Genomic DNA, 397,329 nt, shown 5'->3' with positions numbered 1-397,329 from the left:
CATTTGGATTGTTTTATAGTGTGTTTGTGAGTGTGATTTTTATTAAACTGTTCTTTATTTTAGGGATACGATAAAAATTCATATTTAATAATACGCTAGACATATTAATAATGCCTTTTATTCATCTCTTTTTTCAATTCTAACCTTTTACCTTAATTATAATATTGTTAGTACTCCTTATATAGATATTAAATTTCTTTCTATAATTAACCAGTTAGCCTACCTCCTAACCTTATTTATATATCTAATTATTTTACTATCCATATATATGTATATCTTTCTATTTGTAGAATACCTTTAACTCAATAATTAAAGACAAATTTCACGGGTTACCTCTCGCGTTAGGGATTGAACGGCTTGTTTGAGCTCTTTTTGTGTTGTTGCACCTATGCAACACAAAAAAGCGAGTAGTGAAAGCCCGACTCTGGCTGCAACACTAAAAGTGCAGCTAGAGTAACGCTCAAATTATTCTATTTAAATTATTACATACATATATATTGTGTGGGTTTGTTTATACTATTATCTTTGCAAGAGATTTAAATTATTTTATGATACATATTACATTACCTGACGGCAGCGTGAAAACGTTTGATGAGAACGTGACACCTATGGATGTTGCGAAAAGTATTAGCGAAGGGTTTGCTAGAAACGTGATTTCGGCAAATTTTAATGGTACAACTATTGAAACTGTTACGCCTTTGACGACGGATGGTTCGCTGGTTTTATATACTTGGAAGGACGATGCAGGGAAAACTGCATTTTGGCATAGTTCGGCTCACGTTTTAGCTCAAGCTATTGAAGAGTTATATACTGATGCAAAGTTAACGATTGGACCTGCTATTGATAATGGGTTTTATTATGATGTAGATTTTGGCGAGCATACAGTTTCGGAAAAGGACTTTAAGGCTATTGAAACCAAGATGTTGGAGATTGCTCGTGGAAAACATGAATTTAAAATGCGTTCGGCTAGCAAAGCGGAGGCTTTAGAGTTATATAAAGGAAACGAATTTAAAACGGAACTTATTGAAAACTTAGAGGATGGCACCATTACATTTTGCGATCACTCAACGTTTACAGATCTATGCCGTGGCGGACATATACCAAATACCGGGATTATAAAAGCTGTTAAAATTTTAAGTGTTGCTGGTGCTTATTGGAGAGGTGATGAAAATAAACCACAATTAACTCGTGTTTACGCAACATCGTTCCCGAAACAAAAGGACCTTACTGAATATTTAGCTTTACTTGAAGAGGCTAAAAAACGCGATCATAGAAAACTTGGTAAAGAATTAGAGTTGTTTACGTTTTCGCAAAAAGTTGGCCAAGGTTTACCGCTTTGGTTACCAAAAGGTGCTGCTTTACGTGAACGCTTAGAAAACTTTTTGAAAGCTGCACAAAAGAAAGCGGGTTACGAAATGGTAATTACACCACATATTGGACAAAAGGAACTTTATGTTACTTCTGGGCATTATGAAAAATATGGAGCTGATAGTTTCCAACCGATAACTACCCCTAAAGAAGGTGAAGAGTTTTTACTTAAACCCATGAACTGCCCACACCACTGTGAGATTTACAACAGCTTTCAATGGAGTTATAAAGATTTACCAAAGCGTTATGCTGAATTTGGTACCGTTTATAGATATGAACAAAGTGGTGAACTGCATGGTTTAACCCGTGTTAGAGGTTTTACTCAAGATGATGCACACATATTTTGTATGCCAGAACAATTGGATAAAGAATTTAAAGATGTTATTGATTTAGTTCTTTATGTTTTTGGTTCTTTAGGTTTTGAAAATTTTACGGCTCAAGTTTCTGTAAGAGATCCTGAAAATCCCGACAAATATATTGGTGATGTTGCCAATTGGGAAAAAGCAGAGCAAGCAATTATTAATGCAGCTACTGATAAAGGATTAGATTTTGTTATTGAAACTGGTGAGGCTGCTTTTTACGGCCCAAAGCTAGATTTTATGGTTAAAGATGCCTTAGGAAGAAAGTGGCAATTAGGTACTATTCAGGTAGATTACAACCTTCCCGAACGGTTTGATTTATCGTATAAAGGCAGTGATAACGAGCTTCACCGCCCTGTTATGATACACCGAGCTCCCTTTGGTAGTTTAGAGCGTTTTGTGGCATTATTATTGGAACATACAGGAGGAAACTTCCCGCTTTGGCTTATGCCTGTGCAGGTAATTATTTTGTCTATTAGTGAGAAATATGAAAAATACTCCGAAAAAGTTTTAAATCTCCTAGAAAATGACGAAATTCGCGCCCTTGTAGACCATAGAAATGAAACTATTGGGAAGAAGATTAGAGAATCTGAAATGCAAAAACACCCGTATATGATTATTATAGGGGAACAAGAAGAGCAAGAAGGCAAAATATCTGTACGCCAACACGGCGGAGCAGATTTAGGAATGATTTCCGTTGAAGACTTCTCTCAGATAATAAAAGAAGATATTAAAAAGACGTTAAAAACGTTTTAAGAATAACATACAATTAAGTTTAATTTAAAATTTTAAGGCCATAGCAATTAGAAGAAGACATCAACCGAGAAGGGTTTCACAAGAGGATAAACACAAGATAAACTCTAAAATTACAGCACAAAAACTGCGTCTTGTAGGAGACAACGTGGAAATTGGTATTTATACCAAAGGTGACGCTATGCGAATAGCTGACACACAAGGACTAGATCTTGTAGAAATATCACCAAATGCTGAGCCCCCTGTTTGTAAGGTTATGGACTATAAAAAGTTTCTTTACGAACAAAAGAAGCGTGATAAAGCTTTAAAATCTAAAGCTACAAAAGTGACTATCAAAGAGATTCGTTTTGGACCTCAAACTGATGATCATGATTACGCATTTAAAAGGAAGCATGCCGAAAAATTCCTTAAAGAAGGCGCAAAACTAAAAGCTTTTGTGTTTTTTAAAGGACGTTCTATTATATTTAAAGAACAAGGCCAAATCCTGTTACTACGTTTAGCTCAAGATCTTGAAGAACTTGGAAAAGTAGAACAAATGCCAAGATTGGAAGGTAAACGTATGACAATGTTTATTGCACCCAAAAAGTAAATTACCCTAATTTATTAGGATAAAGATAAGATGCCGAATCAAATTCGGCAGTACAATAATTAAGCGAAATAATTAAAATCTAGGAGAAAAAAATGCCTAAAATGAAAACAAAATCTAGTGCTAAAAAGCGTTTCAAGCTTACAGGTACTGGTAAATTAAAAAGAAAGCACGCTTTTAAGAGTCACATCTTAACAAAGAAATCTAAAAAGCGTAAGCTAGCTCTGCGACATGATACATTAGTACATAAAGCAGACGAAAGTAACATTAAAACCATGTTGCGTTTAAAATAAGCACAACAAGTTTTAACGTTGGTTAAATAAATTATAAACCCTGGAGTTAGGCTCAAATTTAAGAAGTGTCAATTTATTGGCCGCCTACTACAAAAAAACAATTAAAATTATGCCAAGATCAGTAAATTCTGTAGCAAAAAGAGCCCGTAGAAAAAAGGTTCTAAAACAAGCAAAAGGTTACTTTGGACGTCGTAAAAACGTTTGGACAGTAGCAAAAAATGCGGTTGACAAAGCGATGCAATATTCGTACAGAGACCGTAGAGTAAAAAAGAGAACATTCCGTGCATTATGGATCACGCGTATTAACGCAGGAGCCCGTTTACATGGTTTATCTTATTCTCAATTTATGGGAAAAGTAAAAGCTAACAACATCGAATTAAACCGTAAGGTTTTAGCCGATTTAGCAATGAACAACCCTGAAGCTTTTAAAGCTGTTATCGAGAAAGTAAAATAAGGCGTTTCGCCTATTGTAAAACATATTATTCGCTTAATAAAAAAAAATCCGATTCTTAATTGAATCGGATTTTTTTATACCTGTAATTTAATATCGTTTAAGGTTTCTAAATACCGTTTCTTTATAATATTATAGATAAATTAATTTAGTTATTTGAAAAATAGAAATACAAAGTAATAAGACTCCTATAACTCTATTTATACGTGTTGTTAAATTCTTCACTCTCACCTTTAGTACATCACTAAATTTACCATAACCATATAATACAATAAGTTTACCGAAGTACGCCCCTATTAAAAACAATAGCACCAGTTGATACTCTACTGCAATATTTAAATCGATTATATTTTTATTTAAATACGACATTATGAATATCCAGTAAAATAGAACTGTTGGATTAACTAAACCTAAAAAGAAACCAAGCATTTCTTTTGATATCGGCGTTCTTCTTTTTTTAATAATTATACACTCGTCATTTTCATCTTTAACGCATTCTGTTCTACCTGATAAAAGAACAATACCTACAACTAACAAAATGACCACAATTGTATATTGTAACCAAATATTCATTTTAATAAATACTTCTATTTGGCTATTAAATATAATAGCAAAAACAATTAAAATTAGTTCTGCTAATGCCGCTGTATATATAATTTTTAGTGCATTCTGTACGTTTTCTTTAATAGTTGTATTTATTACCGCAACATTTGTTGTGCCCAAAGGTAACGCTCCAATTACGGCAGCTGTAAAACCAATAAGAAAATAAATTAGTAAATTCATCTATTTAATTTTAATCGAGATGTTTCCAATTATTATCGGCTTTTATTTTTAAACTATTTGGAGACTCATCTAACCAAGAATTAAGTGTATTAATACCCCAAGAATTATAAAAAAGATATAATTTGCCATCCCTTATTTCAAAAGTTTCTGGGTCTATTGAAACCTTTTCTCCTTTTACAGCAACTGCATAAGCGCAGTATCCACCATATTGTGGTATATACATTTCTGGATTATTATTAAAAGTGTTTAAATTCTTCTGTGAATAAAACTTAAACTTTGCTCCTTTATAAGAACTCACATATTTATCACTTCCCTTTTGGGGTGTGCTCTCAAAATATGAAACAACATCAAATCCTTCAATTACGAAACCTTTTTTAGTATTGAAATGAGTTTGTTGGGCATAAATTGAATATCCAAAAACTACGAATAATAAGATAAATATATTTTTCATTTATAAAATGTATTTAATGAAATTTGAAACTTTACGATGGATGTAACCTTGTTTTAATAGTTCTATCCTTTTTTTAATACTTTTAAATAAGTCGATACTAATAGAATTACCTTTCAAGAAATTGAAATAACAAGCATTATTGTTAAGTTTAAACAAGTACAATAATCAATATTTAAAGCTAGTAACAAAAAAACAGCCTATCTAAATTAGATAAGCTGTTTTTTTGTACTTATAATAATGGCTTGTTTGTTAAGATTTATTTAAGCGTTCTATAATAGCGCAACGTAACTAATCTCATAAATTAAATGTAATAATCTACAAACCGAAAGCACTTATAACTATTTCTCTAGAGCCACCATAATCTCGGTGTTCGCATAAATAAATACCTTGCCAAATACCTAAATTCAATTTTCCATTAGTGATGGGTATTTGTACTGAAGCTCCTAATAAAGATGCCTTAATGTGAGCAGGCATATCATCACTTCCCTCATAAGTATGTTTATAATACGGTGCGTTTTCAGGAACCATTTTATTAAAATGACTTTCAAAGTCTGTTCTTACCGTGCTATCTGCATTTTCGTTAATAGACAAACTCGCAGATGTATGCTTTATGAAAACTTGTAGCTGTCCAAAATTAATTTGACTAATTTCTGGAATCGTTCCTAAAATGGTATCCGTTATTAAATGAAAACCTCGTGGATATGGTTTTAATTTAATCTCTTTTTGAAAAATTTTCATTTAAAAGAAAATATATTGAGATTACTTAACATCTTTCGCAATTTCAGCTATAGCCTTTTTAAACTCTTTCCAATCTATTTTTCCGTCGCCATCCTTATCATAACCGTCTATAAGTTTAGATGATACTAATCCGCGGATAAATCCATTAATTTCGGCTTCTTTTAATAATACTACAATTTCACTTTTCGATAATTTACCATCCCCACTTTTATCAAAAAAATTGAAAGCGTCTTCGGGAGTTTTAAAATGATTGGTAAGTACTATTTGTATTTTATTAAGTATTGCTTTTTTTGATGCCATGATTTTAGTTTTTTGAAGTTTATTTATTTGAAATATAATATATTCAGCTATCATCAGGTTTTCTGCTTCTTCTTTCTAGCCGCAGGAAATAAGACATTATTCAAAATTAACCTATAACCAGGAGATGTTGGGTGTAAATCAAGTTCGGTTTTTGGATCGCCAACTCGATGCTGATAATCTTCAGGGTCATGACCACCATAAAAGGTAAAAAATCCTTTTCCTTTAATGCCATGAATGTATTTTGCTTCACCATTGGTTTTGTTTTCACCCAAGACCAAAACATTAGATTTTATTTCATCTCTAGTGAACGATGTAGTTTGCCCCATAAAACCTTTAACTAAAGCTGTATGGTTTTGGCACAACATGGTTGGAATTGGATCCCATTTTGCCGAAAACTCCATGAGTGAAAAATAATCTGTAGTTTTTGTAATCCTCCGTTTTGGAGTCATATCAATAGAAGAAAACTCGTAGGTTGTTGGACTTCTTTCCAATTGATAATTAGTAAATGCAAACGTTTTATTGAAGTCTATTTTGTTTTGATAGCCTGCTTCGCTCCCATCACCATCAAACATTGGCTCACAGATATCTATTCCTTCAGCCGATAAGGCAATATCAAAACTATCCGTAGCACTACACATGGCAAACATAAAACCACCACCAACAACATAATCTCTAATTTTTAATGCCACAGCTAATTTCTCTTCGGAAACTTTATTGTAACCTAATTTTGAAGCTCGACCCTCAGTTAGCTTCTTTTCTTCTATATACCAAGGTGCGGCACGATAAGCTCCGTAAAACTTACCATATTGTCCCGTGAAATCTTCATGATGTAAGTGCAACCAATCGAATAATAAAAGCCCATCATTTAAAACCTCTTCATCGTAAACGGTTTCATATGGAATTTCAGCATAGTTTAAAACCATAGTTACAGCATCATCCCATGGTAATTTTCCTTCTGGCGTGTATACAGCAATCTTAGGTGCTTTTTCTAAAACTACGGCTTCCATATTTTGGCTTGGACTACTTATATCTTCCAAAATACTTTCCGCTTTATCGTTAGAGATAACATTGAAAGAAACGCCTCGAATTTGACATTCTCTTTGAATATCTTCCGTATCTGGCAATAAAAAAGAACCTCCTTGATAATTGAGAAGCCATTTTACTTTAAGTTCTTTATTTAGAACCCAATACGTTATTCCGTAAGCTTTTAAATGATTTTTTTGATTATCGACCCCCATTGGTATAAGAATGTAGGATGCGTAAGTTTTACATGCCAAGCATATAAATAATAATGTGAGGATTATTTTTTTCAATTTGAGATTGCCTAAAAATAATTTCTCAGTTAATTTTAAGAAAAACAACTGAGAAATTTAATTATATAAGCGAAAGATACTTAATTTTTGCGGAGATAAAAAACAGTATTAACGATTCTAGATGATGAGATAATAATCTTATTCTAATAATTATCATGAACAAACTTATTCAAATTAATTGAACAAAACCTTATAGTTTAAAACGGTACATCGTTATCATCATCATTAAACGAACTTCCAAAAGCTTGATCTGGACTGGCCTTAAAATTATCGGCTTGGAAGGTATCATCGTTTGCGGCTGCATTCATTTTAGAATGAAACTCAAATGGAGAATCAAAATCATCTAAATTATCGAACTTACCTAAGTTTCCGATAAACTTTAATCTAATATTTTCTAAACCACCATTACGGTGTTTTGCTATAATGAATTCAGCTTGACCTTCAGTTGGAGAGCGTTCATCATCATCCCATTCATCAATTTTATAATATTCTGGACGGTAAATAAAACTTACAATATCGGCATCCTGCTCAATCGCACCAGATTCACGTAAATCGGATAGCAACGGACGCTTACTTCCACCACGCGTTTCCACGGCACGTGATAATTGCGAAAGCGCAATTACAGGCACCATTAATTCTTTTGCTAAAGCTTTAAGGTTTCGAGAAATCATTGAAATTTCTTGTTCACGGTTTCCACCATGGTTAGATCCACCCGTCATTAACTGTAAATAATCAATCATGATAAGCTTTATACCATGCTGCGACGATAAACGACGCGCTTTTGCACGTAAATCAAAAATGGAAAGCGACGGTGTGTCATCAATAAACAACGGTGCTTTTTCTAAACCTTTAACCTTTACATTAAGTTGTTCCCATTCGTGTTTTTCAAGTTTTCCTGTCCTTAATTTCTCTGAAGATAAGCCGGTTTCACTAGAAATTAAACGCATAATTAACTGTACAGAAGCCATCTCTAAAGAGAAAAAAGCCACCGGTACATTTTGATCTACCGCAATATTTCGTGCCATAGATAACGTCAAGGCCGTTTTTCCCATACCAGGACGTGCAGCTACGATAATTAAATCTGAAGGTTGCCATCCCGATGTTAATTTATCAAGTTTGGTAAATCCTGTTGGAATACCACTTAAACCTTCTTTATTCGAGATTTCTTCAATTTTCTTTTTCGCCTGGATTACTAAATCTTGAGCTGTTTCACTCGATTTTTTAATATTTCCTTGGGTTACTTCATATAATTTAGATTCTGCTGTATCTAATAAATCGAAAACATCTTTAGTTTCATCGTAAGCATCTTCAATAATTTCATTCGAGATTTTTATTAAACTACGCTGAATAAATTTCTGTAAAATAATACGTGCGTGAAACTCGATATGCGCCGAAGATGACACTTTTTGAGTTAACGAAATGAGGTAAAAATCACCTCCTGCTTGTTCTAACTTCGAGTTCTTCTTTAACTGCGTTGAAACGGTTAATAAATCGACCGGCTCACTGTTTTCAAACAACGTAAAAATAGCTTCAAATATATGTTGGTGGGCCTCTTTATAAAATGCATCAGGTGCTAAAATATCGATTACTTCATCAACACCTTTTTTATCAATCATCATGGCCCCTAAAACAACTTCCTCTAAATCAATAGCTTGCGGAGGTATTTTTCCTTTTTCAAGGCTAATAATGGTGCTTTTATCGACTTTATATCCCTGAACGGGGTTTGGTTGTTTCATGACTGCGAAAGTAATTAAAATTGAAGTAGGTTTAAAGATTTTGAGGTCTTCGATTGTTAACCGTTCGTTAACAATTTAACTGTTAATAACTTAAAAAAATTGTGAATAAGCATAAAAAAAATCTGAAGTAAGTAACTTCAGATTTTTTCTTAAGTATGTTTTAGGGTGTTTAGTCTTTATAAACTCCCATTTGCAAATATTTATCCATTCGTTGAGCAACTAAATCTTTCTGTGATAACTTTTTTAGCACCTCATAATGTTTTGTAATGGCATTACTAACGGATGTAAATGTTTTTGTACGATCACGATGTGCACCACCAAGAGGTTCTTTTATAATCTCGTCAACCAATTTAAGCTTTTTCATGTCGGGAGGTGTAAGTTTTAAAGCTTCTGCAGCTTGTTCCTTATATTCCCAACTACGCCATAAAATAGACGAACACGATTCTGGAGAAATCACAGAATACCAAGTGTTTTCTAACATCATAACTACATCTCCAACGCCTATGCCTAAGGCTCCTCCAGAGGCACCTTCACCAACAACTATAGTTATAATTGGCACTTTAAGGCGCGTCATCTCTAAAATATTTCTAGCGATAGCTTCACCTTGTCCACGTTCTTCAGCCTCTAAACCAGGATATGCACCAGGTGTATCTAAAAGTGTTACTACAGGAATTCCAAATTTTTCGGCAGATTTCATTAAGCGTAAAGCTTTACGATATCCTTCCGGATTTGCCATTCCAAAGTTTCTATATTGTCTCGTTTTAGTATTGTAACCTTTTTGCTGACCGATAAACATAAAACTCTGATCACCAATTTTCCCTAAGCCGCCAATCATTGCTTTATCATCTTTAAAGCTTCTATCTCCATGTAATTCTAAAAAAGAATTACCACAAATAGCTCTAATATAATCTAAAGTATATGGGCGTTCTGGGTGACGAGACATTTGTACACGTTGCCAAGCCGTTAGGTTCTTATAAATATCTTTTTGAGCTTCTTTAAGCTTTTTTTCTATCTGCGTACATGTTTCTGTTACATCTACTTCGCTTTCTTCACCAATAATTCTACATTTCTGTAATTGATCTTCAAGCTCTTTTATTGGGAGTTCAAATTCTAAATATTCCATAGGAAATTTGTTTTGACTGATTATTAGAGTTAGTCTGCAAATATAAAAACTTTAATTTTGTAAAAACATTATGAGCGAATTCTTTTTAACTTTCTGCTATTTTTAGCAACTACATTTAATATTACGACAACAATAATAACTAGAGCTCCATAATAAAATGTTGGACTCATTTTTTCTTTTTCAGGAAATAATATTAAAGCTAAAACAATACCATAAACAGGTTCTAAATTATAGGTAAGCATCACCGTATAAGGGCTTATTGTTTTCATAATGTAAATAGAAGCTATAAATGCATATGTTGTACAGACGGATGCCAATATGAAAAGATACCAAAAATCGGAAGTGCTTAAACTGAAAAACTCTTTTGAAAACCCTCCACCAAAAAAAACAATATAAATTGTGATGAATAGTACACCACTAATAAATTCGTAAAATGAAATAACAGTTGCAGAATGTTTTTTAAGAAAACTACCGTTAAGTACTGCGAACAAAGACGAAAAGAAAGCAGACAAAATCCCTAAAAGAATACCTGTAAGATACTCTATTTCACTTTGTGTAATGATACAAACTCCAACAACTACGAGCATTCCGAATAGAATTTCGTACCATAATACTTTACGTTTATAAATAATAGGCTCTATAATCGATGCAAAAAAGGTTCCTGTTGAAACCACTGCTAAAGTTGTAGACACATTTGATGCATCTATGGATGCAAAAAAAGTAATCCAATGTAATGCTATAATAACACCTGCAAATGAAAGCCTTAAAATAGATTTGGGACTAATCTTTAAATTTACTTTAGTAAACTTGACGTAAACTATCATTAAAATAAAAGCCATTAACATGCGAAACCAAACTAACGGAATTGCAGTTATAGTAATTAACTCCCCTAAAATTGCAGTAAAACCAGCAATAAAAACAAGGATATGTAGATGAAAATAATCTTTAAGATTAGCGTTTGGCATTGTACAAAAGATAAGCAGCTAAAATTCCAAAAATAATATTTGGAAACCAAACCGCAATAAGTGGATTAAAATCTGATTGCTCTGCCATAACTCCAAATATTTTGTCGAAAAACACAAATATCATTGCTATACAAATACCAACGGCTAGGTTAACGCCCATACCACCTCGTCGTTTTTTTGAAGATACCGCAACGGCTATAATTGTTAAAATGAATACTGAAACTGGCAAACTCCATTTTCTATATAAAACTAATTTAAATCGCCCAACATTTGATGAACCTCTAGCTTCCTCTTTGTCAATAAATTGTTTTAAATCGCCATACATTTTGGTTTCTGCTGCGTATATTTCTGGAATTAAATCGCCTACATCGAAAGCAAACAGGGTGTCTTTTTGCTTTAATATTCCTAATTCATCTTCGTTTTGACCAATAATGCGCTTGGTGTAGTTGGTTAATTCGTAAGTTGAAGATGAATCGTTTTCAACATATTTAATCTTATCTGCAGAAATTTTATAAACAAGCTTATTCTTTTCAAAATGTTCTAACGTAAAATTTCGACCTATACTATTTTTAACGTCAAAACTACTAACGTATATAATATCGTTATCATTAATTTGTCTAAAAACATTGGTGTTTTCAACCGCACTTCTCCCCTTTTTAAGGTATTTATAACTAAAATCGTTAAAACCTTTACTTGCATTTGGCGCTAAATATAAACCTAAAAGAATAGACAAAGCTCCAACAATTGTAGCTCCAATCATGTAAGGACGTAAAAATCTGGAAAACGAAACACCCGAACTTAAAAAAGCAATAACTTCTGTATTATTAGCCAATTTTGAAGTAAACCAAATTACAGATAAGAATAAAAATAAAGGAAAAAGTAAATGCGCAAAATAAATAGTAAAATCTAAAAGATAGATAAGTACTTCTCCAAAAGGCACTTCGTTTTCTAAAATTTTACCAATTTTTTCAGCTAAATGCACAGTTATTCCGATAGGAATAAACAGTAGCAACATCATAAGAAATGTGAACAAATAGCGCTTTAATATGTACCAATCTAATATTTTCATCCTTTTACAGCTTCAATAAATAAGCGATGTTTCAATATTTTTACCCGTTTAAAGTCGATTATCCATTTGCTTAACCATTTGGTTTTTCCAAACATTGAAATCGCCTGCTAATATATGTTTTCTAGCTTCACGAACCAACCACATATAAAAACCTAAATTATGTATGGTTGCTATTTGCTTACCCAACAACTCGTTAACAGTAAATAAATGACGTAAATAAGCTTTACTATATTCCGTATCAACAAAAGTTATTCCCATCTCATCGATTGCAGAAAAATCTTCTGCCCATTTTAAATTTTTAATATTTATAGAGCCATGTGCTGTAAACAGCATACCATTTCTTGCATTTCGAGTTGGCATAACGCAGTCAAACATATCTACACCTAACGCAATATTTTCTAAAATATTGATTGGTGTTCCAACTCCCATTAAATATCTTGGCTTTTCTTCCGGTAAAATAGAACAAACTACATCTGTCATGGCATACATTTCTTCGGCTGGTTCACCAACGGATAAACCTCCTATTGCATTTCCAACAGCTCCCGAATTAGCAATATATTCAGCCGATTGTTTTCTAAGGTCTTTATAAGTACTTCCTTGTACAATAGGGAAAAAGGCTTGATTATAATCGTATTTTAATGGTGTTTTTTCTAGGTGATTAATACAACGATCTAACCAACGATGCGTCATATGCATAGAACGTTTCGCATAATTATAATCACAAGGGTATGGTGTACATTCATCGAAAGCCATAATAATATCGGCTCCAATAGTACGTTGAATTTCCATAACACTCTCTGGCGTAAATGTGTGATAACTACCATCAATATGCGATTTAAACTTCACACCTTCTTCTTTTATCTTTCTATTTGCCGAAAGCGAATACACTTGATACCCACCAGAATCGGTTAAAATATTTCGATCCCAATTCATAAATTTATGAAGCCCACCTGCTTTCTCTAGCACATGTGTTTGTGGTCTTAAATATAAATGATAAGTATTTCCTAAAATAATATCGGGATTAATATCATTCTTTAACTCCCTTTGATGTACTCCTTTAACCGTACCAACAGTTCCCACAGGCATAAAAATTGGTGTTTCAATTACACCATGATCTGTAGTTAATTTTCCTGCTCTAGCTTTGCTTTGTGGGTCTTTTGCGTTTAATTCGAATTTCATCTATATATTTGTATCAGTTGGCAAAGATAATTAACTAAAATCCGAAAGCAATATTTAAAAAAAGGAAATAATTTAACTTTGGCAACGTTTTTGTAATAATAAACGAAATCTTAAAACGAACATTATGAAAAATTTATTTTTAATTTTAGTAGTTGCAATTGTTGTCCCATCAGCAGCTTTTGCCCAAACAGCAAGTGGTATAGGTATTAAAGGAGGTTTAAATTACAATGCCAATGGTAAGTATGTAGAATCTATAACCGAAAACTCTAAAAACCCAGATAGAAATGTTGGTTACCATATTGGTCTATTTGGGAAAATTGGTGACAAATTATATTTAAGACCAGAAATTGTTTATACCAAAACAAAAAGTGATTACGACGATGATAGTTTTGAAATGCAAAAACTTGATGCTCCAATTTTAGTTGGCTTAAAAATTTTAGGTCCTGTTAGCGTATTTGCTGGTCCATCATTTCAATATATTTTAGATACCGAATTCGAAGGTGTTACTATTGAGGATATTAAAGAGGATTTTTCAGTAGGGCTTAACTTTGGAGTTGGTCTTAACTTTAAAAAAGTTGGTATCGATTTAAGATACGAACGTGGATTTAGCAAAAATGAAGGTACATTTATTGGTAATAATGGTATAAATAGTGGTCGCTTAGATACAAGGCCAGATCAACTTATTTTAAGTTTAGCAATCATTTTATAATAGAAAACACATAAAAAAAAAGTCCTAGTAAATTAATTTACTAGGACTTTTTTTTGTGATAATTTATTTTATTTATCTCGTAGCTGTACCAGACAAACTAACCACAGGACCGGCTCCCATACTAATTACCGTGTGGTTCATAGCATCTGCAGGAACTTCATGAGCCAAAGGCTTTAATGTGAAAGGTGCAGCGCTATTATCAGGACTTGGTTCTACAGAAATTACAACTGTTTTTCCTTTTAAATCTGTTGGAAAAGTTAATCCCGAAGGTGCATTTTGAAGAAAATCTTCTCCTGGATAACCAGGACCATCACCTACATCTCCCTTAAAAACTGTAGTTGCAGCATTATCATCTGCAGCATTTGGATCTGTAAACGTACCTGTACTTACTGGAGTACCATCGAATACAACCCAACCTTCATATACCCATCCGTCAGATAATGTTGGTAAATCTAAACCTTTTATTGCAGGATCAACAGAATTATCTAAAAACCAAATTCCACTAGCTTCGTTAGTATCATCGTTATCCGTTGGTGTAGCCAAAATATACTCTCCAGTAGAAGAAGATAAATCTGCAACAATATTATTTGAATTTACACTTGCTGAGCTACCAGAAAAATCTCCTGCTAAAATTTTTGTTGCAGCTGGAGCTGGATCAGAATCTACTGCTGGTTCAATAGATAATACAAATGTTGATGCACTTGCCAATTGATCTGCATCTACAGAAAAAGATTGTGGAAAATCTACTGATGAAAATGTTCCTGTTGAAACAGGTGAGCCATCTACAATTACCCATCCTTCGTAAACAAAATCGTTACCAAGAGCCTCTAAGCCGGTAAGATCAATTGTTAAATCTGCTGTTTTTGGTGCGCTGTCATCATCGCTATCACATGAAGTTGTTAAAACTCCTATTGCTAGCATTGCTAAAATTGTGTTCTTAATCATTTTATTTTTTTTTAGTGATTGTTTTATACTTCAAAGGTATCTCACTAAAAACATATAAAATGTTAGCCAACTAACATTAGGCACTTTTTTTATAAATTCTTATTTCTTTTCGCTTAAATTCTAATATTTTTTCTTCTCTTAATTCATTCAAAAGAATATTTAAAGTTGGTCTAGACGTACCAATTAAAGATGCAATATCTTTTTGAGTATATGGATGGTTTACCACGCGATCACCAGTTTGATCACAATCGTACCCATAATCGGTGCACAATTCGTGTAAAAACTCTAGAAGCCTTGTTTTTGCATCTTTAAAAAGAAGTAACTGTAAACGACGTTCAAGTTTTTTTAATTTAAAACCTATTACTTTATAAACTTTAAAACTAAATGTTTGATTATCTCTCATTAAATCGTGCATCGTGTCTACACCAACGGGACAAATACTAGTACTGTTATCAACAGATTGCGCAAACTCCTCTCGCGTTTCATCTCCTAATATTGCTGTCTCTCCAAATAGTTCTCCTTTAGTTAAAATAGCTTTAACTACTTCTACTCCATCTTCATTATAATAACCAATCTTTACTTTTCCTTTTTCTATTAAATAGATTTTATTCGCAAAGTCTTTTTCAAAATAAATATAATCCTGTTTTTTATATGCATCAAAACTGTGATCCTTTTTGTAATTTTTAAACTTATGCGGACAAAGTACTTTAAAAAGATTTACGTCGTCGAAAAACCAAAGTGAATTCATATAATAACAAATTAATTAACTAATTAATAGACGCAAAAGCGCCATAATCCTTACAATATAATCAAAAAAAGCCTCCAAAATTGGAGGCTTTAATATCTATTTTAAATATGCGAGTATTTATTCTTCTTCATCTGCAGCTTTGCTTTCTGCAACTTCGGCTTCTAAATCATCAAGAAAATTATTTTTCACTAACAAATTATACCATTGTAATACTTTTTTTATATCGCTTGGGTATACTCGATCTTCATCATAATCTGGCAAAACATCAAAAAAGTACTCTTCTAGTTTATCTTTATCATCTTTTGGCTTAACTGAGCTTTCTTGTCCGTTTTCCTTATTTTTTATATTTAACAAAACTTGTTTCAAAGGAACTTCTTCTGTTAAGGTATAAATAGCTATTTCACTTAAAACGCTAACATTTTGACGCACATTAACAGTAATTCGCTTTTTATCGATTAACGATTCTGCAATAAAACCACCTCTGGTTTGCGTTACTAAATTGTACAAACCTGGTTTCCCTGCTATTGATAGAACTTTATCTAAACTCATAAATTATTTTTTGAAAGTGGCAAATATCAAATGTTTATTGATGTCTTGCAAATATTATCGTTTCTTTTTTTGATCTGGGAAGCTCATTCTGTAATCTACTTTTATCTTCCCTTTTGAAATGTTTGAAAGTCTTCCTTTTATTAAACGTTTTTTTAAGCTAGATAGTTTATCTGTAAATAAAACACCTTGAATATGATCGTATTCGTGTTGAATTACTCTAGCAACTAAACCATCAAACGTTTCGGTATGTGATTTAAAGTTTTCATCTAAATACTCAATAGTAATCGTTGGTTTTCTAAAAACATCTTCACGAACATCTGGAATACTCAAACAACCTTCGTTAAAAGCCCACTCTTCCCCTTCTTCATTAGTAATTTCCGCATTTATAAAAACACGTTTAAATCCATCTAAACTTTTTTGCTCCTCTTCTGTTAATTCTTCATCTTCAGAAAATGGCGTAGTATCTACTAAAAACATACGGATTGGCAAACCTATTTGCGGCGCTGCAAGACCAACTCCATAGGCATTGTACATGGTTTCGAACATATTATCTACAAGAGCATCCAGTTTTGGATAATCTTCAGTAATTTCGGTGGCTTTTCTTTTTAAAACGGGGTCGCCGTATGCTACAATAGGTAAAATCATTCTATATTCTTTGTTAATATTTGCAAAAGTACAATTCTATAAATTTATTGCGAACTTTTTGCTTAGAAATAACATTTTTTAACACTGATAAAACCTATTTAAAGGTGAATATTTAGCTTTAAATTAAACTATAATTACGCATTACTGAGAATACAGATAACTTTGTAAAATAAGAGTAGCACTAATTTCATCTACCAAAGCTTTATTTTTTCTTTGGTTCTTTTTCAATCCACTATCAATCATGGTTTGAAAAGCCATTTTAGAAGTAAAGCGCTCATCGACACGTTTTATAGGAATATTAGGAAATTGCTTTTCTAATTTTTTTAAAAACGGAAGAATAAAAGCTTCACTTTCTGAAGCCGTATTATCCATTTGCTTAGGTTCGCCCACCAAAAATAATTCAACCTTCTCTTTAGATAAATACGTTTTTAAAAAATTAAGAATATCTTTAGTATTAACGGTGGTGAGCCCAGAGGCTATTATCTGTAATTCATCGGTAATTGCAACTCCCGTGCGTTTCGTGCCATAATCTATTGCTAAAATGCGTGCCATAAATAAATTTTGTACAAAAATAACTTATTAAACTTATTGAAACTGTTTAAAAACAAAAAAGGCTATCTTTTCAGATAACCTTTTTTAATATAAAAAATTTATGTTTTGATTTAAGCTTTTACTCTTTTTTCCATAGAAGGAAACATTAAACCAATATTACTAATATTTCTTTCTCTATTTAAATAACTTCTAATATCACTAGTAGTTCTTGCCATGATAGCTTGAAACTCTTCATTATCAATTAATAAATTATCTTCTTCAACAGTCTCAACTGTATCTTGCTTAGTATTGTTTTCAACAGAACTTATTTCACTAGTTTCTATAACTAATTTCTCGTTTTTTTCGCTTTGTGCGTTTCCAAGAGAAACTGTAAGTAATAAAATTAAAAGTATTATAAAATTTGTTTTCATATCTGTTGTAATCGTTTGATGGTGCAAATATATAGTGCAACACAACATTGAAAACAATAAATTAGTTGAATCAACCTAGATCATCGATAAGCCGAAAATGTGTACATTTTCAACGACGAAACGTCTAAGTGCGAAATATTGACGATTAAAAACATTGTAACGAGTGCTTTTTCGACAATAAGTCAATTCAAAAAGATAAAATACATGATTAAACGATGAAACTGAACTAATTCTAATCGATGAATAGCATTTAAACATGAATATTATATTTTAATACTTACTCTATTTTAATCGATACCTATTATATTTGCGAAAATAAAAATACACAATGACACAATTACAAGAGATAATAGAACAAGCTTGGGAAAATAGAGACCTATTAAATGAAGAGGCAACTACAACAGCCATTAGAAAAGTTGTTGATTTATTAGATGCCGGTGAATTGCGAGTTGCAGAGCCTGTTGAAGGTGGGTGGCAAGTTAACGAATGGGTTAAAAAAGCCGTGGTTTTATATTTCCCAATTCAAAAAATGGAAACTATAGAATGTGGACCATTAGAATTTCATGATAAAATCCCTTTAAAAACAGGATATGCTGCAAAAGGCATTCGTGTAGTACCTCATGCTGTTGCTCGTCATGGTGCTTATATTTCTGCTGGAACTATATTAATGCCAAGTTACGTAAATATTGGCGCATATGTAGATGAAGGAACTATGGTAGATACTTGGGCAACTGTTGGCAGCTGTGCGCAAATTGGTAAAAATGTTCATCTTTCTGGTGGTGTTGGTATTGGTGGTGTTTTAGAGCCTTTACAAGCTGCTCCAGTAATTATTGAAGATAACGCCTTTATTGGAAGTCGTTGTATTGTGGTTGAAGGTGTTCGTGTAGAAACCGAAGCTGTTTTAGGAGCTGGAGTTATTTTAACTATGAGCACAAAAATTATTGATGTAACGGGAGATAAACCTGTTGAATATAAAGGTCGCGTTCCTGCTCGTTCGGTAGTAATACCAGGTAGTTATGCAAAAGAATTCCCTGCTGGAACTTACAATGTACCATGTGCTATTATTATTGGTAAACGTAAAGAAAGTACTAACAAGAAAACATCTCTTAACGATGCTCTACGTGAACATAGTGTGGCAGTTTAATTTTTTATATTATTCTCTAAATATCACAATATAGACTCTTATTAAATCTAAAGTCTTATTTTATGAAAGAACAAACTGAAAATATTAAACTTGATGCAATAATTCCATGGGTTAATGGCAATGATAAAAAATGGCAAAAAAAAATCAATGAGCATTTAAAAGTTAAAATAGATTTCAGTATAAAGAAAGAAAGTGCTAGATACAATTCTATTGGAGAAATAGATATTTGTATTAAGTCTATCATAAAATATGCACCTTGTTTTAAAAATATATATTTAATTACCGATGATCAAATACCCGATACTTTTGAAAATTTAAAAGCATTGGGTAAATCATCTGGTATCAATTTGGAAATAATTGATCATACAATTCTATTTCGAGGTTATGAAGAATTTTTACCTTGTTTCAATTCAACTTCAATTATTTCACTCTTACATCGAATTCCTAACCTTTCGGAGCATTACGTCCTTTTTAACGATGATTTTTTCATTATGAAAAAGGCTTCTTTACAAGATTTTTTTATTGATGGTATTCCCATTTTAAGAGGAAGGTGGGAAAAATATTATGAAAACTTAAAAATAAAAGCGTTTTATTATCGTTATCTCTGTTCGGAAAAAGACAAAAAAAGAAGAAAAAAAGGTACTTTAAGGAAATCAATGCAAATTGGTGCTAAATTAGCAAATGATAGCAAAAAAACGTTCTTAAAAAGGTATCACACTCCAGTTTCTATGAGAAAATCTACCCTCACTAATTTTTTCAAAAACAAGAACGAGCTACTTAAAAACAACATTGCCTATAAATTTAGGGACAACAATAACCAATTTATTACCGAAACCCTTGCAAATCATTTAGAGATAAAAAACAACACTTATCACTATGACAAAAAAACTAAATTAACTTATTTTAGATCTTATAAAAACTACTGGGTAGTTAAGTTTAAACTATATGTGTATGATATTAGCAATAATAAATTATTTCTAACATTTCAAAGCTTAGAAATGGCAAATACGAAAACGCAAACATATATTTTAAATTGGTTAAATAAGAAGATAGAATAAGCAAAACCTCAAAAGCAATTACCCTAAAAAAAAGATAAACAACACTTTAAAGCAGAAAACTTAAGCTTTACAAATCTTTTAAAAAATATAACGACGTGGATGTTAGGTAAAACATCTCTTAACAAGAGAAAACTATTTCGCCCTATATTTACCAAAACTATTTCATAAATGATAAAAAAAATACGCAAATTCTATTTAAGAACACTACGAAAGATGCGCTTTTTACCACCAAAATTATACGCGAAATCTCATTATGAATATTTTACTGGTAAAAAATTAAATTTAGAAAATCCAATAGAATTTAATGAAAAAATAGCATGGTATAAAGTATTTTATCGGCCAACTATTTTAACCCAACTAGTAGATAAATATGCTGTAAGAGATTATGTTGAAGAAAAAATAGGAAAGCAATATCTAAACGAACTTTACGCTGTTTACGATAGCCCCGAAGAAATTAAATATAATGAATTGCCTCAACAATTTGTTTTAAAAGCTACACATGCTAGTGGATATAATTTGATTGTCAAAAATAAAAACAAACTTGATAAAGCACTTTCAAATAAATTACTAAAAAAATGGCTTAATATAAACCAGTATTATCGTACTGGGCAAGAATGGGCATATAAAGACGTAAAACCAAGGATAATAGCTGAGAAATTTATCAAAGATGAAAAAAGGGAATCACTAACGGATTATAAATTCTATTGTTTCGATGGTATTGTAAAATTTATGGAAGTACATATTGACAGAGAAGAAAACCTAAAATTAGCTTCATATGACTTAGAATTCAATAAACTTCCATTTAATAAAATGCCTCTTAAAAATAGAATCGAAGGGCCTATTGAAAAACCCGCGACTTTAAATAAAATGATTGAGTTATCTGAAAAATTAGCAAAAAATATTCCTTTTGTGCGTGTAGATTTTTACTCGATACATGACAAGATAATTTTTGGTGAATTGACATTTTATCCATCAGATGCAAGAAGAGACTACGATCCAGAAGAATACAACAAAATTATAGGCGATTACTTTAAATTACCACAACTTAAAAACGGACAAAAGGTTATCACTGAATTTAACTAGCAAATGAAACTTAATATCTCCGCTTTACAAACAAAATATGACAGAAAACAGTTTTAATGATGCCCCTATAGATGCTGTAATTCTTTGGGTTGATGGTAATGATGAAAATCATAAAGAAAAAATTCTCCCATATCTAGAGGATACAAAAAAAGTTAAATCCAAAAAATTTAGAACAAGATTCGATCAAGTTAATGAAATTCAATATACAATTGATTCTATTTTAAAGTACGCTACATATATTAGAAACATACATATAATAACAGATAACCAAACTCCTTATTTTTTAAAAAATAAAGATAGCAATAGTAAATACAACAAAGTTAATATCGTTGACCACAGCATTATATTTAAAGACTTTGAAGAGTATTTACCTGTTTTTAATTGCCGACCTATTGAAACCTGCATGTATAGGATACCTAACTTGGCCGAACATTTTATATATTTGAATGATGATTTCTTTTTAATTAATGAAACAAAACCGAGTGATTTTTTTATAAACGGCAACCCCGTTTTAAGAGGAAAGTGGCTTAAATTTGACAAAGATATTATTTATAAAAAATTTAAAAAACCAAGAACTGGACATAAAAGCATTCAACAAAATGCAGCAAAACTTATAGGTTTTAATAAATATTATAACTTTAAGCATACCCCACATCCGCTTAAAAAATCAACTTTTGAAAATTATTTTAAAGCAAACGAATCTATATTTATAAATAACATAAAGTATAAATTTAGAGATACAAGCCAATTTACTCCTCAAGGATTAGGAAACCACCTAGAGATAAAAAACAATACTTGTATTTTAAAAAACGATCTACAATTAATGTATTTTAGATCGTACAAAAAACATCTAAGGTGGTATAAATTCAAATTAAATAAAAAAAGAAATAATATTTTATTTCTAGGATTACAAAGCCTAGATCTTTGTCCTCCAAAAAAATTAGAATATATCTTGCAATGGTTAGAAAACCGAATGAGATAAAAACAATCTTCCAAAAGCGAAATAAAACCGTTATTTTGGCATAATATATAAAGCAAATAATTAATGCAGTACAAGTTTTTAATATACATATCCTATAGCTACGCTATACCTATAGGTAATCCTTTAGAAGAAGAAATTATTAAAAAAGGCTATACTGTAAAATGGTTTAGCGATTTGGAAGATGGAAAAGTAGCACTACAAAAAAAGCAAAATGTAATTGATACTATTAAAGATGTTGTAAGCTATGAACCTCATATTGTTTTAGCCGCGACTAATGATATTCCTGATTTTATTTCGGGGATTAAAGTTCAGATTTTTCATGGTTTTAATGCACAAAAAAGACCTGAAGCAAAAAACAGTTTTTCTCATTTTAGAATTCGTGGTTTCTTTGATTTATACTGTACACAAGGTCCAACTACAACTATTGGCTTTAAAAAACAGCAAGAACTTTACCCCCATTTTGAAGTTATTGAAACAGGCTGGAGTAAAGTAGACCCATTATTTCCTATTGAAGACAAGAAAAAAGAAAGTATTCCAACTATTATGATTGCTTCTACTTTTACAGAACGTTTAAGTTTAGCACACAATGATTCTGTTTTTAATAAAATAAAATCACTTTCAACTTCTGGGAAATATAATTTTAAGTTGGTTTTACATCCTAAAATGACAAAAGAAATTGTTACGAAATGGAAAACACTAACAGGACCACATTTTACGTTTTACGACACTACAGATTTGGTCCCTTTATTTAAACAAGCCGATATTTTATTTGCAGATACTACATCGGCAATACAAGAATTTTTACTTCAAAAAAAAACTGTGGTGACTTTTAATCACACCTTTAAACACAATTATTTAATTGATATAAACGATGCTAATCTTATTGAAGCGTCTTTCAAAAGAGCTTTAACTTATCCTGCTGATTTAATAAAAAACATTGATACATTTATTAAAGACCTACATCCCTATTTTGATGGAAAATCATCACAACGTGTAATTTCTGCAACAATAGACTTTTTACATAAAGACAAAAAACATCTTAAAAGAAAACCTTTAAATCTTATAAGAAAATATAAAATTAGAAAACGACTAAACTTTTTTACTCTAAAAAGTTATAACAAACCTTTTACTAAATAATTTTAGTAACATTTATTTTGAAAAATCAACAAAAAATATCGGCTCTTATTATCACTTTCAATGAAATAAAACATATTGAAAATGTGATTAAAAACATCGATTTTGTAGATGAAATTATTGTCGTAGATTCTTTTAGTAATGATGGTACTTTTGAAAAACTTAAACAGTTAAACCATGTAAAAACAATTCAACGAGAATTTAAAAATTTTGCAGATCAGCGTAATTTTGCGTTACAACAAGCTTCCAGTAATTGGATTCTATTTATTGATGCAGATGAGCGCATTCCTAAGAAATTAAAAAAGGAAATTCTTAAAGAAATAAAAAATCCAGACGAAACTGTAGGTTTCATGATGAAGCGCCTCTACTTTTTCAAACAAAAAAGAATTCGTTTTAGTGGTTTTCAAACTGATACTACCTATAGGTTGTTTAAAAACGGAAAAGTAAAATATCTTGAAGATAAAATTGTACACGAAATGCCAGAAATTAATGGCAAAAGCAAACTGCTAAAAAACAATATGCTTCATTATTGCTTTAACAGTTCTGCACATTACAAATCCAAAATGGAACGTTATGCAAAGCTGAAAGCATTGGAATGTTTTAATAAAGGAAAAAAAACAAATGCTTATCATTTATATTTAAGGCCTGCTTTTAAGTTTATAACTAATTATATTATTAGGTTAGGTATTTTAGATGGCAAAGAAGGTTTTAAAATCTGTTATTTAAGCGCGTATGGTGTAAACTACCGTTATCGCGAACTTAAAAAACTTTGGAAAAACTCAAAACTTTAACTTCTTTTTCAACTCTTTTTTTCGTTCTAATTTTGCACGAAAATTTTGAACTTCTATCCACATAGCAGTAAAAACCTTATCATAATCTTCATTACTACATTTAGCATATTCATCACTCATTACTTCAACCATTTCTTTGTATTTAGAAAGTCTTGCAAAGTTTTGCATACGTGTATCAAAATCTAAAGTCCCAAAATTCATTCGATTTAAATCTACCAAATAAAAGTCATAATTATCACCATTTTTCTTAATTAAAGTATTTCCTGGAGAATGATCTAAAAACTGAATACCTTTTTCATGTAAACTATATGTAAACCTCGTAAATGCTCTAAGAATGTTATCGTAATCGGGGTAGTTAAAATCATGGAGAAGCTCTCGATAAGTTAAATCACAATCCAATTGCTCACTGATATAAAAACTTTTATTAAATAATAAAGATTTTTTAAATTCGAAGTAAGCTAACGGTTTTGGCGTACCAACATTCATTTCTGTTAACTTCTTAGCATATTCGAATGAGCGTTGCGCCTTACTTTTTCTAAAAAAATTATAAACTATTTGATTTATTACATTAGGAATTTTAAAAGCTTTAATATTCAAATTAACCCCATCAACTTCAACAATTTTAATTATGTTTCTTTTGCCTACGCCGTCTTTTAAATTATCAAAATCATGAACGAGTTTAGTGAGCTTTGTATTGAACTCACTTTCTGAACTTTTAGTAAATACTTTTATTTCCTTCATTTTATAAAATAAACCAACTTGATATCAATTTGAATTTCTGTTGTAAATTTGCACGACTGCAAATATAAGGTTCAAAATATGAATGAAGAAATAAATAAGGCGATACAAGTATTAAAACAAGGTGGCCTTATACTCTACCCTACCGATACCGTTTGGGGAATTGGCTGCGATGCCACAAACCCAGAAGCGGTAAAAAAAATATATAAATTAAAGCAACGCGAAGATAGTAAAGCTCTAATTTGCTTGGTTACCGATGATAGAATGCTAAAAAAATACGTTAAAAATATTCCAGAAGCAGCTTTAAGCATAATGGATGTTACAGATAAACCAACCACTATTATTTACGACGACGCACAAAATTTAGCTCCTAATTTAATTGCCGAAGATGGCTCGATTGCTATTAGAATTCCTGACGATGAATTCTGTTATCAACTAAGCCGAAGGTTAAATGGCGCATTAGTTTCTACTTCTGCAAACATTACCGGCTTTCCGACGCCCAAATCCTTTAAAGAAATAGCTCCTGAGGTTTTAAAAGGTGTGGACTATGTTGTAAATTTGCAACGCGAAAAAATATGCGCAAACCCATCGTCTATTATAAAACTGAGTAACAGTGGTGTGGTGAAAATTATACGGAAATAAATTTCAATCACAAGCTCATTAATTATTTAAACAAATTGATTGTTTACAATACAAAACTATTGGTTTTCGGAAAATTAGAATAAAAGCCATTCGCAAATTAGTGGTCACAATATAGTATGAATTATAAAGAAGCATTAACAAACCCAATTTTCAAAATCATCTCACAATCTGCCAAAGAATTAAATTTGGATAGTTACGTGATTGGTGGCTTTGTACGCGATTTTATTTTAAAACGTGGCTCCGCCAAAGATATCGATGTGGTTGCCATTGGAGATGGTATAAAACTAGCTAAACAGGTTGCTAAAAACTTACCAAACAAACCTAAAGTACAGGTGTTTAAAACATACGGAACAGCCATGCTTCGTTATGAAGATATTGAGATTGAATTTGTTGGAGCTCGTAAGGAATCATACACTGAAGACAGCAGAAATCCATCGGTTGAAAATGGTACTTTACAAGACGATCAAAATCGTCGTGATTTCACCATTAACGCCCTTGCTTTAAATTTAAACGACACCAGTTTTGGAGATTTATTAGATCCGTTTGGAGGTGTTGATGATTTGAAAAAACAAATAATCCGTACGCCTTTAAATCCAGACATTACTTACAGTGACGATCCTCTAAGGATGATGCGTGCTATTAGGTTTGCAACACAATTAAATTTTACTATTGAAGAAGAATCTCTTCAATCTATAACTAAAAACAGTGATAGAATAAAAATAATTACCAAAGAACGCATTGTTACCGAATTGAATAAAATTTTAGAAAGCAAAACACCATCTATTGGTTTTTTATTACTCGAAAAAACAAAATTATTACAATATATATTACCAGAAATAACTGCTCTAAAAGGGATTGATGAAGTTGAAGGACAACGCCATAAAGACAACTTTTATCATACTTTAGAAGTTGTAGATAATATAGCGAAACATACCAATAATGTTTGGTTACGTTGGGCTGCCCTTTTACACGATATAGGTAAAGCGCCAACCAAACGCTTTAGTAAAAAAGTGGGGTGGACTTTTCATGCCCATGAATTTGAGGGATCAAAAATGGTTTACCATTTATTTAAAAGGTTAAAAATGCCATTGAATGATAAAATGAAGTTTGTCCAGAAAATGGTGTTTATGAGCTCTCGCCCAATTGTGTTAGCACAAGAAGTTACAGATTCTGCTGTGCGCCGTTTGGTTTTTGATGCCGGAGATTATGTAGAAGATTTAATGACCCTTTGCGAAGCCGACATTACTACAAAAAACCCTAAAAAATTCAATAAATATCATAACAACTTTAAAATTGTTAGAGATAAAATTGTTGAAGTTGAAGAACGAGATCAAGTACGTAATTTTCAACCACCAGTTTCTGGTGAAGAAATTATGAAAGCTTTCAACATGAAACCATCCCGCGAAATTGGAGTTATAAAAGATTTTATAAAAGAAGCTATTCTTGAAGGTGAAATTCCTAATGAATACGATGCTGCTTATCAACTCATGCTAAAAAAAGGTAAAGATTTAGGTTTGAAAAACTAATATTCTCTCCTTTCATAAAAAAATAATAGATATTCAATAAAATAGGACGCGTAATTTTAGGAGTATAAAAATGAAAAAAGACAACAAAGCAGTAATTTATTGGTTATTAACAGGAGGCTTCCTTATTTTTATAATGGTTGTTATTGGCGGCATTACTAGGCTAACCGATTCTGGTTTATCAATTTCTAACTACCGATTAATCACTGGAACCATTCCGCCAATTGGAGATCTAGAATGGCAAGAAGCTTTCGATTTATACAAAAAACACCCCGAATTTAACGCGTATAACAATCATTTCAACATTGAAGATTTTAAAAGCATTTACTTTTGGGAATGGTTGCATCGCGTTATTGGTCGCTCGATTGGAATGGTTTTTATAATTCCGTTTTTCTATTTTTTAATACGCAAACAACTCACAAAAAGTACTATAAAAAAATGCTTAGTTTTATTAAGTCTTGGCGCTTTTCAAGGTTTTTTAGGTTGGTACATGGTTAAAAGTGGTTTAATAGATATGCCAGACGTTAGTCATTACAGACTTGCAGCCCATTTAGTTACCGCATTTATAACCTTTGCAGCAACGCTCTGGGTGGCTTTAGATCTCATTTACCCAAATAGAAAACCTGCTAATAAACCCATGCGAAATCTAATTTTTGGAAGCTATGTGGTTATTATTATTCAAATTATATATGGCGCGTTTATCGCAGGTTTAAAAGCAGGTTTACTACACAACCATTGGCCTTTAATGAATGAAGGAGCCTTTATGCATCATACTGTTTATGTTTTAGACCCCTTTTATAAAAACCTTATTGAAAACCCAAGCGGTATTCAATTTGTACATCGCATTTTAGCTTATATTGTCGTGTTTCTAATATTTATCATATGGAAAAAATCTAAAAAAAGCACTTTAACAATACTTCAAAAACAAGGTATTAATTCATTACTAATTTTAGTATTATTACAATTTTTATTGGGTGTCTTAACGTTAATTTATCAAGTTCCGTTATGGTTAGGTGTTGCACATCAAGTGGGTGCATTTTTCTTGCTAACAAGCATAACTTTTACATTACATCGTTTTACCAAATAGTTTAAATAGTATACCTTTACGCATTAAATTTTTCATTGATGATTTACAGATTTAGAGTAATTTTAGATAACGATAAAAAAGACGAAGATGTTTTTCGCGATTTAGAAATTCAAGAGGATGACACCCTAGAGGATTTACATAACATTATTACGCAATCTTTTGGTTTTGATGGTAGTGAAATGGCATCTTTTTACAGAAGCGATGACCAATGGAATCAAGGTGAAGAAATATCTCTTTTCGATTTAAGCGACGATGAATCTGCCCGTTTAATGAACGAAACAGCTATTAACGACGTTGCTTTCGAAATGCAAACGAAGCTTATTTATGTTTATGATTTTTTAAGCATGTGGACTTTTTATGTTGAATTAGCTGAAATTGTAGAAGAGACCGAAGGTTTCGATTACCCAAACTTAATGTTTGTGCAAGGGCAAGTTCCTGATACCGCTCCAGATAAAGTTTTTGAAGCTGATAAAGAAGACGGTTTTGGTGAATTTGATGATGAGTTAGATATTGATGATTATGAAGATCTAGACTTTGATGAACATTGGAATTAATTCAGTAATCAAAAATAAAAATAGAGTTATTGCAAGAAAACCACACTTACGCAAGTTCTATAATTAAATCAATGAATACGCTTCTTAAAGGAGAGGTTAAGTTTGTTGAACAGAATAATTTTTGGACTATTAAAGTTGAAGCTCAATGGGGGCGAAAATGGTTATTAACTACCATTAAATCACAGAAATCGGATTTAAAACCCAATTTCAATTCTTGCTCATTAACTCAAGCTTCTTTTTTAAGTTTCCTTACTAGGAGTGATTCTTTTAATTTTTATGGAGAAAAAAGTAAATACTCCAAATTACTTTTAGAAAGTCCCGAAACAGGGAAATTAATGGCAAGTAAAAACAGTTCTATTGCACTTAATGGAAGCACTTTAATTTTCACTGGGTCTGTCCGTAAAAAAGATGCGACCAGCTTATCTAATATCTTCATATTAATTCAACGTTTACAAGCCAAGATTGATCAATTAAATTTCTAAAATTATAATTCTATAAATAAATTAACAGTACTTGCCCCCCTATTTCTTTTTTTAATCTTTAATTTAGAGTTCTTCAAAATACATCGACTAATAAGTCTCACCTATTAACTGTACGAATTCAATTTATTTACTAATAAATACTCCATTTTAAACTCCATTATAAACAACTAATAAACAACAGTAATAGCTATAATATTTTTTGTTAAAACAAATAAAATATTTCGTTGTTTTTATTAATAAAAAACTAATTTTGTCAGGTCTTATTAAGACATAAAAATAATGAATCTAACCATTGAAAACATACTATTAGTTGGCTCTCTATTACTTTTTATAAGTATTATTGTGGGTAAAACCTCTTATAAATTTGGAGTTCCAACTTTAATCCTTTTTTTAACTATCGGAATGCTTGCGGGTTCTGATGGTATTGGAGGTATACGTTTTGACGATTCTAAAATGGCTCAGTTCGTCGGTATCGTTTCACTTAACTTTATTTTGTTTTCTGGTGGTCTCGATACTAACTGGAAAGCCGTAAAACCCATTCTAAAAGAAGGTCTCGTTTTATCTACCCTTGGTGTTTTACTTACAGCAGTTTCTTTAGGTACATTTGTTTGGTTTGTTACAGACTTTACCATCTTTGAAAGTATGCTTTTAGGTTCCATTGTTTCGTCTACAGATGCAGCTGCTGTGTTTTCTATTTTACGCTCAAAAAACCTAGCCTTAAAAACCAATCTAAGACCTACTTTGGAGTTAGAAAGCGGAAGTAACGACCCTATGGCTTATGTGCTAACACTTACTTTTTTAACATTAGTTATTAATCAAGACCAAAGTATTACGAAAATTATTTTAATGTTTTTGCAACAAATGATTTTAGGAGCCGTAGCTGGTTTCGTTTTTGGAAAGTTGAGCAAAGTAATTATTAATAAAATTAAACTTGGGTTCGAAGGCCTTTACCCCGTTCTAGTTATAGCTTTAATGTTTATAACTTTTTCGGCAACAGATCTTTTTGGAGGAAATGGATTCCTTGCCATTTACATTTGCTCCGTTTATTTAGGCAATCAAGATTTAATACATAAATCTACCATTTTAAAAATGTTCGATGGTATTGCATGGCTCATGCAAATTGTACTATTCCTAACTTTAGGTTTACTTGTTTTTCCTTCGCAAATTATCCCTTATATGGGTATTGGTCTACTTATTTCTGTATTCCTAATTCTCGTGGCGCGACCAATAGGTGTATTTATAAGTTTAATATTTTTTAAAATGAAACTTAGAAGACGCTTTTATATTTCATGGGTTGGCTTGCGTGGTGCAGCTCCTATTGTATTTGCAACCTATCCGCTTTTAGCAGGTATTGACAAAGCAAATATGATTTTTAATATTGTATTCTTTATTTCGGTAACATCCATTTTAATCCAAGGTACAACCTTATCTATTATTGCTAAATGGCTAAATGTTGCATTACCAGAAGAGGTTAAACCTATTGCTGAAAATGATAGGTATATTCTGAATTTACCAAAATCGGAAATGGAAGAAATAACAATAGCACCAGGAAGTTATGCTGTTAAAAAACGAATTATAGACTTACATTTTCCACGTTCGGCTTTTATCGTAATGATTAAGCGAAATAAAAAATTTGTACGCCCAGGAGGTGCTACAATAATTGAGGCCAACGATACATTGGTTCTTTTGTTAGACAATGAAGATAGTTTAAAAGAAGTTAATGAAATACTTTCTAAAACGTCAATAGCTTAGAATGAAAAATTGGAATAACATATTAAAAGTTCTTCTCCTCGTTGCCGTTTATTGTTTTGGCATTTATGTTCCGACAAACACATTACCGAGTTCTAACACACAGACAATTGAACAAAGTAATAATAAAAAAGAACGTTTAACAACTAGCACGAAGGTTCTCTATGCCCATACGCAACAATTTGAAAATTTATTTTCTGATTTAGCTAACTATTCTTTTCCTAATTTTAAACTACCTTATTTCAGTTTTTGGGCGCTTATTTGCTCTAACGATTTACTATTTAATGCCAAGTTTAAACAATATAAAGATCTCTTAAAAACCATACTGATTAGGCACAGAAAGTCTGATCTAATCTTTCCTTTCCATAATTTTTGGTAATCCTTTTTAATTAGAAACTACGCCATGCGTAGTTAAAATTAAGTTATTGATATGTTGCGGGTTACCGTTTCATACAGAAATTAGTATATCAAATTTTTAAAATTTATAAAATGGAATTAGGAACAACCCTTATAGGAATTATATGCGTTGCAATATGTGCAATGCCATTTGTATTAACAAACAGAAGTAGAAAAAAAATAGTAAAACACCAATTAATTGCGCTTAAAGATTTAGCTAAACAGCATAACTGCGAAATAACCCAACATGATATTTACAGCTATTATGCCATTGGCATAGATGAATTTAATAACTCCATATCCTTTATATCTAAAGATGAAGAGGCGGTTAAGGAGCAATTTATTAACCTCTCTACTATTAGTCGTTGTAAAATAGTTAACATTAGTAAATCAAGAGGTAAAAGTGGAAAACAAATTGATGAACTCTACTTAAAACTTAGCTTTATTGATAAAACCAAACCAGATATTATGCTAGAGTTTTATAATACTGAAGTAAGTTATCAACTTGGCGAAGAATTACAATCGATAGACAAATGGAATAAAATAATTAATAATTTGTTGAAGGTTAAAGAATAAAAGTATTAACCAAAAATATGTGTAAGCAATAGCGGATGAATTAATGATAAAAATTAATTTCTAAAATCCGCTAATGCTCATGCATAAACTTATGTAGTATAACAAAACAAGAAGAACATACAGATTAATTTCTTACAAAAACAGATTAAAGCACTTCTAAAAAACAGGTAAACGGTAAATAATACCGTTAAAAAAACTTATTTTTATAAAACCAAAGGTCTATTTCGCAAAAATTCAATAAATTTGCTTAAATTATACTACACAAATTTTATTTTATGAGGCAAATTTACATTTTAACGATTATTATATTCTTTAATTTCCTCAATCTAGACGCACAAACATCCAACGTTGTAACTGGACAGGAAAGTTCATCTAGCGTTTTGCTTAAAAAGAAAGACGGAACTACTGAAGGCCATAAAGCCGATAATATTTCAGAATCTAACTCTTCTGCTCTTTCTCTTCAAAATAATTTAACTGCTAAAAAAGGTATAAATATATCTCCAAACCCTTCAACTCACTTTATTCAAATCTCAGGATTAAATAAAATTGAACAATATCGCATTTATAATATTTTAGGAAAGCAAGTAGCAAAAGGTCTCATTGCAGAAAATGAAACCATTAATATTCAAAACCTAAAAAATGGCTTGTACTTATTGAAAATTAATAACGTTTCTTCTAAAAAGTTTTTAAAAGAGTAAGTAATAATATATCCGATTTTAAAATAGGCTAATAATTTGTTATAGCCTAATGTGAAAACGTATTCTACTAAATATAAAGCCAATATAAGCTACAGAAAAAAAGTGTTTTTTTTCATCTAAAATAATCACATTTAAAATACACGAGTATCTTCAATTGCTGGCATAATACTAATTATTATTCTAATGACTATAGATTGCACTATATTTTACTCTAAGTTATAAAAACGAGTAAACATTCTGTATTATAATACAAATTGTTATAGCCAAAATATTTAATTACGGTTAGTATTCGTCCTCAAACTTTAGATCTTAAAAATAACTATTATGGTTTTTCATAATATGAAATTAATGATAGTTAAAAGATATAAATTTTTAATTTAGCAATAAATTTATTTTCCTATGGATTATTTTGTAATTGTTTCTGTACTAGTACTTATATCTGCCATTTTTGGTTATATAAACGTGCGTTTTTTAAAAATGCCTAACACTATTGGCTTAATGTTAATAACCATTGTATTTACACTTGCTGTGTTTGCACTAAGCTATTTTGACGATACCCTGTTAAATGCAGAACTCTTTATAATTACACAAATCGATTTTAAGTCCGTGCTATTAGATGTAATGTTGAGCTTTTTACTTTTTGCTGGAGCCTTGCACACTAATTTTGAACAGCTTAAAATACAACGTTGGCCAGTTTTAGCATTTGCGACATTTGGTGTTTTAATCTCAACATTTTTGGTTGGTTTAATGATGTTTTATGCATTGCCAATTGTTGGATTACATGTAGATTTTGTGTACTGCTTATTATTTGGAGCCTTAATATCACCTACAGATCCTATTGCTGTTCTTGGAATATTAAAAAAAGCTGGAGCACCAAAAATGCTAGAAACCAAGATAGTAGGAGAATCTTTATTTAACGATGGTGTTGGTGTTGTAATATTTTTAACCATTTATAAAATAGCGAACTTAGGAATTGAAAATGTTACTACTTTAGAGGTTATAGAATTATTTGGATTAGAAGTTATTGGCGGCATCGCTTTAGGTTTAATTTTAGGATGGATTACTTATAGATTAATGAAATCTATAGACGATTATGATATTGAAGTTATTATCACATTAGCAGCAGTAATGGCAGGAACAGTTTTAGCACAAAAACTACATATTTCGGCACCTTTAGCAATGGTTACAGCAGGGTTAGTGGTAGGTAATGATACTGTAAGAGATAATGCTATGTCTGAAACCACCGAAATCTATGTGGATAAGTTTTGGGAGCTAATCGATATTCTTTTAAATACCATCCTATTCGTTTTGATAGGAATGGAAATGCTTGTGTTAACTTTTAAAATGGAATATTTAATTGCTGGCTTAATAGCAATACCTTTAATCTTATTGTGCAGATATATTTCATTATTAATACCTATAAAATTCTTTGAGAGGAAATTAGACTTTGTACCAAAAACTAATTTAATTATGACTTGGGGAGGGTTGCGTGGCGGAATTTCTATTGCACTAGCTTTAGGTCTTACTCAAGTTATGGAACGTGATTTGTTTTTAGTAATTACCTATGTAGTCGTTGTCTTTTCAATATTATTCCAAGGAATGACGGTTGGTAAGCTGATTAAAAAATTGGCTGTCAAATAACTTTTATCCAAAACTATATAATTCTTTTAACTTAAATAATTTCATTTAAACTAGACTTAAGCACCTCTTTTTACTTATAGTTTTTAAGATGAATAAATAAATTTTAGAATAGGAAAAGGCTATTAAGAAATAGCCGATATATAATAATTACTACATAAAATTCATTAATTTTATACACCTGAAAATTGCGGTTTTAAAACTCACAATTTTTTGCGTTATACTCCATTAAAAACCATTAAACATAAAAGATTTAAACAATATGAAAATCAATAATATTTTAGAAAGTATTGGTAACACTCCAGTAGTTAAATTGAGTAAATTATTTCCAAATGCAAATGTTTGGATGAAACTCGAAAAATCTAATCCAGGAGGAAGTATAAAAGACAGAATTGCATTATCGATGATTGAGGATGCGGAAAAAAGAAATATTTTAACTAAAGATACCGAAATTATTGAGCCTACATCTGGAAACACAGGTATTGGCTTAGCCATGGTGGCAGCAGTTAAAAATTATAAACTCACGCTAGTTATGCCAGAATCTATGTCTGTAGAACGCAGAGCTCTAATGGCAGCTTACGGAGCTAATCTTGTACTAACTCCTAAAGAATTAGGATTAAAAGGTACTATTGCAAAAGCTACAGAATTAGTTGAAAACAATAAAAATGCGTGGATGCCGTCGCAATTTACAAACCAAGCCAACCCAGAGATACATAGAAAAACAACTGCATTAGAAATCGCAGCCGATTTTCCTGAAGGCATAGATTATTTAATTACAGGAGTTGGTACAGGTGGTCATATCACCGGTATGTCTGAAGTTTTAAAGGAAAAATTCTCGAATTTAAAAGTGTTTGCTGTAGAACCAAATGATTCTCCAATAATTTCCGGAGGAGAACCAGGGCCACACGCTTTACAAGGTATCGGACCAGGTTTTTTCCCCGAAGTATTCAACACCGACTCAATTGATGGAGCCATTAAAGTTACAAAAGAAGAAGCATTTACCGAAGTTCAAAATATCGCAAAAACCGAAGGGATTTTAGTTGGTATTTCTACAGGAGCATCTTTGGCCGCTGTTAGAAAACAGTTAGAAACTATAGATGGTGAAAAAACGATATTAACTATGAATTATGATACCGGAGAACGCTACCTTTCTATTGATGGCCTTTTTAAAGAGTAATTTTAGTTTAATACTAGATTTTGAGTTATAAGACTTAACTTATAATCATAAAAAAAGAAAGCTTTATGAAACATGTTTCATAAAGCTTTCTTTTTTTAATAAACCAATTATTATGGTGCAGCTGTTCAATAACTTCACTAAAAGTAACAAATAATTTAAAAAGTCCTTTTTTCAATTCATAATTATATCAATCTTCAAGAAGATAACGACTAATTCAATCAAAGCTATCATTAAGCTCATTATTTTATCAAGAACACATTTGGTCTTGATTTTTTTTGATAATTTCGTTTAATTCCAAAAATAAATGATAACCGATTGGTTTATAAATAAATTATCTTTCAAAAGTTAAAGATTAAATAATTTTATGCAAAATTGGATTAACCTTTTAGCTAAGTTTAAACAAAAGCAAACACCAGTTGCTTTAATAACTGTTACCAAATGTTTAGGCTCTACTCCGTGTACAATTGGCTCTCGAATGCTAGTCACTAAAAATAAAGAAATTCACGGAACCATAGGAGGCGGAAAACTAGAATTTAACATAATAGATGAAGCTATTATTGCTTTAAAGGAAAACAGAATTATCGAATCCTTTTATACTTTAGGTCCAGAATTTGAACAATGCTGTGGAGGAAAAGTAGAACTTATTATTGAACCCATGAATCTATCACCAGAATTATTTTTATTCGGAGCAGGGCATATTGGTATAGAAATATCCAAGTTGTTAGTCGATACACCTTTTAAGGTGAATCTTTTAGATTCTCGCGATAATTGGTTTTCTAACATAGAATTAGATGAAAGCACTACCATACATCAAACCAATGAAACTAATTTTAAAACCTTTAAAGATGCCGTTAAATGGGGGGATAATTGTTATGTTTTGGTGCTAACTCATAATCATAATATCGATTTTGATATTATAACAATGGCTTTACAGAACGAAACCAAATTTCTAGGATTAATAGGTAGCAAAACCAAGAAAGTTCGTTTTAATAATATGCTCATTAATGAAATGAATATTGAAGCAGGCATGAGCAATGTAGTTTGCCCTATAGGTTTAGAAATAGGAGGAAATACGCCTAAAGAAATAGCTATTAGTGTTGTTGCACAGTTACTACAAGTACATTATAAAATGTAAAAAGATCGTGCTATCTATTAATATTAACTAAACAAAGTCTCACTTAAAGCATAATAAATCGCCATAATAGCTGAGAAAATAGCAGATCCCATAAAACGCCATTTCAGTTTAAATCTATTTTGAATAATATAATTTGCTGTAAAAGATATAGGAATATTAACCAAAAATGACCAAAAGGCAATCTCTAAAAGATTAAAACCAATCGTTTCAAACTGGCCAGAAAACAACTTAATAAATAATAAGTGTCTAGCAATCCATAACGGGTTAAAATATGCGATAGCCAAAACAGTTTTGGTTACTGTTGCTTTAATACCTTTTAAAAACTGCGTCTTTTTTACAATCCAATCAAAATAGTTTGGAATTTCAAAAGCATAAAATGTTGCGCCAATCATCATCATTCCTAATATACGATACCAAGAAAATTCATCTAACAATAACGCTGCAATAGAATCTCCGGCGCTATAAATAAGTGCTCCTTTAAGGATATTCTGCTTTTTATAATGTAGTGCGATAAGGCGTTTAGTTTAAATCTGATTGTATTAAGCAATAAATTTCGCTATCCAAAAATTGACCATCATAATAGAAGTTTTCTCTAAAAACAGCTTCTAATCTAAATCCAAATTTAAGTAAAAGCGCTTTAGAGTTTTCATTTTCAAGATTAACGTTTGCTGAAAAACTATGAAGGTTTAAATTTTTAAACCCAAAACCTATTAATATATTTAAAGTTTCAGTCATATAGCCTTCCCCCCAAGAATCTGGATGTAAAATATAACCAATTTCACCTCTTGAATTTTGTTTATCAATATGCGAAATTCCGAAATCACCAATAAGTGTGTTGCTACTTTTTTCTATAATAGCCCAAGTAATTCCTTTGGTATTCTTGAATGCTTTATGATACCCTTCAATTCTCTTTTCTGTATCATCAGTATGCTTTGGGATTTTGGTATCCATATACTTGGAAACCGCTTCATGGCTTCGAATATTTAAAAGAGTTTCTGCATCACTTTTTTTATAGGCTCTAAAACATAGTCTTTCGCTTACTAATTTAGGAAATGTTTCAAAAATACGTGTATTGATTTTTGTTTCTATACTCATCTAAACGTTTTAATTTTTATATAAACTCATTAACACTTTCTCTGGTGTCATTGGTGCGTGAAATTGTAAATCGTAATTTGGATTAAAAGCTTTTATAGCATTTTGAAGTGCAAAATAAGCGCCAATTCCATACATTAAAGGTGGCTCTCCAACTGCTTTAGATTTTAAAATGGCCATGTCATTTCCTTCAGTTTCAACAGGAATAACTTCTACTGTTTTTGGTACAGAAAAGATATCCGGAATTTTATAAGTCGATAACGCATTAGACAATAGTTTACCATCTTCATTGTATGCGATTTCTTCCATAGTCATCCAGCCAATACCTTGTATTAATGCACCTTCTACCTGGCCTAAATCAATACCTTCACTCATGCTTTTTCCGTAATCGTGAACAATTTTAACCGAATCAAATTCGTAAGTGCCACGAGTACAATCTATAGTTACCGTAGTAATAGCTGTTCCATAAACATGATAGGCAAAAGGATGTCCTTTTTCTTTTGTTTTATCAAAGTGAATTTCTGGTGTTGCATAATGTGCATTTTCCGTTAAGGCCACACGTTTTATCATGGCACTACTGATGAGCTCAGTCCATGATAATTCAGATTTCTGTCCATTAACAAAAACAACTTCCTCTTTTAAAGTAATATTATCTTCTTCGGAAACATCTAAATCTTCGGAAACTACTATTTTCAATCGTTCTAAAAGTGAATTACAAGCCATTAAAGTTGCTTTTCCGTTTAAATCTGCAGTAGAACTCGCGGCAGAAGGTGAGGTATTTGCAACTCTAGTTGTATTAGTGGTTTCAATCTTTATTTTTTCAATAGAAACGGAAAATACATCCGCAGCAATTTGCATCATTTTGGTGTTGACACCTTGACCCATTTCTACAGCAGCAGTACTAATACCTATGCTTCCATCTAAATAAATATGAACCAAAGCACGAGCGTGATTCATTGGTGTATTGGTAAAAGAAATACCAAAAGTAATTGGCATAAACGATAAGCCTTTTTTGAATGACCTATTGTTTCTGTTGAATTCTGCAACCTCTTGTTCTAAAGCATCACTACTAAATATATTTTTAGCAGAATTCCATGTGTTTTTTGCTTCTACTTTTTCAGCAATTTGTCCATAAGAAAAGGTATCATCTTCATCTAATAAATTAATTTCTTGAATTTGTTTTGCGCTCACACCAATTTCATGTGCTGCTTTTGCAATAGCAGACTCAATAACAAACATACCTTGTGGTCCACCAAAACCACGAAACGCTGTGTTTGGAGGTAAATTAGTTTTACAACTCAATACTTTTGTGGTCACATTTGGCACATAATAACTATTGGTAGCATGAAATAATGTGCGTTCTGCAATTGCAGGAGATAAATCTGCTGCTGCTCCAGAATTTTGTAAAAATTCCGTTTGGTAGGCTAGAATTTTTAAGCCTTTTGAAAGTCCGATTTTATACGTGCTTTCATAAGGATGACGTTTTCCTGTCATGCGTAAATCGTCATGACGATTCAATATCAATTTTACAGATTGACTTAAATGATACGTTGCCAAAGCAGCCATTACAGCCCATGGTGTTGCTTGGTCTTCTTTACCTCCAAAACCACCACCAAGACGCGTTACGTCTACTTCAATTTTATGCATCGCAACTCCCAAAACTTGCGCAATTGTTTTCTGTACAGAAGTTGGTCCTTGCGTAGACGAAGTTACTTTTATATTACCATTTTCTAAAGGCTCCGCGTAAGCGCCCTGTGCCTCGATATATAAATGTTCCTGACCGTTTGAAAACGTTTCGCCTTCAAAAACATATTCGCATTCCTGAAATGCTTTCTCAGTATCTCCTAAACTAAAAAATCTTGGAGCATTAATAAAACTACCTTTTGCCTTTGCTTCTTTTGCTGTGGTAATTACTGGTAAATCTTCAATGTTAATTTCGATTAAACCTCTTGCTTTTCTTGCAATAAACTCTGATTCTGCAACAATTAATGCGATTGGCATTCCCCAGAAATGGACTTCATCTTCAGCGAATAACGGTTCATCAGCGATTATACCTCCAATTTCATTTTTTCCAGGAATATCTTTATATGTAAAAATTCGTTCTACACCTTCCAAAGCTTCCGCTTTAGAATAATCAATACTTTTTATTTTTCCGTGAGCTTTTGGTGAGTCAAAAACAACGCCATGAAAGGTACCTTGCCTTATATTTATATCATCTACATATAGCGATTCACCACGGACATGTGTATAAGAATCTAAGTTTTTAATGCTCTGTTTTAAAGCGATTGAAACTTTATTTAATTTAGACTCTAAGATTTTATTTTCTTTATTTTTATGCATGCTGAACAAAATCGTTTAAAGTGAAATTACTTGGAAATAACTCTGTGAAATGCGCAAAAAATAATTGTCTAGCTAGTAAACGTTTGTAGTCTGTTATGCCACGAACATCACTAATAGGAGCGATCTCTTTTTGAAGTATGTCATTGGCTTCTAATATCGTTTCTGAAGTCAATGATTTTCCTATTAAGAATGCAGAAGTCTCGTGTACATACTTCGGAATAGCAGCAACACCTCCTATAGAAATGTGCGCTTCGGTAATTTTTTTGTTTTCTACAGAAATATGTATTGCAGAATTAACACTCGCAATATCTAAATGCGTTCGTTTGCAGACTTTTTCAAAATTAAAAAAAGAATGTTTTGCTGGTAACTTAAAGCTAATAGTTTTAAGAAGTTCGTTATCTTTTAAATCGTATGTTTTATAACCTTGATAGAAGTTTTTAAGTCGGATTGTACGTTCTTTTTCTTCAGAATCTAGAATAGTAATATTACTATTAAGAGCCAAAAAGAAAATGGTCATGTCACCAATTGGAGATGCATTAACTAAATTCCCACCTAAGGAAGCCATATTTCTAATTTGTTCTGAAGACACCAATTTCAAATGCTTTTTTAAGTTTGGCAAACTGGTGTTTAATGCTTTATGATTCCATAAATCGGAAACGGTAGTATTTACACCAATTGTGCAAATACCATTATCAATAATAACACCTTTTAAATAGTCTTTTTCGGCAATAAGGTGAATAGCATTATCTGCTAAATGATCCGCTTGTTGCACATATAAATCCGTTCCCCCAGAAACATATTTTCCTTTTCGTTGATTTAAATCTTTAGCCTCGATATCTTTTAAACGCTGTGGAATACTTTCAAAATACTCAGGAATAAATTCATTTTCAATAAGCCATTTAAAAGATTTTTTTTCTTTACCCTCTAGTTTTTTAACTACTTGATGTGCGGCTTTTTCAATTGATTTATAGCCTGTACATCTACAAATATTTCCGCTAATGGCATCTATTGCATTACTGCAATTGTTTTCAGAATTTGACAAAGCAAAACCAGTTAAAGAAACCACAAAACCAGGTGTACAAAATCCGCATTGTGTGGCGTAATTTGCTTTCATGGCTTCTTGAGCTGTGGTTAATTTATTTTTAAGATTAGTACCTTCAACTGTTACAATATGTTTGCCGTGAGCATTTCCTAATGGAGAAATACATGACGTGATACTTTGGTATGTTATTGTATTGTTTGTTAACGTTCCAACTAAAAGAGTGCAAGCACCACAATCACCTTCACGACAACCAATTTTGGTTCCTGTGAGACGCTGTTGATAACGCACAAAATCCAATAAGGTCATTCCGGAATGTTCCGATGTTTTAATGGTTTTGTTATTTAGTATGAAGGTTATCATATTATATTTTTATACTGATTATCAATACCTACCAAAGAAAATCTAGGACACTCCACTTAATCTAAGTTTACTGTCTGCTAAATTGCTCATTATTATTTTTAGTAGTCATTGATTAATTCTTTTTATTTCATCTATAAAGCTAAGATACTATTTTTTAAAGTGAAAGATATCAAAGTCGAAATTCGGTATTATACCTTGGGAAAGCAAGAAAAACTGAGAGTTAATATTTTTTTAGGAATAACAAATTTTATCAAAAAAGATTAGAAATTGAATACATTAAGCAATAACTTATTTTAGTCCTTTTGTGCTATTTATTAATCTAAATATATTGTTTCAAAATAACATAACAAATTCATATAAACATGAAACCTTGAAAGATTAAGCTTCATAAACAAAAAATCAATAGAAGAACAAGTTTTATTAAGAAACACTTATTAATCTATCACACTTAGAAAACACAATATTATCTCTATAATTATTAAACTTATCAATATTATTACCACCTTTAATCCATTCCACATATATTGCTGCAGTATTTATACCTGCCTCATGAGAGAACGGATAACCACCGCCAAACCTAGGATTAAACTCTAAAACATAAATTTTATTACCGTCAACAAAAACATCACAATCCAAGGTGCCAATATGTCGTAAATTTTCTGAAACAACTTCACCAATTTTACTAATTTCAGTGCTTATTATAGATTTGGCTTTATCGGTTTCTCCACATCTCATTGAAAGCTTTTCTCTTATAAAAGAACCATAATAATTTCCATCAAAATCATTCAAAATATCCATTCCAAACTCCTTTCCTCCTACTTTTTCTTGAATTAAAATAGCGCTATTAATATCTACAAAACTTGCGCTATTTAATATCGATCGAGAAAGTTTAATTTCTAGTAATTTATAAGAAAGCATAAGTTCTTCCTTATTTTCGACAACGTCAACACCTATAGATGCGCTTCCCCATCTTGGCTTTAAAACTAAAGGGAAATTTATTTTATTCGCTTCTAAGTCTTTAAGAGTTTCGCTTAGGTCAATATATGTCTTAGGTGATAATAACTTATTTGAAGTTAAAAATTGATACGTTTTCCATTTATCAAAAGCAATATCGATAACTAATTCATCAGATATTATAATTTTAGTTCCTATCTTTTTAAACTCATTCTTATGTTTAGATAAAATAGGCAACTCTAAATCGTTTAAGGATATAATGGCATCTACTTTGTGGGCAATACATATATTTTTTAATTTGGAGATGTAGTTATCTGAAAATATACTAGGAACAGTTACAGATATATCCGCATCCACTAAAGCAGGTGCATTTGCTTGCATATCTGCAGCAATAACAATTCCGTTTCCTTGTAAGGCTTCCTTAAAATAATTAATAAGGTAATTTCTTCTCCCTGCACATGTAAATAATATATTTATTCGCTCCATTTATTATTTTTTACACAGATTGATTGATATTTTTCTTTTTCCAGATTTAAGGCTAGGAATTTCATTTACATAACTTATTTCAATAAGTGCATCTTTTCCTATATCGTTCCTAAACTTATCTGTTAATGCCGCTTCGTTTACAAACTTTACATCGGTATTAACTTTTATTTCATATTTTTTCTCCTCGTGCTGTATAAATTGTAATTGTTTTATTTCAGGAAAATCGTAAACATAGGCGTGCATGGTAAAAGGATTTAGCATATCTCCATTTGTTTTGTATAAAGCGTCCATTTTTCTACCTTGAATACTCTTTAGTTTCGGAATGCTATTTGGAGTATTTGTATTATTCTCAAAGGCACCAATATCACCAGTATCATAACGAATCATTGGTGTTGCTAAATTATAGAGATCTGTAACTATAATACGGCCAATTTCTCCATCTTTAACGGGAATATCTTTTTCTAAATCTAAAATTTCGACAATATAACTTCCCCAATTTATTCTAAAACAATCATCATCTGGCATTTGCTGTGCTATAATTCCATTTTCAACGTTAGAATATCTAGATACGGTTGGTGCCTTAAAATAATATTCCATTTTAGATTTTATTTCAGGACTAAGCCCTTCCGCAATAGCAATAATAGATTTAATATTACATTCTAACGGTTTGGCATTAACTCTATCAAGATAATTACAAATAACATCAAAACCAGACGGATACCCAATCCACCCTTTAACAGATTTATCCTTTTGTAACCTATCAAGTAAGGTTTTTGTATAGATATCATTTAAGTCACTAACATCTAATTGCTCTGTGTTTTGAAACCATGATATAATTTTTGATTTTTTATAATATGCTGCCCATAGCCTTAAGTATAATAGTTTTTCACCAAGCGTAAAACCTGCTAGTTTTGCAAAATATAGGGTATCTGCAGTATTTCTTATTTTTTTTCTTTTAGTTTGATAAATTTTAAATGGAGCTCCAGTAGACCCACTAGTTTTAACAGGTATAAACGCTTTATCTTCATCATAAAAGGTCATTTTATTAAAATTATCTTTTATAATTAATTTATTAACCACAGGAAAATCTTTTAGACTTTTAAAGTTTTTATAACTCGAGTAATAATCAGAGTTATATACGGCCATTTGCAACAATTTATCTAAGATAGGTTCTTGATGTTTTTGTAATGATGAAAAAGAGGAATTACTAAATATTTGCTCAAGGTCTTTAAAATCTTTTTTTACACTACCACCTTTCATTGAATCTATTGTCCAAAAAGCAACATTTCTAAGCTTATTTAGTATGTTCATAAATTTTATGGTTAATTAGATTAACTCTCTTAATATAACTACCTGTTAACTAAACATTATATCGAATAAAAAACTAAAATATAATATTCCTAATTACACCTCTATCTCAAGCTTTTATTATAATAAAAAGCATGTTTGTCACTCTTAAAATATTAAATAAGTTTATTTAACCTACGATACAAAAAATTGAAACAATGTTACTTTAGTCTCCAAAACCAATAATTAATTACACCTATGAAAATAAAAAAACATTTAATCCACGATATAAAATATTAAAGCAATTTTATACCCCAAAATTAGTGGGAATTTAAAAAGACGTATTCTAACTTTAACATTATTAGATAAAGCATTTTCACTGATATTGACTCAATAAAGAAAACAGTAGATTTCTCTATACAAAACTCTTATTTCAAGTTTATTACAAATTATGGCTATAGAATATTTTAATATAAAAACTCTTGATAAAAGATAAAAAAAATTTATTGATAATATTAATTTATGGGATTGCAAAATAGGTACTTCAATTCCCTCCTTTTTTTTTAAAGAAAACCAATATATATTTTATCTCTGAATACGTATCAAGTAAATGAAATAAAAGTACTTCTTGTCTATATTATATAAAATTGATAACTTGGCCCATTACATATTTAAATAACTATAAATCAATTTAATATTACAAAAAAAATGAAACTAAAAAAATTAATTTATTTAACAATGCTATTGAGTTTCTCACTAGTAACCTCTTGTGACTCGGATGATGATAATGGAGATAATAGTGACTTAATTAGTGAAATATCAGGAACTTGGACATCTAATTATGACGAAGTTTATATCTTTACTAATGAAACTATAGAATCGCCTTATAGTACTTATACTATCGTGGCTGTAGGTGATAATTATGTGATTTGTCAAAACGATGCCGATGATGCTTATAACCCAAATTTATATAGCAAATTTGTATTCACAAATATAACAGCAGATACTTTTAATTATTGTCAATCATTTTATGATGCTGAATCTCAATTGGAAATTGAAAGCACGGAAGAACCTTCAGATTCAAGTGATTTAGAGAATGGCTGCGGAGGATTTTCTTGGTCGAACATGACAAGAAACTAAAACCTTCACCAACAATTCTTAAAACATTTACTGTTTTGTTTTGTGATAGGTAGAAGTCGATAAAAATAATGACTTCTACCTATCGCTAAAACTTAGCGCGCACCAGCAATAGTAATAGAACAGTATGTTTGACTTCTTTAATATAAGATTGCAACTTACGAGAATTAAAACTTTTTTTTTGGTTAAAATTAATTTATGGTGCTTTAATTTATTCTTTTGTTGTGGTGATCACTTTTTTATTCCATAATATATACTCTTCGGAATATTTACAACTCTTATTTTACATCTTGCCTTTGCGATTACTATCGATAATTTTTGGTAAAATATACTAAAACATATTTTACCCAATAAAACCAGTCGAGCTCTAAAGTATTTTAAAAATTTGTTAAAAAATAATTCCTGAAATCTACGCTAACTCTATTATGGAATATCTTGATTTAAATTGAAATAATCTGAAATAGTAGAAACGAAATACGAACAACTTATAAGAATAATAGCTGACGTTTCGAATGATTCCTCCTAAAAAAATCACCTCACAAACCTGCCCGCGTTAGGGATTGATGCGACATCCTTTTTTATTTCTGGCCAAAAAATTATAAAGAAAACAAGCCTTAATTTTTTGAGTATAAATTGTTTAAACAAGCCCACCAAAAAAAGATATAGCGGAAAGCCCGACCCTTTTCGGGTAACGCCCAAAATAAATGACACAAAAAAAGTCCAACCTTTCAGTTGAACTTTCATATTATATGAGTTACAAACTAACTACCTTGAATAGTTTGGAGATTCTTTGGTAATGGTTACATCATGCGGATGACTTTCGTTAATTCCACTTGCAGTGATTTTTACGAACTGTCCAGTTTCTTTTAATGTTTCTACATCTTTGGCTCCACAGTATCCCATTCCGGCACGTAAACCACCGATAAATTGGTGAATGCTTTCGAATAAATCGCCTTTGTATGGTACACGCCCAACAATACCTTCTGGTACAAGCTTTTTAATATCATCTTCCACATCTTGAAAGTAGCGATCTTTACTACCTTCTTTCATAGCCTCTACAGATCCCATACCACGGTAAGACTTAAACTTACGTCCTTCGTATATAATGGTTTCTCCAGGAGATTCTTTGGTTCCTGCTAAAAGCGAACCTAACATTACGGTATCGGCTCCTGCTGCAATGGCTTTTGGTATATCGCCTGTGTAGCGAATTCCACCATCAGCAATTACTGGAACACCACTACCTTTAATAGCTGCTGCAACTTCTAATACTGCAGAGAATTGTGGAAACCCAACACCTGCAACTACGCGTGTAGTACAAATGGATCCCGGACCAATACCAACTTTTACGGCATCGGCTCCTGCTTCTACTAAATATTTAGCGGCTGCGCCAGTGGCAATATTACCTACAATAACATCTAGTGCTGGAAATTTTGCTTTAATTTCTTTTAATACCAAAACGACACCTTTTGTATGCCCGTGTGCCGTATCAATAACTACAGCATCAACACCTGCATTAACAAGTGCTTCGGCTCTTTGAACGGCATCGGCAGTAACACCAATTGCCGCAGCAACACGTAAACGACCGTATTGATCTTTATTTGCATTTGGTTTTTGGCTCAGTTTTGTTATATCTCTAAAAGTGATTAATCCCGATAATTTAAAGTTATCGTCAACAATTAGAAGTTTTTCAATTTTATGTTCTTGTAGAATAGCTTCGGCATCTTGTAAAGAAGTTCCAACAGCAGCAGTTACTAAGTTTTCCTTAGTCATTACCTCGGTTATAGCTCTTTTATTTTCGTGCTCAAAACGTAAATCACGATTAGTTACAATACCTTTTAAGGTACCATCTTCTGCAACAATTGGAATACCACCAATACCATATTCTGACATGTATTGTTTGGCATCGCTAACTTTTGCTGTTAAGGGTAAAGTTACTGGATCGATAATCATTCCACTTTCTGCACGTTTTACACGACGTACTTTTAAGGCTTGTGCCTCTATAGTCATGTTTTTGTGCAACACACCAATACCTCCTTCTTGAGCCATAGCAATTGCCATTTTACTTTCGGTAACGGTATCCATTGCTGCCGAAATTATTGGCACGTTAATGGTTATGTTTCGAGTGAATTTTGTTTGAATATTTACCTCTCTTGGAAGTACTTCAGAGAAAGCCGGAACTAAAAGGACGTCGTCGTAAGTAAGCCCTTCTCCTACTATTTTATTTTCGTGTGCAGTCATGTCGCAATTACTGTTATAATTGCGTGCAAATCTAAGCATTTTATTCGGTTTAAATTAGATTTATTAAAATGAAATCCTTAATAAATCTAATTATTAACATTTAGCACGTATTGTAAAACAAAAACTAAAAACTGGCTGTTTTATCGACCTCGTCCGCCGCCTCCGGTACGTCCACCACCACCGCTACGACTAGGTCTAACATTCATGTTTTGTCCCGCAATTCTACCAAACTTATACGAAAAGGTTACCATAAAATATTGTTCTAAAATTTTATTTTCTATATCTTGAATGTAGGTTTCTGTAACCGAACGACGATAGCCATTATTTTTCCCCAAAATATCATACCCTACCAAGGTTAATGTTCCCTTATTATCCCAAAGTTGCACACCCAATCCTGCATTCCAAAATACAGCATCACCATCAAATTCGTCTCCTACTCTACTATTATAAGTATAGGCAACTTTATTAGAGAAGAATACATTCTTTAAAAAGAAAATAGAGCTGTCGAATTTTAAATTTTGAACAAAATATTCGTTATCGTTAAAAGCGTCCGTATCATATAAAGTTTCATTTACAGAGTAGCTGTAATTAATTCCGAAATCGAATTTATTATTGTAAGAATATTTAAAACCTACAGAAGGCTTATAAACTGTATTTTTACCTGAAAATTTAACCCCATTTTGAATAGAAATATTGTTATCGTATGATGCCGCAAACTTAGCACTCATATTAATATTTGTGTTTTGACTGAAATACGATTTAGAAATAGAGGCATTACCACTAAGTGAATAATCGCCATTTATGTTATCATAAGTGGTGTACTTAATTAAATCGGCATCTGTAATGGTCGAGTTAATAATTTTATCTTCCACAAACACTGCTTTCGTTTCAGCATTAATAGTAATGTTATTAAAAGCAATATTGTTTTGATAACGGAATCTTAAATTATGACTTAAACCTGGTTCTAAATCTGGATTACCAGTATAAATATGCGTTTGGTTACTCACATCGGCAACAGGTTGTAATTGTGTTGATGAAGGCAAATCTACATTTTGATTATAATTTAAAGATATATTTTTATAGCCTTTTTCATCTCGATAACGAACTCTACTAGAATAGGTTATGTAATCGAATTCTGCATTAAAATTTCTTTCAGCAATTAGCTCATCAGTATATTTTCTAAAGGTATTGGTATACGCTCCTTCTACTTCAAATCTAAAATCTTTATACTCATATCTAAATCTTAATGCAGGCTTTAGCGTTGTAGTTACGTATTTACTATCAAAACTTTGTTGCGCATTAAAATCTGTATAATCGTTATCGGTTTCATTAAAATCAAAAACGTTTTTCTCATTTTTATTATGGTAAATAGTAGCACTATACTTTGGTATAATTCTGAAATTAGTAAACAATTCTTTAAACCAATATCCATTAAAATTAATATTTGAAGTTGTATTTTCAGTACTTCGAATCTGATCTTGAATTTGCGTAGTCCCCTTTTGAAACAATATATTCTCAGAATAATTTTTAGAATCCGTATCCGAATTATCAAAATCTGTACTTAATTTAAAATTGAAAAAATCGCGCCCTTTTCCCGTTCTTACAATAGCACTTATTTCATTATCAATGCTGTTCCCTACTGAAGGAAGAAGATTCACTATTAGCATTATAATCACTTATAGCACTTCCATCTTTAGAATTTGACTCTGTTGTAGATTGTGAAAAAGAATCGCTGGTATCACGATTAAATTTAAGATCGTTAGAGAGTTGTATTTTATTAGACGATTTGTTGTTTTTTGAAGGAATTATAAATTTTAAGTCCAAATCGCCACTATGGTTGTCACTATCTGTAGTGCTGTTACTTACCGTTTCTGTCGTGTAATTTAAGTTTGGTAAAAAGTAATCTCGAAAACGGAAACTGCTATTATCTACATTACTTGCGCTGTATTTATAATTTGCATTAACGCGTGTTTCGTCCCATTTTCCTTTTGAATAATTAGCGCCTATAAAATCGGATTCGACATAACCGGTACTCGATTTGGCATCGGGTAAGGCGGTAAAACCACGACGCATATTTATATTATTGGTTCCGGAGATAAACCCAATTTGTTTACCATCTATCATTTGAAACAAATTAGCATTAGCTTGATACTTATCATCGGTCCCTACTCCTCCATTTAAATCGCCAAAAAAGGCTGTATTCTTACCTTTTTTAATTTTAATGTTGATCTCTTTTGTTCCCGAGTCGGACTCTTCACCTGTAAACTTTTGTAAATTGGTTTTATAATCGGTAACCTGAACTTTACTAATTACGTTACTTGGTAAATTTTTAAGAGCAATATCGCCCATTTTTTCACCAAAAAACTCCATACCATCTACGTTAATAGCTTCTACAGCCACACCGTTTACAGTAATATTTCCGTCTATATCAAACTCTACGCCTGGCAGTTTTTTTAGTAAATCTTCAGCACGATCATTAGCCAATGTTTTAAAACTATCGGCATTATATTCAATAGTATCTTTTTTAATAACAATTGGTGGTGCTTTACCTATAATAGAAATAACATTTAATTGTTCTATTTGATCGGATAAGGTAACGGTGCCCATATCAAATTTATTTTCCGTAGGCACATCAATATCTTTAGAATACGGTTGGTAACCCAAATAAGCAACATTAAATAAAAGTTTTGTTTCTTCTTCCGCATTAATATTTATTGAGAATTGCCCTGTTTTATTAGTAATACCATAAGCCATGGTAATACTGTCTTTAAGGCTTTGTACATAAACTGTGGCGCCCTCTAAAGTTATGGCGTCTGGATCTTTTACTTGGCCTTCTAAAGTAAAACGTTGAGCAAATAGCGAGGTACTACAAGCTAAAAAAAGTAATAGAAATGAATGTTTCAAACTGATTGGTTTATTAGTGTGAAACTTAGACTTACTCAATATTCGAAGGTTTAGTCCTCAAATTATAAAAAAATGTTAAAATTTAATCTGTAATGTGGTATACCAATTTCTTGGTGATGAAGGAATAATTCCAGGTCCTGGATAACCAGTAGCTCTGCGCGTAAAATATGCGTTATCTAAAACATTATTAATGCCTGTTTCTAGTTTGAAATTTTTATAGCTGTAAGAAAGCGATACATCTAAAATATCGTACTCAGGAATTTCACCTACAACACCGCTTTCACTAGCTGTTACAGAGTTTGTAGCATCGGTAAACTGGCTTCCTAAATAACTATATTGAATATTAGCCAATAGGTTTTTATAACCACCGTTAAGTCCCATTTTTAAGTTTAAATCGGGAACAAACTCTACTTTATTTCCTTTAACACCTGCTTTTTCAGAATTGGTATATTCAGAATTAATAACCGATGTATTTATAAAATAATTAAGCTTAACATTATTATTTAAGTTGAAAATTTTCTTCAAATTAAAATCGAATAAAGATTCTACTCCATACATTACAGCATCTCCAATATTTCCACGTTCGTTTTTAATACTTCCATCGGTATCGACTATTGTAACAAAACCTATTCGTTTTTTATAGAACAGTCCAAAAACACCCAAATCGTAAGACACTATATTATTGAAATTTCCACGAATACCTAAATCGGTTGTAAACCCTTCTTCGTCGGTAATATCTGGACTAATTAAAAACGCAGGATTATCAATATTTATATCAGAAAATGTCACCGAACGATAATTTTGGGATACATTTCCATAAGCTTCAAAGTTTGTATTAGGCTTATAACTTAGCCCTAAACCTAATAAAATAAACGAACGCTCAAAGTTTTGGTTATCTTCAACCGTTTCTTCAAAAATAACATTCCCAGCAGCATCGGTATTTATGTTTTTATAAAATCCTTCACTTTGGGTTTTTATATATTCAAACCTAAAACCTGGTGTTACCGAAAACTTATCTGTTAGATAAAAAATATTTTCACCAAAAACAGAAACATTTAAGTTAGGTAAATCGAATTGAGATTGGTTTGGATAATTAGGATAATCGTCGTTGGCAAAATCAAAATCTGGACCAATACCATCACTAGCCGGACCTTGTTCTTGATAGTTATCGGCTTTGTAAAATTTAGAACCAATTAAAAATGTAGCATCTTTATTAAACGCTTTGTATTTGGTAAGCAAACGCGACTCGAAACCAAAGTTTTTAAAATCACCTTTAATTAAATCGCGTTCTTGGTTAGAATCTACTTGACTCACTCGGTTGGTTCTAAAACCTAAAGCATCACGAGAAGCATTCAATCCAAAAAAGTTAAATGTAAAATTTGTTTTATCAGAAAATTTATGGTCTAATTTTAAATTATAAAGTAACCAATCTACCTGAAACCAGTTTCGAGCGCGGTTACTTTGGTACGGATCTTCATTAAACATAGCATCCGTTAATCCGCCAGCTTGTTGGGCTAAATAGCGCATGTAGGTTATCTCGCCTGTTAACTTGGTTTTTTCGTTAAATTGATACCCTAAATGTGCGAATACATTTTTAGATTCAAACTCAGAATTTGGACGAAAACCATCTCCTTTTTTATAGTTGAAATAACTGTAATAACTCCATTTGTTTTTGGTACCGCTAACACTTGTAAAATTGGTGTACAACCCATAACTCCCCAAAGTATTTCTAGTAATCACTTCTAGTGGTTTATTGGGGTTTGGTTCTTTCATTTTAAAATTAATTAAGCCTCCAAACTGCGTTCCATATTGTAATGAAGCTGCACCGCGAATCACCTGAATTTCTGATAAACCCTCCGAAGCTGGTGTGTAATAACTTTCTGGATATCCTAAAACATCAGCACTGATATCGTAACCATTTTGTCTAGTATTAAAGTTAGCTGTACGATTTGGGTCTAAACCACGACCACCAATATTTAACTGCAATCCAGCATCGTCATTCTGGTAAATATTTAAACCTGCTACTTGACTATAAATTTGTCTAGCATTATTAGATGCTAAATTCGCCATAGACTGCTCTACCAATACCACTTCCGTTTTTTTACCGGCATAGATAGCAGTACCCTCAACATCATTTAAACGTTTTAATTCGAAAATGCGTTGCTTACGTGCTGTAATTTCAACTTCAGATAAATTCTGAGTTAAATCTTTTAAAGTAATATTTAAGATTGAAGCGTTTTCGGTTTGAATGGTAACTTCTTCCACTGCATATTCAAAAGAGAAAAACACCAAGGTTAATTCTTTTTTAGCAGTTTCAAACTTGAAAAACCCAGAATTATCAGTAGTTGCAAGAACTCCCGATGTTTTATCGTAAACTTTTACATCGGCCACTGGTGTATTTGTTTTTGAAAAAGTAACCATTCCTGAAACGTTGTGCTGTGCAAAACCTAACGCACTAATTAAAAGTGCTAGTATAATTTTAAAGTCCTTTAATGTCATCCTTAAATGGTAAAATCCAATGTTTTGGTTTAAATGATTCTTTTTCCGCGTACAAATCTACGGTTTTATTGATATATGGAGCACTTAATCTGCCGTTTAATGCGACGTAGCTTTCAACAAAAACCTGAACATTTTTGTGTCCTTGCTCTGTAAAGTGATCGCCTAAATAATGTGCGTATTCCAGAATAAAATCCGGTTGAAAACTCATTTGTTTTTCCTGAAAAGGGGTTAAAAAATCTTTATTGTTTACGTAAAAAAAGCGTCCTGTATCGGCATCTACAATCTTAAACGTTGCAATACCCATTTTTTCCATAAGCATAACGCGCCATGAAAAACGATACCCTTCTTCGGTCCAAAACAACTCGTTTGGGTATACTAAATAACGAAAAGGAAACACCAATTGAATACTGAAAAACAGCACAAATAATAGAATAATGAGTGATTTACTTTTAAGTTGAAACTGGGAATAAACATTTAATTTGCTTGCTTGCAATGACGGCTTCCACAGAGATAACACATTTAATAGGCGTTTTAAAAGCCTTATAATATTCTGATGAAAACTAGCATCGAAAAATATTAAAGTTGAAACAATCATAATAAATGGAAACATACCAATAGGAAATAAAACCCGAGTAAACACATGAAAAACAACCACTAAAATAAAGGCAAACCAGCGTGTTTTTTTGTACAATAATAAAAACGGAATACATAAATCGTAAAGCATACCACTCCAGCTCATCGCGAAATGAAACCAATTTTGCTGCATGAGGTTTTCGCCAATAAGCGGTAAATCGTGTTTTGAAGGCAACCAAATTTTTAAAGGCATGGCTTTAAATAACCAATCGCTATTAAGCTTTGCCAAACCTGCATAAAAATAAACAATACCTAATAGAAGTTTTATGCTATCAATAGTCCAATTTGGTATGCTTTGATATGTTTTTCTTCGGAATATATTATCTACAGAAAAATGCGCATTAGCAGGAAGAAAAATCATTATAAAACTCAATAAAGTAATAAAATAGTAATGATTTAAATACGTGGTTTTATCCATTAATTCAATGTAAGTAAAGCTTAAAAAGAATGTAATAATGGCTATCCTATATTTAAAACCCAAAGCCACAAAAATGGCTGCGATACCGCAAATTGCAAACAATACATAGGTATAAACGCCTAGTGGTTTTATAAATTCAAATCCGAAATACGTAAAGTGAAACTTGGGTTGTATATACAGTAAATCGATCCAATCGTTATACCAAAACCGCACAATACTTAAGCACATCATGATACCAAAGAAAACACGAAACACAGCCAATGGGGCTGCGCTTGTAGTTTTATTTAGATATGTGCTTATGTTCAATTTCATTAAAAAGTATGCCTTTTGAATTTAGTGATACGCAAAAAAGGTTGTCTTTTTTAATAGACAACCTTTTTAGTAATGTTTATATGTTTTTAATCGCCGTCGTTATCTATATAACCAGCATCGAGACCTATTTGTAAAGCTCCCATCATATCAACTTTAAATAGAACAACCGCTCTTTGTAAATCATCGTAAGCTAAAGTCATTTTTGTATTATCAGTTTCAATTTGATCAGAAAAACTATCGTCTAAAACTTTAATTTTACTACGAGATAAATCTAATTGACTATTTATTAAAGAACCCAGATCATCTCCATCCTCATCTACATTTAGATAATCTAAATAAGATTTTAAACTATTATCGGAAGTTGAGTTATTATAACCTGTTCCGTTGAAAGTATCTTGAACTGCTTTAAGAGCTTCTAAAGCCAAAACCATAGAAAATTCTTGACTGTAATATCCTTCTACTTTATCTGGGAACAAATTACCTCCTGAAAATATTCCGGCAGGAATACCAATTTTTCTTGAGCGTAAACCACTTTCATAATAATTTACATAATCATTTACAAACTTATTTAAAGAACTCGTTACTGTATTGGAAGTCGAGCTAACAAAAGTTGCACGGTAGCTAGAAGTCCAATCTGTTAAAACTGTTTCGGTTAAGCTTTCCATTTGGTTTACTAAATCTGATAAATAAGCTTTATACTTATCATCTTCATATTTAGTTAAAATAGCAGCATCACTATCTGCAACACCGTAAAGCATATAATCTACAGCAGGGAAACCAACGGCATCGTTATTATTAACGTGCGTTAAATCGGCATTTCCAGCAGAAATATTAGCTTCAACATCTGTTGTAGAAACCGGATAGATGTTCATTTGAAAACTATAGGTTAACTCTTCAGCTTTACCAATATTGAACATTTCAACATGTTGCCAAACTTTATAAGCTTCTAACCAAGATGCTCTTAAGTTATCTAAATTAGTTTGATTTGCATCAGCTACGAAAGCATCTTTATCTGCCGTTAAAGTTTCTAATTTAGTAGATAAATCTTGATACGCAGGAATAATAATATTATCTGCCAAATTGGTCAATAAGGCGCCTCTATCAAAATTATCGGGACTTACCGATGGACTATCATCTGATGATGATGAACTACATGCCACGATAAATATTAAGGCTATTACTGCTAAAAAAATCTTTTTAATCATACTACATATTGTTTTAATTCTAAAAGGGCTTCTAAAAACTAAAGTTTCTAGTTAGAGGCTTCTTCTGTTGTAAAGCCAAATTTAGCAGAAATCTCATCTAAAATTTCATCTAAAGTATTAGTCGTAACATCCCAGAAACCATTACCTTCCATAAGTTCTGCTAAATACCCATCTACTTCTGTTTTTGTTAAATAAGGTAAACTTGAATTTGGTTGTCTTGTAAATTGAAGACTGTAAATAAATCCGTAAGCCTCAGATAAACCATGAAATGCAGATGCATTATCTACACCTAAATTATTTTTTCCTGATTGTAAATAGTATACCGCTCTAACTGCTGGTATTACTGAAATATTTTCTTTAATAATCTCTGCTTGAGCATCACGAACTGTATAGTTGTTAGCTACAATTGCAGCACGACCTAATATAAAAGCATTGTATATTTTAGAAGCTATACCTGTAAAATCTTCATCTGCTTCAACGCGATCTAAATATTCACTTAAAAACTGATCTACATCTAAAACAGGATTAGCAGCATCTGCTTCGCTACCGTATAAATATCCAAAAGCTTCATCCCATTTATGTTCCATAGAAGTGTATGTTTTACCTTCTTCTAAAACCTCACTATCATTATCTGCAATATTTGTACCTGCATCTAAAACTGCAGGGCTTAAATAGTTGTTAAGGATTTGATCGATCATTAATCCACCAATTAAACCTTTAGCAAAAGCTTGATTATATTCTAATCCGTTTTCGTTTAAGTAACGTGTTGTACCACCACCAGCTTGTTGTAAAGCCCCAGCTACTCCTGCAGATGCCGTAAAACTCCAGTTAGGAAAAACATCATCAACTTGAGAAGCAATCCATCCGTCAAAATCAGCTTTAATTTCGTTAGCTTCTGTAGTGTTTGCTGAGAAAAAATCTGTTGAAGCAGCTACTTTACTACGTACACTTTTATCCGATGCATTTAAATCTGCATCACTAAAATCACTTGCTCCTTCTATATGAGCAAACATAGCATCTAAAACTTCTACTGTATTTGTTTCAACTTTTAATCCAGAAATTAATTCTTCTGCCATTAAAATTCTTGTGGTTTGTCCGCTATAACTTACCGACGAATTCCCATCTCTTAAAAAGGTATATGTTGTTGGTGCTTCTACTTGAGAGCTTCCACCTCCATCATCATCACTTGAACAAGATTGAAATAATGCCGATGCTACAAAAAGACTGAATATTATTTTTTTCATTATAAGTTATTGTTTTATTTAGACTTATTACAAATAATTTTTAATTTGAAGTTGCAAATATAAAACACATAATAACTTTAGCAAAGTTTATTTAGAACAAATTAAAATAAAGGAGGAAATGATTTTGGAAAAACACCTATTAACCTATGTATAACGGAACTTGACAAAGATTAAACTAATTTTAAAAAATGCTCTAATTTCTATGAAATCAGCAATAATTCGCATAATACATAGCCCATTTTAAAAGGTAACTCTTAAAATTACTTGCACTATTTGAAATATGAAAAACAGAATTAATGATAAATTTTAAAGATTTTTGAAGCTTCATTGTAAGCACTCTCAAAACTAATCGCATTTAAAGGATTGTTTTTTTCTGAAGTAAAATAGGAAAGTAATTTCTCAGTTGGCATATTTCCTGTCAGCTCGTCTTTTGCCATCGGGCAACCACCAAAACCTTGTATAGCACCATCGAAACGAAAACATCCCGCTTTATAAGCGGCATCTACCTTTTCAAACCAACTGGTTGGCGTGGTATGTAAATGTGCTCCAAACTCAATTTCTGGATATTTAGGAATTAAATGTGAAAACAAGTAGTTGATACTTTCCGGATTTGATGTACCAACGGTATCGCTCAATGACAATATTTTAACACCCATATTGGCCAATTTTTCCGTCCACTCACCTACTATATCCACATTCCAAGGATCTCCATAAGGATTCCCAAAACCCATAGAAATATAAACAACAACCTCTTTACCTGCTTTATCTGCATGTTCTAAAATTTCAGAAAGTGTAACCACAGATTCCGCAATAGTCTTATGCGTATTTCGCATTTGAAAATTCTCAGAAATAGAAAATGGGTAACCCAAATAATCGATAACTTCATGTTTGCAAGCATCTTCAGCGCCTCTTGTATTGGCAATAATAGCAAGTAATTTACTTGTTGTTTTACTTAAATCTAATTGTGATAACACCTCTGAAGTATCTACCATTTGTGGAATGGCTTTGGGCGACACAAAACTCCCCACATCAATAGTATCAAAAACCTACACGTAATAAAGACTGAATGTATTGGACCTTTTTTTCCGTGAATAAAAGCTCTTATACCTTGCATAGCATCACGAGGGCACTCAATAATTTTTACGGGTTTTTGCATAAACAATTAAAAATATAGTTGTTAAAAATACTATTATTTTTCTAAAAGAAAATAGATATAAACTGATGTTTTTAGTTACGCTAGAGTTTATATCAAGAATTTTAAGTTTTAAACCGAATAAACGGACTTATTTGCATTAATTATTTGAAAAAAACAGCCGTTGAATCCCAACAAACAAAGGATAACTAATAAAAAATAGTGCTTTTAATCCTGAAAAAAGAGCACTTTATACTATTACCGAGTATATCTTTCTCTACAACGTTTTTATTCTTAATCCTTTAAAAGAAAATATACATTTGATAAAATATTTGCCCCAAAATGAATGTTTTCTCAAAAAATACTAATCTTTTTATTACTTCGCTAGCTCTTTTGTTAATTAGCTGCATTAGCTATGGCCAAAATGAATTAGCACAAGTATGTCAAACAACTAGCTCTGAGGTTTCTTTGAACTATTTTAAAAAACATGCTGAAGAATTAGAAATAGCTAAAAAAGCTTTTACTCAGAACCGATCTACAAATTCTAAAGGAGATGTTCAATCAATACAAGATATTCCAATAAAAATTCATGTTTTAAGATATTCTAATGGTACTGGTGGTCTTAACACCGCTGAGTTAGAAAACACATTTGAAAACTTAAATAATATTTTTAAAGCTATTAATATAAACTTCTCAATATATGAAGATATCGATTTTATTGACGATAACGATTTAATGAACTTTTCAAAAGGAGATGAAAAAACACTAGAAATCGACCATTATACTTCTGGTATTTTAAATATCTATTTTGCTCAATATTTAACAAACGCATCTAAATCTTCAATTTGTGGTTATAGTGAAAACGGCGACAATAAAGATATTGTTGTTGTAAAAAATAACTGTTCTATAAACGATTCTACTTTAATACACGAAATTGGGCATATCTTTTCTCTTGTGCACACGCATGGTATTGATAACTCGCAACTAACAACAGAATTAGTAGACGGCAGTAACTGCGATACTGATGGTGATGGTATTTGCGATACACCTGCAGATCCAGGATTATCTTATCAAAACGTTGATTCCTTTTGTAATTATACAGGAAATGCTACCGATGCAAATGGAGATCAATTCACTCCAGATACAGGTAACATTATGTCTTACTCTTTGAAAGCATGTAGAACTCATTTTTCTGCAGAACAAATTATTCGTATGTATACTTATTTTACATTAGAGATAAACAGATTTACCCAACCCGGAGTTATTCCTGAAATTGTTATAGAAGAAGAGGAATTTGATAAAGAAAGTTTAACGGCAGTAAAGCTTTTCCCTAATCCGGTGCAGAATGGTAATATTTATCTATCGTCTAATGATATAGATACATCAATAAGTTTTAGAATTATTAACCTTCAAGGCCAAGCCTTAGCAAATGGTTATGTTCAAAACAATGAAATTAATGTGAACAACTTACCGGCTGGAAGTTATATTTTACAACTCCAAAATGGAAGTTCTAACGTTACAAGAAGATTTATAAAATAGCTACTTTCTATTATTAAGAATTGCCTTATTGATTTGTTTCACCAAACTAGGACCTTCATAAATAAAGCCTGTATAAATTTGAACCAAATCTGCTCCTGCATCGATTTTTTCTAATGCATCTTTAGCTGAATGCACACCTCCAACACCAATAATAGGAAAGGCTTTATTACTCTTTTCAGATAAATATTTAATAACCGCTGTACTTTTTTCCTTTACCGGCCGACCGCTTAAACCTCCATTACCAATACTTTCTAAACGTTGCTTAGAAGCCTTTAAACCACTTCTATCCATTGAAGTATTACTTGCAATTACACCGTCTAGCTTTGTGTCTCTAACTAATTCTATAATTTCGTCTAGTTGTGCATGATTTAAATCTGGAGCAATTTTTAAAAGGATAGGTTTTTGAGTTTCAAAAGTTGCATTTGCATTTTGTACTGCCCCAATCAATTCTTCTAAATAATCTTTATCGTTTAATTTAGCGTGCGATCCTACATTCGGGCAACTCACATTCAACACAAAATAATCCACATAAGGATGCAATGCGTTAAAACATTCCAAGTAATCTTTAGTATAATCTTCTGGTTTTGTCTGGGTATTTTTCCCAATATTACCACCAATAATTAATTTACCTTTATTCTTTTTAAGTTGTTCAATAGCCGCCTGTAAACCTTTATTATTAAAACCCATACGGTTAATAATTCCTTGATCATCCTTTAAACGGAATAAACGCTTTTTAGGGTTTCCCTCTTGCTCTTTTGGAGTTACTGTACCTATTTCTATAAAACCGAATCCAAAATTTGCTAATTCATTATACAGAACAGCATTTTTATCAAAACCTGCCGCTAATCCTACTGGGTTTTTAAAAGTTAATCCGAATAATTTTCGTTCCAATTTAACATCTTCTAAAACATAAAAACTTCTATATATAGATTTAAAACCAGGGATTTTAGAAGTGAATTTTACTAATGAAAAGGTGAAATGGTGAATTTTTTCAGGATCGAAAGAAAAAAATATCGGGCGTAGTAATTGTTTGTACATCAGGATTATTTGTGCAAAAATAGGTCTAATTAAAAAATTGAACAATTCTAAAGACTGAAAAATTTAAATATGTTCATCACGCCTAAACCAATTCCAACTTCATAAACTAGTAAAAATAGTAACACTAACAAGGTTTTGAATAGAAATTAGAATAATTCATACAATTTATATCGCATCATTTTTGCTCAAAACTTTCGTGCATTGATTACTAAAATTCGTACTTTTGAAGTATTAAAATAAGAGCATTTTTTTCTTCAAATACAATAAAAATTTTCTAAAATGATTTCAAAAGAACACATCATAAAACGCTTTGTAGGTTACGTAACTGTTGATACAGAATCTGATCCAGCATCGGAAACTACGCCAAGCACAGAAAAGCAATGGGATTTAGCTAACAAACTTGCCGAAGAACTTAAGCAAATTGGTTTACAAGATGTTACTATTGACGAGAACGCATATATCATGGCAACCTTGCCAAGTAATGTTGATCACGACGTGCCAACTATTGGGTTTATTTCTCATTTTGATACATCGCCAGATTTTACAGGAAAGGATGTAAAACCTCAAATTATTGAAAATTACGATGGAAAAGATATTGTTTTAAATGAAGAACAAAACATTATTCTTTCTCCCGATTATTTTGAAGATTTACTACAATACAAAGGGCAAACATTAATTGCTACAGACGGAACCACGCTTTTAGGCGCTGATGATAAAGCTGGAATTTGCGAAATTGTTTCGGCTATGGAATATTTAGTGAATCATCCAGAAATTAAACACGGAAAAATTCGCGTTGGTTTCACTCCAGATGAAGAAATAGGAAGAGGTGCTCATAAATTTGATGTTGAAAAATTTGGAGCCGAATGGGCATATACCATGGATGGTAGCCAGATTGGGGAATTAGAATATGAAAACTTTAATGCTGCTGGTGCCGTTGTAAAAATTAAGGGTAAAATTGTGCATCCAGGTTATGCTAAAGGCAAAATGATAAACTCTATGTACATTGCTACTGAATTCATCAATTCTTTGCCACGCATGGAAACTCCAGAACACACAACAGGTTACCAAGGTTTTTTCCATTTACATAATATGGAAGGTGATGTTGAAGAAACCACTTTAAAATATATAATTCGAGACCACAACAGCAATCATTTTGAAGCTAGAAAGGAAGTGATGCAAAAGTTAACCGCTGAATTAAATTCACAATACGGAAACGAAGTGATTACTACCGAAATTAAAGATCAGTATTTTAATATGCGTGAAAAAATTGAACCTGTAATGCATATTGTTGATATTGCCGAAAAAGCGATGAAAGCTTTAGATATAGAACCTCTAATTAAAGCTATTCGTGGAGGAACAGATGGCTCACAATTGAGCTATATGGGCTTACCTTGTCCGAATATTTTTGCTGGCGGACATAACTTTCACGGACGCTACGAGTATGTACCTGTTGAAAGTATTATTAAAGCGACTGAAGTAATTTGTAAAATTGCAGAGATTACAGCTGAGAAAAAATAAATGAGTCTCATTAATATTTGAGAGCAATAAAAAATAAGGTTCGTAATTCTTCTAAATGAAATATTTCTCTTTAGATAAATTACGAACTTTTCTATTTAAGAACCTTAAACTATCACGATGCTTTGGTATTTCTAAAACACACAAAACTAAAGCAAACCTCTTGCTTTTATTTCGAGATACTTATTTATGGTATCAATTGTTAAGTTTTCGGGAGTTGTTAGAATAGAATAAATACCATACTTCTTCAATTCATTAACAATTAGTCGTTTTTCAAAAGCAAATTTTTCAGCAATCACTTTATCATAAGCTTGCTGAACAGTTTCAGCCTTATCCGAAATTAAACCATCCAATTCTGTATTCTTAAAAAAAATAACCACCAATAAATGGCTTTTAGCAATCCCTTTTAAATAAGGCAACTGGCGATGTAAACCATCTAAGGTTTCAAAATTGGTGTATAATAAAACAAGACTTCGTTGTGTTATATTTCTTTTTACATCGGCATATAATCGGCCAAAATCACTTTCATAAAAATCTGTATTAACATTATAAAGCGCTTCTAAAATCAAATTCATTTGCGACGTTCTGCGCTCTGCTACTACTCTATTTTCAACTTTCTTAGAAAACGCAAAAATCCCTGCTTTATCTTGTTTTTTTAAAGCAACATTCGATATTACTAACGAAGCATTTATGGCATAATCAAGTAATGTTAATCCATCGAATGGCATTTTCATAACGCGCCCTTTATCTATTACAGAATATACGGGTTGAGATTTTTCGTCTTGAAATTGATTTACCATTAATTGGTTTTTCTTAGCTGTCGCTTTCCAATTTATAGTCCGTAAATCATCTCCTAAAACATAATCTTTAATTTGTTCGAATTCCATGGTATGTCCAAGTTTTCTAACTTTTTTAATACCATATTGTAATAAATTATTACTTATAGCAAGCAGGTTATATTTTCTTAATTGAATAAAACTAGGATACGTTGGTATCATCACATCATCATCAAACCAAAAACGTCTAGAAATTAATCCAAAAACAGAAGATACATAAATATTAAGTTTCCCGAATTGATATTCGCCACGCTCTGTTGGGCGCAGTTCATACTCCAATTCCGTTAAGCTGGAAGCATCTAATTTTCTATCAATTTTAAAATCACGAACTTGAAACTGTATGGGGATTTCATCAATAATTTGAATATAAACAGGAAATGTATAGAAATTTTCAACTGAAATACCAATTGGATTTTGATCACCATTCGAGAATTTCTCAGGCAACTTCCTTGTTCCTTTTATTCCCTTTTTAGCTACAAAAAGTAATATAGTATCCAAAATAGTTAGCGCAAAAAGCCCTAGCAATAACAGCTTTACCAAATTAAACAATCTTGGCTCTAAAAAGCTTAAAACAAACAAAACCATAATAGCTAAGCATGCGTAGAAAAATCTATTTTGTATGTAAAAAGGTTTAATACGTTTCAATGTTTTTGTTATTGATTTATAGATATTCGTTGTTAGTTACTGGATATTGCTTACTTTTTTTTACTGAATACTGAGTACCACATACTTATTCACTGCAAATTAAATACTTAAAAACCTCTACCTAGGAATCTCTACAGCTTCTATAATTTGTTTAATAATCTGTTTCGATGTTACACCTTCCATTTCGCGTTCTGGAGTTACAATAACACGGTGTTGCAACACAGGAATAGCTGCTTGCTTAATATCTTCTGGTGTTACAAAATCACGTCCGTTCATGGCTGCAAAGGCTTTACTGGCTTTTAAAATTGCAATTGATGCACGTGGTGAAGCTCCTAAATATAAAAACGGATTGCTTCGTGTATTCACAATAATATCGGCTATGTATTTTACCAAATGTGATTCGATTATAATTTGACTAACCAAAACTTGAAATTTAGAAATATCAGCTTTACTTAAATGGGCTGTAATTTTATCGGTCTTCGATCCACCTTGTAAGGCTTGCTCTCTGTTTATAATTTCTATTTCTTCTTCTAAATTTGGATAATCGATATCGATTTTAAAAAGAAAGCGGTCTAACTGTGCTTCGGGTAAACGGTAAGTCCCTTCCTGCTCTATAGGGTTTTGTGTCGCTAAAACAATGAATGGTAAATCCATTATGAATTTATTTCCATCGATAGTAATTTGACGTTCTTCCATCACCTCGAACAAAGCGGCTTGCGTTTTTGCTGGTGCACGATTTATTTCATCTATTAAAATCATATTAGAGAAAATAGGTCCTTTTTTAAATTGAAATTCCGAAGATTTCATATCGAAAATCGATGTCCCTAAAATATCACTTGGCATTAAATCTGGTGTAAATTGAATACGACTAAAGCCAACATCTAAAGATTTAGCTAACAACTTAGCCGAAATAGTTTTTGCAACACCAGGTACACCTTCTATTAAAGAATGTCCGTTTGCAAGAATGGATGCAATAAGCATATCTATCATTCCTTTTTGCCCTACAATAACCTTACCTATTTCGTCCTTGATAAGTGCAATACCTCGTTGCAATTCGCTTAAATCGATACGGTTTTTAAAATCCAAATTAGATTCGGGTACAGCATCATTCCCCGAAAGGGTATTTTCAAAATCTTGCTGTTGGTTTCCTAAATCTAAATTATCATTGTTTGGCGTGATGTTTTCGTCCATAATTATTTATTATAAAAAGCTTCAATAGCTTTGTTTAACCTTAACAAATCGGCCTCTTCTAAATGTCGTTTGGCTTTCAATTGTAAAATTAAATTAATTAATCGTTTTATAGTGTCTTGTTTCTTATTCGATTTCAGACTTAAATTCTTAATAAATTTTTCGTCTAGAAGCTGCGTATCTAAAAAATACTCACGCCTTAAATATTCTAAAAAGTATGTGATTTTTTTATCAATAATAGTGTCGTGTTCCTTAGTTTCATAATACAAATTACCAATCGTTTTTGTAAAAGCAACTGTTGTATTTTCGTTCGGTTTTATAGTCTTTACAATACGCTGACGACGCTTAGCATTAAAAATCATAAAGCAAATTAATGTGAATATCGCCAAAAACCACGCCCAACGCAACGCAGGAGTTTTTAGAATAAAACGTAATGGGGAGCTCCCTAAATCTTTACCAATTTTGTTTACAGAATCGAAATGAATAGTATCGTTAGAAACATAAGAAAGTGCAGCTTCGGCATATTTTTTATTATCCTTTTTTAACAAATGATAATTGGTAAACACGATTGGCTGAAGATGCAAATAGAAATTACCCGCACCGTATTCAACCTTTACATAATTTATATGCTGAATAGAATCGAATTTTTGATAGCCTAAAACCGTAGTTGAAACAGAATCTAACTCCTTAAAGTAATAATTCCCTAAACCCTTTTCGATGTTAATAGAATCGTTTTTAAACTCGCTATTTTCAAAACTTAAATTAGCTTTTCCTTTAAAATTATAATCACTTTCTACATCGACGCCTAATGAGTCTTGAATATTTTGAGATGGAAAATGCGAGGACATAAACACATCATTTCCGTGTGCTGCAAAATCTAATAATTCTTGTGCCGATACATCATCAAGGCCAGCATAATTATTAATAACCATATAAGTTCCGCTTGTTTCATATATGCTATCTTGAAAATTATAAAGCGCATCGAAATACTCGTAAGGTGTCGTTTTTATAGTTTTTACAGTACTTTCGGGAAATAAATTTTTAAGCTGATCGTAAAAAATAAATGTACCGTATGGTATTTTATGAGTTTCATTAAACGTTCGGTCCCAATTAATTGGCTTTTCCCTAGAAAACTCAATGGCTGTTGCTCCTGCAAAAAGAAGGATGAGCAAAACTATATATATTTTTACCGTTTTGTTCATGCTTTTATCGATTTTAAAAATTGAATAAAAGCATCTTTAGCTTTATTGAACTCGTTTTCATTAACGTCAAACTCGCCATACCAAATATAATTGTACAAATATGATGTATATGAAAAACCATCTTTTAAAGACTTTGTAGATATTTCATTTTGATAATCGCTGTTTGTTTTTTCAACATCGTATTCAATAATTTCAGCATTAGTTAAATCCTTTAAAAGCCACAAATAGTAATATCGAATTGCTAATCTGTAATTATGTTCTGCTTCCGCGGAAGCAATAAGGGTTTTAAAATCTGTAGCATGAATATTGGCTTCAATATCGCTAACAGGGATAATGTTTTTATCGGAACCTTTCCCGAAAACCCATTTACCTTCACTATTCATGACTGCTTTAAAAATGAAGAAAATCACTAATAGTATAACTGCAACAGCTCCTATTTTAAGAGCAATATCGGTAAATGCAGACGATTGCTTTTCACCTTTCATTTTAAAGAAATCTCTAAGAAACTCACTCAACCATTGTTTAAATCGTGTCCACCAGCCAGAACTTTCAACCGTACGATCGTAAACATAATCTTCACCTGTATAAAGAGTTTTTAAATTTTCGAAATGTCGTTTTTCAACAGATGCTGTATCAATTTGCAAACTATCCTGTTCTACTAAAACCGTCTCAAAAGTTGTGAAGCTCTTGGCCGAAATAGTTTCAGAATAAAAAAACAGTCCGAATACTAACAAAACGATATGTAAATATTGCTTTCTACTCACCCGAACCAATTTGATCTATAACACTTTTGGTGTTTATATTCTCTTTTTCTTCTTTCAAACTATAAAAAACAACACCTTGATTAAGTTGCACAACATTTCCTAAAATAGCACTCACAAAAAAGGTTAAAAAGAAGACGATAAGCATAACAACCGTCATGGTTGCTCCAACATCTTGCGCATTAGCACTTCCGTCTTGAACGGTAGTAAACATACTTGCCATTCCAAAAAAATAAGGAATAATGGAGATTATATTTTGGATTATGTAAATTATTAAATAAAACAAACCAACGCTACCAACGGCCGCCCAAAACTTAGATTTTAATAAATCCCATGAATAAGCAAAACAATCCCAAATACCTTTATCACCTTCTAAATACTCCATTAAAGCCATGCCATAAAATAGCATGAAAGCACCAACTAAAAGAGGAATTGCCATAATACCTATAATGGTAATTGTTAAAACGAAGGCTCCAATTACAAATAAGATTAACATGGGGATTGAAATGGCTATACAGCAAAGAATAAAAATAAATAATTTACTAATATTGCTTTTATAACTACGTAAAATATCTCGTGTTTCAAAATTTGTTCCTCCCTTGTGGTTATATAATTTCAAATAAATAAACGGAAAAGCGTAAGAAACAATACCTGCAACCATAGCAACTATTAAGAATATCGCTAAAATGGCTAAAAACAAAACGAAATTATCGTTCATATAATCATCTAAAGCCGTGGTGCTTTTGTTGTTTAAAATATTTCCAAAAATAAAATCGGTATAAAATTTTGTGAAGAAATAGCCTAAAACTGCCAAAACCAACAAAAAGATACCGTTTACAATAAAATATTCTCTAAAAAAGTGTTTCCCGTTTTGTTTAATAAACGAAAAAGTATCTTGAAAAAACTCGCTAAAACCTCGTGATCTATATAATTCCATGTGCTTTTCTAAATTTTTTATTCAAAATAAATGGGTAAATTAAATAGTAAAAAGAAATAATACTTAGTGTAATTAAAATAATACCAACCGATAACCAATTGGGCATTATATTAGAATATCGTGTTACAAAACCTTCTAGAAATCCTGCTGCAATAGTAAACGGAAAGGTGCTAATTAAAATTTTAACCCCATCCTTCATACCCATTTTAAAGCTTGTAACTCTAGAATATGTTTTTGGAAATAAGATACTTGCTCCTAAAATTAAACCAGCTGCACCTTCTATAACAATGGCAAAAATTTCCATAGCGCCATGAATCCAAATACCACGAACACTTTCCCATAATACGCCATGCTTTTGAAACATAAACTGAAAAGCCCCCAACATAATACCGTTGCTTAGCAATATATATCCCGTGCCAATACCGCCAAAAACACCAAATATAAAAGACTTAATACCTACATATAAATTATTGAGCGTAATGCCAATAAAACTTCCCCAGTTACTACCGCTTTTATAAACAGCCACAGGATCGCCTTTTTCAATATTTTCGAGAGTCATATTTACATAATGATCGCCTAAAATAAGGCGCACAAAAGAATCATCAAAAGCAGCAGATAAAGCTCCAATACCCACAAAAGTTAAAAAAATTGCGAAGGCATAAAGCACATATCGCCTATTTTCGTAAACAATTAAAGGCACTTCAACCTTCCAAAACTGTACGAATCTATTGGTGTCTTCGCGTTTTGTTTTATAAATTTTCTGAAAAGCTTTGGCTGCTAAGTTGTTTAAATAAAGAATTGTTTTACTTTTGGGATAATAGGTTTGAGCGTAAGATAGATCGTTTACCAAATGAATATAAAGAGATGCTAATTCATCTGGGTTCTTTAAAGTTTTTCCAAAAATAGCTTTTTCAAAATCCAGCCACTTTTCTTTGTTTTGTTTGATAAATGCAACTTCTCTCATTGTTAACCAAATTAAAACAATTCATGGTAGAGTTACAAATAAATACCACACAAAATGTTAATATAAATTTTACAGCTGCCAGCGTTGGAGAGCGCATCTTGGCATATGGTATCGATTGGATTATAAAAATAGCCTACATTATTGTAGTTTATCAACTCCTTTTTAATCTATTTAATGTCCCCGATTTAATTCAAGACATGGATAATTGGTCTAAAGGCGCCATTTACGTAACATGCTATTTACCAGTAATTTTGTACACTTTAGTTTTTGAAACTCTTCTCGACGGACAAACACTTGGCAAACGTATTTTAAAAATAAAAGTAGTAAAAATTGATGGTTACCAAGCAACACTGGCCGATTTTTTAATTCGTTGGTTTTTTCGCATTATCGATTTAAATATGCTCAGCGGTGTTGTAGCATTAATATCCATAATCTCGAGTAACAAAAACCAAAGATTGGGCGATATTACAGCAGGAACATCCGTTATCACACTTAGTAATAAGGTAAATATTAGCCATACCATACTCGAAAACTTATCCGACGATTATAAACCCACCTACCCGAACGTGATAAAATTATCGGATAATGATGCACGAATTATAAAAGAAACATTCACCACCGCAAAAGCATCTCATGATTATCCAACTTTAATAAAACTGCGTAAAAAACTTATTGAAGTAGTCGATATAAAAGAAGTGAAACAAAAAACCGACATGGAGTTTATAGATGTTATCATGAAAGATTATAATTATTATACTCAAAACATGTAGATTGATAATTTATTATAGGAGACTAGCAGTAAAAATCATTTATTTAAAGTCGAAAAATATCAAAATCAAACACCATTAAAGTTCTAAAATAGACTAATTTTGCAAACCTTTTTTGGCGTTACCACAAGGGTCGGGCTTTCGGCAGTCGCTTTTTTATGTTGCATAGGTGCAACAACACAAAAAGAGCTTCAACAATGCCTTAATCCCTAACGCGAAATTAGGCTTAACTTATAATTAGTAATTATGATATACATCATCGATATCTTAGGAGTTATTGCCTTTTCCATTTCTGGAGTATTAATTGCCATTAATAAAAAAATGGACTTATTTGGCATTTTAATTATTGCTTTCGTAACCGCTGTAGGTGGAGGTACACTTCGCGATTTACTTATTGGAAACACTCCTGTAACCTGGATGCAAAACATTACATATACCTATATTATTTTAGCGTCTTCAGTAGTGGCTATTATTCTTAGAACTAAAATTAATTATCTGCGTACATCTTTATTTTTATTCGATACTATTGGCATAAGTATTTACACTCTTGTTGGTATACAAAAAGGAATGGAAGCCGGACTTCACCCTTTTATTTGTATTTCATTAGGTACCATGACAGCTAGTTTTGGTGGAGTAATGCGTGATATTTTATGCAACGAAATTCCAGTGATTTTTAGAGAAGAAATTTATGCTACAGCCTGTATTTTAGGAGGCATTACTTATTTCGTTCTAAGTGAATTCCCTATTCAGGATAATTGGGTATTTGTTATTTCTGGTGTTGTGGTCGCAATAACAAGATTATTAGCTGTGAAATTCAAAATTTCATTGCCAAAAATTTATGCAAAAGGATAATTATTCTGATTTTTTTTTATTTGAAAACTAACTTTTATTAATGACCTAATACATTAAAAAAAAACTATTTTAATATAAATTCAATTCCTCTAAATATTCTATAAGAATAATGCTCAAAAATATGGTATTTGCATTTTTGAGCATTATTTGCTGGAGATATTTCTTGGTTTTTATTTGTAAAATGTACTATCACTAAAATTAGTTATCGACATCTTTATTTAATAAAAATTAAGAATACCAATCGATTAGTTTAGTTTTTCACAATTCTTTTTATCATCTGTTTACTTTCTGTATTAATTTTTAATAAATAAACACCATTAGGTAAATCCTTCATATCAAACTCAACAACTTTTTTATTATCTATAGAACTATTATAAAGTGTAGCGCCTAATAAATTAAGAATAGATAAACTAGTGATATTACTACTTCCGATAGTACTTAATTCTACTGTAACTATAGACGTTGTTGGATTAGGATACATTTTAAAATTCGAATCATCATATTCTAATTCTATACCTAAAGAACTTCCGTTATCATATTCAAATGCACCAACATCAGGAGCAGTTCCGCTATACGATCTACTTAATTTCTGACCAGAACTCCAAGTTAACGCAACATCTAACGTTAGCGTGTTAGTTCCATAATTTATGCTCGTTATAACAGCCCTTTCATTTTGACCTTCTAATTGTATTGTATCTCCAGTAAAATCGGCAATACCAAAATCATCAACAAAATAAGAAGCATCTGCAACTACCATTGTTTTGCCACTTCCTGATGAAGAAGTTACAGTAAGAAAACCACCAGCATCAATCATTGGGCTACCTTCTGATAAATTAAAATTATAAACCGATGCATCTACAAAGTTTGGATTAACTTGAAGACTATTTAAAAATAACTGTGGATAATTGGTTTCCCACCAAGTTAAAGATTTAGAATCTGGGTTAGACGAAGAATTACGACTACCATACGCTATGGTATATAATTCATCTATTTCCGAATTAAAGATATTATTATTATCTAATATTACATCTGTAGTTCTACCAGTAAAAACCTGAACAGGCTTATTATTAAGTTCTGTATACCATGACCAACGTGTATCTCTCTGAATAAACTTGTTCTTAAAAAGAATGTTGTTTTTAATTTCCTGATCACTGAATGTATGAGATGTCGATCCAGATATGTCTATTGCACCAAATTCATTGTTATAAAAATCATTATTATAGATTCTATTTCCATAATTAAAAGTAGCTTCATCAGAATATAAGGTTAAAGATATTGGAGGGCCTTGACAATCGTAAAATACATTATTTCTAATAATACCGTTTTGACCAGCATATTGAATGCCTGAATAAGGTGATGCATTAACAGGCGAAGTGGTAAAAGCAAATATATTATGCTCTATTACGTTATGCTTTGTATCGTTAAGCGAAGTAATTTTATTGTATGGAGAATCTCCATGCCCAACATTATCGCAATCGTAAACTTCTCCTATTTTCTGTAGTTCATTATGAAAATAATTTTCTCTAATTACATTATAATTACTACACTTAATAGTCCATAAAACGTGTTCAGCTCGAGTTATTGTATTATTATCAATTAAATTATAATTAGATTGAACTAACCCTATATTATCCTGAGTTGAATTATCTATTACATTATTTGTAATTCTATTGTAATCTGAGTTTTGAAAAAATAATCCTGTTTTAGAACTACCACCAGAATCTAAAGCATCTTTAAATGTATTATTTTTTAATATAATATTGTTGGCTCCTAAGACATTTAACCATCTTCTCACATTCTCAATATTTAAGCCTTCTATTGTAATATAATCGACTTCATAAATAAAAACTGCAGGTGAAAGCGATACTCCTGTAATCAAAACTTCTTCGTTTTCATAGTTTTTATAAATTATTCTATCTATAGCTGTACCAGAATTTATAGGCTTTAACTGAGAGGTAAAAACACCTTCACGAATAAAAACAGTATCGCCGGCAGAAGCAACTGCTGCGGCACCTGCTAATGTATTATAAGCATTACCGTCGCTACCCGTACAATCGCGATTACTAATTGAATATGTTCCTAAACAAGGGGAGCTTAATTGATTGTCTACATAAATTTCTTCTTGAGAAAATGTATTGATACTTGTAAATAAGAAGATAAAAGACATTGATACTATAATCTTCTTATTCAAAATTGTAATTCTGTTTTTCATTTGGTTAAAGTAATTTGGGGATTAAACTTTATTGATAAATAGGTGATATTTTAACGAAAATAGGATTTAAATACGATTAAAATATCTTTCCTATTTAAAATCTTGATAATATTTATTCCGTTTAAGGAAACAGCTCTATAAATAATTTAAATCAACAAACCTCCAACAATGTAAAATCAATTTTAAAATGATTACTACAGAGAAAGATACTAATAAGCTAAACCAAAATTTGTTCTTATTGTTTTTGTATTTTACTTCTATATAATAAATCTGTAATGGTATAAATAGCATAAATGATACTATAGTTAAACCTACAGCTGCATATACAAAACCAACTATTGCAAATCCTTCAAGAATATTAAAGAATTGATCTAATAAGCTAAACCCACTATTACTGCTATAATTTGTATCATTCTTTTTAAATAACACATGTATTTCGATAAAAAATATAACTGCATTGAACAGTAAATAAATAATTAACCAGCTAAGTTTTTTTAATATTTTTATCATGCTTTTGACTATAGCCTTTACAAGGTAAAACACACTTACTTTTGCATTTAATGGAATCACTTTGTAAACACATACCGAATTTAGATTTAATACTTTTTGTATAACATTATTTCTGCACAATGTTTGCGGTTTCTTTAGCTATTCCAATTGTTGCTATAGAACCACTATTAAAATTCAAAAAATCTTTTTCAACACCGTCACTAAATATTATTCCATTATTTGGCATAAAAGATTCTATTTTTAAAGTATTGTTACGTATTACTCCTGCGGATATTTCCGTTTGAGTTCGAATACTTTTAAAAGGTTCTCTTACAGCAAAAAGTAAATCTTTATCTTTTAGTTTAGGGTGTTTTATGGTTAAGTTTTTCTCAAACAAATTTGCAACACCATAAGCCATATTAAAAATTGAACTCAACCACCCTGTTGCTCCTGCTGGAGTAGATACTATAATTCCACTTGAAGAATGTTGCTCGGTCTTGTTATTAAAAGTTAATTTATATCGTGCTGAAACGTGAGAAGAAGCTCCTATAAATAAATCATTAAAAGCTAATAATCTTTGCCCATCATTTAATTTTGCTTCTGCAAAATTCATAATTTTAGAGTTGTATTTATTTGTTAATACATTTTCTACACCTTGAATAAAGTTTGAAATATTAAATGGCAACAATATTCCATCATACCTATCTGTATCTGGATTTACAGCTATAATGGGTAAGTTAACAGAATACTTAGCAGTATTAGCTACAAGTCCATCTTGCCCTATTACAATAATTATGTTCTTAGCTGAGAAAATATAGGAAGAAACAAATTGTCTATCAATCGTTTTATTTTTTATAACTTTTGACAATTGAGTTTGCAGAGAATTTAATGAATGTCTAAATATTTCATCTTCGATTTCATATTCTTCAAAGTTTCCTCCAAGTCTTTCAATGTAAAACTTTGCCTGAGCCTTAGTGTTAAATCTTTCAATAAGCGATTCAAGTCGAGTTTTATTTTTTACAATTATAGCATACTCGAAACTCATTATCTAGTTTTTCCTTTTTCGTTTAATATTGAATCTAATAAATCAGGACTAATATTTAAGTTCCCTATTTTATCAGCATTATCAGCTAATTCTCTAAAGGCAAGAGAGATATTGAATCTTGGATCTGAATTATTATTTAAAGCCGTTAAGGTTTTCCAATCCATATCACGATACGGTTTTAATGTGGTTTCTAAAACATAACCTTTTGTTTCAGCTTCTTTTTTGTCGTTCTCAGTTTTTTGTTCAATTAGAGATTTACGTTGATTTTCAACCGAAATATCTGCTTCTAACTTCATTTCTCTCAATTTTCTTTGGTTATCAGCCTTTTGAACATCGGATTCCATTTTCTTTTCAGCAATTTGCTTTTGTTTTTCTTCAACAGCAATCTCAGTGTTAAGTTCAGATTCTTTAATTATTCGTTCCTGTTCTACTGCAAAATTTCTTCTTTCATAAACTGCTAGATCTGCTTCTTGCTGCAGTTTTTCACGAGTTTCTGTTTCTAATGCTCTTGCCATTTCAGGAGTTGCTTGAATTGCAAGAATATTTGCTCCAAGAATTTCAATACCTAACATTCTAATTGCCGAAGAAGATTTTAGCCCTTCCGTAATATTTTGCTCTATTGCTTTGGCAGAACGAATAGCTTCTTTCAATTTTATTCCATGAATATATGCAGAAGTTGCTGTTTGAGCTTCGTTAATTATTCTTTGGTTTAATTTTTCAATATCATTTCTTTTATATTGTCCGTTATCTTGAACTGTGAAGTCTAAAACATCGGCTAAAATTTTTGGGTCATTTATTTTATAACTAATTTGTCCTTGAATAGTTACCGTTTGATAATCGTTAGTAGATTCATTAAATACAAAAGGTAAATCATTACTTCCCATTGGAATGGCTGCAATAGAACTATTTGGTGCAAAATAGAAAAAAGAAAGACCTCTTCCTTCACGTTTTATGTTTCCATTTTTAAAATGAAATACATAAGTCATTGAGTCAAATTTTATGTGTTTAATTCCGAACATATTTTTTCTATATTTTATTTTTTAGACAAGTTTTTTTTGTAATGCGATAAACCGTTTAGCATAATAAATACAGAACAGATAATAGGCACTAAATTCCAGTTTAAAACTTAGCTAAATATAAATATTTTGAGTTTGTTTATCTCTTAAATCCCGTATTTTATATTTAGCTGATTTTATAAAAAATAGAACCTTGGATTGAGTACACAAGCCTATATTTTTTTTATAAATTATGAGTAACTACCTTAATTAAATTTTGTTACATCATTTATCTCTCATAAAATCTCTTTGAGCTTCTTCTAAATATTCAAGGTTTAATATTTCATTTAGACCTTTATCTTAAAAAACACATTTTAAATTAAGGTTACTTGGGTATTAAATTCGAGAATAAGCTATTTATTTCTTTTAAAAAAAATAAATAAAAAGGGAAAGAATTCACTTTTCACTCTATAAATGTAAGTACTAAGTTAAAACGTTCTACGCTTCTACCAAACTCCCCCACTCTGTCCAAGAACCATCATAAACTGATAGGTTTTTATATCCAGAAATTTCGGCTCCTAAAGCTAAGACACACGCTGTTAAACCAGATCCGCAAGAAAATATAATAGCATCGTCTTTTTCTGCTAGCATATAAAAAGCTTTTTCTAGCTCTACTCTAGGTTTTAAAACGCCATCGATTAATAAATCTGTAAAAGGTAAATTAACAGAATTAGGAATAGTCCCCATACGCAAACCTTCGCGAGGTTCTAGAACTTCGCAATTATAACGCCCTGCCGAACGTGCATCAATAATAGTATGTGTTTTGTTTTTCGAAGCTGCTTTTACATCATTAAAAAATTGCATAAAATCAGGTTGAAGCTTAGCTGTGAAATCACCTTTTTCACCTGTATAATTCGTCATAGTCTCGGTTGGTAATTCTGCCTTTAACCAAGCAGGAAACCCGCCATTTAAAACAGCCACATTGGTATAACCAAATGCTTTAAATAACCACCAAACACGTGCGCTAGAATAAATGCCTTTATCGTCGTAAACCACAATAGCACTATTATTATTTATTCCTAAATTTTGAGCTTCTTTTTGAAATTGCTCTTCAGAAGGAAAAGCACTCGGAAATTCGTTAGACAGATCACTAAACTTCTTTTTTATATCAAAAAGTCTTGTGTTTGGAATTTGCTTTAAAGCAGCATCAAATACTTTATTTATTGAACCATCTAAAATAATGAGATTTTCAGAATTCCGATGAGACTCCAGCCACTCTACTGAAACTATTGGATCTGTTATAGATATGTTAGCTTTCATATAAAAAACTTTTATTTTACTTCCTCATAATTATCGTCCCATTCTTTAGGTTTAGGATCATGTAGCTTACCTAAAGATTTTGCAACAATCATTGCAACCGTAGCATCTCCTGTTACGTTTACAACAGTTCTACACATATCTAAAGGTCTATCTACTGCAAAAATTAATGCTAGCCCAATAGGTAATAATTCGGCTGGGAAACCGATGGATTCTAAAACAATAACCAGCATCACCATACCTGCACTTGGCACGGCAGCACTACCAATTGATGCCAATAAAGCGGTTGCCACAATAACCAATTGGTTTGTAAACGTTAAGCCTTCGGGCCAAATAACCTGCATTATAAAAACCGCAGCAATACCTTGGTAAAGACTTGTACCATCCATATTTACTGTAGCTCCAACTGGCAAAACAAAACCTGCAACTTCTCCATCTACACCTAAGTGTTCTTCTACACGCTCCATAGTTACTGGCAAGGTTGCTGCACTACTACTTGTAGAAAAGGCTAATAATTGCGCCGGACTTATTTGCTTTAAAAACCATAATGGTGATTTTTTGGTATAAACGCTTACTAAAATCATGTAGAAGCCAATCATTAAAATTAAGCCTCCAACTACACAAAACGCATAGTATAATAATTTTATTAAAATTTCGGTATCATCGAAAGCGATAATAACATTAGCTAATAATGCAAACACGGCATATGGTGCAAAAAGCATTATTAAATCTACCATTTTCATAACAACCTCGTTTAAAGAATCGAAGAAATCTATTAATGGTTTTGCTTTTTTCTCGCCAATTAAAAGTAAACAGATACCAACAAAAAGCGCAAAAAAGATAACTTGTAACATCGATGCTTCTACAAAGGATTGAAATATATTACTTGGAAAAATATCGACTAAGGATTGCAGTGGCCCGGCATCTTTTTGAGCAGATGCTTTCATTAATTTATCGGCAACACCTGCATCGTTAGCGTATCTTAATTTAATTTTTTCAATGGTTTCCTCGGGCATTCCAACCCCAGGCTTTACAATATTTACAATGCTTAAACCAATAATAATAGCAACAACGGTAGTTGCTACATAAATACCAATGGTACGCAAACCCATATTTTTTATTTTCGAAATATCTTTTAAATCGGTGACTCCTTTTATTAAAGACGCCAATATTAAAGGAACTGCAATAAGTTTTAGAAGATTGATGAATATTTTCCCGAAAGGTGCAATCCAGTCGCCAACAAAACCACGACCACCAGTTACGTTATTCATAATAAAACCAAAAATGATTCCGAGAACCATTCCTATTATAATCTTCCAGTGCATTGCAAGTTTCTTCATATAAGCTAGGGATACTTTTTAAGTGTTTAAAATTTTGACACAATATAAGTATTTTTAGTATGAAAAAAAGCAGATTTGCTATGAGTTTACTGTAAAAAAATGAAGTTTTATTGAGTTTTTAATTACGAATTCGAACATTTCTACAGAATAAACGAACGAAAAGTGAATTAAATGTGTTTTTTAATAATAAAAGCATCCGCAGAAATAAGTAAAATGGCACACTTATAAAAGTACAGAAGTTGGCAAATAGGTTAGCCCTGATTGAAGCGGCATCCTTTTTATGTATTTAGCCTATAAGTTATTAAACTAGTAAAAATGGTTGATTAAGCCATATCCTTATTAAATAGAGAAACAAGTTCGGCACATAAAAAAATATAGCTGAAAGCGGGAAATAGCTTCTAATAATAAATTTAATTATAAAGCTTATTTATTAATTTAAAATCTGCTAAAACAAGTGCTGCCATAGCCTCTACAATTGGTACGGCGCGTGGTACAACACATGGATCGTGACGGCCCTTACCTTGCATTTCTACATAATTACCATCTTTATCGATGGTTTCGTATTTTTGAATTAGTGTGGCTACAGGTTTGAAAGCGACGTTGAAATAGATATCCATACCGTTGCTTATACCGCCTTGAATTCCACCAGAATAGTTTGTTTTAGTAGTTCCATCACTATTAAAAGCATCGTTATGATCGCTTCCATACATGGTACTACCATGGAATCCGCTACCATATTCAAAACCTTTTACAGCGTTAATGGATAGCATGGCTTTACCAAGTTCGGCATGTAACTTATCGAAAACCGGCTCACCCAAACCAACAGGTACATTTTTAATAACACAGCTTACAATTCCACCAACGGTATCCCCTTTTCCACGTACTTCCTTAATATAAGTTTCCATGTTTGCTGCCATCTCTTTGTCTGGACAACGTACAATATTAGATTCTACTAGCGTAAGATCTAACTCGTTATATGGTTTATCTAATTTCATGGTACCAACGCCAGAAACGTAGGCTGTAATTTCGATTCCTTTTAGCATTTGTTTAGCTATGGCACCAGCAACTACGCGACATGCAGTTTCACGTGCCGAACTACGACCACCACCACGATAATCGCGAACTCCGTATTTTTTATCGTAAGTATAATCGGCATGACTGGGACGGTAACTGTCTTTTATATGACTATAATCGTGAGATTTTTGGTTGGTGTTTTCGATAACAAAACCAATAGATGTCCCTGTAGTTACGCCCTCGAAAATACCTGAATGAAATTTTACGGTATCCGGTTCTTTACGTTGTGTAACGATAGCAGATTGGCCTGGCTTTCTTCGGTTTAATTCGTTTTGAATTTCATCTAAATCTAACTCAATCCCTGATGGACAGCCATCTATAACACCTCCTAATGCTGGACCGTGCGATTCGCCATAAGTTGCTAAAGTAAATAGTTTTCCGAAGGTGTTACCTGCCATGATTTCAATTTTTTGCTAAATTAAACTATAGCCATGAATTTGACGAATTTAGTTGAATAAAATCTTTACTGAAAACATAGATTATCATGAATTTCACAAATTATATTGAATTTGTTAAACAAAAGTTTATAGAAAGTTTAGTCCTGAAATTAAAAATATATTAATGTTTATTTTCAGTAAAAAATCTATTTCTATTAATAAATCGTATTTAACGGAATCTGTTATTTTGATTACCTTGAATTGCTTTACTAGCCAATAAAAGCTCTAACAACAGCGTAACATTGACTTAACAATTACCTCATAATTAGTTAATTATATGGTAAACTTTAAGTAATATAAATCTGACTTAATTAATAGAGATTTACACAAAACAACACTGCTCCTTTTGAAAATAAAACGTAAAATAGAAATTGCTGTCATTTCCGATGTGCATTTGGGTACTTACGGATGCCATGCAAAACATTTACTTACCTATTTAAATAGTATTGACCCTAAAAAATTAATTTTAAATGGCGATATTATTGATATTTGGCAATTTAGTAAACGTTATTTCCCAAAATCGCATTTAAAGGTTATAAAAAAAATAATGACAATGGCATCGAATGGTGTCGAAGTTATTTACATTACTGGAAACCATGATGAAATGCTTAGAAAATTTAGCGATACAACCATCGGTAATATTTCTATTGTAGATAAAGCTGTTTTGGATTTAGACGGACAAAAAGCATGGTTTTTTCATGGTGATGTTTTTGATGTTTCTATACAAAATGCTAAATGGCTGGCTAAATTGGGCGGTTATGGTTATGATGTATTAACGCTAATTAATCGTGGTGTAAATTGGTATTTAGATAAACGTGGAAAAGAACGCTATTCACTTTCTAAAAAAGTAAAAAATGGCGTTAAGGGTGCTGTAAAATATATTAATGATTTCGAAAAAGTAATTGCGGAACTTGCGATAGAAAAAGGTTACGACTATGTAATTTGTGGGCATATACACCAACCTAAAATGGAGTATATTGAAAACAAACACGGGAGAACCATGTATTTAAACTCTGGTGATTGGGTAGAAAACTTTACCGCTTTGGAATACCAGTTTAAACGTTGGAAGATTTATAACTTTAATACAGATAAACTAGCTCCTTTTATTGTTGATGAGGATTTTGAAGAAATGAAAATCAATGATTTAATTGCCGCAATTACTATTGTAGAACGTGCCGAAAAGAAGTCTATAAAGTAATATTTTAAAGTGTTATTACAGTTCATCATTATAATTCTACATTTCGGTAAACTGTATTATTAAATTCTGTGTTTGTTTTAGATATTTGAAGTATTAATCAAATAAACATATACTACTATGAAGACTTTTTTATTTATTTTCGTTCTATTATTTTCTATAACTTTCACCAATGCTCAAAACACTGAAAGCGCTAAAAAAACCCAACTTATTAATGTAAAGATAGACAAATTACCATCTCATGATGGCCATGTTATTTTAACACTACACAATGAACAAACCTTTATGAAGGGTGCTGGTTTAAAAAATATTAAAGCTGAAATTATTGATGGTAAAGTTGATGTGCAATTTGAAGGTGTAACTCCTGGAACATACGCCATTATAGTACTTCATGATACTAACGACAATAATAAAATGGATTTTGGAGAAACAGGCAGACCAAAAGAAGCCTTTGGAACATCTAACAACTCAATGAGTTTTGGCCCTCCTCAATTTGCTAACGCAAAATTTGAGGTTACAAATACCGATTTAGAAATGAACATTATACTTTAAAATAGTCGTGTAAAACAAAGAAGACGATCTTTTCAGACCGTCTTCTTTTTACTAATAAATGTTTTAATTTAAACCGTTTCATTCAACCAAGCTTTCATCATCCAAACTGTTTTTTCTTGTTCGGTAATAAAATCGCTCATCATAGAACCTGTACCTTCATCACTAGCATCACCAGCTTTTTCAAGTATTTCTCTCTCAATTTTCAATAATTGAGCTAAAGAATCCACTATCAATCTTACAGCTAAATCATCTTGCGAAATATTTTTACCTACTGGCACCTGTGCTTTTGCTGCATAATCTTCAAAAGTATGTAAAGGTGTAGCTCCTAAAGTTAAAATACGTTCTGCAATTTCGTCCACTTTTGTATTAGCATCGGTGTATAATTCTTCAAATTTAACGTGTAAATCGAAAAAACGTTTTCCTTTAATATTCCAGTGAATACCTCTTAAGTTTTGATAATATATTTGAAAATTAGCTAAAAGATGGTTTAAATCATTTGCTATCTCATGTGTTTTTACTGTGTCTAATCCTATTGTATTTAAAGTCATTTTGATGTGTTTTTTTGTTCACACAAATTTAATCTATAAAAAAGCTTTTTTATCATAAGTTTTATTGATAGATGTTATATTTTTATAGTCAAAATTGATATCTATGACGATTACCCAATTATCCTATGTTTTAGCTGTTGCTGAAAACCAAAATTTCACAAAAGCGGCCGAAAAATGTTTTGTTACGCAACCTACTTTAAGCATGCAAATTCAGAAATTAGAAGATCAACTCGATATTCTAATTTTTGATAGAAGTAAAAAACCTATTGAACTTACCGATATTGGGCGAAAAATTGTAGAACAAGCTAGAAACATTGTAAACGAATCTAATAGAATTCAAGATATTGTAGATCAACAAAAAGGCTTTATTGGTGGTGAATTTAAATTAGGGATTATCCCAACCGTAATGCCTACTCTACTGCCTATGTTTTTGAAAAACTTTATAAAAAAACATCCAAAAGTAAAACTTAAAATTGAGGAGCTAACCACCGAAGAAATTATGTTACGCATAAAAGATGGCCATTTAGATGCTGCCATTGCTGCAACACCTTTGGAAGATGAAAATATAAAGGAACGTGTACTTTATTTCGAGCCGTTTGTATCTTACATTCCTAAAGGCCATAGATTACATAGTAACAAAAAGATTGATGTATCAGATTTAGAAGTTGATGATATGTTGCTATTAGAAGATGGCCACTGCTTTCGTGATGGCGTAATTAACTTGTGTAAAACTTTTAAAAACCAAACGGAAGAAAAATTTCAATTAGAAAGCGGTAGTATTGAAACCTTAATTAGGTTATCGAATGAAGGTTTAGGCATGACACTACTGCCCTATTTACATACCTTAGAAATTAACGATAAAGAAAAGGAGAATTTACACTATTTTAATGATCCAACACCTGCACGAGAGGTGAGCTTAATTTACCATAAAAGTGAATTAAAAATGCAGATTATTGAAGCTTTGCAAGATGTTATCTCTGGAGTTGTTCGTGGCGCTATTGCTTTTCAGAATGTAAAAATAATTAGCCCATTGCCGAAGTAAAACCTATACCTTTGAAGTATAAATAAAACAAAAAAGATTCACAGAGATTTTAAGTTTTCTGTGAATCTTTTTGTTTTGAATGCAATGCATATAGAATAACTTTACTATAAAGCAAAATTAACATAAAGTGAGAAACGATTTTTAGATTTCACATTGCCTCCAAATAAATCCTGACTTAGCGGCGTAGTGTAATTTGCTCCAAAAATAAACTTTTCAATAGCAAATTCTGAGCCTATAGTTCCGTTTAGAATCTTTCCATCAGTATCTACTAAAGTTTCTCCGTATTGAGAAATATTATCGTAAACATCTCCAGACACACCAACAAATGGCATAATATTATATTTTTCCTTCGGAAATGTCGTGAATAAATTAGCCGAATAACTAAATTGGTTTCCAAATTGATAATCGTTTTTGTTTTCACCTTTCACGTAATACGTCATAAGTGTATTAACCCCAAATTTATTAGCGCCATAATTATAACCCACCGCAAAAACACCATCAACACTACCAGTTCCTACTTGAAATCCTGGATTTACGTTATCGGCTAGGGCTTCTTCAAACTTACCAGTTGGTAATTTTGCTCCAATACCGAATTGCAATGAATGTCCCGATGCTTCACGCTCTGTATTAAAAGTTAAAGAATCGCTTTCCTTTTTATAAAACTGCAATTTGTACCAGCCCATAACACTACTATCACCTAAACCATTAAGGTTTTCTGTATTTCCTTCAGAATATTCTCTATTTAAATCTTGGTAAGGCACATTTACACTTATATAAAAAGCATCATTAATTGGCAATTGCGCCCATAATTGATACGTATTGAAGGTTTCTTTAGTTGTTGGCGAATTAGAAAAAATGCCATCTCTAGATTCAAAGTTTTGATAGATATAGCGTATGCCAACAAAATTAGCATTGCTTAATGTACCAAAACCAAAACTCCCTGAACTTGTAGAACAACCACATAAATCACACATTACGCTCATGGGCTCATAAACATGCTCATGTACGCCAAAAGGAGGATCTATTTCATGGGCTTGTAATACAAATATGCTAAGCATAAAAGCAACTGACAAAACAATTAATTTTTTAATATTCTGAAAATCTATCATCGGTTAAAAACTCGTTATCTGTTAATGTATTAAGAAATGCAATAATGCTTTCTTTTTCGTAATCTGAAAGGCTTATGCCCAAACTACCATCTGCTCTAGTAAATATTTCATCTACATTACCATTATCGGTCATTCCAGAATCATAAAAATCTAAAACAGCTTCTAAAGTAGAAAAACGTCCATCGTGCATATATGGTAATGATAACTCTATGTTACGCAAACTAGGCACTTTAAATGTATATAAATCGGTTGGGTCTTCAAAAATATCGTAACGCCCTTTATCATCAAGCTTCGGGTTTATTGACAAGCCATTGTTTCTATAACTTTGGTCTGTGAATAAATCGGTAGCATGGCACGTTGCACATTTATTTTGAAAACTGTTTAAACCATCCAACTCAATTTCGGATAAGGTTACACCGTCTTCATTTCTTATATATTTATCGTAATCTGAATTTGAAGATACCATCATGAGCATAAATTGAGATAATGCTTTTAGCATGTTTTCGCTGTTTATTTCTCCATCTTCAAAAGCTTTTGGAAATTGTTTTTGATAATACGCATCTGCGCTTAATTTACTTAGCACATTGCTCAAGGTTTCTCCCATTTCTACTTCTGAAGTTAATGGAATAATAGGTTGAAAATCGAGATGTGTTGCTGCGCCATCCCACATAAACTCCGATTGATACGCTAAATTTTGAATAGGTTGAGCATTACGCGTTCCAATACCTCCATTTACACCATGGCTAACTGTATGTTCATGATGTGTAAAAGCAAAAGCTTGTTCGTGGCAAAACGCACAAGGAATAGCATCGTTTGATGAGAGTTTACCATCGTAAAACAAGCTTTTTCCTAATTCGAAACCTGCTTCGGTTACCGGATTATTATCTAGATTATAAACCATTTCTGGGAAATTAGCCGGTTGCTCTACATTTAAGTAAACCGGAACGTAAACTTCTGTATCGGATGATTTAGAACAAGCCAGCACACTGATTATTGCCCATGCAATAAGAACTATTTTTTTCATTTGATTAAGAGTTAAACCAACGAAGCAAATGCTACTTCTTTGATATTAATAATGACACTCCTTTGTTCGTTAAAACAAATAAGTTTCCTCGGTAGGTTATTGTACCGAGGAAATTATTATCTAAAAAAATTAGTCGTTATGTACGTGGTGTACAGAAAACGCTCCGTTTAAATTAGTCGCTATTACTCCTGTGGCAATAGGATCGGTATGCACTTGTGCATAACCATCATCAAAACTTACAGTAGTTACACCATCAAAAACTTGAGAAATATCTGCTTTAATATGTATTTCTGGTGTTTTATCTTCTCTTACTAAAACTTCGTTTGGTAAAGTTATGGTAGTTTCTTTATAGTTATCTACAGCAGTACCAACACTCCCCATGTGGATGTTTAAAGCGGCATCAGTTTCTGTTGCAGATGTAAACGTCCCGTCTAATCTAGTAAACCTGTAACCTGTTGCCCAAGACCACATCATACCTTCATCTTGTGCTGTAGTAAGAAAATCTCCTTGACCATCTGCTCCAGAAGCATAACGATCTTGATCGATACCAACTCCAAAAGTAACTTCGGTATAGTTTGCTGCATCTACATCTTCTAAAGTGATATAGATTTCGCCTGCGGTGTTTCCGTTTGCTTCACTAACGATAAAAATGTTGTTTTCTGCTGGGTATGTATATACGTTACCCATATCGTCTTTTAAACTAACGTTACTTATTAAGTATTTTAAAGTTGTTAATTGGTAAGATTCTCCGTTTGTTCTAGTATAAGTTGTACCAAAAATAAAATCTTGGTCTCCAACACCGTTATCGAATTTAAGTATTAAATCTCCTGTTTGTCCAGAAAGGTCTTCTGTATTATTATCATCGTCTGAGGAACATGAAGAAATTGTTGCGCATAATAAAAGCGCAAATGCAAATTTTAAAATTTTCATTTGTAATGGTATATGATTATAACAGCCTTTCTGTCGTTATTTTTTGACGGCTACTATAGTATTGTTAAATTGATTTTAAAGGTAATTATTAGGCAGAGTTTGCCTATTTAAGAAATCAACTATACCATTGGTGGGCGGAAATGGTTATACTCAAAATTGTAAGCATAACTTTTATTACAAATAATATTTACCTTTTTATTTAGAAGTATTTGAGTGTCTTGAAAATTGAATTTTTCACTTTTTTGAAGATAGAGCGCAAATAGAAACTCTGATAATAATTTTACTGTTTTACTATCGTCTTGAGAATTTGTATCGTTTTGTAATTGTTTTGCTAAATGGCATTTACCATTACAGGCTAGCTCTACTTTTTCTTTATTAACACAAAAAACTTCGGTAATATAATCTACGTTTATTTCGTAATAAGCCAAATAACATATGTTATACAGAGGCTTTATTACAAACGTAATAAGTAGAATAAATACAAAAATATTTTTCAATGGTAAAGTTATAGTTGCGCAAATGTAAAAAAGTTTAGATTGATTTTATATGAAAAACTTGCGGAATTTTTATTTTTAACACTATACTGCTTTGAAAGAAAGAACCTTTTGATTTAGCCCTGCGTTAGGGATTGCAGTGAAAAGCCCACAGGTCTACCGTTTGTAATCGGTAGGTCGAGGACTTGTAACGTAAAGCCCGACCCGATAGGGTAACGCCCAAATTATTAATTTATATTTTAATCAAAAAAAAAGCGACCGTTTGGCCGCTTATAATTTTAATGGTCTAGATATACCAAGCATTGATTTAATTCTGGGTTTTGATGAACGATTGATTGTATGAATATTTTAAGTTCTTCAATCTCGTAAGGTAATAATCGGCTTAACGCCTTTTTTACTTCTTTACAAAACAACGATGTATCGAAACTAACTTTATTAAGCACCGTTTTAGTATACTCAAGCATTGCTCTTGCCATAATGTTATTTAGGTTTTAGGTTTGTAATAAATAGTAAATTTATACTATAGGCTCGAGGGATTTTATTTTATAAATTTAATAAAATATCTAACTATATAATCGTTTTAAAGGAACTTTAACATTTAATTTATCTTGTTTTGTCGATAAAATATCACTTTTCATCCCGTTTCATTGGTCTCACAGATATAATTTATAGGAATTAACAATTACTTCTTTAACGTATAGAGGTAATTATTTTTAAAACCTATTATCACCATCTAGCAAATTGCCTAAACCACCTAACACACTACCTTCTCCTTTAGAATTACCACCAGAACGTGGTGCAGATGCCAAAACACGACCAGCTAAACGACTAAATGGTAAAGATTGTATAAATACAGTTCCAGGGCCTTCTAATTTTGCAAAAAACAAACCTTCGCCTCCAAAAACAGTGTTTTTTATTCCTCCAATAAATTCGATATCGTAATTTACAGTTTGATCGAAACCTACAATACAACCGGTATCTACACGTAATATTTCTCCAGATTTTAATTCTTTTTTAGCCATAGTTCCGCCAGCATGAACAAACGCCATACCGTCGCCTTCAAGCTTTTGCATAATAAAACCTTCACCTCCAAAAAGCCCGCGACCTAATTTTTTAGAAAACTCGATACCAACGCTCACTCCTTTTGCTGCACATAGAAAAGCATCTTTTTGACAGATAAATTTTCCGCCAAATTCTGTTAAATCTATTGGGATTATTTTTCCTGGATATGGAGATGCGAATGATACGTTACGCTTACCTGTTAGGTTGTTGTAAAAAGCCGTCATAAACATACTTTCTCCTGTTAAAATCCGTTTTCCAGCTCCTAATATTTTACCTAAAAATCCTGAATCTTGCTGAGAACCATCTCCAAAAATAGTTTCCATTTGTATACCACTATCCATCATCATGAAGCTTCCTGCTTCTGCTATTACTCCTTCTTCCGGATCGAGTTCTATTTCTACGTATTGCATTTCTTCTCCGTAGATTCTATAATCAATTTCGTGTGCTGTCATTTTAAAAAAAGTTTAAAAGATTAATTGTTTATATGTTGAAGTATTTATGATATTGTTACAAAATTTTATTTAAAATTTAAATTTCAGCATGTAAAAAGCTTAGACTGCTACTTTAGGCTGCTTCACCTTAATACTCCATTCAAATTTAAAGGTAGAAACTTCTACACCATCTTCATTCTTCCCAACAGATTCCATCCATAAGGTTTGCCCCTCACCAGTTTCAATAGCTGTTTTTAAGGCTTCATCTATTAAAAGACCATCATTACAAGTAAATATAATGCGTCCGGTAGCTTTTTTTGTAAATGTTGCAGTTTGCGATGTTACTAACATAGATACACGTTTGCCAGAATCTTGAATTTTGCCAATCATTAAAGCACCCGTAGCAAACTCGGCCGCCATACCTTGCACTGCCCAAAACATAGACTTAAACGGGTTTTGATTTACCCACTTATGTTTAACAGTTACTAAACATTTATTGTTATCTATATGTTTAGTTCTTACGCCACATATATAAGCAGCGGGCAACTTAAACATGGTGTAAGCATTTAGTTTTCTTGGTGTTAATGTCATTTTAAAATATTTAATTTTTCACGAAGTTATGAAAAATATCTTCAGTCTTAAATGTTAAAATAATGTTAATTTTTAGTACTATGCGTTACAAAGTACCTTCTTTTAGACATATATTTGCATAAGAAACTATTATATGTTTTAATATTATGCTAGACAATCATCAAAAAAACATCGCAACTTTTATCCATTTATCAACCTTTAGTAGGTTCTTTATTCCTTTCGGAAATTTTATTGGACCTATTATTTTATGGGCAGCAAATAAAGATAAATCAGACTTTATAGATCGCCATGGGAAACAGGCTATTAATTTTCAAATTAGCATTTTGCTTTATGCTATAATCTTGGGTACGTTATCTGTTCCGTTCTTTATTTTCAAAATTTTTAATGGTTTCGATTTTATAGATTTTAACGGTTTCCAGAATTTCCATATCAACATTGGTAAGCCATCAGCTTTACTTTACATAGGTGGCCTACTGGGTGCTTTTGCAATTATTGGTTTCATTATAGAACTAATTTTGATTGTAATTGCAAGCTTAAAAGCTAGAGATGGCGAGATTTACAATTATCCGTTAACCATTCAGTTTTTAAAATAAATAGACTTTCAATTTTCATTGGAAGCATCAAAATAATTTCATCAATAATCAATCATCAATCAAAAAATGAACAGTTTAACTTTAAATAGCTTTAGAAACATGAATTAATTCACTTAAATTTTTCAGAAAAATCAATTAAAGTTTAATGCGAATTACATTCAACTTCTAAAACACCAAAACATCAAATGAAAATAGAAAACACAAAAGCACAAATGCGTAAAGGCGTATTAGAATTTTGCATTCTTTCTGTGTTGAAGGACGAAGACGCTTATGTTGCCGAAATTCTAAGCACGCTAAAAGATGCCAAATTGCTGGTTGTGGAAGGTACTATTTACCCTTTGCTTACCAGACTAAAAAACGCAGGTCTTTTAAATTACAGATGGGAAGAATCGACCTCCGGACCACCACGAAAATATTATGGCTTAACCGAAACCGGGAAGCTTTTTTTAAAAGAATTAAATACCACATGGAGTGAACTACACCATGCAGTAACCCTAGTAACTAGCCAAAAACCACCAAAAAAATGAATAAAACAGTCAATATAAATTTAGCAGGTATATTTTTTCATATAGATGAAGATGCTTATATAAAACTGCAACGTTATTTGGAGGCTATAAAACGTTCGTTTACAGACTCTCAAGGTCGATCTGAAATTATAGCCGATATTGAAGCTAGAATTGCCGAACTTTTTAACGAACGTGTTCTACTTGAGCGCCAAGTAATTCGTGTAAAAGAAGTTGATGAAGTTATTTCTATCATGGGCCAACCAGAAGATTATTTGGTGGATGATGAGATTTTTGAAGATGAACCTCAGCAAACTTATACCAGAAAAAAAGCGACTTCTAGAAAACTATTTCGTGATACCGACAACTCGTATATTGGTGGTGTATCTTCTGGGTTAGCTCATTATGTAGGTATAGATGCTATCTGGATTCGTTTGGTTTGGGTTTTATTGTTTTTCGGATTTGGTACAGGGCTTCTACTTTATATTTTACTTTGGGTATTAGTTCCAGAAGCTAAAACAACAGCCGAAAAAATAATGATGACTGGCGAACCTGTTAACATTAGCAACATTGAAAAAAAAATTAAAGACGGCTTTGAGAATGTATCCGAAACCGTAACCGACGTCGCTAAAAACGTAACCGATTCTGTTTCTGGAGCAGCAAAAAATGTTTCAGATACTGTTTCTAACGCTACAAAAAACATAGATTTTGAAAAACAAGGCAGTAAAATAAAATCGTCTTCTAGAAGTTTTTTCGAGACTATTGGCGATATTATTATGTTCTTTTTTAAAGTGATTGCTAAATTTATAGGAATCTTATTAATTTTTATTGGTGCCGCTGCTTTAATTGCTTTAATCATTGGTTTGTTTTCGGTAGGTGTTGCCAACTTTGTACACATACCTGGTTTAGATTTGGTAGATATTGTTAATGCCGGCGAAACTCCTATTTGGTTTGTTTCTCTACTTACGCTGTTTGCTGTTGGTATTCCTTTCTTTTTTCTATTCTATCTTGGATTAAAAATTTTAGTAAACAATTTAAAATCTATTGGTAATGTTGCTAAATTCACCTTACTAGGCTTATGGTTTATTTCTGTAATTGGATTAATTGTTATTGGTATCCGCCAAGCTAGTGAACACGCCTTTGATGAAACTTACATTGAAAAAACCGAATTGCCAATTACAAATATTGATACACTAAGTATTAAAATGATTGGTAACGATAATTTTAGTTCAAGCGTATATCGTAATCACAGTGATTTTAAATTAGCACATGACGATGACGGGAATAAAATAATCTATTCTTCGGATATTGATATTAGAGTGAAGTCGACTACGGATTCAGTCATCACCGTGGCTTTAGAAAAAAGTGCCGATGGTCGTGATTATCAAAAAGCAAGAGCTCGTGCAAAAAATATTGATTACAATTTTGAACTTAAAAATAATGTTTTGCTTTTAGATTCTTATTTTACAACAGACCCTAAAAATAAATTTAGTGATCAAGAAGTTGATGTAGTTTTATATATTCCAGAAAATATGATTGTTAATTTCAAGAAAAACACAGAGTCATACATCTATTACCGAAACTACGATGGTAATATTATTAGAAGAGAACATGTGAATTATGATCTTAAAATTCTTGATAATGAAGTTGAATGTTTAGACTGCCCTATAGAAGAAAATGAAGATTTAGAAATTGAAATTAATACACCAAACGTTAAAATAAATGAGGAAGGTATTGAAGTTAACTCTGATGAGAACCGTTTGAAAATAGATGAAAACGGTATAAATGCAGAATCGGAAGAGGTTAAACTCAAAATTGACAAAAACGGCATTCACATTAACACGGAAGATTAACAATTGAAGCTTTAATTCCACTAAAAAAATGAAATTAGTTTTCAATTCATCAATAAAAAACAACAGTTCAGATATTTAAGTTATTAATTAAACCTAATTTAAAAGATATTTGGACTAATAATCATAAATAAAACTTTCATCAATCAAAACACGAACAATCATGACAACACTAACAAAAATTATTGTAACAACACTTTTAAGTTTATGCTTATTCTCCTGCAATTTCGATATCAACATTAACTCCGGAGTTAAAGGAAATGGCAATTTACAAACAGAAACACGTACAGTTACCAAACCATTTTCGACTATTAAAGCTACCGAAGGTTTGGATGTTTATTTAACACAAAGCGACAACGAAAGTATTATTGTTGAAACAGACGAGAACCTGCAAGAACTAATTCTAACAGAAGTTGAAGATGGCGTTTTAAAAATTCATACTAAAGAAAATATAGGTAGATGTATTTCAAAAAAAGTGACTGTAAGTTTTAAAGATATTTCAAGTATTATTGCAACTAGCGGAAGCGATGTTACATCAACAAACACTTTAACAGTTGAAGAATTAGATTTGAAAACAACAAGCGGAAGCGATATGACATTAAATGTAAACTCAAAAATTTTAAGCTGTAAAGCCACTAGCGGAAGTGATTTAAATATATCCGGTAAAACCGAAAAATTTAATGCCGAAGCCACTAGCGGAAGCGATATTGAAGCCAAAGAATTAATAACACAATACAGCAATGTTAAAGCAACAAGCGGTGCTGATATTAGTGTAAACACAGAAAAAATATTAGTAGCGAAGGCCACTAGTGGTGGTGACGTAAAATATTATGGAAATCCAGAAAAGGTTGACAAATCTAATAATTCATCTGGAAATATAAGTAAGAGATAATTTTCTTCCTTTATAGGCCCTAATTAAAGCCATTCCAAACTAAAATATAAGTTTGGGATGGTTTTTGTTTTATATTTGTTCTAATAATTAATTCATATATAAAATGAAACATAAATTCCCTACGCTACTAATAGCAGTAAGTTTTTGCTTTTTTGGCCATACCCAAAGTGTAGAAAAAGTAAAAGGTAATAGAAATGTAACCATACAACAAACACCTGTAAATTCTTTTAAGACAATAATAATTGATGAAGGATTTGAAATCGATTTAGTTTACGCTAAAGAGCCATCGATTGAAATAGAAGCTGATGAAAATCTTCATGAGTTTTTTGTTCTCGATGTTCGTGATAGCATCCTTAATTTAGATTTAACAAAGCGGATTACATCAAAAAAACGACTTAAAATTAAAGTTGCTTACGATAATTTTTTAACGACTATTGAAACTCGGGATGATGCAGAAGTGCATAGCCTTTCAACAATAAACGCTGATAATGTTACATTGATTGTGTCGGGTAATTCTGAAGTAGGACTAACAATAAAAACGGACAATTTCAATTTTGAAGGATTAGATAAATCTAAAACTAAATTGAATTTAACCGCCAAAACATCTAAAGTTATTCTAAATGGAAATAGTAGATTGGAAGCTTTAATTAATTCTCCAATTTTAAAAGCCGATTTATACCAAAGAGCAAATGCAGAAATTGAAGGTGGTTGTGATGATTTAACACTTAGAGCGGATAACAACTCGGAGTTTAATGGTAAAAACTTCACTATAAAAAACTGTTATTTAACTTCGGAAATAGCAAGTGAAACTATCTTAGAAGTTACAGATACTATTACATTGGAAGCTTCTGGATCAAGTTCTGTTTACCTATATAACAACCCCAAAATAATAGTGAATAAACTAGCGAACACTTCTAAAATTCAGAAAAAAGAAAAATAAATCAATTAACATAATAAGTATTAAAAGGTAGCATTATAAAATGTTACCTTTTTTTTGTTTTTATCTAAAAAGAAACCACTAATCAATTAAGACGTAACATCAATAAAAACTAAGTATTATAACAAATTTATAAGCCGTTTAAAAGTAAAATTGTTCTGAAACTATTATTCTTTCCTAAATTTCTCTTAAAATGGAATAAACCAAACAATACTTTTTCAGTCTAATTATATTTAAGGTTATATTTAACCTTTCCAAACTCTCAAAATAAAGATTAACATTAACTTCCGTAACTGTAGATGAATAAATTGACATTTTTAAAAAAAATATCTTTCTTAGTTATATTTCTTTTCTGTCTAGCAAGTTTTGCCCAACTAAGTAAAACGCATTTTATACCACCTTTAACCTACGCCGATTCTGATAATGCTTTACCTCAAGATCAGTATATATATTTATCTACACCTTCTGTAACCGATGTCGCTTACACTATTATTCCAGTTGGACAACCCACATCAACGTATATATCTGGGGTAGTTTCAAATTCATCTCCTGTAGTTATTTTTATAGGCAATGGTGATAGTCAGTTATTCATGCCACCTGCACAAACAAGCACCGTTACCAATAATAGAGGCTATATTATAGAGGCCCAAAATAGTATTTATGCCTCGGTTAGAATGAATGCTGCAACCACTGGAGCACAAGCTGGAGCACTAGTTAGTAAAGGTTTAGCCGCCCGTGGAGAAACTTTTAGAATTGGAACTTACACCAACGAAAACCCCCAAGACAATTATCTCAATTTTGCTTCTGTAATGGCTACCGAAAATAATACAGAAGTTGTATTTAGTGATTTACCAGCGGGTTTAATTATAGAAAATTATTCAGGAACAACCCCAATAACGGTTAATCTAAACAAAGGAGAAAGCTATACTATTGCAACTAACAGCAATGAAAGCACTATAAACACTGATGGATTAATTGGGACTTTAGTTAACTCCGATAAACCCATTGTTGTAAACTGCGGATCTGCAAATGGTAGTTTTCATAACGGTAATGGTAGAGATTATGGTATCGATCAAATTGTGGGCCTAGATAAGGTAGGCACAGAATATATTTTTGTGAAAGGTGATGGTTATGATGGTTGGGAAAACATTCTTATTGTAGCACATTACGATAATACTTCAGTTAGTATAAACGGAAATGCTGCAATTGCCACTATAAATGCCGGCGAGTATTATTTAATTGAAGGCGATCAATATATTAACGGCAATATGTACGTAGAAACATCTCAATCCGTTTTTGCTTATCAAGGTATTGGAGCAACACCAAGCGAAGCTAACCAAGGTATGTATTTTGTACCACCATTAAGCTGTGAAACACGCGGGAATTTAAATAATATCGCGAATATTGAATCTATAGGAAGTACAGATTTTGAAGGAGGTATTTCTATTGTTACTAAGGCCGGAGCAACGGTTACGGTAAATAACACAGCTTTAAGTAATTTTTTCACAACAGGACCAATTGCAGTTACAGGAAAACCAGATTACGTCACTTATAAAGTAGTAGGACTAACTGGAAACATTTCTGTACAAAGTACAGACGAATTATACTGTGCTTATTTCAATTTTAACGGAGCGGCAACCTCTGGTAGTTTTTATTCAGGTTTTCCAACACCTCCAGAAATTAATTTCAATGCTGTTTTTGAAAGCCTAGGAAATTGTATTCCAAATGTAACTTTAGAAGTTGCTAACATGGACAACTTTGATAGTGTCGAATGGTTTTTTGACGATGGCTCGGGTAGTGGCTTTGTTACAACAGGAATTACAACATTTCAAATTATACCAACCGTTTCTGGAACCTACAAACTTGTTGGAGAATTACTTTGTTCGGGTTTAAAACTCGAATCTCTCGATGTACCTGTAAGTATTTGTCCTGATGATGGAGATACCGACGGTATACCAGACAATATAGATATTGACAACGATAACGATGGTATTTTAAACTGTACGGAATCTTATGGTAATCAAATTATTAATTTATCAAATATAAATAGTGGTAGCATTCCTATAGGCGCATATACTTTCTCTGGAAATACAACTGTTACCAATAATACAGCTACGACACCAATTTCAGGAAATAGTGATGGCGTATTTACCAGTGAGGTATCTATTAAAACCGGTGACCCAGAAAGTAACACAACCTACCAATTAAGCTTTAACAAACCACTTAATTTATTGGTAAACTATCCTGACAACACTTTTACTGGTAGTGGTACACTCAATACTAATCAGGAATTTGTTATTCGAGTGCCCAGCACAAGAACTATTACCCTTCTAGATCCTGATGATCAACTTCTAATTGATAGCGATTTTGACGGTATTTACGAAACGGGAATAACCCAAATTTCGGCTTTCGAAATTAGATTTAAATCAAAAACATCATTAGCTTTTGGAGCTGCAACTTTCACTTTTTCGGCTCATAGCGTAAACCAAATAACTTATATTCATAAAAATATTTCAGACACAAATAGCAATCAAGCTACGTTTCAAATTGCTGCAACTTGTGTTGGAAAAGATAATGACCTAGATGGTATTGACGATAGTTTAGATTTAGACAGCGATAATGACGGTATTCCTGATTTTATAGAAAATCAAGGCAAATTTGTTACGCTATCAAATATAGATGCAGATTCTAACGGATTAGATGATATTTATGATATTACGGCAACACTAATAGACACTGACAACGATGGCGTACTTGATGTTTATGATTTAGATAGTGATAATGATGGTATTTATGATTTAATTGAAACAGGTGTATTAGGTACTAATGTTATCGATAACGATTTGGATGGGATTGATGATGGACCTAGCTTTGGTACAAACGGATGGATAGATCGTGCAGAAACCTCAGCAGACAGTAACCAAATAGGATATACTCTAAGTGATTTTGACAACGACACTGTATTTAGCTATATTGATTTAGATTCCGACGGAGATACATGTTTCGATGTTATTGAAGCCGGCTTTTCAGATGCAAATATGGATAACTACCTTGGAGACACTGCAACTATTACTGTAGACACAAACGGATTAGTTAATAACACTTCAGACGGTTACACAATTCCCGATTTCAGTTATTTAACCAATGCTCCAATATCCATAACAACACAACCTGCAGATGTAGCTATTTGCGAATCTTACGATGCTTCCATTACGATAATTTCAGATGAAGCAGAAACATTTCAATGGGAAGTAAGTACAGATGGCTCCACTTGGAACACCATTATTGATGATACTAACTACAGCAACTCACAAACGGCAACTCTAAGTATTTCAGATACACCATTAACCTTTAACAGCAATCAATACCGTGTAAAATTAGATAGAAGCGGAAATAGCTGTGGCTTATATTCAGAAAGTATGACGCTTACTGTGAATGCGCTTTCAAATGTTAATTCGCCTGTTATTTTAATTCAATGTGATGATGCTGATCCAACAACACTTGGTTATAGTTATTTCAATTTAACCGAAGCTAATAATGAAATTTCATCAAATGCTGTAAACGAAACATTCAGCTACTATTTAACCCAAGCAGCTGCTAAATTAGGGGATGAAACGAGTCTTGATTTTATTACAGACCCTACCACTTTTCTAAATAGAACAATTAGTAACGATATAGTTTGGGCGCGGGTAGATAATCCACTTAACTGCGGAAATATTGCAGAAATCCAACTTAATGTTTCAACAACAGTAATACCTTCTAGCTTATTAATAACTTTTAATCAATGTGATGATTTTCTTGATATTGACGGAAATGATACAGCCAACAATAACCAAAGAGACGGTATTGCAACATTCGATTTTAGTAGTGTAAATACAACTTTATTAAGTTTAATCCCTTCCGGTCAAAACCCATTACCTCCGCGATACTATAGAAATGAAGCTGATGCTTTAGCTGAAATAAATGAAATTACAGATATTTCTAATTACAGAAATATTGGATATCCAAATTCGCAAACTATTTACGTACGTGTAGATAGCAATATATCTAACGATTGCTTAGGTTTAGGTGGCCATATTTTATTAACCGTAGAACCTTTACCAATTGCAAACCCTGTTACAATAAACCGAGCTTGCGATGATGATACTGATGGCGCTTACCCTTTTGATACTTCAAACTTAGAAAATGATGTTTTAGGAACACAAAATCCTGCGGATGTTGATATTTCATATTTTGATACCGCTGGAGATCCTTTATTATATTCTAATGGCACGCCTGTTATTAGTCCTATTTCATCTACATTTTTAACCAGTAATCAAACCATAACAGTTCGAGTTACAAATGCGACTTCTTCGGCTCCCGATGGCCCTTGTTTCGATGAAACTGCAGTAGAATTCATAGTTGACGAAAGTCCTATTGCTAACCCTATAAACCCAATTATCGTGTGTGATGGCCAATCTGGAGACATTGATGATGATGGTATGTATCCTTTCGATACCTCTACCTTTTCTAATACTATTTTAGGATCGCAAACTGGTATGAATATCAATTATACATATCTAGACGAGTCTGGAGTTTCAGTAATAAACTCATCTTTACCAAATCCTTTAATCACAGAATCTCAAAATATTTTAGTTGAAGTTACTAATCCAGCTAATACAATCTGTATGGCAACAACTACAATAGAATTAGTTGTAAATCCGCTTCCAAATTTCACCGTAGACTCGCCTTTAATTGTTTGTACTTCAGATCCAACTTTCAGTGTAAACATAGATCCTATTGAAGCTAGCGTAATAGATAATTTTACTTACGAGTGGTATTTTGAGGATGGTACATTTTTATCCAACCAGTCCACTTTAGATAATGTAACCGTTGCCGGAACATACTCGGTAACACTTACCAAAACAGATGGAACAGGATGCTCACGCACCCGAGATATTATAGTTACAGCCTCGGAGCTTGCAAATATTACTCAAGATGATGTTACCATTATAGATATCTCTAATAACAACTCCGTAATCATAGACCCTATAAATTTAGGTTCTGGAGATTATGAGTATGCCTTAAGAGAAGACGGATCAAACTTTATTACTTACCAATCGGAACCTGTATTTACAAATGTACGTCCAGGCTTTTACACCATTTATGTAAAAGATGATATTTGCGGAACTGCAGAATTAGATATTTCGATAATTGGTTATGCCAAATTCTTTACACCTAATGGAGACAACTATAATGACTATTGGCAAGTAAAAGGCCTAAACTCTCAAGTACAGCCAAACTCGTTAATATTTGTTTACGATCGTTACGGAAAACTACTTAAACAATTCTTAGCAGGTTCAATAGGTTGGGATGGTACATTTAATGGAAATGCTTTACCTTCTGATGATTATTGGTTTAATGTTCAACTTGAAGATGGACGACATTTTAGCGGACATTTCACTTTAAAACGATAACACATTTATTTTGCTTAATTTTGTAAAATGAAGTTTAAGATTGAATCAAAATTTAAGCCAACTGGCGATCAACCAAACGCAATTAAACAACTAACGGCAGGTTTAAATGCAGATGAAAAATATCAAACTTTATTAGGTGTTACAGGGTCAGGAAAAACTTTTACTGTTGCTAACGTTATTGAAGAAGTACAACGCCCAACGCTAATTTTAGCACATAACAAAACCTTAGCTGCTCAGTTATACTCAGAGTTTAAGCAATTTTTCCCGAATAATGCGGTAGAGTATTTTGTATCATATTATGATTATTATCAACCCGAAGCCTATATTCCTGTTTCTGGGGTATATATTGAAAAAGATTTATCTATAAATGAAGAAATAGAGAAAATGCGTTTAAGCGCCACTTCTGCTCTACTTTCTGGTCGTCGTGATGTAATTGTTATAGCATCTGTATCTTGTATTTATGGTATTGGAAATCCTGTAGAGTTTCAGAAAAACGTTATTTCATTAAAACAAGATCAAGAAATTTCGCGCACAAAACTACTCCATACTTTAGTGCAAAGTTTATATTCTAGAACAGAAGCAGATTTTAAACATGGTAATTTCAGAATAAAAGGTGATACGGTAGATATTTTTCCTAGTTATGCTGATGATGCTTTTAGAATTCACTTTTTTGGAGACGAAATTGAAGAAATTGAATCTTTTAATATACAAACTAATGAAATTGTTGAAAAATACGAGCAAATCACAATTTATCCAGCAAATATGTTTGTAACATCTCAAGATGTTTTACAGAGTGCTATTACAGATATTCAGGACGATTTAGTAAAACAATACGATTATTTTAAAGAAATAGGTAAACATTTAGAAGCCAAACGCCTTAAAGAACGTACTGAATTCGATTTAGAAATGATTCGAGAATTAGGCTATTGCTCAGGTATTGAGAACTATTCACGGTATTTAGACCGTAGACTTCCAGGAACTAGACCTTTCTGTTTGCTAGATTATTTTCCGGACGATTATTTAATGGTTGTAGATGAAAGTCACGTAACCATTTCTCAAGTACATGCCATGTACGGAGGCGATAGAAGTCGAAAAGAAAATTTAGTAGAATACGGTTTTAGGTTACCTGCTGCAATGGATAACAGACCTTTAAAATTTGAAGAGTTTGAAGCCATTCAAAACCAAGTAATTTATGTAAGTGCCACACCAGCCGATTACGAATTACAAAAAACCGATGGTGTTTATGTGGAGCAAGTTATTCGTCCAACAGGATTATTAGACCCAATTATTGAAATTAGACCAAGTTTAAATCAAATTGATGATTTAATTGAAGAAATACAAATACGTGTAGAGAAAGACGAGCGTACTCTAGTAACCACGCTTACCAAACGTATGGCAGAAGAGTTAACCAAGTATTTAGACCGCATTCAAATTCGTTGTCGTTATATACATAGTGATGTAGACACTTTGGAACGTGTGGAAATTATGCAGGATTTACGTAAAGGTTTATTTGATGTTTTAGTTGGTGTAAATTTACTTCGTGAAGGTTTAGATTTACCTGAAGTATCGCTTGTAGCTATTTTAGACGCCGATAAAGAAGGTTTTCTACGCTCTGCTAGATCATTAACCCAAACTGTTGGTAGAGCAGCGAGAAACCTTAACGGAAAAGCTATAATGTATGCCGATAAAATTACTAAAAGCATGCAAAAAACGATGGATGAAACCGATTACCGTCGTGAAAAACAAATAGCTTACAATACCAAGCACAACATAACGCCAACGGCACTCAATAAGAGTTTGGATAATATGTTAACTAAAAACTCTGTAAGCACATACAGTTATGAGTTAGAAGCCGCAAGAGCAGCTGAGCCAGAAAGCGAATATTTAACCAAAGGTGAATTAGAAAAGAAAATAAGAGAGAAACGGAAACTTATGGAAGAAGCCGCAAAAGCCTTAGATTTTTTAGTTGCGGCTAAATTACGTGATGAAATTAAAGCTTCGCAAGACAAACTAGAAAAGCTAAAGGGTTAAATCTTTAGCTTTTCCTTAATCCCATACTTTTTCAACTAAAATTAACACTTAATAGCTTTTCCTTAGTTGGAAATCTTAAATAATAGGATTATAATTATGACTAATTGTATTGTGTTTTAAATACATCGATTAACACATCTGGTGGTACTATTTTATTAGGAAAGCTTTCCATTAAATAAAGTACCTTAGTGATAGCTTCATGACTTAAACCCATTCGTAATCCAAAATTATATAATTTGATTACGCTTGCTGAATTATTACCATCACAATGCACTTGCTCTATATTCATTAATAATACGAGTCTATGAAATTGTACGATACGCTCGCTATGAGATTTTAAATGTGTGTAATCAATAGGGTTTTCTACTAAATATTCAAAATCTTCGCGTGCTATTTCTAATTGTTTGGCAACACCTAGCAAAAAATTATATTCAATTCTTTTTATATCTTTATCATACTTTGCAAAAGCAATCATTTCGGAGAGGAGATGCAATTTCTGGGCTCGATTAATCATTTTAAACTGTTATTGAGGGTTATACCCTAAATTTACACAGAATGATTAAAAACTAATCGGGGATATAATGTAACTTATCGAAAAGACATAGGTATTTAATCGTGATTTTTATTTATTTCATCAATATTTTAAAAAATTTCATCTAATAAAATCGCATTTTATCTTTTAAAGCCTTTTTAGCAAAAATTTCAAGAAGCTTTCGAAACACCTTATAGAATAAGTGTTAACCGCTATACATATAACGCCAACTATCAATATTTCAAATTATTATAAAAATTATTTATTAATAAATTAAAAAACATCAGGTTACATTATTTATAAAATCAGAATCGATGAAATGCACCCTTTTGGTTGAATTCCTCTTTAAAACAGCCTTTTTTGTAAATTAAGTAAGAAACACTAACAAAAATTCTATTTAAAATATTAAGTTAACTTAAGTTTTAATATCTTAATTTTACGATTATCGACAAAAGGACGATTTAAAGCCTATTTCAATTTATAAAAACAGCAATTGCTATTGAAAATATGACAAATAATGATATTTTAAAAAAGTTACGCGTGGCTCTAAAGCTTCGTGATGATGAAATTGTAAAAATTTTGGAACTTGTAGATTTCAGAATTTCTAAAAGTGAACTAGGAGCCTTTTTTAGACGTGATGATCATCCAAAATACATGGAATGTGGCGATCAAGTTTTACGTAATTTCCTTAACGGATTAGTAATTCATTTACGCGGCCCAATGCCTAAAAAAGGAGAAAAGAAACCACAAAAAAAGGAGTAGCGATTAGCTACTCCTTTTTTTTATGAATTAAAAATCTAATTAATCTTGATTAGATTCTGTTTCTGTAATATCTAGATATTTTGCAATGCCATTAGCACCAATATCATTTCCTGGGTTACCATCTTCATCTATATCTTCATATATAGAGAAAACACCATCATTATCATCATCTGTATCTGCATAATCAGGTGTTCCATCACCATCAGTATCATCGTCTGTAGTATCTTCTAAATCATCATAATTAACTATAAATTCACCATCATCATTTAAATCTTCAAGATAAGATGGTACACCATCAAAATCATGATCGTTTACAGTAGTCTGCAATAAATCGAATTTAAAAATTAAAGGTGAGTAAGCTGAAATATCTGTTAAACTAGAAGAAAAATAACCAAGTCCTGAAGGAAGAAACATAACGCCCGCTCCATGGTTAGAGTAAGCTACAGTGCCATCTGCTGCATCTGCAATAGTTTCAGCTGAATTAAAGTCGGTTAAAACTTTTCTCCAAGCCGGAATTAAATCTATTAAATCTAAATTCACAGGGTTAACAGCGCTATCGAAAACAGTACCATCAAGTCCAGATCCTTCATATCTCACTCTCACATCATCACAAAAGTTAGGAGATTCATCGCCACCACCATCATTTAAATGTAAAATATATACAATATAATCAGTTTCTGCATAAACCACTTCTTTCGCATCTAGTACAAAATCTGCATCGGCATTATTCAATAAAGAACTTAACAAAATGCTACCTTCTGGTAAAGTCTCACCATCTAATAATTCTGTTAATTCTAAATCACCAATATTTGGGTTTACATCTTCTCCTTGAAAATCACTTGCATTAAAGTAATGGCTTTCTAAATACGTAAGTAAAGCTTCATTATCTTCAACTTGCTGTTCTGTTCTATCATTTTCTTCAACAACAACCACGTCATCAGCATCATCATCCTTCTTACAGGCCGAAAAAACTAAAACTAAACTTAATATTAAAAAACTTATTTTTCTTAAACTCATTATTGCGTATTTTTGACGCGCAAGATACACTTTATTCAAGAATATATAATCTTGCATAACAACATTAACGAAGTTTTTACAATAATTATATGCGGATTGATAAATATTTGTGGTGTATTAGATATTATAAAACAAGAACCCTAGCTACAACAGCATGTAAAAAGGGGCAAGTTAAAATTAATAAAGCCTCAGTGAAGCCTAGTAGAGAAGTATATCCACAGGATATTGTTGAACTGCGGAAAAACCAAATAAATTACCAATTAAAGGTTAACGATATTCCTCCAAGCCGTGTTGGAGCCAAACTTGTAGATTTATATAGAACGGATACAACGCCTAAGGAACAGTTTGAAGCGCAGGAGCTTTTAAAATACTCAAAAGATTATTATCGTAAAAAAGGTGTTGGTCGTCCTACTAAAAAAGACCGCCGTGATATTGATGGTTATAATGAAGATACTGCTTTTGATGAAGAGGAATAACGTCTTTTCTATTTTAAAGTTTAGAATAATCTATTCTAGAACCAACTTTAATAACCAATAACAGCTCCAAAACAAATAAAAAACTTAATTTTATACTTTAAAAAGTTAGCCGAATATGACTGCCTCAAGTAACATTATTTTAAACCATACAGAAATTAACCATAAAATACGTCGTATCGCTTTTCAAATATATGAAAGCAATATGGACGAAACCGAGGTTATTTTAGCTGGCATAGACAGTAATGGCTATATTTTAGCAAAGAAATTAAAATTAGTCCTTCAAAAAATTTCTGATATTAATATTTCGCTTTGTAAGGTAATTATTGATAAGAAAAACCCCTGGCAAGAAATAAAAACATCTATGGATTCCGAAGATTATAAAAACAAATCTATTGTTTTGGTAGATGATGTTTTAAACTCCGGAACCACCTTAATTTATGGTGTTAAACACTTTTTAAACGTACCCTTAAAGCAATTTAAAACAGCCGTTTTAGTAAATAGAAACCATAAAAAATATCCTGTAAAGGCCGATTATAAAGGGATTTCACTTTCGACCTCATTACACGAACACGTAAATGTGGTTTTAGAAGGTAAAAACTTTGAAGCTGTTTTAGAATAAGGTATCGAAAACTTCTTCTGTAACCTCTTTTTTAGATTTATTATCAATAGCCACTTTAATATTGGCTTGATTATAATAATAAGCACGCTCAAATAAATGTTTACCGATAAATTCAGCCATATCCTCCTCTGTTTCGATATGTGCAATTAACGGACGTGTTGCCTTTTTATTCATTAATTTTTCAATTAACGTAGGGATTGAGGCCTTTAAATAAACACTTTTTGCGTTAACCTCATTTAAAATTGCATCCATATTATTACTGTAGCAAGGTGTACCTCCACCAACAGATAAAATAATATTTTCTTTAGTTTGAAGTTGCTCACGTAAATAAAGCGCCTCTTGTTTTCTGAAATAGATTTCGCCTTTAGATTTAAATACCTCTGAAACTGATGCGTTTTCTTTAGATTCAATTAAATCATCTAAATCAATAAATTCATAATTTAGTTTTTTTGCTAATCTCTTTCCTATTGTTGACTTTCCGGAAGCCATATACCCCATTAAAATTATTATCATTTTTTTGTTAAGAATTGATTTTTAAAAACATACGATTTACAGATGCAAAAAAACGAAATTTATTTAAAAAAAGTGTTGTTTTATTAAAGAAAGGTTTTATATTTGCACCCGCTAACAGCAATGTTAACAACTTTGAAATAATGACCTGGTAGCTCAGTTGGTAGAGCATCTCCCTTTTAAGGAGAGGGTCCTGGGTTCGAGCCCCAGCCCGGTCACAAAAACCTATAAATTGAAAGATTTGTAGGTTTTTTTATTAGACTTTATTAATAAAAACTTAAGTTTAATTCTAAATTTAATTGTTTTTTTAATTAAAGATGTTATATTTGCACCCGCTAACAATTACTGTTAGCATTTATTTTGAAATAATGACCTGGTAGCTCAGTTGGTAGAGCATCTCCCTTTTAAGGAGAGGGTCCTGGGTTCGAGCCCCAGCCCGGTCACAAAAAAACCTTTAAATCAATTGATTTAAAGGTTTTTTGCTTTTTATAGATTTCAAGAATTTCTATTACACATACAGATTAAGGGGATCAAGTCAAAAAAACGTCCATTAAAAATGAACGCCTTTATACTAGAATATTTTTTCTACGAGAAATACACGTAAATACCAATCACTATAATACAGATAACAATACCTACAGATTTTAAATGTTTCCAAGGTGTAATATCGACTTGCTTAGTAAACTTCAAAACAAAAGGTTCTTTTCGTGGGCTTAGCTTACCTATCACTAACATAATAATAACGTTTAGCACAAACAAAATAGCCATGACGTGCAAAAAGTGGGGATAATTATCGACACCTACAACAAACGGTTTTATCACAAATTGACTTAAACTATATAACACAACACCAGATATTATTGCCACTTTTGCGGCTATTGCTGGTACATATTTAGTTAAATAGCCAACAACAATTATCGTTAAAATAGGAATACTGTAACAGCCATTTACTTCTTGTAAATAACCAAATAACCCGTCGGGAGCATTAGCTATTAATGGCGCAATACACATAGATAAAATAGCAAGTACTATTCCAAACGATTTTCCTGCAAATACAGTTTGCTTTTCGGTAGCTTCCTTATTAAGGTGAGATTTATAAATATCGATCCCGAATAAAGTTACCGAACTATTTAATGCCGAATTAAAAGAACTTAAAATAGCACCAAATAAAACAGCAGCAAAGAAGCCAACTAATCCTGCAGGTAATACTTCTGTTACTAGTCTTGGATAAGCTTCATCTGGATTCTCTAAGTTACCGCCAAACATATGAAAAGCAATAATACCTGGTAACACAACAATTAAAGGCCTTAGTATTTTAATTCCTGAAGCTAATAATAGTCCTTTTGACCTTCTTTTAAATTTTTGGCACCTAAAGCTCGTTGAATAATAGCTTGGTTTGTTCCCCAATAAAACAATTGCACCAACATCATTCCTGTAAAAATGGTACCGAATGGTATAGCCGATTCTGGACCTCCTAAAGATTTGAATTTCTCAGGATGTGTTTCCATTAATGTAGAAATCCCATCACCTACAATACCTTCTCCAATAGCTAATAATCCAAAAAACGGAATTAACAGTCCTCCTATTAATAAACCCACAGCATTTATAGTATCAGAAACAGCAACTGCTTTTAACCCGCCAAATATGGCATAAATAGAACCAATAATACCAATGCCCCAAACGGTTATCCAAAGTGCTGTTGTTTTAGAAACACCCAACATATCTGGTACATTAAACATAGAATTAATTGCTAAGGCTCCAGAATAAAGCACAATTGGCAATAATACCACAACATAACCGCTTAAAAATAAACCTGATGTTATGGTCTTTGTTATTTTATCATAACGCTTTTCTAAAAACTGTGGTACTGTTGTTATTCCTCCTTTTAAATATCTTGGCAATAAAAATACTGCCGTTATCACCATTGCAATGGCGGCTAAGGTTTCCCAGGCCATAACTAAAATACCTTCCTTATATGCCGATCCATTTAAACCAACTATTTGCTCTGTAGAAAGATTAGTTAGTAATAAAGACCCAGCAATAACAACACCGGTTAAACTTCTTCCTCCTAGAAAATATCCCTCGGAAGAATCTTCGTTTGTTTTTCGTGTTGCTAAATAGGATATAATAGCAACCAAGACCGTAAAGCCTAAAAATGATAGAATTTGCATCATACTTTTATTTGGTTTAGTTTGTTTTAAAATCCAAATATATTTAAAATAAATACAGAAACTATTATTATTTGTAAAAAATACATTTATTTAAACAAAAACCCTTGTGTTTAAAGGTCTAATTCGTATATTTGTAAAACAATTTTATAAAAAACTAAACATTTTGTACACAATAAACCACACCAAAACCACTATTGAAATACTGAATTCTGAAAAAACAGTTTTTGCTGAAATCCGTATAAATGATGGCGCTAGTCTACAAAAATTAATCCTTTCTGGGAACACTTTAATAAAAGACCTAAGCCCTTTAGAATATAAAAACACCTATGCCTCTTCCGTTCTTTTTCCTTTTGCGAACAGAATAAAAGATGGTGCTTATTCTTATGAAGATAAAAATTATAAGTTTCCAATTAATGAAGTTCCAAATAATAACGCATTACACGGTTTAGTTTTCAATAAAACCTTTAAAGTCATAGATGAAGTTTCAACTAAAGATAGCGCATCTGTAAAACTATTATATAAGGAAGATAAAAAATCCGATGGCTTTCCATTCACCTATTCAATTCAATTAGAATACATATTGACAGAAACCTCATTAGATTTAAATGTTACCGTTATCAATACCGATGCTAAGGCGTTTCCTTTTACGCTAGGTTGGCATCCTTATTTTTTAAGCAACAATTTGCATGAAAGCTCACTAGCTTTTGAAAGTTCTAAAAAAATGGCTTTTAGCGAACGTATGATAACTACCGGAACGATAAGCAACCCTGATAATTCTGAAATTAAAATAAAAGATAAACAACTTGATGATTGCTGGCAATTAGATAAAACTAAAGTTGTTTTCACAACGCCTAAGTACAACTTAGTTATTAATTCAACTGAAAAAGATAGCTTTCTGCAAGCCTACACACCTCCTCTAGCCAATGTAATCGCCATAGAACCAACAACAGGCGTATCAGATAGTTTTAATAATAAAATAGGATTAAAAACTTTAAACCCAAAAGAAACATATCAGTTAAACTGGAACCTTAAACTAAACTAACATAATACCACTAAATTATGAACACCACTTTAGTAAATAACATTAAACAAGATTTTCTTGATAAATTTAATCAAGAACCTCTAATGATTTTTTCACCTGGTAGAATAAATATTATTGGCGAACATACCGATTATAACGACGGCTTTGTGTTTCCTGCTGCCGTAAACAAAGGTATTATTGCTGCTATAGGTAAAAACTTAGGCAATACATCAACAGTTTGTGCTTCAGATTTTAATGATACTATTGAGTTTTCAATCGACTCAATTGCTCCTATGGATAAAGAAAGTTGGGGAAATTATGTATTAGGTGTTATTGCTGAAATTCAAAAATCGGGGAAAACTATAGAAAATTTTAATATGGTTTTTGGTGGTGATATCCCTTCAGGTTCAGGTATGTCATCTTCTGCTGCTTTAGAAAATAGCGTAGTTTTTGGTTTAAATGAACTTTTTAATTTGGGATTAACCAAAACTGAAATGATTTTTATTTCGCAAAAAGCAGAACATAATTATGTGGGCGTTAATTGCGGTATTATGGATCAATACGCGAGTATGTTCGGTATTAAAAACCATGCCTTACTTTTAGATTGCCGTTCGATAGAAGCTAAACCTTTTGAAATTAATTTTAAAAATCATGAACTGATGCTAATTAACACAAACGTGAAGCATAGCTTGTCTGATAGTGCTTATAATGATAGACGATCGGTATGTGAAAGTATTTCTAAAATGTTAAACATAAAAGCTTTAAGAGATGCCACTGAAATCGATTTACAAAAAGTAAAAGATAAAGTAACACCAGTAAACTATCAAAAAGCATTGTTTGTAATTCAAGAAAATAAACGTGCCGAAAATGCTTCTGTAGCAATGCAAAATGGCGATTTAGAAACATTAGGAAAGTTAATTTATGGCTCACACGATGGTTTACAACACCAATATAAAGTAAGTTGTGTTGAATTAGATTTTCTAGTTGAAAGAGCCAAAGAAAATAAAGATATTTTAGGTGCACGTATGATGGGTGGTGGCTTTGGTGGCTGCACTATTAATTTAATAGCAAAAGATGCCGTTGAAGGTTTTAAAACTTCGGTAGCAAAAGCCTATAAAAATGAGTTCGATAAAGACTGTTCTATCTATACTGTAGAACTTTCAGATGGCACACATCTTATAAAATAATTTGAAATTTAACAGACATTAAAATGACCAATGATTTACAAGATTTTTCGCATAAACGTTATAATATTTTAACAGGAGAATGGGTTTTAGTTTCTCCTCATCGTGCTAAACGCCCTTGGCAAGGGCAAAACGAAACCGTAAATAACGAAGTGCGTCCATCATACGATGAAAACTGTTATTTGTGTGCAGGAAATAAAAGAATAAATGGTGAAATAAATCCGAAATACGATGATGTTTTTGTCTTTACAAACGATTTTGCCGCGTTGCAAACCGACTCTAAAGCTTTTAAAGTGGAAGATGGTTTGTTAAAAGCACAAAGCGAGCAAGGTATATGTAAAGTTATGTGCTTTAGCCCAGATCACTCAAAGAGTTTAGCAGATATGACGCCTAGTGAAATTGAGAAAGTGGTTTTAGCTTGGCAACGCGAATACAATGAGCTCGCTGCAATTGATTTAATAAATTACGTTCAAATTTTTGAAAATAAAGGCGCTGTAATGGGCTGCAGTAACCCACATCCACATGGTCAAATTTGGAGTCAAACTACGCTGCCAAACGAAGTTGATAAGAAAAACACACAGCAACTAAATCACTTTAACAAGAACAAAACCAGTCTTTTAGGCGATTATTTAACACAAGAATTAGAAAAGCAAGAACGTATTATTTTTGAAAACGATGGGTTTGTTGTATTGATTCCGTTTTGGGCTGTATGGCCTTTCGAAGCTATGATTGTTCCTAAAAAACATCAAAGAAATATTTCAGAATTATCAGGAGACGAAACTTTGCTTTATGCTGAAGCTATTTCTGTAATAACCAAAGCTTACGATAAGTTGTTTAATACCTCATTCCCATATTCTAGTGGTATTCATCAATCTCCTACAGATGGAGAAGCAAATGATCACTGGCATTGGAATATGAGCTTCTATCCGCCATTATTACGCAGTGCAACCGTTAAAAAATTCATGGTGGGTTACGAGATGTTTGGCTCACCGCAACGTGATATTACAGCAGAAAGCGCCGTAAAAATGCTTCGTGATTTACTATAAATAAATTTAAAATCTTCCAAATAGAGCCTTTACAATACAAAATTGTAAAGGCTTTTTTTATAACATAAAGTGGTTTTAAACTCACCACTATCTTTCCCTTACATAAATTATTAACAACTCCTTTTTTCAAGCTTTACTCCTCCAAAATATTGTAATTATTTGTGTAGTCAAAAACACATATTTTTTCAACACAAAAAACACTTTAACGACAAAAAGAGTATTTCAACGGTTATATTTTTTTAAATGAAATGTATTTCATCGATTATTTCTACATTTAAACGTCGTAAATAGAATATTAACTATGTTTGAAGTAAGAAAAATGCAACACATAGTAAAAAACATATATAATATGGCTCAAAAATTTAAAACATAAGAACTAATAAAAAAAACTAACGTTTTATTAAACTTAGTTATCGCTTTTATAAAGCGTATATAATTCCAAAATATTGACCCCAAACCCTGATAAAAAGCTAAACCGAGTTACCTTAATTAACTCCAAAATAATCTCCCTAAGGATTTAATAGCGATAAAAATGCTCTACTTATGAAAACGACATTCAAATCAAGCTGGTTAAAAAAATACACTATTATTCTAATAGCAATATATGCAGTCGCGTTACCAGAAAACTTAAATGCATTTTGTTTAACAAACAGCATTGCTAAAAATATTTCGAATACTGCTTCCGAAAATAATTTAACAACTGTAAATCCATCCATTAACCTAAATGGAAAATTTGAACTCTATTTTGATGGCCTAGATGATTATGCCTCAGAACCTGCCGTAATAAACTCATGGGAAGAAGTATCTTTAATGACTTGGGTTAAAATTGACAATGCATCAACAGGTATTCAAATCATTGCTGGTCAAAGAATATTTTATCTTCAACTTAATGCCAATAAAAGCGTTTCTGCTTTCGCTAATTCAAAAACCCTAACAAGTAAAACACTTTTAAATCCTAATCAATGGTATCATATTACTATCACACACAAGCCAAATTCCTTTAATTTATATATTAACGGACAAGTGGAAGCATCGAGATTAACGGCTTCTACTAGTATAAAACGTGATACTTCAAGTTTTACTATCGGTAAATATCCTGATAATAGCAGTAATTATTTTCATGGTGCTCTAGATGAATTTCGTTTATTTAATAAAGCGCTTTCCTCTGATGAACTTCAGAAAATGATTTACCAAGAAATAGAAGACAATAACGGTATTGTGAAAGGTAGTGCCTTACCAAAAAACATTACAGATTTTGATGCTGTAACAAACACATCAACTCCTTTGCAATGGGAAAGCTTGAAAAGATATTACCGTATGGATATTATTGAAGACAATATGCTTTTCGATTCTGCTAAAACCATAAACGATAATACTGCACACGCAAAAATTCATAATATTGAAATAATTAACGAACAATCGGCGCCATTACCATTTATAACAACTCAATCTGGCTCTTTAGAAACGGCTATAAGCAACCTTAACAAAGGTATTTCTGGAGTAGATGCTTTAACTTTCGATTGGTCTATTGTAAACATTAAACACAACGATGTGTTTTACGCTAATTCTCAAAAGCATTTGGGCTTAATTATCGATAATAAAGATGCTAACTTAAACCCTATTACTTATACTGTTAGAAATAACTCTGAATTAAATATTAGTTGGTATTTAAATTTAAACGGCATAATAGACCTACAAGGAAAATCTCAATTAGTACAAGGTTTACAAAGTACCTTAGCCCCATCTAGCCAAGGTAAAATATTACTAAACAAACAACTTGAAGATGATATTTACACCTACAATTACTGGTCGTCTCCTGTTGGGCAAACTAATAACTTAACAAACAACAATAATTATAAATTAACAGATATTATTAAAAACGTAAGTTTTTTAAGATCAGGATATAACGGAACAGAAACATCTATTGCTGATTACTGGATTTGGAAATATTGCAACTTAATAAACTACGATACTCCAATTTGGCAACATGTAAGATGCACAGGAACTCTAAAAGCAGGCGAAGGCTTTACCATGAAAGGGACAGGAACTGGAACCGAAAAAACATTACAAGATTATAAAATTGAAGGCAAACCAAATAATGGTGATATAAATATTCCTGTTTATGCCGGAAACGAATATTTAGTTGGTAACCCATATCCTTCTCCTATTGATGCACAACAATTTATATTGGATAATAGTGAATCTAATTCTGGAGTTACAACAGGTATTATTTACTTTAAAGAACATTACAGTGGAGGCACACATAGTTCTGGCGAATTCCAAGGTGGCTACGCAACATATTCTCTTGCTGGTGGTATTCCAGCAGTATGGGTAGGTGATAACAATCCTGAAACAACAGAAGACGTTTTAAGTTTAAAAACGCCTAAACAATATATTCCAGTTGGTCAAGCTTTCTTTATGATGGCGGAAACTACGGGCGAGATAAATTTTAATAATGGACAACGTGCATTTCATATAGAAAACAATTCAGACAATACATCTGCTAAATCATCACATACTAAAATAGCTGCAGAAGATGATACAAGACCAAAACTTAGAATTGGTTTTAACTCTGTAAACCAAATTCACAGACAACTTTTAGTAACGGCAGATGAGCATGCTACTTCAGGTTACGATTCGGGATTTGATGCCCAAGATATCGATCAACTATCAGATGATATGTATTGGTTAATTGGTGATGACAAATTTGGTATTCAAGCTATTGATATGATAGATGAAGCTACCAAAATTCCGTTAGGCATTCATACAAAAACTGCTGGAGTAAATACAATTAGCATAGATAAATTAGAAAACTTCCCTGAAGGCCTAAACATCTATCTTTACGATAAAGAATTAAATATTAGTCATAATTTAAAAGAAGGCGATTACAATATTTCCCTAGCTGCAGGCGAATATTTAAACCGATTTGAAATCACCTTCTCGGAACAAGTTACGTTAGCTACAAATAATTTTAACAACGACAACGTTGCAATATCATACACTAATACAGAAAACAAAATTATTGTTGAAAACCCAAAATCACAACATATTGAAACTGTAGAATTATACAATGTATTAGGTCAAAATATTGTTGAAATTAAAACAGAAACTAGTAATAACCATTTAGAATATAAAACCCAACAATTAAAATCTGGAATATATATTCTTAGCGTGAATACCGAATTTGGAAAAATCTCTAAAAAAATAATGGTGCAATAAGATACCTTATTAACACCATTGTTCTTTCAATATTGTTTTATAATAATTAAACCAGAGTGGCTTTGGAAACTATTTAATTTTAGAAATTAAAGTTTCCAAAGTCACTTTGTCTTGTTCGCCAGAAACCATGTTCTTTAACGTATATGTATTAGATTCCATTTCCTCATCGCCTACTAAAACAACAAATGGAATAGCTCGTTTATTAGCGTGATTCATTTGTTTTTTCATTTTAGCTGCATCAGGGTAAAGCTCGGCATTAACACCCTCTGCTCTTAAGGTTTTAATAGCTTTTAAACTAAACAGCGCCTCTTTATCTCCAAAATTGATAAATAAAACCTCTATATTTTTTGATACCGTTTCTGGGAAAAGACCTAACTCTTCAAGTACTAAATAAATGCGATCTAATCCAAAACTAATACCCACGCCACTAACATCTTTCATCCCAAAAATACCGGTTAAATCGTCGTAACGGCCACCACCACCAATAGAGCCCATGCTCACGGTTTTTGGCGCAGCCACTTCAAAAATAGCACCTGTATAATAATTTAAACCTCTTGCTAAAGTAACATCAAGTTGTAAAGTTGCTGTTTTTAAACCTAATTCTGAAATAGCTTCATTAATAAAAGCCAATTCTTCAATACCTTTTTTTCCTTCTTCGGAAGTGTTTAAGATTGATTTTAAACTTTCAATTTGAGATTCAAAATCACCTGAAAGGGTGAATAACGGTTGAAGTTTTGTAATACCTTCTTCTGAAATTCCTTTAGAACGCATTTCTTCTTTTACCTTCTCCTCGCCTATTTTATCAAGCTTATCTAAAGCTACTGTAAAATCGATTAATTTATCGCTAGCTCCAATAACTTCTGCAATACCTGAAAGTATTTTTCGGTTATTAATTTTAATAGTAACGCCTTCTAGTTTTAATGCTGAAAAAACGGTGTCGTAAAGTTGAATAAACTCCACTTCTTGCCAAAGTGATTTAGAACCAACAACATCGGCATCGCACTGAAAAAACTCTCTAAAACGACCTTTCTGAGGTCTATCTGCACGCCAAACAGGCTGTATTTGATAACGCTTAAAAGGGAATTCAATCTCGTTTTGATGTTGTACCACATATCTAGCAAAAGGCACGGTTAAATCGTAGCGTAATGCTTTTTCTGAAATGCTAGAGGTTAATTTAGTTGAATCTTTTTCAGCGTAAGCTTGCCCGTTAGCCTTGTTTAAATAATCACCTGAATTCAAAATCTTAAAAATCAAACGATCACCTTCTTCTCCATACTTCCCCATTAAGGTATCGGAGTTTTCAAAACTTGGCGTTTCTATAGGTTGAAATCCGAAGGTTTCAAAAGCACCACGAATACTATTAAAAATATAGTTTCGTTTTGCTACTTGTTCTGGATTAAAATCTCTTGTTCCTTTTGGTATGCTTGGTTTTTGAGCCATATTTAATTTACCTATAACAGGATTGTTTTTTATTATTTATTTCTTCAACTAAAATAAAATTTAATTGAAAATATTAATTAATCAACTTATAAAAATACTGATACAATTCACCTTTAGTAATAGAAGCACCTTGCTCAATCATTTTAAACTTATCTAAATTTTTATCATCGGAGTATGCTTTATCTGCTTGTAAAAACTCGACATTTTCGTCCATTAAATTTTCACGAAGCCAATCATAACCTTCTTGTGTAGTTATATCAACATCATTTTTCACGTTAACTACAATAGCATGCATTTCTTTTTCTTTTAAATAAAATAAATACATGTGTTGCGGTGCAAAATGCTCAAGATATTCCGCTTTGTTTAATGCGCCTTCCCAGATTAAATCGCTAAACACATCGAGTTCAATTTCTGCTAAATCGGGTTTATTTTCTTTTAGGTTGGTCCACTCATCGGCAGTAACCGATTGCGTTGCCAAAAAGTTTATAAACTCTTGGTGTAATTCTTCAAACTGTTCTTTTGTTAATCTTGAATATTTCATGAAAATCTTTTTATTCCCGAATCAAGGAGAATTATATGTTTTATTTTGTAATATTTAAACTTGCTGCGGCCGCAAATGGTCTGTCTGTTGCAATAACATCAACACCCATATCTACCCATTTTTGATAAAGATGGTCACCTTTGGCTTGCGCTTGCTTATCTAAGTTTCCTAAAGTTCCTAGCATGCAGGTTATTCCTAAATCGTGTAATTTTTTATAAAATGCTTCCGATGACAATCGTGTACCTGTAAAAGCAATCATGTTTTCCGTTGGAATTTCGGAATGTAACAACCAATCTAGTTCCTCTTCATTTCTAGCCGAAACTGATAACAACAAATCTGTCGACGCTTTATATGCCGCACTAGCTTGTTTCATATCATAAGTAATAATAACCGAAATATCTTCTGCTCCAGTTTCTTCAACTAAGGCTACAACTTGTGTTACAGAAACACTCTTTTTTATATCAATAGTTAATATCACATTATTTGATTTCGCCCAAAGGAGCACATCTTTAAACAACGGAATTTTAAAAGTAGTTTCGTTACCAAAATCATCTTCCAAATTATACTGTAATAATTCTTGATAGGTATAATTTGTAATATCACCTTCGCCTGTAGATGTTCTACCTAAGCTATTATCGTGCATTAAAACTAGTACATTGTCTTTAGTTTTAGCGATATCAATTTCATAAACAGCAGGAATACTATCGTTTATGTATTTTAAGGTTTCTAAACAGTTTTCGGGATAGTTCTCTATAGACTTTCCACCTCTGTGCACACTTATAATTGGTGCTTTATTAGATTGATAAGCAAACCGACTTACTAATACCGACTTGTTATTGGTTTCTGTTTGTTTTTCAGTCTTTTCTTTACACGAGAAACTCGCTAAAAAAAGACAAAGTATTACTATATATTTCATTTTATACATAAAAAAAAGCGCCCCTTAGTTAAGGAGCGCAAATTTAAGAATATATATGTTATTATCTTAGAAAATATAACGTAAACCTACTTGGGCTTGCCATCTAGAAGCTAAACTAGAATCGTAACCAAAAGTTTTTGTTTGATTGCTATTAAAAGAATAAACAGGATCTCCCGTAGTTTCATCAAAAGTTACACCTATTGGCTGTACATTATTAGGTTGTTGTATAATTCCCCAATCTGAATTTAATAAATTACCAAAGTTCAAAATATCGATACTAAATTGAATCGTGTTTGTCTTATCCTCAGATACTTTAATTCTGTAATCTTGCATAAACTTAACATCCCATTTACCTCTCCAAGGCGCTAATGCACCGTAACGCTCTGCATATTGACCTCTATTATCACTTAAATAATCGTCTTGACGAATATAAGATTCTAAGGCTGCAGCATCTCCTGTTCCAGCAAATTGCATTAATGCTATGTCTCCAGTAGTAGGAATATAAATTAAATCGTTAATTGACGAACCATCTCCGTTTATATCTCCACCATAAACATAGTTAAAACGTGCTCCTTGAGCATATTCGAAAAATGTTGATAAAGTGGTAGACCATTTATCGTTTCCGTAATCCCATTTTTTACTAGCCACACCAATAAAACGATGTTTATCACCATATTTAGAATGTGATAATACATCATTATTTACATTACCTAATGCAGGATTACCCTTAAAGGCATCTCCTGTAATTTCTGCTTCAATAGAATTTACATCTCTAGCATCTAGATAGCTATATGCAAGCATAGAATATATACCGTTATCAAACGTTTTTTGAGCTTTTAATGATGCGTTCCAAATACGCCCTTTGTTAGAGTTTGTCATTACGTAAGCGTTACCATTAGTAACTTCACCCCAAGGTAATGTTGCTTTTGCATGATCGCTATCCACATAAACGGCTCTGTTATCTACACCTTGTAATTGACCTGTTGGTTTGTTTAATCCCCAATTTTGAACATGGACACCATTAACGTCTTTTGTGTAAGATAGGTCGGCAGTTAAAACAACACCACTTTCAAGTTTTTTATCCAATCCTAAATTTGTTCTCCATACTTGAGGAAATTTAAAATCTGGATCTACAGCTTGATAGAAAAAAGTATCTACACCACTAATTTGATTTCCTACCCAAACAAAAGGAAGACGCCCTGTAAACAAACCTGTACCACCTCTTAATTGAAAAGAACTATCACCATTAGTATCATAATTAAATCCAACTCTTGGAGATATTAACCAATCTGTACTAGGCATTTTGGTAGAATCTATTAATAAAGGCTCTCCAGTGTTAGGATCAAAATACTCTGTGTCTGGCAAATAAATTTCACCATTATCTGTATCAATAAATTTTTGAGCGTTTTCCGCAGTATCAAAATATAGAGGTTTATCAAAACGTACCCCATAAGTTAATTTGAATTTATCGGAAACATTCCATTCATCTTGTGCATAAAAAGCTATTTGACCTACGTTTGTTTCAGATAACAACCAGCCACCATCTTCACCATCTGCAATGGCATTTCTAGAATTAAAGGTAGCTTGTGCTGCAGCAAAATCATAACTAGAAGCATCAAAATCTGCGATATCTACATTCCCAAATACATCAAAACCATAACCTTTTAAATTGAATGAATTATCAAATTCAAACTTCTCGAAAGATATACCAACTGTAAAAGTATGATCACCTTGAAAGAAATTTAGATTATCTGTAAATTGAAATACTTTTTGATCTAACTTATTATTAATTGAAAACGGCTCGTGACCAGCAATAATATATGGCGAACCATCTTTATATATATTAATAACTGGAGCAGGTGTAGAAAACGGTGTTCTAAAATCATCAAAATGGGTATAACCAATTTGTAATTTATTAGTTGATGATTCTGATAGCGTTGAATTTAACTCAACCTGTATAGATTTTAAATTATTATTTATCTCGTAACCTGAGTTTTGAAATTGTAAAGTAGTTGCATTTGGTCCACGTGGATTAACGGCAGATGGATGCGCTGGCTTCTCTTGAGATGCATTTAAAAAATTGTAGATAACAGCTAAACGATTATTATCATTAATATTCCAATCTATTTTAAAAATACCTTTTGTAGATTCTGAAGCATGAGTAAACCCTTGATAATCACCTGGATCATATCCTTGAGCTCTTAAAGCCGTTTGAACAGCAATTAAATCACTTTCTAAAACTCTAGATTCTGTAATTCCACCAGATCCCGTATTTGGTGTCCATCCATTAGTTCCTAAATCATCACGTTCATCTTTTTCAAAATTTGCGAAAAAGAATAATTTATCTTTTATAATCGGGCCTCCAATACTAACACCATATTGTGTTTGGTTTAAATCTGGTCTAGCCACATCTTCACCTCTAATTTTCTTACCTGTCATAGTTTCATCTCTGTAAAACCCATAAACTGTACCGTGAAATTCGTTTGTTCCGCTTTTGGTAACTGCATTTACCGATGCTCCGGTAAAACCAGATTGTGTAACATCATAAGGAGCTGTAGATACTTGAATTTGCTCAATAGCATCTAATGAAACTGGCTGAGAACCTGTTTGCCCACCTGGTGTTGCCGCATCTAATCCGAATGGATTATTAAAAATAGCACCATCTAATGAGAAATTGTTAAACTGATCGTTTCTACCACCAAAAGAACCACCACTAGCAGTTGGCTCTAATCTTGTAAAATCCGATTGTGATCGAGAAATAGTTGGTAAACGTGTTAGTTCTCGACGACCAACACTAGTTTCCGCACCAGTTCTATCACTTCCAAAAGTTCCAGTTCCACCTGTTCCTTGAATAACAACAGCATCTAATTGCTCGTTATCTTCAGATAAAGTAACATCTACATTTTGGGTTTTCCCTAATGTTAAATATACATTTTTAAACGTTTGCTCTTTGTAACCAACATAACTAATAGTAATAGTGTAAGGACCTCCAACTCTTAAATTCAATAAATTGTATCGACCATCGAAGTTACTGGCAGCACCATACTTTGTGCCTGTTGGTGTGTGAATAGCAAGAACATTTGCACCTGGCAACGGTACCGAGCCCTGATCTAAAACGAGTCCTTTAATATTTGAAGTCGTGACTTGTGCAAAAGCCATAGCGCCAATAAATAAAAAGAAAATTAATAGTTTTGTTTTTTTCATTGTGTGAAGATTGAGTTAAAGTTTTTTAGTTTTTCATTATGCGAGCATAATGCAAGTAAAAATAGAGCAAAAAAAAACCACTCCAAAGGAGTGGTTAATTTTATTGTAAACTTTTATTAACTATATGTTAACAAATTAGTTTGCTTGGGCAATAACTTCAAATTCTAAATCTACATTTACATCTCTGTGTAAACGAACTGCGGCAGTATACTTACCTAAACGTTTAACAGTAGTAACTGTAATAAATTTTTTGTCAATTGATTGACCTTCTTTTTCAATAGCAGCAGCTAAATCAATGTTATTTACAGATCCAAATAATTTATCACCTGTACCAACTTTTGCTTGAATTTTAACTTCTAAAGCTTTTAATGCTTCTGCAATTACGTTAGCATCATCAACTATTCTCTTTTCTTTAAAGGCACGTTGCTTTAAATTTTCTGCTAATACTTTTTTAGCTGAAATAGTAGCTAAAACTGCTTGTTTTTGAGGAATTAAAAAATTTCTACCATAACCGTTCTTAACTGTTACAACATCGTCTTTAAATCCTAAATTTTCAACGTCTTGTTTTAATATAAGTTCCATTGTTATCGGTATTTTATTTTAATAAATCAGCTACATAAGGCATTAAAGCTAAGTGACGTGCTCTTTTTACAGCTACAGACACTTTTCTTTGATACTTTAATGATGTTCCTGTTAAACGACGAGGTAAAATTTTACCTTGCTCATTTACAAATCTTAATAACCAGTCTGCATCTTTATAATCTACATACTTGATACCTGATTTCTTGAAACGACAATATTTCTTTTGCTTATTAGTTTCAATATTTAGAGGCGTTAAATATCTAATTTCGCCGTCTTTTTTTCCTTTGGATTGTTGTTCTATTGATGACATAATTAAGCTTTTTGTTTAAGTTTAACTCTTCTTCTTTCTGCCCAAGAAATAGCATGTTTATCTAACGCTACTGTTAAATAACGCATAAAACGCTCATCACGTCTAAACTCTACTTCTAATGGATTGATAACCTCTCCGGCTACTTGATACTCAAATAAGTGGTAAAACCCACTTTTTTTGTTTTGAATTGGGTAAGCTAACTTCTTTAGCCCCCAGTTTTCTTTTGATACCATCTTAGCGCCGTTCGAAACAAGAAAATCTTCGTATTTCTGCACTGTCTCCTTTATCTGATCTTCAGATAAAACGGGATTTAAGATGAAAACAGTTTCATAATGATTCATAAAAATCTATTTTTATTGTTAAAAATTGGCTGCAAAAGTAATTAATTTTTATATATTACACAACTTAATGGTGTTTATTTTTAATACATACACGAATATTTACCATGTTAAAAAAATGTTAAAATAAACAGTTTGCCGATGTTTTTTGGTTTTTAGCCGAATTTTTCGTACTATTGTCGATATCTTAACCGAAATAAATTAAAATGTTATGACATTAAACTGTGTAGTAGTAGATGATTCAGCCATACAACGTCTTTCTATTGTTAAATTAGTAGAGAACCACCCCTCATTAAACTTAATAGCAGAATACAGTAGTGCATTAGAAACTAAAAATGGTTTAAACTCTCATCAAGTAGACTTAATCTTTTTAGATATTGAAATGCCAGTACTAAACGGATTTGAACTTTTAGATGTACTAAACAACAAACCACAAATTATATTTGTAACCGGTAAAACAGAATATGCGTTTAAAGCATTTAATTATGATGCTACCGATTATTTACATAAACCAATTACTAGAGAACGCTTTAACACCTCTGTAGATAAAGCTTTAGAGCAACATAGATTGACTTTAGACTTTAATGAAGAAGATGGTGAACACATTTTTGTAAAAAGTAATCTTAAAAAACGTAAAGTTTATATTAAAGATATTAAATGGATTGAAGCCCTTGGTGATTACGTAAAATTGGTAACTGAAGAAAACAGCTTAGTGGTTTTATCGACCATGAAATCTTTTGAAGCTGAATTACCAGAAGGCAAATTTTTAAGAATCCATAAATCATATATTGTTAATCTTGATAAAATTGACAGATTTAACAGCAAAAACGTTGAAGTTGGAGCTTACGAGATTCCTTTAAGTAGAAATAAGAAAACACAACTTGTAGATGCGTTAAACAATATTTAATTTAGATAAAGTCTCGATTATTATCGAGAAATCTAATTAAAAGAGCCCCAACTTTTATAATTGGATTAATAATTATCAACATTAAGTATTACACGCACCGAGCGAAAATCTTTTACATTCAAGAAGCTATTATTAATTTTAATGATAGCTTCTTTTGTTTTTCCTAAAGATTGTTGCTTAGGAATTTTTACCAAAATATTTTTGTGATACTGATTTCTAATTCTTGACACCGGCGGAAACTCTGGACCTAAAACATTGTCTTTAAAAACTTGTCTTAACGATGTTGCATACCAATCTGCAGCAATTTCTACCCGATTATAATCTTTATGTTTTAACGTGATTTTTATTTGCTTGTAAATAGGTGGATACTTAAAATTATACCGCTCGTTCATTTGTTCCTTGAACATATCGATATAATTATTTGTAGAAACCTGCTGTAAAATATTATGATGCGGATTGTAAGTCTGTATTAAAACCTTACCACGTTCCTCTGTTCGCCCTGCCCTACCCGACACTTGTAACATGAGTTGAAAACTACGTTCGTGAGCTCTAAAATCTGGAAAGTTTAACATACTATCGGCATTCATGATTCCAACCAATTTTACATTTCTAAAATCCAATCCTTTGGTAAGCATTTGCGTTCCAACCAAAATATCGATTTCTTGCTGTTCTAAGGCGGTTATAATCTTCTCGTAGCCATATTTACCTCGTGTGGTATCCAAATCCATACGCGCAACATTATGCTCAGGAAACAACACCTTTACCTCTTGCTCAATTTGCTCGGTTCCAAATCCTTTGTTATCTAATTCTGGACTACCGCAAGCCTTACATTTTCTAAGCATAGGAATTACATAGCCACAATAATGACAACGCAATTGATCTCGATATTGATGATATGTTAAACTCACATCGCAATTTGGACATTGGGGAGACTCTCCGCAAGTACTACATTCAACAATAGGTGAAAATCCACGACGATTTTGAAATAAAATAATTTGATGACCTTCCGTTAAAGTTTCTGTCATTTCCGCAATAAGTCTATCGCTAAAATGCCCTTTCATGCGTTTCTTCTTCTGCTTTTCCTTAATATCAACCAATTCAACTTCAGGCATCAATACATCATTAAATCGATGCGTAAGTTCCACAAAACCATATTTATTTTGCTGTGCATTAAAATAACTCTCTAAACTTGGCGTAGCAGATCCTAACAACACTTTAGCTTTATGTATATGTGCCAAAACTACAGCCGTGTCTCTCGCGTGATAACGTGGTGCAGGATCAAATTGTTTAAACGACTGCTCATGCTCTTCATCTACAATTATTAACCCTAAATTATCGAAAGGTAAAAATATTGAAGAACGCGCTCCTAGTACTATTTTCGCTTTCGCGGAAAGTTCTAAAACTTGATTCCAGACCTCAACACGCTCATGAGATGAATATTTAGAATGAAACACCGCTACTTGATCTCCAAAATAATTCTGAAGTCGAGTAACCAACTGAGTTGTTAAAGCAATTTCAGGCAACAAATACAAAACCTGTTTACCAGAACTTAATACATCTTCAATTAGCTTTACATAAACTTCGGTTTTACCAGAAGATGTTACGCCGTGCAATAACGTAACTTGATGCTTTTCGAATGTTTCTTTTATTTCAGCTAAAGCTGTTTCTTGATAACTATTTAATTTTTTAGAATCTTCATTTTCTTCACCCGAATATTGGACTCTATCTGTTTGTATAAAATATTCTTCAAGAATTTCTTTATCGATTAACGATTTTATAATAGAAGACGACGCTCCGCTTTCAGTAGATAAATCAGATACTTTTACCGGTTTTCTTGTTTTAGCCGAAATAGAAAATAAAGTCATTACCACCTCGCGTTGTTTAGGCGCTCGACTTAAATCATCTAATAATTGATGCAGCTCTTTCTCTGTAGAATAAAAGGTATGCAGTTTAACATAGCGTACTAATTTTGGTTTGTACTTTTCGTAAACTTCTTCTTCAACAGAAATGGCTTCTTTTTCAATTAACCTTTTAATAACTGATAGCACACTCTTTTTACCTAGAATATTAGAAATATCCTGAATTTTTAAAGAGGATTGATGGTTGAGCGCATCATAAACCAAAAACTCATCATCCTTTAAAATAGATTCATCTATCGTTGATTTATTATTCTTAGAAATTACAGTTTCACTTTCTAAAATATAAGCATTTGGTAACGAAGCTCTCATTACTTCGCCTAGCGTACACATGTAATAGCTAGAAATCCAGTCCCATAATTTTAATTGCTTTTCATTTACAACCGGCGATTCATCTAATATCTGTTGAATTTCCTTAGCCTCATAAGCTATTGGTGCATCATTATGAACTCGATAAACAATACCCGTATAAATTTTAGATTTCCCAAAAGGTACAGAAACACGCATACCTGCTTTTAAAAAATCGAACTCCGAAGCTGTAATGCTATAGGTGAATAATTGCTGAAGCGGAATGGGAATTATAACGTCTATGTAATGCAAAGTATTAATGCTTTAATTGAACAATTAATTATATCTAATCCAGTGCTGTGTAAGATATAAAAATGCAATATAACCACGAACTTGAAGTTTATCTGTCTCTTTATCTAGCATTATTCTGCATTTATATTCTTTTCCATTTTCAGCATCAAAAACAGTCCCGTTTTTATAATGATCTCCATGTTTTTCAAGATCTTGAATAATTTCAAAACCTAAAATTGGTTTGTCTTCATAATCGCCTTCGCAGTTTTGACACAACATATTTTTATCAAAAGGCTCTAGTATTTCTATAACTCTACCAAATACCTTTCCTTTTTTCTCATAAATTTCAACTATAGATTTATGTGCACCTGTTTCATCATCTACCGTTTTCCATTTCCCAAAAATGTCTTGAGCTTGCGTTGATAATGATAACATGCAAATTGTAATTAACCAAATATATTTCTTCATAACTAACAGCTTTTTCTAAGTTTATTTAAGGAGGCATTCAACTCGTAACCCAATAACAAAATGTTAGAATTGAGCCATAAGTAAAACATTAATATTAATAACGCGCCAATAGACCCGTATAGTTTATTGTACTGTCCAAAATTTTCAATATAAATTCCAAACAAATAAGATGTCAATATAATAAGTAAGGTTGTAAAAAGAGCGCCTATTGAGAAAAAATTAGAATATTTCCCTTCTTTTGTTCCAAAATAATACAACGTAGCTGTTGCCAGATACACCATAAGGACAAAAAATAAATACTTTACAACATCTGCCCAAAACAAGCCTTGATTAGTAACTTCGTAACCGCGATGCTCCAAAGCTTCAAACAAGCCTTGCACTACATAAATCTGAAAATACCCTAAAACTACAATGGTAATTATTAATAAAAATGCCAATATTAACGCAATACCCAAGGCATACAAATATTGTTTAAACACATTACGTGTAAGTTGCTCATGATAAGAATTCTCGAAGCCCGAAAATACGGCGTTTACACCATTTGCCATTAAACCAATGGATAGAACAAACACAGAGGATAATAAGCCACCACGTTGCGATTGGTCGATATTTTCAAAAATATTTTCGAAGAAAAAATCGGAAGTATTTGGCGGTAAAAACGATTCTAGAAATACTAAAAATTCTATTTTAAAATCATCGATTGGTACATAAGGAATTATGATTAATACAAATAGTAAAAACGGAAAAATAGCCATAAAGAAACTAAAAGCAATTGCACTAGCTCTTGTGGTTAATGCGCCTTTAACTACCCCGATAACGTAAAGTTCTACTAAATCGTAAAACGAAAGCCCCTCTAGTCCTGGTAATTTTAATCTTTTTAAAAACCTCACCAAGATATTAATTATAGGAATTTTATCCAGCTTGTCTTCAATGGGTTTTGTCATTAATAAAAAATTAAATAGAATACAAAGTTAATAAAGTATTTACTGAAAGCAAGGTATAAAAAAAGAGCGTCTATACAGACACCCTTTTATATATTTTAAAAAATTAAAAACTATTTCATAGCTTTTAAACTTAAATCCATATTATGTACAGAATGCGTTAATGCACCGCAAGAAATATAATTAACTCCACATTCGGCATAATGACGAATTGTAGCCTCATTAATATTCCCCGAAGATTCTGTTAAACATTTATTTCCTATCAATTTCACAGCTTTTCTAGTATCTTCATAATCGAAGTTATCTATTAAAATTCTGTAAACACCATCGGATTGTAAAATTTCTTCAACTTCACTTAAATCTCTTGCTTCCACCATAATTTCTAAATCTCTGCCAGTTTCGTGCAAATATTCTTTAGCCATGGTAATCGCTTTTGTTATACCGCCTGCAAAATCAATATGGTTATCTTTTAACATAATCATATCGTAAAGTGCAAATCTATGATTTTCTCCACCACCAATTTTTACAGCCCATTTTTCTAAAACACGAATTCCTGGTGTGGTTTTTCTAGTATCTAAAATTTTAGTTTTAGTTCCTTCTACCAAATCAACAAACATTCTTGTTTTAGTTGCAATAGCACTCATACGTTGCATGGCATTTAAAACCGTACGCTCTGCTTTTAAAATAGATTGAGAAGATCCTTCAACATACATTACAATATCTCCGTAGGTTACTTCTGTTCCATCTTCAATACGAACATCTAGCTTTAAATTCTTATCTACATAAGCAAAAACTTTTTTCGCAAAAATTAACACCACCAATAATACCCTTATCTTTAACTAGCAGTTTTGCTTTACCTCTTGCATTTTCAGGGATACAAGCAAGAGAACTATGATCTCCATCGCCAACGTCTTCACGAATAGCATTAGAAATTATCATTTTCACTTCTGTATCAAATTGCTCCTGTGTAATCATATTTGTTTTGGTTTGCCACAAAAGTAAGAAATTGATTTACTAAAAATAAATTTTACTTTTACGAAATTTAAGATTTTTTTTTAATTAAATACATTATTCATAAATACTAAACAGTAATTTTGCTTATATGACTATCAAACTTATTGCCATAGGAAAAACAGACAACAAACAACTTTTGAGCTTAATAGCTGATTATCAGAAACGTTTGGGGTTTTACATTAAATTTTCTTTAGAGATTATACCAGATATAAAAAATTCTAAAAATTTAAGTGAAGACTTACAAAAGCAGAAAGAAGGCGAACTTATTTTAAAGAAATTAAGTAACACTGATGTGCTAATTCTACTAGATGAAAACGGAAAACAGTTCGATTCTGTAGGTTTTTCTGACTATTTACAAAAACATATGAACTCTGGAATCAAACAATTGGTTTTTATAATTGGCGGACCTTACGGATTTTCTGATGAGATTTATAAAAAAGCAAATGGGAAAATATCATTATCTAAAATGACATTTTCCCATCAAATGATTCGTTTATTTTTTATTGAACAATTATACCGAGGTTTTACTATTTTAAGAAATGAACCATATCATCATAAATAGAATAAACCTCATATTAACACCTTTTAATACAATGTACTAAAACGGTTAAACAATCAACTTTTTAATATGTTTTATAAACTTCTTTGCGCTTTTTAAGTTGGCGTTCTAAATCGCTAACGGTTTCACGAACCGATACTTCAAAATTACGCTCGTTCGATGTTGCAAAAATTCGTGGTCCTGGTAAGCTTAATTCTATATTACAAATTTTACCAGTATCATGAGCATTATCATCTTGCTTAAAATGAACGGTTGCACTTATTAAAAACTCATATCTACTAAAAAGTTTTTCTAATTTTTCTTCAGTGAAAGCCGATAATGTTTCACTCGCATCTACACCTACGTATTCAAAATTTACTGTCATAGTTTATGTTTTAGATTATCAAATATAGCATCGCTTGAAATTATTTTAAATGATTTTGGTCATGAATCACAACGTTTAAAAATAATTTATACCAAGTTGCTGATACTCAATAAAAGGGTTATTTATTTTCTACAATTAATTTTTCCATAATGCTTTTAAGTTTACCTGGCTCTATGGGTTTTATGATATAGTCTGATATATCACTAATCCTTTTAGCTTTCTCTATATCCACAGGATCTACTGAGGAAGACACCATATAAATCACTGTTTTTTTACCTAACTTAGATTTAATTTTAACGTACTCTTCCATAAATTGATACCCATCCATAATTGGCATATTAATATCTAGAAAAATAACATCTGGAAGTTCATTGTCTTTATTTAGATTTTCTACCAAGAATTCTAAAGCTTCTTCGCCATCAGCAAAAACCTTTATATTTTTTTCAAACTCGAGGAGTTCTAGTGTTTTAACGACCGTAAACTTATAAATATCATCGTCATCAATTATGCAAATATTAATAGGGGCATTCATCATAATTCAATTAATTAAAATTAATAGTAAAAGTGGTACCTTTATTTACTTCGCTTGTTGCATATATAGTACCATTCAATGCTTCAACTTGTGTTTTAACCATAAATAAGCCTACGCCTTTGGCTTCTGGGTGTCTGTGAAACACTTTGTTTAAACCAAATAATTTATGCCCATGCTTCTCTAAATCTATTCCCAAGCCATTATCTTTAAATATTAATCTAACTTTTCCTTTTATTACTTCAGATTTAATAAATATTTCTGGTATTCTTTCATTCGATCTATACTTTAGAGAATTCCCTACTAAGTTAAGAAAAATACTTTCTAAATATATGGTATCGTATTTTATTTTAGCCATTTTAGAAAAATCACTTGTAATTACAGCCTCATTTTTCATGATCTGTCCGGTAAGAATATCTTTTGTTTTATTCAAAACATCATTAAACTTAACAGATTCAAATTCTTTAGATGTGTTATTTGTAATTTTTACAGCATTAACTAAAGTATTTAACGTTTGTGTAAGATGATCAATAACTTTTTCAAACTTCTCGAACAAAAACGCTTTATCATCTTCACTTGTTGCTGTATTGTACAACCCTAAAAGCGAGTTAAGATTACTTACAGGCGCTCGTAGATTATGCGATGTAATATGTGCAAAATCGGCTAATTGATCGTTGTTTTTAATTAACTTTTGCGCTAAAATTTCCAAATCGTTTTTAGCTTTAATTATTTTATTTCGAGCAGATTTTTGTTCTGTAATATCGCGTATGGCGGCCGAAATTAAAATACCATCTTCTGTTTGTAATGGACTTAAATTTATTTGAACAGGGAATTCCTCCCCATTTTTATTCATAGCAGTTAAATCTTCCTCCCCAGATGATTCAGTTCCTTCTAGACCGCTTAAAACTGTATCTACTTTAGATTCGCACCCTGTTAAAAAACGTTGTGGTAAAAGTAAATCAACAGACTTATTAAATAGCTCTTCAATTTTATAACCAAACATTTTTTCTGCTTGCTTATTAATCATTTGGATTTTTGAGTCTTCATTAGTGATTACCATAGCATCTGGAGCCGATTCTAATAAGCCTCTAAACTTATTTTCTTCCATTTTTTGCTCGGTAATATCTTGGGTAGTTCCAATCATTTCAAGAATATCTCCTTGATCATCAAGAATTACTTCTCCTAAAGAATGTATTGTTTTCACTTCCCCGTCGCTAGTGATAATACGATGTATAAAATTATTTGGAAACTTTTTTTCTGTATAGGCAATCTCTACGTATTTGGCAACTACAGCTTGGTCTTCTGGGTGAACAAAATTGAAAAACGACTCGTAATTTAAATCTGTTTCACTTTCATCACTCCCATAAATCCCATGCATATTAAAAGACCATTTTAAAGTATCGGTAACCACATTCCATTGCCAATTTCCCATCTTGGCTATTCTTTCTGCAAAACTTAAAAAGTGATTTTTACGCAATAGTTCGGTTTCTGCCATTTTCTGCACAGTAACATCTTGACATGTACCAACTATTTCTGTAACATTTCCCAAATTATCTGTAAAAACATGAGCTAAAAGTTGCACAATTTTTATGGTACCATCGGTTAATTGAATTCGGTGCACTAAATCGGTGAATGTTTTTTCTTCAACGGTATCACGCATATGGTCGGCAACCCTGTCCTTATCTTCCGGGTGTGTAAAACTAAGGTAGGTATCAAGGGTTGTTTCTGTATTTTTTTCAAGTCCAAAAATATTATAGAGATTAGCAGACCATTTTACATTATTAGTAACGATATCCGCTTGCCAATTCCCCATTAGGGTAATGTTTTCGGCAAAATTCAATATATGGTTTTGTCTCAACAGTTCGTTTTTTGCTGCTCTTCTTTTTGTGATATCAAAGGATACGGCTAAAAACCCCGTTTTTTCACCTAAATCATTTTTAATACCTGTTAATGTTAACTCTACCGGAAAAGTAGAACCATCCTTTCTACGATAAGTCCACTCTCTTGTATCGGATACATTATGTTTAGCTAATTCTAAATAAGGGCTAAAATCAGAAAGATCTTTATTATATCTTTTTGCTATATCTTCCTTAAAACTTAGCATCTCTTCTTCTAAATGATAAATTTCTGGTTGTTTTAATCCAACCATTTCAGAAGCTGAATAGCCTAACAAAAGCTCTGCACCATGATTAAAGTGATTAATTATTCCATCATTATCAATCGATACAATTGCGAGTGGTCCAGAATTTAATATCGCTTTTAACTGCATGTTTGCATCATACAATTCTCTTTCGGCAGCCTTAGAAGCTGTAATATCTTGGCAAGTACCAATCATTTCAATAATATTACCCAAAACATCGGTAACAACTTCACCTAAAAGCTTAATAATTTTTAATTTACCATCACCTGCTATAATACGATGGGTAAAACTTTTAAGGCTTTTCTCTTCTCTTGTTTTATCAAAATAATGGGTTACAATTTCTCTATCTTCAGGATGAACAAAGCTAAAATAGACATCAAAATTTAAACTATCTATTTCTTTATCTAGTTCAAAAATATTATACATATTACTGGACCACACTACCTTATCTGTAACAGTGTCCCATTCCCAATTCCCCATTAAGGTAATCTCTTCCGCAAAATTAAGCAGTTGGTTTTTACGCAACAACTCACTCTTTGCTAATTTTTGTACTGTAATATCACGTATGGCTGCCGATAATAACAAACCCTGTTCTGTTTCTAAAGGACTTAAACTTATTTGTATTGGTATTTCTTTGCCTTCTTTATTTAAACCATACAATTCTTTCTCTTCTCCTAATGATCTCGCATCGGGGTTTTCAAAAAAGCTCATACGATGTTCGGAATATAAACCTGTTAATCTTTTAGGTATAAGTATTTCTACAGGTTTATTTAATAACTCGTCAATATGGTATCCAAATAATTTTTCTGCCTGCTTGTTTATTAGTTGTATTTCTCCTTGTTCATTGGTTATCACCATAGCATCTGGAGCAGATTCTAGCAAACCTCTAAACTTATTCTCTGCCATTTTTTGCTCGGTAATATCCTGAATACTACCAACAATTTCTATAACTTCGCCTTGAGCATTAGTGATAACCTGCCCTAACTGCCTAATAATTTTCACTTTACCATTCGTGCATATACGGTGTGTAAAATTATCAAATACATCACCAGCCATAGTTTTATTATGGTGAGCAGCCACAAGCTCCCTATCATCTGGATGAACATAATCTAAATAAGTATTAAAACACAATTCTACTGTATCTTTATCTAACTCGAATATGTTATATAGACTATCAGACCATACAAGCTTATCTATAGCTTTACTCCATTGAAAATGCCCCATTAAAGTAATCTCCTCTGCAAAATTGAGTAGTTGATTTTTTCTCAATAATTCATTCTGAGCAATTATTTTTTCAGAAATATCTGTTGAAACACCAAAATAACCAATAAGTTTATCCTGTTCATCTTTAATTGATGTTAATGTTAATTGAACCGATATTGTCGATCCATCTTTTCTTAGATAAGTCCATTCTCGGGTATCATATGCATTATGTTTAGATAATTCTAATTGCGCACTAAACCCTATAGGATTTTTACCATATAACTTTGCAATATCAATCCTAAATGCATCTAACTCTTCTTGCAGATGATAAAATGTTGGTCTTTGCAATCCAATTATTTCAGATGCTGAATATCCGGTTAAAATTTCTGCTCCACGATTAAAATGAGTAATAATGCCATCTGCATCTGTAGATACCATGGCTATTACTTCAGAATTAAACACAGATTGCAACTCTGCATTGGTTTTTTTTAAATCTATTTCTGTGTTTTTCTCATTATTTATATCCTGAAATATTCCAAAAACCCGTATACATTTACCATCCACAATTTGCGCTTGCCCAATAGCACGTGTCCAAATAATATTATTAGTTGCTGTTACTAATTCTAGTTCTACATCAAAAGAGGTTCCATATTCTGAAACTTCAGTAATTGCATTTTCAATCTTAGTTCTACTTTCCCCTTCCTTAAAAAAATTAATACCCGTTTCTACATCCACTTCGAAGTTTTCGGGCACTTCATGTATTTCATAAACTACTTTACTCCAAAAAAGGGTGTTTTTTATTAAGTCTATTTCCCATGTTCCAATGCGCGCAACTTCATTCGTTTTATCTAATATTGTCTCGATACGGAGGCGTTCTTCCTCATTTTCTTTAAGATGCGTAATATCACCCGTATGCATAATTAATCCACCAATATTTCCTTCGGAAATATACCATGGACGTACATCCCAATAAATCCATTGTACCGATCCATCTAAACGTACAAAAGGAGCTTCATCACACCTGTCTATTACACCTTCTTTAAGACCTTTTTGATGATTTGCTTTCCAATCGTCACCAATTTCGGGAAAAATATCATAGTGAGAACGACCTACTATTTGTTGTCCTTCTAAATTATAATCTTCTATATAACGTTGGGAAACCGCTAGGTAACACATATTATTATCGAGCATAGCAATAGCTGTCGGCGCCTGTTCTATAAAAATTCTATTATATGTATCTTTAACTTCCAAAGCAATTTTGAGCTTTGTTAGCTCTATTTCCGAATTTTTCTCACTATTAATATCCTGAAACACCCCAAAAAGGCGGATACATGTACCATCTACAATTTCTGCTTGTCCAGTAGATCGCACCCAAACAGTATTCCCTTTTAATGTTATAAGCTCTAACTCTACATCAAAAGAGCGACCTTGCTCCTTGGCTTCTTTAATTACTTTTTTTAATGTGTTTCTGCTCTCTCCTTCCTTATAGAAATCCACACCTGTTTCTAAACTTGGCACAAAATCATCGGGCGCTTCATGTATTTCAAAAACTACTTTACTCCAAAAAACAGTGTTTTTTATCAAGTCTATATCCCATGTTCCAATGCGGGCAACCTCGTTAGTTTTATCTAATATTTTCTCTATACGAATCCGTTCTTCCTCATTTTCTTTTATGTGAGTTATATCGCCTGTATGCATAATTAATCCGCCAATATTTCCTTCAGAAATATACCAGGGTTGCACATCCCAATAAATCCATTGTACAGATCCATCTAAACGCACAAAAGGAGCTTCATCGCACTTATCAATAAATCCACCTTTAAGACTCTTTTGATGATCCTCTTTCCAATCATCACCAATTTCCGGAAAAACATCATAATGAGAACGCCCCACAATCTGTTGTCCTTCTAACTTATAATCTGTTATATACCTTTGAGAAACCGCTAAATAACACATGTTATTATCAAACATAGCAATAGCAGTTGGAGCCTGCTCTATAAAAATTCTATTATATTCTCCCTGAGTTTCTAATTCTGTTTTAAGTTTTTTAAGCTCCAACATATTAGATTTTATTTTATCTTCCGATAAAACCAACTCTTCATTAGATTTTATAAGCTCTTTATGTTTCTTAATGAATGTAAAAAACGCAGGACGAACAACGCTTAAAAAACCGGTTAGCAAAAATAAAAGCATAATTAATGCAAGAAGATAGATAACATTCTTAAATTTTTTGAAATGTTTTTCTTCGGCTTTTTGGTATTGTACAACTAAGGCATCTACATTTTTTAAGTAACGATGTTCTAATTCGTAAATATTGTTTACTCCTTGATTTAAGGACTTTAAATCGGAATTTTCTATAGAAGATAATATCGGGTTAAAAGAAGTTTTATTAATTTTTAGAAGAGAATCTAATTTGCTATTATCTGCATTTTTATTATTTACAGATTGCAAATAATTATGTAGGCTATCCCATTCTTTTTTAAGCCCTTTTAATGTATTAATTGAGTTTTTATTTGCGTTTAAGTCTTGGCTATAATTAGCATTAAATACCTGTTTAATTATGCGTTGGCTCAACGCACGTTGTTTTACAGCAACATTTATTAAATAAGAATCTGATATTTGCGAGTTAATGCTCTTTTGAACAATAAACACAATAACAATTATTAATAATATAAGTGAAGATATAAATAGTAAATACCTTTTTTTTATAGAATTTTTTAGTTTCTTCATTAAGAATTATTACAAATCAATCTAAACTGATTTAACTTAAACAAAATTATTTTTTTATTTTAATACTAATTTAAAATAGATTGTTATTATTGCAGTGAAGCCACATATTTATTAAAATATTCAAAAACTCTTTATAGAGGAAGTGTATATATTATTATTTGGGGCAACAAACACTAATAAACATCGGCAAAATATGAAATTTCACAGACATATTAACCTTTTTTCTCATTAAGTTAAACTAAATAGCACCTATCGTATAATAAAAAACTTACATTTTAAATGAAAATCGTTTTCGCAACAAATAATTTAAACAAACTGAAAGAAGTTCAAGCTTTAATTCCAGATTATATTAAACTACTTAGTTTACAAGATATTGGATGTTTTGAGGAGGTTCCCGAAACCCAAAATACAATAGAAGGCAATGCTATACAAAAAGCAGAATACATAAAAACAAATTACAATCACGACTGCTTTGCCGATGATACCGGTTTAGAAGTTAACACCTTAAATGGAGAGCCAGGTGTTTATTCTGCGCGCTACGCTGGAGAACAACGTAACGCTTACGATAACACCAATAAACTTTTAACCGAATTGAACAATAAACCAGATAGATCGGCACAATTTAAAACCGTAATTGCATTACATATAAATGGAGAGCTAAAAACGTTTACAGGAATTTGCAAAGGTGAAATTACTACCGAAAAACATGGCGAAAAAGGTTTTGGTTACGATCCCGTTTTTAAACCCAACAACCACAGTAATACATTTGCCCAAATGGATTTAAGCATAAAAAATAGTATTGGCCATCGCGGCAAAGCAGTTAAACAATTAGTAACTTTTTTAAGTGAAATAAAATAAAAAATAGATTAAAAAAAGTGTTTTTTAGGGTTGGCTATTAAAATTGTTTTATTACTTTTAGTTTATGACAGAGGAATATATAGAAAAAGAGAATGCGGCCATTACTAAAGCGTACAAAGAGCTTTTAAAAGTGAGCTATACTACACTTTCCGATGATGATAAAAAACTTATTCGTCGCGCATTTGAAGTTGCCGTAGATGGACATAAAGACCAACGTCGTAAATCTGGAGAAGCCTATATTTTCCACCCTATCGCTGTTGCTAAAATTGTGGCTCAAGAAATTGGTTTAGATGGCACTTCTATAGCTGCCGCACTACTCCATGATGTTGTTGAAGATAGCCCAGATTATGACATTGAAGATATTGAAAAGGAATTTGGTGAAACTATTGCAACCATAGTTGCCGGCCTTACAAAAATATCATCACTAAGTAAAGATCAGGACATGGATGTTTCGCTTCAAGCGGAAAACTTCCGAAAAATGCTACTTACACTAAATGATGATGTACGCGTTATTATAATAAAAATAGCCGATAGACTACACAATATGCAAACTATGGACTCTATGCGTCCAGATAAGCAAATTAAAATAGCCTCGGAAACCTTATATATTTACGCACCTTTAGCACACAGAATTGGACTTTATAATATAAAAACCGAATTGGAAGATTTGGGTTTAAAATATCTAGAACCAGCAGACTATAACGATATTTTAAACAAAACTAAAGAAAGTAAAAAAGATCAAGATTTATATATTGAACAGTTTAGTGATGTTATTAAAAATTCTTTAGATAAAGAAAAGCTCCACTACACCATTAAAGGGCGTCCAAAATCTATTTTTTCTATTCGGAAGAAAATGATGGCTCAAGGTGTCTCTTTCGATGAAGTTTACGATAAGTTTGCCATCCGGATTATATATAAATGTGATGCCAATCCTCAGAATGAAAAATTTCTAGCATGGAAAATATATTCTATCGTTACCGATCATTTTAGACCAAACCCTATTCGCCTTCGCGATTGGATTTCATCACCAAAAAGTACTGGTTACGAGGCGCTTCACATTACAGTAATGGGACCTAAAGGACGTTGGGTAGAAGTACAAATACGCAGTGAACGCATGAATGAAATAGCCGAAAAAGGTTATGCTGCTCACTATAAATATAAACAAAACGGAGAAAAAGAAGACAACCTAGAAAGTTGGATAAACAGATTACAAGAAGCTTTAGAAAACCCGCATACTAATGCGGTAGATTTTGTTGAGCAATTCAAACTTAATTTATATTCAAAAGAAATATTTGTATTTACTCCAAAAGGCGATTTAAAATCTTTGCCAAAAGGAGCTACCACACTAGATTTTGCTTTTAATATACATACCGAAGTTGGTATGAAAACACGTGGAGCAAAGGTTAACGGAAAATTGGTACCACTTAGTTATGAACTAAAAAGTGGAGATCAAGTCGATATTTTAACTTCAGAAAACGCAAAACCCAATCCAAACTGGCTAGATTATTCGACTACAGCACGTGCTCGAAGTAAAATTAAATCTGCATTAAAAGAAGATAAAAAACGTGTAGGAGAAGATGGTAAAGAAATTTTAAGACGAAAACTAAAACAGCTTAAAGTTAATTTAAACGAAGATTCTATTAACGAAATGGTTAACTATTTCAAGTTAAAAACGAGTCTGGATTTATTTTACAGAATGGGCCTCGGCACCATAGATAATACCATGCTAAAAGCTTATGCTTCTTCTAGAAGTAATGCTTTAATGAGTTTTCTTAAAAGTAAAATTACACGTAAAGCAAGTATTAATACAGACGAATTAGAAAAAGATGAAATTACATCTAAATATGATGCCGTTGTTTTTAACAAAGAAGAAGAAAAATTAGATTACAAATTAGCAACCTGTTGCCACCCCATACCTGGCGATGATGTTTTTGGATTTTTAACTGTTTCCGATGGTATAAAAGTTCATAAAATGAATTGTCCAAACGCATTGAGTTTACAAGCTAATTACTCCTACAGAATAATGCCCGCGAAGTGGATAGATTCTTCACAGCAAGAGTTTTCGGCACATATTACACTTACCGGAATTGACCATATTGGCTTGGTGAACGATATTACCACCATAATTTCTGAAAATATGAGCGTTAATATGAAAAGCATTAGTTTTGAAAGTAAAGACGGGCTTTTTTCTGGAAAAATTGACGTTGTAGTTAAGAATAAAACCCTTTTGAAAAAACTTTTAGACCGTCTTAAAAAAATTAATGGCATTGATAAGGTTACTAGAGTGTAAAAAATGTGTAAATTTGCGATGAAATTATGGATACAAAAGTAGATACTAAAAATCAAGACATAGTTAAAAGCGTTTTTACAAGCTTTTTAGAAAAAAAGGGACACCGCAAAACTCCCGAACGCTATGCTATACTCCAAGAAATTTATAATAACAACGACCATTTCGATATAGAATCCCTATATCTTAATATGAAAAATAAAAAGTATCGTGTTTCGAGAGCTACACTTTACAACACCATAGAATTACTTCTAGAATGTCGTTTGGTTAGAAAGCACCAATTCGGGCAAAACCAAGCACATTACGAAAAATCATATTTCGACAGGCAGCATGACCATGTGATTTTAACAGATACTGGTGAAGTTATCGAGTTTTGCGACCCTCGAATTCAATCTATTAAAAAAACTATCGAAGAAGTCTTCGATATTGAGATAAATAATCATTCACTCTATTTCTACGGGACAAAGAAAACTCCCGATAGCAAAAAAGACAACTAACTAATTTTACAATGGCAGTAGATTTACTACTTGGATTACAATGGGGAGACGAAGGCAAAGGAAAAATTGTTGACGTACTAACCTCTAACTACAACATTATTGCACGTTTTCAAGGTGGACCAAATGCAGGACACACTTTGGTTTTTAACGGAAGAAAACATGTTCTACACACTATTCCATCAGGAATTTTCCATGATGATGCTACTAATTTAGTAGGTAACGGTGTGGTTATAGACCCAGTAATTTTTAAAGGTGAACTTGACAAACTTGAAGAACAAAACGTAGATTACAGAAAATCGCTAGTTATTTCGAGAAAAGCACACATTATTTTACCAACACATAGATTACTTGATGCGGCAAGCGAAACCTCTAAAGGAAAAGCCAAAATTGGCTCAACTTTAAAAGGTATTGGCCCAACTTACATGGATAAAACCGGAAGAAACGGTTTACGTGTTGGTGATTTAGAATTAAGCAATTGGAAAGAAAAATATAGAGATTTGGCTAATAAACACCAATCTATGATTTCTTTTTTCAACGTTGAAATCGAATATGATTTAGCCGAACTTGAAAAAGAATTCTTTGAAGCTGTTAAAGTTTTAAAATCTCTTAAGTTTATAGATTCTGAAGAATATGTTTACCAAGCACAAAAAGCAGGTAAAACTATTTTAGCCGAAGGCGCACAAGGATCTCTTTTAGATATTGACTTTGGAACATATCCATTTGTAACATCTAGTAATACAACCGCCGCTGGTGCTTGTACTGGTTTAGGTGTTGCTCCAGGTCAAATTGGTGAGGTATTCGGGATTTTCAAAGCTTACACAACACGTGTTGGTTCTGGCCCATTCCCTACCGAATTATTTGATGAAGATGGTGCAAACATGGCTAAAATTGGTAACGAATTTGGAGCAACCACTGGTCGCCCGCGTCGTTGTGGTTGGTTAGATTTAATTGCACTTAAATATGCTTGCCAGGTAAATGGTGTAACGCAATTAATGATGATGAAAGGCGATGTGCTTTCTGGTTTTAGAACCTTAAAAGTATGTACCGCTTACAAATATAAAGGAGAAGTTATCGAGCATTTCCCTTACAACATCGAACCTGAAAACGTAGAACCTATTTACACAGACTTTAGTGGATGGAACGAAGACTTAACAGGAATGTCTGAGGCTTCTCAACTCCCACAAGCTCTAAACGAATATATAGAATTTTTAGAAAAAGAACTAGAAATCCCAATCACTATTGTTTCTGTTGGACCAGATAGAAAACAAACTATATTTAGAAGTAAATAAAAAAAGTTTAAAATAATTTTTAAGACCTGACTCGTTTCTCGAAACTGTCAGGTCTTTTTTATTAAAAAAAACATAACGCATAATTAAACATCATTATTATCGTTATTTTTGCTATAAACATTTTCATTTTGATAAGAATAAAACATATATACATTTTCATATTTTTCCTTTTTGGACTTTCGGTACTACTAAACGCTCAAGATAAAAAGAAAATAAAAATTGAATATGCCGGGCGATTAAATGTAGATGAAGAAAATTATCCTGGAGCAAAAGTACTAACGCGTAACAGCATGCAACAAGTACATATTGTTCATGCAGGTAGTAATATGTGGTGCGATAAAGCAATTTACTACAGTGGTGAAAATTTTGTTGAAGCTTACGGAAATGTTATTGTAAAACAGGGTGACACCATCACCATGACTTCTAAATATGTAGAATACAGTGGCACCTCTCAATTAGCTTTTGCGAGTGGTGAAGTTATTTTAAAAAGCCCTAATTCAACCATTTCTTCAGATACTTTATATTTCGATCGTATTAAACAGCAATCATTTTATAAAAGTGGCGGTAATGTAGTCAAAGATTCTTCAGGTACTATTACCAGTAAAATTGGTCGTTATTATATGAAAGACAAAAAATTTCAATTTGTTGATGACGTTGTTTTAACAGGTGATGGAACTGTAGTAAACTCAAATTATTTCGATTTTTATGAAGATACTGGACTTGCATATTTATTTGGTCCATCAACAATAATAACAGAAGACAGTAAAACCTATTGCGAAAAAGGCTTCTATGATACAAAAAATAAAACCGGCTATGCTCTAAAAGATTCTAAGATATATTATGATGATCGTATTATCGAAGGTGATAGTCTATATTTTGACAACACAAAAAGTTTTGCCTCTGCAACAAACAATATTAAAATTACTGACACTATTAATAACAGTATTGTAACAGGCCATTACGCCGAAGTTTTTAGAGCTAAAGATTCACTTTTTATAACTAAACGTGCTTTAGTCACCACAGTTCAAGAAAAAGATTCTGTATACCTTCATGCTGATAAAATAATGGTTACCGGTAAACCGGAAAATAGGATTACTCGAGCTTATTACAACGCTAAATTGTTTAAAACAGACATTAGCGCCAAAGCCGATTCTATTCATGCTGATCAAAAAACTGGAATTACCGAATTAATAAATCTAGATCGTTTTGCTTCTACAGATGCTTTTTCAACAAAGCGACGACCTATTCTTTGGAATAACGCAAACCAAATGACAGGTGATACCATTCATTTAATTTCAAACTCAAAAACAGAAAAACTAGATTCACTTCGTGTTTTCAATAACGCATTTATCATTAGTAAAGACACTATAAGTGAAAATGGGTACAATCAGATTTTTGGTATAACTCTAGTTGGTTTATTTAACGATGCTAATGAATTAAGAGAAGTAAATATTAATAAAAATGCTGAATCTATATTCTATACACGTGATGAAAAACAAGAATTAATAGGTATCGACAAAGCTAAATCTGGTAGTATAAAGATGTTATTTGCAAATAGTGACATTGAAGAATACACTAGATTAAACACAGTTGATGGCACACTATTCCCTGAAAAAGATTATCAAGAAAAAGATAAATTTCTAAAAGGTTTCGACTGGAGAGAAGATGAGCGCCCTCTAAGTGTTGATGATTTATTTAAAGAAGATGAACCTTTTGAATTAACTGTTATTAAAGGCTTGGAAGATTATGTGCCGCAGGAGAACTTTTTTGATGAGGAGTTGTTGGAGCGGATGAAATATTCCAGAAAAAAATACAAACCTACTTTAGAAGACCATAATCAAGAAAACTTAATCAAATATGATTCGGAATTTAATAAATGGCCCAATAAATTAAGAATAAAAATTACATCTAAAACAGAAAAATCTCCAAACAAAACTCAATCTACTCCAAACATAATTGGTATAACAAACGATAGTGGGCATATAATTTATAATACAAATAAAACCATAGGTACCTTTAAATTCAAAATTTGGTTAAAAGGAAGCGGTAACATCTGTATTTTTTTACAAGAAAATGGAAACAATCATACTATTTACGAAATACTAGACATTGAATTAACTAACGAATGGAAACAGTACGAAATAAAAAGCACAAAAGAAAACGACGGGTCAAGTCTTAGATGTGGTGTTGGGCAGATCCGAACTGGAGACGATTTTTATTTATGGAATGCCCAATTATATGAAATATCTAATTAAAAATCAACTATGAAACCAGATTTCCTAAACCACCAAGCCCAAACCTCTCCTCACCCATTAGCCATGGAAATTTCCCATGCCAACGGTTCATATATCTATGATGCCAACAACAAAGCCTATCTAGATTTTGTTGCAGGAGTTTCAGCTTGTCCATTAGGACACCAACATCCAAAGGTTATAGGAGCAATAAAAAATCAATTGGACAAATACTCACACGTTATGGTTTATGGCGAATACATACAAAAACCAGCCGTAGAGCTTACCAAACTTTTAGCGAAACATTTACCACAATCTTTACAATCTACTTATTTAACTAATTCAGGGACCGAAGCCATAGAAGGCGCTCTAAAACTAGCGAGGAGAGCGACTGGCAGAAGCGAAATTATAGCAGCAAACAAAGCATACCATGGCAACACCATGGGAGCGTTGAGCATTATGGGTTTTGAAGAACGCAAACAAGCTTTCAGACCGCTGCTCCCCGATGTTAAATTTATAGATTTCAATAATGAAGATCATATAAACGAAATAACAACAAAGACAGCTTGTGTTATTTTAGAAACCATCCAAGGTGGCGCAGGATTTATTCAACCAAAAAACGGTTATTTAGAAAAAATCAGAAAACAATGTGATGCTGTTGGAGCTCTTTTAATTTTAGATGAAATTCAGCCAGGTTTTGGTAGAACAGGAAAACTTTTTGGCTTCGAACATTACAACTGCATTCCTGATATTTTAGTTACCGGCAAAGGCCTTGGAGGCGGTATGCCTATTGGTGCATTTACAGCGTCTTTAGGATTAATGAATTTACTTCAAGACAATCCAAAACTAGGCCATATTACAACGTTTGGAGGTCATCCAGTAATTGCTGCATCGGCATTAGCAACTCTAACCGAAATTACAGAGAGTAATTTAATGCAAGAAGCTCTCAAAAAAGAACAACTTTTTAGAAAACTACTAGTTCACCCTCTAATAAAAGAGATTAGAGGTATCGGACTTATGTTAGCTATAATCACACCTTCAGATGACATTACAAATACACTTATTTTAAAATGTCAAGATGACGGTTTAATATTATTTTGGCTACTTTTCGAGTCTAAAGCAGTTAGAATAACACCTCCTTTAACCATTTCTAACGAAGAAATCATTGAAGGTTGCACTAAAATAACAAATATTTTGGACGAAATAAAAAACACTTAAACACCTAATATACAGTGTAATATATTTTATTTTTTACAAAAAAATAAAAAATGTTCATTACTTTGTTAAAAACATTTAGTGCTGTTTTAGTGTAAACCACGAATAGAATGCTAACTTTAATAAAGTAGAAACCTCACAAAAGTGCTTATGGAGTTTGGTCACGACCACAATAATAGCTTACCATTAACGAAATTTGAATCGATGCTTAAAACAAATCATGTTTTATTTTTCGATTCAGAAGAGTTTGAGAATATCATTCATCATTATCTAAACCTAGGAAAAATTGCTTTGGCTAAAAAAGCAATTAAATTAGGCTTGGACCAGCACCCTACATCCATTAATTTAAAATTATTTCGGGTAGAAGTTTTTGTGTTTGAAGATAAACTTAAAGAAGCCGAATTATTGCTTGACGAACTTTATAGCATTGATCCGCTAAATGAAGAAATCTACATTCAAAAAGCTAATATTTTTTCTAAAAAAGATAATCATGAAAAAGCCATTGAAGTTCTAAAACAGGCACTACAACTAACAGATGATGTGGTAGATTTATATTCATTAATAGGTATGGAATATCTATTTTTAGATAAATTTGAAGAAGCCAAAATCAACTTCATGAAATGTCTTGAAAGTGATATCGAAGATTATTCGGCACTCTACAACATTATTTATTGCTTCGAGTATTTAAATGAAAATGAAGAAGCTATAAAGTATTTAAACACATTCTTAGATAAAAACCCTTATTGCGAAGTAGCTTGGCACCAATTAGGTATTCAATATTTCGCTCTAAAGAAACTAAAAAAAGCATTGGCAGCTTTTGATTTTGCTATCATTTCAGATGATACTTTTATTGGAGCATATATAGAACGCGGTAAAGTATTAGAGAAATTAGGCCGTTATCAAGACGCTATTGAAAATTACTCAATTACTTTAAAATTAGACGATCCAACTTCTTTTGCTCTATTGCATATTGGAAATTGCTATGAAAAATTAAAAAAAGACGATTTAGCATTACAATATTATGATAGAACTGTTCATGAAGACCCTTTATTAGATAAAGGTTGGATAGCTATTACTAAATTTTATAACCGAAGAAAAAATTACCAACGTGCTCTCTATTTTATAAATAAAGCAATTAATATAGACTCCGAAAATGTTGTGTATTGGAAACTTTATGCTCAAATAAATCAACGTTTAAATTTTTATGAAGAAGCAGAACGCGGATACAAAAAAACACTAGAACTCGGCAATTACGAACTAAACACTTGGTTAACACGAGGTGATTTATTAATTAAATTAGGCGAACCAGAAGCGGCAATTGATAATTTTGAACAAGCTGTAGAGTTCTATTCAGATAGCGCAGAATTAGAATATCGTCTTGCGGGATTATATTTAGCACTTCATGAAACCGATAAAGGTACGTTTCACCTAAAAAATGCTATAAAATTAAATGAAGAATATAGCTTTATTATTGAGGAACTTTTTCCTGAGATATACACAAAAATCTCTGTACAAGGCTTGCTAAAACAAAATTCCAAGTAAGTTTTATATTCTATATAAACATTTTCATTAAAATACATACCTTTGGTTTTTTACGTAAAAAATCAAAACATGCAAAGACGCTTAAAAGACTATTTAATTATTTCGCTTAAAGGCCTTGCTATGGGAGCAGCCGATGCTGTTCCAGGCGTTTCGGGAGGTACAATTGCTTTTATTTCTGGTATTTACGAGGAATTAATCAATACCATAAGCAATATAAATGCTTCTTTAATTAAATCCCTTTTTACTAAAGGTATAAAACCATTTTGGCAACAACTTAACGGCAACTTTCTACTTGCATTAATGACAGGTATTATGGTCAGTTTTGTATCGGTAATGCGATTAGCCAAATACTTATTAGAAAATCATCCTGTACTTATCTGGTCTTTCTTTTTTGGTCTTATTGTAGCCAGTATTTTTTTCGTTGGAAAACAGATTAGAAAATGGAATTTAGCTGTCATTATTAGTTTAATAATTGGCGCCTTTATTGCCTATTACATTACAACACTTCCAGCTTCATCAAATAACGAGAACCCGTGGTTTTTATTTATTGCGGGTGCTATTGCTATTTGTGCCATGATTTTACCAGGGATTTCTGGAGCGTTCATTTTAATAATTCTAGGCGCATACAAAGCACTTAGTGATGCTTTTCATGATTTTGACATCAAAAAAATATTAATTTTTGCTAGTGGAGCTCTTGTTGGGTTATTGAGTTTTAGTCATTTATTAAAATGGTTATTCAAAAATTACCATAACGTCACTTTAGCGATACTTACAGGATTCATTTTTGGTTCACTAAACAAAGTTTGGCCATGGAAAAAAACCTTAACCTGGCATACTAATTCCGAAGGAATCAAATCGGCCGTTTTACAAGAAAGCGTATCACCTTTTTCTTTCGATGGAAATAATCAATTACTTTTTTCTTTAATCTTAATGATTATAGGGTTTTTAACCATTTTTATTCTTGAAAAAGTAGGGAACAAAAAATAATTATGGAAAGCACCAGAACACTTACCGATAAAATTTTTCTAATCTTAAAAGGATTAGGTATGGGAGCTGCCAATAAAGTTCCAGGAATTTCTGGTGGTGTTGTGGCTTTTGTTGCTGGTTTTTACGAAGAGTTTATTTACTCATTAAAAAAAGTAAATGGTAAAGCTTTTAAATTATTGATTAACGGCAGGTTTAATAGTTTTTACAATTATATCAATGGTCGTTTTTTAAGTCTGCTTTTCTTCGGAATGATTGTTAGTTATTTTAGTGTTTCTAAAATTCTAGATTACCTTATTAAACATTATGAACTTTATGTATGGAGTGTCTTCTTCGGAATGATAATCGGCTCCATTTATTACGTTAATAAAGATTTTAAAGATCGGAATTACAAAACTTATTTATCTTTAGCTATTGGTATTTTACTTGGTGTAGGTATTAGTTTTTTAAGTCCAGCTAAGGAAAATGACAACCTCTGGTTTGTGTTTTTCTGCGGAATTATTAGCGTATCGGGAATGACCCTTCCTGGGTTTTCAGGCTCATTCATTCTTATTCTACTCGGTAATTATGTACTACTTTTAGTCGATTCTGTCAATGCGCTTTACGATACATTTTCTGAAATGTTTAATGGTAATTTTAGCTTTACGGCAAATCCTGACCGCATTAGAATGCTAAAAGTTTTAGCCGCTTTCACTTTAGGTTCTGTTACTGGTTTAATTACGTTTTCTCACCTATTAAGCTATATATTAAAACATTATAAGAGTATTACAACCTCTGCAATATTAGGGTTTATCATTGGCTCTTTAGGTGTTGTTTGGCCATGGAAAAAAACCATTTACAAGCTAGATAGTAATGGTAGTTTTCTTTTCGATTCAACAGGATCCAAAGTCGTTCAAAATTATCAACGTTTTTTTCCAGAATTAAACACAGATACTTATTTAGCAATTGGCTTTATTATAGTTGGTATAGCCCTCGTTTTAGCCCTAGAATGGTACGGACAAAAAACAAGACATTTAAAAGATTAACATTAAAAAATTATCAAGTGAAAAAACTAGGACTTTTAGGCAAGGATATATCATATTCATTTTCAAGAAATTATTTCAAAGAAAAATTTGAAAATGAAAATATAACAGACACTACTTACGAAAATTTCGACTTAGAAAATATTGATCTATTTCCTTCAATCATAAAAAACACAAAAAATATTAAAGGCCTTAATGTTACTATTCCTTACAAGGAAGCCGTGATGCCTTTTCTTGATAAAATAAACAAAAAGGCTAAAGCTATTGGCGCTGTAAACACTATAAAAGTTACAAAAAAAGGTAAACTTGTGGGTTACAACACCGATTGCTATGGTTTTAAAAATACATTAAAACCGTTTATCAAATCGTATCATAAAAAAGCACTAATTCTAGGAACTGGCGGAGCAAGTAAAGCTGTGGCTTTCAGTTTAAAAGAACTAGGAATCGATTATAAATATGTATCTAGAAAACAATCGAAAGGAGTTACTTTCACTTATGATGATTTAACAGAAAACATTATAACCGATCATCAAATTATTGTGAATTGTACGCCTTTAGGTACTTTTCCGGATATCGATGTTTGTGCAAATATTCCGTACAACGGCATAACGGATAAACATATTTTATTCGATTTAATTTACAATCCAGATCAAACTAAATTCTTAAAACAAGGTAAAGATAACGGTGCTGTTACCGTAAACGGCTTAAACATGTTAAAACTCCAAGCCGAGAAATCGTGGTCTATTTGGGATTTATAAAAAATATCCACACCTAAGCCTTTGTTAATAATAGACTTGTTAGTATCTTTAAACTCTAGAGTAAAAACATCGAACCTAAACATTTTAAAATGTCTGACTTAAATAATCCTAATGTGGAAAACGCTGATAACGTTAATCCTATAAAAAGTGAATCTACAACTCCTGAAACAACACCTATTGAAGCTGTAATACCAGAAGATTCACAAATTTCTGAAACACCTAAAGTTGAAGAAAACACGGAAGAAACTATAGCAGTTGAAACTGAACCTTTGAAAGCAGAAAGTGAGCATGATGAAGTGCTTAATGAAATTGAAGAATCTAATGCGGAAGACGCGGAAGATGAAGGAAACAAAGACAGGCATAGCATTGAGGTAAAAGAGTATGATAGCATGTCGTTAGAAGCTTTAGCCATTGAGTTAGAAAAACTTGTTTCTACTCAAAAAGTTCAAGCCATAAAATCGCATGTAGACGGTATTAATGCTGAGTTTAAAACAAAACATCAAGCTTTAGTTGAAGAGAAAAAAGAAGATTTTTTGCATGAAGGCGGAAATGAAATAGATTTCTACTACTCGTCTCCTGTTGAAAAACGCTATAAAGCAGCCTATAAAGAATATCGAAATAAACTTAACAATCACTATAAAAGTTTAGAGAAAAACCTAAAACAAAATTTAACCGACAAACTTGAAATAATTGAAGAGCTAAAAGGGTTAATAAATGTTGAAGAAAACATAAACACAACCTACAAGCACTTTAAAGAATTACAAGAACGTTGGAGAACTACAGGCCCAATCCCTCGTGATAAATATAATAATGCTTGGAATAGTTACCATCACCATGTAGAATTGTTTTACGACTTTTTACACCTTAATAGAGACTTAAGAGATTTAGATTTTAAGCATAATTTAGAAAAGAAAATATTAATTATTGAGCGTGCCGAAGAATTAGCGCAGGATGATAACGTAATGAGATCTTTTAGAGAACTTCAAGAATTACACAAAATGTGGAAAGAAGAACTCGGACCTGTTGGCAAAGAACACCGTGAAGAAATCTGGGATCGTTTTAAAGCCGCTACAAAAATTATAAACGATAAACGCCAAGTTTATTACAAAGAAATTGATAAGGTTTACGACAAAAACTTAGAGAGTAAGCTTGAAATAATTGCAAATATTGAATTTGTTGCAGCACAGCCTGCAGGCTCACATAGTGAATGGCAAAAGCGTATTAAAATTATTGAAGAGCTAAGAAATCAGTTTTTTAATGCAGGGAAAGTTCCGTTGAAAGTAAACGAAGATACTTGGGCAAAGTTTAAAGATGCTGTTAGAAACTTTAACAGAAACAAAAACGCTTATTATAAAAACCTAAAAAAGGAACAATATACCAATTTACAGAAGAAATTGGAATTGATTAAAATTGCCGAAGACAATAAAGAAAGTGAAGATACTGCTGTAACAACGCCTTTGATGAAAAAAATTCAAGGTGATTGGAAAAAAATTGGTCATGTACCAAGAAAAGATAGCGACAAAATCTGGAAACAATTTAAAGCAGCCTGTAATCATTATTTTGATAAAATACACGCGAAACGTAATGCTGCAAGCCAAGAGCAGATAGATGCTTTTAATAAAAAGGCAGAATTACTAGACACGCTTAAAGCCTTAGAACCATCGGATGATAAGGACAAAGACGTTGAAGTCATTAAAGTACATATTAATACTTGGAAAGACTTGGGTCGCGTACCAAACGACAAACGTTTTATTGAAGATAAATTTCAAAAAACCATAGACGATGTATTATCCAGTTTAAAAATGGATAAAACTGAAATCGAAATGATTAAATATGAAAACAAACTAGATAGTTTGACTTCTAATGATGGTGATACCAGAAATTTAGATAACGAACGTTTATTTGTCCGTAAAAAAATAGATGAAGTAAAAGCGCAAATCAATCAATTAGAGAACAACTTACAATTTTTCACTAATGTTGATGATGATAACCCGTTAGTTAAAGATGTTCATAATAATATTAAAGGGCATAAAGATACTCTTGTTCTTTTGAAAGAAAAATTAAGAAAAATTAAAGAGCGTTATTAGTAAATAATATCAGTTTAAAAATTAAAAAAGGCAGCTTAGAAATTCTAAGCTGCCTTTTTTAATACCAAATTACGTTTTCTAAAAACTAAACGCGAACATGGCCGTCTCCAAAAACATAATATTTATTGGTAACGAGTTCTTTAAGACCTAAAGGCCCACGGTGATGCAATTTATCTGTACTAATGGCAAGTTCTGCTCCTACACCAATTTGTCCGCCATCGGTAAACCGAGTAGATGCGTTTTGATATACTACAGCACAATCTACTTGCTCCATAAAAGTTTTTGCAACATCATTATTTGTTGTCATTATAGTAGCAGAATGTCCGCCAGAATATTCGTTTATTTTTTCAATAGCTTCAAAAACAGAATCAACCGATCCAATACAGCATTTCATTTCTAAAAATTCTTGATACCAAATCGAATTATCAGTTATTAACTTTTCATTAGTTAAAATCGATTTCGTTTCGTCGTCAACTAAAACCTCTACACCACTATCTTTTAAAATTTCATTTAAATCTAAAATTCTACCAGCATAATCAGGAAGTTTTTTACTTACTAAAATTTTATCTAAAGCATTACATGCCGAAATTTTCTGAGTCTTAGCATTTAAAATTACTCCAATAGTTTTTTTCCAATCTGCAGCTTCGTCAACATATAAAAAATTATTTCCACGCCCACTAACCAAAACAGCACAGGTAGCATGTTCTTTAACAAACTTAATAAGTTGCTCGCCACCTCTTGGCACAATCAAATCTAACGGCTCGGTAGGGTTTTTCAAAAAAGCTTGAGTTTCTAATCTATTCATAGTTAACATTTGAATATAATCTGTACTTAATCCATTTTCTTCAAGTGCCTTATGCCAAAGCTTAATAATAGCCCTATTGCTATGCACAGCTTCTTTACCTCCTTTAAGCAATATTTTATTATTGGCTTTAAAAGCAAGCACAGTAGCTTCTACAGTAACATCTGGTCTAGACTCGTAAATAATCATAATGGTTCCAAATGGAGCCGTTTTATTCACTACATCTAAACCGTTTTCAAATTCTTTTCTACTGATAATTTTATTTACAGGGTCTTCCTGTTCTCGAACTACTTCTATGGCGGTAATCATGCCGTCGATCTTCTTTTTATTTAAAATTAAGCGATCATACATAGCTTGATCTTCTTGATTAAAAGAGGCTATATCTTTTTTATTCGCATTTAATAAAGCCTCTTGGTTTTCCTTTAAAAGAATCTCCATGCTTTTTAAAACACTATTTTTTATTTTTTCTGAAATTAATTTCATTGTCATTTTTTATTTTAAAGAGACACTTTTGTGCCTACTGCTTTTCCATCTATAATATCAATAATAGTATTGTCTTTTTTACCATTAGCAATATAAGTTGGAATATTATTGGCAGCCGTTTGTTGTGCATAATCTAGCTTAGACCCCATACCGCCACGGCCTTCTCCTTCGGCTTTAGTGTTTTTTTGAATATACTTATCCAGATCTTCTTCTGGATTCACATTTTTTATTAAATCACTACTGGCTGCTTCTGGATGGCCTGTATAAAGCCCGTCTATATCTGTTAAAATAATAAGCTTATCAGCGTTTATAAGCTGCGCAATTAAACTTGCTAGCTCATCATTATCTGAAAACATAGACATGGTTATCGATACCGCATCATCCTCGTTAGCAATCGGAATTACCCCTTCAGAAAGTAATCCTTCGCAACAATTAATCATATTTTGTCTATGTACGCCTGGACTAAAATCTCGTTTAGTAGGCAGTACTTGAGCACATTTTAATCCATAATCATGAAAAATATCATAATAAAGGCGCATCATTCTGGGTTGCCCGATGGATGAATATACTTGACGTCTTACTGTTTTATCTTTAATTTTAGATTTTCCAATAACTTCTTTTCCGGCAATTGCAGAACCAGAAGACACTAATATCGTCATGATACCACGCTCATAAAGTTCTGCTATTTGTTTTACTAATCGTTGTAAAACCGGTCTTACAATTCTATTATCTTTATTGGTCATTACGTTTGTACCAACCTTAATCACTATTCTTTGTTTACACATTTTTAGTGTTCTTTTCCCATTTCTACAGCACGGCTAAATGCTGCAAAAGCGGCTTCTTTTATTAATTCATTAACATTATTATCTTCCATAGAATCTAACGCTGCACGTGTAGTTCCGCCTTTTGATGCTACTTTATCCATCCAAGAATTTGGTGATAAATTAGATTGATTAAAAAGCTCAATAGCACCTGTAAATGTTTGACTTACCAAAACAGACGAGTCGTTTTTAGAAAACCCCATTTGCAGTGCCGCTTCCATCATACTTTGCATAAAATAGAATACATAGGCTGGTCCGCTACCAGAAATTCCAGTAGAAGCATCAATAAGATTTTCACTAGAAACTCGCATTGATTTCCCGGTGGTATCTAATAAACTTTCCACAGTTAACATTTCTATTCTAGAAACTTCTGGAGACGTTACATAAGATGTTAAACCCTTACCTATTTGCGCTGGCAAATTTGGCATGGCCCGCACTACTTTATCTAAACCTGTTAGTTCTTTTATAGAGGCTATAGTTACACCCGCCATAATAGAGACAATAATTTGTTGTGAGCTTACCAATTTGCTAATGGCTTTAAAAACACCTTCCGCATGGTATGGTTTTACTGCAATAAAAATAATATCTGCTTTTGGTACGCAGTCTTCCAGCTCTTTAAATGCGTCAAAATGTGATATTTGGTTAAGCTCCTCCAATTTCTCTTCAGATTTATCCAAAACCATGATATTTCTCTTTTTTAGCAGTCTAGATTTAGACATGCCTTCCGCATAAGTAAGCCCCATGTTTCCTGCTCCAATTACCAGTACTTTCATTTAATATATATTTTATTAATGATTAAAAAATTTGGTTATACAAAAAGAATACAATCTTTATCATCTTTAACTTCACCATAATATGTTTCACGATATTTATGCAACGTTTTTATAGGTAAACCAAATAAGTATTTCTTAATATGAGTAACTTTACTTGTAAGTTCTCCCATTTTAACACTATGTATTTTTTCGTAAGTTGTGTTTCTTTTTACTCGTATAATTTTCATTTGTCTGTATTTTTTAAAAATAGATTATCGTTCTAATCTCATTTCTATATTTCTTGATTTAAAACCCTGTTTTTCAAATAATTTAATAACAGGATTTTCTTTGTTTATATGTATCGCTATATCGCCTCTACAATATTTTATAGTGTGTGATATTAATTTCTGAGCAATCCCTTCACCTCTACACGACTCTTTTACAGCAATGTAAACTAGTATGTTTTCTGCCAGATATTCATTCATACCTGTTCTATTTACAACTATGGCGCCAAGTATTTCACCTTTATTTTCCATGATAAAAACGTAACCGCCAAGACCTGGAACTTCTTTTGCCGCATACATAATTGATTTTCGAATAGCACTTTTGGTGTCTTTAAATTCACCTGAGTGTTCAAATAAAAATTTCGAAATACGGGATATATCATTAATTGATAGCCTCGAAAAGGCATCAAATGTTGTAATATTCATTAAATGATATTATTTATGATTATACCTAGAATTTAGGTAAATAGAAAAAATAATTAACGCAATTAATTATTCACCTACATAGTATAAGTAAATAATAAAAGTGTAAAAAATGTAGTAAGGAGATTGGCTTGATACTAAAGTCCAGGAGGAATAAATTTATCCGACTGAGTTCTAAAAACTAGAAAGTTAAAGTTGAAGATTCTAATATTTCTCTTTTCATGTATACCTTTTACCATGGTGCAAATATAAAAAAACTAAGCCCTAACCGCAAATTAAGCATGTTAAGATAAATACAATTCCCAAAAAAGGCTTGTTTTTATGGTTTATAGTTTTTTAGCCTCTTCCCAAAAAACATCCATTTCGGCAAGCGTCATATCTGCTAAAGGTTTGTTTAATGCTTTTGCTTTGCTTTCCAGATACTGAAAACGTTTAGAAAACTTTTTATTAGTACGTTCTAGAGCATTTTCTGGATTAATATTTTTAAAACGAGCATAGTTTACCAAAGAGAACAAAACATCGCCAAATTCACTTTCCATAGCATCTTGGTCATTTGCTTCTACCTCAACTTTAAACTCGCTGAGTTCCTCCTCTACTTTTTCCCAAACCTGGCCAGGCTCTTCCCAATCGAAACCTACTCCAGCCACTTTTTCTTGAATACGACTGGCTTTTACCAATGCAGGTAAACTTTTTGGAACACCTTCTAAAACACTCGTTTTTCCTTCCTTGAGTTTTAAGTTTTCCCAGTTTCGTTTAACATCTTCCTCATTTTCAACTTTTACATCGCTATAAATATGCGGATGCCTATGTATCAATTTTTCGCAAATAGAATTACAAACATCGGCAATATCAAAATCTTTAGTTTCACTACCTATTTTGGAATAAAACACAATATGTAAAAGCACATCACCTAATTCTTTTTTTACTTCTTCTAAATCCTTATCTAAAATAGCGTCGCCAAGTTCGTAAGTTTCTTCTATGGTTAAATGACGAAGCGTTTCCATGGTTTGCTTTTTATCCCATGGACATTGCGCACGTAGCTCGTCCATTATGGTTAATAAACGATCGAAAGCTTTTAGCTGGTTTGCTCTAGAATTCATAAAAATAAGATTTGGTTCCCGATGTCTCGGAAATAACAATTGCAATAGATACTTTAAAGTGTTTCCTTAAAGGTTAATTAGACTGTAAAAATACTATTTTGAATAATTGCAACAGAGAATAAAATGTTAAGAAATTATGTATTCTATAAAATAGAGAACATAAATAATATTAAGTTTACTACTTAATTAGAAAACTAGTATTGCTTTAATAAAAAAGTAACAAAATAAAAATAGTAAAATTTTTAATAACTATTTTGTTTTCTAAAAAACAATTCTCTTAACAAAAACGAATCAATTTGAATATAAAACACAAACTTATAGCCTTACTTTTTACAAAAAAGACAAAGCTTGAATGCGATAAAGTTTTATCAGTTTACAGTCCATATTACCAAAACCTTTCTAAGGTTAATAAATATAATTTTCAAATACGCACACTTCTTTTTATCCGAACTACAACTTTTAACTCTACCCAAGGATTTGTTGTTAATAATAAGATGAAAATTATTATTTCTAGTGCCTTTGCCCAACTCACATTTGGACTAAAAACAGATACTCTTAAAGTATTCAATAATATATTTATTACGCCCCAACCCTATTCTTATAAAAACAATGCAGCACTCTTTGATGGTGATGTTAATTTACATACTAAAAAAATAAACATGTCTTGGCCAGCTATAGAAAGGGGTTTTAAAATACCCGATGATGCTTTAAACCTATGCATTCATGAATTTGGGCATTGTTTAATTTTTGAAAATACTTCACGTTCCTATCTATCAAAAATATTTAAAAAGAAGGATTTTAATAATTGGAGAAAACACGCCGAAGTTAAACTTGAAAAAGTAAAATCTAACGACAATAAAGTTTTAAGAGATTATGCTGGAACCAACTTGGTAGAATTATTCTCAGTGTCTTTAGAAACATTTTTTGAACAAGCTGAATATTTTGAAGAAAACGAGCCCTTATTATACTTTAGCACGACCAAACTATTAAAACAAGACCCTAGAAATAAAACAAATCCTATTCTATAGTTAAAAGAGATAAAAAAAAACACCTAAACTACTTATATTTAACAATTTAATCTTATAATAAATACGATTAATAGAGTGCCAGCAGAACAAATTTTAAAAGCAGTATTGCCTACTACAGTAAAGGCATCTTTCTCTAGTGGAGGACTAAAAATATTAGCCATTACTCTTGTAAATTCTAAAATAACATTTGATAGTGAAGAAGTTGATAGTATTGATGAATTTGATGTAACCTCAAAACACATTTGCGGCTAAACAAGATGGTATTTATGCAATTAATGCACAAATAAAAATTAGTTCTCCTAATATATACCAATACAAATTTTTGATTAAGTATTGAAAAAAAAACGTTTTAATTGCTGGATAACATCACCTGAGCGTGGCAGTGATAGCTATAAACGTATATTATCCTTAAAGACGTATTTCTAAAACAATAGGTTTAGCAAAAGATGATACTATACCATTTGTAGCAAGTTTAAATGTTTTAGGTGATAAAGAACATAGTTATAGCTCTATTTATCAAATAAGATAAAACCACTGTTTTATACATTATGAAAGCTTTATTTATTACTTTGATATAGAATTTTTATTTGTTCATATTACAAAAAAAATAATTCCTTCTACCCTATTTTTTTAAATGTATTTATGCTAGACAAAATAAAAATCTATTTGCGTTAATAAAATTAATATTTTAGCTGTGAACCATTATTTTTAAATAAAAATGCAAATTAAATTTCAATATCTATTTATATTCGTTTTATTCCTTATTCAAGCTAACTTCTCTTTTGGGCAAACTAATAAGCCAACAACAGGTCCTGTTTTTGATAATATAGGCCCCGTTTTCTCTGTAGAAAATCTAGACTTACTGCCGGATCCTGCGCAAGATTTAAAAGCTATTTTTGATATTGATAGTAAGCAAACCGATGCTAGTAAAATAAATTATATAATAGCTAGTTTACATCGTTATTATAACATGCATGTACGGTATGGTATTCCTAAAGAAAACATACACTTAGCACTTGTTTTGCATGGAGGATCAACAAAAGATGCTCTATCTTCTAATGTTTATAATGAAAAATTTAAAGTAGAAAACCCTAATGAACACTTAATTAAATCACTTTCTGATATTGGTGTTGATGTTTTTGTTTGTGGTCAATCTATGTCTTATAGTGGTTACAATAAAGCAGATTTATTACCTGAAGTTAAAGTTGCATTGTCGGCCATGAGTGTGCTAACCATATACCAAATGAACAATTATTCGCTAATTAAATTCTAAAATAGGGAATACAGCCTTTACATTCTGTTTTTAGCCTACTTAAATGCGTTAGGGATTGAACGGCCTGTTTGAGCTCTTTTTGTGTTGTTGCACCTATGCAACACAAAAAAGCGAGTAGTGAAAGCCCGACCCTTTTCGGGTAACGCCCAAATACATATGCTAAAACATTAAGCCTTGTTTGTGCTTCTTTAATTCTATTTTCCTTATTAGTTGCTAGCCGAATTTCATGATTTATAAACTAAAACAGCGAATACACAAAAAATATAATAAAATATCAATTAAAGAAATCGTTATAGTAACAAATATTACATACTAAGTAAAATATTTGACTGAAATTAGCATCTAAATTAGTCATATAGATGAAAAAAATTATAATTATCGGAGGTTTGTCTGCAGGTCCATCTGCAGCAGCAAAAGCAAGACGTGAAAACGAACAAGCTGAAATTCTTTTGTTTGAAAAAGGAGCCAATATTAGTTATGCAACCTGCGGGATGCCATATGCATTTTCAGGTGTTATCGAGAGTAGAGACAATTTAATGGTAGTAAAACCAGAATTACTTCAAAACCGATTTAATATTGATGTCCATTTAAACGAAGAAATTATAAAAATTGACACTCAAAACAAAACAGTTTATTCTCAGACAAAGAGTTATACTTATGATACCCTAATTTTTGCCACAGGAGCAAAATCTATTGTGCCTCCAATAGGTAATATAAAATTAGCCAATAATTGGTCTACTTGCCGCTCTATGATTGATTATGATAAAATCACGAAAGAAGGATTAGCAAGCACATCCAAACATATAACCGTTATTGGGGCAGGTTTAATAGGTGTTGAAGTTGCTGAAAACCTTAAAGAGGCTGGAAAAGAAGTTACTTTAATTGAAGGCGATTCGCATGTTTTAAATATGTGGCAACAAAAATTCGGAATCTTTGCAGGAAACGTATTAGCTTCTAAAGGTATTGAAGTTCTAACATTAAGCTTTGTTTCTAAATTCGATATTGATAAAAACGGAAAAATTAACGCAGTAGTTACTCAAGCTGGAAAAAGCATTCCAACCGATTTTGTAATCTTAAGTGTGGGTATTAAACCAAATACAGATTTATTACTTGCAGAAGGTGCTGAAGCCATTGATAATGGTGCATTGAAAGTAAATGAATTAATGGAAACATCTATAAAAGATGTATATGCTGCAGGAGACAATGTATCGATTAAAAATTTACAAACAAATGAGTATGATTACTTTCCTTTAGGAACGCATTCTAATAAAGCTGGGCGTGCAGCAGGAGCTAATGCAGTAGGTAGAACAATTGAATTTAAAGGCGCTTACAAAACAGCTATAGTAAAAGTATTTGATTATACCTTGGCAAGAACTGGAATGAATGCAAGAGCATTAACTCAAAAAGGTATTCCATTTAAAACCGTTTTAACGGTTGCAGGTTCTACACCAGGTTATTATCCAGGACAAAAGGATTTAATCACAGAGATTTATTACAGTCCTGAAACCGAACAAATATTAGGAGCAGAACTCTTTGGAGAAGTTGGCGTTGATAAACGTGTAGATGTATTGAGTACAGCCATTTATGCTAAATTAAAAATTACAGATTTAGCACAATTAGATTTAGCATATGCACCTCCATTTTCTCCAGCAAAAGACCCTGTGGTAGTTACAAGTTTTGTAGCCGAAAATATTATAAACAATAGAAGTGAGCAAATATCTGTAGAGGATTTGGAACTTTTAATGAAAGATAATAATTTAAACGAAGGCTATTTACTAGTAGATTCCAGAACGGCTGAAGAATACGGAAAAGGAACGATTCCTGGAGCCGTAAATTACCCTTTGGATGAGTTAAGACAATCTGTAGATTTTATAAAGAGTCTCGATAAAAAAGTTATTGTTTTCTGTCAAAAAGGATTAAGAGGTTATTTAGCCGAATTAATTTTAAGAAATAACGGTGTAACTCATATTGCAAATGTTGCAGGAGGTTTTAAAGTATGGCAAATGTATAGCGACCGTATTGAAATTCCGGAACCTATATTAGTTAAGAAATAAAAAGCTTTTTTAGATTTTTGGATTAAAGAGACTGCCTAAAAAGGCAGTCTTTTTTTGTTACTTTTTTTATCTTTTCTACGAAGGGAGAAATCCATTTTATAGTAATAATTATTAAAGGATAATCACTAATTTTGTTTACCAAATGAAATTCAATAACAACAATAAACGATACAACGATTACTCATCTTTTATCAAAGAGCAGTTTTCCGAACGCGTTCAAAAAATTTCATTAGATACAGGTTTTACATGTCCTAACAGAGATGGCTCTAAAGGCATAGGAGGCTGTACTTATTGCAATAACAACACCTTTAATCCAAACTATTGCAAACCAGAAAAAAGCATCACACAACAATTAGATGAAGGCATCACATTCTTCTCAAAAAAATATAAAACACAACGCTATTTAGCGTATTTTCAAGCTTACACCAATACTTATGCAGATATTAATTTAGTAAAGCAATTGTATAATGAAGCTGTAAATCATCCTAAAGTAATTGGGCTGGTTATTGGTACAAGACCAGATTGTATTAATCCAGATTTAATTGATTTTCTATCTAGTTTATCTAAAGAGTACTTCATTTCATTAGAGTTTGGAGTAGAAAGTACTTTAGACAAAACTTTAAAAGATGTAAACCGTTGCCATAGCTTTCAAGAAACTGTTGATGCATATGAACTTGCAAAAAACAAGGGTTTACATTTAGGAGCACATATGATTATTGGTTTACCAGGAGAAACCAAGAACGATATTTTAAACCATGCCACCAAGTTGTCTAAATTGCCAATAAACAGTTTAAAACTGCACCATTTACAGATTGTAAAACATACTATGATGGCGCACCAATTTAAAAAAACTCCAGAAAAATTCAGTTTATATTCTGCGGAAGAGTATATCGATTTAATAACCGATTTTGTAGCCTTGTTGCGACCAGATATTATAATAGAACGTTTTATTAGCGAATCGCCAAAGCATTTATTAATTGCACCAAACTGGAATGGCTTAAAGAATTTTGAAATTGTAGCGAAAATTGATAAACAACTAATAGAAAAGAATCTTTGGCAAGGCAAAAACAGGTAGTATTTATTTAATTAATTCACTTTTTTAGTATTATCCAGCATTTAAATTAAAACTAAACCCCAGCAAACACTTGCGTTAGGGATTGAACGGCATGTTTTGAGCTCTTTTTGTGTTGTTGCACCTATGCAACACAAAAAAGCGAGTAGTGAAAGCCCGGCCCTTGTGGTAACGCCCTAACAGATATAATATAAAAGCAAAAAATCCAGCTCGAGAGCCGGATTTTTATACTATTAAAGAACCTACAAGAATTTTATACTGAAAAGAAATTCAGCATACGTCCTTTGCAGGTCTAATTTATTAATTAAGCGTTATTCTCTTTCTTAATTAAGTTAAGAGCAGAACCTTCGTTATACCATGCAATTTGAGCATCGTTATAAGTGTGGTTTAGTTTAATAACATCTTTACTTCCATCGGCATGAACAACTTCTAATGTTAATTGTTTTCCCGGAGCAAATGCGTTTAAATCTGTGAAGTTGAAAGTATCATCTTCTAGAATTAAATCGTAATCGCTTTCGTTAGCAAAAGTTAAACCTAACATCCCTTGTTTTTTAAGGTTTGTTTCGTGGATACGAGCGAACGATTTTACAATAACTGCCGCTACTCCTAAGTGTCTTGGCTCCATGGCTGCATGTTCACGAGAAGATCCTTCGCCGTAGTTATGATCGCCAACTACAATTGTTTTTACGCCTGCTGCTTTGTATGCTCTTGCTGTATCTGGAACGCCACCAAATTCTCCTGTTAATTGATTTTTAACAAAGTTAGTTTTTTCTCCAAATGCGTTAACGGCTCCAATTAAACAGTTGTTAGAGATATTATCTAAATGCCCACGGAAACGTAACCATGGTCCTGCCATAGAAATATGATCGGTGGTACATTTGCCTAAGGCTTTTATTAATAATTTAGCGCCATTAATGGTGTTACCCAAAGGTGTGAATGGTGTAAGTAATTGTAAACGCTCCGAATCTTCGGCTACTTTTACTTCTACGTGGCTACCATCTGCTTCTGGAGCAAGGTATCCGTTATCTTTTACTTCGAACCCTTTTGGTGGTAATTCCCATCCTGTTGGCTCATCGAACATCACTTCTTCACCATTCTCGTTAATTAACTTATCGGTTAATGGATTGAAATCTAAACGACCTGCAATAGCAATAGCTGCTGTGATCTCTGGAGAGGCCACAAATGCATGTGTATTTGGGTTTCCATCGGCACGTTTAGCAAAGTTTCGGTTAAACGAGTGTACAATGCTGTTTTTTGGTGCGTTTTTAGGATCGCTATATCTTGCCCATTGTCCAATGCATGGTCCGCAGGCATTTGTAAATATTTTAGCATCTAGTTTTTCAAATATACCTATAATACCATCTCTATCGGCAGTATAACGCACTTGTTCCGATCCTGGGTTAATTCCTAACTCCGATTTCATTTTTAAACCTTTATCTAAGGCTTGCTGTGCTATGGATGATGCACGAGATAAATCTTCGTAAGATGAGTTGGTACAAGACCCTATTAATCCCCATTCTACTTTTAATGGCCACTCGTTAGCGGTTGCTTTCTTGTTCATGTCTTTACCTACTGGTGTAGATAAATCTGGTGTGAAAGGTCCGTTTAATAATGGTCCTAATTCTGATAAGTTAATTTCAATAACTTCGTCGAAATATTGCTCTGGGTTTGCATAAACTTCAGCATCACCAGTTAGATATCCTTTAACTTTATTTGCAGCATCGGCAACATCGTTTCTGTCTGTAGCACGTAAATATCGTTCCATAGACTCATCATAACCAAAAGTAGATGTTGTAGCTCCTATTTCAGCTCCCATGTTACAAATAGTTCCTTTTCCTGTACAAGACATTGAAGTTGCTCCAGGACCAAAATATTCTACAATAGCCCCAGTTCCTCCTTTTGCAGTAAGAATTCCGGCCACTTTTAAAATAACATCTTTTGGTGCTGTCCATCCTGATAATTTACCAGTTAACTTCACACCTATTAATTTAGGGAATTTAAGTTCCCAAGCCATTCCTGCCATAACATCTACAGCATCGGCTCCACCAACTCCAATGGCTACCATTCCTAAACCTCCAGCGTTAACTGTGTGAGAATCGGTACCAATCATCATACCTCCTGGAAAAGCATAATTTTCTAAAACTACTTGGTGAATAATTCCTGCTCCTGGTTTCCAGAAACCTATTCCGTATTTATTAGATACAGATTCTAAAAAATTAAAAACTTCGCTACTTACACTGTTCGCATGTTTTAAATCTGTTGCTGCTCCGTCTTTTGCCTGAATTAAGTGATCGCAATGTACCGTTGTTGGCACAGCTACTGAAGATTTTCCGGCTTGCATAAATTGCAAAAGTGCCATTTGCGCTGTTGCATCTTGGCAAGCAATTCTATCTGGCGCAAAATCTACATAATCCTTACCTCTCGAGAAAGCCTTGGTAGGGTTTCCTTCCCAAAGGTGAGAATATAAAATCTTTTCAGAAAGTGTTAATGGTTTGCCTACAATGCCTCGTGCTTTGTCTACACGCTCTGCCATTTTGGTATAAACCTCCTTAATCATGTCGATGTCAAATGCCATAAAATATTTGTTTTTTTGTTATTTGAATTTTAATTACTACAATGTACAAAATATAGAATTATTATAATCATATTTTCACATTTTGATAACGTTAAATAATTCTAAAATAATATTCACTGTTCTAAATATTTAACTCCAAAAATTAATAAAATTAAAGACATAAAGATGTCTTCACTCTAACTTCAAATTTAAAATATTACAATTGTTTTTATTGACTTGAAAAAAAGTATAATTGACTCTATAAAACAAAAAAAGCCTGAATCTAAGATTCAGGCTTTTAATTATAAAAAATTTATATTTTGATTATCTAACTAATTGTTTTGTTGAAGGCTTAAACTTCGTTAAAACAATACCGTCTACAGCGGCTTCATATTCTGCCATAGTAGGAGTTCTACCTAAAATTGTAGATAATACTACAACTGGAGTAGATGATAATAAAGATTCGCCTTTTTTCTCACCAGTATCTTTTACAACTCTACCTTGGAATAAACGTGTAGATGTCGCCATAACCGTATCTCCTGGTTCTGCTTTTTCTTGGTTACCCATACAAAGGTTACAACCTGGACGTTCTAAATACAACATGTTTTCATACTTAGTACGTGCTAAACCTTTTGGTGCGCTATCATCAAATTCGAAACCTGAATATTTTACTAAAACATCCCAATCGCCTTCTGCTTTTAACTCATCAACAATATTATATGTTGGTGGAGCAACAACTAAAGGAGCTTTAAATTCAACTTTACCATATTGAGCCTCAACATTCTTTAACATTTGAGCTAATATTTTCATATCACCTTTGTGAACCATACAAGATCCTACAAAACCTAAATCTACTTTTTTAGTTCCTCCGTAATAAGATAATGGTCTAATATTATCATGTGTATAACGTTTAGAAACATCGTCGTTATTTACATCTGGATCTGCAATCATTGGTTCTGCGATTTCATCTAAATCGATAACAACTTCTGCATGATATTTAGCATTTGCATCTGGTCTTAAAGATGGTTTGATACCCGTTTTAAGCTCAGTAATTCTAGTATTTGCTTTATCAACAAGACCTTTAAGAACTTGTTTTGCATTATCCATACCTTTATCAATCATGATTTGGATACGACCTTTTGCTATTTCTAAAGATTCAATTAAAGTATCATCTTCAGAAATACAGATAGATGCTTTTGCTTTCATCTCTGCAGTCCAATCTGTAAATGTAAAGGCTTCATCTGAAGTAAGTGTACCAATATGAACCTCAATGATTCTTCCTTGGAATACGTTTTCTCCTCCAAATTGCTTTAACATTTGAGATTGTGTAGCGTGTACTACATCACGGAAATCCATGTAAGATTTCATTTGCCCCTTAAAAGTAACTTTTACAGATTGCGGAATTGGCATAGAAGCCTCACCTGTAGCTAATGCTAAGGCAACCGTTCCTGAATCTGCTCCAAAAGCAACACCTTTAGACATACGTGTGTGAGAATCTCCACCAATAATAATATCCCAATCTCCTACTGTAAGATCGTTTAATACTTTATGAATAACATCTGTCATTGGGAAATACTTCCCTTTAGGATCACGACCGGTAATTAAACCAAAATCGTTCATAAAGCTCATTAATCTAGGAATGTTTGCTTTAGACTTATCATCCCAAACAGAAGCTGTATGACAACCAGATTGGTAAGCACCATCAACAATTGGAGAGATAACTGTAGCAGCCATCATTTCTAATTCTTGAGACGTCATTAAACCTGTAGTATCTTGAGAACCTACAATGTTTACTTCTACACGAACGTCTGAACCTGCATGTAAAACTTTACCTGGAGTTGTTCCTACAGCATTTTTATTGAATATTTTTTCAACAGCTGTAAGACCTTGCCCTTCAATAGAAATTTCTTTTGATGGTGCATATACAGGTACTACATCTACACCTAAAACTTTAGAAGCAAATGTTTGTAATTTTTTACCGAAAACAACAGCGTAAGAACCACCCGCTTTCATAAACTCCATTTTTTGTGGTGTAAATGCCGCAGAAATATCTTTTAACTCTTTATCTCCGTTATATAATTTTTTCTCTTTTGTATTAATAGTAAGTACAGTTCCTGTTTCTACAGAATACTCTTCTTTTAAAACTGGTTCCCCATCTTCATCACGAATAGTATTTCCTTCTGCATCTTTTTGTTGTACCCAGTTTTTAAGGTCTAAACCAATACCACCAGTTACACCAACTGTAGTTAAGAAAATTGGAGAAATTCCGTTTGTTCCAGCAATTACCGGAGCAATATTTATAAATGGTACATATGGGCTAGCTTTTACACCTGTCCATAATGCTACGTTGTTTACACCAGACATTCTTGATGAACCAACGCCCATTGTTCCTTTTTCAGCAATTAACATCACTCTTTTATCAGGATGTTGCGCTTGTACTGCTTTTAATTCGTTTTGTTGCTCTATGTTGTGCTCAAATAAACACTGACCGTGTAATTCTCTATCTGAACGTGAGTGCGCATCTCCTCCTGGAGATAATAAATCTGTAGAAATATCGCCAACTCCAGCAATAAATGTTACAACATCAATTTTTTCGTCAATTTCTGGAAGCTTTGTAAAAAACTCTGCTTTAGCATAACTTTCTAAAAGTTCCGTAGCAATAGCACTACCATTTTGGTAAGCTTTTTCTAAACGCTCCATATCTGCCTCGTAAAGGAAAACTTGCGTTTTTAATACTTTTGCAGCCTCTTGAGCTTTAGCAGCATCTGTACCTAAAGCTAAATCTAACAATACTTCAACTGAAGGTCCACCCTTCATGTGTGATAATTGTTCTAAAGCAAAAGCAGGTGTTATTTCTTTAACAACCGATTCACCTAAAATAATTTCCTTTAAAAACTTAGCTTTTACACCAGCAGCGCTTGTGGTTCCAGGTAAAACATTATAGATAAAAAAGTTAAGAGAATCTTCTCTATACTCATTATCCAAATCTTTTATTTGCCCTATTATTTCGCTTAGTAACTCAGCCCCATCAATAGGCTGTGGGTGAAGTCCTAGATCTTTTCTTTCTTCGATCTGCTTGATGTAATCCTTATAAGTGGTCATAAATAATATTTTTCTATTTAGTTTAAATACAGCTTTATAAAATAATAATTTTCTCTTCTTCTGCTTACATAAATGGCTATAAGAGTCATTTATTAGATTGTATCCTTACAAACAATACAAATGGATAACGAAAACGATATAGTTCTTTCCTCGTACAAATCTCTATTATCGTTTCTTTTACCAATGATAGTTTTACGTTTTTATCAGAAAGTATTATGGTATTTCCAACAACTTCCCGTGTTGTATTAACACGTTTTGCCGTTATGGATTACATACCTCTAATTCACAAGATATCTAAAACCGTGTAACTTATTTATAAGTTCTGCAAACATAAAAAATTTATAGCAAAGTTTTAAAAAGAATTCACGTAATGCAATCAGCTATGATAATAAATTATTATAGTGACATCAGATTTTAATATGATTATGATTATCCTAATGTTTTATAATTATACTTGATGATTCTTTAAATTAATTTAAAAATAATTGATTATAAACTGATAATTTCTGAATTAAGCTAATGGTTTTTCAAATAATTAATACAGTCGGAAGAAAAAAAGAGCAAAATAATCCAAAAACGAGTAGTAAAATCAATCTTAATAAAAAATAAACTATCTCAAACTATTAATATCGTAATACATCTTTACTGTAGCGTCCTAAAATCGTTATGTTTTTGTGTTTATCAAAAAATATTGTATCATTACCTACCCAAAACTATAAAAACTTACACTTAATTATGTCTACACTAGTAAAGAAAAAAAGATACGAAATAGTATCTTATGAAGATGCTGCCCCAAGAGTTAAAGCAGTTTATGACGACACAAAAAAAACATTTCAACTTCCTTTTGTATTAAATTGGTTTAAATGCCAAGGAAATAACGCTACTTTATTAGAAGGTAATTGGGCCAAATTAAAGTCCACTTTAATGCAAGGAGATGTCCCTAATGTGCTTAAACAACTTATTATATACAATGCTTCTAAAGAAAGAGGATGTGATTATTGCTCGCACACACATGGTATTTTTGCCGATAGTATGAGCCAAATGATTTCTTCTAATGAAGGTTTTAGGGTTACAGAAAATCTTGATTCGCCAATTATTCCAGAAAGTTACAGAACAGCTATAAAGATTGTTACAAAAGCAGCTTTAAATCATTCACAAATCACAGATGCTGATTTTCAGGCTTTAGAGGACGCTGGTTTTGATGATGCTGAAATACAAGAGTTAATGGCTCAAGCAGATTTAGTTAATATGCTGAATACCATAGCAGACATTTCGGGAATTAAAATTGATAATGAGTTGATGGAAGTAAGTGCTTGATAAAAAAAACAAATTAAACCTTGGACATCTTATCAACTAAATATAGAATTACTTACGAGGCTTTTTCAAAATTATCGGGACGCATAAGTAAAGCTCGTAATATTGAAGAACTTGTTTTAGTTACAAGTAAAAACTTAAAATATCTAATGGATTTTCAAGTTTTCCGAATCTCTATTTTAATGGATCACAATACGTGTTCTTTTACTTTTTTCGCAAACAATGGGTCTAAGATAGAAGGCAACAAACTTTGTGATTTTGAAAGAGACCTTTTAAAAAATAAAATACCACTAAACAGTTCGGATATTCCAAATAAATTTAATGAATTCACAGATATTACTAAGCTAACCAATCCTCTTTTCTGGGGCTGGTTTATGGGACGTAATACCCTTGATATTAGCACAACCATATTATCTGATGACACCAAAGTATTTACAAAAACCGATATTGATATTATGCATTTACTAGTAGATGGTTTTACCTCTAAATACCAACAATTATATTTAGGAGAACAGCTAATACTTAAAAACAAGAGCCTTGAAGATGCCGTAAAGCTAGTTGCCGATAAAAATAAAGAAATTGAAAAAATATTAGGGCACCAACAAAATGTTATAATTGATAAAACAAAAGAAGTTAAACTGAAAAACACCGAGTTATTAGAAATCTCCAACATTAGCGCTCATAATTTAAGAGAACCTTTAAGCAGGATTCTAGGGCTTATTGAAATTTCAGAATATTATAATCCAGAGCAATTAAAAGAGGACATTATAAAACATATAAAAACCTCTGCTAAAGAACTTGATGAAGTTCTTAAAAATGTTGTTGAAAAGAGCGAAAATAGCATTAAGAATTCTGATAATAAAAAAGATTATGAATTTAAAGGTAACTAATTTCAAAATTTTTTTAGTGGATGACCAATCCATTACAAACATAATCTCAAAAAAACTTATTGAGGTTTCTGGTCTATGCAAAAATGTATATGATTTCACAAATCCCAAAGAAGCTCTTGATTCTATTTATGAACATCAACCAGACCTTATTCTATTAGATTTGAACATGCCAAATATAGACGGTTGGCAATTTTTAGAACGTCTTAATTCTACCCAACACAAATCGAAAATTATTATTTTAACGTCAAGTACAAGTGTTTTTGATAAAGAAAAAGCTAAAAACTACTGTAACGTTATTGATTTTTATAGCAAACCTCTAAACCTGGAGAATACAATAAGTATATTAAACCGTTTTAATTCAATTAAAACTTAAAATAAACTTTTAATAATATCTATTTCTGAAACACCTTCAGCCTCAGCTTTATAGTTTTTAATAATTCTGTGCCTTAAAATCCCTTCAGCCACAACTTGTACATTTTCAATATCTGGAGAGAACTTACCATTTACTGCTGCATGTGTTTTTGCTGCTAAAATCAAGTTTTGAGAAGCTCTTGGGCCTGCACCCCAATCTAAATAATTTTTAACAATTTCTGGAGCTGTATCACTATTTGGTCGCGTTTTCCCTACCATAGAAACTGCATATTCTATAACATTATCTGCTACAGGAATACGACGAATTAAATGCTGAAAATCGACAATTTCTTTTGAAGAGAATAAGGCGTTAACCGTTACTTCTTCATCATTAGTGGTTGCTTTTACAACTTGAACTTCTTCCTCAAAAGTGGGATAATCTAAATTAATAGCAAACATAAAACGGTCTAATTGTGCTTCTGGTAAAGGATATGTTCCTTCCTGCTCAATTGGGTTTTGTGTTGCCAAAACAAAATAAGGCAAATCTAATTTATAATGATGTCCCGCAACTGTAACAGCACGTTCTTGCATAGCCTCTAAAAGTGCTGCTTGTGTTTTTGGTGGTGTTCTATTAATTTCATCTGCTAAAATGATGTTAGCAAAAATAGGCCCTTTTATAAATTTAAAATGACGGTCTTCATCCAAAATTTCACTACCTAAAATATCACTAGGCATTAAATCTGGTGTAAACTGAATACGTTTAAAATCTAATCCTAAAGCTTGCGCTATTGTATTTACCATTAAGGTTTTTGCTAAACCAGGTACACCAATAAGTAACGCGTGACCTCCTGAGAAAACAGAAATTAAAATTTGATTTACAACAGCATCTTGACCAATAATTACCTTAGCAACTTCGGTTTTTAATGCCTTAAATTTATTTACAAATTGTTCAATGGCAGCAACATCGCTCATAGAATTAGTTTTTTAACCAGTTACTAGAAAACTCGCAATCTCTGTATTTAGATCCAATTTTAATATAAGTATCTGCTATTTTTTCTTTTTGCCAATCTTCGATGGCCTTAATTTTCTTTTCGTCTAAAGCAAGTTCTCTAATTTTTAAGTAATCTCTAGCATAATTAGCTTCATGCTCATCTATTCTATCGGTTACTCTTAATATTTTATACTTAATATTCCCTGTTCTATCTTGCTCTGTTAAAACTAAACTAACTTCGCCTTCTTTTAAATCTTGAATCTGAGAATATAACTCAGGATCCATTTTAGTTAATTCGAAATTATAATCCTGTGTTGCAGGGTTTATTAATTGTCCGCCATCATTACGTGTCTCTTTTTCGTCACTTGCTTCGCGAGCCGCATCTGCAAAAGTAATATCACCTTTTTCAATACGATCTCTAACTTTTTCAAGACGTTCTTTAGCTTCCGCTATAGCTTCATCTGAAACCTTAGGCGTTAATAAAATATGACTTACATCGTATTCTTGACCTCTAATTTTATCTACCGTTATAATATGGTAACCAAAATCAGATTTAAATGGCTCAGAAATTTCACCTTCTTGAAGTGCAAATGCCACTTGTCTAAATTCCTTAACCATTCTAGGTTTTTTCTTATTCAAGGTATATTTACCACCACGACTAGCAGAACCAGGATCTTCAGAATACAATACCGCTTTAGAACGGAAACTTGCACCTTTTTCAACAATATCGGCCTTAAACTGTTTTAATCTGTCTATTACACGTTGCTCTTCATCTTCTGATACTTTAGGTTCCGAAACAATTTGAGCTACTTTAAGTTCTGTTCCAAACGTTGGACGATCTTCTTTAGATATTTTTGAGAAAAATAAACGAACTTCTTCTGGAGTCACCTCAATTTCCGAAACAATTTTAGCTTGCATTTCCTTAGCTAACTTATTCTTCTTATTGATTTCGAACATTTCTTCTCGAACCGCTTTCTCGCTATCTTTTTCATAAAGCGCTAACAAACGTGTCATATCACCATTTAATTCAGCTAAAAACTGCTCCATTTGGTAATCCACCATACTGCGTATTTCCGCATCAGAAACTATAATACTATCTTGTATAGCATGGTGCGCATACAATTTATCTTCTAATAGTTTTCCAAATAACTGGCACGGCTCAATGTCTTTTACACTAACACCTTGTGCTTCTAATTGCAAATACGTTTTATCAACATCAGATTCTAAAACAATAAAATCTCCAACAACCGCAGCAACCGCATCTACTTTTTGCTTTTTGTAATCACTTTGCACCTCGCTTTTCACGTTTTGAGCTAAACTCGTAGAGTCCACTTTTACGTCAACTTCTTCTTCAATAATTTCTTGTGCAAATGCTGCATTTCCTATACATAGTAAAGCAACAGTAATAAATTTCAAGTTATTTATAAATTTCAAATTCTTTATTTTTAATAGCATCCTTAGTAATGTCTTTTTCTAATTTTTTAATCAGTTCTAATTTACGCTTATTTTTAACAATTTGGTTAATTGTTGGCGTTACAAATTCCAGCGGCGCCGTATCATTTCTTCCTAAAACATCATTAATTTGCATCAAATATACTCCTAATGAATCTTTGAGCTGTACAAAATTAGATTTTTTTAACAGTTGATTTTTATTTTCGGGTGTAATAGCAGGAATTTTACTAACAACCTGACTTACTTTTATCCAAATAGAATCGTTTAACGAATAGGATTTAAATTGAATAGACATAGAATCTAACTCCTTTTTATCGGTTTCAGTGAAACGCTTAAATCTTTTTACAATACCACTGTAATCAATAATATTTTCATCTACATGAATGTATCTAAATTTAATTAATTCTTCATTCAACTTAAAAACATCTTTATTTAGGTCATAATAAGCTTCTGCCTTATTTCGATCAACTACAGTATCAATACTTCTATTAACTAAAGCCTCAATATATGCCTTAGTGTATAAATCTGTTTTATATTGTTTCACCAATTTATCAAATCTTGCTTGTTTCTCCTCACTTAAATTAAGCAAAGCGCCATCTAAAAGCAGTTGCTTTGTAGCCCAATTTTTAATATAGTTATCAACTAAAACTGCACTATCTTCTTTTGTAGTGGCTTCGGAAACTAATTGTGAGACATCCTCTTCGTATAGATACGAATTATTAACTCTGGCAATTGGTGTGCGATTATCTTCCTCGTTTCTAAAAAAATCGCAGGATACCATTAATGACGCTAAAATTATAAAAATGATTATTCTTTGCATCTATTGTTTTTCTATTTGAGATTTCACCTTTTTCAATACGTCCTTATTTATAACCACTTTATACTTATCGGCTAAAGTTTTTACCCATTTTTCTTCTTTATCGTTTTGATAATCTGAAATAACAGAGCCTTTTGCCTCTTCTAGAGTTTTTTGAGCTTTTGGTAAAATTTCTTTAACCTGAATAACTTCGAAAGCATCGTTATGCTTGAAAATTTTAGAAACACCTTTTTTAAACTTAAACCCTTTTGGTATTGTTTGATGCTCTGCATCCATAATTCCTGAAGTAAAAATAACTTCAACGGCATCGTTACTATTCACTAAGTTTTTAATACGCTCTAAACTCATATCTTCAGAAAGTAATTTCGAAACTTTTTTCAATGTTTTTTGTTTCGATGAAGAAGCGACTACGGCATCTATTCGTTTTGGTGAAATATAATTACTTCTATTTAAATCGTAGAATTCTTGAATCGCAACAGAATCTGTTTTTGCAGCATTCCAAATGGTGTTTTCCATTAAGTCGAAAAGCAATAAACCATCACGATACTCCATAATAATATTTGCAAATTCTGGATTTACATTCTCCAAATTTTCTTCGTGATAATCCACTAAACTCATGTTAAAAAATTCTATATACTTTTCTTCTACAATAGCCTTAAAAGGTGTGTTATTACGTAGATTACGTTGGGTTTTTACTAAAAAATCACCAAAATCTTTATATTTAAATTCCTTCTCGCCTATTGTAAACAAGGTTTTTGTTGCTTCAAAACTCGATGGTAATTTCCATTTGCGTTTATAATAATCTTCATTTAAAACCGATACAAAATAATCAAGATTTGGTTGCTCACCACTTACTTTATACGTTTCTTTTAGTTTACTGTACAACGCATTATCAATACGCTTAGAACGCTCGTCACGTTTTACTTTCTGAACCAATTCTGTTTTTAATTCCTTAAAATCTGCAATTGGCTTTTTATTGTATAATTTAACAATATGCCAACCGTATTGGGTTTTAAAAGGTTTGGATACTTCGCCTATTTCCTTTAATCCAAAAGCAACATCTTCAAATTCTGTAGCACTTAATTGTCCGCCAGAAAACGCAGGCATTAATCCGCCTTTTGAAGCCGAACTTTTATCATCAGAAAATTGCTTAGCCAAAGCCTCAAAATCTTCACCTTGATTTATTTTTTTATAAATATCTTGAATTCTAGTTTCAGGATCTTCTGCTCCTACATCGCCTTCCTTTTTTACGATCATAATATGCGCTACGGTAAGCTCGCCTCGTGATTTACGTTTATCTTGCACATTAACAATATGGTATCCAAAACGCGTTCTAAATGGCTGAGACGTTTCTCCAACTGCAGTATTAAACGCTGCATTTTCAAAAGCATAAACCATTTTAAAACCGTTAAACCAGCCCAATTGTTCGGCAATTATTGTTTTCCCATCGGCTTTTTGCTTCATTGTATTTGCAAAACCTTCAGCTAAAGTTGCTTCACGTAATTTGTTTATTTTATTATAAGCAGCCAAAGTATCTGTAGGATTAGCGTCTTCGGCTAATAACACTAAAATATGTTGTGCCTTAACCTCGTTAGAAATACGATTGTAAGCCTCTTCTACTAAAGCTTCGGTAACCGTATTATCCGTCATAAAATTTTTAGCCAACTGCTTTCTATAACTTAGCAACTCACGTTTGTAAGTTCGTTTTTCGTCTAACCCAAGAGTTTTAGCTTCCTTTAATTTAAGCTTATAATTTGTGAAAAGTTTGAGATACTCATCTACATTTTTCTGTGATTCATCTTGTACTAAATCCAAGTTTTTATTATAAACATTCATAAACTCAGATACATAAACCGGATCGCCACCAACCTCAAGTAAAACCTCTTCACCCGTTGTTTGTGCATTTGATAAAAAACATAAAAAGAACGAAACTAGAATAAAAAAATATTTAAACTTCATCTGAAAATATAAATTTTTAATAAAAACAAAAATAGTAATATATAGCTATAAAGCAAGTTGCTTTAACAAACGTTTAAAAAAGAAATATATTACACTTTTTAAAGTATATTTGAAACTAATTTAGCACACTAATAAGCATGCGTAAACTTAAACTTATCTGGGATTTTAGAGGGCCGAATGGTCAAAAAATAGCAGAACACCACGTAATCCATTTAAAAGAATATATCAAACTCGAAAAACTCGACATAACCATTACGGGTATTGAGGTTTTAAGTGAAATGCATTGCATTGCTTTTTTAGTAGTTGATGAGGCGGATATGAAACCGATTCGTGATGCTTTAAAACCGCATCGCGGACAAGTTTACACGACCTAGCTGCAACTTAGTTATAAAAACCTTTTATGTTTACATTCTCGTAATTATGGGTTAAAAACCTTAAAGTATGCCTTAAAATATCTCCCATATTTTTACAATTTCTAAATTCGATATCCTGGGTATAATCGAAAATTTTAGTTTTTAATAAAGTGATATTCTCCTCGTTAGAAATGGTATCTTCATCCATACAAGTCAATAATGCCTCTATTCTATCACGAAAACTTTTGAACCTTTTTACTAATATGGAACGCTCTTCTATTTTATATTGATCGATAGAGAGTTTTTGTACCCTCTCGGTAACCAACTCTACCATTTTTAAATTTTCTTTAAAAAATTGTGGTCTGTAAATATTAAGTTTTCCTTCATAGCATTGCTGATCGAAATCTATTGCGCGAATATTATAAACTACATGATCAAAATCGTGTGTAGGCACAATTACGTAATTATAAGATCTCATATCGCCTAAAAGCCTTATCATACAACGTTCGTTAAACTTCACAAATTCTTTAGCTATCTGCGTTTTCTCCGATTTACTGCATTTTGGTAAAAAGTTTTTTATAAACTCATCGCCTGGAATTCCAACAATATGCTCTTCAATTAACGTGTTTTCGTAAATTAGAAAATTCAAATTATAAGGCGAAAGCATGTGCTCTAATTCTAGCCCGTAAATTCTTGATGCATCTGCTATTTTTATATAAAAATAAGTGTAATTATCGTTTAAAATATTACGAACTTTTATACGGAAAGGCTTAGAGTTTCCGAAGGTGCAAAAATCTATAGCATCCACACTTAAAAACTGAAAAATATTTTCGTTTCCATCAGAATGTAAAATGGTATATACTTTTTTTAGAGAATGCTCAATTTCTTCACGCTCAAACTCATTGTAATACACCCGAATCCAGAGCGTATCATTATCATCCTTATCATAAACCACTATCGAGCCTTGAAAACGCAATAAATCGTCGTAAAAAATAGGGATTTTTGTATTCCTATTATATTCCGAGAGGTAATCATGCAATTTTGGCGTTATCGGATATGATGGTTTCCTTTTCGATATTTTTAAATCTTCCATAGAATGTAAATATATCTAAAAATAAAATATTTTTCTATTAATTAAAGTGATCTAATCTGATTATTATTTTTTAATTAAAAATTGAAATCATTAATTTATGATGCGATTCAATATATTTTAAAGCTTTTATTCCTTTTCTTGTAACAAATTAGAAAACGGGTCGTCGTACTAAAAAACTAACACATGCCAACGTTTAAAAACTCAGGCTTTAAAAACTACATAGTTTGGAATCTATATTAACCATCAAGAATCTCACCAAAAAATTCGGTTATTTAACAGCCGTTAAAGATTTATCTTTCACCATTAACAAAGGCAATGTCTACGGCATTCTGGGCCCAAATGGTAGCGGAAAATCGACCACTTTAGGCATTGTTTTAAATGTAGTAAACAAAACAGAAGGTAGTTTTCACTGGTTCGATGGCAACACCTCAACACACGATGCTTTAAAAAAGGTAGGAGCCATTATTGAGCGCCCTAATTTTTACCCATACATGACGGCTGCACAAAACCTGAAATTGGTTTGTAAAATAAAAGGTGTTGGTTTAAATAAAATTGAAGAAAAACTTGAAGTTGTTGGCCTTTTAGATAGAAAAGATCATAAATTCAGTACGTTTTCTTTAGGAATGAAACAACGCTTAGCTATTGCTTCTGCCCTATTAAACGATCCTGAAATTTTAATTTTAGATGAACCTACAAACGGATTGGACCCGCAGGGTATTCATCAAATTAGAGAAATCATTAAAGAAATAGCATCTAAAGGCACCACCATTTTATTGGCTTCACATCTATTAGATGAAGTTGAAAAAGTATGCTCGCATGTAGTTGTTTTACGTAAAGGTGTAAAACTATATTCTGGCCGTGTAGATGAAATGATTTCTAGTCATGGTTTTTTTGAATTGAAATGTAATAAACCAAATGAATTATTAGCCTTTATTGAAAACCATCCATCATTTACGCATACAAAAACTGAAGATGGTTTGATTACTGCTTTTCTAAAAGAACCTTTAAGTTCTGAAGATTTCAATAAACAACTTTTTGAAAACGGTATTATCCTCACACATTTAGTGCAGCGTAAAGAAAGTTTAGAAGAACAATTTTTACAATTAACCGACAACAACTAATACATCCAAAAGCAAAGCACATGTTACGACTTTTAAACCTAGAATTACAAAAGCTTTTATTAAATAGAACTAGCAAAATTTTAATTTTTGTTTCGTTTATTTTACCTTTTTTCGTAATTCTTTTATCATCTATAAAAATAAATGTTTTTGGTTTCTTCACCTTAGAACTGGGAGAACTAGGTGTTTTTAACTTTCCAATAATTTGGCATTTAACCACCTTTTTTGCTTCGCAGTTTAAGTTCTTTTTCGCTATTGTAGTGGTAAGCATGATTGGTAACGAATACAGTAACAAAACCATAAAACAAAACTTAATTGACGGCTTAAGCAAAAAGGAATTTATTTTATCTAAATTCTATGCTATTGCTTTTTTCTCCTTAATTTCTACAGTGTTAATTGGGCTTATATCACTTTGTATTGGCTTGTATTATTCTAGCTATACCGAATTCGGAATTATTATTAGAGAAACCAATTTTCTATTGGCTTATTTCGTAAAATTATTAGGTTTTTTCAGCTTGTGTTTATTTTTAGGAATGCTCGTAAAACGTTCTGCTTTTGCATTAGCATTCTTATTTATTTTGTTTATTTCTGAATGGATTATTTTCGGATTAATTACATGGCAATTCGATCATCATGTGGCTACTAAAATCCAAAACTTCTTCCCTTTACAATCTATGTATAATTTAATAGAACAACCTTTTCAACGCGTGGCAATGTCCAAATTCCCTGAAAAGGCAGAACTAGCTTACGATTATTTAGTGCATTGGTATGAAATCGCTATTGTTCTTGGCTGGACCGCACTATTTGTATTTTTATCGTTTAAATTATTAAAAAAGCGCGATTTGTAATATATTTGATAGCTATTGCTATTATCTAGATGAAAAAAAACATACTACTCGCATTATTCTTTTTAGTTGGATTTAACATCTACGCTCAAAGTGAAGCATCTACCTGGTATTTTGGTTACAACAGCGGCATTAAATTTGATTTAGCCTCTAATAGTATTTCAACTTTATCCGATGGAAAATTAAACACATATGAAGGTTGTGCAACTATTTCTGATGAATTTGGAGATTTACTTTTCTATACAGATGGAACAACTGTTTGGAATAGAAACCACGATATCATGAACAATGGTAGTGGTTTATTTGGAGATCCTTCGAGTACGCAATCGGCTATTATTGTTCCCAAACCAGACGATGAAAATATTTACTACATTTTTACAGTAGACGACCACAATAATAACGAAACCCATTTTGGATTAAATTATTCTGAAGTTGATATCACTCTAGATGGTGGCTTAGGTGAAGTTACTACTAAAAACGTTAATTTATTAAACGATTGTTCTGAGAAAATAACCGCCGTTTTAAAAGATTGTATCACCAATTCTATTTGGGTTATTGCTTTTGCATCGGTCGATGGAAACGAGGGAGATTTAGACACTTTTTATGCTTACGAAGTTGACAACACTGGCGTACAAAATGCTCCTATTAAATCGACATTTAAATTACCGTCTTCCATTTTTATAGATTATAGAGGCTATTTAAAACTATCTCCAGATGGCACTAAGATGGCATGCAGTAACGTACAAAACGGTATGTATTTATACGATTTTGATGTAGCGACAGGAATTGTTAGCAACCAGCTACTTATACCTATATCAGGTTCTGCAAATAAAGCCTATGGTCTAGAATTTTCTCCTAATAGTGAATTACTTTATGCTAGCACATATAACGATTTCTCGGATAACAGTAATCCCCAAAACAATGAAAACCCTGCCAACCATGAATCGAAGCTTATTCAATATAATTTACTCGCACCAGATATTATAAATTCTGCTGTAGTTCTGGATGATAGACAACTTTTTCGAGGTGGTTTACAACTTGCTCCAAACGGAAAAATCTATAGGGCACTAAGTTCCACTTACAGACAAGGTTTACCATATCTAGCGGTAATAAACAATCCAAACGAATTAGGAGTAGCAAGTAATTATGAGCATAATGCCGTAAACTTATCGCCTAACTTATCCTCGCAAGGTTTACCTCCTTTTATTCAGTCTTTTTTCAATACAAAAATTGATATTATTCAAAATAAAAAAAGCACTGTTAATTTAGATTTGTGCGAAAACGATACTTATACCCTAGCAGCCGATGATATTACTGGCGCCACGTATACTTGGTCTGTAGATGGTTTACCGCTTGCTGAATCTAGTGCTAACCTATTTATAGATACCAGCGGACATTACGAAGTTTATATCGACCCGAATAACGGCGACTGTGCTTTAGAAGGAGAAGCTTATGTGAATTTTAACGAAAATCCCGTAGCCTTCAATTACACTTTATTACAATGTGATGAAGATGGATTAAAAGACGACAGAACTACCTTTGTTTTAAACGAAGCCAACGAAGCTGTAACAGGAAATGTGGCAGACTTAGAAACTCGTTTTTATTCAGATAGCGCCAGAACTATAGAAATAGATGGTACGAGCTATAATAACACATCTAACCCACAAATTATTTATGTTGAAGTTTATAATCCAGCAACCACTTGTTTTGATTATTCTGAATTAACCATTGCGGTGAGCTCCACCGATTCTAAAGATGCCGAATTAATTTTATGCGATGATGATGGAACTGAAGATGGTTTTCAAACCTTCGATTTAAATGATGCCGATATACAACTTACAGATGGATTACCTGCTGGTTTAACTATTTTGTATTTTGAAAATTATACGGATGCCTTATTAGAAGAAAACAACCTAAACAACATTTACACCAATATAACAGCTTACTCACAAACCCTTTATGCACGTATAGAAAATGCTAATAACTGTTATGGTATAAGCGAAATCGAACTCACAGTTAACGAATTACCACAAATAGAAACTGAAGCTTTTTTCTTCTATTGTATTAATAAATTCCCAGAAACCATTGCTATTAATGCAGATTTAATAAACGATACTCCAAACAATTACACATACAATTGGTCGACATCTGAGAATACATATACCATAAATATCAATGAAACAGGCACGTATAATGTTACCGTTACAAATGCTGCTGGATGTTCTAAAAGTAGAATAATTACTATTGAAGGAGCCAATATTGCAACCATAGATAATATTGAAATTAAAGATGTATCTAAAAATAATAGCATTACTGTTATAGCTTCGGGTGAAGGTGATTATGAGTATAGACTATTAGATAGTAATAATGTGGTAATTGCTCCATACCAAAGTGAACCCGTTTTTGAAAATGTTTTTCCTGGTGTTTATACCATTTCGGTAAAGGATACAAAAAACGATTGTGGTGCTGTTAATCAAAAAGCCCATGTTATAGGATTCCCAAAGTTTTTCACACCTAATAATGATGGTTTTCATGATACATGGAAAATCTACGGTATATCAAGTGATAATCAACCCAACTCGGAAATTTTAATTTATAACCGCTACGGAAAATTATTAAAAACATTAAGCCCCGAAGACACCGGATGGAACGGTCGTTTTAATGGCGCATTATTACCTGCCGATGATTATTGGTTTGCAATTCAATTGGAAGATGGCCGTATATACAAAGACCATTTCACTTTAAAATATTAACTTTTGAAAATAAATAAATTCTCCCTTTTTATACTGATAAGCTTTGCTTTTCAAATAAAAATTTCTGCTCAAAACCCTACAGATTGTAGCGATGCTGTTATAGTATGTGGTAATTCTAACATTAACTTAAATGTAAACGGAATTGGTACTCAAGAACTCGGTTTTGGACAAAACTGTAGCAGTCAAGAAAACAATAGTGTTTGGCTAAAAGTTACCCCAATAACCGATGGTACACTTGGCTTTACACTAAAACCCTCTAGCAGTTCTATAAACGAAGATTACGATTTTTTTGTATTTGGTCCAAATGCCGACTGTAATAATTTAGGATTAGCAATTAGATGCTCTACCACCAACCCATCTTCTTCTGGAGCAACCAATAATTACACAGGTATGGATGGCACCGCTAGTGATACTTCTGAAGGACCAGGCGCTAACGGTAACAGTTTTGTAAGTTGGCTTAATGTAACAGCTGGAGACACCTATTTTATAGTTATAGATAGACCTATTGGTAATAGTGCCTTTAATTTAGAATGGACAGGAACTGCCGAGTTTTCAGACCCACCGACAGATGCTTCAACAACAAGTTCTATCTCAAAAAATATCGAAAATTGCGATGTTACCTTACCTTATAATGACGGTTTTACAGCCTTCAACTTAGAAGAAAACACACCTTTAATTACAGGAACTCAGACGGATGCTATCATTACATATCATGATTCTGAAAGCGATGCTATAATAGGCGTTAATCCACTGAGCTCGCCTTATACAAATACTTCCAATCCGCAAACCGTATACGCTAGAATTACAAACAATTCTACGGGCTGTTTCGAAATATCAGAATTTGACCTAATTGTAAACACAGGACCACGTTTTGTAGAACCATCAGATTATGTTCTTTGTGATAATCTAGACGATGGAAATGATAAAAACGGACGCATAACTTTCACCTTATCTTCAAAAAACGGTGAAATTTTAGATGGACAAGACCCTAATAATTTCAATCTTACTTATTATGAATCTTCAGCTGATGCTGAATCAAAAACAGATCCGCATCCTGATTCATATTACAATACAACGGCTTTTAACGAAGTTATATTTGTTCGTATTGAAGATAAAATAAATCCGTTATGTAGAAGTATAACCTCTTTCAATTTAATTGCAAATCCTAATCCGGAAGCATATAACGATACTTTACTTCAATGTGATGAAGATGGCACGGCTGATGGTTTTACAAATTTCAATTTAACTGAGGCTGAAGCAAATTTAACAGGTAACACACCGGATAGATCTGTACGTTTTTTTACAGATAATGCTAAAGCGTTAGAAATAAATGGTGATGCTTTTTTAAACAGCCAAAATCCACAAATTATTTATGTTGAAGTCACTAATACACTAACTGGATGTTTTAGTTTTTCTGAATTAACATTGGCAGTAAGCACAACAAATTCAAACAATGCGGCGCTTGCTTTATGCGATAATGATGGTGTAGAAGATGGCTTGGAAACTTTCAACTTAAACGATGCCGATAACCAGGTTATTAATGGACTTCCAGCTGGTTTAAATATATTTTATTATAAAACCTATGACGATGCTCTACTAGAAACAAATGAATTAAATTCAAACTACACCAATACAGTAGCCTACAACCAAACTATTTTTGCTAGAGTAGAAAATGCCAATAATTGCTATGGTATTAGTGAGGTTGAACTTACAGTGGCTAAATTACCAGAAATTGACTCAGATGCTCTTTTATATTATTGCTTAAACACATACCCTGAGTACATAGAACTTAATGCCGGTATAGTAAACGATTCGCCTAATAATTATAGCTACAATTGGTCTACAGGAGAAACCACTTATGCAATAAACGTTAATGAAGTTGGTGTTTATAATGTTACTGTAACAAACTCCACGGGTTGCTCAAAAACGAAAACAATAACCGTTGAAGCTTCTGGCATTGCGGAAATTAACGATATAAAAGTAGAAGATGTTTCTAACAACAACACCATTACCGTATCAACTTCTGGTGAAGGCATTTATGAGTATCGATTAATTGACAGTAATAATGTGGTGGTGGTTCCATACCAAAGTGAATTTGTGTTTGAAAACGTCCGTCCAGGTGTTTATAACGTATCTGTTAAAGACGCAAAAAACGATTGTGGTGTTATAAATGAAAAGGTATTTGTTATAGGATTTCCTAAATTTTTCACACCAAACAATGATGGCTTTAATGATACTTGGCAAGTTTACGGTATTTCGAGCCAAAACCAACCCAACTCCGAGATTACAATTTATAACAGGTTTGGTAAATTAATTAAGACATTAAGCCCTTTGGAAAATGGTTGGAACGGATTATTTAATGGTCACAAATTACCAAGTGATGATTATTGGTTTTCAATTAAACTTGAAGATGGTAGAATATTTAAAGATCATTTTACGTTAAAGTATTAACCTAGCAGCCCTAAAACCTTATTAAATTGCAGTTTACCTTAATTTTTAAAATTTCAATTGAAAAACGAATACTTTTGATACATTAATAGCAACTATTCAAATCCTGATAACAGCTTTCTAAACATGAGGTTTTTCTATTCTTTCTTAATTTCAATCTTATGTTTTAGTCAATTTTCTAATGCACAAAAAATATCTGTAGATAGTAGTGTAGGATTACAATCTCTAGTTGAAGATAATTTAGTAGATGGCTGTGTTGATATTTCAAATATTCAATCTGTTATAAACGGGTCTTCGTATGGTTTTGAAAGTTATGGTTATTTTGAGCGTGCAGGCTCTAACTTCCCTTTTGAACGTGGCATTATGCTATCTACTGGAGCTGCAAATTCTGGTGGAAACGAACTTATTACACCTCCATTAAGTGAAGGCTCTTCCGTTTGGGGAACAGATCCCGATCTAGAAACTGCCTTAGGAACATCAAACACGCAAAATGCAACATCAATTGAGTTTGATATTGTTTCAATTTCTGGACAATTTCAATTTAACTATCTATTTGCTTCCGAAGATTATGATGGTATAAATCCATGTCAAGTTTCCGATGGTTTTGCTTTTCTAATAAAAGAAACAGGAAGTGCTGCTCCTTATGAAAACATAGCCATTATTCCTGGTACAACAACACCTGTAAACACAAGCACCGTTCACCCTAATTTATTACCCGCATGTGCTGCCGAAAATGAGGAATATTTTGCAGGTTATAATAATGGAGATACAAATTATATAGGTAGAACAACCGTTTTAACTGCATCTACAACAATTACACCTTATGTATCTTACCATGTAAAACTGGTTATTGCAGATCAAACAGATGGTACTTTTGATTCTGCTGTATTTATTGAAGGAGACAGTTTTAAAATACTTGATTTAGGAGATGATATTACTAGCTGTGAAAGCTCGGCGCTTTTGGATGGTGATATTAATAATTCTTTTGCTTCTTATAAATGGTTTAAGGATAATATTGAAATCACTGGAGCCTTAATGCCAACCTACACTGCTATTGAAAGTGGGACATATAGAGTTGAAGTAACTGTCACTTTAAATGGAAGTAACTGTATTGAAGAAGATGAAATAGTTGTAGTTTTAAATACTGAAGAAGCAATTACACCAATTACAGATTACGAATTATGCGATGACAGCAGTGGTGATGAAATTGAAATTTTCGATCTATCAACAAAATCAGCTGAATTAATTGCTAATATTCCGTTTACAAACTATACCTTCTCGTATCACTATTCTGAAACGGAAGCACGAACTAACACCAACAGAATATTAACACCAATACCAAATTCCTTATCAAACCCACAAAATATTTTTGTTCGTATTGAAGATACAAGCTCTGGTTGCTTTGCTTATACTAACTTCGATCTTATTGTTAATCCATTACCAATAATAACTGAACCTACAGATTTAGAAGTTTGTGATACAGATAATTTATCTGATGGTTATGCCATAATTGATTTAACTCAAAAAGACACCGAAATAACCCAAGGAAACAGCGCTTTATTGGTAACCTATCATTACAGTCAACCAGATGCGGATACTGGTGCAAACCCAATACCAACGCCTTATCAAAACATAAATACTCCAAACGAACGCGTTTATGCTAGAATACTTAACCCCGAAACAGGCTGTTTAAACTACACAGAGCTTAATATTAATATCACCATAAGCCCTGTTGTAAATAGAGATACACAATTTTTAAATGCTTGTGATAGTGATCTAGATGGTTCTGCCAGTTTCGATTTAACACAATCTATAGCAGATATTCTAGGAGGTCTAACAGGTGTTACAGTTACATTCCACGAAAGTCTTAATAATGCACAAACTGGAAGTAATCCTATAGCAGACGAAACGAACTATCAATACACAAATGCAGTAGCCGAACCTGGATATAGAATTCTATATGTTCGTATTGTTGACGATTCAACCGGTTGTCCAACAATTGTTCCGCTAGAAGTGCATACAAATTTACTTTTAACTGGAACGGACACCGGGTTCTTCGCAATTTGTGATACAAATGAAGACCCAGACGACATAATACAATTCAATCTAAACTCTGTAGAAACTTATATTGCAAACGAATTACCTAACCCCATTGTTGTTAGCTTTTTTGAAGAAGAAACCGATAGGGATGCCAATATAAATGCGCTTGACAAAACAGCTTTATTTACTGCTGAAAGTCCTACCACACTTTTTATTACTATAGAAGATACCGACAGTGGTTGTTCTGAAGTTTCGGATATTACATTAGTTATTAATCCCGTTTTATTATTTGAACCATCCGTACCTTTACCATATTGTGATTCCGACGATGATGGTTTTGTTAGTATTGATCTACATTCATTAGACAACATTGTATTAAATGATAACCCTAATTTTGAAGCAACTTATTTTGGCGAACTTTCGCATGCTGAAAACAACACAAACCAACTACCACCTTTCTACACGAATACAAATAGTTTAGAAACCATATATGCTCGTATAGAACATGTAGCAACAGGATGCGCAACAATTAATCCTTTCCAAATTGAAATACTACTAGCTCCAGCCGCTACAACCCCTTCCGACTTTGTAATTTGCGACGACGATGACGATGCTTTTTCTATTATTAATCTAGAAGATAAAAATGGCGAAATAGTTGCAGATCCTTCGATACTCAACTTCAGCTATTATACCAACTTAGAAGATGCAAATAATTTAACAAATCCAATAGAAACGCCAACATCATATAATGCTGAATCGCAAACCGTATACGTTAGAGTAGAAAGTAGCACTAGTAGCTCTGGTTGTTATAATATTGTTGAACAACAAATTATTGTTAATACATTACCCAACCCTCCAGAAATTACAAACTATGAAATATGCGAAGTAGACGGAGATAGAACGGCGGACTTTTTATTAGTTGAAAAGGACACCGAAATTTTAAATGGGCAACTCGGAAAAGAAGTCTATTATTTTGAAGATATTGCACTTACAATGCCTATTGATAAAAACAGTATTTACAACAACATAACACCATCGCAAACCATTTATGTTAGCGTTCAGAATATAACAGATGCCAATTGCTTTAAAACAACATCGTTTACTATTCAAGTAGCCCCTGAACCAGTTTACAATGCACCAGTTCAATATTTAATATGTGATGATATTAGCAACGACGAAATTGCAGTATTCGACCTTGATACAAAAACAGAAGAAATAACAAAAGATATACCAGATGCATTAAACATTTCCTATCACTTAACTGAGTTAGAAGCTGAAAACAATACGAATGCCTTAACGGACTCGAATTACACCAACGCAGTAAACCCACAAACTATATATGTACGAATTGAAAGTGATGATTCCTTATGTTTTGTAGTAGAAACACTTAGTTTAAATATTATTTCTGCACCAGATATATCTGAAGTTACAGGACCATTAATTAGTTGTGATGAGGATTATGATGGCATTACATCTTTTAATTTAGAAGATGCCGAGTTTGAAATTTACGATAGAATTCAATCAAACCTTGTAATTAATTATTATGAAAATCTTAATGATATAAATGATAATGGTTTTGATAACACAAATGAAATTTTAGATCCAACAGCATTTGATTCCAATACACAAACAGTATACATAAAAGTAACGAATACATTAACAGGCTGTTTTAGTGTTATTCCACAGGATTTGAATGTAAATCCTCCGCCAGAAATATTAAACATAGGTACAATCTCGATTTGCGATAATACAACTGATACTTACGATTTATCACAAGTAGATTTGCACCTAGTAGATGATACGAGCACCGTTACTATTTCATACCATGAAACCGAAGAAGCAGCGGAAAGAAATGAATTACCTCTGGAAAGCATGTATAAATACACTAATTTAAATCAAACACTTTTTGCAAGAGTGACTGATATTGCTAACAGCTGCCACATTGTTACGTCCTTTAACTTAAGAGTCTATGTTAATCCACGGGCCTCAAGTACACCTGCAGATTTAATAGAGTGTGATGATGATTTCGATGGTCTTTTTGAATTCGATTTAACGAATGCTAATTCAATTATTCTTGGCAGTCAAGACCCAAGTACGCACGTAATTACCTATTACAATAATGTTACCGATGCCGACGAAAAGATAAATACTATAAGTAGTTTATATACCGCAGAAAATGGAGAAACAATTTATGCTAGATTAGAGTCTAGTGTTACTAAATGTTATGACATTACTCAATTTAACACATATGTTAATCCTTTACCTCTTATTGATATAGATAAAATTATTCCTATCTGTAACGATTCCCCTATTACGGTTAGTGCAAATACAGGACAATCTAGCGATACTTATTTATGGTCTACAGGAGAAACAACATCAGAAATTATTATTCAACCAAATGCTCCTGGAAATTACAGTGTAACCGTAACAAGATCTTATCCTATAGGTAATTCTTGTTCTAACAGCGCTGATTTTATAGTTGCAGAATCAGATTCTGCTATTATTGATATTGCACCACCAACAACAAATTTTACAGACCCTAATAGCATAACAGTAAATATTCGTTCTGGAGGAATTGGCGATTATGTTTATATTCTAGACGATGGTGAATCACAAACCTCTAACGTTTTTACAGATGTGCCTTATGGTGAGCACCTTGTAACCGTCCGAGATTTAAATGGTTGCATGGACGAAACTAGAAGTGTATTTATTTTTGATATACCTAAATTCTTTACACCAAACAACGATTTATTTAATGATACTTGGCACGTAGTTGGAGCAAATCAATTACCAGGAACCGTTGTATATATTTATAATCGTTATGGCAAACTATTAAAAACACTCACCCATTCATCCGATGGTTGGGATGGGACTTTTAATGGCTATAATATGCCATCGGATGATTACTGGTATTTGGCTCAAATAATTCAGAATGGAAATGCTTTTGATTTGCGAGGTCATTTTGCTTTGAAACGCTAATTATAAAAAGCTCCCACTATTTAAAAATTATAATTTAATCTATCACACCTAAGTTTTTACCAACTTTTATAAAAGCATTTACAGCTTTATCCATATGGGCTTTAGTATGTGCTGCAGATAAGTGTACTCTTATTCGAGCCTTATCTTTTGGTACTACAGGATAAAAGAACCCTATAACATAAATACCCTCTTCTAAAAGCATGTTAGCCATATCTTGAGAATACTAAGCACCATATAACAAATCCCGAATTCTTTCGAATAAAAACTTCATTCTAAAACTCTCAAGGAATAAAAAAACCGAAGCTAATAGCTTCGGTTTTAAAAAAATTATTTTGAAAGACTCTTAGTTATAGTTTGAAGTGCTTACTTCAAAAGTAGAATCTTTAGCCGCTAAATAACGTTCTGCATCTAAAGCAGCCATACATCCCGTACCTGCAGCTGTAACAGCTTGGCGGTATACGTGATCTGCAGCATCTCCACAAACAAAGACTCCTTCAACATTTGTTAAAGCACGACCTGGTACATTTTTAATGTATCCTGTTTCGTCCATATCAATAAAGTCTTTAAAGATATCTGTATTAGGTTTATGCCCAATAGCTACGAAAAATCCTGTTGCAGGAATATCTTGAGTTTCTTTCGTTTTATTATTTGAAACTCTTACTCCAGTAACTACTTGTCCGTCACCTAAAACTTCTTCTGTTTCCGTATTGAATAAAATTTCAATATTTTCTGTGTTTTTAACACGAGCAGCCATAATTTTAGACGCTCTAAATTCGTCTCTACGCACTAACATTGTAACTTTTTTACAAAGTTTAGATAAATAGTGAGCTTCTTCACAAGCAGAATCTCCTGCTCCTACAATAACAACCTCATGGTTTCTATAGAAAAACCCATCGCAAACAGCACAAGCAGAAACACCTCCACCTAGCTTTAAATATTTTTGTTCAGATTCTATACCTAAATATTTAGCCGAAGCTCCTGTTGAAATAATTACAGTATCGCAGTGTATTTCTTTAGTATCATTTACCCAAACTTTATGTACATCACCAGAGAAATCAACTTTAGTAACCCAACCATCACGCACATCTGTTTCAAAACGTTCTGCTTGTTTTTGTAATTCCATCATCATTTGAGGTCCTGTAACTCCTTCTGGATAACCTGGGAAATTTTCAACTTCGTTTGTTGTTGTTAATTGACCTCCTGGTTGTATTCCTTGATATAACACAGGACTCATATTAGCTCTAGCGGCATAAATTGCTGCTGTATATCCCGCAGGTCCCGATCCTATAATTAAGCACTTTACTTTTTCTATTGTATCAGACATAATTACTATTAAATTTTGATTAAGACCAATTTAACTATGAAATTGGTACAACAAAAGTAGAATTTTTGATTGAATCCTTACATAGAAGTTATCAACAGTTTTTATAATACAATAGCTAGTCGTTATAAAACGGCTTTTGGCGTTATCTCTAAAAAACCTTGGTAAAAGCATTGTATTTTTAATTATTATCAACAATTAGGATATTTAACAACACTCTAAACAAACTGTAGTTTCTCCTTCAAAATCATAATCAACAAAACAATAGCAATATTATTTTTGCCTTATTAATCCTTTTTTGTTATTTTGGGTTTATTAAATACTAACCATACCAGTTTAAAAATGAAACTTCATCTTTTAGATCGTAGTAACCTAACCAATAGTTCGTTTACCACAAAAATTAACGAATATCCTTATTTTTTAAAAATATGGCATTACCATCCCGAGCTAGAACTTGTTGTGGTTTTAAAAAGTGAAGGTACTTGCTTTATTGGCGATAGTGTTGAAAAGTTTGGTATTGGAGACGTGGTGCTTATTGGAGAAAATTTACCACACATGTGGCTTAATGACGATGGTTACTTTGAACATACCTCGGAACAAGCAGCAAAAGCGATTGCTATCCATTTTAAAGAAAATTATTTAGGACCTAAATTTTTTGAAACACCCGAAATGATTCATATTCTAGAATTATTTCGACGGGCTCGCTACGGTATCAAGTTTTTAAATGTTAACAAAAAACTGATTAACGATATTAAAAACATGCTCGAATTGGAAGGTTTCGAAAAAACTATGGCTTTTTTAAATATTCTACATGCTTTGGCCAAGCACACCAACACTAAAAAACTATCAAGTCAAGGTTTTATTAATTCGTTTAAAGCGGCTAAAAGTAATACTCAAGATAATGTGCAGGCTTATATTTTTAAAAATTTCAACCAAAACATTACACTAAACAAAGCCGCTGAAATTGCGCACATGAATCCATCTGCTTTTAGTCGCTATTTTAAACGGGTGAATAAAAAAACATTTTCTCGTTATGTTACCGAAATTCGAATTGGTTATGCTTGTAAACTCCTTTTAGAAAACAGATTCAATATATCAAAAATTTGCTACGAATCGGGTTTTAATAATATTTCAAATTTCAACAGGCAGTTTAAATTAGTCATGAACTACACACCTTCAGAATATCTTGAAAAACATAAAACAAAGCACGATTAATTTGCTGTTTATATAAAGATTAATAAAAACAAAGCAAAAATAGTATCATACACGATCAAAATTTAGGAAGACTGGTATTCTTTTTCCTCCTAATTTTGTGCAACGCAATTAAATAGCTTCAATACCACATTTGAAACATTTTAAAAGCCAAAGTCATTTAAATTAAAAATTTTATGAAAGTAGGTTTATTTATTCCCTGTTATATCAATCAACTCTATCCGCAAGTTGGTCAAGCAACCCTAGAACTTCTAGAAAAGCTAAAGGTAGATGTTGTTTACCCTTCGGGACAAACCTGCTGTGGACAACCCATGGCAAATTCTGGTTTCGAGTATGAATCTGTTGGAGCTTGCAACAATTTTGTAGAAAATTTTAAAGACTTTGATTACATTGTTACACCTTCTGGAAGTTGTGCATATCATGTAAAAAAACATTACGATATTATTCCACAAACCGATGATGTTATTAATGTTCGAAATAATGTTTACGAACTATGTGATTTTATATTGAATATTTTAAAAATAAAAGATATAGGTGCTTCTTTCCCTTATAAAGTTGGAGTTCATAAAAGCTGTCATGGTTTACGAGGCTTACGTTTAGGCTCATGTTCTGAAGTGGTTGGTCCATATTTTTCATACATTGAAGAATTACTAAAAGAAGTAAAAGGGGTAGAAATTATGCCTATAAAAAGAAGTGATGAATGTTGTGGTTTTGGTGGCACATTTGCAGTGACAGAAGAAGCCATTTCTGTTAAAATGGGAAAAGATAAAATTAAAGATCATTTAGAAAGTGGTGTTGAAGTAATAACAGCTACTGATACCTCATGCTTAATGCATTTAGAAGGCTTAATAAACAGAAATAAACAGCCACTAAAAATTCTGCATATTGCCGAAATTTTAAACAGCACACTTTAATTTAAACCGCCAAAAGTTTCATAAAACAAAACATTATGAGTCATTCTAAACTAGCTAGCATTTTTAATAAAGACGAAAAAAAAGTCGATTGGCATGATAAAGCCCTTTGGTTTGTTCGCCATAAACGTGATAAATCTGTACACGAAGTAAAAGGTTGGGAAGAACTCCGTAATCTTGGTCACGGTATAAAAGCCCACATGCTTTCTAATTTAGATGTTTATTTACAAGAATTTGAAGCCAATGCCAATAAAAACGGCATTGAAGTCCATTGGGCAGCAGATGCCGAGGAACATAACCAAATTGTTCTTAAAATATTAAAAGAAAATAACGCTAAAAAAGTAGTTAAAAGTAAGTCGATGTTAACGGAAGAATGTCATCTAAACCCATATTTGGAAGCCGATGGTATTGAAGTGATTGATACAGATTTGGGTGAGCGTATTGTACAGTTAGCCAAAGAACCGCCAAGCCATATTGTACTGCCAGCCATACATAAAAACAGACACGAAGTTGATGAATTGTTTCAGGAGCATTTGGGAACAAAACCTTGTGATGGTGACCCACAATATTTAACAGGAGAAGCTAGAAAACATTTAAGACAAAAATTTATAGAAGCAGATGCAGCTCTTACAGGTGTGAATTTCGCCATTGCAGAAACAGGAGGGTTTGTTGTTTGCACTAATGAAGGTAACGCCGATATGGGGGCGCATTTAGCTCCAGTGCATATTGCTTGTATGGGTGTCGAAAAAATTATCCCAAGACAAGAACATCTAGGTGTGTTTTTAAGATTATTAGCACGTTCTGCAACTGGACAACCAATAACCACCTATTCGTCGCATTTTAAAAAACCAGCCGATGGCAAAAAAATGCACATTATAATTGTTGATAACGGACGCTCAGAACAATTGGCTAGGCCCGATTTTAGAGCCTCTCTACATTGTATTCGTTGTGGTGCTTGTATGAACACTTGCCCAATTTACAGACGCAGTGGTGGCCATAGTTACGATGCGACAATCCCTGGACCAATTGGCTCTATTCTATCTCCTGGAAAAGATTTAAAAAAATATAGCACATTACCCTTTGCCTCTACGCTTTGTGGATCTTGTTCTGATGTTTGTCCGGTGAAAATTGACATACATACGCAACTTTATAAATGGCGCCAAATTATTACAAAAGAAACGCCACAACCTTTCATCAAAAAGAAATCGATGGAAATTATGGGACAAGTTTTTGCTAAACCATCTCAATTTGAAAAGGTTGGAAAAATAGCACGTTGGTCACTTAGAACACTGCCAAAATCGTTAATAAACTCCAAACCAAATGCTTGGGGAAAAGCTAGAGATTTACCATTAGGACCAAAAGAAAGTTTTGATGATTGGTACAAAAAGAGAGAAGCTAATAAAGATAAAAAAGACTAAGGAATGAGTAGCAGAGATCAAATATTAAGCAAAATTAGCGCAAATAAACCAGAACTTTTACACCTTCCAGATATTGATATGTCTATTTTTGATGAAGGCTTAGATTTAATAAAAGAATTCACCAAAAAAATTGAAGTTGTTGGCGGAAATGTCATCAAAACAATATCTAATGATGCGGTAATTTCTCAAATGGAAACTTTATTTCCTGATGCTAAAGTTAAATATTCAACTTTAGTTAATACAGAATCCTTTAATACTCTAGATTTAACGACTATTAAAAACTCTCAGGATTTAGAAGATCTTGATATTTTAATTCTAGAAAGTGATTTGGCAGTAGCCGAAAATGGTGCCGTTTGGGTAAGTGACAAACAGCTACCAATGCGGGCGCTTCCTTTTATAACAAAGCATTTAGTTGTTATAGTTTCAAAAGAAAGCATAGTACCATACATGCACCAAGCCTATGCTAAACTAAGTGAAACATCTAACGATTTTGGAGTTTTTATTGCAGGACCTTCAAAAACAGCAGATATTGAACAGTCTCTAGTAATTGGAGCACAGGGTGCTTTAAGTTTTACTTTATTTTTGAAGTAAAAAACAGGAAGAATAAAACCTTTAAAGAAAAACAAATGCGACTTTGAATTAATATCAAAGTCGCATTTGTTTTATAATAATTTTTATTGAATATTAAAACGAAGTCTATTTCTAAAGCTGAAATATTTTCTCCATCAACATCCATTTTTCTCCTTTTTTAGCTATCGGCAACGCTTGTTGATACTTCCACATAAGCGTTTCCCATTCTTGAACTTTAGGATTATTAGCGTCCATATCGTTCTTCTTTTCAAAAGAAAAACTTTCGTTTACTTTCATTATCATAAACAAGCGATTTCCGACTTGAAAAATTTCTAAATCCTCAATACCAGAATCTTTAATACTTTTTATAATTTCCGGCCAAACAGCTCGGTGATAGGCCTTATATTCTTCAATTAAATTAGCATTATCTACTAAATCTAAAGCGAAACAATGTTTTTTCATAATAAAATTTCATTAAATTTAATCTACTTTATTTTCGTGCTTTCTAAATACATGCGCACCATACCAAGCAATATAAACAAAGCATAATAAAGGCAATACAAAAGAAAAATTAACTTCGGCAACACCCATTATGGTTGTATCAGAAACACCACTTCCTCCGGCATCAATAATCATCCCTTGTAACATAGGTAACAATGCACCACCAACAATGGCCATTACTAATCCTGCAGAACCTACTTTAGATTGTTCTTCTGTTAAATCGTTTAAAGCAATACCATAAATTGTTGGAAACATTAACGACATACTAAAAGAAATACCTACAACACAATACAAGCCGTAAATACTTTCAATAAACATAGCTCCTAAAACAAATGCGCCTGCTAATAAAGCAAAAGACATTAATAATTTACCAGGACTCATAAAGCGTAACATACCTGTACCAACAATACGACCGACTGTAAATAATACAAATGCAACAAACTGATAAGCAAAAACGTCTATTTTTTCGTAACCTACCACATCTACGTTAGCTAAATCAATTGCTTCCGCATATTGGTAAATATAAGTCCATGTCATAATTTGACCACCAACATATAATATTTGTGCAACTACTCCTAATACATATTTACTATTTGTTCCTAATTTTTTGAAAGTATCTCCCAAACTCGGCATATTTCCCTCTTCTTTAGTTTGTGGCATTTTACTAACCAAAAACAATACGAATACAGCAGAAATAACCAAACCTAAAGCAACGTATGGATCACGAATAACCGCTAAATCTGCCACTCTAATCATAGCTCTTTTAGCATCATCTAAAGCTGAGAAATCGGCAATATCATCCGATTGTAACCTATCGTAAACAAAATATTTTGCAACCAACAAGCCTGCGGTTAATCCAATAGGGTTTACAGATTGTGCTAAATTTAAACGTTGGGTCGCAGTTTCTTTAGATCCCATTGCTAAAATATATGGATTTGCAGCTGTTTCTAAAAAGGCTAAACCAAACGTTAATACATATAACCCTAAGCAGAAAAACCAAAATTGCTCGGTAATAGCTGCCGGATAAAATAGTAAGGCTCCTACGGCATATAAACCCAGACCTATTAAAACGCCTACTTTATACGAATATTTACGCATAAACATCGCTGCCGGTAAAGCCATGCAAAAATAACCACCGTAAAAAGCCATTTGGACCCAAGACGCCTGTGTATTTGATAATTCTAATACTTTTTTAAAGGCATTTACCATAGGGTCGGTTACCGCATTGGCAAATCCCCAAAGGGCGAATAATGATGTTACTAAAATAAAAGGAATAAGTACTTTCTTAGAAACTAAGGGTGTTTTGGTTGTATTGTTCATAAATTTAGTTAGTTTAAGTGTATTGGCTATAGATTTTTATAGAGAGCGATCGAGATGTGCATAACCACCATCTACATAAAGTAATTGCCCTGTAGTATGGCTTGATTTACTCGATAATAAAAAAGCGACAGTATCTCCAATTTCTTCGGCAGTTGTCATTCTATTTCCAAAAGGTATATTTTTTGTAATATCTAATAATCGTTGTTCTTTATCAGGAAAAGTGCTTATCCATTTATCATAAAGCGGTGTATAACATTCAGCAACTATTAGAGCATTAACACGAATACTATATGGTAACAACTCTACCGCCCATTCTCTAGTTAATGCATTACGCCCGCCATTTGCTGCAGCATATCCAGATGTACCGCCTTGGCCTGTATCTGCTGTTTTAGAGCCTATATTTACTATAGCTCCTTTAGTTTTTTTAAGTTCAGGAAGTACATACTGTGCCATTGAATAATAATGTCCTACGTTACGTTTTAAAGACTGAATAAAATCGTTATAATTTCCGGTTTCTAAACCAACACTATCATTAACTCCTGCATTATTGACTAAACCATCAATACGCCCATACTTCTTCACGACCTCGTTTATAGCATTTTTACATTGTTCAGGATCGGTAAGTTCTGCAAGTGCATAAAAAACTTCAATTCCCTTCTTTTTAAAATCTTCAATAGCATCAATCGCGCTAGCTTTGTTACGCGTAATAATTACAGGATTGGCTCCTTCATGTATTAAGGACTCAACAATCCCCAACCCGATACCTTTAGAACCACCGGTAACTATAATGACTTTATCTTTTAAATTTAAATCCATCTTAAATTTTAGTTTTAATTTACAAATTATACATTTTTATGGCATTTCCGCCCATAATTTGGCGTTGTTCTTCTTCCGAAAAATCAATAAAATAATTTTCAATTATTTGTAAAACACTTTTATACTCACTCGCTAATAAACATACGGGCCAATCGGAGCCAAATAACAACCTATCGGTTCCAAAAGCGGCAACCATAGTATCTAAAAACGGTGTAAAATCCTTTGGTTCAAAATTAAAATTCTCTGTTTCGGTAACCATACCAGAAATTTTACAAGCCACATTTTTAAATGTCCCTAGTTTCTTAATATCTTTTACCCAACTAGGGTCTAATCCTTTTGAAATTTGTGGTTTTGCAATATGATCTATCACAAATTGCTGGTTTGGAAATTTCTCGACCAACTTTATCACATTTGCCAAATGTTTCGGAAAAATTAAAACATCGTAAGCTAAGTTTAATTGACTTAATTTACTAATGCCATGCTGAAAATCTTCTCGTAAAACAAAGTCTTCATTTTCTACTTGTAGTAAATAACGAACCCCTTTAAAAATCTTGTTTTCAGAAAAGTGCTTTAAGCGTTCTTCTACATCATCTGAACATAAATCTACCCAACCTACAACACCTTTTATAAAAGGATTTTTATGAGCTAAATCTAATAAAAAATTGGTTTCGGCTTCCGACGGATTGGCTTCTACCACAATGCAGCCATCAATAGCATTGGCTTCTAAAATAGGTTTTAAATCCTTAGGAAGAAAATCTTTTCTTATTACTTCCATAGAAGCATCAATCCAGCTATCTCTAACTGGATTGTAACTCCAAAAATGCTGATGGGCATCTATTTTCATTATTTTTTGTATGCTTTTACCGATTGCTTAGAAACACCTAAACCTTCAATACCTAATTCCATAACATCGCCAGGTTTTAAGTATGTTGGAGGTGTTAAACCTAAACCAACACCAAATGGCGTACCCGTAGAAATAATATCTCCAGGAAGTAATGTCATGAATTGACTAATATGACTTACTACGTGTTGTACGTTAAAAATAAAATCGGATGTTGAGCTATTCTGCATCATTTCTCCGTTAATTTTCAACCAAAGGTTTAAATTATTCGGATCTTTAATTTCGTCTGTTGTAGCAATAAAAGGTCCAACTGGCGCGAATGTATCACAACCTTTACCTTTACACCATTGTCCAGATTTTTCTATTTGAAAAGCGCGCTCACTTACATCGTTATGCAAAACGTAACCTGCAATATGATCAATAGCGTCTGCCTCTTCTACATAAGATGCTTTTTTACCAATAACGATAGCTAACTCTACTTCCCAATCTGATTTTTCACTATTCTTAGGAATAATTACATCATCATTTGGACCAACTAATGCCGTTGTTGATTTAAAAAACAAAACAGGTTCTTTAGGAATATCCATACCAGCTTCTGCCGCGTGTTGTGCATAATTCAACCCAACACAAACAATTTTTGATGGTCTTGTTAAAGGCACACCTAAACGTACATCATCACCTACTAAAGGACAACTTTGTTGATTATCTTTTAACCAAGCTTTTAGTTTTCCAATACCATCGTTTCCAAAAAACTCTTCATTATAATCTGTTCCAAATGCCGATACATCGATTATTGTCCCATCTTCTAATTGAACACCTGGTTGCTCGCTTCCTACTGCTCCAAATCTTATTAATTTCATCTGTATAAGTTATTTTATGTTTGTAAATATATATTTTTAATTACCGTTTAGTGTTACAAAACCACCATCGATAGCATAATTAGATCCTGTGATAAAGCCAGCTTCATCCGAACATAAAAACAGCACTAAATCTGCCATTTCTTGAGGTTTCCCCATACGCCCAATTGGTTGAGTTGCCGATAATTTCTCGAACATCTCCTCTTCTTTACCTGGGTAGTTATTTTTAATAAACCCATCTACAAAAGGTGTATGTACACGTCCTGGTGCAATACAGTTACAACGAATACCATCTTTTATAAAATCTTTTGCAATAGAATACGTCATGGTTAATACCGCACCTTTTGTCATAGAATATGCAAAACGATCGTTAATACCAACCGTAGATGCAATAGATGCTAGGTTTAAAATAACACCGTTACCTGTTTTCTTCAAAGCAGGTAAACATGCTTTAATGCAATTGTAAACACCTTTGATATTTACGTTGTACAAACGGTCTAAATCAGCCTCTTCTACACCTTCAATATTTCCAACATGTGCAATACCCGCATTATTAATTAAAATATCAATAGCTCCGTTTTCGGTAATGGTATTTACAATAGTTTCCACATTAGTTTGGTTAGCAACATCACATTTATGTGCTGTTCCTTTTGCCCCTAATGCTTCAATTTCTTTGACAGTTTCTTGCGCAGATTCAAGGTTAAAATCTAGAATATGCACTTCTGCACCTTGCTCAGCAAAAGTTAAAGATATAGCTTTACCTATACCGCTACCGCCACCTGTTACAAGGGCTACTTTATTTTTTAAACTGAATTTTGTCATTTTTATATGCTTAATTTTTGTTGTTTATTTTTTATAAAGACATACCACGTTTCCACGGAATAAAATCGTCTTGACGTAATTGTCTTGCTTTTGTTTGTTTACCACTAGCTACTTCAATTACAAAGTCTAAAAGCTCTTCGCCAACCTCTTCAATCGTTTTTGAGCCTTCAATAATTGACCCCGTATTAAAATCAATGATATCACTCATTTTATCAAAAAGTTTGGTATTACTCGATACTTTAATAACTGGAGTAATTGGGTTTCCTGTTGGAGTACCTAAGCCTGTAGTAAATAAAATAACGTTACAACCTGAACCAGCTAAACCTGTTGTAGATTCTACATCGTTACCAGGTGTGCATAATAGGTTTAAACCTGAAGTTACAACTTGCTCCGTATAATCTAAAACATCTTGTACTGGAGATGTTCCGCCTTTTTTGGCAGCTCCTGCAGATTTTATAGCATCGGTAATTAAACCATCTTTTATATTTCCAGGTGAAGGATTCATTGAAAATGCCGCTCCTAAAGCTTCTGCTTTAGAATTATAAGTAGACATAATATGCGAAAACTTTTTGGCCTTATCGGCACTTGTACAGCGATTAATTAACTCCTGCTCTACACCATTCAATTCAGGGAATTCAGACAGTACCGTTGCTCCTCCTAAACCGACGATTAAATCGGACACATAACCTAAAGTTGGATTTGCAGAGATTCCTGAAAATCCATCCGACCCACCACATTCTAAACCTATTACAAGTTTAGATAAATTGGCTGGTTTACGCTCTGCTTTATTAGCTTCCATTAAACCAACAAAAGTTTTCTTTACAGCATCGGCAAGTAATTCTTTTTCCGATACACTTTGTTGCTGTTCTAAAACAAAAACTGGCTTAGCGTTTTCCTTTGCCATTTTAGATAAAGCATCTTGTAAAATACTAGCTTGTGCATGTTGGCAACCTAAACTTAAAACTGTTGCACCCGCCACATTTGGATTATTAATATAACCGGCTAAAAGTGTACAAAGCGCTACAGAATCTGATGTTGCACCACCACAACCACCATCATGTGTTAAAAACTTAACACCATCTACATTAGGAAATAACAAGTTTTTACTCGTATCTTCTCCTTCTTTTAATATATTTTTTTCTAGTATCGCTTCCGCGGAAACGCCAGATTTATAATCATTAATTAAAGCATCAACATCTAAACCTAAATGTTGTTTTTTACCATAACCTAGTTTTTCTACTAAGGCCTGTTTTAAAACTTCTACATTTCTATTCTGACAAAAAACTAATGGAATTATTAACCAATTATTTTCGGTTCCTACTTTACCATCGGCTCTGTGATACCCGTTAAATGTTTTATTTATAAATTTAGAAACATCGGGAGATTGCCAAACTTCTTTTTCTTTGGAATCATCTACATCGTAAGTTTCAGTATCATGAATAAGGTTTGTTGTACTAATTAAATCACCTTTTACAATAGTTTTTTTAGCTTTACCCACTAATACGCCGTACATATATACAGGATCTCCTTCCGATAAAGATTCGGTAACAAATTTATGCTTCGCAGAAATATCATTTTGAAGTTCATACACTTGATTCTCAAAGGTAATTTTATCTCCCTTTTTTAAATCTGTTAGTGCGACAATAACATTGTCCTTTTCATGTATTTTAAGTACGTTTTGTTTTGCTTCCATAAATACTGATAAAATAAAATTGTGGATTTTTATACTTGTGTATTGATATTCGGTTTACAATAGTACTACAAGAAAAGAGTGAAATCTTCCAAATATTTGACCAATACTAATACTATTTTTGCATTTCAGTTATGCATATCTTCATAAAAAGCAATTTTAAAATCTAATTGTAAGTATATACAGAGTTTATGTACCCTATAAAAACGATAATTTAATTACCAATAGCTTCAACTTTAAAACCATCTTTCAGCTTAATATCTTCCGAAGAACTTCCTATTAAAACCTCAAAATCACCAGGTTCCACCGTCCAATTCATATTTATATCCAAAATTTCTAAATCTTCTGGATGTAATGTGAATTTTATCGTTTTAGTTTCGTTTGGTTTTAGATGAATACGATCGAAACCACGCAAGATAGATTCGTAAGTAGTTACACTGCTTATCTTATCTTTAATATACATTTGCACAACCTCATCCCCTGCTCGCTTACCAGTATTTTTAACTTTGAATGTAACTTGAACATCTGCTTGAGGTTTTAAAGATTTAGGAGTAACCTCCAAATCGCTATATTCAAAAGTAGTGTAACTTAGCCCGTAACCAAAAGGATATAATGGTCCTAAAACTCGTGTATTACCATAACCATTGGGACCTGCTCCAGGTTGCCCTGCTTGTGATCCTGGTTTAAAAGGAAAGTTTAATGGAATTTGCCCAACTGTTTTCGGGAATGTCACCGATAATTTACCTCCAGGATTATAATCTCCAAACAAGGTTTCGGCAATCACTTCACCAGCTGCTGTGCTCGGAAACCAAGCTTCCAAAATAGCAGGTAGAAATTTATTTTCCCAGTTAATAGTTAATGGCTGGCCATTTATCATCACTAAAACAACAGGTTTCCCTGTAGCATAAAGCGCTTGAACGAGTTGAAATTGTCGTCCAGGAAGACCTAAACTTGTTCTTGATTTTGTTTCACCAACACGTTTTTCATCTTCACCAACTACAGCAATAATAATATCAGATTGTTTTGCTTTTTCTACCGCAGCATCAATATCCGCTTGTTCTTTTGCCGATAATGGTGTTTGTATAATTTCACTACCTGGCCAATCTGGATCTACAATATCGCAACCTTTTTCAAAACTAACATTGACTTTGTTTCCTGCATATTTTTTTATGCCTTGATACACAGAAACTGATGGATTGAACGCTGGCCCATAACGACTGTATGTAAAACTAACCTCTGCTGCCAGTGGTCCCGTAACTAAAATATTATCTATTTTATTGACATCTAAAGGCAATAAATTATTTTCATTTTTAAGAAGTACTAAAGACTCGCGATTTATTTGTTTCGAAAATGCTTCATCTTCCGGTGTATGAACTAATTTATCTGCCTCCCCAGGGTTTTCAACATAAGGAGAATCAAACAAACCTAAACGGAATTTTACACGCAACACATCGGCAACTCTAGAATCTATGGTTTTCATAGAGATTTCACCATCTTTTATTAATTCTCTCAATGGTTCAATAAAACTTTCGGGGGTTCTAAATGTGGTTCTCACATTTAAACCGGCTTCTATAACTTGACGCACGGCTTCTTTGTAATCTTTAGCAACATGATGCTTTTCAGACACATATTCTACAGCTTCACTATCTGAAACTACATAACCATTAAAACCAAATTGTTCTCGTAACAATTCGGTTAAAAAATAATGACTGGCAGTCACAGGAACGCCATCATAATCATTATAACTACTCATAACCCCCATTGGAGCCGCTTCTTTTATCACCTTTTTAAAAGGATACAAATACAATTGAAACATTTCTCTAGGTGCAACATGCGGGTCTGTTCGAGCATCCCCATCTCTTGCGCCTTTAGGCACACTGTAAACGGCAAAATGTTTTAAAGTTGATGCTACACCTTCCGATTGAATTCCTAAAACCATTTGTTTACCCATTTCGGAAATATGAAATGGCTCTTCACCATAACATTCCAAAACACGTCCCCAACGTTGATCGCTGGCTACATCCAAAATTGGTGCATACACATTGGTATAACCTAAAGCTTTTGCTTCTCGCCCAACAATGGTTCCAGCTTTATAAACCAATTCTTTATTCCAAGTACTTCCAATACCAATTGGAGCTGGTAATGGCGTTGCTTTTTCATGACATAAACCGTGTACGCCTTCGTTTGTAAAATCGACAGGAATACCTAATCGTGTTTCTTCAACAAACCATTTTTGAACTATATTTATAGTCTCCGCATGTGTGCTATATGGAAAAGCATATTTTGTATGTGTTTTTTCTTGATTCCAAATGGTATTTAAATGTTCATCAATGTTTGCTATACCATCTTTCCAAACACGGTTTTTCCAGCCTTCGGTTGGTAATTCATCTTCTAAAACTCGCGAATAACCATATAATGTGGTAAGCTGACATGTTTTTTCATTCACATTCATTAATGAAATAAGGTTTTTAACCCTTGATTCTAAAGGCGCTTTTGGATCTTCAAAAACATCTTTTATTCCGTTTTTATTAAAGTCTATCCAATCCTTATGATAGATATTTTTATCACTTGCTTTAAACCCGAAGTTTGAAACAGAAAACACACATAAAATGGATAATATTATTTTATTGGATAGCTTCATTTAATTTCTAATTTTTAATAATTATTTTTCAACTTCATAGACTCTAAAATTATCTACAGTCATGTGATTTTTAACTGTTCGAAAACCAAAATAACCTGATGTATATGGCTCTAAATCCACAAAATCTGATACTAATAAATTATCTCTAAAATACTGAACAATACCATTGTTCGAAATAATTTTTATATGATATGTTTTATTAGGCTCCAACATAAATCGAGGATCGCTTAAATTGTGTTCCGGACGTAATGGCCGTTCACCGTTCCCAACATAACGTCTAAAACGTGTTGTTTTATTGTGGTTACCACCAAGCCCCATGTAGTATAATTTAAGGTTATCATAATTAGAGAATTTACCTCCACGTTTTTCTGAATCTGCAAATAAATTAGTCGGATTTTTAGGATCATTAGCCATCCAAAAACAGTTAAGATCAGATACGCGATCGTTTGCGCCTCCATTTTGAATAACAAATACATCGTACTCTATAACAATTGGCCCATTAAACTTTTGTTTCAACCAAACCGTACAACCAGAAACATCATTAATTTCTAATTTACTGTCCTTAACTTCGACAGTACCTTCCGGCATTTGTTCTACTTGCCAATTTTCGAGTCCTTTGTCAAAATTTTCCTTAAAAATTAATTTACTATTATAAGTTTTTCCTTTAATTTCTATAGATTTATTCACATTAAAACATGAATTTAGAATTAATAAAGAAACCGTTAAAGTTAAAACGAGAATTGATGTTTTTCGATATTTCAAAATCTTCATAATACTAAAATTTTAATTAATTTGTTTGATTAACACTAAACTCCACGGTGAAATTAAACGATTTATAGTTAAATTTCCTTTTTTATCAGCTTTAGCATATTCCGTTTTCATGGTATTTGCATAAGCTTTCATCACCTTAATTTCCTCTCTCGTTGGTGGCTCAGGTTTCCCCATAGACTCCCAAAAATTATGAATATTTCCGTGATCTTTATCTAAAATTTCAATTTCAAATAATGTTTCAGATGGCAATCCAGTTAATGTGAAATTAAGTTTTTTCGAAGTACCTTCTTCTCTTTTATTAGTTCCAGACGGCACAGCATTTACATACTCTTCGGGGTAATTATAAGCTAAAGCTGAAATGTTTCCGTTACTAGCATCCTTACTTACAAATAGATAATCGTTTTTATATATTTTTTGATTTCCCAATTGATGAAGCATTCTGTATGCGTGATATGATGGTTTTACTAAGCCTTGAAAATTAATCATCCCAAAGCCTCCATGAAAAATACTTGAAGCACCTCCTTTTTCTTCAAAAATATCGGTAAACGTCCATAATGCTAATGAATTTGTTAAACCTATACAATCCAAATTAGATTTCACAATATATGCTGCTGCAGGAAGCCTATCGTGCATTTCATCTCTACTACTTGGACTTGTATGCCACTCTGTTAAGTGAATTTCAACATCTGGAAAAGCACTTTTTGCAACGGTTCCTTTTATCCATTCTAAATCTTCTTTAACAGACTGTACGTAACGGGTAAGTCCTTTTCCTTTACCTGTTTCTGGATTAAATGCATAATCTGTTGGGTAAGGATGACAACTCACAAAATCTACTGGTAACTTTTCTTTTTTACAATATTCTAAGAAATCCTCAATCCATACGCCATGCCATTCTAGAGTATTAATATCATCTGCTGCAAAAACGGCATCAGAAGCTTCATTATTCATTGTTTCTCCATCAAAACGGGTATCTGGCACAAAATTACTTGTAGATGGTCCACCGACTTTAAGCCTATTATCGACAGATCTAACAGCTGTAACAGACTGCTTATATAATTCAAAATATTGAGATTTTGTTCCATCCCAAAACAACTTATATAAGTTTGGCTCATTCCAAACTTCAAAATACCAAGTTAAAACTTCCTCAATACCGTAACGATCTACACAATGTTGCGTAAAGGCTTTTACTAAATCGTGAAATTTATCAAAAGAATCTTCTGCTGGTGTAATATTAGCTTTCCACCAAAATACGGTTTTAGAATCTTCAGCCGCCATGCTTGTTGGCAAAAAGGCCAATTCTACAAAAGGCTTTACTTTTAAATCTAACATTCTATCGAATAAATCATCAATATATTGCCAATTGTATACTGTTTTACCTTTTTCAATAACAACAGGAAACATATCATCATGAAATAAACCGTGAAAACGCACATATTCAAACCCACAATTTTCTTGTACTTGTGCTAATTGTTCTAACCAACCTGCTCTTAAACCTTCGTTTGCACGACCAGCTCCAACCATTTTACTCCAATAATGATCAAACTGTTCTCCGTTTTCTTGTGTATTAATAGTAATGGCTTTTTGAGCATTACCGAATAATGTGCTACCGAAAATTAATCCGAAAACTAAAATTTTAAATACTTTCATTTTTAATATATCTAATGTTTGTTAATCTAATATTTATACTCAGGTACTTTGTATTCCATTATTTCGGTATAACTTTTACCTTTTTTCACTCCATATTGGTTTAATTCATCTTTTGGATGGCTTATTGGTTTAATAATCACTTTATCCAAATTATGGGATGCAATCAAAATAGATTCTCCTTTTTTCAAATCAATAGTAAATTCATTTTCAGAGTTTTTAACAATATCAATTTGTTTTCCTTTACTTATCTGAATAGCATTCCTCCAATCTGTAACTTTTAAAACACATGGTTTCCCCTCTAAACTTTTAATAGAAACCCATTCCGTTTTTCCTTTTATTCTATTGGCACTAACTAAAAACCCACCTTGCGCTCTTAAATCTTGAAAAGAAGCTTCTTTCCATGAATCGGGAATTGCAGGAAAAACTCTAATTTTATCACCCCAACTTTGTAACTGTAATTCCATTATGGATGCAGCAGCACTTAAAGGGGTTTCTATTACAGGGTTTAAACCTTTTCCTTCCGTGTAAAATGTATTTGGTAATAGCAACGCGCGACCAATATTTCCGGCCAGAAAACTTTGTAATAATTTATTCGATTCGTTCCCCTTGCTTAATGCCGCATATAACGATGCTGCTCCTGTATAAGCATAACCACCAAGTTTACTTCCATCTTCAATTTCATGCCAATGTATCACCGATTTTTCAACCAAAGTCCTATCCTTTGGATCATCTGGATTTAATTGAAATAACGGATATAAACCTAAAAGATGAGAATAATGCCTATGAGACATATCTACCGGTTGATCGCTACCAATCATTAATCCGTTTTCATCTGTAGGAAAATCGATTAAATCATTTAGAGTTTCTTTCCATTTGATAATTCCTTCTGGATTAGTATTAAATTTCTCGTTAGATTCAATCAATCCATTTAGCAACCAGCGCAAAATAGCCAAGTTATAATTTGTGTTCTTAAATACCTTAAAACCTTTGTATTCTGGAGATCCCATAGCGGTTAATTCAATTTGACCTTGGTCATTTCTAACCATTTTAGTTTGGTACTTTTTTAGAATCTCTATCGCTTTTGGCACCCATTTATTCTGAATAGCCTCATCGTCTCCTTTATACTTGTAATACAACCAATAATTATGTGTTGCCCAAGCAAAATCGCCTAAACTTTTACCACTTTTATATTCCACCATATAATCGAAATGTGTATCAATTAGATGAATAAAATTTTCAGCTATATCCAAATGGTTACTGGTGTTAAATGGCCAATACGTTAATTGTACATTTAAATTCCACCACAAACTTGGCCAGCCTGTGTTTTTGTAAAAAGGCCCCATTAAATCTAAGGCGGGACCGTCTGCACGAGAACAAGTTGCCATTTTATAAATCTGAATCCAATAGAAAGATTCCATTTTAGTATCAGGCATCGAAATAAACGATTTTTGATAATAATTATGCCACCAATCTCTATGAGAACTTTCTATCGTTTCTGGTTTTAAAGCCACCGCATCTTCAACTGTTTTTAAGGCTACTTTACCTGAAACATGAGCAGCAGGAACTTCATTTGCAATAGCTACATAAAGCATAGAGCTATTTTTAGAAGATTTATTTTTCACCTCCAACCAAGCTGTTGCATAATCCCCTCCAGCCAACAAGCCTTGCTCGCAAATAGTTGCATTTCCTTCTTGCTTAAATATAGGTTTTGGATTTGGTTTATATTCTAAAGTTTTTGGATGATCTGGCTTTGCATACACTCTAGGTGTAATTGGATTCCCTGCTAACCATTCCCATTTATAAGATTCTTTTTTTGACTTTGTTTTTTCGGTAGAAATGATTTCAATAACATTCATCATTTTATCATAAGGTGTAAAGGCTCTAAAAGAAATTTCACCCAAATCGGTATAAATAACACCGCGAATTTCTGCATTCCATAAATCTTGACGAATGGATGCCGATTTTATTTTTCCGACAGGGTACAAAGCCATTCTACCAACATCTAATCTAGAATAATCATATAGACCGGTATCCTTGACACCCATAGACGTTTTTCTGTTTGGAGCACCTCTATGGTCTGTAACATCTTGTCGCCCCATATGGAAATCTACTCGATTTGCGCTCATTGTGGCATAAATCATCATTCCGACTTGCCCATTTCCAGTAAAAGCACCTTCATTCCATTGCATCGGAATTTCTTCCCAAATTAAATCGTGCTGCCCTAAAAATTTTGACCAATCTATTTCATTAACAACTTGTGCTTGCAATTGGAAAACTCCCAATAGCATAACAAATAAAAACACATTTTGTAATTTGAAATAATACTTCATAAAATTTAAACCTTACTTGTTGATAATTAATGTATTCACAGATGTTGCTTGTACTTCGACAACAAACGTTTGGTTTCCAACTTTAAACTTTATATTTTTAATAGTTTCATCAGGATTATTCACTAAAACCATAATACGACCATCTTTTAACTGAAAAGCTAAATGATTTTTTCCTTCGGAAGATTTTAAAAAGTGATCTCCGGGTTGAACGAAATGTGATAAATGTTTGAACAGATAAAACTCATCGGTATAAGTTATTTTTTTTGTTTGCTTATCGATAACCACCATTGAATTTTGTGGCCATCCCCAAGCACTTTTTCCTGTTTCATCTAAAACCATATTCCAATACATATGAGAACCTGCTCCGTTATTAAAAAAATGTACTAAGGTTTCCCAAGAGCGATCAAATGAGGTCCAATCATTCTCTCCTTCTCCACACTTGTTCTCCGTTTGCATGTATTTTAAATCCGGATATTCTTTATTTATAGCGGGAATAGCTTTAGATCCTCCCCATTGAAAACCAACACCTTTAATATATTCAGCTGCTTTTTTATTATCTAAAATAGTACGAACATAACTAGGCTTACTCCAATTAATTGTACCTAACCAAATTTCGGTATCTAAGCCATCTTCTTTTAATTTCGGACCTAAATAATCTCCAATAAATATTGAAAAATCTTCTGCTCTCCAAGTACAACTTGGCCAGTTTGGTGCATAAGCAATTTCATTTTGTGGTTGAATTGAAAACAACTCTATACCTTCTTTTTTATAAGCTTGAATAAATTTTGAAAAATATAACGCATAAGCTTTTAAGTATTGATCTTGCATTTTAAATGCTGTAGCATTACTCAGGATTTGAGCACCCGGATCCATTCTATTTCCATTTGCACGATCATTCCAATCACCTGCGCGTAAAGAATAATGTTCGTTAACCTTCATCCAGGCTGGAGGTGTCCAAGGTGATGCCCATATTTGTAAATTTGGACGTACTTTTAAAGCTTCTTTTAAATATGGGATTAGAATATATCGATCTCTATCTATATTAAAATCTCTCATTACAAAATCTCCTGGTACATCATTGTGCGAGTAATAACTTAAAGCATAATCTGAGGCTCCAATTGGAATACGACACATTGAAAAATTACAACCATCTTTTGAAAATAAAGCGTTGGCAACCTCTTGTTCTCCACTTTCATCAAGAGATTTGATAGCTTCCCAACCAAGCTCATTGAAAGCACCTCCAATACCATCCACAACTTGCAGTAAACTATCGGTATATATGATAATATCATTTACTGACGTTGCATCTGCTTTTTGTAAAAACTTTTTTGGCTTTACCCAACGTTTGGATGCTGTGGTATAAATCAATTCTACTTTTTGAGCAAAATTAACTTGGCATCCTAAAAAAAACACAACTAACAAGACGAGTTTACCAGATACATTTAAAGATTTCATAGGGTATAATTTAATTTTTATTTCTAATTTTATTCAGTTAAAAATACAGCAGCAGGAAGTCCTTCTTTGTTATACAAATTGGCTCCTTTTGGATTTGCAGACCATGCGTATCGTACTTGCTTAGGTTTTAACACAGCATTACTCCAAACTTCAATAGTATTGCTTGAAGTGATTTTTGCATCAGCAGGTTTCCAAACACCCTCTATACCTTTAATTTCAAACCATTTTAAAGGCTCCTTAACCGAAACTGCATCTTCTAGAAGTGTTTTATTGCCAACCATTAAACCCGAACCAGTTTCAGTAAATTCTATTTTAATTTTATTAGATTCCACGCTCATAGATTTGTATAAAGGACCGCTTACCACAGGAATATCTATATTGTAATCGTTTTTTAATGCCCACAAAGCCAAGCGCTTCCCTGTATCCATTTTATTATGAGGGTGAACATCTTTAGGTTCTCCAATATCATATAAAACGGCCATACCTGTGTTTGGTAATTTTAGCGTGCGACGTAACTCATCATTTACCGTTGCCCAGCCTTTATCGGCTTTATCATTACCGCGTTTGCAAGCTGCTAACTGCACCCAGTAAAACGGAAAATCGCCTTGCTCCCATTCTGCTCTCCAACTATTTATCATGGCAGTAAAATATTCTTCATATTCATCTGGCATAAATTCCGCATTACTTTCTCCTTGATACCAAATACCACCTTTTATAGCGTATGGAATTATTGCTGAAAGCATGGCATTATAATCCGATGCTGGCAATTGTCTGTCATTTCGAGGATCTACTGTTGGCTTTGGTTTTTTACCTTTTTCACCTTTAGCAGTCCATTCGGCTACTTGCGTTTCGTAAACTGTATCTACATAACCTTCGGTATCCATAATTTTAATCGTTTCCATCGATTCTTTTCGGCTAGCTTCAAAATAAGCTTTCATATTAGGATCGGCCATATAGGCTTCTTCTGAAATCCATGGTTGAATTTTTGTTCCACCCCATGAACATTCTAACAATCCGATAGGTATATTTACATGCTTGCGTAATTCTTTTGCAAAAAAGTAACCTGTTGCAGAGATTTTTCCGATTTGTTCTGGATTAGCACTTCTCCAATGGTCTTCAAAATTTAATTTCTTTTCATATAATGATGTCGCTTGAGGCACCTCAATATGGCGAATCCAATCATCATTAACAGTAGCAACTTCATTACGAATATATTCTACTAGCGGTTGGTGTTTTGGGTCTCTTGAATCACGCAAAAATTTCGACATGGAAAAATCCATATTAGACTGCCCCGTGCAAATCCAAACATCTCCAGATAACACATCATTTATAACAATTTTATTTTTTGAAAAAACAGTTATTGTGTGTGGCCCTCCAGCTTCGGGTGTTTTTATATCTGCACGCCACGTGCCTTCTAAACTAGTAATAACTTGTACCGATGCTCCCCAACTTGTTTCAACCGTAATAATTTCATTAGGATCTGCCCAACCCCAAATAGGTACTTCTGTATCCCTTTGTATTACCATGTGATCGGAAAATAAACTATTTAAGCTTACATCTGCAAATGCAGATATCGGTAAACAAATAATTAAAATTGCTAAGAGTTTCATACTTATTTTCATGGTCCTTTTTATTCAAAATAAGCGTAACACTATTATTACGCTAGATACTGCAATTTGGCAAAAAAAATAGAATTTGACTATAACTCCATACCCTTAGACTATAAACAATGATTCATATTCCGCATTTACACTTTATAAGCTAAGGTTTTCGGCATGTTTCAAGAAAGAAACGTATTCAAATTACAACATAAATATTAGCTCTATTTTCAAAATAAAAACAGATAAAAAAGTTCTTTTTAAGTTTATAAGGACACAAATACATACCGCTTATTTCACTATTTACTGATAGTATAATCACAAAAAAACAGCACTAAGAATCATCTTAATGCTGTTTTTTAATGCTATAAAAAGGGTAATATATTTTCTAAAAAAACTGACTATTGCTTTACTATTCGCTTAACAAATTCGCTGTTTTCAAGGCTGACTTTAAGTAAATAAATTCCAGAAGAAAACTCAGAAATATTAATTTCTGATGCTGTTCCACTAATATTATTTGTTAATAAAACTCTTCCGTTAAAATCGTAAATACTAACACGAACATTGTTAAGTGGTTTACTTTTTATTGATATCAATCCGTTTGTAGGATTTGGAAAAATATTGAAATCTAATTTTTGTTCTAAGCTGTTTGTGCTTAATGTTCCTGCTATAATCGTACCGAAATTCTTCCATACATCTGCAGCTTGGTAGGCTAACTTTGCAGCTTCAGTTGGCACTATTAAAGTTGCAAAAGCTAGATTTACGCCAGAAAACTCAGAAGTTGTAATAGTTGCAGGCACTGGATTTAAAACCTGTACCGTTTTTAAATTACTAAGGTTTAAAAATGCACTAGCTCCAATTGTAGTCACATTAATAGGAATAATTACAGAAGTTATCCCGCTAGCATCCCTAAAGGTTTGCGATGGTATTTCGGTTAACAACGTTGAAGCAGATAAATCTACCGTTTTTAAATTCGCCATACCTCTAAAAACACTTGTTCCCAAAGTTGACAATGTACTCGGCGTGATTAAAGATGTTACACTTGTTGTGCCATTAAACGCCCCATCCCCTAATGATTCTGCGCTACTCATAATATTGTTTAGATCAAGAAGTGTGGTACAAACAAAAAAGCCTCTACCATCAATAGTAGTAATACCATTAGTTGTGGTAAACGTTACCGTTGTTAAACTTCCGCCTCTAAACGTCTGATAACCTATTGATGTTACTGAGCTTGGTAATTCAATAGTTGTTGTACTACTACCATTAAAAGCATTATCTCCAATTCTGATAACCGCAAATGCAGTTTCAGTATCTTCGTTAGTTGCAAAACTTGGTACTACCACATTAATTAAAGAGCTTCCTGTAACTTCTGCTTGATAAGGATCAATACTAGTTACTTTATAATCTATATCTTGAAATGTAAAGGTATCTCCAACAGCATTTTTCTCTGGCACTACAACTACAATATTATCGCAATCGGTAACCGTATTAATTGTATTCCCTGAACCATTATCTGTAACCGTTCCGGTCGTATTAATAGTACTTGAACTTGTATATGAATTAATTTCAATAGGCATATCGGTACAATTATTTAGTATAATTCCCGATGTAGAAGTTGTTCCTAATGGTGAAAACGGGTTGGCTCCAGAAGGTCTAGACGTTCCCACTAAAATAGAGTGTTCTTGAGGTCTTACTTCATCATTATAATTTGTAAGTGTTACCTTATGATTATCTCCTGCAATGGTTGCAATAGCATGTAAAGTTGTTGTTGACACATTAGGTATTAACTCTAACTCTACGGTAGACGCCCCGCCATTAAGGTACAATAACGGCCCATTAACAGCATCTCCTCTACTGTTTTCAATTGTAACTTCTTCTACTTGATATCCCGCTTCGCAACCTGTAGCTTGGCAGTTTTGCATAAGCACATCGCCTCCATAACGCGTAAAAGCAAAACCAGAACGCGTATCTTTAGCTACACAGTTTATCAAAGTTATAGCTCCTGTGGTATGCCCTTCTAATCCACCTGTACCATATGAACGGTACCCTACTTCACTCAAAGATTTTGTATAACCAGGAGTAATCACTTTATCCCCACTATAATTAGCATAAACAGCCTCAAAATCACGATCGAAAGCAAGCCCAGATGTTTCCGCTAACATATCATCAGTTGTTCTAGTAACCGCTTCTGCATAACAATCTTGAAACAAAACATCTCTACCGCCTTGAATGAAAAATAAATGCCCAAATGCTTTCGAATAAATTTTACACCCTAGTATTTTATCGTTTGCTCCTTCAATTAGCATACCACTATGTTTTCTCATAGTTACTAAATTAGGACTTCCTTTCCCTAATAAATCACCATAACCATAAGGCGATGAACCACTCACATTTATAGTAACATCTTGCACAGTAACATTATCTCCCGAAATAGTAAAGGATTGCCCGCCCTTTGCTGTTGCCGATGTTCCAATATCCGTAAGTGTTAACCCTTTAATTATATTATTATCACCAGTAACATAAAGTTCAATTACTTTTGTACCATAATCATTCAATAAAGCCGTATTTACTTCAATGGTGACTCCTGTAAAATCAAAAACATTATCGCTTCCGCTGAAGGTGATCATGGCCGATCGATTTCCTGAATCTGGCTGATGATTACTTATTACAGTTGGCGTTAAGTAATCTTCCATTTGATAAATGCCAGATTTCATAACAATATTCTGATTAGAATTTGCTGCAACTGCAGCCAACTCTGCAACGCTGGTAATTTCTGTTTGTCCGCTTACTCCAAAAACAGTAAAAATGGATAATAAAAAAACGAAGCCTATTTTATTCGTTTTAAATAATGGTAATGTTGTTTTCATATGTTTAGTTTATGGTTATTTAGTTAGTAGTAATATTACTATTTAGTAAGAACAAAATCTATAAATTATCACTGCATCACTTTAAATTATTGCTTTATAGAAGTTTAAACCTCTTAAAACAGTAAAAAAATCTTACATAAAAAAAAATTCCACCAAATAAATTTGATAGAACTTCTCACTTTAAATAGTGAATAAATTGGTTAGTTAATACGAATTACAACTTCACTATTTTTTTAATAATATTTTTCGATGTATCGGAAAGAATAAACACATTGTGATACTCGATTTCAATACATACTTATAACATTATTTGTTAAAAACGCTTCTTGATTCTGAAAAATAAGTTAAAACAAAAAGCTATTTCAACTACTAAATTGAAACAGCTTTTTTATTTTAAATAATTATAAACTTATTGCTTTAAGATACGCTTTACAAACTCTCCATTTTCAGATTTTACTTTAAATAAATAGACACCAGATGCTAAATTAGTTATATTTATTTCTGACGTTGTATTTGTTACTTTCTTATTTAACAATGCTCTACCGTTTAAATCATAAACCGTAATAGCTACATTTGTATTGCTGCTATTTTTAACATTAACAACACCATTTGTTGGGTTTGGGTATAAACTTAAACCTAATTCTTGTTCTAGGTTGTTTGTGCTTAATGTTGGAGCACTGCCCTCTACAATATTTTTAAACCCTACCCAGCCTGCATCAATATAATCTTGAGTAGCACCAGATGGTACATATAAAGTTACATTCGCAATTGACATTCCACCAGCTACAAAATTTGCTGAATCGGTAATTGTTACTGGTGTTGCTGACGCAAATTCAAGTGAAACTAAAGCTCCAAGACCATAAAAAATAGGATTGTCACCTATAGTTTGCAATGAAGCGCCAAATCTAATTACTTGAAGATTATTCTGAGCACCATTAGCTTTAACAAATGCATAACGATCAAGAGTCTCTAAGGCAGGCAAGGCTAACTCTATATCCATTATATTCGCACGACCAAGACCATTATCTCCAAGAACAACGGCACTACTCAAGTCTCCCAAAGTAATTAACCCCGTAAGTCTTAAACAATTTTTATTAAATATCTGCACATTTTCTAAGTTTATTGAGGTAAGACTAGTTGCACTTATAAACGCATCTAGTTTCAGCTCTTTTACTGAAGCAGGTAGTATCACCGAAGTAATAGCCGTATTCTGTTTAAATGCTCCACTTCCAACAGCGGTTATAGTGTAAGTAACAGCATCAAATGCATCTACAGCAATGCCAGGTACATTTAATGCAGTATCTGTACTCCCTGAAACTTCTGCTTCATCATTAGCTGCACTCGTAATTGTAAATGTATAGTTTCCTACTGTAAAACTTTCACCGTCAGCTCCTGATGCTGAGCCTTGAGCATTTACCAATGTGATTGTTAAAAAAACTGTAAATAATAGTAATGTTTTTTTCATAATAAATAAAATTTTAGATTAGTTAAATTTAGTACTGCCAATATGTTAAAAAAAACATAAAAAATCTATAAACTATAACCTTAACCCTATAAAATAACGCTCCTTTATAATCAAAACAAGCGTATTTATTGTTAAAAGAAGTTCTTTTCTTACTTTTAAAACACTATTCTTTTATAACTTTTTTAGTAAAAACCATGTTATCTTTTTTTATTTTAACAATATAAAACCCACTTGTTAAAGCACTTACATCTACTACGTGTTGATTACTCTTAATGGTTTGAGACATTAATAACTTACCAAGCATGCTGTAAATTTCCATAACAGCATCTGCACTGTCAGCAATACTGAATGAATCTTTTACTGGATTTGGATATATTTTAATAGTACTTACTATATTATCTTCAACACTTAATGTGCTTGTTCCGAACACTTCAACTTCAGCAAGCTGAAGTCCATCATCAGAGGTTTTTGAAATTTTAACAAATTTCCCCACAACATTTCCTGCGTTTATAATAAGTGTTGGACTTGGAGGTGATATGAAAATTTTCGTAAATACCACAACGTTATTATCATTTATTACTTCAACAGTAAAATTATTTAGGGCGTCTCCATAAGTACCACCTGTTCTATTATATATTATAATATCCCATATTGTTTTGTTGACACCTAAATCTACCTGCCACCATTTAAGTGTGTTAGATCCATCGAGCCCATGGGCAGTATGTGATACAGATTCATCACCATAATTACCATTTATATCTCCGTCATTAGCTCTGCTTGCCACCCCATCATAAGCAGTAGTTGATTGTGTTGCGACACCTCCATTTGTAGCTAACGCTAAATTGTTTGCAGTAGAATAACTAACGTTTATATAACTGGTATCAATTAGATTTCCATCTTCTGAAATAACATTAACAAATGTAGATCCTAATTTAAGAGCTGTAACTGTTCCGTTAGCATCTATTGATGCTATAGAAGGATCGTCAATAACATAAGAGACATTCGTATTGGTTGCATTTATAGGATATACAACGGTTGTTAATTGTTGTGTTTCTTCAACATTAAGTTCTAAACTATATGGAGCAATTGACACCCAAGTTACGGACACATTAGTTGTTGTTTGGCCTGCATCACAAGTTATTGGATTAATGGTGTTATTTGTTCCCGTATCTTTTACAATCCCGCAAGATTCAATAATATTATTAGAACTTTGATTTCCGCTAATTATTGGGTTGTTTGTATTGTTATGAATTTCCACACCAGATGAAGAAAAACTTGCTTCACTGCCCGAACTAAATCTTAGTCCTCTACGAACGCCCGATAGCACAATATCCATTTGGGTATCATCAAAAGGCACAGTATTTCTAAAAGTAATATCATGATCATTACCTCCAATAAATGCTAACATATCATTGCCATAAGCACCATTATTATTAAGAACCGTAAAATTCATTGTATTATTTTGAGAATTACTATTGTCATACTCATCTACATATAAAGGACCGTATTTAGTATCACCTCTTGAATTTATTACTGTGGCATCTCTACCCATGCTGTATTGTGTTTCGCACTCAATGGTTGTACAGTTTTCCACATATTTAGTATTGTTTGCAAAACCTATTACAACACCAGATCTAAATCTTTTAACGGTACAATCAATAACACTCATATTAGAGGTATTAGTTGTTTCTCCAGTTAACCAATGGGGTCCCGTATTGTATGCTCTAATACCATCCTCTTGTTTACTAAACATCCAACCTGCTGGCACTTTATAACCAGGAATACCATTAGCACTATCGGCGTTATAAACGGTAACAAAATCCACTAAATCGGCTGGAGACCCTGTTCCTGCTTCTGCCAAAACATCATCGGTAGTTCGTAGTTCTCCTTCCAAGTAACAACCTTCAACTGTGGTATTAATACCGCCTTGCACAAAAATACCGTGACCATACGCATAATGCATAATGGTACAATCTTTAACTGTGTTATTCTCTCCACGGACTAAAATGGCAGCATGTTTATTATGTCCAATTACCGACCCAGATCCTTTTCCAAACATATCGCCATAACCGTACGGGAAAGACCCTCTTACTGTAAGATGAATACCTTCTAAGGTATTTCCAATACCGTCTACCCCTATTCCTAAAGCTGTTTTATTAGGTTTAGTCCACCCAATATCTTCCATAGTAAGATTTTTAATAAGTACATTAGATCCTCTTACCTGTATTTCATTTACGTGGTTGCTTCCAAATTTTGTAAAAACTACCGTATCAATATTTAATTTTACTCCTGTAAAATCGTATGTACTATTTGAACCTATAAAATCCAGTAATATAGTCGTATCTGCAAATAAAGGGTTTACGGTTCCGTATAAACCATTATCAATATCTTCTGCTGTAATGGAATAGGTTCCTGGTGTCATTACAACAGTAACACCATCATCATCCAGATAAGGCATTAGTTCTGCCATTGAATTTACAGTTTGTCCATACGTTGCTATATGCACACTTATAAAAGCCATGCATATAGCTACTATTTTAGTTACTTGTAGTTTTTTTTTCAATATTTAGTTTTTTAGTTGAATTTATAACTTCACTATTTTCCTTGTAATATTTTTCGATGTGTCGGAAATCATAAGCATGTAAATACCGCTATTTAATTTAGATACATCTAGTTTAATATTTTTTGAATCTACTTTGGTTTCCATAACTTTCTGACCACTTAAAGCAAAAACCTTAATACTAGTTTCATTTAAATTTAAGTTCGCTGAGCCTAATGAAAGATTAAGTGTATTTGATACAGGGTTTGGATACATCCCTATAACTATATCTTCATCATCAACACCAAGGGTAGTACTAGCATATTCAATAACCAATTCTGGCGCAACACTACCTGAGTCAAAATCTTTAGAGCGGAAATCAATACCTTTAGCACTAGCCGCAGGATCTATTGGGTCTTTAACAACTACTGTAATTAATTTATCATTATTGTATTCTTGAGCTGTATATGAAGAAATATCCCATTCATTCCAAGCTGAACTAGTTGTAATACGTGCGCGTTCATTTTCAAACGATGGCTTGTTATTCCAAGTAATTACACCTTCCTCCCAACTATCATCGGCAACATCATAAATACAGCGTAAAAACTTATGAGTTGTTCTTTGATATATTCTTAGTTTGGCAGATATTATTGTACCAGGAACCGAGCTTAAATCGAACTTTAAATAGCCATAACGCCCAGTTGCAACGGTTATTAAATTATCATCGGAACCATAATTATTATTAGCATAACCGCCATCTCTTACGTATGTATCTGCTAATACGTTTAAAGTCATAGTCCCTTCAACAGCAGCAACCACACGCACATCTTGAGATACACTAGGCGCTGCATTATTTGTAGCATCGCCTGCTTGGTTAGCGGTTATAGTTGCTGTACCAACACCAACAATATGTACTTTACCATCTACAATGGTAGCCACTGCCGTGTTTGAACTGCTATAAGTTACAGCTAAGCCTGAGCTTGCAATAGCTTCTGGATCGAAATCTGCTGCTCCTACAACTTTATCTGAAATTGTAAAAAACTGAATGTTTTGATCGCTTGGTGCAATACCCGTTTTAGCTATTGAAAAATTATCTAAATTAAAAGCATTCGAGGTTCCGTTAAATTGTATTTTAAAACTTTGAACACCTTGCTCCAAAATAATATCTTCGGCAATGGTTACCGTTTTCCAATCGGTAGCACTCGTTGAGTTTGGTGATCCAAAAGGCACAACTAAATCACCTGTTTTCTCTTCGCCTCCAAAACTAAATTTCATGGTTGCTCCGGCTTGAGAGGCTGCATAATTAACATCTATTTTATAAATAGCTTTTTCTGGAACCGAAATAGTATATGTAAGCCATTCGCCAGATTCTATTGAAGAAATATAGTATCCACCACTTGTATTCGTATCAATATCTACACCATCAAAAGTTCTATAAGCATTACCCGTATTTAATACACTTACATCATGATACACACGACCTTCTCCATTCTGTAAAGGATCATAATCAAAATGTTCAGCTTCTATGGTTGTTTCAGCAAAATTCATATCGTAAACAGGTAACCCATTTCCATCGAAACCAGAAATAGGATCGCCATAACAATACACTGGCCTGCGTGCTGTAAGTCCTCCCCAACCAATTGCATCGTTAGTCCATCCTGCCTTTTCGTAACCATTTAAATCAATAGCTTTATCGCGTGCACGCAATGTCCATTTTGCTTCTGCTTCTGTTTTAAAACCTCTACCTATATAATGTGCTACGGGCATTTCGAACACTTCTCTAACTCCTGCAAATTCACCAATACCAACTGGACTTATGGTTTTTGAATACCACCGTCCTGTTCTTTCAAATTGTTGAATAAACTCATCTGAGGCTACTGTGGGCTCCCATGGTGTTAGTTGGTCTGGATAATCTTGAATTGCAGAAACATTATATCGCATATTATATTCTAGCCCCAGGAGCAACCTATCGTTTTCATGGCTATATAAATCATCACCTTGATTCCATGCCATTTCTGCCATAGAAGTCAATAAACCTATTCCGAAAGCTGTATGTTGTTGGTCTCTTGAGCTTTCTTGACATTGTCCATTTTCCCAAATATAATTAGTCATAACCTCATTATAACCATAATTAGGAATTGTATACCCTCTACTTATGTTCCAATCCTCATAATAATCATTTGAGGTTTTTATAGATGTACTGGTGTTAGGACCTGCTGGATAGGCTATATCACTTAAATGAAGATCCAACTCTCCCGTTATATATCGATAGGCACGGTCGTACATTTTTTCATTATCTAAAAAGATACCCATAGCCATAACCGTACGCCAACCCGATAAGCCTTGATTTCCATGACGTACAGGATCACCTTGAAAAGCCATCCAATAAAAAGTAACATTTCCTGTTGGTTCTACCGTAGAAGAATACCCTGGATATACCAACATATCTTGAAAAGCTTGTAAATCGGCAGCTGCCCAACCAGGATAGGTGCTTTTAATAATTTCTGCAGCTTCAATCATTATATAACCAATACCACCACTTAAAGCATCTGTACCTCCACTAGTAACCGATGTTAAATTAGACCAAGCCTTAAATATTTCAATCGCTTTTTCGGCATGCCTAGAATCTCCAGTAATGTACCATCTAACAGCATTGTAATAAGCTGCTCTAATATCACTATTCCAAGCACCTTCATTAACACCTGAATCTCTGCCAAGTTCAGTAAAGCTTTCATCACCTTGCGCAACATAATCGTAACTAGATTTAGAATCAGCTACCATATCTTGATACGATGCATACCAAGGATCTATTTGAGCTTCAACCATATACTTCATACGGTCTAAATCAGATTTTTTGTGTGTAATTCCAGGATGTACAAATTGTGCTTGCATAGCAAATCCAAAAAAACATAGTAAAAGCGTTATTAATATTGGCTTTTTTAAAGTGTATTTTTTTTTCATTAGTTTAGTTATTTTAGTTATTTGGTTTTTTAATTAGCGATTACTTTTTCACTAATTTTAAACTTGAAGATTGACTTTCATTATTAATTTTAACGATATAAACTTGAGTAGGTAAAGAAGAAATATCTATGGTTTGTTTATCTGAAAAAACAATTTCTGAAAGCACTTTTTTTCCTATTAAATTATAAACCTCAACTTTAGCATCTAAAGCATTCGAAATTGTAAAATAGTTTGAAGTTGGGTTAGGGTAAATCTTTATTTTACTTTGCTTTTCTGAAAAACCATCTACAGATAAACTTAAGCTAGGTGTTGCTTCGATAGCCTCAGAATTATGATCTACGCCATCCTTATCTGTAACTTTAAGGTAATACAAATAGCTTACACCATTTTCTGCTGAATTATCGGTATAGGTTGAACCACTTATTCTGTTTTTTAATAAACTACGCCCACCGTCGTCCAACGTTACTTTTCTAAACACACCTTGTATACCACTATCACCTAAATCAATACCTTGCAACTCCCAGTTTAAGGTAACAAATCCATTTCCTGGTTCGGCTGTGAGAATTACGGCTGGAGCTAAAGCTTCTGGTTCTGGACTTGCTACATTTGAATTATAACTCACACTACCATCAGATACCTTTACCCAATAGTAATAGGCGGTTCCTGTAACAATAGAGCTATCAACATAGTCCGCACCGTTAACATTACCGGCTATTAATTGTCGACCACTAGGATCGGAGTCGGTATCCCTAAACACATCTTGGCGAACGGCATCAATATTATTTACACCCCAATTTAAAGCAACCGTACCATCTACTGTTATTGCAGAAAGACCAACCGTTGGAGATGTACTGTATGTGCAATTACTACTAGCGTCAGACACATTCCCAAATTGAGTTACCGAACTTGGGAAGCTATAATCTGTACCATTTCCATAAGAATTATTATCCTGAGTTACTCCCGTTACACCACTAATGGCTTTGATACCTTCTAGGGTATTTCCTGAAACACAATTTCGTCTAATATCAATATTAATCGTTGCTGTTTGACCCGACTCTGAATTGGCATAAATGCCTCGATCTCCATTATTTTTAACAATACAATCGTGCACTAAATACCCATCGGTAACAGCTGCTCGAATCCCTCTAAAATAATTACCAGACATTTCGCAATTATAGACTTTCACTCTTTCACTATACGAGATATTAATACCATTTGCAGAAATAGAATTTAAAAATTTACTATCTCTTACTTCAGCATCATAAACACGTCTTAAATATAAATTATGAGCAAACCCTTCTTTACTAACTGCTCCATTTTCATCAAACAAACAATCTTTTATTAGTAAATTTTTACAGCCTTTAATATGTACGCCCCAACCTGTTTTAGTACAATGCACATTCAAAATTTTAATATTATCGTGATCGACCCCTTGTGATGTTATTTGTATACCACCACCACTCACACTATTAATGCCTTCAATTTTAATATTTTGAATAACAAGATTAACTAACCCTTCAGCATCGGCTGTAATAACTTGTATATCGGTATTTGTTTTAATAGTCGTAGCCCAATTCCCTTCGCCCTGCAGAGTAACATTACTTTTCATTCTTATGGGGGTGGTTATAATGTGAATCCCTGTGGCTATAGTTACTATACCTCCTCCACTAGAAGCCACATTATTTATAGCTGTTTGAATGTTACCACCAAGTGGTACGGTTTCATCGGTTGCCCAAATAGCAGAAGTAAAAAGGCATAAAAACACCATTATGAATGTTTTTTTTAAAGTGTAGTTTTTTCTCATTGTTTTAGTTTCTTTAGTTATTGTAATATTACAATTTCATAAAAACTAAATCTGTAAACTATGATGATTACCCTTTAAATTATCATTCATTTTGAATAAAAATCACATTTTTTCAAAAAATTAACAATAAAACTATTAATTTTTTAAAACCTCAAAAAAAAAGCCTCGTACTCTTAATGGAGTACAAGACTTTAAAAAAAGATAATATTTTATATTAATTAATCTGTAGTTGATTCCATAAACGATACGGATCATCATTGGCGATCATTTACTCTAATTATAAAGCTTCCATCTCTGCGATTTTTGTAGCATATTTTGGATAGTTATTTATCTTTTTAAGTAAAAAAGAATTACATTCTTTGATTTAAAACACTTAAATAGTTCTTAATACATTGTAAAACATGGGGGTTTACTTCTTTTTCTTACTTATCATTTTTTTAACGACCTCTTTATCTAGATGCGACATTCTTTTTATTGCTCCAGGTTTATAATCTCCATGAGCATCAATAAAGGCATAGCTTGGAAAACCACTAAAAGAAAACAACCCCATTAAATCACTTTCAATACTAGATTCCACAAATATATGTGTGCCTCCAATTTCAAATTCAGCAATTTTAGCTTGCCATTTCTTCATACTAGAACCACTTGACGTGCATAAATAAACAAACTCAACAGAATCATCTTTAAATTCATCATGCAATTTTTTACTATATGGCATATCTGATAAGCAAGGTGCACACCAAGTTGCCCAAAAATCTAAAATAAGCGCCTTCCCTTTAAACGCCGATTTTATATTTGATAAAAGCGCTTGGCCATTACCAGAATCTACTTTATATAGTTTTGCCCCAAATGGCATTTCCGCTATAGGTTTTCCAATATTATTATCAGATTCAAAAGGTTTTTCTTCTTTTAAAATATTCTCTATCGTCTTCAACTTAGCCAAGCTTTCAACATAACCTGCCTCTAATTTTTCTCTACACCATTCAGTATTCACTGTTTTTAATGTAGTTTCAAAAATTATTCGCTGCTCATTTATATCTTTACTAGATAGTTTGAGTTTTAACAAGTCGGCTTTACTGTCGTTGAATAGGCTATCAATAAATTTTATGGTTTTTTGAGTTCTAAAAGCCACTATAGTATCATTCAATGCTGCCTCCAAACTTTTGGTAAGCTCTCGGGTTCTTGTCCGATCAAAAGGCTGAAATGCTTTTGCCTTTGCCTTTTCTTCATTTTTTAATTGATAATACTCCAACACATCCATTCTTGCCGATTCGGTAAGTTTTGAGTTATTTTTAAAATCATATAGATCAAGTCTATCATATTTTCCTGCTCGTCTTTCTATATAGTCAAAAAAGTAATTATAATAGCTTGATGCGTCATTGGATACCAAATACGGTTTATGATTTTTAATTTTATCGAACAGCTTTTCGTCCATTTTTGGTGTTGAAGAACTCCTGTGCTTAAGACATATTATTCCATAATAATCAGACATTCTTTCATTCTTGATCATCCAATCGTAAGATGATGGATTCTTCTCTATAAATTGATCGTCAATCTTGTGAAGTATAGCATAAAGACTGTCTGTTTTTGATAGATAAGTATCGTAATCAAGATTTCTATTTCTTCTAACAGTTGAAATCGCTGTCCCTATGGACAACTTTTTTTTATGTTTAAAAAGCACATGATTATTTAGTACCGTATTCACTGCTCCATCCGTTCCTGAATATGTAACACCAGGACCATTCATGTAAGCGCGCTTTGTTCTTAAACTGTCGGCATCGAGGGTTATGAGCAAATCGGAATTTGCATAAACACCTGCATAAAACAGTTTTCCAACATGCAACCAAATTTGCTGATAAGGAAACGAATTATCAATTTCTAATTCAAAGCTACCGTCAGCATTAAGAGTACCATGTTTCTTAATTTGAGATTCATTTTGAGCAAATGGAGTAACTAAGGAGTATTCTAGTTTAGTGTTTTTAATTTCTTCTTCTGTAAGATTTAAAACTTCCCCTTTTATAACAGGTTTGTTTTCTGCCTTATAATAAAAGTCATCAAATTCAGCATCTTCGACAGTAATTCTTTGCGCAAAACCACAAACTGTAATTAAAATAGTAATAAAAGATAATAAAGCAATTTTCATAGCATCTAGTTATTTATGTTACCACTAAGTGGCACGGTTTCATCGGTTGCCCAAATAGCTGAAGTAAACAAACACATAAATGCCATTATAAATGTTTTCTTTAAAGTGTGTGTTTTTCTCATTATTTAGTTTTATTAGTTTGTAGTAAAATTACACTTTCATAAAAACTAAATCTGTAAACCATGACCATTAACCTGTAAATTATCATCCGTTTTGAATAAAAATCACTTTATTTCAAAAAAATTAACAATAAAATTATTAATTTTTTAAAACCTCAAAAAAAAGCCTCATACTCTAAATGGAGTACAAGGCTTTTAAAAATGATACTATTTTATAGTATTTAATTAATCTGTGGCTGATTCCATAAACGATAAGGATCATCGTTTTCAATCATTTGTTCTAGAAGTAAAGCTTCCATTTCTGCTAATTTTTCAGCATATTTTGGGTTCTCCGCTAAATCAGTTTCCATTTCACCCGTTTTATGATGTTCTGGTAAATACTCATTAGGGTTTTCTGCTAAATTGAAAAGCTGAGTTTCTCTCACTGCGCCATCCATAACATCATACTTTATAAGTTTCCAATCTCCTTTTTTCACAGAGCGCATACCAGGTTTTGTTCCTCCTGCATAAACCCCATACATCACATCTCTAATCACCTCTTTTTCTCCTTTTAATACAGGTACAACACTTTTCCCTTCAACAGTTTCTGGCACCTCAATATCTGCTAAATCACATAATGTTGGTAACACATCTAACAGATACATATTCCCTTTAACGCGTTTCCCTGCAGGAATCCCAGGCCCTTTAACTATAAATGGTACTTTCCAAGTATGCTCGTAAAGGTTTTGTTTCCCTTGTAAACCGTGACGACCAATAGCCATCCCGTGATCGGCAGTATAAATAATATATGTATTATCAAGCTCTCCCATAGCTTCAAGCTTGCTTAATACTTTTTCTAACTGATTATCTATATTTTCAGAACACGCATATTCTCTACCTAGTTCATTACGTATTGTTTGCTCATCTCTATTTTTCCAAACACCGCTTACACGTTCTTCATCCCTAAGTCCTGGATGTCCATGAAAAAATGGATGTGCCAATAAATAATTATCTTGAAGTTCTGGTTGCTTATCATTTGCAGCCGGAAGTGAATTTGGGTCTTTATGATTTGTTGCGCCATATTTTGCTAACAATTCTGGAGTTCCATTTCTAGTATCATGAGGATGAGAAAATCCGAAATAGATAAAAAATGGATCTTCATCTTTATTAACTTCTCGGTCACCTAAATAAGTTAAAACTTGTTTTGCATGCCATGCACTACCACTTTCTTCTGTTCCGCCACGCTTAGTAGCATCGTGAACTTCTGTAAATTGTCTATTTGCACCAGGATAAGAATTTCCTTTTTTACAAGTACGCATGGTTTTATAACCTGCACGATTAAAAACAGCACCAATAGTTTGCTCATCAATAGCAACAGGATCTGTTTGTTTTTGAAACTCTGCACTTGGCGGTAAATGCCAAACGGTACGTCCAGACATAATCATGTGTCTAGATGGTGTACATACAGCACCATTCATAGATCCCATATTTCTAGCTTGGTCTACAACAACACCTTCACTTGCTAATTTACTAATGGTTGGTGTTTGTAAAATTGAATTCGGATCGTAGGTTTGTAAATCGAACGGTGATTGATCATCAACTAAAACGAACAGAAAATTTGGACGTCTTTTTTCTTTTACTTCTGCGGTGTTTTTTGCAGTTTTATCTTTACAACTTACTAATACAATAGTGGCAAGACATACTATTGAAAATAAACTTATTATTTTTTTCATAATTTAATTAAATGATTTTGAATGAGCTGTTTCTGTTTTTATTATTGAATTATCTTGATATGCTTCCATGGTTATTTTGAAACCTGATGCTTTAAAGTTCTCTATTCTGATATGCTGTTTTTTACCATCTTTCATAAAAACAGTAAGTTCTGTATCCGATTTACTTTCTATTTTTTTAATTTGATTTTCACCCTGATAAGGTACTAATACATTTAGAAACACAACTTCTTTATCATTAATTCTTAACCCATAAGTTTTACGGTTTGGATTGTTTCTAACATCACGCTGTTTCCCACCATTAGGATAGCTACTAACCAAAACCTTTCCTTTTTTAGGCCATAAGCTGTAAATATCTAACTTATTTCCGTCTTCATCAAATTTCATTTTCACACCGTTATTGGCTTTATACCACTGTGCGTCTTTAAAATATTTATAAGGTGAATCTTCATTTTGAGATAATTGCTCTAAAGCTGGCCCACTTTTTTTCACCCCTTCCAAATGTGTTAAACCAACAGGATGAATTAACCAATCGTAATTATGCTTTTTATCCGATTTCATATAATCTGCAATCACCACATAATCATTAGTTACTATGGATAATCGTCGTTGCTGAATGGGATTAAAATCCGCATCGAAATCCTTATCATTCCATGGTGGAAATTTCTCAAGATTAAACCTTGGAATTTCTCTCCAACGAGCATGAGTTTCCACGGCAGAAGCCTGCATTATTTCACCTTTAAAAAACAGAAGTTGTTTGGACGGAACGGCTTCTTGTTGCAGTTCATCTACAATAACCATATTGTGAGTTGCTGATGTTTGAACACTTTCTTTATAGCCTGCTTTCCCGTAGCCGTACCAAGCCATTTCGGTTCCAAAATACTTATGCCCGTTTCTATCCAAAGCAACCAAACTAGCTCTATCAAAATGACCATGCCAACCGCCATGAGTCCCGTATTTTAAATACGCTTGAATTTGATTTTCCGGGGATTTATTTTCCGGTTGAGAACGTAAAGCCACCAAGCCTACATTTGGCATAAAATCAGATTCCGTTCTTGGGTCTTTAACCTCTGGTAAATTAGGCAATCCATACATTAATGATACCCAAGACTCCCTTTTTGTTTTATTAATAACCCATGCTAATTCCGGTTTTTTATAAGCGCGATATGCAAATTCATAAAACTCATTCGGTTCTTTTAAATTAGAATCGTTACTAGAAACTACATAGGCGTTTTCGTCCATCATTGGGATATATGGGGTAACCATATCCTCTAAACCTCGGGTATTTTTTCCAGGAGGGCCCCAATTATCAAATTTCATTCCTGTAAAACCTGCTTTTAAATTTTCGAAATCTGCACTTTTAAACTTTACTGGAAAACGTCTGTGATATAAATCTAATCCATAATTCTCAAAAGCCTGAGCCACTAAACTGTAACGCTGGGTTACTAAATAGCAATAATTTGCAGTACCTTCAAACCACCAACCATCTGCCATAACACCTTTACCTATCTGGTCTGCCATACCACCTTCCGCATTTGTTAAATAGTCTAGTTCTGGTATATCTTGCAAAAACAACGCCACCACAATGGCTCCTGCATTAGCACTGGCTTGGTGATTCATGATACCAAGGGATTCCATGTGTGAGCTATTTTGTTTTAAATAAAAACGAAAGGTATTTTCTATATTTTCACGATCTTTAGCTGTTAGTTCGGGTTCATTAAAAACAATATCGCAAGCAGCCGCTAAGAATAAAAAGAAATTCCCTTCGTGTACTTGAACACCCGTTGTAGCGGCCCCAACAGATAAATAACCTTTTTCGTTATCGCAAACTTCCTTTATAAATTCTATTAGTTTTTGTTTATATGGTTTATCTTGAGTTAAACGCCACGCTAAACCTAATTTAAAAGCTTCTTCACCATCGGACGATCTATAAGCTAAACTCGACCATACTTTTGTTGGACGTGGTTTGGTAATTGTTTTACGAGCTGGAAACTCAAAATCATCCAGTTCCAATAGCATTTTATCTAAATTTTGTTTTGCCCAATCGTAATCTTTTATTTTTTGTTTGGCTTCATCAAAAACAGAGTTAGTGACTAATAAAAAAGGATGTGGCAGCGTGCGCACGGTAATAAATTCTTTCTTCTGAAGAATATGCCCTTCTTTATCTTTTATAACAATAAAACTAGATTCGTGACCACCTTCAGGCATTCTATTGCTAACAAGTACAGAAAGTGTCCCGTTAAATAGTTCTCCCGATTTCAACGTTATTTCAGAAGTATTCAAACTGTTTTCACAAACTAATTCTCGTGGTCTATCGACACTTAAATAAAAGGTCTCAGTATTTTTCAACGTGTTTTTAAATTGAAAATGATACTGAATGGTTTCGTTTGCTTTTGCAGCTTCTGTTTGAATGTCTTTCGTTATTTTACCTTCAGCATTATTTGAAAACCCTTTCAAATTTACCAACAATACAAAAAGTACTAAAACGAAATTTTTCATTTTAATCATATCTATTCCAAGTTTACTTTTAAAATTTGTTATCATCCTATTTACCATAAAATCCGAACATCTTTAGGCCATTGCTTCACATCTGTATAAATTTCATTGCCCTTTTTAAAGCTGCTATTTTCCATAATGACATCGCATTTCAGTAAGCCCATATCAACTTTTTTATTATCAAAAACACTATTTATAACATAGGAATCGTTCACCGCGCGCCACATAGCGCCCCAAGTATTATTTACAATTTCGCAACGATTTAGAATTACTTTTTGTGGTGCATATTTGGAGTTTTCGGTGTAATGGTATTTATCATAATAATTTTCGCAAGGAAACCATAAAGCTACTCGAGCACAATCCGAAACATGATATTTATGAAAAAATATATAGCCTGCCTCATCGTGATCGGCTTGAATACCATTGGTTTTCGTGTCTTTTATTGTGCATCTTTGAGCCAAAACATACTCGCAAGATGTATATTTATTTCCTTTACCTTTTACAGGGAAAGACATATCGCAATCCGATTGCAAAATATATTTATTATACAAAAAATAGACATTGTGATACAAACCTCCAGCAGAACCATTGAATTGAAAATTACAATTATCCATAATGATATTGTTGGTCCGTTTCATGTGTACACCCTGAGCAGACCAATGAATAACATCTATATTTTGAAGCATAACACGGTTGTGTCTACTTTCATTTCTACCCCTAATTAATATCCCGTTAATTTTTCCTTCACCCGTTCCTTTTAAGGTTAAATCTTTTATAACTAAATCGGTTACTTGTGGTTCGGCTTCAATATTAAAAGCCGCATTTACAATATTTGAACCTTGTAGAATAATCGTCTTTTTTCGTCCTGCACCAACTAAAGTTACCTTCCCTTTTAACGTTAGTGTTTCTGATAAAATATGAGTTCCTTTTTTCAAAAACACAATACCTCCTCCGGCAGCGCTTATTTTATCTATAGCAGCCTGGATAGATGCTCCAGGTTTTACTTTAACTACATTATCCAACCATTGCTTTGGATATTCTACATGTTTAAATTCATCTCCCCATTTATCTTGCATGATAGTATTCACTTCCTGCTCAATATTGACTTGGGTATATGAAAACGATTTCTTCTGTGCTGAAATGGAATATACCGAAAAACACAAGACTATTAAAAACGTTAAGCTTTTATTCATTTAAATATTATTTTTATTTAGCTGTATTTACTACAAATATTTGGCTATAATTCCTGACACTTCCGCTCCTTGTTTATCACTTCCTAATGCACTATAATGTACATTTCCTGGTTCTTTACCCCAAGTTTTTAAATTAGGTTTGGTAAATGCGTAAATATCATTAATAACAATATCTGAGTGATTCTCCAAAACGGCTATGGCTGCTTGGTTGAATTTGATACTATCGCCTACAAAACGTCCTTTTGCATTTTCTGGAACAGGTGTTGTTGTGGCAAAAATTAACTTAGCTTTTGGGAATTCCGTTTTTAAATATTTACAAATTTTATCTAAATTGGTTTTGTATTCAATAATAGAAGAAACTTGCTTTCCCTTTTTATTTAAATTCTTGCCTTTAAGATATTTTAAATCGTGTAGCCCAACATTAAAATGAATAACATCCCATTTAAAATCCCAACCATTTTCTAAATGAGGCTGAAACATTGTATCCTGCAATTTATCCATATTAGGTATAAAATCGCGACTAGATCCTCCGTTTTTAAATAACCGAATTACGGTCGCTTTACCGTCTAAAGTTTTTCTTACCATAGATGAATACCCAATGGAAATAGAATCGCCATAGATTAATACATTTGGTTTCCTTTTTGTGGGTTTCACATATTCAAAAGCATCCGTTTCATAAACACTAGCCATTTTACCGCACAATTTTTTCCAAGTGATTTCACAAATTTTATGATTCGTTCTTTTAAAAACATCAACAGCAAATGCACTAGGCACTAATCCCATTCCTAAAACACCGGCTCCTAAAAGCTTAACAAATACTTTCCTTTCCATAATTAACCCACTATTTAGACCACACTTTAATTTTATTGACACCCATTTTAAAGTTTTGAAAAGGGCCCACCATAAGCGACTCCGTATCTCTTTGGTTTCCGAAAAAATCTTCATTTAAAGTTATTGGAGAACCATCTTTATTTTCAAAGGGTGCTTCGGATTGAAATGCCATTCCCAATAATTCGGTATTGACCATTTTAGTTTTTACATTCTGAAAACTTTCATCTACGGTAATATTTAGATAGTAACCATCCGTTTCTTCCGAAAGACTAATTTCTGGATTTAAAGTTCTATTTTCAATCGCATTAGTTTCAATATTTGATGGTAACGCTTTGTTTAAATACAAATTAGCATCGATGGACATTGGAAATTTCTGACTGTTAATCTTATTCAAATTCCCCGAGTATTTTTCTTGATTCTCATGAGTTGGAAAATTAGAATAGGCATCTAAACCCGTAAACTGTCCTTTATCTAAAGTCTCTGTGTTACAAGCAAAAATGTTATTATAAAAACGATCGTCCCCAAGTATTAACGTCATCATCCCCATAACTTGTGTAGAATGTGGGAAATGATAATGCGTAAACCGGTTGCTTGCCGAACGAGTCTGTACTTTTCCAGCCATTAAATTATTTACAAATGCAGTGCCTTGAGAAGCGTTTAATAATGATAATCCTGACAACAACACATTATTATCTATAATCATTGGTCCATGATTTACTTCTACAAATAAATCTTCGCTGGCATTATTATTCCAAAAAATATTTCCTGTAACTTGAGCACCTTGCGCTTGCCAATCTAGCCAAATCCCTCTGTAATTATCATGAATAAAGTTATTCTTAATAACCACATCAATGGCAGCGTGAAGTTTAATACCTCCTATTTCCCAGCCGTCAAATTGCTTTTTTACATTAATATTATAAATTTCATTGTTGCTAATTTCGCTAAACACACAGCCCATATGGCCAATGATTCCGCCTTGTTCGCAATCCTTAATAACGTTATTTCTAATAATGTGCGAACCAATCATGTCCTTAGACCAGCCTAATTGCAAAGCTTTAAACACCACTTCGCGCTCGCGTTGTGTACCGTGCTTTCTCTTACTCGCCATCCATTGATTTTGACCAGAAGCTCTTTCTTTTCCAATTACAATACCTGCACATTTTGAATCGGAAATGATATTATCTTCTATAATCCAACCTTTACTCCAATTAGGTCCAATTAAACCACCTTGCTCTGCTGTTGGTGGTGCCCATTGTGTAGCAGCTTGGCTCATTTTAAAACCTCGAACGGTAATGTAGTTTATGCCTGTTCTCTTTGGAAAAAACACGGTTGGGCGCACATTAATTTCGGCTAATTCTTTATTCGGGTTTAACCCATTAAAGTTCGCATATATCGTTGTTCTTTCTTCATTACTTTCGCAATACCATTTGTTTTTAGAACCTTCAATATCTGCTGCACGCTCTAATGATTTGTCTTGAAATACTTTTGATAAACTATCAATTTCATAAAGTGCTTTACCGTTTATATAAACTTCACCTAAATGATGATTGCGTCCGTAGGTTTTTGTTAGCCAATCGCCTTTTAAAATTTCTTGATAGGGATTAAATTCTCCAAACATCGCATTGTTTAAAACGACTTTCCATACAGTCCCTTTATCCTTTTTCCATGTTTTTATTTCTTCGGAACCTTTAATCCAAACCTCTTCATTTTCTGCTGCTTGGTAAACAATTCGATTTATATTATTAACACCACTATTAAACGGACTTACCCGCTCTCGATAAATCCCTTCGTGTACGGTAATAACATCTCCAGGCAGTGCTATTTTGGCCGCTTTAGAAATGGTTTTAAAAGGAGCAGATTTACTTCCTACGTTAAAATCATTTCCCGTTTTTGCTACGTGATACTCTTTTGCTTGCGCTATTAAAGAACAAACAAAAATAAAAATTGTTAAAACTCTAGTTTTCATTCTCATTCTGGTTTAATAAAAAATTCTATTGTTACAAATTGACTTTCGAAAAAAACATAATTTGGCGCAAATAAAATAATAAAACCTATTGCTGTAAATTAGCAAACTGAGTGTTTCGAATTCTAAAAAGAGTACTTAGTTTAAAGTCATCCACGTTAATTGCTTCCAATTTTCTTTAACAAAAGATTGCGGTTTACCATCTGTAGATCTTCCGTTTTGAATAATATTTGTGATTTTCTCTTTTAATTTGTTTACAACCTCTGGATGTTCAAAATATAGATTAGTTGTTTCACCTGGATCCTTGTCAAGATCATAAAGTTCGTACAACGCTTCGCCTGGTTTAGGCTCTATATTAACAGGTTTTAAAGAACCACCAGAACCTCTAAGCATGTTTAATTTCCATTTCCCTTCGCGAATAGCAAAATTCCCGAAAAAAGAATGATTAATAAGATTTCGCTCAACTTGTTTAGCCTGAATATTTTTCATCTGTGGGTATAAACTATAACTATCTTCCCCTGCATTATCGGGAATTTCAGCCCCTACAATATCTGCAATAGTCGCGAAATAATCGGTTTGACCAACTGGCCCATCAACCGTACCTCCTGCTTCGATAACATTAGGCCAACGCATTAAAAAAGGTACACGGTGTCCGCCTTCATAAATATCACGTTTTCCACCTTTAAAATTCATACAGCTATAATGCTCGTAGGTATCTCTTTGATATGCGTAATTAGATTCTGCGCCATTATCTGATGAAAAAATAACCAAAGTATTTTCTTCTAATCCATTTGCTTTTAATGCATCCAATACTTGCCCAACACGATAATCTGTTTCTTGCATAAAATCGCCATAGTTCCCACAATTGCTTTTTCCTTGAAAATCGGGATGGGTAGCATGCGGTAAATGCGGACTTGTTAATGGTAAGTACAAAAAGAAAGGTTTCCCTTCTTTAGTTTCTTTTGCTGCCGTACCTATATACTCTACTGCTTTATTAGCTAAGGTTTCTAACACCAACTCATCGTTAAATGAAGGAGCTACCTCTACATAACCTCTTTCTCTTTCTTCTTGATATGGCGGCGTCATTCTATACGTACGTGGCGTAACGTCCATTTTCTTTTTTGTATAAAGCGTAGGAGCCTCTACAACGTGGTCGTTTTCTAAAAAGGTTAATATGCCATAATTCATAGATGCTGCAATCCCGAAGAAATAATCGAAACCTTTTTCTATTGGGCCATCTGTAAACGGTTTAGACCAATCCCGACCACCTTTCTTTGAATCGCCTACAAACTCCATTTGAAGATGCCACTTACCAATCATTGCCGTACTATAACCTTGCTCTCTAAGCAATGAAGCTATAGTCATTCTATCTTTCTCTATTAAACATGGTCCGTCTGCATGCACCACATTCTCTTTAAGTCTTGTTCTCCAACTATAACGCCCTGTTAACAAACTGTATCTTGAAGGTGTACAAACGGCATCACTACTGTGTCCGTCTGTAAATGTTACTCCTTCATTTACCAATCTATCCATATTTGGCGTTTCAAATTTTGCTTCTGGATTTAAAGCACTGACATCGCCATACCCCTGATCGTCGGTGTAAATAATAACAATGTTTGGTTTGTTTTTTTGCGCATAACTATAAAGGCCACAAAACATTAAAAAAACAAGACTTAATGTAACTTTTGATATATTTTTCATACTTCAATTAATACTATTAATTACTTAGATTATTTCTGTATACAAATAATAGATAAGATGCATGCAACTTAATTAACTACCTTATTATATTGTATTTTATTACTGAAAGGCTGACTTTAAAGCCAACCTTTCCTGATACTTTTTTAAAGTCAATTTATAAATGATATAATAAAACGTCTAAGGTAAAATTTATATTTTTTCTACAACAACATAATAGGATCCCAGTTCTTTTTTGTTATCTAAAGTAAACCAAGTTTGAAGTTGTGTTTCTCCTGCTTTAAGATCTACTGTGAATTCAACAAATTCCGCATTGGGGTCTACAGCAACAGACTGCTCTTCATCTTGAATTTTAATTCTAGCATTTTTAATAGTTAACGCTTTACTTTTTACACTTTCTCTAACTGTTGTGCCCTCTAAAGCTGGACGTACTGGAGCTATTCCATTTAATGCCAAACCGGTTTCTACTGGCCAGCGGCGTAATTTTAAATTATATTTACCACTCTCAGCAACCTTTACTAACCAATAACCATTATCAATATAACCTTGTCTGATATGACGTTGGTGCCACGGACTTGCCACAGCTTTAGTATGCCAATCGTGACCATGTAAAATTGTTGGATTATCCATTGGTGTACCAACAATAATATAAGGTTGATCGCTATAACTTGGCGAGATTTCTTTCCACCAAGCATCATATTCATCTTTAAAAGCGGCTACTTTTTCTGGAAATTGATCGGCAATATTAGTACGCTGCTCAGGATCTTTACTTAAATCGTAAAGTTCAGTACCATTAACAAGTCTCCAATCACCTTTCATAAAAGCTGTTCTTCTCCAAGGTTCTGGCATTTCAATACGTTGCGAATTGGTTATAACCGCACGATCTATAAACTCTTCATTATGACCATCAATTAATGGTTTTAAACTTTTTCCGTCGAATTTTAAATCTTCTTTAACTTCTAAACCACATAAGTCTACCAAAGTTGGTGCTATATCATAATGTGCTGTAAGTTCGTTAATGTCTTTTCCGGTAGTAATACCACCATCTTTCCAGTGAATAAATAAAGGAACACGGTGTCCTCCTTCATACATACTCGCTTTAATACCACGCATACCTGCGTTGTAACCTTTAGCAATAAAACCATCTAAACGATCACCTCCTTTTTCAATTTTCGCGCCTGCGGAAGTTCCATTATCAGTAGAGAAAATCAAAATGGTATTATCCATTAAATCGATAGCTTTTAAGTATTCTACTAGCTTCCCGATATTTTCATCAACGTTAGAAATCAACCCGTAAAAGGCAGCGTTTGGTATATTCTCATTATTTTCATAAGGGTCTGAATATTTATTTTCTACAAAATACGGCGTATGCGCAGCGTTGGTAGATAAATAACAGAAGAATGGTTTATTATTCTTTTGATTTTCAGACATGTATTTTTTGGCATTTTCGAACCAAATATCAGTACAAAACCCTTCAAACTTCTCTAATTTACCATTGTGCGTGTAAGTATCATTGAAATAATCGTTATCCCAATAATCCATGGTTTGCTCGATACCACCACCACCGTGAACTAGTACTTCTTCAAAACCTTTGTCTTGCGGACGAAACGGGTAATTATCTCCTAAATGCCATTTCCCGAAAATTCCAGTAGCATAGCCGTTATCTTTAAAAACCTGAGCAATAGTGGTTTCTCTATCTAAAATTAACGAACGCCCATTTACAGTATGCCAAACACCAGCTCTATTGGAGTGATGCCCCGTCATTAAAGCAGCTCTTGTTGGTGCACAAGTTGGAGACACGTGATATTGCGTAAAACGTGCACTAATATCATATAAACCATCAATATTAGGCGTTTTAATTTCTTTGTTACCTAATGCCGCGATGTCACCATAACCTTGATCGTCCACAACAAGTAAGATTACGTTTGGTTTTTCTTTTTCTTTAGGTTCTGTTTGTTTTACTTCGGACTTGCAGGATACAAATATTAGCAAGATACACATCAATAAAAAACATGATAATAAACTTTTTTTCGATACTGAATTTGTTTGATATTTTTTACTAAATGTCATTTAAGCTAATATATTTATTAATCTGAAAAAAGATAAATTCTAATTATAAACGAAAGTAAAATATTTATGAGTTCGGAAGTATAACTCATTGCTCATTCAGTATAAATTATTGGTTTTTATGAAAAACTAGCTATTCAAAATCCTACAAAACCATAGAATCAATTTTATTGATACTTAAAGTTTTTTAAATCTTAACTTGCTTTATTGCTAATCACTTTAGAACTATCACTCACTTTTAAAATACAAATTCTGCATTGAATCTTAGATAAATATAGCGTTGTACTTCTGTTATTTTTAGAACTTATTTCTAAGACTTTCTGTCCTCCAATATTATATAAACTAATATTTTGAATTACAACCTAACCTAGCATTTACTAATGGTACAATTAACCTGAGTTCGTTTAATACTAGATAATATTTAAGCAGTAAGAAAGATAGATTCCTAACAAATTAAAGTACTGAATTACAGTTTACTAATACAAAAACCTATCTGTAATGATCTATTCTAAAATTATTAAAATATTTTGTATTGTTGATGAGTTTTGTAAAGGATACATCCAATTGATTGAAAACCAAATGTTGGGCAATCTTGCAAAACGTCTTTCAGTTATGAGTCCAATTGAAGTAATTTTTAAGCAACATTGAAAAAAACAATCGGAAATATTAATGATAGAATATCAAAATATGCATATCACTCCAAAGATAATTCCGTAATTAATCAAAATTCAGAATCAAGTCTTTTTTAAAGAATTGGTTGCGAAAAAAAGAAAAATCAAATTAGAAATTCTTGACCTAGACTATATAAAAAAAAGAATGGATACTAAATTTATCTCAACGATATTCCAATATTTAGATAGTAATCAATATAGTCTTAAAAAGATATCTTCAAACAAGTATAGTTATTTCAATGATCAAATTATAGTTTATACTCACGGATTTAGTGAATATTTAAAATCAAGATATCGTAGCAAATAACTTAAACCCTATACAAACCTAAGTTAGCGTTAACATTAAACTAATGCCGTTCATAAAACAGCATTAAACCATTAACAAAAACACAAACAAAAAGGATTCAGACCCAATTGAAGCGTTTTTTAATTGCGACATACAGCAACTACCAACTTATTCCTATTCTTGTTTACTTTTTAAAAAGGTTATTCATATTAAAACAGCTGCTACTCATCTAAAAAATAATTCTACTAAACAATTTATTTTAGAAATTAGGAGTAATAATCAAATTAAAACTTTACCATAGAAATGAGAAAAGCTGTTTTATTTATTTTGTTTTTTTTGTGCTTTACTGCAAGTGAAGCTTATGCTTTTTCAACGACGCATTTTTTTGTAGCTACCAACGGAAGTGATACAAATCCTGGTACAAAAAAAATGCCATTTGCAACCATTAACAGAGCAAAAATGGCTGTTCGTGGGCTTAGTAAAAAAGATAAAGATATAGTTATTTACATACGTGGCGGACGCTATTATATGGATAAACCTATTGTTTTTGATGAATTAGATTCTGCTAAAGATGGGTTTAAAATAACATATAAAGCCTATCGTGGCGAAAAACCAGTAATTATAGGAGGTAAACCGTTAAGCAATTGGGGAAAAGTAAGCGACGGACTTTTTAAAACGACAGTTGATATTGATGATGATGCATTTTTTCATATTTATGAAAATGGAAAAAGAGCTTTTGAGGCGAGATATCCCAATAAAGGATATCTTTTAGGAACTAAGAAAGAAGTAAAAAATAATGCTCTCGATTTGTCAGTTAATCCAGAAGATATAAACCCTAATTTCACTTTTAATAACCGAAGTAGAATTTATTTATGGCCAGGTAACGATTGGTTTTCTGCATTTGTTCCAATAGCAGCAGTTGATAAAAATAAAGGTATCATTAGTGTTAGTGATACTTTACATGTTACCGATATAAACAAGAGAAGTCCGAGACGTTATTATCTTACCGGAATTAAAGAAGCTTTAGATGCGCCAGGTGAATTTTATTATGACAATGAAAAAAAGGAGTTATTTTATCGTCCCATTTCAGAAAACATTAATGATAGCGAAATTATTATTCCGCTTGTTCAATCAGTAATTAGGCTTGTAGGTAAAAATGCACCTGTTAAAAATATAGAGTTTAGCGGTATAGAATTTACCATATCACGTTTTGGTGCTTTCTTTACTGAAACAAAAAAGGGAACTCACGGAACGAATGGATGGAACGAACCCGCAAATAAAGAAGGCTTAATTTATTTTGAAAATGTGAATAACTGTAGTTTGGATAATTGTGTTGTAAGTAATGCAGGTTATAATGGTGTAAGTATGGTTTGGAATGCTCAAAACAACATCATTAAAAATTCTGAAATTAAAAATTGTGGTTTCCATGCCGTTTTATTATCTGGTTATAGAGCCGAATTTGGTTCGAAAGCCGATTTTAATAAAAAAAATATAATAACCAATAACCATTTGCACCATTGTGGTGAACTTGTAGGTCATGGTGCGGGCATATTTGTTTGGGCTAGTGGACAAAATAAAATAACCAATAATGACATACATGATATGCCACGTTATGGTATTTGTGTAAAAGGGCACCGTTGGGGAGACAAATTTGGTGATGAGTCTCCTATAAAAATTAATACAGGCGAGATTGTTACAAAAGATAATAAATGGGATTTTATTCACTCACGAGAAAATTTTATTGCATATAATGATATTTACCAAGTAAGTAAAGACTCTGAAGATAATGGCATTATTTCTTTTTGGGGCTGCGGAAAAGATAACGTTGTCTATAATAATAAGCTGCATGATATTACAAACAGAGCTGTTGAAGGCGGAACTATGGCCATTTATTTAGATGATGCTACCGATTTTGTGCGTGTTGAAAATAATATTATTTACAATATAAATTCAGGATCTTGGATTTATCCGATACTTGCCAAAGGCATTCACAATACTATAATAAACAATTATATTATTTGTGAAAAATCAAATAGAGCCGCCATAAGAAATGTGACTCAATATAACGAGGAAGTTAAATCTCATGTTTATAAAAGAAATATTATTTATATGAAAGGTGAAGCGGACATCTATAGTTTTGGAACTTGGAATAATACCAAATTAGCCGAATGTGATTATAATTTAATATTTAGTGAAATGGGGATTTATAATTATAGAAGTGAAAAATCAATATTAAGTGCTAGTGATTGGCAAAAAGAGTTTAACGGTAAGTTTGCAAAGCATAATGTGTATGCCAATCCTGAATTTTATAATGTTGAAACAAACGATTTTAGGTTAAAAAAAGAGTCTCCAGCTTTTAAAATGGGAATTGTTCCTATTGATATTGAAAAAATAGGCATTCAGAAATTCGATTAAAGCTCTTTTTAGTATTTAACACCAAATTTTATAAGCGCAAAAAAAATAGCTCCATTAATTATGCTTTTTAATGGTATAATTTGTGATTCCGAACGAAGTATAAGGAAGAATTAATCGAACTCGAGTTCTTAGTTAGGATTTGGATACACACTTATTTTATCAAGCAAAGCATTTCAACCTATTGATAACGATTCTATTGAAACCCCAAAGTAATTTAGATTAAATAAAGCCCTTACTTTTGATCCTTAAAATATAAAATAGTATTTAATTTTAAAGCATAGAAAGATCAACCTCATTTTCTATTAAAGAAAACAGGTTCTATTGTGGTTTTTAAGATTTATGGATGCTTTTGAAAAAAGAGTAGATTGCAAAATATGCGCACAACAAAAAAAATTAAGCGCTAAAATATTATACAGAAAAAGCGTTAACATTTTTCTATTTAAAATTCAAAGTAAAATATTTCTTTTGAGCTTAGCCCTAATAAAGGCCACCTCAATAAAAAAAAGAGAACAGAAATTGGCTTACCTAAAAATTACAGCTACTAAATAAAGATTTTTAAAGTTCTCGCTTATATAAACATAAACAAATCTTCGTCATCTGAAAATGATTTTGTAATAAAAGTTATAGGTTTAATGTGTTGAGCCTTTTCGTTATTTTGTAGTCGTCCAAATTTAAATTTATGTAGCCGATTTTTTAATTCTTGTAATATTTTCATAGCGCATATCCTTTTGTTTGTTATTAAATGTACGATGTAAAACCCATATTTGGATGTTACAATATTTAAAAATATATTAGAACCAAAGATCTTCATCATCAGAAAACCATTTAGAAATCAATGTTTTAGGTTTAGTGTCTTGAATATCTTGTGCCTTTTGTAGTCGATAAAATTTAAAGTTCTGTAGTCGATTTTTTAATTCTTGTAATGGTTTCATAGCGCATATCGTTTTGTTATTATTAAATATACGATGCACAATCCATGTTTGGATGTCAGAAAAATTCAAAAAAATCTTAAAACTAAAGAATTAGCAATCACTTAACAATTAGATAAAACTAAGATGTTTTTAGCTAGTTTATTTTTAGCTCTGTTACGCTTTAGCAATGTTTCGTCAGGCATCCTAGTAACAACAATTATAAATCTTTTACATTACTAAAAAATATTTGTCGCAAACATTTATTAAAAAAATTACGAATGAAACACTTGCGACAAACATTGTTAGTATAACCAACAGATTTTTGCCCCATGAAAACTTAACTAACATCCTTTTTTTACTTTATAATTATTTTAAAACAGGATTTTCCATAATCTCTTTAGCTAACTCTGGACTTGTTTTCTCTACACCAGTGATTATATACAAAACCATTCCAGCATCCGAAGCATCGAAATCACCTCTTTTAACGCAAGTTTCTAGTCTTGAATAAAGCCATTTCCATGCACCTTTTTTGTAGGCTTTATTGTTTTTTGCCTTCGAAGTTTTTATCCAATCGAATTTTTCTTTTGGAGCCTTTAAGCCATCATAATCATCTCCTCCATTTTGACCTGTTATATGAATACATTTCAAACTACCTCCTTCTTCTCCTGAAAAAGCAGCTTTTATTTCTTTAAACGTCCATCCCGAATGCTTATCCCAAAAGTTTTTATGTGGTTTATCACTATGGTTATCATTCCAGCCAGAATGTGAAATAAGAGTTACATATTGACGTTTAGAAACATCGGCACGTTTAATAGCTTCACCAACAACCTGCATGGGGCCAGCAGCAATAATAATTAAAGGATTTTCTTCTGAAGATTTATTGATCTCATCACGCATAGCTGTATAAGCAACCTCTGCATTATCGACAGCACAAATAAAGTTTGTTTTATTAAAACCAAACCATTCTCCACCTTTCAAAGCACTTTCGCGCATGTGCTGGTATGAGTTCAATCCAGACTTTGAAGTGGGATGATCTTGATTACTTCCCCAAACATGATCGCTATACGTATAAAGCACCAAGTTATCTTGAAGTCCCTTTGCTGCAAGAAAAGCCAAACTTAAGGGTGTTGCGGCCCAATCGTCATGGTCGTGTTCATTCCCGTCAGAACTTATTGCTATTCGTCCCTTACCCTGCCAAACTGGTGTTTGGGCAAAAAGATTTCCCATATTCAACATGGCAATAATTAATCCACAAGTAATAATAAACTTTGCATTTTTCATATCTATTTAATATGCTTAATGTTATTGTTAGTTCCTAAATCCGAAATTTCACCAATAGATTCACCAGTTACATGACTACTTTTAGCTGATAAAAATATAGGGTAATTAGTTAGATTCTTTATCTGAAAGCTTCCACCTTTAAAATCGTTTTGATGCGGAAAATTTCCATGTTGCAACCTTATATTATTCTTTTCGCCACCAACTTTAATACGCAATCCTTCTTTTACAACTTCATCTGTACCACGTAATGTAATATGATGTCCACTTCCGCCAATATAAGCAACCGTTCCTGACCCGTTATAATAAGGATCGATGGCCGGAATAATGGTTATCTCTGCATTGTAATTTTTATCATTTTCATAGGTTGTTGAATAAACAGGTCCATAAGCACAATCTGCTTTACAGTTTACCACGGTTCCCGATCCTAAAGAAAATCCATTTTCACAACCAATAATCACACAATTCTTTACCTTTTTATTCCCTGTAGCATGCGCTAAAGTTACTCCTGTCCTCATGTACTTAATTGTACAATTTAGTATTGTTGGGTTTGAAGTACCACGTTTATAAACTTTGCCATCAATAATAGTTTCTCCAGCATTATAAGCGCGTATACCAGCCTCACCTGTACTTAACATATATCCTGTTGGAAGTTTATAACCCCATGCTGTCATAAAACCAACATCGAAAGCAGGACCGGAAGTTTCTGCAAGCATATCATCTGTTTTTCTTACTTCTCCTTCCACTGTACAACCTTCTATTGTTGGGTTACTAGCTGCTTGCATAAATAAACAATGCCCATAACTTCTATGAATAAATGTTGAATTTTTAAGATGATTAGACTCCCCTCTAATTAAACAGGCGCTATGTTTTTGATGTTTAATAACCACTTTACCTCCTTTACCAAAAGCATCACCATATCCATAAGGAAAAGACCCTTTGGTTGTAACATGAAAACCTTCTACTCTATTCTCTTTTCCATCTATAACTATATTGGTTGCTCTTCGCGTTGGAGCATCGTACACAGATCCATCATCTACAAGCGTTAAATTTTTAAGTACATTATTATTACCAATAATTTGCAACTCATGTACTTGAACTTTACCATAAGCTTGTAATACTTTAGTCTCTACCTTGATTGTAACATCTGTAAAATCGTAGGTGCTATTATTCCCTTTAAAAAGCAATAAAACTTTTGTGATGTTTTTTATTTTAAGCTCTTGCTGATACTGTCCTTTTTTAACATCGGCTGCTGTAATAGAATAAACACCTGGTGCTAACTTAACCTCAACATTATCTTTTTCTAAATAAGGCATCAATTCATCTAATGAATTCACAACGGCCTGAGCAGAACTTATATGTAATCCTATTAAAAAAAACACAGCAAAAAATACTGTTACCGATTTTCTATATGTTTTAAAACTCATGGTATTATGCGTACTATTTAGTATTTCAACTTTCATCATTATAGATTTTCTTTATTTTAAATAGCCTTAACTTTTAAAAACTATCTTGTCTTTATTTAATCACTAATTCTTAATTTAATTCCTCGGAATGCACATAATTATAATACACAGCTCCTACCATTTCGCCAGATGCATCATAAAACCAAGTTTGAACAAACGCAGGACCTTTAGGCAGGTTCTTTAAAGTAAATTTTACACCGTCGGCATTAAGATTGGCTTTTTTGGTTTCATCTACATAAATAGTATCTCCATCCCATATTTTTATTCGTGCACTTGCTATTGCTAAAGCTTTACCCGATCCGGCCGAAGTTAATGTCGTTTCTTTTTCAATTTCTTTAGGCCAACGACGTAAATCAAAATTATAGGCCCCTGTTTTTTCAAATTCAATAGCAATAAAACCGCTTCCTTTTGCTCCCTTTTTAACTGCATCTTGTTCCCAAATTACGGTACCATGAAAATCCATAGCATGTAAATCTGTTTCAGGCTCTGCAGCATTACCAATAACAATACGGGTATATTCGCTAGAACGTTCTTCTACAAGTTGCCACCATTTCTCATATTCTTCCTTTAATTCAATAATTATACCATTATTTTCTGAATTGTTAATTAAATCAACCTCTTGTTTTTCATCAACAAGCACATCATAAAGCTCCCAATCAGACTCACTACTATTTCTAATTAAACGCCATTTATGCGTTATCATGTTGCCTTTCCAAATATCTTTTTTTACTGAAAGTTTTTTATATTTTTCTGGAAATTCCGTCCACATATCATTAATAGTAACCGCTCTATTTTTATATTCAATAGGATCATTTGATGGATCTAAATCTAAAAATGGCTTAAAGCTTTTACCACGAATTTTTAATTTTTCAGGTCTATCGGATACATCATTAAAGTCTAAAATATCCATAAAGGTTGGTAACCAATCTATATGAGCTGTAAGTGGTTGTATTTCTCGTCCTTTACCATCTCCTCCAAGACCTCCATCTGCCCACCGAACAAAGCATGGTACTTTTGTTCCACCATCATAATTAGAACCTTTTCCTCCACGAAGATATGTACCTCCACCGTTATCTGTAGTAAAGATTAGAATAGTATTATCGGCAATACCTTTATCATCAAGAAATTTTATCAACCTTCCCATATTTTTATCAATATTTTCTATGGTTGCTGTTTTAGCTCCTGCTCCGTTACGAGCGTCTGGAGGCATTACATGAGGTGCGTGTGCCGTGCCTAGTGGAATGTATGCGAAAAACGGTTTTTTCTTTTTGATATTTTCCTCCATGAATTCCATAGAACGGTTGAAAAAGAAATTGGTAGTGAATGCGCCTTTAATCCCATCATCTTCATCTGTCATTTCTACCAAGGTATCATTAACCCATATATTTGCATGGTTATTGGTGTTTCCCCAATAATCTGGTTGTTGGCCAGTACCGCCACCTTTTACCCAAGAAACATATTCGAATCCTCGATCTTTAGGACGAAATGGGTAATTATCTCCCAAATGCCATTTAAAAAATAATCCCGTTGCATATCCATTTTGTTTAAAAATATCAGCCATGGTAATTTCATCAGCTCGCATCATATTTCTACCATTAATAGTGTGCCAAACTCCCACTACATCACTTGGCCTCCCCGTTAAAAGTGCAGCCCGTGTTGGAGAACAACTAGGCGAAACATTAAAATCTGTTAATCGAACACTCTCTTTTGCAAGTTTATCGATATTGGGTGTTTGTGGCCCATTGGCTTTGTAATATGAAAATGAATTATGACTGATATCATCTGGCATTACAAAAATAACATTGGGTCTATCTTGTGAAAAAAGATATCCTGAAATTAAAACAGATAATATCCCTAGTTTTATTGCTTTCATATTATAATATTAAAGTTCTTTAATTTTTATTTTTCTATAAACTAATTCTGCATATTCTGCTTGCAAAGCAATAAAACCAGATGTATTGGTTAACCCTCCATAGGTAGCATTTGTAATTTCATTGACCAAAACACCATTTAAATAATATTGTGCAGAATTACCTCGGACTTTAAGCAACACATCATTCCAGCCTTTTTTCTCTGTATTTAACCACTTAGAAGAACTACTATAATTTCGCTTTTTAATTTTTATAATTTCTCCCTCTCTAAGCACATCGCTATGCGCCCCCAAAATATTCCATAGGTCGCCACAATCACCTTCCTGAATTTGATATTCTAAACTGGGCGGCCAAGCATAACTACCAACTGGGCAATGATATAATAAGCCTGCATCACGTATTTTATCAAGACGCGGTGCAAATCGACGTTTTCCCCATTTAAATTGAAATTTTAAATCGTACGATTTATAAATCTTTTTAGTTACAGCAATACCGTAAGGCGCTGCTGTTTTTTGCCATTTATACATGGCCTTTAATTCTTTTCCATTATACTCAAACATGGCATTTGCTTCTTCTTCCGTAGCTTCTCCATTTACAATAAAATCATAGTTTGGTCCTGTTTCTGGATTATTTTCAAAAAGGTCTACCCATGTATTTAATTTAGATACTCTTATGTGATTTAAATCTCTTACTTTAATATTTCTGAAAGCCACTGGACCATGACCTCCCTGTAAACGGAACGGGGCACTTGCTACTTCTGTTTCTGATAAAGCGCCTTTTGTTGGCCCTGATAATTCTACATTTTCATGTATTACTATACCGTTTAAAATGATTTTATCAAATTTAGCATTCTTGATTTTTTCTCCTTCTGAATTAAATTTAGCAGCTCTAAAAATCACGTCCAATTCCTGCCACTCACCCGGTGCTTTACACGCATTTAATCTCGGCGCATATCCATCAAAACCTTTTTCTCCTTCATTTTTACTGTTATCCCAGCGTTGTTGTATTCCTCCACAATCGTAAAAAGTAAGATTAATTGCTTCCCAACTATCAAAGAGTTGAATTTCATATCTATTTTGAAAATAAATACCAGAATTTGATCCTTTTGGAAGTATAAATTCAACATGTAACTCAATATCTCTATAAGCCTCTTTTGTTACTAAATATTTGGTTCTTCCTTTCGCTCCGTTTACAAAACAATCTATCCCTGGTTCATAATTAAAAAGTTTATTATTGATAGAATCAACTTTAACTTGACTTGCTTGAAGCCAATCTCCCGCAGGTTGTTCAAAATCGTTTAAAGACTTGAGTTTAATTTGTGAAAAAACAGCACCTGTATAGCATATTACAAAAACTAATAACGCCGTATTTAAGTTATACTTCATTTTAAATAATTTATTATGTGATACCTTTTTTAATTAAAAATTGAGGTTAATTCAATTAATATTAATCAGGCTTAGTGATTTTAAAAATATGATTATTAAAACCTTCATCAGTAACTATTCCAACGGATACACCTGTATTATTTTTACTATTAGCATCTAAAACTACAGGGTAATTAGTGAAGTTATGCAATACAATATTTGAAGCTGAATAGTTCTCATCTTTTTTAAGGTTACCAATAGTTTTATTATCTCCTCCAATATTAATTTTTAAATTTTGATCTGCATTTTGAACCGCATTTCTTAAAATAATTTTATGATTTTTTCCTATAATAATAGCAGCGTGCCCACTTCCGTTATAAGATTCCCCATCATAAGGTAACAAGGTGATTTCTGCTTTCATACCTTCATCATTAGGATAATCTACACCCAACGCTGGTCCGTATTGCGTATCTGCATAACAATCGACAATATCTCCTGTTCCAATACAAAATCCTCTTTGACAACCAATAGCTGTAGTACCTTCAACATATTTTTTTCCAGTCGCATGAGTTAAAGTAACTCCCGCTCTCATGTTTTTAATGGTACAGTTAATAATTGTTGGATTCGATGTTCCTCTTCTATATTGCTTACCATCAATAATGGTTTCACCTCCGTTATATGCTCTAATGCCTTCTTCTCCTAAACATAACATATATCCTTTAGGTAAATTATATCCAAAAACTGTTTTAAAATTAACTTTATCAGCATCTGAACCTGTTCCTTTTTCTGTCCACATATCATCTGTAGATCTCATGGTTCCTTCTATATAGCAACCTTCTATAATTGGCCAATCTGCAGCTTGCATAAACATAGCATGACCATATGCACGGTGAATAATAGTGCAGTTTTTTGCATGGTTTTTATAACCTCTTACTAAAAAAGACGAGTGTTTTCTATGATTGATAACACTTTTCCCTCCCTTACCAAAAGCTTCTCCATAACCATAAGGATAAGACCCTTTTGTAGTAATATGAAATCCTTCTATTCTATTATTTGTCCCATCCATGACTATATTAGTTGCACGCCGAGTTGGTGCATTATTAACAGATCCAACATCTGCTATGGTAAGATTCTTCAAGATGTTTTTATTCCCTATAATTTGCATCTCGTATAGCTCTTCATTCTTACTTGGAAAAGCACTTAATACTTCTGTGCTCACATTGATGGTTACATCGGTAAAATCGTAAACACTGTTATTTCCCGAAAATAAGAAAAGTACGTTGGCGCGATTTTTTACCACCGTTGCACTTGAAAAATCTCCATTTTGAATGTCTTTTGCCGTGATGGTATAAACACCCGACTTCAGCTTAACATTTACATGATCATCATCTAAATAAGGTAATAAAGCTTTTAGAGAATTTACCTCGGTTTGCGCTTGTGATTTTAAACTTGGAAAAATCAACAACATCAAAAAGAAGATACTTTTTTTAAACACTGTAATTTTAAAACGATTTTGATTGCTTTGCATTGTCAATTTTTAAGTTTAATTTACCTGCTCTATTAAAACCAAACTCCACGGAGAAAGCACTCTATCTAATTTTAATTCACCATTTTTATCAGCAGTAATAATTTCTGTTTTTAAATTTTCGGCATATTGCTTCATCACTTTAATTTGTTCACGTGTTGGTGGTTCTGGTTTCCCCATTTTCTCCCAATAATTGTAAATATTACCATGATCTTTATCTAAAGTTTCTATTTTAAACTGAGTTCCAGGTTTCAAATCGGTAAGCTCTAGTTTTAACTGGCGAGTAGCTCCACTTTCATATTTATCTATCTTTTTTATACTTGCAGGCACTGCACTATAATGATCTTCGGGATAATTATATGCTAAAGCCACAACTTTTCCGCTACCTGATTTTTTACTAACAAACAAATAGTCATTTTTATAAATTTCTTCATCTCCTAATTGATGCAACATACGATATGCGTGAAACGATGGTTTTACCAAACCTTGATAATTTATCAAACCAAAACCACCATGAAAGATACTTTCTGCGCCTCCTTTTTCTTCAAAAATATCCGTAAACGTCCAAAAGGCTAAAGAATTTGTTAATCCAATACAATCTAAATTCACTTTAGCAATATAAGCTGCTGGTGGTAAAAAATCGTGCATAGCATCTCTACTATTCGGACTTGTATTCCATTCTGTTAAATGAATTTCCGCATTTGGATAAGCACTTTTCTTTATCACTCTATTTAACCATTCAACATCAGTTTTGGTTGAATTTACATTTCGTGAGAAATCTTTTCCTTTACCAGTAGTTGGGTTAAAAGGATAATCTGTAGGATATGGATGTGTAGACACAAAATCTACAGGAAGATTTTCCTTTTCACAGTAAGTTAAGAAATCTTCTATCCAAGCACCTTTCCATTCTAAATCATTAATATTATCTGCAGTAAATGTAATAAGATCCCCATTTCTACTTTCCACTTCACCATCGTAACGCCCATCGGCTACAAAATTACTACTTGACGGTCCTCCTACTTTAAAACGTTTATCGACCGATCTTACAGCTGTTACGGATTGTTTATATAACTCGAAATATTGCGATTTAGTACCATCGAAAAAACCATAATGTAAGTTAGGTTCATTCCAAACTTCAAAATACCATGTAAGAATTTCGTCAATTCCATAGCGATCTACACAATGCTGAGTAAAGGCTTTAACAAGTTTATGCCATTCTCCAAATTTAGATTCATCGGGTGTAATATTAGCCTTCCACCAAAATTGCGTTTTACTATTTTCTGCCGCTAAAGCTGAAGGGAAAAATGCTAATTCTACAAAAGGTTTTACATTAAGATCTAGTATTCTATCAAATAAATCATCTATATATTGCCAGTTATATGTGATTTTTCCATCTTTTTCAAATACCGGGAACATATCATCATGAAATATACCATGAAAACGAACATATTCAAATCCACAATCTTTCTGCACCATTTCTAACTGCTCCAGCCAACCAGCACGTAAGCCTTCATTGGCACGACCAGCACCGACACTTTTACTCCAAAAATGTTCAAACTTTTCGCCATGAGTTGTTGCTTTAATATGGACTTGCTCTTGGGAAAAACCAATATGTACCATTAAGGCCAAAAAACCTGTTATTATTATATTTTTCATATCAATATTACTTTTTAATATATAATTTTTTAATTTTCGTCTTCAAAAACTTGTTCTAACTTTATATAATCGATAGCTAATTGTCCTTTTGATGGTTTCCAGTCTCTTTTAAATATTCGTACCAGATTATCTCCAGCTTTCAATTCAACAATTCCAAAATCAATTTCAGTAAACTCTTTAGATTGAGGAAAAACAAATTCACTGTATTTAAAACTGTTTATTAATATATCATGATTTGATTCTCCATCGGGTGAAGCATACCTTACTTTAAAACGATATTTTGCTGGTTTTGCTACTTGAGCTAAAATAGAAACGTGATCGTAAGGATTATCAAAATTAGTGACGTATCCTTTGCCGCTATAATCTTTTATCCAAGTATCCACAATAACATTGTATAATTCACCACCTGCAGCAAATCCATTTTCCGCTTCTAAAAGCAAAGTTGTTCTGGTACGTTTTGCATTTGCTAAACCTTCTTTTGAAGGCACAATAGGGATGATATTATCATCTTTATCATATTCAAGATAATCTGCCATTACATTACGTGTTTCACTTAAACCACCAGACAACCATGCACTATGATAGAACATGATATCTTTTCCTTTATAGGTAACAGTACCTCCGTGATTGGTTCCACTTTGCCCTTCAAAATCATCGATAAAAACACCTTTAAAATCATAAGGCCCTAAAGGTTTATCTGCAACGCCATAAAACATTTTTTCGGGCCATCTTCGTGGCGTTAAACCCGGGTAAGTCAAGTAATATTTTCCTTTGCGCTTGTGTACCCAAGGCCCTTCAAATACATATTTTAATTGCGATGTTAAATCTACATAAGTTTCCTCTTTAATAGACATTAAGTCATCATTCAATTCCGCAGCAAAACATTTGCGATCGTGTCCCCAAAACAAATATGGAGTACCATCATCATCAATAAACAAAGCAGGATCTTGTCCAAACTCCACATCTTTAACGTATCCTAAATCTGTAAATGGTCCTTCCGGCGTATCACTACGTGCAATTCCCGTTCTAAAGAGTCCAATTCCAGCTTCTTTCATACAATAAATAAGGTAATATTTACCTCTATAAAAAGCAGCATCTATAGCCCAAGCATGGCTTTCGGCCCATTTCACATTTTCTAAATGCAGAATACGACCATGATCTGTCCAATTCACCATATCTTTAGTAGAAAAAGCATGGTAGCCCGTCATTCCATAATGGTTATTAGAACCAGGCTCATCATGACTGGTGTACACCCACAAACGATCATCATTCGGCCAAACATGTGGTGATGGGTCTGCAGTAAAAACGTGAGTAAAAACAGGATTTTGAGCACTTATACTCATTGAAGCAATTACGGCTATCAAAAATAAAATTCTTCTAAATTTCATGCTTTAAATAATTATTCTCTAATTAGTTCGCTTTTCACCAAAGTCTTAATCTTTTTTACTTAAAACTATAAAGTTAATTGATACTGAAACAATTGATTATAACACATGATTCTTTTACTATAAAATACAACCATAAACGCGATAAGGCAAGGTAAAAACCCTGCCTTATCGCATTTTTTGAAATAACTAAAAATTTATTAATTAGTACTCTTTTTATTTAATTTAAAAAATCAACTTCAGTTTCAACGCCTTCAAAAACGACTTCTTCTGTATTAGAATTTCCTACTATTTGCAAAATAAAATGTTGTGGCAAATCTTCAAAATTTATATAATTATCAATACCTTTCTTTACTTTAATAGTTTTATTTTCTTCAGAGTAGGTGAAAACAATTTCCGAATAGGTTTCTTTTTCATAATTATACGATTCATTATCATCAAAATACAATACATACTCAGCATCTTTCCCTGGATATATCTTTATAACTATTGGGTCATCTGTTTTTTGTGTTGCATATTGCACTTTTGGCCCAAGCGGTATAATACTACCTCCTTTTACAAAAATTGGAGTTTTATCTAATGGTGTATTTACAGTTAATTTACCATGACCTTCTACTTTTTCATCGGTCCAAAAATCAAACCAAACACCTTCTGGCAAATAGACTTCTTTTGTACGTTGTTTATATTCGGTAACATTACAAATCATTAACGATTCACCAAAAAAGAATTGATCTTTAATACCCCAAGTATTTTTATCATTTGGATATTGATACACTAAAGGCGCCATAAGAAGTTTACTGTCCGCTGTTACTTTTCGTGCTTCCGAATAGATATAAGGCAGTAACTCGTAACGAAGTTCAATGAAATTTCTAGCCGTAGCTTCAAACTCTTTTCCATATCTCCAAATTTCTGTTTCAGATACATAACCATGAATTCTAAAAATTGGGCTAAACGTACCAAACTGAAACCAACGAGTTAGCAGCTCAATATATTCTGGATTAGTGTATTGATTATCAAACTCTGGATTTATTGATTTTGAATCTCTAAAAAAACCTCCAATATCATGAGTCCAATATGGTATTCCTGCCATTGTAAAGTTTAGACCTGCAGCAATTTGTTCTGATAATTGCTCCCATGAAGCTTCAACATCTCCCGACCAAGATGTTGCTCCATAACGTTGTTGTCCAGCATAAGCAGAACGCGTTAAATTAAACACACGTTCCATTGGAAACTCTTCTCTTCTGCCCTCATACATCGCTTTTGTTACTAAAAGTGAATATGGGTTTTGAACACTCTCGTATGGACCAACCGCTGTATTTACTTTCGTATTATTTACTCCTTCAGGCTCGGTTCCATCTAACCAAATAGATTTCACTCCTTTATGAAACATAGAATCACTTAACATGCGATAAAAACGTTCACTAACCCCTTCGTCATAAATATCTACGTAATTACTGCTTTCTATTTTTTTAAGATTATACTTTTTCTCTAAAGCTTTGTTCTTTACTTCTGGCCAAACAGATACCATTAAATTTAGGTTTAAGCTTGTTAACTCATCAACCATAGCATCTGGATCTGGATATTTAGCAGGATCCCACTCCGGTCCTTTAGTCCCTTTTGGCCAATAAAACCAATCTTGTACAATATTATCAAAAGGAATTTTTTTCTCACGCATTTCACGAGCATTCTCTAATAATTCTTCTTGATTATGATATCTTTCTCTACATTGCCAAAAACCATAAGCACTTTTAGCAAACATTGGCGCTTTTCCTGTTAAGTTTTGATATTGAGAAATAACTTCTTCTGGGTTTTCACCAGCTATTAAGTAATAATCGATGGCATTACCTTTAGTACTACTAAAAACCGTTTTGTTGTAATCTGGTTTATTGTAAAATAAATTTCCTGGTATTTTTGATCCAGTGTTTTGAAAAACCACTTTATATGTTTTTCCTGCTTCTAAGTGCTTCTTTCCGGAATAGCGCCTTGGCATCCATATAGTAGAATAATTTATAACATCATCGCCATCTATACTTACTTTAATTTCACCGCGCATACGGCCATTATGATCACTTAGTGCTAAAAAGGTATACTCACCTGTTTGGGTTGGCGTAAAAGTTGTTTCACGAATATTTTTTTTCTTAGCTTCCTGAGCTGCATAGGCTGCTACGTTTTCTTTTTCACCACCTTCTGGTATTACTTGGTCTTCTTTCTTTGTTTCAATTTCACTTGCAGATTCAAATACTATTTCATTTTGAGGTTGATTAAAATCTGTTAAACTGTAGTTATGCCAGTAAATACCATAACCTTTAGTAGACACCAAAAACGGAATAGCGATTTCTTGATTATATTGTTGTAAACGAATAGGCACATTTTTCCAATTCATAATACCACTTTGATACTGACCTAAACCATACAAACCTTCATCTCCAGCAACGAACGCTTGAGACACTTTATGGTCTCCATTTTCAGTTAAATAGGTTAACTCGTTTGTTTCGGATACTAATTTACCATCATCTTTTGTTTGATATTCTATAACCCCGTCTGCATTTACAAGTACCGTTAAAGCATTGGTACTAATGGTTAACACATCTTCTGTAGCCTTTACATCCCAAGCTACATTTTGAGGTTCTAAAACCGTTACATAATCTGGAATAGTGGTGGGTTCACTACCTACTTTTATTTTTTTTACATGAATTATAGACTCATTCACCACATCAATATTGATAATTGTGCTATCTCGATAAACTCTAATACCGTTTTGATTTTTTTCTACTTGATACTTAAATTCAGAAGTACAACTCATCAAAAAGATAAAAGCAACTCCTAAAACACATATTCCTTTTTTGATCATTTTATTAAATATTTAATATCTTTTTATTACTTCTCATTATTAGGAAAATTCTTTGGTAAAGGCGGCACGTTTAATACCTCCTTTTCATTAGGAACTCTATTGGATATAGTTTGCTTATCACCATACCAATAAACACCAACACCGTATCCCATTTCGCAATCTGTCCAACTCCAAACTTCCATATCTAATTTCAAAGAACTACTAAAAGGCATCACATCTAAAGCACGTGTTCTGGTTTCTGTGCTATATCCAGACGTATTTTTTCCTTTAATATTTTTCGGTTTTCTATTTAACTTATTATAAATGTTACTTCGTGGTTGTGCGTGAAAAGGGTGTTCATAAAAATCGGTACTCTTTCCTCCCCAAGAATAGGCATAATAATCTTCGGTTCCCGTTCCAAATATTGAAGGAAAATCTTCATTATCTACATAGATTTTTTCATCACCTTCTCCCCACCATCGTTTTACAGGATTCATAACAGTTAACGCATCTCCAACATATACACCACGGCCTTTCAGCGTGACATAATTCCAATCTGAAAACGGACGTGTAGGCACAGGATATTGCCCGTTCCAAGCCGCATTAAAACACATACTATCGGCATCCCATTTCCAAGTACCAACCGTTGCTTTTAAATCAACCTCTATCGATTTTTTCCCGAGATTAACTACAGAGATTTTGCCTGATTTTTGATACGGCATAACCCATCTAGAGGTCATAGTACCATCTTCAGCAACTGAGCTGTACCAACCTTCAACAGGATTTAAACCAATTCCTGCTCCAAAAAAGTCTCCTATCGGACACCATACAGTTTGCTCACCATCAAACTCTATTTTTAAAACAACTGTTCGCGTTACCTCTGGATTTTTATAATCGTCTAACTTTAAAGTCAATTCTTTTATAGCAGCATTACCTGCTGTTAAGGTTACCGATTTTTCTTTTTTCGAACCAATTTTACCTGATAAAGTAACCGTTTCACCAACATCTGTACTTTTAGGATTTAACAACAAATTGCCAACCTTTTTGGTTAATGGTAAAGCTTTATCAAAATCTGCTTTTGTAAAGGTTTTTATTGGAGTAAAATCATCATACGATCTATAAGTGAATTGGAAAAAGAATGGTTTTTCACTAGTTGTTATTTTACACCCTTTAGCATAAGGAATCGGGAAAAAAGACACTGAAGATCGTAATGATTGATGTGCTAAAGGATACGGAATTAATCCTGTTCCATCTAACAAACCAAGCATATTCCCTTCTAGAACCGGTTCGTCGCTCCCATCTAAATAAATCTTAATTATAATATCTGTATTTGGCTCTCCTGCACTTAAAAAAGGCATCCAAGTACGTACAATAGCGCCAGGCCCCACATGGTCCATTAACACCCATTCTTTTTTACCGTTTGTCTCCTCAGTTCTAATATAATTATGGTCTTCTTCTTTTTCTTCTTTATTAAAATCATGATTATTAAACCAACCTACAGTATCAGTAGGGGTTTTAGAAGCTCTGTTATAGCTACTTGATTGTTTTAGCTTAAAATTAGTTATTGGAAAACTTGCTACAGCTTCTCTATCTACCATTTCATTTAGAAGGGATTCTATAGACACTTTCTCTTGCTTTTGAGCCGACACTAAAAGTGTAAACACTAAAAAAGTAAAACTTAATACAATTTTTGATGATTTCATTTTTTATAATTTATTAATATTTGGTTTAACTTAATTATTTATCTAACCCAATAAATTTTATATATTTTTCATAAAAAACTTTATTAATTCGACCAATAACCAAGCTAAAGCATCAATTAACTATTCCTGATTTTGCTTATAACTCTAATTTCTAGCTTTTTGCTACTAAAACAATCTCTTCACCAGCTGTTGTTTCAATATCATATAAAAAACTTAATTTTAAAGACAATTCTTTTAGTTGTGCCGATTTAGAAACCAATGGTGTCTTAATTTCTGGCAGTTGATAAAACGAATTAACATTTTCACCAGAGGCTATATTTAATTGTTTTCCATTCTCAAGTTTCAATTCATTATATGCACGAACACGAAGAATTCCTCCAAGTTTAGATTTTAAAACCGCTTTTACAACCTGGCCATTTTCCCACTCTAACTCTTTTACTTCAAAACCACCTCTTGCTCTTAATCCTTTCACCTTTCCATCTTTCCAAACATCGGGTAAAGCAGGAATTAAATGTATAGCTTCATCATGACTTTGCACTAACATTTCTGTTAAACCAGATGTGAAACCAAAGTTTCCATCAATTTGAAATGGTGGATGGGCATCTAACATATTAGCATAAGTTCCACCGCCTTTAGGAGAATCTGGTCTACCTACTAATTTAATTTGTTCGCCCATTAATTTATAAGCGTGATTGCCATCAAGTAAACGCGCCCATAAATTGATTTTCCAGTTCATTGACCAACCTGTTGAAGGATCGCCTCTTTGGATTAATGTGTTTTTTGAAGCCTGAAATAACTCCGCATGTCGGTAAGGTGAAATTAAATTTGAAGGATACAAACCATATAAATGCGATACATGGCGGTGTTTATCTTCTGGATCATCTAAATCATCCATCCACTCTTGTAACTGGTTGTATTGCCCAATTTTCATTGGAGGTAACTTCGTTAAAGTTGTCTCCATTTTTTTAATCAATTCAGCATCTACATTCAACACTTTGGCAGCCGCAATGGTTTTAGTTAATATATCGAACACCAATTGGCTGTCCATTGCAGAACTTTCTACAATGTTTACACTTTTCGGACGACCTTTAGGCGCATGTTCTGGTGAAATTGTCGGTGAAATAACCAAATATCCGTTTGGATCTTCTGTTAAAAAACTTAAGCAAAACTCTGAAGCACCTTTCATTGCAGGATATACAGATTTTAAATACTCAATATCACCACTAAACATATATTTCTCCCAAAGGTGTTGGGCTAACCAGGTTCCTCCTGTTGTCCACATTCCCCATGTTGCGCCATCAACAGGTCCAGTTATTCTCCAAAGATCTGTATTATGGTGAGTTACCCAACCATCGGCGCCGTACATCACTCTTGCTGTTTCTTGCCCCGTAACTGAAATGTCTTTTACCAATTGAATTAGTGGATCGTGCATTTCAGATAAATTAGTCACCTCAGCTGGCCAATAATTCATTTCTGTATTAATATTAACCGTATAAGCGCTTTTCCATGGTGGTGTTAAATCTTTACACCAAATACCTTGTAAGTTTGCTGCCTGTCCTCCTGGTTGCGATGAAGAAATTAAAAGGTAACGACCAAATTGAAAATATAAAGCCGCTAAACTCGGGTCATTAACGGTGCTGAATTCTTTAATTCTAACATCGGTTGGTTTATTTTCAAACTCTGATGACCCTAAATTTAAAGAGACTCTATTAAAGTAGTTTTGATAAAATTTAGAATGATCATTCAATAGCTCGTTGTAATCTTTTTGTTCTGCTTTAGAAATATAGTCTGCTGCTCTTTTATGGGCATCTGCACTAACATCATGATAATTCACAAAATTAGTCGCTATAGAAATATATAAGGTTACCGTATCGGCATTGGTAACCACTAACTTATTATTGGTTGCTGAAACGCTACCACCTTCATTTACTATTTTAACTCGGGATTCAAACTCGACTTCTCCTTTAATGAGAGCAGCATTTTTAAGTCTTTTATTTAAGTTATCGCTTCCAAAACCAGTCATTTTTAAAACATCATTACCTTCCGTAGACACGACAACTTTAGCAGGCTCCGGACGATCCATATCCGCTGTAAAACTTAATTGCCCCTTTTTATTCGCCGTTAAGCGCATCACAATAACTTGATCCGTAAAAGATGTGAACATTTCACGTTTATACTCCACGCCATTAGAAGTATAAGTGGTTGTGTTTACCGCATTCGCGATATCTAATGCTCTATGGTAATTGACGTATTCCCCGTGGTTTAAAAAATCTAACCTTAAATTACCAACGGTTTCATAAGGCATCCCGTGAGACGTTTTTGAAATAATTTTATTATTCGCAAGATTATGAGCCTCTTTATATTTACCATCAAATAAAAGAGTTCTAATTTCTGAAAGTGCACCTTTGGCATCCGGATTATCATTTCTATGCGGTCCACCAGCCCAAAGTGTGCTTTCGTTTAATTGAATATTTTCATGCTCTGGAAGACCATAAACCATGGCTCCTAAACGACCATTCCCTAAAGGAAGCGCTTCATTCCAATCTACAGCAGGAGCATCGTACCAAAGTACTAGATCGTCTTTTTCTTCTTCTTGAGCTTTGCTATTTTCTTTGTCTTCTGTTTTACAACTTACTAATCCAAATACGACGAAAACAAATATGCTTAATACGAATTTCAACTGTTTCAGTTTTTCTAATTTAACAACCATGTATTCTCTATTTCCCTAAATTTATTATTAAAATCACTCTACCTTTTCTTTTTTCTAAAAATCATTAAAAGAAAAAAGCCAAGATTAAGTATCTATAACAAAAATAATATTTAAAGTCTTTTTGAGTATAAATTATAGTTCATTCACTATAAACCATCACTTTTGATTGTTATATAGAAAACTTTTGCCTATCCTGTTTTAGCCAAAACCAGATGTTGCACTATTATTAAACCTCAACCTCGTATTTTAGCATTTTTATTACAGCATGAATCTTATGTTTTTAATAACATACTTCTGAAATTGGTTGCTAAGCTTGGCTGAGATTAAACTATGTCTTTAGTGCCAAGTTATTTTAGCTTTACGGTTTTCAGTATCTACCCAAACACTTGCGTGCTCAAATTCACGAGTAAATTCCCATCCTTCTGGAGTCAAACGTTTATAAACTGCTTTTGGACTCCCTAACGGTTTTTGTAATGCAGGATAATCTACTAGATTACCATCTTCCAAATTCCAACCCCAATTCCATTGAAAATAAGAATAAGGTTGTGCGCCTATTAGGAAGCAAGCTTGGTAAAATTCTAATTGATCTTTTGATTTTTGTTCTATGTTTCTAGTACCAGTAGCACCAATTGTTATGTCGGTTTTCCCCTTACCTTTAGCTCCAAAACGGTAAATTGATATTTTACCAGCTTTAGCAATTCTAACCATATCATCCCATTCTTTAAGAAGATTTTCTTTATTAGTAACAGAACTATTATAATGTTCGAAAAAGAAAGCATCGCAGTGAGGAAAAACCTCTTTCGTTCTAGCTGCGTTGTTTCCTATCAATATTTTATCCGGGCCCATTTCTGCTTTTAAAGCGGCCATCATTTCGCCTTTAGCTTGTGCTATTTCAACTAACTGATCATTAGGGTAATCTGAATTTACGGCCACATTCATTCGATCAATAAAAATACCATCGGCTCCCGAAATTTTAACACCTTCAACAGCAGACTTTACCCACCATTTACGAAATTCAGGATTTAGAGCATCAAAATAGTATGAAAATGCTGGCTTGGTTTTTTTCCTTAATTCCCCAGTCTTTGGATTAATAAATAGGAATTTAGCTAATTCTGGGTTTTCAGCAATGCCCTCTGGAGTAAAATCTTGATTAAACCGAGGATAAGGCCATGCCAAATAGGAATTGTAATAGAACAAAACTTTAGACTCTGGTTTGATTTTATGAAATGCTTCCACTTCATGCCTTGTTCCTAGCACTTGGTCACCAAGCAGATTGTATGCATGTGATTTTTCAATACAAATAAAATCTGTTCTACTTGCTATAAATTCAACTTCTTCTGGTTTTAACACTCTATCAATATCACCAAAATGATAATACATAGGCGTTGCATCCCAACTAAATTTTGGAAAATAAGATTTTGAAACAAATTGACTACCATCACTTATGGCATAAGAAGTCTCCTGCTCCGTTTTTTTGGATACCTGTGCTGTTAAACTAGAAGAGACAATCAATGATAAGAAAATTAATACTTTGAAAATTGGATAATTAAATTGTTTTTTCATTTTTAAAACTTAAATTAAACTAAAGGTTAAAAGTCATTCAGATTATTAATATTAAAATATTTAAACTGGCAAATCGGAAATATAAAATCAAAAAAAGTAACTTTATTTTTTAATATCCTTAGCCTTTTCTATTTGCGTTACTTTATTATTTGTACCATGGTCTGTTACTTTACCAAAACTAATAATGGTATTCCCACTTGATGACGACTCCAAAATAAGAGGATATTCCGTTTCGTTTCTAATAATAGAATTATTATCTTTCACTACAATTGGACGAAGATCTGTATCTATTGGCCCTTCAGTACGATGAAAAATAATATTATGATTACTTCCCAGAATATCAGCAACATTATGAGGGCCTACAGCATTGGGTGATGGCAATACCGTTAATTCGATATCTTGATTTGATTTTGATAATCTAAAATCACTTAAAGGAGCGTAAGCAAAATTACCAGAAGACCTCGAAATTTTTCCGTTTTTAGGCAAATTAAAATTGGTAAACCCACAATCAATAGCCGTAGAGTTAATAACGGTAGCACTACTGGCTAAATAAACCCTTATACCTCCTCTCATTTTTTTTACAGTACAATTTTCTACTGTAACACTACCTCCATGAGTATACACTCTAATACCATCTTCAGAAAGTGGATACATAACATCTTTAGGAATGGGTTTCCCATTGGTTTTATAATTAGATCTAACAGGTAAATCTTTTGGATCAATTTCCTTATATAAATCTGCACTAGGGCGCATTCTACCTTCCACAAGTGTGTTTTTTATAACCGATTTATCAGCAGGTTCTTGCATGTAAATTCCATGACCAAAAGCCCTTTGTTGTACTTCGCAACCATCTATTGTATTACGTTTACCATTAATGAGTATACCGCAGCGTTTATTCAGCCCAAATACATTATTGCGCCCAATGCCATAGATACTTCCATAGCCATAAGGAAAAGAACCTCTTACCGTTAATTTTGTGTTTAAAACCGTGTTATCATTTCCAGTAACATCCAATACAGCCTTTCCTTTTAACCCATAAGCCAAAGTAGCACGTTCTTGATTATAAGCACTAAAATCTGTTACTTCTTCAAGTCCATTTGCATAAGTATCTTCAAAGGTACCGCCCTTAAAAACATTTAGATTACCTGAGATAGTAATATAACTTTCCCTAGTAGCTCCAACAGTAGCGTTTACAAAAACACCAGACAAATCAATACTGTTTTTAGAACCAGAACAAAGAATTCTTCTGTTTCCACTTGGTAAATCGGTAAGGTTATAGTTACCTGGTTTCATTACAATATTTTGATCACTATTTTGGACTGCTTTGCACAATTCGACCAAAGAGGATACTTCTAATGTGGTTTGAGCAGACAGCACAATAGAAGAAAACCCAATTAATATTGAAATTATCTTTATCGTACTTAAACACATTCTTGATATCAAAAAACCTTCTCGATTTTGATTAATTAACGTAATATTTTTCATTATTCTCCTTATATTTTACTAATAACGAACTTGTCTTTTCCTATTTTAAATGAGACAATATAAACTTGGTAGCATAATCATTAAGTTCCTCCATTGAGGGCGAAATATTTTCACCACTAAAACTATGCCCTGCATTTTTTATAGTCAATAACTCAACGTCTGCATTTTTCTCTTTTGCCACCTCCATCATATATATAGAGTTAATGATGGGTAACGTTGTATCTTTATCTCCGTGCAATAATAAGATTGGAGGACTGTTTTTATCTAAAAGTTCCGTTGGACTAAGCAATCTTGCTAATTCTGGTTTTTCACTTAAAGGAGCACCTAAAAGTCTAACAAAAAGTTTTCCATCACCAAAAATAGAATTGGGTCTAATATCAGGATTTACGCAAGATGTAAAAGGAAAATATGAAGCTATACATTTAAAATTTGGAGTATATTTCGATAAATTTGGATCTCCTTTAAAATCAACATCTTTACCCAAAGCCGTCACTAAACTTAAGTGTCCACCTGCTGAACCTCCCCAAATACCATATTTCTTTTTGTCTAATTTATATTGTTTTGCATGTTTTAAAAGAAACCTAGCAGCATCTTTAGCATCTACCGCAGAATCGTAAGCATTAGAATTACCTCGAGCCAATCGGTATTCTATTGTTGCACATACTACACCATTATCAAGCAAAGATCGTAAGGTGCCTAAAAACGCTTTTCTAAGTATTTTATATTCACTTCCACCAGCCCAGCCTCCACCGTGCACATGTAGCATCCATGGATTTTTTTTATTAATTTTATCAGCATCCGGAAAGAAAATTATCATTTCCAATTCTTTTCCATCTACTGTTTTATACACTACCGTCTCTTTGTTTTTAAACGTTTCAAGAATTTCTTTTTCTTCGGAAGTTTGCCCAAAAACAGTTAAATGACAGCCCAAAAACAATACCACCAAAACAGATGAAGATGCCAAACTTTTTATTAAATCAATTATTTTCATATTTATTATTTATTTACTAAATTTTTCAATGGTTGTCAACTCCGGATTCCCTCCTTTTCGGCCACAACCGGAAGCTATATATAATTGTTTTTTATTCCAGATAAGTTGAGTTCCGTGTCTGCCAGTTATTAAGGATGGTAACGTACTCCAATCGCCCGTTTTAGTATCCAAACATTCTACCTCATTGTGAGCCAAAGGTTGGGTAATACTCTCTCCTCCTGTAAACAAAATCTTATTACCAATACAAATGGAGGTACAACCAGCACGTTGCGTTGGCACAGGTTTATCCATAGTACTCCATTTACCCGTTTTAAAATCATAAACATCTACTTCTGGTATCGTCAGTTCAAATACTTTTTTAATATTCCCCGAAGAAATCCTACCACCCAAAAGATATAATTTATCATTACAAATTACAGAGGTTGCATGATCTCTAGCTCGAGGAGCATCTGGTAATTTTGCCCATTTACCTGTTTTAAAGTCGTAGACATCAAACCATTTCACATGCCCATCCCAATGACCATCAATGATTCCGCAAGCTATATAAAGTTTATCTTTATAAATATTTGCGGTAGTTGAAGCTCTCACTCGCTCTTCGGGCATCTTAAAACCTTTTGCCCAACTGTCCTTTTTAGGGTTATAGATATAGGCTTCCTTTAAAGGCGTTTCATGCGGGTATTTTCCTGTATGTGCCCCAATAGCGTATATATTTCCTTTATATGAAACTCCTTGAAAATGGTGAATTTCAATCGGTGGTTTTGCTCCACTTGTCCAAGTATTCGTTTTAGGATTAAATATGGAAACCTCTTGAATTCGCCTTCCTCCCATTAAATAGAACTTATTGTCAACTTCAATAAAAGCAGCTTCGTGACGGGCTACGGGTTTTCCATTAGTTTCAAGTGTTTCCCAACTGTAGCCTTCGAAAGATTGAGCCGTTGTAGACTGCGGAAAAGCAAAAACTACTAAAAAACATATTAAACCAAAGTATTTCATTAAATTTATATTTGTTCGTGCTATTTTCATACTATTTTAAATTTACTATTCGAGAATCACTTGCTTCAAATTTATATGCTTTCTTATTGTAAGTAATGATTACAGGCACTTCATTATGCAACATAAATTGTCCTGCTTTTTTCTCTAAAACCACATTACCTAATGCACTTGTATTGATTTTAAATTCATTCGTTTCTAAATGATTACCGTTACCCATAAACAAAACGATATCTCCATTTTTTTCATTTCCCACTAAAGCATAATCAGCATTAGTTGAGATCCCTTTGTATGTTGCCATTTTCTGGTTTTTAGATGAAAAAACAAAATCTTCTCGTCCCGACTTATTCGTAACATGTAAACCAACAAACTCTGTGCCGTCGTTTTCATCTTTAAAACCTTTTATAGATGAAATACTTTTCCCTTCAGTTGAAGTAAAAGGTTCGTAAACCGATACAAATGGATGCTCCCAGGCTTCTCCATATTGACGCGCTGCAAAAGTTAAATAAGGCTTCTTATCAACTTCATAAGGCATACCGTGGTTTCCTTTAAAAGCTTTGTTAGGTGGTGACTTTAAAGAAAATATTTTTCTGTTTTCCGATCCCATCATCCAAAGATTCATAAACACATCTTCTTCACCTTCTGGTCTATCAATTTTCCATTGTGCTTGATAATCTTTATTAGTTTTGATAGACTTCTTATCCCATTGATAATCAAAAGCGTATAAATACCCACCAGCAAAAGCCATCTCTTCGGTTGGTGCAAGGTTTAATGGTTGCCCAGAAGCATCCAATACTTCCATGGTTTGCCCTAAGTTATGATAAAAATAATCATGAAACTTATCCCCTTTTCTTTGCTTTTTCGAACGGAAAATATCAATATAATAGCCTGTAGCTTCTCCTGTTTTTACGGTACTAACAATTCTATTTTGGTCACTTCTAGTTTCAGGTTCTAAAAAATAAACATCGGAATAAGTAATATCAGAATAATAACCAGATTTTTTTTCTGATTTAGGATACTCACCCATTAAGTCAAATGCATGATTACTAAACATTTCGGTATATGATGAAACCCCATCGACCATAACCGTATTGTGTGCAGGAAACTGAGAATAAAACTCTAAATATATGGGTTGAAGATATCCTGCGCCCTTCCCTGGATCTGCACCTTGAACAAAACCTTTTCCGTACAATTCCATGTTAATTCCGTTGGCATGCATGTGGTTTCCTAAAGATGCATTTAATGATGCCATCATACCATTTTTACCAGCTCCCATACGTTGTACATGCCAGCTTACATTAGGCGCGTAAAAGGTTTGAGTGATATAATCGTTTATATCTCCTTTTTCATATTTTGGGTTAAACTCCAAAGGTTTACTAGCAAAAAAAGAAGAAATATCAGCTTTTGGTTTTCTTCTTTTGCCGTCAGAATCCTTTGTATCTTCTGTAAATAAACGATACATACCCGTAAATTCTTTTTCAAGCGCTTCATCTTTATTTTTTTGAGCAACACGTACCATGTTTGTAATAGCCTCTGTACCAATCCCCGCATAATTAGAATCTCCAAAAGCCACCGTTTGCCCATTAGGAAATAAATACTGCGGTAACATTTTCACTGCCTTTTCCATAACTGGCATATAGGGTAAAATATTATGATCGAACGTATTATCAAAATCCTTAATAAAAGCTGTTAAATCTTTAGTTACACCTTGAGAATATCCGGGACATTCTGCCCAAACTCCATTATTTTCATCGTATCCAAAGTCCATAAATTTAGTTAATGACCATTGGCGAGCAGAAGTCTCGTTTAAAATATAATCGATATAATATTCTCGTCCTTTTCCATCTTCATAATTTTTATTATTCTGCAACACCATCGCTGCTTTTAAAATTATTTTAGCCTGGTGGAGGTTCCAGTTATTTTGTGGCACGCCATTTTTTATAATTTGGTCTGTCCATCTTTTTATGGTTTTATCATACATAGCAATATCTTCTGCATGGTTTGCTTCAATATATGGATGTAAAAAATCGTAAAGCTCAGCAATATCAATAAGAACATGTTCATGTATTACTTGAAAATTCGCAAAACCAACAAGTGTTTGAATATGCCCATTCATTAAATCTATAGGTTCACTACGGTAAGACATGCCTTCCATATAAGTATGAAATATATCATAAGAAAATTTAGCAAAACGCTCATCATTTTCAAGCCAATATGTAAATGAAGCATCTCGTGCTAATTCAATTATTTTCTCATTAATATTGTAAATTACTCGCCCTGTTTTAGATGGATCTACCCATTCAAAAGGATTTCCTTCTTTACTCCTATTGGGATAATACAGACCACGAGGATCATCCATATAAGGCACAATATCCTCCAATTTGGGAGTTCCGTAAGGTGTTGTGTAATCTCGAGAACCAACAAAACGAACCGTTGGAACAGGCGCTTCACCATCTGCATGAGAATAGTTTATGCCATTAACATAAATATTAGTCGCTTTTGTTTTCCAATGCATTTGTAAACGAGACACCATCCATTCAGGATCTTCAACATGACGCACAACGTAAGTATCAATACGATTATGGATACCTTGCAAAACATCTTTTGCCCAAGATTCCTTCTTAATTGTTTTTTCTAAATCCTTTTTACCTTCTTGAGTAATATACAAACGAGGATAACCTTGCTCAAGATTTGTTGGCATAGGAATTTTATCAAGAGTTTGCGCTATTAGCATACTATTAAAAAGAGCAAACACCAGAAATATGGATAATTTATTTATCATGATAAGACAATAGTTTAGTTTTATTTTTCTAGTTTGGTATTTATTTTGAATGAATTCATACTAAAATTCAACTTTAAACTTCTTTTCTTTATAATCCCTAACAGCAATAACAGTTACTTTATTTCCTTTAAATTTTTTAAGGTAATTCTTTAAGTCGCTAATATTTTGTACTTTATTTCCATTAACTTGCTGTATTACCCAATCGCGATCTAATTTAGCTTTAGTCCACATTTGAGATTTTTCAAGATTAAGTGATTGAATATAACATCCAAAATTATAACCACCTGTTGCATCAATCAAATCAGGATCATCTGCAATATTTATCATAACCGCTCCTTTAACTTCTAAAATTAGTGCTTTTTTCAAATTTTCAACTTCACCTTCATATTTACCAGCAAGTAATGTACTTAACCAACTTGGGTAAATCACTTTTTCAACCTTAGCAAAAGTAGTTTCATTTACAAAACCAACAGCAACTCCATTAGAATCAAAAGTTTGCGCTTTTATAATTCTAGATTTTTTAAGTTGAATAGGCTTAGAATACTCTATAGAATTAATGGTCGGCTCTGTACCATCCAAAGTATAGTATATTTTAGCATTTTTTTCGACTCTATTATCAACTACCAATTGAACAATTTGTATTTCTGAAAACTCACCACCAAACGGTATTATTCGCGTCATTTGATGACCAAATTGATCCATAGGAAAGTTTTTAAACCCTAATTTTAATGCCTCCGAATTTTCTTGTACCTGATAATTTCCTTCCGAAGGATTTACAAACAATGGATTTCCTGAAACTGCATTAATATCATAACCTTTTTCTTGCCAAGATTTTAAACCCACACCGTCAATAATATCGAAATCGTTTGGATGATTAATATTCCAATACATATTATTATCGTAGTGTTCACTCCATTTTGTCTCTGTAGGCAAACCTACATCACGAATAAACTTTTTAGTTGGTTCGTTCTTTCCAGGTAAAGCTCCAGAAATCACAAAGATGTTTTTATAAATTTCATCTTCAGAATTTTTAGGCCATACATGCCAACCTAAAGGCACCGCACTTACAGTAATATTATTAAATACCTTACGCTCCATACCGTCTCGAAGTTTTATGGTTGACCCTAAATTTAGGTTGTTGTAAATTTCAAAATAACTTGAGCCATCGTCTAAATCGATAGTCCAGTTTCCGGCACTTATAGATTTACGGTAATTAGCAATTCTATTATTTCTTATAATTACATTATCAATAGCATCTAGCTTGGCCAGTTCTTTTAAAAACTGCTCGTCTGTACCTCGAGATCCTCGCCATTGACGTTCACGTCCCCACGAATTAAAAGGACCATGCTCACCTGTTTCTCTAACAGTTTCCCAAATATCATTGAATTCTATAATATGGCCACCCCAAGTACCATCGTTTATACAAATTCCTGCACGAGGACAATTGTAAATGGTATTATGCGATGCCTTTATTTTATGACTCATTGAAATATAAATACCAGCAACTTGCTTACCATAGTCTCCAAAATCATGCATAACACTATTCTCTATGGTACAATTTTTAGGGTAATTAGGCGATTTTGGTCCAGGCTCTAAATCCATATTTTTACGCATATCATCCCAATTTCCGCCATCAATTTCTCGATCGTCCCAAGTTTGATAAAAACGTACCGCATCTGGCGAACCTACAAATGCAACAGCACTCTCTCCAACATGCACAAAACGACAACTGCTTACCGTATTATTCCGGTTATAAGCACTCATAAAAACACCATTTCCACCTAAATATTCAAAGTTATTATCTGTAATAGAACAGTTTTCGGCGCCTTCCATAAAAATAGCACCTCCACGATGAATAGCCCAATCGCCACGTGCTACAGGCTCATAGGTATCCATAAAAGTTGTTTTAGATTGTGTGAAATTAAAACCAGAAATTGAAATGTGCTTTACCGGTTTATCAGCGCTGCCTTTTAGTTGAATTAAATCTTTTAAAATAGGAACTTCAAAAGTTACAGTATTAAGATCAACACCTTCTTCTGGAAAATAATACAATAAATGTTTTTCTGAATCTAAAAACCATTCGCCCGCAACATCAAGTTCTTCAAAAATATTATCGATAAAAAACCAAGAACCTTTATTCTCTTTTCCACCAATACCATACGCACGTTGCAATTGCCAACCTCCTTCTCCTAAAAACACTTTCTTCTCTGTTTTATCAATACTTTTAATGCGGTATTGCATGTTTCCCCAATTATGACTTTGGAAAGCGTGCACAATTCCTGTTGATGGATTTTCCCAATCACGAGTAGGTATATCTTTATCTTTTAAACCAAACCAAGTATCATAACGGCGATTGGTTCCATCTGAAACTTGCAAATACCCATTTCCTCCTCTTAAAGGATTTTCGTAATCATAATTGGGGTAACGGGCTCTAATTTTTCGGTTTCCGTTTACGAATAATTGATCGAAATTGAGGTGTTCTGGTATTTCAGTGACATAAACACCGCTTTTATATGTTTTCCACGGAAGTGATTTCAGTAATTTTGAACCTTTGATAAATACTTCATTTCCCGGTAAACTTGAAAATACAATTGGATTTTCAGCCGTTCCTGATAACTTAGAGTTTAGCAGAATAGTTTCGTTAAGATAATACGTTCCCTCATTAAACCAAACAGTAACAGCTTCTTTTCCTGAAAATTTTTCTAATGCTTTTACTGCACGTCCAAAAGTTGCAAATGGAGCTGATTTAATTCCTGAATTTTGATCGCTACCTTCTGTAGAAACGTAAATTTCGTGAATAGCATAACTTTTTAATGTGAAAGATATTGTTATTACAAAAATCAAGAAAATTTGAAAAAACCGCATTACCTATATTTAATTATACATGCAATTTCGTGTTTATTTATAAAAGAAGATATAAACTAGTGTTAATTGAATATAAGCTATGGTTACAATAGGTGTTTTTTAAACTAAAACATCAATAAAACAAGTAGCTAACACATTTTATAATTTAAAATAAGTTTGAATGGAAAGTAATTTCAAGGACAATAAAAAAACAATTTAACTTAAAATAATTTCCATTTCCTGTTGAAGTTCGGCTGCTTTTGTTGCTGCCGCTGCTGCGAAATCATCGTTGGAAGAAGCATAAATAATTCCTCTTGAAGAATTAATTAACAAACCAACATTATCCGTCATGCCAAATTTACAAACGTCTTGCAAATTTCCGCCTTGAGCTCCAACACCTGGAACTAATAAAAAGCTATTTGGAACAATTTTTCTAATATCGGCAAAATACTCGGCCTTTGTAGCACCAACAACGTACATTAAATTCTCTGAGTTTTTCCAAGTTTTAGAAGTCTCTAATACTTGTTTGTAAAGCTCTTGTCCATCAACTGTTTTTGTTTGAAAATCGAAAGCACCTTGATTAGATGTTAACGCCAACATAATAGTATGTTTATCTTTAAATGCTAAAAAAGGTTCTATAGAATCTTTCCCCATATATGGAGCAACGGTAACAGAATCGAATGCTAAATCTTCGAAAAAAGCTTTAGCATACATGGTACTTGTATTACCTATATCACCACGTTTAGCATCGGCAATTGTAAAAATCTCTGGGTAATTTTTATTTAAATACTTTATAGTTTTCTCTAATGATTTCCAGCCTTTAATACCATAAGCTTCATAAAAAGCTGTGTTAGGCTTGTAGGCTACACATAAATGATGAGTGGCATCGATAATAGCTTTATTGAAAACAAAGATTGGATCTTCTTCTTTTAACAGATGTTGTGGTATTTTATTTAAATCCACATCCAACCCTATACATAAAAAGGATTTTTTAATTTTTATTTGCTCAATAAGTTGCTTTGTTGTCATTCTGCCTTAATTTTTCTGTAGAAGGAAACTTTTGTGTAATTACTTCCAATTAAAAAAGAAATCACGATTTAATATTAAATAAAAAAAATCAGGATACTCTAAGAAATAAACAACTTAGAATATCCTGATTTTCATGTTAAATTATATCAGTATTAGCTTTTAACTTCTCTGTGTTTTCAGCTAACATTAATTCATCTAAAATTTTCTGAATATCACCATTTACAATGTTTGATAAATCGTAAAGTGTTAACCCTATTCTATGATCGGTTACACGGCCTTGCGAATAATTGTAAGTTCTAATTTTAGCACTTCTATCTCCCGAAGACACCATACTACCACGTTTAGCAGCATCGGCTTCGTTCTTTTTAGCCAATTCCATTTCGTATAAACGTGAACGTAATACTTTAAAGGCTTTTTCTTTATTTTTATGTTGCGATTTTTGATCTTGACATTGTGCCACTAAACCTGTAGGGATGTGAGTTAAACGCACCGCAGAATAGGTTGTGTTTACCGATTGCCCACCAGGTCCTGAAGAACAGAAAAAATCTACACGAACCTCTTTTGGGTTAATCTCTACATCAAATTCTTCAGCCTCTGGGAATACCATTACAGTTGCTGCACTAGTATGTACACGACCTTGAGTTTCTGTTTGTGGCACACGTTGTACACGATGAACTCCTGCTTCAAATTTTAAAGTTCCGTAAACATCTTCACCTGTAACTTCAAACTGGATTTCCTTAAAACCACCATTTGTACCTTCACTAAAATCTACCGTATCTACACGCCAGCCTCTACCTTCGCAGTATTTGCTGTACATTCTAAATAAATCGCCTGCAAAAATACTCGCTTCATCTCCACCAGTTCCTGCACGCAATTCTATTACTGCATTTTTAGAATCTTCAGGATCTTTCGGTATTAAAAGCACCTTTATTTCTTCTTCTAACTTCGGGATACCTTCTTTAGCTTCATCATATTGCATCTTGGCCATATCTACCATTTCTGCATCGCTACCATCTGCAATTATCTCTTCAGCTTCAGCTAAATTATTTGTAAACTCTAAATATTCCTCACGTTTATCCATAAGGATTCGCAAGTCTTTGTATTCTTTATTAAGTTCTACATAACGTTTTTGATCTGTAATAATATCCGGTTGGATAATTAAATCACTAACCTCATCAAAACGTTGTTTTACTATTTGTAACTTCTCTAACATCTGCCTTATTTAATTGGGAATCAAAAATACGATAATTTATGAATTTTCTATGATTACATTGCGCCGAACTAGCACAACTTTAGAAATAATTTACATTATTTTTCGTTATAGCTAATAATATGCAACAATTATCTGCCTTATTTATATTTTATCGACCATATATTTTATGGTCTTTTGGTATTAATTTTTTTCTAGTACTTATAGACTATAGTTTATTTCCTATTTTTTTTATAAAATTGATTATGCTGGCTTTTTTATGGTATTTAATGAATGAAACTAATGCCAAACGGAAGTTAATATTTTACAAGAATCTAGGTCTTTCTACTTTTAAACTATTTTCTTATATTTTTATTATCGATTTTATTCTAAGCCTTCCTTTTCTTTTAATTTTGAAAGAATTTATATGATTTTTGAAATTGATAATATTGAACTTTCATTTAAAGATAAACGTATTCTTAACGGTATTTATCTTAAAGCTGAAACAGGAAAAATCACTGGTATTTCAGGAAGTAATGGCTGCGGAAAGACCTGCTTATTAAAGATTTTATTTGGTAATTTAGAATCTAAATACAAATTAATTCGCGTAGATAACAAACCTATTTTGAAACCTTTATATCAAACTAGATTAGTTGGCTATTTACCGCAACACTATGTTATTCCTAAATATTTAAAAGTTAAAACAGTATTTTGGTTGTTTAAGGTTTCTTGGAAAGATTTCACTGTTCATTTTGAAACTTTTGGACATTATCGAAAAACAAAATTAGGTAAACTATCGGGTGGAGAACGCCGCTTAATTGAAACCTACATTATACTTAAAAGTAATACAAAATTGATTTTACTAGACGAACCTTTTACTCACTTGTCGCCGATTAATATAGAAGGAATAAAAAAAGTTATTTCCGAAGAAAAACAACACAAAGCTATTATAATTACAGACCATTTGTATAAACATATTCTAGAACTTGCTGATGCCATTTATTTTATTAAAAATGGTAATTCTAAACTTATTAAAGGTGTAACCGAATTAGAGGATTTGAAGTATTTAAACCCCTCTAGTTTTAATTAGTTTAAATGCGCTGTCATTTTTATTCTCTACAATAGAAAACAACACAAAAAAACTTAAACCGAACGAAAAGAAAAAATATTGAAAATAATGTAGAAACAGAAGATTAAGATTATGGGCAATTACCCTAATTATTTCGGAAAGAGTTAAAAACAAAACTCCTAGGGCAAAATATTTAGATTTCGAATCACCAATCAACCGGTATCGAATTGCAAAAGCACCTAAAAAAATGAGAGCCAGACCTAATACAAAATACAGCTCGACTAAATACTTTACGGTAATAAAAGGCTCTATTATATCTATGATAGCCCTAACAACATAGGTGTTAAGGAAAATAAGTAAACCGTAAATCAAATAATCAAAACGTTTAACACTCAATGCTTTTTGCTTAGAAAAACCACAAACACACAGCATTAAATATCCAAACAGTTTTAAAAGCGTTGGCAATAGTATATTTATATAATCTTTAGAGAAAGTAAAGAGCAGTTCCGATAGGATAAAAAACGACCAAAATAGAATAACGGACCAGTCTGTGGAAGTTTTATGTTTCAAAAAAACAATAAAAAAAGCAATCTCAGCGAGCAATATAACATTTAAGCTATAATTAGAAAATAAGACGTAACAACTCCATATAAAGAAGAAACTAGCTATTAAGTATACCTTATTTTTAATACTTAACATTCAATATACCTTTTTGCTTTGCTATAAATCAAGAGAATTCCATTTTAAAAACACCTAATTTAGATATACTATCCGAAATAAACTACTAGCTTTTAAATAATTCTCATGAGACGAGGTTATTTATAATTTCTAATTGCAAAAAAGCAGCTTACATACGTAAAACGCAGGATTAAACAGTTATTTAACGTAATATATTTCTTATAAGAGATTTTGTTTTCAATTAACTTTTACAAGCTATCATCTTTTATTTTGATCAATAAAAGCGACTAATGCAGATAAAATTAGTTTCTACATCCAAAAGAATCGTAGAATAAAGACCATTTATAAATATAAATTACAAAAAAATGAGACAGCTCAACAAATCTACCAAAGTATTTACTATTTAGAAATCTACTGCAAAGCCAACACCTAAAAATTGTTTCCATTGCACTTTGGCTCCAGCTTCTTCTGTTTCACCATCAACATCTGTTTCTATAGTTGTTTTAACATCGTCATCATACCGTAAATGCGAGCCTAAGGTTGCTCTAACAAAACTATTTACTTTAAAATCGAAATCTAATTGCCAATCTATATCTACGTTTCCGAAATTATTAATATAATCGGAATACATACTTACTTGGTTTTTAACGTTAATATTTTTAGCTAATTCCATCTCGTAACTATTAGTCATTAAGATACCAACCTCTTGTTTCAAACGCTCTCCACTTTTTAATAAACCACCATCATCATCATAAACAGCCGCTTCAACACCAAAAGAACCAGCATTAGCTAAGTCTTCATCTAAAACAAATGTTGCTTTTAAAGTTAATGGCGAAAAATAAAAAGATAACAATTTGATTTGTTTACCATATTCCATACCAGCTCCCAAAAACATATAACCTGGCGCCATAAGTTTAGATATTGGAGTATCTGTATCTGGATAACTATAACCATTAGCTATTTGTGTACTAAATGTAAGTTGCGCCGAATAAAACCAATTTGAATTTAAGTCGGGGTTAAAACCCATACTCGATTTTATTTCTATAACATCGTCTGTTTTACGAAGCTCCCTAGATTCTTGCTTATTTATACCGTAACTAAAACGTCCACTATTTTTCCAATAAAAATATTTATCACTGTAGTTAGCGCTTGTTGCTAAACCAACTAATCCAGAAATTGAATTACTACCACCCGAATTCCAATTTACAAATGTGACCTCACTTAAATCGAAAGAAAATTTGTTTGTTTGTACCCATTTCGGGCCCTCATATTTTGGAGTAGCCACTTTTAAGAATAACGAATCTGGCTGAGCACCAACAAATTGAATAAGCAAACAAGCTATAATTAAGAAAAACTTTTTCATGGTTATGTTAGGTTGTTTTTTAAAATTATTTAACATATCAATAATCGTACCATTTTAACGATATCCTAGGTGTTATATTATATGAAGCAACATTTTTCTAAAAATCATATACCATACAAATTTATTATAAGTATAGAATAACTACAATTTTATTCTGAAAAAACACAGAACTACGCTTTTAAATTATACAATTTAATTTAATAAACAAACTCTCCAAACTCACTTTTAATAGTCAGTTTTTTAGATTCTGAAGCCTCTACTCTACCTATTATTTTAGCATCAACATTAAAAGATTTTGATATTGCAATAATGTCTTCAGCAATTTCTGGCGATACATATAATTCCATTCTATGACCACAATTAAACACCTGATACATTTCTTTCCAATCCGTTTTAGATTCTTCTTGTATTAGTTTGAAAAGTGGTGGAATTGGAAATAAATTATCTTTTACAATATGAAATTGATCCACAAAATGAAGAATTTTAGTTTGTGCTCCACCAGAACAATGTACCATACCATGGATAGTATCACTTTTATATTCCGATAAGATTTTCTTGATAATTGGCGCGTAAGTTCGTGTTGGTGATAATACTAATTTACCAGCATCGATTGGAGAATCTTCAACAGCATCGGTTAATTTCACTCCACCAGAATACACCAAATCTTCAGGTACTGCCGCATCAAAACTTTCAGGATATTTCTCGGCCAAATACTTACTAAACACATCGTGTCTTGCAGAAGTTAAACCATTACTTCCCATACCGCCATTATATCCTTTCTCGTAAGTAGCTTGTCCAAAACTCTCTAAACCAACAATAACATCACCTGCTTTTATGTTGGCATTATCAATCACTTCAGAACGTTTCATACGCGCTGTTACGGTAGAATCTACAATTATAGTTCGTACTAAATCGCCAACATCGGCAGTTTCACCACCTGTAGAATGAATGGTAACTCCAAACGGTTTTAAATCTTCCAAAAGCTCTTCCGTTCCATTTATAATAGCCGAAAGTACTTCACCTGGAATTAAACTTTTATTTCTACCAATGGTAGACGATAACATAATATTATCTGTAGCTCCAATACATAATAAATCGTCAATATTCATAATTAACGCATCTTGAGCAATACCTTTCCAAACGGATACATCTCCAGTTTCTTTCCAATACATATAAGCTAAGGACGATTTTGTACCAGCCCCATCTGCATGCATTACTAAGCAATAATCATCATCATTAGTTAAATAATCAGGAACTATTTTACAGAAAGCTTTAGGAAACAAACCTTTATCTATATTTTTAATAGCATTGTGTACATCTTCTTTAGATGCTGAAACTCCTCGTTGTGCGTATCGTTTTGAAACTTCTTGACTCATAATATCTTATTATGTTGCAAATTTACTTTTTTGAATGAAAAAACCCCACTTTTTTGAAACAGGATTTTATAAGTTTTAATATTTAATAGGATAAACCCATTATTATTTTTCAATTCTCCATGTTTTTTAATAAAAACTAATAAAACAAGCGTTACAAATACTTCCTATTAATTTTTTAATATCGAAAAAACACACAAAACTTTAATTATCGTGTAAACAACAATTCTCTATATTTAGTTAATGGCCAAAGTTCATCATCAATCAACATTTCCAACTTATCACAATGGTACCTAATATCGTCAAAAAGTGGTTTCACTTTTTTAGCATACGCTAAAGCACGCTTTTCAATATCAGTCATTGCATTTGCTTTTCGGCGCTCGTCTACCATTTTAGTAACATTAGAGTTTATACCTTCTATATGATTAGAAATTTCTTGAATTAAATTAATTTGTTCTTTAGATACATCTAGATATTTTTCTCCAAAAACTTCTTTTAATCCGCGAACATTCTTTAGTAAAACATTTTGATACTTTATCGCTGTTGGCACAATATGGTTTCTAGCAATATCTCCCAAAACACGACCTTCTATTTGTATATGCTTACTGTAAGCTTCCATTTCAATCTCGTAACGCGCCTCGGTTTCTACCTTAGTCATTACATTCATTTCTTCGAATAAATCAATGGTTTGCTTCGAAATTTTAGCTTTTAAAGCTTCCGGAGTAGTTTTATTATGGCTCAACCCACGCTTTTTAGCTTCAATTTCCCATGGTTTTCCGTAACCGTTACCTTCAAATAAAATAGCCTTAGTCTCCTTAATATATTCACGCAATACATTAAAAACAGCTTCGTCCTTTTTTAAATCTTTTTTATTGATTAAAGAATCTACTTCAACTTTAAAATCTTTTAATTGCTTAGCAACAATAGTGTTTAAAACCGTCATAGGATTGCCACAATTTGCGGTAGAACCTACAGCTCTAAACTCAAATTTATTTCCTGTAAAAGCAAAAGATGATGTCCTATTTCTATCCGTATTATCTAGCAAAACATCTGGTATTTTACCAATAACATTAAGCTTAAGTTCTGTTTTTTCTTGCGGAGATAATTTCCCTTTGGTTACACCTTCCAACTCGTCTAAAACCTTAGTAAGTTGCTCGCCAATAAAAACCGACATAATAGCCGGTGGCGCCTCACTAGCTCCCAAACGGTGATCGTTACTTGCAGATGCCACAGAGGCACGCAACAATGCCTCATGCTTATAAACTGCTTTTATTGTGTTTATAAAAAAGGTAAGGAATTGTAAATTACTCATTGGTGTTTTTCCTGGACCTAGTAAATTTACTCCTGTATCGGTAGAAAGTGACCAGTTGTTGTGTTTCCCAGAACCATTCATACCTTCAAATGGCTTTTCGTGAAACAGAACTTTAAAATTATGACGAGAAGCTACACGCCCCATTAAATCCATTAAAAGCGAATTATGATCGACAGCCAAATTTGCTTCCTCGTAAATTGGGGCTAATTCAAACTGATTTGGAGCTACCTCGTTATGCCGTGTTTTTACTGGAATCCCTAGAAGCATACACTCCGTTTCCAGTTCGCGCATAAAGTTTAAAGCGCGATTTGGGATCGATCCAAAATAATGATCATCCAATTGCTGCCCTTTTGCTGCAGAATGCCCAAGCATCGTCCGTCCAGTAAGCGTAATGTCTGAACGGCTAGCGGCCAACATTTTATCAATTAAAAAATACTCTTGCTCCCAACCCAGAGAACTAGTTACTTTTTTAACATTTTTATCAAAATAGCGACATACAGCCGTAGCCGCAGTATCTACTGCATTAAGCGCACGTAATAAAGGTGTTTTAAAATCTAAAGCCTCACCGGTGTATGCTACAAAAATAGTTGGTATACATAGTGTAGTTTCATAAATAAAAGCTGGAGATGTAGGATCCCAAGCAGTATAACCACGAGCTTCAAAAGTATTTCTAATACCGCCATTCGGGAAACTCGACGCATCTGGCTCTTGTTGTACTAATTGGTCGCCACCAAATTTCTCGATAGCCATACCGCCACCAATAGTTTCAAAAAAAGCATCATGTTTTTCTGCCGTTGCACCTGTTAATGGCTGAAACCAATGCGTGTAATGTGTAACTCCTTTAGATAAGGCCCAATCCTTCATTGATGAAGATACCTGATCTGCAATATTTCTATCTATTTTTTTACCATGGTTTATTGCACTCATAACGCCATTAAAGGCATCCTTGGTTAAATATTGGCGCATGGTATTTTCATTAAATACGTTTCTACCAAATAGATCCGATCGCCTTTCCTTTTCTTCGATATGCAATGGCTTATAAGCCAATGATTCTTTTACAGCATGAAATCTTAATGTAGACATTTTCTAAAACAATTTAATATATTCTAATAATTCTTCAAAATAACTCTTAAAATCTTTAATACTAATTGGCTGTATTAAATTTTAAGGCAAAAATAGGCACCAAAATCAAGAATTCCGTAAAATCACCAATTATATTATTAACACTTTTTCAGTATTTTCAATAAATAATCAACTTTTTTTAAAATAATCCTCAAAAAAGTAGGGTATAAATAAAAATAAGTCAACCATTCGTTAAAACACCCCTAATAAATATGTAGTAAAAGTATAAAAATTTATATTTGTGATATTATTATCAATATTTCAATTATAAAATATTCATTATGGCAAAAATTAAATTAGAATACCTTTGGTTAGATGGTTACCACCCTACTCAAAACTTAAGAAGTAAAACTAAAGTTGAAGAGCATGAAGACTTCAAAGGGACATTAGAAGAAATAGGAAACTGGTCTTTTGATGGCTCATCTACTAGACAAGCAGAAGGTGGAAACTCTGACTGTTTATTAGTACCTGTTGCAATCTACCCAGATCCAGATCGTATCAACGGTTATTTAGTTATGACTGAAGTTATGAATGCCGATGGAACGCCACACGTATCTAATGGTAGAGCTACTATTGATGATGATGATAATGATTTCTGGTTTGGTTTCGAACAAGAATATTTCATTATGGATAACAAAACTCAATTACCTTTAGGATTCCCTGTAGGTGGTTATCCTGCTCCACAAGGAATGTATTACTGTTCTGTTGGTGGAAAAAACACTCACGGTAGAGATTTCGTTGAAGAGCATGCAGATTTATGTATCGATGCAGGTTTAAACTTCGAAGGAATTAACCAAGAGGTTGCTTCTGGACAATGGGAATACCAATTATTCGCAAAAGGCGCTAAATTAGCTGGTGACGAACTTTGGATTTCAAGATATTTATTAGATCGTTTAACAGAAAAATATGGTTACTACATCGAGTACCATCCAAAACCATTAGGTAAAGATATGGATTGGAATGGTTCTGGTATGCACGCAAACTTCTCTAACGAGATTCTAAGAACATGTGGAGATAAAGAAGTTTACGCTGCAATATGCGAAGCTTTCCGCCCAGTTGTAAAAGAACATATTGCTGTTTACGGTGAGTTTAACGACCAACGTTTAACAGGTTTACACGAAACTGCAGCTATTACAGATTTCTCTTGGGGAATTTCAGATAGAGGAGCATCTATACGTATTCCATTAATTGCAGTAGAAAAAGGCTGGAAAGGCTGGTTAGAAGATAGACGTCCTGCTTCAAACGCAGATCCATATAAAATTGCAGCAAGAATTGTGAAAACAGTTAAATCTGCTAAAGTTTAATACACATAGTATCACATTTTGTTCATAATAAGAGCGCTAACATGTATTTGTTAGCGCTTTTATTATGTTTAAAATCTAAATGTTTTTTAATTGAAATTATATTTTGGGCGTTACCCAAGGGTCGGGCTTTCCGCTATATCTTTATTTGTGCTCCTACTATTTATTCAGTTAATAATATTTTGGATAACAAATAAGCAATCTCTATTTCAACAATATTAAAGCTAGCACAAAAAAGGATACCGCATCAATCCCTAACGCAAATCTCCGCCAACATTTTGGATTAGAAAAATAATTAACTTATTTTTGTTTTGTTATTCTTCTTAGTAATTTATTGCACTTATTAGTTATGAAATATGTAACAAATATTATAAAGTTAATACTAATTATAAAAACCGAAATAAGATGAAAAAAATAACGAAAAAGAAAACATTAACTCTCTTATCGATTGGAATGTTTGTAATTGCGACTTCTCAAATATTTTCTCAATTTATGGAATTAACAGATTTTGTAAAAGGTTCTTTTATGGGAATAGGAATAGGGTTACTACTCACCTCCTTGATTTTTGGGAATTTTAAAACTGTACAATAAGGCCTCTGTTAAGAATCTATAACGAAATAATATCTATACGTTAAAACCATCTTTTAAAACTCATCAAGCACCTCTAAAATTGCAGAAAACCCAGGACGATATTTAACATCTGTATCTGTCCAATTTGTAATTAATTTTTGCCATTTATCGCGAAGATCATTATTCATTTCTCCCTCATTAACAAGACCTAACACATCTTCTACCAAACAAGCATAAGCACGTACTTCTACCCGCTCAATAGTATGAGCAAGACTAGAATTAACATCATAAAAAGAAGCTGCCCCAAAATCGCCTAAAAGACAGTCTGCCGTTTTATTCACCAATATATTATGCGCATACAAGTCGCCATGGTTAATACCTTTTTTATGCAACTGCTCACAAACCGAAGCTATACTTTTTGCAATCTTCAGTAACTCCTCTGCTTTAAAAACACTTGTTTCATCAAACACATCTCGTGTACAGGTTTCCATATCTGGAGGATTTCCTAAGTTCACATAAGCAGGAGAAATTAGCTTCATTATTAAACCTATTTTATCTTCTGGATGCTCTTTAATTTTTCCTAAAACCGGAATTAAATTCTCATGTGCTCCTGCAGCAATAGATATAGCCATTTCATCATCTGGTAATCCATCGCTAGTAACATCTCCTTTAAAAACTTTTATAGCAACATCCTCTTTTTCGGAATTCCAACTTGCTTTAGAAATAAATCCCGAAGCACCTTCACCTAATAATTCTTTAACAGTAAAATCATTCCAATCAAAAGCTTCAAAATCATTATTCAACGGAATTTCGTGCGCAGCGGGATTCCCACCAAATGCCACCCAAGATAATTTAGGTAACTCAAAAAACCATTCCGGAATCGACTTTAATTGGTTAGCCGAAAACCTGATGAGTTCTAAATTCACACAAGCTTTCATTTCAATAGGTAATTCTTCAATTAAATTACCAGCTAAAGCACATTTTTGAAGTAACGTACAATCACCAATACTTTTAGGTAATTTTTCAATCTTATTATCGGTTAAAATCAACCAATTTAACAATGGTGGAAATGCTTTCTCTGGCAACGTTTTAATTTGATTCGATTTAAAACCAATCATATTCAAATTAGGGCATTTAGCAAGTACTTTTGGGAACTCCGTAAAATTATTTCGTGCAAAAAATATAATTCTTAAATTTTTAAGCTGAGAGATACTTTCGGGTAGTGACGTCAATTTATTATCAGATAAATCTAAAACCTCTAAAGTTTCGGAAAGCGATATAATCTCTTCCGGAAATTCTTCTAAACCACAAGCTAGTTTTAGTGTTTTCGAACCTATTAATTGTCCCGATTTTAATGCTTCTAAAGAATGTGTCATGTATCAATTTTGAAGTTACAAATCTAACTATTATAGACGTGTAAAAGGCAGAAAACCTCAGGTTTTTCGGAATACCTTATCGCTCTAAAATTCAAAATAAAGAAGAAATTAATATGCCTTAAACATAATATGGTTGGGATTAGAGCGTGTATCTGAGAGCTTAAAATCGTAATCTCCAACAATTTTAAAACCATTTTTTGTGTAAAAATTTATGGCCTTTAAATTTTCTACCCAAACAGCCAACCAAATTCCTTTTTGATTATACTGCTTAGATGTTTCAATAATAAAATTAAAAAGGGCTACGCCTAGCTTTTTTCCGTGAAACGCTTCCAATAAATAAAACCGATCTAGTTTAGTAACATCAACTTCATCAACCCAAGGACTTAAAGCGTTAATCTCTATTTTTGAAAAGCCCGCTATTTTATCTTCAAAAGAAATAATATAATATTGAACGTTTCCATTTTTAAACTCTTCAGCTATAGCTTTTTCATGATACGTTTTATCAATAAAATTTTTAATATCGATTTCGGAAGCACTATGTCCGTGAGATTCTAAAAAGGATTTACCTCCTATTTCAGCAATTAACTCAGCATCATTAACCGTTGCTTTCTGTATCTTAATCATAATACTTAAAAGCCTATTTCTTGGTAAATACTAAAAACATAAAAATACCATAACCAACAACTAAAGCAAAACCTTTTAATCTGCTAATTTGTAAACGTTTTGGTAAAAATATTAGCGGAATTAAAATGGCCGAAAAACCAAGCATCCAAAAAATATCTGTACTTAAAATAGAAGATTCTGTTACCGGAATTGGTTTTATCATGGCTGTTAAACCTAAAACCGATGCGATATTAAAAATATTAGATCCTATTAAATTCCCTAAAGAAATAGCTTTTTCTTGTTTAGCTGCCGCAATAACCGATGCTGCTAATTCTGGGACACTAGTACCTATAGCAATAAGCGATACGCCTATTACAGCTTCTGATACTCCAACGGAAAGCGCAATAGCTTTAGAACCTTCAACCAACCATTCACTACCAAAATACAATGATAAAGCTCCAATTAGTAACCAGATTCCTATTTTAAAATTAGAGACCACAGCAAGAGAATCATCAACCTCATCAGAAGGTTCGGCATCCTTTTTGGCAGTTCGAATTAAATACACTAAAAACACGATAAGACCTAAGAATAAAATACCACCTTCTAAGGCAGATAGCATATTATCATTTTTTAGAAAATAATACAGTACCATAGAAAACACCATCATTACTGGCCAATTGAGTTTATAAAAAGATTTATCTACAGCAATGGTACTCACCATAGCAGTAATCCCTAAAACCAAACCAATGTTGGCTATATTAGAACCCACTACATTGTTTATAGCAATTGCAGGCGAACCAGATAAAGCAGCTTGTAAACTTACGAGTAACTCGGGAGCAGATGTAGCGAAAGATACCACCGTCATCCCGATAATCATTTTAGAGATATTAAACTTAAAAGATAACGCTACAGATGCACGAACCAAAAATTCGCCACCAACAACCAATAAAATAAAACCAAGGATAACCCAAAGTAAACTCATAACTATAATTTTTTGCGAAGATAATTGAAACTAAAAACTGAAAAGCGAAAAGCGAAAAGTTTTTTTGAAAACAATAAGAAGATTTGAGATCGCTTCGTTGTTAAAATCAAAGACAAAGACTTTATGAAAACTTTAAAACGGAATGTACTTCACCCCGAATAATCACCTCTTTTCAATTAGCTTATCCCATTTTAATAGAATATAAAAAACTTGAAAACTTAAAAAACAGTTAAATAACTACTATTTTAGTTTTATAACTATAAAAATAGTTATATATTTGAAAACTACTGATAACTAGAATCTTACCCTATAATGGAAAAGTTAACCAACAAAGAAGAAGAAATAATGCACATTTTATGGACCCTTGAAAAAGCTTTTGTAAAAGATGTTTTAGCAGAAATTAAAAACGATAAGCCGCATTACAATACGCTTTCTACTATAATTAGAAATTTAGAAGAAAAAGGATACGTGGCCTACAATGCATACGGTAAAACTCACCAATACTACCCCATTGTTTCTAAGGAAGATTACAGAAAAGGTTTTATGAATACCGCCATTAACAACTATTTTAATAACTCTTACAAAAACATGGTATCCTTTTTTGCTAAAGAAGAAAAGATTAGTGTAGACGAGCTTAAAGAGATTATTAAACTTATTGAAAAAGACAATTAATTATGGAATATCTATTAAAAGTATCTGCTTTATTAGCCATTTTTTATATAAGTTATAAAGTCTTTTTGCAACGCGATACCTTTTTTGAACAAAATAGATGGTTTTTAATACTCGGCATTTTCACAGCATTTGCGTTGCCTTTTTTAGTGATCCCTATCTATATTGAGTACACGCCAGTAAATATAACAAACTTCAATAATATCCCTACCGAGGTTTCGGAAAACATCGAAACACCATTTAGTATATTAGATTATTTACCCGCAATATATTTGCTAGGAGTCATCTGTTTTTCTATTCGGTTTTTAATACAACTTACCTCTTTAGGTTTAGTAATCTCTAAAAGTAACAAAGAGAAACACGGTAAATACACTTACATTAAAACACACAAAAATATATCTCCTTTTTCTTTTTTTAACTGGATTGTTTTCAACCCAAATAACTTTAACAACAACGAGTTAGAACAAATTCTAATTCATGAAAAAATTCATGCCAATCAAAAACATTCCATCGATGTTTTACTCACGCAAATTAGTTGTGTTGCGTTATGGTTTAATCCGTTTATATGGTTTTACAACAAAGCGTTAAAACAAAATTTAGAATTTATAGCCGATAATGAAACCCAACGTCAAATATATTGTAAAAAAACGTATCAAATCACCTTACTAAAAACAAGTTTGCCATCTCATCAAATGGCTTTAACCAATAATTTTCACACATCATTAATCAAAAAACGAATCGTTATGTTACACAAATCAAAATCGAAGAAAATCAGTTTATTTAAGTATGCAATAGTATTACCCCTATTAACTCTATTTTTAATGAGTTTCAATACGGAAGAGGTTATTATCAATTCTAAAACAGAAGATGTTTCTAACATTAATAATTTAACAACTTCCGAAGACAAACTAAATCTTTACATTCATAAAGAAACCACAGACAATACTATAGAAAAACTTAAAAGAGATTTAGCACAAAAAGGATACACTCTAAAATTAAGTAAACTTAAAAGAAATAAAAACAACCTTATTACCGACATTAAATTATCAGTAAATTATAAAGCATCTCACAGCACGAGCTATAGCTCTAATTCTAGCGCCCCGATAAAAACCATAAATATTGTTATCGATAAAAGCGACCACAGCATCACTATAAGAAATAGTAATGATGAAAACTTTAAAATAGGGCTTGAGATAACAAAGGCGCAACTTCAAACGGACACAGATCGTTTATACATTATCGACGGTAAAATTACAGAAGAAAAAGGTTTTACTTTACAAGAAGACAGCGTTAAATCGATCAATGTACTTAAAGGAAAATCTGCTATTGATAAATATGGAGAAAAAGCTAAAAATGGAGCTATCGAAATTACTACCAAAAGTAGCAATCAACAAAGCAACGATTCTGTACAAACAAAAAAAACACAACATAAATTAGAAATAGAGAAAAATAAACAACCTTTAGTTTATCTTGACAACGAAGAAATAAATTACGACGACTTAAAAAATCTTGATCCAGAAAACATAGAATCAATGAATGTTTTAAAAAATAAAAATGCTACAGACAAATACGGAGATAAAGGTAAAAATGGGGTTATAGAAATTATCACAAAAAAATAAACTCATAACTCATAAATTCAAAATTAAGACACTCAGCAATGAGTGTCTTTTTTTGTGTTTTAAAATTCAGAAAAGACAAAACCATCAAAAACAGCTATGTTTTACACCAAATCCCCCTTGGTTTCTCAAACACACCCTCAAAAACCCCTTGAAAAGCTTCAATTTATAACCATATTAACACATATTACATACAGTTAAAAACATATATGAAGCAAGTCACTTAAATATTAAAACTAAAACATTTTTTTTACTTACAAATTCGTATTCAATTTCACCGATTAGCAGCAAAATACTTGGAAGATAGCTTCTTAAAAATATATATTGAAAACTCAATCGAAAAACCGAGTATAATACTAACCCTTTAAAACTAACAATTATGATGACTCTTGCAAAACTAGTAATCGATTTAATAATTACAATCATTACTAGTCTTTAACCACAAAACATGTAAAACTTAGTCTAGAATAAGTTTTACTATTTTTACAAAAAAATGTGGTAACATATGCAAAAGCAAATATTCAAAATTTTAGCAAAGGTTAATAAAACACTCTTACCAAGTTTTTCTAAAAAACAACTCGATTTATCAAAAGCAAATAAATTACAGTTAGCCATTATAGGTTGGCGGGTTTATGTCACAAAAAATGCGCTAGATTAATTTAAATTTATCGCATAAAAAAAGCTCCCAATTTCTTAGAAGCTTTATCTACTCTAGTGACCTCGACTGGATTCAAACCCTGTCCGTAACTCTTTAGTACTAGTGACTTTGTAAGCTTTTAAATGTAGATACTAACCGAATTGCTACCATTTACATTAAATGTCTCTATAGTCATTTAGCTTGTCTAAGACATAACAAATTTACAAAAATCAAAGATTCAAACCTATATAAATCGTATCAAATACTATGTAGTTTTATACCCGTTAGGGTATGATACCACTATGTTTTTATTTAATTATACCTGTAAGGGTGTAATTAAATAGTCTCCAGATATTGATTTACGATTTCTTCTTTAATACCACTATATTCTGCGAATTCTTCTGCTGTGATAAATTGATATGACTTCTTACCAAAGTGGGCTTTAATGTCATTTAAAAGCTTACGTCCGTAGCGCTCACTTCTTCCGGTGATACGTTGAATGTCTTTTGGATATATGCAGGCTCTTGCTATTCTCATTTTATACTCTATCTATACTTTGTCTATACCTCATCATGGGATCGTCTATATGTATTGAAATGGCATAAAACGAATCAATCGGAATGGATGTCTGTGTTTTTTTGATTTCTTTTATAAATCTACAGTCTTTTGCTTGATAATCAAAATTTTAGAGCATTATGGCTAGACAAACAGGTATTATCAAATTAAAAGGAACTATCGGAGATATTTCTTTCTACAAAAGCGCAGACGGACACCTTGCGCGTTCAAAAGGTGGTGTCGATAAAAATCGTATTGCAAATGATCCAGCGTTCCAGAGAACTCGTGAGAATGGTTCTGAATTTGGACGTGCTGGAAAAGGTGGCAAAGTCATCAGAAATGCTATTCGCGTGCTTTTGCAGAATGCAAAAGATAAACGCGTAGTCAGTCGTTTGACAAAAAGCTTAGTTGCGGTCACTAAAACTGATGCCGTTAATGAACGTGGACTTAGAACCATCGAAGATGGTGATATGAACACTTTGCTAGGCTTTGAGTTTAACGCAAATGGAAAATTAGGTGCCACACTTTACTCGCCATATGTGACAACATATGATCGTGCAACTGGTGACGTGGATGTGGATATTGTTGCCTTTGCACCAACGGTACGTATTGCTGCACCAGGAGGAACAACACATTACAAATTAGTCATGGGTGCTGCAGAACTTGATTTTGCAAATGAAGCTTCTGTATTTGAAAGTGCAGAAACTGCTATCCTTCCATATGATGGAGCGAACACAGCAGCTATTAACCTTACCGTTGCTCTTACTGCAAACTCAGTACTTCCAGTACTGCAGGTCGTTGGTATTGAGTTTTACCAAGAGGTGAATGGACAAATGTATCCGTTGAAAAACGGTGCGTTTAACGCTCTTTCTGTAGCGAAAGTAGATACAGTCTAAATGACTATGTTATTGCATAGGACCTATTTTGAAGCGGGCACTAACAGTGCTCTCTTCTACAATGGTCAATTTTTAGGTTTTGCGATTGAATTGACTTGGTTAAATAACCAAAGACAAGTGTCCTGTATTCCTGAAGGCGAATACGAGCTAAAGGCGAGGTATTCGGTGAAATTCGGTCATCACTTACACATTGTAGGCGTGAACAACCGTAGTCTTATACTACTACATCCAGCGAATAACGCTAAGCGAGAGCTTCGTGGCTGTATTGCTCCTGTAACGCAGTTAACAGGCATTGGAAAAGGAACGAATTCAAAACCATTACTTCGAAAATTGGTATCACTATGCTACCAGGCCTTTGACAGAAACGAAAACGTATTATTAACTATTAAATCTTAAAATTATGAATATTGTAGAACGTTATAAAAAACCAACGCCAAAGTTCTTTAGAACATTACGTAATATCGGAATTGCTTTAGCTACTGCAGGAGGAGCAATCATCGCAGCACCTATCACTTTGCCAGTTGTACTGGTCACTGTTGCCACTTATATGACAGTAGCAGGAACTGTTGTTACAGCAGTCAGTCAAGCAGTCACTATAGATGACAAAACAGAGGTTCCCAAAATAGCCGGAAAAGATTCCGCATCAAGTACGGAATAGCGTGACACACCATGTGACACATATTCGCTTTTCAATTCTTGGCGGCACGGTTTCATCTGTGTGGTTTCAAATCACATCTGCAGACCTCATTAAAACTGCTGTCATGGCTGCTTTTGGAGCTATAGTCAGTTATTTAGTTTCACTAATGGTTAAACGAATACATCAATTTCTTCTGCATAGAAAGAAAAAAGAATAAAGTAAGAGCTTCAGTAGAGGCTCTTTTTTTTGTTAACGAGATTATTCAGATATAGTACAAAACCCTTTCCTATTATTTTTAACGAAAAACAAAAAAGATAACTATCCCATTGGTGGTGTGGCTATGCTGTCAAGCTTTTTGGACAAAATAATACGCCTAGTTTTAGGTTTAAAAAAATGATCCGCTTTTTTAGGCGGATTATTTTTTTCAAAACCTTTGGCTTGAGCTTTATAGCATTTTAGTGGTGGCCGATGGAAGCCAACTATATTTGTGTCCTTTTTTAGATCTTACCTGTTACATACATTGACTTCTTTAGAACTGATTTTTGAAAATATACTCTATTCCCAATTTTTGAAGCTATTAATATTCCATTATTAGTCCAATGATGTACTGTTGTTAAACTTATTTTTAAATATTCGGCTACTTCTTTTCTGGTTAAGTATACATCATCATCTCTTTCAATTTCTTTTTGATCGATATAACCTTTTAACTTAGACATTAATTTTTCAGCTACTGCATCAGCTAATTCATCAAACGTGATGTCTTGAATTTGAATTGTTTTTGTAATCATATTTTCTATTTTATTACAAAATACAAATGTTTCTTAAGCAGGTAATCCAAAAGGCGCGAGCCGCCTGCGAGATGAGCAAGGGTACTGTGAGTGATAGTGTGAGGCACGAGCACTCTCACGGTAATGTGGTACACGCTAGGTGGCGCAGTTTTTTGATATTATATTCTTTGAAATAATAATTCACCTAAGACATAGCTGTTCTAATATTTGCCAAAATTTAATATGATAGGTTTCAAAAAATGTGACACCGTTAAAGCCCGCAGCGACCCGCAGGCTCGCAAAACATTAAATAGCGGTTGCACCTTAATTTTTAGAACTTGTGCATAGCGCAAAACCATTTTGGATTTTAAGGTGCAAGAGTAGCTATGGGTGAGGAATAGAGTAATGTGTGCAATAGTGCAAATAAATAATGCTGCGAGGACGTTTTCGCCGCAGTAGTATTATTTATGGTAAGCACCAATGCGACGATAGAAGCATTTTTGATTATGTACTATGGAACTAAATGGAACGACTGACGAACACCTTATTACCTGCCTTCCTAAATTTTAATGCTTGTTCTGCGTATTAAACAAAAAGATGATATGCGCGTTGGCCAGAATACTGGTTGTGGTCATGTAGCGTCTATCCGACAGGTAGGTGCGAAATGGACATAACTAGTATTGCGCGGAACTGTAAGCTTTTGCGATTGAATGCGTGTAGCTTTTTGCGAAACGAAAGAATGAGTATGTGCTGGAAGTGTGGATTTAAGCTAGGCATTAAGACAATTAATATTCTTAACACTACCTTGTACAAATTATAATTCAATTCGATTTAATAAACTATCTAACTTTTTAGAAATAGTCTTTAATTCAAAACGTTTAGATGAAGCTCCTTCTAAATAAAACATTTCAATACCTAAATCGTGACACTTTTCAATAAGGTAGCCTTTCGGTTTATAGAATGATACAAGTATAGATTTGGAACGAATACCTCCATAAAATTTACTAACTGTTCTAATTTTATTTAGGTCAGATTGGGTTACAATACCTGATTTACATTCAATAAAAAAAATATTCTGCCCTGTATTAATAAGAATATCTATTTCGTTTTTATCCATATTCGAATTGATATTGGATTTAATTGCTAAGCTCATAAGAATCTCTTTTGCATATTTCCAATCATTCACAGCCATACCGATAATTAATTCCCACCATAATCCAGTTGTTAGAATCTTAAATGAATTTACACCTTTACCTGTAAGTTTAAACCTTGGAGCTTCAACAGAAAGGAGATTACCATGCCAATAAATTCTATATTTAGAGTTAGAGAAAGAAAAATTCTTCGATTCAGAATCTACCTTTAAAGATCTAAATAATTTAAAAAGCTCTCCTATTCCAGACTTATTTTTCCTCAACTCAAATATTGAGTTTGCCAAGTCCAATTCTTCTTTATTGAATGACTTCAAAGTAGATGAAGTAAAAGTATTATGGTCTGATAAAGAAAGAAATGTTTTCGTTGAAATTAAAGCGTTTATTTTGTGTTTAGTACCGTCTGATAAATTAATAATATTTTGTTTTTGATCAATATAAAAACTAAAACAATCTAAGGTGCTAAAAACCTGTTGACTTGCTAATGCCATTAACTTAGTACCACTAGTTAGATTCAATTCAAAAGTAGCATGCTCATTATTACATATTATGTTAGTAATGGTTTCTTGTATTGAGTCATAATCATATGGGTCGATTTGATAATCAAATACCTTAACTTCTCTAAATTGTTGAATTAATCGAGTTTTAAGCCTAACTGTTTCTTTTGTGTATAGAATATGAACAACTTGTGGCTTCCTTTCTAAAACGCCAATATAAACTGGTAATAGTTGGCCTCCTAATAATACTATTTGATGTGTCATTACTTTAAAAATAATTCAGGTTGATCTATGTCTGGATTATATACAGTATTTAATATTTCAGAACCAGGTAATGGTTTTCTGAGCTCCTTTATATACTCCTCAAAATCCACATAAGTAATTCTAAATCTATAGTCTTTACCGAAAATAGCAGCAGAAGCCACCATCGATTTTTTGCCTCCAGTAATATCAAGAGTAATGTTTGTAGTATTTACTTTATACAGTATCTCTTTTAGTGATTTGTAAATAGATTGAAAATCTGGAGAATCAATAATAACAAGTTCAAAATCGTTATCCAAATAATTGTGAATACGATCAAGAATATCTTCACGAATTTCCGTAGTCAAAATATAATGATGAGCTGGCTTAACCGCCTTAGCAGTTAATATGAGTGGTTCAGGAGAAAACCCAAGTAATGATACTAAAACTCCTTTTTCTGAAAATTCAGATTGGTGTTTTTCACAGAAAATAGAAATCACTTCGGGAAATAACTTCTCATAGTATAAGTTTTCAGCCAATTTAAAATTACCATGACTTGCCAGATCACGCCATTCTTCTAGATATTTGAGTGTATTTGCCATTTAGTCGTTTACTACGTCTATGTCTTTATACTTTAGTAAGTAAGATTGCATATTGTAGCTTTTATTTATTGATTTATTTATAACAGTAATATTACTTCCTTCCATTTTCACATCATACTCTATATCTGAAATTTTCATTTTTAAAACATTTTTATCCTCATCAGTTAACAAATATATAGGGTCTTGAAAAAACTCATCTTTGATTTCAGTATTGATATGGATTATACAGTTCGATGGAAAACTAGGATTATTAATCTTTTTAAAATCTGTATAAACATCGTACATATCATAATATGTTTGCTTATTAGGATTAATAGTAAAGTAGAAAGGCGCCGTTTCAATTTGCCATTCAACAAAACTTTTAAAGTCATTAAGTTGATTCCCTTGTATTATTGCTCCAACCTCAAAACCATTTATTAGACCATGATTACCATCAATATTTGCCGTAAATAAAATGCCTTTGTCGTTTGAATAAATACCTTTTGAGTGATTAAAATAATCTCCATAAATTTCGATTCCGATTTGCTTTAATTTTAAACAACTATCTAAATGATCCTTTCTATGATTCATTGCTCTACAAAATAGTTTTATTGCAAGACCTCTATCAATAGCATTTGTGAGTTCTTCTACCAATTCAGGGATTTTATCTAAGCTTACAACAGAATATGTCGAAATAAAAATATCAGAATTAGCCTTTTTAATCAATTCAACAATGCTTTCGTACAAGGAATTGTTTAACTTTCCCCAAGTAAACTTTATGCTTGATTCATCAACTAAGTCGAGTGTTTCTTTTGTAATATTTGTGGAACGCGATGAGATTAGTTGCTTTTTGCCAGATGTTGTAAAACCAACATACTCTGTTCCTTTTTGAAAAAGAATATCAAAAAGTTTATCTAACTCTCTATATGCTTTCTCTTTTTTTAGAATAACACCTGTTTCTGGATTAGTATTTAAAGACGGAGAAGTAATATTGGCACTCATAATTAGTGCATCCCAATTATCGCAAACAATAAACTTTGCATGTGCTGAAGTTGCTGCCCTTACGTGTGCTCCAAGACCATAAAGCTTTGTAATAATTGACATATGTTCTTTACCTTCTTCAGTAGATACTTCTTCAGGTAAAAAATCAAAATTGAACTTTTTATCATCTAATTGCGTAAGTAAAAAAACAGCTACATCTGTATTCTTGCATTTCTCTAATAACTCAAAAGCAATCTCCTCATCACTAATTATAAAAGAACAAAGTTTAATTACTTTAACCGCATTTCTTATAAGTTTAATAATATGGTTTTTAATTTGAGGATATCCATCTAATGTAAATAATAAGTTAGGGTATTCTCTTAAAACAGCTTGTGTTCTATTATCATTCAAGACAAAATAACCTCCTTCAAAAATCTCTTTATTTATCAAGCTGTTATTCATTTATTAGGTTTAACATATGATTCGATATATCTATTTCTTCCAATAACCTGTATTCTTCTAATGCCACTAAAATTTGTCTATGATTATTATAAGCCATAATTTTAACTAGTATTTTTTCTTCAGGAAAGCGTTTGCTTGTCAAATCATCAACAAGGTTTGCAAGTTCAACAGCATCTCTTATAAAATCATCTCCAGCAATGAAATCAAAGAAGATAATCCAAACGCCAGATGTTATTTTATTTTTTAAAAAATAATCTGTACCTCTCTTAATATTTTTAAGAAGTTTCTTCTTAGACTTTGTTTTTTGAAACACTTCCTTGGTAACTTTTAATCCAATAGAATTTGGCTCACGATTAACATCTGTTAGTTCTAAATCTTCAATTTGATATTGCTTACAAAGGAAACCTTTTAAATCTTCTTTAGAAAAAAGGAATAATCTATCTTCATCACTTATTAAATCTATTTCCCTCCAATTAGATTCAAAATTGTATTTAGTACTACCGTCTCTCGAATTTCGTTCATCTAATCTAAGTTCTAAATTTTTAATTCGTTTTTCTAAATTTGGCAGAAATACGTTGAGGTGATCATCTTTCCCTAAAGAATCAAAACCATTAATTAGCTTACGTTTTAAAACACCATTATTTTCAAATAAACCAATAAAAACAGGTAAGGTGCAGACGCTGTATGTAAGAGATGATAATGTTTTTAACCCCAAAGGAATATTATAGTCGCTTCGTTCATTTACCCGCACATTTAAAAGATTTTTTTCGATAATGTGCTTTTGAATAGGCTGATGCGTTAAGTCTGGAGAAAATGGTCTGTTGGAAACAGTCTCTCCATTTTTGTTTGTGAAGTGATAATAATCGCTCTCAAAAATATATTCCTCTTTATATTTAACACCATAAAGCTCTTTAGGAAGTGGTTTAAGGCTTATGCCATCAATAAGAAAATCTTGAGAGATATGATGCTCCATCTTATCTTCTTCATTACTAATATAGTTCTCGCCGACATTAGTTAACACATCGTTTTTATCTAAATATTCATTTTTATGCATATAGCTTTTTCTGCTTGCTATGACTGAAGCTGGTAAAGAAAGTAACTTGGCAATGTCATCATCATTGAAAGATCTAAAAATTTTCGAACTATTTACAACCACTTTATCTAATCCATAAAGAATATGAGGTTTAGTGTCAACTATCTCAGAATGGATATAATAAATAGGATATTGAATACTTACAACTGCTTTTAAGTTATTATTAGTTTCAGTTTCTAAATCAATAAAACGTGCTATGTCTAATCTATAGTTTGCCATCTTTATTTTTTACTTTTTAGAGATACTTGTCGCTTAGACTTATCTATACTATGGATAATCATCTCATATTCATTACCATTTGTATAACTCTTTTCTTTATTATTTGGATCATAAAGAAGCCCATCAAAACCTTTATAAATGCTAAAAAAATGGCCAAGATTTTTTGTGTAGTTTTTATAGCTACACATTACTTTATCCCCAACCTTTTTTTCAAGAAAAAACTTTAATTGAAATGCTTTTGTTCTAAGTTGAGAATCTTTCGTTTTCTTATAAGAATTATTCTGAATTTTCTTTTTAAAATTTCCTGAAATTTCTTTTAGATATACCCTTTCTAATTTTGTATCTAAATTTTTTATCAAAAGCATCGTTTCTTCACCTTTTATGAATGATTTTGTTCCTTTAGAATCATATAAGCTACCATCAATTAAATCATCTATAGTGAAGAAGTGAAGTAGACTACCTCCCTTAGATTCTATATTGTTCTTATAAGTACAAGAATGTTTTTCACCTATTTTTAAAATCTTTTGTGCCTTTTCAAATTGACTTACGCCAGAAAGATTATTAATATCAATAAAGTTCCCTTTTTCCTCATTCTTACTAAGCTTTACAAGGTTTCTATATAAATTAGTATAGTTAAATAAGACATCAAAATGACTTTTCCTCGCCATTAAGGTATTACTATTACCTACAAGAATTAATTTCTTTTTTGCTCTTGAAAGAGCTACATTCAATCTACGCGCATCATCTAAAAAACCTACTTGTTTAAACTTTTCCGATCTAGTGAAACTAAATATTATTGTGTCAAACTCCATTCCTTGAAATGAGTCTAATGTTGAGACTTCGACACCACTTATATTACATTTTTTTAATTTGCTTACTATGTTGGCAACTTGGGCTTTGTAAGGAGCTATCACAGCAAATTTGTCTTTGTCTACTCTTTCTTCAAGTAACTTTGGAATTACTATTTCTGAGATACAGAGGGCTTCGGTATCATTTTTATAAGATATCCCTTCTTTTGATTCATAAGGTGTTTTACTATTTGCTGTATCAATAAATATTACTTGCTTATCAAATGGAAAAGATAAAGGCAACGTATTATTTGAAGTTGATGCACCCATTTGGACATTACTATTATAAAATGCATTTGATACAAACTCTCCTATATCTGGGTGCATGCGATGCTGAAAATTCAATAATTCAATATTAGTTGACGGAAATAAATTAGCCTTATTCTTATTTACTAAATACTCAAATAACGAAGTTGTTAATGCATGATTTATTGCTTCTTGGTTAAATTTACTCCTATTAAATCTATGATTATTTGGAAAGCTATCTTTATCAATAGGATTAATTAAAGTACTATCTATATACGGAGGAAGCTGCATATGGTCTCCTACTAGAATAACCTTCTTTGCCATAGAAACTGCCGCGATAGATTCTGATAAATTGGCTTTACCAGCTTCATCAATTATAACCGTATCGAATTTTGTATCTCTATCAGATAACCCTTTATCTATACGAACACCTATACAAGTAGCAAAACCAACATTCATTGAATCATAAATTATTGGGCGTGCTATATCTTCTAGACTCGAGGCTATTTCATTCTGCCATGTTTTTAAAACACCAATTAAATTACTTAATTGGTCAATATCTAGACCTTTCAGTGCGAATATAAAATCCTTATTTAACCCTATAAGTCGTTTTTTTAAATTTGATGGATAATTAATCGATACATTATTTAAATGCTCTAATAAAATTATAGTTATTTCTTCGTCTGATGAATCGATGGATTCTATATTCTTTAAAACAAGTTTGATATTGTTTTCGACTACACTTCCATAATACATTGCTAAAGCATCAACTTGATTATCAATATGAAAACCTTCTAAGCCAGACATGATTCTTTTTTTATTTCCGAATCTAACTAAAGTCAAATGACTTAAACTTGATAATTTATCTAAAACATTGTCTACTGCAATATGAGTTTGACTTGTAACTAATACTTTTTCTCCTTTATTCGTTAATTGTTGAACAATCTCTGCAATTACAGTTGTCTTGCCAGTACCAGGAGGCCCTTGAATTAAAAAAATGTTTTCGTTCCCAACTGCTTTAATCACAGACTTAACCTGATTGTTTTCAGGTGTATATATTCTGGCTTTATTCAATAGTGGATTGATGAAATTGAAAGATTCCAATTTTGGAGCTTTGATTTTATCAGGTTTCAGAAACATTGTCTCTATATGTGCAATATTGATGCGTTTATCAAAAAAATCTTGAATAACCTTCCTTTGAACCTGCCATTGTTTTAGGGAAATCTTAGGCTCTACATAAAAGCCACTCTTTAAATCGGTAATACTCTTTTCCATTTCAGAAAAATGAAAACGAGCTGTATTATCTACAATTTCAAATTCCGCATCATAGAACCAAACCAATTCTTTTTCATTATTCTTTTCCTTCGTTGAGTCCTCTGAAGTCTTTATTGTTACCAAAATCCTTTCTAAGTCACTTGACTCATAAATATCTTTCAAAGATTCCGATGCTATTATTTCTATCGATGCTTCACAATCAATTGCAGGAATCTTTGAAATATACCCAGAAACCGAGATAGCCTTCTGCTTATTTTTTTCTTTTTCTCTAAAGGATTGATATTCCAAGAACTTATCAAAAATCTTTAAGGATTCCCCTTCTTCCATTAAAAGAGCACCAGTTTTTCTTTTAAGTTTTCCATAAAGCAAAAAAGCCTCAGATTTTGTCTTTAGTAATTCAAATACTTTTGCTAATGGCTTATCAAGAACTGGTATATTCGACTGAAGCTTCAAAAAGGAGATTTCAGAATCATATAAGAAACATCCATTCTGCTGAGACTTCTCTTTGTAATAGGATGAATCTTTGTTTTTTCTTCCTATCTCTAGTTTACTTACAAAAAAGAAATGTTCATCTGGCTCTTCAGTAACAAAACCAGATATATAAAGATCCTGATTAAACAATGTCCAAAAGTTTCTATTATCTCTTGATGAGTTAATGGTGATCCAATATTTTTGTTTAGATAAATAATCTATAGCTTTTTGTTCCGTATTTAACTCTGGAGAAAGGCTAGCCAAATAAGGCAGTAGTTTTGATTTGAAGTCACCTTCCCAACTTGTAGAAGTAAATTGAATGTATAGTGGTGATTTTAGCGAAACCGCTAAGTCAAATAAATTATGATTATCTGCAAATGCGTCTTGAAAAAACTTTTTTTCATTATTAGATTCACTTTCTTCACAATAATCATAATACAATGAATTAAAAAAGGATTCAGCATCTTTTAAAGATTCATCTCCGTGTTCATATGTAACTTTTGATGCAACAAGAGAATCATCATTAGATTTCTGGGTAACTTTTTTATTTATTTTTGCTGTTTCGAAAGAAACAGTAGTACTAAGTAAAAAACGATCTACAGATTTTGAAAGTACTTGTACTTCCATTTCTTCACTAATAGTTTTCGAAAATTCACTAGGTTTAATCGCCGTTCCAAATAGTTTATTTGGAAAACTAAAAACTATTTGAGTATTTAATACCTGAACAATAGTTCCTTTTAATATATCGCCAACCTTTAGATCCTGCCAATCATTTTCCTCACTAGGTCTTGGTAATAAGTGTTTTCTACTTACTAATACTGGCTTATTTGGTTCGTTCTCTAAAACAACTACTTCAGTACTATCACCAACTTTAAAAGTTTGAAATAATTTTTCTGAACTGGGAAAATTCCAAGCAACATTTTGTAATGGAAGAATAGCTTTTCTTCCTTCAAAGAATTCTAAAACTATTGTAGAAGGTTTGATTATTTCAAGAACTGTTGTTGCAATTATTGATCCTCTTTCTTCGCTAGATATTTGCGCTTCAAGATCTTTTTCAATAGAAAACTCATTAACCAATAACTTATAAACGCTCTCAGATATCTTAGTTGTAGTTCTTTTTTCTATTTCTACACCTTGGCTTAAAAGATATTCATCTGCTTGATTTAATGATATATTTAGTTCCCTTAACACCTTGTTTAGGCGTATTAAATTATTTTCTTGCTTTTCAATTAACACTAAATTAATAGCACGATTAAAAGTGTTTTCTGAACCAGTTATGCGTTTCTCAATTATATTGAAGTTTATTGTTTCTCCAAAATTGAAATCTGGATATTCACTAACCGTATAAGAAATTCTCGAATCTACGTCATACTCGATGTAACCTAGTTTATCATATTTTAAGATTATTTTGCCTTGGAAGATGTTGATTTTTGTTTGAGAACTCATATTATTTAAATTCTGTTACATAGATTAAACTGGCATTGTCATTACTCTCATTTTCTAATCTGTTATTTAGTTCATCAATAAATGAAATGTTTTTTTTCTCATTATTCATTAGGAACAATATTGTTTGACTATCAATGAGACCGTGAACTCCATCTGAACAAATTATCAATTTATCTTTTTCTTTAATAGTAATTTCTTGATAAGAAATTATGGATTTTTTAACAACACCTTGAATAGAACGAGTAACAATATGTGAATACTTGGATGATTTAAAAACTTCATTAGAAGATTCACTTTTTGAAAGTTCATTTTTTAAATTATGCGACTTACTCTCAAATGTTAGTTTGCTTTCTGAATAATGAAGAATTTTAATATCCCCCACCCAAAAACATTTGGCGATGCCTTTGGAAAATATTACCGCCCCAAGTGTAGCTCCCATTTTTGAATGATTTTGTTCTTGAAATTGTCGGATAGCGAGATTTGCTTTATTAATAGCTTTTTGAATACTTTCCTTGTTTATCTCGATAACATTTGATAAAAAAGTTAATATGCTATCAGACACTATTTGAGCAGCTATTTCCCCATTATCATATCCACCCATACCATCTGCAACCAAATAAAAATATGTATCAGGATTAATATTTTTTGTCAAAACAACATCTTGATTAGTTTTCCTTTTACCTTTATGTGTTAATGTGATTGATTTCATTAATTCCCTGTAGCTTGTATTGTTCCACCTCCGTGTTTTGTTACTCTTGGTCTTGTTGACACCTTTACTGGTTTTGCAGAGATACTTACTTTTTCATTTACTTCTGGGGAGTTGTATTTCTCTTCTAAAAATGGACCTTCTAAATCAGGAAACATTTCTTTTGCCATTTGCTGACGTACGTGGTCTAATACCATTACTAAGAAACCTCCAGACCCACAAGCAGGATCAAGCACACGATGGTGTTCTTTAGGGTCAAGCATTTCTACCATACATTTTACAATGTTACGTGGTGTAAAAAATTGACCAGCTTCTTGCTTTAAAGTATTACTTACTATGGTTTCATAAGCCAATCCTTTAACATCTACAGACGCATCTAAGAAGGAGTATTTTGCTAACTCGCCTGCTATAAAAGCCAAGCCTTTATCCGTTAAATCTATACTCTCGTTCCCCTGGAACACTTCAGAGAATAAATCGTCTTCTTTTAAATTAGTAAATAAGTCTTTAATTCTTTTCGCTACTGCTTTTCTTCCTTCTTCGGAATTTTGCTCTTTAACACCAACCCAGAATTTACGACGATAACTAACGTTATCAGGCTGTGGCATAAAGCGACGTTTTTCATCATAGAGTTTGCAAAATATTAAATTTAGCAGTTGCCAGAACGCATCTTTTTTACGTCCTTCATTACCATAAATATAATCGTGTGAGCGCTTAAAAACCTTTATTAAGGAGTCATTTGCAGGTGTACGTGTGTGCGAGCGATCTGCTCTATCTAAATCTTCTAACGTTTCTCCTTCTCCTGGAAAATCTGATAAGTCTGTAAAGTCATAATCAAAACCAATAGCGTCGTCTTCCTTTTGTAAGAAGTTGTAGCTAGAACCATTTGCCCATAGCCCAAACTCACAACTTTCAACAGCTGCCATAGCGTTTTCAAGCGTTGCTGTAAGTCCTTTCTTTTTATCGGTTACTTTAACTTTATCATCTTGTACAATAGCGATTCTAATAATAAAATCTTGCTCGTGTGGTTTTCCTTTTTCAAAGATGACCAAGTTAACTTTTTGCTTTTTAGTCTTGCCAGTTTCTGGATCTTCATACTCCACGGTATAGTCACGTTCCATATCATCTAAGTCGAAGCCATACTCTTCGTTCAACATTAAGATTACGGACTGTAGATTAGACTCTATTGCCTTTGTTTTTTTAACTTCACCAGAGAGAATACAAACGAGTTCGTTATCTTCTAATACTATTTCTTCTTTACTTTTTATATCTGTAGCCATTTTATAAAACTGTTGTTTTAATTTAGTTGGTTTATTATGTTTTGTATGCTTTCTAATACTTCTTCGTAGGATAGCATTTTATGTGTTTCTATAATTTGATTGATGAGAATACTTTCTTCCTTCTCTTCTAATGTTTCAACCAAAATATTTTTAAATATCTTTAATTCTTTTGGATATTCTTTGAGGATTCCCGTAATGTCAATTCCTAATAATGTCCCACTTCCCTTTATAACCGTAAAATCATCTTTATCGTAGATATCTTCATAATACTCAACAGCAGCACGTTCTTCATTTATCAATAGATAATTTTCAAGAATAAAACCTATATCATCTGCATCTTTATTGCTTTTATGATGACGGTCTTTCCAGGCTGTAATTTTTAGTAGAAATATTCCACTTAAAGAGGCTATTTGTATTTCTATTTCTTGATCCACCTTAACTTTTAGTGAAGCCTCTTCTGCTGCATCAAAACCCAATACCGACATAGCAAAATCTTCATCTGGAGGCCAGAATATTTTGCTGTCTTGCTTCATTATATTACCAAAAGGAACAATATCTAATTCAAATTTCTCCTGATATATAAATCGTTGTTTTTGAGCCTCATCTTTAGTGAAATTTTCAAGGCTCACTAATTCTTCTTCAACTTTCTGCCATTGTTCCCAGTCATTAACTGTTATTGCAATATCTAGATCGTGCGTTAAACGACCTGATTTCTCGTTATGCAATTCCATAACGATATCTCTTGCGGTGGCACCTATAACGAAAAATGAAATGCCTACTTTTTGAAAATAAGCAGTAAGCTCTAATAAAATAGGCTTCAATAGTGGGTGTGTGAATTTATCACTAGATATATCTAAGCTCATTCTCTAGTATTTGTTTTGCTGTTTCTATATTTCTACTAAAACCACTATTAATTAAATCGGCATATATTAATAATGCTGGTGCTGTTTTTTCATTGTGAGTGTCGTTTTTCCAGAATTTCTGTAAAATTTCTATTTCTCCATTTTCACTAGGAACCAGTTTTAACGATCTTGCTACTTCAGACAAGTCTAAATCTGTAAAAAGAGTGAATTTTTCTGGTCTTAAATTCTCTGTTAAAATGGCTCCTCCAGGTTCACCTCCCCACAAAATATAACCATCATTAATATGTGTATTTATATTTCTCCATTGTTGTTGATAATCTTTATCTAAAAAACGCATCTTTTTCCTCATTATCCGAGGTCTTAATACTTGGTTATAATCCACTATCCAACGTTCTAGTAATTCGTTTTTGTTTTTTAAAACACGCTTATCACCAGTTTTTAATAGATAATTTAGATCTTCTAACTCGGCCATCACATTACTAACAGACCCTATAGAAACATCTGCTTTTTCTGCAATTCTCCTGTATGAATACTGTAAGTTTTCTGGCTTATATAATAATTGGAACACTATTTTTAATCCAGCTTCTTGAAAAGCACGAGATTGATTTGTCTTTTCTTTTTTAGCTTTCTTTTGGCCTTCTATAAAAATAATAAGTTCATTACATTTGATAAATGCATTTCCTGCGGTGTCTAAATAATTTATACCGCGGTCTTTTAATTCTTCTGTTGCTTTTTTAGAAATATATTCTGCAATTAAAATAATAGGCCTATTACTATTATATTTCGCCTCTTCAAGTTTAGACAAGATTAAACCTTGATTTGAAGTTCGCACAGTTTTTTTTGCTTCTACAATAAATTGTTCATTCTTGATACGTAAAAGCGCATCATAGTTCGGTCTATTACTATCTATTTCAATAGGAATATTAATTAATGTCTCTAACTTAGAGACAGCTTCATATATAAAGTCATTGTTTCGATACATAAGACTATGTGTTCATTATTTTTCAATGTTCAGTGACAATGAACACTCAAATATAATGAACATTATTAATAAAACTAGTATTACCTTCAATAATTCTTTAAAAATCACAATTTAACTAAACTGTATCAATTTAAATTACGGTTTTCCGTAATTGGATAAAATTGTTTAAAATAAAAAGAATGTTAATCGTTTTATTTATATGATTTTATCGGTGTTGTGCTTTATTTTCTCTTATTTATTTTCAAAACTGTTAAAAGAAAACTTCAACTACGTTTGTCTTTACAATTTGCAGAAAAACTAATCAAGTTGAACATTTCTCGCATCCGTGACCTAATACGTTCACCGTATTTACCCTGAAGTTCTTCTGCATTTAAATTAGTTGTAATATGAGTTAAGATGTCTTTTTGTTTGAACACCTCATATCTTGATATGAGTATTTCTCCCATTACATTACAGTCTTTACCGTAATGTCTTCCTATATGTTCGACACCTAAGTCATCAAAGCAATATGCTTTGTTATCGCTATAATCTTCAATCATTTTAAAGCCAATTCCGTTAAAGCCAAAAACGATATTCCGGCACGGAATAAAGTTGTATGATTTCTTATGCGGCACTAAATAGGGCAGTAATCGCATTAAAGTTGTTTTACCACAGCCCACAGGACCAGATAATAAAACACCCTTACTCGTGTCGACATCCAGTTTCTTGCAATACTCGTGGTCTTGAATAAAATAACTTGCTAGTTTAAGTAATAACTCGTGATCCTCCTCGTAGATTTTAAAATTCTTACCAAAAAGTATTTTCCCTTTAGCATCTAAATATCTTAGTATCTTAGGAAAATCATAAGCAATGGATTTACCGTCAAAAGTGCCTAATTCGAATTGAGTAGCACCTTCAATAAGAATATGGGGTTTATTAGGGTTAAAAGCTGTTTGAGGATACTTCATAATGGTTGGTTATAATTTTTATTTCTTACTGTATGTAGGTTGTCCTGATTTTGGGACACTTCCTTTTCTGTTTTTAATTCTTCAGATTTGAGTATCCAGTTTTTAGCTGAAGCTTGCCAATTTTCAATTTTTATCTTTCCGCCAATTTTCCAGCCGATAGCGCAATAATGATTATAGAATTTTTGTGCTTCTATTTCTGGCCATTCCTCTTTTTTAAAAAAGTCTAAAACTTCATTTTCATTTTTAGGCTGAGGTAGTTTATAACTGTTTTCTATTGTTTGTATATGTTTATTAGAAGGTACCAGTGCTTGTCCTTGATTTGGGACACCTAAGTCCAGAGCTTGTCCAGAGGTTGTCTCGAATTTGAGCATCTTAATAATTGATCCTTTGAATGGGTTATGTGATGGTTCATAAATGAGATATTTATAATGATGTAACTCTTTGGTGCATCTATGGTATGTGGATTTTGAGCCAATCTTAGACAACTTCATTATGTCGTCACGGTTTACGTGAAAACTGCTTCTAAAACGATTATAGTTCCATACTTGAAAAAAGGCTAAGTAGAGACTAATATGCGTGGGATTAAGTCTACTGTCTTTTGAAAACTGACTAAACACTGCATTGAGATGTTTGATATAATTAACTTCTGCCAAAACATACCTTATGAAGCCACACGATTATCTTTGAGTACTTTTAATATTTCGTCATACTCGTAGAGTATGATGCCTCCGATTTTTGTGTAGGGTAGCGTACCATTTATTCTTAGGTTTTGTAATGTTCCTGGACTCACTTGAAGCATCTCCATTACTTCTGCAGATTTCAGGTATTTCTTTGGTACTGCTGCAGGACTTTCGGTAAGTAATTTTTTTAGTTCTCTAAATAATTGAACTTTAAATTCGTAGAGATCATCTGTAGTAATAATTTCTGTTGCCATTGTAAAATTTGTTTTAGTTAAAGCTACCACCTCAAACTTTCGTTATTAATGGCAGCTATTAATATGATTTGACTTTCGTTCTACAAAGTTGCTGTTATTTCAGTGTTTTTCTTCGGTACGGGTTCGGTAGTACCGAAGAATTTTAACATTTTTGGAGTGTTATTTTATTCTCATAAATATTGGGTTTATTTAGCGTCATCAAGGTCTATGCGTATTTCAAGGCTCCTTTTTAATTGGTTTAAAAATTTAGTGGTGTCCTTCTCTCTGTTCCTAATTTCAGCATAGGTTTTATAGAAATTATTGAGATTGATATCAAATAGTGTAGCACATACTTCTGCTATTTTACTAATTTCTGCTTGTCCGTTTCTTATAGCTCCGGAACTATGTAAAGCATAAATTAATTCTACTAAGTCCGTTTTGGACGCAGTCCATGAAAGACCGTTGAGAATAGCCGGACTTATTTCTTCGATAATGATATTCTCGTTTTGTTTCCTTAACGACTTAAGTTCTAATTGGTAATAGTTTGATAATAAATCATAGCTAATTACTTGTGCTGCTAGATTATCGTGACTTGTTGAAAATTCGGGATCGGTAAAATAATGAGATGTATCTACCGGAAAGTCTAGCTTATCATTTCCGCGAATAAAGTAAATATGATCTAAAGAGGTGTTACAATGCCTTGCGTATTGAAAGAATTCTAAATTGCGCATTTTATGTTTCTCGAGTTTGTCTATCATACCACTGGCATAATCAATTTGTTTTACGATACTAGCATTAGGCTTCTCAAAAATAAATCTTCTTACTTTTGAAAAGAATTTAATTCGACCATTGATAAAAGGTTTATCCGCCTTAAAGAAATGAATTTCCTCTTCCTGGTTGTTAAAACAGTTCGTTGTTCTGAGTTGTTTTCTCAACTGATTCAATGTGTCAATAGAAAGATTTAAGCCATCATTTAAAACCGTAAGATTTCTTAGATTAGACTGCTCAATTTGTTCTACTTCCTTTTTGTACTTTTGAATGATTTGGGTAATGTGTTGCATAGGATAGTTTTTAGGTTAATCATTAAACTAAACAACACACTTTTTATTTCAAAATGCAAAAAAGAGAAGCCCTATTATAAAACCCATAACTACTTATTTATAAACTCTTTTTCTTTTTCGATTCTCTCTTCTTGTTTCGTAAAACATCTTTTAATGCATTCATATCTGTACTTATTTTGTTTTCTAATACTCTAGCATAAATTTGAGTCGTTGAAATCTTAGTATGACCTAACAGTTTTGAGACCGTTTCTATTGGCACTCCATTTGACAAGGTTACTGTAGTTGCAAACGTATGACGCGCCATATGAAAGGTTAAGTTTTTCTGGATGCCAACGAAGTTGGCTACCTCTTTTAGGAATACATTTAGTTTTTCGTTTGTTAGCACTGGCAATAAAGAATCATTTACAACTGTACTGGGATGGTCTTTGTATTTATTAACAATATCTAAAGCTTGCGCTAATAATGGCACTTTAACTACCGTGTCCGTTTTTTGTCTCTTAGTCATTATCCAATTTCCTCCATCTATACTAATTACTAAATTATTAGGCTTAAGATTCATAATATCAACATAACTAATACCTGTATAACAACTAAAGACAAATAGGTCGCGCACGCGGTCTAGACGTTTTGAAATAAAAACCTTGTCTTCAAGATTTTTTAATTCAGCTTCGGATAGAAATTCTCTGTTTGTTTTGTCATAAGCCATTTTCCATCTTACAAATGGATCTCGGTCAATCCATTCTAAATGATAGGCCAGTGTTATTACTTTCCGTAAGCGTTGTATGTGTTTCATTCTGGTATTATTGCTTAATGCTTTGGGATGGCCTACTGGCCATATATCACAAAGAAATAATTCGAAATGACTTAGGAATTCAAAATTGAGTTGATTGAGGTAAATGTCTGTGGTGCTTTTTTTCTTCTCCAGGAACTTAAATACATAATTTTCTGTAATACCAAAGTTTCTGATGGAACCAGATGCAAGTGTATTAGCGATTTTCTGACTGTGGTAACTAAAAATGTTTTTCAAGGATTTACTTTGCTGGTCATCTCCCGTATAGAGTGATTTAATCAGTTTTGCAGTAATGAGCTCATCTTTAAATTTTAAGTCTTGATAGATTTGGAAGAGTTGAGTGTAAACCTGGTCTAAATATTGATTTGCGTTTTGTGCTTCTTTTGAGTTCCCTCTAAGTCTTTTCTTTTTAGGGTCCCATAGGCTTAGAGGTACGCGTCTTTTTAAGCTAATGTTAGATCGTTTTTGATCTACAGTAACTCGAGCATAGATTAATACATCGCCATTAATGGCGTTCTTTTGGTCTCCCCAAAAGAGAATTGAAAATGTGTGTGTTGACCGCATAGTTGTCGTCTTTAAGATTAAACAAATCGTCTTGACGAAAGTCAAATCAACTATAGCAATACATTCAGCGTTTTTTATGAAAGCGTCAGTTAAACTGACACTTTGAAAATTAACTGACGGATAACTGACATATTAAAGCAAATGGTATCATTTTAAATGTTGCTCTAAAAACCAGAAAACCACGTAATTCATAAGAATTACGTGGTTTTGATGCTGTTTGAAACAGCTTTTAGTGACCTCGACTGGATTCAAACCAGTAACCTCTTGAGCCGTAATCAATAAACACTACACACGACAACTCCCCCTTTACTACATAAACAATATGATTATCAATACTATAACTAACACAAACTAATATCTATTAATAACTGTTATTGGTTTATTATGTAAATTTTTCTGCAAACAGTCTGCAAATAACATATATTTGCAGAAACAATTATGTTATGAGTTACAACATCTCTATACGCTTAGATACTCGAAGAATAAAGGATACTGGAATGTTCCCAGTAAAACTTCGTGTTTACGGCAAAGCAAGCAAAAAAGAAAAATGGTACAGCTTAGACATTGACTTGTCAGAAAAAAATTATAAAGATATTTGGTTAAACCCAAAAAACAAAAATCTTAGAGGATCTAATAAAGACTTACGTTTAAAACTCCAAGCCATAGAGAATAGAGCTAATGATGAAGCAAAGACAATGGACGTTTTTGATTTTCAAAAATTTGAATTTAAACTGTTCAGAAAGACATCAGATAAAAACAATGTACTATATCATTTTAATCTCGCCATTGAAAAAAACATTAAAAACAATAAAATAAATACTGCTGAAAGTTTTAAATACACTCTAAACTCTTTAGGTAATTTCAGCAAAGAAATCAAAAAATGTCCTGTCGAAAAACTTAGGTTTCAAGATATTAATATAGACTGGTTAAAAGATTACGAAAAACACATGCTGGATTTAGGTAAAAGCTACACAACTGTATCTATTTACACTAGAACCTTACGAGTTATTTTTAACAATGCTATTGAGGTAAACGACCTTAATAACGAACATTACCCATTCGGCAAAAACAAATACAAAGTACCAAGGACTAAAAAAGTAAAAAAAGCATTAAACTCAAATCAACTTAAGAATCTATTTGAAGCTAAAGCTACGACTTTCAATGAAACCAAATCTAGAGATTTTTGGTTTTTTAGTTTTGCTTGTAACGGCATGAATCCAAAAGATATTGCCCTTTTAAAATATTCCGATATTAAAGATGACCAATTCACTTATTACAGAGCAAAAACTTTTGACAAAACAGCTGAAAAAACTAAAATCATAATTTACCTAACAGACTTCACAAAAGGCATTATTACCAAATATGGAAATAAAAACAAAAAAGGCTTTGTTTTTGATATTATTGACAACCTTGACGATAGTTTAGAACAGCACAAAAAGATAAAAAACTTTACACGTTATGTTAATGATCATATTAAAAGAATAGCCATTGCAAACGATTTACCAAAAGACATAAGCTTTTACTATGCCAGACACAGCTTCGCAACTAATTCATTACGTAAAGGCGCAAGTATGGAGTTTATTAGTGAAGCTTTAAATCATAGTGACCTAAGCGTAACTAAAAATTATTTTGCGGGTTTTGAAGATGAAGCTAAAAAAGAATTTGCTAACTCAATAATGGATTTTTAAACTTTAAATAATGCTAAAAAAATTAGATAATAGTTTTAGTCTTTCAATGCCTGAACTCAAGAATCAAACCGACGATATTTTAAAAAAAATTGATATAGGAAAAGAGATTGAAAAAAATATTAACTTAATTAAAAAATATTTAATTGAGGACACATTATATGATGAATGGACAAAATCTATTTACCAAAAATTTCACTCATCAATACCAAAAGAAGTAAAAGACAAGTGTAAAGTATGCAAAGGGGATAGTGAACTTACTGAAGACAAGGCATGTCAAAACTATTTTTCAGCAGTAAATGATGAGTTTTTAATACTTATCACTCTTTACGTTGGTTTTATTGAAAATAATAAGCACTTATTCAAATCAAAAGAATTAGTAAAGTCATTAACAAACAATTTTTTTGAAAATTTTGAATATAACGAAGGAAAATCAAACTTTAATACCGAAACACTTGACAACACATTGTTAACCAATGCTTTATTACTACTACGTGAGTCTTTTGTTGAAATGGAAACTCACACAGCAATAACAAAAATAAACCAGATAATTGAAGAATTAGAAACCCACATAATTATCGCAACATCAACAAACAGAATTGTATTTGATTTTGTTAAACCTCAATTAAAATTCTTAAAAAAACAATTAAAGTATTATAATAAAAAGAGAGAAATTGAACTTTTATCTCCCCCTCCTTCAAACAGTATCGATCAGGATGTTTTGTTTAAACTCAATAATAATTTAATTCCTAGATTAAGTATTGAGCAAGTTTATAATTATTTCAAAATACTTACACAGGTAATAAACTCAAAACAAAAATTTTACCTGAATGAAGAAAAATTAATCATATTTATTAAAGCAACCTTTGTGGACTGCAAACCTATTAAACAAAACTTTGACGTTGAGTTTAGTAGAGATAAAATCGACATACGAAGCGTATTTCAAAACTTCCTAACTGAATGTTCTAAATTTGAGAAAAACAACAAAAATCTAAAGGAAAAATACTTCAATATTATGAACAATAGTTTTTATGGATTTAACCTAATAGATCATGAAAAGTTCCACAAAACAAGCAACAAAATAATTACAATTAAGCTCCATAAGTCTAAATAAGGTTCTCTTAACTCTAAATTAACGACCCTTAAATCTATCTAATTCCCTAACACACAACAAACTACTATCATTGTTTAATATTAATCAAAACATATTACAATGATAGCATTTGAACAAACGCAACAAGACGTTGCAGAGGTAAAAAAAGACATCAAAGAATTAAAAGCCTTTTTCCTCCAAAAGGCAGAAATACAAAAAGAAAATGATTATCCTGTTTCTATTGATGAAATAGAAAAACTAACTGGTTACACCAAACCTACACTTTACGGGTATTGTCAAAAAAACAAAATCCCATACCATAAAAAAAATGGTCGTTTATTCTTCTTCAAGTCCGAAATAATAGGTTGGATTAAACAAGGAAAACAAAAAACTATTATTCAAGTTGGTATTGATACCGATACCTTATTGTCCAACAAGAGAAAATTTTCTAAATAATGGGCAGTAAAAACACAAGGTTTTCCAAAAATTCGATTTCAGTAATCGTTAGTCTAACGTTAAAATAACGAGCAATGGACAGATATACATACAATTGTAACTATTGTGGTGTAGAATACACCCCTAGAAGAAGGTTTAAGCAGAAGTACTGTTGCAATAGTTGCAGAGTAAATGCTTTTAATCAAAGAAAAAAAGCTAAAACTAATTTACTCAAAACAAAAAAAGAAAAAACTCCAACAACAAAAGACAAAATGAGTTGGGCAGGTGTTGGCAATGCAGCCGTAGGTACTTTTGCTACTAATTTAGTAACCCAAATACTAACAAAAGAAGAAAACATGCCTGCGACAAAAGGAGATATTAAAAACCTTTTAAATAATGGTTCACACAAAACATTTTTAGTTAAAAATATGCCTCCAGCAGAAAATGGCTCTAGACCTTACTTTGACACATACAGACAAATAATAACTTACAAATAAAAAAATGAAAAACATATTAGAAAATACCACATACGGACCAATTGGTTTAAGCGAGTTAGAAGCTCTTCGATTAGAACTATACAAAATAAACACAATAAAAAGTGATCACCCTTTTTCATTAGCGATGATAAATAATTTGATTTTAAAAATTGATTTTATAATTAAAAAACTAACGTATAATCCAAGGTTACCACTTCAACAAATAGAAAAAGACATCGTGGAAATATGCAAAACGGACGCATCCATTAATGGTGTGGTAGTAAATATTTTATTTACTAAAAAATATAAAGAAATTGACTCAAGTCGTTTAGGCTGTTTAACCGTAAATGTATAATCATGGAAAAGAAATATTTAAGAATTGGCACTACTTACTATAAAATAGTAGAAATGCCATTAAACAGCACCGACACAATAAAAATGCTTGTTCCATGGTCAAAGCAGGAAATAGGCATGGATTATGATAAAGAATATCTAAAGAATATTCCAAAGTATGATGGTTTTTGTTTGATACCGTCACATAATAACTACCAATCTGGTATAAATGGTTTTTATAATAAATATGAAAAGCTAGAGCACAATATAAGCAATGGTCTTTTTCCAAACACAGAAAAATTCTTAAAGCATATTTTTGGTGAACAATATCAAATAGGCTTGGATTACTTCAGTATTTTATGGGAAAATCCGACACAAGTATTACCAATTTTATGTCTTGTTAGTAATGAGCGTAATACAGGGAAAACCACTTTTATTAATTGGGTGAAATTAATATTCCAAAACAATATGACCATCAATAATAATGAAGACTTTCGAAGTCGATTTAATTCGGATTGGGCATCAAAACTAATTATTGCCGTCGATGAAGTATTACTAGACAGAAGAGAAGATAGCGAACGATTAAAAAACTTAGCTACTGCCAAAACTTACAAAAGTGAAGCTAAAGGCAAAGATAAAATCGAAGGTGGTTTTTTTGGAAAATTTATATTATGCTCAAATAATGAAGAAAACTTTGTTTATATCGACAATTCTGAAATAAGATATTGGGTCCGTAAAATAATTCCCTTTGATTTATCCAAAGACGATCCAAATCTTTTAGAGTCATTAAAAAAAGAATTACCTTATTTCATTAACCACATTAAAACCAGAACAATATCATGTCCTAGAAAAACAAGAATGTGGTTCACCAAAGAGCAGATCTATACAAGTGCTTTAGCGGTATTAATGAATGGCAATAAAACTTTTATCAACAAAGAATTAGAGCAAATTATATCCGATGAGTTTTTACAGTTTGATACCGAAGAATTAAAATATTCTATTGGCGATTTGGTTGAAAAACTAAGTAAAAACAACATTAGAACAAGCTCTTTCAAAGTTTCAGAACTTATAAGAAGTATATATAAATTAGAACCTAAAAACAGTACATATATAAAGCATCACATGTCTTTATCTATAGCAAACAAGCCTATTGTAGAAGAAAGCATGCATAAAGGACGTCATTATACTTTTACAAAAGAATTGTTTGAAAATCTAGGTTGATTTGTTGAGTAATTACTGTAACGCCATGCTAGCTGGCATTTACGGTAAAAACACAAAAGCAACTATCGAGCAACAATTTAAACTAAATGCATGTTGACAGTTTGTTTCTTCAATGTTTACTATTAATCCATCGAACACCTGTACTTCAGCGAATCTTTGCAACAAACAACACCTATTTGTGTGTTTTACAAATTGTAACGCAACTCAAAAAATTTATAAAAAGTAAATGAGGTAAACAGTAACACTAAACCAAAATATATTTATATTTTTAACAGTTCAATATCTCGATATAAAATTAATGACCAAAGAACAACAAATAGAAGAAGAATTAATCGAAAGATTATCAGATTTAAAATATACGTATCGTAAAGATATTAGAACAAAGAGTGCTTTAGAATTGAATTTCAGACAGAAGTTTGAAGCATTGAATAGAGTGAAATTAACTGATGCTGAATTTGATAAGTTATTAACTGAAATTATAAATCCAGATGTATTTAAATCTTCTAATCATTTAAGAAAAAGAAATACATTTATTAGAGAAGATGATACGCCATTACATTACACATTAGTTAATATAAAAGATTGGTGTAAGAATGATTTTGAGGTAATTAACCAACTTCGAATGAATACAGAAAATAGCAATCATAGATATGATGTTATTTTATTAATTAACGGAGTGCCAGTTGTACAAATAGAGCTAAAAACCTTAGAAATTAGTCCTAATCGTGCTATGCAACAAATAGTAAACTATAAAAATGATATAGGTAACGGATATACCAATTCGTTAATGTGCTTTATGCAGTTATTTATTGTTAGTAATCAATCTAGGACTTTTTACTTCTCTAATAACAATAACAAACACTTTGCTTTTAATGCTGATGAACAATTCTTACCTGTATATAAATTAGCAAGGAAAAACAATTCTAAAATAGATGGTTTAGAAGAGTTTACCGATAAATTTTTATCCAAGTGTACCTTAGGTGAAATGATTAGTCGCTATATGGTGTTAGTAGAAACTGAGCAAAAGATATTGGTAATGCGTCCATATCAAATTTATGCAGTAAAGGCTATTGTAGATTGTATAGAACAAGATAGAGGAAACGGATATATATGGCACACTACAGGAAGTGGAAAAACACTAACTTCTTTTAAGGCTTCTACACTTTTAAAAGATAATGATGATATTGAAAAATGTTTATTTGTCGTAGATAGAAAAGATTTAGATAGACAAACAAGAGAAGAATTTAATAAATTTCAAGAAGGTAGTGTAGAAGAAAATACCAATACAAAAACATTGGTAAAAAGAATGCTTTCTACAGATTATGCAGATAAGGTAATTGTAACAACTATTCAAAAATTAGGTTTAGCGTTAGATACTAAAAACGATAAAAACTATATAGAACATTTAGAGCCATTAAAAAACAAGCGAGTAGTTTTTATTTTTGATGAGTGTCACCGTTCACAGTTTGGAGAAAACCATAAAGCTATTGTAGAGTTCTTTCCTAAAGCACAACTATTCGGTTTTACAGGAACACCTATTTTTGAAGAAAATTCAAGCTATAAAACAATTGAAGGAGAAACTGCATCTTATAAAACTACAGAAGATGTTTTTCAAAAAGAATTACACGCATATACCATTACAAACGCAATAGAAGATAAAAATGTATTACGTTTTCATATTGACTATTTTAAACCAGAAGAAAAAGTAACAGTAGGTGATGATTTGCACAAGTTAGCAGTAGCAAAAGCCATAATAGATAAACACGATAAAGCAACACATTACAAACGTTTTAATGCGGTATTTGCTACAGCTTCTATAAATGATGCTATTCAATATTATGAAACCTTTAAAAAGCTACAAGCAGAGAAAGTAAAGGAGAATGAAGATTATAAACCTTTACAAATAGCGTGTGTATTTTCACCGCCTGCTGAGGGTAATAAAGACATACAACAAATACAAGAGGATTTACCACAAGAAAAAGCTGATAATACAGTAGAACCAAATAAAAAGAAAGAAGCATTAAATACTATTATTGCAGACTATAACACTCAATACAATACAAATCATAGAATAAACGATTTTGATTTATACTATCAAGATGTTCAGCAACGTATAAAAGACCAAAAATATACAAATGCAGATTATGCTCACAAAAATAAAATTGATGTGATGATAGTGGTAGATATGTTATTAACTGGTTTTGATTCTAAGTATTTAAATACATTATATGTTGATAAAAACTTGAAGTATCACGGTTTAATACAAGCCTATTCTCGTACCAATAGAGTTATAAACGATACTAAACCTTATGGTAATATTTTAGTATTTAGAGACCAGGAAGAGGAAGTAAATAAAGCAATGATTCGTTTCTCTGGTGCTAAAATAGAAAAGGCTAAAGAAATTTGGTTAGTAGATGCAGCACCTAAAGTAATTGCTAAATATAAAGATGCAGTTGTTAAATTAAACCAATTTATGCAGGCTAAAGGTTTAGACTGTTCGCCTTCAGAAGTAAGCAATTTAAAAGGAGATGAAGCACGTGCAGGTTTTATAAATGCATTTAAAGAAGTACAACGTTATAAAACACAATTAGACCAATATACTGACTTACAAGAAAAACAAACCGAAACAATTGAAGCGTTATTACCAGAGGATGATTTACGTTCCTTTAAATCGGTTTATATAGATACAGCAAAACGTTTACAAGCAGAACAAAGTAAAAAAGGTAACAAAGCATCAGAAGATGTACAGCAATTAGATTTTGAATTTGTATTATTTTCTTCTGCTGTAATAGATTATGATTATATAATTGGTTTAATAGCAAAATACACGCAAGACAAACCATCTAAGCATAAAATGACACGTGAGGAATTAATAAATTTATTAGGCTCTAGTTCCAATTTAATGGACGAGCGTGAAGGTATCATTGCTTACATAAATACTTTAGAAGTCGGTAATGCCTTAAATGAAAAAGAAATACGCTTAGGTTATCAAAAATTTAAAGATGAAATATCTGCAAAAGAAATACAAGATATTGCAGATAAACACAGCCTTACAGAAGACAGTCTAAATGCTTTTATATATGAGATTATGAACCGTATGATTTTTGATGGAGAAAAACTAACTGATTTATTAGAACCTTTAGAGTTAGGTTGGAAAGATCGTAGAGTAAAAGAATTAGCATTAATGGAAGACTTAGTACCATTATTAAATAAAATAGCTTTAGGGCGTGAAATAGTAGGATTAAACGCTTATGAATAAAGAAATACAAATAGTGTCCAAATTACGCTTTCCTGAGTTTAATGAAAAATGGGGTTTTGATGAACTTCAAAACTTATCTCATAGAGTTATGGTTGGTATTGCTAGTGCGGCTACTCACGCATATAGAGATAGTGGGGTTATTTTATTTAGAAATCAAAACATAAAAGATGAGGGTCTTGATGTATCGAATATACTTTATATTGATGAAGACTATGAAAAAGCTCACAAGAACAAAAGGTTAAAGGGAGGTGATTTACTCACAGCAAGAACAGGTTATCCAGGAACAACTTCTGTTGTTCCATCAGAGTATAAGGGAGCACAAAGTTTTACTACTTTAATCACTAGACCTAAAAACAAACTTATAAACTCTTTTTTCCTATGTTATTATATTAATTCAGAACAAGGTCAAGCGTTTTTTGAGGCAACAAAAATAGGTGGCGGTCAAAAAAATGTAAACGCTGGTTCTCTTTCTGTAATGCCAATACCATTTCCATCACTAAAAGAACAACAAAAAATAGCTAATTGCCTATCGGCATTAGATAGTCTAATAACAGCAGAAACAGAAAAACTAGTAAATTTAAAAGACCATAAAAAAGGTTTATTACAACAGTTATTTCCTGCTAAAGGAGAAACCAAACCACAATTTCGTTTCCTAGAATTTATAAATGATGGAGATTGGGAAGAAGCTACTTTAGGTGATGTATCTTATTATGAAAACGGTAAAGCTCACGAAAAAGAAATTTCTGCAACTGGAAAATATAAAGTAGTAAACTCAAAGTTTATTTCAACAGAGGGTAGAGTTGTAAAGTTTACAGATTCTGCAAACTTAAAAGCAAATGTAGGTGATATTTTAATGGTGTTAAGCGATATTCCAAACGGTAAAGCAATAGCAAAATGTTTTTATGTAGATAAAGAAGATACGTATACAGTAAATCAACGTATTTGTAAAATTACACCAACTGATATTGATAACAAATTTCTGTTCTATATTCAAAATAGAAACTCGTATTTCTTAGCTTTTGATGATGGTGTTAAACAAACTAATCTTAGAAAAGATACGGTTTTATCATTTCCATTCTTAAAACCTAAAGCCCCTAAAGAGCAACAAAAAATAGCTAGTTGCTTATCTAGTGCAGATGATTTAATAGAAGCACAAAAAATAAAAATAAAAACCTTAAAAAAGCATAAAAAAGGCTTGATGCAGAAGTTGTTTCCTAATGTAAATGAGCTAGCGGTATGAGTATGGAAATAATACAAAGAATAGAAAAAGAAGCTTATCAAAAAAAAGTATTGAATAAGCCAAATAAAAAAGAATTTGAACGTTTCTATAAAGTGATTTTTGATGATAAATATCTCTATGATAATCAAGAGCTAGTTTATAATTTAAAAGATGGTTTAAGTGAAGAAGAGATAGCTAATGTTGTTTTTATGCTTAAGTCAGTTGGTTTTTTACCTTTTGAAGCTTTAGAAGAAATAAGTAAATATATTAGAACGTTAGAAAATAAATACTTTTTACTTTTTGCTTATAATGGTACAGGGAAAACCAGATTATCAATGAGCTTTAAAGACGAGGCTAAACAAAATGGTAATGCTGACACTTTATACTTTAATGCGTTTACAGAAGATTTATTTACTTGGGATAATGACTTAGATAACGATGAACAAAGAGTTTTACTTTTAAATAAGGATTCAGAGTTTTTTGGTAGTAGAGATGTTTCAAGTTCTGACGGCAAAAGACTAATTGAAACTTTAGATATTGACAATAAGATACGTGCTTTGCTAAATCGATATGCAGACTTTAATTTTTTAACTCTATTTGATTACGAAAAAGTAGACGAAAATGATGATAATTTATATTGGGCGGTTAAATTTATACGAGAAGAGTTAGTTGATGATACAACTGAAAATATTGATTTTATTAAAGTGTCAAGAGGTGAAGAAAATATTTTTATTTGGTGCTTTTTTCTAGCTATTTGCCAATTAGCAATTGATGGAGAAGAAAATTATAATTGGGTAAAATATATTTATATCGATGATCCTATATCATCATTAGATGACAATAATACTATAGCTGTTGCAAGTCATTTAGCTCAAATGTTGAAAAAGGAAGGAAATAATGTTAAAACAATTATTTCTTCTCATCACACTTTATTTTTTAATGTGATGTGTAACGAGCTAAAAAATACCAACAAATATTTTTTGAGTAAACTAGGCGATGCCAATTATACGTTAACTAATACATCAGACACACCTTTTTTTCATCACGTTTCATTAATAAAAGACTTGCATAATGCAGTTGAAACAAATGTTTTATATACATATCATTTTAATATACTTAGAAGTGTATTAGAAAAAACGGCTTCATTTCATGGCTTTAAATTCTTTTCTGATTGTATTAAGCCATTAGAAGATGATGAAGATAAAGTTCTTTACACAAGAATGGTGAATATATTAAGTCACGGTAACTATTCGTTATATGAACCAAGAGAGATGTTACCAGAAAATAAGCAATATTTCAAACAAATATTTAATGACTTTATTACAAACTATCAGTTTAACCCTGAAATAATACCTGCCCTTACAGTAGAATCAAATTAATTATGACAGCAAAACAAAAACAAGAAGAATTAGGAAAAGCACTTTGGGATATAGCTAACGATTTAAGAGGTGCAATGAATGCAGATGATTTTCGTGATTATATGCTATCATTTCTATTTTTACGTTACTTATCAGATAATTATGAGGGTTCTGTAAAAAAAGAATTAGGTTCAGATTATCCTAAATTAGACAAAGAAGATAATCGTACACCCCTTTCAGTTTGGTATGAAGCTAATCCAAATGATATAGAACCATTTGAAAAACAAATGCGTAGAAAAGTGCATTATGTTATCGAACCAAAATATTTATGGGGCAGTATATCAGAATTGGCACGTACACAACATACAGATTTATTAAGCGACCTTCAAGATGGATTTAAACATATCGAAAATGATTCGTTTGACAGTTCTTTTAAAGGCTTATTCTCAGAAATAAATCTAGATTCAGAAAAACTAGGTAAAACCTACACCGACAGGAATAAAAAGCTATGTACCATTATTAAGAAAATATCAGATGGCATTGCAGAATTTTCAACCGATAGCGACACGCTTGGTGATGCATACGAGTATTTAATTGGTGAATTTGCAGCAGGTTCTGGTAAAAAAGCAGGAGAGTTTTATACACCACAACAACTGTCTACAATCTTATCAGAAATTGTAACCTTAGATAGTCAAAACCCTAAAGCAGGTAAAAAGAAAAAATTAAATAGAGTTTTAGATTTTGCTTGTGGTTCAGGTTCTTTGCTTTTAAATGTAAAAGATAAAATTGAAAAACAACCAGGAGGAGGAACAATAAGCAGAATTTACGGTCAAGAAAAAAACATAACAACATACAACTTAGCACGTATGAATATGTTGTTACACGGTGTAAAAGATTCAGAATTTGAAATATTTCACGGAGATACTTTAAAAAACGAATGGGATTTATTAAATGAAATGAATCCAGCTAAAAAAACAACCTTTGATGCTATTGTAGCAAATCCACCATTTAGTTTACGTTGGGATGCATCTGAAGCAATGGGTGAAAATTTCCGTTTTAAGAATTATGGTTTAGCACCTAAATCAGCAGCAGATTTTGCTTTCTTATTACACGGTTTACACTTTTTAAGTGATGAAGGTACTATGGCTATTATTTTACCACACGGTGTTTTATTTAGAGGAGGTGCAGAACAACGTATAAGAGAAAAATTGTTGAAAGATGGTAATATAGATACAGTAATTGGTTTACCTTCAAATCTATTCTTTTCAACGGGTATTCCAGTATGCATATTAATATTAAAAAAATGTAAAAAAGACGATGATGTTTTATTTATAAATGCAAGTGAGCATTATAAAAAAGAGAAACGACAAAACATTTTACGTGATGGAAAAGTAGACGGTGTTATAGATGTCAAAGAACCTAATGACATTAAGAAAATAGTTGATACCTATATGAATCGACCAGAGAAACCTGTAGAGCGTTATGCTCGTAGAGTATCAATGGCAGAAATTGAAAAAAATGATTTCAATCTAAATATATCACGTTATGTAAGTACAGCTAAAGCAGAAATTAAGATTGATTTAAAAGAAGTGAATGAAAAACTGGTTGATATAGAAAAGAAATCAGCAAAAGCATTAAAAGAACATAATGGATATTTAGAAGAATTAGGTTTGGATACTATTTAGATTCTATTATAGATCAATACCAATACTACATAAAAAGACCACATTTATAAATTCCTTATGAGTGTGGTTTTATTCCTTAAGTAATCTGCCATCAAATATGAATGGCTTAATCTTAGATTTTCTGCAAATTTTCTGCAAACAAGAAATAAAAAAAGCTCCCAATCTCTTGGAAGCTTTATTATCAGTAGTGACCTCGACTGGATTCAAACCAGTAACCTCTTGAGCCGTAATCAAGTGCGCTATTCAGTTGCGCCACGAGGCCGTTTTTACGTGGGTGCAAATATACATACTTTATTAAAACATAACCAAATTTTTTTTCAAGTTTTTTATGTTTATTTTTGAATATGGCAAAAGCACTATTACAAGAAAAATTCAGAGACATCCTAGACCAAGATATTTTAAAGGAAATCTTAAAAGTCGGTCTCTTTAAAACCTTCCAAAAAGACGACATCATAATAGACATCAATCAAACCCTCCAATACATCCCGTTACTCCTAAGTGGCAACATAAAAATACTCCGCGAAGATGCCAATGGCAACGACCTTCTCATATATTTTCTAGAAACCGGAGAAACCTGCACCATGTCGCTTACCTGCTGCATGGGCACTACAAAAAGCAAAATACGCGCTGTAGCCGAAACCGACTCTAGCCTCGTTCTCATCCCCGTAGAAAACATGCAAACCTGGTTCCATACTAACCACAGTTGGAGAAATTTCATCCTCGAAAGCTACCAATCACGCTTCAACGAAATGCTCGAAACCATAGACAACCTCGCCTTTCTAAAAATGGACCAACGCCTCCACAATTACCTCCTCAACAAAGCCAACCTCAGTGGCACCAAAACAATAATAGTAAAACACCTAGACATCGCCGAAGACCTTCACACCTCGCGTGTCGTAATTTCTCGACTCCTAAAACAGCTCGAAAATGAAAACAAAATAAAACTAAGTCGTAACAAAATAGAAGTCCTTTAAAAACTTTGGGCGCTACCCGAAAAGGGTCGGGCTATCCGCTACAAGTCCTCACACGCCCAATTACCATTGGGCCTGCTGTGGGCTTTCCACTACTATCCCTAGCGCGGGCAAAACCGCCCACAAAACACCTCAATTCAAAGAAAAGAACTACCTACATCCTTTTCATAGAAAACCCCACTTAACACCCTGCCTCAAAACCATTTAAACCATTACGCAATTCAAAGTAACATTTATTACAAAACATCCCGAACCAAGGCCATATCTTTGTTCTAAATATAAAAAATGCAAATACTATTAAATCCTTGGCCATGGTATGTATCGGGTCCTTTAATAGCCTTAGTTATGGCGCTACTACTCTATTTCGGAAAAAACTTCGGAATGTCATCAAATCTACGCACACTTTGTGCCATTGGTGGAGCAGGTAAATTTTCCGATTTTTTCAAATTTAAATGGAAAGATCAACTATGGAACCTAACCGTAGTTTTAGGCGCCATAATTGGCGGTTTCCTAGCCACCCACTATCTATCTAACGATAATCTAATGGATTTAAATCCAAAAACCGTTACCGAACTTCAAAATATGGGCTTCCAAAACGCAGGCGCATCACTTTTACCAAACGAGCTTTTTAGTATCGAAGCCTTAAAATCTCCAAAAACATTAATAATATTAATCATTGGCGGTATACTCGTAGGTTTTGGAACACGATACGCTGGCGGATGCACATCTGGCCATGCCATAACAGGACTTAGCAGCTTACAAAAACCATCATTAATTGCGGTAATAGGCTTTTTTATTGGAGGATTAATTATGACGAACCTAATTTTACCATTAATATTCTAACTATGAAATTTATAAAATTCTTATTGGTCGGTATCCTTTTTGGTATTATTTTAGTGAAATCCGAAGCCGTTTCATGGTATCGTATTTACGAAATGTTTCGTTTTCAATCCTTTCACATGTACGGCATCATAGGTACAGCTGTTGCGTGCGGTATCCTATTCTTACAAATTTCTAAAAGAGGACATATAAAAAGTTTAAAAGGTGCAGATATTTATGTCCCAAAAAAGGCAGATGGCTTTACAAATTATATTATTGGTGGAATCATTTTTGGTTTAGGTTGGGCCCTTATTGGTGCATGTCCTGGCCCAATGTATATTCTTTTAGGCACAGGCGTTTCTAGCATGCTAATAGTTATTGCTGCAGCTATAATAGGTACATTTCTTTACGGAATCTTAAAAAACAAATTACCACACTAAATGGAAACAACACAAATTATAGGCTACATAGGTGCTCTTATTGTTGGTCTAGTACTAGGCTTAATTGGAGGAGGAGGTTCTATATTAACCGTACCTTTATTAGTCTATTTATTAGCTTACAATCCTGTAGTTGCTACAGCATATTCATTATTTGTTGTAGGCACAACTTCTCTCGTTGGAACTTTACAAAAATTTCGAGAAGGCTTAGTCGATGTAAAAACCGGGCTAGCCTTTTCGTTTCCTTCGTTTATTGCCGTGTATTTATCACGTCGCTACTTAGTACCAAATATTCCCGAAACGCTTTTTAATGTTGGCAATTTCATCATAACAAAAGAAATGAGTATCATGGTCTTTTTTGCCATAATCATGCTTATCGCTTCGGTTTCTATGATAAAAAAAGGAAAACAAGAAGATACCATTAGTTCAACCAAACAACCCTACTACAAAACCTTTGTTCAAGGTCTAATCATTGGTACAATTACAGGTTTAATAGGTGCAGGTGGCGGATTCTTGTACGTACCAGCTTTAGTGCTTTGGGCAAACATCCCTATGAAAAAAGCCGTAGGAACCTCTTTAATTATTGTAACTATAAATTCGCTTATTGGTTTTACAGGCGATATGCAAACCTTAGATATAGAATGGACGTTCCTATTAACTTTTACGGCTATATCTATTCTCGGTATTCTTTTAGGTTCCTATTTATCCAAATTTATTAGCGGAAGCAAACTAAAAAAAAGTTTTGGCTTTTTTGTGCTCTTAATGGCCATCTACATTCTGTACAAAGAGCTTAAATAGCTTATGTAATATTTGTGACGTAGCAAAAAATGAAAGTTTATTAATTTTGAACAAGAATACATCTAGATTTCTTTTAATATATTGAAATCTAAAAAAATAGAAAAAAATCCTTTTATTAGGAAATAAAAATATTACAACATGAAAATAGAACAAATATATACAGGTTGCTTAGCTCAAGGTGCGTATTACATCGAGTCTAAAGGCGAAGTTGCCATTATAGACCCTTTACGCGAAACGCAGCAATACGTTGATAAAGCAAACAAAGAAAACGCAAAAATAAAATACATTTTCGAAACACATTTTCATGCAGATTTTGTTTCTGGTCATGTTGATTTAGCCAAAAAAACAGGAGCAACTATCGTGTTTGGACCAAATGCAGAAACCGACTATAAAGCTTATATCGCAAAAGATAACGAAACATTTAAAATTGGAGACCTTACAATAAAAGTATTGCATACTCCAGGACATACCTTAGAATCTTCAACTTATTTACTAATTGATGAAAACGGTAAAAATCATGCTATATTCTCAGGAGACACGCTTTTTTTAGGCGATGTTGGCCGTCCTGACCTAGCAATAAAATCCGATTTAACAAAAGAAGATTTAGCAGGTATGTTATTCGACTCACTTCGCAACAAAATTATACCTCTTGCCGATGATGTTATTGTATATCCAGCGCATGGTGCAGGCTCGGCTTGTGGAAAAAACCTAAGCAAAGAAACTGTTGGTATTTTAGGAGACCAGAAAAAAACTAATTATGCCTTACGCGCCGATATGACACGTGATGAATTTATAAAAGAAGTTCTTGATGGCATTGCTCCTCCTCCACAATATTTCGCAAAAAATGCCATGATGAATAAATCTGGCTATGATAATTTCGAAACCATTTTGAAAAAAGGAGATACCCCGCTTTCTCCCAAAGCTTTTGAAGCTATGGCAAACAATGAAGATGCTTTGGTTTTAGATGTTAGAAATGAACAAGATTTTATAAACGGGCATATACCGAACTCTATATCTATTGGTATTCAAGGTGGATTTGCGCCTTGGGTTGGTGCATTAATTACCGATTTAAAACAACCCATTCTACTTGTTGTTCCAGAAGGAAAAGCACAAGAAACAGTAACTCGATTATCTCGTGTTGGTTATGATAATACATTAGGCTATTTAGAAGGTGGTATTGAAAGCTGGAAAGCTACAGGAAAAGATATTGAAACTATAGACTCTATCTCTGTTGATGAATTTTCTAAGCGTTTTAATACTCAAAACATTCAGGTTTTAGATGTTAGAAAAGATGGCGAATACCAATCGGAACATCTAAAAGGAGATAACGTTAAACATTTTGCGTTAGACTTTATAAACGATAATATGAACATCATTGATAAAAACCAAACATACTATATTCACTGTGCTGGTGGTTACCGCTCTGTTATAGCAACATCTATTTTAAAAGCACGTGGTTTTAATAATTTAATTGATATTGCTGGTGGTTTTGGAGCTATTAAAAATTCTAATTTACCAACCACAGATTTTGTTTGCCCAACTACGCTATAATCACTTAGCTAAAATTTAAAATGAAAAAAATGAAAAAAAATATAGGAACTGCCGATAAAGGCATCAGAGTAATTATGGGAATTGCCATTGCATTACTATACTATTTTAATATTATTTCGGGAACTTTAGCTTTAATTTTAATGGCAGTTGCCCTTATATTATTAATAACCAGTTTTATAAACTTCTGCCCGCTTTATAGTATTTTCAAAATAAGCACAAACAAAAAAGTAAAATAAAGAGAATTATATTAATAGCAAATAAAAAGACCTTACATAAAGTATATGAAAGGTCTTTTTTAATATTATTTATTTTTAGCTTTATACTAATTCGGCACTTAATCCCGCTTCAAGAAGCATGGAACAGCGTGGTTTCAGCTCGTCATACAAACCTGTTTTAACTGTACATTTCCCTTTGTAATGAACTAGCATAGCACATTGTTCAGCTTGTTCTGGTGTATGCTCACAAGCATAAATTAATGTATCAATAACGTGATCGAAAGTATTTACATCATCGTTATGTAAAACAATCTCGTTTTGAGTTAAAACTTCTTCTTCTAGTAATAATTCTTCGAATGTTTTTTCTTGTGTACTCATAATTTATACTTTGTCTTTCTTATATTTTTCCTAACGAAAAATACTTAGTTAACATTTAAATATGTTACTAATTTAAAAATTTTAACGATACCCAATTGTTTCTTTCCAACTTTTCTTCAAATTTTAACAAATATTTTTCACATTCGGCTGTTATTAACGGGATATCTTCAGCATAAAATCCGCTTAAAAATAACATACCGTTTTTGTTTAAACAAGATGCATAAACAGCCATATCTTGAAGTAAAATATTTCTGTTAATGTTTGCTATAATTACATCGTAGCTTTTATCTTTTAAAACAGAGGCATCTCCTTCAATAACCGTAATATGTTTAGAATTGTTACGTTCTACATTTTCTAAACTATTTAGGTAACACCAATTATCATAATCTACAGCATCTAATGGTTTAGCTCCTTTCATTTCGGCTAGGATTGCTAAAACACCTGTACCACAACCCATATCTAAAACCGATTTATTAGTCAAATCATTTTTCAAAACATGCTGAATCATCATATGTGTCGTTTCATGATGTCCCGTTCCAAAACTCATTTTTGGTTCAATAATAATATCGTAAGTTGTATCTGGTTTTTCATGAAATGGTGCACGAACAGAACAAGCATCATCAACAATTATTGGGTTAAAATTCTTTTCCCATTCTTCATTCCAATTGGTTTGTTCTATTTCATCGAATTCAAAAGTAATCTCAAATTCATCAGAATCTAATATTTGAATATCGTTTAAAATATCTGCATTCCATTCTTCTTTTTGGATGTATGCGGTAACGCCGTCTTCGTTTTCTACAAAACTTTCGAAACCTGCGTAACCAAGCTCTGCTATTAAAATTTCAACTCCAGGTTGTAATGGGGTTACTTTAAAGTAGTAACCGATATAAATGATGTTTGACATGTAACTTATTTAGAGTGCAAAGTTACGTGTAATTTCATTAAATTAATAGTTCTCTTCTTTTTTTGCTAAATTCGTTTAAAATAGAATTTACAATATCTTATTACCTTACTCTATTTAATAATTCTTATTAATTATAAAAAATAAAATGCACATCAATCAACTAGTTAAATACTTAGAAAACTACGGTACCCTAACGAGTGAAGACAAGCAGTATTTAACAAATCTCGTTAAGATAAAAGAATATAAAACAGGCGATATGTTTTTACAATCTGGTAAAATAGCACAAGAAGTTGGCTTTATTATTGAAGGTGTATTCCGATACTTTTTTTACGACAATTTAGGAAATGAAATTACTTCGTATTTTATGTCGGAAAATCAATTTGTTACCAATGTGACTAGTTTTAACGAATATTCAATGAGTTCTGGATGTATTAAAGCAGAAACAAATTGCAATGTTTTAATTATTGATAGAAAATCGTGGGATTTATGCTGTAAAAATATTACCAATTGGAATTCTATAATTGCTACAGTTACTTCTAAAACACTATTAAAAAAAACTAATTTTCAACGCCAATTAATAAACCAAGATGCAAAATCTACCTATTTAAGTTTTCTAAAAACAAACCCATCCATTATTGCTAGAGTACCCCAAACTCATATTGCTTCTTTTTTAGGTATTACAAAATTCTCTTTAAGCAGAATTCGTAAACAAATATCGAAAGAATAACATTTGTTGTCAAATGGCAACACTTACTAATTGTATCCTATAGATATTTGCAACAGCGTATTAAATACAAAATGTTATTATGAAAAAAATATTAAAATTAATTGCTGGTATCATAGGTCTTTTAATTCTTGGAGTTGCATTAATTTATTTCTTTATTCCTAAAAAGTTAGTCGAATTTTCGAATTCTCAAAACGCCAATGCCGCTCATTTAATATCTAAAACAATACTAATAGATGGTTATAACATACATTATTACACGAACAACAATATATTGGCTAAAGATACATTAGTATTGCTTCACGGTCTTGGAGATGATAAAAACAGCTTTGTACAATCTGCTAAGTTTTTAACCGATAACTACTATTTAATACTTCCAGACCTTTTAGCTTCTGGAGAGAACAAAAAAGAAAAATCTTTAGATTTAAGTATTAAGGGACAGGTAAAATTTTTAAACACCTTTTTAAGTGATTTAGGAATACTCCGATTCAATTTAGCAGGAAACTCCATGGGAGGCCATATTGCTGCGGCTTACGCTATTGCTTACCCTACGCAGATAAAATCACTAATTCTTGTAAATGCACCAGGTGTAAAACTAGACAACCATATTGTTTATACCGGATTTGGTAAAATTTTACAGAATGAAGCAGATTTAGACAAGGTACTTTCACGTGTTTTTTATAAAACCCCTATTATACCTCGATCCGTAAAAAAACTATATATAGAGCAAATAAATGACAGTCGTGATTTTTTAAATAACACCATTATTCCACAAATAAAAAACGGTGCGTATTTTGATTTAAAAGATGAAATAAGTGAGATTAAGGCTCCTACATTAATTCTTTGGGGAAAACATGATAAGGTGGTAAAATTTAATGTAGCCGAATATTATAGAGATCATATTACAAATTCAGAATTAAAACTAATAGAAAACGCATCGCACTCTCCACAACTGGAAGTACCAGAATTGGTGGCAAAAAATATATCGATTTTTTTAAAATAAAAGTAACATGGAAGATCTTTTAAATGAATTTTTAAAAAGTGAAAAAGCATTGTTTTTATTCTCCGGAATAATTGGTGTAGTTTCCTTAATCATAGGTGTTCTATTTCTAACATTCGCCAATCATAAAAGTTTTGCTATAACCTTGATAGTACTCGGTGTATTAGAAATAGCTACTATGTTCCCTACTTACCTTAATTACCAACAAAAAATAGAAAATAAAACATCTATTTATAAAAACAACGAAACCAATTTCGTAAAAACAGAATTAGCAGAGTCTCAAAAAGCTCTAAAATCTTTTTTTAAACTGAAATTGATTTATGGAATTTTAATTGTAATCCTAATTTTCGGTATGTCGTTTTTAGGTGAAAAATCAATGTTCTTCGGAATATGCTCCGCTCTAATTTTACATTTAGCTTTTGCTATTACTATTGATAATTTTGGAGAGAAATATACAAAACATTATTTAACCGAAATATCTGCCTTTATCAAATAACGGCACAAAATATATTTAAGATTAAATTCATTTGTTGTCAAATGGCAACACCAGCCGCTTCTGCTCATTTTATCTTTATATAAAAGAAAAATAATCATGAAAAAACTCACCACAAAAAACCAACATTTAGTAAAAGCACAGTTATACAGATGGTACCAATTGTATGAACGCCCAATGAACGAAAAGCGCATTAGCAATCAACTAGAAATGCTAGACGAAAATATTATCATGATAAACCCAACAGGCAAAATTAAAGGCACTGCAGCTTATCCTGAACGACTAAAAGGTTATGATGGTTGGCAAAACGCACACCATATTAAAAACATTAATGTATCACTGCTAGGTGATAATACTTTAGGATTAGAAGTAGATTTACACTATCAAAATATTAAACCCAATGGAGAAAAGCAAAGTTATGCGTTAAAATATAAAGATGCACGTTTAGAACGAACCACAGATTCTCTTCCAAAATTCACGCGAATTGAAATTATTCCTGTTGGTGCTACAGAAGAAGATTTTGAAGATGCTTACCCAACAAATAGAACAAAATCTTTAATGTATTATTGGATTGCTTTAATGGAAAACCTAGACGGAAATGTTAATCCTTTTAAAGAATTATTGGCCGACAATTTTATCTTAAATTTTTCTACTGAAAGCAAAATAACTACAATTACTAAGCTTGAAAAATGGCTAAACGGAACTCCTAAACAATTACAAAACAGCGAACATAAACCTAAGAATTTTTCGGTAAAAGAAATTATGGAAAATGAATTTGAAATGACTGTCGAATTCGATTGGAAAGGTAAAACAAAGGAAGGTCAACATTTAGAAGGAACCACAAAGCATATTTGGTATATTTTAGATAATCCTGACGATAGATTTGCAAAAATATTAAAGGCAGATGTTATTCAGATAAATCCATTAAAAGCAGCAGAGTAAGTAATATAATTTACAGGTAATTGTGCGAATGTAATTGATACTATAAAAAAGCAACTAGTTTTAAAAATTCCATAATCATTGATTTTAATTAATAGCCAACGGCAAGCTTTCTAAAATTAAAAACAAATAGTAAAGGGTATTCTTTGAATTATAAAAAACTCAAGGAATACCCTTTTTATACTTATATAAAAATTGGTTTAAAAAACCCTTTTAATCTACTTAAAATGCATTAACAATTGCGAAAAAATCGTCAGCATTAAGTGCCGCTCCACCAATTAAACCACCATCTACGTCTGGTTTAGAGAAAATTTCTTCAGCATTTGCAGGTTTAACACTTCCTCCGTAAAGAATTGAAACCTCATCGGCCACATCATTCCCGTACTTATCGGCTAATGTTTTTCTAACAAATGCATGCATATCTTGAGCTTGCTCTGGACTTGCAGTTTCTCCTGTTCCAATAGCCCAAACAGGTTCATAAGCCAATACAATACTTTGAAAAGCAGATGCTTCTAAATGAAATAAAGCATTCTTTATTTGGTTACCAACAATTGTTTCTTCATTTCCAGATTTTCTATCTGCCAATTCTTCACCAAAACAGAATATAACACGCATACCTTTCGCTAAAGCTGTATCTGTTTTTTTAGCTAACAACTCATCGGTTTCATTAAAATACTCACGACGTTCACTATGTCCTAAAATCACGGTATTAACACCAATACTTTTTAACATATTTGCGCTAATTTCACCTGTATAAGCTCCATTTTCTGCAAAATGCATATTTTGTGCAATAACTTCGATATTAGAATCTTTTAAAGCGTCGTAAGCCTGAAATAAATTGGTAAAGGTTGGTGCTACCATTACTTCGGCATTAGAGGTTGTTGTTTGTTTTTTTAAAGCAGTTATTAACGCTTCTGTTTGCGCTAAATCGTTATTCATTTTCCAATTCCCTGCTACAATGTTTTTTCTCATGGTTGCCATTTAACCTTCCCAAAAGGAAAGGACTATTTTATTAATTAATAATTGTTGTTTTCTCCTGCTAAAATAATCAATTTTTCACAGCTTTTAGCAACTTATCGTCATCAGCTTCAATAACATTAAATACAACGATTTCGCCAGCTTTATTAATCACCAAATATCTAGGAATCCAACTTATATTTAAAAAATCTGCGAAATCGCAATCTTTTCCGTTTGCCATAAAATAATGATCACCAACAACCTGATATTTTTCAATACCACGTTTCCATGCGCCTTGTTCTCTATCTAAAGATAAAAACACATAAGCTAGATCTGGATTACTGGCTTGCAACGCTTTAACCTTAGGCATACCTTTTATACAGTCACTACACCACGATGCCCAAATATCGATAACAATGGTTTTCCCTTTGTGTTTATCGAGTATACTTTGAAATGTAGCCTCTGTACCATTTAAGGTAATAAAAGTGTCATTTAAAGCTTCCGTAGAAAATTCTTTTGGTTCGTCTTTACAGCTTAAAAAGCTAATTAATAAAATGAAAATATATTTAAATTTGTTCATAAAAAAGGGTTTATAAATGTTTCCGTTTTCACGGAATAAAATTTTATTTTAATTTGACTTTTGGATCTAACCAAACATAAATTAAGTCGACAAAAATATTAATAATTACAAATAAAACGGCTATTACTAAAACAGCTCCCATAATAACGGGTAAATCTAGTGTATTTAAGGCGTTTACTATTTCTTTTCCGAGTCCGTTCCAACCGAAAATATATTCTACAAAAACGGCACCAGCTAGCATGGAAGCGAACCAGCCAGATATTGCTGTAACGACTGGGTTTAATGCGTTTTTAACAGCATGTTTTTTTATAATTTGAAATTCACTAAGCCCTTTAGCCCGAGCTGTTCTAATATAATCTTGGTTAAAAACTTCGAGTAAAGAATTTCTCATAAGCTGAATAACTACCGCCAACGGACGGATACCTAAAACCACGGCTGGAAGTATTAAGTTTTTCCATTTTATGTGCATTGCTTCTCCAAAATCATCTAATTCATAAAGACTGCCCGTCATTTCTAAATGGGTGTATTTATGCAACACAAACCCAAAAAACCAAGCGAATAGAATGGCGCTAAAAAACGAAGGCACACTCATACCTAATGTACTAAATATCTGAATAATTTTATCTAGCCATTGGTCTTTATACAACGCAGAGACAATACCCAAAATAACCCCTAAAATTATAGCTATTATAATAGCCGAAACAGCTAAAACAAATGTATTTGGTAAAGTTTCTCCCAGTACTTGGCTTACTTTTTTACCTTGTTTTGTAAACGATTCTCGTAGATACGGAAATTTTAAAACCGTTGTAGTATTTCCAATAGTAAATAGCTTGCTAGCAGAGTATTTTCCTTGTCGCAAAAAAGTATAATCTTCTTTTTGATTTGAATGAAAAGATATAGGCAGTAAATCGTTTAAATAATATAAATACTGTGTTCCTAAAGGTTTATCGAAACCATATTTGTGCTTTACTGTGGCTAGTTGCTCGCTATCTTCATTTTGCCCTAACATCATTTGAGCTGGATCTCCAGGGAGTACATTAAATAAAAAGAAAATAACAGTTACTACTCCAAATAACGTAAGGATGGCGTATGCAATTTTATTTATTAGGTAGCTCAAATTGGTTATTGGATAAATATTGATTTAAATAAATTACTTTTTCAAAGTTACTTTTACTAAACTTGTAAAACCACTATGATTGACTTGATTTATAGAGTCTAATTCTATATTACTTTCTTTAAAGACATTCACCGCTTCTATAGTTTCGGTATCTAAAGCTTCTACTTCTGTTTTAGTAGACATATCTCCATCTATAAAATATGCGATATTTTCAACTTTTACTGGTTCGGGAGCTCTTTCTACTTTAGGCAGTTTTAAATCGTCCCAATCGTTCCAATGTAATTTTTGTTTAATGGTTCCTTTATCCAACTCAATAATTCCTGGATTAGAACGCACTACTGTTTTAAGAGCTTTTTCATCACATAAATAGAACTCGAAATCTATATTATAAGCTTCTTTTATACGTTGCTTAACATCATTACCAGAAGCTGTTAAACCTATAATTTTATAGCCATTTCTTCTTGCTTCATCTTGCAGAGCTTTTAACTTTACTGCTCCACCGCGCTCCATACTTTCTAAATTATAAGATATGACTATTAGTAAATTATCTTCATTTAGGAATTTAGTAGTTAAATCTTCATCTTCAGATTCAATCGAAAAATCATAAATTGGTGGTTCATATCCTGCGGAAATTTCTTTTGTGTCAACACTTATAAAATCACCTTCTACCGTTGGGTAAGAGCCATTAGTTGTTATTATTTTTTCTTCGCCGTTAACTTTAAATTTCCAATAATATTCTGTTACTGGTTTTGCTGCATCTTCGGGCACACTCATACCTTCTTGAATGTTTGCTCCTATTTTGTAAGCCCTAAAGTCGATTGTAGGTAAGTGCATTAACACATGGTAACCAAACCATAAACTAAGAATAAAACTTAGTAATGCTAAAACAGTTGTTCCTAAATTTCCGAAAAGCGGTTTTATATGTTTTACTCCAAAAAACAGGATAAGAACAAAGAATAGCAATACAATATCTTTTGTAAAGGTTCCCCATGGTGTTAATTTTAAAGCATCTCCAAAGCACCCACAATCTTTTACTTTATCAAAATACGCCGAATAGAAAGTTAGAAATGAGAAGAAAACAATCATTAAAAGTAAACTCCAAACTGTAAATTTTGGTTTATAACCAATGAGAAGAAACACACCTAAAACAACTTCAAACACTACAACTAAAACAGAAACCATTAAAGCATATGGTTCTAAAAACGGAAGATTTAAAACATCTGGGCTAAAATATTCTGCTAATTTATACGAAAACCCTAACGGATCATCCAGCTTTACAAATCCAGATATAATAAATAAAACGCCAACGAATATACGGCTTAGGCTTACTAAAATTTTCATGCTTACTACAATTTTAAGGTTCACATAATACACCTTGATAAAGTGATTTTATGTGTTTACTGTTTTTTATTCTAATTGAATTAAAATTATCTTCTAAGCTTTAGATTGTCTTAGCTCGAGACTTAATAATTTATTTTTCTTTTAAATTTATTCTCCTTGATTTATATGAATCATCGCAAAAATGGCGTAATTAATCATATCTTGATAATTAGCATCAATACCCTCACTAACCAAAGTCTTCCCTTTATTATCTTCAATTTGTTTTACACGAAGTAATTTCTGCAAAATTAAATCTGTTAAACTACTCACACGCATATCTCGCCAAGCTTCCCCATAATCATGGTTTTTATTTTCCATTAAAGTTTTTGTTATGGAAATATGCTTTTCGTACAATTCGGTTGCCGCCTCTGTAGATAAGTCTGGTTGCTCAACTACACCTAGTTCTAATTGAATAAGAGCCATAATCGAGTAGTTTATTATACCAATAAACTCACTAACCTCACCTTCATCCACCTTTCTAACATCATTTTGCTGCAAACTTCGAATACGTTGTGCTTTAATAAAAATCTGATCGGTTAAAGAAGGCAAACGTAATATGCGCCATGCACTACCGTAATCGCTCATTTTTTTTATAAATAAACTTTTACAAGTATTTATGACGGCATCATATTGTTTTGAAGTATCTGGCATGTATCAATTATATTTTGTGTAAATTTCGCTTAAATTGTTCAAAATTCAAAAGTTTTCAGGAGGAAGTTTGACGTTACAATTTTAAAGTTTTACGTTTGATATTTAATATCGAAAATATTGAGATTATAACAAGTTATGACCATTAATTGCAAAGGAACACTTATTGATTTATCATCGCCAAAAGTGATGGGTATTTTGAATTTAACACCCGACTCTTTTTACGATGGCGGACAGCATAAAAATGAAAAATCTATACTGAAACATGCCGAAAAAATGCTTTCTGAAGGTGCAACTTTTATCGACATTGGCGCTTACAGTTCTCGCCCAAATGCCGACCATGTTAGTGAAAAAGAAGAGTTAAAACGTATTTTACCAATTGTAGGTCTTCTTTTGAATGAATTCCCAGAAACCTTAATTTCCATTGACACCTTTAGAAGTGAAGTTGCTAAACAATCTATTGAAGCTGGTGCAGCAATAATCAACGATATTTCAGCAGGAATGCTAGATAACAATATGTTGCAAACAGTTGCTAATTTACATGTGCCATATATTATGATGCATATGCGCGGCACACCACAAACCATGCAAAAACAAACCAATTATGATAATTTGATAAAAGATATTTTATTCTATTTTTCTGAACGATTAGCGACTACAAAACAACTAGGTATTGTTGATGTTATAGTAGATCCTGGTTTTGGTTTTGCTAAAACTTTGGAACAAAATTTTGAATTATTGAATAAATTAGAATTATTCAACATGTTAGAAAAACCTTTGCTTGTTGGTGTATCTAGAAAATCTATGATTTACAAAACACTGAATAATACAGCTAAAGAAGCCTTAAATGGCACTTCTGTTTTAAATACAGTCGCTTTACAAAAAAACGCCTCTATTTTACGTGTTCATGATGTAAAGGAAGCTATGGAAACTATTAAACTTATTAAATCTTTGAATGCTTAAAATGAAACATATACTTATCCTTTTTATAACATTTTGTTTTTTTTCCTGTGGAAATGAAAAAGTACTGCAGTTACCAGAAATTAATCATTCTAAAATCACGGATATCGATGATATTTCTCCCGCCTATCTTTTTTATGATTTAGAAAAAGATAGTATTGAATTAAATAGACAAAACCTAATTAGCACAACCAATTGGCTCGTAAATGTTGATAAACGCTTAACATTGAAATTAGTTATTCCGCAGATAAAATTTCTTCAGAATAAAAAGAAACGTGCTGGTCATAAAAAAGAAGGTATAAAAAACTATTATACTTGTAATGATACAAGCCGAAAGAATTTAGGTTTCATAGAGTTTACCGAAACGGTTTATCATGAAGAAACAAGTGCCAATTATTTATCGAAGCTTTCAAATATAAATGACTCGCAGAATTCCATTACCATAAATTTTGATAAAAACAACAAAATCACAATTGTGAATGGTGTCTTAAAATCTAATATTTCAAATTCAACCAAAGAAAACTTGTTAATAAACTTAAAAAAACTCGATACCTTAAACGGAATTATCTTTTTAAATTTTGATGAAACCTTGAATTTCCAAGATTATATTTCATATAAATCATTAATTGAAAAAGCAGATTTAACAGAAACTAAAATATCGAACAACGAATTTATTTTTAATTAACTCTAATTTACTAAATTTACAAAAACACTTTTACCATTGGAAATTTTTAATGACCTCTTAAACTTTAAAATTGTTGATATTATTGATGTAATTCTGGTAGCAGTGCTACTCTACTACGTTTATAAATTAACACGAGGCACGGTTGCCATCAATATTTTTATAGGAATTATTATCATTTATTTTGTTTGGAAACTTACCGAATTCCTTCAAATGGAATTACTTAATGGTATTTTTGGCGGCTTTATGAAAGTGGGAATTATTGCTTTAATTGTCGTCTTTCAGCCAGAAATAAGGAAATTTTTATTAATGGTAGGTTCTACCAATTTTAATGGTCGACGTAAATTTTTACAACAATTTAAATTCTTAAAAACAGAAACAAATACCACTACAGATGTTGATGTTATACTGTCTGCTTGTAACAAAATGGCAATGTCTAAAACTGGCGCCTTAATTGTTTTTGAACGCAGCAATAATTTAGATTTCATTGCTGCTTCGGGAGATGAAATGAATATAAAAGTAACTCAACCTATTATAGAAAGTATCTTTTTTAAAAATAGCCCATTACACGATGGAGCCATTATTATAAATGATAATATCGTAAAAGCGACACGAGTTATTCTTCCTGTAAATAATGAGAAAAATATTCCTCAACGCTTCGGACTACGTCATAGAGCTGCTATTGGAGTTACCGAAAAAACCGATGCTTTAGCTCTTGCTGTAAGTGAAGAAACCGGACATATTTCTTATTTTAAAGATGGTGAATTTGTTGTTTATAAAGATAATAATGAACTTAGTGCTATTATTAAAAAAGATCTAGCTTAATATGGAATGTAGAAATTGTAACCATTTAATTTCTACAGAAAGTATATTCTGCAATGCTTGTGGCGAAAAAACAACTTTTAAACGACTTACTGTAAAATCGTTTATAGTAGATTTTTTTAATCAGTTTTTAAGTATTGATAATAAGCTTTTTAAAACTTTTATAGATTTATTTAGAAAGCCTGATTTGGTTATTGACAGCTATATTAACGGCTTCAGAAAAACATATGTAAATGTCATTTCTTATTTAGGGTTATCGATAACTCTTATGGGACTTCAGTTTTTTATTCTGAAGAAATTCTTCCCAGAACTATTACAATACAGCGCAGGACTTGAACAACCAGAAGGTTTCGATATTAGCAGTGTTATGGATTTCATTACAGAATATCAAAGTGTTATTACTTTGGTGTCTATTCCTGTATATTCCCTAATCTCAAGATTTGTATTTAAAAAGTCGAAAAAGTATAATATTGCAGAACATTTCGTGATTATAACCTATACTTCGGCACACTGGTTTATTATATCATTTTTCATTATTTTAATAACCTTACCTTTTGGATTAAACTTCTACAACGCATCGCAATTAATTTCTATTCCAGCCTTGTTTTATATGGCTTATGTTTACAAAAAGTTATATGAGTTTTCGTGGAAATCGACTATATTGAGAACTATTTTATACACCGTAATAAGTTTCCTTTTTCCGATGATTATAGCATTAATTTTCGGCATACTTTACGCAGCTTTTTATCTAAAAAATTAGTAAGCTAAACAATATCAACTAATAAAGATTAAGCCACATCCTGCTTTAAAAACTGAACTTCATATAGGTTCCTGTAATAACCATTTTCTTTTTTAAGAAGTTCCGCGTGCGTGCCTTGCTCAACAATTTTACCAGCGTCCATTACAATAATTTTATCAGCCTTTTTAACGGTTGCTAAGCGATGGGCAATTACAATTGAAGTTCTTCCTTTAGTGATCTTATCGGTTGCATTTTGAATAAGTTGTTCTGAATAAGAATCGACAGACGACGTTGCTTCATCTAAAACCAAAATACTTGGATTAGTGACATACGCACGTAAAAATGAAATAAGCTGACGTTGACCAGAAGAAAGCATCACACCGCGTTCTTTTACGTTATAATGATAGCCATTTGGTAAAGACATAATAAAATCATGAATACCGATATCTTTAGCCGCTTGATGGACTTGCTCTTCTGTAATTTCTAGATTATTTAAAGTGATATTATTTAAAATAGTATCGGCAAACAAAAACACATCTTGCAAAACTACAGCAATTTGAGTTCGAAGAGATTCTAAGGTTACATCCTTTATATTTATACCGTCGACAGAGATAACGCCGTCTTTAATTTCATAAAAACGATTCAGCAAGTTTATAATAGTCGATTTCCCTGCTCCTGTTGCTCCAACAATAGCGACGGTATCTCCAGATTTTACATCGAATGAAATACCTTTTAGTACGGCTTCATCTTCAACATAATTAAAAAACACGTTTTCAAACTTAATATTACCTTTAAACGCTTCGGCTATATGTGTACCATGATCATCAATTTGTGAAGTAGTATCTAATACTTTAAACACGCGGTTTGCAGCAACCATACCCATTTGTAGCGTATTAAACTTATCCGCAATTTGGCGTAATGGTCTAAACAACATTGGAATAAACATAATAAAGGCTATTAAATCACCTTGCGAAACATCACTAGCCTCTAAAACCACACGCAAGCCACCATACCATGCTACTAACCCCATTGCTATAGAACCAGATAAATCTGCCAATGGGAAAAATATAGAGTTATACCAAACGGTTTTTAACCATCCTTTTTTATGACGCTCGTTTATGGCTTTAAACTTTTTGAACTCGGTATCTTCACGCGTGAAAAGCTGAAGAATCTTCATTCCTGTTAACCGCTCTTGAACAAAGGAATTTAAGTTAGAAACTTCGGTTCGAACTTCTTCAAAAGCCTTTTTCATTACTTTTTGAAAAACACGTGTAGCATATAATAACAAAGGAAGCATGATGAAAACAATAAGGCTTAATTTCACGTTTATTGAAACCATAACACAGAAAACAACTAGCATGGTTAGCAAATCTTTTACAATCATAAACAAACCTTGCCCGAAGATATCGGCAATACGTTCCATATCGGTAACCGACCTTGTAATAAGCACCCCAACCGAAGAATTATCGTAATACTTCATTTTAAAACGCAATAAATGATTGAATAGTTTAGTTCGCACATCTTTCACTAAATTCTGACCTAACCACGCAGCGTAATAAATAAATGCAAGCTGAACAACCGTTTGAAGGATTAAAACAACCAGCATAATTATAACATAAAACATAAAATCGTCGGCTAGTTTTACCGCAATACTATTATCTATGGCATACTTAGTTAAATAAGGTGTTGCTGCACTAAGCACTGCAGATAAAACAACCATAACTAGTAAGCATACAAACACCAAATTATATGGTTTTATATAGGTAAATAACCTTTTAAAAAGGTTAACATCAAATATTTTTTCTTTGGGTTTACTCATTTATATTTTTATATCTTCTGGATATTCTACTTCAATTAAATATAGGCCGTGTGCAGGAACAGAAAAACCGGCTTTACTCCTATTTTTAGATTCTATAATACGGTGTAAATCTTCTACCGAGATTTTATCTAAACCAATATTTATAATGGTACCAACTATAGCTCGAACCATATTTCGTAAAAAACGATCGGCTTTAATGATAAAATGCAATTCGCCATCTACCAAAGTCCATTCGGCTTTCATGATGTTGCACAAATAGGTTTTTACATTCGTTTTAGTTTTAGAAAAACACTGAAAATCGTTGTAATCCAACAATATTTTAGCGGCTTCTTTCATTTTTTCAATATCTAACTTTTGCTTTACATAATAAGCATCGTTGGCGCTAAATACATCTTTTTGCAAAGCAACACGATACAAATACGTTCTGCTAACAGCATTGAAACGCGTATGTGCATCCTTTTTTACTTTAAAAACATCATGAATGGCGACATCTTGAGGTAAAAAAGAATTAAGTCTAAAAGCCAAATTAACTTCATCTAGAATACCTTCAAAATCAAAATGAGCAAACATTTGTTTAGCATGCACCCCTGTATCTGTGCGGCCTGCACCCATAATAGAAATTGGTGTATTCAATAAAAGAGATAAAGATTTTTCTAAAACTTCTTGGATAGAAATAGCATCTGGCTGAATTTGCCAACCATGATAAGCAGCACCGTTATATGAAAGTTCTATAAAATATCGCAATTTGTTTTAATACTTTTGTTGAAAGAACAAATATAGTCAGTTTTAAGGTTCTTGTGAATACTCGAATCTTAATTATATATTAAAAAAAATTAATGAAAAAGATATTACTCCTTTCGGATACCCATAGTTATATAGATGATGATGTTTTAAAATATGTAAAACAAGCCGATGAAGTTTGGCATGCCGGAGATATTGGCGATTTAAAAGTAACCGATGCTATAAAGGAATTAAAACCTTTAAGAGGTGTTTATGGCAATATTGATGATGCTAAAATACGTGGAGAGTTTCCAGAACATAATCGTTTTATGTGTGAAGAGGTTGATGTTTGGATTACGCATATTGGTGGCTACCCACCAAAATATAACTTGAGAGTTATTGAGGAAATAAGAAAAAATCCACCAAAAATATTTATTTCTGGGCATTCGCATATTTTAAAAGTAATGCCCGATAAAAAATTAAATATTTTACATATGAACCCTGGAGCGATTGGAAAACATGGCTTCCATAAAGTTAGAACTATGCTACGGTTTACTATTGATGGAAAAAAAATTGATAATTTAGAGGTTGTGGAATTTGCAAAGTAACCTATAACTTAAATAATAAAAAATCGCTTTCGCGGATGAGCGCGTTAGGGATTGTAGTGAAAAGCCCACAGCCTGACGAAGGAAGTGCGAGGACTTGTAGCGGAAAGCCCGACCCTTTTCGGGTAACGCCCAAAAACAAAAAACTCCAAAGTTTTCACTTCGGAGTTTTAACGCACTAATACTACTAAGATGTTAGGTTTATCGTAATCGATCTACAGATTTTACGAGATCTTCATCTTTCTTGATGGCCTTATTGGCTAATGCCAACAACACGATAGAAACAAGAGGGAGAAGCATCCCAATACCTTTCTCAGAAACCGCCGTCTCTCCAGATACCTTTAGTAATTGATACACAAAAAATCCTAATAAAATAAAGTTTGATATGATGTTAAGCCTCCCCAAAACAAATTGAAGTTGCCTATTTTTAAACATTAGTATAGATATTAAAGATAATACAGTTGAACCTAAGAAGAGTCCAAAATACAACATGTCGTCCTCGGCGAATACTATTTCACCAGCGTTTGTAGTCCATAAATTGAACACAAAAATTAATCCAGCAGATACTCCTGCCGACACTAATAAATAAACTGTTTGTATACGTTGTAACATATTATTTTAAATAACTAGATCACAAAAATAGCGGTTTCTTTAAAAAAATAAGCTAAAAAATTAAAATAAAGTCGTATAATTGCAGTATTAATTCTCAACAACCGCTATAACAGGTTGTTAATTCTTCAGAATAAAAATTCATTTTTTTCAAAAAAACTCAATTTTATATTCAAAATATAATATTCAAAATATATCAATGTTTGAAATTTCACAATTAAAAGAAAAAAAGCTCACTGACTTACAGGAGATTGCAAAAAAACTGAACGTTCCAAAGTATCGTTCTTTAAAAAAATTAGATTTAGTTTATCAAATATTAGATACACAAGCCGCAGATCCAAAAGCAGTAGATGCCGTTGTTGCTCCTGCTAAACCTGCAGAAAAAACTGTAGCTGACAAACCGAAACCTAGAAAACCTAGACAACGTTTACAAAAGCCAGCTCCAAAGGCTGCTAACATACCTGCAGAGGAACCACAAGAAGCAAAACAAATAGCCGAACCAAAAGCGGAAGAAGCTAAAGTTGAAAAAGATATAGCCCCGAAAACAGATAAAGTAGAGGCTAAAACAGAAAATAAGCCTAAACCAAGACCTCGTCCACAAAACGAGCGAAAAAACGATAATCAGCCAAAACCAAAGCCTAACCCAAGGCCAAAGCCGCAACCAAAACGCGATCAAAATAACAAAAATCAGAAAAACGGTAACGTACATTCTGGGAGTAACGGGAATAAGGATAGTAGAAATCGCTATCGTGACCCTGATTTTGAGTTTGATGCTATTATTGAGAGTGAAGGTGTTTTAGATATTATGCAAGATGGGTATGGCTTTTTGCGCTCATCAGATTACAACTATTTATCATCACCAGATGATATATATGTATCGCAATCGCAAATTAGATTATTTGGTTTAAAAGTTGGTGATACCGTTTTAGGACAAGTACGCCCACCAAAAGAAGGTGAAAAATATTTCCCTTTAATTAAGGTTAGCAAAATTAACGGACAAAACCCAAATGTGGTTAGAGATCGTGTTGCTTTCGAACATTTAACACCTTTATTTCCACAAGAAAAATTTAATTTAGCAGGGCGTCAAAGTACGATTTCTACTAGAATAATGGATTTATTTGCACCTATAGGTAAAGGACAACGTGGTATGATTGTATCGCAACCAAAAACGGGTAAAACCATGTTACTTAAAGATGTTGCAAATGCCATTGCAGCAAACCACCCTGAGGTTTATCAAATGATTTTATTGATTGATGAACGCCCTGAAGAGGTTACAGATATGCAACGTAATGTACGTGGAGAAGTTATTGCTTCTACCTTTGATAAGGAAGCTCACGAGCATGTAAAAATTGCAAATATTGTTCTTGAAAAAGCAAAACGATTAGTAGAATGTGGTCACGATGTCGTGATTCTTTTAGATTCTATTACACGTTTAGCACGTGCATATAACAGTGTACAACCCGCTTCTGGTAAAATATTAAGTGGAGGTGTAGATGCTAATGCTTTACACAAACCAAAACGATTCTTTGGTGCGGCTCGTAACATAGAAAATGGAGGTTCGCTTACCATTATTGCTACTGCGCTTACAGAAACAGGTTCTAAAATGGACGAGGTGATTTTCGAAGAATTTAAAGGAACTGGTAATATGGAACTACAATTGGATAGAAAAATATCTAATCGTAGAATTTTCCCTGCTATCGATCTTACATCTTCAAGTACACGTCGCGACGATATTTTACTCGATGCTAACACCATACAACGTATGTGGGTAATGCGTAAATATCTAGCAGACATGAACCCTGTAGAAGCCATGGAATTTATAAACGAACGTTTTAAACAAACTAGAAACAACGAAGAATTCCTGGTCTCAATGAACGGATAAGAATTTCAATATATATGCAAAGCCTTAATATAAAAGTTAAGGCTTTTTTTATACCCATATCTGGGCGTTACCCCAAGGGTCGCGCTTTACGTTACTAGTTTTGGCTCGATGCTCGCCTCGCCAAAAGCTAACCACTGCAATCGCTAACGCAGCTTTTGGCAAGGGTTAATATATAGTTAGCTTAAGTTAAAACATAGCGAATCATCAAATTCAAAAAAAAAAGTTAATTTCTTATAACATTCTAAATTTAACCTTATACTAAATTAATAGATAAATAGTTACTTACTATCATTTATTTAATTTCATAACACAAAGATAAACAGGCTATAAGCCCTAAAACTAATCCTCATATTTAACAAAACTTTACCATTGGAAGAATTTATTCCTTGTTTTAACGAAAATAATAGCCCCAGACGTTTTTTCACTAGAATAGTTACTATATTTAATTTGCTATTAAGGAATTAATTAATCCAAAAACTAAAACTAATGAAGGACAAAAAACAAAAATTTGTAAATATAATCAGCGCTCTTGCGATTGTATTTACTCTAACATTCTCAACTAACATGAATGCTACTACAGCTGTTAGTGTAGTAGAATCTCCAACAACTGTTGCGCTAACTTCAATACACTTTACCTCTATTGCCTTAATCGGTAACAGGCCTGATAAAAAAAAGAGACCAGTAAGATGCAAAAAATGTCACAGACCTCACAAAGGAAAGTGTAATGGTGGTGGTTCTACCCCTTCTGTGCCATTGGACGGAGGACTTGGTTTCTTAATGTTAGGAGCAGCTGCTTTTGGAGTTAAAAAATTACGTAGAAAAAAGGATGCTAAATCTTAAATCTATACTAAAAGATATTCCATTACCAATAAGGCTTTTTCTAGGAAAAGCCTTATTGCTTTTTATAATATGGAAGGTTATTTATTCTGGATTTATGTATGACTCTCAATACTTAGATCACCCCTTAACAACACACGTTGCCGAAGCCTCTGCCTCATTATTAAATAACATAGGCATGAGTGGTTTTACCAGCAAAAGAGAAAAGACTACTATTGTTTTTGAAGGAGCTGGAACAATTAGTCATCTTTCAGCAATTTATCACGACGATTACAAAACATTAAACATTGCCAATGCTTGTAATGGCTTAGAGATTTTTGTACTATACATTGGTTTTATTATTTGCATGCCTTCAACTTTTTGGAGAAAAACTAAATATATTGTTTTAGGTATTTTAATACTAGATGCCATAAATATATTAAGATGTGTTGGACTTATATATCTAATAGAATATTTTGAGGTCTATTTCGATTTTGCTCATCACTACCTTTTTAAAGCGATGGTTTATACCACTACATTAATAATTTGGGGTTACTTTGCCCGTAAAATTCATTTAAAAAATGAAACTGTACAAATCGGATAAAGCCCGCTTCATTATTGGCCTTGTATTAATAATTCTTGTTTACACTTGGTACTACATATTTTTTGCCGAAAATAAGAACACAGCACTCATTCCTTCAAAAATTAAACACATTATTACTTTTGCTACAACACTTGCTGTTTACTTTATTGGCACTTTTCATTTAGGCAAACTAAAAGATACATGGATGTCATCTCTTTGGCATTTTATCCATATCTCTGGATTATCTATTATAGGTGCAATGGGCCTTTTCGATTGGTTTATTCACGAAATATCCTTAAACGCAAGACACTTTGCTGGAGGCATTCAAGAAATGCTTATTTCACCTGTATTATATTTTGCAATGGGTTTATTGAATAGAACTTTCAATAAAGAAGAAGAACCTGTTACTTAAATTTTATTTTAACGAAATACAGAACTCAATCTACTATTAGAATAGATTAGAATAAGGGTGAGCTAAAAAAAATATTTTCCTATTATATTAACGACTCAAGTATCATCAATACAATAATTAATTCACTACATAAAAAAAGCCTCAACATTTTTAATGTCAAGGCCTATAATTCTATATTTTATAATCTATAAATAGATTTTACTACCGTATGCTTAATACTTAGCAAAAAGCTCTTTATACTCTCTTAAATCAGCTATATTACCTTTGTTATTAAGATTTTTAGTAAGTGCTATTAAATATTTCAAACTTTCTACAGGTGTGTCCAAATCATTCACTGCTTCACCTTCTGCCCCCTCTTCTTCATCTTCTATAGGTTCATCATCAAGTACAGGAATAAGAAACGTATTATTTGCTTCTATATGCTCGTAAGTCAATCTTAAAACTTTTACCACTAAAGGTATTTGCTCTTCTAAAGCATAAGTTCTTAATTCCTTAATATCGTCGATTAACGTTTCTGTATTAATACCTGATTCATCAAGATTTTCAAGAATTTTATCGACTAATTTATTTGCTTTTTGATTTTCCAACGGTGATATTATTATGTGGTTAATAAACTTATTCTATTTGCAAATTTATATTTTTAAATTACTATTAACACTATAAGAGCATTAAAAAAATTCAAAAAAAAAAAGCTTCTCATTTCTGAGAAGCTTTAAATATTATAAACTTTAAATCAATTAAAGTGATGCAACATGTTTTGCTAAACCAGATTTTAGGTTAGCTGCTTTGTTAGCATGAATAACGTTTGTTTTAGCTAATCTATCTAACATAGATACCACTGAAGGATATAAAGTTTCAGCTTCACTCTTATCAGTTAACTCACGTAATTTCTTAATAGCATTACGAGTAGTCTTATGCTTATACTTATTAACTAATCTTTTAGATTCGTTACTTCTGATTCTCTTTAATGCTGACTTGTGATTTGCCATTTTGTTTTTTTCTTAATTTTTTAAATTGTAGCCCGTAGGGGAGTCGAACCCCTCTTACCAGGATGAAAACCTGGCGTCCTAGCCGATAGACGAACGGGCCATTATTTATTTGAGTGTGCAAATATAAAACTTTATTTTAAACCTGCAAATATTTTTTTTTCAAATAACTAACAATGTTTTCCATTGCGGGTGCAAATATACAACTTAGTTTAAGTTCTGCAAGTATTATTTACTATTTTTTTACTTTTTTTTTAATTAATATGCTTTTGCAAATAACACTCTTCTAGTCGATGGTTTTCCAGAATACACACACACACCTTCTTCTTCCTTGAATTCCAAAGGAATACATCTAATTGTTGCTTTTGTGATCTCTTTTATTTTATCTTCCGTCTCAATTGAGCCATCCCAATGCGCCGAAATAAATCCTGTTTTATTTTCTAAAACTTCTTTGAATTCTTCAAAAGAATTCACTTCTGTAATGTGAGAATCTCTAAAATCTAATGCTTTTTTAAATAAAGTTTCTTGTATTTCTTTCAATAAGCCATCAATAATTTCTGTTAAATCACTTAAAGCAACCACTTCTTTTGTTAAAGTATCTCGTCTTGCAATCTCAACAGTTCCATTTGCTAGATCTCTTGCACCAATTGCAATACGTAATGGCACCCCTTGTAATTCGTGTTGTGCAAATTTAGCACCTGGTCTGTGCGTGGTTCTATTATCAAATTTAACCGTCATATGCCTATCTCGTAAATCGCTCATTATAGTATTTGCAACTTCAGTGATAGCATTTAAATCCTCTTCAGTCTTATATATAGGAACTATAACAACTTGGTTTGGTGCTAAACTTGGAGGTAAAACCAATCCAAGATCATCACTATGCGTCATAATCAACGCGCCCATTAATCGTGTTGAAACTCCCCAAGAGGTTGCCCAAACATAATCCTGCTTTCCTTCTTTATTAGCAAATTTAACATCGAATGCTTTGGCAAAATTTTGCCCTAAAAAGTGAGATGTTCCGGCTTGTAGTGCTTTTCCATCTTGCATTAACGCTTCAATACAAAAAGTTTCATCTGCTCCTGCAAAGCGTTCGCTTTCGGTTTTTAAACCTTGGATAACAGGTATTGCCATAAAGTTTTCGGCAAACGTAGCGTAAACATTATTCATTAATTTTGCTTCTGTTAGCGCTTCTGCTTTAGTTTCGTGTGCCGTGTGCCCTTCTTGCCATAAAAACTCTGCTGTACGTAAAAATAAACGCGTACGCATTTCCCAACGTACTACATTGGCCCATTGGTTTATTAATAGTGGTAAATCTCGGTACGATTGTACCCAACCACGAAAGGTATTCCAGATAATAGCTTCGGAAGTTGGCCTAACTATTAATTCCTCTTCTAACTTAGCTTCAGGATCTACACGTAATTTTCCAGGTCTGTCAGGGTCATTTTGTAATCTATAATGTGTAACAATGGCACATTCTTTTGCAAAACCTTCTGCATTTTTTTCTTCAGCTTCAAACAAACTTTTCGGAACAAAAAGCGGGAAATATGCGTTTTGATGACCTGTTTCTTTAAACATTTTATCTAATTGTGCTTGCATTTTCTCCCAAATAGCGTAGCCATAAGGCTTAATAACCATACAACCTCTAACAGCAGAATTCTCTGCTAGGTCTGCTTTTACAACGAGTTCGTTATACCACTTAGAATAATCTTCTGCTCTACTAGTAAGTTTTTTGCTCATATTGATATTTTGGCACAAAAATTGTGATTATGTTAAATAATAAAATAGTTCAGCAAAACTAACTATTTTTGTAGTGCCCAACAATAAAATTATACAGATATGCAATTAAAAAGCTACTTAAAACGAAAAATGCCAAACATAGCACTGCTTGCTTTGCTAGTTGGCGTGTCATCTTGTGGCTCATATCAATACGTAGGTGTTGACAATGATGGAATTTATGGCGAAGAAACTGTTCGAATTGTTCAAAACGAAGAAGCAGTAGTTGCTGCTCCAAGCAATAGTAATAGCGATTATTATGAAAATTATTTCAAAAATGGCGCTTTAGAAACCGAACAAATGATAGCGAATAGTGATATTTTCACTGATATTGATAGTTATGAAAGTAATAACTATTCTGAAGATGAAGCTATTGTAACAGATAATAATTATCAAGGTTATGCAGGCTGGGGACAAGACACCGATAGCGTTACTATTAATTATATTAATAACGGTTGGAACAACTATGGATGGAATTCTTGGGGTTACAACAGCTGGGAATGGAACCGATATAATAATTGGGGATGGAACAGATTCAATAACTGGGGTTATTATAACCCTTACAATTCTTACTATGGCGGCATGTATTTTGGCGGTGGTTTTTATAACAACTGGGGCTATAATGGATACTACGGAAATAGAGGTTTCTATAACAATAACAGAAATAGATATTACAACAATAATCGCGTAGCTTATAGCGCTAGTAGAAGAAATAATTATAGCACCTCAAGTCGAGGAAGCTTAAACACAAATGGAACTACTCGCCGTAGCTCAGTTTCAAGTGCTTCTGGTCGAAGTTCAAATTCAAAATACAATACATCAACTAGAAGAAGCAGCACAACACGCTCTGCAATTAATGGTAACACAGTAAGAAGAAGCACCACACCTAGCACAAGTACAACAAGAAGAACTTCTTCTGTAACTAGAACACCATCAACAAACTCAACATCTAGATCTACATCGACTACAACAAGACGTAGTTCTACATACACACCATCAACAAGTAGCAGAAGTTCTTCACCTTCAAGTACGAGATCATCATCAAGTTCAAGAAGTTCTACTTACACACCAAGCTCAAGCAGAAGCTCTTCCAGTTCTAGCGGTTCAACCACTAGATCTTCAAGTAGCAGCAGTAGTCGAAGTTCAGGTAGTACTTCAAGATCATCAAGCGGAGGAAGACGTCGTTAATTCATCTAAAAAAGAAAAATATTTATATATGAAAAAGTTAAATTTACTATTCATAGGTGTGCTTTCTATGTCTAGTGTATACGCTCAAGATATTAGTGATGCCTTACGCTATTCTCAAGATGAAGTGCAAGGAAGTGCCAGATTTAGAGCTTTAAGTGGAGCATTTGGGGCCTTAGGTGGAGACATGAGTGCGGTTAGTATAAATCCTGCTGGATCAGCTGTATTTAGCCAAAGCCACGCATCAGTATCTCTTGTAAGTGCAGACAAAAACAACACAACTAATTATTTTGGTAATACTGAAAAAGTTAACGATTCTAAATTTAGTTTAAATCAAGGTGGAGCAGCTTTTGTTTTTAAAAGTAATAGTAACTCCCCTTGGAAAAAATTCACTTTAGCTTTTGCTTACGATAAAACAAATGACCATAATAATAATTGGTATTCGGCTGGAATAAACACGAATGATTTAGTTATAGTGGACGGTGATAATAACGAATTAACTCCAGTAAATTCGATTGCTAACTATTTCTTTCAATACGCTCAAGGCCAACTTTTACAAAACATATCTCTTAACAATAGATTTATTGAAAATGCTTATCAAGAAATTGGACAATCTGATGGGTTCAATGCGCAACAAGCCTTCTTAGGTTATCAATCTTTTGTTTTAGAACCTGTATCCGAAGATAATAATAACGAGTTCTATGATGCAAATGTCGCTTCTGGTTATTTTGAACACCGCTACGCTAATGTTGAAACCGGTTATAACGGTAAAATAAGCTTTAACTTTGCAGCTCAATATGAAGACAATGTATATTTAGGGGTTAATTTAAACTCTCATTTTATAGACTACGAACGTAAAACTTCATTACAGGAAGACAATGATAATGGCGGTTTGATTTCATTCATTGATTTTGACAATACATTATCTACAACTGGTAATGGCTTTTCTTTTCAAATTGGAGGAATTTTTAAATTATCACAAGAATTTAGATTAGGTTTAACTTACGACTCCCCTACTTGGTATAATATTCAAGAAGAAATAACTCAATTTATTAACACGAATGAAGCTGAGTCAGACATTGGGTTTATCTCAGACGTAATCACTACTTACCCTGAATACAAACTCCAAACACCAGGAAAATTCACAGGAAGTTTAGCTTATATATTTGGTAAACAAGGTTTAATTAGTTTCGATTACTCGAACAAAAACTACAGCAAAACAAAATTTAAACCAGAATCTGATTATTCTGTCGAAAATTCCGATATAAGTAACGTATTAACCTCTGCATCAACTTACCGATTTGGTGGTGAATACAAAGTGAAACAAATTAGTTTTAGAGGTGGTTATCGATTTGAAGAAAGCCCATATACAGACGGTGTTACCGTTGGAGATTTAAACGGATTCTCACTTGGTTTAGGTTATAACTTTGGTAACACAAAACTGGATTTAACCTTCGACCAAGCCAAACGCTCTTACCAAACACCATTATATAATGTTGGATTAATTGATACGGTTGATATCGATAGAGTTAACTCGAATCTTACACTATCTTTAAGTTTCAATATTTAGAATTTAAAAAGAAAATATCTCGTCCTAGTTACTTGATACTGATTAATAAAAATTTAAAACTGAACAATAATTCTATTGTTCAGTTTTTTTATTTATAAAATTATCTTTTAAAAGTAAACATCTATAATCAAAACTAGATTGAGTGTTAAATCTTACTATTCGATTTTATAAGATCACTACACTATCCCTAATTTTTACAGTTCTTCAATTATAACAAGAACCAATAAGTCTCATGCACTACACCCTGCTTACGAGAACTTGATATTATAGTAATTCATTCTATTTTAATAACTCATAATTATAAAAACCAACTATATACCCCATGATTTCAGAAATCTTTAAGTTGGAGTTAATTAATCTTGTTAGTCTTCAACAAGAATAACTAGCAATAAATAAAGAGTAAGCTAGTCAAACTATAAATTAACGTAGTATATTTTAAAAAGAGTTTTACCTTTTAATAACAAAACATTTACTAAAACAAAAAAGCCCACACTCCTAAAAGTATTGGCTTTTTTGTTTTAGTAAACTAGACTTTAATTAATTATAATAACCTTCTTTTGGAATATTGATATAATACTGTTTTCTAGATCTATTGTTTAAATGTGGCTCGCGTAACCATGGGTTATGCAATTTTAATATTTTGTAGTTAATACCATAATTTTCGGCAAACTTAGTAAAATCTGTTACTGCTGTATCCACTTCTACTTTGTAAGTTGGAACGGGACTATACAAATCCTTATCTCTAAAATTGAAACCGTATTTATCTGGGTTCGATAAAATCTCTTTCAAAGCGACAATCCTAAACATATAACGCCCTGTTTCTTCACCTAAAAGCAAATCGTAGTACTCTTTTACGTTTTGTTCTTTTAAACGTCTAGAAACACCTGCATTTCCAGCATTATATGCTGCTGCCGCTAGCGTCCAAGAACCTAATTCTTCTTTCGACTTTAATAAATATTTACAAGCCACTTCTGTTGCCATTTCTAAATTATATCGTTCATCGACATTATTGTTAACTTCTAGGCCATTTTCCCTTCCCGTTGCTGGCATTATTTGCCAAAACCCCTTTGCTCCTGCTGGAGATACAGCGTTTGTTAAACCACTTTCTATTACGGCTAAATATTTAAAATCGTTTGGAACTCCGTATTTTGAAAGTATTGGCTCTATAATTGGAAAATATTTTTTAGAGCGTTTAAACATTAACAATCCATTAGATTGCCAATACGTATTTACCAACAATTCTCTATCCATACGCTCTAAAATATCTGGATTTTCAAGCGGCATGGCTTCACCTGCAAAATCCAATTTTTCTGGAACTTGCAAGGCGTAAACATTATAATCGTTAATTAATTTGGTTTCAAAATTTTCGTCGGTAGGTGCTTCTTGAAAAGCGTTAATAAATAACACACACAAACTTAATAATCCCACTAATGCTAAGGCTTTCTGTACTATCTTCATTTTTAAAAAGTTTTGTTTAAATATAAGTTTTTATTTAGTTTTCTAAAATAATTCGAGGTAAATTTTCATTGAACCATTTGTATTTGTTTATTATCGCAATATGTGTTCCGTTTTTAACAACAATACAATTTTTTATATTTTTAATTGGAAAAACACCATCATCATCGCCATGGATATGAATAATTCCCTCTGGTGGTTCCTCTTGGTTCCAACAAACCATTTGTTCTATGGCCCAAGTTAAATAACGACTATCATTAACCGAAAGGTATTTTTGATAAAGTTCAATACGTTTTTTCACCACCTTACCCACAGCATATTTTTCGAATACATCAATATTTGAAGCCAATTGAGTAGGCACCAGTTTATAAGCTTTTGTTGCTTTTGCCAAAAGCATACGTTTAGGTAATTCGTGCATCGATTTTACACTCGATGTAATAATGAGTTTCCTCGGCTTTATGTATTTAGCCATTTCTTGAACAAGAACACCACCAAAGGAGACGCCTAACAACACAATGTTTTCATGTTTTATATGCTTCGTCATCCGTAAAGCATAATCGCTAAGCAATTCATTTTCAACAGGAATCATCCATTCTAATAAATGAATTTGAAATATATCTTCAGGTAATTTAATGTTTTCAAAAATTAGAGGACTAGCGGCCATTCCTGGCATTAAATAAATGTGTATTAGCTCTTGATGCATAAGGGATTAACTTCTATTTATCTATAATATAACGTTTTTTTTTCGTACTTTTGCTCTACAAACTTATACAAAATAGTTCTCAACTATTTTAAGTTTGTAAATAATTTAAAAAAATTTATGATATGGTTGAAGCTGCTGAATTGATTGACAATGATTTTTTACGTCAATTTGAAATTAAAATCGATGACCATTTGGCCATAATAGAGTACTCTCTGCAAGAAAGAAAAATTTTTTTAACTAAGCTTATTATTCCAGAAGAAATTACGAATGAAAACTTTAGTAATGAATTTTTAGCAGCTGTTTTCGATCAAATAGCTGAACGCAACTTAAGTGTTATGCCAACTTGCCCAGAAATCGCGAAATTTGTGAGAAGTAATAGAAAGTATAAACGCATGCTACCAGTAGGTGTAAGAATTTAATTTTCATATAATTGAAAACAAAAAAAACCGAAGTTTATAGCTTCGGTTTTTTTTATGCTTTAATTGAATTATCAATTACATTAATAATATTGCGAATAATTATCGGATATTTTTTCTAAAATAATCACTTCTCCAGAACCATTTAAAACAAGCTGGCCATCATCATTTATTTCGTAATTATTGTCAGTTGTATCAATATCTAAAAGCGTAACTACTTTTCCGTTTAGTTCCCAACTAAAAGGCTCTAAGCTAGATGTTTCTTCGCCTGTATTATTTACAACGGCATAAATACTTAAGCCAGTATTATTTTCGCCAAAAACCAAGGTAAACGTAGTTGTTTTTTCAGCTAAAACCTCATTAGTTTGCCAAACACCTAATAAATCAGTATTTTCATTATCATCTTTACTAGAACAAGAAATGAAAAGAAAAACAACTAAAAAGGAAGTAAATAATTTAAGGGATTTTTTCATAAATAGTAAATTTCGAGACTTAGTATCGAAATATTTCTTATCAAACTTACATTAGTATATAAATAAACTCAAAATAAACTCGATTAAACTCCAATAAATCAATTCAAAAGGAAACACTTATCGTTACACTGCGATATCTTGCTTATTAAAATCGAATCTAACTAATCCATCATCGTCTATTTTTGTAAGTACGACCTCATGCAACGTATTAACGAATTCTGGGTTCCATGGTGTTTTAACCTTTACATAGTTTTCGGTAAAACCATGAATATAACCACCTTTATTTTCGCTTTCAAACAAAACGGTTCTTGTTGTTCCTAATTGACTCTCGTAAAAAGCACGACGCTTTTTAACAGATAAACCTCTTAGCATTTTACTGCGCTTGCTACGCACGCTACCATGCACAATACCATCCATTTCTGCAGCCTCTGTATTATCGCGCTCAGAATAAGTAAACACATGTAAATATGAAATATCCAACTCGGTTAAAAAATTATAAGTTTCTAAAAAATGCTCATCTGTTTCTCCTGGAAAACCAACAATAACATCTACACCAATACAAGCATGTGGCATCACTTCTTTAATTTTTAAAACGCGATCTACATACAATTCACGCATATAACGACGCTTCATTTTTTTAAGAATTTCGTTACTTCCCGATTGTAACGGAATATGAAAATGTGGTACAAATGCTCTAGATTTAGACACCAAATCGATAGTATCATTTTTTAACAAATTAGGCTCTATAGACGAGATACGTAACCGCTCAATACCTTCTACTTTATCCAACTCCGTAACTAAGTCTAAAAATGTATGTTCATGCTTTTTGTTGCCAAATTCACCTTTACCGTAATCACCGATATTAACACCCGTTAAAACAATTTCTTTAATATTTTGTTTAGAAATATCACGTGCATTTTTCAAGACACCTTCCATTGTATCACTTCTAGAAATCCCTCTTGCCAAAGGAATTGTGCAATAGGTACATTTATAATCGCAACCATCTTGCACTTTTAAAAAAGCACGTGTTCTATCTCCTACTGAATAAGATCCTACATAGAAATCCGCATCTTCTATTTCACAAGAATGTACTTCACCAAAATCATTTTTAGATAAATCGTTTAAATAATCTGTTATTTTAAATTTTTCGGTGGCACCAAGCACTAAATCGACACCATTAACATCTGCCAATTCTTGCGGTTTTAATTGCGCATAGCAACCAACGGCAGCAACAAAAGCATCAGGATTTGCCTTTTGCGCCTGCTTAACTATAGTTTTAAAACGTTTGTCTGCATTTTCGGTTACGGAACAGGTGTTTATGACGTAAATATCCGCCTTTTCGGAAAAATCTACGCGACTAAACCCCTCATCATCAAAGTTTCTAGATATGGTTGATGTTTCAGAAAAATTAAGTTTACAACCTAAAGTATAAAATGCGACTTTTTTATTCATTATATTTTGTTATCCTCTGCTTGTTTCAAGCTCTTTTTAAAATTATCTTTACACTTAAAAAGTCTGCAAATTTACAATTAATAAGTTATATGATAAAACATGTTACTAGTCAAATAATAAACTACCTATCAATTAGTTGCGCTGTTTTATTCTTTTTTTCATGTGAAAACAATTCAAATCAAGGTAAAGATCACCTTGTTTTTCGGTATAATGAACACAAAAACATAGGTTCACTAGACCCTGCATTTTCTAAAGATATTGCAGATATTTGGGCAACAAATCAATTATTTAACGGTTTGGTACAAATGGATAACAATTTAAAAGTTATTCCATGTATTGCAAAAAGCTGGCATATTTCTGAAGACGCAAAAACCTATAACTTCACTCTTAGAAACGACGTTTATTTTCATAAACACAAACTATTTGGCAAAGACTCAACAAGAACAGTAGTTGCTAAAGATATTGAATACAGCTTAAATCGATTATTGGACAAACAAATTGCATCACCAGGAAGTTGGATTTTAAACAAAGTAGACCAATTTAATGTTGTTAATGATACTCTATTTCAAATTAAATTAAAACAACCTTTCCCTGCCTTTTTAGGTTTATTAACTATGAAGTATTGCTCGGTTGTACCTAAAGAAATTGTAGAATTTTATAATTCTGATTTTAGAGCAAACCCGATTGGAACTGGCCCTTTCAAATTTAAACGTTGGGAAGAAAACATAAAATTGGTATTCAGAAAAAATGAACTTTATTTTGAAAAAGACTATAACGGAAATAGCTTACCTTATTTAGAAGCTGTTGCCATTACTTTTTTACCAGACAAACAAAGTGAATTCATGCAATTTGCCCAAGGTAACATAGATTTTGTATCTGGTTTAGATGCTTCTTACAAAGATGAAGTTTTAACTGCTGATGGTAGATTACGTGATAAGTATGAAAAAACATCACGATTAATTCGTGGCCCATATTTAAATACAGAATATTTAGGATTTAATTTAGACTCTCAAACTTCGGAAACTCAATCAAAACTATTAAGAAAAGCTATTAATTATGGTTTCGACCGAAAAAAAATGATGATTTATTTACGTAATGGTGTTGGTATTCCAGCAAACGGAGGATTTATACCCAAAGGATTACCTGGATACAATGCACTGGTTGGTTTTAGTTATCAGCCTGAAAAAGCGAAACAATTAGTTGAGCAATATAAAAATGAAACGGGTAAAAAAGATCCAGAAATAACAATAACAACCATTGGAAATTATTTAAGTTTTTGCGAATATATACAACGTGAACTTCAAAAAACAGGCCTTATAGTAAACATAGATGTTATTCCAGCCGCTACTTTAAAAGATGCCAAAGCCAATAACAAATTAGATCTTTTTAGAGCTAGTTGGGTTGCAGATTATCCCGATGCCGAAAATTATTTATCTCTATTTTATAGTAAAAATTTCGCTCCGAATGGTCCTAATTATACACATTTTAAAAACTCAAAATTCGATTCTTGGTACGAACAAGCTTTTACAGAAACTAACCCAAAAAACAGAGAAAAACTTTACTCTAAAATGGATTCCTTAGTTATGCAAGAAGCTCCAATTATTCCTTTATTTTATGATGAAGTTGTACGCTTTACAAGAAAAAACGTAAAAGATTTAGGAATAAACCCAATAAATTTATTAGAACTAAAACAGGTTAAAAAGCTAGAAGATAAAAATTAGTATTAGCTCACAACCAATAAGTATTCCTTACTCAGTATAAACAATCTAAGCAATCTATTTTAATTAAATTATTTCAACAGTTTCTTTTGGCTTAATTAAGACCTCTCTTAATATTCCAATAACAAATAAATACTGCCCCAACTCATACAAAACAACAACTAATGTTCCATTTAAAGTAAAATTACTTCCATATAGCCTAACAGCCAACAGACTTTCTGATATAACAAAAAGGAAAAGACCTGAAAATACGAGAATATAACTTTTATAGCAAACAAATTCTTTTCGCATAAAAGCAAAAGCCATCAAGATTACAGATATAGAAAAATAAGCAACTATTATAAGTAACTGATCACCTAATTTATCATAAATTTCATCAACTAGGAAATACATAAATAAACTAAAGAATAGAAAAAAAGGAATTATCCGATTAAAATTAAAGTCATGATTTTTAGCTAAGCGCAAGCAATAGAAAGCCTTACCTCCAACAAAAAACACAAAAGAAAGTATGAAAAACGTGAAATTATTTTTCATAACTACTCCAAAACATCCGCCTATAATAAACAGTACTAAAGCCACAATTACGGCATTAGACTTGAACTTGGGAACATTTTCTTGTTTGTTTACAATATAATATACTAGCAACAAACCTATTGCTAAACTTTTGGTTATATAGCGATAAAATGTTTCATCAAGGCTTTGTTTAACCAAATCATCCATTAATACAGCTGCAAAAAATAGCACTGAAAACAAATAAATGTTTTTAAAAAAGATACGCATAAATTAGATTGATAGACTTAATTTTTCACAATATAGCCAATTCCTTACTTATTTTTTTTTAAATGAATAAATATCATCATCACCCTTGCCTTTTAAACGTTTAGACGATAAAAAACCAGAAGTATTATCCCGATTCATTATTAATGACAAATCATCCTTATTACTATTCAATGGTTTTTCTAATTTTTCAGCTTTTTCAAAAGCACCGTCATCATTCATTGTACTTTTATACAAGTCGTAACCACCAAAACCATTAGGTCTATTAGATGAAAAATACAACGTATTATCTTCCGCTATAAATGGAAACATTTCTTTTCCATAAGAATTAACTTTAGCTCCTAAATTCTCAGGTTCACTAAACGAATTGCCTCCTAGTATATCGACCTTAAAGATATCTGAACCTCCCCTAGTCGTTGCTTTTCCTCCTTTAATATTCGCTGTAAAGAATAAAGTTTTTCCATCTGCGCTCAATGCGGGATGTGCATAAGAAAATTTTGGCTTACAAAATGATAGTACTTTAAAATTAGTAAACCCAATGCCCGCTTTAAATTCCCCAACTTCTAAATGAAAATTAGTTTCTTTAAACCTAACCTTAGGCTTATTTTTATTTGTGTAAACCGTTGTGATATAAATTTTATTTCCGTCCTGAGATAGTGTCGCACTAGAAATTTGAGGCACCCCTGCCTTAGAGTCAATTTGTAATTGGGAAACCTTATCAATAGTTCCAGAATTAGTTATTACTCCTTGGAATATAGTTAATTTAGGTTGTCCATGGACTCGCTTTACTCTACCTTTTTTATCAAGTTCGTAAGAGGCAAATAAAATATCATCATTAACACGCATTAATCCAAAATGTGGGTTTTCATTATTGATACTTAAATTGTCAATAATAAAATTTTCATTTTGAGCTATAGTTATTCCGCTACAAATAAAAAAAATACAGACTAGAAATTTAACCATAAAAAACTGATATTTAAACAAATATACAAATACTTGAATAACTGAAAAGTGTTCAAAAAAAAGTCATCAACAAATTTCGTATAATCCTGCTATGATCTTCTGTATTTTTTTGTCTCTTCAAAAATATGCTCTAAAATAGCCTCGTCTTGCTGGTCTAATTCGATTTTCCGTCTACCCATAACCACTTTAGCAACCTCAAAAGCTTTCTTTGTTAAATACGTTGAAAACCCACTACTACCTCCCCAAGAAAAACTAGGAACAAAATTCCGAGGAAATCCACTACCAAAAATATTAGCGCTCACACCAATAACGGTACCAGTATTAAACATAGTATTTATACCGCATTTACTATGGTCGCCCATCATTAATCCACAAAACTGCAAGCCTGTTTTGGCAAAACCCTCTGTTTGGTAATCCCACAAACGCACCTCTGCATAATTGTTTTTAAGGTTGGAATTATTGGTATCGGCTCCTAAATTACACCACTCGCCTAACACAGAATTCCCTAAAAACCCTTCATGACCTTTATTAGAATATCCAAAAATAACTGAGTTATTTACCTCTCCACCTACTTTACTAAATGGACCAACTGTTGTAGGTCCGTAAATTTTAGAACCCATTTTTATAATTGAAGATTCACATAACGCAAATGGTCCACGGATGAGAGCGCCTTCCATAATTTCTGCATCTTTAGAAATGTATATTGGTCCATTAGTCGCATTTAACGTTGTAAATTCAAGTTTTGCACCTTCTTCTAAAAAAATATTTTCGGGAGCAATAATATTATTGGTTTTCGAGATCGGTTCCGATGTTCTATCTTCAGTTAATAATTTAAAATCTTGCTTAATAGCATCTCCATTCTTAGAAAAAATATCCCAAGTATTTTCGATTTTTAATACCTCTCTGTCAAATTCAATAGCATGATAATCATCAAAATCAATATCTTCTTGCCCTTCTACAGCAAAAAAGGCTATAATATCATCACCTTGAAATATAGCTTCATTTTCTTTTAACCCTTTAATTTTTTCAACTAATTCTTCATTTGGAAGGTATGATGCATTTATCATAACATTTACCTCCATTTCAACCATCGGGAATTTATCTGCTAAATAATCTTCAGTTATGGTTGTTGTAGTACAACTCAGATAACTTTCCCATTTTTCACGAATCGTTAATATTCCTACCCTAATATCAGCAACAGGCCGAGTATAAGTAAAAGGTAATAAATTATTACGTGAAGGACCGTCAAAAAGTATATAATTCATTTTTAGTCTGAAGTTAAAAGCTCACCTAAATAAACTCTAAATTATTAATTCAAAAGTAACCTAATTATAGAAAACAAAAAAGCCTTACATATTAAATATGAAGGCTCTTTATATAAAATGTAGGCTAAACTTATTTTTTAAACTTAGCGTATTTGTTTTTGAACTTGTCAATACGACCAGCTGTATCTACTAATTTAGATTTACCAGTGTAAAAAGGATGAGATGTTCTAGAAATCTCCATTTTTATTAATGGATATTCAACACCTTCTACTTCAAGAGTTTCGTTTGTATTTGCTGTAGATTTTGTTAAAAACACATCTTCATTAGACATATCTTTAAACGCTACTAATCTATAATTTTCTGGGTGTATACCTTTTCTCATCGCTAAATGCTTTTTATTCTTTTCAATTTTGGAAGTGCAAATTTAAGTAAATTTTATAAATTTACAATATTTTTTGCATTTTATTTTTTACTGCTACAAATGTAACGTTTTAGTATCTTTGAACACTAACAATTCAACTAAAATAATTTAATCAAAATATCATGGAAAAAACATTAAAATCTATCGCTACTAATTTCGGATTGTATTTAGGAGCTTTTTTAGCGCTAATCACTATAATCCCTTACGGCGTAAATATTGAATTACTTGCAAATACTTGGCTAGGTGCCTTCATTTTAATTGCTGTTATTGTTTTCGGAATTGTTTCTGTAGCCAAGGTTAAACAAGCTCAAAACAGTTACGCTACTTTTAAAGAAGCTTTTACTGCATATTTTATTACTGTTGCGCTAGGTTTACTAATTAGTGTTTTAGTCTCTTATATATTATTCAACTTTATCGATCCAGAAGCAGCAACTGTTTTAAAAGAGATTACTATTGAAAAAACAGTACAAATGATGGAAGGCTTTAATTCACCAAGTGACATTATCGATCAAACGGTAGAAAACATGGAAGCTCAAAACAATTATTCTTTAGCCAACATCGCTAAAGGTTTAGCCGGTTACTTAGTTATGTTTAGTATTATTGGTTTAATAGTTGCTGCTGCAATGAAAAAAAACACTCCTGACGCAGAATAATTTCAGTATTTTTGAATTTTATTACTTGAAAAAAAATAAATGGATATATCAGTAGTTATACCACTACTTAACGAACAAGACTCTTTAACCGAATTACACGATTGGATAGCTAAAGTTATGCTAAACCATAGTCTTTCGTATGAAATTATCTTTATTGATGATGGAAGTAAAGATGACTCTTGGAAAATAATTACCGCACTTTCAACTCAAAATAAAAGTGTGAAAGGCATTCAGTTTTTAAGGAATTTCGGTAAATCTCAAGCTTTACATGCGGGTTTCGAAAAAGCACAAGGTGATGTTATTATTACTATGGATGCGGATTTACAGGATAACCCAGATGAAATCCCCGATCTTTATAGCATGATTATAAATGATGGTTACGATTTGGTTTCTGGCTGGAAAAAGAAACGTTACGATTCTGTTATTGCTAAAAACATACCATCAAAATTATTTAATTGGGCTGCCAGAAAAACATCGGGTGTAAAACTAAACGATTTTAACTGTGGCTTAAAAGCTTACAAAAACGAAGTCGTTAAAAATATTGATGTTAATGGTGAAATGCATCGTTATATTCCTGTACTTTCAAAAAATGCAGGCTTTACAAATATTGGTGAAAAAGTAGTACAACATCAAGCTCGAAAATATGGCGAAACCAAATTTGGGATGGACCGCTTTATTCATGGTTTTCTCGACTTAATAACCATTTGGTTTCTATCTCGCTTTGGAAAGCGCCCCATGCATTTGTTTGGTGCATTAGGTTTTATAATGTTCGCCATTGGTTTTGCATTTGCGCTATACCTTGGTATAGATAAATTATGGTTAAATAGAACAGGCCGATTAATTACCCAACGTCCACAATTTTTTATTGCACTTTCTACCATGATTATTGGTACGCAATTTTTTGTAGCAGGTTTTTTAGGTGAAATTATTTTACGAAATAGACCTGATAAAACACGCTATTTAATTAAAGATGAAATAAATTTAAGCCCTAATCATTAAGAAAAAGTTAAAAACACTTTTAATGGCGTCAAAATAGCCCATTTTTTAAAAATTATTCTTTAACAATTGTTTACTTTTGTTCTCACTTGTTGCACAACTAATTATACATATATGATACACATTGAACCAAAAATTTTAGACAGAATAAACGCCTGGTTAACTCCAGCTTTTGATGAAGAAACGCAAAACACTATAAAAGATAGTATTGCAAACCATCCAAAAGACATACAAGAAAGCTTTTATAAAGATTTAGAATTTGGAACAGGTGGTATGCGTGGCATCATGGGTGTTGGCACAAACCGCATCAATAAATATACTTTAGGGAAAAGCACCCAAGGTTTAAGCGATTATTTACATAAATCGTTTCCAAATGAAACACCAAAAGCTGTAATTGCTTACGATTGTAGACACAATAGTAAATCATTAGCAAAATTAGTTGCCGATGTATTTTCTGCAAATGGTATTAAAGTTTATTTATTCGAAGATTTACGAGCTACACCAGAATTATCTTTTGCTGTAAAACATTTAAACTGCCATTGTGGTATTGTTTTAACGGCATCTCACAACCCACCAGAATACAATGGCTACAAAGTATACTGGCAAGATGGCGGACAATTAGTACCTCCGCATGATGGTGGTGTAATTAACCTAATTAATAATTTAGATTATGCTGATATTAAGTTTGAAGCAAACAACGATTTAATTGAATATATAGGAAAAGATGTTGATGATGTTTTTATCGATGCATCTGTTAAAAATGGTTCTGTTGGAGCAACACAAGCTGCAAAAGACGATTTAACAATTGTATTTACATCTTTACACGGAACTTCTATTACTGCCGTTCCTGAAACGTTAAAGCGTGCCGGGTTTAAAAATGTACATATTGTAAAAGAACAAGAAGTACCAGATGGCGACTTTCCAACGGTAAAATCGCCTAACCCAGAAGAACCAGCGGCTTTAAAAATGGCTTTAGAATTAGCAGATAAAGTAAATGCCGATATCGTTATTGGTACCGACCCTGATTGTGATCGTTTAGGTGTTGCTGTTCGAAATTCTGATGGTGATTTACAATTACTAAACGGAAATCAAACCATGTTAATGATGACCGATTTTCTACTTAAAGAATGGAAAGCAGAAGACAGAATTAAAGGCAAAGAATTTATTGCATCTACTATAGTTTCTACACCAATGCTTACCAAACTTGCAGAATCTTATGGTGTTGAAAGTAAAATTGTACTTACTGGTTTTAAATGGATTGCAAAATTAATTCATGATTTTCCTGAATTAGACTTTATTGGTGGTGGAGAAGAAAGTTTCGGTTTTATGGTTGGCGATTTTGTTCGCGATAAAGATGCCGTAACCTCTACTCTATTAGCTTGCCAAATTGCAGCAATAACAAAATCTAATGGAAGCTCTTTCTTTAATGAATTAATTAAACTTTACACCGAACACGGTTTTTATAAAGAAAAATTAATTTCATTAACTAAAAAAGGAATCCAAGGTGCCGAAGAAATCAAACAAATGATGATTGATGCGCGCCAAAAACCATTTACAGTTGTTAACGAATCTAAAGTTATTAAAATTGAAGATTACGATTCTTCTATAGCAAAAAACATGGCTACAGGAGAAGAAACAACTATTGATGTACCAAAATCTAACGTGTTAATTTATTATACTGAAGATGGTAGCCAAGTAGCATTACGCCCAAGTGGAACAGAACCAAAAATAAAATTCTACGTAAGTGTAAACACTAAATTATCTAATGTAGAAGATTTTAAAGCTACAGAAGCTTCACTTGACGCTAAAGCGGAAGACATCTTAAAAAGTATGAATCTCATTTAGAGTTTCAAATAACTTAAAATAAGCATCAATTTAGATGAATCATTTTTATAACATACTTCGGTATGCCAAACCATATAAGAATTTTGCCATAGGACACATTATCGCTAATGTGTTTTATGCTTTATTTGGGGCACTATCTTTTATAGCATTAATCCCTATGCTAGACATTTTGTTTGGAACAAAAGACAAAATGAAACCTATTGTAAAACCTATCTACAAAGGGATTTCTAGCTTAAAAGATTTCTTCAAGGATTACCTAGCTTATCAAGTAAACTTACACACAGATAATGATCCGCAAAAAGCACTACTTATTGTAGTTGGTTTAATTGTAGTTTTGTTTCTACTAAAAAACCTATTTGGCTATTTAGCAAATTATTTTATGGTGTTTTTACGTAATGGTGTAGTTAGAGATATTAGAAATACCGTATACAAAAAAACTGTAGAATTACCACTGTCCTATTTTTCCGAACAGAAAAAAGGAGATATTATGACGCGTGTTACTGCAGATGTTTCCACCTTACAATACTCGATGCTTCCTGCCTTAGAGCTTATTGTTCGTGAACCACTTACCATTATTTTCACTATTGTAATGATGCTTTTAATAAGTGTAAAGTTAACCATTTTTGTATTTATCTTCATTCCACTTTCAGGATTGGTTATTTCAAAAATAGGAAAAAGTTTAAAACGAAAATCAGATCGTGTTCAAAAAGAACAAGGCTTAACCCTATCTACTTTAGAAGAAACCTTAACCGGATTACGCATTATTAAAGGTTTTAATGCGGAAAGTGAATTTTATGATAAATTTTCTGAATCTACAGGAAGGTTTTACCACTTTTCTAATAAATTATTAAACCGTCAAAATTTAGCATCGCCTGCAAGCGAATTTTTAGGAATATTAGTTATCTCTATTCTATTATGGTATGGCGGACAATTAGTTCTAGTCGATAAAACGCTTGACGGAAGTTCTTTTATAGCATATATGGGTCTTGCTTACAATATTTTAGTTCCGGCCAAAGCCATTTCAAGAGGACTTTTCAATCTTAAACAAGGTAATGCTGCAGCAGAACGTATTCAAGAAATCGTGGATGCTCCCAACCCCCTAAAAGATAAAGAAAATGCGCTTGAAAAAGCAAGTTTCGATTCAGAAATCGAATTCAAAAACATTTCTTTCAAATATAAAAATGATTATGTTTTGAAAGATTTCTCATTAACTGTTTCAAAAGGAAAAACAGTAGCTTTAGTTGGGCAATCTGGTAGTGGAAAATCTACAATAGCAAACCTTATTACACGTTTTTACGACGTTAACAAAGGAGAAATCTTAATTGACGGCATCAATATTATTAATTTAAAAACAAGCACTCTACGTGCGCAACTAGGTATTGTAACACAAGACGCTATTTTATTTAACGACACTATTGTTAACAATCTAAAATTAGGAAAACAAGAAGCAACGGATGAAGACGTAATCGAAGCCTTAAAAATTGCCAATGCATGGGAATTTGTTAAAGATTTACCAGAAGGTATTCAAACCAATATTGGCGATGCTGGAGGGAAACTATCTGGCGGACAAAAGCAACGTTTAAGCATCGCTCGAGCTGTTCTTAAAAGTCCACCAATTATGATTTTAGACGAAGCAACATCTGCTCTAGATACAGAAAGTGAACGTATAGTTCAAGTTGCATTAGAAAACATGATGAAAAATAGAACGTCCATTGTAATAGCTCATAGACTTTCAACCATTCAAAATGCTGATAATATTGTTGTTTTAAATAAAGGTGAAATTGTAGAACAAGGCAAACATCAAGAGCTTATTGATAAAAATGGTGTTTATAAAAAACTTGTAGATATGCAAAGTTTCGAATAAATACTTCAACGTTATAAAATATAAAAAGGATAGAGACTTGGGGTTTCTATCCTTTTTTTGTAAGCTTATAGTTAGACTTGGGGACGACTAACAACTTAAGTAGGTTTCTGCAACAAATTTATAATAAATTCTCTTATAAACAATAAAATTAATGCATTTAATCTAATTTATATGCTTTTTATCGATTATTTAAACAATAAAAAACTAAAGATCAATTGGTTATGTTTTTAATAAAATTTAAACATTTAAGATTAAACCTTTTGTATATTTATGAGTCTAAAAAATAAAGAAGTTTTAGTGACGGACGAAGTACAGCTCATTGAGCAATTAAAATCGGAAACCCATAAAGAAGCAGCCTTTAGAGCATTGATAACGCTATATAAAGAACGCTTATATTGGCATATTCGAAATATTGTAAAATCGCATGATGATACTGATGATGTGTTGCAAAATACATTTATTAAAATCTTTAAAAATATAGATAACTTTAAAGGCGACAGTAAACTATTCTCTTGGATGTATCGTATAGCAACAAACGAATCTATCACGTTTATCAATAAAAATGCAAAACGTTTACAAACTAGCAACGAAGAAGTACAGCAATTAGTCATTAATAACTTAACATCCGATGTGTATTTTGAAGGAGATGCCATTCAATTAAAATTACAACAAGCCATTGCTACGCTACCAGAAAAGCAGCGATTAGTATTTAATATGAAATATTTTGAAGATATAAAATATAAAGATATGTCGGAAATTTTAGAAACAAGTGAAGGTGCGCTAAAAGCATCGTATCATTTAGCTGTAAAAAAAATTGAAACCTTTTTAACACAAGATTAAACCTTTTAAAAAAATACAAGTCTTAATAGTAAGATGAAAACAAATAAAATACATAACATAACTAACTCAGGCTTAAAAGCTCCGAAAGATTATTTCGATAATCTTGAAGATCGTTTTATGGCCGAAATAAAGCTTAATGAAGTAGCTAGGGATTCTGGTTTTAAAGCTCCAGAAGGTTATTTTGATTCTTTAGAAAACAGTATTTTAAATAAAGTTTCAGAACAAAAAACGACTAAAGTAATTCCTTTATTCAACAGAAAGAATCTACTTTACATTTCGAGTATTGCTGCAGCAGTTTTATTACTGTTCAATCTTTCAATTTTTGAAAAACAAACAAATTGGGATTCTTTAGACATTGATACTGTCGAGAATTATATTTTAGATGAAAATGTAGGCTCTTACGAAATTGCTACTCTATTATTAGTGGACGATATTTCGGAAGAAGACTTTGAGTATTTAGAATTTACAGACGAAGCTATGGAAGGTTATTTTTTAGAAAACGCGTCCATGGAAGATTTAATTATAAAATAAAAAATATGAAAACATATATTTCAACCCTATTTATACTCTTATTTACAGTAAGTGTATTTGCACAACATAAAGATCGAGAACGCATACAAGCTCTAAAGGTCTCTTTTATTACAGAAAAATTAGACCTAACAGCTAAAGAAGCTCAAGCATTTTGGCCTATTTATAATACATACGATGAAAACTCGAGAAAATGTAAATATGAAGACATGCGCGCTATTCGAAAAGAAATAAAAGAAAACGCTACAACTATAACCGATGAAAAAGCTAAAGAATTATTAGATAAATTTGTAGAAGCTGAAGATAAGTTACACACGGAGCGTGTAAATCTAATTGTTAATTTAAAAAAAATTATTTCGCCCAGAAAAATTATATTACTTAAAGCCACCGAAGACGATTTTAACCGAAAGCTTTTTGATGAATACAAAAAACGTAAACATGAACAAAAAAAGTAATATTTTAAAATAAACAAGGATTATACATTAACGATAAAATCCTTTTCGGAGACTTTATCATACACATCACGGCTAAAAACATATAATTTAGATGGTTTTTTAGCCGTTCCTTTTTTAGTTTCATTAAGTGGAACGATATATATTTTTTTTAATACTTTTTTTCTGAAATTCCGATTATCCAACTCAATTTCCAAAACTGATTCAAAAGCAAATTGCAATTCATTTAAAGTAAATTTATCAGGCATTAAGTCAAAAATTATAGGCTCTACCATAATTTTTTGTTGCAAATCCTCATGTGCGTCTTTTATAATTTTACTATGATCGAAGCCTAACTCTGGCAAAGCATCGATAAAAAACCATTTAAATTCTTTTTCATTAGCCTCAATACAATCCATTGGTTGTGCAAAATAATAGGCAATCGTCATCGATTGCGTTTTTACTCCATGACTGCGTACCCAAAGTAAATCTTTATCAGATTTTAACCGTGTTGGATTTCCGTATGTTCTAAATTGAGTTCTATTAAACTCATTATAGCCTGTTATACCTTTAAAAATAATATTAGCAGATTCTTCCAAAGTTTTACTAATAAAAACTCGGCCACCAGTAAGCATCCAGTCATCAATTACCGGATAATCTTCATCAAACATATTAAGTGTTCGTTTTCGTAATAAAACGTTTAAACCATCCTCATTCAACCCGAAAATCACACAATCTACAGATACATTATCTCGCTTCCTAAAATCCATTTTTCATCTTCAAAAATTCTAAAATAAAAAAACAATAAAACATTTTCTTATTCTGTAATATACAATGAAACCGCAAATTTTCAATGTAAATCAATATTTTTTTATGTAAATTTAAAAAGATTTTAAACGCTTAGACAATACCAACAACAACATGCCGAATTCTTTATATTTAAACATGGAAAATCTAGAAGCGATAAAAGAAAACGCCTCTACACCTTTGTTTGACAGAGATCAAGTTAAAACGAGTATTGCACATATTGGAGTAAGCAATTTTCATCGTTCTCACCAAGCAAATTACATGCACGATTTAATTGAAAAACATCATGAATTAAATTACGGTATTTGCGGTATTGACTTATTAGATTCTGATCGAAAAACATACAATGTTTTAAAGGATCAAGATGGGTTTTACACCTTAATTACAAAAGATGCCACCAGTTTACATAAACCTAAAATAATAGGTTCTATTATCGAGTATTTTTTTGGGCCAGAAAACCCAATGGCGGTTATAGAACGTTTAGCTAACCCAGATATTAAAATTATATCGCTTACTATTGCTGAAGATGGCTACCATTTAAATGAAATAACAGGTGAATTCAACCAAAAACACCCAGCAGTTGCCGAAGATATTGTTAATCCTTTTAATCCAAAAACTGTTTTTGGCTATTTAACACAAGCTTTTAAATTACGAAAACTTCGTGGATTGCTAGGTTGCACTATTCTATCTTGCGACAACATAAAAAATAATGGGGATACCATGAAACAGTCGTTTTTAAATTATGTAGAAAAAAACGAACCAGATTTATTGCCTTGGCTAAAAAACAATACCACTTTCCCAAATACAATGGTGGATAGGATTACACCTTTAACGCACCATAAAGATCTTGATACTTTAAAAAACGATTTTTTTATAGAAGACCAATGGCCTGTGGTTTGCGAATCTTTCACAGAATGGGTTATTGAAGATAATTTTTATAACGAAAAACCAAATTGGGAAAAAGTAGGTGTTCAATTTGTAAAAAATATTGCGCCTTACCAAAACATGAAATTACAGCTTTTAAATGCCGGGCATAGTGTTTTAGGTATTTTAGGTACATTGCATGGCTATAAAACTGTGCAAGAAGCAGCCAATGACACTGACTTTATGCTGTTTCTAGAAAATTTCATGGATCTTGAGGTTGCTCCAATTTTAGTTAAAGCAAAAAAAATAGATATAGCAGAATACAAAACTACACTAATTTCTAGATTTAAAAACCCAAATATAAATGATAGCTTGTCTAGGATTTGCAGTGAAAGTTCGGCAAAAATTCCGATATTTATTTTATCAACTTTAAATATTCAACTTAAAGAAGAAGAAAATGCATTTAACAGAATAGCCTTTATTATAGCTGCATGGTGTAAATATAATGACGGTATCGACGATCAAGGAAACCATTATAACATTGAGGATTCTATTAGTAATACATTAATTAGAATGTCGGCGCTCTCACAACAACACCCTCTTAAATTTTTAGAAATAAAATCTATTTTTAAAGATTTAAGTTCGAATATACTTTTTACTACAAAATATTTAAAATACTTAAACTACATAAGGACGCATAATATTAAAGAAAGTATTATAAATTTCAACGCTAATTTGATTTAAAGTTATAAAAGAAGAAAAGCTTTATGACCAAATTCATAAAGCTTCTCAATCACTATTAACAAAAAACAAATTCTTAACTATTAATCATTTTTTCAATAGCGTCCTTTTTTATTTCTGGATTTGCACCTTCGCTGCTCGCTACAATTGCGCCTACGGCACATGCAAAGTTTAAAGCTTCTTGCGGTGCGTTTTTATTTAATAATTGTGTTATAATAGATGCCAAAAACGAATCGCCAGCACCTACAGTATCTACAACCTTAACTTTATAACCACCGTTATAATAAAACGTGTTGTTTACATACAAAATAGCACCACTACCTCCTTTAGTTACACAAATAGTTTTTGCAGCTGTTTCCTTAGATACAAACTGAATAATCTCCTCTAAAGATTGAGATATAAAACCTAATTCTTTCGCTATTTCAATAATTTCATCGTCATTAAACTTGACAAAATCGGCCTGACTCATTAAGTACTTAAGCACCTCTACCGTGTAATACGGAGGCCTTAAATTAACATCAAAGATTTTATACTTCGCTAATTTTAAAAGCTCGTAAAGTGTCTCTCTCGAAATATCATCGCGAGCAGCTAAACTCCCAAATACAAATGCATCGGAGTTAGAAACTATAGTTTTGGCTTGATTGCTAAGTTCTATTTTATCCCAAGCTCTAGGAAACATAATATCATAAGATGCAGAGCCTTCTTCATCTAAAACCACTTTTACTTTCCCAGTTTTATTTACCGAATCGATTTGAACACCTTCCGTATTTACCCCTCTAGTTTTAAAAAAATCAAGAATTTCAGCTCCTTTTTCATCTTCACCAACACGGGAAACCATAGACACATTGTTCCCAAAAGATTGCAACCTAACAGCTACGTTTAAAGGTGCTCCTCCAATTTTTTTATGGGTTGGAAATACATCCCACAATACTTCTCCAAAACAAGTGATATTTGCCATTTTATATAAAATTTACACGATTCGTATTTATTTCCAAAATACACTTTTCAACACCGTTTTTCACGATATCTTTATATGCACACGTAAATGCTTCTGAAAAAGGTTTAGAATCTTTTAATTTCCCGAAGATAGATTCTATTTTCAAGAACTCAATAGGGGCTACTTTTGACGCTATAGCCTTTTCATTTAAAACAGACTTCATTGCATCTTTAATATTTAAAGCTTTTCCTTTTTCATCTTTACCCAAACTGTAAACAGCCCATGCCGCAGTTACAAAAGCTGCATGCTCAACATTACCGTTTGATTTTAGCTGTGCATTTACTGTTGGTAAAATAAATATCGGAAATTTAGCCGAACTTTCTGAACAAATTCGATCTATTTGATCTTTTATATAAATATTACCAAAACGTTGAAGCAATGACACCTCATAACTTTCAAGATCAACACCCTTTAAATTATTTAGAATAGGCGCTACTTCCCTACCCATATATGCTCTTAAAAATGCATTTATACTCGGGTTATTCGCTGCTTCATCTATAGTATCATAGCCCATTAAAGCACCAAGAATTCCTAAAACTGAATGCCCTGCGTTTAATAATTGAAGTTTCATTTTTTCATAAGGCTCTACATTTTCAACAAATTGAGCACCTACATTTTCCCAAGTTGGTCTACCAGCAATAAAATCATCTTCAATAACCCATTGCTTAAAAGGTTCGCAAACCACTGGCCAAGCATCATCAATTCCCGATGTTTCTTTTAAATTTGAAATATCTACAGCACTAGTAGCCGGTGTAATTCTATCGACCATAGCGTTTGGAAACGACACGTTTTTTTCTATCCAAGATACCAATTCTGGTTCTGCAAATTTTACATAACTTAAAAGCATTTTTTCGGTCATATGTCCATTTCCTTGAATATTATCACAGGACTGAATTGTACAACCTTTTAAACCACGTTCTTTACGTAGTTTTAATGCTTGCGTTAAATAACCAAAAATAGTTTTTGGTGTTTGCTTATGTTCTATATCGTGTTTAATTAACGGATTTTCGAAATTAAATTCCCCCGTAGCTTCATCATAATTATAACCTCCTTCAGTAATAGTTAAACTAATAATTTTAACCTCTGGACTTGCCATTTTTTCAATCACTTTCATTGGGTTTTCAGGTGCGTATAAAACCTCAACAATAGAACCAATAATGCGTTTGGTTAACGACCCATCCAATTCTTTTACAACCAATGTATATAAACCGTCTTGTTCTTTTAAAGCATTATATATTTTAGTATCAAAATCTAGCAATGCTACACCACAAATACCCCAATCTTTAATTGATTCGTTATGCAATAATTGATCGGTATAGAGCGCCTCGTGCGATCTATGAAACCCACCAATACCAACATGCACAATTCCTGCCTTTACGTTATCCCTGTTATATTTAGGGATAGCAACCTCACCCTCAAACCTTGTTAAGTTCTGGTTATTTAATTTTAAATTTTTCATTTTTTATAAGTATTATTTGCTATCAAAACGTTGAAGTAATACAGCAAAAATGATGATAGCTCCTTTTACAACTTGCTGTGGATAAGACGGTACATTTAATAGATTTAAAATATTACCAATTAAACCTAAAATAAGCACACCCATTAATGTATTAATAGCAGATCCTTTTCCTCCATTTAAACTTGCACCACCAATTACAACGGCAGCAATAGCATCTAGCTCCCAAGCCATACCCATATTTGGAGACCCTAAATTAGTTCTAGAAGCTACAATTATAGCAGCTGTTGCAGCTAAAGCCCCAGAGATTGCATAAACTAAAAACTTGTATTTATTAACCTTGATACCAGATAAACGCGAAGCTTCTTCGTTACTTCCTATGGCAATTATTAATCTACCAAATACGTTGTAACGCAGCATCACCATAGCAAAAATCACGATTAAAAAGAATACAATGGCAATATTTGGAATACCAATTGTAGAATTATTTGCGAAATTTGACATAAATTCACCTCCTGGAGTTTTAAATGTAATTGGAGATCCTTTAGAGTAAATAAACCCTAATCCTCTAGCAATCGTCATTAAAGCCAAAGTAGCGACAAATGGTGCCATTTTTTGATATGCGACCAGATAACCCGAGACGCTTCCTAAACTAAAACCAATAATAATGGTTAGTAAAATTGCTAGTGGTAAAACGACAACATTAACCAAAATAGCAAAAGTTACCGCTAATAATGCGACCATGGACCCCACGGATAAATCGATGCCCCCAGTTAAAATCACAATTAACATACCGATACTAATAATACCAATACCTGATACTTGTTTTAATAAATTTGAAAGATTTGTTGATGTAAAAAATACATCGGAAATTAATGCTGAAAAAATAACCAGCAATACAAAAATGAAAATTGTATTATGTTTTACGATAAACTTAAGTATGCCTCCCGGGCTACTTAGTTGTTGTTTTATTGTTAATGCCATGACTTTGTTTTTTGGTATAGTTTTGTTAGACTACTAATTTTAGTGATTCGCCAATAGAATAGCGCAAAATGTTTTCTTCGGAAAATTTATCTTTGGTTAATTCTCCGTAGATTGTACCTTCATGCATGACCAAAATACGATCTGCAATACCCATTATCTCTGGCATATCGGAAGAGATAACTACAACCCCAACGCCTTTTTTGGCGACTTCATTAATAAGGTTATAAATTTCAATTTTGGCTCCAACATCTACGCCACGAGTAGGTTCGTCAATAAAAATAACTTTACTATCAATACTTAACCATTTAGCTAAAGCTACTTTTTGCTGATTTCCACCACTTAGGTTTTTAACGTCTACCTCTGAGCTTGGTGTTTTTATGCTTAATTTTTCAATTAAACCTAACACATTTTTATACTCATTCTCAACATTAATAAAGCCTAGTTTCCCCGAAATACCCGTAAAATTGGTTACACTAATATTTCGTCTAATTGAAAGTGGTAAAAACACACCATCTTCTTTTCTGTCTTCTGAAACAAAACCAATTTGATGCCCAACAGCACATACTGGTGTATTTGTTACTATTTCTTTTCCGTTTAAAATTAAAGTACCAGATTTCTTCTTATGCGCTCCAAAAATAAGTTTCGCTGTTTCCGTTCTTCCACTTCCACCTAAACCTGCAATTCCAAGAACTTCTCCAGGACGTACAGAAAAGGATACATCGTGAACTAAAGTATCTTTTGCTGTTAAATTTCTAACTTCAAAAATTGGAACTTCACCTATTTGAACATCACGAGCAGGATATAAATCTTTCAATTCTCTCCCAATCATTAAACGAATTACCCCATCGGTATCCGTATCTGCAACCGCCATTGTTCCTGTATCTACGCCATCTCTAAGCACAGTAACAGAATCTGCTATCTTAAAAATTTCATCTAAATGATGTGAGATATAAATAATCGAAATTCCTTTTGCTTTTAATTTGAAAAGGTTGTCGAATAATTTTTTAGTATCCGTTGGATCGAAAACCGTAGTAGGCTCATCTAACACTAAAACTTTAGTGTCTTCGGAAAGCGCTTTGGCTATTTCAACCACTTGTTTTTGAACGATACTTAAATCTCTAACTCTTGCCGATGCATCAATTTCAAAACCTAAAGAATCAATTAATTCCTGAGCATCTTTAGTTATTTGTTTCCAATTCATCCAAAATTTACTTGCACCAAGTTTGTGCAGATAAATATTTTCGGCTACCGATAAATCATTCACCAATGATAATTCTTGATACACAACACTAATTCCTAAAACCTGGCCATCGTGAGTGTTTTTTGGACTAATTTCTTCTCCATCTAAAATTACTTTTCCATAATCTTTTTGATGCACACCACTAAGAATTTTAACCAAAGTAGATTTTCCCGCACCATTCTCGCCAAGTAAAGCGTGGATCTCACCAGGCTTTACTCTTAAGTTTACATTTTCGAGTACAGAAACCACACCGAAACTTTTAGATATTCCGATCATTTCAACTCTATATTCACTATTCGAAGTTTTCATATAAACTAGCTTTAGAGATTAAAATAAGGCTTTTGGGTTATAGTATTTAGCAGCGTTTTCTTTCGTAATTAATAAAGGCGCTGTAAATGATGTTTTCTTAAAATCTCTTTTCCCATTCATATATTCAATAGCATAATGAACAGCATTTTTACCAATTTGTACTGGACTATTCATAGCCGTACAACCATAAAAATCTGTATCCATAATATATTTAATGGCTTCTTTTTGTCCGTCGGCACCAGCAACAATTAAAATATCGTCAGTTTTACCAGCTTGAGCAATGGCTTTAATAGCTCCTAAAACACAAACATCAGACTCTGTAATTACCACATTAATATCTGGATGCGCTACTAAAATATCTTCCATCGCTTTTAAACCACCAGCATAAGACCATTCGGTATAAGCTTGAGTTGCAATGTTTAAATCAATTTTACCTTGCGTTCTTAATTGCTCTTCTGTAATACCTTGTAATAAACCTTGTTTGCGAGTTCTTCCAACAGGGTTACCGGCATTACCACTCAATAAAGCGATATTCATTTTAGTACTTCCCATTTTTTGAACAAGCCATTCTCCTGCTAACTCACCATTTGCCAAATTATTAGACTGAATAGTAGTTACGTAATCCGCGGAAGGATCTATAGAACTATCGATAATAAAAACTGGTATTCCAGCTGCTTTTGCTACTCTTGTAACTCCAACCAAAGCATCAGGATCTTTTGGATTCAACAATAAAGCATCAACACCTTTAGTTATTAAATCTTCTACCGCAGCTATTTGTTTATTAATATCATCTTGACCATCCGCAGATAAAAATACCATACCATTTTTTTCTGTATTCGACTTAATACTTTGCAATAATGCTTGGTAATACGGCGCATTTAAAGACGGTGTACAGTACCCGATTTTCTTTCCTGTTAAATCGACATTACTTGCAACAGTAACCCCTGTCTCTTCAGCAGAATTTACTGTAGCACTTGTAGATCCTGTTTCTTCTACACAACTAGATAAATTAAAAATTAAAGCAAATACCATTAATGGTTTAAGGATTTGCTTTAGAACGGATGTTTTGTTTTTTGTTTTCATAATGAATGGTTTAAGGTGTTATTTTATTTAGTTATTGATGATTAAAAAATTGTAAAATCTACTTGAAGTACTGTTTTCTCTTTTTCTGGATTCCACATTGCCGTAACTCCAATTGGCAAATTATAGTTACCTAATTTAACGTTTTTACTAAAGGTTGCCCCTACGTTTATTAAATTCCCTGCTCCTTCTGTATAAAATGTTTTATCTGTAACAAAAGACCATGCGCCACCTGCAAATAAAGATAAGCTAGAATCGTCTTTTTCCCATACTTTACTACTAACTTCAAAATAATGTGTCCAAGAATTTTCTAAAGACCCATCGGTTTGCACTTCGTAATCTCCAGAACCACCACCAAGAATGGTAGCAAAGTATAATAACGTGTTTGGAGTAACATTGTAACCAAAGTTAAGATCTACAAAGTTGTACCCTTGTGTTTTATCATAACTCCAGTAATGCAATACATCACCACGCTCTTCTACACCTGTGTAGTTATTGTGAGTAACCGCTTCGATAAAGAACTTATCAGAAAAACGATATTTTGTATAAATAGAAAATTCTTGATAATGAGCACCAACATTTTCACCTGTAATTTTATTAGTAACATCTACTGTTGTTAAACTCGCACCGCCCCATACTCCAAAAGTAAATTTAGCATCTCTTGAATTAAACTCTAGGTTAGTTGCAATCATAGCCCCTGGATGCACCACAAATCCATGCCATAAGTGCATGTTTTTTACATGAGCTCCAGCACTAAAGGCTTTGTAATCATCATTTACTAAATCGTCTTGCCCTTGAACAGTATTAAAACTAATAAAAAGTACAGTTAATAATACTATTTTAAAAATGTTTAAACTCACGCCAAGTTTAGAAAAGGCATTAGAGTTTTGTCTAATTTTTTGTTGTGGTAGTTTCATGATTTCAATATTTAGTTTAGTTATTTTATAAAACGTACTTTGGACGTTTGTTTGACAAATATAGATAAATATATCTTATATTTCCAAACATAATCTCAACAAAACCCTATAAAACAATGAATTACAAAAAGGAAATAAATTAAAAGTAACTTAAACCACTAGCAAAATAAGGCATTTAACGTACTTTAAACGTTTTTTAAAAAAATGTAAAATATTCAAAAATAATATATCAATTTTATCAAATTCTAAATAAATGAGGTTTATTTTAACAGAGTTAACAATTCTAAAAATAAACAAAAAACACTAATTTTCCTACATAAAAAGAAAAATCACATATTATAAATGAAGAAAAGTCGTCTATTTAAAGCAAAGCTTAGATACCTTACCTGCTCCTGCTGCATAAGCGACAGAATCACTAACAAATCTTATAGTATAAAAACCTTGATCGCTAATATGTTGCCATGTATTACCAGCATCATTAGAAACATCAACACCTTTAAACCCGACAGCAACAAGCTTTTCCCCGTTTGAGTTAGGAATGTATTGCACACAACTTCGATATCCAGGATTTCTACCACTAGCAACAAGTTGCCATGTTTTTCCACCATCGGCAGTTCTAATCTTGTTTGCCACATTATTTTCTGGCTGCGTATAATCGCCGCCAATAGCAAAACCATTCAGTTTATCATAAAAATCAATAGAATATACACCTGTTGTTTCTACTCCTTGTATAACAGGTGTTTCAATAGCCTCCCATGTTTTTCCTTTATTAGAGGAATATAAAATTCGACTAGACTTTCCTCCTGTTGCTACCCAAGTACTGTTTCCAACAATAGCTATATTAGTATCACTTGCAGCGAAAGCCGCTTCACCTTCTTTAGCTTTAGGCAAGTTTTCGCAAGGAACTTTACTCCAATTATTACCACCATCTCCTGTAATTATAATACTCAAACACCCATCAGTAGGGTCTCCAATAGCAATTCCTTCTTGATTGTTCCAGAAATCGAGCGCATCATAAAATGCTTTTGGATGATTCTCTTGATAAACAAGCGTATTCTCATCATTTTTAATTTTATACAATCGTGCAGGACTTTCAATAGATAAGGCAAAACCGTTTTTTGAAGTTAATGCAAGCGATCGAAAATTATTCTTTATAGAATCTGGCGCTATAGCAATGGGGTATACCACGCTTATCTTATTGTCTTGTTTACTTTCGAAAATATGCCCAGCCTTTCCGCTTGAAGTTAAAAAGAAAGCACCGTTAGTTTCTTTTACAATCTCCAAAGCTCTAACGTTTAAAAGTGAATCTTGTAATATATGTTCAATTTCAACAGAAGTTATATTTTTAGTTTTAATGTTTTTTACATTTCCGCAAGAAAGCAACAACACAACAGATAAAATAGTAAGGCTCATTTTCTTCATAAACACAAATTTACTTAAAATTAAAAAGACTCCAGCATTACGCATGGAGCCTTTAGAGCTATTAAACAAAATTTAATTTACTACAAAAATTTGACTGACTCAAATAGTTATTAAATTTCCTTTTTCAAAGCTTTAACATCTGTTATTAATTGAGCCATAGAAGCTCTATTTAAACCATTATAAATCCCTCTAATATGTTTATTCTTATCTATTAATAAGAAATTTTCGGTGTGTAAAAAATCATCAATACTTTTTACTTCTCCTAAATCACTTTCAACAAAATAATGATCTCTTCCAAGAGCATAAATTTCATTTCTACTACCCGTTACTAAATGCCATTTATTATCTATAACATCATTTTTATTAGCATACGCACGTAAAACACTAACAGAATCCGTACTTGGCATTACCGAATGCGATAACAACAAGACGTCTTCGTCGTTTTTAAATTCTTCCTGAATTTTCGCCATATTACCTGTCATTTTAGGACAAATACCTGGGCATGTTGTAAAAAAGAAATCGGTTACATAAATTTTATTTTCAAAAGTATTTTGAGTAACTGTTTCTCCTGACTGATTTGTTAATGAAAAATCTGGAATTTTATGAAACGTTTTTTCTTCTTCCGTATTTGGCGTTAACCAATGTGGCGTAAAAGATTCATCATTGTAATACGGTAAATAATCTACTCTACTGTTTTCAACAACTTTAATATTTTCTTTTTTAACTTCATTCTTACAACCTGTAAAAACCAGCAACACTATAATAAATAGATATTTCATAACATTATTTTTTCCTAATAACTACTTCATCTTCTAATCTAACACATGAGGTTGCTCTTCTCATTCCGAAAACACGACCATTTTTAGCTTCATAATTAACATACATTTTGCCATTAGCTAACCAAGCTTTTTGAAAACCATGTTCTTTTCCATCAACAAAATTTCTTAATTTATTCAATTGCCCATCTGAAAACCATTTTCTTTCAACACCTTGCTTAACGCCGTTTTCGTAATAAGTTTCACCTGACAAAAGGCCATTTTCCCACCAAGTCTTATAACTACCTACTAACCGATTATTTTTATAATAAGACTCTAATTGAAGCTTATCGTTTTTAGTCCAACGTTTGGCAACACCTTCTCTTTTACCATTATAAAAACCCCATTTTTCTTCTAAAACGCCATTTGGGTGGTACTTTAAAGAATAACCATTATAAGGCTTATCGTTATAATACCAGATGCCTTTATTTCCATTAAGAACCAATTCTTCTTTTAAAACTTCAACACTATCAATAACGATTAACTCATCTTCACCAACAACGGCATTAACTGTTTTGTTAGATATACCTTTTTCACAACTCGTGATTGAAAAAGCAATAAGCATAAAAAAAATAATTGGTTTCATATTTTTTAAATTTAGTATCCTTGAAACGGTCCTGCAAAAAGAACATACGCTGGTGTATACGCATAATTACCTGCAGCATACACTTCATTGATAATATGATAATGATACTCTTCTGCACCATCTGTATACTGTGTAATAGATGTATGACCACCTGAAGCATCTAAATCTGTAGGCGTTCCTCCTGTTGAACTACACTGTCTTCCATAAATAAAAACACCATCTAGCAATATACCAACTAAACTATCATCATCACTAGTAATCGGTGTAGGCTCTAAATGATAATGATACACACCAGGGCCTTTATGAGCTCCAGCCCAATCTAAACTTCCGGCAGCTTCATCTAAATCTCCTGCACCCTCTTGATCATTAAATATAGACGCTCCACTAACCGCTATACCAATAGTATTTAATTGTGTTGCAACAGTTGCCCCTGTTAAGTCTGGCGTAGCATCAACTGTAAAACTTGCAGCTTCACCTTGTCCACCACCTATATAAGTGCCTTGAGTTGTTTTTGAAACATCTGGCTCATCGATATAAAGCGCATTATCTGTTTCCCAATACACTGAGGTATGGTCTGGATACCCAGTTGTTTCAATGTAAACTTCCGTACCATCATCAGATAAAATAGCCGTAACCGCATCTGAATTAAATGCTGCAAAAGCAGCGTGTAATTCTGTTACTGCTTCTCCTTCTTCATCACTATCAGCTTCTTCAGAACTGCTATCCTCACTACTACTGCACGCAAGTACCGACATTAATATCAAAGCTAAAAAGCTCGAATACGGCACTATTTTTTTAATTTCCTTTTTCATTTTTAATATTATATTTAAAGTTATACTATGTTGATTATATTTTTTAGATGCCATTCTAAAAATAAACTTGCGATATTTTATTTTTTTTTATTTATATGAATAAAAAAACACCCTAAAAACATAACATTTAAAGGGTGTTTCATCAAAAAAAAAACAATTCTATTCGTCTAAATAACTAGACACAGCAGACGCTCTACTAGACACATGACTTTTTAATGTATTTATTGCAGATTGAAAATCGGAACTCGAACTTAAAAAAGTATACCCATCTACCTCTGAAGTCGCAGCTTCTTCTAACAAAATAGCATACGAATCGTATAAAGCTTGCATAGTTGTAGTATTAAAAGGCCCATCTACAACTTCCTGAACATAGGTGTCATATTGAGCTTTATAAACTTCATCGCTATACAAATACCCTATTAATGGCCATGAAGAAGAACTTAAACCTTGAAAATTTAAAGCGTATGAACCGCCTTGATTCCCTGTTTGAAGCGCTTCATTATTATCCCAAGGAATCCAATTTAATTTCCCAGTATCTGGGTTATTATATAAAAAATAATTATGCGTCATTCTACCATAAGTATCCCAGTTTTGAATAACTGTATTTACAGCTAAATATTTTAAAAATACATCCGTATCAAACACAGTTTCTAAACTTGCTCTCCATGCCGCTGCATCGGAAGTTCTAGAACTATCATGTAAGACATCTAATAAGTTTGCAACATCAGAAAAATCAGCTTCATCTTCATTCGTTTTTTTAACATACTCATCCTCATCATAACTTCCGCTAGCAAAACTTGCTGCATCACCGTCAGGCTTGTATAAATTTCCGTCGTTATCACTGTATTGTGTATCTATAACAGTGTCATCTACCTCCTCAACCATAGTATATGCCCCAAAATATTCGGGTCCATCACCATGATCTACATAAACCTTGTAAAATGCCGTATGCGAAGCCACTAAACCAGCGTTTCTAAAAATATCTGTTGCTACTTTTTCGCGTAACATAGATTTATCTAAATAATTATTTTTAAGACTTAATTTTTTAAAACCATAAAAACGTTGGTTTTTTATTTGTGGGTAATCATCTTCAAATTCATCAAAATCCAATTTAAATGATAATTTTAAAATACCCGAACCCCAAGAACTTGCTAAACTCGAATTACCTTTAAAACGAACGCCTACTTTATACCATTCAATATCATTATAAAACACTGAAGCAGGAACAAAAACAGGATTTTCATCTGAAAAACTATTACCTCGAGACCTTCCAAAAGTTCCATATAAATCTTCCATATCATCCATCATAACATCCCAATTATCTTCCGATATTACAATATCTATTCTTTTTACAGCATCATCTTCAAACACCTCATCGAAATTAGGATCTGCATCTTTAGAGTGCGTATCGACCGTCCAGTCTGTAGCTTCAAAATCTGCATCATCGATTACAACTTCAGTCTCAGCTTCACTAGTTTCATCTTCACTATCAGTAATAGACTCTTTACTCGAGCAGCTTATAAGTAAAAACAGTCCCATGGTTATTATACTCAAAAAAGCTATTGTTGTTGTTTTTAAATTAATTCTCTTCATAATTATTTGTTTTTGATTGTATATATAAATTTTAAGCCAATAATATTGGTAACATCGGGTAAATCCACGTTTAACTCTTTTTCAAAACGATAGAAAACTCCAATTTTTCCAATTTTTTTAATTTTATAATCGGTGCCAAACGTTAATCGGTATTTACTAAAACCATTATCATCCTCCTTTTCAAAATGATTAAATAATTCTGCGGAAAATTTAGGATCTAATTTCCACTTTTTAATATTGTATTCTATAGATGCTTTTAGTCTTATATTTTGATTGGCGTAATCTCCCTCTGCTGCAGAAACGCCTAATTCATTTTTATTCTGATAGCGTAAGCGATAACCAAGAGTGAAATTATCTATATCGTGTTTATAAGTCGCATCGATATTATACCTAAAATGATTTTCGTAACCCTGAATATTTCCTTGATTATCATTTTGACGAATATACCGAACCCCTCCAGCGAGATTAAAACCTTTAAACAGTTTATATTCGGCACCCAACTGCGTAAAATATTCGTCTACAACAGATATATTCTCTTTTAACCGAAGTTGCTCTTCTAAACTAAACGTCCATTTTTTATCTAATTTATACTCTAAACCTATAGTATTCCAAGATCCCCAATCACTATCTCCAGATTGTCCAAAACTTAAATAACCGCTAAGCATAATAATTAGTGTAGTATTTAATAAAAAACACCGCCTTAACTTTATATGTTTAATTTGACTCTTCATATTATCTCTTGTTATAATAATAAATAGTTAACACTGCAGTGTCTCTTAAAAAATCTACATTTCCAACAGATATTTCATTTATTACCAACCCTGTTCTGTTTTCTAAATCAGCTTTAAGCAAAGCGTGATTTTCGGGTTTAATATTTTCAATATTTTCATAAACCACCTCTTTAGTAACCTCGTGCTTTAGATGCCAAAATTTTTCTATAATAGCTATTGAAATAACAACTACGGTATTCGCTAAAAGAATTTCGGCATAACTCATTTTTTTATTCGCCAACGAGTTCATTACGGATATCCCAATAACCACAAACAAATAGGTCATTTCTTTTATAGCAATAGCATCGGTTCTATACCGGATTATACCAAATATGGCAAAAAGCCCAAGCGCCATACCAATATCTAATTCATATTTTTTAAGCGTAAAACACAAAAAGAATACAATAAAACTTATCATATAAAACGTAAACAGATAATCTTTCCGTCGAGATGATGTGTAATACAGATATCGAATAATTAAGGTAAGAAACCCTAAATTTATTAGAAACCGGAATCCCATTTTAAAAAAATCATCATCGAAAATTGGTATCTCTAAAAACTCCATAATTATGCTGTTATATTATTTATTTTAATTAATTTTTTCTTGAATACATTATACTTTATATCGTTGTAAAGACTAACCATACCGATACAATATTTACTAATACTATAAGGGTGCTGGCGTAATACTTTTAAAGCTTTTACTATGGCAGAATTTCGATTAAAACGTTCTTGTTTCACTTCGACAACAACGAGATTCTCAAATTTTTTCTCGATGTCATTCATTTTATAAGAAAGATTTAAATCTATAGTAACACGCTCTTTATTTTTTAAACTCACCAAGGTTATTCTATTAAACCCATTCCATAAACTGGGTTCCAAATTATAAACCTCGTTAGTGGTTTCTGAAATAAACGCGGTAGAAGATTTTGATAAATCAACTTCAAAATCACTTACGGGAATCCTAGATTTATTTGTTTCGCCCTTTCCGTTTTTTTGCTTTATTTCCAAAAAACAAAGATTAGATTCTACATATTTACGCTGCCGAATTTTAGTTCGGTTATTCTTGCCATTATGGTGATCATTATAAAATTTGTTATCATCGGTATCAAAATACAACGAAGAATAACTCATTATTCTATCCTTTTTAATTTCCAATACTTTATACTGGTCATCTATTTTACTTAAAACAGCTAGCAATTGCTCCTTATTAATTACAAACTTAGTATCGGTTCGTTTCATTAAGGCAACACTGTTCATTTCTTCTAACGAAATAGAAGAAAACCTACTCATTAATTTTTGAATGTTTTGCGGCATATTATCAACTTATTTAATATTAATAGAATGTTATTAAATTGTTATATAAAGTTTAGATGCCCATCTGTTTTAAAACTTGCGCTTGTATTATGTTAAAAAAATCTTAACAAAAAAAAAGACTCAAAATTTTTAAATTTTGAGTCTTTAAAATAAACTATTGAGAGTAATAGTCTACACTAAAAATATTAAGGAATTATCTTCTTTGTGGACGCTCTGGCTTTGGAGCATTTTTTAATTCTGCCTCAGATAAAAAACCATCTTTATTAGTATCAACTTTAGAGAAATCGTTTTTTAAAGGCCCCTTAACTTCACTTTTAGAAAGTTTACCATCCTTATCAGTATCCATTTGCTCTAACAACTCCGTATAAGTTGGCATACCTTTTCCTTGACCTTTACTCTTCTTTTCCGATTTTGCTTCTTTTGCCTTCGGTTTCATTTCAGCTTCAGTAATAAAACCATCTTTATCGGCATCAATTGTAGCAAACTGCTCTTTTAACGGTCCGTCTACTTCATTTTCCGATAGTTTACCATCTTCATTGGCATCTAGCTTTTTCAACAACTCACTAAATGATGGCGGTTTTTGATTTCCCTTTTCTTCCGACTGTGCAAATGTTTGAGTAGAACCTAATAGTGCCAATCCAAAAACTAAGACACCTGTTTTAATTGTTTTATTTTTCATCTTAAAAAATTATTTAAATGTTTATGTAAGTTTAGATGGTATCTCAAGCATAAACTTGCGCATGCTTTTGTTAATATAATCACAAAAGAAAAGACACTAAAAATTAGTGTCTTTTCTTTTAAATTTTAATGCATTGGCGGCGGCGGACCTTGACGATCACCTCCCATTCCTCCTGGTGGCGGAGGTCCATTTCTTTCTCCGCTTTCTTCATTAGGTAATCTCTCTCTATTATTCGAACCTTTTTTAAGCGCATCATTCATTATACTCTTAAACTTTTCTTTTTGCTCTGGATTACATAATTCTTGAATACCTCTAAAATGATAAAACGCCATTTTATCGAACTCCATTTCTTTTAAAGCAATTATACGCGCTAAAGAATCTACAACTTTAGGATCTAGTTCTTTATCTGATAATTTACTAAACAAAGCATCCTTCATTTTTTTGATACCACTATTGTTTCGCATCATATTTTGACGATGCTCTCTATTTAAAACTTGCACAGCCTCTAGTTGCTCTTCGTTAAAGTTTAACTCATCTATAATAAAACTCATAGGATCTTCGCGCTCCATCTTTCGTTTCCCTATAGGCTTCCCTAAATAATTAAAGAGAAAAAAAGCATTAACAGCCACTAAAAAGATAAGCAGAATGTATAAAACTATATTTTTTTTCATTTGATTTTTAATTTAAAAATGATGTTGTTGAACTAGACGACAAACCATAAGTTTCTGCAAACTCATTAAGATTCTCGTCATAACTAGACGCTCCCGAACTATCTAATTGCGTAAATGCAATTACGTTTAAAACAACAACACATACCAATGTTGCCAATTGTAATTTTGGAGTAAACCAACTTGATTGCTCCACTACTTTTTCTTTTTCAGAAAATAAACGTTGCATGGTTTTATCCTTAAAAAAAGGAGACACATTTACGGTTTCAATACCATCGACAGCGTTTAAAACACTATCTATTTTCTGCTGTATGTCTTTATTAATATCCATATCTTTTGTGTTATAAATGTTTAGATGCAATATTTTATTAAAACTTGCGTTAGTAGCCATTTTTTTTTCACTTCATTTCGTTTTTATAAAAATCACCTAAAACATCTTGTAAGTTTTTTTTAGCTCTAAACATTAACGATTCTACCGACGACAAACTTTTTTCTGTAATATCACAAACCTCCTGATTACTAAGTCCATCTATTTTACTTAAAGTAAAAACAACACGCTGAGCATCGGGTAACTGGTTTATAGCCTTAAACAGCGTTTCACTTTTTTCTTTATTTTCTAACAAAACACCTGGATGATTCATTTCGGTGAAATACTTGGTTTTATCCATAGGAATTTCATTCCCCATAATAGATTGTAGAAAGGCAAACCGTTTTTTAGTGTTTTTCTTCCTAATAAACTCTAAACATTTATTGGTGGTAATCCGGTAAATCCAAGTTGATAATTTTGAATTCCCTTTAAACTTATTAATCGAATTAAAAACCTCCACAAAAACATCCTGCGCAATATCTTCTGCATCTTCTTTATTGGGTACAAACGAGATACAGGTTGCAAAAACTTTTTGCTGAAAGCTATCTATTAACTTTCCATACGCAAATTGCTTACCTGCTCTTAAATCGTTTATAAAATCTTGTTCTTCCAAATACCTTAATTAATCGCTGCAAATTAAGAAAAATTATTAATGAATAAAGCGTAACTTTGCAAACTCTAATAATTAATGCAGTTTGGATGAAAGATGGATAACTTTTGTTTGAAAACTTCCAACTGAAAACTGAGAACTAGAAAAAATGCGATTACACAGAAATTTATGCTTTGCGGTTATTGATGGTTTAACCCTAATTTTTAACGAAGGCAAATACGCCGATAAGGTGATACAACAACTTTTAAAACGTGATAAACGTTGGGGAGCAAGAGACCGTGGTTTTGTTGCTGAAACTACTTATGAAATGGTGCGATGGAAACGTCTATACGCTGAAATTGCTGAAGTAAAAGAACCTTTTGATCGTGACAATCTGTGGCGTATGTTTGCGGTTTGGGCAACTTTAAAAGGGGTAAAATTACCAGATTGGAAATATTTTGAAGGCACACCATTACGTCGTATTAAAGGTCGATATGATGAGCTTTCTAACAATAGAAAATTTAAAGAATCCATCCCAGATTGGATGGATGAAATTGGTGTAAAAGAATTAGGCAAAGAACTTTGGAGCAAAGAAATTGAAGCTCTAAACGTGCAAGCCGATGTTATTTTACGTGTTAATACATTGAAAACAACTAAAGAAGAACTACAAACTGCTTTATTCGATTTAGATATTGAAACCGATTTTTTACCAGATCACCCAAGTGCTCTAAAATTAAAAGAGCGTGCTAATGTATTTTCTACTGAAATGTTTAAAAACGGACATTTTGAAGTACAAGATGCCTCTTCACAATTGGTTGCCGAGTTTTTAAATGTAGAACCAGGTATGCGTGTTGTAGATGCTTGTGCTGGTGCTGGAGGAAAAACGTTGCACCTAGCTTCTTTAATGGAAAATAAAGGACAAATTATTGCCATGGATATTTATGGTAATAAATTGAACGAATTAAAAAGACGCGCTAAACGTAACGGCGCTCATAATATTGAAAACCGTGCCATAGAATCTACTAAAGTTATTAAAAAACTTTACGATAAAGCCGATCGTGTTTTAATCGATGCGCCTTGTTCTGGCTTAGGTGTTTTAAGAAGAAACCCTGATGCCAAATGGAAACTTCAACCTGAGTTTATTGACAAAATCAAGAAAACGCAACAAGAAATTATCCAACAGTATTGTAAAATGGTTAAACCTGGCGGACAAATGGTTTACGCAACTTGTTCGGTATTACCTTCGGAAAACCAAGACCAAGTGGCAACCTTTTTAAAATCGGAAGCTGGGGAGAATTTCTCTTTAGTTAAGGATAAAAAGGTAATGGCTCATAAATCTGGATTTGATGGGTTTTACATGGCACTTTTAGAACGTAAAGCGAACTAATACCTATTCACTTAAAAACATAAATAAAAAAGACTATCTGAAAAGATGGTCTTTTTTTGTTTATAAAATTTTCGAATACACTCTGATAATAGCACATAATCGACTTGACAATTCCTTAACACAAGAACGAGAAAAAGATTTTAACTTTGTGAAAAATCAAAACACACCCTCAATATGTGTTTTATCTTATTTTTATAATTCAAACAATAATTAATCCATTCTCTCTATGAAACACTTTTACTTATTCTTTTTATTTATTACAACTTTAAGTTTTGCGCAGTTAACACCGCCACAAAACTTACAAAGCTATTACCAAGATGTCGATTTTTCGCAAACTGGACTAGACCTTTTTAACGACCTAGCCATAGAAACAGCTACAAAACACACCCAATACCTAACTTACACACCTGGCATTTGGAACGCTAGTAAAATAACAGATCAAGATCCTGATAACCTAAATAATGTATTATTAATTTACGGCTACAGTGATACAGACGGCAACTATGTTACAGACCGAACACGTGGCAACGGCCTCACTGGAGGAACCCAAGGAATTCATTGGAACAGAGAACACACCTTTCCAAACTCTTTGGCAAGTCCAAAATTAGAAAGTACAGGTAAAGATGTTCCTCCATATGCGGATGCTCACAACCTAAGACCATCGGATGTTAAAATGAACTCCAATCGCGGAAATTTAAAATACATAACCAATATCGGATCAGACGGTAACCCAATCACAACTACAGCGGCTAATATTTCTGGAAGCTGGTATCCTGGTGATGAGTGGAAAGGTGATGCGGCAAGAATTATTATGTACATGTATTTAAGATATGGTACACAATGTAAACCATCGTTTGTTGCAATTGGAGAAACAAATACCATAGATAGCAACATGATTAATTTACTTTTAGAATGGAATGCACAAGATCCTGTTTCTATTGTTGAAGATCAAAGAAATGCTTATCACGGAGATGCTAACAATACCTACGGACAAGGAAACAGAAATCCTTTTATTGATAATCCTTATTTAGCAACTGTTATTTGGGGCGGACAAACTGCAACAAATCGCTGGGGAGAATCTCAACCAACAGACACAGAAGCTCCAACAGCACCAACAAATTTAACAGCAGCTAACGCAACAAGCACTACTGTAGATTTAAGTTGGGATGCCTCTACAGATGATACCGGTGTTACCTCTTATCAAATTTATGTTGATGGCGCATATTTTTTGTCTTCACAATCAACAACCACAATAACACTTACAGGTCTAAACCCAGAAACTACATATAGCTTTGCTGTACTTGCTACTGATTTAGCAAATAACAAATCGGATTTAAGCGATGCTGTAAATGCAACAACACTAGAAGATTCTACGCCAGCAATTGATGCATGTATCTCAGAAACTTTCGAGAACTTAGTCTCCACAGACGGATTGAATAATAACCAATACGGAAACAGAACTTGGACAGGAAATGATGGTGGCTCATGGACCGCCTCCCTAGCTAGAATAGACGAAGTTATTTCACCAGAAAGTAAAGCCATTACTTTTGATGTTAGAGGCACTAAAGAAGGTAATATTACATCTCCATCGTTCCCAGGTGGTATAGGTAACCTTACCGCAACCACCCAAAGAGCTTACAGCGGAGGCTCTGGAAATTTAGACGTTATGGTAAATGGTAACGTTGTTGGCTCACTACCTTATGGAGATTCAGCACAAACAACAACCATTTCTAATATCAATATTACTGGCAATGTAACTATTGTAATTACAGAAAACACAAGTGGTGGAGATCGTGTAATTCTAGATGATTTATCTTGGACTTGTTACACTTCATTAAGTACAGATGATAAATTTTTAGAAGACCTAAAAATCTATCCAAACCCAGTAAAAGGAAGCAATATTAATATTGACACCAACGAACCTCTAGAATTTGGTATCTATGATATTCTTGGAAAGCAAACCAATAAAGGTGTTATTTCTTCTTCTGCGCAAAGCATAGATTTAGCAAACTTAAAGCATGGTGTTTATATTTTAAAACTTTCTTCGGAAGCAAGAAGCATCACTAAAAAAATAGTAAAACAATAAGCAAACTACTACTCTTAACTAAAGCGGCTTTTTCAAGCCGCTTTTTTTTGTTCAAAACCTCGTGAATAACTCTCAATTTTCCATCGTATTTTTTTAATAGAAAATCGGCTAAAAAAAAGTAAATTTGCACTTTCTTTAAACTAACAACATCTATATAATGATTCATTTCTTTGGAAACGTAACGAGCAATGTCTTTGCTGTTCAAACAACAAAAGAATTATCTACCGAAACCATCTCTAAATTAACATGGCTTTTTGGCAACCAAACACAAATAGAACAAGCATCGATAGATGCTTTTTTTGTTGGCCCACGTGCTGCCATGATTACACCTTGGAGTACAAATGCTGTTGAAATCACTCAGAATATGGGGATTTCAGGCATTATCAGAATTGAAGAGTTTTCAGCTTCAACGGAAGAGTTCAAAGATTTCGACCCAATGATTTCAGAAAAATTCTCTAGCTTAAATCAAGATATGTTCACTATCGATATTAAGCCAGAATCTATTTTAAACATCGAAGATATTGCTGCTTACAACGAGCAAGAAGGCTTATCTTTAAGTACTGAAGAGGTTGATTATTTAGAAGGTGTTGCGAAAAAAATTAAACGTCCTTTAACAGATTCTGAAGTTTTCGGCTTTTCTCAAGTAAACTCAGAGCACTGTCGTCACAAAATTTTCAACGGAACCTTTGTCATTGATGGCGAAGAAAAACCAACATCACTTTTCAAATTAATTAGAAAAACATCCGAAACACATCCAAACGATATTGTTTCGGCTTATAAAGATAACGTTGCTTTTGTAAAAGGACCAGTTGTAGAGCAATTTGCTCCTAAAACAGCTGACAAACCAGATTTTTACGAAACAAAAAATTACGAGTCCGTTATTTCTCTTAAAGCGGAAACACATAACTTCCCAACAACCGTAGAACCTTTTAATGGTGCTGCAACTGGTGCTGGTGGAGAAATTAGAGATCGTCTTGCTGGCGGAAAAGGTTCTTTACCTTTAGCAGGAACAGCTGTTTACATGACATCGTATTCTCGATTAGAAGAAAATCGCCATTGGGAACAAAAATTTAAAGCTAGAAAATGGCTTTATCAAACACCAATGGATATTTTAATAAAAGCCTCAAATGGTGCTTCAGATTTTGGAAACAAATTTGGACAACCTTTAATTACAGGTTCTGTTTTAACTTTTGAACATGCCGAAAACGCATCATCTAGCGATTCTGAACCAAGAAAATTAGGTTTCGATAAAGTTATTATGCAAGCTGGTGGTATTGGTTACGGTAAAGCAGACCAAGCCTTAAAAGATACACCAAAAGAAGGCGACAAAATTGTTATTCTTGGTGGTGAAAATTATAGAATTGGAATGGGAGGCGCTGCGGTGTCTTCTGCAGATACAGGTGCACTTTCATCTGGTATTGAGTTAAACGCAGTACAACGTTCTAATCCAGAAATGCAAAAACGTGCTGCCAATGCTGTTCGTGGTATGGTAGAAAGCGATGAAAACTTCATTGTTTCTATTCACGATCACGGCGCCGGTGGACACTTAAACTGTTTATCAGAATTAGTTGAAGATACTGGAGGACATATCGATTTAGATAAATTACCTGTTGGAGATCCGACTTTATCAGCAAAAGAAATTATTGGTAACGAATCGCAAGAACGTATGGGCTTAGTGATTTCTGAAGATCATACTGAAATACTTCAAAAAATTGCAGACCGAGAACGTTCGCCAATGTACACTGTTGGAGAGGTTACTGGTAACGATCGTTTTACTTTCGAATCCAAGACCAAAGGCGACAAACCAATGGATTTAGCTCTAGAAGATATGTTTGGTAGCTCTCCAAAAACTGTTTTAACAGATAAAACTGTTGTTAGAAATTATAAAAACCCACGTTATAAAACCAAAAACTTAAAAATCTATTTAGAGCAAGTTTTACAACTTGAAGCTGTAGGTTGTAAAGATTGGTTAACAAACAAAGTAGACCGTTGTGTTGGTGGTAAAGTTGCCAAACAACAATGTGTTGGACCTTTGCAAATTCCTTTAAACAATGTTGGTGTTATGGCGCTAGATTTTAAAGGGAAAGAAGGTGTTGCAACCTCTATAGGCCACTCGCCTATTTCTGGTTTAATTAACCCTGTTGCAGGAAGTAGAAACTCAATAACAGAAGCACTTACAAACTTAGTTTGGGCACCTTTAAAAGATGGCTTAAATGCGGTTTCGCTTTCAGCAAACTGGATGTGGCCATGTAAAAATGAAGGTGAAGATGCGCGCTTATACGAAGCTGTAAAAGCAATTTCAGAATTTTCTATAGATTTAGGAATCAATGTGCCAACCGGAAAAGATTCACTTTCTATGAAACAAAAATATCCTGATGGTGATGTTATCTCTCCTGGAACGGTTATTATTTCTGCTGGTGCTAACTGTAATGATATTACTAAAGTTGTTGAACCTGTTTTAAAACAAAACGGTGGTAACATTTACTATATCAATATTTCTCAAGACGATTTTAAATTAGGAGGAAGTTCTTTCAACCAAGTCTTAAATGCTATTGGAAACGAAACACCTAATGTAAAAGATGCGACTTATGTAAAAGCAGTTTTTAATACCATTCAAAATTTAATAACAGAAGATAAAATTGTTGCTGGTCACGATGTGGCTTCGGGTGGTTTAATTACTACTTTATTAGAACTTTGCTTTGCTGATATTAATTTAGGTGCCGATTTAGATCTTTCTAAATTAGGTGAAGAAGATGCTATAAAAGTACTTTTTGCTGAAAACTCAGGAATTGTTTTTCAAGCAGATGCTTCTGTTGAAACTATCTTATCAGAAAATAAAATAAAGGCTATTAATATTGGTTCTGTAAACAATACAGGACAATTAAACATCAAAAACAACGACGAGAGTTTCTCTTTCGATGTTGCAGAAACTAGAGATGTTTGGTATAAAACGTCTTATTTATTAGACCAAAAACAAACGGCAAATAATTTAGCTGAAGCACGTTTCAATAATTATAAAAATCAACCTCTTCAATATACATTCCCGAAAAATTTCACAGGAAAACTAGAAGCTTTTACAGGCAAACGCCCAAAGGCGGCTATTCTTCGTGAAAAAGGATCAAATTCAGAACGCGAAATGGCTAACGCTATGTATTTAGCTGGTTTCGATGTGAAGGATGTACACATGACAGATTTAATCTCTGGGCGTGAAACCTTAGAAGATATTCAGTTTTTAGGAGCCGTTGGTGGATTTAGTAATTCAGATGTACTTGGTTCTGCAAAAGGATGGGCAGGCGCAATTAAATACAACGAGAAAGCAAATAAAGTAATTCAAGATTTCTTTAAAAGAGAAGATACTTTATCGGTTGGTATCTGTAATGGTTGTCAATTATTTATGGAATTAGAAGAAATTAATCCGGAGCATGAAGTACACGGAAAAATGATTCATAATGATTCTCATAAACACGAAAGTTCTTTCACGTCTGTAAAAATTCAAGATAATAACTCTGTAATGCTTTCAACTTTAGCAGGAACGGAATTAGGTGTTTGGATTTCTCATGGTGAAGGTAAATTTAACTTACCGCTTTCCGAAGAAAACTATAATATCGTTGCTAAATACGGTTACGAAGGGTATCCAAATAATCCAAACGGATCGGATTACAACACCGCAATGCTTTCTGATAAAACAGGGCGTCACTTAGTAACTATGCCACACATTGAGCGTTCTACGTTTCAATGGAACTGGGCAAATTACCCAGAAGGAAGAACTGACGAAGTTTCTCCTTGGTTAGAAGCTTTTGTGAATGCTAGATTATGGTTAACTGCTTAAGATAATTTTATAATATAAAAAAAAGCACTTTCAATATTTGAAAGTGCTTTTTTTATACTTTAATTTTAAAAAGTTATATTTTTATTCCGGTATCTAATTTCCCAAATAAATAACCATAAGGCAAACCAACAAAAAGAACACCACCAACAATATTTCCTAAGGTGGCAGGTATAAGGTTATTTATTAGAAAACTTGTCCAAGTAATATTGGTACCTTCAAAAATAGCTAAAGGAATAAAATACATATTTGCAATACTATGCTCAAACCCCATTGTAACAAAAGCCATTACAGGTAGCCAAATAGAAAGTATTTTACCCGTTGTATTCTTAGCCGCCATTCCTTGCCAAACCGCCAAGCAAACTAACCAATTCGCTCCTATTCCTTTTAGAAATGTGACTAAAAACGTATGGCTTGTTTTACCCACAGCAACATTATGTACAGAATCTATAAAAGGGGAACCACTTACAATATGAGTTAAATGCGTAATTACATAAGCAACAAAAATTGCGCCTAAAAAATTACCAAAATATACTAATCCCCAATTTTTAAGTACAGCACCAATATTCTGTTTCCTGCTCAAAACGTTAGGTACAAAATAAGCATTATTACCAGTAAAAAGTTCAGCACCAACTGTAACAACTAGTATAAGTCCGATTGGAAATGTTGCTCCAAAAAGAAATTTTACTATTCCAGGATTACTAGCAGCTAAACCAGGAGATCCTCCGCCTACAATAATGGCTAACAAACCTCCAAAAGCAATATATGCTCCTGCTAAAAAAGCTAGAATTAATGTTTTATTTATTTTATAATTGCCTTTATTTAAAGCTAATTTATTTACTATTTGTACGACCTCTTTTGGAGTATTCATATAATCGATTTATGTTGATATGAACCAACATGTATTAATTTATTTTTACCTCATTAAAATATTGATTTAAAATCTCTGAAGCGGATAAAATTTCTTCCTTGGTATTTTCACGTGCATCCTTAAGTTGATAATCCCAACCTAAAGCTTCCCATTTATGAATACCTAGTTTATGATATGGTTGAATTTCAATTTTTTCAATAGTTTTATAATCATTAAAATGCTTACCCAAAGCATGTAAAAGTTCCGGTTTATCAGTAATACCAGGAATTAAAACATAACGTAACCACATTTTTTTTCCAGAAGCCTCTCTATGTTTCGCAAACTTGAATGAGATTTCTTTATTTGGTTTCCCTGTTATATACTGGTAACCTTCCTCTGTCATACTCTTAATATCAAGCATAATCAAATCTGCGTGTTCATCCAATAATTCTTCAGAAAAATGATTTAATATTCTACCATTTGTATCAATATTGGTATGGATGCCTTCTTCTTTTAACCTTTTAAAAAATGGAATTAATTCTTTAGCTTGCAACAAGGGTTCTCCCCCAGATACGGTAACACCACCTTTTTTACCAAAATAAGGTTTCATTTTAAGTGCCATTTGCATCAAATCTTCAATATGATATTCTGTTCCTCCAGAAGTTTCAATAGAGTCTGGATTATGGCAATACAAACATTTTAATTTACATCCTTGTAAGAATACTATCATCCGAATTCCGGGACCATCATGAGTACCAAAAGACTCGATAGAATGCACTCTTAATATGTTTTCAGCAGTTTTGATAAGGTTATGTTTTAAATTAAGCCTCTAAAATATTAATAAAAATTACATAGATTCGTGGAAAGAACGTGCAATTACCTCTAATTGCTGTTCTCTAGTCAATCTAACAAAATTAACAGCGTAACCAGATACACGAATTGTTAATTGTGGATATTCTTCTGGATGTTCCATGGCATCAAGCAAAGTTTCTTTATCTAATACATTCACATTTAAATGTTGTGCATTTTTAGAGAAATAACCATCTAAAATGGTTCCTAAATTTTCTATTTGTTCTTCTTTAGTAGCTCCTAAAGATTTAGGTACAATTGAAAATGTATTAGAAATACCATCTTGAGAATCTTTATAATCAATTTTTGCTACAGAATTTAAAGAGGCAATTGCTCCATTTGAATCTCTACCGTGCATTGGGTTTGCACCTGGTGCAAAAGCGACTCCGTTTGCTCTACCATCTGGAGTTGCACCTGTTTTCTTACCATAAGAAACATTAGACGTAATCGTTAATACAGACATTGTAGGTTCTGCATTTTTGTAAACTGCTAATTTCTTCAATTCATTATTAAAATCAGCTACTGCATTTGCAGCTAAAACATCTACTCGATCATCATCATTTCCGTATTTAGGAAATTCGCCTTCAATTTTAAAATCTACAGTTAAACCATCTTCATTTCTAATAGGTCTTACTTTTGCATATTTAATTGCTGAAAGAGAATCTGCAACAATAGATAAGCCAGCAATACCATAAGCAATATTAATGCCTGGGTTTGTATCAATTAAAGCCATTTGTGCTTTTTCATAATAGTATTTATCATGCATGTAATGAATAATATTCATAGAATCATTATATACACGAGCAACTTCTTTCATGGCTATTTTATAATTAGCCATCACTTTATCAAAGTCTAAATATTCACATTCACAAGCTTCAATTCCAGCAACCATTTGGGTACCTGTGTTTTCACAACGGCCACCATTAATAGCTAATAATAAAGTTTTTGCTAAATTAGTTCTTGCTCCAAAAAATTGAATTGATTTACCCAATTCTTGATAAGACACGCAACATGCTATTCCATAATCATCAGATCCACGATTAACTCTCATTAACTCATCATTTTCAAACTGAATTGATGAGGTATCAATAGAAACTTTTGCACAGTAATCTTTGAAGTTTTGTGGTAAAGCTTCAGACCAAAGAATTGTAATATTTGGTTCTGGTGATGCTCCTAAATTATATAGTGTGTTTAAAAAACGGAACGATGTTTTAGTTACTTTAGTTCTTCCATCATCAAACATACCACCTATAGCTTCAGTTACCCAGGTAGGATCTCCAGCAAATATTTCATCATAAGCGCTCATTCTTAAATGGCGTACCATTCGTAATTTCATTACAAATTGGTCTATATATTCTTGAGCTTCTTCTTCTGTAATAAGTCCTTCTTGTAAATCGTTTTCAATATAAATATCTAAGAATGTAGATACATTACCTAAAGACATAGCTGCACCATCTTGTTCTTTTACAGCTGCTAAATAGCCCATATATGTCCATTGAACAGCTTCTTGAGAATTTTCTGCCGGACGACCTAAATCTAAATTATATTTAGCACCCAATTCAATCATTTCTTTCAATGATTTAATTTGTTCCGATACTTCTTCACGTAAACGAATAACAGCCTCCGTCATTGGGCCAGTTATATTTTCTAAATCTTCTTTCTTTGTTTCAATTAAAGAATTAATACCATATAGAGCAACACGACGATAATCTCCTATTATTCTACCTCTAGCATAATTATCTGGCAAGCCTGTTAAGAATCCTAAAGAACGGAATTTTTTAATTTCAGATGTATAAGCATCAAAAACACCATCATTATGCGATTTAACATATTTTGAAAATAATTCGGTAATAGCTTCATTTGGTTTTACACCTTGTTCTGATAATGCTTTTTGAACTACTTTAAAACCTCCAAAAGGTTTCATTGTTCTTTTTAGAAGCTCATCGGTTTGTAATCCAACAATTACTTCATTTTCTTTATCAATATAACCAGCATCAAAAGCACTAACGGTTGAAATGATTTCAGTATCGACTGAACGCACACCATTATTTCGTCTTTCTTCTTTAGTTGCTTGTTTACAAACTTCCCATAATTTTTGAGTTTTTGCACTTGGCCCAACTAAAAACTCATCTGTTCCATGATACGGTGTAACATTATTAATAACAAAATCTCTAACGTTGACTTTTTCTGTCCAAACTCCGTTTCTAAATTGTTTTACTTCCATTGCTTAGTATATTAATGTATTGAAAAATCTATCTATTTTTTTGCAAATCTAGTTTCTAACACTAATAATAAAACTGACATTTGTCATCTAATTGACTATATATCAAAAAGAAAGTTATTGTTTTAAACGATAACTTCATAAGTTACTCGATTTATAAAGTTATAATTCAATCTTTTAACTTTTTTTATAAAAACCTTATCAAAATTTAGTCTTTTCTGTAAAAAAAATTAAAATCGAATTATTTTGTTTTCTTTAACAAAAAAAACACTTTATCGAATTAAATAATCCATAACCAACAATTATTCATGGAATTAGAAGGAATAAACCTTGGGTTAAAAAATAATCTAAAACAATTCGCACTAATATGAAAACGCCTCTAAATCATTAAAATACAAGATATTGTATTGTGACACTTTTCAGCTTTATCCAAAATATAATTAGAGTTTAAACTTCTTATAATAAAGAACATTTTAATTTACCCATTCCGAAAAAAATTATAATATTGTAAAACACGGTTATTAAGTATACGAAATCACTTCAAAAACTCATATTAGAGAAAACAAGATGTTTTTCAATACCTAAAATAGCGTTAAATATTAAGGTTTTTAATCAACAATTCGGTATCTTTAATTGATAAAAATGGAGAAACTCCATTTAAGCAAATTTTTAAAAAATTATGCTTATTCTATAGAAATAAAACGCAAACCAGACTCTTAAGTAATACAAATTTGATAAAAATCAATAAAGATTTATAAGAATCCACCACTTTTATGGCGCATTATTTGATAATCTTATTTTATTTGCTATTTTGCAGCCTAGAATAATTATAGCCCATGACCAAAATCACCAGACTTTTTGACTTTCCTTATCACCAATTAAAAACATATAATTTAGATAAAGCCTTTAACACAAAACATAATGGAGAATGGCAAGCTACCTCGTCACAAGAATACGTAGATCAGGCCAATGCTATAAGTCGAGGTTTATTAAGGCTAGGTGTTAAACCAAACGATAAAATTGCGGTAATTTCTTCAACAAATAGAACAGAATGGAACATTCTAGATATTGGCGTATTGCAAGTTGGAGCTCAAAATGTACCTATTTACCCAACAATTTGCGCAGAAGATTACGAATATATTTTAAATCATTCAGAGTCTATCTATTGTTTTGTTTCAGATAATGAAATTCTAGAAAAACTAAACGCTATTAAAGCGAATACAAAACTTAAAAATGTTTATACCTTTGATGATATCAAAGATGAAAATAGTTGGAAAGAAGTTCTTAAATTAGGTGAAGACAAACAGAACCAACCTGAAGTTGAAGCTAAAAAAGACGCAGTAAACTCATCCGATTTAGCAACATTAATTTACACCTCTGGAACCACAGGAAAACCTAAAGGTGTTATGCTATCTCATAACAACCTAGTTTCAAACGTTTTGAATAGCGAAAACCGTGTTCCTTTTAAATACGGCAAATCAAAAACATTAAGTTTTTTGCCTGTATGTCATGTTTTTGAACGTATGATACTGTATTTATATCAATATTGTGGTGCTGAAATTTACTTTGCAGAATCTATCGAAAAAATGAGCGATAATCTAAAAGAGATTAAACCTAACGTTATGACGGCTGTTCCGCGTTTATACGAAAAAGTATATGATAAAATTATTGCAAAAGGTAGTGAGTTAACAGGCATAAAAAAATCACTTTTCTTCTGGGCTGTCAACTTAGGCTTAAGATTTGAACCTTACGGTCAAAATGGTTGGTGGTATGAATTTCAACTAAAAATTGCTCGAAAACTTATTTTTAGTAAATGGAAAGAAGGCCTTGGTGGTAATTTAGACATCATGGTTTCTGGCAGTGCCGCACTACAACCTAGACTTACTAGAATATTTGCTGCTGCAGGTTTACCTATAATGGAAGGTTATGGATTAACCGAAACTTCACCTGTTATATCTGTAAATGATATGCGTAACGGAGGCTTTAGAGTTGGAACTACAGGTAAAGTAATTGATGATGTTGAAGTTAAAATTGCTGAAGATGGTGAAATACTAGTAAAAGGCCCAAATGTTATGATAGGTTATTACAAGGATGATGCTAAAACAGCTGAAGCTATTAAGGGTGGTTATTTCCACACCGGTGATATTGGAGAAATAGACCTCAATGGTTTTCTTAAAATAACCGATAGAAAAAAAGAAATGTTCAAAACTTCGGGCGGTAAATATGTAGCACCTGCCCTGCTTGAAAATGAATTTAAACAATCTCGATTTATAGAGCAGATTATGGTTATTGGCGAAGGCGAAAAAATGCCAGCAGCTTTAATACAAGTAAATTACGATTTCGTTAAGGAATGGGCTAAACGCCACGATATTCCATTTACTAGTAACGAAGATATAATACTGAATATGCAATTACTTGCTAGAATTCAAGAAGAGATTAATATTGCAAATGCGAACTTTGGGAAATGGGAACAAATTAAGAAATTCGAAATCACTCCAGACATTTGGTCTATAGATGCCGGACATCTAACGCCAACCATGAAGATGAAGCGTAAAGTTATAAAACAAAAGTACTTTTCTCTTATCGAGAAAATCTACAGAGGCTAACAAAATCTTGCATTCTTAGTAAAAGTTTAACTAAAATAATAATAATTTATTATGCGTGCATAATAAATTTTACTATATTTGGAAACAACAACCTCTTTATATGAAAGATAGAACTATAGATTACGTTTTACGAACAACCTGGCTTGCTGTTCAAAAAATGTATAATGAAGAAGCTTTAAAATTTGATAGTACTATGGCAACGGGGTTTACCTTATTAAGTATAGATCCAGAAAAAGGAACACCATCTACAGCTTTAGGCCCCAAGATGGGAATGGAAGCTACAAGCCTTTCTCGAATTTTAAAAGCTATGGAAATAAAAGGTTTGATTGACAGACACCCTAATCCAGAAGATGGTCGTGGTGTAATTATCAAGCTAACACCTTTCGGAATTCAAAAACGTAACTATTCTAAAGATCGCGTTTTAACCTTTAATGATAAAATAAAAAACAATATCACCGATGAAAAACTAAAGCACTTCAATGAGGTAGCCGATGTGATTCTAAATATGGTTTCCAACAAAAAAATATATACACCAAACGACAACTAGTTAAATAAAATGAGCAAACGTAGAATAAAAAAAATCGCAATTATTGGTTCCGGAATTATGGGAAGCGGTATAGCTTGTCATTTCGCTAATATTGGCGTAGATGTCCTGTTACTAGACATTGTTCCAAGAGAACTTAACGACAAAGAAAAAGTTAAAGGATTAACTTTAGAAGACAAAATAGTTAGAAATAGATTGGTTAATGA

At 32.4% G+C, this 397,329-nt stretch carries 323 protein-coding genes, 4 tRNA genes and 4 pseudogenes (1 of these 331 only partly in view); 134 read left to right on the top strand and 197 right to left on the bottom strand.

The features are described from left to right. Nucleotides 1-548: 548 nt before the first annotated feature. From thrS to rplT, 4 genes are all read left to right on the top strand, one after another. Nucleotides 549-2,483: a threonine--tRNA ligase gene (thrS, locus tag GQR97_RS12655; protein WP_158848926.1), complete on the top strand. Its 1,935-nt coding sequence runs from the start codon at nt 549-551 to the stop codon at nt 2,481-2,483. A gap of 97 nt (nt 2,484-2,580) precedes the next feature. After that, complete coding sequence (gene infC / locus GQR97_RS12650) at nt 2,581-3,069, top strand: translation initiation factor IF-3 (protein ID WP_231961847.1); 489 nt, start codon at nt 2,581-2,583, stop codon at nt 3,067-3,069. Nucleotides 3,070-3,161: 92 nt separating this feature from the next. Next, nucleotides 3,162-3,359, top strand: a complete 198-nt coding sequence (gene rpmI, locus GQR97_RS12645; protein WP_158848924.1) for a 50S ribosomal protein L35 — start codon at nt 3,162-3,164, stop codon at nt 3,357-3,359. A 109-nt stretch (nt 3,360-3,468) separates the two neighbouring features. Next, a complete protein-coding gene (rplT, locus tag GQR97_RS12640; protein WP_158848922.1) occupies nt 3,469-3,813 on the top strand; it encodes a 50S ribosomal protein L20 in 345 nt (114 codons plus the stop codon). Nucleotides 3,814-3,942: 129 nt separating this feature from the next. Here rplT and GQR97_RS12635 read toward each other — a convergent pair whose 3' ends face one another. The 10 genes from GQR97_RS12635 to tgt all read right to left on the bottom strand — a co-directional run bounded on the left by GQR97_RS12635 (nt 3,943) and on the right by tgt (nt 13,467). After that, nucleotides 3,943-4,593: a LysE family transporter gene (locus tag GQR97_RS12635; protein ID WP_158848920.1), complete on the bottom strand. Its 651-nt coding sequence runs from the start codon at nt 4,591-4,593 to the stop codon at nt 3,943-3,945. Between the two features lie 10 nt (nt 4,594-4,603). After that, complete coding sequence (locus GQR97_RS12630; RefSeq protein ID WP_158848918.1) at nt 4,604-5,044, bottom strand: YHS domain-containing (seleno)protein; 441 nt, start codon at nt 5,042-5,044, stop codon at nt 4,604-4,606. A 315-nt stretch (nt 5,045-5,359) separates the two neighbouring features. Beyond that, nucleotides 5,360-5,782 carry a secondary thiamine-phosphate synthase enzyme YjbQ gene (locus tag GQR97_RS12625; RefSeq protein WP_158848916.1) on the bottom strand — a complete coding sequence of 141 codons (423 nt, stop codon included), beginning with the start codon at nt 5,780-5,782 and terminating at the stop codon, nt 5,360-5,362. A gap of 21 nt (nt 5,783-5,803) precedes the next feature. Next, the gene (locus GQR97_RS12620; protein WP_158848914.1) at nt 5,804-6,082 is read right to left on the bottom strand and encodes an EF-hand domain-containing protein; all 279 of its coding nucleotides are present in this window, start codon (nt 6,080-6,082) and stop codon (nt 5,804-5,806) included. 53 nt (nt 6,083-6,135) lie between these two features. Beyond that, complete coding sequence (locus GQR97_RS12615) at nt 6,136-7,320, bottom strand: asparagine synthetase B (RefSeq protein WP_158848912.1); 1,185 nt, start codon at nt 7,318-7,320, stop codon at nt 6,136-6,138. A 272-nt stretch (nt 7,321-7,592) separates the two neighbouring features. Then, nucleotides 7,593-9,131 (bottom strand): replicative DNA helicase, encoded by a 1,539-nt coding sequence (gene dnaB / locus GQR97_RS12610; protein WP_158848910.1) that lies wholly within the window; start codon nt 9,129-9,131, stop codon nt 7,593-7,595. A gap of 169 nt (nt 9,132-9,300) precedes the next feature. Next, nucleotides 9,301-10,254, bottom strand: coding sequence for an acetyl-CoA carboxylase carboxyltransferase subunit alpha (locus GQR97_RS12605; protein ID WP_158848908.1), 954 nt, complete (start codon nt 10,252-10,254; stop codon nt 9,301-9,303). A 68-nt stretch (nt 10,255-10,322) separates the two neighbouring features. Continuing rightward, nucleotides 10,323-11,219: a DMT family transporter gene (locus tag GQR97_RS12600; RefSeq protein ID WP_158848906.1), complete on the bottom strand. Its 897-nt coding sequence runs from the start codon at nt 11,217-11,219 to the stop codon at nt 10,323-10,325. Continuing rightward, a complete protein-coding gene (locus GQR97_RS12595) occupies nt 11,206-12,288 on the bottom strand; it encodes an LptF/LptG family permease (RefSeq protein WP_158848904.1) in 1,083 nt (360 codons plus the stop codon). Before GQR97_RS12595 ends, GQR97_RS12600 begins: the two co-directional genes overlap by 14 nt. Nucleotides 12,289-12,336: 48 nt before the next feature. Continuing rightward, on the bottom strand, nt 12,337-13,467 hold the full coding sequence (tgt, locus tag GQR97_RS12590; protein WP_158848902.1) for a tRNA guanosine(34) transglycosylase Tgt: 1,131 nt from the start codon (nt 13,465-13,467) through the stop codon (nt 12,337-12,339). 124 nt (nt 13,468-13,591) lie between these two features. Here tgt and GQR97_RS12585 point away from each other — a divergent pair, with 124 nt between their 5' ends. Next, nucleotides 13,592-14,176 (top strand): outer membrane beta-barrel protein, encoded by a 585-nt coding sequence (locus GQR97_RS12585; RefSeq protein WP_158848900.1) that lies wholly within the window; start codon nt 13,592-13,594, stop codon nt 14,174-14,176. A 72-nt stretch (nt 14,177-14,248) separates the two neighbouring features. Here GQR97_RS12585 and GQR97_RS12580 read toward each other — a convergent pair whose 3' ends face one another. The 6 genes from GQR97_RS12580 to GQR97_RS12555 all read right to left on the bottom strand — a co-directional run bounded on the left by GQR97_RS12580 (nt 14,249) and on the right by GQR97_RS12555 (nt 18,025). Next, nucleotides 14,249-15,121 (bottom strand): anti-sigma factor, encoded by an 873-nt coding sequence (locus GQR97_RS12580; protein ID WP_158848898.1) that lies wholly within the window; start codon nt 15,119-15,121, stop codon nt 14,249-14,251. Between the two features lie 76 nt (nt 15,122-15,197). After that, nucleotides 15,198-15,869, bottom strand: coding sequence for a Crp/Fnr family transcriptional regulator (locus tag GQR97_RS12575; RefSeq protein WP_158848896.1), 672 nt, complete (start codon nt 15,867-15,869; stop codon nt 15,198-15,200). Between the two features lie 117 nt (nt 15,870-15,986). Then, a complete protein-coding gene (locus GQR97_RS12570; RefSeq protein ID WP_158848894.1) occupies nt 15,987-16,418 on the bottom strand; it encodes a DUF5606 domain-containing protein in 432 nt (143 codons plus the stop codon). A gap of 54 nt (nt 16,419-16,472) precedes the next feature. Then, nucleotides 16,473-17,063: a peptide deformylase gene (gene def / locus GQR97_RS12565; protein ID WP_158848892.1), complete on the bottom strand. Its 591-nt coding sequence runs from the start codon at nt 17,061-17,063 to the stop codon at nt 16,473-16,475. A gap of 141 nt (nt 17,064-17,204) precedes the next feature. Further along, nucleotides 17,205-17,615, bottom strand: a complete 411-nt coding sequence (gene ruvX, locus GQR97_RS12560) for a Holliday junction resolvase RuvX (RefSeq protein ID WP_158848890.1) — start codon at nt 17,613-17,615, stop codon at nt 17,205-17,207. A gap of 110 nt (nt 17,616-17,725) precedes the next feature. After that, nucleotides 17,726-18,025, bottom strand: coding sequence for a hypothetical protein (locus tag GQR97_RS12555; protein WP_158848888.1), 300 nt, complete (start codon nt 18,023-18,025; stop codon nt 17,726-17,728). Nucleotides 18,026-18,353: 328 nt separating this feature from the next. Here GQR97_RS12555 and GQR97_RS12550 point away from each other — a divergent pair, with 328 nt between their 5' ends. The 6 genes from GQR97_RS12550 (at nt 18,354) to GQR97_RS12525 (ending at nt 24,217) form a co-directional block, all read left to right on the top strand. After that, the gene (locus GQR97_RS12550) at nt 18,354-19,169 is read left to right on the top strand and encodes a 2,3,4,5-tetrahydropyridine-2,6-dicarboxylate N-succinyltransferase (RefSeq protein ID WP_158848886.1); all 816 of its coding nucleotides are present in this window, start codon (nt 18,354-18,356) and stop codon (nt 19,167-19,169) included. A gap of 62 nt (nt 19,170-19,231) precedes the next feature. Continuing rightward, complete coding sequence (locus GQR97_RS12545; protein WP_158848884.1) at nt 19,232-20,227, top strand: Stealth CR1 domain-containing protein; 996 nt, start codon at nt 19,232-19,234, stop codon at nt 20,225-20,227. 168 nt (nt 20,228-20,395) lie between these two features. Next, complete coding sequence (locus GQR97_RS12540) at nt 20,396-21,310, top strand: ATP-grasp fold amidoligase family protein (protein WP_233267537.1); 915 nt, start codon at nt 20,396-20,398, stop codon at nt 21,308-21,310. Nucleotides 21,311-21,347: 37 nt separating this feature from the next. After that, nucleotides 21,348-22,292 carry a Stealth CR1 domain-containing protein gene (locus tag GQR97_RS12535; RefSeq protein ID WP_158848882.1) on the top strand — a complete coding sequence of 315 codons (945 nt, stop codon included), beginning with the start codon at nt 21,348-21,350 and terminating at the stop codon, nt 22,290-22,292. 63 nt (nt 22,293-22,355) lie between these two features. After that, on the top strand, nt 22,356-23,429 hold the full coding sequence (locus GQR97_RS12530; RefSeq protein WP_158848880.1) for a CDP-glycerol glycerophosphotransferase: 1,074 nt from the start codon (nt 22,356-22,358) through the stop codon (nt 23,427-23,429). Nucleotides 23,430-23,446: 17 nt separating this feature from the next. After that, the gene (locus GQR97_RS12525) at nt 23,447-24,217 is read left to right on the top strand and encodes a glycosyltransferase family 2 protein (RefSeq protein ID WP_158848878.1); all 771 of its coding nucleotides are present in this window, start codon (nt 23,447-23,449) and stop codon (nt 24,215-24,217) included. Here the strand turns inward: GQR97_RS12525 and GQR97_RS12520 are convergent. Further along, nucleotides 24,206-24,958 (bottom strand): lipopolysaccharide kinase InaA family protein, encoded by a 753-nt coding sequence (locus tag GQR97_RS12520; protein WP_158848876.1) that lies wholly within the window; start codon nt 24,956-24,958, stop codon nt 24,206-24,208. The two genes, GQR97_RS12525 and GQR97_RS12520, sit on opposite strands and share 12 nt — an antisense overlap. Before the next feature lie 78 nt (nt 24,959-25,036). Between GQR97_RS12520 and GQR97_RS12515 the strand changes: the two genes are divergently transcribed. The 11 genes from GQR97_RS12515 (at nt 25,037) to xdhC (ending at nt 36,612) form a co-directional block, all read left to right on the top strand. Continuing rightward, nucleotides 25,037-25,597 (top strand): L-threonylcarbamoyladenylate synthase, encoded by a 561-nt coding sequence (locus GQR97_RS12515; protein WP_158848874.1) that lies wholly within the window; start codon nt 25,037-25,039, stop codon nt 25,595-25,597. 116 nt (nt 25,598-25,713) lie between these two features. Next, on the top strand, nt 25,714-27,123 hold the full coding sequence (locus GQR97_RS12510) for a CCA tRNA nucleotidyltransferase (RefSeq protein ID WP_158848864.1): 1,410 nt from the start codon (nt 25,714-25,716) through the stop codon (nt 27,121-27,123). Between the two features lie 70 nt (nt 27,124-27,193). Continuing rightward, nucleotides 27,194-28,207 (top strand): COX15/CtaA family protein, encoded by a 1,014-nt coding sequence (locus GQR97_RS12505; RefSeq protein ID WP_158848862.1) that lies wholly within the window; start codon nt 27,194-27,196, stop codon nt 28,205-28,207. Between the two features lie 38 nt (nt 28,208-28,245). Next, a complete protein-coding gene (locus GQR97_RS12500; RefSeq protein WP_158848860.1) occupies nt 28,246-28,761 on the top strand; it encodes an IS1096 element passenger TnpR family protein in 516 nt (171 codons plus the stop codon). Between the two features lie 71 nt (nt 28,762-28,832). After that, a complete protein-coding gene (locus GQR97_RS12495) occupies nt 28,833-29,243 on the top strand; it encodes a hypothetical protein (RefSeq protein WP_158848858.1) in 411 nt (136 codons plus the stop codon). Nucleotides 29,244-29,522: 279 nt separating this feature from the next. Continuing rightward, the gene (locus tag GQR97_RS12490) at nt 29,523-30,995 is read left to right on the top strand and encodes a potassium/proton antiporter (RefSeq protein WP_158848856.1); all 1,473 of its coding nucleotides are present in this window, start codon (nt 29,523-29,525) and stop codon (nt 30,993-30,995) included. Between the two features lie 486 nt (nt 30,996-31,481). Next, nucleotides 31,482-31,964: a hypothetical protein gene (locus GQR97_RS12485; protein WP_158848854.1), complete on the top strand. Its 483-nt coding sequence runs from the start codon at nt 31,482-31,484 to the stop codon at nt 31,962-31,964. 275 nt (nt 31,965-32,239) lie between these two features. Next, nucleotides 32,240-32,662 (top strand): T9SS type A sorting domain-containing protein, encoded by a 423-nt coding sequence (locus GQR97_RS12480; RefSeq protein WP_158848852.1) that lies wholly within the window; start codon nt 32,240-32,242, stop codon nt 32,660-32,662. Between the two features lie 399 nt (nt 32,663-33,061). Continuing rightward, a complete protein-coding gene (locus GQR97_RS12475; RefSeq protein WP_158848850.1) occupies nt 33,062-34,303 on the top strand; it encodes a cation:proton antiporter in 1,242 nt (413 codons plus the stop codon). Between the two features lie 259 nt (nt 34,304-34,562). Continuing rightward, nucleotides 34,563-35,477 carry a cysteine synthase A gene (gene cysK, locus GQR97_RS12470; RefSeq protein ID WP_158848848.1) on the top strand — a complete coding sequence of 305 codons (915 nt, stop codon included), beginning with the start codon at nt 34,563-34,565 and terminating at the stop codon, nt 35,475-35,477. Nucleotides 35,478-35,841: 364 nt separating this feature from the next. Continuing rightward, nucleotides 35,842-36,612: a xanthine dehydrogenase accessory protein XdhC gene (gene xdhC, locus GQR97_RS12465; RefSeq protein WP_158848846.1), complete on the top strand. Its 771-nt coding sequence runs from the start codon at nt 35,842-35,844 to the stop codon at nt 36,610-36,612. Between the two features lie 23 nt (nt 36,613-36,635). Here xdhC and GQR97_RS12460 read toward each other — a convergent pair whose 3' ends face one another. From GQR97_RS12460 to GQR97_RS12435, 6 genes are all read right to left on the bottom strand, one after another. Further along, on the bottom strand, nt 36,636-37,046 hold the full coding sequence (locus tag GQR97_RS12460) for a hypothetical protein (RefSeq protein WP_199269851.1): 411 nt from the start codon (nt 37,044-37,046) through the stop codon (nt 36,636-36,638). Nucleotides 37,047-37,131: 85 nt separating this feature from the next. After that, entirely contained in the window at nt 37,132-37,707 is a 576-nt protein-coding gene (locus tag GQR97_RS12455) for a GNAT family N-acetyltransferase (protein ID WP_158848844.1), read from the bottom strand. A gap of 9 nt (nt 37,708-37,716) precedes the next feature. After that, a complete protein-coding gene (locus GQR97_RS12450) occupies nt 37,717-40,044 on the bottom strand; it encodes a xanthine dehydrogenase molybdopterin binding subunit (RefSeq protein WP_158848842.1) in 2,328 nt (775 codons plus the stop codon). Further along, on the bottom strand, nt 40,037-41,446 hold the full coding sequence (locus GQR97_RS12445; protein WP_158848840.1) for an FAD binding domain-containing protein: 1,410 nt from the start codon (nt 41,444-41,446) through the stop codon (nt 40,037-40,039). Before GQR97_RS12445 ends, GQR97_RS12450 begins: the two co-directional genes overlap by 8 nt. A 420-nt stretch (nt 41,447-41,866) precedes the next feature. After that, nucleotides 41,867-42,886, bottom strand: a complete 1,020-nt coding sequence (locus GQR97_RS12440; RefSeq protein ID WP_158848837.1) for an ATP-grasp domain-containing protein — start codon at nt 42,884-42,886, stop codon at nt 41,867-41,869. Between the two features lie 3 nt (nt 42,887-42,889). After that, a complete protein-coding gene (locus tag GQR97_RS12435) occupies nt 42,890-44,197 on the bottom strand; it encodes a CoF synthetase (RefSeq protein WP_158848836.1) in 1,308 nt (435 codons plus the stop codon). A 684-nt stretch (nt 44,198-44,881) separates the two neighbouring features. Between GQR97_RS12435 and GQR97_RS12430 the strand changes: the two genes are divergently transcribed. Continuing rightward, nucleotides 44,882-45,313, top strand: a complete 432-nt coding sequence (locus tag GQR97_RS12430; protein WP_158848834.1) for a hypothetical protein — start codon at nt 44,882-44,884, stop codon at nt 45,311-45,313. Between the two features lie 762 nt (nt 45,314-46,075). On the opposite strand, the gene guaB is transcribed toward GQR97_RS12430, so the two are convergent. The 8 genes and pseudogenes from guaB to GQR97_RS12390 form a co-directional block, all read right to left on the bottom strand. Beyond that, nucleotides 46,076-47,548: an IMP dehydrogenase gene (guaB, locus tag GQR97_RS12425; RefSeq protein ID WP_158851793.1), complete on the bottom strand. Its 1,473-nt coding sequence runs from the start codon at nt 47,546-47,548 to the stop codon at nt 46,076-46,078. A 140-nt stretch (nt 47,549-47,688) separates the two neighbouring features. After that, nucleotides 47,689-49,215 (bottom strand): outer membrane beta-barrel protein, encoded by a 1,527-nt coding sequence (locus GQR97_RS12420; RefSeq protein ID WP_158848832.1) that lies wholly within the window; start codon nt 49,213-49,215, stop codon nt 47,689-47,691. Further along, on the bottom strand, nt 49,172-50,452 hold the full coding sequence (locus tag GQR97_RS12415) for a carboxypeptidase-like regulatory domain-containing protein (RefSeq protein ID WP_158848830.1): 1,281 nt from the start codon (nt 50,450-50,452) through the stop codon (nt 49,172-49,174). The genes GQR97_RS12420 and GQR97_RS12415 overlap by 44 nt, the downstream gene beginning before the upstream one ends. A gap of 75 nt (nt 50,453-50,527) precedes the next feature. After that, the gene (locus tag GQR97_RS12410; RefSeq protein ID WP_158848828.1) at nt 50,528-52,951 is read right to left on the bottom strand and encodes a TonB-dependent receptor domain-containing protein; all 2,424 of its coding nucleotides are present in this window, start codon (nt 52,949-52,951) and stop codon (nt 50,528-50,530) included. Continuing rightward, nucleotides 52,932-54,314, bottom strand: coding sequence for an HTTM domain-containing protein (locus GQR97_RS12405; RefSeq protein ID WP_158848826.1), 1,383 nt, complete (start codon nt 54,312-54,314; stop codon nt 52,932-52,934). Before GQR97_RS12405 ends, GQR97_RS12410 begins: the two co-directional genes overlap by 20 nt. Nucleotides 54,315-54,400: 86 nt before the next feature. Beyond that, nucleotides 54,401-55,519, bottom strand: coding sequence for an imelysin family protein (locus GQR97_RS12400; RefSeq protein ID WP_158848818.1), 1,119 nt, complete (start codon nt 55,517-55,519; stop codon nt 54,401-54,403). Nucleotides 55,520-55,566: 47 nt separating this feature from the next. Beyond that, a complete protein-coding gene (locus tag GQR97_RS12395) occupies nt 55,567-56,763 on the bottom strand; it encodes a DUF4856 domain-containing protein (RefSeq protein WP_158848816.1) in 1,197 nt (398 codons plus the stop codon). Between the two features lie 293 nt (nt 56,764-57,056). Continuing rightward, a pseudogene (locus GQR97_RS12390) lies at nt 57,057-57,919 on the bottom strand (hydroxymethylglutaryl-CoA lyase). 444 nt (nt 57,920-58,363) lie between these two features. On the opposite strand from GQR97_RS12390, the gene GQR97_RS12385 reads away from it, so the two are divergent. Continuing rightward, nucleotides 58,364-59,434: a zinc-dependent metalloprotease gene (locus GQR97_RS12385; RefSeq protein WP_233267536.1), complete on the top strand. Its 1,071-nt coding sequence runs from the start codon at nt 58,364-58,366 to the stop codon at nt 59,432-59,434. On the opposite strand, the gene GQR97_RS12380 is transcribed toward GQR97_RS12385, so the two are convergent. Next, nucleotides 59,435-60,472 (bottom strand): quinone-dependent dihydroorotate dehydrogenase, encoded by a 1,038-nt coding sequence (locus GQR97_RS12380; RefSeq protein WP_158848812.1) that lies wholly within the window; start codon nt 60,470-60,472, stop codon nt 59,435-59,437. Between the two features lie 279 nt (nt 60,473-60,751). Here GQR97_RS12380 and pepT point away from each other — a divergent pair, with 279 nt between their 5' ends. Beyond that, the gene (gene pepT, locus GQR97_RS12375) at nt 60,752-61,990 is read left to right on the top strand and encodes a peptidase T (RefSeq protein WP_158848810.1); all 1,239 of its coding nucleotides are present in this window, start codon (nt 60,752-60,754) and stop codon (nt 61,988-61,990) included. 146 nt (nt 61,991-62,136) lie between these two features. On the opposite strand, the gene GQR97_RS12370 is transcribed toward pepT, so the two are convergent. The 6 genes from GQR97_RS12370 to GQR97_RS12345 all read right to left on the bottom strand — a co-directional run bounded on the left by GQR97_RS12370 (nt 62,137) and on the right by GQR97_RS12345 (nt 68,520). Further along, complete coding sequence (locus tag GQR97_RS12370; protein WP_233267535.1) at nt 62,137-63,468, bottom strand: DUF58 domain-containing protein; 1,332 nt, start codon at nt 63,466-63,468, stop codon at nt 62,137-62,139. 117 nt (nt 63,469-63,585) lie between these two features. Beyond that, nucleotides 63,586-64,659: an AAA family ATPase gene (locus GQR97_RS12365; protein ID WP_158848808.1), complete on the bottom strand. Its 1,074-nt coding sequence runs from the start codon at nt 64,657-64,659 to the stop codon at nt 63,586-63,588. A 2-nt stretch (nt 64,660-64,661) separates the two neighbouring features. Further along, the gene (locus GQR97_RS12360; protein ID WP_158848806.1) at nt 64,662-65,858 is read right to left on the bottom strand and encodes a DUF4350 domain-containing protein; all 1,197 of its coding nucleotides are present in this window, start codon (nt 65,856-65,858) and stop codon (nt 64,662-64,664) included. Beyond that, complete coding sequence (locus GQR97_RS12355) at nt 65,855-66,622, bottom strand: DUF4129 domain-containing protein (RefSeq protein WP_158848804.1); 768 nt, start codon at nt 66,620-66,622, stop codon at nt 65,855-65,857. The genes GQR97_RS12360 and GQR97_RS12355 overlap by 4 nt, the downstream gene beginning before the upstream one ends. Then, a complete protein-coding gene (locus GQR97_RS12350) occupies nt 66,615-67,556 on the bottom strand; it encodes a hypothetical protein (RefSeq protein WP_158848802.1) in 942 nt (313 codons plus the stop codon). Before GQR97_RS12350 ends, GQR97_RS12355 begins: the two co-directional genes overlap by 8 nt. Beyond that, nucleotides 67,543-68,520, bottom strand: coding sequence for a stage II sporulation protein M (locus tag GQR97_RS12345; RefSeq protein WP_158848800.1), 978 nt, complete (start codon nt 68,518-68,520; stop codon nt 67,543-67,545). Before GQR97_RS12345 ends, GQR97_RS12350 begins: the two co-directional genes overlap by 14 nt. Before the next feature lie 23 nt (nt 68,521-68,543). On the opposite strand from GQR97_RS12345, the gene GQR97_RS12340 reads away from it, so the two are divergent. Further along, complete coding sequence (locus GQR97_RS12340; RefSeq protein WP_158848798.1) at nt 68,544-69,290, top strand: RDD family protein; 747 nt, start codon at nt 68,544-68,546, stop codon at nt 69,288-69,290. A 243-nt stretch (nt 69,291-69,533) separates the two neighbouring features. Beyond that, a complete protein-coding gene (locus tag GQR97_RS12335; RefSeq protein WP_158848795.1) occupies nt 69,534-70,139 on the top strand; it encodes a trimeric intracellular cation channel family protein in 606 nt (201 codons plus the stop codon). 250 nt (nt 70,140-70,389) lie between these two features. Here GQR97_RS12335 and GQR97_RS12330 read toward each other — a convergent pair whose 3' ends face one another. The 7 genes from GQR97_RS12330 to aroC all read right to left on the bottom strand — a co-directional run bounded on the left by GQR97_RS12330 (nt 70,390) and on the right by aroC (nt 79,009). Next, complete coding sequence (locus tag GQR97_RS12330; protein WP_158848793.1) at nt 70,390-72,351, bottom strand: right-handed parallel beta-helix repeat-containing protein; 1,962 nt, start codon at nt 72,349-72,351, stop codon at nt 70,390-70,392. 135 nt (nt 72,352-72,486) lie between these two features. After that, a complete protein-coding gene (locus GQR97_RS12325) occupies nt 72,487-72,861 on the bottom strand; it encodes a hypothetical protein (protein ID WP_158848791.1) in 375 nt (124 codons plus the stop codon). A 106-nt stretch (nt 72,862-72,967) separates the two neighbouring features. After that, nucleotides 72,968-73,885 (bottom strand): sugar kinase, encoded by a 918-nt coding sequence (locus GQR97_RS12320; protein WP_158848789.1) that lies wholly within the window; start codon nt 73,883-73,885, stop codon nt 72,968-72,970. Continuing rightward, nucleotides 73,885-74,871 carry an SPFH domain-containing protein gene (locus GQR97_RS12315; protein ID WP_233267534.1) on the bottom strand — a complete coding sequence of 329 codons (987 nt, stop codon included), beginning with the start codon at nt 74,869-74,871 and terminating at the stop codon, nt 73,885-73,887. Before GQR97_RS12315 ends, GQR97_RS12320 begins: the two co-directional genes overlap by 1 nt. A gap of 507 nt (nt 74,872-75,378) precedes the next feature. Continuing rightward, on the bottom strand, nt 75,379-76,200 hold the full coding sequence (locus tag GQR97_RS12310) for a sulfurtransferase (RefSeq protein WP_158848786.1): 822 nt from the start codon (nt 76,198-76,200) through the stop codon (nt 75,379-75,381). Nucleotides 76,201-76,211: 11 nt separating this feature from the next. Then, on the bottom strand, nt 76,212-77,537 hold the full coding sequence (locus GQR97_RS12305) for a dicarboxylate/amino acid:cation symporter (protein ID WP_158848784.1): 1,326 nt from the start codon (nt 77,535-77,537) through the stop codon (nt 76,212-76,214). Between the two features lie 410 nt (nt 77,538-77,947). After that, nucleotides 77,948-79,009 carry a chorismate synthase gene (aroC, locus tag GQR97_RS12300; protein ID WP_158848782.1) on the bottom strand — a complete coding sequence of 354 codons (1,062 nt, stop codon included), beginning with the start codon at nt 79,007-79,009 and terminating at the stop codon, nt 77,948-77,950. A 385-nt stretch (nt 79,010-79,394) separates the two neighbouring features. Here aroC and GQR97_RS12295 point away from each other — a divergent pair, with 385 nt between their 5' ends. Next, nucleotides 79,395-80,246, top strand: coding sequence for a UDP-2,3-diacylglucosamine diphosphatase (locus GQR97_RS12295; protein ID WP_158848780.1), 852 nt, complete (start codon nt 79,395-79,397; stop codon nt 80,244-80,246). Between the two features lie 117 nt (nt 80,247-80,363). Next, the gene (locus GQR97_RS12290) at nt 80,364-80,795 is read left to right on the top strand and encodes a DUF2141 domain-containing protein (protein ID WP_158848778.1); all 432 of its coding nucleotides are present in this window, start codon (nt 80,364-80,366) and stop codon (nt 80,793-80,795) included. Nucleotides 80,796-80,863: 68 nt separating this feature from the next. Here GQR97_RS12290 and GQR97_RS12285 read toward each other — a convergent pair whose 3' ends face one another. Further along, entirely contained in the window at nt 80,864-81,343 is a 480-nt protein-coding gene (locus GQR97_RS12285) for a Dps family protein (protein ID WP_158848776.1), read from the bottom strand. A 103-nt stretch (nt 81,344-81,446) separates the two neighbouring features. Here GQR97_RS12285 and GQR97_RS12280 point away from each other — a divergent pair, with 103 nt between their 5' ends. After that, nucleotides 81,447-82,385 (top strand): LysR substrate-binding domain-containing protein, encoded by a 939-nt coding sequence (locus tag GQR97_RS12280; RefSeq protein ID WP_158848774.1) that lies wholly within the window; start codon nt 81,447-81,449, stop codon nt 82,383-82,385. A gap of 104 nt (nt 82,386-82,489) precedes the next feature. Here GQR97_RS12280 and GQR97_RS12275 read toward each other — a convergent pair whose 3' ends face one another. The 7 genes from GQR97_RS12275 to GQR97_RS12245 form a co-directional block, all read right to left on the bottom strand. Next, nucleotides 82,490-83,494 carry a hypothetical protein gene (locus GQR97_RS12275; RefSeq protein ID WP_199269850.1) on the bottom strand — a complete coding sequence of 335 codons (1,005 nt, stop codon included), beginning with the start codon at nt 83,492-83,494 and terminating at the stop codon, nt 82,490-82,492. Beyond that, nucleotides 83,472-84,518, bottom strand: a complete 1,047-nt coding sequence (locus GQR97_RS12270) for a cytochrome-c peroxidase (RefSeq protein WP_158848772.1) — start codon at nt 84,516-84,518, stop codon at nt 83,472-83,474. Before GQR97_RS12270 ends, GQR97_RS12275 begins: the two co-directional genes overlap by 23 nt. A 129-nt stretch (nt 84,519-84,647) precedes the next feature. Then, nucleotides 84,648-85,448, bottom strand: coding sequence for an MbnP family protein (locus tag GQR97_RS12265; protein WP_158848770.1), 801 nt, complete (start codon nt 85,446-85,448; stop codon nt 84,648-84,650). Nucleotides 85,449-85,567: 119 nt separating this feature from the next. Beyond that, nucleotides 85,568-85,876 carry a hypothetical protein gene (locus tag GQR97_RS12260; RefSeq protein ID WP_158848768.1) on the bottom strand — a complete coding sequence of 103 codons (309 nt, stop codon included), beginning with the start codon at nt 85,874-85,876 and terminating at the stop codon, nt 85,568-85,570. 344 nt (nt 85,877-86,220) lie between these two features. Continuing rightward, nucleotides 86,221-86,418 (bottom strand): hypothetical protein, encoded by a 198-nt coding sequence (locus GQR97_RS12255; protein WP_158848766.1) that lies wholly within the window; start codon nt 86,416-86,418, stop codon nt 86,221-86,223. Nucleotides 86,419-86,655: 237 nt separating this feature from the next. Continuing rightward, entirely contained in the window at nt 86,656-87,456 is an 801-nt protein-coding gene (locus GQR97_RS12250) for a TIGR00266 family protein (protein WP_158848764.1), read from the bottom strand. Nucleotides 87,457-87,555: 99 nt separating this feature from the next. Next, nucleotides 87,556-88,026, bottom strand: a complete 471-nt coding sequence (locus tag GQR97_RS12245; protein WP_158848762.1) for a DUF4442 domain-containing protein — start codon at nt 88,024-88,026, stop codon at nt 87,556-87,558. Nucleotides 88,027-88,172: 146 nt separating this feature from the next. On the opposite strand from GQR97_RS12245, the gene GQR97_RS12240 reads away from it, so the two are divergent. The 7 genes from GQR97_RS12240 (at nt 88,173) to uvrB (ending at nt 100,288) form a co-directional block, all read left to right on the top strand. Then, on the top strand, nt 88,173-88,619 hold the full coding sequence (locus GQR97_RS12240) for a DUF4870 domain-containing protein (RefSeq protein ID WP_158848760.1): 447 nt from the start codon (nt 88,173-88,175) through the stop codon (nt 88,617-88,619). 185 nt (nt 88,620-88,804) lie between these two features. Continuing rightward, nucleotides 88,805-89,146: a PadR family transcriptional regulator gene (locus tag GQR97_RS12235; RefSeq protein ID WP_158848758.1), complete on the top strand. Its 342-nt coding sequence runs from the start codon at nt 88,805-88,807 to the stop codon at nt 89,144-89,146. Then, nucleotides 89,143-90,975, top strand: coding sequence for a PspC domain-containing protein (locus tag GQR97_RS12230; protein WP_158848756.1), 1,833 nt, complete (start codon nt 89,143-89,145; stop codon nt 90,973-90,975). Before GQR97_RS12235 ends, GQR97_RS12230 begins: the two co-directional genes overlap by 4 nt. 160 nt (nt 90,976-91,135) lie before the next feature. Then, the gene (locus GQR97_RS12225; protein WP_158848754.1) at nt 91,136-91,864 is read left to right on the top strand and encodes a head GIN domain-containing protein; all 729 of its coding nucleotides are present in this window, start codon (nt 91,136-91,138) and stop codon (nt 91,862-91,864) included. A gap of 103 nt (nt 91,865-91,967) precedes the next feature. Then, the gene (locus GQR97_RS12220; protein ID WP_158848752.1) at nt 91,968-92,804 is read left to right on the top strand and encodes a GIN domain-containing protein; all 837 of its coding nucleotides are present in this window, start codon (nt 91,968-91,970) and stop codon (nt 92,802-92,804) included. A 296-nt stretch (nt 92,805-93,100) separates the two neighbouring features. Beyond that, a complete protein-coding gene (locus GQR97_RS12215) occupies nt 93,101-98,257 on the top strand; it encodes a T9SS type B sorting domain-containing protein (protein WP_158848750.1) in 5,157 nt (1,718 codons plus the stop codon). 27 nt (nt 98,258-98,284) lie between these two features. After that, the gene (gene uvrB, locus GQR97_RS12210) at nt 98,285-100,288 is read left to right on the top strand and encodes an excinuclease ABC subunit UvrB (RefSeq protein WP_158848748.1); all 2,004 of its coding nucleotides are present in this window, start codon (nt 98,285-98,287) and stop codon (nt 100,286-100,288) included. Nucleotides 100,289-100,388: 100 nt separating this feature from the next. On the opposite strand, the gene GQR97_RS12205 is transcribed toward uvrB, so the two are convergent. After that, entirely contained in the window at nt 100,389-100,802 is a 414-nt protein-coding gene (locus GQR97_RS12205; protein ID WP_158848746.1) for a TerB family tellurite resistance protein, read from the bottom strand. Between the two features lie 525 nt (nt 100,803-101,327). Here GQR97_RS12205 and GQR97_RS12200 point away from each other — a divergent pair. Next, a complete protein-coding gene (locus tag GQR97_RS12200) occupies nt 101,328-101,582 on the top strand; it encodes a DUF1456 family protein (protein WP_042504819.1) in 255 nt (84 codons plus the stop codon). A 39-nt stretch (nt 101,583-101,621) separates the two neighbouring features. Here GQR97_RS12200 and GQR97_RS12195 read toward each other — a convergent pair whose 3' ends face one another. Continuing rightward, nucleotides 101,622-102,599: an FKBP-type peptidyl-prolyl cis-trans isomerase gene (locus GQR97_RS12195; RefSeq protein WP_158848745.1), complete on the bottom strand. Its 978-nt coding sequence runs from the start codon at nt 102,597-102,599 to the stop codon at nt 101,622-101,624. An 89-nt stretch (nt 102,600-102,688) separates the two neighbouring features. Here GQR97_RS12195 and GQR97_RS12190 point away from each other — a divergent pair, with 89 nt between their 5' ends. Further along, nucleotides 102,689-103,075, top strand: coding sequence for an RNA-binding S4 domain-containing protein (locus GQR97_RS12190; protein WP_158848743.1), 387 nt, complete (start codon nt 102,689-102,691; stop codon nt 103,073-103,075). Nucleotides 103,076-103,190: 115 nt separating this feature from the next. Further along, nucleotides 103,191-103,694: a phosphoribosyltransferase domain-containing protein gene (locus GQR97_RS12185; protein WP_158848741.1), complete on the top strand. Its 504-nt coding sequence runs from the start codon at nt 103,191-103,193 to the stop codon at nt 103,692-103,694. Here GQR97_RS12185 and GQR97_RS12180 read toward each other — a convergent pair. Then, complete coding sequence (locus GQR97_RS12180) at nt 103,686-104,207, bottom strand: shikimate kinase (protein WP_158848739.1); 522 nt, start codon at nt 104,205-104,207, stop codon at nt 103,686-103,688. The genes GQR97_RS12185 and GQR97_RS12180 overlap by 9 nt on opposite strands. A 142-nt stretch (nt 104,208-104,349) precedes the next feature. Here GQR97_RS12180 and GQR97_RS12175 point away from each other — a divergent pair. Together GQR97_RS12175 and GQR97_RS12170 are read left to right on the top strand one after the other, a co-directional pair. Continuing rightward, nucleotides 104,350-104,422, top strand: a tRNA-Lys gene (locus tag GQR97_RS12175). A 152-nt stretch (nt 104,423-104,574) separates the two neighbouring features. Next, nucleotides 104,575-104,647 (top strand) — tRNA-Lys (locus GQR97_RS12170). Nucleotides 104,648-104,789: 142 nt separating this feature from the next. Here GQR97_RS12170 and GQR97_RS12165 read toward each other — a convergent pair. After that, nucleotides 104,790-106,375, bottom strand: a pseudogene (locus tag GQR97_RS12165) (solute:sodium symporter family transporter). Between the two features lie 163 nt (nt 106,376-106,538). Here GQR97_RS12165 and GQR97_RS12160 point away from each other — a divergent pair. From GQR97_RS12160 to GQR97_RS12145, 4 genes are all read left to right on the top strand, one after another. Further along, complete coding sequence (locus GQR97_RS12160) at nt 106,539-107,417, top strand: aldose 1-epimerase (RefSeq protein WP_158848736.1); 879 nt, start codon at nt 106,539-106,541, stop codon at nt 107,415-107,417. Nucleotides 107,418-107,434: 17 nt separating this feature from the next. Continuing rightward, a complete protein-coding gene (gene galK, locus GQR97_RS12155) occupies nt 107,435-108,583 on the top strand; it encodes a galactokinase (protein WP_158848734.1) in 1,149 nt (382 codons plus the stop codon). 23 nt (nt 108,584-108,606) lie between these two features. Continuing rightward, complete coding sequence (locus GQR97_RS12150; RefSeq protein ID WP_158848732.1) at nt 108,607-109,626, top strand: UDP-glucose--hexose-1-phosphate uridylyltransferase; 1,020 nt, start codon at nt 108,607-108,609, stop codon at nt 109,624-109,626. Between the two features lie 543 nt (nt 109,627-110,169). Next, on the top strand, nt 110,170-112,845 hold the full coding sequence (locus GQR97_RS12145) for a LamG-like jellyroll fold domain-containing protein (RefSeq protein WP_158848730.1): 2,676 nt from the start codon (nt 110,170-110,172) through the stop codon (nt 112,843-112,845). A gap of 69 nt (nt 112,846-112,914) precedes the next feature. On the opposite strand, the gene hisS is transcribed toward GQR97_RS12145, so the two are convergent. From hisS to rpsF, 7 genes are all read right to left on the bottom strand, one after another. Next, on the bottom strand, nt 112,915-114,285 hold the full coding sequence (gene hisS / locus GQR97_RS12140; protein ID WP_158848729.1) for a histidine--tRNA ligase: 1,371 nt from the start codon (nt 114,283-114,285) through the stop codon (nt 112,915-112,917). Between the two features lie 73 nt (nt 114,286-114,358). Continuing rightward, nucleotides 114,359-114,826, bottom strand: a complete 468-nt coding sequence (locus GQR97_RS12135; protein WP_158848727.1) for a DUF6495 family protein — start codon at nt 114,824-114,826, stop codon at nt 114,359-114,361. Nucleotides 114,827-114,866: 40 nt separating this feature from the next. Further along, nucleotides 114,867-115,742 (bottom strand): glycerophosphodiester phosphodiesterase family protein, encoded by an 876-nt coding sequence (locus GQR97_RS12130; RefSeq protein ID WP_158848725.1) that lies wholly within the window; start codon nt 115,740-115,742, stop codon nt 114,867-114,869. Nucleotides 115,743-115,808: 66 nt separating this feature from the next. Beyond that, complete coding sequence (locus GQR97_RS12125; protein ID WP_158848723.1) at nt 115,809-118,946, bottom strand: carboxypeptidase regulatory-like domain-containing protein; 3,138 nt, start codon at nt 118,944-118,946, stop codon at nt 115,809-115,811. Nucleotides 118,947-119,081: 135 nt separating this feature from the next. After that, nucleotides 119,082-119,528, bottom strand: a complete 447-nt coding sequence (gene rplI / locus GQR97_RS12120) for a 50S ribosomal protein L9 (RefSeq protein ID WP_158848721.1) — start codon at nt 119,526-119,528, stop codon at nt 119,082-119,084. A gap of 13 nt (nt 119,529-119,541) precedes the next feature. Next, on the bottom strand, nt 119,542-119,838 hold the full coding sequence (gene rpsR, locus GQR97_RS12115) for a 30S ribosomal protein S18 (protein WP_042498218.1): 297 nt from the start codon (nt 119,836-119,838) through the stop codon (nt 119,542-119,544). Between the two features lie 2 nt (nt 119,839-119,840). After that, the gene (gene rpsF, locus GQR97_RS12110) at nt 119,841-120,179 is read right to left on the bottom strand and encodes a 30S ribosomal protein S6 (RefSeq protein ID WP_158848719.1); all 339 of its coding nucleotides are present in this window, start codon (nt 120,177-120,179) and stop codon (nt 119,841-119,843) included. 208 nt (nt 120,180-120,387) lie between these two features. Here rpsF and GQR97_RS12105 point away from each other — a divergent pair, with 208 nt between their 5' ends. Next, entirely contained in the window at nt 120,388-121,083 is a 696-nt protein-coding gene (locus GQR97_RS12105; protein WP_158848717.1) for a LytR/AlgR family response regulator transcription factor, read from the top strand. A 65-nt stretch (nt 121,084-121,148) separates the two neighbouring features. On the opposite strand, the gene priA is transcribed toward GQR97_RS12105, so the two are convergent. From priA to nadC, 4 genes and pseudogenes are all read right to left on the bottom strand, one after another. After that, complete coding sequence (gene priA / locus GQR97_RS12100; RefSeq protein WP_158848715.1) at nt 121,149-123,599, bottom strand: primosomal protein N'; 2,451 nt, start codon at nt 123,597-123,599, stop codon at nt 121,149-121,151. Between the two features lie 24 nt (nt 123,600-123,623). Further along, nucleotides 123,624-124,046 carry a DUF2147 domain-containing protein gene (locus GQR97_RS12095; protein ID WP_158848713.1) on the bottom strand — a complete coding sequence of 141 codons (423 nt, stop codon included), beginning with the start codon at nt 124,044-124,046 and terminating at the stop codon, nt 123,624-123,626. Nucleotides 124,047-124,048: 2 nt separating this feature from the next. Continuing rightward, nucleotides 124,049-124,990, bottom strand: a complete 942-nt coding sequence (locus GQR97_RS12090) for a YihY/virulence factor BrkB family protein (protein WP_158848711.1) — start codon at nt 124,988-124,990, stop codon at nt 124,049-124,051. A 110-nt stretch (nt 124,991-125,100) separates the two neighbouring features. After that, a pseudogene (gene nadC / locus GQR97_RS12085) lies at nt 125,101-125,962 on the bottom strand (carboxylating nicotinate-nucleotide diphosphorylase). Nucleotides 125,963-126,089: 127 nt separating this feature from the next. Between nadC and rlmH the strand changes: the two are divergent. Beyond that, the gene (gene rlmH, locus GQR97_RS12080) at nt 126,090-126,563 is read left to right on the top strand and encodes a 23S rRNA (pseudouridine(1915)-N(3))-methyltransferase RlmH (RefSeq protein WP_158848709.1); all 474 of its coding nucleotides are present in this window, start codon (nt 126,090-126,092) and stop codon (nt 126,561-126,563) included. A 61-nt stretch (nt 126,564-126,624) separates the two neighbouring features. On the opposite strand, the gene GQR97_RS12075 is transcribed toward rlmH, so the two are convergent. The 3 genes from GQR97_RS12075 to GQR97_RS12065 all read right to left on the bottom strand — a co-directional run bounded on the left by GQR97_RS12075 (nt 126,625) and on the right by GQR97_RS12065 (nt 133,526). Next, on the bottom strand, nt 126,625-126,924 hold the full coding sequence (locus GQR97_RS12075; RefSeq protein WP_158848707.1) for an HPF/RaiA family ribosome-associated protein: 300 nt from the start codon (nt 126,922-126,924) through the stop codon (nt 126,625-126,627). 118 nt (nt 126,925-127,042) lie between these two features. Continuing rightward, complete coding sequence (locus tag GQR97_RS12070) at nt 127,043-127,456, bottom strand: response regulator (protein ID WP_158851789.1); 414 nt, start codon at nt 127,454-127,456, stop codon at nt 127,043-127,045. Nucleotides 127,457-127,466: 10 nt separating this feature from the next. Continuing rightward, complete coding sequence (locus GQR97_RS12065) at nt 127,467-133,526, bottom strand: PAS domain S-box protein (protein WP_158848705.1); 6,060 nt, start codon at nt 133,524-133,526, stop codon at nt 127,467-127,469. Nucleotides 133,527-133,805: 279 nt separating this feature from the next. On the opposite strand from GQR97_RS12065, the gene GQR97_RS12060 reads away from it, so the two are divergent. The 11 genes from GQR97_RS12060 to GQR97_RS12010 all read left to right on the top strand — a co-directional run bounded on the left by GQR97_RS12060 (nt 133,806) and on the right by GQR97_RS12010 (nt 148,296). After that, nucleotides 133,806-134,384 carry a non-canonical purine NTP diphosphatase gene (locus GQR97_RS12060; RefSeq protein WP_158848703.1) on the top strand — a complete coding sequence of 193 codons (579 nt, stop codon included), beginning with the start codon at nt 133,806-133,808 and terminating at the stop codon, nt 134,382-134,384. A gap of 64 nt (nt 134,385-134,448) precedes the next feature. Continuing rightward, the gene (locus tag GQR97_RS12055) at nt 134,449-136,674 is read left to right on the top strand and encodes a RelA/SpoT family protein (protein ID WP_158848701.1); all 2,226 of its coding nucleotides are present in this window, start codon (nt 134,449-134,451) and stop codon (nt 136,672-136,674) included. 26 nt (nt 136,675-136,700) lie between these two features. Beyond that, nucleotides 136,701-137,168, top strand: a complete 468-nt coding sequence (locus GQR97_RS12050; RefSeq protein ID WP_158848699.1) for a Fur family transcriptional regulator — start codon at nt 136,701-136,703, stop codon at nt 137,166-137,168. Nucleotides 137,169-137,179: 11 nt separating this feature from the next. Next, nucleotides 137,180-138,457: an adenylosuccinate synthase gene (locus GQR97_RS12045; RefSeq protein ID WP_158848697.1), complete on the top strand. Its 1,278-nt coding sequence runs from the start codon at nt 137,180-137,182 to the stop codon at nt 138,455-138,457. A gap of 128 nt (nt 138,458-138,585) precedes the next feature. Next, on the top strand, nt 138,586-140,712 hold the full coding sequence (locus tag GQR97_RS12040) for an OstA-like protein (RefSeq protein ID WP_158848694.1): 2,127 nt from the start codon (nt 138,586-138,588) through the stop codon (nt 140,710-140,712). Between the two features lie 9 nt (nt 140,713-140,721). Further along, the gene (locus GQR97_RS12035) at nt 140,722-141,906 is read left to right on the top strand and encodes an aspartate aminotransferase family protein (RefSeq protein WP_158848692.1); all 1,185 of its coding nucleotides are present in this window, start codon (nt 140,722-140,724) and stop codon (nt 141,904-141,906) included. Between the two features lie 147 nt (nt 141,907-142,053). After that, on the top strand, nt 142,054-143,445 hold the full coding sequence (locus GQR97_RS12030) for a tetratricopeptide repeat protein (RefSeq protein ID WP_158848690.1): 1,392 nt from the start codon (nt 142,054-142,056) through the stop codon (nt 143,443-143,445). Nucleotides 143,446-143,514: 69 nt separating this feature from the next. Beyond that, complete coding sequence (locus tag GQR97_RS12025; RefSeq protein WP_158848688.1) at nt 143,515-144,432, top strand: DUF368 domain-containing protein; 918 nt, start codon at nt 143,515-143,517, stop codon at nt 144,430-144,432. Nucleotides 144,433-144,434: 2 nt separating this feature from the next. Beyond that, nucleotides 144,435-145,454 (top strand): DUF368 domain-containing protein, encoded by a 1,020-nt coding sequence (locus GQR97_RS12020; RefSeq protein WP_158848686.1) that lies wholly within the window; start codon nt 144,435-144,437, stop codon nt 145,452-145,454. Between the two features lie 17 nt (nt 145,455-145,471). Beyond that, a complete protein-coding gene (locus GQR97_RS12015) occupies nt 145,472-146,209 on the top strand; it encodes a shikimate dehydrogenase family protein (RefSeq protein ID WP_233267533.1) in 738 nt (245 codons plus the stop codon). Between the two features lie 89 nt (nt 146,210-146,298). Beyond that, on the top strand, nt 146,299-148,296 hold the full coding sequence (locus GQR97_RS12010) for a DUF349 domain-containing protein (RefSeq protein WP_158848682.1): 1,998 nt from the start codon (nt 146,299-146,301) through the stop codon (nt 148,294-148,296). Between the two features lie 85 nt (nt 148,297-148,381). Here the strand turns inward: GQR97_RS12010 and GQR97_RS12005 are convergent, their stop codons facing one another. From GQR97_RS12005 to mazG, 6 genes are all read right to left on the bottom strand, one after another. After that, nucleotides 148,382-149,581 carry a glutamate-5-semialdehyde dehydrogenase gene (locus GQR97_RS12005; RefSeq protein ID WP_158848680.1) on the bottom strand — a complete coding sequence of 400 codons (1,200 nt, stop codon included), beginning with the start codon at nt 149,579-149,581 and terminating at the stop codon, nt 148,382-148,384. A gap of 14 nt (nt 149,582-149,595) precedes the next feature. Continuing rightward, nucleotides 149,596-150,366: a glutamate 5-kinase gene (gene proB / locus GQR97_RS12000; RefSeq protein ID WP_158848678.1), complete on the bottom strand. Its 771-nt coding sequence runs from the start codon at nt 150,364-150,366 to the stop codon at nt 149,596-149,598. Nucleotides 150,367-150,368: 2 nt separating this feature from the next. After that, the gene (gene proC, locus GQR97_RS11995; RefSeq protein ID WP_158848676.1) at nt 150,369-151,175 is read right to left on the bottom strand and encodes a pyrroline-5-carboxylate reductase; all 807 of its coding nucleotides are present in this window, start codon (nt 151,173-151,175) and stop codon (nt 150,369-150,371) included. A 35-nt stretch (nt 151,176-151,210) separates the two neighbouring features. Continuing rightward, nucleotides 151,211-151,402 (bottom strand): hypothetical protein, encoded by a 192-nt coding sequence (locus GQR97_RS11990; protein WP_158848674.1) that lies wholly within the window; start codon nt 151,400-151,402, stop codon nt 151,211-151,213. A gap of 24 nt (nt 151,403-151,426) precedes the next feature. After that, nucleotides 151,427-151,864: a GNAT family N-acetyltransferase gene (locus GQR97_RS11985; RefSeq protein ID WP_158848672.1), complete on the bottom strand. Its 438-nt coding sequence runs from the start codon at nt 151,862-151,864 to the stop codon at nt 151,427-151,429. Nucleotides 151,865-152,187: 323 nt separating this feature from the next. Then, complete coding sequence (gene mazG / locus GQR97_RS11980; protein ID WP_158848670.1) at nt 152,188-152,961, bottom strand: nucleoside triphosphate pyrophosphohydrolase; 774 nt, start codon at nt 152,959-152,961, stop codon at nt 152,188-152,190. Nucleotides 152,962-153,263: 302 nt separating this feature from the next. On the opposite strand from mazG, the gene GQR97_RS11975 reads away from it, so the two are divergent. The 5 genes from GQR97_RS11975 to GQR97_RS11955 all read left to right on the top strand — a co-directional run bounded on the left by GQR97_RS11975 (nt 153,264) and on the right by GQR97_RS11955 (nt 158,391). Then, nucleotides 153,264-153,989, top strand: a complete 726-nt coding sequence (locus GQR97_RS11975) for a zinc-dependent peptidase (RefSeq protein ID WP_317164137.1) — start codon at nt 153,264-153,266, stop codon at nt 153,987-153,989. A 75-nt stretch (nt 153,990-154,064) separates the two neighbouring features. Then, the gene (locus tag GQR97_RS11970) at nt 154,065-154,241 is read left to right on the top strand and encodes a hypothetical protein (RefSeq protein ID WP_158848668.1); all 177 of its coding nucleotides are present in this window, start codon (nt 154,065-154,067) and stop codon (nt 154,239-154,241) included. A gap of 466 nt (nt 154,242-154,707) precedes the next feature. Continuing rightward, on the top strand, nt 154,708-155,262 hold the full coding sequence (locus GQR97_RS11965; protein ID WP_158848666.1) for a DsrE family protein: 555 nt from the start codon (nt 154,708-154,710) through the stop codon (nt 155,260-155,262). Nucleotides 155,263-155,621: 359 nt separating this feature from the next. Further along, entirely contained in the window at nt 155,622-157,316 is a 1,695-nt protein-coding gene (locus GQR97_RS11960) for an FAD-dependent oxidoreductase (RefSeq protein ID WP_158848664.1), read from the top strand. Between the two features lie 142 nt (nt 157,317-157,458). Then, nucleotides 157,459-158,391, top strand: a complete 933-nt coding sequence (locus GQR97_RS11955; RefSeq protein ID WP_158848662.1) for a TIGR01212 family radical SAM protein — start codon at nt 157,459-157,461, stop codon at nt 158,389-158,391. A gap of 301 nt (nt 158,392-158,692) precedes the next feature. Here the strand turns inward: GQR97_RS11955 and GQR97_RS11950 are convergent, their stop codons facing one another. Both GQR97_RS11950 and GQR97_RS11945 read right to left on the bottom strand, forming a co-directional pair. After that, nucleotides 158,693-160,963: an aconitate hydratase gene (locus tag GQR97_RS11950; protein ID WP_158848660.1), complete on the bottom strand. Its 2,271-nt coding sequence runs from the start codon at nt 160,961-160,963 to the stop codon at nt 158,693-158,695. Nucleotides 160,964-161,266: 303 nt separating this feature from the next. Next, on the bottom strand, nt 161,267-164,044 hold the full coding sequence (locus GQR97_RS11945; RefSeq protein WP_158848658.1) for a bifunctional aconitate hydratase 2/2-methylisocitrate dehydratase: 2,778 nt from the start codon (nt 164,042-164,044) through the stop codon (nt 161,267-161,269). A gap of 735 nt (nt 164,045-164,779) precedes the next feature. Between GQR97_RS11945 and GQR97_RS11940 the strand changes: the two genes are divergently transcribed. From GQR97_RS11940 to GQR97_RS11930, 3 genes are read left to right on the top strand one after another with little or no spacing between them, the layout of a single operon-like run. Next, the gene (locus GQR97_RS11940) at nt 164,780-165,361 is read left to right on the top strand and encodes a carboxymuconolactone decarboxylase family protein (protein ID WP_158848656.1); all 582 of its coding nucleotides are present in this window, start codon (nt 164,780-164,782) and stop codon (nt 165,359-165,361) included. Between the two features lie 20 nt (nt 165,362-165,381). Continuing rightward, complete coding sequence (locus GQR97_RS11935; protein WP_158848654.1) at nt 165,382-166,248, top strand: hypothetical protein; 867 nt, start codon at nt 165,382-165,384, stop codon at nt 166,246-166,248. After that, nucleotides 166,229-166,621 carry a response regulator gene (locus tag GQR97_RS11930; RefSeq protein ID WP_158848652.1) on the top strand — a complete coding sequence of 131 codons (393 nt, stop codon included), beginning with the start codon at nt 166,229-166,231 and terminating at the stop codon, nt 166,619-166,621. The genes GQR97_RS11935 and GQR97_RS11930 overlap by 20 nt, the downstream gene beginning before the upstream one ends. Here GQR97_RS11930 and GQR97_RS11925 read toward each other — a convergent pair. The 4 genes from GQR97_RS11925 to GQR97_RS11910 are packed head-to-tail and all read right to left on the bottom strand — an operon-like array spanning nt 166,618 to nt 171,818. After that, entirely contained in the window at nt 166,618-167,571 is a 954-nt protein-coding gene (locus GQR97_RS11925) for an AAA family ATPase (protein WP_158848650.1), read from the bottom strand. The genes GQR97_RS11930 and GQR97_RS11925 overlap by 4 nt on opposite strands. A gap of 4 nt (nt 167,572-167,575) precedes the next feature. Further along, complete coding sequence (locus tag GQR97_RS11920; protein ID WP_158848648.1) at nt 167,576-169,045, bottom strand: peptidylprolyl isomerase; 1,470 nt, start codon at nt 169,043-169,045, stop codon at nt 167,576-167,578. Beyond that, nucleotides 169,008-169,862 (bottom strand): peptidyl-prolyl cis-trans isomerase, encoded by an 855-nt coding sequence (locus GQR97_RS11915; protein ID WP_158848646.1) that lies wholly within the window; start codon nt 169,860-169,862, stop codon nt 169,008-169,010. Before GQR97_RS11915 ends, GQR97_RS11920 begins: the two co-directional genes overlap by 38 nt. After that, a complete protein-coding gene (locus GQR97_RS11910) occupies nt 169,863-171,818 on the bottom strand; it encodes a peptidylprolyl isomerase (protein WP_158848644.1) in 1,956 nt (651 codons plus the stop codon). Between the two features lie 137 nt (nt 171,819-171,955). Here GQR97_RS11910 and GQR97_RS11905 point away from each other — a divergent pair, with 137 nt between their 5' ends. Beyond that, nucleotides 171,956-172,192 (top strand): hypothetical protein, encoded by a 237-nt coding sequence (locus GQR97_RS11905; protein ID WP_158848643.1) that lies wholly within the window; start codon nt 171,956-171,958, stop codon nt 172,190-172,192. A gap of 7 nt (nt 172,193-172,199) precedes the next feature. Here GQR97_RS11905 and GQR97_RS11900 read toward each other — a convergent pair whose 3' ends face one another. Continuing rightward, nucleotides 172,200-173,264: a hypothetical protein gene (locus GQR97_RS11900; protein ID WP_158848641.1), complete on the bottom strand. Its 1,065-nt coding sequence runs from the start codon at nt 173,262-173,264 to the stop codon at nt 172,200-172,202. Nucleotides 173,265-173,488: 224 nt separating this feature from the next. Between GQR97_RS11900 and GQR97_RS11895 the strand changes: the two genes are divergently transcribed. The 5 genes from GQR97_RS11895 (at nt 173,489) to GQR97_RS11875 (ending at nt 185,447) form a co-directional block, all read left to right on the top strand. Next, a complete protein-coding gene (locus GQR97_RS11895) occupies nt 173,489-174,385 on the top strand; it encodes an ABC transporter ATP-binding protein (RefSeq protein ID WP_158848638.1) in 897 nt (298 codons plus the stop codon). A 20-nt stretch (nt 174,386-174,405) separates the two neighbouring features. Further along, the gene (locus tag GQR97_RS11890; protein ID WP_158848636.1) at nt 174,406-175,230 is read left to right on the top strand and encodes an ABC transporter permease; all 825 of its coding nucleotides are present in this window, start codon (nt 174,406-174,408) and stop codon (nt 175,228-175,230) included. A 29-nt stretch (nt 175,231-175,259) separates the two neighbouring features. Next, a complete protein-coding gene (locus GQR97_RS11885; RefSeq protein ID WP_158848634.1) occupies nt 175,260-177,980 on the top strand; it encodes a T9SS type B sorting domain-containing protein in 2,721 nt (906 codons plus the stop codon). Nucleotides 177,981-177,983: 3 nt separating this feature from the next. Further along, entirely contained in the window at nt 177,984-180,431 is a 2,448-nt protein-coding gene (locus GQR97_RS11880) for a T9SS type B sorting domain-containing protein (RefSeq protein WP_158848632.1), read from the top strand. 123 nt (nt 180,432-180,554) lie between these two features. Further along, the gene (locus tag GQR97_RS11875) at nt 180,555-185,447 is read left to right on the top strand and encodes a T9SS type B sorting domain-containing protein (protein ID WP_158848630.1); all 4,893 of its coding nucleotides are present in this window, start codon (nt 180,555-180,557) and stop codon (nt 185,445-185,447) included. Nucleotides 185,448-185,481: 34 nt separating this feature from the next. On the opposite strand, the pseudogene GQR97_RS11870 reads toward GQR97_RS11875, so the two are convergent. After that, a pseudogene (locus GQR97_RS11870) lies at nt 185,482-185,667 on the bottom strand (aminotransferase class I/II-fold pyridoxal phosphate-dependent enzyme); the annotation flags it as partial. 123 nt (nt 185,668-185,790) lie between these two features. After that, a complete protein-coding gene (gene trxB, locus GQR97_RS11865; protein ID WP_158848628.1) occupies nt 185,791-186,771 on the bottom strand; it encodes a thioredoxin-disulfide reductase in 981 nt (326 codons plus the stop codon). A gap of 339 nt (nt 186,772-187,110) precedes the next feature. Between trxB and GQR97_RS11860 the strand changes: the two genes are divergently transcribed. The 4 genes from GQR97_RS11860 to GQR97_RS11845 all read left to right on the top strand — a co-directional run bounded on the left by GQR97_RS11860 (nt 187,111) and on the right by GQR97_RS11845 (nt 190,900). Further along, on the top strand, nt 187,111-187,983 hold the full coding sequence (locus tag GQR97_RS11860) for an AraC family transcriptional regulator (protein WP_158848626.1): 873 nt from the start codon (nt 187,111-187,113) through the stop codon (nt 187,981-187,983). Between the two features lie 173 nt (nt 187,984-188,156). Next, nucleotides 188,157-188,894, top strand: coding sequence for a (Fe-S)-binding protein (locus GQR97_RS11855; protein ID WP_158848624.1), 738 nt, complete (start codon nt 188,157-188,159; stop codon nt 188,892-188,894). Between the two features lie 35 nt (nt 188,895-188,929). Continuing rightward, nucleotides 188,930-190,309 (top strand): lactate utilization protein B, encoded by a 1,380-nt coding sequence (locus GQR97_RS11850; RefSeq protein ID WP_158848622.1) that lies wholly within the window; start codon nt 188,930-188,932, stop codon nt 190,307-190,309. A gap of 3 nt (nt 190,310-190,312) precedes the next feature. Continuing rightward, entirely contained in the window at nt 190,313-190,900 is a 588-nt protein-coding gene (locus tag GQR97_RS11845; protein ID WP_158848620.1) for a lactate utilization protein C, read from the top strand. A 111-nt stretch (nt 190,901-191,011) separates the two neighbouring features. On the opposite strand, the gene GQR97_RS11840 is transcribed toward GQR97_RS11845, so the two are convergent. The 26 genes from GQR97_RS11840 to GQR97_RS11715 form a co-directional block, all read right to left on the bottom strand. Further along, on the bottom strand, nt 191,012-191,341 hold the full coding sequence (locus GQR97_RS11840; RefSeq protein WP_158848618.1) for an L-rhamnose mutarotase: 330 nt from the start codon (nt 191,339-191,341) through the stop codon (nt 191,012-191,014). 18 nt (nt 191,342-191,359) lie between these two features. After that, a complete protein-coding gene (gene fucP / locus GQR97_RS11835; protein ID WP_158848616.1) occupies nt 191,360-192,700 on the bottom strand; it encodes an L-fucose:H+ symporter permease in 1,341 nt (446 codons plus the stop codon). 36 nt (nt 192,701-192,736) lie between these two features. Further along, nucleotides 192,737-193,516, bottom strand: coding sequence for an SDR family oxidoreductase (locus GQR97_RS11830; RefSeq protein ID WP_158848614.1), 780 nt, complete (start codon nt 193,514-193,516; stop codon nt 192,737-192,739). 19 nt (nt 193,517-193,535) lie between these two features. Next, nucleotides 193,536-194,360: an amidohydrolase family protein gene (locus GQR97_RS11825; RefSeq protein WP_158848611.1), complete on the bottom strand. Its 825-nt coding sequence runs from the start codon at nt 194,358-194,360 to the stop codon at nt 193,536-193,538. Further along, complete coding sequence (locus GQR97_RS11820; protein ID WP_158848609.1) at nt 194,360-195,217, bottom strand: fumarylacetoacetate hydrolase family protein; 858 nt, start codon at nt 195,215-195,217, stop codon at nt 194,360-194,362. Before GQR97_RS11820 ends, GQR97_RS11825 begins: the two co-directional genes overlap by 1 nt. A gap of 36 nt (nt 195,218-195,253) precedes the next feature. Next, nucleotides 195,254-196,036 (bottom strand): SDR family NAD(P)-dependent oxidoreductase, encoded by a 783-nt coding sequence (locus tag GQR97_RS11815; protein ID WP_158848607.1) that lies wholly within the window; start codon nt 196,034-196,036, stop codon nt 195,254-195,256. A gap of 31 nt (nt 196,037-196,067) precedes the next feature. After that, nucleotides 196,068-197,729 (bottom strand): UxaA family hydrolase, encoded by a 1,662-nt coding sequence (locus GQR97_RS11810; protein WP_158848605.1) that lies wholly within the window; start codon nt 197,727-197,729, stop codon nt 196,068-196,070. A gap of 211 nt (nt 197,730-197,940) precedes the next feature. Next, a complete protein-coding gene (locus GQR97_RS11805) occupies nt 197,941-200,367 on the bottom strand; it encodes a glycoside hydrolase family 3 N-terminal domain-containing protein (RefSeq protein WP_158848603.1) in 2,427 nt (808 codons plus the stop codon). A gap of 21 nt (nt 200,368-200,388) precedes the next feature. Continuing rightward, nucleotides 200,389-201,138, bottom strand: coding sequence for a DUF6250 domain-containing protein (locus GQR97_RS11800; protein WP_158848601.1), 750 nt, complete (start codon nt 201,136-201,138; stop codon nt 200,389-200,391). Nucleotides 201,139-201,150: 12 nt separating this feature from the next. Next, on the bottom strand, nt 201,151-202,785 hold the full coding sequence (locus GQR97_RS11795; protein WP_158848599.1) for a GH39 family glycosyl hydrolase: 1,635 nt from the start codon (nt 202,783-202,785) through the stop codon (nt 201,151-201,153). 26 nt (nt 202,786-202,811) lie between these two features. Beyond that, complete coding sequence (locus GQR97_RS11790; RefSeq protein WP_158848597.1) at nt 202,812-205,115, bottom strand: glycosyl hydrolase family 95 catalytic domain-containing protein; 2,304 nt, start codon at nt 205,113-205,115, stop codon at nt 202,812-202,814. 12 nt (nt 205,116-205,127) lie between these two features. Then, nucleotides 205,128-206,570, bottom strand: a complete 1,443-nt coding sequence (locus tag GQR97_RS11785) for a glycoside hydrolase family 30 protein (RefSeq protein ID WP_158848595.1) — start codon at nt 206,568-206,570, stop codon at nt 205,128-205,130. A gap of 29 nt (nt 206,571-206,599) precedes the next feature. Beyond that, entirely contained in the window at nt 206,600-208,180 is a 1,581-nt protein-coding gene (locus GQR97_RS11780; protein ID WP_158848593.1) for a sialate O-acetylesterase, read from the bottom strand. 389 nt (nt 208,181-208,569) lie between these two features. After that, entirely contained in the window at nt 208,570-211,035 is a 2,466-nt protein-coding gene (locus GQR97_RS11775) for a leucine-rich repeat domain-containing protein (protein WP_158848592.1), read from the bottom strand. A 409-nt stretch (nt 211,036-211,444) separates the two neighbouring features. Next, on the bottom strand, nt 211,445-212,500 hold the full coding sequence (locus GQR97_RS11770) for a T9SS type A sorting domain-containing protein (protein ID WP_158848590.1): 1,056 nt from the start codon (nt 212,498-212,500) through the stop codon (nt 211,445-211,447). 163 nt (nt 212,501-212,663) lie between these two features. Then, on the bottom strand, nt 212,664-215,063 hold the full coding sequence (locus GQR97_RS11765) for a T9SS type A sorting domain-containing protein (protein ID WP_158848588.1): 2,400 nt from the start codon (nt 215,061-215,063) through the stop codon (nt 212,664-212,666). 21 nt (nt 215,064-215,084) lie between these two features. After that, entirely contained in the window at nt 215,085-218,000 is a 2,916-nt protein-coding gene (locus GQR97_RS11760) for a DNRLRE domain-containing protein (protein WP_158848586.1), read from the bottom strand. Nucleotides 218,001-218,040: 40 nt separating this feature from the next. Continuing rightward, nucleotides 218,041-219,804 carry a T9SS type A sorting domain-containing protein gene (locus GQR97_RS11755; protein WP_158848584.1) on the bottom strand — a complete coding sequence of 588 codons (1,764 nt, stop codon included), beginning with the start codon at nt 219,802-219,804 and terminating at the stop codon, nt 218,041-218,043. A 409-nt stretch (nt 219,805-220,213) separates the two neighbouring features. Further along, nucleotides 220,214-221,947 (bottom strand): TlpA family protein disulfide reductase, encoded by a 1,734-nt coding sequence (locus tag GQR97_RS11750; protein ID WP_158848582.1) that lies wholly within the window; start codon nt 221,945-221,947, stop codon nt 220,214-220,216. 340 nt (nt 221,948-222,287) lie between these two features. After that, nucleotides 222,288-223,778 (bottom strand): sulfatase-like hydrolase/transferase, encoded by a 1,491-nt coding sequence (locus GQR97_RS11745; protein WP_158848579.1) that lies wholly within the window; start codon nt 223,776-223,778, stop codon nt 222,288-222,290. A gap of 3 nt (nt 223,779-223,781) precedes the next feature. Continuing rightward, nucleotides 223,782-226,274: an alginate lyase family protein gene (locus tag GQR97_RS11740; protein WP_158848577.1), complete on the bottom strand. Its 2,493-nt coding sequence runs from the start codon at nt 226,272-226,274 to the stop codon at nt 223,782-223,784. Between the two features lie 50 nt (nt 226,275-226,324). Then, on the bottom strand, nt 226,325-227,464 hold the full coding sequence (locus tag GQR97_RS11735; RefSeq protein WP_158848569.1) for a glycosyl hydrolase family 28-related protein: 1,140 nt from the start codon (nt 227,462-227,464) through the stop codon (nt 226,325-226,327). 30 nt (nt 227,465-227,494) lie between these two features. Next, complete coding sequence (locus tag GQR97_RS11730; RefSeq protein WP_158848567.1) at nt 227,495-228,295, bottom strand: SGNH/GDSL hydrolase family protein; 801 nt, start codon at nt 228,293-228,295, stop codon at nt 227,495-227,497. A 10-nt stretch (nt 228,296-228,305) separates the two neighbouring features. Continuing rightward, nucleotides 228,306-230,261 (bottom strand): right-handed parallel beta-helix repeat-containing protein, encoded by a 1,956-nt coding sequence (locus GQR97_RS11725; protein ID WP_158848565.1) that lies wholly within the window; start codon nt 230,259-230,261, stop codon nt 228,306-228,308. A 135-nt stretch (nt 230,262-230,396) separates the two neighbouring features. Beyond that, nucleotides 230,397-231,959: a sulfatase-like hydrolase/transferase gene (locus GQR97_RS11720; protein WP_158848563.1), complete on the bottom strand. Its 1,563-nt coding sequence runs from the start codon at nt 231,957-231,959 to the stop codon at nt 230,397-230,399. A gap of 189 nt (nt 231,960-232,148) precedes the next feature. After that, nucleotides 232,149-234,026, bottom strand: coding sequence for an arylsulfatase (locus tag GQR97_RS11715; protein WP_199269849.1), 1,878 nt, complete (start codon nt 234,024-234,026; stop codon nt 232,149-232,151). Between the two features lie 1,257 nt (nt 234,027-235,283). On the opposite strand from GQR97_RS11715, the gene GQR97_RS11710 reads away from it, so the two are divergent. Next, complete coding sequence (locus GQR97_RS11710; protein ID WP_158848561.1) at nt 235,284-237,395, top strand: right-handed parallel beta-helix repeat-containing protein; 2,112 nt, start codon at nt 235,284-235,286, stop codon at nt 237,393-237,395. Between the two features lie 1,277 nt (nt 237,396-238,672). Here GQR97_RS11710 and GQR97_RS11705 read toward each other — a convergent pair. The 18 genes from GQR97_RS11705 to prfA form a co-directional block, all read right to left on the bottom strand. Further along, the gene (locus tag GQR97_RS11705) at nt 238,673-239,587 is read right to left on the bottom strand and encodes a hypothetical protein (protein WP_158848559.1); all 915 of its coding nucleotides are present in this window, start codon (nt 239,585-239,587) and stop codon (nt 238,673-238,675) included. Nucleotides 239,588-239,589: 2 nt separating this feature from the next. Further along, nucleotides 239,590-241,050: a right-handed parallel beta-helix repeat-containing protein gene (locus tag GQR97_RS11700; RefSeq protein ID WP_158848557.1), complete on the bottom strand. Its 1,461-nt coding sequence runs from the start codon at nt 241,048-241,050 to the stop codon at nt 239,590-239,592. Between the two features lie 70 nt (nt 241,051-241,120). Further along, nucleotides 241,121-242,923 (bottom strand): sulfatase-like hydrolase/transferase, encoded by a 1,803-nt coding sequence (locus tag GQR97_RS11695; protein WP_158848555.1) that lies wholly within the window; start codon nt 242,921-242,923, stop codon nt 241,121-241,123. Between the two features lie 9 nt (nt 242,924-242,932). Beyond that, the gene (locus GQR97_RS11690) at nt 242,933-244,306 is read right to left on the bottom strand and encodes a DUF1080 domain-containing protein (protein WP_158848553.1); all 1,374 of its coding nucleotides are present in this window, start codon (nt 244,304-244,306) and stop codon (nt 242,933-242,935) included. A 61-nt stretch (nt 244,307-244,367) separates the two neighbouring features. Beyond that, the gene (locus GQR97_RS11685) at nt 244,368-245,813 is read right to left on the bottom strand and encodes a hypothetical protein (protein ID WP_158848551.1); all 1,446 of its coding nucleotides are present in this window, start codon (nt 245,811-245,813) and stop codon (nt 244,368-244,370) included. Nucleotides 245,814-245,828: 15 nt separating this feature from the next. Then, nucleotides 245,829-247,466: a GH39 family glycosyl hydrolase gene (locus tag GQR97_RS11680; protein ID WP_158848549.1), complete on the bottom strand. Its 1,638-nt coding sequence runs from the start codon at nt 247,464-247,466 to the stop codon at nt 245,829-245,831. A gap of 29 nt (nt 247,467-247,495) precedes the next feature. Then, a complete protein-coding gene (locus GQR97_RS11675) occupies nt 247,496-248,854 on the bottom strand; it encodes a family 43 glycosylhydrolase (protein ID WP_158848547.1) in 1,359 nt (452 codons plus the stop codon). A 217-nt stretch (nt 248,855-249,071) separates the two neighbouring features. Then, nucleotides 249,072-251,702: a TIM-barrel domain-containing protein gene (locus GQR97_RS11670; protein WP_158848545.1), complete on the bottom strand. Its 2,631-nt coding sequence runs from the start codon at nt 251,700-251,702 to the stop codon at nt 249,072-249,074. 26 nt (nt 251,703-251,728) lie between these two features. Continuing rightward, nucleotides 251,729-253,384: a glycoside hydrolase family 172 protein gene (locus GQR97_RS11665; RefSeq protein ID WP_158848543.1), complete on the bottom strand. Its 1,656-nt coding sequence runs from the start codon at nt 253,382-253,384 to the stop codon at nt 251,729-251,731. A gap of 151 nt (nt 253,385-253,535) precedes the next feature. Further along, nucleotides 253,536-256,064 (bottom strand): glycosyl hydrolase family 95 catalytic domain-containing protein, encoded by a 2,529-nt coding sequence (locus GQR97_RS11660; protein WP_233267532.1) that lies wholly within the window; start codon nt 256,062-256,064, stop codon nt 253,536-253,538. A gap of 366 nt (nt 256,065-256,430) precedes the next feature. Next, entirely contained in the window at nt 256,431-257,657 is a 1,227-nt protein-coding gene (locus GQR97_RS11655; protein ID WP_158848539.1) for a putative glycoside hydrolase, read from the bottom strand. Between the two features lie 102 nt (nt 257,658-257,759). Then, a complete protein-coding gene (locus GQR97_RS11650) occupies nt 257,760-259,142 on the bottom strand; it encodes a protein-transmembrane prediction (protein WP_158848538.1) in 1,383 nt (460 codons plus the stop codon). Nucleotides 259,143-259,182: 40 nt separating this feature from the next. Next, nucleotides 259,183-260,133 (bottom strand): prolyl oligopeptidase family serine peptidase, encoded by a 951-nt coding sequence (locus GQR97_RS11645; protein WP_158848537.1) that lies wholly within the window; start codon nt 260,131-260,133, stop codon nt 259,183-259,185. Nucleotides 260,134-260,142: 9 nt separating this feature from the next. Then, nucleotides 260,143-261,156: a Kelch repeat-containing protein gene (locus GQR97_RS11640; RefSeq protein WP_233267531.1), complete on the bottom strand. Its 1,014-nt coding sequence runs from the start codon at nt 261,154-261,156 to the stop codon at nt 260,143-260,145. Between the two features lies 1 nt (nt 261,157). Further along, nucleotides 261,158-263,905, bottom strand: a complete 2,748-nt coding sequence (locus GQR97_RS11635) for a hypothetical protein (RefSeq protein ID WP_199269848.1) — start codon at nt 263,903-263,905, stop codon at nt 261,158-261,160. A gap of 60 nt (nt 263,906-263,965) precedes the next feature. Continuing rightward, on the bottom strand, nt 263,966-266,770 hold the full coding sequence (locus GQR97_RS11630) for a chitobiase/beta-hexosaminidase C-terminal domain-containing protein (protein ID WP_158848536.1): 2,805 nt from the start codon (nt 266,768-266,770) through the stop codon (nt 263,966-263,968). A gap of 195 nt (nt 266,771-266,965) precedes the next feature. Next, entirely contained in the window at nt 266,966-267,778 is an 813-nt protein-coding gene (gene pyrF, locus GQR97_RS11625; RefSeq protein ID WP_158848535.1) for an orotidine-5'-phosphate decarboxylase, read from the bottom strand. A gap of 136 nt (nt 267,779-267,914) precedes the next feature. Then, a complete protein-coding gene (gene prfA, locus GQR97_RS11620; protein ID WP_158848534.1) occupies nt 267,915-268,991 on the bottom strand; it encodes a peptide chain release factor 1 in 1,077 nt (358 codons plus the stop codon). 403 nt (nt 268,992-269,394) lie between these two features. Here prfA and GQR97_RS11615 point away from each other — a divergent pair, with 403 nt between their 5' ends. After that, nucleotides 269,395-270,057, top strand: coding sequence for an ABC transporter ATP-binding protein (locus tag GQR97_RS11615; RefSeq protein ID WP_158848533.1), 663 nt, complete (start codon nt 269,395-269,397; stop codon nt 270,055-270,057). A gap of 1,060 nt (nt 270,058-271,117) precedes the next feature. Here GQR97_RS11615 and GQR97_RS11610 read toward each other — a convergent pair. The 3 genes from GQR97_RS11610 to GQR97_RS11600 all read right to left on the bottom strand — a co-directional run bounded on the left by GQR97_RS11610 (nt 271,118) and on the right by GQR97_RS11600 (nt 275,845). After that, nucleotides 271,118-272,077 (bottom strand): DUF3078 domain-containing protein, encoded by a 960-nt coding sequence (locus GQR97_RS11610; RefSeq protein ID WP_158848532.1) that lies wholly within the window; start codon nt 272,075-272,077, stop codon nt 271,118-271,120. Between the two features lie 197 nt (nt 272,078-272,274). Continuing rightward, nucleotides 272,275-273,453: an AIR synthase related protein gene (locus tag GQR97_RS11605; protein WP_158848530.1), complete on the bottom strand. Its 1,179-nt coding sequence runs from the start codon at nt 273,451-273,453 to the stop codon at nt 272,275-272,277. Nucleotides 273,454-273,658: 205 nt separating this feature from the next. Next, the gene (locus tag GQR97_RS11600) at nt 273,659-275,845 is read right to left on the bottom strand and encodes a glutamine synthetase III (RefSeq protein WP_158848527.1); all 2,187 of its coding nucleotides are present in this window, start codon (nt 275,843-275,845) and stop codon (nt 273,659-273,661) included. 320 nt (nt 275,846-276,165) lie between these two features. Between GQR97_RS11600 and GQR97_RS11595 the strand changes: the two genes are divergently transcribed. Beyond that, entirely contained in the window at nt 276,166-277,188 is a 1,023-nt protein-coding gene (locus GQR97_RS11595) for a glutamine synthetase beta-grasp domain-containing protein (protein ID WP_158848526.1), read from the top strand. A gap of 402 nt (nt 277,189-277,590) precedes the next feature. Continuing rightward, entirely contained in the window at nt 277,591-277,776 is a 186-nt protein-coding gene (locus GQR97_RS11590) for a hypothetical protein (protein WP_158848524.1), read from the top strand. A 53-nt stretch (nt 277,777-277,829) separates the two neighbouring features. Here GQR97_RS11590 and GQR97_RS11585 read toward each other — a convergent pair whose 3' ends face one another. The 3 genes from GQR97_RS11585 to GQR97_RS11575 all read right to left on the bottom strand — a co-directional run bounded on the left by GQR97_RS11585 (nt 277,830) and on the right by GQR97_RS11575 (nt 280,716). Further along, a complete protein-coding gene (locus GQR97_RS11585; protein ID WP_158848522.1) occupies nt 277,830-279,131 on the bottom strand; it encodes a leucine-rich repeat-containing protein kinase family protein in 1,302 nt (433 codons plus the stop codon). 108 nt (nt 279,132-279,239) lie between these two features. Next, entirely contained in the window at nt 279,240-279,755 is a 516-nt protein-coding gene (locus tag GQR97_RS11580; RefSeq protein ID WP_233267530.1) for a GNAT family N-acetyltransferase, read from the bottom strand. Nucleotides 279,756-279,768: 13 nt separating this feature from the next. Beyond that, nucleotides 279,769-280,716, bottom strand: coding sequence for a calcium/sodium antiporter (locus tag GQR97_RS11575; RefSeq protein ID WP_158848520.1), 948 nt, complete (start codon nt 280,714-280,716; stop codon nt 279,769-279,771). A 312-nt stretch (nt 280,717-281,028) separates the two neighbouring features. On the opposite strand from GQR97_RS11575, the gene GQR97_RS11570 reads away from it, so the two are divergent. The 3 genes from GQR97_RS11570 to GQR97_RS11560 all read left to right on the top strand — a co-directional run bounded on the left by GQR97_RS11570 (nt 281,029) and on the right by GQR97_RS11560 (nt 283,659). Then, a complete protein-coding gene (locus GQR97_RS11570; protein WP_158848518.1) occupies nt 281,029-281,388 on the top strand; it encodes a BlaI/MecI/CopY family transcriptional regulator in 360 nt (119 codons plus the stop codon). Between the two features lie 2 nt (nt 281,389-281,390). Next, on the top strand, nt 281,391-283,004 hold the full coding sequence (locus GQR97_RS11565; protein WP_158848517.1) for a M56 family metallopeptidase: 1,614 nt from the start codon (nt 281,391-281,393) through the stop codon (nt 283,002-283,004). A gap of 502 nt (nt 283,005-283,506) precedes the next feature. Beyond that, nucleotides 283,507-283,659: an SsrA-binding protein gene (locus GQR97_RS11560; RefSeq protein WP_158848516.1), complete on the top strand. Its 153-nt coding sequence runs from the start codon at nt 283,507-283,509 to the stop codon at nt 283,657-283,659. Nucleotides 283,660-283,974: 315 nt separating this feature from the next. Here the strand turns inward: GQR97_RS11560 and GQR97_RS11555 are convergent, their stop codons facing one another. Then, nucleotides 283,975-284,175 carry a hypothetical protein gene (locus GQR97_RS11555; RefSeq protein WP_158848515.1) on the bottom strand — a complete coding sequence of 67 codons (201 nt, stop codon included), beginning with the start codon at nt 284,173-284,175 and terminating at the stop codon, nt 283,975-283,977. A gap of 158 nt (nt 284,176-284,333) precedes the next feature. Between GQR97_RS11555 and GQR97_RS11550 the strand changes: the two genes are divergently transcribed. Genes GQR97_RS11550 through GQR97_RS11540 form a run of 3 tightly spaced genes read left to right on the top strand, consistent with a single transcriptional unit; the run spans nt 284,334 to nt 285,747 of the window. After that, the gene (locus tag GQR97_RS11550; RefSeq protein ID WP_158848514.1) at nt 284,334-285,089 is read left to right on the top strand and encodes a hypothetical protein; all 756 of its coding nucleotides are present in this window, start codon (nt 284,334-284,336) and stop codon (nt 285,087-285,089) included. Continuing rightward, nucleotides 285,090-285,485 (top strand): DUF5675 family protein, encoded by a 396-nt coding sequence (locus GQR97_RS11545; protein ID WP_158848513.1) that lies wholly within the window; start codon nt 285,090-285,092, stop codon nt 285,483-285,485. It abuts the gene before it with no gap. 4 nt (nt 285,486-285,489) lie between these two features. Then, complete coding sequence (locus GQR97_RS11540; RefSeq protein WP_158848512.1) at nt 285,490-285,747, top strand: hypothetical protein; 258 nt, start codon at nt 285,490-285,492, stop codon at nt 285,745-285,747. A gap of 476 nt (nt 285,748-286,223) precedes the next feature. On the opposite strand, the gene GQR97_RS11535 is transcribed toward GQR97_RS11540, so the two are convergent. From GQR97_RS11535 to GQR97_RS11465, 15 genes are all read right to left on the bottom strand, one after another. After that, a complete protein-coding gene (locus GQR97_RS11535; RefSeq protein ID WP_158848511.1) occupies nt 286,224-286,514 on the bottom strand; it encodes a helix-turn-helix domain-containing protein in 291 nt (96 codons plus the stop codon). Between the two features lie 793 nt (nt 286,515-287,307). Then, complete coding sequence (locus GQR97_RS11530) at nt 287,308-288,402, bottom strand: Card1-like endonuclease domain-containing protein (protein ID WP_158848510.1); 1,095 nt, start codon at nt 288,400-288,402, stop codon at nt 287,308-287,310. Further along, nucleotides 288,402-288,980 carry a DUF1887 family protein gene (locus GQR97_RS11525; RefSeq protein WP_158848509.1) on the bottom strand — a complete coding sequence of 193 codons (579 nt, stop codon included), beginning with the start codon at nt 288,978-288,980 and terminating at the stop codon, nt 288,402-288,404. The genes GQR97_RS11530 and GQR97_RS11525 overlap by 1 nt, the downstream gene beginning before the upstream one ends. Further along, nucleotides 288,981-290,402 carry a phospholipase D-like domain-containing protein gene (locus tag GQR97_RS11520; protein WP_158848508.1) on the bottom strand — a complete coding sequence of 474 codons (1,422 nt, stop codon included), beginning with the start codon at nt 290,400-290,402 and terminating at the stop codon, nt 288,981-288,983. It lies immediately after the preceding gene. Then, entirely contained in the window at nt 290,395-291,714 is a 1,320-nt protein-coding gene (locus tag GQR97_RS11515; RefSeq protein WP_158848507.1) for a hypothetical protein, read from the bottom strand. Before GQR97_RS11515 ends, GQR97_RS11520 begins: the two co-directional genes overlap by 8 nt. 2 nt (nt 291,715-291,716) lie before the next feature. Continuing rightward, nucleotides 291,717-296,000: an AAA domain-containing protein gene (locus GQR97_RS11510; protein ID WP_158848506.1), complete on the bottom strand. Its 4,284-nt coding sequence runs from the start codon at nt 295,998-296,000 to the stop codon at nt 291,717-291,719. Nucleotide 296,001: 1 nt separating this feature from the next. Further along, entirely contained in the window at nt 296,002-296,709 is a 708-nt protein-coding gene (locus tag GQR97_RS11505) for a PP2C family protein-serine/threonine phosphatase (RefSeq protein WP_158848504.1), read from the bottom strand. Beyond that, complete coding sequence (locus GQR97_RS11500) at nt 296,709-297,983, bottom strand: class I SAM-dependent DNA methyltransferase (RefSeq protein WP_199269847.1); 1,275 nt, start codon at nt 297,981-297,983, stop codon at nt 296,709-296,711. Before GQR97_RS11500 ends, GQR97_RS11505 begins: the two co-directional genes overlap by 1 nt. Nucleotides 297,984-298,000: 17 nt before the next feature. Further along, nucleotides 298,001-298,846: a nucleotidyl transferase AbiEii/AbiGii toxin family protein gene (locus tag GQR97_RS11495; protein WP_199269846.1), complete on the bottom strand. Its 846-nt coding sequence runs from the start codon at nt 298,844-298,846 to the stop codon at nt 298,001-298,003. Further along, nucleotides 298,827-299,828 carry a type IV toxin-antitoxin system AbiEi family antitoxin gene (locus GQR97_RS11490; protein WP_158848502.1) on the bottom strand — a complete coding sequence of 334 codons (1,002 nt, stop codon included), beginning with the start codon at nt 299,826-299,828 and terminating at the stop codon, nt 298,827-298,829. The genes GQR97_RS11495 and GQR97_RS11490 overlap by 20 nt, the downstream gene beginning before the upstream one ends. Nucleotides 299,829-300,091: 263 nt before the next feature. Then, nucleotides 300,092-300,775, bottom strand: a complete 684-nt coding sequence (locus GQR97_RS11485; protein WP_158848500.1) for an ATPase — start codon at nt 300,773-300,775, stop codon at nt 300,092-300,094. Continuing rightward, the gene (locus tag GQR97_RS19805) at nt 300,772-301,146 is read right to left on the bottom strand and encodes a hypothetical protein (protein ID WP_233267529.1); all 375 of its coding nucleotides are present in this window, start codon (nt 301,144-301,146) and stop codon (nt 300,772-300,774) included. Before GQR97_RS19805 ends, GQR97_RS11485 begins: the two co-directional genes overlap by 4 nt. A gap of 290 nt (nt 301,147-301,436) precedes the next feature. Further along, entirely contained in the window at nt 301,437-301,709 is a 273-nt protein-coding gene (locus GQR97_RS11475; RefSeq protein ID WP_158851775.1) for a helix-turn-helix domain-containing protein, read from the bottom strand. A gap of 185 nt (nt 301,710-301,894) precedes the next feature. Then, nucleotides 301,895-302,749, bottom strand: coding sequence for an RteC domain-containing protein (locus GQR97_RS11470; protein WP_233267528.1), 855 nt, complete (start codon nt 302,747-302,749; stop codon nt 301,895-301,897). 97 nt (nt 302,750-302,846) lie between these two features. Beyond that, nucleotides 302,847-304,103: a site-specific integrase gene (locus GQR97_RS11465; protein ID WP_158848496.1), complete on the bottom strand. Its 1,257-nt coding sequence runs from the start codon at nt 304,101-304,103 to the stop codon at nt 302,847-302,849. A 443-nt stretch (nt 304,104-304,546) separates the two neighbouring features. Here GQR97_RS11465 and GQR97_RS11460 point away from each other — a divergent pair, with 443 nt between their 5' ends. The 10 genes from GQR97_RS11460 (at nt 304,547) to GQR97_RS11415 (ending at nt 316,867) form a co-directional block, all read left to right on the top strand. Continuing rightward, entirely contained in the window at nt 304,547-305,791 is a 1,245-nt protein-coding gene (locus GQR97_RS11460) for a tyrosine-type recombinase/integrase (RefSeq protein ID WP_158848494.1), read from the top strand. A 10-nt stretch (nt 305,792-305,801) separates the two neighbouring features. Beyond that, nucleotides 305,802-306,902, top strand: a complete 1,101-nt coding sequence (locus GQR97_RS11455; RefSeq protein WP_158848492.1) for a hypothetical protein — start codon at nt 305,802-305,804, stop codon at nt 306,900-306,902. Between the two features lie 99 nt (nt 306,903-307,001). Further along, nucleotides 307,002-307,337, top strand: coding sequence for a helix-turn-helix domain-containing protein (locus GQR97_RS11450; protein ID WP_158848490.1), 336 nt, complete (start codon nt 307,002-307,004; stop codon nt 307,335-307,337). Between the two features lie 74 nt (nt 307,338-307,411). Then, nucleotides 307,412-307,813, top strand: a complete 402-nt coding sequence (locus tag GQR97_RS11445) for a hypothetical protein (protein ID WP_158848488.1) — start codon at nt 307,412-307,414, stop codon at nt 307,811-307,813. Nucleotides 307,814-307,817: 4 nt separating this feature from the next. Continuing rightward, nucleotides 307,818-308,147 carry a hypothetical protein gene (locus GQR97_RS11440; protein WP_158848486.1) on the top strand — a complete coding sequence of 110 codons (330 nt, stop codon included), beginning with the start codon at nt 307,818-307,820 and terminating at the stop codon, nt 308,145-308,147. 2 nt (nt 308,148-308,149) lie between these two features. Continuing rightward, nucleotides 308,150-309,346 (top strand): primase-helicase family protein, encoded by a 1,197-nt coding sequence (locus GQR97_RS11435; protein WP_158848484.1) that lies wholly within the window; start codon nt 308,150-308,152, stop codon nt 309,344-309,346. A gap of 298 nt (nt 309,347-309,644) precedes the next feature. Beyond that, a complete protein-coding gene (locus tag GQR97_RS11430; RefSeq protein WP_158848482.1) occupies nt 309,645-312,605 on the top strand; it encodes a type I restriction endonuclease subunit R in 2,961 nt (986 codons plus the stop codon). Next, on the top strand, nt 312,598-313,845 hold the full coding sequence (locus GQR97_RS11425; protein ID WP_158848480.1) for a restriction endonuclease subunit S: 1,248 nt from the start codon (nt 312,598-312,600) through the stop codon (nt 313,843-313,845). The genes GQR97_RS11430 and GQR97_RS11425 overlap by 8 nt, the downstream gene beginning before the upstream one ends. Nucleotides 313,846-313,847: 2 nt before the next feature. After that, nucleotides 313,848-315,203, top strand: a complete 1,356-nt coding sequence (locus GQR97_RS11420; RefSeq protein WP_233267527.1) for an AAA family ATPase — start codon at nt 313,848-313,850, stop codon at nt 315,201-315,203. Between the two features lie 2 nt (nt 315,204-315,205). Further along, nucleotides 315,206-316,867, top strand: a complete 1,662-nt coding sequence (locus GQR97_RS11415) for a type I restriction-modification system subunit M (RefSeq protein ID WP_158848476.1) — start codon at nt 315,206-315,208, stop codon at nt 316,865-316,867. A gap of 188 nt (nt 316,868-317,055) precedes the next feature. Here the strand turns inward: GQR97_RS11415 and GQR97_RS11410 are convergent. Then, nucleotides 317,056-317,129: transfer RNA gene (locus tag GQR97_RS11410), tRNA-Arg, on the bottom strand. Between the two features lie 82 nt (nt 317,130-317,211). Here GQR97_RS11410 and GQR97_RS11405 point away from each other — a divergent pair. The 6 genes from GQR97_RS11405 (at nt 317,212) to GQR97_RS11380 (ending at nt 321,679) form a co-directional block, all read left to right on the top strand. After that, nucleotides 317,212-317,841, top strand: coding sequence for a Crp/Fnr family transcriptional regulator (locus GQR97_RS11405; protein ID WP_158848474.1), 630 nt, complete (start codon nt 317,212-317,214; stop codon nt 317,839-317,841). Between the two features lie 282 nt (nt 317,842-318,123). Further along, complete coding sequence (locus GQR97_RS11400) at nt 318,124-318,681, top strand: YeeE/YedE family protein (protein WP_158848472.1); 558 nt, start codon at nt 318,124-318,126, stop codon at nt 318,679-318,681. A gap of 2 nt (nt 318,682-318,683) precedes the next feature. Continuing rightward, entirely contained in the window at nt 318,684-319,097 is a 414-nt protein-coding gene (locus GQR97_RS11395; protein ID WP_158848470.1) for a DUF6691 family protein, read from the top strand. Continuing rightward, nucleotides 319,098-319,892: a sulfite exporter TauE/SafE family protein gene (locus tag GQR97_RS11390; RefSeq protein WP_158848468.1), complete on the top strand. Its 795-nt coding sequence runs from the start codon at nt 319,098-319,100 to the stop codon at nt 319,890-319,892. A 138-nt stretch (nt 319,893-320,030) separates the two neighbouring features. After that, nucleotides 320,031-321,443 (top strand): MBL fold metallo-hydrolase, encoded by a 1,413-nt coding sequence (locus GQR97_RS11385; RefSeq protein ID WP_158848466.1) that lies wholly within the window; start codon nt 320,031-320,033, stop codon nt 321,441-321,443. Between the two features lie 29 nt (nt 321,444-321,472). Next, nucleotides 321,473-321,679 (top strand): DUF2892 domain-containing protein, encoded by a 207-nt coding sequence (locus GQR97_RS11380; protein WP_158848464.1) that lies wholly within the window; start codon nt 321,473-321,475, stop codon nt 321,677-321,679. An 81-nt stretch (nt 321,680-321,760) separates the two neighbouring features. Here GQR97_RS11380 and GQR97_RS11375 read toward each other — a convergent pair whose 3' ends face one another. Beyond that, a complete protein-coding gene (locus GQR97_RS11375) occupies nt 321,761-322,036 on the bottom strand; it encodes an ATP-dependent Clp protease adaptor ClpS (RefSeq protein ID WP_158848463.1) in 276 nt (91 codons plus the stop codon). Between the two features lie 67 nt (nt 322,037-322,103). Further along, on the bottom strand, nt 322,104-322,940 hold the full coding sequence (gene prmA / locus GQR97_RS11370) for a 50S ribosomal protein L11 methyltransferase (protein ID WP_158848461.1): 837 nt from the start codon (nt 322,938-322,940) through the stop codon (nt 322,104-322,106). Nucleotides 322,941-323,085: 145 nt separating this feature from the next. Between prmA and GQR97_RS11365 the strand changes: the two genes are divergently transcribed. The 4 genes from GQR97_RS11365 to GQR97_RS11350 all read left to right on the top strand — a co-directional run bounded on the left by GQR97_RS11365 (nt 323,086) and on the right by GQR97_RS11350 (nt 326,099). Next, a complete protein-coding gene (locus tag GQR97_RS11365) occupies nt 323,086-323,667 on the top strand; it encodes a Crp/Fnr family transcriptional regulator (RefSeq protein WP_158848458.1) in 582 nt (193 codons plus the stop codon). A gap of 79 nt (nt 323,668-323,746) precedes the next feature. Further along, a complete protein-coding gene (locus tag GQR97_RS11360) occupies nt 323,747-324,667 on the top strand; it encodes an alpha/beta fold hydrolase (protein WP_158848456.1) in 921 nt (306 codons plus the stop codon). Between the two features lie 7 nt (nt 324,668-324,674). After that, nucleotides 324,675-325,160 carry a hypothetical protein gene (locus GQR97_RS11355; RefSeq protein WP_158848454.1) on the top strand — a complete coding sequence of 162 codons (486 nt, stop codon included), beginning with the start codon at nt 324,675-324,677 and terminating at the stop codon, nt 325,158-325,160. 96 nt (nt 325,161-325,256) lie between these two features. Further along, nucleotides 325,257-326,099 carry a hypothetical protein gene (locus GQR97_RS11350; RefSeq protein ID WP_158848452.1) on the top strand — a complete coding sequence of 281 codons (843 nt, stop codon included), beginning with the start codon at nt 325,257-325,259 and terminating at the stop codon, nt 326,097-326,099. Nucleotides 326,100-326,318: 219 nt separating this feature from the next. On the opposite strand, the gene tpiA is transcribed toward GQR97_RS11350, so the two are convergent. The 5 genes from tpiA to GQR97_RS11325 all read right to left on the bottom strand — a co-directional run bounded on the left by tpiA (nt 326,319) and on the right by GQR97_RS11325 (nt 330,781). Next, a complete protein-coding gene (gene tpiA / locus GQR97_RS11345; protein ID WP_158848450.1) occupies nt 326,319-327,068 on the bottom strand; it encodes a triose-phosphate isomerase in 750 nt (249 codons plus the stop codon). A 76-nt stretch (nt 327,069-327,144) separates the two neighbouring features. Then, nucleotides 327,145-327,633: a TlpA family protein disulfide reductase gene (locus tag GQR97_RS11340; RefSeq protein ID WP_158848448.1), complete on the bottom strand. Its 489-nt coding sequence runs from the start codon at nt 327,631-327,633 to the stop codon at nt 327,145-327,147. Between the two features lie 43 nt (nt 327,634-327,676). Further along, entirely contained in the window at nt 327,677-328,750 is a 1,074-nt protein-coding gene (locus tag GQR97_RS11335) for an ABC transporter permease (protein ID WP_233267526.1), read from the bottom strand. Nucleotides 328,751-328,783: 33 nt separating this feature from the next. Then, nucleotides 328,784-330,091, bottom strand: coding sequence for a BT_3928 family protein (locus tag GQR97_RS11330; protein ID WP_158848446.1), 1,308 nt, complete (start codon nt 330,089-330,091; stop codon nt 328,784-328,786). A gap of 147 nt (nt 330,092-330,238) precedes the next feature. Continuing rightward, nucleotides 330,239-330,781 carry a DUF1599 domain-containing protein gene (locus tag GQR97_RS11325; RefSeq protein WP_158848444.1) on the bottom strand — a complete coding sequence of 181 codons (543 nt, stop codon included), beginning with the start codon at nt 330,779-330,781 and terminating at the stop codon, nt 330,239-330,241. A gap of 135 nt (nt 330,782-330,916) precedes the next feature. On the opposite strand from GQR97_RS11325, the gene folP reads away from it, so the two are divergent. From folP to GQR97_RS11305, 4 genes are read left to right on the top strand one after another with little or no spacing between them, the layout of a single operon-like run. Then, entirely contained in the window at nt 330,917-331,741 is an 825-nt protein-coding gene (folP, locus tag GQR97_RS11320) for a dihydropteroate synthase (RefSeq protein WP_158848442.1), read from the top strand. Nucleotide 331,742: 1 nt separating this feature from the next. Beyond that, complete coding sequence (locus GQR97_RS11315) at nt 331,743-332,423, top strand: hypothetical protein (protein WP_158848440.1); 681 nt, start codon at nt 331,743-331,745, stop codon at nt 332,421-332,423. A gap of 36 nt (nt 332,424-332,459) precedes the next feature. After that, complete coding sequence (locus GQR97_RS11310) at nt 332,460-333,245, top strand: diadenylate cyclase (RefSeq protein WP_158848438.1); 786 nt, start codon at nt 332,460-332,462, stop codon at nt 333,243-333,245. Between the two features lies 1 nt (nt 333,246). After that, the gene (locus tag GQR97_RS11305; RefSeq protein ID WP_158848436.1) at nt 333,247-334,002 is read left to right on the top strand and encodes a DUF3667 domain-containing protein; all 756 of its coding nucleotides are present in this window, start codon (nt 333,247-333,249) and stop codon (nt 334,000-334,002) included. Between the two features lie 28 nt (nt 334,003-334,030). Here the strand turns inward: GQR97_RS11305 and GQR97_RS11300 are convergent, their stop codons facing one another. Together GQR97_RS11300 and truA are read right to left on the bottom strand one after the other, a co-directional pair. Next, a complete protein-coding gene (locus GQR97_RS11300) occupies nt 334,031-335,800 on the bottom strand; it encodes an ABC transporter ATP-binding protein (protein WP_158848434.1) in 1,770 nt (589 codons plus the stop codon). Further along, the gene (gene truA / locus GQR97_RS11295) at nt 335,801-336,544 is read right to left on the bottom strand and encodes a tRNA pseudouridine(38-40) synthase TruA (protein WP_158848432.1); all 744 of its coding nucleotides are present in this window, start codon (nt 336,542-336,544) and stop codon (nt 335,801-335,803) included. 92 nt (nt 336,545-336,636) lie between these two features. On the opposite strand from truA, the gene GQR97_RS11290 reads away from it, so the two are divergent. Then, nucleotides 336,637-337,128, top strand: a complete 492-nt coding sequence (locus GQR97_RS11290; RefSeq protein ID WP_158848430.1) for a metallophosphoesterase family protein — start codon at nt 336,637-336,639, stop codon at nt 337,126-337,128. A 198-nt stretch (nt 337,129-337,326) separates the two neighbouring features. Here GQR97_RS11290 and GQR97_RS11285 read toward each other — a convergent pair whose 3' ends face one another. Then, a complete protein-coding gene (locus GQR97_RS11285; protein WP_158848428.1) occupies nt 337,327-337,737 on the bottom strand; it encodes a DUF4293 domain-containing protein in 411 nt (136 codons plus the stop codon). Between the two features lie 196 nt (nt 337,738-337,933). On the opposite strand from GQR97_RS11285, the gene rho reads away from it, so the two are divergent. The 4 genes from rho (at nt 337,934) to GQR97_RS11265 (ending at nt 341,427) form a co-directional block, all read left to right on the top strand. Beyond that, entirely contained in the window at nt 337,934-339,616 is a 1,683-nt protein-coding gene (rho, locus tag GQR97_RS11280) for a transcription termination factor Rho (RefSeq protein ID WP_158848426.1), read from the top strand. Between the two features lie 564 nt (nt 339,617-340,180). Continuing rightward, nucleotides 340,181-340,456 (top strand): PID-CTERM protein-sorting domain-containing protein, encoded by a 276-nt coding sequence (locus GQR97_RS11275; RefSeq protein WP_158848424.1) that lies wholly within the window; start codon nt 340,181-340,183, stop codon nt 340,454-340,456. Continuing rightward, nucleotides 340,443-341,036 carry an exosortase/archaeosortase family protein gene (locus GQR97_RS11270; protein ID WP_158848422.1) on the top strand — a complete coding sequence of 198 codons (594 nt, stop codon included), beginning with the start codon at nt 340,443-340,445 and terminating at the stop codon, nt 341,034-341,036. The genes GQR97_RS11275 and GQR97_RS11270 overlap by 14 nt, the downstream gene beginning before the upstream one ends. Next, the gene (locus tag GQR97_RS11265) at nt 341,014-341,427 is read left to right on the top strand and encodes a hypothetical protein (protein ID WP_158848420.1); all 414 of its coding nucleotides are present in this window, start codon (nt 341,014-341,016) and stop codon (nt 341,425-341,427) included. Before GQR97_RS11270 ends, GQR97_RS11265 begins: the two co-directional genes overlap by 23 nt. Nucleotides 341,428-341,639: 212 nt before the next feature. Here GQR97_RS11265 and GQR97_RS11260 read toward each other — a convergent pair whose 3' ends face one another. From GQR97_RS11260 to proS, 4 genes are all read right to left on the bottom strand, one after another. Next, nucleotides 341,640-342,014, bottom strand: coding sequence for a hypothetical protein (locus GQR97_RS11260; RefSeq protein ID WP_158848418.1), 375 nt, complete (start codon nt 342,012-342,014; stop codon nt 341,640-341,642). 150 nt (nt 342,015-342,164) lie between these two features. Beyond that, the gene (gene rpsT, locus GQR97_RS11255) at nt 342,165-342,416 is read right to left on the bottom strand and encodes a 30S ribosomal protein S20 (protein WP_158848416.1); all 252 of its coding nucleotides are present in this window, start codon (nt 342,414-342,416) and stop codon (nt 342,165-342,167) included. Between the two features lie 28 nt (nt 342,417-342,444). Then, nucleotides 342,445-342,516 (bottom strand) — tRNA-Glu (locus GQR97_RS11250). Between the two features lie 155 nt (nt 342,517-342,671). Continuing rightward, nucleotides 342,672-344,150: a proline--tRNA ligase gene (gene proS, locus GQR97_RS11245; protein WP_158848414.1), complete on the bottom strand. Its 1,479-nt coding sequence runs from the start codon at nt 344,148-344,150 to the stop codon at nt 342,672-342,674. Nucleotides 344,151-344,249: 99 nt separating this feature from the next. On the opposite strand from proS, the gene GQR97_RS11240 reads away from it, so the two are divergent. After that, on the top strand, nt 344,250-345,374 hold the full coding sequence (locus GQR97_RS11240) for a hypothetical protein (protein ID WP_158848412.1): 1,125 nt from the start codon (nt 344,250-344,252) through the stop codon (nt 345,372-345,374). 28 nt (nt 345,375-345,402) lie between these two features. Continuing rightward, nucleotides 345,403-346,941 carry an OmpP1/FadL family transporter gene (locus GQR97_RS11235; protein WP_199269845.1) on the top strand — a complete coding sequence of 513 codons (1,539 nt, stop codon included), beginning with the start codon at nt 345,403-345,405 and terminating at the stop codon, nt 346,939-346,941. Nucleotides 346,942-347,478: 537 nt separating this feature from the next. On the opposite strand, the gene GQR97_RS11230 is transcribed toward GQR97_RS11235, so the two are convergent. Both GQR97_RS11230 and GQR97_RS11225 read right to left on the bottom strand, forming a co-directional pair. Beyond that, nucleotides 347,479-348,399 carry a lytic transglycosylase domain-containing protein gene (locus GQR97_RS11230; RefSeq protein ID WP_158848410.1) on the bottom strand — a complete coding sequence of 307 codons (921 nt, stop codon included), beginning with the start codon at nt 348,397-348,399 and terminating at the stop codon, nt 347,479-347,481. A 34-nt stretch (nt 348,400-348,433) separates the two neighbouring features. Continuing rightward, a complete protein-coding gene (locus tag GQR97_RS11225) occupies nt 348,434-349,099 on the bottom strand; it encodes an alpha/beta hydrolase (RefSeq protein ID WP_158848408.1) in 666 nt (221 codons plus the stop codon). Between the two features lie 122 nt (nt 349,100-349,221). Between GQR97_RS11225 and GQR97_RS11220 the strand changes: the two genes are divergently transcribed. Then, complete coding sequence (locus tag GQR97_RS11220; RefSeq protein WP_158848406.1) at nt 349,222-349,518, top strand: N-acetyltransferase; 297 nt, start codon at nt 349,222-349,224, stop codon at nt 349,516-349,518. 80 nt (nt 349,519-349,598) lie between these two features. On the opposite strand, the gene GQR97_RS11215 is transcribed toward GQR97_RS11220, so the two are convergent. Both GQR97_RS11215 and mtaB read right to left on the bottom strand, forming a co-directional pair. Then, the gene (locus GQR97_RS11215; RefSeq protein ID WP_158848404.1) at nt 349,599-349,988 is read right to left on the bottom strand and encodes a hypothetical protein; all 390 of its coding nucleotides are present in this window, start codon (nt 349,986-349,988) and stop codon (nt 349,599-349,601) included. A 123-nt stretch (nt 349,989-350,111) separates the two neighbouring features. Beyond that, entirely contained in the window at nt 350,112-351,440 is a 1,329-nt protein-coding gene (gene mtaB, locus GQR97_RS11210; protein WP_158848402.1) for a tRNA (N(6)-L-threonylcarbamoyladenosine(37)-C(2))-methylthiotransferase MtaB, read from the bottom strand. Nucleotides 351,441-351,529: 89 nt separating this feature from the next. Between mtaB and GQR97_RS11205 the strand changes: the two genes are divergently transcribed. After that, nucleotides 351,530-353,161, top strand: a complete 1,632-nt coding sequence (locus tag GQR97_RS11205) for an ABC transporter substrate-binding protein (RefSeq protein WP_233267525.1) — start codon at nt 351,530-351,532, stop codon at nt 353,159-353,161. Between the two features lie 63 nt (nt 353,162-353,224). On the opposite strand, the gene GQR97_RS11200 is transcribed toward GQR97_RS11205, so the two are convergent. From GQR97_RS11200 to GQR97_RS11185, 4 genes are all read right to left on the bottom strand, one after another. Beyond that, complete coding sequence (locus GQR97_RS11200; protein WP_158848398.1) at nt 353,225-353,878, bottom strand: lysoplasmalogenase family protein; 654 nt, start codon at nt 353,876-353,878, stop codon at nt 353,225-353,227. A gap of 108 nt (nt 353,879-353,986) precedes the next feature. Beyond that, complete coding sequence (locus GQR97_RS11195; RefSeq protein WP_158848396.1) at nt 353,987-354,898, bottom strand: TolB family protein; 912 nt, start codon at nt 354,896-354,898, stop codon at nt 353,987-353,989. Nucleotides 354,899-354,987: 89 nt separating this feature from the next. Then, a complete protein-coding gene (locus GQR97_RS11190; RefSeq protein WP_158848394.1) occupies nt 354,988-356,163 on the bottom strand; it encodes a GlmU family protein in 1,176 nt (391 codons plus the stop codon). 130 nt (nt 356,164-356,293) lie between these two features. Beyond that, nucleotides 356,294-356,545, bottom strand: a complete 252-nt coding sequence (locus tag GQR97_RS11185) for a type B 50S ribosomal protein L31 (protein ID WP_158848392.1) — start codon at nt 356,543-356,545, stop codon at nt 356,294-356,296. 161 nt (nt 356,546-356,706) lie between these two features. On the opposite strand from GQR97_RS11185, the gene GQR97_RS11180 reads away from it, so the two are divergent. The 7 genes from GQR97_RS11180 to GQR97_RS11150 all read left to right on the top strand — a co-directional run bounded on the left by GQR97_RS11180 (nt 356,707) and on the right by GQR97_RS11150 (nt 363,765). Beyond that, nucleotides 356,707-357,237 (top strand): DUF4199 domain-containing protein, encoded by a 531-nt coding sequence (locus GQR97_RS11180; protein WP_158848390.1) that lies wholly within the window; start codon nt 356,707-356,709, stop codon nt 357,235-357,237. 39 nt (nt 357,238-357,276) lie between these two features. After that, a complete protein-coding gene (locus GQR97_RS11175) occupies nt 357,277-358,236 on the top strand; it encodes a glycosyltransferase family 2 protein (protein ID WP_158848388.1) in 960 nt (319 codons plus the stop codon). A gap of 111 nt (nt 358,237-358,347) precedes the next feature. Further along, on the top strand, nt 358,348-360,078 hold the full coding sequence (locus GQR97_RS11170) for a phospho-sugar mutase (RefSeq protein ID WP_199269844.1): 1,731 nt from the start codon (nt 358,348-358,350) through the stop codon (nt 360,076-360,078). A 34-nt stretch (nt 360,079-360,112) separates the two neighbouring features. Further along, nucleotides 360,113-361,942, top strand: a complete 1,830-nt coding sequence (locus GQR97_RS11165; protein ID WP_158848386.1) for an ABC transporter ATP-binding protein — start codon at nt 360,113-360,115, stop codon at nt 361,940-361,942. 270 nt (nt 361,943-362,212) lie between these two features. Then, entirely contained in the window at nt 362,213-362,782 is a 570-nt protein-coding gene (locus GQR97_RS11160) for an RNA polymerase sigma factor (RefSeq protein WP_410488926.1), read from the top strand. Between the two features lie 33 nt (nt 362,783-362,815). After that, entirely contained in the window at nt 362,816-363,313 is a 498-nt protein-coding gene (locus GQR97_RS11155) for a hypothetical protein (protein WP_158848384.1), read from the top strand. 5 nt (nt 363,314-363,318) lie between these two features. Next, entirely contained in the window at nt 363,319-363,765 is a 447-nt protein-coding gene (locus GQR97_RS11150) for a Spy/CpxP family protein refolding chaperone (protein WP_158848382.1), read from the top strand. Between the two features lie 20 nt (nt 363,766-363,785). On the opposite strand, the gene GQR97_RS11145 is transcribed toward GQR97_RS11150, so the two are convergent. After that, a complete protein-coding gene (locus GQR97_RS11145; protein WP_158848380.1) occupies nt 363,786-364,511 on the bottom strand; it encodes an NUDIX hydrolase in 726 nt (241 codons plus the stop codon). A 175-nt stretch (nt 364,512-364,686) separates the two neighbouring features. On the opposite strand from GQR97_RS11145, the gene GQR97_RS11140 reads away from it, so the two are divergent. Continuing rightward, nucleotides 364,687-366,156: a mannitol dehydrogenase family protein gene (locus GQR97_RS11140; protein WP_233267524.1), complete on the top strand. Its 1,470-nt coding sequence runs from the start codon at nt 364,687-364,689 to the stop codon at nt 366,154-366,156. Nucleotides 366,157-366,229: 73 nt separating this feature from the next. On the opposite strand, the gene GQR97_RS11135 is transcribed toward GQR97_RS11140, so the two are convergent. From GQR97_RS11135 to GQR97_RS11050, 18 genes are all read right to left on the bottom strand, one after another. Then, complete coding sequence (locus tag GQR97_RS11135) at nt 366,230-367,111, bottom strand: carbohydrate kinase family protein (RefSeq protein WP_158848376.1); 882 nt, start codon at nt 367,109-367,111, stop codon at nt 366,230-366,232. Between the two features lies 1 nt (nt 367,112). After that, nucleotides 367,113-368,609: a mannitol dehydrogenase family protein gene (locus GQR97_RS11130; RefSeq protein WP_158848374.1), complete on the bottom strand. Its 1,497-nt coding sequence runs from the start codon at nt 368,607-368,609 to the stop codon at nt 367,113-367,115. A gap of 12 nt (nt 368,610-368,621) precedes the next feature. Next, nucleotides 368,622-369,590: an ABC transporter permease gene (locus GQR97_RS11125; RefSeq protein WP_158848372.1), complete on the bottom strand. Its 969-nt coding sequence runs from the start codon at nt 369,588-369,590 to the stop codon at nt 368,622-368,624. Nucleotides 369,591-369,615: 25 nt separating this feature from the next. Then, nucleotides 369,616-371,139 carry a sugar ABC transporter ATP-binding protein gene (locus GQR97_RS11120; RefSeq protein WP_158848370.1) on the bottom strand — a complete coding sequence of 508 codons (1,524 nt, stop codon included), beginning with the start codon at nt 371,137-371,139 and terminating at the stop codon, nt 369,616-369,618. An 18-nt stretch (nt 371,140-371,157) separates the two neighbouring features. Next, a complete protein-coding gene (locus tag GQR97_RS11115) occupies nt 371,158-372,222 on the bottom strand; it encodes a substrate-binding domain-containing protein (RefSeq protein ID WP_158848369.1) in 1,065 nt (354 codons plus the stop codon). 41 nt (nt 372,223-372,263) lie between these two features. Continuing rightward, a complete protein-coding gene (locus GQR97_RS11110) occupies nt 372,264-373,136 on the bottom strand; it encodes a hypothetical protein (protein ID WP_233267523.1) in 873 nt (290 codons plus the stop codon). A 357-nt stretch (nt 373,137-373,493) separates the two neighbouring features. Continuing rightward, nucleotides 373,494-374,558 carry a WD40/YVTN/BNR-like repeat-containing protein gene (locus GQR97_RS11105; RefSeq protein WP_158848367.1) on the bottom strand — a complete coding sequence of 355 codons (1,065 nt, stop codon included), beginning with the start codon at nt 374,556-374,558 and terminating at the stop codon, nt 373,494-373,496. Between the two features lie 110 nt (nt 374,559-374,668). After that, nucleotides 374,669-375,337 (bottom strand): SCO family protein, encoded by a 669-nt coding sequence (locus GQR97_RS11100; protein WP_158848365.1) that lies wholly within the window; start codon nt 375,335-375,337, stop codon nt 374,669-374,671. A gap of 4 nt (nt 375,338-375,341) precedes the next feature. Further along, entirely contained in the window at nt 375,342-375,959 is a 618-nt protein-coding gene (locus GQR97_RS11095; protein ID WP_199269843.1) for a toxin-antitoxin system YwqK family antitoxin, read from the bottom strand. Between the two features lie 11 nt (nt 375,960-375,970). Beyond that, nucleotides 375,971-376,771 (bottom strand): YHYH protein, encoded by an 801-nt coding sequence (locus tag GQR97_RS11090; RefSeq protein WP_158848363.1) that lies wholly within the window; start codon nt 376,769-376,771, stop codon nt 375,971-375,973. A 159-nt stretch (nt 376,772-376,930) separates the two neighbouring features. Then, nucleotides 376,931-378,364, bottom strand: a complete 1,434-nt coding sequence (locus tag GQR97_RS11085; RefSeq protein ID WP_158848361.1) for a CotH kinase family protein — start codon at nt 378,362-378,364, stop codon at nt 376,931-376,933. 2 nt (nt 378,365-378,366) lie between these two features. Continuing rightward, complete coding sequence (locus GQR97_RS11080) at nt 378,367-379,029, bottom strand: DUF2490 domain-containing protein (RefSeq protein WP_158848359.1); 663 nt, start codon at nt 379,027-379,029, stop codon at nt 378,367-378,369. A 67-nt stretch (nt 379,030-379,096) separates the two neighbouring features. Further along, a complete protein-coding gene (locus GQR97_RS11075; RefSeq protein ID WP_158848357.1) occupies nt 379,097-379,699 on the bottom strand; it encodes a DUF4956 domain-containing protein in 603 nt (200 codons plus the stop codon). 2 nt (nt 379,700-379,701) lie between these two features. Beyond that, nucleotides 379,702-380,451, bottom strand: a complete 750-nt coding sequence (locus tag GQR97_RS11070) for a polyphosphate polymerase domain-containing protein (protein ID WP_233267522.1) — start codon at nt 380,449-380,451, stop codon at nt 379,702-379,704. A gap of 193 nt (nt 380,452-380,644) precedes the next feature. Further along, a complete protein-coding gene (locus GQR97_RS11065; protein WP_158848353.1) occupies nt 380,645-381,130 on the bottom strand; it encodes an EF-hand domain-containing protein in 486 nt (161 codons plus the stop codon). Between the two features lie 125 nt (nt 381,131-381,255). Continuing rightward, nucleotides 381,256-381,801: a Spy/CpxP family protein refolding chaperone gene (locus tag GQR97_RS11060; RefSeq protein ID WP_158848351.1), complete on the bottom strand. Its 546-nt coding sequence runs from the start codon at nt 381,799-381,801 to the stop codon at nt 381,256-381,258. 7 nt (nt 381,802-381,808) lie between these two features. Then, nucleotides 381,809-382,189 carry a hypothetical protein gene (locus tag GQR97_RS11055; RefSeq protein WP_158848349.1) on the bottom strand — a complete coding sequence of 127 codons (381 nt, stop codon included), beginning with the start codon at nt 382,187-382,189 and terminating at the stop codon, nt 381,809-381,811. 7 nt (nt 382,190-382,196) lie between these two features. Then, entirely contained in the window at nt 382,197-382,778 is a 582-nt protein-coding gene (locus GQR97_RS11050) for an RNA polymerase sigma factor (protein ID WP_158848347.1), read from the bottom strand. Nucleotides 382,779-382,923: 145 nt separating this feature from the next. Between GQR97_RS11050 and GQR97_RS11045 the strand changes: the two genes are divergently transcribed. The 3 genes from GQR97_RS11045 (at nt 382,924) to purL (ending at nt 390,056) form a co-directional block, all read left to right on the top strand. Further along, the gene (locus GQR97_RS11045) at nt 382,924-384,141 is read left to right on the top strand and encodes an RsmB/NOP family class I SAM-dependent RNA methyltransferase (RefSeq protein ID WP_158848345.1); all 1,218 of its coding nucleotides are present in this window, start codon (nt 382,924-382,926) and stop codon (nt 384,139-384,141) included. Between the two features lie 226 nt (nt 384,142-384,367). Beyond that, nucleotides 384,368-386,227 (top strand): endonuclease, encoded by a 1,860-nt coding sequence (locus GQR97_RS11040; RefSeq protein WP_158848343.1) that lies wholly within the window; start codon nt 384,368-384,370, stop codon nt 386,225-386,227. Between the two features lie 157 nt (nt 386,228-386,384). Beyond that, the gene (purL, locus tag GQR97_RS11035; protein WP_158848341.1) at nt 386,385-390,056 is read left to right on the top strand and encodes a phosphoribosylformylglycinamidine synthase; all 3,672 of its coding nucleotides are present in this window, start codon (nt 386,385-386,387) and stop codon (nt 390,054-390,056) included. Nucleotides 390,057-390,129: 73 nt separating this feature from the next. Here purL and GQR97_RS11030 read toward each other — a convergent pair whose 3' ends face one another. From GQR97_RS11030 to pflB, 3 genes are all read right to left on the bottom strand, one after another. Next, nucleotides 390,130-390,924 carry a formate/nitrite transporter family protein gene (locus tag GQR97_RS11030; protein ID WP_199269842.1) on the bottom strand — a complete coding sequence of 265 codons (795 nt, stop codon included), beginning with the start codon at nt 390,922-390,924 and terminating at the stop codon, nt 390,130-390,132. A gap of 34 nt (nt 390,925-390,958) precedes the next feature. Continuing rightward, the gene (gene pflA / locus GQR97_RS11025; protein WP_233267521.1) at nt 390,959-391,681 is read right to left on the bottom strand and encodes a pyruvate formate-lyase-activating protein; all 723 of its coding nucleotides are present in this window, start codon (nt 391,679-391,681) and stop codon (nt 390,959-390,961) included. 69 nt (nt 391,682-391,750) lie between these two features. Beyond that, a complete protein-coding gene (gene pflB / locus GQR97_RS11020) occupies nt 391,751-393,976 on the bottom strand; it encodes a formate C-acetyltransferase (RefSeq protein WP_158848339.1) in 2,226 nt (741 codons plus the stop codon). 833 nt (nt 393,977-394,809) lie between these two features. On the opposite strand from pflB, the gene GQR97_RS11015 reads away from it, so the two are divergent. The 3 genes from GQR97_RS11015 to GQR97_RS11005 form a co-directional block, all read left to right on the top strand. Beyond that, nucleotides 394,810-396,579, top strand: coding sequence for an AMP-dependent synthetase/ligase (locus GQR97_RS11015; protein ID WP_158848337.1), 1,770 nt, complete (start codon nt 394,810-394,812; stop codon nt 396,577-396,579). Between the two features lie 100 nt (nt 396,580-396,679). Continuing rightward, nucleotides 396,680-397,126: a MarR family winged helix-turn-helix transcriptional regulator gene (locus GQR97_RS11010; protein ID WP_158848335.1), complete on the top strand. Its 447-nt coding sequence runs from the start codon at nt 396,680-396,682 to the stop codon at nt 397,124-397,126. Nucleotides 397,127-397,135: 9 nt separating this feature from the next. Then, a protein-coding gene (locus GQR97_RS11005; protein WP_158848333.1) for a 3-hydroxyacyl-CoA dehydrogenase/enoyl-CoA hydratase family protein crosses the window boundary here: on the top strand, nt 397,136-397,329 show its start. 2,215 nt of this gene lie beyond the right edge of the window; 194 of the gene's 2,409 nt are visible here — the first part of the coding sequence; it begins with the start codon at nt 397,136-397,138; the stop codon falls past the right edge of the window.

Origin of the sequence: Algibacter sp. L1A34, from assembly GCF_009796805.1 — a bacterium.
In the GTDB taxonomy this organism is placed as follows: Bacteria; Bacteroidota; Bacteroidia; order Flavobacteriales; family Flavobacteriaceae; genus Algibacter.
Note: the sequence above shows the minus strand (reverse complement) of the source record. Positions and strands in the feature narration are given on the sequence as shown.

Excerpts from the sequence above, each read along its gene's own strand:
- GQR97_RS11450 (WP_158848490.1), top strand. The coding sequence starts at position 307,002 with ATGATAGCATTTGAACAAACGCAACAAGACGTTGCAGAGGTAAAAAAA.
- GQR97_RS11520 (WP_158848508.1), bottom strand. The coding sequence starts at position 290,402 with ATGAATAACAGCTTGATAAATAAAGAGATTTTTGAAGGAGGTTATTTT.
- GQR97_RS11825 (WP_158848611.1), bottom strand. The coding sequence starts at position 194,360 with ATGAAAATAGATGCCCATCAGCATTTTTGGAGTTACAATCCAGTTAGA.
- GQR97_RS11030 (WP_199269842.1), bottom strand. The coding sequence starts at position 390,924 with ATGAATACTCCAAAAGAGGTCGTACAAATAGTAAATAAATTAGCTTTA.
- GQR97_RS11330 (WP_158848446.1), bottom strand. The coding sequence starts at position 330,091 with ATGAAAATTTTAGTAAGCCTAAGCCGTATATTCGTTGGCGTTTTATTT.
- pflB (WP_158848339.1), bottom strand. The coding sequence starts at position 393,976 with ATGGAAGTAAAACAATTTAGAAACGGAGTTTGGACAGAAAAAGTCAAC.
- GQR97_RS11510 (WP_158848506.1), bottom strand. The coding sequence starts at position 296,000 with ATGAGTTCTCAAACAAAAATCAACATCTTCCAAGGCAAAATAATCTTA.
- GQR97_RS12600 (WP_158848906.1), bottom strand. The coding sequence starts at position 11,219 with ATGCCAAACGCTAATCTTAAAGATTATTTTCATCTACATATCCTTGTT.
- GQR97_RS19805 (WP_233267529.1), bottom strand. The coding sequence starts at position 301,146 with ATGCTCAAATTCGAGACAACCTCTGGACAAGCTCTGGACTTAGGTGTC.
- GQR97_RS11610 (WP_158848532.1), bottom strand. The coding sequence starts at position 272,077 with ATGAAAAAGTTTTTCTTAATTATAGCTTGTTTGCTTATTCAATTTGTT.
- GQR97_RS11130 (WP_158848374.1), bottom strand. The coding sequence starts at position 368,609 with ATGAAAAATTTAAAATTAAATAACCAGAACTTAACAAGGTTTGAGGGT.
- GQR97_RS11475 (WP_158851775.1), bottom strand. The coding sequence starts at position 301,709 with ATGGCAACAGAAATTATTACTACAGATGATCTCTACGAATTTAAAGTT.
- GQR97_RS12615 (WP_158848912.1), bottom strand. The coding sequence starts at position 7,320 with ATGGGGGTCGATAATCAAAAAAATCATTTAAAAGCTTACGGAATAACG.
- GQR97_RS11185 (WP_158848392.1), bottom strand. The coding sequence starts at position 356,545 with ATGAGAAAAGGTATACACCCAGAAAATTATAGATTAGTAGCGTTTAAA.
- GQR97_RS11060 (WP_158848351.1), bottom strand. The coding sequence starts at position 381,801 with ATGAAAAAAAATATAGTTTTATACATTCTGCTTATCTTTTTAGTGGCT.
- GQR97_RS11505 (WP_158848504.1), bottom strand. The coding sequence starts at position 296,709 with ATGAAATCAATCACATTAACACATAAAGGTAAAAGGAAAACTAATCAA.
- GQR97_RS11095 (WP_199269843.1), bottom strand. The coding sequence starts at position 375,959 with ATGAAACCAATTATTTTTTTTATGCTTATTGCTTTTTCAATCACGAGT.
- GQR97_RS11650 (WP_158848538.1), bottom strand. The coding sequence starts at position 259,142 with ATGAAAAATATTACGTTAATTAATCAAAATCGAGAAGGTTTTTTGATA.
- GQR97_RS12275 (WP_199269850.1), bottom strand. The coding sequence starts at position 83,494 with ATGATAGATTTTCAGAATATTAAAAAATTAATTGTTTTGTCAGTTGCT.
- GQR97_RS12480 (WP_158848852.1), top strand. The coding sequence starts at position 32,240 with ATGAGGCAAATTTACATTTTAACGATTATTATATTCTTTAATTTCCTC.
- GQR97_RS12245 (WP_158848762.1), bottom strand. The coding sequence starts at position 88,026 with ATGACATTAACACCAAGAAAACTAAATGCTTACACCATGTTTAAGTTG.
- GQR97_RS11910 (WP_158848644.1), bottom strand. The coding sequence starts at position 171,818 with ATGAAGTTTAAATATTTTTTTATTCTAGTTTCGTTCTTTTTATGTTTT.
- GQR97_RS12050 (WP_158848699.1), top strand. The coding sequence starts at position 136,701 with ATGGATACAAAAGTAGATACTAAAAATCAAGACATAGTTAAAAGCGTT.
- GQR97_RS11220 (WP_158848406.1), top strand. The coding sequence starts at position 349,222 with ATGGTTGAAGCTGCTGAATTGATTGACAATGATTTTTTACGTCAATTT.
- GQR97_RS12135 (WP_158848727.1), bottom strand. The coding sequence starts at position 114,826 with ATGAAATATTCAAGATTAACAAAAGAACAGTTTGAAGAATTACACCAA.
- GQR97_RS12070 (WP_158851789.1), bottom strand. The coding sequence starts at position 127,456 with ATGAATGCCCCTATTAATATTTGCATAATTGATGACGATGATATTTAT.
- tpiA (WP_158848450.1), bottom strand. The coding sequence starts at position 327,068 with ATGAGAAAAAACATTGTAGCAGGGAATTGGAAAATGAATAACGATTTA.
- GQR97_RS11380 (WP_158848464.1), top strand. The coding sequence starts at position 321,473 with ATGAAAAAAAATATAGGAACTGCCGATAAAGGCATCAGAGTAATTATG.
- GQR97_RS11360 (WP_158848456.1), top strand. The coding sequence starts at position 323,747 with ATGAAAAAAATATTAAAATTAATTGCTGGTATCATAGGTCTTTTAATT.
- GQR97_RS11395 (WP_158848470.1), top strand. The coding sequence starts at position 318,684 with ATGAAATTTATAAAATTCTTATTGGTCGGTATCCTTTTTGGTATTATT.
- GQR97_RS11555 (WP_158848515.1), bottom strand. The coding sequence starts at position 284,175 with ATGAGAATAGCAAGAGCCTGCATATATCCAAAAGACATTCAACGTATC.
- GQR97_RS11685 (WP_158848551.1), bottom strand. The coding sequence starts at position 245,813 with ATGCAAAGCAATCAAAATCGTTTTAAAATTACAGTGTTTAAAAAAAGT.
- GQR97_RS12545 (WP_158848884.1), top strand. The coding sequence starts at position 19,232 with ATGAAAGAACAAACTGAAAATATTAAACTTGATGCAATAATTCCATGG.
- GQR97_RS11755 (WP_158848584.1), bottom strand. The coding sequence starts at position 219,804 with ATGAGAAAAAACTACACTTTAAAAAAAACATTCATAATGGTGTTTTTA.
- GQR97_RS11800 (WP_158848601.1), bottom strand. The coding sequence starts at position 201,138 with ATGAAGATTTTGAAATATCGAAAAACATCAATTCTCGTTTTAACTTTA.
- GQR97_RS11495 (WP_199269846.1), bottom strand. The coding sequence starts at position 298,846 with ATGAGCTTAGATATATCTAGTGATAAATTCACACACCCACTATTGAAG.
- GQR97_RS11815 (WP_158848607.1), bottom strand. The coding sequence starts at position 196,036 with ATGACAAAATTCAGTTTAAAAAATAAAGTAGCCCTTGTAACAGGTGGC.
- GQR97_RS12060 (WP_158848703.1), top strand. The coding sequence starts at position 133,806 with ATGAAAATCGTTTTCGCAACAAATAATTTAAACAAACTGAAAGAAGTT.
- GQR97_RS11920 (WP_158848648.1), bottom strand. The coding sequence starts at position 169,045 with ATGCTATTAAAAATAAAGAATTTGAAATTTATAAATAACTTGAAATTT.
- guaB (WP_158851793.1), bottom strand. The coding sequence starts at position 47,548 with ATGACTGCACACGAAAATAAAATAGTAGGAGAAGGGCTTACTTACGAC.
- GQR97_RS11435 (WP_158848484.1), top strand. The coding sequence starts at position 308,150 with ATGGAAAAGAAATATTTAAGAATTGGCACTACTTACTATAAAATAGTA.
- GQR97_RS11735 (WP_158848569.1), bottom strand. The coding sequence starts at position 227,464 with ATGAATAAAAGCTTAACGTTTTTAATAGTCTTGTGTTTTTCGGTATAT.
- GQR97_RS12635 (WP_158848920.1), bottom strand. The coding sequence starts at position 4,593 with ATGAATTTACTAATTTATTTTCTTATTGGTTTTACAGCTGCCGTAATT.
- GQR97_RS11055 (WP_158848349.1), bottom strand. The coding sequence starts at position 382,189 with ATGGCTACTAACGCAAGTTTTAATAAAATATTGCATCTAAACATTTAT.
- GQR97_RS12395 (WP_158848816.1), bottom strand. The coding sequence starts at position 56,763 with ATGAAAAAAATAATATTCAGTCTTTTTGTAGCATCGGCATTATTTCAA.
- GQR97_RS12350 (WP_158848802.1), bottom strand. The coding sequence starts at position 67,556 with ATGGAATTATATAGATCACGAGGTTTTAGCGAGTTTTTTCAAGATACT.
- GQR97_RS12200 (WP_042504819.1), top strand. The coding sequence starts at position 101,328 with ATGACAAATAATGATATTTTAAAAAAGTTACGCGTGGCTCTAAAGCTT.
- GQR97_RS11525 (WP_158848509.1), bottom strand. The coding sequence starts at position 288,980 with ATGGCAAATACACTCAAATATCTAGAAGAATGGCGTGATCTGGCAAGT.
- GQR97_RS12330 (WP_158848793.1), bottom strand. The coding sequence starts at position 72,351 with ATGAAAAACAGAATTACAATTTTGAATAAGAAGATTATAGTATCAATG.
- GQR97_RS11700 (WP_158848557.1), bottom strand. The coding sequence starts at position 241,050 with ATGATGAAAGTTGAAATACTAAATAGTACGCATAATACCATGAGTTTT.
- GQR97_RS12305 (WP_158848784.1), bottom strand. The coding sequence starts at position 77,537 with ATGAAGAAACTTGCAATGCACTGGAAGATTATAATAGGAATGGTTCTC.
- GQR97_RS11985 (WP_158848672.1), bottom strand. The coding sequence starts at position 151,864 with ATGAATATTACAACATTTGATGCCTTTTCGAGGCTATCAATTAATGAT.
- GQR97_RS11080 (WP_158848359.1), bottom strand. The coding sequence starts at position 379,029 with ATGCTTAGCGGTTATTTAAGTTTTGGACAATCTGGAGATAGTGATTGG.
- GQR97_RS11530 (WP_158848510.1), bottom strand. The coding sequence starts at position 288,402 with ATGACACATCAAATAGTATTATTAGGAGGCCAACTATTACCAGTTTAT.
- mtaB (WP_158848402.1), bottom strand. The coding sequence starts at position 351,440 with ATGAATAAAAAAGTCGCATTTTATACTTTAGGTTGTAAACTTAATTTT.
- GQR97_RS11100 (WP_158848365.1), bottom strand. The coding sequence starts at position 375,337 with ATGAAATATCTATTTATTATAGTGTTGCTGGTTTTTACAGGTTGTAAG.
- GQR97_RS11845 (WP_158848620.1), top strand. The coding sequence starts at position 190,313 with ATGAGTAGCAGAGATCAAATATTAAGCAAAATTAGCGCAAATAAACCA.
- GQR97_RS12540 (WP_233267537.1), top strand. The coding sequence starts at position 20,396 with ATGATAAAAAAAATACGCAAATTCTATTTAAGAACACTACGAAAGATG.
- rpsF (WP_158848719.1), bottom strand. The coding sequence starts at position 120,179 with ATGAATCATTATGAAACTGTTTTCATCTTAAATCCCGTTTTATCTGAA.
- GQR97_RS11110 (WP_233267523.1), bottom strand. The coding sequence starts at position 373,136 with ATGAAACTACCACAACAAAAAATTAGACAAAACTCTAATGCCTTTTCT.
- GQR97_RS12190 (WP_158848743.1), top strand. The coding sequence starts at position 102,689 with ATGCGGATTGATAAATATTTGTGGTGTATTAGATATTATAAAACAAGA.
- GQR97_RS11945 (WP_158848658.1), bottom strand. The coding sequence starts at position 164,044 with ATGACCACTTATAAGGATTACATCAAGCAGATCGAAGAAAGAAAAGAT.
- GQR97_RS11750 (WP_158848582.1), bottom strand. The coding sequence starts at position 221,947 with ATGAAAATTGCTTTATTATCTTTTATTACTATTTTAATTACAGTTTGT.
- GQR97_RS12020 (WP_158848686.1), top strand. The coding sequence starts at position 144,435 with ATGGAAAGCACCAGAACACTTACCGATAAAATTTTTCTAATCTTAAAA.
- GQR97_RS11790 (WP_158848597.1), bottom strand. The coding sequence starts at position 205,115 with ATGAAGTATTATTTCAAATTACAAAATGTGTTTTTATTTGTTATGCTA.
- GQR97_RS11485 (WP_158848500.1), bottom strand. The coding sequence starts at position 300,775 with ATGAAGTATCCTCAAACAGCTTTTAACCCTAATAAACCCCATATTCTT.
- GQR97_RS12090 (WP_158848711.1), bottom strand. The coding sequence starts at position 124,990 with ATGACAAAACCCATTGAAGACAAGCTGGATAAAATTCCTATAATTAAT.
- mazG (WP_158848670.1), bottom strand. The coding sequence starts at position 152,961 with ATGAATTCTAGAGCAAACCAGCTAAAAGCTTTCGATCGTTTATTAACC.
- GQR97_RS12030 (WP_158848690.1), top strand. The coding sequence starts at position 142,054 with ATGGAGTTTGGTCACGACCACAATAATAGCTTACCATTAACGAAATTT.
- GQR97_RS12310 (WP_158848786.1), bottom strand. The coding sequence starts at position 76,200 with ATGAAAGCTAACATATCTATAACAGATCCAATAGTTTCAGTAGAGTGG.
- GQR97_RS11285 (WP_158848428.1), bottom strand. The coding sequence starts at position 337,737 with ATGTTACAACGTATACAAACAGTTTATTTATTAGTGTCGGCAGGAGTA.
- GQR97_RS11705 (WP_158848559.1), bottom strand. The coding sequence starts at position 239,587 with ATGAAAAATGCAAAGTTTATTATTACTTGTGGATTAATTATTGCCATG.
- GQR97_RS11900 (WP_158848641.1), bottom strand. The coding sequence starts at position 173,264 with ATGGAAGATTTAAAAATATCGAAAAGGAAACCATCATATCCGATAACG.
- proS (WP_158848414.1), bottom strand. The coding sequence starts at position 344,150 with ATGAGCAAAAAACTTACTAGTAGAGCAGAAGATTATTCTAAGTGGTAT.
- thrS (WP_158848926.1), top strand. The coding sequence starts at position 549 with ATGATACATATTACATTACCTGACGGCAGCGTGAAAACGTTTGATGAG.
- GQR97_RS11270 (WP_158848422.1), top strand. The coding sequence starts at position 340,443 with ATGCTAAATCTTAAATCTATACTAAAAGATATTCCATTACCAATAAGG.
- GQR97_RS11465 (WP_158848496.1), bottom strand. The coding sequence starts at position 304,103 with ATGCGGTCAACACACACATTTTCAATTCTCTTTTGGGGAGACCAAAAG.
- GQR97_RS11580 (WP_233267530.1), bottom strand. The coding sequence starts at position 279,755 with ATGATTAAGATACAGAAAGCAACGGTTAATGATGCTGAGTTAATTGCT.
- GQR97_RS11265 (WP_158848420.1), top strand. The coding sequence starts at position 341,014 with ATGAAACTGTACAAATCGGATAAAGCCCGCTTCATTATTGGCCTTGTA.
- GQR97_RS11195 (WP_158848396.1), bottom strand. The coding sequence starts at position 354,898 with ATGGTTAAATTTCTAGTCTGTATTTTTTTTATTTGTAGCGGAATAACT.
- GQR97_RS12360 (WP_158848806.1), bottom strand. The coding sequence starts at position 65,858 with ATGAACAAAACGGTAAAAATATATATAGTTTTGCTCATCCTTCTTTTT.
- GQR97_RS11690 (WP_158848553.1), bottom strand. The coding sequence starts at position 244,306 with ATGAAGTATAACTTAAATACGGCGTTATTAGTTTTTGTAATATGCTAT.
- GQR97_RS11365 (WP_158848458.1), top strand. The coding sequence starts at position 323,086 with ATGCACATCAATCAACTAGTTAAATACTTAGAAAACTACGGTACCCTA.
- GQR97_RS12435 (WP_158848836.1), bottom strand. The coding sequence starts at position 44,197 with ATGAACATACTAAATAAGCTTAGAAATGTTGCTTTTTGGACAATAGAT.
- GQR97_RS11670 (WP_158848545.1), bottom strand. The coding sequence starts at position 251,702 with ATGATCAAAAAAGGAATATGTGTTTTAGGAGTTGCTTTTATCTTTTTG.
- GQR97_RS11850 (WP_158848622.1), top strand. The coding sequence starts at position 188,930 with ATGAGTCATTCTAAACTAGCTAGCATTTTTAATAAAGACGAAAAAAAA.
- GQR97_RS11515 (WP_158848507.1), bottom strand. The coding sequence starts at position 291,714 with ATGGCAAACTATAGATTAGACATAGCACGTTTTATTGATTTAGAAACT.
- GQR97_RS11165 (WP_158848386.1), top strand. The coding sequence starts at position 360,113 with ATGAATCATTTTTATAACATACTTCGGTATGCCAAACCATATAAGAAT.
- GQR97_RS11585 (WP_158848522.1), bottom strand. The coding sequence starts at position 279,131 with ATGACACATTCTTTAGAAGCATTAAAATCGGGACAATTAATAGGTTCG.
- GQR97_RS11440 (WP_158848486.1), top strand. The coding sequence starts at position 307,818 with ATGAAAAACATATTAGAAAATACCACATACGGACCAATTGGTTTAAGC.
- fucP (WP_158848616.1), bottom strand. The coding sequence starts at position 192,700 with ATGAACAATACAACCAAAACACCCTTAGTTTCTAAGAAAGTACTTATT.
- GQR97_RS12240 (WP_158848760.1), top strand. The coding sequence starts at position 88,173 with ATGCTAGACAATCATCAAAAAAACATCGCAACTTTTATCCATTTATCA.
- GQR97_RS11405 (WP_158848474.1), top strand. The coding sequence starts at position 317,212 with ATGGCAAAAGCACTATTACAAGAAAAATTCAGAGACATCCTAGACCAA.
- GQR97_RS11300 (WP_158848434.1), bottom strand. The coding sequence starts at position 335,800 with ATGAGTAAACCCAAAGAAAAAATATTTGATGTTAACCTTTTTAAAAGG.
- GQR97_RS11325 (WP_158848444.1), bottom strand. The coding sequence starts at position 330,781 with ATGCCAGATACTTCAAAACAATATGATGCCGTCATAAATACTTGTAAA.
- GQR97_RS12290 (WP_158848778.1), top strand. The coding sequence starts at position 80,364 with ATGAAGACTTTTTTATTTATTTTCGTTCTATTATTTTCTATAACTTTC.
- GQR97_RS11590 (WP_158848524.1), top strand. The coding sequence starts at position 277,591 with ATGAAAAAAATAACGAAAAAGAAAACATTAACTCTCTTATCGATTGGA.
- GQR97_RS12345 (WP_158848800.1), bottom strand. The coding sequence starts at position 68,520 with ATGAGAGAAGTTGCATTTATCAAACAAAACAAAGAAAAGTGGCTGGAT.
- GQR97_RS11090 (WP_158848363.1), bottom strand. The coding sequence starts at position 376,771 with ATGAAAAAGGAAATTAAAAAAATAGTGCCGTATTCGAGCTTTTTAGCT.
- GQR97_RS12335 (WP_158848795.1), top strand. The coding sequence starts at position 69,534 with ATGATATACATCATCGATATCTTAGGAGTTATTGCCTTTTCCATTTCT.
- GQR97_RS11770 (WP_158848590.1), bottom strand. The coding sequence starts at position 212,500 with ATGAAAAAAACATTACTATTATTTACAGTTTTTTTAACAATCACATTG.
- GQR97_RS12530 (WP_158848880.1), top strand. The coding sequence starts at position 22,356 with ATGCAGTACAAGTTTTTAATATACATATCCTATAGCTACGCTATACCT.
- GQR97_RS11570 (WP_158848518.1), top strand. The coding sequence starts at position 281,029 with ATGGAAAAGTTAACCAACAAAGAAGAAGAAATAATGCACATTTTATGG.
- galK (WP_158848734.1), top strand. The coding sequence starts at position 107,435 with ATGAACACCACTTTAGTAAATAACATTAAACAAGATTTTCTTGATAAA.
- GQR97_RS11605 (WP_158848530.1), bottom strand. The coding sequence starts at position 273,453 with ATGAGTCAAGAAGTTTCAAAACGATACGCACAACGAGGAGTTTCAGCA.
- GQR97_RS11550 (WP_158848514.1), top strand. The coding sequence starts at position 284,334 with ATGGCTAGACAAACAGGTATTATCAAATTAAAAGGAACTATCGGAGAT.
- aroC (WP_158848782.1), bottom strand. The coding sequence starts at position 79,009 with ATGGCAGGTAACACCTTCGGAAAACTATTTACTTTAGCAACTTATGGC.
- GQR97_RS11575 (WP_158848520.1), bottom strand. The coding sequence starts at position 280,716 with ATGAGTTTACTTTGGGTTATCCTTGGTTTTATTTTATTGGTTGTTGGT.
- GQR97_RS11290 (WP_158848430.1), top strand. The coding sequence starts at position 336,637 with ATGAAAAAGATATTACTCCTTTCGGATACCCATAGTTATATAGATGAT.
- GQR97_RS11960 (WP_158848664.1), top strand. The coding sequence starts at position 155,622 with ATGAAAAAAATTATAATTATCGGAGGTTTGTCTGCAGGTCCATCTGCA.
- tgt (WP_158848902.1), bottom strand. The coding sequence starts at position 13,467 with ATGAAATTCGAATTAAACGCAAAAGACCCACAAAGCAAAGCTAGAGCA.
- GQR97_RS11875 (WP_158848630.1), top strand. The coding sequence starts at position 180,555 with ATGAGGTTTTTCTATTCTTTCTTAATTTCAATCTTATGTTTTAGTCAA.
- GQR97_RS11140 (WP_233267524.1), top strand. The coding sequence starts at position 364,687 with ATGGAAAATCTAGAAGCGATAAAAGAAAACGCCTCTACACCTTTGTTT.
- GQR97_RS11375 (WP_158848463.1), bottom strand. The coding sequence starts at position 322,036 with ATGAGTACACAAGAAAAAACATTCGAAGAATTATTACTAGAAGAAGAA.
- GQR97_RS12285 (WP_158848776.1), bottom strand. The coding sequence starts at position 81,343 with ATGACTTTAAATACAATAGGATTAGACACAGTAAAAACACATGAGATA.
- rpmI (WP_158848924.1), top strand. The coding sequence starts at position 3,162 with ATGCCTAAAATGAAAACAAAATCTAGTGCTAAAAAGCGTTTCAAGCTT.
- GQR97_RS11740 (WP_158848577.1), bottom strand. The coding sequence starts at position 226,274 with ATGAAAAATTTCGTTTTAGTACTTTTTGTATTGTTGGTAAATTTGAAA.
- GQR97_RS11490 (WP_158848502.1), bottom strand. The coding sequence starts at position 299,828 with ATGTATCGAAACAATGACTTTATATATGAAGCTGTCTCTAAGTTAGAG.
- GQR97_RS11085 (WP_158848361.1), bottom strand. The coding sequence starts at position 378,364 with ATGAAGAGAATTAATTTAAAAACAACAACAATAGCTTTTTTGAGTATA.
- GQR97_RS12510 (WP_158848864.1), top strand. The coding sequence starts at position 25,714 with ATGAATTATAAAGAAGCATTAACAAACCCAATTTTCAAAATCATCTCA.
- GQR97_RS12440 (WP_158848837.1), bottom strand. The coding sequence starts at position 42,886 with ATGGAGCGAATAAATATATTATTTACATGTGCAGGGAGAAGAAATTAC.
- GQR97_RS11990 (WP_158848674.1), bottom strand. The coding sequence starts at position 151,402 with ATGAAAATTATACGAGTAAAAAGAAACACAACTTACGAAAAAATACAT.
- GQR97_RS12515 (WP_158848874.1), top strand. The coding sequence starts at position 25,037 with ATGAATGAAGAAATAAATAAGGCGATACAAGTATTAAAACAAGGTGGC.
- GQR97_RS11695 (WP_158848555.1), bottom strand. The coding sequence starts at position 242,923 with ATGAAAGCAATAAAACTAGGGATATTATCTGTTTTAATTTCAGGATAT.
- GQR97_RS12145 (WP_158848730.1), top strand. The coding sequence starts at position 110,170 with ATGAAAACGACATTCAAATCAAGCTGGTTAAAAAAATACACTATTATT.
- GQR97_RS11635 (WP_199269848.1), bottom strand. The coding sequence starts at position 263,905 with ATGATAAATAAATTATCCATATTTCTGGTGTTTGCTCTTTTTAATAGT.
- GQR97_RS11105 (WP_158848367.1), bottom strand. The coding sequence starts at position 374,558 with ATGAAGAAAATGAGCCTTACTATTTTATCTGTTGTGTTGTTGCTTTCT.
- GQR97_RS12035 (WP_158848692.1), top strand. The coding sequence starts at position 140,722 with ATGAAACCAGATTTCCTAAACCACCAAGCCCAAACCTCTCCTCACCCA.
- GQR97_RS12055 (WP_158848701.1), top strand. The coding sequence starts at position 134,449 with ATGACAGAGGAATATATAGAAAAAGAGAATGCGGCCATTACTAAAGCG.
- GQR97_RS11860 (WP_158848626.1), top strand. The coding sequence starts at position 187,111 with ATGAAACTTCATCTTTTAGATCGTAGTAACCTAACCAATAGTTCGTTT.
- GQR97_RS12490 (WP_158848856.1), top strand. The coding sequence starts at position 29,523 with ATGAATCTAACCATTGAAAACATACTATTAGTTGGCTCTCTATTACTT.
- GQR97_RS11640 (WP_233267531.1), bottom strand. The coding sequence starts at position 261,156 with ATGAAAATAGCACGAACAAATATAAATTTAATGAAATACTTTGGTTTA.
- rlmH (WP_158848709.1), top strand. The coding sequence starts at position 126,090 with ATGACTATCAAACTTATTGCCATAGGAAAAACAGACAACAAACAACTT.
- GQR97_RS11805 (WP_158848603.1), bottom strand. The coding sequence starts at position 200,367 with ATGAAGCTATCCAATAAAATAATATTATCCATTTTATGTGTGTTTTCT.
- GQR97_RS12065 (WP_158848705.1), bottom strand. The coding sequence starts at position 133,526 with ATGAAGAAACTAAAAAATTCTATAAAAAAAAGGTATTTACTATTTATA.
- GQR97_RS11135 (WP_158848376.1), bottom strand. The coding sequence starts at position 367,111 with ATGGCAAATATCACTTGTTTTGGAGAAGTATTGTGGGATGTATTTCCA.
- ruvX (WP_158848890.1), bottom strand. The coding sequence starts at position 17,615 with ATGGCACGCATTTTAGCAATAGATTATGGCACGAAACGCACGGGAGTT.
- GQR97_RS11160 (WP_410488926.1), top strand. The coding sequence starts at position 362,213 with ATGAGTCTAAAAAATAAAGAAGTTTTAGTGACGGACGAAGTACAGCTC.
- GQR97_RS11180 (WP_158848390.1), top strand. The coding sequence starts at position 356,707 with ATGGAAAAAACATTAAAATCTATCGCTACTAATTTCGGATTGTATTTA.
- uvrB (WP_158848748.1), top strand. The coding sequence starts at position 98,285 with ATGAAGTTTAAGATTGAATCAAAATTTAAGCCAACTGGCGATCAACCA.
- prmA (WP_158848461.1), bottom strand. The coding sequence starts at position 322,940 with ATGTCAAACATCATTTATATCGGTTACTACTTTAAAGTAACCCCATTA.
- GQR97_RS12445 (WP_158848840.1), bottom strand. The coding sequence starts at position 41,446 with ATGATAACCTTCATACTAAATAACAAAACCATTAAAACATCGGAACAT.
- GQR97_RS12195 (WP_158848745.1), bottom strand. The coding sequence starts at position 102,599 with ATGAGTTTAAGAAAAATAAGTTTTTTAATATTAAGTTTAGTTTTAGTT.
- GQR97_RS11190 (WP_158848394.1), bottom strand. The coding sequence starts at position 356,163 with ATGAATTATATACTTTTTGACGGTCCTTCACGTAATAATTTATTACCT.
- GQR97_RS12095 (WP_158848713.1), bottom strand. The coding sequence starts at position 124,046 with ATGAAGAAATATATTTGGTTAATTACAATTTGCATGTTATCATTATCA.
- proB (WP_158848678.1), bottom strand. The coding sequence starts at position 150,366 with ATGTGTAAACAAAGAATAGTGATTAAGGTTGGTACAAACGTAATGACC.
- GQR97_RS11940 (WP_158848656.1), top strand. The coding sequence starts at position 164,780 with ATGTCTACACTAGTAAAGAAAAAAAGATACGAAATAGTATCTTATGAA.
- GQR97_RS11615 (WP_158848533.1), top strand. The coding sequence starts at position 269,395 with ATGATTTTTGAAATTGATAATATTGAACTTTCATTTAAAGATAAACGT.
- GQR97_RS12005 (WP_158848680.1), bottom strand. The coding sequence starts at position 149,581 with ATGAAATTAATTTCAGAAAAAATAAAAAATAGTGTTTTAAAAAGCATG.
- GQR97_RS11645 (WP_158848537.1), bottom strand. The coding sequence starts at position 260,133 with ATGAAAATAATTGATTTAATAAAAAGTTTGGCATCTTCATCTGTTTTG.
- GQR97_RS11070 (WP_233267522.1), bottom strand. The coding sequence starts at position 380,451 with ATGCCGCAAAACATTCAAAAATTAATGAGTAGGTTTTCTTCTATTTCG.
- GQR97_RS11595 (WP_158848526.1), top strand. The coding sequence starts at position 276,166 with ATGGCAAAAATTAAATTAGAATACCTTTGGTTAGATGGTTACCACCCT.
- proC (WP_158848676.1), bottom strand. The coding sequence starts at position 151,175 with ATGAAAGTACTGGTAATTGGAGCAGGAAACATGGGGCTTACTTATGCG.
- GQR97_RS12400 (WP_158848818.1), bottom strand. The coding sequence starts at position 55,519 with ATGATTAAAAAGATTTTTTTAGCAGTAATAGCCTTAATATTTATCGTG.
- GQR97_RS11840 (WP_158848618.1), bottom strand. The coding sequence starts at position 191,341 with ATGAAAAAACATTGTTTCGCTTTAGATTTAGTAGATAATGCTAATTTA.
- GQR97_RS11535 (WP_158848511.1), bottom strand. The coding sequence starts at position 286,514 with ATGATTACAAAAACAATTCAAATTCAAGACATCACGTTTGATGAATTA.
- GQR97_RS11010 (WP_158848335.1), top strand. The coding sequence starts at position 396,680 with ATGAAAGATAGAACTATAGATTACGTTTTACGAACAACCTGGCTTGCT.
- GQR97_RS12420 (WP_158848832.1), bottom strand. The coding sequence starts at position 49,215 with ATGCTAATAGTGAATCTTCTTCCTTCAGTAGGGAACAGCATTGATAAT.
- GQR97_RS12625 (WP_158848916.1), bottom strand. The coding sequence starts at position 5,782 with ATGAAAATTTTTCAAAAAGAGATTAAATTAAAACCATATCCACGAGGT.
- GQR97_RS11420 (WP_233267527.1), top strand. The coding sequence starts at position 313,848 with ATGGAAATAATACAAAGAATAGAAAAAGAAGCTTATCAAAAAAAAGTA.
- GQR97_RS12230 (WP_158848756.1), top strand. The coding sequence starts at position 89,143 with ATGAATAAAACAGTCAATATAAATTTAGCAGGTATATTTTTTCATATA.
- GQR97_RS11415 (WP_158848476.1), top strand. The coding sequence starts at position 315,206 with ATGACAGCAAAACAAAAACAAGAAGAATTAGGAAAAGCACTTTGGGAT.
- GQR97_RS11890 (WP_158848636.1), top strand. The coding sequence starts at position 174,406 with ATGTTACGACTTTTAAACCTAGAATTACAAAAGCTTTTATTAAATAGA.
- GQR97_RS11235 (WP_199269845.1), top strand. The coding sequence starts at position 345,403 with ATGAAAAAGTTAAATTTACTATTCATAGGTGTGCTTTCTATGTCTAGT.
- GQR97_RS11425 (WP_158848480.1), top strand. The coding sequence starts at position 312,598 with ATGAATAAAGAAATACAAATAGTGTCCAAATTACGCTTTCCTGAGTTT.
- GQR97_RS12620 (WP_158848914.1), bottom strand. The coding sequence starts at position 6,082 with ATGGCATCAAAAAAAGCAATACTTAATAAAATACAAATAGTACTTACC.
- GQR97_RS12255 (WP_158848766.1), bottom strand. The coding sequence starts at position 86,418 with ATGGCAAGAGCAATGCTTGAGTATACTAAAACGGTGCTTAATAAAGTT.
- GQR97_RS11915 (WP_158848646.1), bottom strand. The coding sequence starts at position 169,862 with ATGCAAAGAATAATCATTTTTATAATTTTAGCGTCATTAATGGTATCC.
- GQR97_RS12585 (WP_158848900.1), top strand. The coding sequence starts at position 13,592 with ATGAAAAATTTATTTTTAATTTTAGTAGTTGCAATTGTTGTCCCATCA.
- GQR97_RS11665 (WP_158848543.1), bottom strand. The coding sequence starts at position 253,384 with ATGAAATCATCAAAAATTGTATTAAGTTTTACTTTTTTAGTGTTTACA.
- GQR97_RS12405 (WP_158848826.1), bottom strand. The coding sequence starts at position 54,314 with ATGAAATTGAACATAAGCACATATCTAAATAAAACTACAAGCGCAGCC.
- GQR97_RS12580 (WP_158848898.1), bottom strand. The coding sequence starts at position 15,121 with ATGATTAAGAACACAATTTTAGCAATGCTAGCAATAGGAGTTTTAACA.
- GQR97_RS11225 (WP_158848408.1), bottom strand. The coding sequence starts at position 349,099 with ATGCATCAAGAGCTAATACACATTTATTTAATGCCAGGAATGGCCGCT.
- GQR97_RS11075 (WP_158848357.1), bottom strand. The coding sequence starts at position 379,699 with ATGGAGTTTTTAGAGATACCAATTTTCGATGATGATTTTTTTAAAATG.
- GQR97_RS11925 (WP_158848650.1), bottom strand. The coding sequence starts at position 167,571 with ATGAGCGATGTTGCTGCCATTGAACAATTTGTAAATAAATTTAAGGCA.
- GQR97_RS12485 (WP_158848854.1), top strand. The coding sequence starts at position 31,482 with ATGGAATTAGGAACAACCCTTATAGGAATTATATGCGTTGCAATATGT.
- GQR97_RS11040 (WP_158848343.1), top strand. The coding sequence starts at position 384,368 with ATGAAACACTTTTACTTATTCTTTTTATTTATTACAACTTTAAGTTTT.
- GQR97_RS11240 (WP_158848412.1), top strand. The coding sequence starts at position 344,250 with ATGCAATTAAAAAGCTACTTAAAACGAAAAATGCCAAACATAGCACTG.
- GQR97_RS11175 (WP_158848388.1), top strand. The coding sequence starts at position 357,277 with ATGGATATATCAGTAGTTATACCACTACTTAACGAACAAGACTCTTTA.
- GQR97_RS11125 (WP_158848372.1), bottom strand. The coding sequence starts at position 369,590 with ATGGCATTAACAATAAAACAACAACTAAGTAGCCCGGGAGGCATACTT.
- GQR97_RS11950 (WP_158848660.1), bottom strand. The coding sequence starts at position 160,963 with ATGGCATTTGACATCGACATGATTAAGGAGGTTTATACCAAAATGGCA.
- GQR97_RS12455 (WP_158848844.1), bottom strand. The coding sequence starts at position 37,707 with ATGAGTATAGAAACAAAAATCAATACACGTATTTTTGAAACATTTCCT.
- GQR97_RS11565 (WP_158848517.1), top strand. The coding sequence starts at position 281,391 with ATGGAATATCTATTAAAAGTATCTGCTTTATTAGCCATTTTTTATATA.
- def (WP_158848892.1), bottom strand. The coding sequence starts at position 17,063 with ATGATTTTACCTATTGTAGCATACGGCGACCCCGTTTTAAAAAGAAAA.
- GQR97_RS12205 (WP_158848746.1), bottom strand. The coding sequence starts at position 100,802 with ATGATTAATCGAGCCCAGAAATTGCATCTCCTCTCCGAAATGATTGCT.
- GQR97_RS11500 (WP_199269847.1), bottom strand. The coding sequence starts at position 297,983 with ATGGCTACAGATATAAAAAGTAAAGAAGAAATAGTATTAGAAGATAAC.
- pyrF (WP_158848535.1), bottom strand. The coding sequence starts at position 267,778 with ATGACAACAAAGCAACTTATTGAGCAAATAAAAATTAAAAAATCCTTT.
- GQR97_RS12180 (WP_158848739.1), bottom strand. The coding sequence starts at position 104,207 with ATGATAATAATTTTAATGGGGTATATGGCTTCCGGAAAGTCAACAATA.
- GQR97_RS11350 (WP_158848452.1), top strand. The coding sequence starts at position 325,257 with ATGAAAAAACTCACCACAAAAAACCAACATTTAGTAAAAGCACAGTTA.
- GQR97_RS12025 (WP_158848688.1), top strand. The coding sequence starts at position 143,515 with ATGCAAAGACGCTTAAAAGACTATTTAATTATTTCGCTTAAAGGCCTT.
- rho (WP_158848426.1), top strand. The coding sequence starts at position 337,934 with ATGTTTGAAATTTCACAATTAAAAGAAAAAAAGCTCACTGACTTACAG.
- GQR97_RS12595 (WP_158848904.1), bottom strand. The coding sequence starts at position 12,288 with ATGAAAATATTAGATTGGTACATATTAAAGCGCTATTTGTTCACATTT.
- GQR97_RS11930 (WP_158848652.1), top strand. The coding sequence starts at position 166,229 with ATGAATTTAAAGGTAACTAATTTCAAAATTTTTTTAGTGGATGACCAA.
- GQR97_RS11725 (WP_158848565.1), bottom strand. The coding sequence starts at position 230,261 with ATGAAAACTAGAGTTTTAACAATTTTTATTTTTGTTTGTTCTTTAATA.
- GQR97_RS11015 (WP_158848337.1), top strand. The coding sequence starts at position 394,810 with ATGACCAAAATCACCAGACTTTTTGACTTTCCTTATCACCAATTAAAA.
- pepT (WP_158848810.1), top strand. The coding sequence starts at position 60,752 with ATGATTTCAAAAGAACACATCATAAAACGCTTTGTAGGTTACGTAACT.
- GQR97_RS11430 (WP_158848482.1), top strand. The coding sequence starts at position 309,645 with ATGACCAAAGAACAACAAATAGAAGAAGAATTAATCGAAAGATTATCA.
- GQR97_RS11115 (WP_158848369.1), bottom strand. The coding sequence starts at position 372,222 with ATGAAAACAAAAAACAAAACATCCGTTCTAAAGCAAATCCTTAAACCA.
- rpsT (WP_158848416.1), bottom strand. The coding sequence starts at position 342,416 with ATGGCAAATCACAAGTCAGCATTAAAGAGAATCAGAAGTAACGAATCT.
- GQR97_RS11600 (WP_158848527.1), bottom strand. The coding sequence starts at position 275,845 with ATGTCTACATTAAGATTTCATGCTGTAAAAGAATCATTGGCTTATAAG.
- GQR97_RS11145 (WP_158848380.1), bottom strand. The coding sequence starts at position 364,511 with ATGGATTTTAGGAAGCGAGATAATGTATCTGTAGATTGTGTGATTTTC.
- GQR97_RS11150 (WP_158848382.1), top strand. The coding sequence starts at position 363,319 with ATGAAAACATATATTTCAACCCTATTTATACTCTTATTTACAGTAAGT.
- GQR97_RS11275 (WP_158848424.1), top strand. The coding sequence starts at position 340,181 with ATGAATGCTACTACAGCTGTTAGTGTAGTAGAATCTCCAACAACTGTT.
- dnaB (WP_158848910.1), bottom strand. The coding sequence starts at position 9,131 with ATGAAACAACCAAACCCCGTTCAGGGATATAAAGTCGATAAAAGCACC.
- GQR97_RS11630 (WP_158848536.1), bottom strand. The coding sequence starts at position 266,770 with ATGCGGTTTTTTCAAATTTTCTTGATTTTTGTAATAACAATATCTTTC.
- GQR97_RS12605 (WP_158848908.1), bottom strand. The coding sequence starts at position 10,254 with ATGGAATATTTAGAATTTGAACTCCCAATAAAAGAGCTTGAAGATCAA.
- GQR97_RS12555 (WP_158848888.1), bottom strand. The coding sequence starts at position 18,025 with ATGAAAACAAATTTTATAATACTTTTAATTTTATTACTTACAGTTTCT.
- GQR97_RS12320 (WP_158848789.1), bottom strand. The coding sequence starts at position 73,885 with ATGAGTTTCGAGTATGCTATAATTGTAAAAAATAAAACTCGACTTGAA.
- GQR97_RS11170 (WP_199269844.1), top strand. The coding sequence starts at position 358,348 with ATGATACACATTGAACCAAAAATTTTAGACAGAATAAACGCCTGGTTA.
- GQR97_RS12270 (WP_158848772.1), bottom strand. The coding sequence starts at position 84,518 with ATGAAAAAAATAGTTCTTATTGCATGGGCAATAATCAGTGTGCTGGCT.
- GQR97_RS11155 (WP_158848384.1), top strand. The coding sequence starts at position 362,816 with ATGAAAACAAATAAAATACATAACATAACTAACTCAGGCTTAAAAGCT.
- cysK (WP_158848848.1), top strand. The coding sequence starts at position 34,563 with ATGAAAATCAATAATATTTTAGAAAGTATTGGTAACACTCCAGTAGTT.
- GQR97_RS11730 (WP_158848567.1), bottom strand. The coding sequence starts at position 228,295 with ATGGAAAGGAAAGTATTTGTTAAGCTTTTAGGAGCCGGTGTTTTAGGA.
- GQR97_RS11560 (WP_158848516.1), top strand. The coding sequence starts at position 283,507 with ATGCAAAAGCAAATATTCAAAATTTTAGCAAAGGTTAATAAAACACTC.
- GQR97_RS11655 (WP_158848539.1), bottom strand. The coding sequence starts at position 257,657 with ATGAAAAAACAATTTAATTATCCAATTTTCAAAGTATTAATTTTCTTA.
- GQR97_RS11905 (WP_158848643.1), top strand. The coding sequence starts at position 171,956 with ATGCGTAAACTTAAACTTATCTGGGATTTTAGAGGGCCGAATGGTCAA.
- GQR97_RS11955 (WP_158848662.1), top strand. The coding sequence starts at position 157,459 with ATGAAATTCAATAACAACAATAAACGATACAACGATTACTCATCTTTT.
- GQR97_RS11390 (WP_158848468.1), top strand. The coding sequence starts at position 319,098 with ATGGAAACAACACAAATTATAGGCTACATAGGTGCTCTTATTGTTGGT.
- GQR97_RS12505 (WP_158848862.1), top strand. The coding sequence starts at position 27,194 with ATGAAAAAAGACAACAAAGCAGTAATTTATTGGTTATTAACAGGAGGC.
- GQR97_RS12185 (WP_158848741.1), top strand. The coding sequence starts at position 103,191 with ATGACTGCCTCAAGTAACATTATTTTAAACCATACAGAAATTAACCAT.
- GQR97_RS11675 (WP_158848547.1), bottom strand. The coding sequence starts at position 248,854 with ATGAAATTTAGAAGAATTTTATTTTTGATAGCCGTAATTGCTTCAATG.
- GQR97_RS12575 (WP_158848896.1), bottom strand. The coding sequence starts at position 15,869 with ATGAATTCACTTTGGTTTTTCGACGACGTAAATCTTTTTAAAGTACTT.
- GQR97_RS12250 (WP_158848764.1), bottom strand. The coding sequence starts at position 87,456 with ATGACAGCACACGAAATTGATTATAGAATCTACGGAGAAGAAATGCAA.
- GQR97_RS11230 (WP_158848410.1), bottom strand. The coding sequence starts at position 348,399 with ATGAAGATAGTACAGAAAGCCTTAGCATTAGTGGGATTATTAAGTTTG.
- GQR97_RS12570 (WP_158848894.1), bottom strand. The coding sequence starts at position 16,418 with ATGAGTTTAGATAAAGTTCTATCAATAGCAGGGAAACCAGGTTTGTAC.
- GQR97_RS11545 (WP_158848513.1), top strand. The coding sequence starts at position 285,090 with ATGACTATGTTATTGCATAGGACCTATTTTGAAGCGGGCACTAACAGT.
- GQR97_RS12315 (WP_233267534.1), bottom strand. The coding sequence starts at position 74,871 with ATGACTTATGTATTTCATTTTAAAAATGGAAACATAAAACGTGAAGGA.
- GQR97_RS12220 (WP_158848752.1), top strand. The coding sequence starts at position 91,968 with ATGAAACATAAATTCCCTACGCTACTAATAGCAGTAAGTTTTTGCTTT.
- rplT (WP_158848922.1), top strand. The coding sequence starts at position 3,469 with ATGCCAAGATCAGTAAATTCTGTAGCAAAAAGAGCCCGTAGAAAAAAG.
- GQR97_RS11780 (WP_158848593.1), bottom strand. The coding sequence starts at position 208,180 with ATGAAACTCTTAGCAATTTTAATTATTTGTTTACCGATATCTGCATTT.
- GQR97_RS11745 (WP_158848579.1), bottom strand. The coding sequence starts at position 223,778 with ATGAAAAAAATAATAAGTTTATTTTCAATAGTATGTCTTGCCACTATT.
- purL (WP_158848341.1), top strand. The coding sequence starts at position 386,385 with ATGATTCATTTCTTTGGAAACGTAACGAGCAATGTCTTTGCTGTTCAA.
- GQR97_RS11065 (WP_158848353.1), bottom strand. The coding sequence starts at position 381,130 with ATGAAAAATAAAACAATTAAAACAGGTGTCTTAGTTTTTGGATTGGCA.
- GQR97_RS11680 (WP_158848549.1), bottom strand. The coding sequence starts at position 247,466 with ATGAAAAATATAATAATAACAGGTTTTTTGGCCTTAATGGTACATATT.
- GQR97_RS11120 (WP_158848370.1), bottom strand. The coding sequence starts at position 371,139 with ATGAAAACTTCGAATAGTGAATATAGAGTTGAAATGATCGGAATATCT.
- GQR97_RS12380 (WP_158848812.1), bottom strand. The coding sequence starts at position 60,472 with ATGTACAAACAATTACTACGCCCGATATTTTTTTCTTTCGATCCTGAA.
- GQR97_RS12280 (WP_158848774.1), top strand. The coding sequence starts at position 81,447 with ATGACGATTACCCAATTATCCTATGTTTTAGCTGTTGCTGAAAACCAA.
- GQR97_RS11820 (WP_158848609.1), bottom strand. The coding sequence starts at position 195,217 with ATGAAATTAATAAGATTTGGAGCAGTAGGAAGCGAGCAACCAGGTGTT.
- GQR97_RS12150 (WP_158848732.1), top strand. The coding sequence starts at position 108,607 with ATGACCAATGATTTACAAGATTTTTCGCATAAACGTTATAATATTTTA.
- GQR97_RS11965 (WP_158848666.1), top strand. The coding sequence starts at position 154,708 with ATGCAAATTAAATTTCAATATCTATTTATATTCGTTTTATTCCTTATT.
- GQR97_RS12215 (WP_158848750.1), top strand. The coding sequence starts at position 93,101 with ATGAATAAATTGACATTTTTAAAAAAAATATCTTTCTTAGTTATATTT.
- GQR97_RS11710 (WP_158848561.1), top strand. The coding sequence starts at position 235,284 with ATGAGAAAAGCTGTTTTATTTATTTTGTTTTTTTTGTGCTTTACTGCA.
- GQR97_RS11540 (WP_158848512.1), top strand. The coding sequence starts at position 285,490 with ATGAATATTGTAGAACGTTATAAAAAACCAACGCCAAAGTTCTTTAGA.
- GQR97_RS11400 (WP_158848472.1), top strand. The coding sequence starts at position 318,124 with ATGCAAATACTATTAAATCCTTGGCCATGGTATGTATCGGGTCCTTTA.
- hisS (WP_158848729.1), bottom strand. The coding sequence starts at position 114,285 with ATGGCTCAAAAACCAAGCATACCAAAAGGAACAAGAGATTTTAATCCA.
- GQR97_RS11205 (WP_233267525.1), top strand. The coding sequence starts at position 351,530 with ATGATAAAACATGTTACTAGTCAAATAATAAACTACCTATCAATTAGT.
- GQR97_RS12225 (WP_158848754.1), top strand. The coding sequence starts at position 91,136 with ATGACAACACTAACAAAAATTATTGTAACAACACTTTTAAGTTTATGC.
- GQR97_RS11315 (WP_158848440.1), top strand. The coding sequence starts at position 331,743 with ATGAAACATATACTTATCCTTTTTATAACATTTTGTTTTTTTTCCTGT.
- folP (WP_158848442.1), top strand. The coding sequence starts at position 330,917 with ATGACCATTAATTGCAAAGGAACACTTATTGATTTATCATCGCCAAAA.
- GQR97_RS11340 (WP_158848448.1), bottom strand. The coding sequence starts at position 327,633 with ATGAACAAATTTAAATATATTTTCATTTTATTAATTAGCTTTTTAAGC.
- GQR97_RS12235 (WP_158848758.1), top strand. The coding sequence starts at position 88,805 with ATGAAAATAGAAAACACAAAAGCACAAATGCGTAAAGGCGTATTAGAA.
- GQR97_RS11305 (WP_158848436.1), top strand. The coding sequence starts at position 333,247 with ATGGAATGTAGAAATTGTAACCATTTAATTTCTACAGAAAGTATATTC.
- GQR97_RS11045 (WP_158848345.1), top strand. The coding sequence starts at position 382,924 with ATGCGATTACACAGAAATTTATGCTTTGCGGTTATTGATGGTTTAACC.
- GQR97_RS12105 (WP_158848717.1), top strand. The coding sequence starts at position 120,388 with ATGACATTAAACTGTGTAGTAGTAGATGATTCAGCCATACAACGTCTT.
- GQR97_RS12500 (WP_158848860.1), top strand. The coding sequence starts at position 28,246 with ATGATTTACAGATTTAGAGTAATTTTAGATAACGATAAAAAAGACGAA.
- GQR97_RS11200 (WP_158848398.1), bottom strand. The coding sequence starts at position 353,878 with ATGGATGATTTGGTTAAACAAAGCCTTGATGAAACATTTTATCGCTAT.
- GQR97_RS12365 (WP_158848808.1), bottom strand. The coding sequence starts at position 64,659 with ATGGACGAAAACATCACGCCAAACAATGATAATTTAGATTTAGGAAAC.
- GQR97_RS11445 (WP_158848488.1), top strand. The coding sequence starts at position 307,412 with ATGGACAGATATACATACAATTGTAACTATTGTGGTGTAGAATACACC.
- GQR97_RS12340 (WP_158848798.1), top strand. The coding sequence starts at position 68,544 with ATGGTAGAGTTACAAATAAATACCACACAAAATGTTAATATAAATTTT.
- GQR97_RS11385 (WP_158848466.1), top strand. The coding sequence starts at position 320,031 with ATGAAAATAGAACAAATATATACAGGTTGCTTAGCTCAAGGTGCGTAT.
- prfA (WP_158848534.1), bottom strand. The coding sequence starts at position 268,991 with ATGTTAGAGAAGTTACAAATAGTAAAACAACGTTTTGATGAGGTTAGT.
- GQR97_RS11775 (WP_158848592.1), bottom strand. The coding sequence starts at position 211,035 with ATGAAAACAACATTACCATTATTTAAAACGAATAAAATAGGCTTCGTT.
- GQR97_RS12325 (WP_158848791.1), bottom strand. The coding sequence starts at position 72,861 with ATGATAAAAATATTAAAAAAACTTAGCTGGTTAATTATTTATTTACTG.
- GQR97_RS12630 (WP_158848918.1), bottom strand. The coding sequence starts at position 5,044 with ATGAAAAATATATTTATCTTATTATTCGTAGTTTTTGGATATTCAATT.
- GQR97_RS12130 (WP_158848725.1), bottom strand. The coding sequence starts at position 115,742 with ATGAAATATATAGTAATACTTTGTCTTTTTTTAGCGAGTTTCTCGTGT.
- rplI (WP_158848721.1), bottom strand. The coding sequence starts at position 119,528 with ATGGAACTTATATTAAAACAAGACGTTGAAAATTTAGGATTTAAAGAC.
- GQR97_RS11785 (WP_158848595.1), bottom strand. The coding sequence starts at position 206,570 with ATGAAATCTTTAAATGTATCTGGTAAACTCGTCTTGTTAGTTGTGTTT.
- trxB (WP_158848628.1), bottom strand. The coding sequence starts at position 186,771 with ATGTCTGATACAATAGAAAAAGTAAAGTGCTTAATTATAGGATCGGGA.
- GQR97_RS12265 (WP_158848770.1), bottom strand. The coding sequence starts at position 85,448 with ATGAAAATTTTAAAATTTGCATTTGCGCTTTTATTATGCGCAACAATT.
- GQR97_RS12495 (WP_158848858.1), top strand. The coding sequence starts at position 28,833 with ATGAATACGCTTCTTAAAGGAGAGGTTAAGTTTGTTGAACAGAATAAT.
- GQR97_RS12075 (WP_158848707.1), bottom strand. The coding sequence starts at position 126,924 with ATGACAGTAAATTTTGAATACGTAGGTGTAGATGCGAGTGAAACATTA.
- GQR97_RS12535 (WP_158848882.1), top strand. The coding sequence starts at position 21,348 with ATGACAGAAAACAGTTTTAATGATGCCCCTATAGATGCTGTAATTCTT.
- GQR97_RS11455 (WP_158848492.1), top strand. The coding sequence starts at position 305,802 with ATGCTAAAAAAATTAGATAATAGTTTTAGTCTTTCAATGCCTGAACTC.
- xdhC (WP_158848846.1), top strand. The coding sequence starts at position 35,842 with ATGCAAAATTGGATTAACCTTTTAGCTAAGTTTAAACAAAAGCAAACA.
- GQR97_RS11885 (WP_158848634.1), top strand. The coding sequence starts at position 175,260 with ATGAAAAAAAACATACTACTCGCATTATTCTTTTTAGTTGGATTTAAC.
- GQR97_RS12125 (WP_158848723.1), bottom strand. The coding sequence starts at position 118,946 with ATGAAAAAAACAAAACTATTAATTTTCTTTTTATTTATTGGCGCTATG.
- GQR97_RS12475 (WP_158848850.1), top strand. The coding sequence starts at position 33,062 with ATGGATTATTTTGTAATTGTTTCTGTACTAGTACTTATATCTGCCATT.
- rpsR (WP_042498218.1), bottom strand. The coding sequence starts at position 119,838 with ATGTCATCAATAGAACAACAATCCAAAGGAAAAAAAGACGGCGAAATT.
- GQR97_RS11830 (WP_158848614.1), bottom strand. The coding sequence starts at position 193,516 with ATGGATTTAAATTTAAAAGATAAAGTCATTATAGTTACCGGTGGTTCT.
- GQR97_RS12010 (WP_158848682.1), top strand. The coding sequence starts at position 146,299 with ATGTCTGACTTAAATAATCCTAATGTGGAAAACGCTGATAACGTTAAT.
- GQR97_RS11215 (WP_158848404.1), bottom strand. The coding sequence starts at position 349,988 with ATGAAAAAATCCCTTAAATTATTTACTTCCTTTTTAGTTGTTTTTCTT.
- GQR97_RS12430 (WP_158848834.1), top strand. The coding sequence starts at position 44,882 with ATGAAACTAAAAAAATTAATTTATTTAACAATGCTATTGAGTTTCTCA.
- GQR97_RS12045 (WP_158848697.1), top strand. The coding sequence starts at position 137,180 with ATGGCAGTAGATTTACTACTTGGATTACAATGGGGAGACGAAGGCAAA.
- GQR97_RS12410 (WP_158848828.1), bottom strand. The coding sequence starts at position 52,951 with ATGACATTAAAGGACTTTAAAATTATACTAGCACTTTTAATTAGTGCG.
- GQR97_RS12550 (WP_158848886.1), top strand. The coding sequence starts at position 18,354 with ATGACACAATTACAAGAGATAATAGAACAAGCTTGGGAAAATAGAGAC.
- GQR97_RS11355 (WP_158848454.1), top strand. The coding sequence starts at position 324,675 with ATGGAAGATCTTTTAAATGAATTTTTAAAAAGTGAAAAAGCATTGTTT.
- GQR97_RS11795 (WP_158848599.1), bottom strand. The coding sequence starts at position 202,785 with ATGAAAGTATTTAAAATTTTAGTTTTCGGATTAATTTTCGGTAGCACA.
- GQR97_RS11810 (WP_158848605.1), bottom strand. The coding sequence starts at position 197,729 with ATGGAAGCAAAACAAAACGTACTTAAAATACATGAAAAGGACAATGTT.
- GQR97_RS11855 (WP_158848624.1), top strand. The coding sequence starts at position 188,157 with ATGAAAGTAGGTTTATTTATTCCCTGTTATATCAATCAACTCTATCCG.
- GQR97_RS11715 (WP_199269849.1), bottom strand. The coding sequence starts at position 234,026 with ATGACATTTAGTAAAAAATATCAAACAAATTCAGTATCGAAAAAAAGT.
- GQR97_RS11470 (WP_233267528.1), bottom strand. The coding sequence starts at position 302,749 with ATGCAACACATTACCCAAATCATTCAAAAGTACAAAAAGGAAGTAGAA.
- GQR97_RS12520 (WP_158848876.1), bottom strand. The coding sequence starts at position 24,958 with ATGAAGGAAATAAAAGTATTTACTAAAAGTTCAGAAAGTGAGTTCAAT.
- GQR97_RS11460 (WP_158848494.1), top strand. The coding sequence starts at position 304,547 with ATGAGTTACAACATCTCTATACGCTTAGATACTCGAAGAATAAAGGAT.
- GQR97_RS11760 (WP_158848586.1), bottom strand. The coding sequence starts at position 218,000 with ATGAAAAAAAAATACACTTTAAAAAAGCCAATATTAATAACGCTTTTA.
- GQR97_RS12450 (WP_158848842.1), bottom strand. The coding sequence starts at position 40,044 with ATGCATAAAAATAAAGAAAATAAAATCTTAGAGTCTAAATTAAATAAA.
- GQR97_RS11720 (WP_158848563.1), bottom strand. The coding sequence starts at position 231,959 with ATGAAAAATATATCAAAAGTTACATTAAGTCTTGTTTTTTTAATGTTT.